A 461373-nucleotide genomic window follows, 5' to 3' on the forward strand; every position below is an offset into this window, starting at 1 on the left:
TGTTTATACGCCGTTGAAAACAAGAACACCACTTTCTGTATTTGTGGGAGCATTTCCTGGAGCAATTCCATTCATGTTGGGATGGGTGGCTGCCACTAACGAGTTTAGTATAGAGCCGGGTACGCTTTTTATGATTCAATTCTTCTGGCAGTTCCCTCACTTTTGGGCTATTGGTTGGTGGTTATTTGATGATTATAAAAAAGGAGGATTCTTTATGCTGCCAACCGGTAAGCGGGATAAAGGAACTGCAATTCAGGTAATTCTTTATACTATATGGACCATAGCTGTTTCTTTAATTCCTGTATTTGGAGTTACTGGAAGGTTATATTTAACTCCGGTCTCTGGAGCTATTATATTAGTATTAGGATTAGGAATGCTTTACTATGCGTTCAATCTTTATAAGAAAAGAGATGTTGCCTCGGCAAAGAAATTAATGTTTGCTAGTGTGTCTTACATCACACTACTGCAAATTGTATACGTTTTAGATAAATTTATAAGACAATGGATTTAACACAGGGAACCGTAGATCATAAAATAGGCAGAGCAAAGAAAATGATGCTTTGGTTTGGGATTATTAGCATGGTAATGATGTTTGCCGGGCTTACCAGTGCTTATGTAGTTAGTAAGAATAGACCAGATTGGGTTGGAGATTTTGTATTGCCTGCAAGTCTTTACTGGAGTACGTTAACTATAATGATAAGTAGTTTAACTTTTATAATGGCTAAAAAGAAGATTGGAGAAGGCAATAGAAGCGGAGGAACTATGTTCTTAACCGCAACTTTGGTGCTGGCTGTTATTTTTATAATTCTTCAATTTCAAAGTTTTTCGGAGATCATAGCTGCAGGGTATTATTTTACCGGTAGTGAAAGCACTATTACTACGTCGTTTATTTATGTAGTGGTTTTAGCTCACCTTGCGCATTTAGCGGCAGGTATCATAGTGCTTTTGGTTATAATTTATAACCATTTTAAACAACGTTACTATCCGGGGCAAATGCTTGGAATAGAGCTAGGTGCCACGTTTTGGCACTTTTTAGATATCCTTTGGGTTTACCTGTTTGTATTTTTATATTTCTTTAGATAATTAATTTGCGTATTTTTGCGCATCATTTAAAATCAATTTCTCCATATGGAAGCTACTGTTATTAGAACAGGCACCGAAGGTAAAACCTGGGGTGGTGGGAATGAGCCTTTAAAAGCCAGTTACGGTAAAATGATGATGTGGTTCTTCATCGTTTCCGATGCACTTACATTTTCTGGATTCTTAGCGGCTTACGGATTTTCCCGATTCAAATTTATCGACTCCTGGCCAATTGCGGACCAGGTATTTAATCACTTTCCATTTTTACACGGTGTAGATGCACCAATGTATTATGTGGCGTTTATGACGTTTATCCTGATATTTTCATCGGTAACGATGGTGCTAGGGGTAGATGCAGGTCATAGATTAGACAAAAGTAAAGTAACACTTTATATGTTCCTTACCATTATTGGTGGTCTTATATTTGTTGGTTCTCAAGCTTGGGAATGGGCAAATTTCATACAGGGTGAATATGGAGCAGTTACTACCAAAGGTGGGAATGTTCTACAATTTGTTAATGCGGAAGGAGAAAGAGTAGCTTTAGAAGATATCGCTGCATCTATACCATCAGAAAGAACTGCTATTGGTAGAAGTTCAGAGGTATGGTTCAATTCAAATGAAACAGTAACAGATTATTCTTTAGAACAGGTGAAAGCAGGATTTGTTGCTAATCCGGATTTATTGATTAAGACGCAGATAACTGGTGAAGATGGTCACAAGATCATATTAAACAGAGAGGAATCTTTGGCTAAATTTAATAATGAAGCTATTGGAGTTGTAGAAGGTGCAAACCTAACACACAATGAATATGGTCCGCCATTATTTGCAGACTTCTTTTTCTTTATTACAGGGTTTCACGGTTTCCACGTATTCTCTGGGGTTATTTTGAATATTATTATATTCTTTAATGTGATCTTAGGTACTTACGAGCGCAGAGGAAGTTACGAAATGGTAGAAAAAGTTGGGCTTTACTGGCACTTTGTAGATTTAGTTTGGGTATTTGTATTTACTTTCTTTTACCTAGTATAATTTAGATATTTTAGAAAATGGCACACGATACTACACATACACATCACGAATCTAATGCAAAAAGAATATGGATGGTTTTCGCTATTCTTTCTGTAGTAACTATTGTTGAAGTAATCTTAGGAATTATAAGACCAGCGTTTCTTATTGAAACTCACTTTCTAGCAATGAAATTGCTTAACTGGATCTTTATTCTTCTTACAATTTATAAAGCATATTATATTGCCTGGGCATTTATGCACTTGGAAGGCGAGTCTAAAGGTCTTAGAAGATCTGTAGTTTGGACCGCAGTATTCTTAATAAGTTATCTAATGTTTATCTTACTAACAGAAGGAGACTATATTTACGAGGTCTATAAGCATGGTTATGTTGCTTGGGACTTCTAAAAGTTAAAAACACAAGAAAAGACGATTATTTATAATCGTCTTTTTATTTTTGTACCCCCTAATAAAGGCTTTTAAATGAAGAAGTTTCTCATACTTGGTGTTTTATTCTTACTGCCTATAGTAGCTTATCTTTTCTTTGCTTCTGGCATTAATCACTTTGCGAAACTTCCTATCTTAACAGAACAGGTAGAAGACATTTCAAACCTGGAGTTTAGATCAGATTCCTTAGTTAGCTTTCAGGATAAGATTAGTGTAGTTGCCTTCTTTGGTAATGATCCTGAATCTTTAAAAGGTAATACCTTCAATCTAGACCAGAAGATACTTCAAAAATTTTACGGTTTTCAAGATTTTCAATTTGTAGTAGTTCTTCCAGAGAGTGCTAAAGGAGATGTAAACTCTTTTGTGCAAGAATTTGAAGGAATTACAAATTCACAACATTGGAAGTTTGTATATGCTCCCCCGGCTTTAGTAATGAGTGTCTTTAACAGTTTTAAGACCAATCTGCAATTAGATGAAAATCTTCAAACACCTTATGTGTTTTTAATAGATAAAGATAGAAACCTAAGAGGTAGAGATGAAGATGAGGATAGTGATCTTTTATATGGTTATGATTCTAGATCGGTTTCAGAATTAAATAACAAAATGAATGATGATGTAAAAGTTCTTTTGGCAGAATATAGATTAGCACTTAAAAAATATAAAAAACTCGAAAGTGAATAAGAAGAACTCATCTTATATAGGAATATCATTAATCATTTTGATCTTTGGAATTATCTTTATTCCAAAGATCGTTGATAGAATTGGTAGTGATGATATTGTGGAAACCGATAGGTTAAACGTAAAGCGCGCCAATGGTGATAATTCTGAAGTAGGCTATGTAGAGCAGTATGGTAAGAATAAACGTGTGCCAGACTTTCAATTCATAAATCAGGATGGAGATACTATTTCTAATGAAGACTACCTTGGAAAGGTGTATGTTGTAGAATTTTTCTTTAGTACCTGCCCGTCAATTTGTCCTATAATGAATGCTAATTTAATTAATGTTCAAAAGGAATTTAAAGGGAATGATGATTTTGGAATTGCCTCCTTTACTATCGATCCTGAGCACGATACTCCAGAGGTATTAAAAGAGTACAAAGAAGGTCACGGTATTTCTAATAAAAACTGGAATTTTTTAACTGGAGATAGAGAAAAGATCTACAAAGTTGCTAATTCTGGTTTTGGAATTTTTGCAGATAAAGATCAAACTGTTCCGGGAGGTTTTGCTCATTCAGGATTATTTGCTCTAATAGATCAGGAAGGTTTTATTAGATCTAGAAACGACCAGTATGGAAATCCTATCATCTATTACAGAGGCTCTATAGATCCTGAAAATTCTATAACTGAAGGTGAAGAAAAGGCAGAGATAGAGGAGCTAATAGCAGACATTAAAACATTATTGAAATAAAGAATGGCTTCAACTAAAATAGATAAAATTGCAGTTCCAACAATAATTACCCTTTCTATAGTGGTGCCGGTACTGGTGCTTATCTTAATTTATTTACCAGAAAGGTATAATTTTCTTGGAGTTCAAGCAGGAACTTTTCCGCTGTTCCACGCAGTTTTAAATGGTAGTACTGCATTGTTACTAATAGCTGGTTATTATTGTATGTCTATTAAAGAATACAAATGGCATCGTAATTTTATGATCACTGCTTTTGCATTGTCCAGTTTTTTTCTAATTAGTTATGTTATCTCTAAGATAAGTAATGCTCCTGTTCCTTATGGTGGAGAAGGTTTTCTTAAGTACTTGTACTTTTTTATCTTAATTACCCATATCGTACTTTCTGCTATAATTGTTCCATTAGTATTATTTACGATGTATAGAGGATTAACCGGGCAATATGATAAACATGTAAAAATAGCCAGATGGACGTTCCCAATATGGTTGTATGTGGCTGTTACTGGGGTTTTGGTCTATGTATTTATGTTTCCTTATTATTAGAATTGAGCCTAAATGCTTAATTTGAAGTTTAATTATTTTTGATAGCATATGAAATTTAAGATCATTTTTCTTTTAGTCGTTTTGTGCCTCTTCCCTATAATGGCAGATGCTCAGTGTGCTATGTGTAGAGCAGTATTAGAAAGTGAAGGATCGCAATCTACTGCGGAAGGTATTAACGATGGTATATTATACTTAATGGTCTTTCCTTATATCCTTATTGGTGGTATCGGATTCTTCATTTACCGCCTATATAAAAAGGGTAAATCAACTGAAGAATCTTAATATTCAGTTAAAATTAACATTTTCCTAACATCTAGGTTTGTAACATAACCAAATCTTAGTGGTCTTATGAATAGAGTTTTGTATACTTAAGTATTCAGAACATATTTAATATTAGGCTGTTATGATTGAAATTAAAGACTTGCACAAATCTTATAAGATGGGTTCTAATTCTCTTCATGTTTTGAAGGGAATAAACTTTAATGTAGCAGAAGGTGAGCTTGTTTCTATCATGGGTTCTTCAGGTTCAGGAAAATCTACACTACTTAATATATTAGGAATGCTGGATGAAGCAGATTCTGGCACCTATACGCTAGATGGTTTATTGATCAAAAATTTGAATGAGAAGATAGCAGCCAGATACCGCAATAAGTTCCTCGGATTTATTTTTCAATCTTTCAACCTTATAAATTACAAAAGTGCACTAGATAATGTGGCTCTTCCCTTATACTATCAAGGTGTGGGTAGAGGAGAGCGCATAGATATTGCAATGGGGTATCTGGAAAAAGTTGGTCTCGCAAAATGGTCCGGGCACTTGCCTAATGAACTTTCTGGAGGGCAAAAACAAAGAGTGGCTATAGCCAGAGCTTTAGCTTCCAATCCTAAAGTATTATTAGCCGATGAGCCTACTGGTGCATTAGATACCAAAACTTCTTATGAGGTAATGGATCTTATTCAGGGAATAAATGATGAAGGGCGAACAATACTTATAGTTACGCATGAGCATGATATTGCTCAAATGACCAAGCGAATAGTAAACCTGAAAGATGGTTTAATTATAGATGATACAAAGGTTAATCAGGTAAGAGCTTTAAGTAATGTTTGATCTTGAAAGATGGCAGGAGATCTTTGAAACGATAAGCAAAAATAAATTGCGAACGTTTCTAACCGGGCTTTCGGTAGCTTCGGGGATATTTATATTGGTGATTCTTTTAGGTATTGGTCAAGGAATGAGCAACGGGATCTCACGAGAGTTTCAGAATGATGCTACTAATATTTTATTTGTTTTTACTGGTGTTACTTCTAAAGAGTACAAGGGTCTTAACCCAGGAAGGATGATTAGAATGAAAAATGATGATTATGATTATGCGGTTAACAAATATCAGGATGAACTAGAGTATAAATCTTCCATCTATAGAATTTGGGGCGGGATTGTAAATTATAAAAAAGAAGCTGGTACTTATAGAGTAGAAGGAGTATGGCCAGATTATCAATTTCTGGAAAATGCTTCTATGGTAAGTGGAAGATTTTTGAACTATTCTGATCAGGAAGGCTATGAAAAAGTGGTAGTTGTTGGAAATAAGGTTAAAACAGATCTATTTAAAGATGGGGAAGATCCAATTGGAAAATTCATTGAGGTTTCCGGTATTAACTTTAAGGTAGTTGGAGTATATACAGATCCGGGAGGCGAAAGAGAAGAAGCTAGAGTATTTTTGCCTTTATCTACAGCCAACAGAGTTTTTGGAGGTAAGAACGAGTTAAATTTTCTCTCCTTTACGCTTAAGCCGGAAGAGAATTTTGAAGCTGCTTTAGCTTCTTCTCAAAAATTTTCAGAAGAATTAGAATCTCATTTAAAAGAAAAGCATACTGTAGCTCCAGATGATGATAGTGCAATTACCATCCAAAATTCTTTAGAGAATGCTAAAAGGTTCTATGACCTTATGGATATGATAAAATACTTCTTCTGGGGAGTAGGTATTTGTACTATTGTTGCCGGTATTGTTGGGGTAAGCAATATCATGCTTATTATTGTAAAAGAACGAACCCGAGAAATTGGGGTAAGAAAAGCATTGGGAGCAGAACCCTTGTCTATAATTGTTATGGTGCTTCATGAATCTATTTTTGTTACAACAATTGCCGGATTTACAGGTCTCATTTTTAGCTTAGGTCTTCTAGAGCTAGCCGGGCCAATGATAGAGACGCAATATATTACCAATCCATCTGTAGATTTTCAGGTGGCTATTACCACGGTATTCATTTTGATAATAGCAGGAGCCATAGCAGGATTCTTTCCGGCATGGCGTGCTGCCAAGATCAAACCTATAGTTGCCTTAAGAGACGAATAATATGTTTAGTAGAGATAACTGGAACGAAATTTTAGAAGCGCTAACAGCAAATTGGTTTAGAACCTTGCTAACAGCCTTTGGTGTGCTTTGGGGAATATTTATCCTTGTTATTCTTTTAGCGGCAGGGAAGGGGTTAGAAAATGGGGTGAAACAGGGTTTTGGTGGAATAGCTACCAATACAATGTTCATGTGGACGCAAACACCATCCAAACCGTATAAAGGTTTACCAAAGGGAAGAAATTATAATTTTAAGACAGGAGATGTGGAAGCCATATGGCAAAATTTTCCAGATCTTAGATTTGTATCACCTAGAAATCAATTAGGAGGTTTTGGAGGAAATAACAATGTTGTTAGAGGCTTAAAAACGGGGGCTTACAACGTGTATGGAGATTATCCGGAAGTTATTCAGCAAGAACCTATGGATATTACCTCAGGGCGTTTTGTAAATCAGTCAGATATTAAAGATAATAGAAAAGTAGCAGTTATAGGCGAAGGAGTTAAAAGGGAGATGTATGAAGCTAATGAGGAAGTTATAGGAAGTTATATCAAGATTCAAGGAGTGAATTTTATGGTAATTGGGACTTATAAGAAAAAAGGTAACAATAATGGAAACGCAGAAGAAGGACAAAAACAGATCTATGTTCCATTCACCGCATTTTCTCAGGCTTTTAATATGGGAGATCGAGTAGGTTGGATGGCTATAACAGCATTAGATGGAACCTCCATTACCAGTGTAAAATCTCAAATTATAGATGTAATTAAAGAAAGACATAACATTCACCCGGATGATGATAGAGCGGTGGGGAATTTTGATCTTTTTCAGGAATTCAGCAAAGTAAATGGTCTTTTTATAGCGCTAAAAGCAGTGGCGTATTTTGTAGGTATACTTGTGTTATTATCAGGAATTATTGGAATAAGCAACATAATGCTCATAGTAGTTAAAGAACGTACCAATGAAATTGGAATACGTAGAGCGTTGGGGGCAACTCCATGGGCAATTAGAGGGCAGATCTTAATGGAGTCTATATTCCTTACTATTATTTCTGGAATGGCAGGAATTGCCTTAGCTACCGGAGTAATAGCTTTGGTAAATGCACAGTTATCTGGCATGGATACTTCAGAAATGATGTTTCTAAATCCTAGTGTAGATCTAAGAGTGGTATTTACAGCGCTTACTATATTAATAATATCAGGTTTACTGGCAGGTTTAATACCTGCTCAAAATGCCATAAAGATCCATCCAGTAGATGCTTTAAGAACAGAATAAATTCAAAAACTAACCAATCAAGAAATGAAAAAGATAGTCACCATCATCATCCTATTACTTATAGCAGTCACTTTTGTGGGAGCTTTGTATTATCTGTACCAAAAGAATCAGGAAGATCCAATAGTTTATGAAACAGAGAGCCCTTCTATGCAAACAATCGTTAAGAAAACGGTTGCTACTGGAAGTATCGTTCCTAGAGAAGAGATCTTAATAAAACCGAATATTTCTGGAATTATAGATGAGATCTATATTGAAGCCGGAGATAGAATTAAATCTGGAGATCTAATTGCTAAAATTAGAGTAATCCCTAATGTCTCTTCTTTGCAATCTGCTAAGGATGCAGTTGCTACTGCCAGGATTAATGTAGATAACGAGAAGAAATCTTATGATCGTCAAAAATCTTTGTTTGATAAAGGCGTAATATCTGCCAACGATTTTGAAAGTGCAGATGTAACTTATAAAAGAGCGCAACAAAACTACAAATCTGCACAACAGAACTTTGAAATAGTTAGAACCGGTACCACCAGCGGTCTTGGAAGTGCTGCAAATACACTTATAAGATCTACCATAGACGGGATGGTGCTCGATGTTCCTGTAAAAACAGGGAACCAAGTAATTGAGAGTAATAACTTTAATGATGGTACTACTCTGGCAACCCTTGCAGATGTAAATCTTATGATCTTTGATGGGAAGGTTGATGAGAGTGAAGTAGGAAAAATAAAAGAAGATCTTCCTTTAGAAATTACCGTTGGAGCTATAGAAAATAAAACTTTTGATGCAGTACTAGATTATATTGCTCCAAAAGGAGTGAGTGAGAATGGTGCAATCCAGTTCAATATAAAAGGGACCTTAGATAAAGCAGATACAACATTTATAAGAGCTGGGCTTAGTGCAAACGCATCTATTATCTTAGATAAAGCGGTAGATGCTCTTGCAATAAAAGAAGCTTTAGTTCAATTTGATCCTAAGACACAACAGGCTTTTGTAGAGTTGGAAAAGGGGGATCAGGACTTTATTAGAAAAGATATTAAGCTGGGAGTAAGTGATGGTATTTATGTGCAGGTTCTGGAAGGTCTTACTAAAGATGATAAGATCAAGGTTTGGAATCAACTCAAACCCGCTCAAGACTTTTCTGCAAACTAGTAACTAGAATTTGTAACATCTCATAATTTTGTTAGACTTATCATTCACAATCATAACTATGAAGAAATTAAGCTTATTACTTTTTATTCTGGGTTTCGGTTTTTCGATTCAGGCACAGGAGAAAAAATGGACTTTACAGGAATGTGTTGCATACGCATTAGAAAATAATATCTCTATTAAACAATCTGCTTTAGATGTAGAAGAAGCAAAAATCAATAGAAGTGATGCTATTGGAAACTTTCTACCTTCTTTAAACGGTCAGGCAAGTTTATCTAGTAACGGAGGTTTGAGTATTAACCCAACCAATAACAGGTTTGAAAATACAAGGTTTACCTCTTTCTCTGGAGGAGCAACAGCTGCGGTTACGCTTTTTGACGGACTTAGAAATCTAAGACAATATCAGCGTTCAAAGTTAACTCAACTTTCTAATGAGTATTCGTTGGAATTAATGAAAGACAATATCGCACTTTTTGTTGCTAATGCCTATTTAGATGTATTGTTCAATAAGCAAAATCTGGAGGTGCTAAGATCACAAAATCAGGTTACTTCAGATCAATTAGACAGAACCGGACAATTGGTAGAAGCTGGATCTCTTCCAAAGGGAGATCTTATGGAGATTAAAGCTACCAATGCAGATGAGCAACAACGTATTATAGTTGCAGAAAATAATATTAGGATCTCACTTATAAGCTTAGCTCAGATTTTACTTATTAAAGATTATGAGAATTTTGATATAGCAGATGAGGGTTATGATGTTATTACAGAAGATATTCTTTCTAATTCTGCTGAAGAATTAATTGCTCAGGCTAAGAAGGAACGTTTTGAGATCAAGATCGCAGAAGAGAATAAAGCGATAGCAGTAAAAAATGTTCAAATTGCAAGAGGAGCTTACTATCCTACGCTAAATGCTTTCTACAACTACAACACCAGATATTCTGATAATGATTCTCCATTTAATAGAAACTTCACTACGCAGTTGTATCAAAATGATGGAACTTCCTATGGTTTACAATTAAGTGTTCCTATTTTTAATGGTTTTGCTACCAGAAATCAGGTTAAGAGAAGCGAAATTAATGTAAAACGTGCAGAATTTCAGTTAGATCAGGCAGAATTAGATCTAGAGGCAAATGTTTATCAGGCTTATGTAGATGCAAAAGGTGCTGCTAAGGCTCTGGAAGCTGCTAAGATAGCTTTAGAGGCTCAACAACAAGCTAACGATTATGCTACAGAAAGGTATGAAGTTGGATTAACAAATGCATTTGATTACAGTCAATCTAAATCTAGATTAGAGAATGCGCAGACACAAGTAATTAGAACTAAATACGATTATATATTTAAATTGAAAGTGATCGAGCTATACTTCGGAATTCCGGTAACCGATCTAAAATTTTAAAAACATGAAGAAAAAAACACTTCTTATCATTGGTGTAATAGCCGTTGTACTTATTGCTTTATTAATTGTTGGAAAGAAAGCAGGTTGGTTTGGTTCTAACGCTAATTTGAAAGAGGTTGAGATCACCAAGATTGAGCCTCTAAGTATTATTGAAACGGTTTCTGCTACCGGAAAGATTCAGCCGGAAGTAGAAGTTAAACTTTCTTCAGAAGTATCTGGAGAGATCATAGATCTACCAATTATGGAAGGACAGATGGTAGAAAAGGGAGATTTATTAGTTAGAATAAACCCTGACATCTATCAATCTAGTTTGCAAAGATCTCGCGCAGGATTATCCAATGTAAAAGCTGGATATGCCCAATCTGAAGCTAGTTTAAAAGAAGCTACATCTAATTTTGAAAGAAATAAGAAATTATTTGAAAAAGGGGTGATCTCTAAAGCAGAGTGGGATAAGATCGTAGCATCTTATGAAGTAGCTCAGGCTTCTAAAAATGCAGCTTACTACAGCATGCAAAGTGCTTCTGCAAGTGTTACTGAGGCTACAGATAACTTGGCAAGAACTACAATTTATGCTCCAATGCGAGGAACAATATCTAAATTAGATGTAGAACTTGGAGAAAGAGTAGTAGGTACTCAACAAATGGCAGGAACAGAGATCATGAGAGTGGCGAATCTGGCTAATATGGAGGTTGAGGTTGATGTAAATGAAAACGATATTGTTAAAGTTTCTGTAGGAGATTCTACCGTGGTAGAGGTAGATGCCTATTTAAAAAGAGAATTTAAAGGAATAGTTACTGAAATATCAAACTCTGCAATTGAAGGTTTAACAGCAGATCAGGTTACTAATTTTAAGGTTAAAGTAAGAATTTTAGAATCTTCGTATCAGGATCTTTTAGAAGGAAAATCTGAGAACTATTCTCCTTTTAGACCTGGAATGACGGCAACTGTAGATATTATTACACGAAGAAAAGATAAGGTAATAGGAATCCCTATTAGTGCAATTGTTATTAAGAGTGATACTTCTTCTAACAGAACAGTAAATAAGCCTACAGTATCTACTGATGAAAAATTTGAAACTGTCTTTGTTAAGGATGGAAATCGAGCTAAATTGCGTGTTGTAAAAACAGGCATACAGGACGATCGAAATATTGAAATTATCTCTGGTTTAAAAGACGGAGAAACTATTATTACAGGACCTTATAACACTGTTACCAAAGGTTTGGATAATGGTGATGAGGTATCAGTAGCTAACGATGCGAAACCTGCCGAATAAAAGCACAAATTTTGTCTAATATACTTTGTATTGAAACCGCATCTACCAACTGCTCTGTTGCTCTTGGAGTAAATGGAAAAGTTGTAGCTGTAAAAGAAGATTACGATCAAGGCTATTCTCATGCCGAAAGATTGCATCTCTTTATAAATGATATTTTAAAAGATAATAACCTGGAACTTTCCAATTTGGATGCAATTGCCATTAGTAAAGGTCCGGGTTCTTATACTGGATTAAGAATTGGTGTTTCTGCCGCTAAAGGACTGTGCTTTTCTTTGAACATTCCGCTTATTTCTGTACCTACCTTAACAGCTTTAGCTTACCAAGTAAATACCTTAGAAACAAAAGGAGAATTCGTAATTCCCATGTTAGATGCTCGTAGAATGGAAGTTTACACTGCCGTTTTCGACGCTTCGGGAAAACAACTGGAAGACACCTCTGCTAAGATCTTAGATGACACTTCCTATTCTGAATATTTAGAAAAAGGGAAAGTTTATTTTATTGGTAGTGGAGTAGATAAGTTCAAAGCGATCTGCCAGCATGAAAATGCACTATTTATCGATAATAAAATGCCTTCAGCAAAAGAAATGGTTGCTATAGCTTCGGCTAAAAACAAAATAAGCGACCATGAAGATGTCGCTTATTTTGAACCTTATTATCTTAAAGATTTTATGGCAGGTTAATCTTATTCAGATTTATTTTCTTTAGAATGATCAAAGAAATGAATATCTCTTTGTGGGAATGGAATTCCAATACCTGCACCTTCTAGTCTTGTTTTTGCTTCTTCTATTGTATACCAGTGGCAATTCCAGAAGTCTTCGTTATTTGCCCAAAATCTAGCAGAAAGATTTACAGCGCTATCTGCAAGCTCTGTAACTACAACTTGTGGGGCAGGATCTGTGAAGATCTCTTTTTGCTCTTGCATTAAATTCAGAAGAATATCTTTGGCCTGTTTTATATCACTATCATAAGAAATCCCAATAGTAATGGCATCTTTTCTTTTACCTTCTACAGTATAATTAATGATATTATCATTAGTTAATTGGCCGTTTGGTATAACTGCTAGTTGATTACCAAAAGTATTTAGCTTAGTGTAGAACAAAGTGGTTTCTTTAACCGTACCAGAAACTCCCTGAGCTTCTATCCAGTCTCCAATTCTAAAAGGTTTTAAAACTATTATTAGAACACCACCTGCAAAATTAGACAATGATCCCTGCAATGCCAGACCCACTGCTAATCCCGCCGCACCAACTACAGCAACTAGAGAAGTTGTCTCGATACCTAATTGAGTAACTACTACTATGAATAAAAGAATCTTTAAAGTCCAGCTCAATAAGTTTAGAACAAAATTTTCAAGATTTTGGTCGTAATCGGTCTTATTAAAGAGTTTTCTCGTATAACTTACTACTAATTTAATAACCCACCACCCAATTAACAAAATGGCTAATGCACCAATGAGTGTTGGTAAGTAATCTATAAACTTTTCAGTATAATCTTTTGCGTATGCTTCCCAGTCATTTAATTTATCCATAGTATCTTTTTTGCAAATTGAGCTTTTTTAGGAAAGAAATTAGAATTTTTGATGTTTAATTTTTGTTAAAATGTTCCAGGCATGCCTTCATAGACCTTACAGGTAGCTTGCAAGCACTATTCTCACAAACATAAAATAGATCCTCATTATATTTGTAACGATCCTTTAAGAGTGGCCTATCTGAATTGTCTTTTAATGTTCCATCAATTAAAATGTTTGCTAAATAGTGAGTGTTCAATTCTTTTAAATTGCTAAGCGCCTTTTTCCCGGTAATTACAACCTCATAAAAATTATAAGTGAGATCCATTTTTAGATCTAGCCAATTGGAATAGCCTTGGGGGTATTCTTCAAGTTGATGATTCATATTCAAAAGCATTTTTTTTGCTATGTTGAAATAGCTAGAATTATCAAAATACTTCGAAAGTTGATGTAGATTTTTTGCCATTACAGAATTAGCAGCGGGCATTACATTATCATTAAGATCTACATTTCTAGTAATAAGAGCTCTATCATCTATAGATGTAAAATAGAATACCGATCGTTCTTCAGAATAAAATTTAGCTATACAATATTCTGATAATTGAGATGCCTTGTCTAGCCATGTTTCTTCTAGAGTAACTTCATAAATATGTATAAATGCTTCTATTGTAAATGCATAATCTTCTAAGAACCCATTTATATTACTAGCCCCATCTTTATAAGAATGATAAAGGCCACCATCTTTCTTTTGTAGATTTTCAAGAATAAATGACGCATTGGTTTTAGCAATTTTAAGATGCTCTGCTATGCTGAAAGCTTTATATGCTGAGACATAACCTGAAATCATAAGAGCATTCCATGAAGTAAGTTGTTTATTATCTAATCTTGGTTTGCTTCTGAAGGTGCGCCGTTCTCTTAAGATATCGATCCAGCCCTTTTTCTTAATTTCCAGTTCTTCTAAAGTTAGATTTTGCTCTTTGCATAGCTGTTTTTTAGAAAGTGTTCTTATTGGAACATATAGATCTTTTTCCCATTTACCTGTGGGATTTATGTTGTAATACATAGAAAAGAGTTCATAATCATCTTGTAATACTTGCTTTAATTCTGTTTTGGTCCAGCTATAATAAGCGCCTTCAATCAACTTTCCTTCAGCGTTCAAACTATCGGCATCCAGAGAAGAATAAAAGCCACCTTCAGGAGAAGTAAGTTCATTTTTTATAAATCCTAAAGTTTGCAACACAACTTCTTTGTACCACTTATTTTTAGTTGCTTTATATGCCTCACTGTACAAACTTACCATTTGTGCATTATCATAAAGCATCTTTTCAAAATGAGGAATGTGCCAGCGTTCATCTACAGAATATCTGGAAAATCCTCCTTCAATATGATCGAAAATCCCTCCGTAGGATATTTTATCCAGACTTTTAAATACAAAATCTTTTAAACCTTGGTCTTCATTCTGAAAAGCATACCTCAAAAGAAATTGGAAGTTTGAAGGAATTACAAATTTTGGAACTTGGCTCATCCCACCGTCTCTATGATCGAAATTGCGTTTGAAGGTATTTAGAACAGCAGTGAAATCTTCTTTTTTTAAATTTTGTTCTTCTTGAGGTGGGGGAATAATTTGCAGTTGATGTAAGCCTTTTTCTAATTTATCTGCATATTCAAATAATTGCTTAGTCTCTTTTTTATAGAGGTCTGAGATCTGTTTGAGGACACTCATCCATTGTTCTTTTTTGAAATAGGTACCTCCCCAAACTGGTCTGCCATCTGGGAGTGCAATAATATTCATAGGCCAGCCTCCACTGCCCGTCATAAGTTGCACTGCATTCATATACGCCTGGTCTACATCAGGTCTTTCTTCTCTATCTACCTTTATACTGATGTAATTTTCGTTCATAACATCACCAACCGTTTCATCTTCAAAGCTTTCATGTTCCATTACATGGCACCAGTGGCATGCCGCATAACCAACGCTAATAATTATCAATTTTTCCTCAGACTTAGCCTTGTCTAAAATCTCATCTTTCCATGGAAACCAATTAACAGGATTGTGCGCATGCTGTAAGAGATAAGGGCTAGTTTCATTAATTAGGGAATTGGTAAATGGATGGGTAGACATAAGTTGAAGGTTTAAATAAATAAAAAACGCCCCCAATTGGGAGCGTATAAACTTTTATATATGGAACTAGCTTATCTCAAAAGAGATCTTCAGGTTAACTCTATACTCGGTGATATTTTCTCCTGAAACAGTTGCAGTCTGATCTCTTACATATACAGATTTAATGTTCTTTACTGTTTTGGAGGCATGTTTAACAGCGTTTTGAGCTGCATCTTCCCATCCTTTAGTAGAACTGGCCATTACTTCAATAACTTTGATAACTGACATGTTTTTTGGTTTAATTGGTTAATAACTATTAATTTTAATTGAAATTACAATTATTAAAACATAATTTTTACAAAGCTTTGTTAAATGAAATCTTCTTAAAGTTTTGATAACCTTGTAAATGGTTTTGTTGATTAAAAATTTAGCACATTTGCTAGTTAGAAATTGTCCTATATGGAAGACGTTTATATTGTAATGCTTGTTGGTTTGTTTGCATTAGCTATCACAGATCTTGTGGTAGGAGTGAGCAATGATGCTGTAAATTTCCTGAATTCTGCTATAGGGTCTAAAGCGGTGCCTTTAAGAACCATACTTATTGTTGCTAGTTTGGGAGTTGGAGTAGGAGCCATTTTCTCTAGCGGTTTAATGGAAGTTGCTCGTGAAGGAATTTTTGTTCCTGGTAAGTTCTATTTTGAAGAGATCATGATCATCTTCATGGCTGTGATGATAGCAGACATCCTGCTCTTAGATTTCTTTAATTCTATAGGCCTGCCAACCTCTACAACCGTCTCCATTGTTTTTGAACTGTTAGGGGCGGCTGTTTGCATTTCTTTACTTAAGATCTATCATACCACGGGAGATTATGGAACGCTTTTTAGTTATATAAATACCACTAAGGCAACAGAGATTGTTACAGGGATCTTGCTTTCTGTAGTTATAGCATTCACCGTTGGTGCTGTGGTTCAGTATTTTTCTAGAATGGTTTTTTCTTTTCAATATGAAAAGAAATTAAAATACGTAGGTGCTGTATTCGGAGGAGTTTCACTTTCTGCAATTCTTTATTTTATCTTATTAAAAGGCCTTAAAAGTATTTCAGGATTGCCAGATGGATTTTTAGATTATGTGAATGATAATACCCTTATTATCGTTGGAGCCAGTTTTGTGATCTTTACCGCCCTCTCGCAAATGGCTATAAAGCTGTTAAACATCAATATTCTTAAAGTGATTATTGTTGTGGGAACTTTTGCATTGGCACTAGCGTTTGCAGGGAATGATCTTGTAAATTTTATTGGAGTTCCTATTGCTGCATGGCAATCATTCGAAATTTGGCAGACAGCTTATCAGGCTACCGGGGTGCTACCTTCCCAATTATTAATGGATGGTTTAACCGGGGAAGTGCAAACTCCTGTATTTCTATTGGTTTTTGCGGGTCTTATAATGGTAATCACTTTATGGTTTTCTAGTAAAGCTATGAAGGTTACAGATACAGAGATCAACCTGGGAAGACAAACTGGAGGAGATGAACGTTTTGAGCCTAATATTATTTCTAGAGGTATAGTTAGATATTTCATTGGGATTAGCAATTTTGTGGAAGGCCTTATTCCTGTTACATTATCTAAAAAGATAGATGCTAAATTTCAAAAGACAGACAATCATGAACGTGCTAAACGATTGGATGCTCCATCTTTTGATCTTGTGCGAGCCTCTGTAAATTTGGTAGTAGCAAGTATTCTTATTTCTATGGCAACAAATCTAAAGCTACCACTATCCACAACTTATGTAACTTTTATGGTTGCTATGGGTACATCGCTTTCAGATAGAGCCTGGGATAGAGATAGCGCCGTTTATAGGGTTGCCGGAGTTCTTAATGTTATTGGAGGTTGGTTTGTAACCGCACTAATAGCCTTTTTTGGAGCAGCATTATTTGCGGCAATCATTTACTTTGGAGGTATTATCGCCATAGCGGGACTAATTCTTATTGCAGTGATCTTAATTGTAAGAAGCGCTATAGTTCATTCTCGTAAAATGAAAGAAGAGAAAAAGCAGAAAAGATATAATAGAAGAGATATCATCACCATAAATGAAATTACAGTAGAAACTTCAGAAAATATATCTAGCGTTATAGGAGGTATTAATAAGATGTTCACTAAAACAGTAGATAATCTAGGATATCATGATCTTGGAAAGCTTAAAAAGACAAGTAAACAAATAGATAAATTAGAATCTGATATCGATGAACTTAAAGGCAATATTTTCTACTTTATTAAATCTTTAGATGACGATTCTGTGGAAGCCAGTAAATTCTATATCCTAATTTTAGATCATTTGCAGGACATGGTGCAGTCTATTGGGTTTATAACCAGAAATAGTTATAATCATGTACATAACAATCATAAGAATCTAAAATTTAATCAAATTAGAGATCTTAAGGGTATTGATGAGAAAACACAAGGATTGTTTGATGATATCAAACTTATCTTTGATACGCACAGCTTCCATAATATTGATAAGGTGATCTCAGAAAAACAATTTTTAATGGATCATGTGTCAGATCTTATCCAAAAACAGATCAATAGAATTAGAACATCAGAAACCAGCCCAAAGAACTCTAAATTATATTTTGGCTTATTATTAGAGATCAAAGATCTGATTTCTTCTACAATGAGTCTATTAATCTTATTTCAGGAGTTTCATAAAGAAGCTAAAAGAACCTTTTAGAGATTATCCGTTAACCGCTTCTACATAGCTCACATGGCCGTGAAGCATGTCTCTCATCATTGTTTCTATTCCGCTCTTTAAAGTGGCAGTAGAAGACGGACAACCGCTGCAAGCACCCTGTAAAATAACTTTTACGGTCTTGGTCTCTGGATTGTATGAATCGAACATAATATTACCTCCATCACTAGCAACAGCAGGTTTAATATACTCATCTAGAATATCTACTACTTGTTGGGAGATCTCATCTAGATCTCTAGGTTCTACTGCTTGTACTTTGGCAGAAGGTTTATTACTTTGAGAAACATTTTCTTCGGAGGTCTCCGTTTCTAATTCCTGCTTGGTCATTACCTCATTTCCCTCTTCAATATAGATTCTGATAAACTCTCGGATCTCCATGGTGATCTCATTCCAATCTGCTACATCATATTTGTTTACAGAGATATAGTTCTCATCCATGAAGATCTCTTTAACGAATGGAAAATTGAATAATTTTCTCGCCATTGGAGCATTTTTAGTGTCGTCTATATTCTTGAATTCTATGGGAGCTATTACCAGCTTTTTATTGGCAACAAATTTCATCACAGAAGGATTTGGAGTACTTTCTGCATAAACTGTTACAGGTACTTTCTTAGAAGTAGACACCTCTTCCGTTTTTATGATCTCACTTCCGCTATTTAAATATTCTTTAAGCTGATCTGCTACTTCTTCTTGAACATCGTTCCATTCAACAATATTATATTTTTCTATTGCAATAAAGTTTTGAGTAATAAAAACCGTCTTTACAAAAGGAAGGTAAAAAAGTTGTTGTGCCAATGGAGACTTTGCAGCCTCTTCAATATTCTTAAACTCAAAACTATCGTGCCTTGTTAAGAATTGATTGGTCTCAAATTTTACGATAGCAGGATTAGTGGTGGGTTGTATATGGATGGTATATGGATTCATAGTTATTATTTTTTGCAAAATTACTAAAAGAAAGTAGGCTTAGCTACATATTCATAATTGATATTGGTGGAGACCTCTAAAATTTCCTTATATTTCTAACTTATTGGGGACCGATTAAAAGTATACATGAATTTCAAACTATTATTAAACCTTTTTAAAGGTTTGTTTCTTTGCGCGTTGTTTTTTTTTGGCGGCTGTCTTCAAACAACGGCTCAGGAAGTTATTCCAACCTATTCAGACTATCTTACAGATAACCTTTACTTGCTACATCCATCTATGGCTGGAGCTTCCAATTATAATAAAATTAGGCTTACCGCAAGACAACAGTGGTTTGACGTGGAAGATGCTCCAAGCTTACAAACCTTAAATGTGCATGGAAGAGTTTGGGATAAAATAGGGTTGGGCGTAATCGCCTTTAATGATGAAAACGGAAACTTTTCTACACGAGGATTCTATGGAACCTTTGCCTACCATTTATTAATGTCTAGAAGTGAATTCGACTTAAATCAGTTATCTTTTGGAATAAGTGGGGGGTTAATTCAGCATTCTTTAGATCAAAGTAATTTTAGGGAATTTGACCCTTTGGTAAGCGGTAACAATCAATCTGATTATTATGCCAATATGGATGTAGGGATGTCTTACTATTATCATGAATTCTACGCTCATGCTACCGTAAAGAATATATTGAATGTAAGAAGAGATCTATTCTATTCTGATGCGGTACCTAGCAATCAGCGTAAGTATCTATTTTCTGCCGGATACCTATTTACTAAGAATAATAGTGACTGGGGGTATGAGCCTTCTGTAATGCTACAATTAAGAGATGCAACTAAAGAGGCATCTGTAGATGCAAACTTTAAAGTATATAAAGAACTGGAAAATGGAAGTTTATGGGGTGGAGCTTCTTTTAGACGTAGTTTTGAAGGTGCAGAATATACGTTGGATGGTGAAAAGGTTGAGAATCAAAAATTGCAATATTTAACTCCGTTTTTAGGTTATGACTATAAGCGATTTGTATTTGCTTATACCTATAGTTACCAAATGAATTCTTTGGTACTTAGTAATTCCGGGTTTCATCAAATTACCTTGGGATATAATTTTGGAAAGAATAGGGAAAGATGGGAATGTGAATGTCCTGCTATCAATTAAAATTCTGCCTCAAATATTTGTGCATTAATATTAGACGTGTGTGCTAAATTTGCCAAAACTTCCTTATCTGAGTTGGTATATAGTAGATGATTAGGAGTTTCTATTGATAGGTTTAACAGATCGAGCTCTTTAAGTACATTTCTAGTTTGCTTTGCAACCGCTTCTCCAGAATCTATAATAGCCACTTCCTTTGGTAGAATATTTTTGAGTTGAGGTAGTAAGTAGGGGTAGTGACTACAGCCTAAAACAAGGCAGTCTATTTCTTTCTTTAGGAATGGTTGAACTAGATCTATTAAAAGGGCATTCATTTCTAAACTTTCTAGATTGCCTTCTTCAATAAGTTTTACCAATCCATGTCCAACCACTTCTGTGATCTCTATATCTTTAGAATAAAGTTCTGAAGTTTTAGCGAAAAGATCGCTAGAGAGTGTTCCTTTAGTGGCTAAAATGCCAATAGATTTTGTTTTAGATAGTAAAGCCGCAGGCTTAATAGCGGGTTCAATACCTATAAAAGGAAAGTCGTAATTTGCCCTGAGCCATTTAATAGCATTGGTGGTAGCGGTATTACAGGCAACCACAATAATTTTGCAGCCCATGTCTAAGAGTTTGTCTGTATTCTTAACACTTAAGTCTATGATCTCTTTCTTAGATTTTTCTCCATAAGGAGCATTCTTGCTATCTGCTAAATAAATAGAATTTTCCATTGGAAGTAATTGAATCACTTCTTTCCAGATGGAAGTTCCTCCAACTCCCGAATCAAAAAATCCAATAGGTTGTGAATTGCTCATTGCTGCAAAAATAAAAACTGCGCCCCAATGGAGCGCAGTTTTATAAGATTATTTAAAGAAATATTACATTCCTAATTCCTTCTTTACATCTGGCATTAAATTATAACCATCTGCCATGATTACTCCAGATCCATTTGAAGAATCTAATACGTAGTTATATCCTTTAGCTCTAGCAACTTTTTGAATAGCTACTCTAGCTTTTTCATAGATAGGCTTTAGAAGATCTACTTCTTTTTTCTGAAGATCTTGTTGAGCGTTTTGTCCGTGCTCTTGAATTCTTCTTTGTGTAGTTTGTAGTTCTTGTGCTCTTTTAGAGTTTTCTTCTTCTGTTTTTGTAGCAGCTTCAGACTCGTAACGTTTCATCGTTTTTTGAGCTTCAGTCATCATATCTCTAATCTCAGCATCATAAGTTTTTTGAAGTTTTTCAAGTTGTGCTTGAGCTTCCTTAAAAGCTGGCATAGATTCTACTAATTCTTGAGAAGCTATGTGAGAAATCTTAGTTTGAGCGTTTGTAAAAGCAGTTGCTCCAATTGTTAAAGCCAAGGCTATAAAAAATGTTCTAAATTGTTTCATTTTTGAATTATTAAGTGTTAAGGTGTTAATTTTACTCATTTTAATTATTGTTTTCTGATTTTTGTACGGCTTCTATTTTTTGCTTTCTAACGTTATCTATAGAATCTTTCTTTCTTTGTCTTTCTTCCAGAACCTTAGCTCTTCGTTCTTCAAAAGCTCTCTGCTTTTCAGATCTTATAGAATCTCTTTCTTTTTTACGCTGCTCTATATAAGCTTCTCTTTCATTTTGAGCAGATTCTGCAGCCTGTTTCTTTTCTGTGATTTCCAGATCTTCTTCAACAGTACGACCTTCTTCCTCTTCCATTTTAGCAATTTCCTTTCTAGTGCTTAATTGCTCCCTATTGGCAGATCTAGTAATAATTCTAAGTACTTGATCACTTATGTTATGCTTCTCCGCAGAAAAAACCATACCCATATTGGAGGTTCTATCAAAAATGAAATCATATTTTCTAAGCTCTCCCATTTCCTGAATAGCATTAAAAACCTGATCCTGGATTGGTTTGATCAATTGCTTTTTTTGAAGGATAAGATCTCCATTAGGTCCAAATCTTTTTTGCTGGTATTCTGCTATTTTAGATTCTTCAAAACTTATGGTTGCTTCTCTCTCTTCAATAAGTTCTTTTGTTAATAAAGGTCTTTCTTGTTCTAAAGCAATTTTCATGCCTTCAACTTTTTTAAGATCTGTATCTAACTCATTTTTCCATTGCTGAACTCTTGTTTCTAATTGCACAGAGGCTTGTTGATATTCCGGAACATTTTGTAAAATGTATTCCATATCTATATAAGCAATCCTGTTTGGCTTTTGAGCTTGCATTTGCAATCCCAATCCTAGCGCGCAAGAAATAAGAATTAGCCTAAGGTGATTCATATTAATGATGTTAGAAATAATCGTGCCAAAATATTAAAACTGTTGCCCTATAATAAAGTGAGTTTCCCATCCATGTGCAGATGTTTCTCCCGGAAGTGGATCAAATCCATATCCGAAGTCAATTCCTAATAGTCCAAATTGAGGCATGTAGATTCTTAAACCAGCTCCAGCAGATCTATTTAAGATAAATGGATTAAAATCTCTAAAGTTATCATAGTTAGCTCCTGCTTCTAGGAAGGTAAGAGCGTAGATAGATGCCATAGGTTTTAATGTTATAGGGAATCTTAACTCTAAGGAATATTTATTGTAGATAACCGCTCCATCATTATCTGTAGCAGCGCTTAAACCATTTCTATCTATTGGTACGATTTGATTATCTGGATATCCTCTTAAACCAATGGTTTCTCTCCCATCCATACTAAATGCACCAAGTCCAGATCCACCTAAGTAAAATCTTTCAAAAGGAGGAATTCCTCGATCATTATTATAGGCTCCTAAGAAACCGTATTCAGCCTTAGTTCTTAATACTAGGTTACTGTTACCACCAAAGTTGAAAAGAGTGTTGAACCATTCTGCAGAGAATTTCACTTTGTAATATTCTAGCCATTTGAATTTCTCTTGATCTATTTTAGTTTGATCTCCAACAGGTTCTTCTCCTGGTTTCAATCTTGTTCCGTCTGTTAGGATTAGATTTCCATTTTCGTCTTCTAATTGGAATTCTCTTTGATTAGCAAGGTCTGCATAATCTGTTCCGTTTATTAGTGAGTATGGAGGGGTAAGTTTTGCGGTAAAGCTAAATAATGAACCTCCGGTAGGGAAAATTGGATTAATTCTTCTGCTATCTCTGCTTAACCCAATTGTATAGGTTAAACTGTTTGAGAATCCATCTCCAAATGAGAATAGACCGGTGTTATAGTTGTTAAGGTCATAACGTTGGTAACCTACAGCTTGAGATAATGTAAAGTAATCATCTGGCCAGTTTAAACGTTTTGCAAGTCCAACATTTACACCTAAAATATCAAAACTTCTATCTCTATCTGCTTTTCTTCTTTGATAATCATAGAAGAATTGTCTTGTGTAAGAAAAGGAAGTAGACAAGCTCACTGGCTTTACACCACCTAACCATGGTTCTACGAAAGAAAGACTATAGGTCTGGTAGAAAATACTGGCCTGAGCTCTTAAAGACAAAGATTGACCATCTCCCATAGGAAGAGGCTTATAAGATTCTTTATCAAAAATTCCTGCAAGAGAAAAGTTGTTAAATGATAAACCTAAGGTACCAATAAAACCTCCTCCACCATAACCACCTTGTAGTTCAATTTGACTACCTCCGGCTTCAACCACAGAATACTCCATGTCTAAAGTACCATTATCTGGATCTACGTTCTGAAAGTTAGGATTGATAGATTCTGCGTCAAAGAAACCTAATTGTCCAAGTTCTCTTATAGTTCTAATTACGTTCTCCTGGCTATATTTCTGTCCTGGTTTTGTGTAAAGCTCTCTGTAGATTACATGATCTTTTGTATTATCGTTTCCAATAACACTAATATTATTAAAATAAGCTTCTTTCCCTTCAACTATTCTAATTTCAAAGTCTATAGTATCATTATAAACATTAGTCTCTACAGTATTGATATTGGCGAAAAGATATCCGTTATTTTTGTAAAGATTAGAAAGATCTTGTGCGTCTGGTTTAGAATCATCTGCAATTCTTTTCTTAAGCAATACTCCGTTATAAACATCTCCTTTTCTAAGACCAACTACTCTTCCAAGAAAATCATCTGTATATACCGTATTTCCTATAAAATCTATATTACCAATATAATATTTGTTTCCTTCTTCAAGGCTGATATTAAGAGCTACATTATCTGCGTCTTTTTTGATAAGGGTATCAGAAACTATTCTAGCATCTCTAAATCCATTCTCCTTATATTTATTTATTAAGCTGATCTTATCTGCTTCATAATCTGCTTCAATAAATTTAGAGCGCTTCCAAAATCTAAAGAAATTTTTCTCTTTAGTTTTTCCTAAAGCTCCTTTTAATTTTGAATCGCTAAATTTTTCATTACCAATAAATTCAATATCGGTGATCTTTACCTTTTGGCCTTTATCTATGTTAACAACCATGTTAACTTTATTTCCGCCGGTGGTATCTTTAACTTCGCTTGTGTTAATGGCAACTTTAGAGTTAAAATAACCCTCTTTTTTATACTTGTTCTCTATATAATTCTTGGTGGTAGTGGTTAGATTCTCTGTAACCTTAGTTCCGGGAGTAAGATTGCTCTCTTTTATAAGGTCTTCTTTATCAGACTTTCTTTTGATTCCTTGTACTCTTACTTCAGCAAGTTCAGGAACTTCCTGGATCTCCAGTTCCAGATCTGCCACATCTCCGTCTATGTTCGTAACATAAAAATTGATATCGCTAAATAGGCCAAGATCCCAAAGTTTCTTAAGCACTTTACTAAGTCTATCTCCGGGAATATAAAGTTCATCACCTTTCTTAAGGCCTGTGTAAGCTATAACGGTTTGCTCGTTATAAGTTACGGTACCGGTAACATTTATATTTCCTATGGTGTATTTCTTTCCGTCTGCCAGGGGTAAATCCTGGGCTTGAAATGACAGGGTAAATAAACAAAATGACAAAAGGATTAACCATTTTCTGGTCATTTCTGCACTAACTGATCTGCTCACTGGTTTTTCCAAATCTTCTTTCTCTGGTTTGATAATTATAAATGGCCTCGTATAAATTTTCTTTACGAAAATCGGGCCACAGTATATTTGTAAAATATAGTTCGGCGTAAGCTATTTGCCACAATAAAAAATTGCTTATCCGTTGCTCGCCACTAGTTCGGATAAGTAAATCTACGTCTGGTAAATTTTGGGTGTAAAGATGCTGATTTATAATTGATTCATCAATAGCATCGGGCATTAATTCATTGTTTTTTACTTTCTCGCTAATTTGTTTCACAACTTGAATTAGCTCTTCTCTAGAACCGTAACTAAGCGCTAAAGTAAGCGTCATACGCTCGTTTTCCTTAGTTTTCTCTATTACTTCGGTTAATTCTTTTTGAGCTTTTTTAGGGAGATTCCCAAGGTTACCAATAGCTTGTAGTTTAATATTATTCTTAACCAGAGTTTTGATCTCCTTCTTTAAAGAAGATACTAACAGTCTCATTAAGGTGTCTACTTCAATCTTAGGTCTATTCCAGTTTTCTGTGGAGAAAGCATAAAGTGTTAGATTCTCTACCCCAATTTCTGCACATCCTTCTACCACATCTCTTACGGCAATGGTTCCTTCTTCATGGCCAAGCGCTCTTAAAAAACCTTTTTGCTTAGCCCACCTACCATTACCATCCATGATTATGGAGATATGTTTAGGAAGGCTGTCAGGGTTTAATTTCTCTTTGAACATTATTTTCTTAATTGCAGTAACAGGGTTTTTGCCCGAACGTAAAGGTAAGGCTGATACCGGAAAAAATGTACCAGTCATTCGTGTTTTTATTCCCAAATTCTTTTGCAGGCTCTCTTCTTCCTAAAAGTTCTTGAGGATTACTTCCGTCTAAATTGTCTGTAAAGGTATATCTAGCACCCACCTCTATAGCTCCAATGATCTTTGATGTGATTGTTTGTTTATACCCAAAAATAATAGGTACAGAAAACTCCCAGTTTCCGCTAGATTCTCTTAGATTTCCTACAGTTGGTAGGCTAGTGGTTAGAATTTGATGGTTAGAATGGAAATAAGTTATTCCAGAATATAAGTATGGAGTTCCTTGTTGAACAGCATCTGTAAGGTCAAACTCCCAGAAATTGAATTCCAGACCTAAAGAAGCCTCAGCTATTTTATTGTCAAAAGTATAGCCTCTTTGTTGCCTTCTAATTTCATTAGATTTTGCATCATCTCCACTTACAAATCCATACATTATAGAGCCTCTAAAGCTATATCTTGGATGAGCATTCCATTTAGCAATACCTCCAACAACAAGGCCGCTCGGGTTAATGTAAGCAGTGCTTCCCACATCACCAATATAATTGGCGCCGCCAATAAATGGTCCTATTTCAAATCTTTGAGCGATTGCCGTGGAGCAGCAAGCAAACATAAAAACTAATACAATAAGGTGCCTCATAGAATTTCAAAAGTTTGCAAATATAACAATAATGTTTGCCCTACAATAATTTGTGTGGTTTTGTATATCTTATTAAACAATGTTTGGGGGAAATTATTGTTTAATTCCTTTTGTCTTCTCCCCATAAAAGCTTTTTTCTCAATGTTTTTAGAAAACTATCTGTATGAAGCTCTACCATGCTTATCTTAAATGGAGCTGTTTTAATGGTAATGGTTGTCTCATTGCTTAGGGTTGCAATGCGAGAATCCATAGATACAAGATAGAAATCTTCTCTTCCAGAGACCTTTAGGGTGATCTTGGTATTATCTTTAATTACAAGTGGTCTTGCATTTAAATTGTGTGGTGCAATTGGTGTAATAACCAATGCATCGGTATTGGGTACAATTACCGGGCCTCCGCAGCTTAATGAATAGCCGGTAGATCCTGTGGGTGTGGAAATAATTAAACCATCTGCCCAGTAGGAGGTTAAGTATTGGTCATTCAACCAAGTTTCTACAGTGATCATAGAAGTAGTGTTCTTTCTGCTAACCGCTATCTCATTTAGCGCAAAATCACTTTCTTCAATTTCACTGCTCTTAGGATCTGTTTCTATAGCAAGTACTGTTCTTTCTGAAATGCTGAATTTTTTTTCGAGTATGAAAGAAATCGTTTGTTCTATCTCTTCTTTCTGAATAGTAGCCAAAAATCCCAATCTTCCTGTATTAATACCTAAAATTGGAATATTTAGATCTTTTATGAAATTGATAGATTTTAGAATGGTACCGTCTCCACCTATACTAAAGAAAAGATCGTAGCTTTCATCCAATTCAGTAAAAGTGCTAAAATTGAGATACTCTTTTTGAAATGATTTATTTGCATTAATGATCTCCAAAAAGTTTTCTTCAATTACAACATTGATGTTTTGCTGCTCCAGAACGTCTAATAATTTTTCTATATAAATACCAGAGTCTTTATGGTAAAATTGACCGTAGATGCCGACTTTCATAATTAAATGTTTAAATATTTATCAAGATAGTCAGACCTGTCATCAAGATTCTTTTGAAAGCTATCTTCCTGATGTTCTGAAATAATTGAGTATCCATACCTTCTAAAAGTTTGAAGAATATCATTTAAAACAGAGGTGCTTAGCTTAATGGTTACCTGAGTGAGATCTGCAGATCTTGAAGATACAAACATACCTAAAAATGCTGCATTATGAGATTCTACAATTTGACTAATCTCACTAAAGGAAATATCTTTATTTAATTTTTCTATTACTAAAATTCCTCCTGGTTCATTTAAAAATGGAGTTTCATTAAAGAAGTTAATAATATCGCTCAGTTCCAAATAGCCAAGATATTTGTTTTCAGAATTTAGAACAGGCAGGATATTGGTTTGGTTTTGAGCAAATGTCTCTAAAGTATCTAGCCAATAATCTGTATCTCGAACAAAAAAACCTTCTAAAGAGTATTGATAATCTTTAATAGTTCTATCGGTCTCGAAACATCTAATATCATTTTCAGAAATGCTTCCCAGGTAAACGCCCTCATTTTGCACCGGCAAATGAGAGTACGTTAGTTTGTTAAATAATTTCTGTAATTCCTTAACTGAAGTGCCTAGATTTTGGATGCCTACATCGTTAATTATATGACTCTCAATACTCATAATTCCTCTTCATTTTTGTGCAAATTAATTAAAATAAAATTCAATAGGGCAGGCTCAACTTTGTATTTTTGTTAATCAAAGATAATTATAATGACTCATTTAAGCGTAAACATTAATAAAATAGCCACTTTGCGTAACGCACGTGGTGGGAACGTTCCAGATCTTTTACAATTTACTAAGGATATAGAAAAATTTGGAGCTCAAGGTATTACTGTACATCCAAGACCCGATGAAAGACATATTAGATATCAGGATTGTATAGATCTAAAGCCTATTGTTACTAAAGAATTTAATATGGAGGGGAATCCTGTTTCCTCATTTATAGATCTAGTTCTTAAAGTTAAGCCAGAGCAGGTGACACTTGTTCCGGATGCAGAAGATGCTATTACTTCTAACGCAGGTTGGGATACTTTAAAACATAAAGACTTTTTAACGGAGGTGATCTCAGAATTTAAGAGCAATGGGATAAGAACTTCCATTTTTATAGATCCAGATGTGGAGAAAATAAAAAATGCGGTGGCAACTGGCACAGACAGGGTAGAGTTATATACAGAAGCCTTTGCAGAACAATATGAAAAGGGGAATAAAGATGCGGTGAATATATATGCAGAATGTTCAAGATTGGCTACAAGTTTGGGCATGGGAGTAAATGCTGGTCATGATCTGTCTCTAAAGAACATTGAATATTTTGCGCAACAACTTCCAGATCTTTTAGAAGTCTCTATAGGGCATGCTTTAATTACAGAATCTTTATACTTCGGGTTAGAAACCACCATTCAGAAATATTTAAACCTTCTTAAACGATGATAGATTTAAAATCTACAATAATAGGTGAGGGGCAACCTCTTATCATATTGCACGGATTTTTGGGAATGAGCGATAACTGGAAAACTTTGGGGGGGAAATTTGCAGAGCAAGGATATCAGGTTCATCTTTTAGATCAAAGAAACCACGGTAGAAGTCCGCATACTGAAGAAATGAGTTATAGGGTGATGGCTCAGGATCTTAAAGAATATTGTGAAAAGAATGATCTCAAAAATATAATTCTATTGGGGCACTCTATGGGAGGGAAAGTGGCTATGAGGGCTGCTGGAGAATATCCAGTTCTTATAGAGAAACTCATAATTGTGGATATCGGACCAAAATATTATGCACCACATCATCAAGAGATTCTTGGTGGGTTGGATGCCTTAAGCAATCAAGTGCTTACCTCTAGAGGTGACGCTGAAGATTTTTTAGAAACCTATATTAAAGATAAAGGTACTAGATTGTTCTTGCTGAAAAATCTGTATTGGAAGACAAAAGAGAAGCTGGCTTTAAGAATGAACTTAGAGGTGCTCAAAGATGCTTCCGAAGAGATTGGAGAAGCTTTACCTGCAGGAATTAGGTTCAAAAAACAAACATTATTTATAAAAGGAGAGCGATCAAATTATATAACTTCTGAAGATGAGCCTCTAATATCTCTTCACTTTCCAAATAACGAAATCGTTGTAATTGCTAAGGCTGGGCACTGGGTGCACGCTGAAAACATGAAGGATTTTTATGCCAATGTAATGCGATTTTTACAGCCTTAGGGTGGATATATTATGTACGCATAATAAAAATGCCATATTTATTGCGTAATATGTATTTTATGCTAAATTTGAGGTGTACATTTTTCAAAAACGAAAACTAATCCAAATTAAATTATGAAAAAACTATTATTTCTAACGGTGTTTGTTTTGGCAACATCTGCCATCTACGCTGGAGGATATCGTGTGAGTTTGCAAGGACAGCGTGCCTTGGCAATGGGGCATACCGGTGTGGCCGTAGTTAACAGTGCAGAATTGGGCTTCTTTAATCCATCTGGTATTGTGTATCTAGAAAACAGATTAAATGTTTCTGCTGGGGTGAGTGGAGTATTCTCTAAAGTGGTATTTCAAAATGATGAATTTGGACAAACGTCAGAAACCGATAGTCCTGTTGGAACTCCTTTTTACCTTTATGCAACTTATAAAGTGAATGACTGGTTAGCAGTGGGGTTAAGTGCGTATACGCCTTACGGAAGTGCTGTAGATTGGGAACAGGATTGGGCAGGTTCACACTTAGTAAATAATATAGATTTAGCTGCTATTTATATTCAGCCTTTAGTATCTGTAAAATTATCAGAATACTTTAGCGTTGGAGGGGGACCTATTTTTGTAACTGGAAGCGTTAACTTTAATAGAAACCTGAACAGAACTGTTACAGATATTGATGGAAATAGAAGTAATGTAACTGTAGATGCTAGTGGTGTTACAAACTGGGGATGGTCTGCAAGTGCTATGTTCTCTCCAACAGAAAATTTAAGAGTAGGTTTTAACTATCGTTCTGAAATACTTTTAGAGGCAGAAGCTGGGGATGCAACATTTGAAAATGTTCCTAATTCTCCTTTAACTCCGTTCTCAGATACTAAATTTGATGCAACTTTACCTATGCCTGCAGAATTAACGGTTGGTCTATCTTATGAATTTATGGATAAGTGGTTATTTGCTTTTGATTATAATCAAACCTTATGGAGCGTTTATAACTCTTTAGATATAGACTTCGCAAATGCAACTCCAGATTCTACAAATCCTAGAAACTATAAGGATAGTTCTAACTATAGATTCGGACTTCAGTACGAAGCTACAGATTGGATTACTTTAAGAGCTGGTTACTATTTTGATGAGTCTCCTGTTCAGGAAGGATATTTTGCTCCGGAAACTCCTCGTAATGATTCAAACAACTTTACAGCAGGTCTTTCGCTTAACATAAGTGATCATTTTGCTATAGATGCAGCTTTCCTTTATTCAAGATTCAAAGAAGTTGACGCTTCTTATGATTATTACTTTGAAAATGGAGTGGCAGTACCTTTCTCTGGAACCTATAAATCTAGCGCTTTTATACCTGGATTAGGAATTACTTACAAACTATAATATTATAAACCAGTTTATAAAAATGAAAAATTATTTAAAATATTTACCGTTTCTAGCTCTTGGGGTAGTTTCATGCGAACCAGAATTAGACAATCCTATAGATGAACCTGGTTTTTACTCTAACGGAGATGCAGATTTTACAAATTATGTTGCTCTTGGTAATTCCCTTACTGCTGGATACGCAGATGGAGCACTTTATATTACGGGACAAGAAACCTCTTACCCAAACATTTTAGCGCAACAATTCTCATTGGTTCAGGAAACTTCAGAATTTAAGCAACCTCTAATGTCTGATAATCTTGGAGGATTATTGTTAGCTGGAAATCAAATTACTTCGAATAGAAGAGTTTTAGCTGTAGATGCGAATGGAAATCCTGCTCCCAGAGTTTTAGCAGGAACTTCTACTACAGATATTACTAACGTTTTGGCAGGTCCTTTTAATAATATGGGTGTGCCGGGTGCAAAAAGTTTTCATTTATTAGCTCCAGGATATGGAGATGTATCTGGAGTTGCAGTTGGAACAGCCAACCCATATTTTGTTAGATTTGCTTCAACACCAGGAACAACCGTTATTGCAGATGCAGTAGCACAAAATCCTACTTTCTTTTCATTGTTTATAGGGAATAATGATGTGTTGGCATACGCTACCTCTGGAGGAATAGGAGAAGATAGAACTGGAGATCAAAATTTTGCTGGATATGGAGCAAATGATATTACAGATCCTAGTGTATTTGGAGCGGTGTATTCTCAATTAGTTTCAGCTTTAACTGGAAATGGTGCAGATGGGGTGTTGTTGAATATTCCTGATGTAACTTCTGTTCCTTTCTTTACTACGGTTCCTAACAATGCCTTGGTATTAGATGCTGGTACAGCTGCTAGTTTAACTGGATTTTTTCAGGCTGTAACAGGAATCACTACTCAAAGCTTAATGTTAAAAGGAGTTCCTGGGCCACAAGCTCAAGCCCTAGCTGCACAATATGCAATTACATTTAATGCAGGTCCAAATAGATTTTTAATAGATGTGCCTAAATCAGATACCAATCCTTTAGGTTTCCGTCAGATGACAGATGATGAATTACTACTTCTTACTATCAATCAGGGTGCATTAGCGCAAGGTTACGGTTCTGTAGTATTATCTCCAGAGGTAATGCAAGTATTGGGAATTCTTCAAACTGGTGGTCAGCCAACTGCAGAACAAGCTCAGATGGTTATTGATGCAGTTAGCGGGATAGACGATAAAGATGCGTTAGATAGAGATGAGTTGCTTAATATTTCTACAGCTACAGCTAGTTATAATGCAACTATAAAAGGTCTTGCCGATGCTAATGGTTTAGCATATCTAGATACAAGAGCATTATTAACTAAGGTTGCTAATGGTGGCGTTACTTATGATGCTGGTATGGTTACTTCTACGTTTGCTACTGGTGGTGCTTTTTCTTTAGACGGAGTACATCCAACACCTCGTGGATACGCTCTTATTGCAAATAGAATTTTAGATGTAGTAAATGCTAAGTATGGTTCTACGGTTCCTAAAGTAAATATTGGTAACTATAATACTATAACTGTAAGTAATAACGTACAGTAAATAATACCTAGGATTTAAGGGGAAAATGTCTTAATTATAATTAAATCTTAAATTGTTAAAACGCCGGAACTTTTCCGGCGTTTTTTTTGCAATTTTGTTTCGAATCAATTCAAATAGAATTATTATGAAGTTCATTCTAAGAATATTACTTACTGCGGTGGCGGTAATTTTATTATCACAATTTTTACCTGGCGTAAGTGTAGCAGGATATGGCACTGCAATTATTGTAGCGATAGTGTTGGCGCTTTTAAATCTCATTGTAAAGCCAATCTTAGTACTCTTTACCCTGCCTGTAACTATTATAACCCTTGGGTTATTCCTACTTGTAATTAATGCAGTTATCATATTACTTGCAGATGGATTTATTACAGGCTTTGCAGTAGATGGTTTTTGGGTTGCATTAATTTTTAGCTTATTGCTTTCGCTATTTCAATCTGTACTTTATTCGTTATTAGGATCAGATTAAGCTAGCTGTAATTCAGCTATTTGAAACTTTGAGAAGAATCAAAAAATGTGTACTTTTGCACACCAATTTTTATAAAAAGTTAAGATGAATATTACCAGAGAGAATATTGATGAATTGAATGCGGTAGTTAAAGTAGAAATCGCAAAGGAAGACTATAACGAGAAAGTTGATAAGATTCTAAAAGATTACAGGAAAAATGCAAATATTCCTGGTTTTAGAAAAGGTCATGTTCCAATGGGAATGGTGAAAAAACAATATGGACAAGCCGTTCTGGTAGACGAGGTGAATAAGTTATTGCAAGATGCACTTAATAAATATTTAACCGAAGAAAAATTAGATGTTTTAGGAAATCCACTTCCAAAAGAACAGAAAAATTTTGATTGGAATAAAGATGATTATAGCTTTGAATTTGAATTAGGATTATCTCCTAAATTTGATTTAGATCTTAAGACTAAAGAGCCAATTACGCATTATAATATTGTAGCTGGGGAAGAGATGATAGACAATCAGGTAACCCAAATCCAAAAGCAATATGGAAAACTTGTTTCTAAAGAAGTTGCAGAAGAAAATGATATTCTTACCGGGACTTTTAAGAATGAAGAAGAAGGTATTGATAATGAAACTTCACTTCCATTAGAAAATTTAAAAGGAAAGAAAAACCTTAATAAATTTTTAGGAGCAAAGGTTGGAGATGTTATAAGCCTTAAAACTAAAGGTCTTTTTGAAGATGATAACCAATTGGTGGAACTACTTAAAGTAGAACACGATAAAGCTCATGATCTTGATGTTGCTGTAGAATTTACTATTAAAGAGATCAATAAGCAGGAATTAGCAGAATTGAATAAAGAATTGTTCGATAAGTTATTTGCGAACGAAGAAGTGAAATCTGTAGAAGATCTTAAAGAAAAGATCAAAGAAGATGCTGCAAAACAATTCAAGCAACAGAGCGATCAGCAATTGTTAAATGATGTTACTGAAGCATTAATTGAAAACAACAAATTTGACCTTCCAAAAGAATTCTTACAAAAATGGATTCAAACAGTTGGAGAAAAGCCACTAACTCAAGAGGAAGCGGTAGAAGAATATACCAAGAGCGAGCAAGGATTACGCTTTCAACTTATTGAAGGAAAATTAATTCAGGAGAACAAATTAGAAGTTAAATTTGAAGATCTTAAGGCCTTTACTGTAGAAAGAATTAAAGAACAAATGGCTCAGTTCGGTCAAACCGATCCTGCAGAAAAAGAATTGGATGACATTGCTGCTAGAGTTTTATCTAATCAAGATGAAGTAAAGCGTTTATCTGAGCAGATCATGAATGAAAAACTTCTTGGTTTCTACAAAGAGAATATCAAATTAAAAGAGAAAGAAGTAACTTATGAAGACTTTGTTAAAGAGATCTACAAGTAGTCTTTCTTGATATTTAATCATATCTTTAAGGCGTTAACCAATAAGGGTAACGCCTTATTTACTTAAAAAAAAGAACTTTAAAAGCTATGGATTACGGAAAAGAATTCGAGAAATATGCCATTAAGGATCGCGGTATAAATAGCAATTACTATAACCAAATAGTAAGTAGCATGATGCCGGTTGGTATGACTCCAAATATTATAGAAGAACGTCAAATGAATGCAGTAGCCATGGATGTATTTTCAAGGTTAATGATGGATAGAATTATATTTATGGGCACCGGGATCAATGACCAGGTAGCTAATATTATACAAGCTCAACTATTGTTCTTAGAGAGTACAGACGCATCCAAAGATATTCAGATTTATATTAACTCTCCGGGAGGAAGTGTATATGCAGGTTTAGGAATTTACGATACCATGCAGTTCATAAAGCCAGATGTTGCTACTATTTGTACAGGTATGGCTGCATCTATGGGAGCAGTATTATTATGTGCTGGTGCAAAAGGAAAAAGAAGTGGACTTCCACATTCTAGAGTTATGATTCATCAGCCTCTTGGTGGAGCGCAAGGACAGGCAAGTGATATTGAGATCACAGCGCGCGAGATCCTAACGCTTAAAAAAGAGTTGTATGATATCATTGCTAAGCACACTGGGCAACCTTATGAAAAGATCGCAGATGATAGTGATAGAGATTTCTGGATGAGAGCAGAAAAAGCTAAGGAGTACGGGATGATTGATGAAGTTTTAAAGAGAGAATCATAATACATATCTTAAATACCATCGCTAATAAGTTATGTAGTGATGGTATTTAAAATTTGAAAAGACAACCAATGGCGAAAGATGATTTAGAATGTTCCTTTTGTGGAAGGAAAAAACCAGAAACCAATCTATTAATTGCAGGACTGGATGCTCATATATGTGATAAATGTATAGAGCAGGCTCACGGTATTGTTATAGAAGAGTCTAAACAGGGTGAGGCTAAAGAATTGTCTGCAGATCTAATGTTAAGCAAGCCAAAAGCTATTAAAGCCTTTTTAGATGAATATATCATCGGTCAGGAAGCAACAAAGAAAGTAATGTCTGTAGCGGTTTATAATCACTACAAGCGTTTACTGCAGCCAAAGTCTGATGATGATATAGAGATCCAAAAAAGTAATATTATCATGGTAGGGGAGACCGGAACAGGAAAGACCCTTATGGCTAAGACAATTTCTAAGATGCTTAATGTTCCTTTAGCAATTGTAGATGCAACTGTACTTACAGAAGCAGGATATGTTGGGGAGGATGTAGAAGGAATTTTAACTAAGCTATTACAAGCTGCAGATTATAATTTAGAGAAAGCTCAACACGGAATTGTATTTATAGATGAGATAGATAAGATTGCGCGAAAAAGTGACAATCCTTCTATTACAAGAGATGTTTCTGGAGAAGGAGTGCAACAGGCACTTTTAAAACTTTTGGAAGGAACTACCGTTAATGTTCCACCAAAAGGAGGGCGTAAGCATCCAGATCAAAAGTTTATTGAAGTAGATACAGAAAATATCTTATTTATTGCTGGTGGTGCTTTTGATGGTATCGAAAGAAATATTAGTAAGCGTTTAAATATGCAAGCGGTAGGTTTTAGCGCGTCTAAAGGAGATGATGAGATAGAGCGTACCAACCTTTTAAAGTATATCATTCCTAAAGATCTTAAAGATTTTGGACTGATTCCTGAGATTATTGGTAGATTGCCGGCATTAACATATATGAATCCTTTAGATAAAGGAACTTTAAGAGCAATTCTTACGGAGCCTAAAAATGCTATTATCAAACAATATCAAAAGTTGTTTGAAATGGATGATATCGAGTTTGATATTACAGATGATGCCTTAGATTTTATCGTAGAGAAAGCAATAGAATATAAGTTAGGTGCTAGAGGGCTACGTTCATTATGTGAAGCTATTCTTACAGATGCTATGTTCGAACTTCCAGAAAGTGGAGAACATAAACTTAATGTTACAAAAGAGTATGCGGAGAATATGCTTAATAACTCAACCATTAATAAGTTGAAAGCAGTATCTTAAGATGTTCTTATAAAATAAAAAAAAGCCACTTTTAAAGGTGGCTTTTTTTATGGTGTGAACTTAAGTTTATTTCAGAGTGTTTAAATCTATTTTTAGATTCTCCGTTAGAAATTTTACAATCTCCTTTTCTACGATCTTTGTGTCTTTAGATTTTATCTCACTACCCACAAAATGAGTTTCCGGCGTTTTTAAAGCTACCAATTTCTTTTTAGAGCTTGGAGTAGATAATAGTTCATACATCTCCGGATAGACGCTTACTTCAACATGTTCATCTTTTTCAAAAGCATTTTTCTTATAAAATAATGTAAGTACGGGAGAATTAATTTTTTTGAAAGTTTTTGGTGTCATCGTACTTTCAACTAAAACCTGAAGATCTACCAGCGCTTTAGATGGATAAATAGTATCCCAATAATTTCTAGCAATTTCCTGTTCGTGTTCTATTTTTTTATTGGAGCCAAGAGAGATCAAATTGGCTATTTCATATCCCCAATGCGAATTTAATATAAAAGTTCCCGGCATATCATCTTCTACATTAGGCCCCATGTTTATTATGGCATAAACAGATTCTGGGTAGGTTGCAGCTAAATTCAAAGCTAAGGTTCCTCCGGTTGAGGTGCTCATAATAATTACTTTCTTTCCTATTGTTTTTCCTATTTCAAGCGCCTCTTTTGCAGACATCCAGGCATTATCTGGAGTAAAATCGTTTAAAGAATGCGGTGGTTTTAATCCATGGCCAGACCATCTTGCTAAATAGATGTTTGCATGTAAAGTATCTGCGATATTCACATTAACAGGAAAGCCATCCTGGTAGCTCCCCGCAAATCCATGGAGATACACTATACTATATTCTGATTTTTTTGGAATACTATCCTGCCAAATTATCCTAGCTTCATTATCCTCTCTAGTTTGAAACGAGGCTTCAGATGTTGCTATTTTCTCTTCTAACTCTTGTAGATTTTCGGGGTAAACAGGAGTCGTAGTGGAATATTTGGGAGTTGGTATTGTTGGTCCTGTAAAGTAAGTAATCGCTAGAATACCAATTAAAATAAGTAAGATCCAATACTGTCTATTCATATATAAAAATTCAAATTCTGATGTTTGATCTTCAGAAGTTAGCAAATTATAAAAAAAAATACCCGCTCTAAATAAATAAAGCGGGTATTGATAAAATATTTAGGGCTTATGATGATAGTCTTACATCATTCCTGGCATTCCGCCACCCATTCCGCCTGGCATACCACCACCGGCGCTATCTTCTTTTATATCTATTAAAGCACACTCTGTAGTTAAGATCATTCCAGCAACAGAAGCAGCATTTTCTAATGCAATTCTTGTTACTTTCTTAGGATCAATAATACCAGCTTTCATCATGTCTACGTAAGTATCTGTCTTAGCATCATAACCAAAGTTATCTTTTCCTTCAGAAACCTTGTTAATTACAACAGAACCTTCCCCGCCAGCATTTTCTACAATAGTTCTAAGTGGAGATTCTACAGCACGTCTAATGATCTGAATACCTGTGTTCTCGTCTGCATTTTCCGCTTTAATACTGTCTAAGGCAATTTTAGCTCTTACAAGAGCAACACCACCTCCGGCAACAATTCCTTCTTCAATAGCAGCGCGAGTTGCATTTAAAGCATCATCTACTCTGTCTTTCTTTTCTTTCATCTCCACTTCTGAAGCAGCACCTACATAAAGTACAGCAACACCACCAGAAAGTTTAGCTAAACGCTCTTGAAGTTTTTCTTTGTCGTAATCTGACGTTGTAGACTCAATTTGAGATTTAATTTGTCCAACACGTTCTTTGATCATAGCATTGTCTCCAGCACCATTTACAATTGTAGTGTTATCTTTATCTATAGCAACTTTTTCTGCAGTACCTAACATATCGATGGTTGCATTTTCTAGTGAAAATCCTCTTTCTTCAGAAATTACAGTACCACCCGTTAAGATTGCGATGTCTTCTAACATTGCTTTTCTTCTGTCTCCAAAACCTGGAGCTTTTACAGCAGCAATTTTAAGTGAACCTCTTAATTTATTCACTACTAAGGTAGCTAATGCTTCTCCATCAACATCTTCAGCAATAATCAATAATGGTTTTCCAGATTGAGCAACTGGCTCTAATACAGGAAGAAGATCTTTCATAGAAGATATTTTCTTATCATATAACAAGATATATGGATCTTCAAGATCTGAAGTCATTTTCTCACTATTGGTAACAAAATATGGAGAAAGATACCCGCGGTCAAACTGCATACCTTCCACAACATCTACATGAGTTTCTGTACCTTTCGCTTCTTCTACAGTAATTACACCATCTTTACCAACTTTTTGGAAAGCCTGTGCAATCAATTCCCCAATATGGTCATCGTTATTAGCAGAGATAGACGCTACTTGTTTTATTTTTTCAGAAGAGTTTCCAACTTCTTGAGATTGCTTAGCAAGATTCTCGGTTAAAGCTAATACAGCTTTATCGATCCCTCTTTTAAGATCCATTGGGTTTGCACCTGCAGCAACATTCTTTAAACCTTCTTTTACGATAGCTTGTGCAAGTACGGTAGCTGTAGTAGTACCATCTCCTGCAAGATCGTTGGTTTTAGAAGCAACTTCTTTTACCATTTGAGCTCCCATATTCTCTAACGGGTCCTCTAATTCTATTTCTTTAGCTACACTTACTCCATCTTTAGTAACTGTTGGAGCTCCAAAAGATTTACTAATAATTACGTTTCTTCCTTTTGGTCCTAATGTTACTTTTACTGCATCTGCTAAAGCATCTACACCACGCTTAATCCCATCACGGGCAGCTAGGTTAAATTTAATATCTTTTGCCATTTTCAATAATTTTTTGTTTTCCTGCGAAACAGGAAGCAATTAGTTAATTGTATTTTATTTGGTTTTTTTCATATCCAACTTATAACAGTGGTATGAATTTTTGTGAAGTTTACACAATTGCAAGAATATCGTCTTCTCGCATAATTAGATAATCTTTACCTTCTAGTTTTAGCTCGGTTCCAGCATATTTACCATAAAGTACTTCATCTCCAACCTTAACAGTCATTTCATGCTTTTTAGACCCTTTCCCAACAGCTACTACTTTACCTTTTTGAGGTTTTTCTTTTGCAGTTTCCGGAATGTAAATTCCTGAAGCGGTTTTGGTTTCGGCTGCAGCAGGCTCAATAAGAACTCTGTCTGAAAGCGGTTTAATGTTTAATGCCATGTGTAATTATTTTTATTTAATTAGTTTTTATCTCGTATTGCTATAACTGACTAAAATTATGCCACTACCATATTACTGACATATATAAACAAAAAATGCCAGCTTGTCATAAGCTGGCATTTTTTGTTTATAAAGCTTTTGAATGATCTACTGGTTGTCTTGCGCCTCCGTTTGTTGTTGAACAGGAGAAGCTGCAGGTGCAGTTTGGTTGGTTGCAGGAATTGCATTTTGTGCAGGTGCATTACCATCTATAATTCTAGATTCTGCAGTTCCATTACCATCTAAAATAGTAACATTAGAAAGTAAAATAAGAACCAATAATAATGTAGCTAAAGTCCATGTACTTTTATCTAAAAAGTCTGTAGTTTTCTTTACTCCTCCTAATTGCTGACCTCCGCCACCTCCAAAGGAAGATGAAAGTCCGCCACCTTTAGGATTTTGAACCATGATTACTACAACTAGTAAAAATGCTACAATAATAATCAATGCTAAAAAAATAGTGAATGTGCTCATCCTTGTCCTGTATTATTTTCTTGTAATTTCTTAATTGCCCGAATTTGGTCTGCAAAGAAACCACTTTTTTCGGGATTTTTCAAAATTAAAATTTTATAAGCCTGAATAGCCTTTTTATAATTTTTTTGTTCTAAGTAAACTCGAGCTAAAGTCTCTGTCATCAAGGCTTCAGGTGGTATGGTACGATCTAGGGCAATGTTGGTGGAAGTAGTAGATTTGTTAGGTTTTATCTTCGGACTTTTTGCAATAAAATCATCAATAAGCTCAAATTTACGGTCTCTGCTTTTAACATTTTCTTCTGATTCTCTTTCGATAGGTTTTGCTGAAGTTAAACGTAACCATTCTGAAAAGGAATGAGCTTCAGAATCATCAAAATTAAGCGGAGTTCCTAGCTCTGCAGGGGCTGCAGCTTCTTTAGGTTCTTCTATAATGTCTGTACCAACTTCTGTAGCATTAGATTCTGCTCTTTCAAAAAGAAATGGGTCCATAACCTTGTCAGACTCATCTTTCTTCATTTTAATGGCCTCATCTATGGCTATGCTTCTATGACCAAAAACTTCTTGAGGCTCAAAAACTGTGATATTGTTCAGAAAATCTTCTTGTTTCTTGATCTGCAGTGCAATTCTGTCTTGATTAAAATCTTTCGAAGTGATAAAATCAAAAAGCACGCTTCTGTCTACAGTATAGGCTGCCGTCTTTTTTAAGTTGGTATTATACGTTTCACTTTCTTTACTGTAAAGGCCCTTTAAATGAATTGCACGCGCCGCCTGAAAAAATGGGTATTTTTTTAAAATACTTTCCAGTTCAGTGGTGCTCTCGCGAGTAACAGAAGCAGAATTTTCCAGTAAATATGCAAGATCTTGTGAATTCATTACCAATTTGTTAATGAAGCATTGAATATATCCTGAGTGATTCTAGTAAAGATCTCGCTCAATGCGGTTTCTAGAACTGCTCCTTGTAATTGCGCATTAGCATCATAATCATAATAGAAAGAAAATCTTCTTTCAAAATCTTTCTCAGGGTCTATGGTATTAAAATACCTAACATTTACCGAAATTGTTAATCTGTTTTGTGCTGCAGTATTTTGTGCTGTTGCAGACATTGGAGCAATATAATAATCTATGATCTCTCCTTCATATACCAGATCCCCTCCAGAATTGGTAAGGCTCAAATTAGTCTGATTTTGAATAAGATCCTGTAATTCTAGAGTAAAAGTTCTATCTATTCCTGGTTCTACAAGATCTGCTGCGTTCTGAAAGTAATTTACCTGAAAGGTGGAAGCCCCACCTGTATCTGCTCCTGTAAAAGAGTAAATTCCGCAAGACTGAAAGCTCATCATAAAAATTATAGATAAAACCAGTATACTTAATCTTTTCATTGTAATAGAATTTTATTTAAATTTTAATGTCAAAGACTTACAAATCATATTGTTTTATCTTTCTATACAGGGTTCTTTCACTTATGCCTAATTCTTCTGCAGCATTCTTACGTTTACCGTTATGTCTTTCTAAAGATTTTTTTATTAGCTCCAATTCTTTATCCTGTAGCGAAAGGGTTTCTTCTTCTTCGATCTCTTCTGCAAAATAATATTTGTCTTCTCGTTCTCTTTCACTTTCTCGTTCTCTGGCTTGATGATCTTCTAGCTGAAGAACTTCCATTTTTTCTTCGCTAATATCTTCGGTCTCCTCTTTATCATCTTCTTCTCCGTAGATCTTTTCAATAAGTCCTTCGTGCTCTTCCTGAACTTTTTGATAGTTTCCACTTTCCATTAATTTCAAGGTTAGCTTTTTTAGATCATTAAGATCGCCTTTCATGTCAAAAAGAACCTTGTATAAGATCTCTCTTTCATTGCTGAAATCTGCATCGCTTTTTTTGTCTGAGATTACAGCAGGAAGGTTACTTCCAATATTAGGGAGATATCCTTTAAGCTTATTGCCGTTAATGCTTCTCTCTTGTTCTAAGACTGAAATTTGTTCCGCTATATTTCTTAACTGACGGATATTACCACCCCATTGATATTTCAGTAAAAGTTCTACCGCATCATCTTCCAACCTTATGGTAGGCATCTTATATTTAAGCGCAAAATCTGCAGCAAATTTTCTAAACAATAAGTGAATGTCTTCTTTCCTATCTCTAAGAGGTGGTAAGTTGATCTCTACCGTACTTAATCTATAATATAGATCTTCCCTAAATTTATTCTTTTTGATAGCTTCGAACATTTGCACGTTGGTTGCGGCAACAATTCTTACGTCTGTTTTCTGAACCTTTGATGATCCTACTTTTATGAACTCGCCATTTTCCAAAACCCGTAGTAATCTTACCTGAGTGGTTAAAGGAAGTTCTCCTACTTCATCTAAAAAAATAGTACCTCCGTCGGCAACTTCAAAATATCCATTTCTTGTTTGATTGGCTCCAGTAAAAGATCCTTTTTCGTGGCCAAATAATTCACTGTCTATAGTCCCTTCTGGAATTGCTCCGCAGTTAACAGCAATATATTTGCCATGCTTTCTATGAGATAGGGAATGGATGATCTTAGGAATACTTTCTTTTCCAACCCCACTTTCTCCGGTAACTAATACCGAAATATCTGTAGGAGCAACCTGAATTGCTTTTTCTACTGCGCGATTTAATTTGGGATCATTCCCAATAATTTCAAATCTTTGTTTTGTTGCCTGAACTGATTCCATATACAGTACTAAAGATCATTTTTTTAATTTCACTTTTAATTAAAGAGTTAAAAGTTTATTTAAATAAAATGAGTTTAAAAATTATTAATTATTTTCACTGTAACCCACTGCTTCTCCTTTTAAGGTAGCGCTGGTACAATCTTTTATTTTTACGTTTACAAGGTCTCCGATCTTATAATGGCCTTTTGGGAAAACAGCCACAATATTTTGTGGAGTTCTTCCGCTCCATTCCTGGTCAGACTTTTTAGATTCTCTTTCAATTAGCACTTCCAAGGTTTTTCCAATTTGCTCTTGAGTTCTAAGCAAACCATGTTTGCGCTGTAAAGCAACAATCTCCGCAAGTCTTCTTTTCTTGGTCTCTTCCGGTACATCATCTTCGTACTTCTTATCTGCTAAAGTTCCAGGTCTGGTGGAATAGGCATACATGTATCCAAAATGATATTTTACATGCTCCATAAGAGAAAGTGTGTCTTGGTGGTCTTCTTCGGTCTCGCCGCAAAATCCTGCAATCATATCCTGAGAGAAGCTGCAATCTGGAATTATTTTTTTGATATTATCTATCAGGTTAAAATATTCTTCTCGGGTATGTAATCTGTTCATCCTTTTCAATACGCGATCACTTCCGCTTTGTACCGGTAAATGAATATAGTTACAGATGTTATTATGAGCTGCTACTACTCGAATTACGTCCATGGTCATATCCTGCGGATTGGAAGTAGAAAATCTAATTCTCATTTTTGGCTGCGCTTCAGCAACCATTTTTAAAAGATCTGCAAAACCTGTAGCCGTGGCTTTTTGAATTTCAGAAGCATCTTTAAAATCTTTTTTAAGTCCGCCGCCATACCATAAATAACTGTCCACATTCTGTCCTAAAAGAGTGATCTCTCTAAACCCTTTTTCAGCCAGATCATTTACTTCTTCAATGATACTTTGTGGATCTCTACTGCGTTCTCTTCCTCTGGTAAAAGGAACAACACAAAAAGTGCACATATTATCGCAACCTCTGGTAATAGAAACATAAGCAGAAACACCGTTACTTTGCAATCTAACCGGAGAAATATCTCCATAAGTTTCTTCTTTAGATAGAATAACATTCACCGCATTTCTACCTTCTTCAACTTCACTTATTAGATTAGGAAGATCTTTATAAGCATCTGGGCCTACAACTAGATCTACTATCTTTTCTTCTTCTAAGAACTTACTTTTTAGACGTTCGGCCATGCAGCCAAGAACGCCCACCTTCATTTTAGGATTAATGCGTTTTACTGCATTATATTTTTCAAGACGTTTTCTTACTGTTTGTTCGGCTTTATCTCTAATTGAGCAAGTATTTACTAGAACTAGATCTGCGTCTTCAAGATTTTGAGTGGTATTAAATCCTTCTTTTTGAAGAATGGAAGCTACAATCTCACTATCGCTAAAATTCATAGCACAGCCGTAGCTTTCTATAAATAATTTGCGTTTATTTTCAGCTTTAGGTTCTAAAACAAGGGCATTTCCTTGTGATTTTTCATCTATTATCTTCTCCATAATTCCAACGGTACCTTAAAGTAGTTTAGCGTGCAAAGATAGCTTTTAGTTAAGATGTGACAAAGTGACAGATTAAAAAATATCTATCTATATTTAATGCTAAGATTATGGATTTTTGCTTAATTACTTAGCATATTTAAAATTTGCCCTACTTTTGCAACTAGAAAAAATAGATTTATGGCAAAGAATTTAGTGATTGTAGAGTCTCCAGCCAAGGCAAAAACCATTGAAAAATTTTTGGGTAAAGATTATACGGTAGCCTCCAGTTTTGGGCATATCGCAGATCTTCCTACCAAAGAATTAGGGGTGGATACCGAGGGAAATTTTACACCTAAATATATAGTATCGAAAGATAAAAAAGATGTAGTAAGCAAACTGAAGAAGTTAGCTAAAACCGCAGAGATGGTTTGGTTAGCAAGTGATGAAGACCGAGAGGGTGAGGCTATTGCCTGGCACTTGGCAGAAGAGCTACATTTAGATAAAGATAAGACTAAACGTATCGTTTTTCATGAGATCACCAAGACTGCAATTTTAAAGGCAATAGATAATCCAAGAAGTATAGATTACAATCTTGTAAATGCACAGCAGGCAAGACGTGTATTAGATAGATTAGTAGGGTATGAGCTTTCTCCAGTTCTATGGAGGAAGGTTAAAGGAGGGTTATCGGCCGGTAGAGTACAATCTGTTTCTGTAAGATTAATTGTAGAAAGAGAGCGTGAGATTCAGGATTTCACTGCGGAAGCTTCTTATAGAATAGATGCAGAATTCACAAATGAAGAAGGAAAAAGCTTTAAAGCAAAACTTCCGAAGAATTTCGATACCAAAGAAGAGGCAGAGAAATTCTTAAAAAAGAACATTAGTGCAAAATTTAAAGTTGCAGATCTTTCTACCAAACCAGCTAAGAAATCTCCAGCGCCACCATTTACAACTTCTACGTTGCAACAGGAAGCAGCAAGAAAATTATACTATTCTGTAAGTAAGACCATGACCATGGCGCAGCGTTTATATGAAGCGGGGCATATTACTTACATGAGAACAGATAGTGTAAATTTATCTGATGATGCTAGAAAAGGTGCTAAGAAAGAGATATCTAAAGCATATGGCGATAAATATTCAAAATCTCGCCAGTTTAAAGGTAAGAGTAAAGGAGCTCAAGAAGCTCACGAGGCAATAAGACCTACACATTTTGAAAATCATTCTGTAAATGCAGATAGAGATGAGCAACGTTTGTATGATCTTATCTGGAAAAGAGCCATAGCTTCTCAAATGAGTGATGCACAATTGGAACGTACCAATGTTAAGATAGAGGCAGATAAGCATGATAAAACTTTTACAGCTAATGGAGAGGTTTTGATCTTTGATGGTTTCTTAAAGGTATATCTTGAAGGAAGTGATGATGAAGATGAAGAGCAAGAAGGAATGCTGCCTGCACTTAAGGTAAATGAGCCTTTAGATAATGAATATATAACTGCAACCGAAAGATTTACGAGACCTCCATATAGATATACAGAGGCATCTTTGGTGAAGAAGTTAGAAGAATTGGGTATTGGTAGACCATCTACGTATGCACCAACTATTTCTACTATTCAAAATAGAAATTATATAGAAAAAGGTACTGTAGATGGGGTTGAGCGTAATTATGCTCAGCTTGTGCTTAAAAATGATAAGTTTTCAGAAAAAGCGCTTTCAGAAACAGTAGGAAGCGATAAAGGGAAATTAGTGCCAACCGCAGTCGGGCAAGTAGTAAATGACTTTTTAGTAATGCATTTTGCTAACATTCTGGATTATAACTTCACCGCAAAAGTGGAGCAGAGCTTTGATGATATAGCTGAAGGGAATGAAGAGTGGACTAAAATGATGAAGGATTTCTATTCAGAGTTTCATCCACAAGTTCTTGATGTTGCTAAGAATGCCGAGAGAGAAGTTGGGGAAAGGATATTGGGGGAAGATCCAGAAACCGGGAAACCTGTAAGTGTAAGGTTAGGTAAATTTGGACCGATGGTTCAGATAGGATCTGTAGAAGATGATGAAAAACCTCGTTTTGCAGGATTAAGTCCAGATCAAACTTTAGATTCTATTACCTATGAAGAGGCAATGGATCTTTTTCAGCTGCCTAAAGAAATAGGAGAGTGGGAAGGAGAAAAAGTTGAGGTAAATAACGGTAGATTTGGTCCTTATGTTCGTTACGGTAAAAAATATGTTTCTTTAGAAAAGGGAGAAGATCCGCTAAGTATAGATTTTGATAGAGCTTTAGAGCTTATAGAAGAAAAGGAAAAAGCAGATGCTCCGATATATCATTTTCAGGAGCTGCCTGTTCAAAAAGGAGTAGGGAGATTTGGACCTTATTTAAAATGGAATAGCATGTTCATTAACGTGAACAAGAAATATGATTTTGATAACCTTACAGACGGAGATATTGAAGAGCTTATTGAAGATAAGATCAGGAAAGAGAAAGAAAAGGTTCTTCATAATTGGGAAGAAGAGGGTATTAGAGTAGAAAAAGCGCGCTGGGGAAGATCTAACATTATAAAAGGAAAGACAAAAATTGAACTTCCAAAAACTGTAGATGCTACCAAATTAACTCTGGAAGAAGTAAAAGGAATTATAGAAAAGAATACTAAAAAGAAGCCTGCAAAGAAAAAAGCAGCACCTAAAAAAGCTGCTGCCAAGAAAACTACAGCTACAAAGAAAAAGACCCCTAAAAAGAAATAATTAATGGATTTTGAGTTTTTAAGTCCTGTTGATGCCTCTGTGCTCGAAGAGATTTCTAATTATAATGTGCATAGCCTTAAAGATAAAGTAAAGATCCACTCTTTAGAACATGGATTACCAGATCTTGAAGGAGTGAAAATTGCCATAGTTGGTGTAAGAGAAAACAGACTTGCAGAAGATCATGAAGATGAATACCTAAATTTTAATAAACTAAGATCTTCTTTCTATGGGCTTTTTCCTGGAAATTGGCATCTTAATATTGCAGATTTAGGCGATATTGTTAAGGGAGAATCTGTAGAAGATTCTTATTTTGCCTTACAAACTCTTGTTTTAGCCCTACTTAAAAAGAATATAATTCCATTAATTTTAGGAGGGAGTCAGGATCTAATATATGCTCAATACAGGGCTTATGATAGGTATGAGCAAATGGTGAATATTGTGAATATAGACAGCCGTTTTGATCTTGGAGATGCAGATAAACCTATAACCAACAGGTCTTATATTGGAAAGGCAGTGGTAAATGAACCATATAATCTTTTTAATTACTCCAATGTGGGCTATCAAACTTATTTTAATTCACAAGATGAGATAGAGTTGATGGAAAGATTATTTTTTGATGCTTATAGATTGGGAGAGGTTTCTAATAATTTGAAAGTTATAGAGCCTGTTATGCGAGGTGCTAATATTGTAGGATTAGATCTTGGTGCTATAAATGCAGCAGCAATAGGAGGTAATTATAGATCTCCAAACGGTTTTGATGGAAAGGAAATTTGTGCGCTAGCCCGTTATGCTGGGATAAGCGATAAAGTTTCATCTATGGGAATTTATGAATATCATTCTAATTATCCGGAAGCTGGTAATATGCTTTGTGCTCAGATCATATGGTATTTCATTGAAGGTGTGAATTATAGAACCAATGAGAACACTAAAGCTGCAAAACAGGATTTTATTAAATATTTAGTGCCAATTGAAGATGAAATTTTAGTATTTTTCAAAAGCCCTATTAGCGGACGATGGTGGATAGAAATTCCATTTGTTTCAAATTCTAATAATAAATTAAAAAGGCATACGTTATTACCTTGCAGCCAAGAAGATTATCTCGAGGCATGTAATCAGGTTATTCCTGAACGTTGGTATAAGACAAAAAGGAAAAACGAAATTTAATTATATTACCGGCATAAGCTTGATTTTAGCTATTTTTATTAAAACTATTGTTTTTTATAAATTATTTAGATAGGTTTACCGCTTAAATCAATTGTGTCATAACCCCGAGAGAATTATGAAGAAATTTATTTCGCTTGTTGCTGTTCTTGCATTACTTTCTAGCTGTAGCAGCGGTGATAGAGGCGAACTTGTAGGTGCGAAAGGAAAAAAATGGAATCCGGAGAAACCCTTTGGTATGACATTAATTCCTGGTGGAGCTTTTATTATGGGTAAATCTGATGATGATTTAGCCGATATGAAGAATGCCCCTACTAAAACAGTTACTGTTAGAACCTTTTATATGGATGAAACCGAGATCACTAACTCGGAATATCGCCAATTTACAAATTGGGTAAGAGATTCTATCGTAAGAATGAGATTAGCAATAGAAGCAGATCTAGAGGGTGCAACTCCTGGAGATGACGGTATTGGAGAATATGCATTTGTAGATGCCAATGAAGAAGATATGTCTGTATATGAAAAATACATGTATGACAATTACACTTCTTTTTCTGAAGATTATCAAGGGCGAAAACTGAATCATGATATAGATGTTATCTGGGATACTAGAGACTATCCGGATGAAGCTTATGCTAGAGTTATGGATTCTATGTACATTCCATTAGAAGAATCTTATAATGGTCAACGTACTATAGATGTTCAAAAACTTACTTTTAAGTATAGATGGATGGATATCCAAAAAGCTGCACGTTCTAAAACTCAAAAAAGAAGTGACTTTATAGTTACCGAAGAGGTAAAGATCTACCCTGATACCGCAGTATGGATAAAAGATTTTAATTACTCGTATAATGAGCCTATGCATAACGATTATTTCTGGCATACTGCTTTTGATGAGTATCCGGTAGTAGGAGTAACCTGGAAACAGGCTAAAGCTTTTACACAGTGGAGAACTCTTAATAAAAATGCTTACAGAAAGAGCAAGGGAGATCAAGATGTTCCATCATTTAGATTGCCAACAGAAGCAGAGTGGGAATATGCTGCCAGAGGTGGTTTACAATCTGCAACGTATCCTTGGGGTGGTCCTTATGCAAAAAATGACAGAGGTTGTTTTATGGCGAACTTTAAACCTTTAAGAGGAGATTACGCAGCAGATCAAGCTTTGTATACTGTAGAAGCAAAATCTTACGAGCCTAACGATTATAACTTGTATAATATGGCTGGTAATGTAGCAGAGTGGGTAAATTCTTCCTATGATCCTGCAGCTTATGAATATATGTCTTCTATGAACCCTACCGTTAACAATGAAGACGACCTTAGAAAGGTGGTTAGAGGTGGATCATGGAAAGATGTTGCTTACTTTTTACAGGTAAGTACCAGAGATTACGAATATGCAGATACAGCAAGAAGTTACATAGGTTTTAGAACTGTTCAGGATTATCTTGGTACAGATGTTACTTTAAATCAACCTGCTAAATAAGAACCCATTTTTATATAACCTATTCAATCAACTAAACAAAAACTAATCTTATTGTATTATGGCACAGTCAAAAACTAGAATGAAAATAATGAATATGGTGTATGGTCTAGGAGCCGCGGTAGTAATTATCGGAGCCCTTTTCAAAATCATGCACTGGCCTTTTGGAAATGAAATGTTAATTGTTGGTTTACTTACCGAGGCATTAGTATTTGTTGTTTCTGCATTTGAGCCGGTAGATGACGAACTTGATTGGTCTTTAGTTTACCCGGAATTAGCAGGAGCGCCAGCTTCAGCAAAAGAAAGAGCATTAGTAGCAGAAACTACAGAAACGGATGCATCTCTTTCTAAAAAATTAGACAATATGTTGAAAGAAGCAAAGATCGATGCTAACCTTATGGAAAGTCTTGGTTCTAGCATTCGTAACTTTGAAGGTGCAGCAAAAGGAATTGCACCTACAGTAGATGCTATGGCTTCTCAAAGAAAATATAGTGAAGAGCTTTCATTGGCTGCAGCACAAATGGAAACATTGAATAATCTTTATAAAGTTCAGGTAGAGAGTTCTGCTAAGCAAGCTCAAATTAATGAAGAAGTAGCAGAAAATGCTGGTAAGTTGAACCAACAAATGGGAAGTCTTGCAAATAATCTATCTTCATTAAATGGTGTTTATGGCGGTATGCTTACTGCTATGAATGGAAGACAATAGTTAATTAGTTGTGATGACGATTAAAAATATTAATAAGAAACTAAACTAATTATACATGGCGTCTGGAAAACAAACACCAAGACAGAAGATGATAAACCTAATGTACCTGGTTTTCATCGCAATGCTGGCTTTAAATATGTCTAAAGAAGTACTTACTGCTTTTGGACTAATGAATGAAAAATTAACCGAGTCTAATGCTACCACCTCTCAGCGTAATGCTGCATTTATGGCAAGCTTAGATGAAAAGGCAGGGGAGCAACCTGCAAAATATGCACCGTTAAAAGCGAAAGCTGAAAAGATAGATCAGCTATCTGCAAGCTTTAATAGTTATATCGAAAATCTAAAATCTGAACTTCTTGCTAATGTTGATGACAAGCAAGAATATGAAGAAATGGATAAATCTAATGATCTTGACGAAATGTTCTTCCAAAGTGGTAGAGTTGGTCCTAAAGGACAGGAATTCTTAGATCAGGTAAAAGCATATCGCGAAGGTGTAGTAAATGTGATTGGAGACGAAAAAGGTTTTGAATCTATTAAATCTAATATCCGAGATAAGTTTTCTACAGAAGAACAAAATGTAGATGGTGCAAAAGTTGAGTGGTTAAAATATAACTACGAAGGATTTCCTTTGGTTGCATCTATCACCAAGTTAACTCAAATACAATCAGATATTAAAACTACAGAAAGTGAAGTGCTTTCTGCAATGTTATCTGGTCAGTTAACAAGTGAAGTTTCTTTAACCAACTATGAAGCTATTGTAGTTCCTGAGAAAACAGCATTCTTCTCTGGAGAGAGCTTCAAAGGGAAAGTTGTTTTAGGGCGTGTAGATAAAACTTTAAAATTTGACAATGTAGTTGTTAATGGAAATAAAGTAAGCAGCAACGAAGCTGGGCAAGTTGTTCTTAATTTTCCTGCAGGAAATGTTGGAGAGCAGCAAATCAATGGGGAGATCCAGTTTAAAGAAGGAGACTCGGTTGTTAAAATTCCAATTAAAAGTTCATATGCTGTAATACCAAAACCTAATTCTGCCGTTATATCTGCAGATAAGATGAATGTGGTGTATCGTGGGGTTCAAAACCCAATGACTATCTCTATTCCTGGTGTTGGAAGTGTAAATGCAAATGCTCCAGGTTTAAGAGCTGCTGGAGGTGCTGGTAAATATGTTATGGATGTTACAACCGTTCAGGCACGTGAGGTAACTATTAATGTAAGCGGTAAACTTCCTGGTGGAGAAACAGTTTCAGACAGTAAGTCTTTTAGAATAAAAGATATCCCAACTCCAGTTGGTACAATTCGTGGAGAAGATGGTTCTGTGAAAATGCAAAGAAACAGTTTAGAAGCTTCTACTATTGGAGCATTACTTCCAGACTTCGATTTTGACCTTGCTTTAAGGGTTTCTGGATTTAGTTTTAAAGTTTCTGGGCAACCAACCATTCAGGTTAGAGGAAGTTCTTTAGACGCTTCTGCTAAAGCTGCATTAAGAAGAGCAGGTAGAGGAGAAACAGTGCAAATTTTTGAAATTCAAGCACAATTAGCTACAAACTCTGGATACAAGCTTAAAAAAGTATCTCCAGTATTTGTAGAGTTAACAAATTAATAAAAACAATACCATGAAGTGGAATCAATTTTTGCTAGGTACAGTTGGATTATTACTTTCTGCATCATCTTTTGGGCAATCAAATCTTTTGAATGCTACAACACCAGATGAAATAGGAAAATTATCTGCAGCCGAGCTTAAAGTAGCGAAGGAGAATAAACCATTAGATTATGGTTACGTTGATGATAGAGATGTACTATGGTCTAAAAATGTTTGGGAAATTATAGATCTTGATGAAAGAGTTAACTTTCCTTTATATTATCCAATAGACACCAATAACATCGGTGGGAATAGAAGATCACTTTATGATGTTTTAATGGGTGGTATTAAGGCTGGAAAGATCAAGAATATTTATGCAGATTCTTACTTTAATGAAAAGCGCACGCTTAATGATATTAGTGCAGCTATTTCTAAAGTAGATACTACAGATCTTGGTATAGAACAGTATAATGCCGGAGAACAAATAGAGGAACAATTTATTGATAGAAGAGATATTACTTCTGCAGATATAGCAGAGTATCATGTTCGTGGGATGTGGTATTTTGATAAGCGTCAGGCAGAGTTAAAATATAGAATCTTAGGAATTGCTCCTGTGGCTCCAGATGTTAACTTTATTGATGATGAAGAACCAGATCTAGTAGAATTGTTTTGGGTATGGTTTCCGGATGCTAGGCCATTGTTATTTGATAATGATGCCTTTAATGGAAGCAATACAGCCTCTTCCATTACCTTCGACCATCTCTTGAATGCTAGAAGATTTAATGCGGTTATTTATAAAGAAGATAACGTACAGGGAGATAGAACTGTTGATGATTATATAACAGATAATGCATTTATGCAGTTATTAGAATCTCAACGTATACAAGAGCAGATACGTAATTTTGAACAAGATATGTGGAATTATTAATAATTATTTCCATATTTAATTCCAAAAACGCTCCGATATTTCGGAGCGTTTTTTAATTTTATACCATGATAGATTATATAATTGTTGGAGCCGGTTTAAGTGGAATAGCAGTAGCAGAAGAATTGCTAAATGCAGGAAAGAAGATCAAAGTTTATGAGAATCATTCTCAAAAATCTTCTGTGGTAGCAGGGGGAATCTTTAATCCTGTTATTCTGAAAAGGTTCACACTAGCATGGAATGCCGATAGACAATTAGAAGTGGCACTTCCATTTTATAAAGAACTGGAAGAGAAGTTAAATGTCTCAATTATTAAAGAAATGCCAATCTATAGAAGATTTAACTCTGTAGAAGAGCAGAATAATTGGTTTGAGGCAACAGATAAGCCTTCATTATCAAAATTTTTAGACCCTAAGCTGGTATCTTCTATTAATTCATCTATACCTTCAGATCATTCATTCGGAAAAGTAAATCATACAGGAGTTATTAATACTGAATTGCTAATTAATCATTTCAGTAATTATATAAGATCTTTTGGAGCACTGGAATCTGAAGAGTTTGAACATGATCTTTTACATTTTAGAACGGGTGGTGTAGAATATAAAGGAATTCATGCAAAAGCTGTAATTTTTTGTGAAGGCTATGGAATGAAAGATAATCCATTTTTTAATTGCTTGCCATTGCATGGAAATAAAGGGGAATATATAATTATTAAAGCAGAAGATCTTAAAATGGAAGTTGCTGTTAAATCTTCTGTATTTATTCTTCCAATTGGAAATGATCATTATAAAGTGGGAGCAACTTATGATAACAACGATCATACTTCTGAACCTAAGGAGGCATCGAAAGAATATTTATTAAAGAAGCTAGATGCTTTTCTAAAGTGTGATTATACCATAGTAGACCAAATGGCAGGAATAAGGCCTGCAACTCCAGACAGAAAACCTATGGTAGGGAATCATCCAGACCACCCTACTATTTATTGCTGTAATGGTTTTGGAAGTAGAGGAGTTCTTATAGCGCCAACCATAGCAAAAGAGCTAGTGGGTCATTTACTAAATGATACCGATATTTCAGAAGAAGTGAATATCAGTAGATATTATAACTATTTTCCTTCATTATCTTCTTAAACAATTTTGAGGCAGTGAAATGTTTTAATTTATAATTGAGTTGCTGCGTTTGCTTAAGAATTGTCCATCTAAGATATATTTATGTAATTGCTGTTACTATAAACATAGTAGAGTTATGTATTGGTATTGTTTAAGTTGTTTCCAGCTACTTCTTTGATGCATTTTCTCAAGTGATTCTTATCTATTAAAAGGGACTTTTGATTTAAAGCGATATGAAAGTTGGTTCATTCTGAATATAACTGGATATATTTTGATAGCAGAAATTATCATTTATTTCAGTTCCTTGTAAGATTTTCATTTCCATTTTTTTAGCAATTTAAAAATAGGCATCTTTGCAAAAATATTAGAAGGATAACATGCTTAACATTCACAATTTATCGATATCATTTGGCGGGGAGTACTTGTTTGATGAAATTACTTTTAGGTTAGGAGCGGGAGACCGCGTAGGACTTATTGGTAAGAACGGAGCCGGAAAATCGACGATGCTCAAAATACTATCTGGAGAACAGGAGCCTGATACAGGTCAAATTGCTAAGGATAAAGAGCTTAAAATTGGATTTTTAAAGCAAGATATTGATTTTATTCAGGGTAGAACTGTTATTGACGAGGCGCAACAGGCCTTTGTGGAAATAAAGGTTATAGAGAAAAAGATAGCTCATATTAATGAACAGCTAGCCATCAGAACAGATTATGAAAGTGACGAGTATATGGATCTTATTCATGATCTAACTGAACTTACGCATCAATATGAGATCATAGGTGGGTATAACTATCAGGGTGATACCGAGAAAGTTTTAATGGGTCTTGGTTTTGACCGTGAAAAGTTCGACAAGCTAACAGATACCTTTTCGGGAGGATGGAGAATGAGAATTGAACTGGCAAAACTATTACTTCAAAGCAATGATATTTTGTTATTGGATGAGCCTACCAACCACCTCGATATAGAATCTATTATCTGGTTAGAACAATTCTTGAATAATTATACCGGTTGTGTGATCATTGTTTCTCACGATAAGATGTTCTTAGATAATGTTACCAATAGAACTATAGAGATATCTTTAGGGAAGATTTATGATTATAAGAAACCTTATTCTGAATACTTAGTCTTGCGCCAAGAATTAAGAGAACAACAATTAGCTTCTCAGAAAAATCAGGCAAAGCAGATAGAGCAAACAGAAAAGCTTATTGAAAAATTCCGTGCTAAGGCATCTAAAGCCTCTATGGCCCAATCTCTAATCAAAAAACTAGATAAAGTTGATAGAATAGAGGTAGATGAAGATGATAATGCAGTGATGAATTTGCGTTTTCCTATTTCTGTACAACCAGGTAAAATCGTCGTGGAGACAGAAGAAATAGGGAAGGCTTATGGGAAAGTACAGATTCTAGAAGATATAGACCTGCTTATTGAGCGCAGTAGTAAAATTGCCTTTGTTGGTCAAAACGGGCAAGGTAAAACTACATTGGCTAAGATAATAGTTGGGGAAATAGATCATACCGGGAATTTAAAACTCGGGCACAATGTACAATTGGGGTATTTTGCACAAAATCAGGCAGATGAGCTGGATGGTGAAAAAACGGTGCTAGATACTATGATTGATGCTGCCACAGAGTCTACCAGAAGTAAAGTTAGAGACATGCTTGGATCATTTCTTTTTAGAGGAGATGAAGTAAGCAAAAAAGTAAAAGTACTTTCTGGTGGAGAGCGAAATAGATTGGCGCTTTGTAAATTATTGCTTCAGCCCTTCAATGTGCTTATTATGGATGAGCCTACCAACCACTTAGATATAAAATCTAAGAACGTGCTTAAGGAAGCATTGAAAAGCTTTGAAGGGACTCTAATTATCGTTTCTCACGATAGAGATTTCTTACAGAATCTTACAAGCACTGTTTATGAATTTAAAGATAGACAGATAAAAGAATATTTAGGTGATATAGATTTTTATCTAGAGCAGCGAAATGTTGAGAATATGCGCGCTATAGAAAAGCGAGATAAGGTGGTGAAAGAAGACAACAAGAATAATGATAATAAGCAGGCTTATAATGATCAAAAGAAGTTCAAATCTCTTCAGAATAAATTAAGCAATACCGAGGCTAAGATCAACAAGTTGGAGAAGGAGCTGAAAGTTAAAGATTTGGAGATGGCAACAGATTATAATAAAGCCATTGCTAAACCTAATTTTTTAGAGAATTATAAAAAGAACAAAAAAGAATTAGAGTCATTAATGGCTTCATGGGAAAAGCTTCAGTCTGAACTTGAAACAATTTCTTAATATTTACGAGGTCGATTTTGTAGCATTTTAAAATCGACTTGTAATTAATAAAATTCTTTTCATTGTATAAAGGGTAATTAATTGTTTTAGAACAATTTGATTGCCTTTTTTTATGTCTGTTTTTTACAAGCAAATCAATTAACTTGGCTTATTTCTGTAATTTAGTAGCTTTATAAATTAAACGCTTTTTACTTTTGAGAGTCTAAAGGGTAATTAAAAGTAAAGCATGCGTAAAATTATACTATCAATTCTTGGAGTAGTACTGGTAATTGCAGCCATCTTTGTTGCAAAATCTATTATAGACAGTAATACCAAGGAAAGACCTCCTGCTAAAAAAGTAATTAAATCGGTATACGTTCAAAAAGTGGATAATGGTATGGTACCTATCGTTATTCCTGCTAATGGAACCGTTACAGCTCTACAAAAAACCAGTTTATTCTCTGAAGTAGAGGGTATATTTAGAAGCAGTTCTAAACCATTTAGACCCGGACAGGAATATAGCAAAGGTCAGGTGCTTTTAAGAATAGATGCGGTAGAATATGCAGCTAATGTTAGAGCTTCAAAAAGTGAGCTGTATAATAAAATTGCATCGGTGATGCCAGATCTAAGACTGGATTATCCAGATGATTTTAAGAAGTGGCAGACTTATTTAAATAATTTTGATGTTAATAGAAGCTTGGCTCCCTTACCAAAACCTTCATCAGATCAGGAAAATTATTTTATATCTGGTAGAGGTATAGTTTCCGGTTATTATAACATAAAGAATTTAGAAACCAGATTAAATAAGTTCACTATTGTTGCTCCTTATAACGGAGTGCTAACAGATGCAGTTGTAACAGAGGGTTCTTTGGTAAGACCGGGACAGCGATTAGGAGAATTTATAGATCCTTCTGCTTATGAGTTGGAAGTTGCAATTAGAAAATCATTTAGTGATCTTTTAAAAGTAGGAGAAGAAGTAGATTTAAAAAATTTAGAGGGAACTCAACAGTTTAAAGGGAAAGTTAGTAGAGTTAATAGTAAGATAGATGCAAATTCTCAAACGGTACAGGTCTTTATTAAGATTGAAGATGCTAAAGTTAAAGAGGGGATGTATTTAGAAGCTAGTGTAGCGGCAAGAAATGTAGAAAATGCTACATCTATTCCCAGAAATCTATTGGTCTCTCAAAACAAGGTTTATGTAGTGGAGAACAATGTGCTTCAACTTGCAGAAATCAATGTGGTTCATTTTACATCAGAGTCTGTAATTATCACGGGATTAGAAAATGGAACCGAACTTATTTCTGCTCCGGTACCTGGAGCATTCGTAGGTATGCCTGTAGAAATAAATAGTAATACCAACCTATCTAACATCAACTAGTTGTGAGAAAAATAATTAGTTATTTTATAAAATACGAGGTTGCAGTTAATATTTTGATCTTCGCTTTTGTGATCTTCGGAATAATTGGAGTTATGAACATGAAGTCTTCCTTCTTTCCATTGGTAGATTCTAAGATCATAACAATTAGTGTAGCTTATCCGGGATCTTCACCAGAAGAGATCGAAGAGGGAATTATTCTGAAGATTGAAGATAATCTTAAAGGATTGGTAGGTATAGATCGGGTAACTTCAACGGCTCGTGAGAGTGGAGGATCAATAACCGTAGAAATAGAAAAAGGTGAAAATATTGATGCTCTTCTAGCTGAAGTTAAGAATGCTGTAGATAGGGTTCCTAATTTTCCATCAGGAATGGAACCTTTGGTTGTTGCAAAACAGGAGCAAATTAGATCTACAATTAGTTTTTCGGTAAGTGGAGAAAATATTCCGCTAGCTACTTTAAAACAAATTAGCCAACAAATTGAGAACGACCTTAGAGGAATAGATGGTATTTCTCAAATTAGTATTTCCGGATTTCCTCAAGAAGAGATAGAGATAGCAGTAAGTCAAGAAGATCTTTTGGCCTATAATCTTTCATTTGAAGAAGTGGCTGCTACCGTTTCTAATGCGAACATTCTTTCTACCGGTGGTACCATTAAAACCAATGCAGAAGATTACTTAATACGTGCTAATAATAGATCTTACTATGGAGATGCTTTAAATGATCTAGTAGTAAGAGCTAGTGCCAGCGGCCAGACTGTTAGGTTAGGTGATATTGCAGAGATAAGAGATCGTTTTTCTGAGACTCCCAATGCTTCCTATTTTAATGGTAACAACTCAGTAAATATTCAAATTAGTAATACTAACAGTGAAGATCTTGTCTCTACGGCAGAGAACGTTCGTGAATACATAACAGCATTTAATGAGAAGAACACTAATGTAAGGTTGGATGTTGTGAGTGATTCTTCTATTACCTTAAATCAAAGAACCATGCTTTTGCTGGAAAATGGTTTTGTTGGTATATTATTGGTTTTATTCTTTCTCTCATTTTTCTTAAATACAAGATTGGCGTTTTGGGTGGCATTTGGTTTACCTGTAGCTTTTTTAGGGATGTTCATTTTTGCACAACAATTTGGAGTAACTATAAATGTTCTATCGCTTTTTGGGATGATTATCGTTATAGGAATTCTGGTAGATGATGGGATTGTTATTTCAGAAAATATCTATCAGCATTATGAAATGGGTAAAACTCCTATTAATGCAGCTATAGATGGTACTATGGAAGTAGTGCCACCAATTATTTCAGCAATAATAACTACGATACTAGCATTTGGTACTTTCTTATTCTTAGATAGTAGAATTGGAGAATTCTTTGGAGAAGTTTCTACAGTTGTTATTTTAACCTTAACTGTTTCTTTGGTTGAAGCTCTTATAATATTACCAGCGCATATAGCACATTCTAAAGCCTTAAAAAGGGATTCTGAAGTACTAAACGAGAAGAAAAAAGGCTTCGCTAAAATATTTGATAAGCTAAGAGGTTTTAATAGAACCGGAGATAGAATAATGTCTTATTTAAGAGATAGAATCTATAGCCCAGTGCTTAAGTTCGTACTAAGTCAGCAGATATTGAGCTTTTCCATTCTCTTGGTATTCTTTATACTTACTATAGGAGCAATTGGAGGAGGATGGATTAGAGTCACACTTTTCCCAAGTATAGCGAGTGATAGGGTTTCTATAGACCTTTTGATGGCGGAAGGTACTAATCCTGCCAAAACAGACTCTATTATTAGCATGGTAGAGGCTGCTGCATGGAGAGTGAATGAAGAATATTCTGCCAAGCAATCTGGAGATAAGCAAGTAGTAGAAAATATTATTAAGCAAGTGGGACCTGGTAATAATAAAGCCTCTTTGCAAGTAAATCTACTTCCGGGAGAAGAGAGAGATTTTGGATCTCCAGAGATAACAAATTCTATAAGAGAAGAAGTAGGACCTGTATTTGGCGTGGAAAGTCTCACCTTTGGTTCTGGAGGAAATTTTGGTGGAAGTCCGGTTTCTGTATCATTGCTGGGTAATAATATTTCAGAATTAGAAGCTGCTAAAGAAGAGCTTAAAGAAATTTTTGAGAACAACTCATTGCTTAAAGATGTTACAGACAGCGATCCAAAGGGAATTAAAGAAATAGACATTAAGTTAAAGAACAATGCCTATGCGCTAGGCTTGGATCTCAACAACGTAATGAGGCAGGTTAGAAATGCCTTTTTTGGAGCGCAAGCACAACGCTTTCAACGCGGACAGGATGAGATTAGAGTATGGGTACGCTATGATCTAGAAGCTCGATCTTCTATCACACAATTAGATGATTATAGGTTAATAACTCCGTCTGGAAATAGAGTTCCGTTTAGAGAGATCGCTACTTATGAGATCGTTAGAGGAACAGAATCTATAAGTCATTTAGAGGGGAAAAGAGAAATTCGGGTAAGCGCAGATATGGAAGATCCAAATGGATCTGCTACAGAGATTTTACAAGATATTGAGGATAATATCATGCCAGATATACTCGCACAATATCCTTCATTGTCTGTTTCTTATGAGGGACAAAATAGAGAGGCAAATAAATTAAGTGCATCTGCAAATAAAGTGTTACCAATTGTCTTATTCCTTATTTATGCCACCATCGCATTTACTTTTAGAAGTTACAGTCAGCCTTTACTTCTTATGATAATGATACCATTTAGTGTTATTGGAGTAGCGTGGGGGCATTGGATTCATGGGTTCCCAATAAACGTATTATCAGCACTGGGTATCATTGCTTTAATAGGGATCATGGTAAATGATGGATTGGTATTTATAGGAAAGTTCAATAGTTTTTTAGTGGAAGGAATGAAGTTTGAAAAGGCGCTTTATGAGGCCGGGCGCTCCAGATTTAGAGCTATATTTTTAACTTCTATCACCACCATAGCAGGATTAGCTCCTTTAATATTTGAAAAAAGTAGACAGGCCCAGTTCTTAAAACCAATGGCAATTTCTATTGCTTACGGAATTGGGATAGCAACCATCTTAACATTACTGCTTCTACCGCTATTTCTATCTATCAGTAATAATATAAAAGTGGGTAGTATTTGGTTGGCTACAGGAAAAAAAGTGAAAAATGAGGAAGTTGAAAGAGCTATTAAAGAACAAAGAGAAGAAGAAGTTCATGAGGCAAGTTAAACCTATCTTATCATTAATCTTGCTCATCTTCTGCGGAAATGTTTTTGCACAATCAACAGTGCTCACCAAGGAAGAAGCAATACAAAGAACCTTAGAAAATAATTTTGGGATTCAACGTTCTAATAATCTGGTTGAAATTGCAGATAACAATCAAGGAATTTTAAATTCTGGTTATTTGCCTAGTGTAACTGCCAATGCAGGTGCAAATTATAACAATGAAGATATTGAAGCTCAATTTCAGGAGGGAGAAGCTCGTAATTTGAATGGAGCAGAAACTAAGCGTTACAATGCCTCGCTTAACTTGAATTACACCTTGTTTGATGGCTTAGGTAGGTTCTATACCTATAAGCAGTTGAAGGAACAATATAGACTAACCAAATTAGAGGCAAGAGAGACCATAGAGAATACCATTTTGCAGCTTATGAGCGTGTATTTTGAAGTGGCAAGACTAACCGAAAATGTAGGCGTTCTCAATGAAACGTTAGAGATCTCTAAACAGCGTATTACCAGAGCCCAGTATCAATTTGATTATGGACAGACTTCTAGATTAGGAATCTTAAATGCGGAGGTAGATGTTAATAATGATAGTATTGCATTGTTAAACACAAAACAGCAACTAGAAAATACGAAACGAGATCTGCTGGTAATACTCAATGAGCCTCAAAAAGACTTAAGATCTATTGCTATAGATACCACAATCAATTTTTTATCTGAGTTAGAAATAGAGAATTTTATAAAGACCTCCAATCTTAACAATGTGAGCCTATTGCAGGCAGAAAGCAATCTCCAAATTACAGATTACGATATAAAAGTTAGTAGATCTGGATATCTTCCAAGTCTGGGGCTTACCGGTTCTTATGGTTGGAATAATAGTAATCTTCCTTCTACCTCTTTTGTGCAAACAAATACATCTAGAGGCTATTCTGCGGGCTTAAATTTAACATGGAATCTATTTGATAGTGGAAGAACTATAACGAACGTTAAGAACGCTTCAATTAGATTTGAGAATCAGCAATATCTAAAAGAACAAATTATTTTAGAGGTTAAACGAGATATAGCGAACTCATGGGGTAATTATCAAAATAAGCGATATATCTATGAAGTGCAGGAGAAGAATGTGATTACCAACGAAGACAATTTTAATAGATCTCAGGAGCAATTTAAATTAGGTCAGATCTCATCCATAGAATTTCGTCAGGCTCAAACCAATTTACTGAATGCCAGAACAAATAAGAATCTTGCAAAATACGATGCCAAACTTGCAGAATTACAGGTGTTGCAATTAACGGGGCAATTGTTAAACTTAGAGTTATAAGGTTTAAGATTTTGGACGGCTCAATTAATTTTAGGATTTATTTGTAAAAATTCTACTCGCTCTGCTGCGTTAAGATGCTTAATTTTATAGCTAATTAAGTATAAAACCTTTAATATGTTAGAACATTTTTTTCAATGCCCCTATTGCTGGGAGGATATTTCTATGTTACTGGATACCTCTGTGCCTAGACAAATTTATGTTGAAGACTGTGAGATATGTTGTAATCCTATAGAAATATCAGTCTCTTTCTCAGATAATGAACTTACTGGTTTTGAAATTAATAACCTGGAACAGTAACTAAATGTTAATGAATACACATTTATAAATCATTCTGTAATTAAATTACTATTTTTAAATTGAATTATAAATAGTATATATGATATCAAAATTTGAATTCTCAGAACAAGTAGTTGGAATTTTGGTAGATTCTGATATTGATACTAAAACTTTAGACGAGATTCATGAGGAGATCTTAAATAAACTAGATTCACATCCAACGATTAACTTATTTGTAGAAATAACCGAAGGACATTCAATTTCATTGATTAATATTTTAAAAGATCTAATATTTAAATTAGATCATGCAAAACATTTTTCTAAGATCGCAATGGTGTCTGATCTCAAAAGAATGACTAGCGCGATGATTTTTAAGGACTTAGTAATGAAGGCCGATGTGAGAGCATTTGAGAACGAAGAGAGGATGGAAGCGATGAACTGGATTTCTGAATAATTTTTTTTAAAAATGTTTGCATAAGTAGAAATGTGTTGTATATTTGCAGTCCGATAGCGTAGCAATAACGATGGAAACATCAACAACGAGATCGCAAAAATTGACATTTTGAAATTCACGATATATCGCGGGATAGAGCAGTAGGTAGCTCGTCGGGCTCATAACCCGAAGGTCACTGGTTCGAGTCCAGTTCCCGCTACTAGGAAAGACAAGGCTTCACAGAAATGTGGAGCCTTTCTTGTTTCTATTGGGTACAGAATAGGTACAGAATAATGTGATTTTAAAGACATAATTTTAATTGATGTTAAATCATTTTATTTGTCCTTAAATTTTATGAATTATTTAATTTTGCTATTAAAAAGATTCTTCTGCAGCGTTGGTATTTCTGTTATAAAACAGTTTAGTATTGACTCTTAATGCCTTTTCGCATACCTCTCAATGGTATGGAATGACTTAAATTCAAAGTTTTCGACTTTGTTATATCAATGTACCATTTTAGTTACTCCACAACTTTTGAGATAGGTCCTTTAAAAGTTTACTTAATTGTATCCTGAGCCCCAAACATTCAATCCATCTACTTAGGTAATTTTAAGTATATTTTTTAAAATTAAAATTAACTCCATTCAAAATTTCCTCTGTTACAATTGTTACTGTAGATCCCATTACATAATTCTAATTTTGTCTTGAATTTAAAAAACTAGTAGATGGAATTACTTGAGATATTTGGTTATATAAGTGCGATCATAATTGGAATATCACTTGGCTTAATAGGAGGGGGAGGATCTATTCTTGCCGTGCCAGTACTGGCATATTTATTCTCCATGGGTGAGAGGGTAGCTACGGCTTATTCATTATTTATAGTTGGAGCTAGTGCCCTAGTAGGTGGTATTCAACAACATTATAAAGGTTATGTGGACTGGAAAACTGCGATAATTTTCGGGATACCAGCTATAATCGGTGTAACTGTGGTGAGGCATTATGTAGTTCCGGCATTACCGGAAACCTTATTTTATATTCAGGACTTTGAATTTACTAGAAGGATGGCCATGTTTGGGTTATTTGCAGTGCTAATGATACCAGCTGCTTTTTCCATGTTACGTAAAAAAAGTAATGATGATCAAAACAATTCAGAGAAACAGGTTAAGTATAATTATCCGCTCATTTTGGCTGAAGGTCTTATCGTTGGTGCAATTACTGGAATGATTGGAGCGGGAGGCGGATTTCTAATCATCCCGGCGCTGGTAATTTTGGCTAATATTGAAATGAAGACTGCGGTTGGAACTTCGCTAATTATTATAGCCTTTAAATCCTTGTTAGGGTTTTTCCTTGGAGACGCACTGACTATGGAGGTTGACTGGACCTTTCTTGGAGTAATTGTAAGCCTTTCTTTTATAGGTATTTTCCTAGGATCCTACTTAAGTAATTACATCAACGGCGAACGTCTAAAAAAAGGTTTCGGTTACTTTATATTTCTTATGGCCGGATTTATTTTTTACATGGAATTTTTTGTCAAAAATCAAGAAACAATTTAAATTTTAAAGAAAATGGAAAACTTAAACAATAAAGATTTTGCACAAAAAATCAAAAAGGATGAAGATGCAATTATCCTTGATGTGCGAACTCCTGAGGAATGGAAAGAGGGTATAATACCAAATTCTTTATTGATCAATCTACTTGAACCTATCCTTTTTCAACAGGAAATTTCGAAATTAAATAAGGCTAAAAATTATTACATATACTGTCGTAGTGGGAACCGGAGCGGTCAGGCTTGCCTGTTAATGGATTCCAAAGGCTTCAATACCTATAACCTTGAAGGAGGTATTTTGCAATGGGAGGAAAAACTATTTGAACCGAGCTATTAATTTTATTCTAAAAAAATGAAAGGTAATTCAAAGGAATTTTGGGAAGAAAGATATAGTGATAATAATTACGTATATGGTGAAAATCCAAATATTTTCTTTCAAAACCAGTTAGAAAAAATATATCCTGCATCTATACTGCTTCCAGCCGAAGGTGAGGGTCGAAATGCTGTATTTGCAGCAAAAAGGGGTTGGCAGGTCACTGCGTTTGATAGCAGTAAAGCCGGAAACAACAAGGCTTTAAAGCTTGCACATAAGAATGATGTAGAAATAGATTATCAAGTTGCTACGGCAAAAGAATTTGAGAGTAACAAGAAGTTTGAAGCAATCGCACTGATTTATGCTCATTTTAATGCTGAAGAAAGGCCTGCTATTCATAAGCGCTTATTACAATTTTTAAAGCCCGGTGGAATTTTGATTTTTGAAGCTTTCTCGAAAAATCAACTGGATTATAGTTCAGGTGGGCCTAAAGATGTTAAAATGCTTTTTTCCAACGAAGAAATAAGGAGTGAATTTAAAGGACTCAATATAGAATATTTGGAAGAGCTAAAAATAGAACAGCAGGAGGGGAAATACCATCAGGGGGAAAGTAGTGTGCTGCAAATGCTGGGAAGGAAAAACTAATGCCATATGTATGAAGTAAGTAACAATTGTTACTGTAGGAATCAATAACATTGATCAATTTTACAAAAGAAAATAAGAAAATATAAAATTAATAATTATGAAAATAAAACAGTTTAAAGATGCTCCATTATCTCATTTTTCTTACGCTTTGGTAAGTAACGGAGAGATGGCACTTGTAGATCCCAGTAGGAACCCTGTTCCATATTATAAATATGCCGAAGAGGAAAATGCTAAAATAACAGCAGTTTTTGAAACTCACCCGCATGCAGATTTTGTGAGTGGTCACCTTCAAATAAGCAAGGAAACTGGTGCAACCATTTATATTAGTGAAAAAGTAGGGGTGAATTATCCGCATCAAAGTTTTGATGAAGGAGATAGTGTCAAAGTAGGAAATGTAACCATCAAACCTATATTTACCCCAGGCCATTCCCCAGATAGCTTAACTTTTCATGCTTTTGAAAATGATGAACATGTCTTATTTACCGGGGACACGTTATTTATTGGAGATGTAGGTCGTCCAGATTTAAGGGAAAATGCAGGGAATATGAAGGCTAAAAGGAAAGAGCTTGCCAAAATGATGTACAATTCTATTCAAAATAAATTTAAAGATCTTCCTAACGACGCTAAAGTTTATCCAGCCCACGGTGCAGGTTCTTTATGCGGAAAAAATATGAGTGACGCCGATAGCAGTACCCTGGGTAATGAACGTATAGGCAACTGGGCATTTAAAAATCAAACTGAAGAAGAATTTGTTTCAGAAATCTTAAAGGATCAACCATTTATCCCATCTTATTTTGGTTTTGATGTGGATTTAAACCGTGAAGGTGCAGATAATATTCAATCTGCCAAATATAGTATACCATTTAAATTAAATGTGAATAATATTGATAATGAATTGCTTATAGTAGATACAAGGGATGAGCAGCTTTTTAAAAAAGACCATCTGCCCAATAGCATTAATATCATGGCACGAGGAGAGAATGATAAATTTGAAACTTGGCTTGGGGCTATTATTGAACCAAATGAACAATTTAACTTAGTAATTGAGGGGATCGATAATATTGATGAAATTCTTGAAAGGGTCGCTAAAATTGGTTATGAAAAACAATTGAAAGGAATTTTTACCTTATCTGAAAAGATTTCCAATTCTTCAGAAGCGTTTGATTTACTAAGTTTTGATAAGAACAAAGAGAAATATACGATAATAGACATTCGAAATGCCAGTGAAGTTTTAGAGGGTAAAATCTTTGAAAATGCCCATAATATTCCACTAAATGAGTTACGAAAAAGGATAGATGAGCTTCCAAAAGATAAGCCTATGGTAGTGCACTGTGCAGGGGGTTATCGTAGTGCTGCGGGAAGTAGTATTTTAGAAAGCGAAATAGATAAAGTGCCCGTTTATGATTTAAGTGAGGATATAAAAAAGTATAAGTCCTAATGGACGTAAAACTAGGTTTAAAGGAAAACTGGAAACAGTTTTCCTTACTGGTTTTAATAAATGCTTTTGTTGGCGGAATGGTGGGGTTGGAGAGGAGTATTTTCCCCCAATATGCTAAGGAGATTTTTGGCATAGAATCCAACATTGCAATTCTTTCATTCATAACGGCCTTTGGAATTACCAAGGCAGTTACTAATTTATTGGCAGGCAGGTTTGCCAATAGGTTTGGGAGAAAAAGATTGTTGATTGTTGGATGGCTTTTCGCCATTCCCATTCCTTTTATTTTAATGAACGCGTCCAGTTGGAACTGGGTGATCTTTGCCAATGTTTTACTGGGTATTAACCAGGGTTTAACATGGAGTAGTACGGTGGTAATGAAAATTGATCTGGTAGGAGTAAAGAATCGTGGTCTGGCTATGGGTCTAAATGAATTTTCAGGTTACCTCGCAGTAGGTGTAGTGGCATTTCTGTCTGGATACATAGCTAATATCTATGGTATTACACCCTATCCTTTTTACATTGGTATTGGGATTTCTGTGGTGGGATTAATAATAAGCTATCTTTTCATAAAAGATACCCGAAGTTTTGTAACAATAGAGAAAGAAGTCAATGATACTTCTTCATTACAAAATATATTTCTGGACACTACATTTAAAAATAAAACTTTAAGTTCGGTTACCCAGGCTGGATTGGTTAATAATTTAAACGATGGGATGATATGGGGATTGTTGCCTGTTATGCTATTAAATATAAATTATGATGCTCAGGAAATTGGTATAATTGCGGCAGTTTACCCAACAGTATGGGGAATAGGTCAATTGTTCACCGGTAGAATGGCTGATATTTATTCAAAAAAGGCTTTGCTTTTTTGGGGAATGTTATTGCAGGGAATTGCTATTTTATTATTTCCCTTTTCAGATAATTTTATTTTCTTAGTTACCATTGCGTTTACATTAGGAATGGGCACAGCATTAGTTTATCCTACATTCTTATCTGTTATCGCAGCGTCAACAAATCCAGTCCAACGCGCAGAAAGTATTGGAGCCTTTAGATTTTGGCGTGATTCGGGTTATGCTATCGGTGCGATAATGTCTGGAATAATAGCAGATTCGCTTGGTGTTTCGGCTGCAATTATTATAATCGGGTTTATAACGTTGTCTTCAGCTGTAATCATTAAAATGCGAATGCCTGTTGAAAAGATTTTTGCGAAGGTCTAACCTGAAAAAATTGCTATTTTTTTATTTTAAGATACTGATGTATTTAAACTTAGATGAGCTCTTATTTGGTTTGTAACAAAGGTTACCGAGATAACACTGACTATTCAATATATTCGCATAAAATTATATAAAATGGAATGGATTTATGAACCTTGGCCTTGGTATTTCTCTGGCCCTCTCATTGCAGTAACTATGTTTGTACTGCTTTATACAGGAAAACAATTTGGAATGTCATCTAACCTGCGCACCATGTGCAGTATTGGAGGTGCTGGCAAAGCAGCTGACTTCTTCAAATTTGATTGGAAAAAAGAGCGTTGGAACCTTATGGTCGTACTAGGTGCTGTTTTGGGCGGTTTTTTTGCATCAACTTATCTGTCTAGTAACACGGTGGAAATAAATGAGCAAGTAGCCAATAAATTAAGCACTGAATATGGAATAAATAGTGCTGGGGAAGCTTATATGCCTACGGAAATATTTGCCTTAGAAAATCTTGGTAACCCATTGGTTCTTTTTGTGCTAATCGCAGGAGGTTTTATGGTGGGATTTGGTGCTCGATATGCTGGTGGTTGTACTTCAGGACATGCGATTTCTGGATTGAGCAACCTGCAACTCCCTTCACTAATTGCTGTGATAGGCTTTTTTATTGGTGGACTCATAATGATCCATTTGCTTTACCCATTAATATTTTAAATGATGAAATATATTACTTACGTCTTTATTGGTTTCTTTTTTGGAATTATCATGTACAAATCGGAAGCAGCTTCCTGGTTTAGAATTTACGAGATGTTCGAATTTGGTTCTTTTCATATGTACGGTATAATCGGTTCGGCTCTGCTAATCGGTGTTTTGGGCGTACAAATAATTAAAAGAAAAAATATAAAAGCCATGGGAGGGCAGGAAATGCAATTAAACCCGAAGGAAATGAGTATCCCGCGTTATTTGATTGGTGGTATTATCTTTGGTTTGGGATGGGCTCTTGCCGGTGCTTGTCCAGGGCCAATGTATGTACTTGCCGGTTCCGGTTACATTTCGATATTGGTGGTTATCGCTGCCGCTTTATTTGGCACTTTTGTATATGGTCTATTGAGGCATAAATTGCCGCATTAATGTGATTGTAGTGATAGTAGCCCTGTAAGTTTTCTATACTCTTATTTTTTAGACGAGTTAGCTCCTGAATGAAGTACCAGAGGTTTTGGCAAGCTAAAAAACATGCTTGATACTATGGACAGCGTTCTATCTTAAAATGGACATGTATTTTCTTTTATAGATAAAAGAAAAGGCTAAAGTTAACCAATATAAAATATTATAAATCAACCATAAGGAAATTTTCTACGTTATGCATAATTGCACCGTTTTCATTTCTAAGCTACTAAAAACTCCTGAATTGGAAAGTAAGAGTCCCAACATAGAAATAGTATAGTTGTAAATGAACTCTAATGGGGTGTTTTTGAACAAAATTTCAATTTTGTTATATATAAGAAAATTAAGGAGATTTTTATTAGTTCGTTAGACAAAACAAAACTGCCTATTAATATTTTTTGAAGGTCTGAAAAGACGTGTAACAAATGTTACGGTGAGAACTATTTTATTTCTTTAATTTTGGATTTCATGAATATAAGATCATACATATCAATATTTCTTGTTCTAATTATGGTGGGCAAGTTATTTGTCTTGGATTCAAATATCCTTGGTGAAATTGCTAGCACCTCAGAAATAAGCTATGTGAAGAAAAAGTGTGATGTTAATTCTCATAAGCAATCTGGAGACTTTCAATTTAATCAGGTTCACGAAGGAATTCAAATCACTTTTCTTTCCTTTTGTAATTCGGTTTTTCAACTTGAAAAGCCACTTGACGAAAAAAATATTATTCAATTAAGTTTCAAAAGTGACTTCTGGCATATTGTTGCCGATACAAAGGAATTTAGTTACAAATTTATTCCTCCTCCTAAATTATCTTAAGTTATTAACTAAGTTCAATTCTAAATTGAACTTTCTATTCTTTTCAAGAAAGCGGGTGTAATCTGCTTCCAATCCAAAATTAATAATTCAGTTAAAATCCCAGCGTACTGTGTTTTTTATAACATGTAACGCGCGTATGGGTTCGCTATAAATAACTTTAAGATGAATAAAAAAGCAAAAAAAAATCTCATAGAATATGGTATCACAGGAACTATCATTCTAACACTATTTTTAACCGGTTTGCATACTGAAGTTTTCGGCTTCGTACAACGAGGGATATTAAAAACAGGTTTAATGGATCCAGATGTGGAAGCCAAAGCTCCAACCACAGATAATTCTAAAAAAATTAAAGCCGACTTTAATATGAGTCTTATTAACTCTAAAGGGGAACGTGTGGAAATGGAAGAACTTCGAGGTAAAGTGATCTTCTTTAATATTTGGGCAACTTGGTGCCCTCCGTGTGTGGCAGAAATGCCTGGGATAAATAATTTGTACAATGATACAAAAGCTGAGGATGTTGCTTTTATTATGCTTTCAGTGGATAATGATTTTCAAAAAGCGATTGATTACAATAAAAGTAAAGGCTATCATTTTGAAGTGTATAAACTGGCAGGGAGTCTACCATCCATGTATGCATCACAGGCGATCCCTACCACCTATATAATAGATGCCGAAGGAAATTTGGCTTTGACTCATAAAGGCATGGGGGACTATGATAGTGAAGAATTTAAAGGGTTTTTAAATAATCTCAAATAAGTAACAGATTGTTATTTACAATTTGTTTTAAAATTTATTTAAAATCCCTTTTATGAGATCTATAAAATTTATTATCCTATTCTTTATAACTACTGTCGCTTCAATTTCAACATTTGGGCAGGTAATGGAACCACCAAACTGGGAGGTTTCAGTAGATAAAGAAAACCCCAAAATAGGGGATACGTTGGTAATTAGCTTTAAGGCTGAAATCCCTAGGGATTGGTATTTATATTCCAGTGACTTTGATCCCGATCTGGGGCCAATGCTTACAGAAATTGATTTTCAGGAAATTACAGATTATGCAATTTTAGGGGATCTAATCCCAATAGGTTCAAAAGAAAAGTATGATAATTTATGGGAGGGTGAATACACCTATTTCATAGGTACGGCTGAATTTCAACAAAGTGTTAAGCTTCTTAAAAACAACCCGGTAATTAAAGCTGTAGCTACTTATCAGATTTGTTCAGATGTAACGGGTCAATGTATTCCTTTTGAAACAGAGTTGGCATGGAATGGGAATGAAAAATTGGAAGTGGCCCAAAATGCAAAGACAGATAAAGCTGCTGGCAGTACACCAACCAAGGATTTGAAATCTTTTAAAAATAAGTTTAAAGTTGAAGAGAAGGAGGAAGGCGGAGCTTTCCTTCTAACCTTTTTTCTGCTCTCTTTTGGAGCGGGACTGGCAGCTTTGCTAACCCCTTGTGTTTTCCCCATGATTCCCATGACGGTTACTTATTTCACCAAGTCTAGTGGTACTCGTGCGAAAGGAATTAGTCATGCCCTATTATATGGCTTTTCGATTATTCTTATTTATACGCTAATAGGGACAGTTTTCTCTTTGTTTTTTGGAGCAGACTTCGCTAATTTTCTTAGTACCCATTGGCTTCCTAATCTATTCTTCTTTGCAATCTTTCTATTATTTGCATTGTCTTTTTTTGGTTTATTTGAGATTCGTTTGCCAAACTCTTTTGTAAATAAAATAGATGCTCAATCTAATAAAGGGGGTCTTTTAGGAATTTTCTTTATGGCCTTTACCTTGGTATTGGTTGGTTTTAGTTGTACCGGTCCTATTGCAGGCACAATTTTATTACAGGCTGCTAGTGGAGAAACGATTAAACCATTAGTAGGAATGTTGGGCTTCTCGCTAGCTTTTGCACTTCCCTTTACATTATTAGCCATCTTTCCGCAGTGGTTAAAATCTTTACCGAAAAGTGGAAGCTGGCTTAATACCGTTAAAGTAGTGTTAGGTTTTGTAGAACTGGCATTAGCTCTAAAATTTTTAAGTATAGTAGATCAGGTGTATCATTGGGATTTTCTAGATCGTGATATATACCTAGCACTTTGGATCGTGATTTTTTCATTTCTAGGATTTTACTTATTAGGTAAAATTCAATTTCCTCATGAAAAGAAAACAGAGAATGCTTCAGTATATAGGGTGATATCGGCCATATTAGTTTTTAGCTTTGTGGTTTATTTGATTCCCGGATTGTTTGGAGCTCCTCTAAAGCCATTAGCCGGCTATTTGCCGCCTTTGGGGAGCCAGAGTTTTAATATGCTATCATCAAATCTTGAAACGGTAGGTTTTAACCAAAATAATCTCTCAGATTGTGAGTCTCCTAAATATGGGGATTTATTAGAGCTGCCGCTTAATATCCAGGGATATTTTGATTATGACCAGGCATTGGAATGTGCCGAAAAACAAAACAAACCATTGTTTATAGACTTTACAGGACATGGGTGTGTGAATTGTAGGGAAATGGAAGCTACAGTTTGGAGTGATCCAGAAGTTTTAAAACGTCTTAAAAATGATTATGTGGTTGTAGCGCTCTATGTAGATGAAAAAACCGAATTACCAGAATCTGAATGGTATATCTCCGATTATGATGGAAAAACAAAAAAAACAATTGGGAAACAGAATTTGGATTTTATGATCCAGAAACTAAACGCCAATGCCCAGCCTTATTATACACTGGTAGATACTAAGGGCTCGTTATTAAGTACGCCAAAAGGCTATGATCTGAATATCGAAAATTTTATTGAATTCCTGGATAATGGCACGCAAGAATTTGTAGCAAGACAAGAAAAAAATAGTGTCTCTATGGAAATAGTGCAGCAAGAAAATGAATAAAAACATAGTATATTTAGTTGCCTAATAATTTAAAAATATTGGTCACGTAGAATGTTCTTAAAAAATCTATAATATGAAATTAAATATTTGTTTTATAAACGATGTGCACGGATACCTTGCTCCACATCCCGAGCTATTTTATAATGAAACCGGGGAAGTGGTGGAGAGTGCTGGTGGCTATGCACATATTGCCGGGTACATGGAGGAACTTCGTAAAGAAAATCCCAATACTCTGTTTTTTGATGGGGGAGATACCCTGCATGGCACCAAACCAGTAGTAGATTCCAGCGGTAAGGCTGTCGTACCTATTTTAAATGCTTTAAAACTGGATGCCCTTGTAGGTCATTGGGACTTTGCATATGGTCCCGATCGATTAAAAGAAATCGACAGCTTGTTGGATTTTCCAGTTTTGGGCTGTAATGTGTTTTCTGAAGATGGGTCAAACTTTTTACAACCCACTGCAATCTTTGAAAAGGCAGGACTTAAAATTGGGGTAATTGGTATGAGTGCAATGATTGTGGACAAAGTGATGCCCGAAAAAATGAGCAAAGGGCTTAAGTTCACTTCCGGACTGGATGAAATACCTAGACATATTAAAGATCTAAAAGTCAAAGGGGCAGATATGATAATCTTACTTTCCCATAATGGATTTCCTCAGGATGTTGAACTCCTGAAAAAAGTGGAAGGTATTGATATTTGCCTGAGCGCTCATACCCATAACAGAATTTATAAACCTATAGAGGTAAATGGGGCACGTATAATTCAGTGTGGTTGCCATGGTGCCTTTGTGGGCAGATTTATCCTTGAGGTGGAAGACAAAAAGATTAAGGCTTATAATTACGAACTGGTAAAAGTTGATGCTTCCTTGCCAAAAAGTACTGAAATAAATTCTATGGTTCAGGATATTTTAAAACCATATGGGGAAATGAGGACTGCTGCCATAGGTAGTACAACCGAAATTTTACATCGTTACAATACTATAAATTCAACATTAGACGAATTACTGCTTAATGCAATTGCCCACAGCACAAGTACAGATATTGCTTTTTCGAATGGATGGCGTTACGGCGCTCCAATTCCAAAAGGAAATATTACCGAAAATGACTTATATAACATTGCCCCAATGAATCCTCCCGTCTCCACTGTAGAGCTTACGGGAGCAGAGATCAAGGAGATGTTGGAGGAAAATCTGGAGCGTACCTTTTGCTGTGATCCTTTCGGCCAAATGGGCGGCTATGTAAAGCGTTGTTTTGGATTACAAGTAAATTTGCGCATTGAAAATCCTAAAGGACATCGCATACAGGAAATATACTATAAAGGGGTGCACATTGATTTTGAAAAAACCTACAAAGTAGGCTTTGTTACCACTCAGGGTGTTGCAAGTAAATATGGTAAAAACCGAAAGAACCACGATAAAAATGCTGTGGAGGCAATGAAGGACTTTTTAAAGAAATACCCAAATTTTACACCAAAGAAAATAAGAAGCTACAGGTTGGTTTAATTAGTGGGGATTGAGTGATTTATTTAACGATTTACAAATTAATAAAGTAGAGTAACTACGTTAAAATTTTAATATTATATAACTATAAAGAGGAGCAAATAGCTCCTCTTTATAGTTATTATGCTATCTCACTAAAATCTGAATATTAAGGGATTAAAGCATACCCTCTAAGCTGATAGTTTGATAAAACCGATATAGCTGAAAGCGCCAACTGAATAGATTCATTCATATCTTCCTGCGCTATGTTTCTGGCAGCTGTAGCTTGTCCACAAACAAAAATTTTCACCCCATTATCATTTAACAATTTCAATAGTTCTATGTTCGGGTTTGTCTTATTATATTTCTCTTGGTACTTTTCATTAGAAAGAACCAAATCGGTCGCTTCTCCATGGACCACTGCCACGATATCAATTTTTTCAGATAAAATTTTTCCTGATTCTAACATATTAAGGGCACGAGCAATTTTCAACAAACCTACATTTACTCCTTCTTTTTCTTTTCCATCTTTAATATCAAAAACCAATTTATAATTTAGAGTAGTGTCTGGTCGCTCCGCTGCATCTTCAAAATATTTAATTTTCCCATAACCCTCTATTTTAGAAGTTTGCCACTCTTGGGCTTGCATTTGGAAACTAAAAATGGATATTAAAACTATACTTATTATGTTTTTCATGTTTATGTATTTAAAATTAAAATTTAGTAAAAGTTAGATATTCAAGAAAGTAATTATTTATTAAGAATTACCTCTCCCATTCTTTTTGGAAAAGCCAGTTCATTTAAATCCCTAAGATGTTGTAATACAAATTCAGTAAGAATAATATCTGTTTTTTGAATATCTACACCCTTTCCAAATTCTTCATAATTATGAATTCCTCTAAGCATTCCTGTATGAGTAGCAATTTTATATCTTTTTTCAAGATCTAAATTTTCATCTTTTATTTTAATGTCAGATATTCTTTGCCCTACTGGATTATTAAAGTTTAAGTTATACTGGATGCCAGAAGATTGGATTAGCCCACCTACGGTATTCATTTTATCTGTAGGTTTAATATTAATCGCAGTTTGTTCTAGAGTTTTTCTAATTTGTTCTCCTGTAATCTCTAGGGTTACAATTTTAGCTGGATGTGGCAGTAATTTAAAAATATCTTCAGAAGTGATATCCCCTTCTAATGAAATCCCATATCCAACTCCCGGTAAAAATGCAGCTTCTACATTAAGCTCATCCATCATTAAGCTGGTTACAAATTTATCAAACGGACTTTCAGATTTATATTGTCTACCAATAATCGTGTTAGTCTTGGTGATTTTTTCTTCTAAACTAGATAAATATGGTGCTCTAAGATCTTTTACCATTTTCTGTATCTCCATATCTGGGGACATCTTATCATGCCATAAGTAATGATAATTTGAGTTAAGATTTACTATTTTTTTATCGCGAATTTGTATTTCAGTTTCTCCTAATATTGCAACATCAGAAAGTGCCTGTACAATATAAGTATTGTTTATTTTTATTGGAGGCGAAATAACATCATGGCTGTGTGCGCCTACTATAAGATCTACTCCTTCTATTTCTTCTGCGATTACCTTATCTACCGCCATTCCTTCATGGGATAATAGTACAATAATATCTGCCTTTTCCTTAAGGATAGGTAGATACTTATTAACTGCATCTACACCTATACCAAATTCCAAACCTTCAATGTTTTTAGAATTTCCAGTTAAAGGTGTATTTCTATAGCTTAAGGCAAGAATAGCAATTTTAACATCTCCCTTATTTAAAATTATGTAGGGCTCACCGAATATCGACTTCCCAGTTTCATTCACAGTAATGTTTGCTGCACGCATAGGGAAGTTAGCAAGTTGCTGCAATTCCTTAGTTCTATCAAGACCATAGTCAAAATCGTGATTTCCTAAAGCCATGAGATCATAATTCACTTCATTCATCAACTTGATCATGGCTTCTCCTTTCGTTAGATTGCCCAGTTGGTCATCACTAAAAGTATCTCCACCATCTAATAATATTACGCTGTCAACACCTTTGTTTTTTCTTACAGACTTTATAGCACTTGCCAGATATTCGAATCCACCAATTTTTGCTTTACGCTCAAACTTCATGTAATTGTCTATAGAATCTCCAGTTTGGGCTGTAGCGTTGCCTAAATTAGTTTCAAACGGCATATAAGATCCATGCATATCATTAGTATGAAGGATAGTAATGGAATGTACTTTTGGTGGGATTGGCTTATCCATTGATGCTGATTTTTTCGTTGAATTACAGCTTAAACTTAAAACTGAAGCTATCCCTAAAAATGGAATAAAGAATTTGGTATATGTCATTAAGTTAGATTTTTAAATTTTAAAATTAAGCTTCTCAGAGAAGTTTAAATGTAACATTTGTTACAGGAGATAAATATTGCACATTGTATATTGTGATTTTTATATTAGGAACATTATAATTTTTATTGTTTTGAAAAGAAGAGATTTCGTAAAAAAAACAACCTTAAGTTCTTTGGCCACTCTCATTGGTGCTGAAATCGTTTATGGATCCAATTTATTAGAAGGTTATAATCTATTAGTGCTACAAGATCCAGATCCCTTCAAAATGTTCAATAAGAACAAGGAAATGATCGTGCTTAACGATAAGCCTTGGAATATTGAAGCGCAAGCCCATTTACTGGACGATAAGATTACACCAAATTCTGCTATGTTCATTAGAAATAATGGGTTAATTCCAGAAGCAATTGATGCAAAAAAATGGACTCTTACCATTGATGGAGAATCTGTAGTACAACAAAAAACTTATACTCTAGAAGAATTAAAATCAAAATTCGAGCATCACACCTACCAATTAACATTGGAATGTGGTGGAAATGGAAGAAGCGAATTTAATCCTCCAGCAAAAGGAAACCAGTGGACAGTTGGTGCGGTGCATTGTGCTACCTGGACCGGTGTACGCTTACGTGACGTTTTAGAAGATGCAGGAATAAAAAATAATGCAGTTTATATTGGGTACCACTCAGCAGATCAACACTTAAGCGGAGATCCCAAAAAAGAACCAATTTCGAGAGGAACTCCTATGGTGAAGTCACTTCAAGACGAGACTTTATTAGCATTTAAAATGAATGGAAAGGATATTCCCTTAGCTCACGGGTATCCGTTGCGTTTAGTAGCAGGGGGTTGGCCGGCATCTGTTTCTGGGAAATGGGTAAATCGTATAAGTATTAGAAACAAAATACACGATGGCACTAAAATGATGGGGACAGCCTACCGTGTGCCATGCGAACCTGTGGCACCGGGAGAAAAGGTTAAAGATGAAGACATGTGCATTATAGAATCTATGCCTGTAAAATCATTAATAACATATCCTAAATCTGGTGCGGTTTTAAAAAATGGAACACCCTTAAAAATTAGAGGCCACGCTTGGGCAGGAGAATTAGAGGTTTCAAAAATGGAATTATCCATAGATTTTGGGGCAACCTGGAGAGAGTGCCCTATAGAGAAACCAGCAAATCGTTTAGCTTGGCAACATTTCTCAGCATCCATAGATTTCCCTAAAAAAGGCTACTATGAGGTTTGGGCAAAAGCAACCGACACTCAAGGTGTAGCCCAACCAATGTTGTTACCCGGCTGGAATCCAAAAGGTTATTTAAACAATGCCTGTCATAGAATTGCTATCAAAGTAACATAAATGACTAAAGAAGAGGAATTTAAAAAATACGCGAAGAAGGTGTATCATTTAATGATTTTAGCCTTCAGCATATTTATAATAGCAGGTGGGGCAACAATATATTATGTTAACGACCCGAATTTTTCGGCCTTTAAAAATAATACAGAAGCTTTAGTTATTACTCCAGAAGAGATAGACGAGAACCTAATAGAGAATGGAATCCATGTTCGTACAGGACTGGTTGATGGGGTAGGTTTAATGGCGGTTGTTAATAATTGTACCAATTGCCATTCCGCTAAATTAGTTACTCAAAATAAAATGAGCGCAGAGCGGTGGAATGAAACTATTAAATGGATGCAGGAAACTCAAAACCTATGGGATTTAGGCGATAACCAAGAAATAATCGTGAATTATCTTGTTACTAATTATCCAGTTACGGAAAAAGGGAGACGTGAAAATTTAACAAATATAGAATGGTATGATCTGGAGAATTAGTTTATTGTGTTGTTTGCTCGCATTTTCATCTTGTAAAGAAGAGAAAAAAAATAAAGTAGAGGTCACTAAAAATGAAGAAGTTAATCTAAATATTAGTGACAAAGATGATAGTAAAATTAACTATTTAATCGAAGTTGATGAGTTGCTGAAAATCGCTAATGAACCGAACATCAAAATTTTAGATTTTAGAAAATCTGAAATTTATGCAAATGAACATATCGAAGGTGCTATGAATATTTGGCGTACAGATATTGAAGATGCCTCCTATTCTTATAGAGGCATGATGGCTGGAAAAAAACAAATGGAGACTCTGTTTAGTAGTTTAGGAATTGATTCAAATGATATTTTAATCATTTATGACGATAATGGTTTAGTTGATTCTACAAGATTATGGTGGATATTGCAAAATTATGATTTTACAAATGTGAGATTATTACACGGAGGAATAACAGCTTGGAAAGCACAAAATGGTAATGTTTCATCAGAAATACCAGTAGTAATAAACAAGTCAGTATTTAAACTATCTAATACACCTTCGATGAAGTATTATGGCTCAAAAGAAGAAATGAAACAAGCAGTAAATAATAATACCTTAATAATAGATGCTCGAACAGACGATGAATATTCTGGAAAAAGACAAAAAGAGGGTGCGGCAAAAGGAGGGAGAATACCAAATAGTAAATCTATAGATTGGGCGAAATCTGTTAATTATAATGGTGATAAAAAAATGAAATCTACAGAAGATTTAGTTCAAATTTATAGTGAACTTGGAGCTTTAAAAAATGATAAAATTATTGCTTATTGCCATAGTGGAGTACGTTCAGCACACACAATATTTGTACTCACACAATTATTAGGTTATAAAAATGTGAAAAATTATGATGGATCTTGGACAGAATGGAGCCAGTTTGACGACTTATCATTTGACCAAGATAGTATAACAACAATAATAGAAAAATAAAATATGAATAAATATTTAGATGCATTTATTAATGCTTTTACCGGAACGGTAGATTGGACATGGCAATCTATATTATTTGAAGTACCTTGGTATACAAATTATTTTTGGGGGTTAATTGCTATTTCCCTTATTGTTTGGAGCCTGGAAATGATCTTTCCCTGGCGAAAGGAACAATCCATTTTCAGAAAGGATTTTTGGTTAGATGGCTTCTATATGTTTTTTAACTTTTTTATCTTCTCTATCGCCATAAGTGGATTTTATAAATTACTACAGCTTGGTTTTGAGGATCTAGGTATTTCAGAAAAATCATTAGCCTTGTTTGATCCTTCGGCATGGCCAATGTTATTGCAGTTATTCGTGTTTTTTATTATTCTGGATTTTGTACAATGGTTCACGCATACATTGTTACATAAATATCCATTCTTTTGGAAGTATCATAAAGTACATCACAGTGTAAAGGAAATGGGATTTGCAGCACATTTACGTTACCATTGGATGGAAAACATCTTGTATAAACCGCTTAAAACATTTGCGGTAATGATATTATTCGGATTTGAGCCAGAACAAGCATATATCGTTCATTTTATTGCTATAACTATTGGACATATCAACCACTCTAATATCAAAATAACTTGGGGGCCGCTAAAATATATTATCAATAATCCAGTAATGCATTTGTACCATCATGCATATGATTTACCAGATGGTAAATATGGAGTGAATTTTGGAATTAGTTTAAGTCTTTGGGATTATATATTTAAAACCAACTATGTTCCGGAAGATAGTGGAACCATTGAATTAGGGTTTCCGGGTGATGAAGAATTCCCTACAGATTTTATTCGTCAAAATACCTATGGGTTTAAAAAAGGGCAAGATTAATTAGGAACCTAAACCAAACACTCTTATTTTTTTCAGAATTGAAATGGATCTATACATTTTCCTAAAGTATCTAAACTTCCAATAGTTTTTAAGCTTTGTGTAGATTGCCTTTTCAATTAGGGATGGATATGGTTATATGCTCGTTGCGCGGTTAATAGATCTGTTTCGGTTGAAGAGAATATGCAGTTCTTGATCTGACCATTTGCCGTAAGACGTATGTGATTACAAATATTACAAAAAGGATTTATTTTTTTTCATCCTTATGGTGCGAAAGTGTTTTTATAGCCTTTTATTTGATAGTTTCTTGAATTATGGGAATGTCGATCAATTATTCTTTGAACATCCGTTTCTTCGAAAGTAGCATCAAAATAATTTAAAAACTCTTTACAAGAAACTAATCAAGACATATCATATTGATTGCCATCAAGAGACATTAATTCTAAAAATTGAATATGAATAGGCTGTATTTCTAAAAGTTTAATAAAATCCATAACTTCATCCTCATCAACCCCTATCATTAATGCTCATAGGTAGCGAATTTTTTGATGTATCTATTGCTGTTAGGTCTCTTTTAGCTGTTCGATAAACAAGCTTGAGATCAATGAAGTTTTAGACTTATTGATAATAGGTTGTCTGCTAAATTGCTTTTGTCCCTATATCGAGTTTTGTTGTAAAAACAAGATATAAACTAAAACGGGAAATCCGTATAGGAAATCCCGCGTTTCAAAAGTTTTATTGGACCCGAATGTAAAAAAATGTTACTTTTTATTTTCCGGCAGCAGCATTACTCAAATTTTCTAGAGCAGTAGAAATTTTATCTAAAATTTCTTTATTTCCTTCAATTACATGTCTTTCAGCAAGAAAATAAATATCATTATAGGACACTTTCACTTTTCCTTCCTCATCTTTCCAAACCAACATTTTTTGAGGAAGATCTAAGCCTATAGTTCGTTCATTCTGCATTAAAGGAGTACCAAGGTTCGGATTTCCAAAGATTATAAGTCTCGTTGGCCTCAAGTCCAATCCAACTCTCTCAGCATTAGCTTGGTGGTCTAATTCTGCTACTATTGAAAGATTAGGATTATTGACAATAGCATTTTTAAGAGTAGCATAAGAAGTTTCAAAGTCCTGATTGCTTTCCTTTGTGATAATACCCTCCATAAATTCCACATTTTGAATAGCAGATTCCATTACGGGACTTTTGGAAACATCAGAAACTAAATTTTCTAGTGCATTTGAAAGTTTATCTAAGGTTGCTACTCCATCTAAATTATGCCTCGATCTTAAATAGGACACACTATTATATAGCAAAATATCACTTTTGTTGTCAGTTCTGTAAAAAAGAACTTTCTGCGGAAGATCTAATCCTGCCAATTGATTCTCTTGCATTAAAGGAGTGCCTAAAGTTGGATTTCCAAAAAACACTATTCTAGTATAATCTAATTCCAGTCCTACAGAGTTAGCATTTTTCGAATGATCTACTTGCGCTACAATACTAATAGCATCGTTCTTTCTTAGTTTTTGAATAAACTGATTATATGCGCCTTGAATTGCAATTGCACTATTGGAATAATTGGTTCCTATTGGAAAATCTTCATTGTTTAAATTTTCTGTTGTCTTAAAATTAGTTTCTGAGATATTATCTATAGAAGAATCAATTTCATTTTGAGAGCAAGAATTTAAACCCAGTAATAAGCTGAAAAGTATAAGAGAATTTTTCATAAAAATGTGATTTACTGCAAATTAAGTCAAGAACCATAACGCTATAAATTATTTTAACTTTTTTTAACCATTATAAGTTAAGTGTTTCAAAAATAAAAAGAAGAATGGATTATATGGAATTTGTTTCCTCAATAGAATTCCATTTTACTAAGTGAGCCGAGATACAGGCTAAAGCCCGTGGTTTTAACCAAGTATTTTTTATTTATCAAGATAAAGCTCCTTAAGTTCTAACAGCCTTATTAAGTTATAATTTTTGTAGAACATATATGGGAATAAGCATTGTTCCCTTAAACATAAAAGACCACTACGAATCAAGAAATTAGACAAGAGATTTTATATTAATTAGCTGATTAACAGTGTAAATTTTCAGCATTATTTTATTAACAACATTTTTATGCTATAAATTTTCGCGTCAGGTGTCAGAAACAAATATTAAGGTAGGACTATTATAAATATTGTGTTAACTAAATTCAGTAAAAGTTTGACTGGAAATTAAATTAGGTTGGAAGCTCCAAGACCTTTTTTTATTTTTATAGATTGTTATTTTTATAGTCTAGAGATTCTTTTGAAAAATAGTTATAACCTAGTGTGAGCAATAATACAAAAACAGCTCCCGAAACACCCACAGCAATGCTTTCTAATACATCCAAGCTAAAGGAGATGCGTATAAAAATAGTAGCCAGAACGAATGCCGAGTATCTAAAAATAACATTATAAGCGGTAGAATATCTTAGTGCAATGAGTACTATTAAAATATCACAAAAAATAAGTATGGTATAAAATGATTCAAATGATTGACTATAAGTACCTGTTTTTATAAAATGAACTGTATCTGATATGCCAATAATAAAGAAACTTAACAGAAGAATTAGCGCCAATAATTTTTTTACAGCAATAAATGAAAGTTGCTCAGCCTTGTTAACGGTTATTTTTGTGTGTTTTTGGAACGAATATGTAATATTTGTAAGGGCATAAATAACTAAACCTCCTGCTCCATAGGCAAACATATGTATTACAGGTTCTGAGTTAATTGACCAGTCTGAAAGATTGTCTATGTGGCTAAATTCTTTAAATCCAGACCTTAAAAAAATTAGAGAAAGCACCTCATATTGTTTGCTGTTTGATCTGGCTACAGAACGAGGTAATGAGAATATTAAACTGAACAACTCAAATATCAACAATAATGTAAATGATATTTCAATAGCAAAAAAGGGATGAGTGAAAAAATCATTAGCAGGCAATAACCAACCGGCTTGTATACTTGCATAATAAAAAATTCCCAGAATAAAGCTTAGTACAAGAATGTTACTAACCCAGCGTTCAGCCCAGCTAGAAATCCAAACAGATTTTACCTTATCGTATAATTTTATTATTTGCTTAAGTAGTTGCCCCACAGTAGTAGTTTTGATTTCTAATATTTTTTTATTTATATTATTTCTATCTCTTTTTATCTAATGAAAGTCTTTTAAACTGGAAAACTGGAAAAAGTAAAAGACTTCTAAAATTGGAGGCAGCCAGAAGTGTTTTGTATGTCACTTTTAAGAATCGATATAATAATTACTAAACATACTTAGAATAAACTTCACCATTCTATATACTAATCTTTTTACACTGGTTTATCTGTAACATTTGTTACATGAATTAGAGATTTGAATTTTTAGATTTGTTTGTTTATCTCTAAATATTAAAAGAAATTTTGAAATAATATTTTTTTAAATGTATAATTATCAATCACTAGCTAAATATATCGTCTATATATTTAGCTCTCTTTTAGCCCTAACAATTATTATTTTCACTGGGCTTTATTTATATAATTCAGATCCATACCTATTTATTGAAAAAAAAATAAGTGCTGAAGATTGGCAGCCTAAAGATATTGAAGCAGAGCTTGATTTTGGGTTTATGGATCCTCAGGTGAAGTATGGGTATCAACTTATTTCAGAGTCTCCTAAGTACATGGGCCCTCAAGCTAAAGATCCCGCTATGCATTTTGCAGGTAATAATTTGGCGTGTATGAATTGCCATTTAAAAGCCGGAACCCAAGCAGGTTCTGCTTCTTGGGTAGGGGTAACAGAAAGATTTCCTCAATTTAGCGGTCGCTCCAATAGTAAAAGTACCATAGAGGGAAGAATTAATGGTTGTATGGAAAGGAGTATGGACGGAAAAAAGCTCCCAGTAGATTCTAAAGAAATGAATGCCATAGTAGCTTATATGGAATGGCTAGGGGAGGGGCTACCTCCAGAACGGGAAAAGGAATTTAAAGGTTATGCTACAATAAACCTTCCCGAAGTGGCGGTAGATCTTGAAAAGGGAAGCTCCTTATTTTCCAAAGAATGTGCAGTATGTCATGGAGAAAATGGGCAGGGAGTGAAATTAGCTGATTCTACTAAAGGCTATCAATACCCTCCACTTTGGGGTCAAGATAGTTATAATACTGGTGCAGGAATGCACCGTGTAATAACGTCTGCCGAATTTATTAAAAGTAATATGCCTTTTGGGGAAGCCACATGGGATAACCCGAAATTAACCGATGAAGAAGCGTATCATTTAGCAGGATATATAAACAGTTTTGATAGACCGGTAAAAAATAATACCCAAAATGATTATCCAGATATAAAATTAAAACCAATTTCAACTCCATATGGACCGTGGGCAGATAATTTTTCTGCCAACCAGCACAAGTATGGACCTTTTCCTCCTATTGTTAAGTATTATGAGGATAAATACAAAATCACTAAAAATAAATAATGAATTTTAAAAGTTTCCGCTATTTCCTTTTACTGTTCCCTTTTCTCAGTCTCGCTCAAGAATCAGAAAAACCAACTGCAAAGGGAAAATTATCCGGACAGTGGAGAACCTATTATATGAATACTTTTAATAAAGGTGATCTTAAGGACTTTACCGCATTGGCTACCGGTGGCCATATTAAATATGAACTCACACTCACAGAAAAATTAACTTTTGGAGGAGCAGTATATAATTCCAATAATTTAAATATACAAGATCTTAGGATTCCCGATAATGCAACTGGGAAATTGAGCCGGTATGAGGAAGGTTTGTTTGATCGAATTCATTTAGATAATAAATATATTTTCATTTTAGGGGAACTATATGCTAATTACAAGACTACTCAGCACGAATTTACTTTAGGAAGAATGAAAATTAAATCTCCTTTAGTAAATCCACAAGACGGTCGTATGATCCCAACCTTGGCTCAAGGTCTTTTGTATACTTACAACAGCCCTAAAAACAACAAGATACAAGCAGGGGTTTTTAATCAAATTGCGCCAAGATCCACAGGAGAGTTTTATTCTATCGGGGAGAGTATTGGCACTTATGGAGTGGGAAGGAATAACGAAGGGACGGAGAGTTTGTATGGAGGGAATACTCAATCAGATTATTTAGCTATCATCAATGCCGATTTTAATCTTACTCAAAGCACCTCTGTAGAATTCTGGAATTATTATACAGATAATGTTTCTAACACTTTATATATAAAACCTAAATATCAAGTTTCAAAAAGTTTCCATATTGAAGCGGAATGGTTGCATCAAAACAGAATTAACAATGGTGGAAATGCAATTGATTCCCTAAGTTATTTTCAGAGCAACTCTTCTGATAATTTTGGTATTAAAGCAGCCTACGATTGGAGCAACTCTTCTCTTTCATTATCATATAACCGAATCACCAAAAAAGGTCAGTTTGTTTTTCCAAGGGAATGGGGTAGGGAATTTCTTTTCAGTTTTCAAAAAAGAGAGCGAAGTGAGGGGACTGGGGATAATCACGCACTGGTACTTTACTATACTAATACATTAGCATTTGGAAAAGAAAAATTTAATTTAAAAACAATTTTTAGTGCTGGGCATCAATGGAAACCCTCAGTTTTGGATCCGATTCTTAATAAGTATGCCGTTCCAGATTACACACACATAAATCTAGATTTGTTTTTCGATATCAAAAAGTGGAAGAATTTAAAACCTGAACTTTTATTCGTAGGTAAATTTGCTAGTGGGGATTTTCCTGATAATCCTAATTTCTATTTGAATAAAACAGATTTATTTCATGTCGATTTAATTTTGAACTATAATTTTTAAAAAGGCTTAGGTCTTTAAGAAACCTAAACCTTCTGTTATCTGAAATTATTGTAAACTCTAAAAAACCTCTTTATTATTAATCACTAAGAGTTTTTTTTTGATTTTCAAATTCCTCTTTGGTTATTTCACCTTTTGCATATCTTTCTTTTAATATATTCATAGGGCTTTCACGTCTTTTTTCAACCGGCCTGTTTTTGTTTTTTCCGGTATAAAAGAATACCACTAAAGAAAGAAGGCCTAAACCTATTATCCACCACCATATCATCATCATAATTATTAGTGTTTATGATTTTCTGAATTAGATTTTTTTTCTTTCATCTTGGACATCATTTTTTCCTTCATTTCAGGATTGTTCATCATTTTTTCCATCATCTCTTCCATCATCTCTGGATTTTCTTTCATTTTTTGCATCATCTTTTCTTTCATTTCTTCTTTCATTTCTTCTTTCATGGTTTTGTCCTCGTGCATTTTGTCCATAAGCATTTTTCTGCCTTCCTGGCTTTTTAACATTTTTTCGATCATCATGGATTGCATTTTTGCTTTCATCTCTGGATCTTCCTCCATCATTTTCTGCATATGTGATTTCATCTTCTCCTTCATGTCAGAATTATTCTCCATCATCTCTTTCATTTTTCCCGATTCCATCATTTGCATATGGCTTTGCATCATTATCTTTCTTGCTTCCTCATCTTGCTGTGCTAGGTCTATAAATTCAGTTAAGTGGTTTGGATTTGAAATTATTTCCTGATATACAGCAGTACGATTGTTTTCAAGTCCCATTGTCTCTGTGGCATTAAAAGTTGATTTGCAGCTGATAACTGTACCCATTATACCAATAACCATTAGTGTTTTTAAAATTGTTTTCATCATTTCAATTATTTAGTTAAAAATTAGTTCAACGACCCTCCTCGTTTTTTTATCTATGGGAAAAGTCTTCATTTTAAATAAAATTTATTCCTGTTCTATGTGATTTTAAAGTTCCTCATCATCCCCATATCTTCGTGTTCTAAGTTATGACAGTGGTAAACGAAAAGACCTTTGAAATCTGAAAAGCGCATTATGATTTTGATTTTCATTCCCGGCATTAAAAGCACTGTATCCTGCCAGCCTTCATCAATAAAGCCATCCTTGATAGAATTCCAAACCATGACATCCATTTCGGAGGTATCATATTCCAAAATATTAAATTGTACCTGATGTATATGGATTGGATGTGGCATCTGCATCATATTCCCCATACCGCCACCTTCATTTCCTCGTCCCATCATCCCGCCGTCACCCATCATACCGCCACCGCCCATCATTTTACCTCCTTTATTGGAAAGCTGCCATATTTCGGTGGTATCTAATTTTACTGTTTCTTCTTTAGCTACTTCAGTAGGCTCCCAAGTTCTACCATTGATTGTCCATCGCATTCCTTGCATAAAAAAATTAAATTCCCTAGGGTTATTTCGGTTAACTGCGGTGGTTGGATCTAATTTATTATAAGGCACAAGGTTTTCAGGAAGTAGAAAATCATTCGACGCACTTTCGTTCATTTTAATTTTAAAAATACTGTATTCAGAACCTAAAGGCAAACGGGTATTGTTACCATTCATCATCCCTCCATTCATCATTCCGCTTTCAAATGCCAGACTTTTTAATTCAATTTCATCTCCTTGCTTTTTATTTTTTAAATCCAGCCATATGTCTATTCTTTTTGCGGGAGCCAGCATTACATAAGGCATTACTTTGGGTTGTTCCAAAATACTGCCATCAATTCCAATTACTTTAAGCGGCTCCCCATTATCCCAGGCAAGTTTATAAATTCGCGAATTCGAGCCATTAAGGAACCTAAGCCTGTAATTGCATCCTGCTTTTAGAGATAATTCTTGCTCTGGTCTACCGTTTATAAAGATTTTATCACCTAAAAACCCCATCATCCTGTCCATTCTTCCACCATCAAGATAAACCAGTTGATTATTATCATCTAAAGTGCGATCCTGAATTACCACCGGAAAATCAAATTCTCCAGTGGGGAGGTTTAAATTTCCCTCTTCCTTATCTGAAACTAGTAGCAAACCTGCAAGACCATTATAAACCTGCTCACCAGTGTTACCATGCGGATGGGGATGAAACCAATAGGTTCCGGCACGGTTCATTACTTCATATTCGTACACATAAGTTTGGCCATTAGATATAATGTCTGTTGGATGGCCGTCGTACTGCTCCGGCACATGCATTCCATGCCAATGCACAATACTTTCTTGTGGCAGTTCATTTTGAAAGCGTATTCGTATTTTTTGGCCTTTGTTCACTTTAATTATGGGACCCAGATAACTATCAGGAATTTGCTGAAGACTGCTGGAGTCTCCTAGTATCAATTCACTTTTAAAAGTCCAGCAGATTGTTTTTCTTCCTTCAAGTATAGAAATTTCCTGTTCTACCGCAGTCAGTTTAATATCCAGGTCGGGTTTAAAATCGGGATTCAGTCGTAATGGATCACTATTTTTATTTTCATTGGCACAGGACTGAAATAATGGCCAAGCGATAAGTATAGATGCGCCAGCACATCCAAGTTTTATGAAATTTCTTCTATCATGCTTTTGGATACTCATATCTTATTGTTGTTTACAATTTCATTCTCTGCTGATCAATTTCTGATAAAATTTGTTTAAGTGTTTCTGTAGTTTTTTTAGCTAATTCGCCTAATTCATTTGTATTTGACGAAGCCCAAGTAACGGTAGTGTCCTCAATAGAAACTTCAATGTTCCCCTGATCTACTTCTTTTACCGTTATGTTGCAGGGTAAAAAAACTCCGCTTTGAAGATCGGCAGTTAGTGCTTTAGCTGCGGTTCCAGAATTACATACGGATAGAATGACATGTGGTGGCATATCCTTTATATCCTTTTTTAAATATTTATCCAGAGCTAATTCCAAAAGGACATCAAAATCCCTTTTGGCCAATGCTTCTTTTATATTTTTTAGAATTTCAGAAAAAGTCTGGGAACCGTACCGCTGACTAATACAATAGGTCGTTCTACGGCTTTCAGTATAATTCTGATTACTGATTTCTTTTTTGGCTGGATTTTCTCTTTTCATTTTCTACAATTGAAAACTTAAACCTTGTCCATCACTTGTTTTAACTTATCTCCAATCTCCTTGGCGATGCTCTCTAAATCTTTATTTTTTACCGCCTGCATGGATGCCATTGGATTTACTGCGGCCACCTCTATTCTTCCATTTTCCAATTCTTGGACAATCACATTACAAGGTAACATAGTACCTATCTTATCTTCCGCTTTTAAAGCTTTGTGTGCATAGGGAGCGTTGCAGGCACCCAAAATTCGATATTTTTTAAAATCTACATCTAGTTTCTTTTTTAAGGTTGCCTTAATATCTATTTCCGTTAATACCCCAAAGCCTTCCTTTTCCAATTCATTTGTAACTTTTTTAATAACTTCTTCAAATTCTCCAGTTACCGTTTTAGCAAAATAATATTCCATAATTTTCTTTCTTTTTGATTATTACCTTTAAATATAAGGCTATTTGAATAGACATTCGGTAACCATTGTTACACAAGCTCCATGAATAATCTTTATGTAACAATAGTTACATGGAGTAGAGGTAAAATCATATATATTTGAAAACTTTTATGCTCGGAAAACAATATATAGCGATAGTTCTGGTGATGGTTTTTTCAGGAAAGCTGATCACGGTAGATTCTGATATAATAGGTTTAATACTGAAAACCGATGAGGTAGTTCTGCTTAATCCTTTCTGTGAAAAGAAAAATAATAGTTTGAATAAGACGGTCGACAATATAGAAACCTCCTCTCCAATTCAAATCTTGAAACTGGCCAGAATCTGTTCAAATAATTATCAGTATACAGAAGAAATTGAAATTCCTGAAACCCGAGACCTTGATTTTACGAAATTCGTATATATAAGGCCATTGGTTATAATTATACATCCCGGAAAATTATATCCTCCTCCAAAATATTCAGTAGTATAATACTTGATAAAAGGTTTGGAAATATTTGATTTTCCAGACAAATTTATTCACAATAACTATTGAATCTTATGAAAACAACTATTTCAGTTTCCTATAGATCGGTTCAGCTGTTCCGTATTTTATTGAGCGGTATATTTTTGGTGGCGAGTTTTAATCATATTTTAAACCTCGAAAAGACTATAAACCGAATTGACCAAGCTAGGTTTAAAGGAATTGCCTATTTTTTAGGCAATCCCGAATATTTAATAATCATCTCTGGAGTTATAATGATGATTGCAGGATTTTTGCTTTTAGTTGGTTATAAAACCAAATGGGCTGCAATGGCACTAGCGGCTGTTTTAGTTCCAATAACCTTGACCGTGCAGGTTGGACAAATACATACTTTAGGCCCTCTTTTTAAGAATATTGCAATTTTAGGGGGATTGCTATTTTTTATATTAAACGATATACAAACATTTCAAAAACAATAACTATGAAAAAGCTAATTTTAGGTTTAACTATTCTAGCACTAACATTTACCAGTTCTCTAAATGCACAAACTACTAAACAAGAACAGCATTCACATAATTATGTAGTGCTTACAAAAAAGATCCCTCAACTTCAGCCTATTATTTTAACAGCAGAGGCTCTAGCGGAAGAAGATGGAAAGAGTTTTGGCGATTTTCAAGCGATCATTTGTGGAAAAACTGTTGAAAACCTTACAGATAAAGAAATGATGAAAAGCTTTATAGAAAAAGCAGAAAAAGCCCATGTGAAAATTGTAGTATGCGGATTATCTTTAAAAAAATTCAAAGTCAATAAAGAAGATATTCCACATGAGTTAGAAGTAGTGGACAATGGCTTGTTGCATAATTTTCAACTTCAGAAAAAAGGCTATTTGAGTATTGAGCTTTAATAACAGATAACTAATTTGTAATCCCCCTGTGTATTAATAAATCAGAGGGGATTGCGAATAGTTAAAATTTTCGTACTTTAAATTTACCTAAAGTGTAAAAAAATTTCATAAATTCGCTGCTTTATCAAACAATTGCATTGAAGCTATTTAGAAATATACTGTTCTTTGCAGCAGCCTTCATTATGATAGGCCACGACATCGTGCCTCATATTGATGCTGAAGACGTTTCCACTGCTTCTGAAATAGGTTCTCAACAAATAGCTCAAGAACATCTAGAGCTTGGCCATATTTTTGAGCACTTTCAGCATTCTTTGAATGAAAGAAGCTTAAAGTATGTAACGGGCACCATTAAAAAGCTAGATGTAAAAATTAAAATTTTTCAAAACTCGCCTTTAAATGTTCACATTGACAATCAAGAAATTTGGTTCGCGAATTTTGAAAAGCAACGTTTTCGGGATTATCCTATAATTCCATATTTTTCGGCATTACCTTCCCATACCCTTCGGGGGCCACCTTCTTGTTAATTTCTGAAAGTGTTATATACACTCAAGCATTTTTGAGCTTGATGCTGCTTATATCACGATTTAGTTATGCAATATTCTTTTGTCATAGCTACCATTAATTATCTTTAGTTTAAAAACCATAGTCTTTTAAAAAACGTCTATGAAGTCAGCTCTTGGTGTTTCATATTTTCGTTTTCCATCTTAAAATTCTTCTACTATAATGTTAGATAAAATCATTCAATTTTCGATCAACAACAAACTTGTTGTCGGAATATTAACCTTGTTCCTTATAGGCTGGGGAGTTTATTCCCTAACAAAACTGCCCATAGATGCCGTACCCGATATTACGGACAATCAGGTAATGGTCATAACCGTTTCCCCTACCCTTGCAGCTCAGGAGGTAGAACAACTTGTAACATTTCCCGTTGAACAAACAATGGTAAGCATACCTGGGATAAAGGATATGCGTTCTTTTTCCCGCTTTGGGCTTTCCATTGTAACCATTGTATTTGAGGAAGATACCGACCTCTATTGGGCACGACAGCAAGTTCAAGAACGCTTGTCTTTGGCAGCTAAAAATATACCTGAGGGTGTGGGAGAGCCTGAAATGGCACCCGTAACCACTGGGCTGGGTGAAATATATCAATATGTGATTCATCCCAAAGAAGGATATGAGGACCAATACGATGCAACGGAGCTGCGCTCTATACAGGATTGGATTATCAAACGGCAGTTATTGGGAACGCCTGGTGTTGCTGAAGTCAGTGGTTTTGGAGGTTTTGTTAAGCAATATGAAATTGCGATAGACCCCGATAAACTTCAAAGTGTGAACGTTACTATCGAGGAGATTTTTACCGCCCTGGAAAAAAACAATCAAAATACTGGTGGGGCTTATATTGATAAGGGACCCAATGCCTATTTCATACGTAGTGAAGGCCTCGTGAATAATTTACAAGAGCTAGAGAAGATTGTTGTTAAAGTAAGTAATGGAACGCCAGTACTAATAAGGGATGTTGCCAAAGTACAGTTTGGTCACGGTGTACGCTACGGGGCTGCTACTCGAAATGGAGAAGGCGAAGTGGTCACGGGGATTGTAATGATGCTAAAAGGAGCAAACTCTTCCGCAGTTATTAATGCTGTAAAGGATAAAATTGAACAGATTAAGGAAACCTTGCCCGAAGGGGTGACCATTGAGCCGTACCTGGATAGGAAAAAATTGGTGGATCGTGCGATAGGAACGGTGACTACCAATCTTACGGAAGGGGCGTTGATTGTGATATTTGTACTGATTCTCTTTCTGGGAAATTTTAGGGGTGGATTGATAGTGGCTTCTGTTATACCGCTCTCAATGCTTTTTGCAATATCAATGATGAACCTCTTTGGGGTCTCGGGAAACTTGATGAGTTTGGGCGCAATAGATTTCGGTCTTATCGTAGATGGGGCGGTAATCATTGTTGAATCTGTGATGTTCGGGATTCATACCAGTAAAAAGAAGTATGCCGGAGTTGAAAAATTATCTTCTGAACAGATGGATACCGAAGTAAAACGATCTGCTGGTAAAATGATGAATTCCGCAGCATTTGGACAAATAATTATACTCATTGTGTATTTACCCATTATGGCTTTAAGCGGGGTAGCAGGAAAAATGTTCCACCCAATGGCCCAAACGGTTTCTTTCGCCATTTTGGGAGCATTGATTTTATCGCTTACGTATGTTCCGATGATGTCTGCCCTTGCTTTAGGCCGTAAGACGGAGCATAAAAGGAATTTTTCCGATAAGATGATGGATTTCTTTCAGCGTCTTTATAGACCTATTATAGAAGCCGCCCTTCATGCAAAGCTTTTGGTAATTGGATTGGCAATAGGATTATTCGTTATTACGCTGGTAGTGTTCGCCAATATGGGTGGTGAGTTTATTCCGCAGTTGGACGAAGGGGATTTCGCAGTGGAAACCCGAGTGCCCGTTGGGAGCTCTATTGACCAAATGATCGATGTTTCCCAAAAGGCCCAGACCATATTATTAAATGAATATCCAGATGAAGTAACGCAAGTAGTCAACAAGATTGGTTCAGGGGAAATACCAACAGACCCTATGCCTATTGAAGCAGGAGATATGATGGTAATCCTGAGTCCCAAAGAGGACTGGACAAGTGCAGAAGGAAGAGAAGGTTTGATAGAGAAAATGCAGGAATCCTTATCGGTTATTCCAAACGCTACTTTTAGTTTCCAGCAGCCTATACAAATGCGTTTCAATGAACTTTTGACAGGTGCAAAACAAGATGTTGTAATCAAAATTTATGGCGAGGATCTTAATATTCTTTCAGATCTAGCCAGCAATGTTGGTAGCAAAATAAAATCCGTAGAAGGTGTGGAAGATTTATATGTGGAGGAAATTACAGGTTTACCGCAGATAAATATTCAAATGGACCGTGATAAGATATCCCAGTATGGGATGAATATCGAGGATGTAAATAATGCTATCGAAACTGCGTTTGCGGGTACTTCTGCTGGACTTGTATATGAAGGAGAACGCCGTTTTGATCTAGTGGTTCGATTGGATAAGGACTACCGAACTGATATCACCGATGTACAGAATTTATATGTCAGCACTCCAGAGGGAAGGCAAATTCCGCTTAGTGAGGTAGCCAACGTTTCCTTTGAACCTGGACCTGTACAGATTCAACGTGATAATGCCAAAAGGCGTATTACCATAGGATTTAATGTGCGTGAAAGGGATGTTCAGAGCATAGTCGATGATATTAAACAGATTATGGGTGCTAATGTTGATATGCCGGCTGGCTATTATGTAACCTATGGCGGACAATTTCAGAACTTAAAAGAGGCAAATCAAAGATTGATGATCGCTTTACCAGTAGCCTTATTGCTTATTCTAATACTGCTCTATTTTGCCTTCGGTTCAATAAAACAAAGTTTGCTCATTTTTACCGCGATACCATTATCTGCCATTGGAGGTGTTTTTGCACTTCTGATACGAGACCTTCCCTTCAGTATATCGGCTGGGATTGGATTTATTGCATTATTTGGTGTGGCCGTTTTAAACGGTATCGTGCTGGTAGCTGAATTCAACAGGCTTGATAAAGAAGGCGTGACCGATATTTATGAACGTGTTCTTAAGGGTACGCGCGTGAGGTTGAGACCGGTATTGATGACCGCCACGGTAGCGGCCTTAGGTTTCTTGCCGATGGCATTGTCATCATCATCTGGTGCAGAGGTGCAGCGGCCACTGGCCACTGTGGTAATAGGTGGGCTGATTACAGCTACAGCGCTAACACTGATTGTTCTACCCGTCCTGTACATTTATTTTACGGAAGGCAAGGTCAAATTCAATTTTAGAAAAAAGAAAATAGCCACCACTTTAATTGTAATCGGTGGTATGTTTTTTCCAGCGACGCAACTTCAAGCACAGGAAACAAATCAAGCGCAGGAGCGTAAACTTACTTTAGAGCAAGCCATTGAAATTGCCCTTCAAAATAATAACCGCATTAAGATCGCGCAATATGAAATAGATGTTGAAAAAACGGGAAAATATGGCGCGATTACCATACCCCGAACAGAATTTTCCTATTCAAGAGGCGAATTTAATACACCTACGTTGAAAGACAACCTATATGGCGTTACTCAGCGAATTAATTTTCCCACGGTTTACACCAGTCAATTCAAGTTGGCGAAAGCCAGGGTCAATAGCAGTGAGCAACTCAAGATTATAGAGAAAAATGAACTGATTGCGGATGTTAAATCTGCCTATTTGAGGTATATGTTTCTAATGGAGAATGAACGTTTGTTGCAGCGTCAAGATAGTCTATACAGTAATCTTGACCGATCCAGTTCAATGCGTTATAAAACAGGAGAATCCACAAAGCTGGAAAGTGTGACCTCGGCCACACAATCGATGCAAATAAAAAATAAGCTTCAACAGAACGAAGCCGATTTGAGAATCGCCAAAAAACGCTTACAGGTAGTATTGAACACCAATGATAATATAAGTGTTACAGACACTGAACTTGTTCCTAACGAGATCGATTTGGATATTGAAAGTCAGTCGGTGGAACAAAGCCCCCCGTTCGTTTATTTAAAACAACAATTGGCCGTAAGAAAACGGGAGACCAACGTGGAGAGGAACAAAGTTTTACCCGATCTTATGTTCGGTTATAACAGTCAATCCTTTATAGGCGATCAATTTGTAAATGGCCAGGACATTCAATATGATAATGGTGATCGGTTTTCCTATTTTCAGGTAGGCATGGCTATCCCTATTTTTCCGGGAGGGCATCGTTCCAAGATAAAGGCGGCAAAAATCGAAGAGGATATCGCCCAATCCCAACTTGAGCTGAACCAAACCCAATTACAAGGAGAACTACAAAGTTTGTTACAAGAATACTATAAACTTCAAGGCACGCTCAATTACTATCAAAATGAAGCCCTGCCACAAGCAGAGCTTATTATTGACAATTCGGAAAAGAGCTTTAAAAGTGGGAACGTTTCCTATGCACAGTACTTGCAGAACCTCACTTTGGCGAATACCATCCAGACAGAATATCTAAACACCCTCTATCAATATAATCAGTCCATCATTGTAATAGAAGCCTTATTGGGCTTGTAAAAATCTTAATGATATTATATAAAATATAAAAAGATGAAAATTAAATTCAATACAAAATTCCCGTTGCTCATTTTATCAACCTTATTGATCGTAGCGTGTGGCAACAAGGATTCAGAAAAAGTGGAAACTTCCGCAGAAGCTTCTATGCCAAAAGAACAACCTGCTGCAAACGGGGCCAAACAGGTCACTTTTACAAAGGATCAATACAATCTTGCCGGAATAGAAACCGGACAGATAGAAATGAGAAATCTTAGCAATATTATTAAACTCAACGGTGTTATTGATGTGGAGCCCAAAAGTATGGCCTCTGTATCTGCACCTTTAGGAGGTTATTTAAAAACTGCCGGGAGACTGCCGGGGGAAGCGATTAAAAAAGGGCAGGTCTTGGCTACGATCGAAAATCCTGAATTTATCCAAATACAACAGGATTATTTGGAAAGTTTAAGCAGGCTACAATTTCTTGAAGAAGAATATAACCGCCAAAAACAATTGCGGGAAGAGGATATCAATTCGGCAAAAACCTTTCAACAGGTTTCCTCAGATTATAAAATAACGCAAGGTCGCGTTAAGGCATACGAACAACAGCTTGCGCTGGCGGGAATCAGTAGAAGTAATGTCCAAAATGGCAACATAACCCGAACTGCCAACCTTTATGCCCCTATTACAGGTTTTGTAAAAGCGAGCAATGTAAACATCGGTGATTATGTATCCCCACAAGATGTGCTTTTTGAAGTAGTTAATTTGGACGATATTCATCTGGCATTGAACGCCTTTGAAAAAGACCTGGGAAAAATTAAAGTAGGCCAAACCGTAAAATTCTCCCTTGCCAATGATAATAAATTCAACCGTACCGCCGAGGTTTTCTTAATAGGAAAAGCTACCGGAAGCGATCGTATCACACCAGTTTACAGCCATTTAAACAAAGAGGACAAAAAAGGATTATTACCGGGAATGTACGTGAAAGCTTGGATCGAAAGCGGTACAAATAAGCAGATGGCGATCCCTTCTGAAGCTATTGTTCAATATGAAGGGAAAGATTTTGTAATCTTTCAAACCGAAAATTCTGATAGCGGCTATACATTTAGATTGGAACAGGTTAAAAAAGGAATTGAGCAGGAAGGGTACACGGCCATAACTTTTGCTGAAAGTGCTGATGTCAACAGTTTTAAGCCTGTGACCAAAAATGCTTATTCCATCTTGTCTGCATTGAGAAATTCTGAAGAAGAAGAGTAGTCCCAATTTGAAAAATAATTTTAAGATATCAGGATAAAAATCGGCAAGGCTATATCCAAATTAATAGAACCCTTTCAAGCACTGCAAAATAAGCTGTTTGCGAAGGTATATCTCGCACAGACCATCAGCCTGTTGGGGGATGCCTTCACTTGGGTCGGTTTGGCATTATTGGCCTATCAATTTGGGGAAGGCAGGGCTGCGATAATTTTGGCCACTGCCCTCACATTGCGGGTAACCGCCTTTATCATCTTTTCACCTTTTGCAGGTGTACTAGCAGACCGGATAGATCGAAAAAAGATTCTGTACACGACCCACTTTATTAGGATGGGACTTGTCGCCTTGCTACCGTTCATTACCGCCGAATGGCAAATTTATGTCTTGGTATTCCTTATGAATGTTTTCAATGCTTTTTTTAGTCCTACTTATAGGTCTATAATTCCACAGATAGTTGACAAGAAATTATATCGGCAAGCTATTGGTCTATCGGCTGCCACGTATCAGTTATTGGGAGTTTTAGGGCCAGGATTGGCAGGTATCCTTGCAGTTTGGTTGGGTGCTCGCGAAATATTTTTGGTCGATGCGGCCACATTTATTGTCGCGGGCATTTTGCTTTTAACCCTTCCAAAAGATTTCTTGAATGTACCTAAGGAAGATATTTCGAAAAAACAACTTACAACTTGGCAAGATGTAACCAAAGGCATTCGACTTTTGTTTCAAAACAAATACATACGTTTTGCGCTTTTCATAGAACTGGTAACAGCGATGGCCGGAGCTTTTATATTGGTGAATACAATCATTCTTGTAAAAAGCGGATTGGATCTTACCGATAAGGATTATGGTTTAATTATGGCTGCCTTCGGTATTGGTGCAACAGTCGCTGCTTTCGTTTCTGGTGCTATAGATAAATCCAAATCGAGGCAGGTTTCCTTAGTATTGGGAGCATTAGTATTGGGTCTAGCAATTAGTGCCGCAAATTACCTGAATTTTTCCCTGCTCTTTGCATTTTGGATCGTTGCAGGTTTAGGGCAAAGTTTGGCGGAAATTCCTTCAGAAACCCTTATAGGAGAGAATATATCAGATAGTGAACAAGGAAAAGTATATGGCTCCCATTTTGCGTTTTCACATCTTTGGTGGGCATTCGCATATCCGATAGCCGGGTTTTTGGGAACCAATTTCCTCGAAAAGGAATTTCTCTATGGAGGAATTATCACTTTGTCGTTGTTGCTGATTGTATTTCTGTTTCTTAGACCAAAAGAAACTATTAGAAATTCAGATCAAATAAAATCGAAGGCAATTTTACATTAATATTTGCTATGAAAAATTTAGCATTAAAAATTGAGTGTTCATTATAAACAATAACATTATGGAAGATTCTAAAAATAATAAACCCGTCATTTATCAGTGTAACGGAGCAAACTGCCGAAAGAAAAAAGGAAAACGCTTAGAATACTATATAAAAAAATATAACCTAAAAGATAAAATGGAAGTTGAAAAAATGGATTGTAATGATAAATGCCAACAGGCTCCTGTGCTTCATCTTCATCCAAGTGATATATGGTTTTCGGAAAAAGATTTAGGAACAATTTTTAAAAGATATATTTTAAATAAAAAACACTAAAAATATTTTTATGAAAATAAATTAAAGAACATAGCTTAATAAATTTTAAACACTAATAACAAAAATCAATAAATCATGAAAAAAGTATTTTTTATTATAACAGTTGCATTAACCACCCTATTTGCATCTTGCAAGGAACCAAAAACGGAGGCACCTTCTCCAGATGTTTTAGAAAATGTTAACAACGAAAATAAAACAGAAAGATTAGAGAATCAGGATAGCATCCAAATGGCCCGCAAAATGAAAATGGATAGTATAGAGCAGGTTAAATCCCACGGGCACGCACATTAATAATTAAAATCCCATTGTGCCTCAAGTTGCAATGGGATTAAATCTAATTTATTATGAAAATAAAAAAGATAATATCCTTTCTGGTATTAACTGTTGTTTGCGCATTTTGCACTACCGCATTTGCGCACGGTGTCGATGAAAATACCCAAACATTTTTATTGGGAAATAATGGTGTTGCCTTCGGGCCATTTTTATACATAGGAGCTAAACATATGATTACAGGTTATGACCACCTATTATTTTTGGTAGGGGTTATATTCTTCCTTTACAAACCAAAAGAAGTTTTACTATATGTAAGCTTTTTTACCATTGGTCACAGTACCACCTTACTTTTAGGAGTTTTAGCCGATATCAACATTAATGCTTACTTAATCGATGCAATTATAGCGCTATCTATTGTCTACAAAGGATTCGATAATTTAGGCGGATTTAAGCAGTTCTTTGGTAAACAGCCCAATACAAAGGCAGCAGTTTTGATATTCGGTCTGTTTCACGGTTTTGGCCTTGCAAGTAAATTACAAGAATTCAAATTCGACCGAGAAGGCCTATTTACAAACTTAATTGGTTTCAATATAGGTGTAGAAATAGGACAATTTATTGCTTTAGCGGTAGTATTACTTCTTATCACGGTATGGAGAAGACAACCTAGTTTTATGAAATTTTCAACAATTACAAATACAGCACTTATGGCCGCTGGGTTTTTACTGCTCGGCTTTCAATTAACAGGCTACTTTACATCTTAAAAAAAATAACTATGTCAGAAATGAAGCATCCAATATTGGAAAAAAGTAAAATTATTAAAGCGACCCTAATTTCACTTCTTGTTGGTGCGCTGTTATTAGTAATAGCAGTATTACCAGCAGAATTTGGAATGGATCCTACAGGGGCTGGAGAACTGTTGGGATTTAGCAAGCTTTACGTTCCCGAAGAAGCCGAAACAAATAGTTTAGGAGTTATTGCCGCAAATCCTTCTACCCAAATAATCAAGCTAGAAAAAGCAGGTTCAGGGCCTACTGTGGAAAGACCTAAAGAGGCCGATAATCCTCCTCCAACTACTCAATTAAGTTTACAGGAAGATGAAACCAAAGTGGTTGTACCAGCAGGAAAAGGAATTGAATTTAAAATAAATATGCTTAAGCATGGAAAAATGAAATACGAGTGGACTACCACGAATGGGGAGATACTCTATTTCGATTTTCACGGGGAAGTAAAGCAAGAAAAAGAGGTAAAGGAAGTTTACTTTGAAAGTTACACCATTGCCAACTCCAATAATATGGTGGGTACTTTTTTTGCTCCTTATGAAGGAAAACATGGATGGTTTTTTAGAAATACCAGTGATGAGGATGTAGAGGTGAACTTAAGGTTAAAAGGGCAGTACGCATTATAATTTTAAGTCCTGCAAATGGAAGGTCAATTTCTAACCCCACTTGAAATAGCCTTCCATTTAGTAGGCACAAATTATGTTTATATAGATTCATAACAGATTCCTCATTGAAATTGAGATATATTATTAGTAATGATTTTATAATAATTTATCTAAATCACTATTTTCGGTTGTATTGTTTCCAAATTGAAACAAATAGGTTTTAAAGTACATAAGCATAAAGAACTTTATTTTGAATTTCAAAGCTCAATGGTTGTGGTTATTTTAGGTGGTTTGTTTTCCACTAAAGTTTTAAATTTGGTTGTAATTCCTTGTGTACTCAATTGGTAGTTCCTGAAAAATGCAATATAAATAAAGTCAGCCGTGCGACAAATATAAATACATTGAAATGGCAGTAAAAAATACACGAAAGAAACAAGCCAAACTGCTACGCAATACGCGAAAAATACATCGCATTATGGGTATTTTCCTATTCGTATTTTTTATTTTTATATCGGTATCTGGTGTATTATTGGGATGGAAGAAGCACAGCGGCGGGGTGTTGTTGCCGGCAACTACTAAGGGAACTTCTTCGAAATTGGTAGAATGGCTGCCTCTGGCAGATTTAGAGCAGAAAGCCTTTAAAGTGCTTCATGACTCTGTAGGAAAAACACTTTCCCTAGAACTGGACCGCATAGATATAAGAAAAGAAAAAGGCATTGTGAAATTCATTTTTGCAGAGCATCTCAACAGTATTCAACTGGATGGTACCACCGGAGATTTGTTGCAGATAGGAATTCGACGAGCCGACTTTGTAGAGCAGGTTCACGACGGCTCTATTCTGGACGATTATTTTAAAACGCCTAATGGAATCATAAAAGTGAGTTATACCAGCATTATGGGCGTTTCCCTTTTTCTGTTCTCAGTAACTGGTTTCTGGCTCTGGTATGGGCCAAAACGCATGAAAAACAAAGCGAGGAAATAAATTTATTGAGTTATACGTTTAGCGACTGTTTTATGCTTCCTTGAAATATTGGATTAGCGGCAACCATTCTTTCTATTGTTTGGTGAAAGATACTTTGTTTGCTCTTTGAGCGGTTTACCCTAAAACAGAACACATCAAAGTAAGATTGGATATGCCATTTATTTACTTACATGGTTCGGAATAGCCCTCAACTATGATTTCAATTGATTTCGGACTAAATTCAGGACAAGCATTTGCAGGAGTAACTGGGCCGTTGGTTGAAGTGCCTGCATTGATTTTATTGGTTCGAGTTTCATTTTGGCTACAGAAAAAAATATTATCAATAAAGAAAAAGTTCGTGAATTGATATTGATAGCTAATTTGCACAACCTGTGCATCGATAAATTTGTATATTTGTCAAACTTTATGAAAATACTTGTTTCCATATCGATGTCGTTTCTATTCTTTTTTCAAGGAATGGCTGCCAATATGGAAGTTTGTGAGCAAATTGAAGAAATTTCACATTTTATCGCGCATTATCAAGACCATAAAGAAAATGATGGACTTTCTTTTTTTGAATATTTTTATGAAGATTACATAAATGATGATGGCAAATTGGATAACCACCATCCAGATTCAGACCACGACAATGAGCCTGTGCATATAAGCCATCAATGTTGTCAACATTTTGTTTTCTTTGCCCCTTTTCAACTTGCGTTAATAAATACGCTTTCCCCCGAGGCTAAAAATCACTATAATCATTACACTTTCCAATTAAATTCCAGATATCTGGAATCTCTTTTCCAACCCCCAAGGGTTTAATGAATTACCTGCAAAGGCAGGTATCTTATAAATTATCGTGGCCCATTTTAATTGTGGTCAACTCACTACTATTTATAATTCATTAAACTCTTTCTATGATTAATAAAATCATTTCATTTTCCATCAATAATAAATTTATTATTGGGCTCTTTATAGTGGCACTTGTTGGTACAGGTATTTGGTCTATGGCCACTATAAACTTGGGTTCTGTACCCGACATAACAAACAACCAAGTACAGGTAATAACCGTGGCCCCAAACTTGGGGACGGAAGATATAGAACAATTTGTTACCTATCCCGTAGAATTGGCAATGGCAAATCTTCCTGATGTTATCGAACTGCGTTCGGTGTCTCGTTTTGGATTGTCAGTTGTTACCATTGTCTTTAAGGACGAGGCTGGCACTTATCTTCCTCGGCAATTGGTGCAAGAGAAATTAACCGAAGTTGCCGGAGAAATCCCCGAAGGCTTCGGCACGCCATTTATGGCACCAATAACTACAGGGCTTGGCGAAATCTACCAATACACCTTAAAATTAAAAGAGGGCTACGAAGATAAATACGATGCTATGGAGCTTCGTACCATACAAGATTGGATTGTAAAACGTCAAATGGCATTAGTACCCGGAGTTGTAGAGGTCAATGCTTTTGGTGGTTATGTAAAGCAGTATGAAGTTGCCATAAACCCTAATAAGCTGAAAAGTTTCGGTATTACAATGAATCAAGTCTTTGAAGCCTTGAAAGTGAACAATGCAAATACCGGTGGTGCTTACATTGAAAAAAACCACCAAGCAAATTTCATTCGTGGAGAAGGTTTGGCACGTAGCATTGAAGATTTGGAAAATACGGTTGTAACCACACAAAACGGAAGCCCTGTTTTAATCCGGGATGTCGCCGAAAAAGTAGGCTTTGGTAATCAGGTGCGTTATGGTGCGTTTACCCAAGATGGACACGAAACTGTTGGCGGACAAATTTTAATGCTGAAAGGCGAAAGCCCAGGCAACGTAGTCGAAAATGTGGAGAAGCGCATTGTAGAAATACAAAAATCCCTACCCGAAGGTGTTTACATAGATACATTTTTAAGTCGAAGTGAACTCATTGGAAGAACCACAAGCACCGTTGAAAAAAACCTTATTGAAGGTTCATTGATTGTGATTTTTGTGCTTGTCTTGCTTTTGGGAAGTTTCCGTGGTGGCTTGATTACAGCTTCTGTAATCCCTTTATCATTGCTTTTCGCATTTATATTGATGAAACAATTCGGAGTGTGGGCAAATTTAATGTCCTTGGGGGCAATCGATTTTGGAATCATCGTGGATGGCGCTGTAATTATAGTTGAAGGTATGGTATTCCACATTCATCAACGGATGAAGAAAACCACAACCGCCATTGGCCAACCTGAAATGGATGAAATAGCCTATGAATCGGCAAGCACGATGATGAATTCAGCATTTTTTGGTCAGTTAATTATCCTTATTGTATTTACACCAATTCTCTTTTTGACTGGTGTAGAAGGAAAAATGTTCCGTCCAATGGCATTTACTTTTGGATTTGCCGTTTTAGGAGCGATTATCCTTTGTCTTACTTATGTTCCAATGATTTCAGCACTATTCCTAAAACCTGCTAAAAATCAGAATAGTTGGTTTGCCAAATTTGAAAACAAGATTGATAGGTTCAGTGATAAAATAATGTCCGGTTTAAACAGAGGGTATGTACCATTGCTCAATTTTGCACTTCGCTTTCGAGCTGGTGTCGTAATTGGCGCAGTTGCTCTATTACTGATTGCAGGATTTATTTTCAGCAATATGGGTGGCGAATTCATACCTAAATTTGATGAGGGCGATATTGCGTTTCAAGCGTTAATAAAACCGGGGAGCAGTCTTACCGAGTCTATTGAGGCTTCAAAAAAACTTCAAAATTTAATCAATGAATTTCCCGAGGTAAAAACGGTAATTTCAAGGATTGGTGTGGCCGAAATACCAACAGACCCAATGCCTATGGACATTGCCGATAGTTACATTATTCTTGAAAAAGATAAGAGTAAATGGACTTCCGCAGATAGCAAAGAAGAACTCATAGAAAAAATTCAAGAAAAAATTTCAGTCGTTCCCGGCGTAAATTTCGTATTTACCCAACCTGTAGAACTTCGTTTTAATGAATTGCTTACAGGGGTTCGTGAGGACGTGGCAATTAAATTGTACGGCGAGGATTTAGAAGTGTTAGCCGACAAGGTACAGGAAATCGCAGCAGTCATCAGAACCGTTCCCGGAGCAGCTGACCTCAATGTGGAAGCTACAAGCGGTTTACCACAAATGACAGTGGTATATAACCGTGCAAAAATGGCACAATACGGTGTAACCGTTGACAAGCTGAATGATTATGTGAGTGCTTCATTTTCTGGAGAACAGGCAAGTGTGATTTTTGAAGGCGAAAAAAGGTTTGATGTGGTCATTCGTTTGGCGAAGGAATTTCGACAAGATATCAACAGTCTTAAAAATCTTTATATCGATTTACCAAACGGAGCGCAAGTGCCTTTAAAGGAGGTTGCAGATATCAGCTATAAGCCGGGACCAATGCAAATTTCAAGGGACAATACCTCTCGCCGTATTTCGGTTGGGGTCAATGTTCGTGGGCGCGATGTAAAATCGATGGTCGAGGAAATTCAGCAAAAATTGGAAACGGACGTGAAACTGCCACCAGGTTATTTTGTAACCTACGGAGGTTCGTTCGAAAACCTTCAACGTGCTTCAGACCGATTAATGATTGTAGTGCCTATTGCACTTTTCCTAATATTCATATTGCTCTATTTTGCCTTGAGTTCGTTCTCGCAGTCCTTAATGATTTATATGGCAGTGCCATTGGCGGCCATTGGCGGCGTGTTTGCACTTTGGATAAGAGGGATGCCTTTTAGTATTTCGGCGGGCGTTGGTTTTATAGTGCTCTTTGGAGTTGCCGTTTTAAACGGATTGGTACTGATAAACAAATTCAATGAACTAAAAGAAAGTGGAATGACAGACTTAAAAAAACGAATATACGAGGCAACACACGAACGCTTACGGCCAATTCTGCTTACGGCAACGGCGGCCATTATGGGCTTTATCCCAATGGCTATCTCTACCTCTGGCGGTGCAGAAGTGCAGCGTCCATTGGCAACCGTAGTTATTGGTGGGTTGATAACAGCAACATTTTTAACGCTTGTGGTCCTTCCTGTATTGTATTATTGGCTTGAATCCCGAAAAGAAAAGAAGGATAATGGTGGTGACGCAAGTTACATTAAGAAAGGCGCAACGGTTATTATTATATTATTGAGTTTGGGAGGTTTTTTAACCTCAAATTCCGCTACTGCGCAGAATAGCCAGATGGCCCAGACCATTACTTTGGATGAGGCTATTGCTATGGGCAGGGAAAACTATCCCACACTTAAGGAAGGGCAAGCGTTTATAGACAGGGAACAGGCGTTGAAGGGCACCAGCTTTGACCTGGGCAGCACTTTTTTATATGCCGGCAGGGAAGACCAAGGACTGAATCAGGGAAGACTGCGTACCTTTGGGGTACAACAGGGAAACATTGACCTGCTTTCCGGGTTTTCAAAATCCAGGTTCTATAAGGAACGCATAAAGCTGGGCGAGAAATTCTATGACCTTAGTGAGCAGCAGTTGGTACGTGATGTGATGCAGGCCTATTACCAGATCGCCTACAATAAGGCACGCCTGAAGCTCGCCGAGAGGTTGGACAGCATCTATGCCAATTTTGAAAGCGCGGCCAAATTAAGATACGATAGCGGGGAGACCGGAAAACTCGCCTACATTTCCGCCACCTCGGAGTACCAACAAATACAGGTGTTGCGGCAACAGGCCTATGACGATATCGAGATCGCCAAAAGGGCACTGAAGCAATATCTGGGGACAGACCGCCCCATCGAAACGATGGATGGGCCTTATGGAACCATAAACCTTATGCCCGTTACTGATAGTTTGGATATAGGGAACAACCCTTTGTTACAGTACGACCTGCAGAACGCAGAAGTGGGCAAGGCGAACGTGAAGGTCGAAAGATCCCAGTTCCTGCCCAAGTTCAGCCTTAGCTATGACAAGCTCAAGTACAATGATTTTACGGGGTTCAATGCATATCAGGCGGGCATCAGTATCCCCTTGTGGTTCCTTCCGCAAAAAAACAGGGTAAGGGCGGCCAAGGCAGATGCCTTAATCGCCGAAAACCAGTATTTGACACAAAAGGCGGTCACCCAAAGTCTTGTATCCCAACTGTACAAAGCACAGGACAAAACGCTGAAGACGCTGCAATACTACGAAGAAGCAGCATTGCCGCTGGCCGAGGAACAATTGACCACTGCCGAATTGGCAAACAAGGAAGGCGAGATAGACTACATTAGCTATATCACCATTCTCAACAGTGCCATCAACATCAAAATAAACCACTTGGATTTCATCAGCCAATACAATCAGCAAGCCATTGAGATACAATATCAATTGGGTAATCTATAACCTTAAAAAAAGAAAAATGAAGAATATACTATTAGTAAGTACCGTATTATTTACACTTATGTTTATGAGTTGTAATGATTCCCAAAAATCTGAACTTGGGCATAACGAAGCCGAAGGTGTATCAAAAACCAATGAAGCTGGGGAAGATGCACACGGCGAGGAAGGCCACAATGAAGGAGAAGAAGAAGGTCACAGCGAGGAAGAAGGCGTTGTGGAACTCACAAAGCAACAGGCCGAAACCATAGGTTTGGAAATGAAACCTTTGGAGGAACGTAATTTAGGGAACAACATTAAAGTAACAGGAACGCTGGAGCTTTTCCCACAGGACAAGGCGAACATAAGTCCTTTTGTTGGTGGAAATGTGAGTTCCATAAAAGTAATCCCTGGAGATAACGTAAAGAAAGGTCAGGTGTTGGCATATATAGAACACCCAGATATCATTGCAATGCAACAGGATTATCAGGAAAAAAATGACGAACTGGTCTTTTTGAAACAGGATTTTGAACGTAAGCAGACCCTTTATGATAAAGGTGTTTCTTCTGGCAAGGAATTTCAGATGGCACAGTCAAAATTTCGTTCTACAACATCCAGCGTCAATGGTTTGCGGTCCCAATTGAGACTGTTGGGCATTAACCCGGACAAAGTGGCGGAAGGCCAGATATATTCCGCTGTTCCCATTACCTCGCCTATAAGTGGGTATGTGGATGAAGTAATGATTAGCCTTGGCGATTACGTGGCACAACAATCTAAAATGTTCTCGATAAGCGACAATTCAAAAATCTATGTCAACTTCAAAGTATATGAAAAAGACATAAAGCAAATCAAGCAAGGGCAACAGATATATTTTTCCACGGCCTCTCGTCCAGATGAACTGCTTAAGGCAACCGTTCGGTCTGTAGGTAAAACTTTTGAGACAGACCCAAAAGCTCTGGAAGTTCTGGCAGATATTGAAAACAAGGATAAAAACCTATTGCCAGGTATGTACGTGGAAGGACGCATAGTGCAGGGCGAGAAAAAAGGTTTTGCCGTACCGGAAGCTGCCATTATAAAAGAAGGCGAGCAATCCTTTATTTTTATTTTGGATGAAGATGAAGAAATGGAAGCGGACAAAATAAAATTTAAAATGATACCCGTAACGGTTGGTATTACTGATTTAGGCTTTGTTGAAGTCAACCTGCCTGCCGAAGTTTCAAAGGACGCCAAAGTTGTCATAAACGGAGCGTATAACCTGTCTTCGGAAATGATCAAGGGCGAACTGGAACACGGACATTAATTCAATAACAATCAAAGATTTTGATTCCGAGTTTGTTTATCGTCTTAATTAGTTAGTTAAAAATTAGAAAATAAGCTCGGTTCAAAATCGATTAAAACATAAAAATATTTTTAAGATGAAAGAAATAAAAGCATTTGTAAAACCGAACCGAATCCAAAGAGTCATTGAAGCACTATCAGATAATGGATTTGAAAGTATGACCCTTTCACAAGCAGAAGGCACGGGCGCATTCAAGTCAAAAGGTGCAAGACCGTCACTGGATTTTCGTATTACCGATAGTCCTGTGGTTAAGCTGGAATTGGTCTGTCAAAATGAGGAAGCCCAAGCTGCTATTGAAATAATAATGGCCAATGGAAAAACCGAAGAGCCTGGAGACGGTATTATTTATCTATCTAATATTGAGGATGCCTTTCAAATAAAAACAGGCGATTCATTAAAAAGATACGACCTATAACCCCTTTTGTAGCGAATGGAAAAAATAGTAAAAAAGTTGGAAAGCAAAGGTATCCGCCCTACGGCAATGCGCCTGATGACCTATAAGCGGTTGGCGCAACTAAAAGTGGCCATTAGTCTGGGCGAGCTCGAAAAAAATTTTGAACGCTCAGAACGGAGCACGCTTTTCCGTACTATGAAAACATTTGAGGAAAAAGGAATCGTGCACCAAATTGAGGATGGTACCGGCATAATTAAATATGCCCTGTGCGAAGAAGACTGTGAATGCGAGGTCGGCAACGACCTTCATTTGCACTTTCATTGCAACAATTGTAATGAGACGGTCTGTTTAACAGAAAATAAAATCCCTCATATCAACTTGCCTGATGGTTATATTACCGAGGATATCAACTTGGTGGTAAAGGGTATCTGCGAAAGATGCAGTGGCAATTTGGATTAAACCTTTGGTTTTTAAATTCAATTATCATTTATAAATAATGAGCAATGATAACAATCTATAAAAAAGAGGCTACTGTATATATGGTAGCAGAGAAAAAGCTGGATGCCAAGGATTATGAAAACTTGATACCAGTCTTAACAGAACATATAACTGCCCATCCGGAAGTTTTCTGGTACATTGAGATGGAAAATTTTGAGGGATGGACCGCAAGTGCGTATTGGAAAGGTGTTGAGCTGAAACTTCCGAACGAGGAACGACTAAAACGGGTTGCATTAGTGGGTAACCCAAAATGGCAGGAACAGTTTACGGAAGTTTTGATACCCTTTACAAGGGCACATATTAAATTCTTCGGCCCAGATGAAAAAAAATGGGCCAAAGAATGGACAGAAAAAGAATAACATAAAAAACGGATATAATATTAATTTAAAAACAGCAACGCTATGATGGGCGATTGGTATTTAGGAGGAATACACTGGATTTGGTGGGGACTATGGATAATCCTCATCTTTTGGATATTTCTCATCCCATATCCCACCCCGGGACAAAAGCGGAAAAAAGACAGTGCAATGGAAATCCTGAGGGAACGTTGTTGCACGTGGTGAAATCGATGAAGAGGAAATTGAAAAACGCAAAAAAGTACTCGAGGCCGATAAAAAATAGGCTCGGCCAGAATGCCAGTCTATGTGAGCCAAGATGCAAGGTCACTTTATTTATATCCGTACGGGTAATGGTACGCTTGAACTCGATTTGCCAGAAGCAATATTACATATAGGAAAAAGAGAAGGCACTTTAAAATTAAAAAAGGAAAAGTAAGTGTAGGTCAACTTGATACTTGCCCTTCCATTGGAAGAAGATCAATATTAAATTTATCAGATGTTACAGATTACAGATATAAAAAGTAAAAACGTAATTACCACGATTGCCAGCGGTGAGCTCAACCAACAGGACTTTGAAAAAATACATCCGCTAATCCATAATATTCTTACAAAAAGATTAAAGGTACGATGGTATTTTGAGATGAACGATTTTCAAGGTTGGCACATAGAAGAACTATGGAAAGATTTCACTAAAGTTGTTGACCACGAAAAGGAATATGAAAAAATAGCATTGGTAGGTGAAAAAAAGTGGCAAAAGTGGGCATCAGAATTTATGAAACCGTTTTGCAATGCCGAAATTAAATATTTCGCTCCAGACCAAAAACAGGAAGCCAAAAAATGGATTGAAATTTAGTCAAAATGGAACCATCTATCGCTTTAAAATTCAAATAACAGTAATAATAATAGTAACGAAATATTATGGGGTTTTTAAAACATTTGTTAGGAGGAAAAGGCAGAGGAGGCCATCATTCAAGGAGGCATAACCGCAAACACGATTATGAAAACAGAGATGTTTATTCAGATTCACGGGTTAAGATTAGATGCCCAAAATGTGATGAGAAAAAAGAAGTAGGTGCGGCCTTTTGTCAAAAATGTGGTTCAGCATTGGGTAAGGGAAAATGTGACAATTGCGGGCAGGATATCCCTATGGATGCCAAGTTTTGCCCTAATTGTGGCATCAAGGTTTAAATAGAAGAGATTGCTGCATCTATGGGTTTATGTCAAAAGTTGATTAATAGCATTAAAAGCAAATGTAGAAGCTACTTTTTTTAAATTATACAAATAAAGAAGATATTATGAATGTTAAACATTTAATTTTAATAATCATATTGGTTAGTTATTATCAGACAAACGCCCAAAAAATTTATACAACGGAAGAAGGTCATATAATGATGATGACTTTGGTTGATGATAAACCTTTCAAAGCAGAAAGCCATAAGTTGGCCCTATATCTTGATTATGAATCCAAAGTGGTTAGCGGTGTACTAGACCTTAAGACTTTATCAACAGATATTCCTGAAATCAATTCCATTTTACAAGAACAGGAAAACCCTTTAATACTCCGGTTCACGGGCACTATTCCTTCTCAGGATTTTTTATCAAAACGCCACGACCCTATTGACTTTAATTGGCCGCTAGATATTAAATTTCAAGGAAGGACCTTTAAATCACAATTTAAAGCAACCATTACCCATATAGAACAGGGCATAAGTATGTCTTGCCTGATAAGTGCAACAGGACAGGTCTTATTGGCAGATACTGGTATGGCTTCCTTAATACAAGGTTTGGATAAGACCATACAAGTACAGTTTGCACAATTAGTATTGAAATTGGAATAACCTTTTAAAAAAATAAAAAATGGACCTTCAAACTGAACTACTGTTATTGCCAAGATTAGGGTTGGCAGTTTTATTGGGGATTTTGATTGGCATCGACAGGGAAACTGATGGCCACGACGCCGGTATCAGAACATATGCAGCTGTATGTCTGGGAGCCGCACTTTTAACAATCATCAATACGCATATTGATGTGGCAGACCAAACTCGGATTGTTGCCAATATCGTTTCCGGCATTGGTTTTCTGGGGGCCGGTATTATTTTTAAGGACAATTCAACCAACTCTATAGTGGGGTTGACCACGGCAGCTACCGTATGGGCAACTGCAGGGGTAGGTATTGCGTTGGGGTTCGGGATGTACTTACTTAGTATTACAAGCACATTACTTATAATCCTATTGCTGATCGCCCGAAAATTGCCCTATTTTAAAATAAGAAAAAATTTCAAGAATAAAACTTAAATCTATAAAACAATCTACATATAAAGCGGGTAATATATCGAATAACCTTTTAAACAATAAAAATGCTACTGAACAAACGTATTTCAATTTTCCACTTCCTCAATACCATAAAATATGATGTATTATTTTTAGGTAGCTACGCAATTCTCGTGGGTTATATGGACCAATATGGCTTTTTAGCAAAAATCTCGATTCCCATTTCGTTAACTGGGGTTTTTGGTACCGCTGTAGCATTATTATTGGGTTTTCGTACTAATCAAGCCTATGAGCGCTGGTGGGAAGCCCGTATTATATGGGGCGCCATTGTCAATGATTCCCGTACATTAATCAGGCAGACAATTTCCTTTTATGACAAGGTAGATGAGCAATATTTGCATAATGTAAAAGAAACGGTAAACCGTCAAATAATCTGGTGCTATGCCCTGGGTGAATCTTTAAGAAACCTCCCGTTTTCGCCCAATGTTGCCGGTTACATAAAATTTGAAGATATCTCTGACCAAAATGTCCCCAATGCAATTCTTTTGAAACATTCACAGGCATTGACCAATGCAAGAAGCGAAAAAACAGTGAACGAGTTTCAACAAATTCAACTAGATAGCACGATAGTAAGGCTCTGCGATTCTATGGGCAAATGCGAACGAATAAAAAACACGGTTTTCCCGAAAGCACATAGCCTATTAATCCATTTGATCATCTATGTATTCGCCACAATGTTGCCATTTGGACTGGATGATAAGAACGTGGTTGTTGAAATCGCTATTACCTTTTTTATACCGATCATTTTTGTTGCCATTGAAAAAACATCCACTTTGATGCAGGATCCTTTTGAAAACCAACCTATGGATACCCCGGTAACCGATTTGGCAACAACCATTGAAATAAATCTCAAACAAATGATTAATAGCGAAGAGGTTCCTAAAAGAGAGAAGTCGAACGAATACTATATACTCTAAAATATCAGTATAATGAAAAAACTACAGTTAAAAATCCCAGTAATCCTTCCGCAAGTTCCTAACGAAAAAGATACTTGTGTTGAACGGCTTATCAATGAACTACAGGCCAAAGAAGGTATTGAAAAAGTGCACGTTGCAGATACAATGGAAGATGCCACGCCACAGCTCTGTTTTCATTATGACCCCGATATCATTTCTATAGACCGCATTCAATCCCTCGCCGAACGGACTGGTGCCGAGATTACCAAAAAATACGGGCATTTGCTCATTGAGGTTAAAGGAATCAGACATACAAGGCAAGCACGCACCATAGAGAAAAGCCTTTTGGCAATCGATGGGGTTTTGGAGGCTTCCGTTTCGCCCTCTGGAATGGTTCGCCTTGAGTTTGATAAAAAGCAAACAAATTTTGATGAAATAAGTAAACAGATTGAAAAGGAAGGCCTTCAGGTTCTGCGGAGTTCTTCAAACGAAAATGATTACACCGAAGCATCCAGAAAAAAACAGGAGCGTTCGAATAAGGAAGAGACTAAAGAGCAAACTTCCACAGAGGGGCACGAGCATAAAGAGGGCGATACCCACGAGGAAGGAGAAGGGCACGCCCATGGTGGGATTTTTGGAAAAAACACCGAACTTATTTTCTCGATTATCTGTGGGGCACTCCTCGGGATAGGCTTTGGGTTCTCGTATGTGGATTCCATCCCTGATTGGGTTAGCCTTGTTCTGTATATTGGCGCGTACTTCTTTGGAGGATTTTTTACCACTAAGGAAGCCGTTCAGACCGTGGCAAAAGGGGGCTTTGAGATTGACTTTTTAATGTTGGTCGCGGCCATTGGTGCCGCCATTTTGGGTGAATGGGCTGAAGGTGCGCTTTTATTGTTTCTTTTTAGTTTGGGACACGCACTTGAACATTATGCAATGAACAAGGCCAGAAAATCCATTGCCGCGCTTGCAGACCTTGCACCAAAAACAGCATTGCTTAAAAAAGATGGAAAGACAGAGGAAGTCGGGATAGAAAAATTGGGCATTGGCGATATTATAGTAGTTAAGCCTAATAGTAAAATATCCGCAGATGGTGTCGTGGTAAATGGAAAAAGTAGTGTCAACCAAGCCCCAATTACAGGGGAAAGCGTGCCAGTGGATAAAGTTCCCGTAGAAGACACAAGCAAGGAATATTCTCAGGATGATGAGATTAAAGATGAAAACCGTGTTTTTGCTGGAACTATCAACGGTAATAACACGCTAGAAGTAAAAGTCATCAAGGAAGCAAAGGATTCTACCCTGTCGCGATTGGTCAAACTGGTCAACGAGGCACAAACACAAAAATCCCCGACTCAGTTGCTTACCGATAAGTTTGAAAAGTACTTTGTGCCTTCTGTACTTATTCTCGTAGGTATTTTACTTTTTGCTTTTTTGGTAATCGATGAGCCATTTAGTGCAAGCTTCTACAGGGCTATGGCAGTATTGGTTGCTGCAAGTCCTTGTGCACTGGCAATTTCCACCCCGAGCGCAGTTCTAAGTGGTGTGGCACGGGCAGCACGTGGCGGCGTGCTTATCAAAGGCGGGCGACCACTTGAGGATTTAGGGGTCATTACCGCCTTGGCTTTTGATAAAACAGGCACGCTTACAGAAGGCAAGCCCAAACTTACGGAAGTAGTACCATTGGGGGATATTGAAGAAAATGAACTGTTGAAGATAGCCGTTGCCGTTGAAAACCTGAGCGACCACCCTTTGGCCAAAGCTGTCGTAAGGGATGGGAAAGAGCGTCTGAAAGGTACTGATATTACCGATGCGTCCGATTTGGAAGCCGTTCTCGGAAAAGGTATCAAAGCTTCTTTGGGCAAGGATAAAATCTATATTGGGAACCTTGACTTGTACGATGACCTAGATGAGGCAAAACCATCCGAAGAAATATCGAATAAAGTAAAAGAACTTGAAGGTGGCGGAAATACCACGATGCTCATAAGAAGAAACAAAGAATATATCGGTATCATCGCCCTAATGGACACCCCACGGGAAGCGGCCAAGGAAACCCTTAAAAAATTAAAGGAAATCGGTATCAAGCGGATGGTAATGCTAACCGGGGACAATCAAAAGGTTGCCGATGCCGTTGCCAAAGAAATTGGATTGACCGATGCCTGGGGTAGTTTATTACCCGAAGAAAAGGTAGAGGCTATCAAAAAATTAAAAGAACAGGAATCCAAAGTCGCCATGGTAGGAGATGGAGTAAACGATGCCCCTGCAATGGCAAACAGTACTGTGGGAATCGCAATGGGCGCGGCGGGCAGTGATGTGGCGTTGGAAACTGCTGATATTGCCCTAATGGCCGATAAGCTGGAAACCCTGCCCTTTGCCATAGGTTTAAGCAGGAAGGCAAAGTCCATTATCAAGCAAAACCTTTGGGTCAGTCTCGGTATTGTTGCTTTACTTATTCCAGCCACTATTTCTGGCTTTGCCAATATTGGTATTGCAGTACTAGTTCACGAAGGTTCTACATTATTGGTGGTGGGCAATGCTTTGAGATTGTTGGCGTATAAGAAATAAAAGATGGCTTAATAAAAAAAATATTGCGAATTATCCGCCTTATCGTCGGAGCAAGTGGGAATTGGAGAACATTTGATTTTGTCTCAAAAATGAATGAAAGATAATACTGGAAAAGGATATTTATTGTCAATCTGGGTAGAAATAGTTCTACATATAATTTAAATCTATTTAATTATGAAAAATGAAAATCATGAACAACTCGTTCAAACCTTGCTAAACTGTGCTTTAGCTTGTGAAAACTGCGCTGCTCAAAGCTTAGCAGAAGGAGAAACCAGAATGATGGAAAGATGCATTCCGTTGGACATTGACTGTGCTGACATTTGTATACAAGCAGCTAGGTTGCTACAGAGAAATTCTGCGCTTGCGCATGAATATCTTTTAATCTGTGAAAAGGCTTGCAGGATGTGTGCTGAGGAATGTGCAAAACACGATCATGAGCATTGTAAGAAATGTGCTCAAGCATGTAATGAATGTGCGGAAGCATGCCATAGGCATCATGGCGATGTGCAGTTAAGCTAATGTAACGAAAAGTATGCGGTGTTTAAGGCATCGCATATTTTCCTTAATGAAAAAACAAAAAAAAATGAAGTGTTAGAAGAGAAATAGAGGGCGAACCAAATTTAAAATATAATATTAAGTCCTGTAAAAGAAATTCTAAAAACTGTTTGTCTGAAATCAAGGATTTCCTTCAGGCACAATTATTTAAACTCAATATAAATAATAGATTTTTTTTATTAAACGTTCATGGTTAAGAATGATTGTCTAAAGTAGATTTTATAATTTAAAACAAGAAAATTATGTCAGAATTCAAGGTAAAATTAGAATGGAAACTCGATTCGGAGGATTTCTCCTATAAGAATTATAACCGTACCCATCAATGGATTTTTGGAGGAGGCTCTGAAATCACTGCATCTGCAGCTCCGGAGTATTTGGGGAAAGCTGAATTTGTCAATCCTGAAGAAGCCTTCGCTGCTTCCCTTTCCAGCTGCCATTTATTGACTTTTCTAGCTATTGCCTCTTTTAAAAAGTATATTATAAAGAGTTATAAGGATGAAACCGTTGCTGTGGTTGAGAAAAATAAGGAAAGTAAACAGGCTGTGACCAGGGTGTTTTTACGACCTAAAGTAGAATTCTCCGGCGAACATATACCTGATGAAGAAGAAATGAAAAAAATGCACCATAAAGCACATGCTGAATGTTTTATCTCCAACTCTGTATTAACAGAGGTAATAGTGGAACCAGTTTTATAATTTCCTTCGGGGAGGTTTAAAGATTTAAGAAACATTAGAACACAGGCGATAAAACATAATCTACATGAAAAATATTATGGTTACCCCCTCCATTCAACAGCTATTTTAACGAGTGATCGTGCTCAAATTAAGGATATACGGGTAAGGAAACTCGCTGATGAAATTATCAAGGCGCAACGTAGGTAAATTATGGAAATGCAATGGTCGATCAACGATATCAGGGAAAATGGTACGGTCGAAACAGAAGAGGAAAAGAAACAGGCCCTTGCCTGAGTTTGAAGGCTTGCTTGAAGAAGAAACACGAAATCTGAATGAATAATTGAATCAATTAATACTAATTTCTAAGTTCGCTAGTAAACATTGGGAGGTGTCTTGTGCTTTTGTTACTAACTTTTAATGTCAAAATAATACTATATATGAAAACATCTCAATTGACTTTTTTTGCCTTGCTGCTTGCCTTAGTATTACAAGCCCAAACCGAAAAATCCGTAGAAGGAAACGTAGACAATTTACCTGTGCGGGAATACACGTTGACCTTGCGGGAAGAACAGGTCAACAAGGCCGGCAAGCCAGTTATGGGTATGACCGTAAACGGTCAGATACCCGGACCCACATTAGATTTTAATGATGGGGAATATGCCATAATTTATGTGAAGAATGAAATGAGCGTGGAGACATCCATCCATTGGCACGGCTTGTTGTTGCCCAATTTTTATGATGGGGTACCCTACCTTTCTACACCGCCCATAGAACCCGGCAAAACCTTGAAATATGAATTTGCAATAAAACAATCCGGCACCTATTGGTACCATTCCCATACCATGTTACAAGAACAAAGTGGGGTTTTTGGCCCTTTGGTCATCCAGCCCAAAGAAAAAACTTTGGAATATGATAAGGAACTGGTATTGATACTATCTGACTGGACCAATGAAAAGCCCCGGGATGTAATGCGGTTTTTAAAACGGGGCACCGAATGGTACAATATAAGAAAAGGAACCGCCACACCGCTTAACCAGGTTATTGCCAGGGGGGCGCTGGGCGCGCAATTTGAGTTTTGGAGACAACGTATGGAAAGTGCGGATATAGCAGATATTTACTATCCTGCCTTTCTCATCAACGGAGAGGAAAAAGTGGATTATCCTGAATTCAAACCCGGGGAAAAAGTCCGTCTCCGTATCATTGATGGCTCTGCCTCCACTTCGTTCTGGATGACATTTGGCGGCCCGGACCCTTTGCTTGTCTCGGCAGATGGGTTGGATGTTGTTCCCGTAAAAAAGAACAAAACATTCATTGCGGTTGCGGAAACCTACGATTTCATCGTGACCATACCGGAGAATGGCAAACTTGAATTTAAAATTATGGCCCAGGATGGCTCCGGTACCGCAACTGCTTATTTGGGTAAAGGCCCGATCATTGATGCACCGGACGTTCCCAAGCCCGATAAGATAGGAATGATGCAGCAAATGGCCAAAATGAAGATGAGAATGGGCGCACCCGGCTTAAAATTTAGGCCTAATAAGGTAGATCCTTATAAAATGGCTGAGGATTGGGGTATGCAAAAGGTCGATTATATGCAGATGGAAGGAATGAAGGAAATGGATATGGGCACAATGAATAAGGACGAGTCCAAAATGAAGGGTATGGCAATGAAAAAGGATTCAATCCAGATGGATCCTTCCAAAATAGCAAAGATGGACACCAAAAAGGATTCCGATATGAAAGAGCCTGTTCAAATGGATGATATGAATCAAATGAAAATGAACGAAAAAGACGGAATGCAGGGAATGGATATGTTTTCGCAATACAACTATGACTACCTGAAGTCGGCAGAAAAGACCAGCTATGATCCCGATGTGCCCGTAACCGAAATCCTATTGAACCTTACCGGGAATATGCAACGCTATATTTGGAGTATGAACGGTGTTCCTCTATCTGAAGCAGATAAAATAAAGATCAAGGGAGACGAGGTAACCAGGATTACCTTCAACAATTTGACTATGATGCACCACCCGATGCACCTTCACGGCCACTTTTTCAGGGTGATCAACGAGAATGGGGAATATTCCCCTCTAAAGCACACGGTCAATGTTCCTCCAATGCAACAGGTAACCATTGAATTCTATGGCAATGAATACGGCGATTGGTTTTTCCATTGCCATATCCTTTACCATTTAGTAAGTGGTATGGCACGCATTGTAAGCTATGACACCCCTAGGGATCCAAGGCTAGAAGAATATCCGGTCTCCAAGCTTCTGGATGAGACCGATCAGTATTATTCCTATGGAATGATAGATGCAGCATCACATATGACCACATTGAACCTTATTTCATCCAATATTCGTAACCAATTTAGTTTCAGGGGAGAATACGGGTGGAACAAAAATATGGAGGTAGAAGCTGCTTATGATAGATACCTTTATGATTATTTGACTGTTTTTGGCGGTATAAATGTCGAAAATGAAATGGAGGATAGCCTCGATGAGATAACAACAACGGCAATAGCAGGGGTACGATATCTTACGCCCTACTTATTTACATTGGATGTGAGGATGGATAGTAAGCTACGCCCGCAGATTAGCTTGAGCCGTGCAATCAGTATTTTTCCACGAACAATATTGTTCGGAATGTACGAGTACCAGGCAGATTTTGGGTGGGTAGATGAACTGCCTCAAGGAGATAATTTCAAAAAAGAGATTACTTGGAGCACAGGTATTGAATATTTTTTATCCAAGAATTTTTCCCTGATGGGAAGTTATGATAACCGCTTTGGTGCCGGTGGAGGACTCTCTCTAAGGTTTTGATACTGTAAAATTTCGATGACCAAAACGGAAAAAATATTATCAAATTACGGTATTCGACCTACTAAAATGCGGTCGAAGATATACAAGTTCCTAAAAAGGAAACAAAGTGCCGTGTCCTTTTCCGATTTGAAAAAGGCCTTTGTTCAAAAGAGCGATACAAATAAGACAGCAAACAGAACTACCTTTTATCGCAGCCTCAAGACTTTTGAGGATAAAGGGCTCATTCATCAGATCAACGATGGGACAGGAGTGGCAAAATTTGCGATTTCCGGAGAAAATGCCAAAGGTAATCACGGTACAGATTTACATATGCACTTTCATTGTACCGATTGTAGGAAAACAATCTGTTTACCAAATAAGATACCGGAAGAAAGCTTGCCGGACGAATATGAGGTAAACAATGTGAATTTAGTCTTAATAGGGATATGTAAAAAATGCAGGGAGAAATAACAGGTGGAGGACTAGAACTTTAAACCCTTGCGCCTAATGATTAGGTTCAGGTTTCTTGTACCTTCTCTAACTTAAACAACATTATGTAACTATGGAAAAATTTGATGTAACTATTATAGGATCTGGTCCGGGTGGGTATGTAAGTGCCATCCGTTGCGCCCAGTTAGGTTTAAAAGTGGCCATTGTTGAAAGGTATAGCACCCTGGGAGGAACCTGCTTAAATGTGGGCTGTATCCCATCAAAAGCCTGGCTGGAAGCTTCTGAACATTATTACAAACTCAAGCATCAATTTGAAAATTTTGGGATTGATGTAAAAGAAGCAAATGTCGATATTATAAAAATGAACCAAAGGGTTCAGGACGTCGTAAAGGAAATCATCAATGGCGTTGACTATCTGATGAAAAAAAACAAGGTTACCGTTTATGAAGGCCACGGCACTATCAAGGACAAAAACACGATTGAGATTAAGGGCGAAGATAAAACGGAAACCATAGAAACCGATAAAATCATTATTGCCACCGGGTCCAAACCCGCTTCATTGCCCAATATTAAAATCGACAAAAAGCGCATTATCTCTTCTACCGAAGCCCTTGCCCTACGGGAAATCCCCAAGCATTTAATGGTCGTTGGCGGTGGCGTTATCGGTGTTGAGATAGGTTCCATATTCGCCCGTTTGGGCTCAAAGGTTTCCATAGTAGAATATTTTGATAGCCTCATCGCCACTATGGATGGTGCGCTGGGACATCAATTGCACCGTTCCCTAAGAAAACAGGGAATTGATTTTTATCTACAGCATAAGGTGACGGATGCAACAGCAACGGATAACAAAGTGGAGTTGAAAGCGGAAAACCTTTCCGATAAAGAAGAAATGGGTTTAGATGGCGATTATTGCCTTATGGCCATTGGCCGAAGACCGTACACCGCAAATTTAGGACTTGAAAATATAGGAGTGGAAACCAACGAAAAGGGACAGATAACGGTGGATGAGAACCTCGAAACCAACGTCAAGGGAGTTTATGCCATAGGGGATGTAATCCGCGGGGCAATGCTTGCCCATAAAGCCAGTGAAGAAGGTGTTTTTGTAGCCGAAACGATTGTTGGCCAAAAGCCCCACATTAATTATTCGCTCATCCCAAATATCGTGTACACCCAGCCCGAGGTCGCCGGCGTAGGCTTGACGGAAGAAGAATTGAAAAAGGCCAATAGAAATATAAAAATAGGCTCTTTCCCTTATAAGGCAAACGCACGGGCAAAGATAAGTATGGATACCGATGGTTTTATAAAGGTAATCGCAGATAAGCGGACCGATGAAATATTGGGGGTGCATATGATAGGCCCACGCATTGCAGACAGTTATACCGAAGCGGTGGTAGCGATGGAATTTAGGGCATCTGCCGAAGACATTGCAAGAATGTCACACGGGCATCCCACATTTTCAGAGACCTTTAAAGAGGCGTGTCTGGCCGCTACAGATGATAGGGCATTGCATATTTAATATATACAATAACTGGCACAATAAAGAATATAAAAGATGAAGAAACTTCAGCAATTGACCAAGGAAATTAACGAATTGACATTGAGAATTGAGCAGGACTACCCTGAACTATACCAATATCTCGATGAAAATCCTATTACAATCCCTGATTGCGAAACACGGGAGCTTTCCGTCAGCTCGTTCGTGGAATATTTGGATAGCTTGAAGTCAATTTTTGAAAGATATATAGAATCACATAAATAAATAAATGAAGAACGGATGGAAGATTTTAAAATAAGGTTCAACAAGCTCTTGGTCAATAAATTTGGAAGATATCCAAACCTATTGAGACCGGAAGCAAATTTTAGGGAAGACCTGGGAGCCGATATTTTGGATATGGTGGAATTGATGCTGGAGTTTGAAAATGAGTTCAATATAACCATCTCAGATGATGAAGCCGACAAAATAACTACCCTAGGCGAAGCCGAGACATATATTAAAGATAAAATTAAAAATAGTAAATCTTAACAAAAGTGGAGCAAACTTGAATATTTCAAACACCAAGTAATCAAGCTTTAAATTAAATAATCCAGTAGCATATATAAATGAATAAGAGCACTTTTATAATAACTAAAATGGACTGTCCCTCGGAAGAGCAGATGCTCCGGATGAAGTTGGAGACTTACACCCAAGTTAAATACCTGGATTTTGATATACCCAACAGAAAGTTGGAAGTGTACCATATAGATACGATCGAAGAGATACGTTCATCAATTGCAGAATTAAAGTTCAATGAAAAACTTCAGGGAACCGAAGAAGCCGAACCTCCTGTAATGGAAGACCAATCCAAACAAAAAAAGATTCTTTGGTGGGTCTTGGGAATCAATTTTGGCTTTTTCGTTATCGAAATGACCACGGGGTGGATCTCTTCTTCTATGGGCCTTATTGCAGATTCACTGGATATGCTGGCAGATTCGATAGTATATGCGCTAAGTTTATTTGCAGTAGGTGGTGCCATTTCCAGAAAAAAGAAAGTTGCAAAGTTTAGCGGGTATTTTCAGATGGCCTTGGCAACACTGGGGTTTATGGAGGTATTGAGAAGGTTTTTCAGTGAAAGTGAAACTCCATTATTTCAATGGATGATCATTGTTTCCATTTTTGCCCTACTAGGAAATCTCATTTCACTTTGGTTGATCAACAAGGCCAAAAGTAAGGAGGCGCATATGCAGGCCAGTGCTATTTTTACTTCAAATGATATCATCGTAAACGGAGGGGTAATACTGGCCGGTGTTTTGGTCTATTTTCTGAATAGCAAATGGCCTGATTTGGTAATTGGCGGAATCGTTTTCACGTTTGTGATGCGGGGCGCCATAAGGATATTGAAACTTTCGAAATAATTAAATATGTGATACACAATATGTATAGGTAACAACAACAAGATGATTATGAATAAACGAAATGTAGCATTATTGATTTTACTGTTGTTGGTAATAGACCAGGCCATAAAGATTTATGTGAAGACCCATTTTTATTATGGCGAGGAGTACTACGTATTTGGCCTGGATTGGTTTCGCTTGCATTTTTTGGAAAATTCAGGAATGGCCTGGGGCTTTAAATTTGGGCAGGGATATCTGGCCAAATTTGTTTTAATACTATTTCGTTTCGTAGCCGTTATTTGGGGGACTTTTTACATCAAAAAGATGATACGCGAGGGATATGCAAAGGTCTTTATAGTCTGTGCAGCATTTATATACGCAGGTGCATTGGGTAATTTGATTGACGGTGCATTTTACGGACTGATTTTTGAAAAAAGTGATCCGGCATTACAGAACATTGCAGAAATATTCCCATCAGGCGGTGGTTATGCTGGATTTTTAAATGGCAATGTGGTGGATATGTGGTTCTTTCCAATTATTGATACAAGGCTTCCGGAATGGCTGCCATTATTGGGAGGCAATGAATTTACTTTTTTCGACCCTGTATTCAATACCGCAGATGTTTGGATTAGCACGGGGGTTATTTTACTCCTGATCTTTCAAAACAAACAAAGAAAAGACCAGAAAATATCGGATAAGAAAAAGTTGAAATATACTGAAGGTTACAGAACAATTATAAAAATAGATTAGTTATGAACGTCTGGCTTTGGGTAGTAGTATTGGGGTTGGCAGCTTGGGCTGCTCATTGGGGTGCGGACCAACTCCTGACGCCTTTAAAGATGCTCCGCAAACAATGGGGCCTGACGGCTTCAGCAGGAGCCGCTTTTCTTGCTATTGTAACGGCGAGCCCCGAAGTGGCCATAAACATTACCAGTGCGGCACGAGGTGTTTCGGATATTGGCCTGGGCAACCTATTGGGCTCAAATATCATTTCCATTCCGTTAATGGTTACCATAGCCTATTTCGCTTCGCGAAAGCGTTTCAAGAACAATGATGAGCATCAAAAACACCTAGATAATAAGGTACTATCCTTGAACAAACGTTCTGTTTCGGTATTATCTATCCCCTATCTGGCAATTATCGGTTTGGTGGCTATATTAACGCTTCCCAAAGCCTGGCGTGGCCTTCAGCCCATTGACGGTTGGATTATGCTCGCGGCCTATGCCGCCTTTCTGGCCCACGCCATCATAAGAGGCAGGGAAAAGGGAAAAAAAGTGGAGTGGGACAAAAAACAGATTTGGTTATCGATTGCCGGAGCTATGGCGATAGCGGTAGGAGCTTTTTTCATCGTAAAGGCCACTGAAAATATTGTTTCGGCCCTAAGCATCTCTGAAATCGTTGGCGGATTGTTCATCACGGGTATAATGACCACCGCGCCTGAAATATTCAAGACCTGGAGCGTGGTAAAGGGTGGCGAGGTAACAGCGGGCACCACCAGCGTGATTGCGGATAATGCCGTTACGATGACGGTGGCATTTTTCCCGTTGGCACTGGTAACCACCCCTATCGAGGATTTCCAGTTGTTCTGGGTCAATCTCGCATTCGTGGGCCTTATGCCACTTTTGTATTCCCTATTTATTCATCAAAGCAAAGAACTTCACGGTTTTAACAGATGGCAGATATTCGTGTTCGATGCGGCGTATATAATTTATCTATTGACGATGGTGTTTTTTGTTCTAAAACTATTTTAAAATGAAGGATGACCTGTTCAGTGATTACCAAGAAAGGCTCAATGTGCTGGATGAAAATATTAGAGCATTAGCATTAAAATATGCGACGGATTTCCATTTGAACAACAAATGCTCTAAAGACGAGGCTATTGAGCGTGGCATCGTAAAGGCAGAGATGGAAAAAAGAAATTTAAAATAATCGAATGGAAAATAAAATACATATAAAATGGCAGAATTAAAAAAATCATTAGGTACCCTTCGACTCACTTTTTATGGTGTAGGAACAATTGTGGGTGCAGGTATTTATACAGTTATAGGCGCAGCAGCTGGACAAGCGGGCACAGACCTTTGGTTGAGCTTTATTTTTGCTGCGATTGCTGCTGGTATATCGGCTATGTCCTATGCCGAATTATCTTCAACTTATCCTAATGCAGGAGCAGAATTCATATTTGTAAGAAAAGCTTTTCCAAAGGTGGATATACCCTCATTTCTCACTGGGTGGACAATTGCTTTTCATAGCTCGGCTACAATTGCAGCAGTACTATTGGCTTTTGCTGGATATTTCAATACATTTTTTAGTGTACCCTCTCTATTGATTAGTTATGGCATTTTAATATTGCTCTCATTGGTAAGTATTACGGGCATTAAAAAATCATCTACAGCAAATATTATAATGGTCAGCATTCAACTATTGGGGTTGTTGTTATTGATAGTGTTTGGACTTATGGAAACTGGTCCACCCAAGGCAGAGTTTTTTAAAGTAGAATCAATTTCCGGTACTTTGGCAGCTACGGCTACATTATTCTTTATATATACAGGATTTGAACATATGGCAGCTTTAGGTTCAGAAGTTAAAAATCCTGGGAAGACAATTCCTCGTGCTTTTTTATTGACTATGGTAATTACCACAATCATTTACTTGTTTATTGCATTTACGGTTTTAAATATCGCAGATCCTTCTGCTTTGGCAGGAGTGGATTCGCCATTATCACTTGCGGCATCTAACCTAAACAGTTGGTTGCCTATCGTCTTAGCAATTGCTGCACTTTTTGCCACAGCTAATGCTGCTTTTAGCGGTATTATTTCAATAAGCAGGTTGCTTTTTGGAATGGCAAGTGTTGGAGAGCTACCAAAGTTTATGACCAAAACAAATGCCCAAAAGGTCCCTTGGGTTACAACCCTCGTGGTTATGGCGACAGTTGCTGGGTTTTTACTCTTGGGCGATATTAAAATTGTAGCAGGTATGTCTTCCTTAGGTGCTTTGCTTGTATTTGTAGCCGTAAATATTGCACTTATTGTACTACGGTTTAAAGCACCTGAGCAAGAACGACCTTTTAAAGTCCCTGTAGCTATAGGTAGAGTACCAATATTACCCATTGTGGCGATACTTATAAGTCTTTCCTTAATAATCCAATTCAATTGGCAAGTTTACACCGCTTTCGTAGGTGCCATAATTGTGGGTATTGTACTGGATTATTTTTTGGATAAAAAATCAAAAGAAAACATAGATCCTGAAAAGGAAAAAGAATTGTTCAATCATTAAATAAAAATATATGGATTGGATGTTCGAAGATTTTAAAATAGACCTAGATTCCCTTAATCCGATGATAAGGAAAAAAGCAATTGAAATTGCTAAGCAGTTGGTTATAGAAAAAAAATACACAGATAAGAAAGCCATTGCTGAGGCTATTGTGCAAGCTGAAGAATGGTTTTACGATTTGGAAGGATAAGAATTAAAACTAAAATTATGTTACAAATATTAGAACTAACAAAGAATAATATTATGGCCACAAGGGCTGAAGGGAAACTGACCGATATGGATATCGAAAAAATCCATCCGCTTATTCACGCTATTTTGGATAGGAAAATGAAAGTACGATGGTATTTTGAGATGGAAAATTTTACGGGATGGGATTTACCTGGGCTTTGGGAGGACCTGAAAATGGATACTGCTCACGCCAATGACTATGAAAAAATAGCAATGGTAGGTGAAAAAAAATGGCAAGACTGGATTACCCAATTTATGAAACCTTTTACAAAAGCAGAAATAAAATATTTTGATTTAACCCAGCGAGATGAAGCAAAAAATTGGATTGGAAGCAATTAAAAGTTAATTATTTTCAATAATAATGATACATAAAAAGAACTTATTAATTACCATTTTAGTAGGCTTTGCGATTGGCCTATTTATTATCCAGCCTTTGGGTATCACACTATTCAAATATAACATTGAAGGAAATTTTGATATATGGTGGCAAGCACTAAAAGATACTTTTAACCAAATTATTGAGTTTGAAGATTATGAACAGATTATAATAAATATTCTATTTGGTTTTTTAGGTTCTGCTCTTACTATGATGTATTATTTGGGGTTAAAACGAAAATAGTTTTTTTGGAAATTTGATTTATGAATAAACAGGTGTTACATTTTATTAAACACATGTTAGAAACTAAGAATGAGAGCGTTCTCGCAAAAAAATCACTAAGAAAGATAAAAAGTAGACATATATTTTAAAATGCTTGATATTCATGGTTATGATTTTAAGCAAATCTTAAAGTAAATGCTTCTTATATTTGTGATTAAGGAAAAATGGCATTTGTTTACAAAAAGAAATGGGAGGAATGGGTAATTAAGGTAATTGATTTTTTTACAAATTATTAAGTAAGATGTTTCCATTTAAAGAATAAAGTATTTTTAAATTTTAACAACATTGAAGTTCTATCTGAAACCGACAACATTGCCGAGTTAATTGTTATGGTTTCTATTGAAGATAAATTTGTTGGATATGTAATCTTTGCAGATTTAGGTGTGGCTTTGTTGAACATACTTTATACCGTGAGGCTATAGAAGAGGAAGTGGTTAATATGCATTGTAAAAAACTATATTTTTATGAGTAATTACGGGAACTTCTGAGGCAGAAATTATTCAAATTGGAGATCCAAAAGACAAAATTGATTTTAGCACTGTGACATAGCAATCACTAAAAATAAAATTGATGGAGAAGGCGCACGTACATTAAAAAGTAATGAGATGACACAAAATATTGAAGATTTTCTAGAAACTAAATACATAAGGCCAACGGCCATGCGGATACTTACTTTTAAATTTCTGGATGGGCAACAAGTAGCGACCAGCCTTACAGATATTGAGCAAGCTTTTAATAGATCTGAAAGAACGACTCTTTATAGAACTCTAAAAACTTTTGAGGAACATGGAGTGGTTCATAAAATTGATGATGGATCAGGAGTTACAAAATATGCACTTTGTGAAGAAAATTGCCGGTGCGATGTAGATACAGATCTTCACCTTCATTTTCATTGTAATAATTGTGGGGAAACAGTGTGTTTGACCAATCATAAAATACCACAAATAAATTTACCAGAAGGATATTTAGCTGAGGATGTTAATTTGGTAGTAAAAGGCATTTGCGAAAAGTGTAACAGGTTTTAATGCACTACAATTGCAGTGCTATGAGCTGTATTTTTGTAAAGAATAAACTTAAACACAGCCTACATGTCAAATAAAAAGATTGTTTTAGAAGATACAACCCAAGGTTGTTGCGGATCCTGTGAATCCACTTCTGAAAAATCAAAATTCAGCATTTATCTTCCTGCCCTATTCAGCTTTCTAATGCTAACTATAGGGTTAATAATCGATAATTTTCTGAAAACCAGTTTCTTTAGAGGATGGTATAGAATTGGTTGGTATTCTTTAGCCTATCTCCCTGTAGGATACCCTGTATTGATGCTTGCGATAAAAAACATTCTTAAAGGAAGTTTTTTCACAGAATTTTTCCTAATGTCCATCGCTGCTATTGGAGCTTTTGCCATTGGAGAATATCCGGAAGGGGTTGCAGTAATGTTATTTTATGCAGTTGGCGAATTGTTTCAAGAGTCTGCGGTAAAAAGCGCAAAATCTAATATTAAAGCACTCTTAGACGTTCGGCCAGACATTGCGTCTGTATGGCGAGATGGAGCATATTTACAAGTACATCCAGAAGATGTTAAAGTAGGAGAATTAATTCAAATTAAAACAGGTGAAAGAATCCCATTGGATGGAAAATTAATATCAGGAAAAGCTGAATTGAATACCTCGGCACTTACCGGAGAAAGTAAACCTTTAATTGTTAAAAAAGGAGAAACCGTTTTAAGTGGATCTATAAATTTAAATGGAGTAATTGAAGCTGAAACCACAAAAATATTTAATGAAAGTTCTGTTGCCAGAATCATTGAGTTGGTTCAAAATGCGAGTTCCAGAAAAGCTAAAACAGAACTGTTCATTAGAAAATTTGCTAAGGTGTACACTCCTTTTGTGGTGATCTCGGCAACTTTGCTAACATTTATTCCCTATTTTATAATAGATAATTATGTTTTTTCAGAATGGCTGTATAGAGCACTTATTTTTCTTGTAATTTCTTGCCCTTGTGCCCTTGTGATCTCTGTACCCCTAGGATATTTTGGCGGATTGGGAGCAGCCTCAAAAAAAGGGATCTTATTCAAAGGAGCTTCTTACCTAGATGAAATCACTAAGATCAATACCCTGGTGATGGATAAAACTGGAACGGTTACCAAAGGGGTTTTTAAAGTACAAGAGATTGAAACAAATGGGACAGAAAAAGAAGAATTTCTGAATTATCTAGTTGCACTAGAGAAGAAATCGACACATCCTATAGCTCGAGCGATTGCGGAAGGAATTTCAGCGACCCAAAATTTTTCAACAAAAGAAATTAAGGAGATTTCCGGTATGGGATTAACGGGGGTAGTGAATAATAAAAAAGTGCTTGTAGGGAATGCTGGTTTATTAGATAAATATAAAGTGGAGTTTCCAGCTTCCATCCATTCTATCGTAGACACAGTATTATTAGTTGCAATCGATGGGTTATATGCTGGTTTTGTAACTGTTGCAGATGAATTAAAGGAAGATGCAAATAAAACTATTCTGGAATTAAAGAAATTCGGGATAAATAAGATCGTGATGCTGTCTGGGGATAAAGACACTATTACTCAGAAAGTTGCACAAGATCTTGGGATCTCTGAAGCTAAAGGTGAGTTGATGCCAGAGGACAAACTGAATGAAGTTGAAGAACTAAAAAAACAATTGGGCAGAAAAGTTGCCTTTGTAGGGGATGGAATAAACGATGCCCCGGTTTTAGCTGTGAGTGATGTTGGCATTGCTATGGGAGGCTTAGGTAGCGATGTTGCTATTGAAACGGCAGATATAGTAATACAAACTGACCAGCTTTCAAGGATATTAACAGGTATACGAATAGGGCGATCAACCAGAAATGTGGTTTGGCAGAACATAGGTCTTGCTTTTGGAGTGAAGGCCCTAGTGTTAATTTTAGGTACAGTAGGAATGGCAACTATGTGGGGAGCTGTTTTTGCTGATGTTGGGGTTGCTTTGTTGGCGATACTAAATGCTGTACGGTTGCAGAAAATGAAATGGGTATAAAAGAATATAATACGAATTTGAAATTAGATAATAATAAAAACAGAAAAATGAAAATTATTTTTAAAACTATTGTTCTACTGTTTATTGTAGGAAGTATTCAGAGCTGCTCACTTTTAGGTGCGGCAGGAATCTTAAGCCAAGGGCAACCAATAAAGAGGATTGAAGGCAAATTAGTCTCTACAACCGCAAACTCTTCTGTGAATGTTGACCATACGATTTGGGATAATTTGTTAAGGAAGTACGTTAGCAATGAAGGTCTTGTTGATTACAAAGGTTTCAAGAAAGATTTTGAGACTTTGGAAGATTATCTGAGAATTCTTGCCACACAAGAACCAAGGGACGATTGGTCTATACAGGAATTGCTTGCCTACTACATCAACTCTTATAATGCTTACACGGTAAAACTAATTGTAGAAAACTATCCCGTGAATAGCATCAAGGATATTGATGGACCCTGGACAAAACCTTACGTGCCAATTGATGGTCGGGAAATAACCTTGGCGACTATTGAGAATGGTGTGCTTCGTAAAATGAACGAGCCTCGAATCCATTTTGCTATTGCCTGCGCATCTATTTCTTGTCCACCATTATTAAACGAGGCCTACACTGCTGGTAAAATAAATGAGCAGTTAGAGCGTGTAACAAGGGATTTCATTAATAATGAAAAATTTAATGAGATTTCAGCTACCAACCCAAAAGTATCAATGATTTTCAAATGGTATGAAAAGGACTATACCGTTAATGATAAAAAAGATGTCATTGGTTTTATCAATAATTATGCAGACACGAAGATTAACGCTAATGCTACCCTGCAATATCAAAATTATAACTGGGACTTGAACGAGCAGAAATAATTTCTCTAAATCTCACAGGTTTTGAAAACTCGGTCGAATTATTAAATTGGGTAAACTTTCCCGCTAACTTAAAAGAAGATGCCCATAATGACCACGAAGCGGGAATAATTTATCTTTTATTGCGATAGCTTTCATCCCTAATTTCTGAATAATAGCCTGACAACTTATAAGATTTAGCATGCTGAGTTTGTTTAACAAAAGATAAGTTAAGGTTCAGCATATAAGGTGTTTTATGATGTTGAACTATGACCGATTTAGTTTCATCATAGTTTGTAACGGGATCATAATATTTCAATTCCAGTTTCTTTTGATTTTTGAATTTGGTGGAATTTTCCAGCAATTGTTCAAAATGAAAGTCAGTTACATTGTTTGTGGAATACAAAACTTTATTTGCATATAAACAGGTTAAAAGATTTAAAACTCCAACATCTTTTTCATTTATTACAATCTGACTGAATTGTTTTCTATTTCCCACTTTATATATTTTGGGGTCGTACATTAATAGCATCAAATCTGGAGCTAATGGATATAGAATCTGTAAACCTTTGCTTGCCATACCATTGTGTCCAAAAGGAAATTTTCGGGATTCTAAGAATTGATTGTATTTGGAAACCGGGTTGTCACTGGTTATAATTTCTTCAGTAGTTTTATTAAGAAGTAGCTTTATTTGCATATCTCTCATCATTGGCAGGCTCTTAAGTAAAATGTCCATTGTTTTTTCAATTGCATCATCGTAAGCAAAGAAATATTTGTCATATTCAAAATCTTTGAATTGAGATTCAAATTTCATTGCAGTTTTCATTGTTTTATCAATTATATCATTGAACTCATCTGCATGTGCTCGCGTGCGATAGGCTTGAAGTAAAATAAATAGCCAAATCCAATAGTAGTCATCGGAGTTATTTTTAGGTAAAGTTTTTGTTTTAACTACTTCCTTTAGAATAATAGAGGTGGTATCCTCAATGGTTCCAAACCATTTTTCTCTTTCTAAATCCTTACCATAAAAATATGATTCTTGTGCTTGGCTCGCTAAATCTGCTTGATGAATAATTTCACCGGATTTTTTTAAACATAATTTTATGTGTTTTTGATTATGCTTAATACTGAAAAATTTCAAATAAAATTTTGGAACATAATGTTGTTTCTTTTTTTCGGACATAAAAATCTTAATAGATCACCAATTTAAATATTCTTAATCTTTTCATCCTTTTTGATATGAATATTTTTCCCATTCGATTCCACTCAGCCCATTCCTCTACATTCCGCAGAAAAAGCTACATTGTGGGAAAAGAGCTTCATTACAAAAGTCTTGGGCAAAACTCCAAAGCTTCCATTTCCATTACGTTTATCCTGCCGCGAAAAAAGCAGCAACGCTTCATTCCTAATCAACACTTTTATTGTTTAGTCTGCTTTAAACAACATTTCTATCGATGGTTTTAGTTATTGTTTTTTTCAAAGATAGTATTAATAATTTCAAATATTTACCACTTTATTCATATAGTGGTAATAATTAGTTTTCAAATATTCGCCACTTTTTTGTATTTTTGGTAAAGTTTTGATATAGAGATTATGCCAAAGATTGTAGAAAATAAGCTTATAGAAGCATTTAAGGAACGTGGTTCTTTTGATAGGGACGAACTATTTCAGTTCTATCTGGACTTTGAACCAGATTTGAAGGAAAGCACCTTTAGTTGGCGAATTTATGACCTGAAGAAAAAGGACATCATCAAAACTATTGGACGTGGATTGTATGTTATATCATATAAACCCAAGTATAAGCCAGTATTGTCCGATAACGTTCTAAAAATAGTACGTAAGACCAATGAACGTTTCGAGCAAATCCATTATGCTATATGGGAAAACCAATGGCTCAATGAATTTACACAGCATCAAGTATCCAATCAAATGATTGTAGTGGAAGTGGAAAAGGAATTTACAGAATCACTTTACTATTATCTAAATGATTCCTTGAAAATGGATTTTTTCTTGAATCCAGATGAAAAGGAAATTGAGTTTTACATTTCTGAAAGTTCTGTTCCAATAGTTGTAAAACATCTTGTTACAAGAGCACCAATAAGTAAGCTGAAAGACAAAAAAAATGTAGTGCCCGTTGCAACACTTGAAAAAATAATGGTGGATTTGTTTGCGGACGAAAACCTATTTCATTTTTATCAAGGCTCTGAACTCATAAATATCTATGAAAAGATACTTGATAGGTACAGCATTAATTTTACGAAGCTCTTTAGTTATGCGAAAAGGCGTAAAAGGGAACAGGAAATCAAGCAGTTTATCAATAACCACATACCGAATATTTTAGAGAATATAATCAATGATTGAAAACAAAAGCTTCACAAAGGAATGGTTGGATATTTTCCGGTCAAAAAAAGAACATAAAGGCATTAACGTAACCATTCTAGAAAAAATGGTTCACGCATTTTCTTTATTAGAACATCTAAAGATAGAAGGGCTTGATTTTGTCTTTAAAGGCGGCACATCACTCGTGCTTTTACTTGAAGAAGGCAATCGGTTTTCAATAGATATCGATATTATTTCGAGTGTAGAGCGTGACCCATTGGAAAAAATTCTTGATGCGGTTGTTGCCAACTCACATTTTAAAAGCCACACTTTGAATAAACGTCGAAGCTACAAAGAAGGCGTTCCAAAGGCACATTATACTTTTGAATTTGATTCAGATTACAACCCGAATGTTCCAGGAACTATTCTTTTGGATGTTCTTTTTGACAGTCCACATTACCCAGAACTTATAGAATCTTCGGTTGAGATTTCGTGGCTATCGATTGCTAAACCTATAATATCAATTGCCACACCTTCGGTAAATTCCATCTGTGGCGATAAGCTTACTGCTTTTGCACCAGAAACCATCGGTATTCCTTATTATAAGGGCGACCAGTTATTTACAATGGAAATCTGTAAGCAATTGTTCGATTTAGGGAAGTTGTTTGAAAACATTACGGATATGTCTATCGTTAAAGCAAGTTTTTCCGCTTTCTCAAAAGCAGAACTATCCTATCGGAGTTCCGATAAAGATTTCAGCAAAAGAAACCTCAAAGAAACAGATGTGCTTTGGGATAGCATAAACACCTGTGCCATCATCGCAAAAAGGGAACGTAATCCAACCAAGGAAACAAAAAAGAGGTTTGAGGAATTAAACCGTGGTATACACAGCTTTGGAAGTGCTTTTCTTATGACAGGAAATTTCAGGATAGAAGAAGCCCTTGCAGCTTCGGCGAGAGTAGCTTATTTGAATGCACTTTTATTACAGCCCGAAATTACTGAAATTGAATATTATGAAGGACAGGATATATCTACACTTACTATAGAAAAAAAGGATTGGTTATTCTTGAACAAATTAAAACGACAACCAGATAAAACCATCTTTTATTATTGGTACAAGGCAGTGGAATTATTATAAGTATAAAAAAAAGGAGGCTAATCAGATCATAGTATTGTAAGCCTTCCTAAAACATACCACACCTAACTAAACAAAAAACTTAAGGAACAGGATTAATTAAGATATAATGACACCTTCAGAAAAATACGTAGCGAATTTATGTAAGAAGTCTTTTTTACCATTTTGGAGTTTTCCAAATCCGTTGGGCAAGAAAGACAAAGAGTTATGTGATGTTCTTGTTGTATGCGGTAACACAATCATTTTGATATCTGTTAAAGATATCCAAGTATCAAATCATAAAGATAAAAGTGTTCAGAATACAAGGTGGATTAAAAAGGCTGTGGACGATTCAATTCAACAGCTTTATGGAGCAGAAAGGTTTTTGAAAAATATTAAAGAAATAAAATTAAAAAACCGTATTACAAAGGTTAAGCTACCAGATAAAAAATTGCAAACCATTTATAGAATTGCAATTGCCTTTGGAAGTGATTATGATTTTCCGTTACCAATGGGAATAAATAAGAGGGGTTTTATACACGTATTTGACGAAAAGTCAACAGCAACTATTATAAGTGAACTTGATACAATAACTGATTTTACAAGATACCTGGAAGTAAAGGAAAGTTTTCTTTCTTCGAATCATATGTTACTTCCAGAAGAAACCGATTTTTTTGCCCTTTATATCCAAACAGGGCTTGAATTTGATTATCCAGTTGATGCAGTAGCTGGTTCAGGTGGACTTTGGGAAAGTTATATTAAGTCAGAAGATTATAGTGATTGGAGAAAACGTATTATACCGAGTTTTATTTGGGATTATATGATAACCCAAATACACGAATATCATATAAATAAAACAACAAATAGCCAGCAAATTCAAGATTTAGAAAATGCAATCCGAATAATAAACCAAGAGGACAGAATACACAGAACTGAACTAGGTTTAGCCCTTGATAATGCCATTAAAAAGAAATCAATTGGTAGAATGCTTCTTCCACAGCCAGGTGCTAAACATATGTATGTATTTATGCCTCTAACCCAAAAAAATTGGGAGGGAAAAGAGAAAGAGTTAGAGTTGAGATGTATTGTTGCACGATATTTAAATCCCTCCGTAGAAACAATTATTGGAATAGGTATTGGTTCAAACGGTAAAGATGAAAGTGTGTATGATATCTGCTATCACTACATTCCTGAAATCACTGATGAATTTATAAAAAATGCAAAAGAAATACAGCAGAAGCTAGGATATTTTAAAAATCCAACACAATCCCATAATTCCGAATATTCAGTTGAAAACTTTAATGGATTTGGAATTAACAATCCATAATTTCCAAATTATAAATTGATAATCTGTCGTCATAATGGTGCTTTGACTTTAACAATATTGATTGTTCAAATCAACATTCAGCCCATTCCCCTACATTCCACAGAAAAAGCTACATTTCGGGAAAAGCGCTTCATTATAAAAGTCTCGGGCAAAACTCCAAAGCTTCCGATTTGTATTCCACTTGTCCTCTTGTTCCCGAGAAAAGGCGGGAAGCGGTCAAACTCCATTCCAATCTACATGATTGAAGTCAAGTCCACTTTAGTTCCTACTTAACACGATTAATCCATTTTCAAAACCCGGTCAGCACATTGCCGCTGTATTTCGCGAAAAGCTACATTCCGGGAAAAGAGCTTCCCTACATAGGGCTGGGGCACACTTCATAGACTTAGATCTTCTTTTCATTTATTCTATTCAAATATATACAGAGGCTGCAATCCCTTTTTATTCTTTTAAAAAAAGTTATAAAAAAAGAAAAAACTTCCTTGCCAAATTAAAATTAGGCATATATATTTGTCACTATTTTTAATAAATCTAAATAAGAATAATGAAATATTTTACTTTATCAGCTTTGATGCTTCTTAGTGTATGTGCATTTTCCCAATCTACTTTACAAGGTGAAATCAAAAATGAATTGAACATACCTCTAGCTGGAGCCACAATCTATCTACAGGAATTACAAAAAGGAACTACTACAAATTTTGACGGATTATATACCTTAAAAGATATTCCTGAAGGAACTTGGACAGTAACAGTGAGAATGTTAGGGTATCAAACCAGCAAAGCAAAGATGGAATTTACCAACAATAATTTAGAAACTTATAGTACCACATTAAAGGAAGATTACGGTAATCTGGACGAGGTAGTGATTTCAGCAAGCCGAAATCCAGAATATCTTTCTGAAATTCCTGCTTCCATCACTGTTGTTAATTCTGCGAAACTTAAAGAATTCACCAAATTAACATCCAATATTAATGAAATTTTAGCGTATACAGTGCCAGGACTTGCTGTGAGCACTGGAACTTCCTCCAATTGGGGGCAAACTTTAAGAGGCCGGTCCTTACTGGTAATGGTAGATGGAATTCCTCAATCTACCCCATTACGAAATGGACTATTAGGAATTAAAAGTATAAATCCTAATGATATAAACAGGGTTGAAGTCATTAAAGGGGCAACTTCGATATTCGGAAATGGTGGTAATGGAGGCTTTATTAACTATATCACTAAGAGCCCGACTACTATTGAGAAAATAAGCGGAACGACCGAAATTTGGGGAACCTCCCAACTTTCTAATTCAGAAAATGCGCTGGGATACGGTGTTTATCAATCCTTTACTGGCCAGCTTAATAAATTTAATTATTATGTTAGTGGAAGTATAGAACAAACTGGAAATAAATATGATGCAGAAGGAGTGCCTCTTCTTCCAACGTATGGTCTTGATAATACAAATATTTATAGTACCTATGCTAAGCTTGAGTATTTGCTTTCTGAAAATCAAAAATTGACTATAAACGGAAATCTTTATAAATCGCTCCAAGACTCCCCTTTTATCCCAGTATTTGCAGAGGTTCAGGTATTTAATGAAGATGGAGACTATGCCTTGCAGCCAGGCTTCGGTATCGAAGGTTCAATTCCAGAAGAGCAACCTACAGGTTCCCAATTAATAAATGGGAGATTAAAATATAATTTGAACTCAATTTTCTCAGGGACTACCGATTTTGAAACCGACCTGTATTATTCGAAAGCCAAGAGTATTTTCTTTTATTCTGATAAATTTGAAAATGGCGGACAATCTGTTATCAATTCAGAAAAATATGGTTTAAGACCTAATTTCAATACTCGAATCAATTTATTTAATGGTACTGATATCTCATTTATATATGGTCTGGATCTATTAAGGGATAAAACTAATCAGGGTTTGATAGATGGAAGATTGTGGGTGCCAAATATTGAACTTATGAGTGTTGCACCATATTTACAGACTACTTTAAAATTGGACAAAAAGTGGGCGTTTAAAGCAGGAATACGTTATGATGATTTGAAAATGGATATTGCCAATTATAACACTCTTCCGTATTCGCCTAAGGGAGATGGTAATTTTAATCCTTCGGTTTCAGTTGAAGGAGGGGAGCTTGCATTCGATAATCTTGCATTTAATTTAGGCCTAAGATATATTGAACACGATGAATTTATTCCATATATAAGTTATTCTCAAGGATTTTCTATCGCCGATTTAGGTTCTATTTTAAGATCTGCGAGAGCTGAAAGTATAGACAATATTCAACTAGAACCAGCGGTTACCAATAATTATGAATTCGGATTTATTTCGAAATTTAATAATCTTCGTCTAGAGGCTGTGGGATACTACAGTACCTCAAATTTAGGCACCGGAGTTGTATTTAGTGATGAGGTAAATTCATTTATACCGTCAGAACAACCTCAAAAAATATTCGGTGGGGAGCTAGCAGTAGACTATGCTTTTCCAAACAATAAATTAATTTTGGGAGCTTCGTATTCTTATGTGGAAGGACTTAAAAACCCTAAAGACGATAAAAATAACTTAAGTTATGTTGGTGGCGATGTTATTTCTGCTCCCAAATTAACAGCTTATGTCACTTGGAGCCCAACTGAAAAGATAAGTACTTCCTTGAGGGTTTTAAATTTGGGAGATCGAAAAAGGTTTGATCCGTTTCAGGATGCAGAAGGTAATTTTGCTTTTAGACATACGGAGTTTCCAGTTAATGGGTATACGATAGTTAATCTATCGGCTACTTATCAGATAAAGAGCAATATTGATGTTTCCTTAGGAATAAACAACCTTTTAAACGAGTATTATTTGCCCGCAAGATCGCAGTGGGCTGCTCCATTAAGATCTTTTAGTGTAGTAGGAGAAGGAGCTAATGCCCGTCTTGGTGTAACTTATAATTTTTAAATATTGGATTGCCTTTGTTTATGAATTTCAATTCATAAACAAAGGCAATCCAACTTCACAAACAAAATTATTACTTGATGCTTTTCTCAAAAATAGTTAAGAAATTTCATCTTTATTTAGGATTGTCTTGCGGTATTTTAGCTTCCATATCTGGTCTCACCGGTTCTATGTATGTATGGCAGCCAGAGATAACAGCCGCTTTAAATCCAAATGTATTGAAGGTAGATTCTATAGAAAACATTTCGGAAGAAGCACTTCTAAAAACTTCCTTGACTCTATATGAAAATCAAAAGGATACAGTAGCTAAAATATTCCTTCCTTATCGAGAACAGCAGACTATTTCTATTGCTTATAATAATGGCCAAACTCTTTATTATCATCCAGAAAATGGAAAGGTTCTAGGCCAAAAATCAGCTTCCATATCATTTTTCGAGGATTTATTGAATATTCATCGCACCCTTGGGATTCCTAAAATTGGTAAATACATTGTAGGTGGAAGTGCGCTTTTGTTTTTCCTTTTTCTCTTAACATCTGGAATGTTTTTATGGTGGAAAAAGTACAAGTTTAATTTTAATAAAGGGATTAAGATTAAATGGAAACGAAATAGAAAAAGATTTAACTACGATGTTCATAAAACACTTGGCTTCCTCTTTTTCTTGCCTTTACTTATTATGGCCTTTTCTGGTGGGTATTTTACTTATAACACCTATTATAAAGAGGGTTTTAAGTTGGTAGATACTATTAGCGCAAACAACACACTTAAAAAAAGGATTGAAATAGGAAGTGCTTTAGATGTAAAGGACTTATTGAAGAATCCAGACAAACAATATTCACTGCGAGCAATTTATTTCCCTAAAGATCCAAATGATGCATATCAATTTAGGTACATAAAAGATCGGTTTATTGTTCCCGGTCTTAGAAAAACCAAGGAATTAAAAGTAGATCAAAATGATAAAGTTATTAATGAGACCTCCTTTGACAGCGACCCCATTAGTGAACAAATCGCAGCACAAATGTATCCGATTCATCTTGGAGAGATCGCAGGCTTGCTGGGAAGGATTTTGGTCTTTATCTCTGGATTTGTTCCTATAATTCTATTTATTACCGGTCTGAGATTTTACTACTTTAGAGCGTATAAAAAGAACAATGGCCGTTAGCCATAATATTATAGTTACGATTCTTTATATTTTGTATTTAACACCCTTAACATCCGGATTTCAATTATTTTTTTTAATCTGTTAATAACTTAATTTTCATAACCCGTTCAGCCCATTCCCCTACATTGCGCAAAACGCTCCATTCCGGGAAAAGAGCTTCCCTACCCAGGTTTTGGACACAACTTCAAAGCTTCCGATTTCCATTCCACTTGTCCGCTAATTCCCGAAAAAGTCAGAAAGCGGACAAACTCCATTCCATCTCCATCTTTGAAGTCAAGTCCGCTTTAAATCCTACTTAACAAGATTAATCCATTTTCAAAACCCGGTCAGCACATTCCCCTCATTTCGCGAAAAGCTACATTCCGGGAAAAGAGCTTCCCTACACAGGTCTTGGACACAATCCCCAATTTCTACTTTCCATTCCACTAACCCGATCCGCTATGCTGGAACGGGATGCTTCATTCCCAATCCGAAATCGTGAATAGCGTCCGCTTTATTTGAATTCCATTTAAAGATTTGGTACAGCTTCCTATGTTTTTGTACTTCACATAAACCTTTAGACCTACATCCGCACCCTCATTGTTATACCCTTTTTTTGACAGCAAAATACCAACATTTGGAAGTTGAACGGACTGCATAAACCGCTACGCTGTGCTTCTCTCTTTATAAGTCCTTATCAATTCCAAATATTTCAACTGTATCAGCAACAAAAAAAGGTAACAGCGAGGGCGCTATGGAAAGTAAATCTAAAATGAATCTTATGAAATCTTACAAAAACAGCAAAAAGAAAGCGGCACCAAAAAAAACAAAAAAGGAAAACGCTCCAGATATAATAAGTAAATCACTTCAAAAAAATATAAACGCAAACTGTCTGAATAGTTCAGATAGATTTTAATTAATCTTTAAATATTTTATTATGAGTACTTTAAAAAATCACGTACAGTTAATCGGAAATGTTGGACAAGAACCAACCATTACAAACCTTGAAAGCGGTAAGAAAGTAGCCCGTTTTTCACTCGCCACGAATGAATTTTATAAAAATGACAAAGGAGAGAAAACACAGACAACAGATTGGCACACCGTTGTAGCTTGGGGAAAGACAGCCGAAATTATCGAAAGATATGTAGGTAAGGGTAAAGAGGTAGGAGTTACAGGTAAACTTAAATCTCGTAACTATGAGGATAACGATGGTATAAAAAGATACGTTACCGAAATAGAAGCAAATGAAATCCTTTTACTTGGAAGTAAAAGCGATAGCTAATCATTAAAATTAAAGAGGGCATTTCGTCGAAAGATGCGCCCTCTTTTTATTATTAACTCCTTAACAAAAAACAAAATGAAAGCACAAGTTAACGATATAAAAGAAGGATTACAACATTTTCACGGATCGGAAACGATATTTCAAATCCCATTATTGAGAACTCGATACACCAACGGACTAAAATATTTGGCGGAAGCTGCCGAATGTTTTTGGCTTATTACAGACACTTCCGTAATTGCAAAAAGTCTAATGGATCGAAGCGAATTTATTACCATAGATTTTAAAAGATTGTCCGAGGAAAAACAAGAATTTACAGGTTACGAAGCTGAAATTATTTATACGGATGGCAACGATACTATTTTGGAAAAACACGGGTATCGAGTAACTGATTTTCCGCTCGATGAATTACGGTTATTTTTTGTAAATGATACACTGATGTTACCTAGTGAATATTAAAATTTGAAGCTATGGTATATCTAAATTTTACAGACCTGAACGAGGAAGCTCAGAACCGACTTTTGGAAAATTCAAAGAAGGACGTGGAACGAAAATTTGGCGATAGCATTCGTAAATATGTAAGGGAAAATTATACCTGTTTTGAAACGACAATAGAGGAAGAAGCATTGAGAAATCTATATTCGTATACCTTCATATTCAACGTCTAATTTTTTAAAAATAATAATAAAACACCTCTGAACTTTCGGAGGTGTTTGTCATTTAATCAAGTCGTGAAAAACAGTAATACAAGTGTAAGCATCAAATAACGCACTATGCGTATTTTGTAAAAAAAGGGAAAATTCGCTGTTACCTGATTTTTCCCTTTATTTCAGGTCGGAGGGAATGACCTGTAGATTAAAGTTAAAAACTTTTTTGATTATTCAAAATATTTTATGGCAATTAATGTAGAATTCGTATTTAAATAAAAAAATATGTATCTTTAAATAGCTGAAATTCAGCTTTTAATTTTATGTACGGTTATCCATTTTCTGACTTTCGCCGATAACCATACCCATCAAAAAAATAACATATCGGAAATTTATTTCCCTGAAATGGCAATTGGCTTTTAGCCAGATTGTACGAAATTTTTGTCCCGCTTGGCGGGACGAAAAGGAGTAGCAAGAGGGTAACACGCTACGCGATGTTAAGCACTCCTTTTCGTTTTCAAAACACTGATAATCAGTCACTTGAAAAATATATAATTTCTTGACCTTCAGCAATTTGCGACAAATGGCCTGTATGCCTTCATTTTTAGGGAAAGATTTGCGACAAATCGGCGAATTATGGACTCATTTATCGGAATTAGATTTAAAAAGGAAACAGCCAAACGTTTTCAGGAATTCTCACGTACACACTTCAAATCACACACCGAGGCAATGTCCACGATGCTCGATTTCTTCTTCTATAACGAAATCTCGCCAAAGGAAAAACTAGGTCCGACCGGAAGAACCATCGAAGCCAAATTGCTTAAAAGAATCAATGCAGTTATTGCCATAATGCGAGATGTCGAAAAGACCCAAACCAAGCCGACAGTTGCGATGATAGAATCTCTTTTTCAGACAGAAACACCAGCAAAAAAACCTTTGATTTTGGAGAAGAAATTTATCGAGGAAAAGAAGGAAGTACGCTTTCAAGAGAAGCGAAATCACAACAACGAACTTTAAATTTTTGAGCTATGTATATCACAATTACACCTCAAAAATTAGGAGGCACCTACTCACAAAGTTCAGCGGATTTTGTAGGATATCTGGAGAAAGAAAATCAAGGTTTGGAACAGGAAGAAATGGAAAACTTTTTCAATCAATATGGCGATGAGATTTCAGCAGAAGTAGTGGTAAAAGATATTGATGGAAATGGTGCCAAACTCAAAAAGACGGAACCGAAATTTTATTCGATTACTGTTAGTCCTTCAAAATATGAACTGAACAGATTACAGAACAGCAGCGAAGATCTTAAAAAGTACACGCGCGAGCTGATGAAGGATTATGTTGCTTCCTTTAACCGGGAAATTAACGGACGCCCAATTAACATCGATGATATAAAATACTATGCAAAAATTGAACATCAAAGAACCTTTAAAGGAACTGACATACAGATAAGAGAAAATCAACCCTATGCTACGAAAATACTTCAGCTCAAAACGGAGATCCGAAATGTCAAGGAAGGTAGAAAATTTGGAAATATAAAGGAGATGCAAAGTAAGCTTGCAAAACTAGAAAAAGAAGCCCCTCATCAACAAGATGGAAAACGGATCGTGCAGGGAATGCCAAAGGTTGGAAACCAGAGTCATATACATATCATCGTTAGTAGAAAGGATGCTTCAAATTCGGTGAGTCTTTCCCCAGGAAGTAAGCATAAAGCATCCGAAGTTGAAATGCATGGTAAGAATGTAAAACGTGGTTTTGACCGTGATAAATTTTTTGAGAGTGCTGAGAAAAGTTTTGATAAAACATTCGGCTACCAAAGAAATTTTGCAGAAACCTATAAGGCGAGAAAGGATTTTATTAAGAATCCCAAAGTCTATTTCGCGTCCCTGATGAAATTACCCACTAATGAAAAAGCATTAGCATTCAAATTAATGGGTAAGGCTGGCATTCCGATGATGTCAAGTATTCCAGTCACGCAAGCACAATTGGCAATGAAAATTTTTAACAGGCTACGTCGAGGTGTCGAAGTGGCTATTAAATCAAGTTCCATAGGAATTTGACGAGATAATTAACTAAAAATTAAATATTATGAAAACAAAAAATTTCATTCTCTGTATTCTTTATTATAGTTTCAAATACTATCTCCTGATTACCAATATTTCTATTTTGCTAATGATATTTCTTTTTAGCTATACCATAAATTCTGTATTAAGAGGAATGGTCTATCTAGCATGTCCACTAATGTTTTTGAATACTGTGGCATATGCATATTATTTTGATGGAAAGTTGATAGAAACAGTTCCAGAGAAATATAAGGTTCGATTCAAAACCGCAAACAAAAGTTTTCAAATTGAAAATATCAGGAGGGGTGTTTCAGTTATTGGCTCTGCTGGAAGTGGAAAGACTGAAAGTGTTGTCTATGGATTTCTGAAACACTTCCGGAAAGAAAGATTTTGCGGAATAATCCACGATTATAAAGATTTTGAACTTACTGAAATGGCGTATCCACTTTTTAAAGATGGAAACATTCCTTTTAAGGTTATTTCCTTTGATAAAATCATCCATAGGGTAAATCCTATTGCGCCAACGTATTTGGAGAACGAAGAAAGCGTAAACGAGGTTTCACGGGTATTGATTGAAAACCTTTTGGAGCAACGAGAATCTGGTACTTCAGGAACGACAAAATTTTTCAACGATGCCGCCGAGGGATTAATTGGCGGTTTAATTTGGAAACTGAAAACAACCTATCCCCAATTCTGTACGTTACCACATTTAATAGCGATCTACCAATTTCTTGATACGGACAGCCTTATACAGTTTTTGGAAACCAATACTACCTCACGAGCAATGGCAGATGCGTTTATAAGTGGGAAAGATTCTGAACGGCAGACCGCAGGTGTTAAAAGCACCTTGGCCAATGCGCTGAAGCGAATAAGTACACAGCGTATTTTTATGGCGCTGTCCGCAGACGAGGTGCCACTAGATATAAATAACCCTGAAAATCCATGCGTGATTTCAATCGTAAACAATCCAAAATTTGACACTTCTTATTCGCCTGTGATTGCAACAATCATACACACTATTACAAAGCAAATGAGTGTTCGGGATTCCAAACCATCTTTCCTACTGATGGAAGAGGCGCCCACCATTCGTTTGTTGAACATGCACCGTATTCCCGCAACATTGCGAAGTTATGACATCGCAACGATTTACGTGATGCAGGACAAGATTCAGAACGACATGATGTATGGCGACAAAGCAAGTAAAGCCATTTTAAGCAATCTTTCTTATCAGTTTTTTGGAAAGGTCAACGATCCGGACACCGCGAAATATTACGAACGATTCTTTGAGATAGTTAAAGATCCGACCAAAAGTGTAAGTCGAGGTTATAACCTAGATTTTGATACGCGCGTAACAACGGGAGAGAAGGAAGTCCCTAAAATAAGAGCTGATGTTTTCTTTCGTTTAAAGCAAGGTGAATTTATTACCTATGCGGATGGGAAGGATAAAAAAGTTCAATTTAAGTTGCAGAAGATTGAGAGAGAACTTCCACGGGGTGCAAAAGAATTTTCTAATGCAGATTTGGAAGCTAATTTTGAAAGGGTTTATGAGGAGGCTAGGTCTATATTTAAATAACGTTAAATACCTTAATTCATTGGGCTAAATCGTTAATAAGTGACAATCTTAAAATTATCTCAACCTTTTTTTGCAACTTGAATTTATACCAATATCTTTAACACTTATTTTTACCACCAAATGACAGAATTAAGCCAAAGAGAAAAGAACTATTTAATAGAAAAATTACAAAAGGGCGAGCAATTGCCCGACGACTTCAAATATAAGTTATTTCCCACTACTCAAAAGGAATACGAGCTTGTTTACGCTGGTAAAATGCGTAAAGAGGATATTCTTGCAGATGAAGATGGCGTAACGGCTGCACCCTTACAAATTGAAAGAACTTATAATGGCGACCGTGAATCTTATCCTGACGGTTGGAAAAATATGATTGTCTTTGGCGACAACCTTCAATTTCTCAAAACCATTTACAAAAATGAAGACCCACTCATAAAAGATAAGGTTAAAGGAAAGGTAAAATTAATTTACATAGACCCACCATTTGCTACTGCCTCTGATTTTAGTGGTTCTGAGGGTCAAAAGGCATATTCTGATAAAACTAAAGATGCTGAATTTGTTGAATTTTTGCGTAAAAGGCTAATAGTAGCGAGAGAAATTCTTGCAACAGATGGTAGCATTATGGTTCATCTTGACTATAAGAAAGTACATTATATCAAGGTATTAATGGATGAAGTCTTTGGAGAAAGGAATTTACGTAATGAGATAATTTGGCAACGAACAACAAATACAGGAAGTAGTAAAGCCAGAGCGAGAAAATTTAGTGCAGATACTGATACAATTCTTTATTACTCAAAATCCACAGAATTTCAATTCAATAAATTATTCCGTGAGTATTCAGAAAAATATTTAAAACGATTTAAGTATAAAGATAAAAGTGGGTATTACCGCTGGTCAGCACTTAAGACGTATTCGAAGGAAAAGTATGAATATCTCAAAAAAAAGGATATGCTTAGATGGAGCGACGGTTCTAAGTATCCAGAAATGAAACAATATTTAAAAAAGTCTAAAGGTGTTCCGATGAATAACTTATGGGCAGATATTAATCACGTAAACCCTATGGCAAAAGAAAGGGTTGGTTATCCAACTCAAAAACCTGAAAGACTCATTCAAAGGATAATTGAAGCTACAACTTTTGAGGGCGATTTGGTTTTAGATTTCTTTGCAGGAAGTGCTACTACATCCGCGGTTGCTGAAAAATTAAATCGTAAATGGATAAGTTGTGATATTGGTAAATTTAGTTTCTACACAGCTCAAAAACGGATTTTGACTTTGGAAACTACAAATTCCTTAGTTGAGGAAAATGAAAGTCATAAGGGGAAGGCTAAAGCTTTTATAACTGTAAACACAGGTTTTTATGATATCGAAAAACTCTTTTCACTACAACATAAAGAATATCAAGATTTCGTATTAAATCTTTTTGAGGTAAGCCCAAAATCTAAAAAGATAGCGGGAATCGAATTCCAAGGCGAGCGTAAGGATGGATATGACGTTTTGATTTGGAAATATTGGGAGCATAAAGATGCAGCGGTTGATGAAGATTATTTGGAAATTCTTCACAAGAATATTGGTAAAAAAATTGGCGACCGTGTTTACATTATTGCACCTGCAAATTCTGTTCAGTTCATTGATGATTATTATGAGATAGGTAATGTACGTTACTATTTTCTAAAAGTACCTTATCAAATCATACAAGAATTGCATAAGGAGAAATTCAAGAAGTTCAGGCAACCTAAAAGTTCGAGCAATGTCAATTCACTTGAAAATGCAGTTGGTTTTCATTTCATTAGACAACCAGAAGTCAGGTCTTCGTTTAATAATGGTGTCATTATAATAGAGGCTTTCAAAGCCTACTATCCTGACGAAGACACTTTAGAGGATATTCCAGGTCTGGAAGCCTTGGCGATGGTCGTTGTAGATAAAAACTACAATGGAAATGAGTTTTTAATGTCAGATGTTTTTTTTGCAGCAGATATTATTGACGAAGATGGTCAAGCTCAGGTTTCTATAGAAGGTTGTGGTTCTAAAGTAAGTGCGGTTTATATCGATATTTATGGCAATGAATTCCGTGAGGTATTTACAAATAAAAATACGAAGGGATGATTCAGGAAAAAAAGCGATACGACACAAAAGATTTAATATTAAAAGTAAATCAATTTTATAACCAAAGCGAGCTACCACTTCCTTATTGGGATAGGTTCTTGGATGCACTTTGTGGAACAAGGGAGTATCAAAAGGAAGCCATAAGAAGTTCAGTTATTTACTTGGCATCCAAAGAATATACTAATATTCAAGATTTGGTTTCTAAAAATCACTACCAAAATCCTCAATTACGAGAAAGATATCCTGAGCTTGCAGATTACCACCGTAAGATTCAACTTCCTTCAAAGTTATCTGCAACAATAGACCTTGCTACAGGGACCGGAAAAAGTTATGTGATGTACGGAATAGCGCAAATTTTATTGGGCTTAGGCTTGGTTAAAAGAGTACTCATTTTGTGCCCATCTACTACAATTGAAAAAGAACTACATAAGAAGTTTTTAGCATTGGTTTCTGACCCAATTCTAAAAGAAACAATTCCGCCATCCTCAATAATTAAAAATCCGAGTATTGTTGATGGAAGTGTTACCGTGGACGAAGGTGCAATTTGTATTGAAAATGTCCACGCTGTTTATGACAGAACAGGTTCATCAATAGAAGATAGTTTTGGTTTCAAAAGAGGTTTTGACACGGTAGTTTTGAATGATGAAACCCATCACATTTATAATAAGATTTCTGGTAATACTACGGAGGCAAGAGGGTTAAAAATTTGGAAGAAGTTTTTATTGGACGATGGTTATAATTTTAAATATATGCTTGGTTTTACAGGTACAGCATATATAGGAAATGATTATTTCAATGACGTAATCTACAGGTATTCTTTAAGAGAAGCTGTTGATGAAAAATTTGTAAAGAAAATTAATTACGTATCTGAAGATGATAGTATAAATGAAGACCAAAGATTCCAGAAAATATATCAGAACCATAGCAAAAATAAAGTCACTTACAAAAATGTAAAACCCTTAACAATTCTGGTAACAAACAATATTACCAATGCCAAAAGACTCGAAACGCGATGGGTTGAGTTTTTAATGCTGGAAGAAGGTTTGGAAGAGCAAGAAGTTCGTGACAAGCTGGTTATGACGGTAACTTCTGATAAGATGCACAAACATAATGTTATTCGTTTGGAAGAAGTGGATATGCAGGATTCAACAGTAGAATGGATTGTCTCTGTTTCAATGCTTACTGAGGGTTGGGATGTCAAAAATGTGTTTCAAATCGTCCCTATGGAAGAAAGAGCTTTCAATTCAAAATTATTGATTTCTCAGGTATTGGGTAGAGGTCTGAGAGTACCACCTGAATATATAAATAATGCAGAGGTAACTATTTTTAACCATTCTTCTTGGGGGTCAAAAATTAAAGGACTGGTAGATGAAGTACTGGAGTTAGAAATGCGATTGGAGAGCTCTAACTTAATCGATGCCGATAGGAGTAAATTTCATTTTGAACTATACAATATAGATTACGACAAAATTGAAAAAGCAGTAGAAAACAATAGTAAAGAGAAAGAGTTTAATTATAAGGGCATCATAACTTTAGAATCTTCGGTTGACCAGGTAAACCAAGAGACTACCTACACCAATCTCGCAAGCGATTATATACCTGTTGAGTACAAGATTAAAAATAGAATGACACCAATTAAGGAAATCGTCGATAAAATCTATCACGAGTTTCAGACGAGAGAATGGGAAGGTGTTACACTCAATTTGCAAGAAGGTCAATACACAAAAAACAACCTTCCACCCAAAGAAGAAATTACAAAGTTAATAAGGCGTTCAATGGATAAAGTTGGTCTCGAAGGGGATGAATTGAATGAAAAGAATAAACGGAATATTTTTTCTTCGTTCAATACGCTTCTAAGACGAAAAAACAAATCGCTCGAATTAGTCAGAATAGCGCAAAAGCCCTTTGTTATCTCAACTAAAGAAAGAATAAAGGAAACATTGTCAATAGGGAATTTACGGCATAATTCTACGGTTATGTATTCAAATAATTACAATGAAGAAGTTAAAGACACAGACGTCTTAAACTTTTTGCAGGAAGTAATTGATGATGGAACTTTTCCTCGTAATGCTACTTTGCAGGCAAATAGTTATGATTTCAAAACACCAGTAGATTTAGCATTTCTAAACGCAACACCTGAAAGAAAATTTGCTGAAAAATTGGTTAGGAATGAAAATTCCAAAGCCTTGGATGCTTGGCTAAAATCAACTAATCAAAGCTTCTATACAATTGAATACTCACTATCAAGTAAATCTGGAAATCACACAAAACAAGGTAAATTCAATCCGGATTTTTTTGTTAAAACTTCGGACGAGGAAATGGAATATATTACCGTTGTAGAAATTAAAGATGACCAAGACTATTCAGATTTAAATAGAGCAAAATTTAAATGGGCGACCATTCATTTTCAGGAATTAAACAAACAACTTGAAGAAAATAATGTGAATCAACGATATAATTTTCATTTCTTAAGTCCTGAAAATTATGATGATTTCTTTGAATATTTAAGAAATGGTAAATTGGTTCAAGGTCTATTTACGAGTAATTTAGATAAAGAATTGAGTACATAGAACTAAAAGAAGATGTCTGTTGAAAATGTAAAAAAAGCTATTGCTTTATTGGAGGCGATAAATCCAGAAAATGAGTACGCTTACGAAAAAGCGGTTTTAGCCTATTTAACAATAGGAAGGCTTCCAGTTTTACAATATGAGATTCCTGCCAAATCAGTATTTTTCAGAACACGCACCCACGAAGACAATGATTTATTTCCATTAATATCTGATATCTCAATAACACCGAATCAATTTGTCAAAGATTTTGCGAGATGTAATCGACCATTTCAGTCTAAATTCTATTGTTCAGAAAACAGACCTACTTCATTTGCCGAGTTAGTCGAGTATTGGTCTGATACAAAAGACTATGGCGACAAAGTTTATGTAACCATTGGGCGTTGGCAACTAAAAAAACCCTTAATCGGAATTATAGTAACGACACCCGACAAGGAACATAGAATTTCGGAGTTCGACAAAGAACACGGAGCAGCTATGGAAACTTTCATCGAACAAAGTGACCCAGAAATAAGAGAGGCTACAATCTTGTTTTATAGATTTCTCTTCGAGAAGTTTAGAAAATCTGCAAAAACTGACCGAAAAACATATATCATAACAACAGCATATTGCAACGTTGCTCTTGCCCTTTCCGAAGGTAAAGTAGATGGAATTTATTATCCGAGCGTACCTTTTGGCGAGCAAGGAATCAATTTTGCTATTAATTCAGATTATATTTTAGGAAATAATCTTGAACTCACACATATCCTCAGAAATGAGTTGACCGTTTCCAAAAATGAAAATGGAAAACACGGATTTACAGAAACTGGAAAAGTAGAAGCTTCAGTATTTGATATCGAAAATAATTTAATAAGCTGGTAAAAAATAATATAAAACAAATGCCAGTTAAATAATACAAGCTAAAACCAACCAAGAAATTTATGTCATTTCAAACCCCTATAACTATTTCTGATGCAATTGAAAAAATAGACTCAAATCAGTTTTTACTTCCAGCTATACAACGAGAATTCATTTGGAATCACTCTAAAATTGAATGGCTTTTCGATTCAATAATGAGGAATTATCCAATCAGCTCTTTTCTATTTTGGAAAGTGGAAGAAACCACCTCGAAAGGATATCGATTCTACAAGTTCATAAATGAGTATCGCGAACGGTATAAAACCCACAATGAGGAAATTTCAACAAATGGTATCAGTTCCTTTAATGGGGTCTTAGATGGCCAACAGAGGTTGACTTCTTTATATCTTGGGTTAAAAGGGAGTTTCGGTTACAAAGAGTACCGTAGAAAATGGGAAGATACAGAATGGAGTATTCCAACGCGCCATTTGTATTTGAACATCTCTAATGAACTTCAAGATGAGGAAGATGGCAGAATCTACGAATTTAGTTTTCTTGAAAAATCTGAAACAGAAGAATCTGAAATTTACAAAGCAAACGAACAAAAGTGGTTTAAGGTTGGCGCAATTCTAAATTATACAGAAGATGAAGTTTTTGATGAGTTTGTAGAAGAATTTGAAAGTAGCTTTTCCCGGAAAGCAATTAGACAGCTGAGGCGAACCATAATGGAAAAGCCTATAATTAATTATTTCCTTGAAAAGGACCAAAGTTTAGATAAGGCTTTAAACATTTTTATCAGGATAAATAGTGGTGGTGAACCTTTAAATTTTTCAGATTTATTAATGTCTATTGCAGTTGCAAACTGGACAAAAAAAGATGCACGTAAAGAAATTCACAAGCTTGTAGATAGCATAAGGGACAAAGGTTTTTCAATATCCAAAGACCTAATATTAAAATCCTTTCTTTATTTGTACAGTCGAGATATTAAGTTTAGGGTTACTAATTTTTCAAAAGGCAACGCGAAGGATTTTGAAACAGAATGGGAAAAAATTAGAGATTCAATCCTATCAACATTTGATTTGATAAAAACCTTCGGATTTACAGATTACACATTGACTTCCAAGAACTCTGTAATTCCAATCATTTATTATCTATATCATAAGAATATTTATAGAGATTATTCAATAAAAATCGAATTTAAAGAAGACCGAGAATCAATAAAAAAATGGCTTCACATAGTGTTGATTAAGAGGGTTTTTGGTGGAACATCAGATTCAGTTTTATCTCAAATAAGAAGGACTTTCACGAACAATGTAGTTGAAATGAAAATTAAGCCAGAGATTACCTCTTTTCCTGTCAATTCTATTTTTAATCATATAAGAAAGGATACGAGCGTTGGCGATGAATTTATAGAAGAAGTACTTTTCACACAGAAAGACAATCAGTATGCTTTTTCTATTCTCTCTCTATTATATCCGGATTTAGATTATAGAAATAATAATTTTCATAAAGACCATATCCATTCAGCATTTGAGTTTGATAATCTTGAAGCTTCCGACAAAGAAAGCTATAGGTGGCACACTTACAATTCCATCTATAACCTTCAAATGTTAGATGCTAATGAGAATATGTCCAAGAGTAATATGAATCTGTTGGATTGGGTTGAGAAAGAAACAAATGAAAATAATAGAACCCAATTTTTGAACGCTCATTTAATTCCGGATGTCGATTTGAGTTTGAATGAATATGGAAATTTCCACGAAAAAAGGAAGGCACTATTATTGTATAAAATGAAAACCTTGCTAAGCGAAAAAACTGTTAGCGTATAGTTATCTTTATTTCCAAATTGCCAATTTATTTAATTAATGACCGAAACAAACCGCATAGAATATAAAAGAGAACTGTCCGATGGGCTTGAAAAAGAGGTTATCGCATTCCTAAACTACCGTGAAGGTGGTATTATCTATATTGGTATTGATAAGGAAGGGAACACTTATGGTTTGGCAGATGCAGATGGCGACCAACTGAAGATTAAGGATAGATTAAAGAATAATATCCGTCCTTCAGCTCTTGGTTTGTTCGATATTGTGAGTGAGGAAAGGGACGGCAAGAACATTCTGAAAATCATAGTGGCCAGCGGTCCAGAAAAACCTTATCATCTTAAAAAATACGGGATGAGTGAAAGGGGTTGTTTTATTCGTTTGGGTTCAGCAGCTGAACCGATGCCGCAAAAAATGATTGACGAGCTTTTTGCTTCTCGTACCCGTAATTCTATTGGAATTATAAAAGCGCATCGCCAAGACCTAAACTTTGAACAGCTTCGCATTTATTATCAAGAAAAGCAAAAGCCACTCAATAAACAATTCAGAAAAAACTTAGAGCTTACAACCACAAACGGGGATCTAAATTATGCGGCTTATTTGTTGGCCGATGAAAATAACGTTTCTGTAAAAGTAGCTAAGTATAAAGGTGAAACGCGTGTAGATTTAATAGAAAGCAATGAATACGGTTACTGCTCGCTGATAAAGGCAACTAAAAGTGTGTTGGACAAAATAAATTTAGAAAACCGTACAATCACTCAAATCACGCCAAAAGAACGAAAAGAGCAGCGTCTTTGGAATGCTATTGCTTTAAGAGAGGCGATTATAAATGCTTTTGTTCATAATGATTTTACTCGTGAGATAGCACCAAAATTTGAGATTTTTAGGGATCGATTAGAAATTACATCTGCAGGATCTTTACCAGATGGACTAAGTAAAAGTGAGTTTTTTGAAGGCTACTCTATCCCTAGGAATAAAGAATTAATGCGCGTATATAAAGATTTGGACCTTGTGGAACAACTGGGTTCTGGGATACCTAGAATACTGGAGCATTATGATAAAGATAGCTTTCATTTTTCCGATAATTTTCTACGAATGGTGTTGCCTTCGGCAGAATCTGTTTATGCAACCGAGCAAGTACCCACCAAGTACCCCGCAAGTATCCCCCAAGTCACCCCCCAAGTACGCGAACTTTTAAATGCTTTTAATTCCGAACACAATAGAACTGAATTGCAAAATCACTTAGGGCTTACGGATAGAAAAAATTTTAGAATTAATTATTTGGTGCCGGCAATAGAAAATGATCTCGTAGAACTTACAATCCCAGATAAACCGAGGAGTAGTAAGCAGCAGTATAGACTTACCGAAAAAGGGAAAAAAGCAAGGAAAGGATGAAATTTACCGAAGGACACTTGGAAACCGTTATTGCGAGCAATTAGAACAAGAAGGCTATACCCACCAATTAGAGAGAAAATTTTAAGAAAAATCGTCGTTCTTAGAAAGGCCCTCTATCTCTTGGGCCATTATGAGTAACCTTCCATTGACCATCTTCCTGAACAAGTTTAAAAACACCAGGTTTTGGGTCGTAAGCTGTGGAATATTTTATCCATGCGACTTTGTCTTCCATAGCTTCATCAACTATTTTGAAATTGGAGTCTGAGCTTTTGTCTTGAGCAAACATTTCCTGAATACTTGAAAGGTTTGCATAGCCTTCCTCAGTGGTATGTTTTTTTAATGTTGCTTCATCACCGTGATAAAAACTTTCGGCAACAACTTTGGCGGTTTCTGTAGGGCTTAGTTTTTTATTCTGAGAACAGGAAATAAATAAAATTACTAGCGAGCATATAACTATATGTTTCATAATATTTTCAATTTGGATTATTAATATATCTATGCGATATTTTCAGTTCTATATTACGTTCGCCATTCTTTTCATTCAACTCTAAAATTGCCTTACGGTCATTAGATAATGAAAACTTGGGCAACACATACACCAATCTCACCGCTTCGTTTTCACTAATTCGGGAAGGTACATTATATCGAAACTGAGGTTCTTTATTTAGTCGTTGCAATGATTTCCTTTTCCCTTTTTGTCTTGTTTCAATCGAGAGGTTTAAGAAATTCAAATCGTAATCCAAGCTAGATTTATTCTCAATCTGAATAACGAAGTAGAGTTCCTCTTTATCAAAAACAACATTCTCAACGCTCAAAACAATTCCTTCATTTTGCTTCTTAATCCGACCAATATGCTGTTGTCTTTCAAGAAGATGAGAAGAGAATTTTTGATAATAATACGTTTTATTATCTATACTTTCTTCATAAGTTATTGCCTCAATTGAGTCGGCTACCAATGGCTTTTCATTCCCGATTCTACTTGATATGGGAATGAAATAATTGAGCTTTGAAAGCTGCTCTTTATACCTTACAATATACGAAAAAATTGAGCCATCTTTATTGATAATCAACAGATTACTTTCTTTTCCAGGCTTTGCCTGAAGTAATCCAAAATATTGTTCTTTCTCACGGTTGTACGTAAATACAAAATTCTCTGTACCAGTAATCCCTTGTCGTATAGGCTCCGGAAAAAACAGCGCCACATTTTTAGTGTCATTGGCATATATAGTGTCCAGAACTATAGATGTTTGCTCTGTAATTTGTGCCGTGCAAAGAAGAGGTGCAAAATTGCAAGTAGCTAAAAAAATTGAAGTTATTATATATCTTTTCATAAGAGTAAATTTTAAAAACACATTATGTGTTTATAGTTTTGGTTTTAGAATAAGTTTGTAATTGTTCAGAACGGTCACTTTCAGACTTCGGTTATTGCGCTTTAGAACTTTGGTAATTCCACCAACTTGAGGAACACTCGGAATATTGATATCGCCAATAATGTCATCCAATACTTCATTGGTAACTTCTGCCCGAAAGTTGTTTTCCACATAGATGCCCTCGCTACCGTCTTGCAAATCGAAGGCTTTGAGCTTCGTTGGATGATGTTTGATATTCTCGATTTCTATTAAAGCACGATTGGGTTGAAAACTGATAAATCCAAAAACAGGGGTGTTTTTTGGCATTTGCCTGTTGTTGATCATTGCAGCTTTTGAAAGTCGCATTCTCAATCGGCTATTTACTTTAACAACTTGATCGCCATCGACAACTACATAGATTGTTTCATCTGTATTTCCGATAATTGAAATGTCGTTGGGTTTGGGCGAGGCGGCAAAGAAAAGTTGATGTTCCAAACCTAATTCCTGGGTTTCAATCTTCTGTTCCCTTTTTATTTCTTCAGAATCTATTTCTTGAATTTTATTGGGAACTGTTTTTCCTGCCCCAAGATTCTGATAGGTCGATTCAGAATATTTGATTTTCCCAGCGGAATAGATGCTGTCCACGATGCGCTCTTTTTCACGTTCCGGCAAATCTGGATCATAATAACCAAGGGAATCAATCAGTTTTTCATCATAAATACTCGGTGCATTGTTCTCACGGACTTCCTTTAAATCATTGATGGCATCCAATTTAGAATCGTACTCTTTTTGGTTTTCTTCTAAATTGGGCACCAAGGTCTGCTCAAGGTTTTCATTTTCACTTTCATCATCGCCCATTACCATCAGGGAATAGGAAATCAGGAATATAAAAATTACAGCCAATACTGCTGCGAAGACAATTTTATTCTTTTCTATTTTCATTTGTTGCTGTTTATTTATTTTTCGTTTGTCAGATGTAATTCGCCAATCAATATTCCGGTTAATACCCCAAATTTTTATGGCTCATTTCATTAGAGTGATTTTTTAAATGCCGATTATCGGCTCTATTTTCATTGTTTAATTTTTTTAAGATGTTCTCGAAATAGTCTGTAATCAATAATCCGTGTGGATTGTTAGGGAAGTTTCGGTCAACCATAATTAGGCTTCCTGTGGAAACCAGTTCGTAGGTGTCTATTATAGAGCCTCTATTGATTTCGAAAATGGTTGTGGTTGTGAAACTGTATGAGCCATTACTTTCGGTTAACCTCGAATCGATACTCTGTACCTTTTGAACCAATGAATATTGCAATAGACGATTATAAACGCCATCCGCTTTCTTTTGACGGTACAGATTGTCTACCGAACTATTGCCCAACCATAGTGCCTTTTCTAAGTTGCGTTCATAATTGCTTGCATCGATATTGTAGAAATAGGTATGGAACAACTCTAAATGCGCCAAAGCTTCCACCCTGAAATTCTCCTTTTGGGTAATAAGTTTTAGCGGAATAATACTGCCATCTGTATTGATTGCAAAAGCACTGTTCAGCGCCCTTTTATTCGTGCTAAATGCCATCCATAAAGAAAATATGCTGAATAAAAAAGCAAAAATTACGACCGCTAGCACGATGAACCGGTTTAATTTTAAGATGTTGTAAATGTTGTTATAAGGTGCTTTCATTCTGATTGGAATTAGTTGGTGAATAATCTGAGCGTAAAAGACGTTGCACGTCTGTACAATTTGAATTTTAAGAAGACGATAAAACCTACTGAACCGAGTTGTACTACAGGTGCAAAAAAGCCTTGGCCAGTATCGGTTCCGAATAAGTTGGTCCAGAAATTTGTATTGATTTCTGTATAAAGAGCATTGATAAATACATTGACTAGAAAGAACGCCGGTACAAGCATATAAACCGCGGCATACAATTTAAAAAAGGTATAGGCTAAGGATCGGAATTTCTCAAATACTGCTAAGCTTATAACCAAAGGAAAAAAGGCTTGCATGATGCCCAAAAGGAAATAACGTTCAGCAAGAAAGAGGGGATAAATAAACAAGTCCAAAATCCAAAGGAATATGCTTATAATAAAAGCAAATATTTTAAAACCATAGAGAGGGGTTACCAAGGCTTCATAAAGCAATGTCATAGCATTTTTTGCAACATCTATAAGATTAACATCCTCTTCAATAGGAATATCCTGCATTTGCAAAGGCATAAGAGCAGGTGCTGTGCCGCGATATTGCCCTTCTATGGAAACTAGAATGCTATCGAAGAATCCTAAAATCTGTGTTGAAAAAATAACCAATAGTACTACCGCAAAATTTTTAGCAAGTTCTCCTGGGCTCAATCCCCAAGTATATCCGTCCTTATCTGAAATACCTTCATTATATTTTTTAAGAATATTAACCAGAAAGAATAGCACGGCAAGCGTTTTCATTCCAGCAATAGTATATTGCGAGAAGCTGCTGTCCTGTATGGTCTGGAATACCGTGTCTATATATTCCAGTCCTATCCCTAAAATAATAGTTGCGGTCATTTTCTAAAAATCAGTTTCACGGTTATTAATTTTATCCTGCATTTTTCGGAAAGAAATAATATCCTTGTATCGTTTAGTTTTGACTTTGATATTGGAAACCATTTCCTTTGATTCTAATTCCTTTTGTTTAAGGATTTCAGCACGTTCGGCATCGCTCATTTTTAGGTAATCACTGGATAATATTTCATCGATGAAGTCCATTGTTTCTATAGAATTTTCTACAATGGCAGTAAACGATTGTGAAACTCTGGTTACCTCACCGGGTTGGATATAAGGACTATCAAGAATATCCCTTAAATCGTTTTGCATCATTTGGATAAGACGTTGGTTGTTTCTTCCTATTTCGCGAACAGCATTTAATTGCCTAACCACATCGTTGACCTTTTCAATGTTTTCTTGTTGGGTTTTTAAGAACTGAACGGTCTTGATAATGTTTGCGGTTTGCTTCCCTGATTCTATCAGTTGTTTTACCAAGCTGATAAAATTGGTATTGTCATAAGTGGGCATTCCCTGGGCGGTAGCACCGCCAGGCAATAAAAGGGCAATCGAAAGGATTAGACCTAATGAGATTGTTTTGATTTTAGTCTTCATAGTATTATATTTTAGATGTGAATTTTATTATTGATTGTTCCATATTTTGGGTTCTTTTATAAATGGCCATTATGGCTTCGTTTTCCTCTCCGTCCGTCAGGTAAGCGGCATAAACTTCTTTGGGAACTTCAAGCCTAAAAATGTTGCTTTCCTTTCCAATCTTGATAAACATTTCGGTGTATTTCCTTGGACCAGAAAGATTGTTCTTGATGGATTTTAATTGGTTCAGGTCGTGACCGGAAAGGTTGAGCCGATGGGCCAATTCTGCATAGCCTTTTTCATTGTTGAGGCTGTAGATAACTTGGGTGTTTTCTAAAATACTTGCTGAAGTTGAATTGTTCGGTAGCTGATTGATAGACTGAAGAATTATGCCAATGGCACCATTTTGTTTACGAATAGCTTGATAATAGAATTCTACGCTTTCCAATACATTTTCAAACTTTAGTTGCTTGGCAAACTCATCAAAAAGGATAATTCCCTTTTCTGCGCGGTTTTTCCAAATCGTTCGTTGGATGGCTGATTTGATCAGCTTCAACATTACCGACAGAATTTCCTTATTGTCCTTCACTTCATCCAATTCAAAAACAATCAATCGTTTGTCTTCGATTTTATAGGTCTGGTCTTCGCTTACTTCGAACAGAAAACTATATAGACCATCGCCGACGTATTCTGACATTACGTGCAAGAAGTTTGTAACATTGAAGTAGTCGGGATGGATTTTAAGCGTATCCAGAAGATCATTCTGATTACTTTCTATAAAGTTATAGAAGCCTTCGAGCGAATGACTTTCTGAAGTGCTATCGTAATAATGGCGAAGGATTTTCTTGACAGAAACCGATTGTGCCTTGGTCACTTTCAAGTCTGATGCAAACAATTCAAATATGAAGACCGATAAATCTTCAAGTCGTTCTGGTGTCAGGTCATTTTGATTGCTGATATAAAATGGATTGATTCCCAAGTTTTTTCCACTTTCATAACGTAGTACGGAATATTGTTTAGGATAGAGTTTTGCGAATTTGGTATATGAACCACCTAAGTCAATTATTACCAAGCGAACGCCACTTTCGAAATATTGGCGTAGAATGTTATTGGCCAAAAAAGACTTACCCTCGCCTGTAGGTGCGAAAATGGCAAAGTTCCGTGCCTTGATACGTTTCTTTCTTTCGTCCCAGACGTCTTTTAGAACGGGGATGTTATGTTCCCTATCGTTAAAGATAATTCCGGTAGCATCCGATTTGTAATTTGTGTTGTTGATGAACAGGCAAAGCGCATGTTTTAAATCGGTTACGTACAGATCGTCATTAGAAAAATTGGGAGAAAAGCAGCAGTAACTGTTCAGTATATAATTCTTCCGCTCCTCCCCTCTCGGATAATATGGTATGATATCCAGTTCCTTGAATTCAGTCTTTATCTTTGAGGTAATTTTATCCAAGTCTTTGGCTTCCTTAGCCCAATACACAATGTTGAGATGTCCACGAATGATCCTTGCATTATCATCTGCATTTATTTGATCCAGAATGTGCTGGATCTTCCCAAGCACTACCTTGTTTTGTGAACCGAAATTGGAACTTTTGCTAAGCTCCTCTATTTTCTTATTGAGCAACTTGCGCCACTTATGTTTATCATCCAAATACAGGATCTGATTTACAATGTGGTTTTCATTAAGCGTAAGCCCTAGACCATCAATAAACCCCTGATGAAACACAAAATCGTCAGAAGTGAATTTCTCATTGGTCTTGCTACTCTGTACACTTTCGCCAAAGCACAATTCGCTATTGATAGCCAGGGCATCAAAATGGTTTTCGCCAATATTGACGCTTTTCTTATCCAGTAAAATATCGGTATCAAAGCCCACATTAAATCCATTGAAATAGGTCTCTGTGAGACCGACAATTTCTTTTTCTTTTAATGGTGTGAGAGACACTTTCCGGCTGTTATTTATAAATGAAGCAGAATCGCTTACCGAGTTGACGAAGCTTTTAATGGTGTCATCCATTTCCTGTACAATACCCTTGGAAATCTTTCGAAAGGGATTAACGTATTTTGGGTTGTTGAGTGCCTTGTTTTTTGTCAGTATAAAGAACAAATAGCAGTTGTGTTCGATATGTCCACGTCCTTTAAAATGTTTGTGTGTAGCCTTTTCGAGAAAGGTCGTATTCGGAAGCTCTTCTGAAGTATATGATTTTTTAAGATAGATATCCTGTTTATGGACTACAGTGCCAACTGGTAACGATTTCAAAGCCTGAAACCAAGCACCGTGCATATCCTCAAAATCCTTTTCCGACAGAGAATAGATTTCTGGTAAGTTAGCTTCATAGCACAAAATCACGTTGCCATTATTGGCAAAGAGGATATTTTCCTGAATATCTGCAATGGGCTGATATACCGATAAGTTAATCTTGTTCATAATAGAAGTTTGAATTTCTTTTATTACTTATAATTTTTGGGAAAGCCTTAGCCGTTTGAAAAATCTGTGGGTTGTGGGTAATTTTTGTCAATACCACATAGAGCGCAGCGTTAAAAACCAGAACACCTATTATCATCCCGAAACTGAAAGAGAAAATAATGACCAAAAGCGAAGCAAGAATGGAAACCATCATCAAAGCAAACAGGGAAATGGGCAGCCCAAAAATGACTGCTCGTTTTCTGATATTTTTATAAATCTCGAACTTTTTCATAAGTACTGTTTGTATTAAAATGCCTCTTAGAGGCTTAGACTACGATTCCTATTAGGTAGGTAAAAATGCCTACTACTGCCCCAGCGATTAAAACAAATACAAGTACCCTTGTAATTCCTTTTTTGAGGTCTGTATTTTCTCCAAAGAAGTGTCCTGCATTAAACAGGAAACCAATTAGGAAAATTACCCCTAGAATGATGGGGAAAATGGTTCGAATGGTGTTTGATACATCATTAACCGAATTCTCAATACCACCAATTTGAGCAAAAAGTGATGTTGAGAGGAAGGCCAGGAGAGTCGCTAAATAGATTGATTTTTTCATAATGTAACAGTTTAAAATTATGTCTTGTTTTCGTTATTGGAAATTTACATATATTTGATTATAAATAACTGATAATCAAGTAATTGTGAATAAAATATTATTTAGTTTCGTTTAAATTCCGTTGCTATTATTTGGTATCAAATTCTATGAATTTTTGAAAGGAGGTTGTTAATAACCCAAAAATTGAAAATGAAAAAAGTCTTCAAAAACGTCAGTTTTGTCCTTTTGCTTCTAAAAATGTGTATCATTTTTGGACAGGAAACAGTAGCTCAAAAACGAATTGTAATTGATGTTGGACATGGTGGAAAAGATTCTGGTGCAATCGGAATAAATGGGATCCAAGAAAAGGATGTAGTATTGAATATTGCTCAGGAAATTTTGAGTCTTAACGAAAAGTCAGAAACACCAATGGATATCTATTTGACTAGATATAGTGATACACTTATTTCTTTATTGGATAGGACTAAATTGGCCAAATCCTTGGATGCAGATTTGTTTATTTCGCTGCATTGCAACCATTCCGATAATCAGAATGCTAGAGGAATTGAAGTATATGTATCTAATAATGAATCACATTATTTAGATGATTCAACTTGGTTGGCTTTTCAATTGCAAGCTGCGCTTAATAAGGAATTGGGATTTGAAAGTAGGGGAGTGAAGTTTGGGAATTTTCAGGTGCTAAGGGAAACTGCTGATTTTTGTCCGTCTGTACTTTTGGAAATGGGGTTTTTGAGTAATTGGGATGAAAGTAAATATTACCAAAAGTCTAAAAATTTAGTGATTACATCAAGGGTGCTATTGGAATGTTTAATGAAAAATTTTACAAAATATGGAAACTCTAGGAATCGAGATAATTAAAGTGATAAAAGAAATAATGATCATCACTTTGAAGGCAGCACTTTTAGTGTTTAGAAATCTAAAACATTAAATCTTAATTTTTTGGCAAAGTATAGCTCGTCAAAGTACCGCTGCAGTAGAGGGTCGGTCACAACGTAATCGCTACTTTCACATATTTTTTTGAAATTTGATGGATTTTTTAGATACATCGCACAAACATCCAATTCATCCCTTGAAAATATTCTTTCATTCAATAACTCTCGATATTCTAAAAATTCCGCGAATCTTCTAGTGGGGTTATTAAATTCTAAATTTAATGTTTTCAGAAATATTTCTAAATCATCAATGCTTATTGACCAAGGATAAAGGTCTTCTGGATTCGCCTTATTCAGAAGGTAACCTAAATCGGATTGAATAGTTGCAAATCTTTCAGATGTCACTACAATACTGAATACATCATTAATGTAGGAAGTATCAAGGTCTTGTTCTAAATTGTTGCTCTTAATTGAAAGATTCGGACAATTGAAAATTAGTTGTTCCACCTGATAACATTGTTCATACCCTTTTTGAATGCAATCCTTAAAATCTGATTTTATCCTTTGAAAACCTTGGTTTGAATCCCTAAAAGGCTCCCTATTCCGGGAGGATTTACACTCGATTACAAAAGCATTTCCGTTAGCAATTATTAGCAAATCTTTTTCTTCCTTGTTTTTGTTGACATAGTAATTGCTAAATACTTTTAGGTGCTTCGATTTTTTAAAAAGCCTTTCAAATATTTCTCTGGTATGGTTTTCTAAAATTACTTTGCCTCGTCTTAAGTTTACTTGTTCCGTTTCTTTACCTGTTGCTGTGAGTGTAGTGTACAATAGATTGTATAGAGCAGTAGGCAATTGTTTTTGATAGATATTGAGATATTCGGTATCATTAATTTTTATTATTGGTTTGGAGCTTAAAGGGTTTGGTTGTGAATAGAATAAGATATCATAAACGCCATCCATTGGAAGTGAAAAAAGGTTACAAAATATATCTACATCATCTTTCTCAAACTCCTCGTAATAATCTGATTTTGTAAATAAAAGACAGCTATACGGTCTTTCATTATAATTTAAAAAATCATTCTGAATATTTTCTGGTAGATGAAAGAACTCATTTGAAAATTCTTTATTTAGTTTTGTGTCTTTAAAGGATTTTTTAGCAAATTCTTTATATTCCTTTTTTAAAAAAAAGGATTTATACTTTATTGACTTTTTGATGTAATCATCTTCAGAATATTGACAGATATCAATCAGACTTCTTAAATCAATTCCTAATCTTTCCTTTATTTTTATCTTGATACGGATGAAATAATCGAATTACTTTATTTAACTCCTGTTCCCTGTAATTCAAAACACCATTTTGAAAATAGTCCTTGAATGCCATCTCGTGAATAAAAGCCTTATGTTTTTCATCTTTGATTTCATCAAAATCTTTTGAATAAATATCTCCAAGATAAAAATCCACTATTTGTAAAAGGATGTCAGCTACCAATTGAAGATTTTTATCAACCTCTTCAGAATAAATCAAAACTTGTTCTCCATCTATTGGAGAGGATAGTCTTAACATTATCAAATAAATGGAATCCTTTAGCTTGGACTTCAGTTTTTTTGAAAAACCTAATTCACCTCTTTCTGGATTATGCCTAATAAAATCCGCAAAAAAACATACAAAGCTCTCCTTTGTGTATAGTGAAATGATATCCTGAATTTCAAGGGATTTTTTTCGTATATCTAATGTTTCCAATTTATAAGTTTTGCATTTGCAGGAAGGTCAGTTTCAAAGTTAAGTGTAGATTTTGATTGGAAGAGAATTTAAGGCTGTATAGAAATATCAATTTGATTCAATACAGGTGTATATAAATCTATGTTATTATCAGGGGAGTCAATAGTTATTATCAAGCTATATCGAGCAGCATTATTATAGCGTTCCAGTTTTTTTCTTGTTTTCCACCAACCGTTTACAGGATTGATTGCTATGACATTTCGGGTAGCAAGTTCTGCGGCACTACCTTTCCAAATATCCTTATGTATAGATCCTTTGTCTCGTATTTGAGCACCTACAATCCAAGATTCGCCAGGATAAGAACCGTTGCTATCCTCGTCCCTTGCCTCTCTGTTAACTCTTTCACGAAAGTTCTCAAAAGATTCTCCTGCACCAATCATTTTGAATCTTAAGCCGTGGGACTGATAGTAGTAGGATTGTGTATATTGTTTGTTTCCGGGATTGGGTTCAATAAAATAGCACAGCGTAATCGTAAGACTAACCTCGTTGTCAAAAAGTTCGGTTAAAACTTCTCCAGGCCAAGGTAATTCGTGCAAGTGCATATCGTTAGTCTTGACAGTACTCCCGTCAAGTCTATAAGGTGTCAAGGATTCTTGGGCAATTAGTGTCAAAGAATTATTAGCACTTCTGACTGCTTTTTGAAAATCGGGAACTCCATACCCATATATTCTTAATAACTCTTTTAGTTCTGTTTTGGGCAATTCATTAATATTGCGATTTCCCAACATTTCAGGAGTCCAGTTTGCGGAGTGAACTAAAAGCCCTTTTATAGTTTCAGGCCATAATGTGGGATATTGGGAAGTTAACAATGCAGCATATCTTGATGCCATTGCAGTTGCACCACTTGTGTCTCCAAAGCTATACAATGGGTCTGTCCTAAAGTTTTTTCCGAGTGAAAGCAGGCGTAGCGAATCAGGGTCAATAAGTCCCTTGTTATGGATGCCATAATTACCGCCTTCCATAACCAATTCAGGTTTAACTGCCCAACCATTATCCCAAGAGAGTGAAGTACTATTGCTTGGAGACATACCACCTGCATTAACTAAAGGGGTTGCGCCTCTAAATATATTTTGGTCAATTACAGTTTTTAGCGTGTAAGCACCTATCGTAAGCACATTAAATGCTTGCCCTGGGTCGTGTATTGATTCTTCAAAATTCTTATTTGGATATTCAGTAACATCATTAATTACGGTATTTCCACCGGAAACGCAGAAAGTGGATTTATCATTCGATGTACCTTCCTCGCCAAAAGCTATTTTATCTACCGCACTTGACCAAGAGGATGGCTTACCTCTATCTCGACCATCGGTTGCTGTAATGGCCATGGTAATAATTCTCCTATTTGAAGGATTCAATATAATTGCCCTCGCAACTGCTTCTTCGGTAACAGCACCGTATAATTCAGGTTGATGTGGATTATTGGGATGAATAAGTTTAACAGATTCAAGACGATGGAAAATTTCAATATTCGAAGAATCTTGAATGATATCTGTAAGGTCACCATAAAGGATTGACCCAGCCATTGGAGTACCGTGACCGTGGCTGTGCGTATCGGCTGTACCCCATTCCGATTTAATAGAATCCATATTATCTTCAGGAAGAAAATCTTCTAAAAGTGGATGCCCTCTATTAACACCAGTATCTAAAATGCATACGATTACTGAATCGTCCGTGGTTCTATTTATGGTACGGTTTTTAAGATCCTGAACCCAATCATTGGCATCTTCACTTTCAAGACCTGTGAAAAAGTCTGCCGCTTCTTTTGGCTTTCTTAACTCTGCTAGTTGATCTGAATATAGAACTGTAGTAGAAAGTGTTCTCGCTGTAGTACGCACCATACGTACAATATGTTCAGGAAACAACAATCTACGTTCAGCAACTTCCATAAGTTGATCCAAGAAGGTATTTATAATACCTTCATCCTCACGAACATCATTATGAGTATCTTCTCTTCTCAACCAAATTTCCCACCAAACCTCTTGATCTTCATCTGGAAATTCAATCTCATCCTCTTGCCAAAAACTTGCTAAAGTCGCTTGCTGTATTGTGGCAATATTATTCAGCAGTTTTGTATTTCTTGGATTACCTAATGGACTATCCTTATCAGGATTTAAATAAGCTTCAATTTTATTGAGAAATTTCGAAATTCCGTTGGTGTTTAAATAAACACAAGCTCTGTATAATTTGTGTTCTTGACCATCAATTATAACCTTTTCCAATTTTGAAGAAACGAATCTATAGTCACCACTTCTGCCATCTTCAAAACTATCAAATGCGAGTAAGCAATCCCTTTCGGAAATAAACTCCAAATAAACAAAATCATTGTCGGAATGTTGCCTAAACGACGTAACAGCCATACCCAATTGCCTCATTAGGGCATTACCATGGGAGTTTCTATTTCTATCAATGGGATTTACCCGGTCGCGACCCGTATTTGGACTTGTATATTGCTCTGTAGATACATACCCAGAAATAATTATGTGTTCTAAATTTCTTGGCATTTATCTTTTAATACGGATTTTTTTTGTTCTTAATGAATTTAAGAAGGGTGGTAGACGAAACATTTTTTGAATTATGGACAATCATTTCTTTGATAGCATCTTTACAGGCATTTGAAATATCGGCAAAACTTAAACCTACTGCCTCTTTAGCGATTTCGTTTATAGATTTACCTTTTTCAATGGAGTAGCCTTTGAGTTGTACTGCAATTAATTGCGCTATTTCTTTATCATTTGGAAGGGGATATTGTATTATATCGTCAAACCTTCTAAATAAAGCTTTATCGAGTGATTCAGGTATATTAGTAGCAGCAATTAATAAACTGTTTGACTTGTCTTTCTCAATGTTCATCAGGAAACTATTTAGAACTCTTTTTATTTCCCCAACTTCATTTCCGTAGCTTCGATTAGATCCAATAGAATCAAATTCATCGAATAGATAAACCGCTCTATGTTGATACATAGAGTCAAATATTAATTTTAGTTTCGAGATTGATTCTCCCATATATCTGGAAATTAATCCATCCAAACGAATTATAAATAGAGGAATTTCTAAATCTCCAGCAATTGCCTTGGCTGTCATTGTTTTTCCGCAACCCGGAGGCCCGACAAGCATTAACTTTCTTCTCGGCTCTAAATTGTGTTGTAAAAGTTGGTCAAATTTCTGCTGTTCTGAAAGGATTCGTTTAATTGCTTCCGAAACTTGCTCGGTCAAAACCATATCCTTGGTCTTGATATGAGGACGATATACTTCAAGTAAATCTTTTAATTCTCTTTGGGCTTCATTTATTGGAAGAATTCTTGTTTTGGTAACTGAATCTATATTTCGTTTAGACTTGATTTTTTCAATAAGTCCTTTCAGTTCTTCGGCAAGTTTGGTGTGTCCTTTTTTAGCTTCAGCAGCGGCAATCTGCATTGCGGTGGTGTAAAAACGGTTTGCGTCCTCATCACCATAGCTTTGTAATAATGCCTTTATTTTTTCTGCTGCTGCCAATTATTTTTTATCAAATGTAGTGAATTTAAAAAATTATTAGATGTGAAAATTTGTAATCCTTATAAAAGTTGGTTTCGAATTAAGCTTTGCATAATAATTACCTATTTTCTTTTATCCCCAGCCCCTTCATCAAACGCAATCAAATTAAACAATTCACGCATTCGGCTACGAACACGATTCCCATAGCGTTCCTCCAATTCTTCAGCGTTAAGATTGGTGGTAGCGTGTGTTTTTATTTTATGTTTTGTTTGAAGGTAAAGCTCATATCGTGACAGAAGCACTTCTCCCATTACATTGAGATCCTTGCCATAAAATCTTCCAGGGGGCTCTATGCCCAGATCGTCGAAACAGAAGAATTTAGTATTCCCATATTCCTCGATGGTTTTATAACCGAGGTGATTAAAGCTAAAAGTAACATTCCTGCATGGAATCATCTCGTAGGATCGTTGCATCGGTACGATATGTCGCAGTAATTTCATTAAACTGGTTTTACCACATCCCACGGGACCGGAAAGCAGTAGACCTTTTTCTGTATCAATTCCAAATTTATGACAGTTCTCCTTATCCTTAATGAAGTAGGAGCATAGCTGAAGTAAGATCGCTTTATCCTCCTTATAAATTTTAAATTTTTCCCCAAAGAGTAATTTTCCCTTAGCATTGAGGTAGATCAAAATCTTATCAAAATCGTAGAGAACGGTTTTACCATCAAACTTCCCAAGTGAATATTCCACGCCACCTTCGATAATTTTAGAGGGGTTGTCCATAGTCCTTATTTTTAGTGGTTCGCAAGTTGTCCTTGATTTGGGATGCTTGTTTTTTATTTGGTTTGTTTTCCTCGGTGAATAATTCGGTTCTATCCATCCAGTTCGTGGCCAAGGCACGCCAATCTCGAATTTCATTTCCATCGCTCGTTTGCCAATTCCGTGTTTCATAATGCTCGAAGAATTTTTTTCCTTCATCAGCATTAAAACTTCTTTCAATAAAAAAATTAATAACGGCCTGCCAGCCCTTTGGTTGTTTTATATTGTTTACTAGTTTGGTATTGTTTATAGTAGATACCAGTGCTTGTCCACTGATGGGACGGTGCGGGTCCAGAGCTTGTCCATTTATGGGATGGTGCTGGTTCACTACTGGTTCACATACGGGACGGTACTGTTCCGCAAGCTGTTCTAATATGGGATCGTAGTGTCCCGTAACCGGTTCATCACTTGTCCCAATAATGGCCATCTTGATTTTGCTGCCTTTGTATGGATTGTTTGAAGGGAAATAGGATAGATATACCCAGGAATCTAGATCGGTAATACATCTGTGGTAGGTGGATTTTGAACCTATTTTTGAGGCGATCATTAAATCCCTCCGGTTTACGTAAAACTCATCTGCAAAGCGGCTGCTGTTCCATTCCTGGAACAGCGCCATATACAGACTGATATGGGTAGGGTTAAGGCGGTCATCAAAAAAGAACTTTTCAAAAGCCGCATTTAGTAGCTTTATATAATTCATAACCATTTAATCAAATGTGTTCTGGATGCGATTTTTATTCATAAGCTTGTGGATTTCTTCAGAATCATAATAAATAATTCCACCAACCTTTGAATAGGGAAGCGTACCATTAATTCTAAGGTTTTGTAAAGTACCTGGGCTCAATTGAAGTAATTCCATAACTTCGGACGACTTCAAGTAGCGCTTTAAATTTCCAGAAGTTTGTTTGGTAAGTAGCTTTCTAATGTCTTGGAGCAGTTCAATTTTGAAATCTCGAAGATCGTCTGTGGTAATAATACTTGTTGGCATAGTAAAACGGTTTTTAAAAACCCCGCTGCAGGTTATACGTTTTAAAGCAGCGGGATTAGGTTAATTTGACTTTCGTTTTACAAATTTGTGTTAGAACAATGGAGTTCTTTCCCTATACCTATCGTAGTTACGAAAAAGTTTAACAATAATAATATTTGAAGATATATAGTTTATTTTGATAGTTTCAAAAATAAAAATAAAGCTCTTAGGAGTTATTAAGCGTAGTAAATTAGTGGAATACTTAAAAACGTAATTACGATTTCATTCGAAAACTATTTTGCATCATCACGTCTCATTTTACTTTCCAATTTCAAAATTAATCGATTTAGGTATTTTGTTCTGTCACCTTTCCTAGCTTTAATTTCAGAATAGGTCTTGTATCCTTGGTCTAATTTAGTATTGAAGAAATCCTCAAAAGATGATATAATAGTACTTATTTCTACATTCCCATGATTTAATGCTCCATCGGCGTATAAGGAATAAATAAGTTCTACCAGAGCCGTTTTAGATCCTGACCATAACAGTAATTTAGGCTGCTTTTCTGCATAAAGAACTTTATTATCGGGTTGTAATTTGTGAAGTTTATCACGGATATAATGGATGAATTTATACATAGCCTGAACCATTGCCCAAAGCATATCGTGTGAGGTGGAGAATTCAGGATATTGATAATAATTGATGGTAGGTGCAAATGGAAAATTATCGAGATTATTTCTAGTAAAGAATTGTGGATCCATATAATTATGAGATTGCTCCATATAGTTCACAAAATCTTTATTCTGAGAAAAGAACTTATTGATTTTTTTTACTTCCTTTTCCAAAAACCTGACCTTTGGGCTACTTCCTGCCTTGGGTATACTATTTTCGCAGTTCCTTACCTCGCTAAAATAAATTAAATAGCTCATGGGTAAAGATTTTATATTTCTGAAAAAGTTAATTTCAGAAGCTGAATCTTCAAAATCCTCCTTTTCTACCATATGTTGCAGTTCAGATAGGGTACTATTGCAAAGCCGGATTCCCAATTCGGCCTTTTTAAGTGATGAACTTTCCGAATTGATGATCTGGTTTACTTGATCAGTAAACATAAACATTGCTTTCTCGAACATGAGATTAGTATTTAAGGAAAATAAATAATACCGTTGTTGCGCTATTTTCAATTGGTTTGCTTAAGGGTATACATTAAAAACTATACTTCATAGGGGGAGTATTAATCTTTTCTTAACCAGTCTAAGGCTTCAAGGCTAAAGTTATCATCGGCCTGAACATAGGCTAACTTTGGAATCAATGTTGCTCCTAATTTTCTTTTTTCAAAACTAGCGCTAAGTCCTAAATCGACTTTGGTAAAGCCGAGTTCATTTGCTCTTTGGATTGTTTTATAAAGTAATTGTCGGTAAGTATTAAATTTCTCATTTTGATCATAATCCATTCCTATTAAACTTGGGATATAAGTATCACCTGAATTAGTACAAAACATGACCCCTATGGCATTGTCAGAGTTCTTAGCTTCTGCTTTTAGACTTAGGACTAAAAATTCCCATTTTGGATCTTTACCCATTTCAATAAATAACTTTTTTGGAAATTTAAAAGTGTTAATTCCTAAGTTATTATTCCAAACCTGTTCAAATAATGAATAGAAGTGATCAATTTGAGCTAGGGTAGGGTCTTCAACTATTGAGAACATAAAATAACTTTCATATGCTTTTACTTCTTTTCTAAAATGCTTTTTAGAACGTTTACTGAGAGTATTCAAATATGCATCTTCATCATTCCAATTGAGGTTAGTAAGTTCACACGCATCAGGCATATCTATGGAAATGAAACCTTGCTCGTGAAGGAAAGTGTTTAAAGTATTTGTTTTTTCAAAATCCCTTAAAATGATAAGTTTTGCTCCAACCTGAGTCTTTATCTGATCAAGTTTTTCTAGAAATAACCGTATTGATTTAATATGTAGCGGATTATTTTCATCTAGAAACAAATGAGCTCCCTCTGAAAAAACTGAGCCTGATGATAATACGACATCGGTCATATAATAGGGATTCTCTTCACGCATTTTTTCAATGATTTTTGAGGTATTTACATTAGAAAGCATGTCATTTTTTAATAGCGCACTGGTAAGAGATACTGCCAAAACCATTTTGCCTTCTTTATCCTTTATCGTAATATAATAGAAATCCCAATTATGCTCTTGTAAATTATTATTGGTGAAGACTTTCTCTATAAAATTAAGACCATCCCAATCAAATGTACCTTTTCCAGAAAAACAAGTATCCCATTCATTTTTATCCATTTGTTGAATGGTTGTAGTATATTTCATATTTAATTCAATAATTTGAGAATCTAGAGCATTATTTTTTTCAGCTTTCTGAATTCCAAATGAGTGGTATATTTTGGTTAAATCAGTGTGGGTTTCTTCCATAGCATGAGGAAAGTAATAGCTCATAGCATCTACCAATGCTTTTATATCCATCAATTCATTATGTCTGGAAATCGTTATTCTAACCCCTGTATTCTTAACCGGCACGGCCGGGAATAATCCAAGGTTTACAAAAAACCCGGCATTCATCATTTTGCTTACAAAATTATAACCTGTGGCTGGGAGTCCAGTGCCTATGTAAAATACCGGAGAATCATTTTTATGTACCAATGGCAAATCTGTTAACTCTAGTAATTGATTGAAATAATTTATTTTTAGCTCCAAATCTGATTGTAAATCATAGATCTCCGGCGATAAATGAATATCTGCGGAAGCAATTGCAGCAGCCACGGAGGCAGGTTCCAACTGGGCTGAAAATGTAAGTGGCCCTCCGAAATTTTTAATCTTTTTATGTAATTTTTCATTAGGGCAAATCAAAACGGCACCACTAGCACCGAAAGTTTTACTCAATGTTCCAAATAATAATATATTTTGTGGAAGCTCTTTTAATACAGACATCACATACCCGGAACCGTGTTTTCCTCTCCAGCTCATTCCATGGACATCATCTATGTAAAGGTGTAATTGGGGATACTTTTGGGATAACTCCATAAGGTCTTGTAAAGGGGCAAAATCACCGTACATAGAATAAACCCCATCTGCCATGTACCAAATTTTATTGACCTTATTTCTTAAGTCTTTGATATAATGTTCCAGCATTTCCATATTACTATGTCTGATCATCCTTACCGTTACACCTTTCGATTTCAAAACCTCGGTAGCACTTTGTACACTCCAGTGCACCTGGTGGTCTAAAATCACAGCATCTCCCTCCCTTACAGCAGTCGGGATAACAGCTAAATGCCCAAGAGTACTATTTTTTGTAATGAGTACGGGATGCTCGTACATTTTAAAAATTTTCTCTTCTAAAGGCGCATAAAGCGGATGTGAAATATATGTTTTAGATAAAGGAAACTGGGTTCCATATTTTTGAATAGCATTTATTGCTGCCTTTTTAAGCCTTTTATCCTGTTCAAGCCCTAAATATCCTGTGGTTCCGAAATGATATAAAGAATTACCATTAACAGTTATTCGTCGTCCATTTAATTCATCACCTTCTGCATGAAGATGGATTACTCCGGCATTGGTTGCATTAGTAATTACTTCATCAACCGTATCCAGAAAATTATTGTGTTTAACCTTAGCCATAATTTTTGATATGAAAATTCCCTTTTCAAGCTAGGATAAATATCCATTATAATTCTAACCGTTATAAAAAAAAGTCTTTTCAGAACAGTTATTCGGCTTTTCGTTCAAATGCCATTAAATCCTATGAGAATAACTTTATATGATAGCATGTAAAATCAAGAATGATGTTCTGGTAAGACGTATTGAAATTTTATTCTATATTAGTGATATCCAAATTATTACGGGATGGTTGTGGATGGTACTTATGCAAAAATGTGGATTTCCAAGGGGATCTTATACTTTGTCTATAAAGAAATTTATGAGATCAATAGGAGTATGGCCAAACAGATCGTCAGCCAACGGTTACAACTGCAAAATGAAAATTCATATCCTATATTTTGCGATCTAAGAGCGGTTACAAATGCACAAAAACAAGCCAGAGATTATTTGGCTATTGAGGGCGCCTATATGACTACAGCACTTGCACTGCTAGTGGAAGATGAGCACGCCATGGTGATCACTCAGCTATATATAAAAACAAGCAGCCCGGTTTATCCTACTCAGGTATTTACTAATAAGGAAGAAGCGCTTTCGTTCTTGCAAGACTATAAAAAAAGTAACCATTAATAAAATAATAATTATGGAAAAGGAAATTAGCCGCGAAGAGAAAATAAGATTAAATTCTTTGTATCAACAAATCATTGAAATTGCCTGTGGTAATTTTATGTTTCGTCAAGAACCCTCGGGTCGCAGAGATCCTATAGATACTATTGCAGTATTACTAAACATGATGTCCGAAGAGATTAATTATTCCTGTTTTAACGCTCAGCATTGGGAAGAACATCCAGAATTTCATTTTTCAATATTTCTAAATTCACATTATCACATAACATCATATTCTTCTGGAACCTCAAAAATTTTAAAATGGGATGATAAAAATTTAAATAGACCTGTTTCAGTAATCCTTTCAAATAATTCGTTAAAAGCGTTAAAAGAGGAACTTGGATCAAATAAAAATCAAACATATCAGCGATTAATTCCTTTAGATTTTCTAACAGAAAATAAAAGCCTATATAGGGTGCCTTGCACCATTCAGAGGATGACAGGCATTATTTCAGATTGTTCTTATATAATTACAGCTTTCCGCTTCGGACATAAAAATGAAGACGAGGAAGTGGAAGAAAATAATACCAGTGACCCTTCAAAATTAGAAAAAAAAGAAAGTGCCGCAACCAAACTGCTGCTAAAACAAGTTCGTCTCTATATTCTGCGAAATCTGCATACGGAACTGCCCTCCCTAAAGCAATTAGGACTTATTCATCGTACAAATAAAACTAAGCTTAAAGAAGAATTCAAGAAAATTTACGGCACTACGATCCCTCGGTTTCATATGGAAAAAAGACTCGAAAAAGGTGCGCTATTAATCCGAAGCACTGAATTACCGATCTCCATAATTACCCAGAAATGCGGTTTCAAGGATCACTCTCATTTTTCTAAAAATTTTCGGCGTCACTATGGTCAGACCCCTTCGCTTTACAGAATGGAAAATGCCTGGTCAATTCAATAACAGAATAGTATTACGTCTTTAGCGACCATTTTCTTTGAGGTTATTTGATGAAATTTACTATTGTAAATGATAAAGTAGCCAGAAGCTTATACTACTTTCAATTTTCAGTAATGCACTGGAATATTTACACCATAAAAGAAACGTTACAAATCTTTTTGCGCAGAAAGTAGGAGAAGCCGAAAATCCTTCAAAGAGTAGGTATATATTAAAACTTTATATTATGAAAAAGTTATTTTTAATTCCAGCAATGGCGCTTCTTGTTGTTCTAGGCATGTCCTTTACAAGTTTGGGAAGTGAAACAGAAGTTCAACTGGAAGCGGTTGCGAATGATTATGTATTGGATAATGGTAACTGGCGAGCAGTCCCGGAACAAAATTGTACGGGAGGTACACAAACTTGTCAGGTTCAATTTGGTGCAAATGGACCAATTTATGATCTATATGATGAAATGGATCAATTTACCAAGAAAAACCAAAGTGATGGAACTATAATTGTTCTTTAATAGGTTTAATTTAGAATAGCCTACTGATTAGTTTCAGTAGGCTATTTCATTATTAACCTGAATGATTTCATCATGTAATTTACTCGGGTAGCACCAGAAAGTTCTGTAAATTGTCTTTTACAATATAATTATCGATGGCATCATTGACATCTTTTAGGCTAATAAAATTTTCTATTATTCCGGGATATTCTAAAATATATTCCTCATAATCGCTTCTATCTTCCAATCGACTCTTTAAAAATTGTGGCCAAAAATTAAAGTAACCGAATGAATTTATTCGAGAACTAAATCTTATAGATGCATACTTAATATGAGATGCCAACCAATCATCATCCACACCAATTGTTTTGAGTTTTTCGATTTCCTTCATCGAATTTGCAAACATACTGCCTTCGTTTCCTAGTGTACTACTGAAGTTTATCTGGAAGGTGTATAAACTATCATTTAATTTGATCCACTGCCCGCCTGCACCGGGAGCATAACAATCTAATCGTAAAACCTTAACAAGTCTTTCATGAAAAGCATTATTAACAAGATCTAAAATAATCTGATTTTTAATTGTTGGGTCTATCTTAACCGGAAAGTATATTTCAGAAAATGATTGGTCAATACCCTTGTAGCGTAAAGTATCACTTCGTCTCTCTAGTCTTTTACTCCATTTTTTAATTTTTTCTCCTTCACGACCTCCTGAAACAGGTAAGCCTGATAAATAAGGTGCAATTTCTTCTATAAGTTCCAAGGACTGAAAATCACCTGTGACAATGAATGTATATTCATCAAAGTTTGAAAAATGTTGTTTAAAGGTATGTAACATATCTTTTTGACTCAGTTCATTTAAAATTTTTTCATCAAAGGAAGGGTGTTTTGGATTCCAGATCTTTTCGATCTTTTCTTTAAAAAAGCCAGTTCCCCCTTTTATTCGGTAAGGGCTAAAACGTTCCTTCATTGTTTTCTTCCAGTATTTAAATGCGTGAACATCATCATTAGGTGCCTTAATGTATTGAATCAAAAGATTAAAGAAATTATGTATATTCTTTCTCTCAAAATTCCCCTCAATAAGAAAATTTTCCTGATCTGTTCCAAAGTTCATCTGCATATTATGATCTCTCAGGAATTCTTCAGTTTGAAAATGAGTATGCCAATCTGTGCCAGCAATTGTGGAGTAATTGTGAGCTAATAGATTTTTATTATAAAGTTCCGAATTCCCGTTAAAACGTATGGGTTGGAAACCTAAAACTTCAATTCGATTTTTAAAACTTGGAGATTGAGGTTTTGTAGGCTTCAACACAACTTTAATATTATTTCCGAAAGTAACTGTAGTTACATTTACAGTATTCTTAACTATATTCATTTTAGGAATAATATTTTTATCTACTACGCTTTTAATCGAATAAATTTTCTTTGATGGGGAACGATATTTTGCAATGGGAGTATCATACGCCTTTGTAATAACCTTTTCAATTTTATAATCTTTCGGAATGTAGATTTTTGGTACATTAACAAAGATAAAATCAGTATTCTCCAGCAAATTTCTTCTTTCATTTGCAAACTTTTGTAATTCCGAAAGAGAGATTTTCTCGACAAGGTTTGCTAATTTTTTCCGCACACTATCAGATGGCGCTGCATTCTGATACACAAAATGATTCTCATATTCCCTTGAAAGTTCCTTGGAACTTGGTGAGGAAATTATCATTGTTGATTTTAATCTGTCTTTAGCTTCCTGCAAATCTTGCTGTGTAAAATTGGAGTGCATAATCAAATCTGCCTTGACAGCTTCAAAGATTTTATCTTCTATAGAAGCAAATTTTTGATCTAAATCAACACTCAGAAGTCCAATACTTATTTGGTTACTCGCCAATCCATTAGTAAAATATCTAGTCGAGTACCTCGAAAATGGAGGTTCGTATTGCCTTTCATATTCTGTTTTCCTTTTTGTTATGATAGATTCATATAAATTTTGAAGAATACCAAAGTAAATGTCTTTTACCGACCTAAATCTGAATTCATAATTGGTTCTTTTGGAAAAAATATCAAGTCGCCAATTAGTGTTCAAAGTATCTTTAATAGATTCGTACTGGTTTTCTCCAGTTAATTGATATTCAAACTTTTTAATAGCCTGGGATGGATTTCTAATTGTTGATGGCTTAATTAATTTGGAAAACTTGTTTTTAATGATATTTTCAAGACTGTCAAGATTAAAGGATCCTACCACTATAGCAGCTTGTAAATCTGGTCGATACCAGTCCTGATAAAAATTCTTTAAACGGTCAATATTAATATTTTTTACAGCTTCAATACTTTTATTTATGTCTTTGGAAGGAAAGGAGGTATTTCGAAGAATAATATCTCCTTCTTTATTGTATAACCAATTACTATATGCATCCGTAGGTCGTAATTCACCGAGTATGCTTCCTTGGTGCATATCAAGGCGTGATGAATCAATTAGAATACTTCCAGCCCATTGTTCCAAAACAGTTAAACCAAGTTGGAGTTTCTCCTTATTACTATTAGGAATGAACAAATAATAACTAGTGGAAAGTCTGCTGGTGTGAGCTCTGTGATCAATTCCTTGAAGACTAAGCATCGTTACCAGATCTCTATATTTCTCTACGTCCCGAACAGCCAAGTGTTCTAAAAGATGAGCGTACTCGGATTGATCTTCATCTTCATGAAATCTTCCTGCTTTAACGATCATTTTCATAATTACTTCTCCTTTTGGATCATCATTATTCTTTAGGTAATAAGTAAAACCATTATCAAGTTTACCAAATCTCACGGTACTATCTAGTGTAATAGGCCTATCTGAAAGTCTTGTCTTTGAGACTTGTCCGTAGGAAAAAAATGTACTTAAAATAAAGCTTATTGAGTAAATTAATTGTCGATTAATAACCATCATTCTGAATTAGATTTGGATTTTTGGAAATTTCTTCGCTCGGAATAGGATAAAAGCCATCGGTTATTTCCCAGGTTGGACTATTATTAAAAATAGTATCTATGTAACCATTTCTTTTTAGATCAAACCAACGATGACCCCATTCTGTAAATAATTCCTCACGGCGTTGGGTATAAATTTCTTTCAGTAATGCCTCGCCAGAAATGGTGGGATTAATTTCTGCTACTAAGGGTAAATTTGCTCGCTTACGAATCACATCAAGATCCTCGACTGCCTCCTGAGTTTTATCCATTTTTAACCTGGCCTCAGCGCGAATCAGGTATTGCTCTGCTAATCTTAAGACCATTGAATACTCCTGGATAGGAAATTGGGAACTTGCACTGATTTTATATTTATGGCTGAAATATGCATTTAAAGATGCATTATACCCAATCCATTTTTCCCGACGAAGATCATTCTCATTGAATTCTGCAACTAGAGATTCATCAAGTTTTAGCGTAGAAAAGAAAGAAAAAAATGGATCGATAACGAACATACTACCATCATTCGTATTGGAAGCAATACCACCACCTCCAATCGGTGAGATTTGCCATATGGCCTCACGACTATTAGCAAGGAAGACATCGTCAAGGTTTTCCAGAATTTCGTAGGAAGCCGTCTCCTGTATGACTTCAGTACTCAATCTTTCGGTCTCTTGCCACTCTCCCAGAAACAAATACACTCTTGCTAGAAATGCCTTGGCCACAAATTTATTCACGCTGGTCTTTTCAGAATTTCGATAAGATGTATTTAATATTTCAGATGAGAACTGGAGATCATTTTCAATTTGAGTATAAATCTCTTCTTTTTCTACCTGTGGTTTAAGTGCATTGACTCTATAATCTGTATTTAGAATGAGTGGAACTTTATCATATAGATTAACTAAGTAGAAATAGGTAAAAGCTCTTACAAATCTTGCCTCTCCTTCCAATTGTTGTTGTAACTCTACATCAATGGAAGTAGAATTTGTCAGACCCTCGATAAAAGAATTGCACAAATAAATAATGTTATAAGCACTTGACCAAAGGTCCAAGTTTCCGGGATTAGTAGGGGCAATTTCGTGATCCTGGAATTCCATCATATTGAGATTCACAGAATTGAAATACTGAACATTATCTGATGATAATCCAGCCAATACCGTGACGCTGGATCTAGAACCACTTGAGAAATCTGCCTGATATAGTTCATTATAAATGCCATTCATGGCACTGATTGCGGTTTGATCATTGCTAAAAACTTCAGTTCTCACTAATTTATCTGTAGGAGCATCTATGGATACCTGATCCTCACAGGAAAAGTTAAAGCTAAGAAGTAGTAGAATGAAAGTTTGAATAATTATCCTGTTGATTTTCATTGTTATTATTTTAAAAGTTGATTTGAGCTCCAGCGGTAACGGTTCGAAGATTGCCTATGAAATTGCCATCGTAAGAATTTTCGGGATCCATTCCACCATACGATGTTATAGTCCAAAGGTTTTGCCCATGTAAAAACATATTAAACTTCTGTATTCCTATGGTTTGAAGGAACTTTCCTGGAATATCATAGCTAACTGTTAGGGTTTTTAAGCGAACAAAAGACCCATCTTCAATAAAACGCGAACTATTAATAGCATTGGAAAATGCTAAATTTCCCTGATAAGACTGGGTTGGAGTTTGGTAGTCATCTGAAGAATAATTTGAGAGGATGTTTTGTGCTCTCCCTGCATTGTAGTAAATCAGCTTCCCATTTTGCTTTACGAATTCCCACAAAAATTGTAAAGAGAAGCCTCGATAGGAAAAATTATTGTTCAAACCTCCAAAGAATTCTCGGGTACGATCTTCTACAATGGTTCTGTCCTGAAAGTCTAGCCTGTCATCTCCATTCACATCCGTGAAGGAATAGTAGCCGGTTTCTGAATCTATTCCGGTGTAGTCATAATTCAATGAAATGTTGAGTGGTTCTCCCTCACGGTAAGTATTGGCATAGGAAGACTGCTCAATACCGGGATAACTCAGGAGTTCATTTTCAGGAAGACTTATATTGAAAGAAGTCTGCCATCTAAAGTTTTTATTGTTAAAATTGATACTATTGAACTCCAGCTCAAATCCCCTGTTTTCTACAGTAGCAGGTAAATTAGCCTGCACAGACCCGAAACCTGTAATGGCCGGAAGTGGATATCCTACTAGCTGATTTGAAGAACGGTTACGATACCAGCTTAAACCAACATTCATCCTATTTTTCCAAAAAGCAAGGTCAAGACCCACCTCCATTTTCTTATTAACCTCCCAGGAATAATCTGGGTTTGCAAGTGAGGTAGGGTATAAGCCTCCAGGACCTCTGGTTGCTTCATAGGCATCGAGGTATCCATAATCTCCTATTTGGTCATTACCCGTGCTTCCATAACTCGCTCTTAACTTACCTAAAGAGATAAAGGGAAATACGTTATTAAAGAAATCTTCCTCAGAGAAGATCCAGGCTGTTCCAATGGCACCGAAATTGGCGAACCGGTTATTGGGACCAAATCTGCTCGACCCATCCCTTCTTCCTGTTAAATTGAGATAATATTTTTTGTCCCAGTTCATCCCAATACGGGCAAATACCGCCGCATATTTATATTGGATGTTTGAGCTTTTGGCATTAAGAATATCCTGCGCAGCAGCAAGGTTGCCAATGAGTGCCTCAGAGGCATAATTGCTTCCTTGTAAACTTTGACGTGAACTGTTGTTTTCCTGAAAAGTGGCACCAAGTATGGAATTTACTTCAATTTTGCCAATATTGGTATGATAGGATAATTGTGGCTCTATGATCCAAGATTTTCTTACAGAACTTAAATGGGCAGACCTATTTACTGGATTTCCAGCTGGATTATAAGATCTTGAAGGCAATCTCCATAATTCATTGCTATCATACCGTGTGTATCCAAAACCTGATTTTATTTCGAACCCCGGTAACATCTCGTAAGAAATACTTGTACTTGTAATCAGGTTATTAGTACCGATATCATTACTATTGAAATATCCTTCTAAGGGGTTTGCAAGTCCTGCTTCTGCCCATTCAGACCAGTTTAGCGTTCCGTTGGGATTAAGTAAAGCTGGTGCATTGGGTGGAAGCAGATTTAGCCTGCTGAGTTTAAGATCTCCGGTAATCTCATTCCTATCTATACCATAATTTAAGGAAGCTGTAATTTTGAACTTCCCATCTTCAGAAAAATGATTCAGACTCATATTTCCTGTGATTTTTTGGTATTGATAATCTCCGGGATAGACAGTTCCTTGTGAAAACCATGAACCACCCAATCTGAAAGACGTTTTATCATTCCCGCCACTAAAAGTCAAATTAGCATTGGTAACTTCAGCATTTCCTCCAAATGCATATTCCTGCCAGTTTGTATATCGTTCTGGGTCCCAAAGCACAAGATCATATGCATTTCTTTGAGTAGGTTCAACACCGTCATTTTCAAAAGCGGTTTTTCTGATAGCCAGGTATTCTGCCGTTCGAAGTAGATCCAATTTTTTAGGTACTGAAGATATCCCGGTATAGGTGCGTATTTCCAGACCGGTTCCCGCCTGCGCACCGATTTTGGTAGTAATAAGAACCACTCCATTAGCTCCTCTGGAGCCGTAAATAGCCGTTGCATCTGCATCTTTTAAGACTTCAATACTTTTAATATTTGAAGGATTCAGGTTGTTTAAAGGGTCAAGCCCTGAATTGCCCAAAAGTGAGTTAGTTTCTACAGGCTCTGCGCTAATAGGCACCCCATCAATAATATATAATGGATAATTTCCTTCTGTTCTAAGACTATTAATGCCTCTGATACGAATTGTGGAAGCCGCTCCAGGGTTGGCTCCTCCTGATGTTATCTCAACACCCGCCATTCTGCCTTGGAGTGCTTGTAAAGGACTCACTACTGGCTGTAATTCTATTTCCTCAGCTGTTACTCTAGAGATATTACCTGTACTTTCCCTACGGCTGGTGTTATAATACCCAGCATTTATTTGCACCTCGCCAAGCGTGGCGATATCTTCCTCTAATTGTACATTAATTACAGCTTGGTTACTTACCTGCTCTTCGTGACTTTTGTACCCAATAAAAGAGAAAACCAATATGGCATTCTCGCTGGCAATAATACTATAATCTCCGTCTAGGTTTGTGAGCGTACCTCTTGAAGTACCTTTTAAGGTAACGGTGACGCCTGGAATTGCAATGCCGTTATGATCTATTACTTTTCCTGAGACTTCCTGTTGGAGAAGATGTGGTGACCTAAGATTTGCTGCCGTAGCAACTTGTGCTAGAAATAAAAGCATTCCAGCAATAATAATTAGCGCCACCCATTTGAGGCGCGTATACTTATTTTCCATAATATTGTAATGTGTTAAATGAAACAATTGTTTTATTTAAGCTATAGCCTTCCCTGTTCGACTCCAATCTTACTTAAGGGAAGGCTTTTTGCTTTTACCCGCTAAAACGGATCTTTCATTTTTCAATCCTCATAGATTTTTAATTTATTTAATTAGGCTAAAACAAATTTTGAATACTATTAATTACCTCCTAATATTTAACCCAAGCCATTAGTTGCCGTATTAAGACACAGACTTATCCCACCCAACTACAGTTGCAACTTTTAGGGAATGCAACAGTAACCCACGGGATTATTCGCTTTTCTTGTTCCCGCCAAACAAGCTTATTAAAATTCACTCCATACCGGAATGCCGGCCGCTTTGACCTATAATTAGGATGTAGGGGTAGTAGATTATAAAATGCGAGACTTATTTAATATGGAAGAAACAAAAGCTTTAGAATATATAAGAAGAGAAATAGCCAGAATACAAAAAAGGGCGCAAAACTCAACTTATTGAACCGCGGTACTGGTTACCTTGTACACAATAAGTGAGCTCACACCCCGGGTTGTGAGCACTTCACCTATCATCTCGTGTACTAAAAATTACCAGTTTTCGATTCGAGATTCAAAGCGAATGCTTCTAATATTTTACTTTAAGAAGTATCGCAAATATATTTAAAAAGTATCTATTTACTAAGATACAATCCAAATATAAAATAAAATATCGGTACGGCAAAGCGTACCGATATTTTATTTGTTAAATAGTTAATTGCATAGATGAAAAAGGTATTAATGGATGGAATGGATATCAAAATTGCAATAAGCTTAAATAAACTTTTGGTTGCCAGTAAAATATTTAAAAAAATTGATGATAAATTAGATCCAATTGCTACAAGCTATAATAAAATAGCTTTGGATGCAGATATTAGAAAAGCAACAGTTTCCGATACATTTAACTCAAAATCTATCCCTAGATCCACTACATTAATTTTAATCGTTGAAGCAATGGGTTATAAATTATATGATTTTGCAAAAATCTATGATTCAATTACAAATGATGAAATTCTTGAGTTCGAAAAATCAATAACTAAGCATTAAGAATATTTTAAAGTCAGAAACTAACTTCCTTAAGTTTAATATTTTTTTTAAAAACTTGCCACTATCTTTTCAATCTTTCTATAATGAAAGATTACTATATAAATCTAATTTCTCCCCTGAAATAAAACTTACTTTATTATACTATTGCTCTTGACGTCATATTCTACCTCAATGAAGAATTTATTTAAGGTGTTAAGTGCAAACCTGCTATTTGATTTTAAACGATAAGTCAAAAAAACACCTTATTAAAAATCAAATCTTATTGCTCTTGATCTGATATAAGTTTGCAATTTCGATTCTATATTCCTGATTTCTTTTGTTAATTACTATACTTATTCGTCTTTAAAATATACTTTCTAATTCTAAACGGCTCAATGATTTTTCGCATTACACAAGCTACCGTATCATAAAGCTTTTGTGAATTTAATTATTAATTGTAATATTGCAATTAAATAATTAAGAAAATGGGATTAGCCAAAACAGAAATATTTACCGACCTGCAAAATGAGATTGCCTTATTCGCTAAAGTATTTGGTCATCCAGCAAGGGTTGCTATTCTAGAACAACTCTTTAAAATAAACACTTGTTATTGTGGCGATCTGGTAAAGGAAATAGGACTTGCTCAACCCACCATTTCTCAACACTTAAAAGAATTAAGACATTTGGGATTAATTAAAGGAAATGTAGAAGGAACAAGTGTTTGCTATTGCATTAACACCGAAAATTGGACTAAAATGAAAGAAACAATGTCACAATTTCTAAATCAAGATATTTCTACAAAAGAAGAGTGCTGCTAAAATATTTTACACTAATCAATTGTATAATCGCAATAAACAAATATTCTATATGACTTCACATAGAACTCCACTATATAAAAAAATAGAAATCACTATAAATTCATTGAATGTAGAAAACATATCGGAAGAACGAAAAGAAACCTTGCAACCACTAATTCAATTTATCAGAACAAAAGTCAATAACGCTCAAGAAATTAGAATAAACTTCATTTGCACACACAATTCACGTAGAAGTCATTTCTCCCAAGTTTGGGCACAAACAATGGCTCACTATTTTGATATTAAAAATGTTTTTTGTTATTCAGGAGGAACTGAATCTACCGCTCTTTTCCCAATGGTTGCAGAAACTTTGGAAAATTCAGGCTTTGAAGTCAAAATAATTTCAGAAGGAAATAATCCTATTTACAGTATTAAATATGCTGAAAATGAACATCCTATTATTGGGTTTTCAAAAACATTGGACGATAATTTTAACCCAAAATCAAAATTCGCAGCTATTATGACTTGCTCACAAGCTGATGGAGGTTGTCCTTTTATTGCGGGGGCGGAAAAACGTATTCCAATAACTTTTGTAGACCCAAAAGCATTTGATAATACACCACAACAGAAAGAAAAATACAATGAAAGAAGTCTGCAAATTGCAACTGAATTATTTTACGTTTTCTCTCAAATCCAATCTTTAAAATGACTATAAAAAAATTAAGCTATCTGGACAAAAACCTGACTTTGTGGATATTTGTAGCAATGTCTGTTGGAGTAGGACTTGGGTATTTTATACCAACATTTCCCAATATTATAAACTCATTTAGTAGCGGAACAACAAACATCCCGATTGCAATTGGTTTGATATTAATGATGTATCCACCCTTGGCAAAAGTCAATTATTCACTTTTACCAAAAGTTTTTAGAAACACTAAAATCCTTTCTATTTCACTTATTCTCAATTGGATAATTGGACCCATTTTGATGTTTGTATTGGCAATCACTTTTTTAAGAGATTATCCGGAATATATGGTCGGACTAATTTTAATTGGTCTGGCACGCTGTATCGCAATGGTTTTGGTCTGGAACGATCTCGCAGAAGGAAGTAGTGAATATGGAGCAGGTTTAGTTGCTTTGAACAGTATTTTTCAAGTCTTTGCATATAGTTTTTATGCGTGGATTTTTATAACAGTGCTTCCTCCATATTTTGAATTTGAAGGTTCTATTGTGGGTATTTCAATTGGCACAATTGCAGAAAGTGTCGCTATTTATTTAGGCATTCCGTTTGTAATGGGAATTTTAAGCAGATTAATATTGGTAAAACTTAAAGGAGAGGATTGGTACACAAAAAAATTCATTCCGACAATTTCGCCAATAACTTTAATTGCGCTTTTATTTACGATTGTGGTAATGTTCTCGCTAAAAGGAGAATTGATTGTGGAAATACCAATGGACGTTGTGATTATTGCAGTTCCTTTGCTTATTTACTTTACGTTAATGTTTATCATTGGATTTTTCGTTACTAAAGCATCAGGAGCAGAATATGATAAAACGACAGCTGTAGCATTTACAGCAGCCGGGAATAATTTTGAATTGGCGATTGCAGTTGCCATTGCTGTTTTCGGACTGAATTCAGGGCAAGCATTTGCAGGGGTAATTGGTCCATTGGTTGAAGTTCCTGCATTGATTTTATTAGTTCGAGTTTCCTTTTGGTTGCGAAAAAAATATTACGGAAAAGCCAACTCTTAAAGCCATACACATTTGCTGTTAGAATCAAGCCTCTGCTACACCAAAAACGTAAAAGATTATCCATAAGCAGAAAAGCCTAACTTGCATTAGAAACAATTGTTTTAACCCACAAACCTTACTGTAGAGCAAAGGAATCTAATTCTTTCGGCTTTTTAAATTTAATACTTAAGTATTTGCTTAAATAAACATTTAATGATATATTTGCATATATAATATATAAATCATGAAAAAGAATCTTGAAATTCTATGTACCCGAAGTGAGGCCAATCACGAGCAAATTTTTACTTGTCAAAGTGAAATTGCCAAAAGAGAAGATGATTTTTCTTTTATGAGCAAGGTTTTGATGATTGCAGGAAATAAGGTAAGGCTTAAAATTTTGTTTTTACTTGAAATGGAAGGTGAACTATGTCCCTGTGATATTGCCGATATCTTAGAAATGAGTGTGCCGGCTATTTCTCAACACATTCGTAAAATCAAGGATGCCGGAATTATCTCTTCTCGCCGGGATGGGCAAACCCTTTATTATTCCTTGAATGATGGTGAAGAGCATATTCTCGCCGATATTTTCCGAAGTATAAAAACAAATAAAATTGCGGTTTAAACTGGATGATAATCATTCCCAAATAAAAAAATTAAAATAAGTTCAAAATAATGAAAACAATTTCAAAATCTACACAAAAGAACGAATCCAGCAAGCTTTTGGGAGCTGGGCTACTTACGGCTGCAGCCGCCTCTCTTTGTTGTATAACGCCCGTATTGGCATTAATTTCCGGGACTACCGGTCTTGCTTCCACTTTTTCTTGGATGGAACCTTTTAGGCCTTATTTAATTGGGATCACGGTTTTAGTGTTGGCTTTCGCTTGGTATCAAAAACTAAAACCAAAAACTCAAGAAGAGATAGACTGCGCTTGTGATGAAGACGAAAAACCTTCTTTTTTTAAGTCCAAAACATTCCTTGGCTTGGTGACAATATTCTCGGTATTAATGTTGGCTTTCCCGTATTATTCAAAAATCTTTTATCCGGAGAATAAAAAGGATATTGTGATTGTAAGTCAATCAGATATTCAAACTGTAAACTTTGATGTCAAGGGAATGACCTGTACGTCTTGTGAAGAACACATAAAGCATGCTGTAAATGAATTAGAAGGTATTGTACATGTAGAGGTATCCTATGAAAACGAGAAGGCAGAAGTGAAATTTGACGATACAAAAACCTCAAAGGAAGATATAGAAAAAGCAATTAATTCCACAGGCTATAAAGTTGTAAATAAATAAACACAAAAAGAATATTATGAAAAATCTATTAGTAATCGTTGTTTTAGCTTTATCATTAACCTCATTTCAGGCTAGAGCACAATGTTGTACTGCTTCAAAAAGCGACAAAACAGGAGAAATAAACAACAATCTACAAACAGCAAAAACAGTTAAGTTTAAAATTACCGGAATTACTTGTGCTGGCTGCTCAAATACAATTTACAGTGCCCTTAAAGAAGTTGATGGTGTTTTGGAACATTCAGTTGAATATCCCGGTGATATAGCCATTATCGAGTTTGATGATTCAAAAACAAATATTGAAGCCTTGAAAAAAGTAATTGAAAAGAAAGGATATAAAGTTGAATTATTAAAAGAGAACATTAAAGGAAAGGTTTAATTTTTTTAGGTTTCAATAAAATGAATTAGATAAATATGAAGAATATATTTAAAAAGAAATAAGCTATGCCAACAACTAAAGAATCCGTAACATTAAAAATTAACGGAATGACTTGTTCTGGTTGTTCATCACATATCGAAAAAGATTTGAATAAAACTACTGGCGTTTTTAATAGTTCAGTAAACCACGAAACTGGAAAAGGAGAGTTTACCATCGATACCACCAAAATGACTAAAGAAGCATTGATTAATGCCGTAAATGGGGTTGGTAGTTATTCGGTTGTTAATGGTGTTGAAAAAGAGGATTGCTGTGCTTCAGATACTATAGAAACCACGAATAAAGAAGCATCTATTACTAAAGGGAAATACAATTATGATATAATTGTTATAGGTGGTGGTTCTGCAGCATTTTCAGCAGCCATCAAGGCGGAAAGTTTAGGACTCACAACACTAATGGTAAATGGAGGTTTAGATTTTGGGGGCACTTGTGTAAATGTTGGCTGTGTACCTTCAAAAAACTTAATTAGAGCTGCCGAAACAGCATATCACGCTACACATTCCAATTTTGAAGGTATTAAGCCCCAAGGTGTTGAGATTGATTTTACACAAGTTATCAAAGACAAGAAAGCATTGGTTGCTGCTCTTCAACAACAGAAATATATGGATGTGGTCAGTGATTTTAAAAACCTGACCATGTTAAAAGGATGGGCTGAATTCGTAGATAATAAAACCATTCTTGTGGATGGAAAAGACACATACTCCGCAACTAACATTGTTATAGCTACAGGGGCAACAACAAACATCCCAAACATTGAAGGTTTGAAAGAGGTTGGTTATTTAACCAATGTTTCGCTATTCGATTTAGAAGAAAAACCTGAAAGCCTAACCATTATGGGTGCTGGTTATATCGGGCTGGAAATTGCCATGGCATACAATCGATTAGGTGTCAAGGTGCGCATCATAGAATTTACCGATAGGCCTTTAAGAAGCCAGACCAAGGACATTACAGATGTATTGGAAGTGCAAATGAAGAAGGAAGGGATCGAAATCTTGCCCAATTTCAGGGCGTTTAAATTTGAAAAACAGGGAACAGATACCATTATTCACTGTAACTGTCCCGACGGTACTACAACTCAAATCGTTGAAAAGGGACATATTGTTGTCGCTACTGGAACAAAACCTAATACGTCTAAATTAGGTCTTGAAAACATTGACATTAGCTTAAGCAAAAGTGGACATGTTATAGTTAATGAAAAAATGGAAACTAATGTTTCTAATATTTATGCAGCAGGTGATGTAGCAAATACCCCACCCTTTGTTTATACTGCAGCTAAAGAAGGGAGCACAGCAATAAACAATGCATTTTCTTTATCAAAAAATAAATTAAATTATTCTTCATTGCCTTGGGTGGTATTTACAGACCCTCAAATTGCAGGAGCAGGATTGGATGAAGTAGAAGCAGAATTAGCAGGCATTCCTTTTGAAGTATCGAAATTGGATCTAACCCATGTGCCTAGAGCATTAGCAGCACAAGATACGAGGGGTTTCATAAAATTGATTCGCAATACTGAAACCGATAAGCTGATAGGGGCCAGGGTAATCGCACCTGAAGGAGGCGAATTGATACAACAATTAAGTATGGCTATTAAATTTGGTATTACAGTAAAAGATTTGGCAGAAAGTTTTTACCCATACTTAACACTGGGCGAAGGTATAAAATTAGCAGCGATTACCTTTGGAAAAGATGTTTCTAAATTAAGCTGTTGTGCAAGTTAATATTACACTATCTTAAAATTTCTAAATTATGAAAACTATTATTTGTTCTACCTGTGGTTGTTCCCTAGTAAGATTGGGAGTAAGTAAAAATAAAGCTAGCACTACCATTTATAATGGGAATGAACTTTATTTTTGTTGTGATGGTTGTACCGATTTGTTTAAAGAAAATCCTGAAAAATATATTGAGGAAACCAAAGATTTGATAGTATGTCCAACATGTTTAGCAGAAAAACCTCGCGCCTTTGCAACAATGCAAAATATTAATGAGCAGGACATATATTTTTGTCATTGCCCACACTGCATGAATCTATATAAAAAAGACCCTGAATTTTATATTGATCGTCTAAAAGGAAACACACCTAGTCCAGGCATATTAGGCCATGATGGCTGCTGCATTGCTCCCGATTAATAAATTAACTGAAATATTATTACTTATTCACACTTGGATAAATTCCCCTTAGCAACAATTATTTTAAGAAATGAAGTTTTTAATAAGTTGTATATAAAGTGATAAAATATTGATTTACGATAAATTAAAATAGCTTAAACAATTAAATTATGAAAAAATATGATGTATTTGTAATTGGTTCCGGAATGTCTGGTATGACCGTTGCCAACAAATGTGCTTCCAAAGGCCTTAAGGTTGGGATAACAGATGAATTACCATATGGCGGCACCTGTGCTTTAAGAGGTTGCGACCCTAAAAAAATAATTATTGGCGCAACAGAGGTTCGCGATTTTGCCCAAAGGCTTAAGGGAAATGGAATAGACACTATACCCAAGGTTAATTGGGAGGATATCATGGCATTTAAACAGTCTTTTGTGGATGCCATGCCACCTAAAATAGAAAAAGGATACAAAAATAAGGATATAGACACCTATCACACTTCTGCTCAATTTTTATCGGACAATACCTTGCAGATAGGTGATGAGGTTATTGAAGCAGATAAAATTGTGATTGCTTCTGGAGCAAAACCAAGAATACTTGATTTTGAAGGTAGTGAACACGCCCTTTCGAGCACTGATTTTCTCAATCTTAAAGAACTGCCACAATCTTTGCTGTTTATAGGTGGAGGATATATTGCCTTTGAGTTTGCACATATCGCTGCCCGTGCTGGCGCCGAAGTAACCATAGTACATCGTGGTGAAAATCCTTTGGAAAACTTTGAGCAGGATATTGTAAAACATCTGGTAGAAGCAACAAAAGATTTAGGGATTCATTTAATTTTAGAAACTGAAGTCACCAGCATAGAAAAAACCGAAAAAGGTTATAATGTGAAAGGAATTAAAAATGGCAAAGAAATCACTTTCACCACAAAGACGGTTTTTAATTCTGCTGGCAGGCCACCTGCTATTTTTGACCTTGATTTGGAAAAAGCAAATATCTCATATTCAAAAAAGGGAATTGAGGTGAACATGTATTTACAAAGCACTTCCAATTCTAGCGTTTATGCAGCAGGAGATGCGGCAGATACACACGGACTTCCTTTAACACCCGTTGCGGTCTTGGAAGGACATGTTTTGGCATCCAACATTATTAAAGGAAATAAAAAAGAAGTGAGTTATCCGCCAATGCCAACAGTTGTTTTTGCTTTACCCACTATGGCTTCCGTTGGCTTAACTGAAAAGCAGGTAAAAGAGGAGGGAATAAAATATAAAGTGAACTATAAATCTGCGGAAGATTGGTTTAATGCAAAGCGATTGAACGTTCCGGAATATGCATTTAAAACTATTATTGACGAAGAGACTCAAACAATTTTGGGCGCTCATTTAATTGGACCCAATGCAGAGGAAGTCATTAATATTTTTGCGATGGCCATAAAGACTAAAATGAAATTGAATGAGATTAGAGCCATGATATTTACGTATCCAACAATGGCATCTGATATTCCTCATATGCTCTAATTAAAGTATCAATCGATCAATTACGGAAGTATAATTATTATCGGCCATTAGCAGTGTCAATTGCTGACATACGAATGATGAGTAAGTACCGGTAAAGGTTTATCCATTCTTTTACAAGTGTGAGAATTGTAAACCGGTTCTGACACCAATCAAGGGAGATCGTTGTCCTTATCGTTCTTACGGAGGAGTTACTTATCCGTCTAAAGTTGTTGCTAAAAAGCCCTTGCTAAAAGACATACACATTTGCTATTCGCGCCAGCCATGGCTACACCAAAAATTGCAAAAGAGTATGTCTTTGCCTACGCTGAAAACCAAGCTGAACGGAAAAAGCCAGTGGGTAACATTGGTTAAGCGCAAATAGTTCACAAAAGAATTAAAACTGCTTTTTTAGAGACCGAGTAAAAAACAATTAAGCCGACAAGATGCCTTCCCTAATATCACTTTTAGGGATGAACTAAATTTGTCGAACTTTCTAAACACCAAATTTTATAAATTGATATTCGATTACATACCTTGAAAAATTTCGGAATACAAAATTCTCCGAGATTGAAATTTGGTGTTGTCAAAATCAGGAAATGATATGGATCATTTTATATTGAGTAATCACAAACTGCTGACTTTAGTCAGATTTAAAAATCTATTGTAGTTTAGTTCATAGTGATTTAATTAATTTTCTTTGTTCGTAATCGCAAAGCGTTAATAATTACTGAGACCGAACTAAAACTCATTGCCAAGGCTGCAATCATTGGGGAAAGCAATAGCCCGAAAAAGGGATACAATACTCCTGCGGCTATAGGGATTCCCACCGTGTTATATATAAATGCAAAAAACAAATTCTGTTTGATGTTTCTCATTACGGCTTCACTCAGATTCCTTGCTTTAACTATACCGTGTAAATCCCCTTTGACCAAGGTTATAGCTGCACTTTCAATTGCTACGTCAGTTCCAGTTCCCATTGCTATACCTACATCGCTTTTTGCCAATGCTGGAGCATCGTTTATGCCATCACCAGCCATTGCTACCACCTTTCCTTTTTCCTGTAATTTTTTGACTTCTTCTAACTTATCTTGTGGTAGCATTCCTGCTTTGAAGTCGGCAAGAGCAAGATCACCCGCAACAGCCTGAGCGGTATCGTGGTTATCGCCCGTCATCATAATCACTGCAATACCTTTGGCTTGGAGCTCTTTGATTGCTTTGGCACTGGTCTCTTTTATCTTATCGCCGATTACTACAAAGCCTGAGACTTTGCCGTCAACGGACAAAAAGGAAACTGTTTTTCCTCGTTTTTGATAGGATTGTGCTTCGGTTTCCATTTGTGATGAAATAGTTGCATTGGCGTGCTCCATCATTTTAGCATTTCCTAAATCGAGTTTTTTACCATCAACTGTTCCTTCAACTCCTTTACCTGTGACTGCACTAAAGTTCTCAGTTTTTGAGATTTCGGTATTCTGTTCTTTTCCATATTTCAAAGTAGCTTCAGCAAGTGGATGTTCACTTGAACTATTAAGCGATGCGATAAAATGTAGTATTTCGTTTTCGCGAAAGCCATCTCCAAAAACTCCTATTTTTTCAACCGCTGGTTTCCCTTCAGTAATAGTACCTGTTTTATCCACGATAAGTGTATCTACCTTGTCCATTTTTTCAAGAGCTTCGGCATTCTTTATAAGCACCCCATTCTGAGCGCCCTTACCTACACCTACCATTATAGACATTGGCGTGGCAAGACCCAATGCACAGGGGCATGCTATAATCAAAACAGCAATAGCATTAACCAAAGCATATACATAAGCTGGTTCTGGACCCCATATTGCCCAAACGGCAAATGTAATCACGGAAATAAGAACCACAATTGGCACAAAATAACTGGAAAATGTATCTGCTAGTTTTTGAATTGGCGCACGACTGCGACTCGCATCATTAACCATTTGAATGATTTGGGAGAGTAGGGTATCTGCTCCCACTTTTTCGGCCTTCATCAAAAAAGACTGGTTACCATTTATTGTTCCACTACTAACTTTATCTCCTTCGGCCTTACTTACCGGAATCGGTTCGCCGGTAATCATCGATTCATCAATAGAAGTTTGCCCTTCTGATAAAACTCCGTCAACTGGAATTTTATCGCCTGGTTTTACCCGAAGTATATCACCAATTTCAATATCATCAATAGCAACCTCTTGTTCTTCCCCATCGATGACTTTAATGGCTTTATTTGGCGCCAGTTTCAAGAGTTCCTTTACCGCAGAATTGGTTTTACTATGTGCACGTGCTTCTAAAACCTGCCCCAACATAACTAATGTCAGAATAACCGTCGTGGCCTCATAATAAACAAAAACGGTTCCAGCATCTGTCTTAAACTGGGCTGGAAAAAAATCTGGAAAAAACATCCCAAATACGCTAAATAACCAAGCAACCCCTGTACCTATACCAATGAGCGTGAACATATTTAAATTCCACGTTATAATACTACGATACGCACGTTCAAAAAACATCCAGGTGGCATAAAATACAACCGGCAGAGATAGTGCTAATTGAATCCAATTCCAATATTCAACTTTTAAAATGGAAACTAAGGGATTGTTATTGAGCAAATCTGACATTGCAATAATCAAAATGGGCAATGTAAATCCTACGGCAATCCAGAACTTTTTAATAAGTTTTTTGTAGCTCTTCTCTTCTGCGGAAAGGTCAGGTTCCATCGGCACAAGATCCATCCCACAAATAGGACAGCTGCCTGACTGGTCTTTAACTATTTGAGGATGCATAGGACAGGTCCATTGTCCAGATGGAGTGGCTGTGAGTTTTTGCTCTTTAACCAAATCCATGCCGCATACAGGACAATCGCCCGACTTATCGTAGGTTTTGTCTCCCTCACAATGCATAGGGCAATAAAATGTACCTGTGCCTTGACCTTTTGATTTTTCCGATTTTTTTTCTGAAGTATGTTTGTGCTCGCCCGGTTTGTGGATGGAATATGTACCGCCATCATTTTTAAGGGCATCTTGAAATTTTTCAATGGGGATATGTGATTCCATTTCTATGGAGGCCTCTTCCTTTTCCAAATTGACCGATGTACTGGTTACACCTTCTACATTAGAAAGCGTTTTTTCGACGTGCGTTCGGCAACCGTCGCAGGTCATTCCGTGTATGTGATAGGTATGTTTCATTTTTTTTCTAAATTATATTAAAATTATTTTTTTTGGTTCTAAAATCGGCCTACATCTTTAATTAACATGGTATTGCCTGTAAACATTGTAATTTGCCCTTGCAACAACTACATCCATTCTTCTGTTATACTTTCTATTTTGTACAGTAAATAATCCATGAGTGGTTTTGCTTGATTTTCATCTATTACTTCAAAATAAATATCTCCCGCCGCTGAATGGAAAACCAAATCTGCGAGACCTTGTTTTTTATACCAGAGTGGCTGTATTATTGAAACAGATTGTAGTTTCCACATTTCCAGATGCTGCTGCTTTCTTCTCCACACGCCAGAATACTTTACGATAAATCCTTCAGAAATAGACAGCTTTAAAGAACGAAAAAAGAGAAATTGATACCCCGCCAAAAGAATAGTATAACCCGCTATCCCAAGAATTATCCATTCTAATCTGAGATTAAGTTCATAATATCCTATGAGTAAAGGAAGCAGCAACAAAGGAAAGAGACCACGAATAATTTTTCTAAATATCAACATCCTATTCGGAACGATTTGAGAAATTTGCTTGATTTGGGTGTTATGGATGTGGTCCTTAATCCTTGAAATAAATTTTTGTGATATACCGGGAATTGTAATTACACTTTTTTCCGAATCATCTGCACTGGTTGCTAGAAAGATTTTTAACTTATTAAGGTCAAGCCGTTGTTGAATTGGATTGCTGGAAATTTCTATTGACTGTACTCTTTTCGCTTTCAGGCTCACCTTTTTATTCTTTCGAAGTCCCATTTCCACCTGCAGCCCCAGATCTGTTTTTTTTAAATGAAGATTAAAATATTTTATAAAAGTATCAGCTACAGTAACAATCAATACCGCTAATAACATCAGTAGAATCGTCCAAGGGGTAAAGGTAAAACCGTTATTACCCACCACACTTATTTCATCTGGAAAGACTTGTCTCAAAAAAATCTGATCTTTCAGAGTGAGATAAAAAGTGAGCAATAATAGCAGTCCACGGAGGTAGTTGCTGCTTAACCCGAGTTTTAAAAGCTGGAGAACGTTTAAAGAATATTGCCAATCTGTAGTAGTTTCCACTTGTTCATCTTCAGGAATTGTTCGATCTATTTTTGTTTTGATATGGCTCATCAGAAGTTCGGAGAGTTGCTCCGCTTTTACCTTAGAAAGAGCTTTAATCTCGACCTCTTTTTCTTTACTCCCAGCAGTTTCAATCAAAATGCTATAAACACCAATTATTCGCTGAAGCAGGTTTCTCTTGAAATTAACTTGCTGTATTTTATCAAAAGGGACACTTATAGTTTCTGAGCTAAAAACCCCTTTTTGGAGTACAAATTCTTCTCTTTCCCGGTCAATGAAAAAAATAAATTTTAAATAGTAAAGGATACTATAGCATAGAGCAAGAACAAGAAAGATTGCAGCTCCAACAATAGAAATCATCATCATTTGAGCATCCAGTTCTTCCATGAAAAAGTAAACCCCCAGAAACCATAAATTTCTAACAAGATGATAAAGGCTGCTGCCAAAAACAAGTATAACCCCTGTTTTTGATTGTCGGTTCGGCTCATAAAAGTTGCTGCTAATCATGAGAAGATGTTCTTTTCGAAATTTCTTCCTTTAAGCCACTCGTAATTTTTGGAAGCAAACCAGGAATTCCGATATCGCTTCCTGAACCCCCGGCCGTAAAAACCCGTAAAGTTGAAATTCCTAAAAATTTGTCCAATATATCCCTGCCCGTAGAAACATGTTGCACTCGGTTAAAAGGTACTACTGTAGTTTTTTTGTAAATAAAGCCCCGTTTGAAGATTATATCCCTTTCCCGGATTGCATAGCCGTTTCTTTTCTGCAATTGAAAGTTACGATAGTAAGAGCCAAAGAAAATTAGCAAAAACAGGATCGCCAAAAATGCCAATAAGCCTCTATAGTTTTCCACAAGCACATATCCTGCACCAAGCCCTACCAAAAATATCAAGGCACCAGCAGTTGTGATTATATTTAGTTTAACGAGATATTTCGGATTAAGTGAAGAAAACTTCACTTCTCCATATCTGGGTAGTGAATCTATATCCAGTTGCTTATTTTCAAAAATTGCCTTACTTAAAGAATCCATTTTCCATCAAATTAAATTTTCACTTCCCCATTTTAATCTTTGTCATAACATTATTTTTATACGTCGCTTTTCATCTTTGATTATGCTTAGTGTTATTCCCTAGAATGAATGTGAACCTAGCCATTTTCTTTTAAAATTACATGTTGGTCTCACATAAGAAATTCTTTCAATCCTCTTCTTAAATTAGCTTTACAAGGGAAGAATTGTAGCTTAAATAACTAATTAAATCAAAACAACTCCCCCTTTAAAGCATTTGCTTTTTCCTGTTTAAGCTGGGATTAAATTCCAGACTTTTTCAGTCATCATCCTAAGACAGGCTTTTCCTAATAAAAATTACTTTTTAAGCAAGGATGTTAATTTCAACAAAGGTCACAATGAAATAAAGTATTTCCTCACCAGATCAGTGCATTTAAAATTAATAATTGTTAAGCAATATGGGAATATCCTCAATCAGCTTATCGACTTCTTCTGTGTTGGTCCCATCATAATACCCGCGAATCCTTTTTTGTTTGTCAATTAATATAAACGCACCACTATGAATTGCTCCGCCAGGGGCAGAAGGATCTTCTTGGGCACTTACCATATAGTGGTTTTCGGCTATAGCAAAGATTTCTTCTCTATTACCAGTAACAAAGTGCCACTGACCATTATTAATATCAAGATCTTCTGCATATGTTTTTAATACTGGTACGCTATCGTGAGATGGGTCAATACTGTGAGATAGGAAAGCTACATTTTTATTTCCCTTAAATTTCTCATATACCCGTTGCATTTGGTTTTTCATTATTGGGCAGATGGTGGGGCAGGATGTAAAGAAGAAATCTGCTACATAAATTTTATCTGTAAATGTGTTGGACGTAATTGTAAGACTATCCTGATCTATAAAGCTAAAATTGGGGATATTGTGATAAATTGTATCTTCCTCATTGTTGGCTACTTCCTTATTTCCAAGAATAGGCAAATGTCTATTTTGATCTTCACAAGACGTAAGCAAACCCATTATTATTAAAAGAATAAGTTGAAATTTCACAGTCATATTTTTATCTCCATATAAGTATTGACAATTCTATATTTGTTCTGTTTTTTGGTTCTTCTTTTCCCTGATCATAAAAGTTTTTGCATTGTGAGTTGTATTGAAATAATATATTGAAGAGTCATTATCTACTTTTCGTAGGATTATTGCCATAGATTTATCTACCTCTACTTCTGTTATAGGATCTATTGCATATCGCTCTTCTGGATTTTTTAATAACCGATCTGTGCAGCTATTACAGCAACCAAAATAGGCGTGCTTTCCTATTAAAACAAATGGAATCGCTTCTGTTCTATACGTGTTGTTTAACATACACACTTCATTATTGGGCACAATTTGATAAGCCAAGTTATTATCTGCTTGATGAATTTCAGAAGGGTTAATAAACATCATTCTGTAGGCAAAAAAAGCGGCTGCTAAAAAAATTCCAAGAAAAGAGATTAGTGCAATTATTGTATCCCTTTTGGTAATTTTATTTTTTTGAGATATCTCCTTTTTTACATTTTTATTTCTATATGCTCTTTTTTGATACACTTTATAAAGTTTTAAATTATTTAAATTGTCTGTTTGAAATTATTCTTCCAACAAGAAAAATAACAATAGGGAGAATAGTGAACTGTAATAGGGGAGTGAGTCCAACCTCGATCCAAGGAACTATTGGCATATTTTCGGCATACGTCCAATGTCCCTCAGCTATATGCCAACGTTCCAATAAAATGGTACCGGTTCCGCCCGTAATTATTACGAGAATTATCTTGCTCAATTTTAATTTTCGAATCCAAAAAATATTTTCATAAAAAAGACCAAACCCATACAACATAATCAGAGTAGTCAACATATCTGTAAAAGCCGCCATTAGGCAAATCGATATATGCTCCCAGTCGTATTGGTAACCTTTATATAATGGGCCATGCAACAATTCCCAGATAGTATTGAAAACGAGTGCAATAAGAGCAATGGAAACCACATAATAGTTATATACCCATTTATCTTTAATTTTTTTTCTAAAATACCAATACATCAAAAGAACTCCGATTATAGAAAATCCGGGTAAAATAAGGACGGCCAAATTGAATTCCTCCATATTAATGCTTCTTGTTTTTTTTCGCTAGACGATAGATTAAATATATGACCAAGGCCACTAATAGTATTCCACCTGTCCACATGGCAGCACACATCCAGCAGAAGCCATCCATTTCCATATCCATAATTTTTAATTTAAGTTACTATTCTATTTTATAGTTCCGCATCATGCCCATATCCTCGTGCTCCAAATTATGGCAGTGATAAAGGAACAAGCCCTTAAAGTCCTCAAAACGCATGATGATCTTTATTTTCATTCCGGGCATTAGCAATACCGTATCCTGCCAGCCGTCATCTATAAATCCCTCCCTTACGGAATTCCACACCTCGGGATCCATATCCGATGTATCCCTTTCCAGAATATTGAATTGAACCTGATGTATATGAATGGGATGGGGCATTTGCATCATACCGCCATTCATCATGCCGCCGTTTCCCATCATTCCTTTTCCGCCCATCATACCACCATTACCCATCATGCCACCACCACTATTTACCAACTGCCATATTTCGGTGGTATTTAATTTTACGATTTCTTCACCTGCCACCTCTGTTTCCTCCCAGGTCCTACCATTGATGGTCCATTGCATGCGTTGCATAAAAAATTTGAAGGTTCTTGGATTTTTCGCATTTATGGCTTCGGAAGGATCTATTTTATTAAAAACAATGAGTTTTTCAGGAAGTATAAAACTGTTGTTTCCCGATTCATCCAAAGAAATCGTTAATACATCATATTCACTGCCCAGCGGAAGGTTACTTCTCATTTGACCCATCATGCCCATGCTCATCATCCCTGCCGAAAAGGACAGGCTTTTCAAAGTCAGTTCGGTTCCTTTAGGTTTATCTTTTAAATCCAGCCATATATCCACACGTTCAGCCACTCCCAACATCATATAGGGCATCGATCGTGGCTTTTCCAAAAGACTGCCGTCAATCCCGATCACGGTAAGCGGTGTTCCATCAGACCAACCGAGTTTATAAAAACGTGAATTTGATGCATTAAGTAGTCTTAACCGATATATAGAACCGGATTTTAAGGATAATGTTTTATCTGGCCTTCCATTAATAAAAATTTGGTTTCCTAAAAAGCCCATCATTTTATCCATTCGCCCCCTGTTCAGATATAGGAGCTGATTATCCTCATCAAATGCCCTGTCCTGAATGACAATGGGAATATCAAATTTACCTTTGGGCAGGTTCAGTTTCTCTTCCTCATCGTCACTAACTATAAGCATTCCTGCCAGTCCATTGTAGACCTGTGGACCTGTGCGCCCGTGTGGATGTGGGTGAAACCAATACGTGCCCGCACGGTTCATAATCTCAAATTCATAAATATAGGTTTCCCCATTTTCTATAACATCTTTGGGATGGCCGTCATATTTTTCCGGTACGTGCATACCGTGCCAATGCACAATACTTTTTTCAGGCAACTGGTTTTTAAAACGGATCCTTAACTTTTGGCCTTTCTGCACACGCAGTATTGGGCCTAGATAACTACCGTCTAGGTGTTGAACCGCATTGGGGTCGCCGGTATTCAATTTGGCCTCAAACATCCAAACATTTGTGGAACTTCCTTGAAAAAAGGGTACTTGACTTTCCTTGGCGGTAAGATCAATATCCAGATCTGGTTCGAAATTAGGATCTGAACTTTCATTTTTTTTAGATGAAAGTCCTTCGCAAGCATTTAGAAAGGGCCACGAGAGGAGAACAGCGGCTCCCGTACTGCCCAATTTTATAAATTTTCTACGATCAAGCTCTTCAATATCCATATTGTTTTAATTTTTCTACTTAATATACTTATCCCATAAGCCATATTTTTCCCTAATAGTGCCTTTGGAAAAAGAAAGCAACATAATAATAAGACCACTTATACTGCTACTTACGTTGAGTGACATGTTTCCGTCATCAATAAACCAAGGCAATAAAATCAGTGCTAAGCCCAACAGCACATTCAGATAGCGGAAGGTTCTCAAGACCTCTGCCATAGCAACTACTGCCATTACCACAACCAAGGCACCACCTAAATGATTTAGGTCTGCCGCGTGGGTTTCTATTCCCACACCAAACACAGTCGGGGAAAACATCAACCATAGTCCCAGGAGTGTGGCGACGGTCAATTGCCAAGGAGCAGTCATTCCCCAAATAGAGGATTTAAATACCTTCCAGGGGCTTTCGTGGAGTTCAACAAGTCCGGGAGAACGTTCATCCATTTTTGTTGTTATTGCATCCCCTCCTTTCCAGAAGACCTTCCATAAAGAATCTCCCTTGCGTTTTCTTTGTACCATATGCTGCCACATGGCGATCACTTCATCGATCTGCAATGGAATCATGGGCAGCATTACCGCTGCGGTAAATAGGCAAAGTGCGCACCAAGCTCCCACCGTTAAGGGCTGGGATACCACTAAAAAAATACTGACAAATCCTAGTGGAATAACCAAAATACCGAAAAAAGTGACCATCCACGGCATTGTACGCCATCGAGAAGTGGCTCCCATAAAGCCCATTAAAAATTCCAAGGTGTATGCAAAAGATCCCAAAGCGGCATCCGATACCGGCCAGGAATGTGACATATCTGAATTTAGAACATTTAAAGTGCCATCACCGAAGAATGGGTCCCAGGCGTAATCCACGTAGCCTAACTGAAATGCCGCCAAATAACGGGCGGCTATCCAACCCATAAATGCAAGAACGATCATAATCCATCGTTGTGGCCAACTCGAAGGATTATAAGACCAACCTGTGGGCAAATCACCTCCCATTTTCATAAACATAATCATATTGGGCATTCCAGGGATAAGAATGGTTAGGGCGATTACCAAAGCACCAATCATGGTTCCATTATAATAGGCTATAGCCGTAGGGGCCCAAAAAATCAATGGCGCCATGCTTATCCATATTCCTACAAAACAGGCAATCCAGACGCTATAAGGTCTATTCGGTTTTAGGGAGCGCCAGCCAAAAAATATAAGTAAAAAACCACTTATGATATCGCTCCAGCGCATTGCCGCAATACGGTCTGCAAGGGAAAGCCAAACATCCCTTCCGCCACTAGGAGATACCACATTATTTCCGTAGTCAAAAGTAAGCGGAGAAAAAATCATCCATACCCCTAAAAGTATAACCACCCAATACACCCAAAGAGTCTGTTTATGGTGTGCGATCAACATCTCTTTCCGTTGCCCAGAATCCATCATCATTTCATTCCCTCCATCCATTTTCATATCAGACATTGGCCGAGTGACTCCTCGTTTTCCCATTTTCCCGTGTTTCTTTTCTGTCTTTTGGGGATTCTGATTACTTGGGTTCTGTTTTTCAGTTGCCATAATGGTTTTTTTTGGTGGGTTAATTTTATATCATTTTTCGGACTGCTTTTCTTTTAAATCGGAAGGAGGTTTAAGGTCATTTTCCTTGTACCATTTTAGAGGATCTGACTTTAAGTTATCTATTATCTTCGGAAGCGTAGTGCTCAAACGATGTTTTGGCTCCCAATCCAGCATTTTATTTGCACGCGAAATATCGAGTTCCATGTGGTCATCCGTCAAATCGACCATCCAGGGTTTGATAAAGGAATCACCAAAGAGGCCCTGAACCCATGCACCAGTTTTTGCTACGAATTTTGGAATCTTATAAGTTTTCCATTCTTTATTAAAAAGCAAACGTGCAATTTCATTCTGTAGCTCAATAAAGCTCATTGTTTCGGGTTCGCCCAGGTTAATGGTGGTCATCCCTGAGAATTCTTTCCTTTTTTCTATAGCTTTAATTAAACCTGTAATAAGATCATCAAGGTGAACATAGGGGTTTCCACGGTCAAATTTACCGGGGTAAAAATGACTGGTCAACTGGTTTTCGTATATACGCTGAATTTGGTTGGTAATAGGGATCGAATCACCCTCGTTGCTGTAAACTCCGGCTATCCTCAAATTCATGACCGAAATTTTACCTCTTTTGGAACGGAGTATTTTCTCGGTATCAACTTTAGATTGAGGGTAATCCCATTTTGGGTTCACCGGGGATTCTTCTGTAATATCTATGCCGGGTTTAGTAGAATCATACACCAGTAGGCTACTGGAAAATACAAATTGCTCAACTTCAAACCCCTGTAAAACTCTTAAGAGGCGTTCTGTGCCTTCCACCGTGATTTTTTGATAGAGTGGGCTTGGTTCACCTGAAAAATCATAATATGCAGCCAAATGCACTACGGATGCAATTCTATTTCCATAAGCGAACCGGATACGCTCAAAGGCGTTTTCCATACTTTTATCTGAAGTGATATCGATACAAACACATTCGGCCGTAATAGGAGGAAAGGGATAACCTATGTTATCTAGTCCTATAACCAAATAATTCTTTGACAATTCATTTATGAGCGTGGTTCCTATTAATCCACTGCTACCACTTACTACGATAATATCTTTTTTGGTTTTTATAGCTGGTTCTTCCATATATTTATTGTTCTATATCTTCTTTGCTTAACTTGCCCGTTCTTACTTTGTAGATTTCCAGCACTTCAGAAACATAAATAAGGCCTTCGCCTTTTTCGCCCTTCCCGCTATGTTGGTGAATTACTTGAACTATGCTTTCCACATCTTCTTTCTTACATACAATTTCCAATTTGGACATTTTACTGTGAGTCAACGGAAACCGAAGTGAAGGGGAGTCACTTTTTTTAGTATAGTTTCCGGTACCTTCCGCTTCGGAAATCGTTAAGCTCTTAAAACCTTCAGTACGTAAAGCTTGCATGACTTCGTTTGCCCTTTTTTCGCGTATAAATGCTTTAACTTCCCTCATGATTATCGTTATTTTCGTTTTTCCGTTTCATCAAAAGCATCGGTAGCAGGCAAACTAGGAATATCAATCCAAAGAATAGCCAGCTACCATAGCCCTGAATACCTAAAAATGGCCAAATAAAAGAAAGGACCAGCACCGATATGCAACCTATAATCATCCATTTCATCATTTGGTTCATTTTCATTAGTTATCGTTTTTATGCATTTCCATATTATGCCCTTTTTTTATGGATTTATCATTTTTGTTCTTGGGGGCCATCGATTTCTCGTCTTTCATCTTGTCCATCATATTCATCATCTTATCATTGTCCATCATCATCATGCACATCTTCTTGCACATCCCATCATCCTCTGAGGCTCCGTCCATCATTTCTCCCATCATCATATCCTTCATATGGCCATCCTTCATCATCATATCCCCCATCATTTTACAAGATGTCGAATCTTTTTTGGCATCCTTCATCATTCGTTGCATCATCTCCTTTTTTAATTCAGGATTCTCCATTATCGCTGTGTAGACCTGTTCTTTCTTTTGGTTGTCTTGCATCATCATCTTCATAGCTGAATCTTTCTCTTGAGCTTGAAGTCCTATTGTACCCAGCATAACTATGCCAAGTACAAACATTGTTTTAATTGCATTTTTCATGATAATTTTTTTTATATTAAATTAATAGTAGTGCCTACATAAAGAGCTTGATAAAACCTAACCAATTTTACACAGCTCTTTTGCAGGGCTTTTTTTATTTATTGTTTAAAGTTTCTTTTACAGATCCACAACCTGGCATTTTTTGACCCATATAAGGATTGCGGATCTTTTCGTTCATGCTTAACCAATTGGCACCATTACCGTCATTCGCCATTGGACAATAGTTCCAATACAGGGTGTTCTCAAGATTTTTGTCCTTGGCTTTTGCATAGAGAGCAGTGGACATTTTACTGAAATTTTTACGTTGCTCCATTAAATCGTTGGAACCAGCTATTGCATTGGCAAAAGATGCAATGTCACTATCCATTTTAGCCATTTTCTTCGCCGCTGACTGAGCAGCTTCGGAATCATCGGAAACCAAGGCATCCTTAATTTCAAGATAGGATGATATTATCATGGAAAATTCATCTTGTTGTTCTGAACTCCCCATTTCCTCATTTTCGCCCATCATTGTACCCATCGAACTATTATCCATTGTTTCATCCATCATGTGTTTATCATTTTTATTTCCCATTTGATTACAGGAAGTTGTAAAACTGAACAATCCAAATGCCACCACAGCAGCTATACTTATTTTTACTATTTTCATAATTCTTTCGTTTTTAATTATTATCTAAATTACTGTTAATTAATTAATTACATTTCTATAATTTTGGGAAATGTTTATAGAATTCGGTTTAATGGATTCCTAATATTTGATCCTATAGTCTTATATTCTGATAGACTCATTCCTGTCTCGGTTTTAAATTGTCCGCTAAGATGCCCAAGATTACTGTAGCCCAACAAATGTGATAGTTCCGTAAAATTATGTTCTTGGGAAGGAATCAACTCTTTAACTTTTTCTATTTTGAGTTTAATAAAGTATTTTTCGATTGTAATTTGTTGATTAAATGAAAACAATTTACTCAGCGTGAAATAATCTTGATTCAACCTGTCCTTGAGATAATCTGATAATTTTATGTCCCTATATTCAGGAATCAAGGGGATGAGTTCGATAAGCGCTATTTTCACGCGCTCTACCAGTTTATCCTCTGGACTTTCAATAAGGTCAAAATCATTAGTCCTTAAAACTTCAATAAGTTGTTTTTTGGTTTCTAGGACATTTTCTGTGTCGATAACGACTTTTCCCAATTCAATTTCAGTAATGCACAAGTTCTTTTTTTGAAGCGCATCCCTGATTATTTTAATACAGCTGCGACAAACCATATTTTTAATATAAAATTCTTTTTTCATCCTTGGTCGATTATGTGGTTAGATGGACTATTTATTCGAAGTTATTTCCTGCTTCACCTCTCCACAGCTTCTCATATCGGCGGCCATAAACGGATTTTGAATTTCCTGATCTGCACTTAGCCAGAAAGCACCTTTGTTATTGTTGGCCATTGGGCAAAAATCGACATAAAGTTTTTCATCTCCCGGGCCATATGCCTCAACCACTTTTATTAAGGGCTGGGACAAGTAAATAAAGTTCTCTCGTTTTCCAGCAATGGTAGAAGCCTCTTTGCAAAGCTTCGCGTGTTGCATCAAAAAGCTTTTCTTTTCTTCCCAAAATGCCTTGGCATCACCTTTAAGTACATTGCCGTCAACGTTTTGCAGTGCTTTCAACAATTCGCTGCTGTATTTGGATGTAGCTTTTTCATCGGCCTGTACCAAACCGTCTTTTAAAGAAAGGTATGCATGGATCACTGCATCCAATTGTTGTCTAAACGCTTTCGGAGTGTCTTTACGAAAATCATAAACTTTGCCTTCCAAAAATTTCTTCGTACTTACCTGACCTTGCTTGATTTGTTCATCGTCCGTTTTGGTATTGGATGCACCTCCCATATTCATACCGGGCATTCCAGGCATAGTATTGGCGCTGCCGCCTTCTGGACTCATCATTGATTTTTTGCCTTTTAATTGTGCAGCAGCATCTACCGTAAAGGTACCTTGGGTTACAATTTGCTCCCCATTCTGTAAACCTTCAAGTATTTCATATTGATCGCCACGGGATTTCCCAAGCTTTACCTTCCTGAGTTCAAAAACGGGTGCATTATCATTAGACTTTACATAAACTACAGAGCGTTCCCCGGTCCACATTACCGCGCTTTGCGGAACAACTATAGTCTCATTTCCATCATTGGTAAGTCCCTTGACCTTTCCTTGAAGAAACATCCCGGGTTTAAAGAGATCTTCGTTATTGGGCAGTACGGCACGAATTTTCACTGTTCGCGATGCCGTATTTAAAACGGGATCTATAAAGGATATCTTGGCGGTAAATTCCTTGGCGGGATAAGCATTTGTGGCAATCTGGATTTCTTGACCTTCCTGTAAACTGGAAATCTGATTTTCATAAGCGTCAAACATTGCCCACACAGAACTTAAATCTGTTATTTTATACAGAGGTTGTCCTTGTTTAATATAATCACCTTCCTGCGCCATTTTATCCGTTACTGTTCCTGATACGGTTGCATAGACCGGGAAATTTTCTTTTACTTGACCAGAAGATTCAATACTATTTATTTGTTTTTCTGAAAGTTTCCAAAGCTTTAATTTGTTTCTAACAGCCTTGTATAGACCAGGCTGTGATTCTTTTAAAGAAGCCGTGGTTAAAAGTTCTTGTTGTGCTGAAACTAATTCTGGCGAATATATTGTCGCCAAAAGTTGACCCCTATTTACCTGTTCGCCAGTAAAATTAATATAGAGTTTTTCTATCCTTCCAGCAAAGTAAGATACTTGTACTGCATTTAATTCTTCATTTTCCATTACTTTACCAGAAAGTACGAGGGTATTGTCTTCTAGGCCTGAACCACCTACCAAAGTTGTTTGAATGTTGGCCAATGCCAATGCATTTTCCGTCATTTTAAATTGGTCTGCTGTCAACCCCCCAGCACTTTGTTCCGCAGGAATTAGATCCATTCCACAAATTGGACAATCCCCAGGTTCAGGTAGCATAATTTGTGGATGCATGGAACAGGTCCACATTTGCGGTTCCCCATTTTCCGTTCCATGACCATGCTCGTCAGCTATTTCAGCCATCTCATCACTATTCATGGTTTCATTTGATGAACCTGTGCCGAATATTACATATCCCAGCACTAATCCACCAATCAATATCCCTATGTATATACCGTATTTTTTCATTTTGTTCTATATTATTAATCCTAAAAGATTAGTTATTGTTACTTAAATAATTGATAATGGCCATTTGTACATAATAATTCTTGACAGACTCAATACTACTGATCTGAAATTTTAATTGTAATTCCTGAACATCCAGCACATCATTAAAATCGATACTGCCACTTTCATAACTTTTAATCAAAATTTCCTCGGCATCATTCGCTTGTTGCAAATTATCTAATTGCGTTCTATAACTTATTCGAGAAGCCTCTCGGGTACTTATAGCTGTTACCAATATTGTTTCCAGCTTATTCCTACGATCATTCTTTTGTGCTGCAAGTTCCTGTTGTCTCAACTTATTTTGCTTTGTGATGGATTTATATCTATTGTTGAAAATGGGGATAGATATAGATACCATGGGCATCAAAATATCTTTACCATTATCATTAAAATCCATATTGGGACGTTCAGTCACCGCAATATAGTCCACTCCCAAACCAAGATCGGGCAGGGACTCTTTTTGATTAAGCAGTTCAGCCTGTTCTACAGATTGGTATAGCTCATCATATTTTAACAATTCTGGGTGGATGTTCAAAGCGTTTAATGGAACCATAGGATCTACGGAAGGAAGATCCAAAGTATCATATACAACGACTTCTATATTGTCATCCCGGTTTAAAAGTTGGTTGAAAACACTTTGTTCCGCTATAACATCCTGTTCTAACACATCCTTACGCTCCACAAGTTCGTTTTGCCGTATTTGTAGGCGTAGAACATCTACTGCGGAAGCTTTTCCAACTTCAAGGGAGGTCAGGGCGAGCTTCTCATAAGTGTCCAAAAGTGCTATGTTTTCTTCCAGTACACGTTGCCTTGCTTTGATGGAGTATAAGCGGTAATAGGATTGTGACACGGAAAGAGCCAATTTTCTTTTTGCGATGGTGATTTCTAAATATTCGGCTTCTGCCAAGGAGGTCGCGTAATTTTCACGTGCCGTAATGGTTCCAAACCAAGGAATCATCTGCTTAACAGATAATTTGGCTGTCTGAGCACCCGTTCGGGTTTCAGGCTCACTAACAAAATATCCACCACTAACCTCAGAGTTGGGCAAGGTATTAACTTCATTCACCTTTTCTTCTGCTATCTCATATCGAAGTTCAAAAGCTTGTATTTCAGGGTTATTCGATTCCGCTTCCTGAATGTACGGCTGTAATTCTTGTGCCTGTGCCTGAAGGAAAAATAACACGGTGACTATTAAAATTATATTTCTCATTTGTTTCTTCTTTTAAGTGCAAATTCTTTTTTCCAACTAAACAATACTGGTACTACAAAGAGTGTCATCAAAGCGATAAGCATTCCCCCAAAACTTGGTATAGCCATAGGTATCATAATATCACTACCGCGACCCGTGGAGGTAAGGATTGGTAACAATGCCAATATCGTGGTTGCCGTGGTCATTAAACAAGGGCGTATCCTTTTTTCCCCGGCTTCGACTATAGAATCCCTAATTTCTTCCTTGTTATCAGGTTCATTCCTGTCAAAGGTTTGCGTTAAATAAGTGGCCATAACTACCCCGTCATCTGTAGCAATACCAAACAGAGCAATAAAACCGACCCAGACTGCGACACTCAAATTGATGGGATGGATCTGGAATAGATCACGCATATTTTCTCCAAAAAAACCAAAGTTTAGGAACCAGTCCTGCCCATAAAACCAAATCATCAAAAAACCTCCGGCAAATGCAACCGCAATACCTGTAAATACCATTAAGGAGGTAGAAACAGATTTAAATTGGAAATACAGTATCAAAAAGATGATGACCAAAGCTAATGGCACTACGATGGAAAGCGTCTTTTCTGCTCGCAGCTGGTTCTCATAAGTACCTGTGAATTTATAAGTAATCCCTTTTGGCACGACCAGTTCGCCTGAATCTATTTTTCCTTGGATTACTGCCTGTGCGTTTTCTACGACATTTACCTCTGCAAAACCGTCTATTTTATCGAACAGTACATAACCAATTAAAAAGGTGTCTTCACTTTTTATGATTTGAGGTCCCTGTTCATAACGTATTTCTACCAATTCGCCCAAGGGTACAGGATTTCCTTTTTCTACAGGAACATAAATGTCCTTTATATCCTGAGGGTTCTCACGAAGTTCCCGGGGGTATCTAATACGAACACCATATCTCTCCCGTCCCTCAACGGTTTCGGTGATTTGCATACCACCAATGGCGACTTTTAGCGTTTGTTGAACGTCTGCTATGGAGATGCCGTAGCGTTCTAATCGCTCCCTTTTGATATCTATAAGAAGATAGGGTTTTCCAACGATACGATCAGCAAATACAGCTTCATCTTTTACACCATCTGCCTCTTTTATTATTTCTTCGAGTTTGAGGCCGAAAGCTTCGATTTCCCTTAGATCCTGACCTTTTACTTTAATCCCCATAGGGGCACGCATTCCTGTTTGCAACATTACCAGTCGGGTTTCTATAGGCTGCAATTTAGGTGCCGATGTGATGCCTGGTATTTTGGTAACCCTAACTATTTCATTCCATATATCATCAGGAGATTCAATCTCAGGGCGCCAGTTCCTATAATACTCGCCATCTTCGTCCATTATAAGATCATCTCGTTTGACCAAGGAAGGATCCTTGAAGTCATCCGCAGAATAATCGGATTGTTCTTTATCCAGTTCGGAATTAGGGTTCATGACCAATTTGCCGTCTTTTAAAACAAACATTCCATCATCATTGACCTTGTACCGTTGCCATTCTCTTTCATCATTCAGCATATACTCTGATTTATACTGAATAATATTTTCATACATGGAGAGTGGAGCAGAATCCAAGGCAGATTCTGTTCTACCGGCCTTACCTACTACCGTTTTGACTTCTGGAATACTAGCTACTGCCATATCCAGTTGCCTAAGTATGCGTTTGTTTTCTTCTACACCTGCATGGGGCATAGAAGTGGGCATTAGTAGAAAAGACCCCTCATTAAGGGAGGGCATAAATTCCTTACCAGTATTCTGCATTATAAGCACCCCTAAAATCACAATAACGGTAGGTACAGATAAGAACAATATTTTGTTCCGAAGTGCCCATCGTAATATTCTTGTATAATATTTTTTAAACAAAGCGAATATTCCTAATAAACCAAATGCTATAATACTTACAAAAATAAGGTTAAAGAAAACACTCCTTTCAAGCCCTAATGGTCGCCAGTATTCAGCCAATAGATAAACTATAGTAATAACTGATATAATGATATTGATTAAATTTGAACGTTTTGGAGAAATTTTCTTTTTCAATAATAAAATCCCTGTGATACCAAAAGCGATTAGTACCAAGCCTAGAACATAACCAAAAAAGAGCGCTGCAATACCAAGCGCCACTATTATAGAACTAACAGTATATCCCGCAACGCTCTTAATATTTCTTTTCTTAAAAAAGATAGCGGCGAAGGGAGGTATTAAAAAGAGGGCGACTACCAAGGATGCAGTAAGGGCCATAGTCTTGGTAAAGGCTAGTGGTCGGAACAATTTTCCTTCGGCACCAATCATAGTGAACACGGGGATAAAACTAATAATCGTCGTTAAAACTGCTGTGAGTATGGCACCTGAAACCTCTGCCGTAGCATTGTATACGATTTCATTTATAGATAATTCACCTTCGTCCTCATCCAGATGCCTGATAATGTTTTCGGAAAGTATGACGCCCACATCTACCATTGTCCCAATAGCGATTGCAATTCCCGATAAGGCTACTATATTGGCAGGGACGCCGAAAAGCTTCATCGAGATAAAGACCATTAATACAGCCACGGGCAAGAGACCAGATATAAGAATGGATGCCCGAAGATTGAAGACCATTACAATTATCACCAAGACCGTGATAAGTATCTCAAGCGTCAAGGCCTCGTTGAGTGTACCAAGAGTTTCTTGAATCAATTCTGTACGATCATAAAAAGGTACAATAGTTACTTGCGACGTTCTGCCATCGCTTAATTCTTTTGAAGGTAGTCCAGCACTTATCTCCTGTATTTTTTCTTTAACATTGTTAATAACCTCCAAGGGATTGGCTCCATACCTAGCAACTACAACTCCACCTACAACTTCTGCTCCTTCCTTATCTAATATTCCTCGACGTGTTTTAGGACCAAGGTTCACTTTTGCAATATCCTTTATACGTATAGAAGTAAAATTTTCAGACGTAACTACGGTATTCTCAATATCCTCAAGAGACCTTATATAACCCAATCCGCGAACAAGATATTCTGCCTTATTGATTTCCAAGGTTTGAGCACCAATATCCTCATTGCTTTGTCGGGTTGCTTTAACAACTTGCTGAAGGCTAATGTTATATTGTTTCATTAGTTCCGGATCCACATCTATCTGATACTCTTGAACGAACCCGCCGACGGAAGCAACTTCGGACACTCCACTAGCACCTGATAGTGCATATTTTACATAAAAATCCTGAATGCTCCTTAATTCGTTTAAATCCCATCCTCCGGTTACATTGCCATTCTGGTCCCTTCCTTCAAGTGTGTACCAAAATATCTGACCAAGGCCAGTGGCATCTGGTCCCAATGAGGGGTTTACATCGTCTGGTAATAAACCAGAGGGCAATGAGTTTAGTTTTTCGAGTATGCGACTTCGGCTCCAGTAAAATTCTATATCTTCTTCAAAAATGATATAAATAGCAGAGAAACCGAACATGGAGGAACTCCTAATTGTTTTAACACCCGGTATACCAAGCAGGGATGTAGTTAAAGGATATGTTATTTGATCTTCTATATCCTGTGGGGAACGACCGTCCCATTTTGTATAAACAATTTGTTGATTTTCACCAATATCTGGAATAGCATCAACCGCCACAGGGTCACTAGGTAAGATTCCGTTATCCCATCCAAACGGGGCAACAACTATTCCCCAGCCAACGAATAATGCAAGTAACAGTACTGCTACCAACTTATTCTCAATTAAAAATTTAATACTTTTATTTAACATATTATCGATTATTAAGCAATTACAGTAGGAGCGCTTAGAATTATAAGCACAAAAAAATTAGCCCAGAACAGAGGATTCTGTTGGGCGTACGGTATAATTACTTAAAAATCAAATTAGGAAGGTCTGGTCAAGCAAAAGAATATCCCTGACCAGGAGCGGTGGATTATAATTGGCAAAAGGAATTGTTTCTTTATCAAGATCTTCAAAAAGACCTAGATAAGAATAGGTAAACGTAGCAACAAATAGTTGTTGATCGAAAGTTAATTGTTCAAAAGATGACTTCTGTAGTTCATCCATACCTTCAACTACAATTTGATCACTACTACAGCAAGACATCTCTGAAATATCACAAACCTTAGAGAATGTATCATCCTGCAAATCATGACACCAAGATGCATTATCAAAAAAAGAAAAATCCACTAAATCATCCGCACAATAATTGCTTACCACAGTAAAAGACATTGTGGAAAAAAAGACAATTAGCGCTAGACTAAGGGATAATATTTTTTGGAAACCTTTTTTCATTATTAAATGAAAATATACATATAACTGGTGTTTAATCAAAAATTTAGACGAGCATCTTTGTTAAACCTTTCAAAAAACTTTTTCAAATTCACGAATAATATAATAAAACTATATTATATTGAAATAAATATAACGGTTGTATGAAAAAAGCAAAGGAATCTATATGGTTGATTGCAGGGTTTAGGACACCTTTCGCAAAAGTTGATAAGGAGCTTAAGGATAAAGATGCCCTTCAATTATCCATTCCCATTGTTCAAGAAATGATGAAAAGGGATGCTATTTCTCCCAATCTTTTTATATGGGGTTCGGTAGCGCCAAATCTTGGCTACAGTAACCTAGCGCGCGAGATACTTATGGATGCAGCATTGGATCAAAGTATTCCGGCTTTTACCACGATTATGGCCTGTAGTACCAGTATGATGGCAGCTATTGAAGCTGCTGGATTGATAACCGAAGAGGAGGTTGCTTTAGTGGGAGGTGTAGAAAGTATGAGTAAGGTTCAGTTAGGTCTGAACCAGAATTTTTCCGACTGGTTGCGTAGGATGTTCCAAAGCAAGACACTTGCCGATAAATTTTCAAAATTAAAAGATTTGAGTTTTGGGGAAATTAAATTGTTTATCCCAAGTGTTACCAACAGAACAACTGGTTTGAGTATGGGCGAGCATTCCGAAATTACCACAAAACGCCTTCAAATAGATAGAAGCCGACAAGACGAGATAGCCCTTAACAGCCATCAAAATTATATTAAAGGAAGAAATAATGGATTTTTTGATGATTTGATTTTACCGTTCGATGGTGATAAAGAGGATACGATTCCCAGAGAAAATACTAGTTTGGAGCAGTTATCCAAACTCAATCCTGTATTCGATAAGGAGTCGGGGAACGGTTCATTAACTGCGGGTAATTCTTCTTTATTGACCGATGGTGCTGCAGGATTATGGGTTTGCGGCTCAAAAGCAAAAGAGAAATTTCCTGACAACTCTTATGCTACTCAATTAGTAGACTGGGAAATCGCCGCCGTAAATATTGAAAAAGAAGGGCTGTTGATGGCTACTACTTTTGCTATTCCCAGATTGTTGGAAAGACATAAACTTCGATATGATGAAATTGACCTATGGGAAATACACGAAGCATTCGGAGCACAGGTGATGGCTAACATCAAATTGCTTGAAGATAAAATGCACCTTAAAAAAGTGGGGGTTTCATTTGAGTTCGGGTTATTTCCTTGGGAAAACCTTAATCCTAACGGTGGGAGTATTGCCATTGGTCACCCTTTCGGAGCAACTGGTGCAAGAATTATTAACCAGGCAATCAAGGAACTGGCACAAATGGGACCTGGTAAAAAAGCGGTAGTTAGTGTTTGTGCCGATGGTGGACTGGGAACGGTAATGCTATTGGAATCCTAAGGTATGTTTTTGAACTATTTCGGCGTATAAAGAGTAATTGAATTCTCCTTAAAATTTGTGATGTACAATTTATTATCATCGAATAAAACATCCGTAGGATAGTTGATATTGGCGGTAAGGGTTTGCTGTAATGTTCCGTCCAGGTCGTAAATTAGTACCCTACTGTTTTCTTGGTCGGTCACAGCAAAGCCATTTTTATTGAATGCTATGGCCGAAGCTACATTTAAGCCATCTGCTTTTCCGATTACGTTTAACGCTTTTCCATCAAAATCGAAGACCTGTATCCTGTTGTTGTACGCATCGGCAACATAGACTTTGTCACCCTTGATTTTCACATCTATGGGATAATAGAGTTCTCCATTGTCGTGACCTTCTTTTCCTATAAATGTAACCTGTCCTTTTATTTGAAGGATAACCCGATGATTATAAAAATCGGCAACCGCAATGGTATCGCCTTTTACGTTGAGTCCTGCAGGTGCTTCAGGTTTAGCATTAAGGGATAATGATGATTTTTTTCCGTCTTCAAAAACCCAAATGGAATCTGTTAAAAATTCTGGCACATATAACTTCCCTTTATTAAAATCGATGTTCATCGGGCGCTTGATGTCTACAATGGAATCCAGCACCTTACCGCTTCTGTCTATTTTAAGCAACCTAAATTGTTCCGGATCCGAAAACCAGAAATCGTCACCGGTTTTCACTAAGGCAAGGGGACGGGCTATTTCGGGTAGTTCTATTTTACTTTTAAAAGCCCATTCCTTAACTTCTTCATCTTCTTTTTCTTCTTTACAGCTGAAAAGCAACAAGGAGAAAACGAATACTAATAAAAATTTATTCATCGCTTTCTTTTTTTATGGTGCCTGGGGTAAAGCCTGCTTCTTTTATCTTTTCACGGACAGTGTTTTCTGAGATTTGTTTTCCCTTTGCAATTGTTAGAAGTGCAGTTCCTTCGTTAATAACTATTTCAATGCCTTCAACTCCATCTATTTCTTTAAGGTTTTTTTCTAGGCCATAAGCACAATAGGGGCAGGCCAGGCCATCTACTTCAATTGTAATTTTACCCTCTAATGGGGATTTGTCCGTTTGTGCATTTGTTGTCATAGAACCAAGTCCTATTAACAGTAATATCAATAACTTTTTCATTTTTTCTATTTTTAAAAAATTAATATTCTAGTTCCTATTCTTAAAATGTAATTTGTTTGTTGACCCCTTGGAGAAGCATCTGCCAAAGGAATTTGAATACCCGATTCAAAGAGTAATTTTCTTCCCGCTATATATTGAATGCCTGGGGACAAAAATAAATTGTTTCCAACATCATCGAATACATAATTCCCATTAAGCTCCAAAAAAACATTCAATTGGTTGGGTGGATACTTTTGTGGTAAAAGCGGGTAGCCAAAAGCGATATTGTATATCAGGTTATCTGGTAAACCATTTCCAGCAAGATTGTAGCCCACTTCTCCATAAACACCATATTTAGTGGTTACATACCCATTAACTAAGCTTAAAGTTGTCTGGTATGCGCCAGACCCCAGCGCAGGCATTTTGCTTGTATTTCCCGTAGGAAATGTTTCGGTTAATTTAATTAGACCTCTTAGAGTAGTACCTTTGCCATCTTTTTGATATAACTGGTATTTTGTAAATAATTTTAAATCTCCAAAACCAGATTGGGAATCCCCAGCGTCTGGAGAAATAGATAAATATGGCACTACCGCATCTACCTGCCATTTGCTGGTAATGTTATAGGGCACAACCAAAACCTGGGCATAAGCATTCGCATTCTCTTTGGATATAATATTGCCAAAAGTGCGCACTCCACGTCCTTGCACACCCAACATTATTGGGGTATCCGTGAAAATGGGAGGGCCTTGTGCCTTCATTTTCAAACCCAATAGCAGCATTAGGATGATTAGAAATATCTTACTCGTAATCCGCTGATAAGCCATTAATCGAGGAGAAAATTTATAACAATCATTATGAATACCAAAAAAGTTGTTGTCCATAATATCCATTTATTTTTAGTTGAATTTAGAGCACTTTTCTTACAACCACATTCACTTACATCTTTATTTTCTCCTGAACTTTTTGCTTTGGAAGTCCCATAAGTATTGTAAAATGCAAAGCCTAAGGATAGAAAGGATACTCCATATAAATATGGCCTGATGGGATGTAACCATTCAAAATTGGAGGACATGCCCGTAAAACCTGCAATGCCAATTAAAACAGCAGGGGTCCAACAACACAAAAAGGGGACTCCTGCCGTTAAAAGGCTCGTGCCCAAAAGCGCGTTTTTCTTTAGCATTCTCAAATATTAAAGAATCTCGGTTAGTTTAATTTTCCAATGTCCTGATAAATTACCATCTTCCTCATCTTGAACGATCCCTTTTAGCTTTACCGTTCCTGCCTTCAACTTTGAATTTAAATCGTCTGAAGCACCAGTAACGATACTATAGGTTTCCGTGCCGGTTTCCAGTTCATAACCACTATTTTTATTTATCAGTTTTCCCTCTATGACCACTTCCGCTTGTTTAGCGGAGAAACCATTCTTCTTTACTTCCTCTTGGATTTGTCTCAGACTTAAACTGTTATTTTTAGAAAGTTCCAGATAGGCTTTCCCATCATTAAGGCTCACCCTTACATTTTGCAGACCGTCCATTTTTTTAAGGCCACGTTCAAGGCCATACGCACAAGGCGCACAATCCATCCCAAAAACTTCCTGATCTACTTTTTGGATTTGAGCATTGGAGCTAAAAGTTCCTAATACTGCCATTATCATAATCAATACTACTTTTTTCATCTTTTTAATTATTAAAATTTATTTCTATTATAACCAGTAACTCAAATTAATCGCGACTCTGTAATTTTCCTTTACCGCACTTGGGGTCAAATCCTGTACCACCGGAAACAAAGCTCCAAAGGAAATTCCCCAAGCTCCGTACAATCCTAAAAAGGAAGGCCCCACTAGAACTTTTTTGCTTCTTGAATCGGTAAAATCCTGCTGTCCCAGATAGCGGTTGTCCCCTGGAAATTCAGCAAGGCTTTCTACAAAGACCCTCCAATCGGGTTTGGGATAATCTCCCTTAAAAATATCTGGGCGATATCCAACAACAGCACTGGCATAAGGGAGGTCACCAAGCTGCTCCTGGTCCCGTTCAAAATAATACTGATATCCACCACCCAGCCACGCATACCAGGTACGGGAGGCATAACCGGTAGATATAGCTCCGTGAATTGAATTCCCCACATTCACCTGACCCCGAACATCATCGGTAGGAGCTGATACCCCTAAAATGGCTGTAGATTCAAAGCGTTTCCCCACCCCAAAGGCATTGGAAAAAAACCGGTACCATAAAGAAGCTTCAATATCACCATTGGCTGGCATATTGCTATTTCCACGTGTTCTGGAAGGATTATCCAAACGCTCGATCATTGTAGGAGTGGTAAGGTTGATCTGCAAATCTTCGGTTATACCATAAGAAAATAGGTAACGCATCATATAAGAGGTTTCGTTCTCTGTACTTAGGCTCATCCCGGCGACATTTAAATTCACGCCACCCTTTGCAAGGGTTGGTGTCGGGACACCATACAAGGGCCCGTGGCCTTGAGCATTTATGGTTGAAATTGCAAATACATTTATAATGCTAATAAAAATAATTTTGAAAATCGGATTGGGAATAGCCATACTTTTCACGTTCTCAAAGGTTAAGCTGCCATTTTTTTACAGCTTTCTGTACACTCTCTACATTTTTCTGCACATTGCTGGCATACTTCGCTATCAAATTTTGCACATTCATCGGCACAGGCTTTACATAAATCTGCACAAATGGCGCAAACACGTTGTGAGTAATCGGACTGGCTGGCCAATAGTTGTACACAGGCAGTGCATAGTGCAATGCAATCCAGGCAAAACTGGTGGCATTCTTTCATATCGGATTCACCCAAGTGCTGATCCAGGCAAATTCTTGCCGCTGTAATACAGGCGTTGCAATCATCGATACATTTTTGTAATTCTGAACTTAATGGTTTCATAATAATATTGGTTTTAGTTAATCCCTGTCTATACGGAAACAGAGACTTAAGTTAAAAAGGCCGTATCCTATTTCTTTATGCCTGTCCTATTCCGGCTTCTATCAATTTTTCTTTGGTTATGGCCGAATCCTTACAGCAATCCAGCAATTTTCCATTTACCGCCACGGCAGGGATCTTCGTGATATTGTATTCCTTCATTTTGCTAAGACAGGATTTATCATCGCATTGTTTTACAAGGTCATAAATTTGCACTTCGCAATTCTCACAGGCCAGTTCTTTGACCATATTTACAACGGGATCACATACTGGGCAACCAGCTGTGAATATTTCTATTTGTCTTTTCATAATAATTCAGTTTAAATTTTAAATTTATTTTAATACTTCAAAAGTACTACCCAACCCCGGGTGGTCACCAAATAAAAAAAGGCCTAATTTTCATTAAGCCTATTATTCTGGAATTGATATTAAAATGTGTGGTACGTTATGAAGTTTCCGTGGTGTCGGTGTTAATTCGCTTTCTAAGAGCATCAATCTCTTTCATTTGAGAGGTTAGTGTATCGAGTTCCAAATTTGGGAACTGTTTTCGTATAAACTCAATGCGGTCTTCATTACCACAATCGCCGGGACAGGCTTCTACGGTTTCAGAGATTTTTATGGCTAGGGCCTTTCTATAAGTTTCATCCAGTAAAAGAAAATGAGCCTTATCCAATCCTTTTTGAGCTGCTTTAAATTGAAGAAGGATTTTATCGGGATCTACCTCTTCATCAAGCATTTTTATGAGTCCGCCTATTTGCCCATTTATACTTTGTAACCTTGTTTTGATGTCTCTACTTAAGTCTTTTGGTATCATCATTTATTTTTTAGAATAGCAAATGTAAAGGTCCTCCTCGGGTGGTCTCCAAAAATTTAAGTAGGTATTTGCTTAAAAATAATCATTTTTTACTTTCGGCAATTCCAAAATATATTCATTATTAATACTTTATCACCAGATTGGATTTAATAATTAAGGTTCAATCCAACCCCAAATCCCATATCGCTATCGTAATGTGTGGTGATTCCCATATTTCGCGTCGCTATATATCGTAATCCTCCCATATATTCCTTGTCCGTATTCCACATTAGATTCATACGCAACCTTGAAGTTATAGGAATGTCATTACGTTCAAATTGCAGTCTGACGTTGCCATCTGAAAATATTTCGGCTTGTGCCATTACAAGCATTGGCAAGGTATAATTGACCCCTAGACTTAATAGAGAACGTTTGTCTTTTGTGTTTTTTTGACCGAAAAGATTTTCCTCTATTTCATTATGGGCCAATTTTCTATAACGCCAATCAAAGCCAACAAATGGCATCAGCCATTGCATTTTCCCTATATATCTCCCTATATGGGTTTCTGTTTCGTATCCGTGCATATCATTATAACCTAAACGCCATTCGGTTCCTAAACTCCATCGCGTACTTTGAGCCATTAACTCGCCATCATTCCCATTGGTTGCAAAATCGTTTTCTGCCATCCAGTGAAAGGTTCTGTCATCACCCTTTAATTTCTTTAATGCCAATTCTGGATTTGGAATCAATGGATTGGGTTCCTGGTTTTCATAGCTAAAAACCCTGCCCATACCACTCATCATATGGTAAAGGATGTGGCAGTGGAAAAACCAATCGCCTTCTACATTTGCCTCAAACTCGATAACGTCGGTTTCCATAGGCATAATATCCACCACGTTTTTAAGGGGCGCGTACTCTCCTGGGCCGTTGAGCAACCTAAAGTCGTGACCATGCAAGTGCATCGGGTGGCGCATCATAGAATTGTTGTACATGGTAATCCTCACTTTTTCGCCCTTTTTTATTAGGATTTTATCGCTTTCAGAAATTACCTTGTTGTCCATGCTCCAAACGTAACGGTTCATATTTCCCGTAAGTGTAAAATGCAGTTCCTTTACAGGTGCGTCCTCGGGAAGTGTAGTAACTGTAGGTGACTTCAACATGGCGTAGTTGAGCGTGGTGATGTCTGAAAGTTCATTGCTTTTGTACATTTCCCCATCCATTCCTGCCCGTCCGGCAGGCGGGTTCATTCCCTCCATCCCATCCATTTGTTCCATATTGTGGGCTGGAAGTTTTTCGGTCTTCATTTCCATTTTCTTATTTTTTCCTTTAGCTGCTTCGCCTGTTATTTCAGGATACATCACCACATTCATATCCATTTGCTGCATACTCATTTTCATCCCCATTTGGTCCAAATCGCCATTCATTTTCATCATTCCGTTCATCATTTCCATACCTTCAAAGTATTTCAATTTTGGTAGTGGCGAAGTGAGCTGTTTAATTCCACTTCCCAAATAAATAGAGGCTGATTTTGTTCGGTCTTCAGGGGTTGCCAGAAATTCAAATGCTGTATTATCAGCAGGAATAGTGATAACGACATCATAAGTTTCAGACACTGCAATGAGCATTCTATCAACCTCCACGGGCTCCACATCATTCCCATCATTGGCAATCACGGTTATTTTTCCGCCGGCATACGTAAGCCAAAAATAGCTCGAAGCACCTCCGTTTGAAATTCGAAGCCGTACCTTATCTCCTGCTTTTAAGTCTTTCAGGGACGTATCCTCATTTTCACTTTTGCCATTGATGAAAAATTTATCATAATAAACGTCGCTCACGTCCATAGCGTTCATACGTTTCCATTCGTTGTGAAGTTTTGTTTTTAGGTGTCCCTTTTTTATGGCCTCTGCATAGCTTTGGGTCGTACCTTTTTTAATTGCAAACCAGTCGGACGCGTTGTGAAGCATTCTATGTACATTTTCTGGTTTCAAATCTGTCCATTCGCTCAAAACTATGGGAATGGTGGGCAAATCGTCAATGCCTTTTCTGAAGGTTTTGTCGTCTGGTCTTTTATTCAGAATCATAGAACCATACATTCCAATCTGTTCCTGAAGCCCAAAATGGCTGTGGTACCAATGGGTACCGTGTTGTATGATGGGGAAGGTGTATTTATGGACAGTGTGTGGTGGTATGGGCATCTGTGTGAGATACGGAACACCATCTTCCTTATTGGGCAAAAATAGGCCGTGCCAATGCAGGGAAGTTTCTTCATCCAACTCATTGTGAACATAAATTTCGGCGATGTCGCCTTCGGTAAACGTGAGTGTTGGCATAGGTATTTGCCCATTGACCGCAATGGCGCGTTTTTCCCTGCCCGTAAAATTGACAATGGTATCGCGCACATAAAGATCATAGCGCACTATATTTTGTGCTTGTAGGGAGAGAGTCCCCAGAAATAAAAGCACGAAGATTATTTTTTTCATTACGTTATCGAAAAATTATATTTTTGGATTATTTCAATTTTTATTATCAATGGTTTCCACAGTGGAGCCACAGCTTAACATTTGTGAACCGTAATACGGATTTTTAATGGTCTTGTCCTTGCTTAACCAATTGGCATCCTGCATTGGGCAGTATTGATAGTAAAGGGTTTCTTTGGAGCTGTAAAATGGTATGATTTCATGCATATTTTTTGACAGAGCCTTAAATTTTTCCCGTTGCTTACCGATGTCCTTTGTTTCCGAAATACTTTTTGCAGCATCCATTATTGACGGCATTACTTTGATCACAGCGTTTTGTTCTTCCGTTTTAAGCGATTCTATTTTCAGGGCTTTTATTGCGTTCAAGAGTTCTGCCGCCTTTGCAGTTGCTGTAGTGGCATTGCTTTTTATTAAGGCATCGTTTATTGCAAAATAATTATCGAATACTGCATCCAGTGCGTTAGGCTTCATCATTTCGGGCATCGCCATATCTGTATGGTTTTCAGAAGATGGCATATCCATTTCCATCTTGGTTTCGGGCATTTCCATACCTACCCGTCCGGCAGGCGGGTCCATTTTAGTGTGGTCCATAACCATTGCAGGTGCTTTATTCAACCTTTCATATTTGCAACATTCCGGAAGTTGTGCATAGGCATTGTCTGGAGCCAGAAATTGGTCATTGTCATAACCTGCCAGAGCAATACGTTTTAATATTTCGTCCCGATTTGTTTTTTGGGAATCGTAGGTTATTTCCGCCATTTGGGTGTCTTTGTACCAATTAACGTTAGCCGTATTTTTATTGTTTCCAGCATTTTCTATTGCAGTCTTACACATATCGCAGTTACCGAAAATCTTTACAGTTTCGGTTTGTGGATTTTTAATTTGGGCGTGGCCCGAAGTAACTGATAGCACTACCGATAGTACTATCAATATATTGAACATTGATTTCATTTTAAAAAATTTTAGATTATTGAAAAAGCTAAAGAATACAAGCAAAGTACTGTATTCAAAAAACGACAGCCTAAGTACTACTGTCAAAGAAAAGGATTAGCTTATTTCTGGCGGTTGCCAGATGGAGAGATATACTTTATTTGGAGTGTTCTGAATGTAGGTTTGGTCAACTTTCGACACATACATTAACTTAGTACTTACCTGTTCAGAATCATTGATATAGAAATGAGTACTGATCGAACTTGGAAAATGGCAATAATTGATGTTACACAATCCCACACAACCATTATCATCATTATCACAGCATGATTTCTTTTCAGAATGCGTGTCTTGGTTTGAACAAATATGTTCTTCAGTTTTAGAAGCCTTTGATAAATTTCCTAATACTAAAACTGTACTGGTGGGAAACACCAATAACAGGATAAATAAGGCAATTATGGAAGTTTTGTTTTTCATCTTATTTCTATCTCAAAGATAGTTATATTAAATCAGATGTTGTTAAATATTATTTGCAAGAAACTATCGAATACTAAACATTTCTTATGGGGTAAAATTGTAAGTGTCACAACTCGGTTTTCATCTGCTTCACACTTTAGATATGTTATTAAAATTGGTACTTTATCATTTTTTATTACTAAAACATAAAAAATACATTCTCATTCCAATTTCAGCACTAATTGGGCAAACTGCACATCGATACTCTTATCCAAACCTTGTATTAAAGAATCCAAACCCGTATTTGAAACCAAAACCTGTCCTGTTGCACTTAATAGGCAAGACATACTTAATCCTTGTTCTATATGGGTAATGGTTGCTTTAAATTGTGACTTATAGGTTTTTCCTTGATATGTGACATCTACCAACCAATTAAAATTGATAGGTTCATGCCGGTTTGATAAAAAATCCACGGATGGAATAGTACCCGTAAACCGAAGGATTAACGGATCCTTCTGCTCTTTTAGAGTCGTATTTATTTCAGGAACATTGGTTGATAAGGTTTTAAGGTCCAGAATCCCCTTTACCACTTTAGTATCATAATCAAGATATAATACCAGGTTATGGCTTTCTGCTTTGATAGATTTACTGTCAGCCAAAGTCATCATCTCAATATGGCCATCTTCAGTTTTATAAATCTTTTGGGCCGCAACCTCATAAAATGTTATTAAAAGTACTGTGAATATTAATAGTTTGGTTTTCATAATGCTTGTTGCTACTAATTGTTTTCTACCTAGTTAAGAGCTTCTACTATTTGGATTATATTGAACTATTTGGTTCCGGGAACACTTTAATATTCCTCAGTACGCCAATTTTTTTTGATTCTACTTTCGAAAAACCATTCGGCTATTAAACCCAAATAGTTTAGAAAGTTTTTGCTTTTAACGTCCTCGATAATTTGAAAACACTTCTACGAATGAACCTAAATGCTTTCAATCTTTGGTTATTGTCAACAACCCAAGTATTGTAAACACTTTCTGTGTCAATTTTATATTGATGGATTAATTAAGGAAAATTGCTCATTGTTGCTGTCATTTCGTGTTTCTTGAAGACGTATGTGTTTTGATGATTTTCCATTTGCCATCCATCTTTTTTAAGATAGAAGTTGCCACTCCTTTTTTCTTTATCGTTCTTGAATCGCCTTTCTCATCTGCTTTGAGGACGATGGTATAAATATAGATCTCGGTAGTAAATGCATAAGGTGCATCTACCTGTACATCAATTTCATAATCTGAAAATTCAAATTTTTTGAAATGTCCCAATTCCGGCCCTAAATGGTGTTCTATATAGTTTGCATAAGAACCCTCCACACCTCCTGATTCGAAGACTTGGGAATCCTCGGTAAAAAGATTGAACGTGCCTTCGGTTTTCAAATTTTGAATGGCATCCTTGTAGTTTTTCATCACAGTGATAACCGCTTCGGTATCTGTTTGTGCTTTTGTTTCCTGTGCATTGGATAAGCTGAAAGTTGCAATGAGAATTATTACGAGTGTAATTGTTTTAATTGTTTTCATAATTTTAGTTTTAAATGGTTATTTATTATCAACGTGTATTCTATTAATGTTGGCAATGCCAAAGACCAGCACCAAAAAGCTCAAGAAAATCTCCATCATTACCAATAGCTTGCCCGCAATGGATACTGGAACCATATCGCCATAACCAACGGACGAAAAAGTGATCAAGCTGAAATACGAAAAATCAAAGAATTGCAGTAAAACGGAACTACTAATTAATGTAGCGGTTTTAAAATTTTCAGAATTCAAAACATATAAAGCTTGATAATCTTCCGAAAACGAAAGGATAATTAAAAAAATTAATACACTGAATAAAGTGAGCACGTGTGTAAGCTGGTGACTTTCCCCGATTATTTTACTTAACTGTATTAAAGTGAGTCTAACGATATAAAACGTTTTAATCAAAGCCAAACAAACAATTAAAAGAGATAGAACAAGGTTATCAGAATTCGCATCAACCCATAGTGTATAACTTAAGGATAGCACAATAACTGTGCTTACAGTAAGTAATACCTTTTTAAACAGTTGTTTATAAAAACCTGTTTTTCTAGAGGTATCGTCATTGTTTTCAATAACCATTTTATCTTATTCTTTTAACTAAATATTTGAAACACTAAAGTCCCAATAATTACGGCGGCTAAAATTGCATACATAATGTAATTAAACCATTTTTTGAAGCCTCCTTGCTTCTGATCCTTTTCGATACCTGTTTTGCAACAATCTTTCATCGGATTCTTTTTTTTCTTTTTTTTAGTGCCTAAGCAAGAGAAAAGTCTTTACTAACCAAACAATGAAAAAAGTTTCCCTTTCTCTCTATTAGGACTTTAATTTGTGCCTGGCACGGGAAGGAATTAACACTAACCTTTAATATTGTTTTCCTTCCCATGATAGGGCTTTAGAACTATTCATATATTCTTATCATATTACCTCCTTCTATAAACTAATAAACCAGGATAGTTAAAAGATTTTTAAGGAAGGGTTTATCTAATTAATAGTCTTTTGAACTTTCCCACATGTAGGCATTTTGCTTCCGTAATATGGATTTTTCACTTCATTGCTTGTGCTCAACCAAGCACTTCCTTTATCATACATTGGGCAAAACTGTTCGTAAAGCGTGTTTTTTGTTCCTGTAATGGCAACCATATCTGTTATGTCCATACTTAAGATCTTAAAATGCTCACGTTGGTGGTCTATCGCACTTTTAATGATATGCTCGGCATGCTCGGTAGCATCTTCAATGATATCGGCCAGCTCTTTTTGGTTTTCTTTTGAATAGCTGCTGGCATTAAAAGCCTTTAGGGAAGCTACCAATTTGGATCCTTCTTGGGCTGCTTTTTTGGTGTCATCTGCCACCAAAGTATTCTTTAAGTTGAAATAGTCACTTAAAATCGCCTCTGCCTTTGCATCACTTTTCATATTCGCCATTTTACTATGATCCATTTTCATGTCTCCTTTCATATCTCCGTGTTCGTGATTCATCTTTTCCTGTGCATTTGCAAAAGAAACTGCCATCAATAACATTGCTGCTATACTCATTTTTAGATTTTTCATTTTCTTGTTTTTAATGTTATAAACTATTTTTCAACTGGGCCATATACGCTATAATTTCAGATTTTTCATCTTCGGAAAATTTTGCATCCGCATGAATAATTGTATAAGAGTCCAGTGGCATTTCATCATCTTCAATTTGACTGATAATTGACCTTAGCTTGCTGTTTTTTCTTCGGTCTGAATATTCATCCCATTCATTAAAATTTAACTCAGCCTTTCCTTCTTTTATATGATCTTCCAGAAACCAGGCAACCGGTTGTACTTTATTGTACCAAGGGTAAGCGGTATTGTTGCTATGACAGTCATAACAGGAGACCTGAATTTTGTTCTCTATGTTGGCTGGCACATTGTTAACAACCATAAAATCGGTGTGAGGGACAACGTTGCTTTGGTTGCGACTGGTAGGGAAAAATTGGATGGCTATAAAAGCTACCAATAGAATAAATGCTATGATTTTTGGAATCTTCATCGAAATATTCAATTAAACCTACAAGTATTCCCCTGAAGGGCGAGGAATACCTTATAGGTTATGATTAATTAATCTCTTTTTGAACTTCTCCACAATTCATCATTTTGCTTCCAAAGAACGGGTTTTTGATTTCTTCTGTACTGCTAAGCCATTGAGCCCCTTTCTTGTTATTATACATTGGGCAAAAATCCTGGTACAACTTCTTATCGGTTCCAGTAATAGCAATCATATCGATAACATCCTTGCTGAGAATATCAAAATGCTCTCGTTGATGATCCATAGGACTTTCTGAAATATGTTCGGCTTGTTCCTTTGCATCTTCAATAATATCGGTCAATTCTTTTTGCTCCTCAGAAGAATACGAAGTTTTATCAAATTTTTCAAAATCCGATATCAACAGACCCCCAGCTTTGGCAGCTTCCTCTTGATTATCTGCAACCAGGGCATTTTTAATTTTGAGGTAATTATCAATAATAGCTTCGGAAGCACTGTTGCCTGAATTGTTTGCCATTAACCTTTCTGAATCACCATTATTAGTTCCATCTTCCAGCTGCATTTCGCTTGACATTGGTATGGGAGCTTCCTCCTTATTCCCATCTTTACAGGATATTGTGGTGAGCGCTAACACAGCCATGGTTAAGATTCCCATTTTTATACTTGTCTTTTTCATTTTTGATCTATTTTAAATTGATTATTGTTTATTTTAAAAATTTTCTTTCGATTGAAAATTTGTTTCTTATTAGAGATTTTATAGGACTTTGTTCCAAATATTCTTTTATTCTGATTTCTACTTTGAAAAACCTTTCATACAGAATTTTCAAGACAGCCTTGCGCTTTTTTTGGTTTTTTTGCCCGGTGCAAAAAACATACAGTATTATAATTCCTAATTAAAATCAACCAATCCCTTTCGTTTATTATACTATTTAATTTTAAAACCTTTCGAAAACCCAAAATGTGGGTCAATGTTCCTGAAAAAATATTTAACGAAATAGGATAGTTAAAAACTTTAATCGAAATTTAGGGAGAATGGAAAAGAAATCTTTTAATAATTATGGATCATATTTATATAATTTGATATGGATAATCTCTTTATTTTATAAAGTGAATCCAAAACCGGAGATTTCACAGGGCAGAATTTCCCATATTTCAAACTTTGGGATGGGGTACTGCTGTGTTAGATCAAATTAAATACGTCTCGTGTAGTTTTTGCACATCCCGTATGAGAAAGGGCGGCGAGTAATTTTTGAAAGGGATGACATTTTCATCAAGTCCCTCAAATAAATTGATATATGTATAGAAGAAAGTAGCAACAAATGTTTGTTGCTCAAAAGTAAATTTATTGAATGATGACTTCAAATCATCATGACCATCAACCGCTATTTGCTTATCCGAACAACAGGACTTTTTAGAAAAACCCTTTTCGCAACTTTTTTTGGATTGTTGTTTTTCCATTCCGCAGGTCTGGACATTTTGCACTAAAGAAAAATCAACCAGTGCCTTTCCACAGAAGTGCATATCAACTGTGAATGACGTGGTAGTAAATAGAACTCCAAGCGCCATACAAACAGACAATACTCTATGAAAGTTGTTCTTCATAAATGTAAAATTAGGTAATATAAACTTATAAGAGTGTCTTTTAGTGAAATTTTGATCTTAAGATCAAGAATTTTAACAGTCCCATTAAATATTTTAAAGCTCTTTCATTTATAGAATGTTGAGAGTGTTTAAAGTATAGTGAAGCTCATACTATTGACCACGTAATCTGAAAGCGATGAAAGTGTAAATTAGGTTTCTTGAGTGTTAATTGAAAACTTATTGGATTAAAGGGAATCCGACACTACTTGAATAACCAAGTTCTTTTACGATTCTTCGGAAAATTTTTTTTGGTGGATTGATAATAAAACTAAAAACGTAGTTTGCTAATTTTTGTAATCTTCCGCATCTAATATTCCCATTCTAATTAAAAAATTTAGAAAGTACAGGGTATTGCGTATTTGGCAAATAAAAATGCGATTTGCACATAACCCCTAAATTTAAAAGGTCATTTCATCCTATAAATAAATATTCTTTATCAAAGGTGGTTGCGCTGGAAATGGTTTCTTGGATAAATGTTACTTTAGTAACGACTTTTCTGACTTCAACTATACAAGCCTGAGATATAGATTTTAGGTGCGAGGTAAAGTATCATTAATCTTACATGCAAAGTTTGATTTAATTCAAACTTTTTAACATCGGTAATTTCACAAAAGTCATCCCGGATTGGTTCTGAATCCAAAGCGTATATAAATCCGAATGGTGTATGATAGATTATTTCTCCCAAATTATAAGTTGTGTTACCAGAATTTATCTTACCCTTTAATTTTCGGACTTTTTTAGAAATCGTATGATACATAAATATCCTGATATTTAAAGGTAGGCCTTTAGAAAACTTGTTCAAATTCTATTTGTCAAGGCATTGTATCCATATAGGCGTACTGTATAACCGCCTCAATACCATCTGTGGTATGACGGTTGCAAGAGTTGCCTAAATAATAATGGCCTCCACCTAGTTTGCTCCGTATACGTTTGCCATATAAAGAATTTTTCTTTTCGTGAAGGTGCACCGACTTTTAAAAAATTCAGGGTTAGGATTGAATGATCCGTAAGGCAGTAGCGAGAAGACCTCAAATGTAAGTTCTCTTTATTTGTAATATATAATACAAATTCCAAATTTCTCCAAGCCTTTTTTAGTAATAATTTCAAGTACAAATAAAACTAAAAATTCACAACACTATCCAAAGCATCATCTGCATCTCTATGGACAAAATTTGCCTGATAATTCAAGGTAGTTTTTAAATCACTATGTCTATATAGTTTCTGAAGCATCAATGGATGGATTCGGTCACCAGCAATATTTCCGAAACTGTGTCGCGCGATGTGATTAGATAAATTTTTGTCAATGTTGCATTCTGTAGCGATGCACTTCAAATACTTATTAAAGAGTTTAGTAGCATTTCTTGTTTTCTTAAATATATCCTCAATATTAGATATCTCTACAGATCTAAGAAATGGAAAAACATAACCATTGTTTTCATCCTTACCTTTTTTGTATAGATTTAAGATTTTAATTGCTTTTTGAGGTATTTTTAAACTAACGGGCTTTTCATTTTTGTGCATCACATAAAGAAGTCTGTCATCTTTAAAATCTGACCATCTTAGTTGAACAGCATCGGAAATTCTAATACCTGCAAAATAAAACGCAATTAGCCACACGTTTTTGGTATGCCAAATAGAAGTATTTGGTTCTAATTTTAAGATTTCAATTTTTTCAATTTCTTTAGAAGTAAGACCAATTTTATGGCTTGAACCTATACGTATTTTTTCTTTTTCTCCACCAAAGGGATAGAACTTCGCATCAACAACCCCAGTTTTGATAGCTTTGTTAAATAAGGTACGAATGAAGATAAGTTGATTTGTAATCGTACGAGTTTTTTGTCCTAAATAAACCAGACAGAAGTCTTTGTATTTATCTAGGAAAGCTTCGTTTATATCCTGAAATTTTAGGGATTTATTCTTTTTGAATTGCTCTATGGAATCTATAAATGAATGGTTGCCTTTTCGTCCATTGCTAACTCGCTCTTTTCTGCGAAGCTTTATTTCTTGAATGCTGATTTCTTTTCCCTTGGCTATGTTAAAGTTTAAAAACTCTTGTAAGTTGTAAAGAATAGATAGTTCAGATTTTACTACAGAAAATGTGCCCCGCTCATATTTGTTTTTTATTCTATCTGTAGCGACAGCGAAGAATGATTTAGAACCTCCTGCACCTTTTAATTTTTGTTTGACTTGATTAGTTGTGAGTTCTATCTTAGAATCGAAATATATATCATTGGCCTCAGTTAACTTTTTCAACAGGAAATTGTTTAGCTTCTGGGAATAAGGATGTGTTCTTTTTACTTTTCCTGCGTTTTTATCCCAATCCTTTTCCAATACATATTGTCCGATAAATTTATAGCTAGTTTTGTAATTGTCGCTAATTCTCAAAGTGAGAGGGGCAGTGCCGTCCTTTCTTTCTTTATTTTTCCTTCGAACAATTTTTATACTAGCCATAATATTATATATAGTTGTATAAAGATAATCAAAAGAATAAAAAGGGGTACAGAATAGGTACAGAATAATTTGGTTTTAAACCATTTCTATTGAATATATAAAATATTTTAAACACTGGTAATCATTGTATTTGCTGGGTTTTGATATATTTTAATATATACTAACTTCAATCTCATAACCCGAAGGTCACTGGTTCGAGTCCAGTTCCCGCTACTAGGAAAGAAAGGCTTCACAAAAATGTGAAGCCTTTCTTGTTTCTAATTGGTACAGAATATACAGCTTTTTAAATAACTCGGTATAACAGGTATTTATCGGGTTTAACAGTTTTATATCTTGTCGTAAAAATTCACTTTCTTTCGTCGATTCCAATAAAAGAGCATTTCATTTTTTTCTTTAAGCCTTTTATACGCTAAGCTTTTTGGCTAATCTCCACATTCATTAAGTTTATTCATTATAATTTTTTTTCAGAAAAACTATATACAATAGTCCTTGTGTTACATTCGTGAATATATACGGTTTTATCTTCATTCCAATTTGGAGAATACTGATCTTTATACACTGGATTTATCAATTTAATATTGATAATTTTTTTCCATCCTTAATTAAGCCTTGATACTTTCTAAAATAAGAGGGATACCGATTTTCACTTCTCTCAAGATAGTTTTCTAATTCATAAACTTCTTTAAAAGATAAGTTGTAAATATTATAAGTTTCTCGATATCTTAAAGAGAAATATTCCTCACAAAGAATAACTCCTTCTATTCCTTTGTAATTAATTTCAATATATTCTTCAGAGTAAGAATGATTGAAATAAAAAACAATAAGCAAAATATATAATTTATTGATTATCAAAATTTCTATGGTTTTTTGATGTAGTGAAATAAGTTACTTTAATTCTAATACTATTTTCAAAAGCAACTTAGATTCATGATTTTATAAATACTTTATCTGTCAAGATATTATAAACATTTCATCTTATCTGAAATATTGGATCCAAATCTTATTATCTTTTTCCCATTAGGTTTATATTATTGATCTAAAGTTTGAGGTGTTTTAATTGAAATATGTTTTTGATCTACTTTTACAATCCATACTTATTTTCTAAAATGGGCATTATGAAGTGCCCTAGATCTTTTAGTTTTACATAGAATTTATATAATTCTGGATTTTTCATTTTTAAATAGATCTCCACTGTTTTCATGCGATTACTTTATTGCTTCCATTTCTAATAAATTGAGGTTCAATTTCTTCCAATTTTAATTAGCGTAGTAATATTGTTTCTTCAGATTAAATGCATAACTGATATTCATCATGTTTTGGCGCTTAGCCTTCCTATAACTTAGCTGTACGTAAATCACTGAATATCAATTATTAAAGAATAGCTGAGAGATGTCTAATAAAATGTTATCAAAAGATAAAATCCATTCCAATAATTCTTCTACTCTTAAAAAAACTATGAAAGGTCTTGTATATGGTGGTCCTGGGAAAATATCTTACAAAGAGGTTTTAAAACCCGAGATAAAATTACCAACAGATGCTATAGTAAAGATACTTAAGACAACTATTTGTGGAACAGATTTAGGAATTTTTACACGGCAAAACTCCAAGCGTAAAACCTGGCACCACCTTAGGGCATGAAGGTGTAGGTGTGATAGAGGAAGTAGGTGCTGGTGTGGTTAATTTCAAGAAAGGGGATAAGGTGATCATTTCATGTATCACCGCCTGTGGTACCTGTGAATATTGCAAAAAACAAATGTATGCTCATTGTAAAGACGGCGGATGGATATTGGGGAATCTAATTAATGGTACGCAAGCAGAATATGTTAGGATCCCACATGCGGATAATAGCCTTTATGAAGCCCCAAATGAGGTGGATGATGAAGCTTTGGTTATGCTTAGTGACATACTTCCTACGGGTCATGAAATAGGAGTAATAAATGGATGTGTTAAACCAGGTGATACGATCGCCATAATAGGTGCGGGTCCAATTGGAATGTCTGCTCTGCTAACAGCTCAGTTCTATTCTCCTTCCAAAATATTTATGATAGATCTGGATGAAAATCGTCTGGAATTGGCAAAAAAATGGGGAGCAACAGAAACTATTAATTCTGGTTCAGAAGATGCCATTAAAAAAATATTGACTGAAACTGTTGAGGGTGTAGATGTGGCCATAGAAGCCGTAGGTGCTCCTGCAACTTTTGATATCTGCCAGCAGATCGTTAAACCAGGAGGGCATATCGCCAACATTGGCGTACATGGAAAAAGCGTTGAGCTAAAAATTCAGGATTTATGGATTCAGAATATTACCATCACCATGGGGCTTGTAAATACAAATACAACTCCCATGCTTCTCAAAACGATCATTTCAGATAGAATCCAACCTCAGAAATTAATTACCCACCACTTTAAGCTAGAAGAAATTATGAAAGCTTATGAAGTGTTTGGTAATGCTGAATTAGAAAAAGCCTTAAAAATTATACTGATCAATTAGAAATAAGAGTATAGTAAACGCGGGTTAAAGCATTTGAAAGTTTTAAATGTCAGTCTAAAGGGAAGTTGTAACTCAAATAAAACGTATTAATGATGAGCGAAATTTTTCTGATTCCCACGATTGTAATTCATGATGAAACCTATTGAGGCAAAGCGGTACGAGTTTTTAAAAAAAAATCTAAAAATTTGTGTCTGATGGCCAATTTTATCTAATCTTATATCAGAATGGAAATAACCATAAACGTGGAACCAATATTAATCCAAAGAATAATAAAAAACTTGGATTACAACCGTATATAATACATCATTGCAGCCTTTTTGATATTGTTAATTCTGCAATGAGTCTTCAAAATATTCAAGCTGAGGTTACAACTAGCGATCTATATAAGAATCTAGTTTTTTATCAGCTCAGTTACCGGCCTTAAAATGCTGCTCGAAAAACAATTTTAAAAAACATCAAATTATGTTCACAGCACCACACATACATGCTATGGTTATTCATTTTCCCATCGCCTTATTATTAGCGGGATTTCTATTTGAATTATTAAGCCTTTTAAGCAAGAGTCATTTTGTTAAAAAAGCATCATTTTGCTTATTGCTATTAGGAGCAATTGGGGCAATTGTAGCCTATGTGAGTGGTAGTTATGCTGGAGATGGAATGACAGACGGTATTCTTCAGGAACCATTGGAAATACATGAAGAAGCAGCAACTATTACCCTTTGGTTGGCAATTATCACCGCGCTAATTAGAGCTAGTATGTATTTTTTTAATTATCAAAGAACTTGGTTGAAATGGTCAACTTTTCTTTTGTTTCTCGTGTTGGTAGCCTCTGTTGCCAGAACGGGATATCTGGGTGGCGAATTAGTATTTAAACATGGTGCAGGCATATAATTGGAACTTCCAGATTTTGGGGATCCATCAGCGGAATAAAAAAGGTCTATAATAATCGTTATCTGAAATATAATTTCAAAATAATTTTAATAATAATAATACCATGAAAAAATCAATTTTAGTATTCTTAGTAGCAGCGTTCTCTCTTACAACATTATTTCAATCTTGTAATGAGAAAATCGAAAAGAAAACGGATTCCAGCGAAATTGCGGAAGCAGAAGCAAGTTCAAACTCAACAATAGATGAAAAGAGTCAAGATCCGCAACAATTAACTATAACAAACATGCATGATGCATATAAAGGCGAAACCACAGCACATTTTAAATATGCGGCTTATAGTAAAAAGGCAGCAGAAGAAGGACATCCCGAAATAGCATTGTTATTTAAAGCAGCGTCTGGTGCAGAGCTTATTCATGCAAATAACCATAAAGTGGTTTTGCTAAGAATGGGAGAATCCATTCCTGAGATCACTCCTGAATTCTCAGTAAACACCACTGCAGAAAATCTGAAAGAAGCCATTGAAGGAGAAAGTTATGAATTCAATACCATGTATCCTAACTTTATAAAAGACGCCAATGCTGCTGGTAATTATATGGCTCAAATTAGTCTTACTTATGCCTATAAAGTGGAACAAAAACATCGTGACTTTTATATTGAAGCCTTGAAGGCTTTGGAAGCAGGAACAGATAATACCTTAGCAACAGTTTACTATTTATGTCCGACCTGTGGGAATACCTACGCAACTGTAGCACCTGCAAGGTGTGAAATTTCTATGACAGATTCTAAACTTTTTATCAAGGTTACAAGTTCATCACCCACTAGTTAACTGTATAAAATTACCTAAAAAAAACCCTTTCAGGAAACTGAGAGGATTTTTTAGTTTTGCGTTGATTCAATTTTCTTTAGTCTATGGTGAGCAGGATCTTACCAATATGCTCGCTGCTTTCCATTAGCTTATGTGCTTCTGCAGCTTTTTCTAAAGGAAACTTTTTATAAATAATAGTTTTGATCTTTTCTGAACTAAAAAGTGGCCATATATTCTTTTCCACCTCTTCGGCTATTTTGGTTTTTACTGATGCATCTTGAGGCTTAAGAAAGCTTCCTGTCATAGTAAGATTTTTACTCATTATAGTTCGTAAATTGATATTTACGTCATTACTCTTCATCCCATTAATATTTATAAGTCTCCCTTTTTTATTAAGAATATCAAGATTCTTTTGAGTGTAATCTCCTCCAACCATATCTAAGATCACATCTATCTTTTCGTCTTTTAAAACTTCTTCAAAAGCTTCTTTTTTATAGTTGATAGCTTTTCCCACATTCATATTATTTAAAAATTCGATCTTTTCGTCGCTCCCTGCAGTAGTAAAAGTTTTAGAACCCATAGCTTTTGCCATTTGCAAGCCCATAGTGCCTATTCCGCTGGTTCCTCCATGAATTAATAATTTCTCTCCTGGTTGGAGATTCCCTAACTGAAATACATTAAACCAAACCGTAAAGATAGTTTCCGGTAGTGATGCTGCATTTATAAGACTCACACCTTCTGGAATTGGAAGACAATGTGAACTTTTTACTGCAACGTATTCTGCATAACCTCCGCTAGCAATTAATGCGCAAACTTTATCACCAATTTTCTTATTATGTACATTTTCACCAATCTCCGCTATTTCTCCAGATACTTCCAACCCTGGAATTAACGCTTCCGTAACTCCTTTTCCGTAAGCTTTGGTATTCTTTCTGGTAATAACATCACTACGATTAACTCCCGCTGCCTTTACCTTTATAAGAACTTCATCTTTTTCTATACTAGGTTTAGGAGTTTCTCTTATTTGTAAAACTTCCGGACCTCCAGATTTTGTTATATGTATTGCTTTCATTGTGTTTATAATTTCATTTAGCCTTAAGAAACAAAAAAATTTATAGCTCTGTTATAAATAAAACTTAAGGTTTTTATTTAACTGATCTTATTTTTTAAATAGTTATCAAGCTTCTTATATAAAGATCTTACACGTGCTGCTTTTACTTAAATTTATAAAAAAAAAAGACAGAACCTTGGGGAGGGCTCCGTCTTAAATTTCTGATCTTCTAATAAAATAAAGTTGAGGCTATTGATTACCTTTCAGAGTTCGATCTAGATATTTAGCAGTTTTACTTTGCTTATTTTTTGCTACATTTTGAGGGATACCTTCTGCTACAATTTTCCCTCCTTCATCTCCTGCACCTGGACCAATATCTATTACCCAATCACTTCCGGCAATAATTTGCATATCGTGTTCTACAACAATTACCGTATTTCCAGAATCTACTAACCTTGCTAATTGCAATTGTAGCTTTTCAACATCTGTAGGGTGAAGTCCTGTAGTAGGCTCATCTAACACATATAGTGTGTTTGCTCTATTTACACGCTGAAGTTCTTTAGACAGTTTTATTCTCTGCGCTTCTCCACCGGAGAGTTCTGTAGCTGGTTGCCCCAATCTTAGATAGCCTAGTCCTACATCTTTTAAAACTTTAAGAGTACGATAAACTCTATCTTCATTTTCAAAGAATATTAAAGCCTCATTAACGGTCATGCTTAAAACGTCTGCAATATTCTTACCCTGATATTCTACTTCCAAAGTTTCTTCATTATATCTAGTACCATTACAAACCGGGCATGGAGCATAAACACTAGGTAGGAATAATAGTTCTACCATAACAAAACCTTCTCCATCACAATTTGGGCATCTCCCTTTTCCTACATTAAATGAAAATCTTCCAGCATTATATTTACGAGATTTCGCCAACTTTGTAGAGGCGAATAATTTTCTAACTACATCAAATAATCCTGTATAGGTTGCTAAATTAGATCGAGGAGTTCTTCCAATTGGTTTTTGATTCACCACTACCATTCTTTTAATATGCTCAGACCCTTCCGAAATTTCACCACCCAAAGTTTCGATAGTTTCGTTTTGAAGTTCATCCTCTACCTCATCTTCTATCACGGGAGATTTCCCTAAATGATTAGCGATCAATTCTACTAAAACCTGACTTACCAAACTGCTTTTTCCGGAACCAGATATTCCAGTAACGCTTGTTAAAACTCCTATTGGGAAAGAGACATTTAGATTTTCTAAATTATTTCTTGTAACTCCTTTCAGTTTTAACCATCCAGAGGGTTCTCGAGCGGTAAGTTGTTTAAATGGAAGCTCATTAAACAAATGTTCTCTGGTCTTAGATCTAGCAACTTCTTTTAATCCCTTAGGAGCGCCACTATATAATATTTCTCCACCACCTTCTCCGGCTTCTGGACCAACATCTACTATCCAATCTGCGTGGCGTATAACATCTAATTCATGTTCCACTATAAATAAAGAGTTCCCTGTGGCTTTAAGGCCATCTAATGTTTTTAATAATGCTTCGGTATCTGCGGGGTGAAGTCCGGCAGATGGTTCATCTAAAACGTATACTACTCCAAATAAATTACTGCGTACTTGAGTTGCAAGACGCAACCTTTGGTGTTCCCCAGGAGAAAGGCTAGGCGTATTACGCTCTAAAGACAAATACCCAAGTCCTAATTCTATTAATACATTTACGCGAGCAACAAGATCTTCTGCAATGCGTTGCGCTACCATTCCTTTTTCCTGATGTTTTTTAATTAATTGTATTAATGCAGGAGCAGTACCATTACTATAAGGTGTAAAGATTGAAAGTAATTTTTTTAAAGGTAGTCTTGATATATCTGCAATATCATATCCTTCAAAAGTTACAGATAGCGATTCTTTACGTAGTCGCTTACCATGGCAACTAGGACATTCACTACTAAGCATATATTTTGATACTCGCTTTTTCATTAATGCGCTTTGCGAATTTGAAAACGTATGGAGTATATGTTTTTTAGCACCAATATAGGTTCCCATATAACTTGGCTCCATCTTATTTTTTATTGCTTTCTTAACTTCTTCTTTCCCAAGATCTCTATACACAGGAACTTGTGGCTGTTCATCTGTAAATAAGATCCAGTCTCGGTCTTTTTTAGGAAGATCTTTCCAAGGCACATCTACATCGTATCCTAGCGTAACTAAAATATCTCGAAGATTTTTACCCTGCCATGCTGTTGGCCATGCATCTATAGCTCGTTCTCTTATTGTTAAGGTATCATCTGGAACCATACTGCTCTCGGTAACCTCATAAACTCTACCAAGACCATGACAAACAGGACACGCACCTTCTGGGGTATTTGTAGAAAATGAATCTGCATATAATAGTGATTGTCCCTGTGGATAATCTCCTGCCCGAGAATATAACATTCTAAGTAAATTAGATAGCGTGGTTACAGATCCTACAGAAGATCGTGTAGATCCAGAACTTCGTTGTTGCTGTAATGCTACTGCTGGAGGTAAGCCTTCAATTTGATCTACTTCTGGAATAGGCATTTGATGAAATAGTCTTCTTGCATAAGGTGAGACAGATTCAAGATATCTTCTTTGAGCTTCGGCATATAAAGTACCAAATGCTAGAGAAGATTTTCCGGAACCAGAAACTCCTGTGAAAACGACTAATGCATCTCTGGGTATATCTAAAGAAACATTTTTTAGATTATTTTGTCTAGCACCTATAATTTCAACAAATCCTTCTTTGTTCGTCTTATTGTCATGTATATAATCCATAGTAACGATTGGACAATAAATATACCAAGCCCCTTTAAATTTGAGCTATCCCATATCTTTTAGTAAAGTTTAACGAATTCTAATGTTTGGGGATGTTTTAATTTGAAGATGATTTAATAAAACCAATTTTGATCTTATAACAGCTAATTTTTGAACTATGCATTTTTAAGAAAATCTCGATTTGACCTTGATCTGGTCAAACCATTTTATGATTTTAAAACTTTTCGTACCATTAAGAGCACTTTACATTAATTAACTAATAATCTTTAATTTATGTGAAAATTTTACCAAATAGTCTTACTCTAAACACTACTTCTGATAATTTTGTAGACCTGAACGTTCTTTCTCCTTTATGAAGGCGTTCAGTGAATTACAATTCGTTAAAAACATAATTTCAGGTCTAGCGCTTTGCTAATATCTATTAATCTTAAACATATAAATATGAAAAAGTTCTTCAGAATATTTACAGTTGCTCAGGTAATTTATCAAGGCTATAGAATGTATAAGGAAAGAAAAGAGAAAAAGCAGGAGGAAAGGTATGATAGGAAACATGGCACTTTATAACTTATAAAGTTCATCTATTTTAGATAATTATTTTTGTCTATTAAATTTATTCATTCAATGCAGATATGTCATGCTTTGAGTACTTATAAACTGTTTTCAATCCCAATTAGTAGCAATATTCAATTCACATAATAATGCAGCATTCAGAGGTTATACATAATTCAACTTTAAAAAATGTTATTGACAGCATTGGGAATACACCATTAATAGAGTTGAACAGGGTTTTTGCAGCTTCTAATTTTAAGGTGTATGGAAAGATGGAAGCGGCAAATCCAAGCGGAAGTTTGAAAGATAGAACTTCTGTTAATATTTTAAAAGAGGCATTACTTTTAGGTTATATAAAGCCTGGAGATACCATAATCGAGTCTAGTTCTGGAAATATGGCTCTTGGTTTGGCACAGGCTTGCTTATATTTTAAATTGAAATTGATCGTGGTAGTAGATCCTAAAATCAATTCTCATACAAAGAAGTTACTTAATGCTTACGGAGCAAAAATAGAATATGTTACCAAACCCGATCCGGAAAAGGGATTTCTGGGAGCAAGACTACAAAGAGTTCATGAGCTTTTAGAAAATATCCCTAATAGTTTTTGGACCAATCAATATGGGAATAAGAAAAATCCAGAGGCCCATCTGGTTACTATGAAAGAGATGTTTGGAGCACTGGAAGATCCTCTAGATTATCTATTTGTGACGGTTAGTACTTGTGGAACATTAATGGGGTGTGCAGATTATATCTCACAGAACCGCCTTAAAACAAAACTTATTGCAGTAGATGCTTTAGGAAGTATTTTATTTGGTGATGAAAAATCCAACAGGCTAATTCCTGGTCATGGTTCTAGTGTAAAGTCTAATTTCTTAGATAAGAATTTTGTTCATGATGCTGTAAAAGTAAGTGATCTAGAATGTGTAAAAGGGTGTTGGTCTTTACTAAAGAACGAAGGTATTCTTGCCGGTGGTTCTACAGGTGGAGCCATCTCTGCTATAAATAAATATGCAGACTCAATTCCTAAAGGCAGTTCTTGCGGTATGATTATTTGTGATAGGGGAGAGCGATATCTAGATACAATATATAGTAGCGATTGGATCTTAGATAATTTTAATTCTAAAGATAATAACCTTTCATTTCTTAATAATGAATAGTGGTTATATAGATATAAAAAAAGAAATTTATAAAGTTGCTATCATTGGATTTGGGCCTAAAGGGCTTTATGGCTTGGAAAGATTGCTCGCAGAAATCAATGATAAGATACCTGAGCAGCGTATTGAAATTCACATCTATAATAGAACTAAGTTTTTTGGATCTGGTGATGTTTATAGGAATGATCAGCCTCAGTTTCTTTTGATGAATTATGAAGATAAGAATATTGATATCAATATCGAGAAAGCTCCAAAAATGATTGCTAATATTGAAAGTTTTAGCAGCTGGAAAGCTTCTGCAAACAGTTTTCAATTAGCTTCCAATTCCATTCCCTATTATTCCCCACGCGCTCTGGTTGGTTCTTACTTAGAGCATAGTTATCTTGAATTAACCAAAGCTTGTTCTAAAAATATCACTATCATACCACACATAGATACAATTGTAGATCTTAAAGTTGTAGGTACTAATTATGCTATTAAAACTGAAAATGAAGATTGGGGAATGGATAGATTTTCCAAAATTTTACTTACTACAGGGCATTTTTGGTTTAGACCTGCTGTTTCTAAAGCTAGTAACAGAAATCAAATAGAATTTATTTATCCGGTTACTAAGAATCTAAAAATTATAAATGCAGATACTGCTGTTTGTATAAAAGGATTTGGTTTAACATTTATAGATACCGTACTAGAACTTTCTGAGGGGAGAGGGGGTATTTTTAAAACTAAACAAAATGGAGATCTAGAATATATTCCTTCTGGGCAAGAACCATCTAAAATTGCTGTTATTACCAGAACCGGCTTGCCTATGATACCCAGAAAAGGGAACAAAGAAAATACTACGCAGCTTCGATATTTCACGCAATCTTTTATAAACAAACTATTATCTAAGCATAATATAAACTTTGAAAAAGAAGTTCTGCCGATGGTACTAAAAGATATGTATTATTCATATTACGAGCAATTGTTTGCTAGATATAATAATGAGCTGAGGTTTAATGATGATTTTAAATTAGTTGAAAAACAAGTTTTAGATTTTCATGTAAATAATGATGTACTTGCTTTTGATTGGAAAAAGATCGAGAATTGCTTTTATGATAAATCAATGCTTACTTCAGGAGATATCATAGAAAAAATTAGGCAGGATATTTTTGATGTAGAAAAGAATACGCCTATTTGTGCAGTTTATAATTGCTGGTCTAGGATCAGCCCGATGTTCAATGAGCTATATGTAGCCGGGGTATTAGCGTCATACTCAAAACATAAGTTCGATTCTTATTATTTTGGACTATTTAACAGGCTTTCTTATGGTCCTCCATTATATAATATGAAAAAGGTTTTAGCACTGGCAGAAGCTGGTATTATAAATTTTGATCATATTAAAAATTCAAAATATCATTTTGATGAGAATTTAAGCAAGCATATTTTAAAGACAGGTTCAATTTCTTCAGAATTTGATATGCTTATAAATGCTACCATCCCTAGAGGTGATTCTAAAAAAAATAGATCTCAACTTTTCACAAATTTAATTACAAGAGGGATTATAACAGAATGCATAGAAAATGAAAATGATGAAAAGTCTTCAAAGATAAAAATGAACACCTTCGGAAATCCTATAAATATCGATGGGATTACTCTTAAGGATATTACATTTTATGGAACCCCCACAGAAGGCAACACCTTTGATAATGATACATTGTCTAGAACACGAAATAATTATGCCTCCTCATGGGCGCGATCTGTAGTTCTGGATATTTTAAAAATGAAAAAAATTGAAACAATATAATGGAATATAGTAAAGGAAATATTGAAAGTGGATTAACTCCTATTACATCCCCATGGATGGATAATTTATTTAATAAAGGAGCTTTGTTAACAGATTTGCTAGAAAAGTATGGTTCACCCATTAATATTCATCAGTTGCAATCTTTTTCAACTAATATTTCAATCTTTAGAGAAGCCTTAGATAACTTAGATCTTTCCTATCAAATCTATTATGCCCGAAAGGCAAATAAATGTACGAGTCTTGTAAAACGTGCATTCCATGATAAAATTGGGGTAGATACTGCGAGCTTTAAAGAGTTACAGCAATGTATTCAGTTAGGTGGAAATTCAGAAAATGTAGTGCTGACCTCTGCTATAAAAACTTCAGACCAAATTGAGCTGGCCATAGAGCATCAGATTCCTATAATTTTAGATAATTGGGATGAAATACTGCTCACTATTAAGACTGCTCGTAAGCTAGGAAAAAAAGCGAATATTGGTTTAAGAATTAGTGGTTTTACTGTAGCCGGAGAAAAATTGTATAGCAGATTTGGATTTGATATAGATAGTATTAGAGATCTTATATTTAAAGATCTTAAGCAATTAGAAGCTGAAGATGCTTTTGATATTAATGGTTTACATTTTCACTTAGACGGTTATTCCACTTCACAAAGAGGCAAGGCTTTAAGCGATAGTTTAGAATTAGCTGAGGATCTAGCGCAGCAAGACATACATATAAAATTTATAGATATTGGTGGTGGGATCACAATGAATTATTTAAAAGATGAAGACGAGTGGAACTCTTTTCAGTATAAATTGAAAGATGCAGTTCTACAAAATAATAATACAGAAACCTTCAATAATAATGGCTTAGGTTTTGAAAATATTGATGGTGTACTAAAGGGAAAACTTAATACATATCCATTTTTTAATAAAGTAAATGGAGTAACATTTTTGGAGGAGGTGTTGCATTTTAAAAATGAAGCTAATCTTTCTAACGCTTCTAGGTTAAAATCTCAAAACATCCAATTTAGAATGGAACCGGGTAGATCTTTGCTAAATCAGGTTGGAATGACGGTAGCAAAAGTTGTGCATCGTAAAAGAGACGCTAAGGGACAGTGGTTGGTAGGTTTAGATATGAATATGAGCCAGATGATGAGTTCTAGTGCAGATTTTTTATTAGATCCCTTTGTGATCTTTAAGGAGGAGGCTTCAGGGCCAGAAGTAGATGTATTTTTTACCGGGGCTTATTGCTTGGAGCGAGATGTATTATTAAAAAGGAAAATAACATTACCCAATTTACCTGCAATAGATGATATTGTAATATTTGTTAATACTGCAGGGTATATGATGCACTTTTTTGAGACAGAAGCACATCTTTTTGATCTCTCAACCAATTTAAGCACCTCTAAGGATTCATCTTTAAACTTGGTGGATTTTGAAGAGGATGCGATGTGAAATGATTAGTTGCTCCACACTTGTAATTACTACTAAAAGCTCAAATTGAAACGTCTATGAAAAGAGGTTTGGTATGGTTTAAAAATGATCTAAGATTGCATGATAATGAATCTTTGTGCCAGGCAATTTCACAATGCGATGAGCTAGTGTTCTGTTTTTGTGTGGAGCAAGATCTATTTCAAAATTTAGATCTTGGCTTTAGAAAAGCAGATATCAATAGATTTAAATTTTTAGAACAATCTGTTTTAACGTTGAAAAAGAATTTAGAATTTCTTGGAGCACCCCTAATCATTTGTTCAGGTATTGCTGCAGAGCAAATTCCTAAAATAGTTAATGAGTATAACATCAATTTTATTTTTGGAGAGGAAGAATATGCTTCGGAAGAGTTGAAAATAGTTGTTGATGTACAAGATCAACTTCCAAAAATAGATTTTCAATTTTATTGGGGTAAAACTTTATACCATAAAGACGATATCCCTTTTGAGATAGAGAATATACCTTTAACCAGTAAAGCATATAGAATTCCAGCCTCTAAAGAAAGTACCCCTAGAGTGGTCTTTAAAACTCCAACCGCTTTAAATGCAGTTGCAAACGTAAAAAATACCAATTTCCCATCTTATAAATTATTCGGATTTTCTGAAGAGGAGTATAATAATGCTATTCCTTTTGTAGAAGGTGGAGAAGATGCAGGTTTAGAAAGGCTACATTATTATACGTTTGAATCTGAATTGTTGACAGGCTACAGGTGGACAAGAAATAGATCTGAAGGCTTAGATTATAGCTCTAAGTTTTCGCCTTATTTAGCCTTAGGATGTATATCTCCTAGAGAGATTTATTGGGTAGTTAAAAAATATGAAGAACGCATAAAGAAAAATCAAAGCACCTGGTGGTTGGTTTTTGAACTGGTATGGAGAGATTATTTTACGTTTAAAGGAATGCGATTTGGAGATAAGATCTTTAAAACGGAGGGGTTTAAAAATAAGGACGTAGCTTTTGAAAATAATGAGACCATCTTTAACAGATGGTGTGATGGAAACACAGGAATTCCTTTTATAGATGCGCATATGAGACAATTGAATAAAGTTGGATTTATGAGCAATCGTGGACGTGTAAATTGCGCAAGTTATTTAGTACACGATCTTAAAATAGATTGGACCTGGGGAGCGGCTTATTTTGAAAGTAAGCTTATAGATTATTATGTAAGTGCAAATTGGTTGAATTGGCATGTGCAGGCATATGAGATCTACTATACCAATCCTGTTAACCAATCAAATAAATACAAGGCACAGGAATTTATAAGAACCTGGATTCCGGAGTTATCAGATCTTAATAATTTACAAGTGCTAATTCCTTGGGAATATGATATTACAAATTATCCTAAACCCATTGAGCTTTACAGGAAATGGGAAAGATCTATCAACAAGATCAAAAAAGATCTGGGTTAATTTAATACGTCAATAATTCAAATTATCGAACTGCCATTAGAACACATTTCCTTAAAAGCAGGTTGTTATAATTAATGATAATTCTAATCTGCGTATATTTGCTGACTTTAAAAAAATCTGAACTTTTAGTTTTGAAAAAGCAGTTTAGCTATTAAATTTATTGTAGAATCCCTACACCATCATTATGAGAAAGCTTCTATTTTTATCTCTTCTTTTTTTAAGTAATTTGGCGATTGCACAAAATGACAATTTTCTTCCAGATCGTTCTGATGCTACCTTATGGCAAGATTTCACGTATGACATGGGGAATGTTTTTCAGGGTGCTGGTTTTGCTTTTACAAGACCTTTGCATTGGAATGGGGATGATTTTGTAAAGTTGGGAGGGGTTGCAGCTGGAACGGGGCTTATGTATATTTTTGATGACAACATTCAGCGAGAAGCTCAAAATCATAAAGATGAGGTACCAGATGTTCTTTTAGATTATGGCTGGTATGCAGGTAGTCCTCAAAATAATTACGGTTTCACAGGTGCGGTATATCTTACCGGGCTGTTTACTAGAAATGAGAAGTGGCGAAGAATGGGTGTTTTGTTAATCTCTTCTGCAACTGCCACAGGTTTTATTCAGCAAGTTTCCAAATCTGCCGTAGGTAGAGCTCGACCAAAAACAGGTTACGGTAAAAATCATTTTAAACCTTTTGGAGGCAGTGCAGACTACAGATCTTTTCCATCGGGCCATGGAGTATTAACTTTTACCAATGCTCATGTTATTGCTAAACAATTTAAAAATCCATATGTAAAAGCAGGTATCTATGCTGTAGGATTAGTTCCCGGAATTTCTAGGATCTATGCAGATGCCCACTGGGCAAGTGATGTTATTTTGAGTTGGGCTATGAGCTATTTTGTGGTTGAAGCTATAGATTTCTATTTGGATAGAAAATACAACGAAAAATTTAATGATAGCGCTAGTAGAACATCACTTACCTTAACATTTACCGGTAATGGAATTGGTGGAAGATTAAGTTTTTAAGTAAACTAAATAGGAATTGTTCTTTCTTAACTATTCATTAATTTCTAGTATAGAACCATCCCTAAGATCTAATAATTGTATAATATGCTATTTATCATTCCATTTGAAATATCTCTTCTATAGACTTTTTAAAAAGATTTGAGATCTTAAAGGCCAACGGTAAACTTGGGTCAAATTTCCCTTTTTCTATGGCATTAATGGTTTGCCTGGATACCTGCACTTTATCAGCGAGATCTGCTTGTGTAAAGTTATATTCTGCTCGAAGTATTTTTATGCAATTTTTCATTGATATCTTCTAGTTCCAAGAAAGGTTGCTACTAGGTATGTAATTCCAATAAGGATCACAAGATGAGAGATGTCTGCATCATAGTTAATGATGTTAGATTGATCTAATAAGGAATAAGCCAAACCTAAGACTACCGCCAACCCTAATGTTATTGCCATTGCTTCTAGCTGAATTTTACGCTGCAATTCATCTAAATGCTCAAAATAATTTCTGTTTACTAAGATCATTACTATTCCCAGTATTACATTTAAACCGATAGCCAAAAGTGTTAAGATAGAATTATCCTCCCATAAAAATAACGGTCCTAAACTAGCCAGTGCCATAGATGCTACCCAAGCAAAGGTCCAAATGGCCAGTTGCGGAATACCTTTTTTAGAACAGTCTCGAATTGATGTTTCTTCTTGTTTCATAATATATGTTTTGTAAAGTTTGTTTTACAAATGTAGTTGAATATTTTAAATAGACAAGTAGTTTTTACAAAAAGTAAAGTTTTATATACATTTAGAAATGATTTAATAAGCTTAAGCGGCAGTGTTTTGCTACCTATTTACTAATAGAAATAGTTTCAAAGATTTTATAAATAACATATAATTAGAATAAAATGAGATTTTTATACTTCAATTTCATTCTTGTTTATGGTACCCTTGTCTTTAATAAAATAATGTAATAATGAAAAATCTATTTAAATTAAGTCTGATCCTTTTAGTATTATCAACAACGCTAAATGGACGTAATAAAGATGACTCAGCGAGTTTGCTAAGTGAAAAGTTTTTAATTTCTTTGATAGATGGGGGTAGATTTGAAAATTAATAGAGATGCAGGTATTATCTCTTGCGTGAGAATTATAACTAGGAGAGGGGTAGTAAATCTCTACATTAAAGTTATAGATGTAAATGGAGGTTTTAAAGGATTCTAATTACTGTATGAGTGCGCGTATTTCTGTTAATAATTAGCCAATCTAATTATGCAGTTATTTTATTTCAGTTTTAAAACTGTAATTTTAAAAGCTGTTTAAAATTCAAACCCAAACCATGGAAAATTCTTTTGACGATAATATTGAAATTAAATTACCAATTAGAATAGAAGCCAAAGCTGTAGAAAAGCTTATTCAAACTAAAATGATCGGTGAAAATATCAAGTCTGAAAAAGATGGGGAGGTTACTCATTATGCAGAGGTATTAGATATTCATTTAAGTAAGAGTGAAGACCCAAATTTTGACCTGGCGTTAGATCTTAAATTAAGAACGCTTACTACATTTTTTAAAAATAAAGAATTAGATCTTAGAGTTTACTTATCTCTCGGATTTTCTGAAGAAGAGCAACAAATGTTTATTCAGGATTATAAGATTGATGGGGAAACAGACAATTGGTTAGTAGATAAATTTATTCAAACAGTTGCTAATAACGTATTGTACTCTAAAGTTAAGAGCAAAATGAATTTTAAAATTCAGCCGTTAATAGAAAAGCAACTTTTAGAGCTTAATGAAAAATTAAGAAACAAGTTAGAGGCACGAGATGGAATATATTTGTTAGGGGCACTAAGTACGTTAAGAGTTTCAAATCTTACTATGGATGAGGTACATTTTTACTTAGACATTCTTGTAAAAGGTTCTGCATTAGTGGAGATCACAAAACTAGATGCGCCTGCGTAGGAATGAGACATTAGCAAAATATTTTAGGTATAATTCAGAGTTTTAGTAGCGCCTATTTTAATAATTGAAATTAATTATAGAAACCTAAGATTTAGGATTCATGTTAATACTAAGAACCGGATAGTTAAAGGTACTTAGCAAGCTTTCCGTAATACTAGGGCTAAAAAGATTATTAATTACAGATCTTCCATGGGTTATTGTAGCAATTAGATCTGGCTTTTCCTTAGCTAGATATATTGCAATTCCACGTTTCTCATTTAAAGCATCAACAATAAAAGTTTCTACCCTATCTACAACTTTATTTTCCATAAATTTTTGAATAGATAATTCTATCTCCGGAGTTTCTTTAAAGTTATAAGGAACGTTTATATAGAGAAGTTTTACTCTAAGTTTTATAGACAGTGCAAATTTAAATAATAGGTCAAAAGTGGGTTTACTATCTTCTTGAAAATCTGAAGCAATAATAATTTCATTCAGCAATCTACAATCATTATTTTCTCTTACCGCTAATACAGGAATGCTAGAATGCTTAAGGGTATTGAAAGTGTTGGACCCAAAAATTTGTTCCATTCCCACTTCCCCGTTAGTACCCATCACAATTAGTTGATAGATATCTGCATTTATATATTTGTGCAATTCTCCAATTTCAGAATCATAAATAAGAGAGTAGCTGGCATCTATACCACTCTTGGTAATATCCATTACCATTCTATTCAATGTGTCTTTTGCAGAATTTAGTTGTGATCTTACTTCAGGGTAAAGATCTTCATTCTTTAGAGAAATTTCTTTCCATGAAATTGGAGTGGAAATAAGATGTATAAGAACGAGTTCTGCATTTAAGCGTTTTCCAATCTCAACTGCATATTTCACAGCATTCCTAGAGATATTAGAGAAATCTACAGGGATCAATATTTTTCGCATCATCTTTATTTTAAAATAAAGATACGAGGAAGAATATTCTGAAATAATGATTAAAATCATATTCCAGAATATTAGCCAATTGATTGATAATTTGTGCGTTTGCTTTAAAAAAAAATTAGAACTGAAATATAATTTACAGATCGCTTTTTTCCTGAAACAGATGTCTATCTTGTATTAATTGAGCTGTGTTTTGAGGTAATTTATCTTCCCATCCAGCTTCTCCGTTAATAATTTTATGATACACTTCGCGAGCGTCTATATCTAAAGTTTCTGGGTCATAATCTACAATATCTACCACCCTTCCGTTCTGTTTGAAATATTTATAAAGCTCCTTCATTCTAGGGTGAAGTTTTAAATTTTCACTCGTAGTGATCTCTCCTGTTTCTTTATCTTTAAGAGGATACAGGTAGATCTTCAAGCTTTTAAAGAACAATTTACCAAACGCCTCTAGAATTCCACCGCTTAACTGTCTATAGTAGCTATCATCAAAAATATCGAGAAAGGTTTTCACCCCCATGGTTAATCCCATTCGTTCTTTGGTATATTGTGCAAAGTATTCTACCACTTTATAATATTCCTGAAAATTAGAGATCATCACGGTTTGACCCAAAGAGCATAATAAAATGGCTCTATCCATAAAATCTTTTTCATCTATCTCCCCTTCAGCTCTAAGATTTGAGAGGGTAATCTCAAAAATAACGATGGTATTTTCTTCTTCCACCTTCTTTTCATTGAGAAACATCTTTAATGATTTCTCGTACATGCTCATATTCACTTTAGTCACAGGTCTAAAACTACCTCTAAGTGTAAGGATATTCTTTTTATAAAGGGCATTGGCGGGTAGAATATTGGTACCATCTGGCGCGAACATTACCGCATCTGTCATCCCATTTTTTACGAGGACTAAACTCATAAGTCTGTTGTCTACTTCTTCAAAAACAGGTCCTGTAAAATTAATAGTGTCTATTTCTATTCTGTCTTTGGAAATATGATCATAAAGATGAAGCAGTAATTCTTTTGGATTGTCATGAAAATAGTAAGCACCATAAATAAGATTGACTCCCATAGTTCCCAAGGTAATCTGTTGTAAGGCAGCATTGGTCTCGTGAAATTGTATATGGATGATTATCTCACTATATTCTTCTTTGGGTTTGGTTTGAAATCTAATTCCTAGCCAGCCATGACCTTTATATTTTTTTGCAAAATCTATGGTGGCTACGGTGTTAGCATAACTAAAAAAAAGCTTATCTGGATGCTTCTCTCTAGAAACTCGTTCTTCAATTAGCCCGGTTTCATAAGCCATCATGCTTTTAAGACGAGTTTCTGTTACATACCTACCATCTTCTTCAATACCATAAATAGCATCGCTAAAATCCTTGTCATAAGCACTCATTGTCTTTGCAATAGTGCTTGAAGCATCTCCAACTCTAAAAAAATTTCGAACAGTTTCTTGTCCAGCGCCAATTTCAGCAAAGGTTCCGTAGATATTCTCATTCATATTGATTCTCATCACTTTGTTCTGAATAGAGAGCGTTTGTTCAAATTCTTTATCTCCTTTTATACGATATGGCATAGCTATAATTCTTAGTTGGTTTAAATTTAAGAAGATAAAATTATATCAGTACCAACTTTATCATAATGATGTGTCTAAAAAATGGGCTGCTATACAATTCACTAATTTTGAAGAATCTAATTTGATGCTCGCGATCGATCGAATTAAGTTACAATGGTTAGAGGGTACAGTAATTCTTTGTGCAAATAGCTAATTTCAATTAGTTGGAAAAGAAATCTATAAAATTAAAGAGAATTTAATGGCTGAAGAATTTAGAAAGCCCACAAGAAAAGACTCGAGTTCTTAAGATTTATATATTGAGAAATATCTTAAAAAAAGATTTAAAGAAAGTTAGACTAAGGGGCTTGAAGGCTAGTAATTAAAAAGGCCATTCCTTATTGAATGGCCTTGCTAATTTAATTTTCATCTACAACTACTTTGTAAGTAGGATCTTCTAAGATATTTACATCTATAATATCATTCGCATTGCTCAGTAATCTTCTACAGTCTTTACTAAGGTGTCTTAAATGAACTTTTTTACCCACTTTTTGATAGCGTTGTGTTAATACGTTTAGCGCTTCTATAGCAGACATATCAGAAACACGACTGTCTTTAAAATCTATAATTATTACATCTGGATCATTAGCTACATCAAATTTCTCTGCAAAGTTTGTAGTAGAGGCAAAAAATAACGGTCCGTATATTTCGTAATGTTTCACACCATCTTTATCAATAAATTTTCTAGCTCTAATTCTTTTAGCACTCTCCCAGGCAAAGAACAATGCAGAAAGTATTACACCTACTAGTACAGCTAATGCCAGATTATGTAAGATTACAGTTATGGCAGCTACTATAATTACCAAAAAAATATCCTTTTTAGGAACCTTGTTAAATATCTTTAAACTTACCCATTCAAAAGTACCTATGGCAACCATGATCATTACTCCCACCAAAGCAGCCATTGGTAATTTTTCTATTACCGGTGCTCCAAATAAGATTATTACAAGTATGGTTAAGGATGCGATAATTCCAGATAAACGCGCTCTAGATCCTGCAGATAGGTTTACTAAGGTTTGAGCGATCATTGGGCAACCACCCATTCCGAAGAAAAAACCATTTAAAATGTTAGAACCTCCCTGAGCAATGCATTCTCTATTTCCATTTCCTTTAGTTTCAGTAATTTCATCAACCAGGTTTAAGGTTAATAAGCCTTCAGTTAAACCTACCGCAGCCATTATCATGGAGTACGGAGCTATCAACTTCAATGTTTCCCAGTTCAATGGAATGTTGGGAATATGAAAAGGTGGAAATCCACCACTTACAGAGGCGATATCTTTTACCGTTTTAGTATCTATTCCTAAGAAATAAACCAAAACAAACACTACTATAATAGCAACTAAAGAAGATGGAACCGCTTTGGTAATAATAGGTAATAACACTACTATAGCAATTGTTAAGCCAACCAAACCTGCCATAATGTAAAGTGCAGTTCCAGACAACCAAGTAACATCTCCATTTACAACTGTTTTAAATTGCTCTAATTGAGACATAAAAATGATTATAGCCAGTCCATTTACAAATCCGAACATTACAGGGTGCGGAACTAACCGTATAAATTTACCTAGTTTAAATATTCCTATTAATAATTGAAATACTCCAGCTAAAGCCACTGCAGCAAGTACATACTCTAGTCCGTCTGAATTCATCAAGGCGATCAATACTATAACTGTAGCACCGGCTCCACCAGAGATCATTCCTGGTCTACCTCCAAAAATGGCAGTTACTAAACCAGCTATAAAAGACGCATATAATCCCATTAATGGAGGGAAACCTGCTAGAATAGCAAACGATAAGGACTCAGGTATCATGGTCATAGCCACCGTTAAACCTGCTAAAACTTCGGTCTTATAATTTACCTTTTGAGAAAAATCAAATAAATTGATAACCTGCTTCATAAAATTCTGATTAAAATATTGGGGGTGTAGTGATAAAAGATGAGTAGTGGCAATGCCTCTACATTAAAGAAAAGTTTTCATCTCCCATTTAGGGTGGGGTAATGGGAGATGATATTAAATGCTTTGCCTGTTTCATAAGAGCGTGCAAAAATAGAATTTTTATTTTGAAACCACTAAGCAAGCGTTTAATTTGTTGATTAACATTGTAATACATTCATACATTCTTATTGCTTCTCCAAATACATGAAAATCAATTGGATCAAGTTCTGCATCTTTCAATTTGAGAAAATCAGAAAAAGTTAGGAAGCCCATACTAAATAAAATATCTTTGCAAAAATGATTTATTATGGCACATAAGGCAGGATTTGTAAATATTATTGGAAACCCTAACGTAGGAAAATCTACTTTGATGAATGCTTTTGTTGGAGAAAGACTTTCTATTATTACTTCAAAAGCGCAAACTACGCGTCACAGAATCTTAGGAATTGTGAATGGGGAGGATTTTCAAGTGATATTAAGTGATACTCCGGGTATTATTAAACCTGCGTATGATTTGCAACAATCTATGATGGATTTTGTAAAATCTGCTTTTGAAGATGCCGATGTGCTTGTTTATATGGTGGAGATTGGAGAACAAGCTCTTAAAGATGAAGCGTTTTTTAATAAGATCATCCATGCTAAAATTCCGGTGCTTTTATTATTGAATAAGATAGATGTTTCTAATCAGGAACAACTAGAATCACAAGTTCAATACTGGACAGAAAAAGTACCTAATGCAGAGATCTATCCTATTTCTGCACTTCAGGGATTCAATGTTTCAGAAGTATTTAATAGAGTAGTAGAACTTATTCCTGAATCTCCTGCATATTATCCAAAAGATACCTTAACAGACAAGCCAGAACGATTTTTTGTAAACGAGATCATTCGTGAAAAGATCTTAATGCATTATAAAAAAGAAATTCCATATTCTGTAGAAATCGACACCGAAGAATTTTTTGAAGATCCTGAGATCATCAGAATGCGAAGTATAATTATGGTAGAACGTGAGACCCAAAAAGGGATTATCATCGGTCATAAAGGAGCTGCACTAAAAAGAGTAGGGGTAGAAGCAAGAAAAGACTTGGAAAAATTCTTTGGGAAGCAAGTGCATTTAGAGCTATATGTAAAAGTTAATAAGAACTGGAGAAATGATTCTAAACAGTTAAAACGTTTCGGATATAATAAATAGACTGTAATTTCTATTTGAAAATAGATTTAAAAACCCGATAATCAGAAGATTATCGGGTTTTTTTGCTTTTAATCGTGTGTTTTAACGATTATATCTGCGTTTTATCGATTTCTCAATCATAACTAGTTTAAGATAAAATGTTAGTTATGAGCGTTTTAGCTATTATTTTTGTTTTTAGTCGATTTATAAGGGTGTTTTCCCCCTCTTCTTAATAGTTTAATTCTGATATCTTTGGGATTTCATTAACAACTATTTAATAGAACGTTAAATAATTTAACAGTTCACTTGGTGTAAAGGAAAATTAGCTAAGATATAACTTGGCTATCTCGGCTTTATTTTATCTAAAAATTTGTCCCTATTTCTCAATGGATATTAATAATAAGTTTTCTGTTGTTTTGTCTAATAAAGCAAAGAACCACTCGAAAAAGATTTCTTTTCATGAGAGGCTTTTTTCATTCTCAATACTAATATTTTAAAACTACCGAATATATAATCCAATCTTTATGAAACAAAACTACTTTTTAAAATTCATTTCTTTAATCCGCTTATGCCTCACAGGAATGGCTTCCATTGCCAAAATACTTTTGTCATCTTCAACAACAAAAGTTCTTCATGCAATTATAGAAGTAATATACAGCTATATTCAATTCGCTAAAGTAGATGGTAAAATCGATCAGGATCTATTAATTATTAAATAAATACAATCTTCTTCCAAAATAGTTTTTAATTCTACAAAACTTAATACAATCAATTAATTTATATATGAAAAGAATAATACTATTAACAGCATTCTTGCTAATGAGTTTAGCAAGTTATGCGCATGCTGTACAAACATTTTGGGAACTCCGTGATGATGGTACGATACGCTTTTGGTTAGAACATTGGCATGGAGATGTTAATGCAAATACTATGATGAGTTATTACATCGTAGTAGATCAAGGTAATGGTCAGGAAAATATAGCAGCTTCTGGATATTATAATAATACAGATTTTTCCAATCTAGACGTTCAAGGCGCTGTAAATAATAGATTTCAATGTGGAAGTGCTAATGGTTATGGCGATTGGGTATATTATGATTTTTATCCAAGTAAATGTAATGAAACCGTAACAATAAGCTTTGTAGGAGCACCACCTTCAGAAACGACTCCAGAATGTCCAGGATTATACGGTTACTCTATTACACAAACTTTTTATGATAAGTCTGCACCTATTGTAAATGCAAATGATCTTGATGTCTCTGTAAATCAGAAAAGCTGTACATATTCAGCTGGATCATTCAGTAATGTAACAATTACAGATAATTGTGATAGTGATCCAAGTGTAATTTATTCAGTCTCTGGATCTGCTATTGATCCTGCTTCATACAGTTTTCCTATTGGGAGTACAATTGTTACAGTTAAAGCAACAGATAATACAGGATATCCTAATAATTATACTACGACCCAGACTTTTAAGGTAAATGTTTCTGATTTGGAACCACCAGCTTTCAATTTATATGGCGATGGTTCTATAGATAATCCTTTTATTACTTTACAATCAGAAGTGGTTGGGAAGGTTGCTAGTGGAACCTATTATTTTAAATTCAACAATAGTACTTTTCAAGGAGTCTTAGATAATGATACTGCCGGAGGAGGATGGTTAATGATATTGAATTACGTGCATCAAGGCGGAACCAATCCAAACCTAAATGTTAGAAATTCAAACCTACCTTTATTGGGAAGTTCTACTCTTGGTGATAATGAAGCAGCTAGCTCAACTTGGGGTCACTTTGGTAATACTTTAGCAGCAGCTTTAGATTTTGAAGAGGTGCGTTTTTATGGACAAACATCTCTTACTACTAGCGGTATCGTTAATTTTACTACTAAATACTCTGCAGCAATAAATTATATTAAAACAGGAACAGGTTCATTTGCAGGTATTAATAATACCGCAAATTATACATTGCTTGGAAATCATTCTGCGACTATTCCAGCAAATGCACCCGACGTATATAGTGATCAAGGTGATTTAGCTCTCACTAATTTTCCTTTTTGGAGACAAGCTCAAGCTCATTGGGGTATTAAAGGAGATGGAATACGTTGGGAAGTTGATGGATATCCTAATAATTTTAATAATAGCACTATCCATAGAGTATGGGTAAGAGGTGATCTTTCACCAGCAGAATCAGAAGTTAAAACTGAAATCACTATTGAGTTAGATGAAAATGGAAGTACAAGTATTTCTGCATCAGATTTTAATATAACTGCTTTAGATAATTGTGGTTCGGTAACTTATAGTTTGAGCCAGACAGATTTTGATTGTTCAAATATTGGAGCTAATACCATCCAATATATAGCGACAGATGAAAAGGGTAACAATTCGAGTATAGATGTAGTTGTTAATGTAGAAGATAAAACTGCTCCAACAATTACCTGTCCTGGAAATATGGAATTAGATAATGATCCAGGTATAGATTTCGCTGTTGCAACATATAATGTGCTGGTATCAGATAATTGTGAAATTCCACAACCTGAAAAAACAGATTTTACGACTTTAGGATCGTTTGAAGGTAAATTTTATTATTTATCTAATGCTAGCTTCTTACCGGGAGATGCTTTTACTCATGCAGATCTAAATGGTGGAAATATTGTTTCTATTAATAATGCTGCTGAAAACAAGTTCCTAGACGATGCTGTAAGTATAAATAATGTATTGATTGGGCTTACAGATTTAGAGGTGGAAGGTAAGTTTGTTTGGGAAAATGGAGAAGCTCTAACCTATACAAATTGGAATCCTAACGAACCTAATAATAGTGGAAATGAAGACTACACCGAATTATATGGAGGCGGTAAGTGGAATGATATGCTTGGAACAGATATCAGACAATATATTTTAGAAGTAACCATGGCAACTCAAACTGCTGGTCTCTCAAGCGGAAGTGAATTTCCTATAGGAACTACTACCAACACATTTGAAGTAACCGATGCTTCAGGAAACAAATCTACGTGTAGTTTTGATGTTGTTGTGAAAGATGTAGAAGCACCTAAAGGTTATACGGTAAGTATAGATCAGGCTGATATAGATGACACTAACGAAACAGCGGTAAGTTTTACATTTGCAGCTGCTGAAGTTGGAACTACTTACAATTATACTTTTAGTAGTGAAAATGGAGGTACAGATGTTTCTGGCACAGGAACAATTTCAACTGCAACAGACCAGATTACTGGAATAGACCTTAGCAGATTGGAAGACGGAACTATTATGCTTTCAGTAACACTTACCGACGAAGCTGAAAATGAGGGGATTGCTGTTACAGATACTAAAGTTAAAAATACCAATGAAGCTCCGGTAGCAGTTTGTAAAGCGTTTACAGCTCAATTGGATGCTTCTGGAAAGGTAACGATTACTGCAGTAAATGTAGATGGTGGTTCTAGCGATGAGAAAGAAGGATTTACCTTATCTCTGGATAAAGACACATTTACTTGTTCAGATCTTGGGGAAAAACAAGTAGAATTAACTATCACAGATAGTGATGGAGCTAAATCTAGCTGTTTTGCTACGGTAAAAGTGGAAGATAATATAGCACCTGTGATAACTAGTATTGAAGATATCGAGGTTGATACTGATACTGCAATATGTGGTGCTGTAGTAGATTATGATATTACTGCTTTAGATAATTGCGAGATTCCTCAGCCTGTTAAGCCTAATTTCACAGCTTTAGGATCATATAACGGAAAGTTCTATTATTTATCAAATTCGATGTTCAATCCAGAAAGTGCATTCTTAGATGCAAAATCTAATGGAGGTTATGTTGTAGCAATAAATGATGCTTCTGAAAATCAATTTCTAGCTGAGGTTGTACTTGTTAATAATGTGATGATCGGGCTTACAGATAGAGAGGTTGAAGGTCAATATGTTTGGGAAAACGGGCAAGCTGTTACCTATACAAATTGGTACGCTGGCGAACCTAATAATAGTGGGAATGAAGACTACGCTGAATTGTATTTAGGAGGTAAGTGGAATGATATGCTTGCTACAAATAGCAGACAATATATTTTAGAAGTATCCATGGCAACTCAAACTGCTGGTCTTGCTTCTGGAAGTGTTTTTCCTGAAGGAACTACAACAAATACTTTTCAAGCAACAGACGCAAGTGGTAATAAAACTACTTATAGTTTTGATGTTAGAGTTACAGATAATGAGAGCCCTAAAGCTGTTTCAAAAAACATAACCGTAGAATTAGATGAAACGGGAAGTGTAACGATAGAGCCTTCACAGATTGATGATAATTCAACCGATAATTGCTCAATTTCTTCACTTAATTTTGGAGGAGATAACTCTCTTTATGCAGAAGTAAACGAAGGTCAAGATTTATTTATCACACTACCTCAAGATAAGGTGGTAACTTCAGTAGAATTTGCAAGCTATGGAACTCCTACAGGTACTGCTGGGAATTATGAAATTGGAACTTGTAATGCAACAAATTCAAAATCTATTCTAGAGGGGTATGCCTTAGGAAAAAATAGCTTTACAATTCCTGCTACCAATGCTGTATTTGGAGATCCTTGCAGCGGTACATACAAAAGGCTATATGTTATAGTTAGTTATGAAAATTTAGAAAGCACTCAAACATTTACATGTAGCGATGTTGGTGATAATACGGTGACGTTGGTTGTAACCGATGTAAATGGTAATGTTTCGATAGAAACTGCTATAGTGAAAGTTGAAGATAAAGTTGCAGCAATAGCAGTTGCAAAAGACATCACAGTTCAATTAGACGATACTGGAAATGTTGCAATTACTGCTGAAGATGTTGATAACGGATCTTCTGATGCTTGTGGAATTGCTTCAATGAGCGTTTCACCAAACAGTTTCACTTGTGCTGAGGTTGGAGAGAACTCAGTTACTTTAACTGTTATTGACAAAAACGGAAATGAATCTACCACTACTTCAACAGTAACAGTAGAAGATAAAGTTGCTGCATTAGCAATTGCAAAAGACATCACGGTTCAATTAGATGAAACAGGAAATGTTGCAATCACTGCTGCCGATGTTGATAACGGATCTTCGGATGCTTGTGGAATTGCTTCAATGAGCGTTTCGCCAAACAACTTCACTTGTGCTAATGTTGGAGAGAACACTGTTACTTTAACTGTTATCGATAATAACGGAAATGTAGCTACCACAACGTCAACAGTAACAGTAGAAGATAAAGTTGCTGCAATAGCAGTTGCGAAAGACATCACGGTTGAATTAGATGAAACTGGAAACGTTGCAATTACTGCTGCAGATGTAGAAAATGGATCTTCTGATGCTTGTGGAATTGCTTCAATGAGCGTTTCGCCAAATAGCTTCACGTGTGCTGAGGTTGGAGAAAACACTGTTACATTAACGGTGATTGATAACAACGGAAATGTAGCTACCACAACGTCAACAGTAACAGTAGAAGACAACGTTGCTGCAATAGCAGCTGCAAAAGACATCACGGTTCAATTAGATGATACTGGAAATGTTGCAATTACTTCTGCAGATGTTGATAATGGTTCTTCTGATGCTTGTGGAATTGCTTCAATGAGCGTTTCGCCAAACAGCTTCACTTGTGCTAATGTTGGAGAGAACACAGTTACTTTAACTGTTGTCGATAATAACGGAAATGTAGCTACAACCACCTCAATAGTTACCGTAGAAGATATAGTTGCTGCAGTTGCTGTTGCAAAAGATATCACTGTTCAGTTAGATGAGACTGGAAATGTTGTAATTACTGCTGCAGATGTTGATAATGGATCTTCTGATGCTTGTGGAATTGCCTCGATGAGCGTTTCACCAAATAGCTTCACATGTGCTGAGGTTGGAGAAAACACTGTCACATTAACGGTGATTGATAACAACGGAAATGAATCTTCAACTACTTCAACAGTAACAGTAGAAGATAAAGTTGCTGCAGTTGCTGTTGCAAAAAGCATTACGCTTCAATTAGATGAGACTGGAAAAGTTGCAATTACTGCAGCAGATGTTGATAATGGTTCTTCTGATGCTTGTGGAATTGCTTCAATGAGCGTTTCGCCAAATAGCTTCACGTGTGCTGAGGTTGGAGAAAACACTGTTACATTAACTGTTATCGATGTTAACGGAAATGTAGCTACAACAACGTCAACAGTAACCGTTGAAGATAAAGTTGCTGCAGTTGCTGTTGCAAAAGATATCAATGTTCAGTTAAATGAGACTGGAAAAGTTGCAATTACTGCAGCAGATGTTGATAATGGTTCTTCGGATGCTTGTGGAATTGCTTCAATGAGCGTTTCGCCAAATAGCTTCACATGTGCTGAGGTTGGAGAGAACACGGTTACTTTAACGGTTATTGACAAAAACGGAAATGTAGCTACAACTACCTCAACAGTAACCGTAGAAGATATAGTTGCTGCAGTTGCTGTTGCAAAAGATATCACTGTTCAGTTAGATGAGACTGGAAAAGTTGCAATTACTGCAGCAGATGTAGACAATGGATCTTCTGATGCATGTGGAATTGCTTCAATGAGCGTTTCGCCAAACAGCTTCACTTGTGCCGAGGTTGGAGAGAATACAGTTACTTTAACTGTTATTGACAAAAACGGAAATGAATCTACCACAACTTCAATAGTAATCGTAGAAGATAAATTTGCTGCTATTGCAGTTGCTAAAAACATCACGGTTCAATTAGACGAAACCGGAAAGGTCGCAATTACTGCAGCAGATGTAGATAACGGATCTTCTGATGCTTGTGGAATTGCTTCAATGAGCGTTTCGCCAAATAGCTTCACATGTGCTGAAGTTGGAGAGAATACAGTTACTTTAACTGTTATCGATAACAACGGAAATGTAGCTACAAGCACTTCAACACTAACAGTAGAAGATAACATCAAGCCTGTACCTTCAATATCAATATTAGAAGATATCACGGCAGAGTGTAGTGTAGAGCAAGCAGATGTTCAAGTTCCTACCGCTAAAGATAATTGCAATGGTGCAGTGAAGGTGACAAACAATGTGACTTTCCCTATCACTGCTAGCGGACTTACTACAATTACTTGGAGTTTTGAGGATGCAAGCGGAAATGTGACTACTCAAACTCAAAAAGTTACTATTAAAGATGAAACTGCTCCGGTACCGGATGCAGCTGAATTATCTGATGTAGTAGTAGAGTGTTCTATTGAGAATATAGAAGTTCCAACGGCTACTGATAATTGCAGTGGAGTTATTACTGCTGTTACAAACGATGCTTTGTCTTATTCTGATGCAGGTGAGTATATGATCTTATGGGAATTTACCGATGCAAGTGGTAATACGTCTACTCAAGAGCAGTGGATTACTGTTAAAGATGTTACTACGCCAGAAATGAATACTAAAGATATTACAGTGAGTATGTTTCAAAATGAGCCGGTAGTGATTTCTCCGGAAGATATTGATGCTGGAAGCAGTGATAATTGTAGTGAAGTTACTCTTAGTCTAGATAAAGATACTTTTAATGAGCCTGGAGAATATTTGGTTACTTTAAGCGGAACAGATGCAGCAGGAAACATTGGCAGTGCTACTGCTTTAGTAACTGTGAAGAGAGATGTGCCAGATGCTAAAGGAGAGATGCACGTAGTGCCATCTATTTTAACTGGAACTACAATGACTAAAGTGATCGCTCCGTTAAATTCTCAGATCTATAGCGTTCAGATTTTAGAAACTGAAACCAATAAATACAAAACCATCTCTGGGAACAAACAGCAAACTATGATGATAGATGTTGCTCCAATGAGAGGAACACTATTGGTTAGAATTACCGACCAGACAGGAAAAGTACATCTTAAAAAAATAATCGTATTGTAATTGAATCACTATGAACATTAAAAATATATTAGTAAGTCTAACTATTTTACTAGCTGGAATTTCAGCTGAAAGCCAAGAACTAGTGCGCCCCGTAATTACGGGGGCACCATTTCTTCAAATTGTTCCAGATGCACGTGCAGGAGGAATGGGTGAAGTTGGGGTATCTAGTTTGCCAGATGCTTTCTCACAATTCCATAATCCGGCTAAATTTCTTTTTATGGAAGAAGGAGCACAAGGAATTGGATTATCGTATATCCCAAAATTTATTGGGTATGCAGATGATATTTTCTATGCCAATGCAGGATATTTCAATAAGTTGAATGATAGATCTGCCATTAGTGCCTCCTTAACTTATTTTAGTTTTGGAAGTGTAGATATGGAAGAAGAAATGGGCGGCGAGATCATTTCTAAAGGGAGTTTTGTTCCGAACGAATTAGCCTTAGAAGGTGCTTATAGCTTAAAATTGAATGAGAAATTTGGTATGTCTGTAACTGGAAGATACATTAGATCTGATATTTCGGACAATCAGGCGAATGCAATGGTGAGTTTAAAAACCGGACAGGCAGTAAGTGTAGATGTTGCTGGTTATTATACTTCTGCTCCTTTTGATCTTCACCAAAATAGATGGACTTTAGGTTTTAACCTTAAAAATGTAGGTTCTAAATTGAAGTATTCTGACGAGACTGGATATGACTATCCGCTTCCTACTTATTTAAAAATTGGAGGTGGTTACCATGTAGCAAGTTCAAAAACAGATTACATTTCTTTCTATGCAGAAGCTATGAAGTTTCTAGTTCCTGCAACAGATGATAACCGTAATCTACCTACCGATAGTGCTATTGGAGGAATATTTAATTCTTTTACAGATGCCCAAGATGGTTTTTCTGAAGAGCTTAAAGAAGTAATACTTTCTTTAGGTGCTGAAGTGAGTTTCAATGACAATTTTTCTTTTAGAACAGGGTATGTAACTCAGAATAAGGAAAAAGGATTTAGAAATCATATCACGGTTGGAGCAGGGTTGAAGTTAAATCAGTTTATGTTCGATTTTGCTTATCAAAGTCCTATTTCAGATAATGTAGTGTTTGATAATGATAAAGTTTTAAAGCTTTCAATCAGCTTTAAATTTAATAATAGTAATAGAAAACAAGTAACGGAACCTACAGAGGTAGATGCTGCTTTGTAGAACAATTCGTTTTAATATTAAAAGAAAAAAAGATCCTATTTAAGGATCTTTTTTCTTTTTTACTGTAGTAAGATAAGTGCTTGGAGATAAATCTCTAAATCTTATAGTTCTAAAATATCTTCTGAAGTTTGCTTTCCAGACATACTTAGTAATTCTTCAACATAAGTTCTAGAATTAGAAAGTCTTGGTATTTTATGCTGCCCACCCACTTTATCATGTTTCTTTAACCAATCATAAAACAGCTTTTCTCGAGCCTGATGCACGGTTGGTAGATTAAGGGTCATGTTGTTATATCGCTTCGCCTCATAATCACTATTGATCTCTTGCAATGCTTTATCCAATTCAATTTTAAAATGCTCCATATTGTTGGGAGGTGTTTTGAATTCGATAATCCACTCATGTGCACCTTTTTCTTTTCCCTCCATAAATATTGGAGCCGCAGTATAGTCTACAATTTCGCAATTGTTCAGATTTGCTGCTTTTTTAAGTGCAATTTCTGCATTTTCAATGATTAGTTCTTCTCCAAAAGCATTAATATGATGTTTAGTTCTTCCTGAAACTTTTATTCTATACGGGCTAGTAGAAGTAAACCTAACGGTATCTCCTATCTTATAACGCCAAAGTCCTGCGTTGGTTGTAATTACAATGGCGTAGTTAACTCCTGTGCTAACTTCGCTTAGCGGAATGATCTTCTCATCTTCAGAGCCATAAGTATCCATTGGGATGAATTCATAGAAGATGCCGTAATCTAACATTAACAGCAGTTCTTTTGAGCTATTCTGATCCTGACAAGCAAAAAATCCTTCAGAGGCATTGTAGATCTCATAATATCTGAAGTTATCTCTTGGCAACAGTTTTTGATATTGCTGAGTATAAGGTTCAAAATTTACACCACCATGAAAGTAAACTTCCAGATTTGGCCAAACTTCAAATAGATTAGTGGCTTTAGTTGTTTCCAAAACATTATTCAGCAAGGCCAACATCCAAGAAGGAACACCGGCTAAACTTGAAACCTTTTCGTTGATGGTTTCATTTACAATAGCTTGCATTTTTATCTCCCAATCGTTCATTAAAGAAACTTCATTTCTGGGAGTACTGCTAAATTCTGCCCAAAAAGGCATATTATCTATCAAAATTGCAGATAGATCTCCATAAGAAGTACCATTATTTCTATAGATCTCCTTACTTCCTCCAAGTCTTAAACTTTTTCCTGTAAAGAGTTGAGACTGCGGATTATTGTTGAGATACATACATAAAAGGTCTTTTCCTGCAGCATAATGACAATCTTCTAAAGAATCGTCGCTTACAGGAATAAACTTACTTTTAGCATTGGTGGTACCACTAGACTTTGCGAACCATTTTATTGGCGAAGGCCAGAAAATGTTAGTTTCACCTTTTCGGCTTCGTTCTATATCTGCTTCGTAATCTTCGTATTTTTTAACAGGAACCCGCTCTGCAAAAGTTTTATAATTATGAATACTACTAAAATCGTAGCGTTTGCCAACTTCTGTATTCTTTGCTGTAGCTATAAGATTCCGTAAAAGTTCTGATTGAACTTCGTTAGGATATTTCATAAATAATTCCATCTGATGGATACGCTTCTTTAGAAACCAGGAAGCAATGGAATTGACTAGCGGAATTGGCATTTTTTCTTTTTATATTTATGCACTTAACAAGGTTAAGATGCGTGATTGGCTGGCTAAAATTAAACTAAACTTTGAAGCTTGCAAAAAAAATCATTTCAGTTAAAATAAAGAAAATATATGAGATATGAAGGGGTGCTGACAAAAATGAGCACCGAACTTAAAGAAACCGTTCAGTATTATTTAATATTTGAGTCAGACTTCTTGAACGTCAATCAGATACTGGATAAAAAGATCAGTATTAATTTTTTAAGATATCAATGTTTAAATTGTGGTTTGGAGAAAAAAATATTCAGACAAGGTTTTTGTTATGATTGTTTTACATCTATTCCTCAAGCGGGAGATTGGATCATGAATCCAGAATTGAGCAAAGCGCATTTAGAGGAAGAAGATAGAGACCTAGAATATGAAAAGAAAGTTCAGCTAAAGCCGCACATTGTTTACTTGGCAAATTCTAGCAATTTAAAAGTTGGAGTGACAAGGAAAACTCAAATTCCAACCAGATGGATAGATCAAGGTGCGCATGAAGCTATTGAAATTGTAGAAGTTCCAAATCGATATTTGGCAGGAATTACCGAGGTTGCTCTAAAAGGCCATGTGGCAGATAAAACAAATTGGCGTAAAATGTTAACCAATGATATTGAAGATGTAGACTTGGTTGCAGAACGTGAAAAAATAAAGCATCTTATTCCAGAAGAAGCTATAGAATATTTTATAGAAAATAATAAAGAGACTGAAATTCACTTTCCGGTACTCGAATTTCCAAAAAAAGTAAAAACGCTGAATCTTGGAAAAAATCCTTTTTATGAAGGAATTTTAAAAGGCATTAAAGGTCAATATTTACTATTTCATGATGGGACGGTTTTTAATGTTCGCGGTCATGAAGGATTTGTAGTTGATCTGAATGTGATGTAGACATTAAATGACTCATAAAAAAAAGACCGCTAACTAGTAAAGTTATCGGTCTTTTTTGAAATTAGGAAAGAAGCTGAAATATATTCAGCTTAACAAGTAAATCTAATAAGTATTATCTACTTATTAGATTGCACTGTGGTAGTGTCTTTTTTCTTCTTCGTATTAAAAATCCCTTTTAAAATATTGGTAGCAGCGTCTTTAACCTGAGTTTGCTGTTCTGTCTTCAAAGAATCTTTTTTAGTTTGTGCGGGCGTTACCTGAGTAGAATCTGCGGTAGTTGTTGGTTTATTATTCTTATTATTACCCATCAAGATATTACCTAAAGCATCCACCCCTTTTTGAGTTAATTCCTTTTTCTGCTCAGCTACAATCTTTTGAGTAAGACTGGATAGCGCTTGTTGCATATTTAAATTGATCTGCGGACTTTGAAAAGTTCCTGTTAACCCAATTGGCACCGCAACCGTCATTGTATTGAGATCTGTAGCACTAAGCTTAGATAGAGTATTTCCAATTTCGCTTCCTAACATCTTTGCTGGAACATCTAAACTAAGATTATAATTCATATTCATATCGAACCCATGACTTCCGGCAACGGTAACTTTAATTCCTTTTACATTAAAATCGAACGGAGCAACTTCAACATTACCATTGTTAAAGGTTAATTTACTTTTAAGATCATCTAAATTGATGTCTTTCAAATTGATAAATTTTAATCGCTCATCTAACTTAGAAAGGAGTGCAAAATTTTCTGGATTTACCTTAGCTGTTAAGATCTCAGATAATGCTTGTCCTGCCAACGTATTTAGCTGTGGTGTAAGATCATCATTCAAGTTCCCTTTTAAGTTTACTTTGGTTTGTAATTTTCCTTGTAAGGCTGTTGCTATAGGAGCTAAGCCTTGTAAAAGATCGAGACCTTTAAAAGATTTAGCAATATCTATTGCGTTTAGAGCAAGATCCATTGTGAACGTTGGAGTTGCATTTTTAGTAGAAACATTACCGTTTAGTGCTATAGAACCATCAAAAACATTGGTAGTCATATTCTTAATGGTTGCCGTTTCATCTTTAATAATAATGGTCCCTTTTGCATTATTCAAATTAAGATCATCATAAAGCAAAGTGGTTACGGCAAAATCTATTTCAGTATTTAAGAAAGATGGAACTTTTATAGACTCTTTTCCTGTGGCTACCGTTTTTGTTTTTACCGGTGTACCGTCTGCATTTTTAGCTTCCGAAACTTCTTTGGTTTCTGCGACCATAAAATCATTTACAGAAAATGTATTTGAGCTTAACTGAAAATTTCCTTTTAGCTGCTGATCTGTGAATAGATAACCCATAAAGTTTTGAATACTTCCGGAAGCATTGATATCGGTCTTCCCTGTGGTCATATACAATACAGGAACTTTTACATTTCCTTGATTGAAAATTAGATTGGCGCTGGAAATTTTTACTTCATTAGGGATCTCTGGAGATTTGTAGCTAAAATTCTTAATGCTAGCAATCCCTTTACTACTCACATTTTGATATTGTTCTTTTTCAATAGAGTTCATATCAAAACTAGTGCTTACATCTGCGGTTAGAATTCCGTTTAGATCTTGATCTAATTCTAATGGATAAGCTTTTTCAAGATTTGCAAGGTTAATAGTTCCTTTCATATTGAGATTCACCAGCATATTCCCTAATAGGTTTTTTACATCTCCATTGGCCGAAAATTTATCTTGATCTATTCTGAAAGTCACATTATCAAAAGTGATGTAAGTTTCTTCTGCAATTCCAGTGGTGTTTAAAATTGCAGCATCTATATTGATGTCTTGAACGCTCTTTGGAAGATCTGGATACTTAAAAGAAGCATTATTAGAGCTTATTTTAATATCTAAATGAGGAATATAGGTACTATCTACAATACCTTTGATGTCTCCGCTAACTATAAAGTCTCCACTTGTTTCTACATTTTCTATATTCTTAGCATAAACTTCAGGAATCACGGCCAAGAAATTTTTGAAAGAAGAGGAAGGTGTTTTAAAAGATAGATCTATCTCATTATTATCATCATTTACCTTTACAAAACCGTCAAAGGTTAATGGTAATTGATTTACAATCATCTGGTTTTTCAAAAATGTATATTTCATATTATCAAGATCCATTTGGATGACGGCATCTAGAGCAACTTTATTTTTATTTAAATAGTTTACACCATCAAAATCAAAAGAAACCAACGATGTTGTTTTGGTGTCTAATTCAGATTGAGCTAAAGAAAAATCACCCGTACCGCTGTGATTCAAATTTTCCATTAGCAATGCGATATTATTGCTTTCGTCTATATATTTCAGTTTAGAATTATTGATCTCGTAATGTTTAAGATCTAATTTAAAGGGAGTAGCAGAAGAAGTGTCTGCTGCAGAAGAATCTTTTACGGCAATATCGTAATTGTTGTTTCCTAAAGAGTCTACTTTAATGTTGAGGTAGGTGTTATTAAGCAATAGCTCATCAACTTTTTTAGGCTCGTCGCTTCCTTTAAAAAGTTCTTTAACAGACATTTTTAATAAGATCTCTTCGCTTACTACTAAAGTATCTCCTTTGAAAGGTGCTTTGTTAATTACAGAAACGTCTTTTAAAACCAGCGTAGCTTCAGGAAAACTTCTAAATAAAGATAAGTTGAGATCGCTAAATTCAACATCTGCATTTACATTTTTATTGATAGTAGATTTCACCAGATCTTTTAGCTGAGCTTCAAAGATAAAGGGTGCGGCTATCAACGCTACGATCAAGATAGCGAGTATAATTCCTATAATTTTAAATGCTTTCTTCATATGTTACATTTTCGAGATTCAACTCGTCGTTAGGTTTAAGATCAAATTTTTTGCGCATATAATAAACTCCTAGATATAAAAATGGAGTATCACAGGCAGCTATAAGAACTTTAAACAGAAATCCGCTAAGTAAAAGTCCTCCAAAGAGCTGCCAGTCTATTTTGTTAAAGGTACATAACAAAAATAGCACCGCAAAGGTGTCTACAAATTGTGAAAGAAATGTGGAAAAATTATTTCTGAGCCATAGGTGTTTCCCTATGGTGAGTTTTTTCCAAAAATGAAAGATTTGGATATCTATATATTGCGCCAATAAATAGGCAGCCATAGAAGCGCCAACTGCTATTGCCGTAGCGCCAAATACTCTTGAGAAAAGTGGATTGCCAATAGGAGACCAGCTTGTGGCGGGAACATAATCTGCTGCATAGATAATTAGTAACGAAAATAAGGAAGCAAAAATACCTGTGGTAACTACTTGGTTTGCTTTTCTTTTTCCGTAGATCTCACTAATTAAATCTGTAATAAGAAATGTTATTGGATAGGGTAGAATACCTACAGAGATCTCAAAGGTGTATAAGCCGAAGAAATCCCATATAAAGAACTTTTGAAATATTAGATTAGATACAACCAAAGAGGTTATAAAGAGCGCCGCAAGTATGAGGTAGATATTGTGAGCCAGGAATATCTTTTTAGGGGTATAAGAATTCAAATTATTTTTTTTAACTCTTACTAACAAAGTTAAGTCTATGTAAGATTGTTTTACTTAATTTGCTGTGAAATTAAATAATTCTCCTCTAAACATTTCATAAAATTAAGTTGATTCCTTCTAAAATATATTATTTAGCCTTGGGTAGTAACGAGGGTAATCGTCTGCAAATATTGCAATTAGCTATAGATAGTATCTATAAAGAAGTTGGTGATATTCATCAAATTGCTCGAATTTATGAGACGCCAGCTTGGGGATTCGACGGACATTCTTTTTTGAATACTTGTATAAAAATTGGTTCTAGATTTTCTCCTGATGTTGTTTTAGAAAAATTGCTGAATATTGAAACTGAATTGGGTAGAGTTAGAGGTAAGTCTAATTCTTATAGTAATAGAAATATAGATCTAGATATTATCTTAATGGAGGATGAGATGGTGGCCTCTTCAAATTTGAGCATACCTCACCCGGAAATGCAAAATCGAAAATTTGTGTTGGCGCCATTGGCAGATATTGCTAATAAGGAGATTCATCCAGTTTTAAAAAGATCTATAGCTGTGCTTTTAGCTGAAACAAATGATACTTCAGAAATTAATGTCACAGAAGATACGTTGAAGAATCCAGTCAAGAAATACAATTTTACTTCTTGTAATTATATTGCTATTGAAGGAAACATAGGAGCAGGAAAAACCAGTTTATCTACCATGATTTCTGAAGATTTTAATGCAAAGCTGATCTTGGAAAGATTTAAGGATAATCCTTTTTTGCCGAAATTTTATGAAGATCAGCATAGATATGCATTTCCATTAGAAATGTCTTTTCTAGCAGATAGATATCAGCAACTTTCAGATGATTTAGCACAATATGATCTTTTTACAGATTTTGTAGTCTCAGATTACGATGTTTTTAAATCGCTCATTTTTGCAAAGATCACTTTAGCTGAAGATGAATATGCTTTATATAATAAGCTCTTCGGAATTATGTATAAAGAATTGGTGAAGCCGGATCTTTATGTGTATCTCTATCAAAATACCGATAGGTTATTGGAAAATATCAAGAAGCGAGGTAGAGATTATGAGCAAAACATTCAGCCGGATTATTTAATGGAGATCAATCAAAGTTATCTGGCTTTTATTAAATCTCAAACTAATATAAAAGTACAGATCATAGATATTTCAGATTATGATTTTGTGAATAATAGAGCTCATTATTTAGAAATATTAGACAAAATTTCAGGTGAATTTTAATAAAACTCTTTTAGCTTTTATATAATAAACAAGGCTCACTTATTAGGTGAGCCTTGCTTATTATAATAATTAAATCTTTCAAAAGATTTGGGTATTAATAGAAGTTCTTTATGTGTTAAGCTTCAGAAACTGCAGCTTTAATTCTTTTTAATGCTTCTTCGATTTGAGATTCACTAGCAGCATAAGAAAATCTTATACAGTTTGGATTTCCAAAGGCATCACCAGTAACGGTGGCTACTAAAGCTTCCTCTAATAGGAACATTGAAAAATCTGTAGCATCTTTAATTAAATGACCTTTGATCGTTTTTCCGAAGAAATAGGAGATGTCTGGAAATACATAAAAAGCGCCTTCTGGTTCTGTAGTTTTAAATCCTTCAATCTTATCTAAAAGTGAGATAATAAGTTTTCGACGTTCTTTAAACTTATCTACCATGAATTGGATCTTACTCACTGGAGCTTCTAGCGCTGTAATTACGGCTCTTTGAGCAATACAGTTAGCGCCACTGGTAATCTGACCTTGCATTTTGTTACAAGCTCTAGCTATCCATTCCGGAGCTCCAATGTAACCAATTCTCCAACCCGTCATGGCAAATGCTTTAGAAACACCATTTACGGTAACTACGCGGTCATACATATCGTCAAACTGAGCCATAGAGGCATGCTCCCCAATAAAGTTGATATGCTCATATATTTCATCACTTACTATAATAATGTCTGGATATTTCACCAAAACATCTGCAAGTGCTCTTAATTCTTTCTCGCTATAAACCATCCCACTTGGGTTACAAGGGGAGCTGTACCAAAGCATTCTTGTCTTAGGGGTAATTGCTGCCTCTAATTGTTCTGGAGTAATTTTAAAATTACTTTCTACGCTAGTTGGAACCTCTACAGGAACTCCTTCTGCCAGTTTTACAATTTCTGCGTAGCTCACCCAATAAGGACATGGAAGTAATACTTCATCTCCAGGATTTAAAATAACCAATGCTGCATTGGCTAAAGATTGCTTAGCACCGGTAGAAACCACAATTTGAGATCTATTATAAGTAAGATTATTATCTCTCTTAAATTTTGTGATAACAGCATCTTTAAGCTCTACGTAACCATCTACAGGGGTATAAGAATTGTAATTATCATTTATAGCCTGTATCGCAGCCTCTTTAATGAAATCTGGAGTATTAAAATCTGGTTCTCCAAGGCTTAAACCTATAATATCTTTTCCTTCCTCTCTTAACTCGCGAGTCTTAGCTGCCATAGCCAAAGTTTGCGAAGTTGCTAGATTATTAATCCTGTCAGATAATTTGTGTTGCATAAATATTTATGAGTTTTATTTTAAGCAGAAATGGTTGGTTTAGCACCCATCTCTTTTAAATGTTTAAAGTGAGCTATTATTGCGCCTCTTGTAGTTTTAAATTCATTGTAAGGCAAATTACATTCTTTAGCAGTCTCCTTAACGATCTCTGCTATCTTAGTGTAATGTATGTGGCTAATGTTTGGAAAAATATGATGTTCCACCTGATGATTTAAGCCACCGGTAAACCAGTTTACAAGTCTGTTTTTAGTGGCAAAATTTACCGTTGTGAATAATTGATGTATCGCCCATGTGTTTTTCATAGATCCGGTCTCATCTGGAACAGGCATTTCAGTTTCTTTTACAACATGCGCTAATTGAAATACGATACTTAATATCAATCCGGCGGTATAGTGCATTACAAAAAATCCTATTAATATTTTCCACCAAGAGATTGAAAGTATAAGCATAGGAATAACTATCCAAATGCTTACATATATAAGTTTTGTTATTGCAATTATACTCCATTGTTTTGCAGGAGAAGGAAGTTTACCATAAGATAATTTACGCTTCAAATATCTTTTTGTCTGTTTAAAATCTGTAGTTAAAGCCCAATTGAAAGTAAGTAGCCCGTATAAGAAAACAGAATAATAATGCTGGAATTTATGAAATCTAGACCACTCTGCGTGTTTAGAAAATCTAATAATCCTTCCGGCATCAAGATCTTCATCATGTCCATGGATATTAGTGTAGGTGTGGTGCAATACGTTGTGCTGAACCTGCCAATTGTAAACATTTCCGGCAAGAATATATATAGTTCCTCCCATAAATTTATTGATCCATTTCTTAGATGAATAAGAACCGTGGTTACCATCATGCATAATGTTCATTCCAACTCCTGCCATACCCGCTCCCATAACTACGGTAAGTAATAGCATCCACCATTGTGAAATATCCAAAGTTAAAATTAAGAAATAAGGAGCCAAAAATAGGGAAAACATGACAATGGCTTTGATGTGGAGCTTCCAATTACCAGTCTTCGAAATGTCATTATCTTTAAAATAGGCATTCACACGTTTGTTTAGGGTCCGAAAAAATTTCCCCGAATCTATTCTAGAAAAGCGTACGTTATCTTTATTTTCTTGCATAATTTATTCTGATTACCCAAAGGTAAAACTTTTAAAAAGGAACCTATACATATTGGGGAAAATTAACGTGTCAAATTTGATTACTTTAGCAAAAAAAATAAGGTTTTGGAATTAATTAAAAAATACTTCCCAGATTTAACTCAAGAGCAGCAAGATCAATTTACTGCTATGCAAGAGTTATATAAAGATTGGAACTTAAAGATCAATGTGGTATCAAGAAAAGATATAGATGAGCTTTATCTACGTCATGTTTTGCACTCATTGGGAATAGCTAAGGTTCAAAGTTTTAAGCCAGATGCTAAGATATTAGATGTTGGAACCGGTGGAGGGTTTCCTGGAATTCCTTTAGCTATATTATTTCCCGAAACTCAATTTCACTTGGTAGATTCTATTGGTAAGAAGATTAAGGTGGTAGAAGAAGTTGTTGCAGGATTGGAGCTTCAGAATGTGAAATTTACTAATTCTAGAGTAGAAGATATAGACGGCCAATATGACTTTATAGTAAGTAGAGCAGTGGCAGCAATGCCAACTTTTGTGCACTGGGTAAAAGGTAAGATCGCAAAGAAGAACAACCATGAATTAAAGAATGGGATTCTTTATTTAAAAGGAGGAGACCTATCTGAAGAATTAGAACAATATACTTCAGCCAAAATTTACTCACTCCCAGATTATTTTGAAGAGGAATTCTTCGAGACAAAGAAAGTTGTTCATCTACCTATGAAATTTAAAGGTTAGGATTCTAAGAATGTCTTATAGCAAAAAGGGATGAACTATCATCCCTTTTTTTTGTATTACTAATTTATCAGTTCTTACAGGAAAAAATTTTATTCCTCACAATATTATTTTGCAATTAATAGCTCCATAAAAACTTTTGCTATCCCAATTATCTTTCAAACAATATTGTTTTAGAGGCTGTTCCAATAGCAGATCTCACTTTAACAACATAGGTAGCTTTAGGGTAATCTTTCAGAGGAACATCGATAGAGTTTTCTTCAGACATGGAAGTGAACATCATTAAACGTTGTCCAACCATATTATACAGTTCTACAGTTTCAACCATTATCTCTGAAGGATTAAGAACTCTCAACATTTTATCGTCCATAGAATAGACCACATCAATTTCAGCCAAAGCATCTAGATCTTCAGGTTTTTCTATAGGAGTTCCGTCTGTTCCACCATCTGTATCTTCATCGGTATCTCCACCATCATCTGGATCTTCCTCTTCAGGATCTATTTCTTCACCTGTATCAGGATCTGTAGGCTCCGGTTTCTGGAAGACGATGGCATATTTAGAATCATAAGTACCACCTTCTAGAGTAGCTACAAAGTGTGATGCTCGAAGATCATGATAGGTGCTATCTGCTGCATCTCTTATAAAAATTTCTACATCATTTTTGATGTTTTCTAATTCATTGATCTTAATTGTTAACTCTCCTTTTTCTTTTAATTTTACTCCTAAAGGAAGCACTTGATCTTTATTGAAATTAGGTACTCCTTGAATTACAAAAGCATTTTGGTTAATTACCCAATACATGTCTTCAGCATTATTGTCATTCAACATAGCATCATACCCTAGATCAAATCCATTGGTAGTATTCTCATCTGCTGTAACCAAAATTTGTCTGTTAAATCCTTTTGGAGATTCATACACCAATCTGATCTTAGGTCTTACGTCGGTTTGTTTTTCTTGTCCTTTGGTTTTTGGTTTCTCCTGACTTAAAAATTGAGAGTCGGATTTTGTCTCTTTAGCAAAAGCACGTTGCCCATTATTAAATAGAACGTCTCCACCGTCTACAGTGATATTTCCTGAGATCTTAGGATCTAAAACAGTGTTCACAAAGAAACCTTGAGCTACAGGAATATATTTTTGGGGGATCTTAGCATTATTACCAAAGTACACTTCACTACTTTCTCCCGTATTATTTATGCGTTCATCTGTAGCTACGGCAGGTACTCCACCAGAAAGATTATAGGTGGCATAACCTCCAATATATTCTGCAAGGTTGTGCGTTTTTCCAGCAAAATGATCCCAGAAATATAAAGCACCATTAAAGATATTTCCCGATGTGTTATTACCTCCGCTAGAGGTTTTTAAGTTGTCTTTTATAAATTGATCTGCATTTAAAGCTGATGGGTATGGATTACCAAGTAAATAATTCTGGTTTTTACCAATATTTAAAGAGATATCTCCATTATTAGGCTTTCCTTTGAATGTATAATTCTGTCTGTCTTTTATAGCAGCATTTCCAGAGGTGCCTTTCATTGTAAATCCTTCGCCGGCAAGTAAAGCTCCGTTCTTTCCAACATATTTCCATTCACTATAAATACTAGCTGTTCCTCTAAACTTATATAGCCAATATGTTGTAATGTTTACCGCTGCATCATCTGCTGCATAGGCACCATCTACAAAGGTCATTGGAATTGGTTTACTTAAATCTGTACCATTTAGCATAACGCTAGAAATAGTATATCCAGAGTTAGTACCAGCGTTCTGAAGTGATACAGGTGAACTCCAATAATTATAATTAAAACTATTGGCAGTTCCTTGTTGATCTCTTTCAATATATCCGGCACTGGTTTTCTCTAAAATACTTCCTTGAGTTTGCACAAGTTGAGATTCCCCGTTAAGATCGATTTTACCATCAAGGTCTAGATAGTGCGTAATTGTCAATCCGCTACCGCTATTTTCATTACTTCCTTCCATATTAAGACTTCCACTTTCATCCAGAAGCGCTAATAACTGAATATCATTTCCTGCTGGGTTCTTAACAGATTTACCATTAAGCTGAACTATATTCCAATTTATCTTTTCTCCATTGATCCCAATACTGTTAGGAGCATCCCAAACATCAACTAATTGAAAATCTTTTGAGATTCCATTAAAATCTATTGGCAATTTCCAAGTTGCTTTAGTAAACCAATTACTATTTTCAGAATTTAAGATATATGGTAATGGTGCAGTATTATCTTGCATAAGTTGGATATTCTTTAGAACACCATCTGCAATATTTCCATCAGCCCCGTTATTAGGAGTTTTACCAGAATCTATTGAACCTCCTCTAGCAATTAGTGGATAATAGCCTTTTAGATCATTAAAATCTGTAAGTGTAGGAGCATTTGGTAAATTAAGATCTTGATCTAAGATCTCACCATCTACTTTAGTTCCAACTTTTATTAACCTTTGATTCATGAAAAATCTAATATGTTCTATAGATAAAGGTTTTCTCCATACTCTCACTTCTTCTATGAATCCATTAAAGTGTTGTTTAGTTAGTTTTGTTTCTAAAGGAGCATGAGTAGCTCCAATTAAGAAGAGTGCGTCGAAGTTTCCTGAACCATTCGGAATATTATTTGTGTTATTCTGAACTTCAATACCGTCTACATACAAACTAATTTTTGAACTGGTATAAACGCCAGCAATATGGTACCATCTATCTGTTCTTACTACTTTAGTGCTAGAAACAGATCTGTCTCTAACTCTAAATGTAGGAGCTCCATTATTTAAAAATAGATCATAACCCTTGTTCGATTCACCATCTGTTCTTCTAGAGATTACGGTGTTCACTCCTGAAATGGCATTTGGTTTTATCCATGCTTCAATCGTGAAATCATCGGGACCCATTGCAAAATTATTACCAGCGTCTACATAATCATCTACTCCATCAAAATTTAATTTACTACATGCTTCAGGTAAAATGACATTTATGGTATCAATAATTTCAGGACAAGCTGCAATAGATGGCTTTACGATCCACGCTAATTCATAGGTTATTCCAGATTCTCCATTAAAGACTGTATTATTCTGAAGGTTATTTTCAAATGAAACATTTGTCGCTCCAGAAGGAGCTAATACTTCCCATCTTCCTTCACCTAGCGTTGGGTCTACTAGAATTGCACTGAGTGTAACTCTTGTAATTCCGCATTCTAAAGGATTAATGTCTTCCCCAGCATCAACAATAATTTCTAGGGGTTGGTCTATAACAACATTTTCAGTAAGTAAACTACAACCATTAATTGTATTAGCGGTAAAAGTGTAAACACCAGCCTTGAGGTTCTCTATTAATAATGATCCAGATTCATTTGAATTTTCAATTACAATTTCATTTCCTTCTAAATCTAATAGACTTAATACATATAGCGAAGTATCTGTAGTAATGAATCCACCAGATACCTTTATAGTAGCAGAACCATCTTGGCCACCAAAACAGGTGACATTCGTATTAGTAATTTCATCAATTTGAAGAGCAGAAGGCTCTTCGATAGCTCCGGAAATAACAGTTGTAGAACATCCGTTAGAATCTGTAACAATTACACTATAGCCATCTGGATTCGGAGCAAGTCCTGTGGCTGTTTGCGTAGTTTGATTAATAGAAGTGTCTCCGTTTTTCCATTCATAGGTAAAAGGTGCTGTTCCTGTATTCTGCTCAATATTAACAGTGGCTGAACCATCGTTAGCGCCAAAACATGTAACTGGAGTTATGCTGACTTCTGCTACCGGAGCTATATTAAAAGATATGGATACCTCATCACTACAAGTTGCATCAGTAGCATTGGATGTTAATGTAAGAATGATAGAGGATAACGTTAGGTCTTGCATACTTGGCGTATAGATTGCTTCAAGATCTGTATTACTAGAAAAGCTTCCACTTCCATTAGTAGACCAGGTTCCACCTGCATTAGAGCCAGATATAGCACCCGTTAATTGAACACCCGTTCCGTTAGAACAAACAACTTGGTCTGCTCCTGCATCAACTTTTTGAATGTTAACTTCAATTGATTTACTTTCATTATTACAACCATAAAAATCGGTAATAACTAAACTATATAGGCCATTATTGGCAGTTGTGGCATTGGGTATTACCGGATTTTCTTCAGTCGAGGTATAACCGTTTGGACCGGTCCATTTAAAAGTTATAGGATCTCTTCCGCCTTCTAAATTTGCATATAGATTGAGATTTGAATCCTCACAAATAGGATCGTAAGTTGGTGCGAAATCAAAACTTACTGAGCTAATTTCGGCAAATGAAATGTCATCAATACCAAAATCATTTCCATCTCTAACGGTATTTTCATTGATAATTCTAATTTTTACTTTAGTATTATCTCCTGAATTCCATAATTGTGGATTAAAAAATTCTACCCATTTCCCAACAGGTTGAAATGTAAGGTCACCTAAATTAGATTCTGCAACGGGTGTATTATTTCCAGGTACTAATATTTGAAGTCTTAATCTAGCGTATTTATTTGCTTCATTTCTGTATACAAGGTTTGTAGTCCATGCCCCAAAATAATAATTTTTATTTGGCAGAACATCTAAAAATCCATTAGTCTCCCAGACAGTCTGCCCTAGATTAGGATCCCCATTAATGATCATAAAATTACCATCCCCTGTAGTATGATCTCCATTATCATTAAATGCAGAATGATATGGATTTGAGCGTTTATCTACAGTGTATAGACCTTCTGGAACCAATTCGTTCCTTACTGAGGGATTATTAGTTCTATACCCGTATTGAGTTATAAAACCAGTATTACCTTGCTCAAAATCTCCATTTATAATTAAATTTCTAGAAATGTCTATAGATGCAGATCCTTCACAGCCATCTTTAGTTACACGAACAGTGTATCCCTGAGCTTTAGTCACAATAATTTCCCTTCCACCATTTATTTGCTCGCCTGAACTATTCCATTGGTAGGTATCAAAATTACCTTCCACGTAAAGTCTAATCTTATTGGGATCTTCAGGGAAAGCACAGTAATCAGCTATAATTTTTGGTTGTGGTGGTTGTCGAACTACAACTTCTATAGAAGCTCTTCCAGGGCATTCCAAATCTGGGTCTGTATATTTTACAGTATAAACCGTAGTTCCGCTAGGTGTAACGTTTGTAGGATTTTGCTCGTTAGAAGTCCAGTTTTCATCGGTACTGGATGTCCATTCTACTTCTGGAGTACTTTGTATCTCTCCAGTTATAGTAACGTCATCAATAGCCCAACTATAAGCTCTCGAATCATTTCCTTGATTTAGAAAGCGAAACCTAATTCTCACTTGATCATGTCCTATTATCTCACTAATTGGATTATTAAAACTTGCAAAAGCATTAGGACTGCCCTGGGTATTATTAAAGAAGGTATAAACATTCCACGAAGCGCCATTGTTTATGGAATAATCAATTACTGCAAAATCTCCCCAGTTCTCGCTAACGTCACGATAAAAATGTCGAAAATTAAGCGTTAAAGAGGTGTAGCCTTGTGTTGAAAATGCTGGCGTGATATAGTTAGCTTCTCTATTGTTGGAATTAGCATTCAAATTAAACTTACTGGAAACAGCAAAACTTCCATTCCCAGAATTTATAGTGCCCCCGCCTTCAGGAGGATTATAATTATTTTGTCTTGACCAAGTAGCAGATCCAGCATTATTGGGGCTCCAATTGGTGCCAGAATTAAAATCTTCAGACAATAAAGTTTCTTTGATGTCTTGAACAAGTTCTGTTGAAGAAAATAGATCGATACTTTCTCCAGGGCAAATTTCTATTCTTGAAGCACTGGCCTCCACTTGAAAAGTAGGTAATACGGTTACTGACACGCTAAATTCTTCAGGATTTGAGCATAAACTATTACTCAATTTATAGTAATAGGTAAAAACTATATTGTTCTCTGTATCATTATTTAATCTTTCTGATATTGATCCACTACCAGATGATTGGACACTTCCATTGGCACTACGCCTTTCCCACGTAAAATTAGTACCCCCCAAAGTACTTTGTGGAATATATTCGAATAAATCTCCACTACAAAGCTCAGATCCATAATCCTGATCTTGAAGCTCTGGAGTTGGTTTCACGTTTACTTTAACCGTTTGAGTATTGATGCATTCTCCCTGGGATTTTAAAGTATATACATATGTAACTTCAATACTATTAGTAGTAGTATTATTTAAAATTTCATTTGGGTTATTTTTATTTTCTTCTGTAGAGGAAGCTTCTGGATTACTAATTCCATTTACAGCGGCTCTCGTCCAGCTGTATGTTGTCCCATCTATGTTACTTTCTGGGCTATAATTAAATACAGTATTTGAGCAAATATCTGGCGGAGTTATAGAACTTGTTAGAACTGGTTTTATATTATCTACTATTACTTCTTTTATAATAAAACATCCTGATGAGGTTGTTCCTTTTATATAATATGTTCCCAATCCTACATCTGAAGGATTTTGCAATTGGGTAGTAGCTTCTGGATTTTGCCAATATGTATACGTTAATCCAGATAAGGTTGTTGTTTTAATAGAAGGATCTGTAAGGTTTACAGATTCTAAACATTCTGGAATAGTAATTTCGAAATCTGGTAGTGGATTAACAGTTACTGCAACCGTAATTGGAGTACCTGAACATCCATTTGCTTCAGGAGTTATCTTGTATTTAACTACTTGCGGTTGTGTGCCAGAATTGGTGAGAGTTTGAGCAATAGAAGTTCCACTACCTTCTACAGCGCCTGTAATTTTACTACCAACTTCTGCAAGTGTCCAACTATAAGATTGTCCGCTTCCACTTAAATTAATAGCTGTTACTCCACCAGAGCATATTGCCTGGGTGGCAGGATTGGCAGAAAGTGAGGGTGTAGGATTCACTAATACAGTGTAAGTAGCGGGGATACCCAGACAACCATTGGCAACAGGAGTTATAGTTATAGTTGCATTTCCAGCTTTTGCACTAAAACTAGGAATCTCTTTAATATTTGTTCTATTTGCCAATCCAATCGCGCTTCCTCCTGTAATATTATAGGTGGTACCCGAAACTCCAGACTGTAAGGGTATAATATCAGTAGACTTTCCATTACAATAAGTCTTATTTTCTAGCGTAGCACTAATTGCAGGTTTTGGTTTTACAGTGATTGTAAAACTTTGAGCGATTCCTTCACAATTATTTGCAGAAGGAGTAGTGGTGATAGTGGCAATTACATTTTCATTACTATCATTTGAAGCTATAAATGCTTTTATATTTCCATTTCCCACAGCTGCTAGGCCTATTGAAGTGTTATTGTTAGTCCATGAAATACTAGAATTAGAAACAGAGAATATCCTATCAGGAAATGATATTTGATTAATCTGTTCTCCAGAACAAACAACAATATCATCAGGTCTTGTCATTGTAGGAGTCGGTTTAATACTAAAAGTAAACGTTATTGGAATTCCTTTACAGCTGTTTCCAAAAGGTGTGACTGTAAATTCAACATTAATAATCTCGCTACCATTATTTTTTGCTGTAAATTCTGGTATATTTCCTGTACCACTGTTAGGTAACCCTATGTTTAAACTACTGCTATTATTAGCTTTATAAGACCAATCATATCTCTTATTGCTTAGTGTATTTCCAGTAAAATTTACACCGGGAACAGTGCTCTCATTACAAAACTCATTTCCATTAATTGAAGGAATGTCAACTGTAGGTTCTGGGATAATGATTGTTTGATTAGCAGTTGTACTATTATATGCATTATCTGTAAAAGTCCATGTAATTGTATATTCACCGAAACCTTCGTATACCAGCGGATCGGTAGTTGTACCAGTTATTTCTCCTGCACAGTTGTCTATAGTGGTAGGGAAATTTGTGATCTCCTTTCCACAACTCCAGTTCTCTATATTGGATAAAGTAGGTGTTGATGGAGCCTGCTTATCTTCAACTATAACCTTTTGAGTAACAGTTTGAGTATTATCTGAATTATCAGTCACTGTCCAGGTGATTGTAGTCTCTCCCAAAGGAAAAGTTGCTGGTGCATTATTTGTTACGCTCTTTATTCCACAGTTATCTGCAGTAGTGGGAATTCCTAAATTTAATCCTGAAGCAGTACATTTATTGTTATCTGCACTTACAGTTTTGTCGGCTGGAGCTGTAATAGTTGGGTTAATATTATCTGTTACAGTTACTAATTGAGTAGCGGTTGCAGTATTGTTGGCTGCATCTTTCACTGTCCAAGTAACTGTAGTGTTACCAATAGGGAAAGCAGATGGCGCATTATTGGTTACAGTCAAATTATCTTTAGCGGTACAATTGTCTGCTACTACTGGTGAACCTAAATTGACATTGGTGGAAGTACATGCAACATTGGTGGTTCCCGAAGCAGCTGCTGGAGCTGTTATTGTTGGATTGATATTATCTGTAACGGTTACTATTTGAGTAGCGGTTGCAATATTGTTGGCTGCATCTTTTACCGTCCAAGTAACTGTAGTGTTTCCAATAGGGAATGCAGAAGGTGCATTATTAGTTACAGTCAAATTAGCTTTAGCAGTACAATTATCTGCTATTACTGGTGAGCCTAAATTGACATTGGTGGAAGTGCACGCAACATTGGTTGTTCCCGAAGCATTTGCTGGAGCTGTAATAGTTGGGTTAATATTATCTGTAACTGTTACTATTTGAGTGGCGGTTGCAGTATTGTTGGCTGCATCTTTCACTGTCCAAGTAACTGTAGTGTTACCAATAGGGAAAGCAGAAGGTGCATTATTGGTTACAGTTAAATTGGCTTTAGCTGTACAATTGTCTGCTACTGCTGGTGAACCTAAATTGACATTGGTGGAAGTACATGCAACATTGGTGGTTCCCGAAGCAGCTGCTGGAGCCGATATGGTAGGTTTTTGACTATCTTCTATTCTTATAGTTATTGTTCTGTCATCTCCTTTGGCCGCATTACTTACAAAAAATGTAGCAGTATATGTTCCATAAGGTACATTTGAAGGAACTACTATACTTATGTTTCCTGCCCCTGATGAAAACGGATGAGATTTTGCTGAAACGTCATTAAATCCCAAATTTTTATCGTTGGTAGAAAATACTATGGAATATTTATTTGGAGAATTAGAAGTTGCGCTATATGGAAGTATTGCAGTAGTAGTTCCTTTACAAAGTGCAGATATTTCTCCAAGTGTTATGGAAGGTTTTAAAAACAAATTAAGAGCATAATTGCTTTCTAATCGCGCAGTTCTGTTTACTATATTTTCAACGACTGCTAATTCAATTTTCAAGATTCTATCTGAAAAATCTTTTTTTAAAGAATAAGATTCCAATTTATTCTGTAGTCTTTCCGAAAAACTAGTGTCGAATGTTGAATTTAGCTCTACTTTTTTAAATAAGGCAAAAGAAGCTTTGTCCCCAGTTTTGAAGCTGGAAAAAGAAGTAGTAATATTATTAGCAATTAAGTTTAAAGTAGAACCTGCAACAAATAAGATAAGAAGTAGGATTCTTACTTTTTGAGTAATTTTCTTCATTCAGAACATTTTGGGACAATGTTCAAAATTAGCATAAAATTATATAAATTAAGAACTTAGCGAATTTTAATTTGGTAAAAAACGGCGTTTATCGATGAAATACATCTTTTTAATCAACTCTCTTTAAGAAAATCTAAAAATTATTATAGAACTTTCAACCGGTAAAATTGTGATTTCAACTAAATAAGGCTCTTTTTTAATATAACTCTACATCTAATCTAGAGATGCATTTATAAAAGATCTATAATTATTTAGTGTTAAATCAGAAGTTAACTTGGAGAATATCTATTTAAGTAATAGCATTAATAAGAATTAAGATTTAAGGACTTGCTAATAGTTCATAAAAAAAGCTCGTAGAATAACTACGAGCTTTTTGATGTTGATTTATGGAGAGCCAATTATTCTCCCATAAATGGATATCTGTAATCTTTAGCAGCTACAAAAGTTTCTTTTATCAATCTAGGTGAAACCCATCTTAATAAATTCAGTTTAGAACCTGCTTTGTCATTGGTTCCACTTGCTCTTGCTCCTCCAAAAGGTTGTTGCCCAACAACGGCTCCTGTTGGTTTATCATTTATGTAGAAGTTACCTGCAGCATTTTGAAGTGCTTTAGTTGCCTGGGTAGCAGCATATCTGTCTCCAGAAAGTACAGCACCAGTAAGGGCGTAAATACTTGTTTCATCTACTAGCTTAAGTGTTTCTTCCCATTTGTTATCATCATAAACATAAATGGTTACAACGGGTCCAAAAAGTTCTGTTTCCATTGTAGTATATTTTGGATCTGTTGTTAAGATAACCGTAGGCTCTATAAAATATCCTTTAGATTTATCATAACTACCTCCCACAACAATTTCTGCATCTTTATCTTCTTTAGCCTTGTCTATGTATTTAGCCAGTTTATCAAAGGATCCTTCATGAATTACAGAAGTTATGAAGTTACTCATATCTTGAGGTGAACCCATTTTAAAAGATTTTACATCTTCAACAACGTAATCCTTAACTTCCTTCCACATACTTTTTGGAATGTAAACTCTAGAAGCCGCGCTACATTTTTGTCCTTGGAATTCAAAAGCCCCTCTAGAGATAGCGGTTGCAACCTGCTTAGCATTTGCTGTAGGGTGCGCTAAGATGAAATCCTTTCCACCGGTTTCTCCAACTATTCGAGGGTAAGTTTTATATTTATCTATATTCTGACCGATTTTAGCCCAAATACCTTTAAACACATCTGTACTTCCGGTAAAGTGTATACCAGCAAAATCTGGACTAGCTAATACCGCATCGGTGATCATTACAGGATCTCCCATTACCATATTAATTACTCCATCTGGCACTCCAGCTTCTTTAAACACTTCCATGATTACTTGTGCAGAAAATACCTGACTATCACTTGGCTTCCAAATAACAGTATTCCCCATTAAAGCAGCGCTTGCAGGAAGGTTACCGGCAATAGCAGTAAAGTTAAATGGAGTAATTGCATATACAAAGCCTTCTAAAGGTCTATATTCAATTCTGTTCCAAGCTCCAGCAGAAGATTCTGGTTGCTCTTCATAGATTTGAGACATATATTCCACATTAAATCTTAAGAAATCTATGAGTTCACATGCAGAATCTATCTCGGCTTGATAAATAGTTTTAGACTGTCCAATCATCGTGGCAGCATTTATTCTAGCTCTATACGGACCAGCAATAAGATCTGCAGCCTTTAAAAATACCGCGGCACGTTGTTCCCAATCTAGGTCTGCCCATTGCTGTCTTGCCTCTAAGGAAGTAGAAATAGCTTTCTCAATATGCTTTTTTTCAGCTAAGTGAAATGATCCTAAATCATGTTTATGGTCATGCGGTGGGCGCATTCCCATAGTGTCTCCAGTTTTAATTTCTTCGGATCCTATATAAAGTGGTACATCCATTTTGGTGTTCCACATTTCTTTATAAGTATTTAATACTTCTTCTCGTTCAGGAGTTCCAGGAGCATATGATTTGATTGGCTCATTTATAGCTGTTGGAACTTGAAAAAATCCTTTTCCCATAATTATTTATACTTTTTTTGATGTTTTCTATTTATAAGGCTAAAGGTAAAAAAATTAAGTCGTTTAACCTGAGACCTGTAAACAGACTCCTTAGGTTTAACGTATTTTTGTAATGAAGTTAAAATCTAAATTTTAGTATATCTATGTGCACCGTTACTCTTAGCCGGAATTTTTTGAAAAATAATGATTTTGTTTTAACATCTAATAGGGATGAGGCTGCAGGGAGATCTACATTTATTCCGATGAAATACACTGAAGATAATGTAACCATACTTTACCCCAAAGATGCAGAAGCAGGAGGAACTTGGATAGGGCTTAGCGATAATTGTAGAGTAATATGTTTGTTGAATGGAGAATTTAAATCACACATTAGAAAGGATAAATATAGAATTAGTAGGGGAGTGGTGGTTAAAGATTTTTTAAAGGCTAAGAATCTTGTTGAGTTGCTAAATAATTATGATCTAGAAAATATCGAACCATTCACTTTAATTGCAGGAGATTGGAATATGGATCTAAAATTTATAGAACTAGTTTGGGATGGAGAAAGAAAACATGTGAGGGAAATAAAAGAAGAACTTATAATATGGTCTTCTTCACCACTTTATTCAGAGGAGATGAAATCAGAACGGATTAGTTGGTTGAAAGACTTTAGCGTTAATAATGAAATAGATGCAAATTCATTATGGAAATTTCATCATGCGGCAGGAAATGGTGATAAGAATACTGATGTAATAATGGATAGAGGTTTTGTTAAAACCAAAAGCATAACTCAAATTATAAAGCAATCTAATGCCATAGAAATGATATATGAAGATCTAGAAATAACAAAATTGGTAAGAACAAAATTTTAATTGAGCGCAAAAGCAGCACTTAATTTGAATGATGGAATGGAAACTTTGAATTTCTTAGTAGTTGTAAAATTTACCATGTTATAATAACCACTCATAGCTCCAAAAGGAGATGTTAATAAGCAACCACTGCTATACGTATGAGATTCGCCGGGTTTTAAAACCGGTTTTTTTCCAATTACTCCTTCCCCTTGTACGATCTCTGTTTTATTTAGAGCGTCTTTGATCTTCCAAAATCTGGATGTTAATTGAACGGAATCTTTACTTTGATTCTCTATCGTAATTTGATAGCCAAACGCAAAGTGAATTTTATAATTCTTATAAAAAGTGCCTTCAAAATTAGTTTCTACGGAAATTTTTATGCCGCTAGTTACTTGTTGTATCATAATTAATAGATAGCAAAGGATGCAAAAAGAGTAATTAAGGTTGCTATAACAGCTAAAATAAGAAATATAGTGTTTATAATCAGAAATTTAACAATAGTTTTGAATCTACTCTGCTCATAAAAATTTCGCATTGCTTTATAGAGATAGAACAGAAATAGTAAGGTAGCTAAAGGTGTAAAAAAGTCTATATTAAAGATCTCTTTGAGCAAAAGGCTTAATCCTAGAAGTACAAAGAACACGCTTTGAACATGAAAGATAAACACCAGATGCTCCATATAATTAAAATTACGTCTCCAGTATAATAACCAATTGAATAATGCTACAACAGGTAAGAAGAAGAATATGATTAGAGGCATTTTTCCTAATATATAATTTAGGAAGATCTTCGGGTTCTCCGTCATAAAATTATAATCTATGGTTTTCTTATAAAGCCATTCGTTATAATTTGTTTTGTTATGATGTAAGCTATCCAGAGCTACTGTGGAAGATGTAATTTTTGTCTCTTCGTGAAATGCATTATAAAGTTCTAATCGTTTTGAAGTAGCTTCAAAGAAAGAAAGGCTATCTACTTTATTTTGTGTTATATATTTAGTCTTATAACTTTTTGTAGTAACGGTATCTCTTAAATTCTGAAGCGCAATTAAGGTATCTAAATTGACCTTTACATTGCCAGGAAGTTCATTTAGGTCTTGCTGCAGGTCCTCCAATTCTTTATCCGTAAGTTCGTTTTTTACCGTATCTGGGTCGCTTTCTGTTATTCCTTCATAATTATTTGAAAATCCGAAAATGATAAAAAATATTATTGATACACTAAGATAAAATCTAAAGGGATTTGCATATCGCATTCTCTTTCCGTTCACATAATCTTTTGTGATCTTACCGGGTCTAAATAGCAAGGTGAAAAGTGTAAGATTCACTCTGGAATCATAGGAGAAAACCCCTGCAAAATATTCGTTTACGTAGTCTTTAAATGATAATTTTTTAATGCTATTATTTTGTCCGCAATTTGCGCAGTAGTTATCGCTAATATCTAAAGGATGATTGCAATTGAGGCAGGTGGTCCCTCTGTACTTTTTAATAGTATTATTATCTTTCATAGAATGAGATACGCCGTAGATTCTTATAGTTTGCTAATTTGTGATATTTATGGAGTTTGCATTTCCAAGACCAATAATTTTGTCATACCGAGCTCCCAGATCTCTAAAGTATACCAAAACCTGATAGAAATTCTCGGTTTCATCAAAATTCCCACTTATAAAACCTTCATCTAAACTTCCGTCTTTTTGTACTAGAACATATTTGTAATTATAAAAGCCTTGTTTAAAGAGTCTGGCATTTTCATAAAGTCCTTTTTCTTTACTGTATTTCATCAATGTAGAGTTATCTACCTCAAAGTTGTTGAAAGCACCGTATATGTGAAGTTCTCCTCCGCTTAAATTTTCAAAATTCTGAAGACTGAAGTGGGTCCAGATATATTCAGCTTCGGTGTTGGAGTCTTCGCCTTGAAGTGTTCTCACTACAAACTGTCCATTGATGTCTGGATTATATGTGTAGGGCTGTGTGTCTCTAGACGAGTTGGTAAAAAGGTAATGATGATAAAGTGCATCTAGTTCTATTCTGCTAATATTTAAAGTTGGAGATCTCAAGTCTTTGCTATCAAATTGAAGATATTCGTTGCCCGCCCAAAAAGAGGTGGGACTATCATATTTATATATAAGGCTATTTCCAATGGTATATTGGGGTTTTATGTTTCTAATTGCCTGTTTTAGGTTTTGATTTTGAAGTATTAAGATATTTACGGTGCTCTCCGGATTTCTAATAAGTAGATCTTGAGAATTGATCTCAATATTTACTATTTGTTTTGTGTTGATATATTGCAAGTCTCTAGATCTTTTTATTGCGACAGCAACTTTGGATAGATTTTCATATATCATGAACTTTCTGGAAAATACAATTTCTTTGGAGCTGTTAAAGATGCTTATAATGTAGTTTCCAGATACTTTTAGTTGTTTTATGTCATTATTGGGTATGTTCAATTCGTAGTGCGTATATGGCTGTAGGGTATTGTAGGAATTGCTGTAATTAAATATTCTTACATTGTCTATGCCATCTAAATATTCAGATTTAACTAAGTTGGAAGGAGACCAATCGTAATTAAAATGCTCTATAGTATAATAGTAGTCTGCTTCGTCTCCTATAATATCATCAAATGCCAAAGATAAATTTTCACCCAGTTGAATAATTGGATTCCCACTGTAATCTGAATTACCAGTGAACTCTATACTTCTAATAAAGGCAGGGGGTGTAACCTCCAAACGCTCTTGTGAAAAAGCGCTTAAACTGAGAATTGATAATACCAGATAATAAACGTGTTTCATGTGCTTAAAATTAAATTACAAGGAATTACAAATTTTATAATCATATTCTTCCTAAGCTACTTTAACAAGAATAGAACCGAAAATTATCTGATTTGTTTGGTAGTTGTAGGGTTAAAATTAGTAAATTTGCACACTATAAAAAATAAATTTTAATATACACTCCATCCTATGTCAAAAGACATTCGAATTAAAAGAGGGCTTACTCTACGATTAAAAGGGGAGGCGGAAAAACTAGTTGTTGATGCCCCAAGGTCTAAGACCTATGCGATCAAACCTCCAGATTTTCATGCAGTAGTACCAAAAATGGTTGTTAAAGAAGGCGCTAAGATCCTTGCCGGAGACGAGCTTTTCTTTTCAAAATATACAGAAGAAATTAGATTTACTTCTCCTGTTAGTGGTACTGTGGCTGAGATAAAACGAGGTGATAAGCGTCGTATTCTTGAGATCATTATTGAGGCAGATCCTACCGACTCCTATAAAAACTTTGGTCAATTAAACGCTGCTACGGCAGATGCTGAATCTGTAAAGAACAGGATCTTAAAAAGTGGTTGTGGTGCTTTTATAAAGCAAAGACCTTATGATATTGTAGCAGACCCTAAAGATTCTCCAAAATCAATATTTGTATCTGTAGTGTCTACCGCTCCTTTGGCGGCAGATTTAGGCTTTGTTCTTAAAGATAAAGTTGCTGCTTTTCAAGAAGGAATTTATGCATTGCAAAAGTTAACTTCAGGAAAAGTACATGTATCTGTAGATGAAAGTTCTGCTTCAATTCTTAAAGGGATTAAAGGCGCAGAGATACATGTTGTAAACGGTCCGCACCCTGCAGGAAATGTTGGTGTTCAGATCCAAAAATTAGATCCTATTAATAGAGGAGAGCGTGTTTGGTGTGTTGGTGCAGAAGATGTGGCAATTATCGGAAACGTATTCTTAACTGGAGAATATCGTGCTAACAGAACTATTGCAGTTACTGGTAGTGAGGCAAAAGATAGAAAGTATTACAATACTAAAATTGGAGCCAATTCTGCTGATCTAGTAGGTGCTGTTTCAGAGAATGTTAGATTGATCTCTGGAGATGTACTTACAGGATTAAAATTATCGAGTAATCAATATATAGGTTTTTATCCTAATTCTTTAACCTTGATCCCAGAAGGGAATAGTTATAGAATCTTTGGATGGTTACCTTTTACTTATAACAATATTCATTCTAATTCAAAAACCTCTTTGTCTTGGTTAATGCCAAATAAGAAGTTTGAACCTACAACCAATTTAAATGGTGAGGAAAGAGCTTTAGTGGTAACTGGAGAAATGGAAGAAGTAATGCCTATGGATATTTATCCTATGCAACTTCTGAAAGCTTGTATGGCTGGAGATATTGAAAAAATGGAAAATCTAGGGATCTACGAGGTAGCTCCAGAAGATTTTGCATTAATAGATTATGTTAACACTTCAAAAATTGAAGCTCAGGAAATTATACGTCTTGGGTTGGATTTAATGCTTACCGAAGTAGGTTAAAAAGTTTTAAATATGGAATGGATAAGACAAAAATTAGATAAATTTAAAGAACCTTTTAATAAGGGGAATAAATTAGAGAAGTACGCTCCAGCATATAATGCTTTAGATACTTTTCTTTTTACACCAAATCATACTACCCAAAGCGGTGCGCATGTTAGAGATGCAGTAGATCTTAAGAGAACTATGATTACTGTAGTTCTTGCGTTAGTACCTGCGTTAATCTTTGGAATGTGGAATGGTGGTTACCAATATTTATCTCAAATTCAAACTGAGGTTGGTTTTTGGGAAGCTTTAGGACACGGAGCATGGAAGATCTTACCAATGATAGCAGTTTCTTACGGAGTTGGTCTTGGTTTAGAATTTGCTTTTGCTGTAATGCGTGGTCATGAAGTGAATGAAGGGTATTTGGTTACCGGACTTTTGATACCGATGATCATGCCAATAGATATTCCACTATGGATGGTAGCAATATCTGTTGTATTTGCAGTTGTTATTGGTAAAGAAGCTTTTGGAGGAACAGGAATGAATATTCTTAATCCTGCTCTAACGGCTAGGGTTTTTGCATTTTTTGCATATCCTACTTATATGTCTGGTAATACCGTTTGGGTAAGTGAAGCTTCAAATATAGATGGAGTTTCTGGAGAAACTATTCTTGGATCTTTAGCCTCTGGAAATACGGTAAATTACAGTTTCTTAGATATGTTCTCTGGAGTTATTCCTGGTTCTATATCAGAAACTTCTACCTTGTGTATCTTGGTTGGAGCTTTAATTTTAATATTAACTAAAGTTGGTAGTTGGAGAATAATAATAAGTGGATTTATGGGTGCAGCAGTAATGGCACTTATATTTAATGCTTTACCTTCTATGGGATTAGAAGGGAATGATCTAACAAATTTTCCATGGTATCAGCATCTAGTAATTGGAGGTTTAGCATTTGGTGTTGTTTTTATGGCAACAGATCCTGTATCTGCAGCTCAAACCATGAAAGGAAAGTGGATCTATGGATTCCTTATTGGATTATTTGCAGTGATGATTAGAGTTTTTAACCCTGCATATCCTGAGGGAATCATGTTAGCAATTCTTTTAATGAACGTATTTGCACCGGTTATAGATCACTATGTGATAGAATCTCATGTAAAACGCAGAAAGAAAAGATTAGCAAATACGGCAGCCTCAATTAAAACAGCAGTATAGTTATGGAAGAGAAATCGGTTAATAAAACAAATAGTAACGGGTATACCTTTATTTTCGCCATTATCATGGTGGTTGTGGTAGCCAGTGTACTAGCCTTTGCAGCAACATCTTTGCAACCTTTGCAAAATGAAAATGTTAGAAAGGAAAAGATGCAGAATATTTTAGCAACTATCGGTATTGAAACTGATAGAGACGGTGCAGAAGAATTATACAATAAGTATATTACAGAAACTATCGCGTTAAAAGAAGATGGATCTGTAGATGAAACTGCAGATGCTTTTACTGTAGATCTTGCAAAAGAACTTAAGAAGCCAGTAAATGAACAAATCTACCCGCTTTATGAAGCAAATGTAGATGGAGCTAAGTACTATATAGTTCCATTAAGAGGTAAAGGTCTTTGGGATGCTATCTGGGGATATGTGTCTTTAAAAGACGATGTAAATACTATAAAAGGAGCAGTCTTCGATCATAAAGGGGAAACTCCAGGTTTGGGTGGAGAAATTACTCAGGTTTGGTTTCAACAAAGATTTGCAGATGAAAAGATCTTTGATGGGAGTGGTAATCTTATAGGTGTTTCTGTTGTTAAAGGAAACGTTGGTCCATCTAATAAAGATGATAATAAAGTAGATGCTATTTCTGGTGCAACAATTACTGGTAACGGTATTTCTGATATGATTTCAGAAAGATTGATTCATTATCTACCTTATTTCAAAAAACAAAAGGATATTAAAGTAGCAGTACATTAATTATGGCAAAAGATATCAAATCAGCTTCAGAAGCAAAGAAAAAAGAAATGATTTTGTTCTTGTCTAATTCAGAAGAAAAAGAGCATTTCCTTTCTAAGAACAATAGAAAATTATTGAGTGATCCTTTAAACGACAATAACCCAATTACCGTTCAGGTATTAGGTATATGTTCTGCTTTAGCGATTACCGTCCAATTAGAACCTGCAATTGTTATGGCGGTTGCGGTTATGGTTGTAATTGCTTTTTCTAACGTTATTGTATCTCTTATGAGAAATCTGATCCCTAATAGGATTAGGATTATAGTTCAATTGGTTATTGTAGCCTCTTTGGTAATTTTAGTAGATCAGGTACTTAAAGCATATGCTTACGATGTAAGTAAGCAGTTATCTGTATTTGTTGGATTGATTATTACCAACTGTATCGTGATGGGTCGTTTGGAAGCTTTTGCATTAGGTAATGGTGTATACAAATCATTTCTTGATGGAATTGGAAACGGAGCCGGATATGGATTGATCTTGGTAATTGTGGCTTTCTTTAGAGAATTATTAGGTTCTGGTAAACTACTAGGGTTTGAAGTTCTAGGTCACAAAGCAGCTACAATGGCAGAATCTACCGGTTTATATGCGGTAGGGTATGAAAATAACGGTTTGATGTTATTATCTCCAATGGCTCTTATTGTAGTTGGGATAATTATATGGGTACAACGTGCTAGAAACCGTAAACTGATTGAACAACATTAATAGCGCAACAGCGAAAAAGTATTACAATGGAATATGTAAATTTATTTGTCCGAAGTATTTTTATAGAAAATATGATTTTTGCCTACTTTTTAGGGATGTGTTCCTATTTAGCAGTGTCAAAAACAGTTAAAACAGCTGTTGGTTTAGGTGCAGCGGTAGTATTCGTACTTACCATTACGGTGCCTATCAACTTTTTGTTAGATCAGTACTTATTAAGACCAGGAGCTTTGGCTTGGTTAGATCCTGAATACGCAAGTGTAGATCTTAGTTTCTTAAGTTTTATCATGTTCATTGCAGTAATAGCATCTATGGTGCAACTGGTGGAGATGATCGTAGAGAAATTTGCTCCAGCTCTTTATGGTGCATTAGGTATCTTTCTTCCTCTTATTGCAGTAAACTGTGCAATTTTAGGTGGATCTTTATTTATGCAACAAAAAGATTTTAGTGCCGTTTCTGAAGCTATCACTTATGGGTTAGGTAGTGGAGTTGGATGGTTCTTAGCAATTTTAGCTATTGCAGCAATCCGTGAAAAAATAACATATTCTAATGTGCCAGCACCATTAAAAGGATTAGGGATCACTTTTATTATCACCGGTTTAATGGCATTAGGTTTCATGAGTTTTATGGGTATTAAATTATAATCGAAAAACAAAAACAATGGCAGTTATTATAGCAAGTGTAGTTGTATTCTTAGCATTGATCTTATTGCTCGTTTCTATTCTGTTAGGAGCTAAAGCAAAACTGGTTCCTTCTGGTCCGGTTACTATAAGTGTTAATGGAGAGAAGAATTTGGAAGTTGGTTCTGGAGGAACTTTGCTTTCTACTTTAGGAGAAAATAAATTGTTCTTACCTTCAGCTTGTGGTGGTGGTGGAACATGTTTACAATGTAAATGTATCGTTCAAGATGGAGGAGGAACAATTCTTCCAACAGAAGAGCCTCATTTTACTAGAAAAGAGATCGCTAATGGATGGCGTCTTGGATGTCAGGTAAAAGTTAAGCAAGACATGAAGATCCAAATTCCTGAAGAGGTTTTTGGAATTAAGAAATGGGAAGCTACGGTGGTTAGGAATTACAACGTTGCATCTTTTATTAAAGAATTTGTAGTTCAACTTCCTGAAGATATGGATTACAAAGCTGGTGGATATATCCAAATTGAGATCCCTAAATGTGAAGTGAAATTTTCAGATATGGATATTACTGCTCACCCAGATGAGCACCCGGGAGAACCAGAGAAATTTAAAGATGAGTGGGACAAGTTTAAACTATGGCCACTTCAAATGAAGAATAATGAAACTGTAGAGCGTGCATATTCAATGGCTTCTTATCCTGCAGAAGGAAGAGAGATCATGTTGAACGTACGTGTTGCTACTCCACCTTTTGACAGAGCTAAGAACGGATGGATGGACGTTAATCCAGGTATTGCTTCTTCCTATATCTTTTCAAGAAAGAAAGGTGATAAAGTTGTGATTTCAGGACCTTACGGTGAATTCTTTATTAATGAGAGTGAATCAGAAATGCTTTATGTAGGTGGTGGAGCCGGTATGGCACCAATGAGATCTCATTTATATCACTTATTCCGTACTATTAAAACTGGAAGAAAAGTTACCTATTGGTATGGAGGTCGTTCTAAAAGAGAATTGTTCTACACAGAACACTTTAGAGCCTTAGAACGTGATTTCCCTAACTTTAAATTTTACTTAGCATTATCTGAACCTATGGAAGAAGATAATTGGAAAGTTAAGAAAAGTATAGACGATGAAGGAGATGGGTTTGTAGGTTTCATTCACCAAGTAGTAATAGATAATTACTTACAGTATCATGAAGAGCCAGAAGATATAGAATTCTATTTCTGTGGACCACCATTAATGAACAAGGCTGTTGAGAAAATGACAGATGATTTTGGTGTACCACCAGAAAATGTAAGATTTGATGATTTTGGAGGGTAATTCTCTTCCAATATATATAAAAAGCCATCCTTTTAAGGGTGGCTTTTTTTTTAAGTTGAATAATATTTTAGCATCGATTTTCTTTATTGAAATACCTTAAGTTGTATTTTTGATGTTGTTATGAAAAATGAACTCGATAAGCAGGAACTTCACAATTTAGCAATGAATATTGTAGGTGAGGATTTGGAAAAACAAGGCTTTGAATTTTTAGGTATCAAAAGTGAACTTAAATCTAATCCGCAATTTGTTGCTTTAAAGAATAAGAAGCTACATTTTGTAATAGTTAGAGCCATCACATATCCTGAAGATCCCAAGGAATATGACCATATATTTATGCAAAGTATGAAGGAGCATGCATTAAAATTTAATGCGTCAACGTTCTATGCAGGCGTTGGTTTAGCCAACTCCACGAATTACGAAAAACCTATTTCAAGAGAAGAAGATTATATAGTTAATTATGACGGGATACAAGAAATATAGAACTTGGCTAGGGCTTTTAATAGTATTCATATCATTGAATAGTTGTAATAATGCCAAGAATGGAGAACATAGCTTGGAAGGAGCAGCATTAGGAACTTCCTATCATATTAAATACTTTGGTGATCTTTCTGAAGAACAAGCAGAAAAGGGATTGGATTCTATTTTTAAAGTGATTAATAAATCTATGAGTACCTATCAATCAGACTCAGATATCTCTAAGATCAATTCTGGAGATCCAGATATAATTGTAGATGATAATTTTCAAGAAGTTTTTAATACTTCAGATAAGATATATAAGGAAAGCAATGGGTATTTTGATCCTACGGTAGGTAGTTTGGTAAATGCTTATGGATTTGGTCCAGATCATACATTAGACAGTGTCCAACAGATAGAGATAGATTCTATGTTACAATATGTAGGATTTAATAAAGTAAAACTTACCTCTCAAAATAAGATAGAAAAACAGCATCCTGAAATTTACATAGATTTTAATGCTATTGCCAAGGGGTATACTATAGATGCAATTGGACGTTATTTCACTTCTAAGAACATAAAAGATTATCTTATAGAATTAGGAGGGGAACTTGTGGCAAGTGGCTCTAATACAGTTAAGAATTCTAATTGGGTTGTGGCAATAGATGATCCTATGCAAGAGGAAGGTGTAAGAACTTTTGAAGCTACCTTAGAACTACAAAATAAGGCCATGGCAACCTCAGGAAATTATAGGAAATTTAGAAAAGACCCAAAGACTGGGCAGGTTTTTGTTCATACTATAGATCCGCTTACGGGTAGATCTGAAAAGAGCAATCTCTTAAGTGCTTCTGTTTTGGCAAAAAACTGTACGTTGGCAGATGGGTATGCTACCGCTTTTATGGCATTGGGTTTAGAAAGATCTAAGCAGATGCTTAATATGTTGGATAATATAGATGTTTATTTAATTTATACTGAAAGCGATGGAAGTATTAAGGTTTTTAAAACAACAGGATTTGATAGCGCTCTCATAAAAAATTAGGCGTACTTATTTACAGCAAACAGGTATAATTTCGCCAACAGCAATACGGTATTTGTCTACCTCTGCTGGTGTTAACTTTGAGGTATAGTCTACTTCCTTTACCTCAAAACCAACGCTTCTCAATTTAGCGAAATAATCTCTTCCATATATTCTAACGTGATCATATTGGCCAAAAATCTTGGCTCTTTCTTTAGGATCTGTAATGCTATCGTCTTGAAATGTTTCTGCTCTACTTAATTCTTGCGGAATTTGAAGTATTGCAGTACCACCGGGTTTCAAAACTCTAAATAGTTCCTCCATAGCTTTAGTGTCATTTGGAATATGTTCTAAAACATGATTGCAAAGTATAAAATCGTATTCATTATCTTTAAAAGGTAAGTTGCATATATCAGCTTTTACATCAGCTAAAGGAGAATTGAGATCTGTAGTGGTATAGTCCAGATTTTTTAACTTTCTAAATCTTTTGTAAAACGCTTGTTCTGGAGCAAAATGTAACACTTTTATCGTACTCTTGAAAAAGCTAGTTTCTTCCTTTAAATAGAGCCACAGAAGCCTATGGCGTTCTAAAGATAGCGTAGAAGGAGATAATACATTCTCTCTCTGATTTTCATATCCGTAGGGAAGAAATTTTTTAAATTCTTTTCCATCTATTGGGTCTTGATAACGATGACCCTTTAAAACGATCTCTAGAATAGGTTTGGCTAAATAACTAAGTCTTATTAGTAGAGGCCTTGGAATTGTATTAAGGGTAAATTTGAATATGCTGCGTATCATACTTCAATATCACCCCAGTTTTCTCCAGATTTTATTCTATATAATTGCATCTCAGAAACTCCAAATTGTTTCGCTAGAACTCTAATTCTAGTTTTTCTGTTAGGATCTAATAACTTTTTCTTTAAGATAACGGCTTGTGCATAAGAAAGTTTAGAGTACGATGTGATCTTTCTTAGCTTTCGCTTAACTTTAGTTTCCTTAACATTGGGATTTCCATATTGATGTTGAACCCATTCATCTTTTGTAGCCCAATCCAGATTAGAAACTTCGTTATCATGTTTTTTGTAGTTCTTATGGATTACAAATTCCTGATTCTCTTTTCTCTCTATAAACAGTTCTGCAACAATTCTGTGAAAATAATAGTTCTTCTTTTTACCATCTTTTAGATTCACAACAAAAGATAGATAACCGGCAGTTCTCCCGCCATTTAGAAGCTCTCCCTCTGGATTTTTCACAAAACTAATAACACGTCCGTAATTGGAAATTTTGTACACAAATCTATCCTGCCAGATATCTTTATGCAAGGTTTTCCATTGCTCTTGTCTGAAATTCTTAATCATAAACTTTGGACCTAAAAGGTTCTTCTTCTGCACTAACAATACCTAAAGCTTCGTAGATGTATTTAAATGTTGAAAGTAATTCTGGCTTACCATCTACAATTGCTACATCATGTTCAAAATGTGCACTAGGTTTGTTATCTGCTGTTAATATAGTCCAACCATCTTTTAGCTGGTTAATTCTTTTTGTACCCAAATTTATCATTGGCTCTATGGCAACTACCATTCCTTCTACCAACTTCTTTCCGCGGCCTCTTTGTCCATAATTAGGCATTTCTGGATCTTCGTGCATTTTTTTACCAAGACCATGCCCAACTAATTCTCTAACTACTCCGTACCCACGATCTTCACAGTATTTCTGAATAGCGTAGCCAACATCGCCAACTCTATTCCCAACCTTAAGTTCGCTTATACCAGCGTATAGAGATTCTTTGGTGACTTTTAATAAATCTTTGGTGTCTTCTGCAATTTCTCCTACAGCAAAAGTGTATGCATGATCTCCGTAATAATCATTCTTTACAGCTCCGCAGTCTATAGAAATTATATCTCCTTCTTGTAAAGGCGTGTTATTCGGAATACCGTGAACCACCTGAGCATTTGGACTCATGCACAGTGTATTAGGAAAATCATACATTCCTAAAAAACCAGGAATTGCATTTTGTTCTCTAATATACTCTTCTGCCATTTTATCAAGTTGAAGAGTGGTAACTCCAGGTTTTATTTCTGCAGCTAACATCCCTAAAGTTCTAGAAACTACTAATGCACTTTCACGCATTAATTCTATTTCTTCTCTTGATTTTATAATAATCATAATTTAGGTTTTAAAAAGTTAAGAATCCCGTTTCTGGCTTTCTTCTTTTTATTTTTAATTTTCTTGGTAGCGTAAATGTTTTCTTTTCCTAAGGTTTGATAGATCTCACCCCAACCTACTAAACCTCCAATATTTCTATCATCGATAAAAATATCTGCCTGAATTTTCCTGCTTTGAGTCTCCTCGAAAACTTCTTCAGGATAACTTTTATTTACTGCGTAAAAATGTAATCCATTTTTTTTACAGAATATTACGGCTTCATCTAGCTCTTTTCCAAATCTATACGTCCATAGAATTAATAAATGACCTTCTTCTTGAAGCTTTTTTAGAGTTTCTAAAGCAAATATAATTGGTTTGCCTATTTCAGGATATTTATTCTCTACTATAGTGCCGTCAAAATCCACGGCAATGGTTAGTCCATCTATCACAGCTCCAAAATTACTAAGAATGTTGTTACTACTAACTTATAGGTATAAAGCAAATTCTTTTCTTATTGAGCGTAAGAATCGTTATACTCTTTACCGCTAACTATTTTGGCAATATCAGCTTCAATAGATTCTTTAGGATATTCAACAAATCTATTAACTTCTTTACCGTCTTTTATAAAAATAAAAGTAGGAACTCGCTTTACATTCCACTTTTCTTCAGTTTTTCCTTCTGTTGTCTTGCTACGATCTACTCCGTAAATAGTTAGTTTAGAAAGGTCATATCCAGACTCATCTAAAATTTTGAATAATTTGGGAGTTTCTCTTTTACTATCTGGGCACCAAGTTCCCATATATGCTACGATCTCATAATCTGAAATGTTTTCTTTAATGGTTTTAAGTGCTTCTGCATTTGGAGAATAGTTGTTATAACCATTATTAAACCAAGTAGCAAAAGGTTCTTTTTGAAGATCTTCTTTAGTGAATTCTCCCAATAACATACCTTGTTGAACTACTGCAGTATTAGATGCATCTGCTGTAACTTCAGTCTGGTCATTTTGAGGTTTAGTTGTTTCATTAGTATTACCACAAGCTGTTGCAAGTGATAAGATCATAATTAGAAAGCTCATTTTCATAGAATTTAAATTAAGGATTTTTGAGTCATTAGTTCGGGTTTAGTGATCCCCATCAATTCTAAGATAGTCGGTGCTATATCTCCTAGCTTACCATCTTTAATAGATTTTATATCTTTATCTACCATTATAAAAGGTACCGGATTGGTAGTGTGCGAAGTATTTGGACTTCCATCAGGGTTAATCATAACTTCACTATTACCATGATCTGCAATTACAATAACTGTGTAATCATTTTCTATTGCTGCTTCTACAACATCTTTAGCGCATTCATCTACCACTTCACAAGCCTTTATCGCTGCTTCCATGACACCGGTGTGACCTACCATATCTGGGTTGGCAAAATTAAGACAAATAAAATCCGGATCTCCAGAATTTATTTCCGGAATGATCTTATCTCGAATTTCATAAGCGCTCATTTCGGGCTGAAGGTCGTATGTTGCTACTTTTGGAGAATTTACCATAATTCTTTTTTCCCCTTTGAAAGGTTTTTCACGACCACCATTAAAGAAAAACGTTACGTGAGGATATTTCTCTGTTTCAGCAATTCTAATTTGTGATTTTCCGGTATATTCAAGCACTTCTCCTAATGTAGTTTTTATATTGTCTTTGCTAAAAACCACATTTATATTATTGAAGGTATCATCATACTTGGTTAATGTTACAAAGTATAATGGCATTGTCTTCATCTCATATTCAGAATAATCTTCTTGAGTTAAAGCTTCTGTAAGTTGTCTTCCTCGATCTGTTCTAAAGTTAAAGAAAATTACAACCTCATCATCTTTCAAAGTCGCAACAGGATTCCCATTAGAATCTGTAAGAACTATTGGTTCGATAAACTCGTCTGTTACGTCCTTATCATAACTATTTTGAATAGCCTGTAGAGCATCTTGAGTTTTTTCTCCTTCTCCTTTTACAATAAGATCATAGGCTTTCTCAACACGTTCCCATCTATTATCTCTATCCATAGCAAAATATCTTCCTATTATAGAGGCTAGTTTGCTGTTGGTCTTATTTAGATGATCATCTAAATCTGCAATAAATCCTTTTCCAGATCTTGGGTCTACATCTCTACCATCCGTAAAAGCATGAACGTATTTTTCTTTAACTCCAAATTTCTCTGCCGCAGATAGTAATCCTTTCAAATGATTGATGTGAGAATGAACTCCTCCATCGCTCAACAATCCCATAAAGTGAATAGGTTTGTTGTTGGTTTTAGCATAATTAAAAGCTTGTTCTAGAACAGGCTCTTCTATTAAACTATTATTCTTTACAGCTAGATTTATTTTTGCTAGATCTTGATATACAATTCTACCCGCTCCTAAATTCATGTGTCCAACTTCACTATTTCCCATTTGGCCTTCAGGAAGACCTACATTCATACCGTGAGTTAATAATTCACCATTAGGATATTTTTCTAATAAAGAATTGAAGAAAGGAGTTTTTGCTTGAGCAACTGCAGATATTTTTGGGTCTTGGGTAACACCCCAGCCATCCAATATCATAAGGATTACTTTTTTGTTCATGCTAGAAATATATATAAGGGGTAAAGATAAGCACTAAATATTGGTGCTATAATCTTACTTTATTAATATTTTATTAAATTATAAATATCTGTTGTCCTAACAACAGATATAATGGTAGTTACTCCAAAATTAAAGACATATTCATCATTATTTTCTTCAGAGCAGGTATGTTAAAATTAATAATTAGCATTCATTAAATAATTCTTAAAAATTTTATTTTGCCCTCTATATAATAATACAACATATTATACGTTTTAGAAAAAGTGTTCATTATAAATTAAGACGCAAAAGGCTTATTTACAATATTGTGACGGCTAGAAATGTTAAATAAGCTATATTAATCATCAAATAAAGAATTTAAATATAATTTTTTGTAAGTTGGTATTCTCTTTGCATTTAATTAACATATAACCATAAAACCCAAATTATATGACCTACAAAATCTTGACTGTATTTGCCGCTTTAGCTACTTCTTTCGCATTTACAACCTTAGATGGCCATAATAACACAAACGTTACTATTCCTACAACAACTTTAGAAACATCTCCAACTGCAAAATCTGCTACTTTAACTTTTGATGAAAAAGTAAATGTGATGTATAATGAGTTTGTAGAAAATAACACTAGCGTCCCTAATTTGGAAAGCTTTAAATATGGAGTGATGGGATATTCTAAATTAGAAGATAAAGCATTAATAAAAAAGGAGATCTTAACTATTATAGATTTTACACTTTCCTCTACTCAAAAAAGAATGTGGGTGTTGGATATGAAAAATCATACCGTTCTTTTCAATACCCTTGTTGCTCATGGTAAGAATACAGGGGGAGAATTTGCTAGTAAATTTTCAAACAAAGTAAACTCATTACAGTCATCACTTGGGTTCTATGTAACCGGAGAGACCTATTATGGTAAAAATGGACTATCAATGTTCATAGATGGGCAGGAGGAAAAATTTAACTCTAATGCGAGAGATAGATATGTAGTTGTTCATGGAGCAGATTATGCTACTAAAGATTTTATTGATCGTGCAGGTAGATTAGGAAGAAGTTATGGTTGTCCTGCAGTTCCTGCAGCTCTTACCAAAGATATTATTGAAACCATTAAAGATAGATCTGTAATGTTTATATATTCTGCGGATAACAATTATAACAGCAATTCTGCAATGATCAAAGCTTAGTGAATGATATTCAGAGCTTTAAGTATCTTTTCATCATCATTATATATATCATGGGTAAAATGGGTTTTACCATTTTCTCTCCATGCGGTCCAATAGAAAATATAGATCTTTACGGGAGTAGTTAGTTTGATATATCTTGTCTTGCCAGAAGCTAACAATTCATCTACTTTATCTGAGTTGTATTGTTTCTGATCGCTTAATAATTCTTTAGCCAGATCTATAACTCCTTCTACTCTTACGCAGCCAGAACTGTTGGATCTAGCGTTATTACTGAATAACGATTTTGAATTGGTGTCATGTAAATAGATCAAGTGTTTGTTTGGGAAATTGATCTTTACCTGTCCTAATGGATTTGCGCTTCCGGGATCTTGTTTAAACCTATAGCTATAAACCTCCTTAGAATTCCAGTTTACATTAAGAGGGTCTAAGCGTTCGCCGCTTTGGGAAATAACATTTAAATGTTTCTTATTTATATAGTTAGGGTCTTTTCTTGCGCCTGGAATTACATCTTTAGTTTTAATGGTAGGGGGAATATACCAGGATGGATTTAAAACTATGTTTTCTATCTCATCAGAAAATACCGGGGTTGCCCTAGATGGTAGTCCAACTACAATTTTATGCTCGTCTTTAAATTTACCGTTTTTTATGAACTCTAGCTTAAAGTCTGCTACATTCACTAATATATAATCTGATCCTAGTTCTCTTGGGTACCATCTCCATCGCTCTAGATTTACTTGAAGAATATTATACCAATCTTTAGCTGATTTGTTTAAATTGTATAGCGTTGCGTTCCCTATAATTCCATCTATCATAAGCCCATGATCTTGTTGAAAAGCTTTAATAGCCCTTTCTGATGTTTTAGAATTTACGCTAGACGTGTCTGCATCTTTTAAATAGCCAAGTTGTTGTAGTCTTGCTTTTATTCTTGGCATTCTTGGATCTGAACTTTCTGGTTTTATGGTTTTTCCTATTTCAATCTTCATGATTTTTGAAGAATCCTTCTCCATTAAAATAGATTGTTCTTTAGCAGCTAAAATCAGTTCGTTGTAAATTGGATTGATAGGACCTAATTTCTTTATAGCAAAGGATAGATCATTCTTATCAATAGATTCATTTAGGAGTTTGGAGATCGAGATTTTTTTGCGAGTAAGATCCCATATTTCGTGTAGTTTCTTAGGATTGGTCTTTCCATACCAGAGCTGTTTGCCATATTTGAAGAAAGCGTCTGTTAAATAAATATCTAGAGCACTTATTTCTTCTGAAGATCTATCTTGTAAATTTTTGGTGAGATTTTCAATTTCATTTCCATGGAAATCTTGAAACAAAAAGCCTTGATATTTAGCATTTTTTAAGGTGTCTAAAAACGCATTTCTAAATTGAGTATCGCTCCATACCGGCTTATTTGCTCGAGCCTTATAAAAGGTTTTTATAGAATCTCTCTCAAATAGGCTAGTGCTATCTTTTTCTTGCAATACTCTTAAAATAGCTTCAGGTGTTCCTTCAGCTATCTCTTCTACTGGAGATTGTGGGTTGTAGCTATCGCCATTAACATTATTATTGGCCTGGTTATTACATGAAATTATAAATAATAAGAATACTATAAATACACCTTTTTTAAAAGACCTTTCAAAATTCATAATGTGATGATAGAGTAGCATAAATGTCAATTTAAGGTAGCGCTATAGTTTTTTAAACATTACTATATGTTTACAAACTTCAGGAATCTCAAATTCTTCTCCCTTTATTTGATAATCGTATTTCGCATAGAAACCTACGGCTGTTGTGCGTGCGTTAAACCATAATGTGGGTTCCTCTAAGATTGAACAGATTTTAGATTCACCAGTTTTTAGGAGCTGTGCTCCTATACCTTGTTTTTTGAATGACTCTAAAATAGCCATTCCTCTTAGTTGGTATTGATTGTGAGGAGAAAATGAGGGGTTGCTGTTTTTCATAAAACTTGCAACCCCTATTAGTTTATCTTGAAAAAACGCTCCTAAATGGAATGTATCTAAGGCTTGATCACCTTCAAAACAACATTGTATTACAGGCTTTCCGGGTCTTAGAACTTTTTGTCTTATAACAAAAGTTTCTTCGGAAGAGATTTCGTGAATCTCAACGTTTTTATTCAAAGAAATGGTCATTTTTTTAATTGACTCTAACTTCCTGGTATTCTTTATTCTTATCGAATTCTTCTTCTGCAAATGGGCAAACAGGATCTATCATCAGATCATTTTTCTTAGCATAAGAAACACTCTCTTTTACGAGTTTAGTAGCCAATCCTTCGCCTTTTCTTTGTTCTACAGTTTCAGTATGGTCTAAAGCCATTATCCCGTTATTTTGAATAGAATAGGTAAGCTGAGAGATTATACCATTATCATCTTCAATAAAAAACATTCCTTGACCGTCTGCTTCTTTATGATTGATCTTGTTACTCATAATTATTATTGCTTAAAAATTCCGTCAACAATTCCGTAGTCTACAGATTCCTGAGCATCCATCCAGTAATCTCTATTAAAATCTTTTAAAACTTTTTCAATTTTCTGACCGCAATTTTCAGAAAGAATTTGTGCGCTAATATCTCTAATTTTCAAGATCTCTGCAGCCTGAATTTCGATATTAGAAGCCTGACCTCTGGCACCTCCACTTGGTTGGTGTATCATTACTTTAGCTAAAGGTTGAATAAATCTTCTTCCTTTGGTTCCTCCAGAAAGGAGAATGGATCCCATAGAAGCAGCCAGTCCTGAACAAATTGTTGAAATAGGGCTTCTTAAAGATTTCATGGTGTCATACATTGCAAAGCCATCAGTAACGAAACCTCCCGGACTATTTATGAACAGCTGAATTTCTTCATTAGATACTGAATCAAGATATAAAAGATGGTCTATAACGTGTTTAGCCGTTTTTCCATCTACTTGTCCCCAAAGAAAAACTTTTCGTTGCTCTAAAAAATTTGCATCTATAAGGTCTTGAATTTTTCCTGGTTTATTTTTCATAAGTATGTAAAATCAAATTATTATCAATAGCTAAAATTATGACTATTTTCGCAGAAAACGGTAGGATGGAATTGGCATTTAACAAGATTTTAAAGAACCAATTAGATTTGGTGCTCCCATTAATTCAAAAACTAGGTGAATATCAGGTGGATGAAGAAATTCTACGTGCTAGATTTGAAGAAATGTTCGATCAGAATTATGAATGTTTTGGTATCTATTTAGATGAAAAGTTAGTGGGGGTGTTCGGACTTTGGTTTATGACTAGACATTATTGCGGAAAATCTTGTGAAGTAGATCATGTTTATATTAATTCTGAGTTGCAAAATACAGGTATTGGAAAAAAACTTTTCAATTTTATTTTCCATTATGCCAAAGAGCGAGGTTGTGAAACTTCAGAGTTAAACTCTTACGTTCAGAACTTTAGGTCTCATAAATTTTATATGAATCTAGATTATGTGATTAAAGGATATCATTTTTTAAAAAAGCTGTAGATTTTTTTGGAATTTTTAAAGATTTCAGATTATATTTGCAGAGTCTTGCGAAAGTAGCTCAGTTGGTAGAGCGTCAGCCTTCCAAGCTGAATGTCGCCGGTTCGAACCCGGTCTTTCGCTCAAAAGCCTTCCTGTATCAGGAAGGCTTTTTTATTACTTACTAATAAGATGTAAGATTGATAATGGAAGAGGTGAAGTCTTATACTAAATAAATGCTACAAGCTATTGGCTGACTAATTTTATAAATATCTAAAAAATAGAAAGTCCCGTTAGTGTGGTTAGCTTTTCTAATGCAGCCATCCCTAATTCAGAATTTCCTTTTTCATTTAAAATAGGGCTCCAAACAGCTACAGAATATCTTGAAGGATGTATTGCTATAATTCCGCCTCCAACACCACTTTTACCAGGTAAGCCAACTTCAAAGCTAAATTCTCCTGCTTCATCATAAAAACCACAGGTTTGCATCAAAGCGTTAATTCTTTTATTCTTCGTTTTTGATAAGATCTTTTCATCGGTATCTAATATTCTACCCTTATTTGCAAAGATCATAAAAGCTGTAGCAAGTTCTGCGCAAGACATTGCTAAGGAACATTGATGAAAATAGAAGTCTACAATGGTGTCTACATCATTTTTGATATTTCCTAGAGCTTTCATATAATTTACTAGTGCATAATTTCTGTAACCTGTAGATTTTTCTGAAGCAGCCACCGTGTAATCATAATCTATACTCTCTTTGCCAGTAATCTTTCTTACAAATTGCAAAAGATCTTCTTTTGGATTATCCAAATTAGAGATCAGAATATCTGCAATTACTAGGGCGCCAGAATTAATAAAAGGATTTCTAGGTACCCCGCTTTCGTATTCCAGTTGTGTTAAGGAGTTAAATGGATCTCCAGATGGCTCAACATCTACTCTGTCCCAAAGATCTTCTCCTAGAATATTCATGGCCATAGTTAAGGTAAATACCTTCGAAATACTCTGAATGGAGAATTTCTCGTCACTATCTCCAACACTGTAATGTTGAGAATCTGTTCCATAGAGATGCATACCAAATTTCTTGGGATCTATTTTTGCCAATTCTGGAATGTAAGAGGCTACATTTCCAAAAGCATCATAATGAGATAGATCCTCTTGAATGGTATTAAGTATTTTCTGAAAGTCCATTTAATTGATATTATTTAATGTACTGTTAGTTTCTAATTCTATAGGATTTTTTCCTGGCATAAATATTCTTGCTGTTAGGTTTCCTCGTAGCGTAATGTCATTATTATTTACTTCTAACCAGCTTCCTTCTCTTAAACCAATCACTGGCTGAGTGTTAATTTTATGGAACTCTTTGATACGCGTCTCTCTGGTCTCTCCTTTATGGGTAGAATTTGGATCTGGATCTAAATAATGTGGATTCAAATTAAAAGGTACAATACCAAGAGTTTTAAAACTTGGAGGATAGATAATAGGCATATCATTGCTGGTTTGCATAGTAAGGCCTGTAATATTTGTTCCTGCACTTGTTCCTAGATACGGAGTGCCGTTCAAGATTGCCTCTTTTAAAGTTTGCATAACCTTATTACGATAGAGCTTATCTACAAGCATAAAAGTATTACCGCCTCCGGTAAATATTGCTCGAGCATTTTTTATAGCTTCAATTGGATCTTCAAATTCGTGAATGCCTTTCACGCTAAAATGAAGTTCTTTGGTAGCTTCTTTAACTAAAGATGTATATTCATCATGCGATATACCACCAGGCCTGGCGTATGGAATAAAAAGTAATTCTTGAGCATTCTTAAATAACTTGGATAGCTCCGGTAATAGATATGCAAGATATTTCTCGCCATGTAAGGTAGAGGTACTTGCTAAAATAGCATTTCTCATATTATTTTTTTGTAAATTTAAGTATTGTGGTGGTTTAACAAAAGTTTAGGCGATGCTTATTATTTTTATTAGAAATGGATTTGTTTCTTTATTCAAATTAAATTTATGAAAAGAATAGTACTCACTGTAATGGTGATTTTTTTTGGAATTTCTGCCTTTGCACAAGTTGATGATAGAACTGAAGTTAACGGTACCATTCACGTACCTAAGCAAGATGACCCTGAAGGGGTAAGCATTTATAATGTAAGTTCTAATAAAGGAACTATTTCAGATATCAAAGGAGATTTTAAATTAGAGGTAAGCGCTAAAGATACTATTAGAGTTACCTCCGTTCAGTTTGAGGCTTTTACTGTTTTAATAGGGGAAACCGTAGTAGCATCAAAAAATTTAGATATTTATTTAAATGAAGTTATTAACGCATTACCAGAAGTAGTGGTATCTCCTTATGATCTTTCTGGAAATATAAATGTAGACGTACAAAGATTAGAATCAGTAGATTACGCCAAAGATCTAAGATCTGTTGATGTTATGAATTCTAATGCAGATGTTGCTTATAGCGCACCTCAAAATAGAGCCCCAAGAAATACAGCAATGCTCATGGGTAATACAAGATTAGTTAATGGCATTAATTTTGTTAACATTTTTAAAGAGTTATTGATCAATAACAAAGAGAAGGAAATTCGTAATCCCTACAGTACTATTCCAAATGCCGAAGTAGATAACGAGATCAGGAAACTTTATAATGATAATTTCTTCCAAGAGAATCTAGATATTCAAATGGAGAACATTAATGATTTTATATATTTTGCTGACGATAATGGCTTAAGTGAACAAATGTTGAAGAAAGGAAATGAGCTAGATCTTATAGATTTCCTTGTAGAGCAAAGTAAAAAATACAAGAAACAACAAGCCAGAAATTAAGATAATTACTGGTTTTAAGATCAGTAATATGAAATATTCTTTTTTAGCATGTATTCTATTCTTTGCAATTACCGCAACTGCACAAGAATCTATTCTTCTTAAGGGGGCTATTGAGGCTCAGGATCTGGAGGGAACTTCTATAAATATTATTAACACCAATCTAAGAACTGGTACTACGAGTTCTAGAAATGGGGATTTTGAAATTCGCGTTAGAGAAGGTGATACCTTATTATTCTCTTCAATTCTTTATGAAAACCTGAAAATGGAGATCACTTCTAAGATCTATAATAATGAGTTTTTAAGTGTTTCGCTAAAAGAAGATGTAAATGAACTAGCTACAGTAAATTTAAATAACTATCATCTTACAGGAAATCTTGCTGTAGATAGTGAAGCGATGGAAACTTATAGTTTTCCTGTATTAAGTTGGAAATTTGAAGATGTTAAGAATGCTAGATTTGATTCTGATATTAATGATACTCAATCTAAACCTACCAACATTGCATTGGGAGAGTCTACCCAAGTAGATGGTTCGATCAATATTTTTAATTTGTTGGCTGCTGCTATAGATCTTACAGGAATTGCAGGTAAGTCAGTAGAAACTGTTGCGCCAATGCCTAGAAGTAACCCGAGTGAGATGCGGAAGTTATACGGGGATGTTTTTTTTACTGAAACCCTTCAAATTGATTACGATTATATAAATGATTTTATTTTCTATGCCTATGACAATGGCCTTGGTGCTTTAGTCCAAGAGAATAAGAATGATCTGGAGTTAATAGAGTTTTTTATGCTTCAAAGTAAAAATTACCGAAAGCTTAAAGAGCAAAATTAGATAAAGATTTTTTCCATTACTCTTAACTAACTCTATGTATAAATTATTATTTCTGATCTTATCATTTTTTTTATTTATAGGTATTGGTTACGCGCAAAATGATGTTCTTTTAAAAGGTAAGATCAATAACCAGACTTTAGGTGAGATCTCTGTAAATATTATTAATATTACTCAGCAGACAGGAACAATAAATACTGAAAATGGAGGATTTGAGATCGCGGTAGCAGAGAATGATACCTTACTTTTTTCTTCTATTCCTTATAAGAGATTAGAGATAAAGATCGATAAAGAAATAATTGGTTCCGGATATCTTGAAGTTACTTTACAAGATAATGTAAATGAGCTGGATGCTGTTAATATTAATAATTATCGCCTCTCTGGAAATTTAAGTCAGGACACTAAAGATATCAAAACAATTACAGCCTTTAGTGTAGGTCTTCCAGTTTCTAAAAAACCGCCCTTAACTCAAGCCGAGAGGAGAATTTATTCAGCTACTCATTCTAGTAGTGGATTGCCTGTAGATTATTTAATTAATCTAATTTCTGGCAGATTGAAAGAGCTAAAAAAAATAAAGGAAAATCAAGATCTTTCTATTTTAGTGAATAAAACCATAGAAACTTTCCCATCAGAATTCTTTGCGGAGCATCTAAAAATTTCAGAAGATCTCATATATAGATTTATCTATTATGCTGCAGAAGAGCGGAACTTAAAATATGTTGTAGAAACCGGTAATGAACTGGATCTTATTCAGTATTTCGAAAAGATTGCTGAAGATTTTTTACAACTCCAAAAATAATTATTGCAGCTATTTTAAATTATTTACTACTATGATCTACGATAATGAAATATTGCTGGAATACTATTTGAGTTATTATAATTACGATTAAACTATTTTTGATTTAATAAGTCTAACCTTTACAGCACTTCATTATGAAATATAAAATGTTATTACTTTTCTTAATTGGTCTTTCTTCGTTTAAGGCGAATCATAAATTCTATGTAAGTGTTACAGATGTAAAGTACAATGAAAAGGAAAAGAGCCTTCAGATTATATCTCGAATTTTTGTAGATGATCTGGAAGATCTTCTTCAGAAAAGGTATGATACATCTATTTTGCTTTCTAAGAAAACAGATGACGCTAAAGTATTTGGGTATATAAAGAAATACTTAGAGCAAAAGATAGAAGTTGAAGTAGACGGGAAGAAATATAAGGTGAATTACCTTGGGAAGGAATATGATGATGATACGGCAATTGCTTATCTAGAAGTTTTAAATGTACCGGAATTTTCGAGTATCAAAATTCAAAATGCTGTTTTAGCAGATCTTTTTCCAGAACAGAAGAACCTAGTCCATGTAGCGTATAAAGGACAAATGAAGAGTATGGTTCTGGCTGATGGAAAATTGGAAGAGGTGTTAAATTTCAACGATTAAAGTGTAAAATTTTTATAATTACCTATTTTTAGCAATCTTAAAATTAATATTTAAATAATGAGAAAAATTAAATCAACCCTTTTGGTTTGTTTTTTGTTTTTGTCTGCTGGTGTATTTGCTCAGGATGAGCAGGCAACTAAGGAGGAAACAGTTCAAGCCGGACACACTAATCAAAACAAATTTAGACAACTGTATCAGGAGTTCTCAACTCCAAATCAATATCGTACAGGGGCAGGTGCTCCGGGAGAAGCCTATTATCAAAATCAGGCAGATTACAAGATGGATATTGAGTTAGATGATAAAAATCAAAAACTGTCAGGGTACGAGACAATTACATATCATAACAATTCTCCAGATGCTTTAGAGTATTTATGGGTGCAATTAGATCAAAATATTAGAACGAAAGATTCTGAGGCTAAGCTTAAGGATGGGAATGGGATTTCTCCAGTAACTCAAAGCAGTACTTTTGTAAATGATTTTATGGAAGAACCTTTTGATGGTGGATTTCATATAGAAGAAGTATCTTCTAAAGACGGGAAGTCATTGCCACATACTATCAATTTTACAATGATGAGAGTAGATCTACCACAGCCTTTAAAAGCTGGCGAGAGTTATTCTTTCAACATAAAATGGTGGTACAACATTAATAATCATGTAACAGATAGAGCTAGATCTGGATACGAGCATTTTCCTGAAGATGGGAACAATGTATATGTAATTGCTCAATTCTTCCCAAGAATGGGGGTTTATAATGATGTAGAAGGATGGCAAAATATGCAATTCTGGGGTAGTGGAGAGTTTGCTCTTCCATTTGGAAGCTATGAAGTGAATATTACGGTTCCTGCAGATCATATTTTAGATGGAACGGGAGAGCTTCAGAATAGAAAAGACGTTTATTCCAGAGAAATGATGAAACGTTATGAGCAGGCGAAAAAATCTTATGATAAGCCAGTAGTTATTGTAACTCAGGAAGAAGCAGAAGCTGCAGAAAAAGGTTTTTCAGATAAAAAGAAAACTTGGAAGTTAAAAGCTGAAATGGTTAGAGATTTTGCTTTTGCTACTTCACGTAAATTCATTGTAGATATGATGAATGTAAAAGTGATGGGTAAAGATGTAATGGCAGAATCTTTATATCCTAAAGAAGGGAATCCGCTATGGGGAGATTATTCTACGAAAGTGGTAGCTAGTACTGTGAAATCTTATTCAGATCATACTTTTCAATATCCATATAGTAAAGCGATATCTGTACATGCAAAAAACCAGGGGATGGAATATCCTATGATCTGTTGGAATTATGGTCGTCCTGAAAAGGATGGAACTTATACAGACCGAGTAAAATTTGGAATGATGAGTGTTATCATTCACGAAGTAGGGCATAACTTTTTCCCAATGATCGTGAATAGTGATGAGCGCCAATGGGGTTGGATGGATGAAGGTATAAATACCTTTATGCAGTATTTAGCAGAACAAGAATTTGCGAGAGAATATCCCCAAGCTATTAGTCCGGAAGAAGTTTATCCTTCTAGAAGAGGAATTCCTTCCAAAATAGTTCCTTATATGAAAGGAGATCAATCTTATATTGCTCCAATCATGTCTAATCCAGAGAATGTTTTTCAATTAGGTAATAACGCTTACGGTAAGCCTGCCACTGCTTTAAATATTTTAAGAGAGACCGTAATGGGTCATGATCTTTTTGATTACTCTTTTAAAACTTATGCAAATAGATGGATGTTTAAACATCCTACTCCAGAAGACTTCTTTAGAACTATGGAAGATGCATCCGGTGTGGATCTAGACTGGTTTTGGAGAGGTTGGTTCTATGGAACAGATAATGTTGATATTGGAATTAAAGAAGTTAAGAAATTTCAGATCACAGATAAAGTTACCAAAGAAGGTAAAGCCTTACTTGAGAGATATAATGTTGAAGATCCTGCAAGTATAGATGCAGTTTATGTTGTTGAAGAAGGAAGTGATGAATATAATGCAGAATCAAAAGGAAAGACTTCTTTAGAGAACGCTCCAAAATTGAATGAGTACCTAATGGATAATTTTACGCCTGAGGAAAGAGCGAAGCTCAAAAATCCTAAGTTTTTCTATCAGGTTACTTTTAACAAACCAGGAGGTTTGGTAATGCCACTTATTGTGGAGTACACCTATGCAGATGGTACTACCAATAATGTGAAATATCCTGCTCAGATCTGGAGAAAGAATGATAAAGAAGTGAGCAAGGCTATTGCATCAGATAAGGAAATCACTAAGATTACAGTAGATCCTAATTTAGAGACTGCAGATGTTAATTTAGACAATAATAGCTGGCCTCAAAATGCCAAAGAAGATAAGTTTCAGAATTTCAAGAAAGAAGCTAGCAACTAATTGAAATTTATTTCTAAAAATTAAGCCGACTTTAACGAGTCGGCTTCTTTTTTAAAATAAATTTGTCATTATCTTTGTTCTTATGATAACACTTCCATTATTTATTAGTGGTGCTGAAATTGGCTTTATAATATTTATATTAGTCATGGTATTTGGCGCCGATAAGATTCCTGAAATAGCCCGCGGATTGGGGAAAGGTATGAGAACTGTTCGAAATGCCACCAATGATATTAAGGGTGAGATTACAAAAAGTGCAGAAAAACAGGGTATAGATTCTAATATCTCGAATGATGTTAGAAATGAGATCAGTAAGGTGAAAGAAGATATTGAAGAAATTACAGGTTCTGTAAGAAGAAGATTGTAGGCGATATGCTGGAGCGTTTAAATGAATGGGACGGAAAATTGTTCGTATTCTTAAACAATTTGGGAGTTGAGCAGTATGATAATTTCTGGATCTTTGTTACCAACATTAAACACTGGATCCCGTTATATATTTTTTTCTTCGTTCTATATTTTATAACCTTTCATTGGAAAAAAGCCCTTCTTAGTTCCACGTTTCTTCTACTTACCTTTTATGTAACTTTTGTTTTTACCAATTTAATTAAGAATTATTCTTCCAGATTAAGGCCAAATAACAATCCGGATCTTTCGGATATTATTAGGATCCTTCAAACCCCAGACAACTATAGTTTTTTCTCCGGACACGCATCTGTATCTTTCGCTGTAACCACATTTTTTGTGCTTAGTTTAAAGAGTAGCTACAAGTGGATCTACCTGTTTTATTTATGGCCATTTATCTTTGTAACCAGTAGAATATATGTTGGAGTTCACTATCCTTCAGATATTATAGTGGGCACTATGATAGGAATTATATTCGGTTTCTTAGGTTTTAAGATCTTTAAAAAAATCAGCAGAAAATAAGATCATCTATTTCTTAACTCTACTTAGGCTTATTCCATCCCTAATAGGTAATAGAATAGTCTCTATTCTCTCATCATTGGCAATCATCTTATTAAACTTTAATAGGGCCTTGGTAGAAATATCATCTTCTCTTACTTTTTCTATAACCTTTCCGCTCCATAGTACATTGTCTGTAAGGATAAGCGCTCCAGGATTAACTTTATCCATTATAAGATCAAAATAAGCTGGGTAGTTAGGCTTGTCTGCATCTAAAAATATAAGATCGAACTTTTGATGGAGTTGAGGTATTATATCTAATGCGCTCCCTAGATGCTGAAAGATCTGAGATGAATATGGAGAACTATCAAAATAACGTCTTTGAAAATCTACTAGCTCCTCATTTACATCTATAGTATGTAACTCTCCTTTATCCTGAATACCTTCAGCCAGGCATAATGCAGAATATCCTGTATAAGTTCCTAATTCCAAGATATTCTGAGGACTATGTATCTTTGAGATCAAGCTAAGTAATCTTCCTTGAAAATGACCACTAAGCATTCTGGGTTGTAAGATCTTTTGATAGGTTTCTCGGGTGAGTTCAGCTAATAATTCTGGTTCTGCCTGCGTATGATCTACTGCGTATTGGTCTAATGCTTCTGGGATAAAATGCATGTATTCTGAATTTTTTGTCAAATTTAAGCATATCTAATATTCTAATAGATTTTTGAGGATACAAAAGCTTGCATTGTACTTTTTGAACCTAAAATTTAGTGGTATTTTTACGTAAAACTAGTTTCTATGAAATTTGAAAATACCAGAGAATTCGCAAGGTCCTTGGATAGTGAAGATCATTTGGCAGCGTATAAAGAAGAGTTTATATTTCCGAAGGTGAATGGAAAAGATGTAATTTACTTTACCGGGAATTCTCTTGGTTTACAGCCAAGATCTGCAAAAAAATATGTAGATGAGATCATGACAGATTGGGCTAATCTTGCTGTAGAAGGACATTTCTATTCAGATAAGCCATGGTGGGATTATCATGAACGTTTTTCTGCAAAGCTTGCAAAGGTGGTTGGAGCATTACCAGAAGAGGTAACAGTAATGAATACTCTTACTGTGAACCTGCACCTTTTAATGGTGTCATTTTACCGTCCGGATAAAAAAAGATATAAGATCATATGCGAAGAGAAAGCTTTTCCAAGCGATCAATACATGATTGCTTCTCAGGTTAAATTTCATGGTTTGAATCCTAAAGATGCTATTGTAGAAATTAAAAAGCGAGAGGGAGAACAAAATTTTAGAACAGAAGATATTCTAGATACCATCAAGGAAGTTGGAGCGGAGTGTGCTTTGGTGTTAATAGGAGGTGTTAATTACTATACAGGCCAGGTTATGGATATGGAGATGATAACCAAAGCTGGTCATGAGGTAGGTGCTAAAGTAGGTTGGGATCTTGCACATGCTGCAGGGAATATTCATTTAGATCTTCATAAATGGGATGTTGATTTTGCAGCCTGGTGTAGTTATAAATATATGAATTCTGGTCCTGGTAATGCGTCTGGATGCTTTATTAACAAGAAATATCACAATTTAAAAGATATACCAAGGTTTGAAGGCTGGTGGGGACATAACAAAGAGAGAAGATTCTTAATGGAACCAGAATTTCAGCCAGAACCCAATGCACACGCATGGCAGATAAGTAATGCCCCAATTCTTGCGTTAGCACCTTATTTAGCTTCTTTAGAAATGTTTGAGAAGGTTGGTATGGAAGCTCTAATTATAAAGCGAGATAAGATCGTAGCTTATTTGGAATTTATTCTTCACGAAATTGATAGAGAAGTAGAGGGTAATTTTGAAATTATTACACCTGCAGATCAGAAAGAAAGAGGCACGCAACTATCTGTATTTCTTCATGGGGAAGGTAAAGAGTTGTTCAATTATTTGATGGAAAATGGAGTGATAACAGATTGGAGAGAGCCAAACGTTATTCGTTTAGCTCCAGCTCCATTTTACTGTTCTTTTGAAGATATGTATGAGTTTGGACAAATCCTTAAAAAAGGAATTGAAACCACCTAATATCCTTATTTTACGCTGATGTCTGTAAAGTAAAGTTGGAAAGATCCATCTTCAGATTTATGCATTTTTGATATTTTAAGATCTTTAAAAGTTTCATAGTCTTCCCAGGTGTTAGCCATTTCTCTACCACCTCCGGCGGCTTTGTAAACCCATTCTTTTATCATAAAGTCATCGTCGTAATAAACATCATAAGTATCTCCAGGGGTATAACCACCATCTGCATTGTAGGATACTATAAGTTTATTCATCTTCTCTTTGCTTATAGGTGCAATAGCATTTTTTTCTTCTTTAAAATTAGCATCAGACCATACTAATTGATAAGGAAATAGCAACCAATACGAATCATTAACAAATTTAGAATCTAATGCTTTATCTTCTTCAGAAAGATTATTACTTCCTTTAATGTAAGTAGCGGTAGAATCATTTTCTGTCATAGCTACTTTATTCTGTTTTGGATTCCACGTCCATGCTCTAGAAGATCTTAATGAGTCTCCTACCTTAACGTTAAAAGTAAAGTTGATCTCTTCTACAGAATCAAAATTCTCAAATCCATTAGCATTAGCGATTTTTTCACTTGTCGTTAAATTGTTTTCAACTACAGAGGTTTCTTGGCTGTCTTCAGATTTTGTTTCATTCTTACAGCTCAACAATGTTGCTGTAAAAGCTAGAAGTAATAATGTTTTTTTCATAGGGTTCAATTTTTAATAAATATAACAAATCTAGAAGTTTAAATGGCATTAATGCTCATTCCACCATCTGCAATAATATTTTGACCGGTGATGTAAGAAGATTTCTCCATTGCAAGAAATGAAATGATAGACGCCATTTCTTCTGCCTCTGCAACTCTTTTTAAAGGTGTTCTTTCGATAATTGGCCTCATACGTTCTTCCTGGCCAAGCAAACCTTTGGTAAGTGAAGTTTTAGTGAACCATGGTGAAACAGCATTTACTCTTATACCCATTTCTGCCCATTCTACGGCTAAACTCCTTGTTTGCTGAAGTAATCCTGCCTTTGCCATTGCATAAGGTGTTCCTGTTCCTACATCTTGAGATCCTGCAACAGAACCTATATTTATAACGGTGGCATTCTTAGAATTTATTAGAAATGGTTGCAATAATCTACTTAGTTGAAAGGGAGCATACAAATTGATGTTTAAGACTTTTTGCACCTCCTCTTCAGAATAATCCATTGCTTTTTTTCTAATGTTTACTCCCGCATTATTCACTAATATGTCTAAAGTATTCCAGTTTTCTTCAATCCAATCCTTTAAATGCATTCTATCTTCAGCAATCGAGACATCAGATACTAAACCTGTAGCATTTAGATTTTGAGCTTTTAATTCATTTTCAAATTCTATTATGTCATCTTCATTTCTTGCGGTAAATAAAACTTTAGCACCCAAATTTAAGAATTCAAGCACGGTAGCTCTACCTATTCCTTTAGTTCCGCCAGTTATTAAAGCGGTCTTATCTGTTAAATTCCACATCTCTATAATTTTTATCTAAATTTATTATAATAAAAAAGCCCTAAGATATCTCAAAGGGCTTTTTATAATTTTATTCTGACTGTTACAGTCTTCTTCCAGTAAGTAGTTTATAAACAATTAAAATTACAGCTACTACAAGTAAGATGTGGATAATGCTTCCTAGATCTGGAAAAGCAAAAAATCCTACAAGCCATCCAATTACTAATAAAACTACGATAAGCCAAACTAAATCTCTCATATTATTGGTTTTTAATGCAACTTGCGTTGCTAATTAATGATTCTTAGTTTTTTAATAATAATAACAGCAATCTCTTTAGGATACTATTAATTACTACAGAAAACCTTGAACCTGGTTAGTTAATTTGATACGAATTTATATAATCTGTTAGCTACCCTTATACAATTTAACTAGTGTTTAACTTAAATACTAAATAAAATGACAAAATTCTTGAACTTTATTTATTCTTATGCTTTGTGAATCAGTACATTAGTATATTGTTCAATAAAACTTGTTGATTTGAATTTGAAGAAAGAATGTGCTTATATTTATTTTTTAATTGATTTAACTTCCTGTTCCGGACGAGCATAATTAAATCGGTCTATAAGTTTAGGTTTGGAATATGCATCTAATCCAGTAATGGCAATGCTATTAGCTTTTTCCAGATCTAACCAACCGTCTTCTAGAATTATATTCTCCTTTAAATAAAGATGTTCTATACTACCCAAAACAAGGATGGTGTCATTTTCCTTAATAAGATATTCATTTAAATACCTGCAGCCCAATTGTATAATTGAATTCTGAACAAACGGTGCTTCAAAACCATCTCGATACTCTTGCTTTAAGTTTGATTTATCAAATTCAGAGATAGTATCATCATATTTGGCTGCGGTGTGATGAGCTTGTTTAATAAAATCTTCTGAAATACTATTAATTGAAAAAATGCCGGTATCTTTTATATTGGTATAGGTATTTCTGGAAACCGTAGTTGGTCTAAATAAAATCGAAAGAATGGGAGGGTTGCTCCCAATGTGACTAACCGAGTTAAACACAGCTACATTTTCTATTCCTGCTACAGATTTTGTAGCTATAAGATTTGCAGATTTGTATCCTGTACAGCTATTAATAAGGTTTCCTCTAAACAACTTATCCAGCTTTATTAATTCTTGCTGATTGTAATATGTCATAATTAAAAAAAGGTCAGTATAAAACTGACCTATTATTTAGATTTATAGAACTGAAATTATAAATATTGATATTATAATATAGCTATTCAGCTTTTACATTTTTTTTCTCATCTTCATATCTAGGATAATCAGTGTATCCTTTCTCCCCTGGAGTATAGAAGGTATCTTCATCCCATTCTGCCATAGGTGCATTATTTGCAAATCTAGCTGGAAGATCTGGATTAGAAATAAATAGTTTTCCAAATGCAACCATATCTGCTTTTCCTTCTTCAATGAACTTATTACCTTTTTCTTGAGTAAATCCAGCATTGATCATTAAGTTACCCTTGTAAATAGGTCTATAATGCTCTGCAATATTAGATTCTAAATAATCTATATCAGAAACATCTGTAAATGGTTCTGAAAGGTGTAGATAAGAAAGATCATAAGCATTTAACTTTTTTATAATATAGTCAAAAGTAGGAATCGTCTCTTCTGTAGCTGTAATTCCAAAAACATCGTTAAGAGATGGATTTAATCGTACACCAATTCTGTTCTCCTGCCAAACTTCTATACAAGCATCTATGATCTCAAAAAAGAATCTAGCTCTATTTTGAATGCTTCCTCCGTAATCATCATCTCTTAAATTTGCCTTTTTATTGAAGAACTGATGAATAAGATATCCGTTAGAAGAATGTATTTCAATACCATCAAATCCCGCATCTTTCGCGTTTTGTGCTGCTCTCTTAAATTCTTGTACCGTTTCTTTGATTTCTGCAAGGCTCATAGCTTGTGGCTCTACAGTATCTTCAAAACCATCTTGAGTGTACGATTGTGCATTTGGATTTACAGCACTTGGTGCTAATGGTTTCTCTCCTTTGTGAAATTTTGGATGAGACATTCTTCCGCAGTGCCATAATTGTATAAATATCTTACCGTCTTCTTCGTGAACAGCAGAGGTTACCTTCTTCCATCCTTCAATTTGTGCATCCGTATGAATTCCGGGAGTGTTGATATAACCTACAGCACGTTCAGAAATTTGTGAACCTTCTGTTATTATTAAGCCAGCACCACTTCTTTGGCGGTAATATTTAGCGTGTAAGCTAGTTGGTGCTTTTTCTTTATTATCTGCTCTATTTCTGGTCATTGGAGCCATCACTACTCTGTTTTTTAAAGTAAGATCGCCTAATTGATATGATTGCAATAGGGGTTGGTCCTCTGTCATTTCTGTATTTTTTTTAATTGTTAATAAAGTTACATTGTGATATGGCCAACGTTTGTTAAACAAATGGTAAATGAGCTTTATTTTAACTTAATTTAAGAATCTTCAAAATAGATTCCTTGTAATTGCAGCTTTTCTATAATTTATTAATGCCTCGGTAGACATCTAAATACAAATGGTATTCTACATATTCCCGGGAATTCTGTATGTTTGTTAACAAAATATACCAATCAAGTCCAACTTAGAATTTTGGATATTGTTGAAATAAAGTAAAAAATTACAGCGCTATAATCTAAATGAACGGAATGCAGACAAAAAAAAATATTGCGATCATAGGATCTGGATTGGTAGGATCACTTCTTGCAATCTATTTAAAAAAGCGGGGGCATGATGTTACTGTTTTTGACAGAAGACGTGATGTGCGCACTGTAGAATTTTCTGGTAGATCCATAAATTTAGCAATGTCTAATAGAGGCTGGGAAGCTTTACGCAAGGTTGGTGTAGAAGATGAAATTAGAGAAATTGCTTTACCATTAGACAAACGTGCTATGCACGTAAATGAAAAGCCGCTATACTTCCAGAAATATGGAAAAGAAGGAGAGGCTATCTATTCTATTTCTCGCGGAATTCTAAATAGAAAAATGATAGATCTTGCTGAAAATGCAGGTGTTGTTTTCAAGTTTGAAGAGAAAGTTTGGGATATAGACCTTGGAGAAGCTAAAATTTTTACTGGTGAAAGTGAAAGAAGCGAATGGAAATCTTACAAATATGATCTAGTTTTTGGGGCAGATGGCGCTTTTTCTCGAGTAAGACATAAAATGCAGAGACAGAGTAGGTTTAACTACTCTCAACATTTTATAGATGTAGGTTATAAAGAATTAACCATTCCTGCTAATGCAGACGGGAGTCATAAATTAGATAATGCTTCTTTTCATATATGGCCACGTGGAGAATTTATGCTCATTGCTATGCCTAATTTAGATGGAAGTTTTACCTGTACTCTTTTCATGCCGTTTGAGGGAGAGGTATCTTTTGAAACTATAGGGACCGAGGCGGCTGCAGAATCTTTCTTTAGTGAATACTTTCCAGATATAAAGGATGATATTTCCAATTTAACTAACGATTTTTTTAAGAATCCTACTAGTGCTATGGTTACAATGAAATGCTTTCCATGGACCTATCAAAATACAGTAGCTTTAGTAGGAGACTCTGCACATGCTATAGTTCCATTTTATGGGCAAGGAATGAACGCTGGTTTCGAAGATATCTCTGTGCTAGATTCACTTATTGAAAAATATGGAGATGATTGGGAGCGTATATTTAAAGAATATCAAAATAGTAGAAAACCTAACGCAGATGCAATTGCAGAACTTAGTTATAGAAATTTGGTAGAAATGAGCAGTAAAACTGCTAATCCTAAATTTTTACTTCAGAAAAAAATTGAAAAAAAATTCTCAGAGAAGCACCCAGATAAATGGTTGCCTTTGTATTCCAGAGTTACATTTTCAGACAGGCCTTATGCAGAAGCGCTTGCTATAGGGGATGAACAAAGAACTATCATGGAAAAGATTATGAAAATTGACGATATTGAAGAGATTTGGGATGGTGAAGAAGTAGAAAATAAAATACTTAAAGCGCTTAATAAAAGCGAATTGAGTTTTAAATAGATTTAATTTAGAGGAATAAAAAAAGGAGATCTTGTATAGATCTCCTTTTTTGTTCTTTAATGCTAGTGATTTCCTTTTTTTAATAATTCAGGAAATTTCTTTTGGAATCTATTTATTCTTGGGATAGAAACATTTTGAATGTATGGATTTTCCGGGTGTAGTTTTTCATAGTTCTGGTGGTAGTCCTCGGCTTTCCAGAATTTTAAAAATGGAAGTACTTCAGCAGCAATAGGTTTATCGTAGTTTTTACCTACTTCCTCTTTTACCTTTTCAATAATCTGTTTTTGCTGCGGGTTCTGATAAAATATTATGGATCTGTAATGCACTCCATTATCTGGTCCTTGTCCATTTACTTGAATGGGATCTTGTGAACCAAAATAAACATTTACCAAGGTTTCATAATCTACTTTATTTGGATCATAGATCACTTCCACAGTTTCAGCATGTTTGCCACTATTCTCATAAGTAGGATTTTGCATTTCTCCTCCTGCATATCCAGATACAGCTTCCTGCACACCTTCTACACTTTCATATACTGCTTCCACACACCAAAAGCAACCACTAGCAAAGTATGCATGAGCCATTCCGTCCTTATTTGGTACTTCTATAGGTTCTGCAGTAGTTAAAGCTTCTGATGTGCTTGATCGATTCTGAGTATTTCCATTGCCGCAAGAAAAGAACAATGCAGTAAGTGAAATTAATAAGGGTAATTTCATAGTTATTTAATTTTGTATTTTCCTTCTAATGTTTTTTTGCCATAAATGGCGTAATCTTTAGCTAGGTCTCCATTTATTTTAAAATTTAACCAATCTAGCTCAAATGTATTGCCATCAATATTTGTTATATTAGCTATAGGTGAATCTGTATCGAAATCGTTCCATGGAATTTCTTTTCCCTGCTTGTTTCTATCAGATACATCTATAAAATATACGTCTGTACTTCCACTTTGGTTTTGAACAAATTTTACATTGATATACATTTCATTCTGAACTAAACAGAAAGTAGATATGTCTGAGTAATTTATACTAATGCAGTAGCAATTGCAATTACTATCTGTTTCTTCCCCAACCTTAATATAATTTCCTAGAGGAAAAGATTCCTTTAATTTTTCCGATGCTTCATTTATCTCAGAGTTGGTAGTAGAGTTACTTAAATTTAAAGAATCTTTAGATTGTCTATTTCTTTCAGATTTACCAGAAATAGAATATGAGGTATTAGAATTTGCAGAACTGTCGTATTCCTGATCAGATTGATCATTCTTACAGCCTAATAGCGTTAATAATAAGATTGCAGTACCCAATAGGTTCTTCATATAAATATGGTTCAGAATTTTAAATAAAGTTAGAGCTTAAAAAGTTTAAAAATGTAAAATACATGTTAATCCAATAAATCCGAAAAAAAGAGACCTATAAAAAGCTACTAACTTTTTATAGGTCTCTTAAAATAATTTTTGAGAAGTATTAGAACTTAGTAAAAAATGCTTCCATTTTTTCTTGCTCTTCTTTCGCTAGATCTTCATCTACCAAAATTCTACCACTGTGCTCATCTGTAATAATTTTTCTTCTTCCAGCAATCTCTACAATAACTTGTGGTGGGATAGTAAAGTAAGATCCTCCAGAAGCTCCACGTTCTACAGCAACAACAGCTAAACCATTTTTAACATTGGTTCTAATTCTCTTGTAAGCGCTTATTAGTCTCTCTTCAATTTGCTCTTGAAAATCGTTAGATTTTTTAACAAGCATTTCTTCTTCTTTTTGAGTCTCCGCAAGAATAGCATCCAATTCTCCCTTTTTGTGGGTTAAATGCTTATCTCTATCCGTCAAACGTTCTTTTGTTTGAGTGATCACTTCTTTTTTCTGCTCAATTTGAGCTCTATATTCTTTGATATGCTTTTCTGCAAGTTCGATCTCCAATTCCTGGAACTCAACCTCTTTGCTTAATGCATTAAATTCACGATTGTTACGAACATTCTTTTGTTGCTCGCTGTATTTCTTTATTGCAGTCTTAGATTCTTCAATAAGGCTTTTCTTAGTCTTAATGTCATTATCTATAACCTCTAAATCAGAATCCAGTTTTTGAATACGTGTGTTTAATCCGGCTACTTCATCTTCTAAATCTTCTACCTCCAATGGAAGTTCACCTCGCACATTTCTAATTTCATCGATTCTAGAATCAATTAGTTGAAGATCGTACAACGCTCTTAACTTCTCTTCTACAGTAACATCGGTTTTTTTTGCCATAGTTAATAATACTTGATAGGATTGGTTTTTGTATTCGCTAAAATAAGTGCAAAATTACTAATTTTTTTACTAAGATACGAATGTAAAAGATTTTTTGTGTACTGCTCACTTTCGTAGTGTCCAATATCTGCTAGAACCAGTGATTCCTCGGCTCTGTAGAAATCGTGATATTTAAGATCTGCAGTTACAAAGAAGTCTGCGCCAGCACGTTTTGCATTCTCTATTGCAAAACTTCCACTGCCTCCTAAAACAGCAACTTTAAATACTGGTTTTTCGAGAAGGTTAGAATGTCTTATACATGCCGTTCCAAAGACATTTTTTAAATGTTCCAAAAATTCTATTTCCGTTTTGCTTTTTTCAAATTCCCCGATCATACCCATACCCATATTTTGATGTGCATTATCTAGAGTTACAACCTCATAAGCAACTTCCTCATAAGGATGATTTTTAAATAAGCTTTTTAAGATCTTACCTTCTAAATGTGCAGGAAATGTGATGCCTATTTGTGTTTCTTCTTCAATATGTAATTTTCCACGTTCTCCAATTACTGGAGAAGCATTAGAATTTGGTTTAAAACTTCCTTTGCCTTCAATATTAAAGCTGCATTCATCATAATTCCCAATGGAGCCTGCGCCAGCCTTAAATAATTCTTCCCTAAGTTCTTCTGCTTTCTTTGAAGGAATATAAGTAGTGAGCTTTTTGATGCTATTCTTCTTTGGGATTAAGATCTTGGTATTTATCAATCCTATTTGGTCACACATCATTTTATTAACTCCTAAATGATGATTGTCCAAAGCGGTATGTATGGCATAAATGGCAATATCATTTTTTATAGCTTTAATTACAGTTCGTTCCACATAATTAGAGCCGTTCAGCTTTTTTAAGCCAGAAAAGATAATTGGATGAAAGCTCACTATTAAATTACAATCCTTCTCGATAGCTTCATCTACAGTTTCCTCTAAAGTGTCTAGGGTGATAAGAATGCCTGAAACCTTTGTTTTTGTATCACCAACTAATAAGCCAACATTGTCAAAATCTTCTGCGGTTGCAATGGGAGCAAATTCTTCTAAATGTTCAATAACTTCTGCAATAATCATGTGCTATAATTTTAAATCAAATATAAATATTATACTTTCGTCTCAATGAGTATCCTTAGAAAATTACTTTTCCCCTTCGCTATACTTTACGGAATCATCATTCGCGTAAGAAACTATTTATATGATGAAGATGTGCTTAAATCTAGCTCATATACCATCCCTGTGATCTGCGTTGGAAACTTAAGTGTGGGAGGTACTGGTAAATCTCCAATGATAGAGTATCTACTTAATTTATTAGTTCCACACTCTAAAGTAGCTACTTTAAGCAGAGGTTATGGCAGAACAACCAAAGGTTTTATTTTGTTGAACGGATTGGAAAATGCTAGTGAAGTAGGGGATGAGCCTCTTCAGTTTAAGACCAAATTTAAAGATGTGCTTATTGCTGTAGATGAAAATAGACAACACGGAATACAAGTTTTAAAGGATGAAAATAATGCTGAGGTGATACTTCTAGATGATGCATTTCAACATAGAAAAGTGAAAGCAGGATTGAACATTGTTCTCACAAAATTTGACAGTTTGTATATAGATGATCTTATGTTGCCGGCCGGAGATCTTAGAGAGCCTATTGCTGGTGTTGAAAGAGCGCAGATTATTGTAGTTACTAAATGTCCAAAACTGCTCAGCGAGCAGGATGCGAAAAAGATCTGTGAGAAACTAAAACTGAAAAATTATCAGAAGTTGTTTTTTAGCTACATAGACTATAGCCAAATGGTAATTAGTTCTAGTGGTTCCAAATCTATAACATCTTTTGAGGGAACTAAAATAACGCTGGTTACAGGAATTGCAAATCCAAAATCTTTACTTCATTATTTAGATGAAATAGATATTAAATACGATCATTTAAATTATCCCGATCATCATAATTTTAGCAAGGCCGAATTAGAGCAGATCGCTCAGGCTGCAATTATAATAACTACTGAAAAAGATTATATGAGGCTGAAGGATAAGATAGTGCATCCAGACCTCTATTATTTACCCATAAAAATGAAATTCATTTCAAACACATCAGAATTCGACGGAATGGTAAGGAAGTTTATAAAATAAAAAAAGGGATGCACGATGCATCCCTTTTTATTTTTGGCTAATTCAAACTATATAATATGCTTTCGGTATATAATTTTGATAGCTCATTGTTTTCAAACAGCGTGCCAAAACTAAACTTGAACGTTGCTACTTGATAAATGATAATTTATTTTACTGAAGAACTCTTCTGTTTTATAAGGTTTAGGGATGATATCTGTAAAGCCATTTAAATAAAATTCGTCTAGATTTTCATCTAGAGTTACAGCTGTTAGCGCAACTATTGGAATTTGAGTATCAAACTTTCTAATTTCAATGGTAGCTTCAATCCCACTAATTCCAGGCATATGAATGTCCATTAGTATTAGATCGAACGGATTGCTCTTCACTTTATCTATGGCAATTGTCCCATTATCAGCAACATCACAAATAACTTTATGTTTTTCTAATATCTTTCTGGTGATCATTTGGTTGATCTTATTATCTTCTACAATTAAGATCCTCTTATTATGCATAATATCATTAGAAAGCGGAACAGAAAATTGTGCGCCAGACTGTGGAAGGTTATCTGTAGCGAAAGGAGATTCAAATGCTTCAAATTTTAGATCAAAAGTAAATGAAGATCCTTTACCAAGTTCACTTCTTAAATGAACATCACTGTTCATTAAATTCAATAAATTCTTCACAATAGAAAGACCAAGTCCAGTACCACCAAACTTACGGTTGATCTGCGTAGATCCTTGTGTAAAATTATCGAATATGCTGCTTTGTTTCTCTTTTGAGATCCCTTCTCCATTATCTTCAATTTCAAAATGAAGATAGGCAAATTGATCTTGCTGTTTGGTCTTATTAACCCGAATCCAAATATCTCCGTTTTCTGTAAATTTAATGGAGTTACCAATTAGGTTAATCAAGATCTGAGAGATCTTCAGCGGATCACCTTTTAATTTCTTAGGTATTTCCTTATCAAATTCTAAGTGAAATTTAGTGTTCTTATTATCGGCAGAATTTTTTAATGCAATTAATACATCAGAAATTCTTTTTTCTAAATTAAATGATGTTTCTAAAACCTCAACTTTCTTAGCTTCAAGTTTGTTAAGATCTAATATATTATTAATTAGAGATAAAAGATACTCACCGGAAAATTTAAGTGAATTTAAGTGCTCTTTTTGATTTTCAGTTGGACTTTCTTCTAACAATAAATGTGTTAAACCTGTTACCGCATATAGCGGTGTTCTTAGTTCATGGGTAATTGTTGATAAGAATTGTGCTTTTGCCAGAGAAGCTTTTTCGGCATTCTCTTTTGCAATAGTAAGCTCGTCGTTCTTTTTCTGAAGAAGATCATTGGCTCTTGCACGCAAGTTATTATTCTTATATAAAGAAAGAGTTAGTAGGGATAATATGGTGATTAAGGCAACACTTAAAATAGTGGTTAGCTTATTCACTTTTAAAGAGCGTTCTTGTTCAGCATTTTTGAAAGTGAGGTCTGTTACATTAGCTTTCATGGCATCTACACCATATTTGGTGTTTGCATCTTGAGCTAATGCCTCTTTGTTCAAATTAAAAATAGAATCTCTTGCCTCATTACTTTGTTTCAAATAAACGAGTGAGGCTTTATAGTTACCTCTTTCTTCATTTATCTGACTTAAAATATGATTACTGCTCATAATCATGCTTCCAAAACCAAACTTTTTACCTAATTCAAAAGATTTCTCAGCTTCAGCCTGAGCAAGATCATATTTCTTCTGCGTTGTATAGATCCTACTTTGAAAATAGTGAAGTCTGGCAACCTCATATTTATTATTAGAATCTCTTAAGTACTCTTCTGCTTCTTTTAATTCTTCTAAAGCCTCTTGTAACGATGCAGAATTAGAGTTTTCTCTTAGTTTTACAATTCCCCTATTGAGCTTAACTAAGCTAAGGCTTTCGTTATCCTCGGTTTGCTTGTAGTACCGCTCTGCCAAATTTAGATATTTGTACGCCTGAGCTGCGTCATTTTGTAAACTTAAGATCTTGGAATACGTTATGTAACTATATGCTAAGCCGCTTTTATCATCTATATCTCTTTGAATGGCAATGGCTCTTAAGATTTCTGTGCTCGCACGTTTAAGATCGTGACGTATATAGAAAAGTTCTGATAGGATACTGCTCGAGAGAGCAATGTATTTTTGATTGTTGACTTCTTTAGATAATGCCAGTGCAGAATTTAGTTCTGTTAAAGCTTTTTCAAAATCTAGAACATTCACAGAAATCTCGGCATCTGTAAGTAGATTTCGAATCTTTAAATTAACCTCGGAGGTGTCAATTTTACGTTCTTGCTGAAAAGCAACGATATCAGAAAAGTAAAAAAGACACAAAAGGGCAAAAAGTAAGTTCTTCATTGGGGAAATTACCGTTTCATAAGCGTTAAATATAGTTATTCTTTTGAAACGAATGAAATTAAATCAATCAACCTGCTGGAATATCCTATTTCATTATCATACCAACCAATAAGCTTTATAAGATCGCCTCCAATTACAGAAGTCATTTGTGAGTCGAAAATGCAAGAATGAGGATCTCCATTAATGTCTATAGAAACCAGCGGTTCTTCTGTGTAACTAAGGTAATTTTTAAGATATGTGTTCGATGCTTCCTTAAATACTTTGTTTACTTCCTCTATAGATGTAGCTTTATTAACATTTAAAGTCATGTCTGTAAGAGATCCGTTAGGAACAGGCACTCGAATTCCGCATCCACCAATAACATCTTTTAGCTCTGGAAAGATCTTGGTTAGAGCTTTTGCGGCTCCAGTAGTGGTGGGAACAATAGATTGAGTTGCTGCACGAGCTCTTCTTAGATCTTTATGAGGCCTATCATGCAAGGTTTGATCTGATGTATAAGAATGTATAGTAGAAATGTAGGCATGTTTTACTCCAAAATTCTTGTTGATCACATCCAGCATTGGTGCTGCATTATTTGTTGTGCAAGAAGCATTTGAAATAATATTTTCAGATCCATCTAAAATTGCTTCATTTACTCCAAGAACTACCATTTTAATAGTGTCATCTTCAGGCGGTACAGATAAAATTACCTTTTTAACCCCTGTCTGTAAGTGAGATTCTAGATCCTTACGCTTCTTAAATTTACCGGTAGCTTCTACGATGTAATCAACATTATATTCAGGCCAGTTAATATCTTTAGGATGTTCAGCATTTAGAACAGGGATTCTCTTTCCGTTTATCAAAATATTAGAATCCTCTGCAGTTACCTCTTCATTCAGTTTGCCATGAATACTGTCGTATTTTAATAGATGTGCGAGGGTTTTAGCATCCGCAAGATCATTAATAGCTACAACTTCTATTTCTGTATTTTGAATTAATAGCCTGAAAAGATTTCTTCCAATTCTACCAAACCCATTAATTCCAATCTTTAATTTATCTGACATTGAAAATCCTAAAAAGGAATTAAGTTAAATGCTTTTGAGCTTTGTAAGAAGATCTTACCAAGGCTCCGCTTTCTACGTGTCTAAATCCTAATTCAAGGCCTATTGTCTCGTATTTCTTAAATTGATCTGGAGTAATAAATTGCTTTACAGGTAAGTGCTTTTTACTTGGTTGTAAATATTGTCCTATAGTTACAATATCAAGATTTACAGCTCTAAGATCTTTTAAAGTTTGAATAACTTCATCTTCTTGTTCTCCAAGTCCCAGCATAATACCAGATTTAGTTCTGGCAATTCCTTGGTCTTTAAGGTATCTAAGAACTTCTAAGCTGCGCTCATATTTTGCTTGAATTCTAACTTCTCTGGTAAGCCTTTTTACAGTTTCCATATTATGAGAAACTACTTCAGGTCTTACCTCAATAATTCTATCTATGTTGCGCTCATTTCCTTGAAAATCTGGAATCAATGTTTCCAGCGTAGTTTCAGGATTCATTCTTCTAATAGCCTTTACGGTTTCTGCCCATAGAATAGATCCCATATCTTTAAGATCATCTCTATCTACACTTGTTATAACCGCATGCTTAATCTGCATTAGCTTAATAGATCTAGCAACCTTTTCCGGTTCATCCCAATCTACCGTATCTGGTCTCCCTGTTTTTACACCGCAGAAACCGCAAGATCTGGTACATGTATTACCTAAGATCATGAAAGTTGCTGTTCCTTCACTCCAGCATTCTCCCATATTTGGGCAACTACCAGAGGTGCAAATGGTGTGAAGATCATATTTATCTACTAAACCTCTAAGTTCTGTATATTTCTTTCCGGTTGGAAGTTTTACACGTAACCATTTAGGTTTTGGAGTTCGAGTTTGTGGAGCTATAGTATCTGTTGTCATATCAAAATTCTATGCGGTAAAGATACAATAATATGATGAATTGTATAGGGGTAGTAAAGCAGAGTTTAAGCTGATGTTTAGCTTTTTCGAGCTTCGATAATTTGAGCTAAAAGTTTCTTAGCTCTAAGGAGTTTTACCTTAACATTGTTCATAGGCTCTTTAAGGTAAGTGGCAATTTCTTTATAAGATTTCTCTTGAAAATATCTAAGATTTATTACCTCTTGATAATGCGGTTTCAGTTGCTTAATGTCGCTTAAAAGCTGTGCAAGATGTTGCTCATTAATTAAAATATCTTCAATGCTTGGAGTCTCATCTGGTATTCTATTTACATTTTCTGATGGCTCATCTGCCGTATTAGCTCTTATGGAAGATTTACTTTTTCTTAAAAGATCTATGTGAATGTTCTTGGAAATAGTAATAAGCCAGGTTTTAAAGCTGTATTTTTCATCAAAAGTCTCTAATTTATCAAAGGCCTTGGAAAAAGTTTGAATTGTAATTTCTTCAGCATCATATTCATTGCGCACTCTTTTCATTTGAAAAGCGTATACTTCCATCCAATATGAATCAAGCAAAAATTTAAAAGCCTGCTGCTGCCCTTCTTTTGCCTGTTTAATATGCTTTAGAAGCGTTGCAGTATTTATTTCCAATTAGTTGGTTTTGAAAAAAGATTAAGACTAAAGATACCAAATTGTATACAGATAAGAAAAATCTCCAAAATTGGAGTAAGCCATACAAGATCTAACTCATCTAATTTCTTTGCAGATTTCCATATAACTACAAATTGCAAAATCAGTCTTATAACTAATATTCCAAGAACTAACTGCCAGTGAATAAGAAAGCTCAGCAAAAATATAGCTAAGATCCAAAAGGCAAATTGAGAAAAATAAAATAAGCCTAGTAAAGCTTTATGCTTTTTCTTGTAATATTTGGCAGTGGAGATATGTCTGCGTTTTTGTGTGATCCATGATTTATAACTAGTCTTTGGGCAGCTACGGGTAATAGCATCTTTGTCTAAGCAAATGCTGGTGTTCTCTTTGGTTGCCGCCTGATTTACAAAAAGATCGTCATCTCCAGATTTTAAATGGAGGTGGGTGGCATAGCCATTCTGATTGTAGAATTCTGAAGAGGTGTAGGCTAAATTTCTGCCAACCCCCATATAGGGTATACCCCAATTTGCATAAGAGAAATATTGAACAGCAGTGAGTAGCGTTTCAAACCGAATCATTTTATTGAGAAAAGAAGACTTGTTTTTAAAATAACCTCCATAACCAAGGATGATTGATTTTTCTTGTGCAAAACCTGAAGCCATCTTTTGAATCCAGAATTTACTTTCTGGAGCGCAATCTGCATCTGTAAATAAAAGATATGGATTGCTTGCTTTTTTAATTCCTAGAGTGAGTGCATATTTCTTCTTTCCCCAAAAAGCCTCGTTATTCTCAACGTTTACCAATTTAACTCTTGGGTCATATAGAAAGCTCTCCATAACTTCTAGAGTTTCATCAAAAGAAGCATCATTAATAAGAACAACTTCAAAATTAGAATAATTCTGATCTAGGATGCTTGGGATAAATTGCTTTAGATTTTCTGCTTCATTTTTTGCGCAGATAATTACCGAGATTGGTAGATCTGAATTGTTAGTGACGGTATTTGGGATTGAGGTAAAATTTAAATAGCCAATATAATATGCAATATTAACTATAGCAAAAACTATAAATAGGGAGAATAAAAATGTTATCATGTATATTAATTGCTCTTAGTAGTGTCTGAGCAATCTTTCATTTCTTCTGGAGATTTACCGCAAAAACTACAAGATTCTCCTTCAGTATTTAAGAACGGACTTTGACTAGCGCAGGTTCCGGCGAATTTACCGTCTTTTTTTGCCCAAATTTTTATAGCAATTCCGGCGAAAGCTAAACCTAATAATACGATTGTAATAAGTAGTAATTCCATAACCTTTTTTCTTAGTGCAAAAGTAATAATAAAAACCCTGCTTGGAAAATGTAGTCGCTAATTAATATAACCTTTACAATATTTAACTAAACTTTAATTTAATAATATGCAACATATCAGCAAACGGTGCTAAATTGCGTCAAATAATTAACATAAAAACCAAATTATGAAATTAAGAAAATTAACGATAGTTGCTGTATTATCAGCGCTTGCTTTTACATCTTGTGATGATAATAAAAAGAAAGAGCAAGAAGAAAAAGACAAAATGGAAATGCAGGAAATGGAGGCTGAAAGAGAAGCTGAAATGAAAGCAAATGAAGACCGTATGCAAATGGAGTCTAATAGTATAGCTTCTAAAGCTATGGCTACTGCGGAACTAAGTACTTTAGTTAGCGCATTACAGGCTGCTGAATTGGCACAAATGATGAAAGAAGAAGAAGGACCTTTTACAGTATTTGCACCAACAGATGATGCTTTTGCAAAAGTGCCTAAAGCTACTTTGGACGAATTGATGATGCCAGAGAATAAAGAAAAATTACAAACTGTGCTTAAATATCACGTAGTTCAGGATAGTATTACTTCTGATATGTTAGCAAAGTGGATATCAGAAAATGACGGTTCTTATGCTATGAAAACTGTAGACGGAGCAGATCTTACCGCTATGATGGACGGTGATAAAATTGTTCTTAAAGATGGTAATGGTAAAACTTCTACCGTAGTTAAGGCAGATATTCAAGCTTCTAATGGAGTTGTTCACGAAATTGATGCTGTTGTAATGAAGAAGTCATAATTGACTACAACATACATACAATGAAATTAAAAATCCCGCTAAAAGCGGGATTTTTTTATGCTTTAAAATGTATTTAAAAAACGTTTACTTCTGCTTCTAACTTGATATTAAATAGGTCATAAACTTTTTCTTGCACTTTTGCAGCAAGAGACCAAATTTCAGATCCAGTAGCGTTTCCATAATTCACTAAAACCAAAGCCTGGTTTATGTGTATTCCGGCGTCACCTTCTCTAAATCCTTTAAGACCGGCAGTGTCTATTAGCCAGCCGGCAGGAATCTTTACTTCATTATCTGATATTTGATAAGAAGGCATTTTTGGAAATTTCAGCTTAAGAGTATCGAATTCTTGGGCGCTTATAACTGGATTTTTGAAGAAACTACCGCTATTTCCTAAAATCTTAGGGTCTGGAAGTTTCTCCTGTCTAATCTTAATTACAGCTTTTGAGACGTCTTGAATTGTAGGATTGTCAATACCCATTTCCTCCAAAGCAGTATCAATGGCCCCGTAATTAGTTTGTATTAAATGATCTTTCTTTTTTAATTTAAAGGTCACGCTAGTAATCACATATTTACCCTTAACATCATTCTTAAATATTGAGTTTCTGTAACCAAAGCCACATTCTTCCAAACTGAATTTTCGTTCTTCTAAGGTCTGTATATTTAAAGCGGTACAAGTATAAAAAGTATCTTTTAACTCCACTCCGTAAGCTCCAATGTTTTGAATTGGAGCAGTACCAATATTTCCGGGTATAAGAGAAAGATTTTCGAGTCCGCCCCAATTATTTTCTATGGTATGAAGTACAAACTGATGCCAGTTTTCACCTGCCTCTGCTCTAATAAGAACGTATTCTTCAGTCTCTCTTGTAATTTCTGTTCCTTTTAGGTCTAAATGAACCACGGTGGCATCTATATCTTTTGTAAGCAACATATTGCTACCACCACCCAAAATAAATAATTGATCTGAATAGGTTTGTTTTAAAACCGTCTTTAGATCATCTATGGACGTAACAGAAATAAACTTTCTAGCCTTTACGTCTATTCCGAAGGTATTATAAGCTTTTAAAGAAAAATTCTCAAACACTTTCATTCAACTATTTGTTGTATTCTTTTAATGCAGCTCTAAGAATTTCTATGGCTCTTTCTAAATTCTCTTTTTTAAGGACGTAAGCAATTCTTACCTGATTTAATCCTGTGTTTGGAGTAGAGTAAAAACCTGCAGCCGGGGCAACCATAATGGTTTCATTATCTAATTGAAAATCTTCTAGCAACCATCTTGCAAAGTCGTCTGCACTTTCTACCGGCAATTCGGCGATACAATAAAATGCACCTTTAGGTTCTGCAACCTTAACACCCTCTATAGAATTTAAACCCTTAATAAGAATGTTTCTTCTATTGGTATATTCTTTTATTACTTCATCAAAATAACTTTGTGGAGTATCTAAAGCAGCTTCACTAGCAATCTGTTCAAATGTTGGAGGACTCAATCTAGCCTGGGCAAACTTCATAGCAGTTTGTATAACCTCTTTGTTCTTCGATACAAGACATCCAATTCTAGCGCCACACATACTGTATCGCTTAGATACAGAATCTATCATAATAGCATGGTTTTTTAATTCTGGAAGGCTCATTATAGAGAAATGTTCAGCACCATCGTAGGTGAATTCTCTATAAACTTCATCAGAAACTAAGAAAATATCATGCTTTAATGCAACATCTGCTAGTTGCTTTATCTCTTCCTGAGTATATAAATAACCGGTAGGATTTCCAGGATTACAAATTAATATTGCCTTGGTTTTAGGAGTTATTAATTTTTCAAATTCTGAAATTGGAGGAAGTGCAAAATTGTTTTCTATTTTAGATTCTACAGGAACGATGGTAACGCCTGAAGCTGTAGCAAATCCGTTGTAATTAGCGTAGAATGGTTCGGGTATGATAATTTCATCCCCCGTATCTGCAATACTACCCATAGCGAACATCAAAGCTTCTGAACCTCCGGTAGATATGATAATATCATCGCCATCTACGGCAATATTTTTGCCGGTATAATATTTTGCAAGCTTATCTCTATATTCTGCAAAACCTGCAGAATGACTGTAAGATAATACTTCAATATTATGGTTTCTAACAGCATCTAAAGCCACCTGTGGGGTTTTAATATCTGGCTGTCCTATGTTTAACTGGTATATCTTTTTACCTTTTTTGGTTGCGGCTTCTGCATAAGGTACTAATTTTCTTATTGGGGATTCTGGCATAGAATGACCCTTATCTGAAATTTTAGGCATAGAATATTATTTTTTCTATGCAAAAGTGCAAAATTTAATGCAGATTCTATTCCTTATAAATCTCAATTATTCTCAATTATTTTGTAATTTGAAATAAAAATTGAAAAAAGCAATAGGTCTTTTGATGATTTTTTTAATGCTTCACCATATTGCTAGTTCTCAAGGAAATTTTAGAATTGAAGATGATAAATCTAAATTTGAGTTGCCTTTTCAGCTAGTTAGTGATCTGGTTATAATCCCTTTAGAGTTAAATGGAGTAAAACTATCTTTTTTGCTCGATACCGGTGTAGATTCTACTATTTTATTCAGCTTAGATAAAGAAGATTCTATAGATGTAAAAGATGCGAGTATTATTTATTTACGAGGCATAGGGGAGGAAGAGCCAATTAGAGCGCTAAAATCTACAGGGAATAGCATTAAGATTGGAAATTCTTTTTCCAACGACCTTTCCATTTATATCTCTTTTGATAATAGCATGAATCTCTCCAGCAGATTGGGAATACCTGTAAATGGCATTATTGGTAACGATTTTTTTAAAGATTTTGTTCTAGATTTTAATTATTTAAAAAAGAAGTTGATTGTCTATAATAAAGATCGCTACAGTTCTAAAAAATGCAATCGATGTGAGGTATTGCCTCTAACATTTTCTAATAATAAACCATACATAGAGGCGATATCTAAAATAAACGGAAAGGAGCTTACACTGAACTTTTTAATAGATAGCGGTTCTGGAGATGCTATTTGGGTATTTGAAGAAGAATCTGCAGGAGTAAGTTTGCCGGAAGTCCATTTTGATGACTTTTTAGGTTATGGTATGAGTGGTAGTGTTTACGGAGCTAGGAGCAGGGTTGAAAGTATAAAACTTGGAAAGTTTGTACTAAATGATGTTACCGCCAGTTTTCCAGATAAAACTTATATAGATGGGCTTAAGACTTACGATACTAAGAACGGAAGTATTGGAGCTAAAATTTTAAGAAGGTTCCAGGTGATCTTTGATTATTCCAGAAAAAGTGTAAGCTTAAGACCAAATAGGCTTTATTTAGAGCCTTTTGAATACGACATGAGTGGTATTGTAATAGCGCATGATGGACAAATGATCGTGAAGGAGCTAGATCACAGCAGTACCAATGGAATTAATAATTTGAATACTACAGAAGGTGCTGGTAGTGTTATTTATGAAAGCACTACTTCTGTGAAATTTAAATTACAACCTTTGTATAAGATTGTGGAAGTGCGTCCAGAATCCCCAGCAGAAAAGGTAGGTTTACAGAAAGGTGATATTCTATTAGAAATAAATAATAAGCCTGCTTATAGATTCTCCCTTTCTGGGTTACAAAAGATTTTAAGTTCAAAAGATGGAAAAAGGATAAAGTTAAAAATTGAAAGAGGTCTAGATAAGACTACGATAGATTTTAGATTGAAAAAGATACTGTAAAAAAAAACTCCCTAAAAGGGAGTTGTAATTGAGTCTAATTGATAGGTTCCATAACCCGTCCTTTAATTTTTATTGCTTTTGGAGATTCATCTGCGTTAGAATAGATAGTGATGGTTCTTCTAATAGGTCCTACGATATCTGTGTCATACTTTACTTTTATCTCTCCGCTTTTTCCCGGAGCAACAGCAGACTTTGTCCATGTAGGTACTGTGCATCCACAGCTAGAATACACATTTTCTATATTTAAAGGGGAATCCCCAATATTCTTAAAAGTGAATATTTGAGTTCCATCGCTTCCTTTCTGTATATCGCCGTAATCTATAACTTCCGCTTTAAATTCAAACTTTGCAGCGTTCTGTGCTGTAATGGTTCCAAGACCAGCCAGCATAAATATTATTATTGAAATGTAGGTTTTCATAATTATCAGATTTTGTTTAGTAAAGGTAAAGGGTTTAGGTCTAACTCAAAAATATATAAGCAAAACTACTTCTTTTATAATCCTCAACTTATAAGTACTTTTGCTCATATTTTCAAAAATTAGACCAAAGATGGCAATATCTCAGAAATACGATGCAAAGCAGGTTGAAGACAAATGGTATAAATACTGGATGGATAATGGGTATTTTCATTCTGAAGTAGATGAAAGAACACCATATACCATTGTAATTCCACCACCAAATGTTACGGGAGTATTGCACATGGGCCATATGTTAAATAATACGTTGCAAGATGTTCTAATTAGAAGAGCCAGACTTAAAGGTTTCAATGCTTGTTGGGTACCAGGAACAGACCATGCTTCTATAGCTACAGAAGCAAAGGTGGTTGCTAAATTAAAATCTGAGGGAATAGACAAGAATGATCTTAATAGAGAAGAGTTCTTAACGCATGCTTGGGATTGGACGCATAAGCATGGAGGTATTATTTTAGAACAGCTAAAGAAATTAGGAGCTTCTTGTGATTGGGAGCGTACTAAATTTACTATGGATGAGAATATGTCTGCCTCTGTAATAAAAGTCTTTGTAGATCTTTATGAAAAGGGTATGATCTATAGAGGGTATCGTATGGTTAACTGGGATCCAGAAGCTAAAACTACCCTTTCTGATGAAGAGGTGATCTATCAGGAAAAACAAGGAAATTTATATTATCTGCAATATAGGGTAGAAGGTAGCGATGAACTAGTTACTATAGCTACCACAAGACCAGAAACTATTTTAGGTGATTCTGCTATTTGTATCAATCCTAATGATGAGCGTTTTGCACATCTAAGAGGGAAGAAAGCTATCGTGCCATTGGTAAATAGAATAATTCCTATTATTGAAGATGAATATGTAGATATAGAGTTTGGAACTGGTTGCTTAAAGGTTACTCCGGCACACGATATGAATGATAAGGTGTTGGGAGAAAAACATAATCTTGAGGTGATAGATATCCTAAATGATGATGCTACTCTAAATTCCAACGCTATGCATTATCAAGGTATGGATAGGTTTGATGCTAGAAAAGCTATTGTAATAGAATTAGAAAACTTAGGTGTTTTGGTGAAGACCGAAACTCATATTAATAAAGTGGGTACCAGTGAAAGAACTGGTGCGGTTATAGAACCAAAATTAAGTGATCAATGGTTCTTAAAGATGAAAGACTTAGCACAACCTGCATTAGATGCAGTGCTGGAAAAAGAAGTGAATCTTGTGCCGGAGAAGTTTATAAATACTTATAGACATTGGATGGAGAATGTGCGAGATTGGAATATCTCTCGTCAATTATGGTGGGGACAGCAAATTCCTGCATTTTTCTATGGAGATGGAAAAGAAGATTTTGTAGTTGCAGAAACTATACAAGGCGCTTTAGAAAAAGCTATAGAGAAAACTGGAAATTCTGAATTGAAGATCTCAGATCTTAAGCAGGACGAGGATGCTTTAGATACTTGGTTTTCTTCATGGTTATGGCCAATGAGCGTTTTTAACGGTATACTAGAGCCAGATAATAAAGAGATCAATTACTATTATCCAACCAACGATCTTGTTACTGCACCAGAAATCTTATTTTTCTGGGTGGCAAGAATGATCATTGCCGGTTATGAGTATAGAGGGGAGAAACCTTTTACGAATGTGTATCTAACCGGTATTGTAAGAGATAAGCAAAGGCGTAAGATGTCTAAATCTCTAGGAAACTCACCAGATCCACTAGATCTAATTGGGCAATATGGTGCAGATGGTGTAAGAGTTGGGATGTTATTAAGTTCTCCTGCTGGAAATGACCTTATGTTCGATGAGGATCTATGTAAGCAGGGAAGTGGGTTTGTAAATAAAATATGGAACTCTTATAAATTAATCAATAGTTGGGAAATAGATGCTGAGAAAGAGCAAAATGAAGCTTCTAAAGTAGCTGTAAGCTGGTATAGATCTAAGTTTGCAAAAGTACTTTCAGAAATTGAAGATCATTATTCTAAATATAGAATTAGTGATGCTCTTATGGCTACCTATAAGTTAATCTGGGATGATTACTGTTCTTGGTTACTAGAAATGGTGAAGCCAACATTTGGGGAAGCTATAGACAAGAAAACTTATGATGAGGTTATTACTATTTTAGAAGATAATTTAAAAGTTCTTCATCCTTTTGTTCCCTTTATTTCTGAAGAGATCTGGCAGCATCTAAATAATAGAAGCAAAGAAGAAGCTTTAATAATATCTAAGTGGCCAGAAGCTGCAGAAGTTGATCAGAATATCATAAATGAATTTGCTGTTGCTTCAGAAGTTATAGCCGGAATCAGAAATATTAGGAAAGATAAGAATATCTCTTTCAAAGATCAAATAGCTTTAGATATACTAAACAACGAAAATAGTTCAGATACATTCAATGCAGTAATTCAGAAAATGGGAAATGTTTCTACACTAAAGTATGTGGAGAAGCAAGTGGAAGGTACCTTATCATTTAGAGTAAGATCTAATGAATATTTTATTCCAATAGAAGGTGCTATAGATGTTAATGCAGAAATTAAAAAACTAGAGGAAGAGCTTAAGTATACTCAAGGCTTCTTAAAATCTGTAGAAAAGAAGCTCTCTAATGAACGTTTTGTAAGTAATGCGCCAGATAGTGTGGTAGCGGTAGAAAAAGCCAAGCAAGCAGATGCTCAGGCAAAAATAGAGACTATTAAAGCAAGTCTTCGGGCATTAAAATAATCTTTGAAAGTAACATATCGATTTAAAAATATATAGGGGAAGTTAAACTTCCCCTATATATTTTTCTACCATTTCTATATATTTTGCCTTTGCTTCAGTATCTGAAAGATCTTCCACTTGTAACATGGCATTTGCCTTAAAACCGCTCCGGATGTCTTCATCTTCTCTTGGAACATAGAAACCATCTTTTTGGGTGGCTCTTTTATAATATGCATAAAAATGCAACATAATATCTGGTGGCAATTTAAGCGTAGTGTTACAGGCAATTTCGTAAGCCTTCAGGAATCTTTTATCTAAAATGTCAGACATTATATTGTATTAAATTGAGGCAATAATAGATACTCCTCCTTTAACTTTATCGTTAAGTTTTACATCTATTTTGGTGTTCAAAGGTAAGAACACATCTACACGAGATCCAAACTTAATAAAACCACTATCACTTCCTTGTACAACTTCTTCTCCTTCTTGAGCATAGTTTACAATTCTCTTAGCCATAGCTCCCGCAATTTGTCTGTAAAGAACTTCTCCAAATACTGGATTCTCTACAACTACAGTAGTTCTTTCATTCTCTTCGCTAGATTTTGGATGCCAAGCTACCAAGAATTTCCCGGGATGATATTTGCTAAATTTTACAGTTCCTCCCACTGGGTGTCTGGTAACGTGAACATTTAACGGAGACATGAATATAGAAACCTGTAAACGTTTATCTTTAAAGTATTCTTTTTCAAACACTTCTTCTATAACTACTACTTTTCCATCTACTGGAGACACAACATTTGCGTTATCTAAAATAGTTGGGCGAGCAGGATTTCTAAAAAATTGTATCACTAATAAGAATAATAGTATACTCACAGCGAGTATAGCGAACTTTATCCAATAAGTGTTTATGGAAAGGTATGACACCACATTAACCGCAATAAATAAAATTGCAGCAATCGTCATTATTTTAAATCCTTCTTTATGAAACATGATTAATTATTAATAAATAAGCATACACAAAAGGGCTAGAGAAAATTATGCTATCCAGTCTATCAAATAAACCACCATGACCGGGCATTAACTTACCGCTATCTTTTACTCCTGCTTGTCTTTTAAACTTAGATTGGATTAGATCTCCTAAGGTTCCAAAAATACTCAATATAATGGCTAATCCCAACCAGAATTGAAAATTGAGGTAATGTGTAAAGTAAAAAATACAATATCCACCCACAGCACTAAACACCATTCCGCCTATAAAACCTTCTACAGTTTTGTTGGGTGAAATTCTTTCATACAGTTTATTTTTTCCAAAATTTTTCCCTGTAATATAGGCAAAGGTATCGTTTGTCCATATAAGTACAAATACTCCAACAATAATCTGTGGATTAAAAATTCCTGTATACGTAGGGATAAGGGTTAAAAATATGATGGAAGAAGATAGGTAGAATATTAAAATGATATATTTCTTCTTTTCAAAAACAGGAATTGTCCTTATAAAAAGAAGATCTTTAATGAGGAAAAGATTTACGAATATTGTGATGCAAAGCAAGAGCAGAGTCGCGTTTGCATTAAACTTCAAATAGCTAAAAAGATAGAATATCAATGCGTGAATTGCATAGATGGCATAACTTTTAAGGTGTAATAATTTTTCAAGTTCTAAAAGACATACAAAGCCCAGAACGAAGAATAGAGAAATAAAGACAAGCTCTGAAGAGAGTATGGAAACTACCAACATGGATATGTACAACAACCCAGATACAGTGCGAATAATAGATTCCTTCATAAATTACAGGTCTTCCCTAAGCAGCAAATATAGGTTTTTTGTGCTACTTCCATAGCTCATAAAATCTTCTTCTGTTTGAGTTTCAAAACTTTTTATAGTAGTGATGTTGGTAGGAATACGTTCTTTATTGTTGAACTTGATCCCTCTTAGACCTTCTCCGATAGTGTCAACTAGCTGACTTGTAGAGGCTAAGATGATAAAATTTGATGGAAGATCATTAAGTTTAGCTTCTTTTATCTGATTAGAAGAAATAAGAATTGATCCATCATTAGCAATAAGATATTCACAAGTAGACAGAAAAAAAGAAGAATTTCCTGATCTATTGAATTCAAGATTGAATTGATCGAACTTATTAATTAAGTTTTCGTCAAAACAGCAAGATTCTTGTTCATACCAATCGTTCTCCAATAATATATTATCAAATGCCTGCAACACTTCTTCATCATTCTCGCAATACAAGAATTTTCCACCGTTATTTTTAAAGTTGAGCATAAATCGCTCATCGGTTGGTAGCTTAACATCAGGCATATATTTCCCACGATCAGCATTCTCTGGAATGTCCTGACCTTTGTCTGATTTAGATTTAGGATTTAGAAATTTTCTAAATAGACTCATATTGAGTTTTAGGGATTATTTATGGCACGTTAACCAAAGGTAAAAAATCTTAATTTAACGTTACATCAAATTAAGACTTTTTACTTTATATAATAAAATTAATTATTGATAGAAGAATCTGTTGGTATTTCTGATTCTTCTGAAGGGAATGTTTCGTCCGTAGCTTTCTTAGCAATCAATGGAACTTCTTCCTTTTCAGGGAAAGGTCTATTTCCGAAAATCTTTTGTAGATCATCTTTAAAGATCACTTCTTTCTCTAATAAAATATCTGCTAATTGAGATAGCTTATCTTTATTGGTTTCCAAAAGGTCTATAGCTCTTTGGTATTGTGTTTCAATTAGATTTGAAACTTCCTGGTCTATAAGCTCAGCAGTTTTTTCACTGTAAGGTTTGCTGAAGTTATATTCGTTTTGTCCACTGGAATCATAAAAAGTTAGGTTTCCTATCTTATCATTCAACCCATAGATAGTTACCATAGCACGAGCTTGTTTTGTTACTTTCTCAAGATCGCTTAATGCACCGGTAGAAATACGATTAAAAATAACTTTTTCTGCAGCTCTACCTCCTAATGCAGCACACATTTCATCTAACATCTGTTCTGGATGAACAATTAGTCTTTCTTCTGGTAAATACCATGCCGCTCCAAGAGATTGACCTCTAGGTACTATAGTTACTTTTACTAATGGAGCTGCGTGTTCTAGCATCCAACTTGCAGTAGCATGTCCAGCTTCGTGATAAGCAATTGCTTTTTTCTCATCTGGAGTAATGATCTTATTTTTCTTCTCAAGACCACCAACTATTCTATCTACAGCATCTAGGAAATCTTGTTTCCCTACAGCTTTATTACCTTTTCTCGCAGCAATAAGTGCAGCTTCATTACAAACATTTGCAATATCTGCTCCAGAAAATCCAGGAGTTTGTTTAGCAAGGAAATCGATATCTAGCTCGTCTGCCACTTTTTTAATTGGACGAAGATGAACTTCAAAGATCTCTTTACGCTCTCTAACATCTGGAAGATCTACGTAAATCTGACGGTCAAAACGTCCGGCACGCATTAATGCTTTATCTAAAACATCGGCACGGTTCGTAGCAGCAATTACTATAACATTAGTATTGGTTCCAAAACCATCCATTTCTGTCAACAGCTGGTTTAGTGTATTTTCTCGCTCATCATTAGATCCAGACATATTGCTTTTTCCACGAGCTCTACCTATTGCATCTATTTCATCTATAAAAATAATAGATGGCGATTTGTCTTTAGCTTGCTTGAATAGATCACGTACTCTAGAAGCACCAACCCCAACAAACATCTCGACGAAATCTGAACCTGATAGAGAGAAAAACGGAACTTTCGCTTCTCCTGCAACTGCTTTTGCTAATAAGGTCTTACCCGTTCCCGGAGGACCTACTAATAAGGCTCCTTTTGGAATTTTACCTCCCAAAGCAGTGTATTTTTCTGGAGTTTTTAGAAAATCTACAATTTCCTGTATCTCCTCTTTTGCACCTTCTAATCCAGCAACATCTTTAAAAGATGTCTTTACATCGGTATTTTGATCAAATAATTTGGCTTTAGATTTTCCAATATTGAAGATCTGTCCGCCAGGACCTCCACCTCCACCAGAACTCATCTTTTTCATGATGAATATCCAGATACCAATTATTAAAATAAAAGGTAATAAGGTTATTAATATATCTCCCCAAACATTGGTTTGAGTATTATAAGTAACAATGGTATCTAAATTATATTCACTCTTTAAACCTTGAATCTTATTTTCGAAATTTTGAAGATCTCCAAATTCAAAACTATAGGCTGGAGTTTCACCAGTTTCAAAAAGCTCATTTTCTGTAGCTTTTTTATGAACATCTTTATTTTGAGCCTCTTTAGTTAAATAAACATTAGCTTGATTTCTGTTTACTATTACTACTTTCTTAACATCACCATCTTTCAAGAAAGTTTCAAACTCTGCAGGATTTGTCTTTGATGGTTCAGAGAATCCTCCTCCTCCAAAATAGTTAAGACCTATAAAGATTATAATGATAGCTGCATAAATCCAATAAGCACTAAATTTAGGCTTCTTAGGTTCTGCTTTACTTGGTTGCTTCTTCGCCATTCTTACTTAATTAATTTTTAATAATTTGTTTGAATTGAGGTTACCTTAGCATCACCCCATAGACTTTCAATGTCATAGTATTCTCTTATGTGTTTTTGGAAAACATGTACCACAACATTAACATAGTCCATCAAAACCCATTCTGCATTATCACTTCCTTCAATATGCCATGGTTTGTCTTGTAGCGCCTTACTAACGGTTTTCTGTACGGAGTTTACTATGGCGTTTACCTGTGTATTGGAAGTACCATTACAGATAATAAAATAGTCACAAACTGTATTTTCAATTTCTCTTAAATCTAGAATATCAATGTTATTTCCTTTAACCTCTTCAATTCCTTTTAATATTTGAGCGATAAGTTGATCGTTGTTCGTTTCTTTATTTGCCATTAAATTTATTTCTTTACGCAAAGTTATTACTTTTTAGTCTTTTTAAGGGACTGTTAACAGAACATTTAACTCCTAAATCTAGTCCACTTACGTATATGCGTATTATCAAAGTTAGTGCCACCCAATCTACCAATTCTTTAGCAAGGGAATGGTATCAATCTAATAAAAATGAAGAAGCAGTTTGTATCACAGCTTTTGAACAGTCTGCGGGTAGGGGCCAACGTGGTGCCGGATGGGTTTCTAATGCGGGTGAGAATCTTACTTTTAGCGTAATATTTCCTAATCCTCCAATAGATGTTGCAGCGCAGTTTGCACTAAGTGCCGCAGTTGGTTTAGCGCTTCTAGACGCCTTAAAGAAGTTGAATATTTTTTCACTTAAATTAAAATGGCCCAACGACATATTGGCAGGCAATTATAAGATTGGCGGTATTCTTATAGAAAACATCTTAGTAAATGGCAGCATTGGAGCATCTATAATAGGAATTGGACTTAATGTGAATCAAACTTTTTTTCAGGATCTTCCACAAGCGTCCTCCTTAAAATTAATAGCTGGGAATGATTTTCCAACCGATGAAGTTCTTAAATATATCTTGGTAGAATTGGAACAAATGCTAGAAGATCTTAAATCTCAATCTCATATAGAAATCTTGAGAAAATATGAAGGAGAGTTGTTCAGAAAAGATAAGGTGTCCACTTTTCTATTGCCTTCTGGAGATTATTTAACGGGAATAATTTTGGGTATAACCTCCACCGGACTATTAAAAGTTAAAGTGGAGGATGAAGTAGTTCAAACCTTTGAGCTGAAACAACTCAAATTGCTATATTAAAGCTTGCTAATATTTTCTGATAGCACGTTAATGAATTTTGTTAGTGGCCCTTTAACCATCATTGCCATCATTGCATTGAATTTGCCATTGAATTGAAGTTGAACATTACTTCCATCTGCAGCTGGTTCTATATTTGCCTCCAAGGTAAAATCAAATTTATCTGAAGTAGAACCAAGCACTACCAATTCTGGCTCTTTAGTTTCTTTTATCTTTAGAGCAATGTCTGGCATTCCTTTTAAAGAAAATAGAAAAGTATCTGAAGATTTTACTTCAAACTTCTGCATATTTTCTGGCATTATTTGCTCATAATTTTCAACATTACTCAAAAAGTCAAACATTTCTTGCTGACTTTTTCTAGTACTTACTTTTGGGCTTTCTAAATTCATTTTATGGTTTCCAGTTGCCAGGATCTTGACGCCAAGTCTTTAAAGTTTCGGCTTCCGTAGCGTTAATATAATTTGTTTTTAATGCGGTATCAATCAAATAATCATAACTGCTTAGAGAATAAAATTCTATATTTTCTCTTTTGAAGTTTTCTTCAGCAATAGCAAATCCATACGTAAAAATAGAGAGCATTCCTTTAATGGTAACTTTTGCTTCTTTAAGTGCCTTAACAGCATTCAAGCTGCTGTTTCCGGTACTTACCAGATCTTCTATTACAACTACCGTTTGGCCACTTTCTAACTGACCTTCAATCTGATTTTTTCTGCCATGACCTTTTGCTTCTGGCCTAACATATACAAAAGGAAGATTCATGATCTCTGCCACCAACATTCCAATTCCAATAGCACCGGTTGCTACACCAGCAATAACATCGGGTTTGCCATATAACTCTTCAATCTGTCTGGCAAAATTTTCTCTAATGTAATTTCTGATGGGAGGGTAGGAGAGCACAATTCTATTATCACAATAGATTGGAGACTTCCAACCACTAGCCCAAGTAAAAGGTTGTTGTGGTTCTAATTTAATTGCTTTAATTTGCAAAAGCAATTCGGCAGTTTTAATTGCTGTTTCTTTATTTAAAATCATACTGCAAATGTATAAAGTTTTTGTAAATGATATTCCAATAATTCTATCTACTAAAAAGGATATTGGTGAAAATTATTCTTCTTTTCCCATTAAAACGGTGAAATTGAAATCTATAATTGAGAAAATTAGTGATGGCGAACTGTTGTATGTAAATCTCTATCACGACAACGAAGAAAAACTTCTGAAACATCTTCTTAAAAAATTACCGGTAGTTACTGCTGCGGGTGGAATGGTGTTTAATGATAATAAGGAAATTCTCTTTATTTACAGAAACAAGCGTTGGGATCTTCCTAAGGGAAAAACTGAAAAGAATGAAACTTTAGAAGAGTCTGCTATTCGAGAAGTAATGGAAGAAACCGGTGTTCAAGATCTAGAGATTACCAGATTTTTGCGTAAAACCTATCACATTTTTAAACGTAAAGAAAAATATAAGCTAAAAGTTACCCACTGGTACGAAATGCATTCATCTTTTAAAGGAGAGCTAATTCCAGAAAATGAAGAAGGTATTAAGAAAGTGAAATGGAAGAACTTTGCAAAATCTCAAAAAGCACTCACTAAATCTTACGCTAATATTAAGTTGTTGTTTCCTAAAGAATATTTAACGACCCACCCTAAAGACAGGGTAGCTTAAATGTGAAGATTCATAATTACTAGATTTTTTATGCAACCAGTCTAATTGCATCATACTGTCTTGGGCAAATTCCTTGTCGGATTTTTGCTTTTGAATAAATTCTTCTTTTAGGCTTGGATTGCTTTCTAATAGGTCTTTGGCGATATCTTCAAATACATACGGCGAAAATCCTTCTTTCTGCTGAAGGATACTATCAAAGAAATTCCAATTGAAGAAAGAATCTACTGTAGTTGGTTCTAATGTTTCTATTAAATACCTCACTGCAGGTTGAAAAGTGCTGATGTAAATATCACCCTTTCTAAATCTTACGCTATCTGTTACGCTAGAGACTGTTGTGTTGGAATGGGGGTAATGCCCTTCATAAGCATTGCTATAGGTTTTATAATCTTCTATTCTATATTTTTCAACGTAAATGGTAGTGTCTTTAGGCAATTTCAGTATTTCTACATTGTTGCTCTTTAATATATCAATAACATTCCACCAACCTTGGGGTATTACATATGCTCTGGGGATCTCTATCTTTTCTGTAGCTACATAATTGTTATAGTAATCTATTTCTTTTGTAAATGGTTTCTTTCTATCGTACTGCAATCTCTTTCCATTAGTTACTTCACTTTCGATAGTATTTCCTTCATAACCTTTAAACTGTAGTTTAGAAATCTTGGTACTATCAACTTTAAAATTTGTGGGATACCATCTTTCTGTAAGATATTTTCTATCAGCTTTATCTCTAAGATCTTTAATTTGAGCTCGGTCTCTTTCTGCGATGTCTATAATAGATTGAAGTGCTCTATAAGTTCCTGTAACCCTTTTTTTATAAGGTTTAAGCATATGCGTTTCGATCATAAGACCTAAAGTATTCCATAACGTAGCGTAACCTGTAGAATATCTTGGACTGTCCATAAATTGTGTAAATCCTTTTTCTGGCACTTCATTATAAACATTTACATACGGTGTAATATCCCAGTCATGTTCCCATAAAGATGCTTCTAATGATGGCATCATACTCTCATGTAAATAGGCTCCTAATTCTCCGCCTAATTTATCATGTTGTGTAAATAAATGAGTTAGGGTGTATTGATAGTCTGCACCATTACTTACGTGAGTATCTACAAAAATATCAGGATTTATTGCGTGGAATATCTCTGCAAAGCTTCTGGTGTTCTTTGTATCAGATTTGATGAAATCTCTATTAAGGTCGAAATTACGAGCATTTCCTCTAAAACCATAAGATAAAGGTCCGTTTTGATTGGTTCTGCTTGTAGTATTTCTATTTAATGCACCTCCAATATTATACACAGGAATGGTGGCGAGTACTGTATTTTTAGGAACCTGAATAGAGTCTTGAGCAAGATCTCTAAATAACATCATTGTGGCATCTATACCATCACTTTCCCCTGGGTGAATACCATTGTTTATAAGTATGATTGTATTATTAGCTCTTAAATTGTCGATATCAAAATCTTCAGATGGGCTAAATAATACCAATCTTAAAGGTTCTCCGCTATCTGTAGTTCCATATTCTTTTACTTGAATAGAAGGGTAAGCTTCTTGTAACTGATCATAAAAGGCAATAACCTCTGAGTAAGTAGCAGTTTCTGTGCCTTTAGATTTTTCAAATCTGGTTTCTAGATCGTATTCTTTTACCAATTTATATTTTGATAAGTCACAAGATGCCAAGCAAAAAATTGCAATTAGTGCTATAAGTGTATTTCTCATAAAAGACATGCCAATTAAGGGTGTAAACTTACTCAAAACTGATAAGGTCGCCAAAACAAATAAAATTCAAAATTTTGGTTAGCAAATAGTTAAAGTAAACCCAATCTAATATTAATATTTTCAGTAGCCTTTCTTAACGATTATATTTATCAAAAAATTTAATTTCTATGAGAAAGATCATATTAAGCAGTCTTCTTGTTGCATCTGTATTTCAGATGAATGCACAGGTGAAAGAGCTATCTGAAGACAGAAAAGCAGCATTGGGAAAGCAGCCTGGAGATAAGGTAATTACACAAATTGGGACGTTAGAGTTGCCAGCTCCATATGCATCTAAATCTGTAGCCAAGGTAAGTAAGCTTGTAAATTGGCCAGAAGGTACTACCCCAAAAGCGCCTGAAGGTTTTAAAGTAGAGCGATTTGCAGATGGATTTAAAAGTCCTAGGTGGACCTATGTAGCTCCAAATAATGATATTTTCGTGGTAGAGAGCGATACTAAGAATAGCGCAAATAGAATAACTATCCTAAGAGATAAAGATCAAGATGGGGTTCCAGATACGCGTGGCATTTTTATGGAAGATCTTAATTCTCCATTTGGAATGTTAGTGATAGATAATTATTTTTATGTGGCTAATACAGACGGACTTTATAGATATCCGTATAATGAAGGGGATACCAAGATCACCAAAAAAGGAGAAAAGTTAGTGGGATTGCCGGCTGGAGGTTATAATAATCATTGGACTCGAAATATTATTACTAAAAAAGATAAATCTAAAATTTATATATCTGTAGGTTCTGCCAGTAATGCAGGAGAGTATGGAATGGATAAAGAGGTGCGTAGAGCTAATATTTTAGAGGTGAATTTAGATGGCTCTGGTGAGAAAATATATGCTAGTGGAATAAGAAATCCGGTTGGAATGGATTGGAATCCCATTACCGGAGAACTGTGGACAGCTGTAAATGAAAGAGATAAACTAGGAAATAATCTGGTTCCAGACTACGTAACCAGTGTAAAAGAAGGCGGATGGTATGGATGGCCTTATTCCTATTTTGGCTCTATAAAAGATCCAAGGTGGGAAGATGATCCGCATACAGATCTTGTAAATGCCGCTATAATTCCAGATGTACCCGTTGGGCCTCATACTGCATCTTTAGGATTCACTTTTTATAATGGTAAACAATTTCCTGAAAAATATATAAACGGAGCTTTTGTAGGGCAACATGGGTCTTGGAATAGACAACCTTTTTCTGGATATAAAGTGGTTTTCATTCCTTTCGAAAATGGTAAACCTGGACAACCAGAAGATTTCCTTACCGGTTTCATTGCAGATGATGCTAATGAAGAAGTTTATGGTAGACCTGTAGGAGTAACTACGCTGCCAGATGGGTCACTTTTAGTAAATGATGACGACTCTGGAATTGTTTGGAGAGTATCTGTACAAAATTAGAAATTTGAAGAAACATCTTATTCTATTCGTATTTTTGCTGTTTAGTATAGCTATTCAAGCTCAAAAAATAGAATTCAAAATTTTAGATAATAATACGTCTAAGCCTATTAAGAACGCTACAGTTTTTAATAGGCTTGATTCTTTAATTGCAAATACGAATGCCAATGGTATCTTTTTTATTGAAGAGGAAGCGTTACCATTATTAGTAACCATTAACGCTCTAAATTATAATGATCTTCAAACAAAATTGTCGAAAGATGATAAAAGTAATATTCTCTATTTAAGTTCAGCAGCCGAAATGCTAGTGGAAGTATTGGTGCGCAGCTCATTAATTGAGACTAAGACCTTAAACTTTCCAGGTGCAGTAGATGTGATTTCTTCTAAAGATCTAGAAAGAGTAGATGCCTCAAATCTCGTTCAAATTTTCAATACGATTCCTGGAGTATATGCCAATCAAGGTGCTTTGAATACCAACAAATTAAACATTCGTGGTATTGGAAGCAGATCACAGTATAGTACTAATAGAATTCAGGCTTATTTTGAGGGGATTCCACTTACTACGGGAGAGGGAGAGCTCACTTTAGATGATTTTGATGCAGAGACCATTTCAAGTATCGAAATTATAAAAGGTCCGGCCTCAAGTTTATATGGAGCAGGCTTGGGAGGTGCAATCAATCTGTATGGTAAAAGTATTGGTGAGGAGTATTCGAACCTCAAGGTAGAGAGTCTTTTTGGTAGTTATAACTTAAATAAGAACACTATATCTGCGGGAATAGGGTCTAAAAGGTCATCAATATTTGTAAATTTTAGCGATCTAAGGTCTGATGGATACCGAGATAATGGAAAATATAGGAGGAGCTCCGGATTTTTAAATTACGGATTGAAGATTACCGAAAATGACCATCTGAATATTCTTGCAAATTTCACACAACTAAAAGCATTTATTCCAAGTTCTATAAATTATTCAGATTATCTTAACAACCCAACTTCTGCTGCCTTTACATGGAAAGCCTCACAGGGTTACGAATCATACGATCGAGGGATGTTTGGAGTGTCTTACGAACATTCATTTTCTCAAAATCTAAAGAATACTTCTAGTGTTTTTGTAAATTTTAGAGACGCCTATGAACCTCGTCCTTTTGATATTTTAGAGGAAAATAGAATTGCTACCGGATTCAGGACCAAGTTTAACTTTGAGTCTGAAATCTTTAAACTTCCATCTGAACTTAGCTTTGGAATTGCTTATTATAAAGAATGGTATGAGATCTCTAATTATCAGAATTTATATAGAGATTTTGAAAATTTGGGTAGCATTCAGGGTGTGGTTATTAATAAGAATGATCAGGATAGGCAATACGCCAATTTTTTTGCTCAGCTTAATTTAGAGCTTTCTGATAGATGGAACTTAGAATCTGGTTTTAATTTAAATACTACTAATTATAAACTTACAGATCTTTTCGAGGGAGACACTGTAGACCAAACAGGAGATTATAGTTTTAAAACAATTTTTTCTCCCAGAGTGGCAGTTCTATTTGAATTGAACAGCAATAAGAATCTTTATGCTTCTATTAGTCATGGATTTTCTAACCCAACTGTGGCTGAAACCTTGACGCCAGATGGCGCTATAAACACAGATCTTCAACCAGAAACCGGTGTAAATTATGAGATTGGTTTTAAAGGGAATTGGCTGAAGAACAGGTTGTATACGCAAATAAGTTTTTACTCCATACAAGTGGAAGATCTACTGGTGGCAGAGCGCGTAGCAGAAGATAGATATGTTGGTGCAAATGTTGGAAAAACAGATCATAACGGAATTGAATTTCAAGCGAATTATAGAATAGATCTTAAAAGGGATATTACTGTAAATCCATATCTAAATGGTAGTTTAAATTTTTTCAGATTTGATAAGTTTATTGATTCTGATATAGAGTATTCAGGAAATAGATTGCCTGGAGTTCCAAAAAGCACCGTTAATCTTGGGGTAGATCTACTTTATAAGAAAAGCTTAAGTATTCATGCAAATTATTTAGCGGTAGGAGAAATTCCCCTGAATGATGCTAATTCTGATTACTCAGACAATTATCAACTTCTAAATTTTAAAGCGAGCTATAATTTTATGATTGCTAATAATTGGAATATTTCTTTTAATGCAGGGGTCAATAATATCTTAGATGAGAAATATGCTTCCAGCATATTACCGAATGCAGTAGGTTTTGGAGGACAAGCTCCAAGATCTTACTATCCGGGTAATCCGAGAAATTATTTTGGTGGATTAGGTTTTAAATATCAGTTTTAGAAAGAAATTCAGTGTTTTTTAATTTTCTATTCAACGGCTTCGGGAACCATAAAAGAATAATCCCCTCCATTCTTTCTGATGTCTCTCACTACGCTGGAGGATATAAATCCTTTTCCAGATGAGGAGATCAGAAAGAGGGTTTCAATACCAGACATTTTAAAATTTGCCTGGCCTATAGTTTTTTCAAATTCCATGTCTACTGTATTTCTAAGTCCTCTTAAAATAAAAGCAGCATTTTCAGCTTTACAAAAGTCTACAGTAAGCCCTTTGTACGTTTTTACTTTTATTTTAGGTTCATTCTTATAAGTGTTTTCTAAGAATTTAACTCGGTCTTCTAAAGAGAACATATATTTTTTATCGGCATTTACACCAATAGCAAGAATAATCTCATCAAAAAGCGGCAAGGCTCTATCTATAATATCTGTATGTCCTAAAGTAACAGGATCAAAAGATCCAGGAAAGACCGCTTTTTTCATCGCTTAAGATTTATTATTTCTTATTTTAACTGACACATCAAAAAATGAAGTGCACCCGAGTTTACTCAAATATAATGAAATTAAGATTTTAGTGCCGTTTCTATAGCGCTTCCAAAAAGCTCTTTTAAACTAATACCCGCTTTTTCTGCTTGTTGAGGTAAAATACTGGCTTCACTTAATCCCGGCGTAGTATTCATTTCAATAAAATGAGGTTCATTGTTATGAAAAATAAATTCTGATCTCGTAAAACCTTTCATTTTTAATTTTCGGTAAATATGCTTAGCGAGCTCTTGTACTTTTTCTGTCTGCTCGTCTGATATTCTTGCAGGTGTAATTTCTTCAGATTTCCCCAAATATTTAGCTTCATAATCAAAGAACTCGTTTTCTGAGACGATCTCCGTAACCGGTAATGCCAAGATCTCACCTTTGTATGTAATTACTCCAACAGAAACTTCTGTACCATCTAGAAAAGATTCTATAATGATCTCATCATCTTCTTTGAAAGCAGTTTGAATAGCCTGCTCTATTTCATTTTCATGTTTTACCTTTGTAATCCCAAAACTGCTTCCAGCTTTATTAGCTTTTACAAAACAAGGTAGCCCTACTGCCTCAATGATCTCGTTTGTATCAACATCATCACCTTTATTCAGAAAATAATTGGCAGCAGTATCTATTCCGTAGGGTTTAATAACGCTAATAAGGTCTCTTTTATTAAAAGTAAGAGCAGCCTGATAGAAATCACAAGAAGTTTGTGGAATTCCTACAAGTTCTAAATAGGCCTGTAGCAATCCATTTTCACCCGGAGTTCCATGAATTGTGTTAAAAACGCAATCAAAAGCAATGGTAGTATCATTAATTTTTACAGTAAAGTCGCTGCGGTTTATGGGGTAAGGAGTATCGTTATCTGCAATTACAAACCATTCATTTTGCATGATATGAACGCGATAAGGTTCATATAAATTACGATCCAGATTTTTGTAAACTACATTTCCACTGTTAATAGAAATACGATATTCACTCGAAAACCCGCCCATAGCGATGGCAACTTTTTTCTTCATATTAAATAATACTGCTTGATTTACGTTTACAAAAATATGACTATTCCAGAGTGCTACCAAAACCGTGGCGTTTTTATATCTTTGCGTATTATTAAGAATCTATGGGCCTATTTAAATTTATCTTCAGCAAGACCTTTGTAATTCAATTGGTGCTTGCCGTAATAGTACTTGTGGTACTAGCTTTTCTAACTATGAAATGGTTAGACCTATCTACAAATCAAGATCAGCGAATCGAGGTTCCGGATCTTGCAAAGTTATCTTTGGATAAGGTAGAAACTAAATTAGAAGAATTAGATCTTCGTTATGAGATCTTAGATTCTGCTAACTTTAACCCAGATTATCCTAGGTACTCTGTAATAGACCAAGTGCCCCTTGCAGGAAAGTTTGTAAAGGAAAATAGAAAGATCTATATAAATTTGAATCCTTCGGGGTATAGAAAAATTGAGGTGCCAGATCTTATTAGAAGAACCAGACGCCAAGCAGAACCTACTTTAAGATCTTTAGGTTTTACCATAGGAGATGTAACATATAAGCCAGACATCGCTAAAGATGCTGTTCTAGAATTAAGACATAAGGGAGCATTGCTAAAACCAGGTACAGAATTAATGAAAACTTCTGTAATAGATCTGGTTCTTGGAGATGGCTCTGGATATTATTCAGGTTCTACTGATGAAGATGATACTTTAAACGTGGAAGAACCTGCAACACAAATAGATGAAAATGACGAATTCTAATACAGATCCAGAATTAGAAACTCAGGACGATGATCTTTACGAACATCATAAATTTACTGCAGACAAGGGGCAACAACCTTTACGCGTAGATAAATATTTGATGAATTACATCGAGAATGCTACCAGAAATAAAATTCAGAAGGCGGCGAAAGATGGAAATATCTATGTGAACAGCGTAGTAGTAAAATCAAATTACAAAGTAAAACCGGGAGATGTAGTGCAGGTAATGTTCGAGCATCCTCCATATGAATTTTTACTTACTCCAGAAGATATTCCTCTAAACATAGTTTACGAAGATGATTCTTTAATGGTGATTAATAAACCAGCAGGAATGGTGGTGCATCCAGGTCACGGAAATTATAGTGGCACCCTTATTAATGCCTTGATTTTTCATATAGATAATCTGCCTAATAACAGTAGCGAAAGACCTGGTTTGGTGCACAGAATAGATAAAGATACCAGCGGACTTTTGGTTATTGCTAAAACAGAAACAGCGATGACGCATCTTGCCAAGCAGTTCTTTAAGAAAACGAGTTCTAGAGAATACGTGGCATTGGTATGGGGTAATATCGAGGAAGAAGAAGGAGTTATAGAAGGAAATATTGGAAGGCATCCAAAGAATAGATTACAAAACACAGTTTATATAGGAGACCAGGAAAACGAAGGAAAACCTGCAGTTACTCACTTTAAAGTGTTGGAACGTTTTGGTTACGTAACCTTGGTTTCTTGTAAGTTAGAAACCGGTAGGACTCACCAGATAAGAGTGCACATGAAATTTATTGGGCACACCTTATTTAATGATGAGCGCTATGGGGGCGAGAGAATTCTGAAGGGTACTACCTTTACAAAATATAAACAGTTTGTAGATAATTGTTTCAAGATCTTACCTCGCCAGGCACTACATGCAAAAACTTTGGGCTTTGTTCATCCTGTTACACAAGAATGGATGAGTTTTGATTCTGAAATACCAGAAGATATGACAAAGTGCATAGAGAAATGGCGTAATTATTCTAAGAATCAGAAAGATTTTATAGACGAGGAGTAGGGCGTGCCCCCAATAAAAATTGGGGTCGGGTTTTCGGCAGTCGCTTCCCGATATAAGATCGGTAGAGCTCCAACAAAGCCTCAATCCCTCACGCAAATAACTTTCATCAATAGCCGTATTGAAAATGAATAAATTTCAGGCTTGAAAACTTACTATTACAATGCTATTTTTGTGCAACGCATATTAATAGCATTTTTTTTATTTAAAAGCATTCTATGAAAATTGTACTATCACCCGCTAAAAGTCTAGATTTTGAAAGTAAACTCCCAACTACAAGAGGAACGCAACCTCAGTTTTTGGATACCACTATTAAGATTAATAAAAAGCTATCTCGCCAAACCAAAAATGAGTTGATGGACTTGATGAGCATCAGTGAGAAACTGGCAGATCTAAATTATGGCAGATATAAAGATTTTCAAGAAGATCATACCAAAGAAAATTCCCGCCCCGCAATGTATGCTTTTGATGGTGATGTGTATTCAGGTTTAGATGCATATACCATCCCATCAGAGAAGTTAGATGCATTACAAAATAAATTAAGAATTCTTTCTGGGCTATATGGTATCTTAAGACCGCTAGATCTTATGCAACCTTATAGACTGGAGATGGGAACTTCTATTGGAATAGAAAGAAATGATACTCTTTATGAAGTATGGCAGACTAAAATTACAGATAGTTTAAATAAGGAGATGGAGGAGAATGAGCTTTTTATAAATCTTGCTAGTAATGAATATTTTAAAGCGGTAGCTGCTAAAAAATTAAAGGCAGAAGTTATTACGCCTGTTTTTAAAGATCTTAAGAATGGAAAGTTGAAGATCATTAGTTTTTTTGCAAAGAAAGCAAGAGGAGCTATGGTTAGATATATTATAGATAAAGATGTAGAAACCATAGAGCAGCTAAAATCTTTTGATTATGAAGGGTATAGATATAGCGAGAATGAATCTCCAAATGATAAAGAGTTAGTCTTTACTAGATAAGATAATTTTAATTTTAGATTTTAAAACCACCATTTTGGTGGTTTTTTTATTTTAACAATTTAATAGGTGTAAAGCCCTATAAATATTATTGTATCAGCTATTATTTTAATAACTTTCAAAATCTTATTTTTTTAACATAAATAGTCATCTTATAATGAAAATAAAAAAGGTTTTAGTAGCGAATAGAGGAGAAATTGCCATCAGAATATTTAGGGCTTGTACAGAAATTGGTCTTAAAACTGTTGGTGTTTATACCTTTGAAGACAGATATTCTCTCCATCGCTATAAAGCAGATGAATCTTACCAGATTGGTGAAGACAACGATCCGCTTAAACCTTATTTAAATATAAAGGCAATTGTTCAAATTGCTAAAAAGAATGGTGTAGATGCCATTCATCCCGGATACGGTTTTTTATCAGAAAATGCTGAATTCGCTCAAGCCTGTGAAGATAACGACATCATTTTTATCGGACCAAAAGTTTCAGTTTTAAAATCTTTAGGAGATAAAGTAAAAGCCAAAGAGGTGGCGGTTGCCAATAATGTTCCAATTATAGAAAGCAATAAAGAAGAGCTTAATAATATTGAAACCGCGGTAATAGAAGCCAAAAGAATTGGATATCCTGTAATGCTAAAAGCTGCTTCCGGAGGTGGAGGTAGAGGAATGCGTGTTATTAGAGATGAAGAGCAATTAAGATCTGCTTTTCCAGAATCTAAAAGAGAAGCTGGAAATGCCTTTGGAGATGATACCGTATTTATTGAGAAATTTGTTGAAAATCCAAAGCATATAGAAATTCAAATTGTTGCAGATAATCATGGTAACATGGTGCACCTATTTGAGCGGGATTGTTCGGTGCAACGCAGGTATCAAAAAGTAATAGAATTTGCTCCTTCTTTAGGCTTAGATCAGGATACTAAAGAGAAGTTATATGATTATGCATTAAAAATATGCGGCGCAGTAAACTATAATAATATAGGAACTGTGGAATTTTTAGTGGAAGATGGACAGATCTTCTTTATCGAGGTAAATCCAAGAATTCAAGTAGAGCATACCGTTACAGAGATCATTACCAATATTGATCTTGTAAAAACTCAAGTATTCATTGCGGGAGGATATAAATTAAGCGATGAACAAATAAAAATTGGAAATCAGGATAGCGTAAAAATCAATGGATATGCGCTTCAATGTAGAATAACCACAGAAGATCCAAGCAACGATTTTAAACCAGATTATGGTACCATAACCACGTATAGAAGTGCCTCCGGATTCGGAATTAGATTAGATGCGGGTAGTGTTTATCAAGGGGTTACTATTTCTCCATTTTTCGATTCTATGCTAGTAAAAGTTTCAGCTAGTAGTAGAACTTTAGACGGTGCTTGCAGAAAAATGAGACGAGCGCTGGCAGAATTTAGAGTGCGAGGGGTAATGACCAATATGGCTTTTCTAGACAATATTCTAGCACATCCAACTTTTCGAGAAGGGAAGGTTACCGTTAATTTTATAAAAGACAATCCGGAGCTTTTCAAAATAAAAGAAACTAGGAATAGAGCTACTAAACTAGTGAACTTCTTAGGCGATATCACTGTAAATGGAAATCCGGATGTAAAGGTAGTAGATCACAATAAAAAGTTCTTAATTCCGAAAGTTCCAAAGTTCGATGAATATGGAGCATATCCAAAAGGAACAAAAGATCTTCTTACAGAATATGGTCCTGAAAAATTCTCACGTTGGTTAAGGCATCAAAATGAAGTGAAATTCACAGACACTACCATGAGAGATGCGCATCAAAGTTTATTGGCAACCAGAATGCGAACTCATGATATGATGAAGGTTGCAGAAGGTTTCGCAAAAAATCATTCCAACATTTTTAGTATGGAAGTTTGGGGCGGTGCTACATTTGACGTTTGCTTAAGATTTTTAAAAGAAAATCCTTGGGAGCGATTAAGAATGCTTCGAGAAGCAATGCCAAATGTATTGTTGCAAATGTTGTTAAGAGGTTCTAATGGTGTTGGTTATACCGCTTATCCAGATAATTTAATTGAAAGATTTGTTACCGAATCTTGGGAAAATGGCGTAGATGTTTTTAGAATTTTCGATTCTTTGAACTGGATGAAATCTATAGAACCATGCATTAAATATGTAAGAGAAACTACAGGAGGATTAGCAGAGGCTTCTATATGTTATACAGGAGACATTTTAGATATTAGTAATACTAAATATACTTTAGAGTATTATGTGTCTTTAGCAAAACAAATGGAAGATGCCGGTGCTCATATTCTTGGAATTAAAGATATGGCTGGTATTTTAAAACCTTATGCAGCAGAAGAATTGATCTACGCGTTAAAATCAAGGATCAATATACCTATACACCTTCACACACACGATACTTCATCCATTCAGGCGGCAACATATCTAAAAGCTATAGAAGCGGGCGTAGATGTAGTAGATGTTGCTTTAGGTGGACTTTCCGGCTTAACATCGCAGCCAAATTTCAACTCTATAGTAGAAATGATGAAATTCCAGAGTCGCGCTGCAGATTTTGATATGGACAAACTAAACGAATATTCTCATTATTGGGAAGCTACCAGAAGTTATTATTATCCTTTTGAAAGCGGACTTAAAGCTGGATCTGCCGATGTTTATAAAAATGAAATTCCCGGCGGACAGTATTCTAATTTGAAACCACAGGCTGAATCTTTAGGACTTTCAGATAGATTCTATGAGATCACCCAAATGTATTCTAAGGTGAATGATCTTTTTGGCGATATTATTAAAGTTACACCAAGCTCAAAAGTGGTTGGAGATATGGCGCAATATCTTGTGAGTAATAATCTTACTATTGAAGATGTATTGGAAAGAGGTGAAAATATTTCTTTTCCACAATCTGTGAAGAGTTTCTTTAAAGGAGATCTTGGGCAACCTGTAGGTGGTTTTCCGGAGAAGATTCAGAAGATCGTTCTAAAAGATGAAAAACCATATACAGAACGACCAAATGCGCATATGGAACCTATAAATTTCGAAGAAGAATTTAAAGAATTCGAAAATACTTTTGGTGAGGGAATGGGTAGAAAACTAGATATTACAGATTTCCTTTCTTATAAATTATATCCAAAGGTATATACAGATGCTTATAATCATCACAAAGAATACGGAAATGTGCTTAGCATTCCAACTAAAAATTTCTTCTATGGGTTAGAGCCTGGTGAGGAGATCATCGTAGAAATGGATAAAGGAAAAACCTTATTGATTCAGTTATTATCTGCTGGAGAAGCTAATAGCGATGGTATGGTAGATGTTTTCTTCAAGGTAAACGGACAAACAAGAGCTGTTCAAGTTCAGGATAAATCTATTAAAGTAGAAAAGGTTGTTCATCAAAAAATAGATAAGAATAACGAAAAGGAAATAGGTGCCCCATTACAGGGATCACTTTCTACAATTTTGGTAAAACCTGGTCAGAAGGTTAAAAAGAACGAGCCTTTATTTATTATTGAAGCTATGAAAATGGAAACTACTATTACTGCTCATTCAGAAGGAGAAGTGAGTCATGTAGTGCTAAAAGAAGGATTAATGGTATTCTCGGATGATCTGGTAGTGGTTATGAAATAAACTTTAGTGAGTAGAATTGAAGATATGAAGAAGGAGGAAATGTTTCATCATCAACATCCTTACGGAAAATTTATTCCGAAGGGAGCCAAAAAATTAATAGTTGGAACCTTACCACCACCAAGATTCACAACTGGAGAACTTAAAGAAGGAGATGTAGATTTTTGCTATGGCAGCAGAGATGGTCTCCTTTGGCCAATTCTGAATAAATTATTCGATCTTGATCTTAAATTTGAAAATACTGCTGAAGCTGTTTTGCAAAGAAAAGAATTCTTGAATAGAGAAAAGATTGGTATATGCGATGTTGTAGAAAGTAGTAGGAGAGATAAAATAGACGCATCAGATCTCGGAATGCAATATCCGGAACTTAGAGATATGATAAGTATTTTAAGAGAAAATAAAAATGTTGAAACCCTCTTATTTACAGGAGGAAATAGCAAGAACGGACCCGAATATTTCTTTAGAAGACATTTAAAAGATAGTTACCCAGATATTAAGTTAAAATTCATTTCTAAAGAAGTACCGAGAATTCATCAATTCTTGCTGGATGGAAGATTGATAAATACAGTTTCTTTAACCGCTCCTTCAGGTTCTGCAAATAGAGCAGTTGGCGGAATGGATCTTTATAAAAAGATGAAAAAGCAAAACCCTGAATTCAATACTATTGATTTCAGGGTTTTACAATATAAAGGGTACTTTTAATAGAAAAGAACTTTAAAACTATTGAAGTTCTCTTTTATCCTGATCTGCAAGCGTAGTAGGTTTTACTTTAAATTTTTTTCTTTTTGGTCTCAATTTTCCGTGAGTTCCAAGTGCAATTTTTCCACGTTTCGTTTTCTTATCGCCTCTACCCATTATTATTTTTTATTTTGTTGTTCTTTGATGGTTTTATCATCAATATCAACTTTATTTGTTTCGATATTTCTATTTCCGGTTAGATTCGTAGGATTTTTTTGTTCCTCTTTTCTTTCAAATTTCTTTTCCATAACTAGTTGAGTTTATTATTCTTTATAAAGTTAAGAGTAATGTCTCTTAATTTCTATTAAAGCGGTGTTACAATTAGGTTAAAGGTCTTATTGAAGAAACAAAATCAGAAATATGCTCTGTACCATTCTTATCGAAATGTTTTATAAAGGCGCTTCCAATAATTGCACCTTTCGCAAATTTTGTAGCTTGAGAAAAGGTTTCATGATCGCTAATTCCAAATCCAACTATTTGTGGATTCTCTAAATTCATTTTTGAAATTCTTTCGAAATATTTGGTGGTTTCTTCACCAAATCCTTTGCTAGAACCGGTAACGCTCGCGCTACTTACCATATAAATAAAGCCGTTAGAAACAGAATCTATAAATCTAATTCGCTCTTCTGAAGTTTGAGGAGTGATCAGGAAGATATTAATAAGTCCGTATTTTTCAAAAATAGCTTTGTATTTTTCTGAATACACATCTACCGGAAGGTCTGGAATGATCAAACCATCAACCCCCACTTCTTTACACTTTTTGCAGAATTCTTCAATCCCGTACTGTAAGATCGGATTGAAATATCCCATGATGATCAATGGAATTTCAACAGAACTTCTAATGTTTTTTATCTGACTGAAAAGTTTTTGAGTGGTCATTCCATTCTTTAAAGCTTTAGTGGAGCTTTCTTGAATGGTGGGCCCATCAGCTAAAGGATCACTAAAAGGAAGTCCGATCTCTATAAAATCTACTCCGCTTTTCTCCAGATCTTGAATGATCTGAACAGAATCTTCTAATTCTGGGTAACCTGCACTAAAATATATAGATAGAAGTTTTTTATCTTCTTTTAATTTTTGATTAATTCGATTCATGTGGTTTGTTTAAATTCTTTAAATATTGAAGTTTAAGGAGTGCTTTCTATAAATTGAAATAATCTATATAAGTACTAAGATCTTTATCTCCTCTACCCGAAAGATTCACTACAACAATATCATCTTCTTTAAATTTTCGAGTTTCAAAGATCGCTAAAGCGTGTGATGTTTCTATAGCCGGAATAATTCCTTCTAACTTAGCAAGTTCAATTCCTGCTTTCATTGCATCATCATCGGTAATAGAAATAAATTCACCTCTTCCTGTTCTGAACAAATTAGCATGCATAGGGCCAACTCCTGGATAATCTAAGCCAGCTGAAATTGAATATGGCTCTGTGATCTGTCCATCATCGGTTTGCATCAACAAAGTTTTACTTCCATGAATAATACCTTCTTTTCCCAAAGCTGAGGTTGCAGCACTTTCTCCTGTGTAAATTCCTTTTCCTGCTGCTTCTACGGCGATAATTCCAACCTCCGGATTGTCTAAATAATGAAAATAGATCCCTGCGGCATTACTTCCACCACCAACACACGCCACTACATAATCTGGAGCTTCTCTATCTTCTTTTTCTTTTAGCTGAACTTTAATTTCTTCCGAGATCACGCTCTGAAACCGTGCAACCATATCCGGATAAGGATGAGGTCCCACTACAGAACCAATAATATAATGCGTGTCTACCGGATTATTAATCCAATCTCGTATCGCTTCATTGGTAGCATCTTTCAGTGTTTTACTTCCAGATTTTGCAGGAATTACTGTAGCGCCTAGCATCTTCATTCTGGCAACATTAGGAGCTTGGCGAGCAATATCTACTTCTCCCATATACACAATACATTCAATTCCCATCAACGCACAAACCGTAGCAGTTGCTACACCATGCTGACCAGCGCCTGTTTCTGCAATAATTCTATTTTTTCCCAATCTCTTTGCCATTAAGATCTGGCCAATGGTATTATTAACCTTGTGCGCTCCGGTATGACAAAGATCTTCACGTTTTAGATAGATCTTTGTCTTGTATTTTTTACTCAATCTCTCTGCGAAATAGAGTGGAGTAGGACGACCCACATAATCTTTCAGCAAAGCTTTGAATTCTTTCTGAAAAGATTCTTCTTTCATGATCTCTAAATATCTAGATCTAAGTTCTTCCACGTTTGGATACAGCATTTCCGGGATGTATGCACCACCAAAATCACCGTAATATCCTTTTTCATTAGCTTGATATGTCATTTTTCTTGATCTTTTTCTTTTTGAACTTTTATTTTATTTGCTGAAGCTGTTTTTGAAATTCAAATACCTGTTCAGCATTTTTATTTCCAGGTGAATTTTCAAATTTGCTATTCACATCTACTGCGTATAACAATTCTGATTTATTCTCCTTCTGAAAATAAGTATGTAATGATCGTATTTCTTCAATCTCTTCCAACCCAATTCCGCCGCTTAAGAAAAATGGCGTTTGAGAAGGATATTCTTTCAGTACATTCCAATTGAAAACCATTCCGTTGCCACCTTTGTTCTTTCCTTTGGTATCAAATAAAAAGAAATCTACAATGCCTTCATAAGATGCTAATTCTTCAAAATTGAAGCTTTCTTTTATGGAAAACACCTTTATTATTTCTATTTCATTATTCAATGCCGACTTTAATTCTTTACAAAATACTGAAGATTCTTCTCCGTGTAATTGAATCGCTTTTAGTTTATAATCGTGAGCTTTTTTAAGAATGAAATCTAATGTTGCATTTACAAAAACGCCTGTTCTTTTAATTTCTGAAGCAATATCCGGAATATCATTTTCTACAAATCTTGGTGATTTTTCATAAAATATCAAACCCATATAATCGGGTTTCAAATTTGAAACGTCAAGAATATTCTCAGTTTCCCGCATTCCGCATACCTTGAGTTTCATCTTATTGATTTAAAGTATTGATAAAACTTGTTGCGGCTTCGCCTGGATCGTTTGTTTTCATAAAATTCTCGCCTATTAGAAAACCTTGATATCCATAATTTTTTAGATCTTGAATAGCTTCTACAGAACTAATTCCGCTTTCCGAAACCTTTACAAAATCTGATGGAATTTTTTCTGACAGACTTTTGCTGATATCGGTGCTTACCTCAAAAGTTTTAAGGTTTCTATTATTCACACCCAACATATCTAAGCTCGGCATGATAGATTTCTCTAACTCTTCTAAATTATGAACTTCTAACAATACGTCCAATTCTAAACTCTTGGCCAATTCTGAAAGGTTTTTGATCTCCTCGCGAGATAATATGGCAGCGATTAACAAAATTACATCGGCACCATGAGCTTTTGCTTCTAAGATCTGATATTCATCTATGATAAACTCTTTTCTTAAAAGAGGCATTTTAACCGATGCTCTAGCTAAAATAAGATCGTCTAAAGAGCCTCCAAAATATTTTGAATCGGTTAAAACAGACATTCCGCAAACTCCTGCATTTTCATAGCCTCTTGCAACATCCTGCACATTCAGATCTTGATTGATGACAGATTTTGAAGGGGATCTTCTTTTATGCTCTGCAATAATCCCAGATTTGCTGTTCTTTAAAGCGGTTGCAAGAGAATTGGTATTTCTATTGAATAGCGGATACTTTGTAAGTTGACTGGAAGTGATAAGTTGCTTTTTTAAAGCTACTTCTTGTCTTTTATCTGCTATGATTTTATCTAAAATATTCATGATGCAATTTTAATTAAAACTTAGAATGTTCACTTAAAGCTTGAAGTTTTTTGAGTGCTTCTAATCCTTTTCCGTTTAATAAAGATTCTTTTGCCAGCTCAAATCCTTCTCTTGGAGATAGATCTTTAGATGTTGCAATGGCCATTCCTGCATTAGCACAAACCACATTATTTTGAGCTTCTGTCCCTTTACCTTTCAAAATATTGGTAAATATAATTGCTGAACTTTCTATAGAGCCACCACCGGCAATTTCATTTGCTTTTAATTGAGAAACCCCAAAATCTGATGCTTCTAACATTCTTTCTGAATTATTGGAAATTACTTTAGTAGCTCCTGTAAGCGAGATCTCGTCATATCCATCTAAAGAGTGTAGAATAGTAAAATTCTTATCGGTGTTCTGATATAGGTACCCGTACATTCTTGCTAATTCTAAATTGAAAACTCCCACCAATTGATTCTTCGGAAATGCAGGATTTACCATAGGGCCTAGCATATTAAAGAATGTTTTTACGGCTAATGATTTTCTGATTGGCGCAACATTTTTCATTGCCGGGTGAAATAAAGGAGCGTGTAAAACACAAATTCCGGCTTCTGCAATACACTTTTCTAAGAATTCTGAGTTGCTGCTAAATTTAATGCCTAAATATTCCATGACGTTAGAACTTCCGCTTACAGAAGAAACTCCGTAATTACCGTGTTTTGCAACATTCACTCCGGCACCAGCGGTTATAAAGGATGAAAGCGTAGAAATATTAAATGAATCTTTTCCATCGCCCCCGGTTCCGCAAAGGTCTATTGGGTTATATGCTTTAAGATCTACCGAAAGGCAAAGATCTAAAAGCGCATCTCTAAAGCCTTCCAGTTCTTCTATGGTAATACTGCGCATCATATACACCGTTAAAAAAGCAGCGATCTGACTTTCGTTGTATTCTCCATTCGAGATGTTCACCAAAGCTTTTCTGGCTTCTTCTTTAGAAATGGTTTCGTGATTTATAAGTCTGTTTAAAAGTTCTTTCATGATATTTTATATTATAGACCCCTCAACTCCGCTCGGGGTGGCATCTTAAATTGGTACGTTATGCTAAATTTGTTTCACCAACTCTTGATATGCTAACTATTAACCCAATTCTTGATCATCTTTTTTCCATCTGGCGTTAAAACCGATTCTGGATGAAATTGTACTCCTTTTACATCAAAATCTCTGTGACGTAAAGACATTACTTGTCCGTTCTCATCATACGAAGTTGCAATTAAACAATCTGGCAGGTTAGGAGCCACCACCCAAGAATGATATCTCCCTACTAAAAACTCTTTATCTAAACCGGCAAACAAGATCTCATCATCTACACAAGTTTTGATCTTTGTGGCAATACCGTGATAAACAGCATCTAAATTGATTAAACTACCACCAAATACCTCACCAATTGCTTGTTGCCCAAGGCAAACGCCCAAAATACTTTTGGTAGGTGCATATTTTTCTACAATAGCTTTTAGCAAACCGGCTTCATCTGGAATTCCGGGACCTGGAGAAAGTAAGATCTTATCATAATCTTCAGCATCTTCCAAGCTTAATTCGTTATTTCGAAGCACGGTTACTTCGCAGTCTAATTCTTCCAGATAATGCACCAAATTGTACACAAAAGAATCATAATTATCTATGACCAATATTTTTTTCATTTCTTTCTTTTTGCGTTAGGGATTGAGGTTTTGCGGAGCTCTACCGGTGTTAACCGGGAAGCGACTACCGAAAGCCCGACCCAAAGGGGAACGCCCTAATTATATTTCTTCTGCTAATTCTAAGGCTTTAGACAATGCGCCTAATTTGTTATACACTTCTTGCAATTCATTTTCTTCTTTAGATTCTGACACGATTCCTGCGCCAGCCTGATAATGAAGTTGATGATTTTTACTCACGAAGGATCTGATGATTATGGCATGGTTGAAATCTCCATTGAAATCCATAAACCCAATGGCACCACCGTAGGCACTTCTATTTACATTTTCATATTTTTCTATAAGCGTCATGGCGCTGTGTTTTGGAGCACCACTCAAAGTTCCTGCAGGAAAGGTGTCTGCAACCAACTGCATGGTTGCGGTATCTTTATTTTTAACACCTGTAACTTTGCTTACCAAATGAATAACGTGCGAAAAGAATTGAACTTCTCTATATTTTTCCACTTTTACGCCACTGCTATGGCGACTAAGATCGTTTCTGGCAAGATCTACCAACATTACATGCTCTGCATTCTCTTTTTCATCTGCGGCCAACTCTTTAGCTAAAATGGCATCTTGCTCATCATTTCCGGTTCTTTTAAAGGTTCCTGCAATTGGATGAATTTCTGCCTGACCATTATTTACCACTAATTGCGCTTCTGGAGAACTTCCGAAGATCTTGAAATTACCATAGTCAAAATAAAACAAGTAAGGAGAAGGATTTACATTTCTAAGCGCACGATATACATTGAATTCATCGCCTTTAAATTTTTGAGAAAATCTTCTGGAAAGCACTAATTGGAATACATCTCCACGCTGACAATGCTTTTTACCCAGTTTTACATTCTCGATAAACTCATCATCGGTAAGATTGGAAGTTGGCTCTTCTTGTCGGGTGAAATTATAGGTTGCAAAATTCTTTACTTTAAGCAGTTGCTCGATTTCTTCTAAATTGCTTTCAGTATCATAATTATGATCGAAAATGTAAGCCTCGTTCTTAAAGTGATTGATGGCAATGATGTTCTGATAAACCGCGTAATAAATATCAGGTATCTCTAAATTCCTTTTTTTCTTGCTGATTTTGACATCTTCAAAATATTGAACTCCGTCATAAGCGATGTATCCAAAAAGTCCATTATTTATAAATTTGAAATCTGATCTTTCAGCCTTAAAATTTTGAGAGAACGCTTGAATTACTTCCGGAATATTTGTGTTGGATTCTATATTTTCCGAAGTAGTGCTGCCATCAGGAAAGGTTCTAAAAATAGTATTATTTTCTACTTTTATGGATGCAATTGGGTTACAGCAGATATAGGAAAAGCTATTATCGTTAGCGTGATAATCGCTACTTTCCAGTAAGAGACTATTAGGATATTTATCTCGAATCTTTAAATAGATGCTTACTGGCGTAATGGTATCTGCAAGTAACTTTTTATAGGTAGTATTTAATTGAAACATATTTTTTGAAAATTAGGAATAAAAAAAAGGCTTGTCGTGAGACAAGCCTTTTTGTATATAATATTATACTATAGGAGTGTTAGTTCACGACGTTTTGACGTAAATTATTCCACCACCAAGTATGTACAGTTAAATTTTTCATTTCGCCAAATATAAGTATGATATTTTTAATGACAAAGAATTTTAAGTTTTTGATTTAAAGAAATTAAAAACCGACTAAAGTACAGTAGACGGTTTTCATTTTTATTCTCTTGAAACTTAGAATTTAAGATCTACATCAAGATCAAAATTATCATAGATGGTTTTATCTCCTAAATTATCAAAGAAACTTCCAGAACCATAACGTACATCATATTTAGATCTATCTATAGATAGGGTAGTAGATGCAGCATCTTCAGAATATTTAAGATCGAAAGTTATTGGGTGTGTTTCGTTTTTGATGGTAAGATTACCAACAACTCCATACATTCCATTTCCTTTTGAAGCAACGCTAGTAAAAACTAATTTAGAAGTTGGGTATTTTTCAATTCCGAAAAAATCTTCAGATTTTAAATGCCCTTCTAATTTTTGTTTGCTTTCTCCTTCAAGGTCGGTATTTTTTAGGGAGGTCATATCGATAGTGAATTCACCACCCACAAGTTTTCCATCTTCAACCATAAGATGTCCCTCTTTAAATTGAAGAGTTCCGCTATGCTCACCAGTAACTTTCTTTCCTGTCCAAACTACAGTACTAGATTTTACATCGATTTGTTTTTTAATGCTGGTAAAAGCAACGGTACTTAATACGATTACTGAAGCTAAAGCTCCTTTTAATAAATTCTTTTTCATAACAATTTTTATATTTTTGGTTTATACAGTAGTAAATAAATCTTCCTTACTTTTTCTAACTTTTGCCGCAAATTGAGTTTGATCTTCAGCACTTCTAAATCCTACGGTAGCAATAGTAGCCGCAGTTAGATTTTTTTCTTTTAGACCTAAGATCTCATCAAATTCTGAAGCATCAAATCCTTCCATAGGACACACGTCTATTTTAAAATTTGCAGCTGCAGAGAGCAGGTTACCTAAAGCTATATAAGATTGTTTAGCAGCCCATTGAGATTGTTCTTCAGAACTAAGTTGCAATATGGTATTTTTGATCATGTCTTTAAACCCACTAAGGTCTTCTACATTGATATTTCTGGTATCAGCAATATTCTTCATATAGGCATCAACATAGTTTTCATCTACGCTTGTCATATTAGCAAAAACCAATACATGTGAAGCATCTGTTAATTGTGATTGATTCCAAGCTGATGCTTTTAATTTTTCCTGAACTTCAGGATTGTCTACCACGATAACCTCGTAAGGTTGTAGTCCGTATGATGAAGCTGAAAGCTGAATGGCTTCTAGAAGAAAGTCTAATTCTTCTTGAGATATTCTTTTATTCGCATCAAACTGTTTTGTGGCATAACGCCAGTTTAAATTTTCAATATAATTTTTCATAGCAATTTTTTTATTTTCTTAATTTTTCAAGCAATATTGTAAGAGTTTCAATTTCTGAAGCGCTTAGATTGTCCGTAGAAGTTTCCTCAGATATTACAACTACAGGATCAATTTCGGCCAATAATGCTAAGCCTCTATCTGTAATTGTGATTTCTACCTTTCTTCTGTTCTTTTTACACGTAATCCTTTCTACCAACCCTTTTGTAATTAATTTATCTACTAATCGGGTAGTATTACTCATTTTACTTACCATCTTATTCTGAATAGTACTCAAGTTTGCAGGTTTGCCCTTTTGTCCGCGTAGAATTCTCAGAACATTGAACTGAGGAATACTCAATCCAAATGGTTTTAAGGTCTCCGCAACTTCTTCATTAAGTTGATTGGCTGTCATCAATAAACTTAGAATCACTCTGCGAGCCGCAGGAGAATTTTTTAGCGTATTGATATCTTCTTGTTTCATAATTGTTTGTACAACATTTGTATGTACAAATATATATTTAAATATGAGTTAAAAGCTAAAAGCTTTGTTAAATTTTGAGAGCAAGCCTTTGGAAAGTAGTTAAGTATACCAATTGCCAAGAGAACTGAGAGAAATTCAGCAATTTTTAAAAGTTCTTAATGGTAGCTTAAGATCTTTATTTTAATGCTAAAATCTTATATTTACTTTAAATTAGAACAATTAACAAAATAAAATATAGATGAAGAATTTAACTCAAGATCAATGGAAAGAGGCATTGGATAGTGATCAAAATGCTCAAATATTAGATGTTAGAACAGAGGAAGAATTTATTGAAGGTTACATTCCTAATGCGAAGAATATTGATATTTATAAGGGTCAGGAATTTTTAGATGATATTAATAAATTAGATAAGTCTAAGAACTATTATGTGTATTGCAGATCTGGAGCGAGAAGTGCTCAGGCATGTGCTCTTATGAATGAGAATGGAATAGAAAATGCTTACAATCTGATGGGTGGAATTACCGATTGGGAAGGCGATATTAAGAAATAATTTATTTATGCCCTCTACTCTTGTTGAAAATTCTAAAGATTAGAGGGCTTTTTTATGCGAGAAATCTAGGGGATACTTCATTTTGATATAATTTTTTTAAGTTTAGATCGTTATTTGATAATAAATAAGAGGTAAATAATGACAGAAATAATATATTTACCCCTTTCATTTTAATAGAAACAACCCCATTTATGAATAAAAAAATACTTAGCCTATTTATAGGTTTAATGGCCCTAACCGTTTCAACCTCACAAGCTCAAGAGTTTAAGTTAGGATTAAAAGGAGGTATAAATAGATCCTTTGGTGGTGAAATTGATGCAAATGATTCTAATAATCCGGGCAGATATACAGATGAAACGTTTACCCCAGATGGCAAGATCGGGTTTCATGTGGGAGGATGGGCGCAAGTTAATTTCGGGAAATTTTTTGTAAGACCAGAATTGGTTTATTCTGAAGTGAAATCTGAATATGTATTTCCCGGAAGCACTTCTCTTTATGAAGTTACAGAATTTAGTGTTCCTTTACTAGTTGGTTATAATGTTTGGGGGCCTTTAGATATTTATGCGGGCCCGGCATATAAGAATATTATAGATGCTACGATGGAAAAGTTAGAACCTGTTAATGATCCACCTCAAGTGGTTGTACAAAATACTCCCTTTACTGCTCAGGTAGGTGCTAAAGTAGAATTTGGAAGTTTTGGTTTAGATGTACGATATGAAAAATCTTTATCTAGTGCAGATATTCAAGGTGTAGATTTTTTGAATGATGGAGTTATTGGAGGTATAAATAGAGCAGATATTACAGATGGAAGGTATGATCAATTAATTGTGAGTTTGACCTTTAAGTTATTTGATACAGCCAATAAAAATAAGCGAAGAAGAAGAGGTGGAAGTTGTTACTTCTAGATTTCTTAAATGTATTGTATAAAAAAAAGGATCATTAAATTAATGGTCCTTTTTTTTGTGCAATAAGTTCAAATTATTTTGAACTATTTTTGATATTTTTCTGAAGTTATCTCGGCTATTTTTACAATAACCGCCATTGCCTTTTGCATGCTTTCTACAGGAACATATTCAAATCTACCATGAAAATTATGTCCACCAGCAAAAATATTTGGACAAGGTAAACCCATAAAACTTAATTGAGAACCATCTGTTCCACCTCGTATAGGTTTAATAAGCGGTGCTATGTCTAAAGCTTTCATTGCTTCTTCTGCAATATCTACTATATGCATTACAGGTTGAATTTTCTCACTCATGTTGAAATATTGATCCTTAATTTCAACTTTAATGATCTCATCTTCATGTTGAATATTGATCTCTTCTACAAGATCCTGTATCATTTCTTTTCTAGCCTCGAAGTGGGCTTTGTCATGATCTCTAATGATATATTTTAATTTGGTTTCTTCCACATCTCCTTTAATATCGGTAAGGTGAAAAAATCCTTGTCTATCCTCAGTATGCTCAGGTGTTTCTAGTCTTGGTAAAGAGTTGATGAAATCTTGAGCTATATACATGCTATTGATCATCTTATCTTTTGCATAACCAGGATGAACTATTTTACCTTTTATAGTAACTACCGCTCCGGCAGCATTAAAATTCTCATATTCTAATTCGCCAATCTGACTGCCATCCATGGTATATGCCCATTCAGCTCCAAATTTTTCAACATCAAATTTATGAGCACCTCTACCTATTTCTTCATCTGGCGTAAAACCAATTCGTATTTTACCATGTGGGATCTGCGGATTATTTACCAAATATTCCATTGCTGAAACTATCTCGGTTATTCCAGCTTTATCATCGGCTCCTAACAATGTTGTACCATCTGTGGTGATTATCGTCTGCCCTTTATATTGTAAAAGATCTTCAAAATAATCTGGAGAAAGTATGATGTCTAGCTCCTTATTTAAAACAATGTCTTTCCCCTCATAATCTTCTATGATCTGAGGTTTTACATTGGTACCGGTAAAATCTGGTGACGTATCAAAATGTGAAATAAAACCAATAACCGGAACTTCAAAATTTACATTAGAAGGTAAGGTTGCCATGATATATGCATGTTCATCTATTTCCACATCCTGTAAACCTATTAGCTTTAATTCTTCTACTAGCTTATTTGCAAGGTCCCATTGTTTTTTTGTGCTTGGAGTACTATCACTTTCGTGATCACTTTGAGTATCTACAGTAACGTAGCTAACAAATCTGTCTATTATTTTATTTTTAGAAATCATTGTTTCTGTAAGTTTTTTTATTTATTTGAAATTGTATTTTGAATTAAACACTTCATACCACAAAAGTCATTTCAAAAATAACAACTTAAAAAGAGATTCTAGGTAAGGAGCGTTTATTTTTTAAAGCTGAGTCCAAATTATCTAGCATCAAGCTTTAAGAATAATAGTGTAGCGCCTAATAAAAATTTAATAGCTATTAAACTATTACATCAGAATGATAAGTGTTTTTCAAATTAATCTATTTTTGCACAAACCTATCTGTTATGTATAAGTCGGTTATAAGACCTTTGCTTTTTCAATTTGATCCTGAAAAGGTTCACTATTTTACTTTTGATGCACTAAGAATTCTAGCCAAGATCCCGGGAATATCTTCTTTCCTGAAAAATAAATTTCAGCGAGAGGATAAAAGATTAGAGCGAGAAGTCTTCGGTATAAAATTTAAAAATCCGGTTGGACTCGCTGCAGGTTTTGATAAAGATGCCAAATTATATAAAGAATTGGATTCTCTAGGATTTGGATTTATTGAAATAGGAACTGTTACTCCAAAAGCTCAATCTGGAAATGAGAAAACAAGATTGTTTAGATTGAAGGAAGACAATGCCATTATAAATAGGATGGGTTTTAATAATGAAGGTGTAAAAGCTGCAGTTTCCAGATTAAGAAAGAATAAAGATGTACTTATTGGTGGAAATATAGGCAAGAATAAAATTACTCCAAATGAAGATGCTGTAAATGATTATGTGATATGTTTTGATGCGTTATTTGATCATGTAGATTATTTTGTTGTAAATGTAAGTTCCCCAAATACTCCAAATTTACGAGCGCTTCAGGATAAAGAGCCATTAAAAAAGCTATTGAATACACTTCAGATAAAGAATAAGAGTCGGGAAAATTCTAAACCTATACTTTTAAAGATAGCTCCAGATCTTACAGAAGAGCAGCTTTTAGATATCATTGAAATTGTAAACGAAACAGGGATTGCTGGAGTAATAGCTACTAATACTACCATATCTCGAGAAGGTCTTACTTCTGAAAATAAGAAAGAGATGGGTGGAATGAGTGGGAAACCTTTAAAAAATAGGTCTACCGAAGTGATTAGATTTTTGTCTCAAAATAGCAATCAATCCTTTCCGATAATTGGGGTGGGAGGAATACATTCTGCTAAAGATGCTGTAGAAAAAATAGAAGCAGGTGCTTCTTTAGTACAGCTTTATACAGGATTTATTTACGAAGGCCCGGCGCTTATAAAAAGTATTAACGAGGCTATTTTAGCTAAAGGTCTATAAAATCTATATAATTTTGCTTTTACAGATCATACCTTTTTTAACTGCATCTATCTTGCTCACTCTTTCTCCGGGACCAGATATAATTTATGTATTGGTACAGAGCATGACTAATGGTAAAAAAGCGGGTATTATGACAGCTTTAGGTTTAGTATCTGGTATTTTGATACATACCAGCTTAGTTGCTTTTGGAGTTTCTGCGATTATAAAAGAATCTGAAACTCTTTTTTGGATCATCAAAATATTTGGAGCCGGTTATTTATTCTATCTAGCCTATAAAGTTTACGGCAGTGACGGAGGTATTAAAATAGAGTCTTCAAAAAAGTTACCAACTAGGAAAATTGCTTTGCTAAAACAAGGTTTTATAATGAATGTTTTAAATCCGAAAGTAACTATTTTCTTTCTTGCATTCTTTCCGGGGTTTCTGTGGGATACGGAGGGAAATACTGTTCTTCAATTCTATATTCTAGGCTTTTTATTTATGATTCAAGCAATGATCATCTTTGGGTTAATAGCATTGATATCGGGGAAGATCTCAAAATATCTTTTACAGCATCCTAGATCTGGAGTAATTTTAAAATGGATACAAGTTGTTGTTTTTATAGCAATTGGTGTCTTGATTTTAATATAAAACAGTTTGAATCTACGTATAGTGAGTATCTAATTCTATAGTTGAATTCAGATATCTTCATTTTTCCTATCCTATTTTTATATAATACCTAAAATACTATCTTTGAAGTATGGATAAAATAAAACTTATAGAATGTCCGCGAGATGCCATGCAAGGCATTAAATCATTCATTCCAACAAAGACTAAGATTCAATATATTCAGGCATTGTTAAGATGTGGATTTGATACCTTAGATTTTGGAAGTTTTGTTTCTCCTAAAGCAATTCCGCAAATGGTAGACACTGCTGAGGTTCTTGCAGGTTTAGATCTTTCTAAGACCCAAAGTAAACTTCTTGCAATTATAGCAAATACACGAGGTGCAGTGGATGCAGCATCTCATAAAGAAATAAAATATTTGGGCTATCCTTTCTCCATTTCAGAGAATTTCCAAATGCGGAACACCCATAAAACTATAGCAGAATCTGTAGAAACTCTAAAGGAAATTTTAGATATCGCTCATAAAAATGATAAAGAGGTAGTAGCTTATCTCTCTATGGGATTTGGTAATCCATATGGCGATCCTTGGAATGTGGAGATCGTTGCAGAGTGGACGGAAAAAATGGCGGCTATGGGTGTGAGTATTCTTTCGCTCTCAGATACTGTAGGTACCAGCACTCCAGATATCATCTCGTATCTATTTTCTAACCTCATTCCTGCATACCCAAACATAGAATTTGGTGCTCACTTACATACCACACCAACTACATGGCATGAGAAAATAGATGCAGCTTATATGGCAGGATGCCATAGATTTGATGGAGCTATCCAAGGCTTTGGAGGTTGCCCTATGGCTAAAGATGATCTTACAGGAAATATGCCTACAGAGAAAATGCTCTCTTACTTTAATGCTAAAAAGGCCGACTCTAACGTGAGAATGGGAAGTTTTGAGTCTGCTTATAATGAAGCTACCAAGATTTTTACGGTGCATCATTAATATTCTCTATTTACTACTTATCTCAAATAGATTTATATTATTTAAATTAAGTCTAAATAATATTTGCAGAATAGAAATTCGAGCTTATCTTTGCGGCTGAAAATCAATTTTATTTTTAATCAGTCTTAATAAGCTTTCATGAAAAAATTCGCCCTAATAGCATTTGCAGCAGGTTTAACATTAAGCTCGTGCAGTTCAGATGATGATGTAGCTGTAACTACAGAGAACCCAATAATTATTCCACAGAATTATACCTTTGAAAGAGGTACTTCTTCAACCGTAAATTATGAAGGACAAACAACCAGACTAGAGATGTCTGCAGAGTTGTTAGCATCCTTCAATGATTTTGATAATGCTTCTGAGCAGACATTAGCTAATATGTTTTCCAATGAAAATGCTCCTTTTTCTTCTGCGGCGTTAAATGCTTCTTCAAAAAGCATCAAATCTAAAGTAGCGGCATCAACTTTATATTTTTCTGCAAATACTGTAGAGAGCGCTATGATCAAAAATGATTTTGATGGGTTTATTCAAGAGCAAATGAACGTTGTAAAGAGTAATAAAGATCAATTAGCAGAACCGGGAAAAGCCGGTCAGGTAGCATCCGGGTCTAAGGAGCGTTATGTAAATGGGAAAGGTCTTGAATTAAATCAGGCTTTTGCAAAAAGTTTAATTGGAGGTTTAGTTCTAGATCAGATACTTAATAATTACTTATCTACAGGTGTTTTAGATGAGGGAGATAACAGGATGAATAATAAGGCAGAAATTGTAGAAGAGGGAACCAATTATACCACTATGGAGCATAAATGGGATGAAGCTTATGGGTATCTATATGGAAATCCATCCATACCAAGTTCAGATCCAAATTCAGTTTTGAATGAAAGTGATGATCATTTGTTATTCAATTATTTGGGAGAAGTTGATGGCGATGAAGATTTTTCAGGTTTAGCTAGCAGTACGTTTGAAGCTTTCAAAAAAGGGAGAGCTGCAATTGTTGCTGAAGATTATGCGCAGAGAGATCTTCAGGCAGAGATTATTAAAGAGAATCTGTCTAAAGTTATAGCGGTTAGAGCAGTTCATTATTTACAAGGTGGTAAAAATGATCTAGCGGAGCAAAACTATGGTTCTGCATTTCATGCCCTTTCTGAAGGATACGGATTTATCTACAGCTTAAGATTTACGAATAATCCTGTTACCAACATGCCATATATCACAAAGGCTCAAGTAGATTCTTATAAGGAGCAATTATTGGCTGGAAATGGATTTTGGGATGTAAATGCAGCTACGTTAGATACCATATCAGAAGAAATAGCTTCAGCATTTGGATTTAGTGTAATGGAAGCCGCTGAATAATAACAATTCTCTGGCACGAAAGTTTTAAGGTTCCAGAACTAAAATTTATATAATAATGAAAATTTCAAGACTATTATTTTTAAGCTTATTCATATTTGCAGCTTGTTCTACAGATGATAATGAAGCTAACGAAGAAACAGGAGGTGAATCTAATTCTTTTGATCGCAAAGCAATGTTAGCAAATTGGGCAGATAATATTATTATTCCTGCATTTGATAATTTTGAAAATTCTACACAAGACCTTCAAGATAAAACAGCCAATTTCACCAGCAATCCTTCAGAAGATAATCTAATAGAATTAAGAGCTTCTTTTGAAAAGGCTTATATAGATTTTCAAACTGTTTCTATGTTTGAAATAGGAAAGGCTGAAGAATTAAATTATAGAAACTTCTTAAATACCTACCCTACAGATGTTATTTCTATTGAACCTAAAATTACAGGAGGAACTTACAATTTGGCACTACCAAGTGCTTACAAAGAACAAGGTTTTCCTGCGCTAGACTATTTATTGAACGGTGTTGCAGAGAACGATGCAGCAATTGTTGAGGTTTATGCTAAGGATGAATATAAAAACTACCTTTCTGATGTTTCAAAAAGAATTAATGATCTTACAAAAGAAGTAAACTCTTCTTGGCAGCGTACATATAGAGACAATTTTGTGAACAATACAAGCTCTTCTAGTACAGGTTCTGTAGATAAATTTACCAATGATTATGTGCTGTATTTTGAAAAATTCTTAAGATCTGGTAAGATCGGTTTTCCGGCAGGAGTTTTTACCGGAGAACCTTCTCCTAAAAATGTGGAAGCTTTATATTCTGAAGATCTTTCAAGAAAATTATATATACAATCTTTAAAAAGTGTTCAGGACTTCTTTAACGGTAAATCTTTTAATGGTGTACAAACAGGGGTTAGTTATAAGCAATATCTAGATTATTTAGATTCTATGAAAGGTGGTGAGCAGTTAAGTGGTTTAATTAATAACCAGTTTGATGAGATCTTAGATCATGCTACAGATCTAGATGCAAACTTAAAAGTGCAAGTTCAAACTGATAATACTGTAATGCTACAAGCATTTGATGAGTTGCAAAAAGAGATCATCTTACTTAAGGTTGATATGATGCAGGCACTTTCAATTAGTGTAGATTATGTAGATTCTGATGGGGATTAGCCTAAATTTTTAAATGAAACATCAAATAAACAGATATTTGCATTCTTATACGGAAGCTGCTCCTTTGGCAGTCTTCCGTTTATTGTTTGGTTTAATGATGTTATTTAGTATTATTAGATTCTGGCTTAACGGTTGGATAGAAAAACTTTATATAGATCCTAAATTCTTTTTCTCTTACTATGGATTTGAATGGGTGAAGCCTCTGGGTAATTTTACATATTTAATTTTTATAGTTTGTGGAATTTCTGCATTATTCGTGAGCCTTGGCTATAAATATAAGATAGCTATCATCAGCTTCTTTTTGAGTTTTACTTATATCGAGTTGATGGATAAGACAACTTATTTAAATCATTATTACTTTATAAGTATTCTTAGTTTTTTAATGATATTTCTTCCTGCCAATGCTTATTATTCTATAGATGCATGGAGAGATTCTAAGAAAGCTTTTCAGAAAATACCTTCATGGAGCATAGACGCTATTAAGCTTCTTCTTGCTATCGTTTATTTTTACGCAGGTCTGGCCAAATTAAATTCAGATTGGTTGCTTAGAGCCATGCCATTAAAAATATGGCTGCCGTCAAAATACGATCTTCCCTTTTTAGGAGATCTTATGCAGCAGGAATGGGTTCATTACGCATTTAGTTGGAGCGGTATGGTATACGATCTTAGCATACCCTTTCTTTTACTTTATAGAAGAACAAGATTTGCTGCATTCCTAATGGTGATTATATTTCATGTTTTAACAAGAGTGTTATTTCCTATTGGGATGTTTCCTTATATAATGATTGTTAGTGCTCTTATCTTTTTTGATGCTGAAGTTCACCATAAAATTCTCTCTAAGATCTCTTCCATATTTAGGCTCGATTTGCTGAAATTTGATAATGGACGTAATCTTATCTTTTCACCTATAAAGAGAAAGGTTTCTCTCTTTATATTAACATTTTTTTTTACAGTGCAACTTCTACTTCCATGGAGATATTTATTATATCCGGGAGAATTATTTTGGACTGAAGAAGGATATAGGTTTTCTTGGAGAGTAATGCTCATGGAAAAAGCGGGTTATACTCAATTTAAGATCGTAGATGCGGAAAGTGGAAGAAGATTCTATGTAGATAATTCAGATTTTTTAACGCCTTTCCAAGAAAAGCAAATGTCCTTTCAGCCAGATTTTATTTTACAATATGCTCACTTTCTAGCAGAGCATTTTAGAAAAGATGGTCACAAGAACATAGAAATTTATGTAGAAAATTATGTAGCGCTTAATGGCAGAAAAAGCGCTCCCTATATAGATCCAAAAGTAAATCTGCTCAATTTCAATGATTCACTTAAACATAAATCTTTTTTATTACCATTTCAAGATGAAATTAAAGGTCTTTAGTATATTTTTTCTCATATCAATGTATGTTCAAGCGCAATATTCTATTAGCGGTAAAATAACATCTGCAACAACAGGAGTGCCTGTATCTAATGCAGAGATTTGGAATAAAGCTACCGGTACAATGGTCGCAGCAAATGAAAATGGTGAGTTTGTTATGAATGGTTTAAAAGAAGGTGAATATCTTTTTGCTGTTTTTAGCTATGATTATGAGATTCAAGAAAAGCAACTTACTATCAATTCTAACACCCGTATAGATTTTCAACTAAACCCCTTGGCCGAAAGTCTTAGTGAAGTTGTTCTTACCAATAGAAGAGAGCAGATCTTTGCTTTAAGAAAACTTAGAAAGGTAGAGGGAACAGCCATTTATGCTGGTAAAAAGAGTGAAGTGGTATTGCTAGATAAGGTTACAGGAAATCTTGCAGCTAATAATGCGCGACAGATCTATAGCCAGGTGGTAGGACTCAATATTTATGATAATGGAGATGCAGGACTGCAGCTTAATATTGGTGGGAGAGGACTGGATCCCAATAGAACACAAAATTTTAATACTAGGCAGAATGGATATGATATTTCTGCTGACGTTCTAGGGTATCCGGAAAGTTATTACACTCCACCACCAGAAGCTTTAAAAGAGATACAAGTAGTTAGAGGTGCTGCATCTTTACAATATGGAACTCAATTTGGAGGTTTAATCAATTTTAAATTCAAAGAACCAGTAGCAGATAAAAAAATAGAGCTTATTTCCAGACAATCTTTGGGATCCTATAATATGTTCACGAGCTTTAATAGTCTAAGTGGTACCGTAGGGAACTTTAGTTATTACACGTATTATAATTATAAAGAGGGAAATGGATTTAGGCAGAATTCTGGATATGAATCTCACAATGCCTTTGCACATTTAGGATGGAAGTTTAATCACAAAACAAATATAAGTTTTGAATATACCTATTTAGATTATTTGGCACAACAACCAGGTGGGCTTACCGATACTCAGTTTTACCAAAATCCTGATTTTAGCAATCGAGAACGTAATTGGTTTGATGTGAATTGGAATCTTTTTGCATTAAAACTAGAGCATAAGCTATCCAACAATACAGATATTAGCTTAAATGTATTTGGACTTGATGCTAGTAGAAAAGCAGTTGGATTTAGAGAAAATAGAGTTTCTCAGGCAGATGATCCTTTAGCTCCCAGAGAGTTGCTAATAGATAATTTTTCTAATTGGGGTGCAGAAGCAAGAATATTAACTAGATATGATCTTTTTGGAGAGCAATCTGTATTATTATTGGGTAGTAAATACTACAATGCAAATAACGATCAACGTCAGGGGCCTGGAAGCGCATCTGCTACGGCAGATTTTAATTTTGCTTCAGATCAATTTCCTAACTACACAAGGCAGTCTGAGTTTCAATTTCCTAATAATAACCTTGCATTCTTTGGAGAGAACATTTTTAATATTACTAATAATTTTTCAATCACTCCGGGATTTAGATATGAGTATATTAAGACAGAAGCAGAAGGCGAATATATATTCATTTTGCAGGATCTGGCAGAGAATGTTTTAGTGAATGAAACGATTCCAGATAATAGAAAATTTGATAGAAGCTTTTTATTACTGGGAGTTGGGAGTAGTTATAACTTGAACCCTACCAATGAACTTTATGCCAATTTTTCTCAAAACTATAGATCTGTAACCTTTAATGATATTAGAGTTATAAATCCTGTTTTTCAGGTAGATCCAAATATTAATGATGAAGAAGGATTTACATCAGATCTTGGAATTCGAGGAAGATTTAAAGATGTACTATCTTACGATTTGAGCGTTTTTGCGTTGAAATATAATGATCGAATTGGTGAAGTATTAAAACCTGAAGTTAGAGAGAATGCCCAGGGTGTTATAAGTGAGACAGGTAGAATTGTTAGATTCAGAGGAAATATTGGTGATGCTTTTATCTATGGATTGGAAACTTTTGCAGAATGGAATCTTAGAAATACTTTCTTCAAAGCAAAAAAAGATCATATACTTAGCACTTTTTTAAACGTTGCCTTTACACAATCTGAATATACCAATTCTGAAGAAGTGAACGTTAAAGGCAATGAAGTAGAATTTATTCCAAAGGTAAATTTAAAGACAGGATTGAATTTTGGTTACAAAAACTTTTTAGCAGGATTACAGTACACGTATCTATCAGAACAATATACAGATGCTTCAAATGCACCGCAAGATATTAATGATAATCAGCGTGGAATTGAAGGGAAAATCCCCGCATATGGTATTATGGATCTTTCTGCATCCTATGCATTAGGAAGATTTAGATTAGAAGCAGGCGTAAATAACCTGTTAGATAATTCCTATTTTACAAGAAGAGCTACCGGCTATCCCGGTCCTGGAATTTTACCAGCCCAACCAATTACATGGTACACATCATTACAATTCAAATTATAATAGAATATAAAGTGTTTAATGCCTAAATTTTAATTCTGGGTATAATCTTAGATATCAACATTGAAAAGATTATTCCCAGTTTTTAATCGTATATTTGCACGCAATTAAATCTTTAATTGCTATGACTGCACACGAATCCAAAATTGTTGGGGAAGGACTTACTTACGATGACGTACTTTTAGTTCCTGCTTTTTCTGAAGTTCTACCCAGAGAAGTAAACATCCAAACAAAATTCACTAAGAATATCACTATCAATGTTCCGATAGTATCTGCCGCTATGGATACTGTTACAGAAAGTAAAATGGCAATCGCCATAGCGCGTGAAGGAGGAATAGGAGTTTTGCACAAAAATATGACTATTGAAGCGCAAGCTTTAAAAGTTAGAAAAGTAAAACGTGCAGAGAGTGGAATGATCATAGATCCGGTTACACTACCAATAACTGCAAAGGTGTTAGATGCTAAAAGTAACATGAAGGAGCACAGTATTGGAGGAATTCCTATTATTGATGATCAAGGAAAACTTTTGGGTATAGTTACAAATAGAGATCTTAGATTTGAAAAGAATGATAGTAGACCTATTTCTGAAGTTATGACTTCAGAAAATCTGGTAACTGTTTCTGAAGGAACTTCATTAGATGAAGCTGAGGTTATCTTACAGCAGAATAAAATAGAAAAATTACCCGTAGTAAATTCTGAAGATAAATTAGTAGGACTAATAACTTTTAGAGATATCACTAAGCTCACTCAGAAGCCAAATGCTAATAAAGATAGCTATGGTAGGTTGAGAGTGGCGGCAGCAATTGGCGTAACAGCAGATTCTCTAGAGCGAGCAACTGCTTTGGTTAATGCAGGAGTAGATGCTATAATTATAGATACAGCTCATGGTCATACCAAAGGAGTTGTGAGTATTTTAAAAGATGTGAAAAATAAATTTCCAGATCTTGAAGTGGTTGTAGGTAATATTGCAACTGCAGAGGCGGCTAAATACTTGGCAGAAGCCGGTGCAGATGCTGTTAAAGTAGGAATTGGACCTGGTTCTATCTGTACAACAAGAGTTGTTGCCGGAGTTGGATTTCCTCAATTCTCTGCAGTGCTAGAAGTAGCGGCAGCTCTAAAAGGAACTGGTGTTCCTGTTATAGCCGATGGAGGAATTAGGTATACCGGAGATATTCCAAAGGCTATTGCCGCAGGAGCAGATTGCGTAATGCTAGGTTCTTTACTTGCAGGAACCAAAGAATCTCCGGGAGAAACGATCATCTACGAGGGTAGAAAATTTAAGTCATATAGAGGAATGGGGTCTGTAGAAGCTATGAAGCAAGGTTCTAAAGACAGGTACTTTCAAGATGTAGAAGATGATATTAAGAAATTAGTACCGGAAGGTATTGTAGGTAGAGTTCCTTATAAAGGTGAGTTGGAAGAAAGTATTCATCAATTTGTTGGAGGTTTAAGAGCTGGAATGGGGTATTGTGGAGCAAAAGATATAGAGACACTCAAGGAGAATGGTAGGTTTGTGAAAATAACATCTTCCGGTATTCATGAAAGTCATCCTCATGATGTAACTATTACCAATGAATCTCCTAATTATAGTAGATAAGTAGTTTTATAAAATAGAAAAGCCGGTTTAGATAATTCTAGACCGGCTTTTCTATATAAACGTATTGATATTTTATTCTGTTGCTTTTATTGTGATACCCAATTTGCTCAATACTGCATCTGTAATGTCGAATCTTGGATCTGCATAAGCAAGTCCATTCGTACTTGCATTTAGAATTTGAGTATATTTTTGAGCCTCAATGACTTGTTTCATAGCAGCATCTATTTTAGCATAGAGAGGCTGAGTAAGTTCATTCTTTTTCATTTGCAGCATCATCGAAGCTTTTTGCTTAAAAGTTTTCAGGTCATTTTCTACAGTAATAATCTCCTGTTGCTTTGTCTTTAATTGTTCTTCAGAAAAAGATTCATTTTTAGCTTTGTATTCTGAGATAAGAGAATCATACTTTTTTACGCTTTCTTCCATTTGAGATTGCAGATTTGCGCTATAGGTTTGTAAACCTTGTTCTACAGAAGCCATTTCTGGCATATTCCCTAGAATATAATCTGCATCTATAGTTCCTACTTTAGTCTGAGCTTGAGAAAAAAGAACGGTTGTGAAAACCGCAATGCTTAAGATAAAATTTTTCATGTTTATTTGATTTTCAGCAAATATAATAGAGCTAACCAATTATTAATCAAATTTTCAATCAAAAATTATTCTTCATACCATGTTGCACGATGAGGTTTTAAGATCTCTCTAAATTTTTGCATCTGGGATTCGGGTACTACCCAATAAGCGGCATTATGCATTTCACTGTATTTATCTATTCCCGTAATTTGCCATTCTTCTAATTTTTCTGCAGCTATATAATCTTTTAAATGGATCTCATGATGATTGGCTGTTTGCAATGACTGGGGACCTCTAAAATCCCATATAAGTTTAACTCTTTTTTCCATATTTAATTTTCTACACTTTTACCTTCTTCTGCAAAAGTCTTAAAATCTTTCATAAATTGATAGGATTGTTTCTTAAACATTCCGGGCATGAGTTTTCCAATAACGTTCATAAAACCGGAGAATTCAAATTGATTATCAGAAATCCAACGGGTGGAGTTTTCAGATTCTTCTTTAAAATAATTCTTCTGAGTGTTAAAAACTCCTTTAGATTTATAAGTGGTATGTAGTTCATAAGGAAGATTATTCTTTTCTATACACTCTATCATTTCAATTTCTCTGTTACTAATTCTAAATTTTAATTTAGCACGGGCACCTTCTTCACCCGGAGAACCGCTAATGTGATTGTAGCTTATAAAACCTTTTTGCCAAAATTTAAAATTTTCTGGTTTTTCCATCTTACTAATTACCTCTTCTCGTGGAAGATCAATAATTATTTCTTCTGAATATTTCATAATGGTTCCATATTTGTTCTTCTTCCAAGGTAAAACAGAAATTTTAATTTTTTATATAATTTGTAGTATTTAGAATCGTTAATGGTTTGTGTTGTAAAAGCTTTCAGATTTCATATTTTTGCGGAGAAATTTAGTTGCCTTTATATTTTTAAGGTAATAAAACAACATTCCAATAAATTTATAAGCTTGATAGGTAAGAAAATTTTTAAGATCTCTTTGATCTCCTCTTTATTGATCACGGTAACTAGTTGTAACTATTTTAGTAGTGAAGTAGAAAAAGAACCTATTGCTAGAGTAAATCAAAGTTATTTGTATAAGGAAGATATTATTCCATTAATTGGAGAAAATGTTTCTCCAGAAGATAGTACCCTTATAGTTTCGAATTTCATAACACGATGGGCTACACAGCAATTGCTCATAGATAGGGCTATGTATAATTTAAGTAGTGAGCAACAAAAGGAATTTGATGAGTTGGTTAAGAATTATAAGAATGAATTATATACCAAAGCCTATGCAGATGCTTTAGTAGATAAGAGGCTAGATACTACCCTGCAAGATCTTCAGGTAGTAGACTACTATAAAAGTCATTTAGAGAATTTTAGACTTAATGAAGATCTGGTTAAGCTAAGATTTATCAATTTGAATAAGAACAGTTTGGATTTTTCTGATGTTAAGAAAAATTTTATCAGATTTAATGAGAAAGACAGAGCGAATTTAGATAAGATCGCATTGCAGTTTAAGGCATATTCATTTAATGATTCTGTATGGGTAAGTTCTAAATCTGTATTTGATAAAATAGGTCCTCTAAACGATGCAAATAAAGCGCAATTACTAAAAAAATCTAATTTTCTTGAACTCGAAGATTCATTAGAGGTATATTTGGTGTATGTTAACGATGTTTTGTTAAGAAATGAGCAAGCACCCATAGAGTACGCAAGGTCTACCATAAAACAGATCATTTTAAACAGGCGTAAAGCCGATTTGGTTAAAGAATTAGAAAAAGACATAACAAAAGATGCAATTGAAAACAAACAATTTGAAATTTATAATTAACGGTATTGCAGGTGTATGCCTGCTATTTGGAGCTACTCAAGATATAATGGCTCAGGAAGTAGTAGTTACAGATAGTACTGCTATTCAACCTAAAGTAGAGGTAAAGAAAGCTCAGGCTCCTGCCGGAGAATTTCAGAAATATAAAGTAGATGGTATTGCTGCCGTAGTGGGAGAATATGTTGTTCTAGACAGCGATGTAGATATGATGCTTAAAGATCTAAAAAGTCAAGGTGTATCTACAGCAGATGTTACAGACTGCCAATTAATTGGAAGTCTTCTTGAAAATAAACTTTATGCACATCATGCCGTTCAGGATAGTATCATTATTGCAGATTCTGAGATAAGCAGTTATGTAGATCAGCAAATCAATCAATTGGTTGGGCAAACAGGATCTATGGAGAAAGTTTTAAAATTTTATAAAAGAGATTCTGAAGCAGATTTTAGAAAAGAACTTTTTGAGATCAATAAGCAAAGAGAGTTATCTAACCGTATGCAAAAGAATATTATAGATGATGTGGAAATTACTCCAGAAGAAGTAAGAAGTTATTTCGAAAAAATAGATGTTGAAGAAAGGCCAATTTTTGGTGACGAAGTAGAGATCTCTCAGATCATTATTAAACCAGAGATTCCTCAGTCTGAAAAGCAAAAGGTTATTGATAGGTTAGCTCAATTTAGAGAAGACGTTCTAGATAACGATGCAAGTTTTGCCACAAAAGCAGTATTATACTCACAGGATCCAGGTTCTAGTAGAGATGGTGGTAGAATGGTAATTTCCAGAAAAGATCCTTTAGACAAAGATTTTAAGGACACTGCTTTTAGTTTACAAGAGGGTGAAGTTAGTGAACCTTTTGAATCTGCTTTTGGATACCATATTATTAAAGTTGATAAGGTCTTAGGTCAAAATTTGGAGATAAGACATATTTTATTAATTCCAGATGTAACCAATGCTACTGTAGAAGCTGCTAAATCTGAAATTGACAGTATTAGAACTCAGATAAAAGATGGTAATCTTAAATTTGCTGTAGCGGCTAAGAGATTTTCAGATGAAGAAGAAACTGCTGCTAATAATGGTAAATTAATCAATCCTACAAGTGGAGATACAAGATTTGAGCAAACAAAAATAGATCCTGAAATTTATGATCAGGTTGTAAATCTTCAGGAAGGCGATGTTTCTTTGGTACTTACAGATCAGGATAGAACAGGAAGAGTATTTTATAAACTTATTACTGTAGATAAAAGATATAAAGAGCACAAAGCAGAATTTGCTAAAGATTATTTAAAGATTAAAGAACTAGCCTTAAGAGATAAGCGAATTGATGTTATTGAAGAATGGCAGAAAGAGAAAATTGCAGATACTTATGTAAAGATCAACGGGAAATATAGATCTTGTGATTACGCTAGTGATTGGTTGAAAAAATAAATCAATACTATGTCTAACGTTGCTGCTGCAGAATCTTTAGTAAAGAAACACCAACAATTAAAGCAAGAGATTGCAAGAGTTATTGTAGGGCAGGAGCAGGTTATAGAACAAATATTACTTTCCATTTATGCGGGCGGGCATGCGCTTTTAATAGGGGTGCCCGGCCTTGCAAAAACCCTTATGGTAAATACCATTTCTCAGGCTTTAGGGTTAGAATTTAAAAGAATTCAATTTACTCCAGATCTTATGCCTAGTGATATTTTAGGATCTGAGATACTTGATGAGAATAGACATTTTAAATTCGTTAAAGGTCCTGTATTTTCAAATATTGTACTTGCAGATGAGATTAACAGAACTCCCCCAAAAACACAGGCAGCAATGTTGGAAGCAATGCAAGAACGAAGCGTTACCGTTAGCGGACAAAATTACGGTTTAGATCTACCTTATTTTGTGCTTGCCACACAAAACCCAATAGAGCAGGAGGGAACCTATCCCTTACCAGAGGCACAACTAGATCGATTTATGTTTGCTGTACATTTAGATTACCCAAGTTTTGAGGAAGAAGTGGCGGTAGTTAAGAGTACGACGAATAATGAAAAAATTAAAGTTTCAGCATTATTTAATGCAAAAGAAATTATTGAGATTCAGCAATTAGTTAGAATGGTTCCTGTTCCAGACAATGTAATAGAATATGCAGTAAGGTTAGTTGGAAAGACAAGACCACAAGGAGATTCTGCTCCCACCATAATAAAGAATTATGTAGATTGGGGAGCAGGCCCAAGAGCTTCACAAAATTTAATACTAGCAGCTAAGGCACATGCATTGGTAAATTCAAAGTTCTCTCCAGATATAGAAGATGTACAAGCCGTTGCTGTGGGCATATTAAGGCATAGAATAATTAAGAATTACAAAGCAGAGGCAGAAGGATTATCAGAAGCATTTATTATTAAAGAGCTATTTTGATCTTTTTCCATTAAGAGAGCTTTCAGCCTCGTTTTCTTCGAATTTCTAATCGATACTATACAGAATTAATTTAGAGATACCTCTAATAGAATTTATTGAATTCGTAAATTTATATTATAAAAATACGTTTTCATCAAAATTTATAAGTCCATTCTGTCATAAAATGAATAATCTATACTTATTTACGAAGATTGATTGTGATTTTTAAAATCGTAGTAAAATTCGTAATTTCGCAAGACTTTTTAGAACATAAAAACACTCACAGATATGGCATACGATATTGACATGATCAAAAAGGTGTACAGCCAAATGGCAGACCGTGTAAATAAAGCACGTGAAGTTGTTGGAAAGCCTTTAACACTTTCAGAAAAAATACTTTATTCTCATTTATGGGACGGAGAAGCTAATACTGCTTACCAAAGAGGTAAGGATTATGTAGATTTTGCTCCAGATAGAATTGCTTGTCAGGATGCAACAGCACAAATGGCATTATTGCAATTCATGCAAGCTGGAAAAGATAATGTTGCAGTACCAACTACGGTTCACTGTGATCATTTAATTCAAGCTAAAATGGGTGCTGCTATAGATTTAAAAGCGGCAAATACAAGTAGTCATGAAGTATTTGAATTTCTAGAATCTGTATCTAACAAATACGGTATCGGATTTTGGAAACCGGGAGCAGGGATCATTCATCAAGTGGTATTAGAAAACTATGCATTTCCTGGTGGAATGATGATTGGAACAGATTCTCATACTGTTAATGCCGGTGGTCTAGGAATGGTAGCTATTGGAGTTGGTGGAGCAGATGCTGTAGATGTTATGGCAGGAATGGCTTGGGAATTAAAATTCCCTAAATTAATTGGAGTTAAGTTAACTGGAAAACTTTCTGGATGGACCGCTCCTAAAGATGTGATTTTAAAAGTTGCTGGTATCCTTACTGTAAAAGGTGGAACTGGAGCAATTATAGAATATTTTGGAGAAGGTGCTACTTCTATGTCTTGTACTGGTAAAGGTACAATTTGTAATATGGGTGCAGAAGTTGGTGCTACCACTTCTACTTTTGGATATGACGATTCTATGGAGCGTTATCTAAGAGCTACCAATAGAGCAGATGTTGCAGATGCTGCAAATGGAGTTAGAGAGCATTTAACCGGTGATGATGAGGTATATGCTAATCCAGAACAGTATTTTGATGAAGTTATAGAGATCAATTTATCTGAATTAAGACCTCATTTAAATGGACCTTTTACTCCAGATTTAGCGACTCCTATTTCTGAAATGGGTAAAAAAGCTAAAGAAAATGACTGGCCAATTAAAGTAGATTGGGGACTAATAGGTTCTTGTACCAACTCTTCTTATGAAGATTTAACAAGAGCAGCCTCTATCGCAAAGCAAGCAGTAGATAAGAAAGTTAAAGCAAAATCTGATTTTGGTATTAACCCAGGTTCAGAAACTATTCGCTTTACAGCAGAGAGAGATGGTTTGTTGCAGATATTTGAAGATCTAGATGCAACAATCTTTACGAACGCATGTGGTCCTTGTATTGGGCAATGGGATCGTTCAGACAGAAAAGGAGATGAAAAGAATACAATCGTTCACTCATTTAACCGTAACTTTTCTAAAAGAGCAGATGGTAATCCAAATACACACGCTTTTGTAGGTTCTCCAGAAATGGTGGCTGCAATAGCAATTTCGGGTAGATTAGATTTTGATCCTACCAGAGATACTTTAATGAATGAAGATGGGGTTGAAGTAATGTTGGACGAACCAACAGGAATTGAGCTTCCTCCAAAAGGATTTGATGTTAAAGATCCAGGATATGTAGCTCCCTCTCCAGATGGAAGTGAGATTGAAGTTAAAGTTGCTAAAGACAGCGAGCGTTTACAATTATTGGAACCGTTTAAACCTTGGGATGGTAAGAATCTTACGGGTGCAAAACTTTTAATAAAAGCATTTGGTAAATGTACTACAGATCATATTTCTATGGCGGGACCTTGGTTGCGTTATAGAGGGCATTTAGATAACATTTCTAACAATATGCTTATTGGTGCCATTAATGCTTTTAACAAGAAAACCAACTTTGTTAAAAGCCAGATCACCGGAGAATATGATGGTGTACCAGCGGTAGCTAGAGCATATAAAGCAGCAGGAATTCCTTCTGTAGTAGTTGGAGATCATAATTATGGGGAAGGTTCTTCTAGAGAGCATGCAGCTATGGAGCCAAGACATCTTGGAGTTAAAGTTGTTTTAGTAAAATCTTTTGCTCGTATTCATGAAACAAACCTTAAGAAACAAGGGATGTTAGGAATCACATTCCAGAATGAAGAAGATTACGATCTTTTCCAGGAAGATGATACGATCAACTTTATAGATCTTGAAAATTTTGCACCAGATACACCACTTACGATAGAATTGGTACATGCAGATGGAAGTAAAGACACTTTTAAAGCTAATCATACTTATAACCAACCTCAGATAGAATGGTATAAGCATGGTTCTGCATTAAATCTTATAAAACTCGAGAACGCTAAATAATCTCATTTTGTAGATTAACTTATATAGCCCGATCACATTGTAAATTCAATGTAGATCGGGCTTTTTGCATGAGCAGCATTTGTAAAAATAAATAACCCTGAAGATTTTCTTCAGGGTTATTTTAACCTATCTACCATTCCCTACAAAGGTAGACACGTTAGTTTTTTGATATAGTTTATATTCTATTCCAAATTATACAGTCTAATACAGTATGTGAATAGAAAGATGGCATTTAAATTATATAGATATTCTTAAAAAATTGATTTTAAGTATATTATTTTAAAATTAATGCTAAAATGATAAGAGTATTGCCATTATTACTAATTAATATTAACACAAATACTTTTATTTTTAAGTGCTCTGCTTCCTTTTATAGATATTTTAAATTAAACTTTTCTACCGCTGTTAAGATTATACTGTATTTTCGTCTAAAATTAAAACGATAATTAAATGAAGATTTTCAAGAATCAATGGTCTAATATTATAATGGTCATCATTATCTTAGCCATGATTATTCCTGGTACAAGAAAGCCTATTGCTGTCTTTGTAAATAAGCTGATCTCTTTTAGTCCCTCTGTAACTTCAGAAGAAGAAAGACCTAAAATAGCATCGTACAATTGGGTTTTAGAAAAGAATAATAAAGATCGTGTAGAATTTTCAGATCATAAGGGTAGAGTAGTGCTTGTAAATTTCTGGGCTACCTGGTGTCCCCCATGTATTGCAGAAATGCCTAGTTTTCAGAAATTATATGAAGATTATAGTGATAGGGTTGATTTTTTCTTTGTTTCAAATGAAGATCATCAAACGGTTCGCAATTTCATGAATAGAAAGAATTTTACATTACCGGCTTATCGCCCCAAAAGCGAACTTCCAGAACCGTTAAATAGTAATACCTTACCAACTACTTACTTAATAGACAAGCAGGGAAATATTGTTATAGAAAAGGTTGGTTCTGCAGCTTGGGATAGTGAAAAAACAAGAAAAACCTTAGATGAACTTTTAGCTAAATAGCGTTTATATTCCTTTTCTAAAAAAGGACTTTATAAATTCCACATCAAATAGGGAGAACATAATTTTGAGATCTTCTGATAGTGATGTTTCCTCATCTAAATATTTTAAAATATTTTTAGTTGAGTTTTTACTGTAAAATTTACTGAAGATCTCTTCGCCCATTTCATTGTTTCTAGTAAGAACATCAAGAAAAATTGCATCATACCATCTAAATCTAGAATTCAGCAGTTCATAAGATGGTTCTTTTCCAGCTTTGATATTCTCAAGGATCTTAGCTGTTTTCTTTTCTGTATGTTTAAAAGAATAACCCGTAGACCCCTTAACCCAGGATCCTGCTGTTCCTATTTTAGTAATGGATGGAGTGTTATCTTTATGGAAGGGAAAATCTGTCATAGGTATAACACCTATTTCAGTCTCTGAAATATGAAATTGATCTACCCCGAGATATTCCTTAATATAACTCATCAGCATTTCATCATAAACGCTTTCTTCGGTAAGATATGGGGTAAAAAAGGTGAATTCTATTAAGGCTTTAGTTCTTGAAAGGGGTAGCATATAAGTGAAGCTGGTACTATTATTATGCTTCAACCTATAATCCATCATAGTGAATTGATCCGGATCAAAAATATTGCTATCTGTTTCAATTATCCATCCTTTAAAATGCTGATAGAGTAAGGAGGATTTTTTATCTTTTAGGTAGCTAGGATTTATTCTACTATCAAAAAAATGAGTTGCTTGATACTGTTTAGCTCCATGAGCGATCATTGTAGTTTCATCTATTTCAGAAATACTATCCTTAATAAAATGAAAATTATTTAAACTTTGAAGCCTATCTTTTGCTAAGGAGTAAAAATCCTCAGAGCGAATCATTTTGTATTTATAGGGTTCAAGCTGAAATTTTAAATATTTCGATGAAGTTAGAAATCTTCCGCTTTCCCAGGATTTATAAATTATAGACTCCCAATTACCTTTTCCTTTTTCCCAAAAGCACCAAGTTTTATCGTTTTCGGTTTTATCTGAAGGATCTATTATTGCAAATTGCTTATTATTAAAATAAGGGTCTTCTGCAAATCTCAGTGCCAGTTGTAGGCCAGCTAAGCCACCGCCAATAATTATATAGTCGAAGCTATCTGGCATTGAGTTATAAGATATAAGAAATTAGAATTATTTTCTGAAGTATTTGAATGGCACCCATAACATCCCAAAACACTCTCCATGATCTTTACCTAAATGTTTATGGTGCATTTTATGAGCTCTTCGTACCCCTTTAGCATATTTGTTATTGGCATTTCTAAAGATCTTAAACCTTTGGTGGATAAAGATATCATGAACTGTGAAATAGGCGATTCCGTATGCTAATATTCCTAATCCTATAGGTAAGCCAATCCATAGATCGTTATATCTCGATAATAAAAAGAAGGTGATACTTACAAACGCGTAAAAAACAAAAAATAGATCGTTGCGTTCCCACCAGCTACTATGGTCTTTTCTATGATGATCTGCATGAAGTTTCCATAGAAAGCCGTGCATAATGTATTTATGAGTAAACCATGCCATGCCCTCCATAATTAAGAAGGTTCCTAAAAAAACAACTAACCAGAGTAAAATGTTCATTACAATAAATTTAATCGGTATGAAATATATGATTTTGCCAGTAGACCGGCTTTTTGATAATTTGGAACGCTAATTCTTCTGTTTTTAATTTCTAAAGAAGGTACGTTCTTTAATTTATGGAGCAATTTTCTGTAATATATATATGCTGTATAAACGCCAAATTTAGCTTCTACTGGTAATTTAGCAATACCATGCAATCCTTTTTTGAAATCAGCTTCAATCTCATCAATTATTCGTTGCTTACTTTCTTCATCTAGCGCTTCTAAATTGGTATCTGGAAAATAACTTCTACTAAGGTCTTCAAAATCTGCTTTTAGATCTCTAAGGAAATTCACCTTTTGAAATGCAGACCCTAAGCTCATTGCAGATTCTCTTAATTCATCATACTTGATCTGATCTCCACCTACAAAAACTTTTAAGCACATAAGACCAACTACATCTGCACTTCCATAAATGTATTCTTTATATTCAGCTTGAGTTAGATAATCAGATTTATGAAGATCTAGTCTCATGCTCTTTAAAAAGGCTTTATAAAGGGATGGATCAATCTCATATTTATGTACAGTTTCCTGAAAAGAATTAAGGATAGGATTCAGACTAATTTTTTGATCTATAGCTTTGTAAAGATCTGCGGTAAAATCATCAAGTAAATTTTCTTTATTGTAGTCGTGAAAAGAATCTACAATTTCATCTGCCAATCTAACAAAACCATAAATATTATAAATGTCCTGCCTTATGGATGGAGCTAGCATTTTTGTAGCTAGAGAAAATGATGTACTATAAGCGTTAGTAACTTCTTTGCTGCAGCTTCTAGAAACCTTGTCGTAAATGGATTTCATCTTAGTTGTCTTTTTGAATGAGTCCGGAAACAAGTTTTCCAGAAATTAAGGATGGAGGCACACCTGGACCAGGTACGGTAAGCTGTCCGGTAAAATACAAACCTTCTACTTTACTACTTTTTAATTTAGGCCTAAGAAAAGCGGTTTGTAATAGTGTATTTGCCATACCATATGCATTGCCTTTATAGCTGTTGTAATCTTTAATAAAATCCTTCACGCAAAAAGACTCCTTAAAAATAACGTTATTTTTTACAGATTGATGAGTTAATTCCTCAAATCTGTTCATGATCTTTTCAAAATAAATTGATCTTAATTCTTCTGTATCCTCCAAACCTGGAGCAATAGGCACTAGAAAGAATCCGTTTTCACAATTTTCTGGTGCGGTACTCGCGTCTGTGAGAGAGGTGAAATTAGCGTAAAACAGAGGATTTTCAGGCCATTTTGGTTTATCGTAAATATCCTTTGCGTGCGCATCAAAATCTACATCAAAGAATAAGTTATGATGATTTACGTTTTTCAATTTCTTATCAAATCCTACATAGAAGAGAAGTGAAGATGGAGCAAAGGTCTTCTTATCCCAATAACTTTCAGAATATTGTCTGTTTTTCGCATCCAGTAAAGTTTCGCTATGATGATAATCTGCACCGGTCACTACTAAGCTGGTTGGAATAATTTCTCCATTCACAAGAATAGAAGTTATTTTTTTATCTGTTGTATTAATCTTATCTATACTACAATTTGTGTTTATTTTCACTCCCAGACTTAGCGCTAAAGCTTCCATAGCTTTAATTACCATGAACATTCCACCTTTTGGATGCCAAGTACCAAGTCCAAAATCTGCATAGTTCATAAAACTATAAAAAGAAGGAGTATCGCTGGGTTTTGCGCCTAAGAAAAGCACAGGGAATTCTAAAATTTGAATAAGTTTTTTATTTTTAAATTCTTTGCGAACATCTTTTGAGATGGTGCTAAAAAATTGTCCGACCCTTTTAATGGTCTCGGGAGTAACTAATTCTAATGGTGATACACCCGGTCTATATACAAGATCTTTAATAGCTATCTCATAATTGTTCTGAGCATTGGAAATAAACTTTTGTAACTTTTTTGAACTTCCTTTTTCCTCCGCTTCAAAGGCAGCGTAGATCTTCTCTAAAGTATCTTCAATTTGAATGCTTTTATCATTTCCGAAGAAAACGGTATAAGCCGGATTCAATTTATCTAAATGATAGTAATCTGAAGGTTTTTTATTGAAGTCTTTGAAAAACTGCTCAAATACATCTGGCATCCAATACCAAGAAGGTCCCATATCAAAGGTAAATCCGTCTTTTTTAAATTGTCTTGCTCTTCCTCCAATACTATCATTTTTTTCGTAAATAGTAACATCATATCCATCGCGTGCTAAGTAACATGCAGCAGATAAAGATGCAAACCCAGATCCAATAACGCTTACTTTGTTCTTCATCATTAATCTAATTGATTTGCAAATTCTGTAATAGACTTATATATTCTGATATTTTCCGGATAATTGTTAGGATCTAAATTCTGTATTTTTGCTCCAAATAAGCTAATGTCTAAGGTTTTTTCTGTGCATAGTTCTCTTTGAAATTCTTCCAAGAAACTATCCATTTCCAGCGGTGCGATTGTAAGATAACTCATAAACTTTAAATCTTTATGAATTTCCAGTAAGTACTTCATATCTTTTAAAGGCATACTAGGGCCAAGGTAGATAGTTCTTTTTCCATGAAAATTCAATTCAAAATTTAGGTAGAGGATACCAAGATCATGAATTTCATTTTCTGGTAAGAAGAGCACATATAGATCATCCTCATTTTCATTGGTGGCATCTCCATACTTAGAAATGTTTAAATATAATTTCTGCTTAATTAAATTAACAAGAAAATGTTCATGAACGGGATTTATAGTATCTGTTTGCCATAATAGACCTATTTCATCTAAAAGAGGAATAAAGATCTCCAAAAAGATCTCTCTAAATTCCTTCTTCTCAATAAGCATATTATAGGTTTTATTAAACAACACCTCATCAAAATTGATCATAGCTATTTTAAACGAATTAATTGCTCGATTCTTAACACTCGCGCTAGCCGCTACATTTTTAACCATTGTAGAGATCTCAACATCGGTAAGTTTCGCTATTCTAGATATCTTATAGCCATGTTCATTTAAGAAAGTTACATTGAGTATCTTCTGTAAATTTTCTAGATCGTAGGTTCTTATGTTAGTATCTGTGCGCTCTGGTGATAAGATATTGTAGCGTTTTTCCCAGATTCGGATAGTGTGCGCTTTTATTCCACTTAAATGCTCTAGATCTTTTATGCTGAAATTCTGTTTAACGTTTTCCATAGGTGTTAATAGATAAACAAATCTAAACAAATTTGTAGTTTCACTTTTATATCAAAATGTTAAATGTTTAATCTTGTAGATATAATGTTAAACAAAATTGATGTAGGGAATACTTCTTCTAAATACCTATATACGGAATTACTTAATTCTGGGTTTGCATTTTTAAGCTGAATTTACGGAAGTAGTAAACGCTAGTTCGCTTCGTAGAGTTATAAATAATATGGTAAAGGAGATAGCTGTGTGATTTTGATCCTATCAAGACTTTTAAAAAGGATAGTATTAAATGTTAATAGAAAATATAGAGATACTTTGTGAAGTTTATAGCATTCGAAGTGCAATAGATCTAATAGTTGAACATGTTAAAAATACAGTATTACTAATACGATAAAGTAAAAGCGAAAGAAAAATATGAAATAAATGTGGAGTGAAGTTTATTTGTACCCGGAGCGGGACTTGAACCCGCACGCCCTAATGAACACATGGCCCTCAACCATGCCTGTCTACCAATTCCAGCACCCGGGCAAATGCGCTATTAGAAAAAGATTTCCTAAAGGGCAATTTAATTTCAAAATAAATACTTTAAAAGTTCTTAAAGTATGGAACTTAAAAATAGTGATCTGGCTGGGGCTCGAACCCAGGACCCTCTCCTTAAAAGGGAGATGCTCTACCAACTGAGCTACCAAATCTAAAATGTTAATGAGCGTTGAGGATAACCTCTAATTCTTAGTGATCTGGCTGGGGCTCGAACCCAGGACCCTCTCCTTAAAAGGGAGATGCTCTACCAACTGAGCTACCAAATCTTGCTTCACATTATTTTGCGATTGCGGGTGCAAATATACTATGATTTATTTATTTTTCAAGAGGAAATTGATATAAATTTGCAAATGTTTTTAAAAAAATTCTAAACACCTCAAAATCAGTATGAAAATTTTTCTCTCAGGTTACATGGGATCGGGTAAATCTCTAATTGCAGACTATATTTCTCAAAAAATGAGATTACCACTTGTAGATCTGGATGATCAAATAACGTTAATAGAAGAACTAACAGTTTCTGAGATCTTTGCTACCAAAGGGGAGCTATATTTTCGAAAATTAGAAACTAAGGTGCTGGAAGATGTTTTAGAAGAACCTATAGATATGATAGTTGCACTAGGAGGAGGAACTCCTTGTTATGGTATAAATATGGATCTCATTAAAAGCCATACTGAAGCTAATCTTGTTTATCTTAAAGCATCTGTAGACTTTTTAATTAATAGGTTATTTCAGGAAAAGGAAACTAGACCAGTTATTAGTCATTTAGCAACTAAGGATCTTCTCGAAGATTTTATACGAAAACATCTCTTTGAACGCAGCTATTATTACAACCAAGCAGATATTGTGGTAAATGTGGAAAATAGAAAAGCAGATGAAATTGGATATGAAATTATTCAGAAGTTAAAGTAGCTCCACCTTGTCTTTGCCTTTGGAGAAATGTACCTGTACAGTCTCATTCATAGAAGTTGATAAAGAAATTCCTTTAAAATCTGCTTTCACAGGAAATTTTTTGTGACTTCTATCTACAAGCACTACGGTTTTAAACTGTTTTAAGGGAACTTCCAAAAAGTGTTTAACACCGTAGATCAAGGTAGCTCCAGAGTTTAGAACATCATCTATCAATACCACAGATTTATCTTTGTAAGAAGATGGAGGGAGGGAGGTTTCTATGGCATTTAAAGGATTTTTCTTGTCTATTCTAACCTCACATAACTCTATCGTAATATCTGAGATTTCTTCTAGCACCGTCTTTAAGCGTTGTGTAAACTGATATCCGCTCTTAGATATTCCTGCCAATATTAAATGAGATTCATCTACATTACTTTCATAGATCTGATAGGCAATGCGCTTTATCTTATGCTTTATTTGTTCGTTGTTCAAAATGATGGTAGATGCCGGCATATGGTTAATTTTTTATGAATATAAAGAACAATTCTTTTCCTTTTCTCGGAGCTATAGAATTATAGCTAGAGGCTAAGATCTTAATTTTAAAGAACGGACTAAAATAAGTTAAATATTCTAGTTTACTACCTCCAAAAGGAGGACCTTCCTTTTCAAATTCTGTGTCAAATAAAAGCCCACACAATTTTCCTTGTGGCTCTAATAACTCAGCCATTTTAATTGCATAATCTCCTCTCCTATTAGGTGGTAGCGCGCAGAAGAAAGTTTGTTCGAGTATTAGGTCAAAATTGTTCTGAAGCTCAAAAAAATCACCTTGAATAAGATGTGACTTTGGGAATGTTGGATTTCGTTGAAGCAAATTGTGCAAAGGTTCTAAAGCTAGATCTATTACATAGACATTCTTAAAACCTTGAAGATGTAAATATTCTGCTTCATAAGAATTGCCACCACCAGGAATAAGGATCTTTAAATTCTTATTTTCTAGTTGATCTATGTATGCTTTTAGAGGTGGAGAAACTTTTCCTAGATCCCAGCCTGTAGTATTACTTTGATATCTAGAACTCCAATATTCTTTGTCTAATCTCATTCTTTCGCTTCTTTGGTTTCTTCATCTGGATCTTCAAACCAATCATCTATATCTCTACGATCTTTTTTGGTAGGTCTTCCGGTTCCTCTTTTTCTATAATAGTCTTTAGAATACTTCAAAAGCTCTAATTTTTCGAATTCTTCTTTAGGAGTAATATCATTAACATAAAGATTTGCAATCTTAGCTCCAACTCTACTGGTGGGAATGTCTAATACTTCTATTTGATAATCGATCTGATTTTTTCTAACCTGAATCTTATCTGTAGGATATACCTCTCTAGAAGCTTTTACATTATCTCCTAAGATCTTTACTTTCCCTTGTCTGCAAGCTTGGGTGGCAAGACTTCTTGTTTTGAAATACCGCACACACCATAAATATTTATCAACTCTCATATTTGGTTCTTAAAACTGTGTAAATCTTAAGCAAAAATACAAGATTATTGTATCTTGCCGCCTTAAATTGAGCTAATGATGAAATTGAACAAATTGTTTTTTATTACCGTGCTAGCTAGCACAATGTTTATAAGTTGCAACAAAGATGATGATGAAACCTCCATTACACCCCCAAGAGATCGTGGAGAACAAGCTATTGAAGATGATGAAGCGCTAGTTTCTTATTTAAAGACACATTTCTATAATTATGAAGAATTTGAGTCTCCTGCAGCAGACTTTGATTATACAGTTCGATTTGATACAATTGCTGGATCTAATGCTGAAAAGATCTCCATTTTTGAATCTGATCTTTTATCTACCAAAACTATTACCAGAGATGAAGTAGATTACAATCTATATGTTTTGAAGGTGAGAGAAGGGGAAGGGATGCAACCTAAATTTGCAGATTCTACGTTTGTTACTTACTCCGGGAAACTTTTAACAGGAACTACATTTGATAATACGCTTACTCCTGTTTGGTTTGACCTTACACAATTAATAGATGGTTTTACTCAGGGTATTGTTGAATTTAAATCTGCTTCAGGATACGAGGTAAAAGAAGATAATTCTGTAGTATTTAATAATGATTATGGAATAGGTTCTATTTTCTTACCTTCTGGATTAGGATATTTTGCTTCAACTCAACCTCTAATTCCTTCCTATAGTCCAATAATATTTAATGTGAACCTCTTTATCGCTAATGAGGCAGATCATGATAATGATGGAATTCCAAGTTATATGGAAGATCTAAATGGAGATGAGATTATCACTAATGATGATACCGATGAGGATGGTGCGCCAAATTACGCAGATACAGATGATGATGGTGATGGAACTCCAACAAAAGAAGAAATAACATTCAATATAGATGGTTCTATAATCTTTACAGATAAGAATAGCGATGGGATCCCAGATTATCTAGATCCTGAAACGTATTTCTAGAAAATTAAATATACTAGTAATTAGTAAAAAAAAATCCGCAACCTTGGTTGCGGATTTTTTTGTTATTAAAATATAGCCTTAATTAAAAGTATAGGTTAGGCCGAAGATCCATTGTGACGGTCTGGAGTCAATTTTAAAGTTCCTGTCTGCAGCCATATTACCAAAAGCATTGTTCTCATTAAATGCCCCTTCATAGCGTACATCAAAGCCTAATCTTCCAAGATCTAATCCGGCACCCAATTGATATCCTAAAGTAATTTCATTATCAACGTCTGAAATTTCGAAATCTGAGTTCTCAAGATCATTATTCAATACATATTGAAAAGAAGGTCCTGCTTTAATATTTATTGGTCCGAAAACGTTCAAGCCTAAAAGTATAGGTGCATCTATTTTATTCATTCTATAATCGAATGTTTTATATTCTGTCTTTAAAGAAGTGTATACTAATTCCGGTTGAAGAAATATTCCAAGAAATTCAAACTTTGCAAAAGCACCTAAATGATATCCTGTGCTTTCTTTTCCGTTTTCTACGGTAGAAACATCTCCTGCAACTTGAGAAAAGTTTTCGTAATCTCCGGTAGCACCATAATTTAGACCACCTTTAATTCCATAAGAAGTTTGAGCCATTGCCACTCCTCCGAAAGTAAGGCATGCTAATAAAAATAATTTTTTCATAAGTTTTGATTTAAGATGAGATGGGTATAACGCAGTAAATGTGCCAATTATTTTCACACAAGATTGAAAAACCCTTCAAACGTTGACGTTGAAGGGTTTAAAATAATATATAAAGAAGAATATTACTTTCTTTTGATCACTTTTTGAGTAGCTTTTACGATTGCTTCAGCATTTAATCCATATTTCTCCATTAATTGCTCCGGAGTTCCACTCTCACCAAAAGTATCCATGGTAGCTACATATTCTTGAGGTGTAGGTGCATTTAAAGATAATGTACGAGCTACGCTTTCTCCAAGACCACCTAGTATATTGTGTTCTTCGGCAGTTACTACGCATCTGGTTTTCTTAGCAGATTTTATAATGGCTTCTTCATCCAAAGGTTTAATAGTGTGAATATTTATTACCTCTGCACTAATTCCTTTAGCTTCCAATTCTTGCGCTGCTTCTAAAGCTTCCCACACCAGGTGACCTGTAGCTATTATAGTAACATCTGTTCCTTCGGTAAGTTGTACCGCTTTTCCTATTTCAAAGTTTTGATCTTCTGGAGTAAAATTGGCAACTTTTGGTCTTCCAAATCTTAAATATACCGGGCCATCCAATTCAGCAATAGCCATAGTAGCTGCTTTAGTCTGATTGTAGTCACACGTATTTATAACGGTCATTCCAGGTAACATCTTCATTAATCCTAGATCTTCTAATATCTGGTGAGTTGCTCCATCTTCACCTAAAGTTAGGCCAGCATGAGATGCACAAATTTTTACGTTTTTACCGGAGTAAGCAACACTTTGGCGAATTTGGTCATAAACTCTACCGGTAGAAAAGTTAGCAAAGGTTCCCGTAAATGGTATTTTACCACCAATGGTCATTCCTGCAGCCATTCCTATCATATTAGCTTCTGCAATTCCAACTTGGAAAAATCTTTCAGGATTTTCTGCTTTAAATTCGTCCATCTTTAAAGAGCCGGTAAGATCGGCACAAAGAGCAACTACATTTTCATTAGTTCTTCCTAATTCAGCCAAACCTGCTCCAAAACCTGAACGTGTATCTTTATTTCCTGTATTTGTATATTTTTTCATTCTAATGTCTTTTTCTGAGATTCAAGATCTTATCAATAGCTATTAATGATAAGTATTGAAGTCTATTAATAATCTCCTAAGGTTTCAGGGTTTTGAGATAATGCTTCTGCAAGTTGCTCATCATTTGGAGCAACACCATGCCATTTATGAGTATGCATCATAAAATCTACACCGTTACCCATAATAGTATGTAACAAGATACAAACAGGCTTTCCATTTCCCGTTAGTTCTTTTGCTTTCTTTAAACCTTCATTGATCTTTGTTATATCATTTCCTTCTTTCACCTCTAGAACTTCCCATCCAAAAGCTTCAAACTTAGCTTTGATGTTCCCCATTGGTAGTACCTGATCTGTTGCTCCATCTATTTGCTGGCCGTTAACATCTATGGTAGATATAATATTATCTATCTTGTTTCCGGCAGCATACATAATTGCTTCCCAATTCTGACCTTCTTGCAATTCACCATCACCATGAAGTGTGTAAATTAAGTGATCATCATTATTCAATTTTTTAGTTTCTGCAGCTCCAAGTGCTACACTCATTCCTTGGCCAAGAGATCCAGAGGCAATTCTAATACCTGGAAGCCCTTCATGTGTAGTTGGGTGTCCTTGTAAGCGAGAGTTAATAAGTCTAAAAGTATTTAATTCTTCTACAGGAAAAAATCCACTTCTAGCCAGCACGCTGTAAAACACTGGAGAAATATGACCGTTAGATAAAAAGAAAAGGTCTTCTCCAATTCCATCCATCTTAAAATCTGTGCTATAATCCATCACTTCTTGATAAAGAGCTGTAAAGAATTCTGCGCAGCCTAAAGATCCTCCCGGATGCCCAGAATTTACTTTGTGTACCTGTCTTACAATGTCTCTTCTAACCTGAGAAACAAAATCTTCTAATTGTTGTGTGTTCGGCATTGTTGTGTTGTTATTTTTAAGTGTTGCAAAAATATGTTTTTAAATAGGAAGCTCAAAGTTAGAAATTAGCAGTTATCAACGATTTGAAGTATTTAACTAACATTTTTTAAATTCTACGTTCTGTGATATGTAGATTAGTTAAGTATCTTTGCAGCTACTTAAATGAAACTATGAATTTTGAACTTTTAACTACCGATGTAGGTAGCAAAGCAAGAGCAGGAAAGATCACAACAGATCATGGAGTTATAGAAACTCCTATTTTTATGCCAGTGGGAACCGTTGGTACAGTAAAAGGAGTGCATCAAAGAGAATTAAAAGAAGAAATAAACCCTGATATAATCTTAGGAAATACCTATCATTTATATCTAAGGCCACAGGTTGAGATCTTAAAGAAAGCCGGTGGCTTGCATAAATTCATGAATTGGGATAGAAATATTCTTACCGATAGTGGTGGGTTTCAGGTTTATTCTCTTTCAGACAGAAGAAAGATCAAAGAAGAAGGCGTTAAGTTTAAATCTCATATAGATGGATCTTATCACACCTTTACTCCAGAGAATGTTATGGAGATCCAAAGAGCAATTGGAGCAGATATAATTATGGCTTTTGATGAGTGTACACCGTATCCTTGCGATTATAGATATGCCAAAAGATCTATGCATATGACGCATAGATGGTTAGATAGATGTATAAGTCATCTGGAAAAAACACCTTACTTATACGATTATTCTCAGGCCTTTTTTCCTATAGTTCAGGGAAGTACTTACAAAGATCTCAGAAAGCAATCTGCAGAATATATTGCATCTGTAGGGGCAGAAGGAAATGCAATTGGAGGATTGTCTGTAGGAGAGCCAGCAGAAGAAATGTATGCAATGACAGAAGTTGTTACAGAAATCCTTCCTGAAGATAAGCCTCGTTATTTAATGGGTGTTGGAACCCCAATAAACATATTGGAGAATATTGCTCTTGGAATTGATATGTTTGATTGTGTAATGCCTACCAGAAATGCTAGAAACGGAATGCTATTCACAGCCCATGGTACCATCAATATTAAGAATAAGAAATGGGAAGATGACTTTTCTGCGATAGATGATATGAATATTACTTGGGTAGATACCGAATATACTAAAGCTTATTTAAGACACTTATTTAGTGTAAATGAATTATTAGGCAAGCAAATTGCTACCATTCATAATCTAGGGTTCTACCTTTGGTTGACACGTGAGGCAAGAAAGCATATCTTAGCTGGTGATTTTACAACCTGGAAGAACATGATGGTAAAGCAAATGGATAAGCGCTTATAATTTGAAAATACTAGACTGGTACATATTAAAACGTTATCTAGGTACTTTTACCATGATGCTATTAATGTTCATTCCTATTGGAATTACCATTAATCTTGCAGAAAAAATAGATAAGATCTTAGAGAATGAAGTTCCCTTTATAGAGGTGGCTGCTTATTATTTAGATTTTACTGTTTATTTCGCAAACCTTTTATTTCCACTATTTCTATTTTTATCTGTAATTTGGTTTACTTCAAAATTAGCTAATAACACAGAGATCATTGCTTTCTTAAGTAGTGGAGTGTCTTATTGGAGATTTTTGAGACCTTATTTAATAGGAGCTTCCATTGTATGTGCAGGTGCACTTGTTTTAAGTATGTATTTGGCTCCTCAAGCTAGTAAGGGTTTTAACGAGTTTAAATATCAGTATTTGAAAAAAGGAGCTGAAGTGCAGGAAACCAATGATGTGTATAGGCAGATTAATGATTCTGAATATATTTATGCCAGTAACTTCCAGCCTAAAACTTATACTGCACGTAATTTCACCCTAGAGCATTTTGAAGGCAATAAGCTAAAATTTAAATTAAGTGCTTCTAAATTAGTCTTCAATACCGTAGACAGTACTTATACTCTTACAAATTTAGATAAGCGAATAATTGGTGAAAGAGAAGATGTTATTATTCATGAAAGAGTTTTGGATACGGTATTGCCCTTTGAGTTCGACCAGCTTACTCCTGTGAAATATATTGCTGAAACACTTACATATAACGAGCTGAATGATTTTATAGATCAAGAAAAGCGTCGTGGTTCAGCAAATATGAATAGATATTTAGTGGTAGCCTATAAAAGATGGAGCTTACCGGTATCTGCTTTTATATTAACGATCATTGCTGTAGCAGTATCGTCTGTAAAGAGAAGAGGAGGAATGGGGGTAAATTTGGCCTTAGGGATCACTCTTGCTTTTATATTTATATTTTTTGATAAGGTTTTTGGAACTATTGCAGAACAATCTACATTCTCGCCTTTAATAGGTGTTTGGTTTCCAAATTTCACATTTGGAATTCTAGCTATTTACTTGCTCTTTAATGCTAAACGATAAACTTAAAAGCTACCTCTTTTTTCACGTTATCGTGTTAATTTGGGGTTTTACTGCAGTTTTAGGCGCTTTAATATCCCTAGATGCTATTCCTCTGGTTTGGTATAGAATGTTATCTGCATGTGGCTTTATACTAATCTGGATATTATGGAAGCGCAAAAGTCTTAAACTTCCTCCTAAGAAATTAAGACTTCTAATTATTGCGGGATTAGTAATAGCTCTTCATTGGTTAACATTTTTTGGTGCTATTAAGGAAGCCAATGTTTCAATAACTTTAGCACTACTATCTACTGGTGCGTTCTTTACTTCTATCTTAGAACCAATATTCTATAAAAGAAAATTTGTTTGGTATGAGGTGTTCTTTGGATTGATAGTTATGCTTGGGCTGTATATAATATTTAATGTAGAAACCGAGCATTATTTAGGAATTGTCCTCGCCTTAATTTCTGCATTTCTATCGGCAGTTTTTACGCTTATGAACGGAAAGCTTGTAAAACATGCGGCTCCTTCGGTTATTTCATTCTATGAGTTGCTTACGGGAGCTGTAGCTATTTCAATATACCTAATCATTAAAACGTGGATTACTGGTGGTGAAAGTGGTTTCAATTCAGAATTCTTCAATCTTCAATCTTCAGATTGGCTCTATTTATTCATCCTGTCCTCAATTTGTACAGCGTTTGCCTTTATATCTGCTGTGGCTGTAATGAAACATCTTAGTCCATATACCGTAATGCTAACTACAAATTTAGAACCTGTCTATGGCATCATTTTAGCATTTCTAATATTCGGAAATAAGGAGCAAATGCATCCACAATTCTACTACGGCACCCTAATAATCCTTTCTACCGTAGTACTTAACGGATATCTTAAAACAAAAAGAAAAATTAATAAGCCTTCTTAGGAATTCTTCCTTTCAAAGTTTGTTATATTTGTAGGCTAATTAAAAACACCATAACTTCATATGGAATATTTGGATTTTGAATTACCCATTAAAGAGTTAGAAGAACAATACAAGAAAGCTTGTAACATAGGTTCAGAAAGCAATGTAGATGTAACAGCTACTTGTAAACAGATAGAGAAGAAATTGGTAGCTACCAAAAAAGAGATCTATAAGAATCTTACAGCATGGCAACGTGTACAACTTTCAAGACACCCTAACAGACCTTATACTTTAGATTATATTAAAGCTATTTGTGGAGATACCTTTTTGGAGCTTCATGGAGATCGTACTGTAAAAGATGATAAAGCCATGATTGGTGGTCTTGGAAAGATTGGAGATCAAAGTTTTATGTTGGTAGGTCAACAAAAAGGTTTTAACACCAAGACAAGACAATATAGAAATTTTGGAATGGCGAATCCGGAAGGATATCGCAAAGCGCTAAGGTTGATGAAATCTGCAGAGAAATTTGGAGTTCCTGTAGTGACATTCGTGGATACTCCTGGAGCATTTCCTGGTTTAGAAGCAGAAGAACGCGGACAAGGTGAGGCTATTGCTAGAAATATTTTAGAAATGACTCGCTTAAAAGTGCCAATCATTGTTGTTATTATTGGTGAAGGTGCTAGTGGTGGAGCTTTAGGGATTGGAGTAGGAGATAAGGTAATGATGCTAGAGAATACATGGTACTCTGTAATATCTCCAGAATCATGTTCTTCTATCTTATGGAGAAGCTGGGAATACAAGGAAATTGCGGCAGATGCTTTAAAACTAACCGCTACAGATATGAAAAAACAAAAGTTGATTGATGAGATCATAAAAGAACCTCTTGGCGGTGCACATAGCAATCGTGAAGAAACTTTTGAAACGGTTAAAACTTCAATTTTATCTGCTTACGATGAGTTCAAAAACTTATCATCAGCAGAATTGGTAAATAAGCGTATGGATAAATACTCAAATATGGGAGTGTTTAAAGATTAACATACCTAGTATAAAGACGTTAAGAAAATATCCGGAGTTTTACTTCGGATTTTTTTGGCCTTATTAACAAAAAACATAAGTTATTAACAGGTAAATTGTTCATTACCGGTTAATTAACTTACGAGGTAATCGTTAAGATTGCTTTAACATTTTTTTACATTCGTACTATGGAAAAAGCCACCGCCCCAAAAAATATAAAATATAACTCTGGAAATGTTATTAATTTAGAACGCGGGAAAATACCGCCGCAAGCTGTTGATTTAGAGGAAGTTGTACTAGGTGCAATGATGATCGATAAAAAAGGTGTCGATGAAATTATCGATATCTTACACTCAGATGTGTTCTATAAAACTGCCCATAAGCATATCTATGATGCTATCTATAAGCTATTTGAAAATACAGAGGCAATAGACTTATTAACAGTATCCAATCAATTAAGAAAAGAAGGTCTGTTAGAAAAGGTGGGTGGAGAATATTATCTTATTCAACTTACTCAAAAAGTAGCGTCTTCAGCCCATATAGAATTTCATGCTCGTATCATTCTTCAGAAATATATTCAAAGAAGTCTAATTAAGATCTCTAGTGAAATAATTGAAGAATCTTATGATGAAGCTACAGATGTATTTGATCTTTTAGATTCAGCAGAAACAAAACTTTATGAAGTTACGCAGGGGAATATAAAGCGTTCTACAGAAACAGCTCATAGCTTGGTTATTCAGGCTAAGAACAGAATTCAGGAGATCTCTAACAAGGAAGGATTAAGTGGAGTTCCTTCTGGCTTTGATAAATTAGATAAATTAACTTCCGGATGGCAACCTAGTGATTTAGTAATTATTGCAGCTCGTCCTGGTATGGGTAAAACAGCACTTACTCTCTCTATGGCGAGAAATATGGCTGTTGGTCATAACATACCTGTGGCATTTTTCTCTTTGGAGATGTCTGCCGTACAGCTTATAACCCGTCTTATTTCATCAGAAACAGGATTATCTTCTGAAAAATTAAGAACAGGAAACCTCGAAACTCATGAATGGGAACAATTGAATGTGAAGGTTAAAGATCTTGAAAAAGCTCCATTATTTATAGATGATACTCCATCCTTATCAATTTTTGACCTTAGAGCTAAAGCAAGGCGACTTTCCTCACAGTTTGGGATTAAAATGGTAGTTGTAGATTACCTCCAATTAATGACGGCGGGAAGTGCGAGCAAAGGAGGAAATCGTGAACAGGAAATATCTACTATTTCTCGTAACTTGAAGGCACTAGCAAAAGAATTAAGTATACCGGTGATAGCACTTTCACAGCTATCCCGTGCTGTAGAAACTAGAGGTGGAAGCAAAAGACCATTATTAAGTGATTTGAGGGAATCCGGTGCAATTGAGCAGGATGCAGATATTGTATCATTTATTTATAGGCCAGAATATTATAAAATAGATGAGTGGGATGATGAAGAGCGCTCTCCTACTGCAGGGCAGGGAGAATTCATTGTCGCTAAACACCGTAATGGTGGTTTAGAAAACATTCGTTTGAAATTTGTTGGACATTTAGGTAAATTCGATAACTTAGATGACTTTGACTCTCCTTTTGAATTTCATTCTAAAATGAACGACGGTGAAGGGGAAGATGCATTTAGAACTCCCGGTTTACCAAGTCCAAGTGCAGATGAAGCTTTTGGAAGCTCAATGAATAATGATTTTAATGATGACGATAGCGACGTACCTTTTTAATTATACAAAAAATCTGAATAAAATATTTGAAGAAATTAATTCTAGCGTTGAATCTTCAGAGATAAATAAATTTAAAAAGAGCATTAGAACCTTGGTTTTGATGCTCTTTTTATTTGTTATAAGCCTACCTGTCCATAGCTCATCTTTGTTAATCCCTATGGATGCAGATAGCCAAACCAATCACCTCAAAGCTTATGGAATTACATATTTTGCTCTTCAAAATAGGCTAAGAGTGCAATGGCTCCTAAATTACAAAGGAGGCTCTTTTCTAATCTCAGATACAGAAGAATTACAGAAGGAATGTAAAATTAGAGGCGTCTCCTATGAAGAATTAAGCGATGCAAAAACTATTGCCTTATTGGAAGAGATATCAAGTCCTTCCAAAAATATGGAGGCTGTAATTCTAGAGAAAGCACCTAAAATTGCCGTATATGCACCCTCAGGAAATAAACCATGGGATGATGCTGTAACTATGGTCTTGTCTTATGCAGAAATTCCATATGAAACTATTTATGATGAGGAGGTGTTAAGTGATGTTTTGCTTTTATATGATTGGTTGCATTTGCATCATGAAGATTTTACAGGTCAATATGGAAAATTTTATCGAAATTATAGAACTACACCCTGGTATATAAAAGAGAAAAAAGAGGCCGAAGCTTTAGCTTTAAATTTAGGATATAAAAAGGTTTCTCAGGAAAAACTGGCAGTAGCTTTAAAAATTAGAAATTATGTTGTAGGTGGTGGTTTTATGTTTGCAATGTGTAGTGCTACAGATAGTTTTGACATTTCCTTAGCAGCAGAAGGCTTAGATATAGTAGAGCCAATGTTTGATGGGGATGCTAGCGATGCAGGGTATCAATCTAAGATAGATTTTAATGCAACCTTTGCGTTTACAAATTTTCTTTTAGAGAGAGATCCTATGAAGTACGAGTTCTCATCTATAGATATGACGGAGAAGAGATCAGTATCTGTAGAAACAGATTATTTTACATTGATGGATTTTTCTGCTAAATGGGATCCCATTCCAGCCATGTTGAATCAAAATCATACGGCACTGGTTAAAGGTTTTATGGGACAGACCACAGCCTTTGATCCTGAATTTTTAAAATCTAAGATTTTAGTATTAGGAGAAAATAAAATAAATGGAGAGGCAAGGTATATTCATGGAATCAAAGGAAAAGGATTTTTTACTTTTTATGGGGGTCATGATCCGGAAGATTTTCAGCATAGGGTAGGAGATCCTAAAACAGAATTATCACTGCATCCTAACTCACCGGGTTATAGGTTAATTCTAAACAATATTCTCTTTCCAGCAGCTAAGAAGAAAAAAATCAAGACTTAGATTCTTGAAAATAAAAAAAAGTCTCACTAATTAAAGTGAGACTTTTTTAATAAGAACGTTAATCTGTATATAATTTATTTTACTTTGTCTACTAAAGCTTTAAACGCTTCTGGCTGATTCATAGCTAAATCTGCAAGAACTTTTCTGTTCAAACCGATACTGTTAGCTTTCATTCCACCCATAAATTGAGAATAAGACATTCCATGTAATCTGGCTGCAGCGTTAATACGCATAATCCATAATGAACGGAAATTTCTCTTCTTAACCTTACGGTCTCTGTAAGCATAAAGCATTGCTTTATCAACCGCGTTTTTAGCTACAGTCCAAACGTTTTTACGACGTCCAAAGTAACCTTTTGCTTGCTTTAAAACCTTTTTTCTTCTGGCTCTTTTAGCAACTGAATTTACTGATCTTGGCATATTTTAAATTGTTTTTGTAGTAGGCGGTTTTTCAACACTTCTAAAAGATGTATTTAAATTCTCTTAGCCTATCTCCAGGGTTTTTAAATTGATTAAACCATCAAGTGGTTCAACTTATTTTAATCTAAGTTGAAGTTTGATATTACTTTTATCTGCATCATGTACTAATGTACTATGAGTTAAAGCTAATTTACGTTTTTTAGACTTCTTTGTTAAGATGTGACTTTTAAACGCGTGCTTTCTTTTTATTTTACCAGTACCGGTAAGCTTAAAACGCTTTTTGGCACTAGATTTAGTCTTCATTTTAGGCATGCTCTTATAATTTTATAATTAACGTTCTTATTTTCTTATTTAGATTTCTTAGGAGAAAGAAACATAGTCATACGTTTTCCTTCCAATTTAGGCATCTGTTCTACCTTCCCTAATTCTTCAAGATCTTGTGCCAATCTTAATAACAAAATTTGTCCTTGATCTTTAAATACAATAGAACGTCCTTTAAAGAATACAAATGCCTTTAACTTGGCACCATCCTTTAAGAATTTCTCTGCATTTTTTTTCTTGAACTCGTAATCATGATCATCTGTTTGAGGTCCAAAACGAATCTCTTTAACAACCACCTTACTGGCTTTTGCTTTTAAAACTTTCTCTCTTTTCTTCTGCTCATATAGAAATTTCTTGTAGTCCATTACTTTGGCTACAGGCGGTTTGGCATTAGGAGAAATTTCTACTAAATCCAAACCTTGCTCTTCAGAAATCTCTAAAGCTTTTCTAATAGGATAAACGCCCATTTCAACGTTTTCACCCACAAGACGAACTTCATCTGAGCGAATTTTACCGTTAATACGGTGCTGGTCTTCTTTAATTTCTCTAAGCGGTCGCTTCGATCTTTTTCTACGTATTGCTATGGCTATATAATTTTAATTAAACTTTAAACGTTTTTAGCGTTTTCTTTATTTCGTTGTTTACTAATTCTGCGAAGTCTTCTATAGACATTGTTCCAATGTCACCTTCTCCGTGTTTACGTACAGAAACCGTACCATCCTTCTCTTCCTGCTCCCCAACAATTAACATATAAGGGATCTTACTCATCTCGGCATCACGAATCTTCTTACCAATGGTGTCATTTCTATGATTAGCCAAGGCGCGAATTTCGTCATTTTCTAACAAACTTAAAACTTTTTGTGAGTATTTTTCATATTTCTCACTGAGAGAGAGAATAATAGCTTGTTCTGGCATTAACCATAGAGGAAAATTTCCTCCTGCATTTTCAAGCAATACAGCAATGAAGCGCTCCATGCTGCCAAAAGGGGCACGGTGAATCATTACAGGTCTGTGAGTTTCATTGTCACTCCCTTTATAAGTAAGATCGAATCTTTCAGGTAAATTGTAGTCTACTTGAATGGTTCCTAACTGCCAACTTCTTCCTAAAGCATCTTTAACCATGAAATCTAACTTCGGACCATAAAAAGCAGCTTCCCCTTTTTCAATGACATAGTTCAAACCTTTTTCTTTTGCTGCTGAAATTATGGCAGATTCTGCCTTTTCCCAAACATCATCACTACCAATATATTTCTCCTTATTGTCAGGGTCTCTTAAAGATACCTGAGCTGTAAAATCTTTAAAGCCTAAAGAATCGAATACATATAAAGTAAGATCTATCACTTTTTTAAATTCAGAATCTAGCTGATCTGGAGTACAGAAAATATGAGCATCATCTTGAGTAAAGCCACGAACTCTTGTTAATCCATGTAGTTCTCCACTTTGTTCATATCTATAGACCGTACCAAATTCTGCAAATCTCTTCGGAAGATCTCTATAACTCCACGGTGAAGAATTATATATTTCACAATGGTGTGGGCAGTTCATAGGTTTCAATAAAAATTCTTCCCCCTCGTTTGGAGTGTGAATTGGCTGAAAGCTATCTGCTCCATATTTAGCATAATGTCCGGAAGTAACATAAAGTTCTTTTTGTCCAATATGCGGAGTTACTACCATTTCATAACCGGCGGTCTTCTGCGCTTTCTTTAAAAAGTTTTCTAAACGCTCTCTAAGTGCAGCTCCTTTAGGTAACCATAATGGTAAACCTTGTCCTACCTTTTGTGAAAAAGTAAAAAGTTCTAATTCCTTTCCTAATTTTCTATGATCTCTTTTCTTAGCCTCTTCAAGTAATTCAAGGTATTCCTTTAGATCTTTCTGTTTAGGGAAAGAGGTTCCGTAAACCCTAGTAAGTTGTGGCTTGTTTTCATCCCCTCTCCAGTAAGCGCCGGCAACACTCATTAATTTTACTGCTTTAATTATTCCTGTATTTGGAATATGGCCACCTCTACATAAATCTGTAAAGGTATCATGGTCACAAAAAGTAATAGTTCCATCTTCCAGGTTTTCTATTAATTCTACCTTAAAAGGATTCTCCTGATCTTTATAATAAGACAAAGCTTCTTCTTTAGAAACAGAGCGCATTGAGAAATCATGTTTTCCTCTTGCAATTTCCAACATCTTATCCTCGATCTTTTTAAAGTCGTTCTCAGATATCTTTTGCTCACCAAAATCTACATCATAATAAAATCCATTTTCAATAGCTGGTCCTATAGTAAGCTTAGATCCAGGGTATAGAGCTTCAATAGCTTGAGCCATTACATGAGAGGTAGAATGCCAAAAAGCTTTTTTACCTTCCTTGTCATTCCATGTGTATAAAGTAAGGCTTCCGTCGCTAGTAAGTGGAGTAGTAGTTTCAATCACGGTATCATCGTATTTGGCAGAAATTACATTTCTCGCAAATCCTTCACTTATACTTCTGGCAACGTCCATAGGAGTAGCGCCACTTTCAAATTCTTTAATAGTGCCATCCGGCAAGCTTATCTTTATCATTTCCTCTAATATTATATAGCAAAGATAATAGGATAAATGCGGTTGCACAATATACCTATGTATATATTCCTTTTTTCTTGGGTGTTGCCGGTGGAAAGACACAGGCCGGGCTATTCGCTCTATCTTTTGGTTTCTCTTATCTTATTTTTTAAGCAAGAATGCAGTGAATAGTCATAGAGTATATGGTAATTACACGACAGGGATCCAAAAGGATGTCACTGCTATCCCTAACACAAATTGTAATATCTTTTTTAGTGTATGTATAATAAGGTAACTGGTATGCTATTAAAAGTGTTCCTTTTGAAAAAAAATATAAATTCTAATCTTTAAAGAATCAATAGTTTATAAACTATTTTTGTTTTGGATTGGACAAAACTGGATAAATAACTTGCAGGTTTATTTATCCTAACTATATTTGCACCCGCTTAGGAGGAAACGAGAGGCGAAAGTTCTTTAAAATATTTTGTAATTGATTTGTTTGATTGTAAAAAAAGATTGTATTTTTATAACCCATTTTTTATTATTGGCTTTTAAAAAAAACATTCGAAATATTTTTCAAATAAGTTTGCTGGTTAGAGAAAAAGAGTTGTACATTTGCATCCGCTTTGAGAATGACATGAAGGTGTTGTTTGAGGAGTAAGAAAGTTCTTTACTAGTGTGGGTTGCGGCGGTTTTTACTTCTTACTAAGGGGTCAAAAAAAACTTCAAAAAACTTTAAAATAAAGTTTGGAAGTTAAAGAAAAAGCGTTGTATATTTGCAGCCGCTTACACAGCGGATACGATCACTACAAAATACTGAATTGAAATCCCGGGATAGGGTAGTAAAAAAAAGAAGGTTCAACTCCTTTAATTTCACAATGAGCTCTTCGTTAAGAGGAGATCAACTAAGTTCATTGATATATTGAATTGACAGCGCGTTTCAAATGTTGTTCGCAAGAATGGCAGAAGAAACCAAAAGAATACGAATCAAGACTAGAATAGAATTTTGAGCTGTTATTATCTTTTCGGAGATAGTAATAGAAGAAGACCTTGTAATTGTTATATTATTTAAAGATTAACGATGAAGAGTTTGATCCTGGCTCAGGATGAACGCTAGCGGCAGGCTTAACACATGCAAGTCGAGGGGTAACGGGGTGCTTGCACCGCCGACGACCGGCGCACGGGTGCGTAACGCGTATACAACCTACCTTATAGAGGGGAATAGCCCAGAGAAATTTGGATTAATGCCCCATAGTATTATCGATTAGCATTAATTGATGATTAAACATTTATGGCTATAAGATGGGTATGCGTTCTATTAGCTAGATGGTAAGGTAACGGCTTACCATGGCTACGATAGATAGGGGTCCTGAGAGGGAGATCCCCCACACTGGTACTGAGACACGGACCAGACTCCTACGGGAGGCAGCAGTGAGGAATATTGGACAATGGGCGAGAGCCTGATCCAGCCATGCCGCGTGCAGGAAGACGGCCCTATGGGTTGTAAACTGCTTTTATACAGGAAGAAACACTCCCTTGCGAGGGAGCTTGACGGTACTGTACGAATAAGGATCGGCTAACTCCGTGCCAGCAGCCGCGGTAATACGGAGGATCCAAGCGTTATCCGGAATCATTGGGTTTAAAGGGTCCGTAGGCGGGACAATCAGTCAGCGGTGAAAGTCTGTGGCTCAACCATAGAATTGCCATTGATACTGTTGTTCTTGAATACTTATGAAGTGGTTGGAATATGTAGTGTAGCGGTGAAATGCATAGATATTACATAGAACACCGATTGCGAAGGCAGATCACTAATAATTTATTGACGCTGATGGACGAAAGCGTGGGTAGCGAACAGGATTAGATACCCTGGTAGTCCACGCCGTAAACGATGGTTACTAGCTGTTCGGTCGCAAGACTGAGTGGCTAAGCGAAAGTGATAAGTAACCCACCTGGGGAGTACGTTCGCAAGAATGAAACTCAAAGGAATTGACGGGGGCCCGCACAAGCGGTGGAGCATGTGGTTTAATTCGATGATACGCGAGGAACCTTACCAGGGCTTAAATGTAGATTGACAGGGGTGGAAACACCTTTTCCTTCGGGCAATTTACAAGGTGCTGCATGGTTGTCGTCAGCTCGTGCCGTGAGGTGTCAGGTTAAGTCCTATAACGAGCGCAACCCCTGTTGTTAGTTGCCAGCGAGTCAAGTCGGGAACTCTAACAAGACTGCCAGTGCAAACTGTGAGGAAGGTGGGGATGACGTCAAATCATCACGGCCCTTACGTCCTGGGCCACACACGTGCTACAATGGTAGGGACAGAGAGCAGCCACTGCGCAAGCAGGAGCGAATCTATAAACCCTATCTCAGTTCGGATCGGAGTCTGCAACTCGACTCCGTGAAGCTGGAATCGCTAGTAATCGCATATCAGCCATGATGCGGTGAATACGTTCCCGGGCCTTGTACACACCGCCCGTCAAGCCATGGAAGCTGGAAGCACCTGAAGTCCGTCACCGTAAGGAGCGGCCTAGGGTGAAGCTGGTAACTGGGGCTAAGTCGTAACAAGGTAGCCGTACCGGAAGGTGCGGCTGGAACACCTCCTTTCTAGAGTATTGCTTATTAAAGAGCAATCGCAGTTACAAAGCAGATCTCTTAAGATTTTGTTTTTGTCTTGATTCCTGTCAATTTAATTATTAAAGAATAAAGGGAGACCTTGAGAAATGTCTCTTAAATTAGACAGTCTCATAGCTCAGCTGGTTAGAGCGCTACACTGATAATGTAGAGGTCGGCAGTTCGAGTCTGCCTGAGACTACTTTTTATAGCGAGAGTTGTAAAAGATGTTCATTAAAATTATAGGAAATTTTAGAAGTTGAGAATTCTAATCATTTTAATTCTGAATTCATAGTTCTGAATTTCGAAAATGGGGGATTAGCTCAGCTGGCTAGAGCGCCTGCCTTGCACGCAGGAGGTCATCGGTTCGACTCCGATATTCTCCACTATTCCTAGATCTTTTGGGTATAGGTAATTCAAACAACCAGGATACATTAGTATACTTCGTTTGGTTACCATCGAAAAGGGGTCGTTATAAGGGAAAAACGTTCATTGACATATTGGGAAATAAAGAATACGAGAAACATTAGGTGCTTACAATTACATTGTAAGTGCAAAAGAATAAATAATAATCGTTGTTATTAGAACTGCTGCACGGCGTTTTAATAATAACAGAGCAAATTAGGTAAAAGCACATAAGCTAAATAAGGGCGTATGGGGAATGCCTAGGCTCTCAGAGGCGATGAAGGACGTGATAAGCTGCGAAAAGCTGCGGGGATTGGCACACACAAATTGATCCGCAGATATCCGAATGGGGCAACCCAGTACATTGAAGATGTATTATCCGCAAGGAGGCGAACCCGGGGAACTGAAACATCTAAGTACCCGGAGGAGAAGAAAACAATAGTGATTGCGCAAGTAGCGGCGAGCGAACGCGCATTAGCCCAAACCAATGAGTTTACGGACTTATTGGGGTTGTAGGACCACGATATTTGATGCGTAATGAATTAGAACACTTTGGAAAGAGTGACCATAGAGGGTGATAGTCCCGTATAGGTAAAGAGCGTTATTGATAGTGGTATCCTGAGTAGTGCGGGGCACGAGAAACCCTGTATGAATTTGGCGGGACCATCCGCTAAGGCTAAATACTCCTGAGAGACCGATAGTGAACCAGTACCGTGAGGGAAAGGTGAAAAGAACCGTGAATAACGGAGTGAAATAGATCCTGAAACCATACGCTTACAAGCGGTCGGAGCCTTTAGGGGTGACGGCGTGCCTTTTGCATAATGAGCCTACGAGTTACCGTTGCCAGCAAGGTTAAGCCTTTAAGAGGTGGAGCCGTAGCGAAAGCGAGTCTTAATAGGGCGCTGTAGTTGGTAGTGGTAGACGCGAAACCGTGTGATCTACCCTTGGGCAGGTTGAAGCTGTGGTAACACATAGTGGAGGACCGAACCCGTTGACGTTGAAAAGTCTTGGGATGACCTGAGGGTAGGGGTGAAAGGCCAATCAAACTCGGAAATAGCTCGTACTCCCCGAAATGCATTTAGGTGCAGCGATAATTTAGTTTTATAGAGGTAGAGCTACTGATTGGATGCGGGGGCTTCACCGCCTACCAATTCCTGACAAACTCCGAATGCTATAAAATGATTTTTATCAGTGAGGGCATGGGTGCTAAGGTCCATGTCCGAGAGGGAAAGAACCCAGACCATCAGCTAAGGTCCCCAAATGTATATTAAGTTGAAAAAACGCGGTTGAACTGCCCAGACAGCTAGGATGTTGGCTTGGAAGCAGCCATTCATTTAAAGAGTGCGTAACAGCTCACTAGTCGAGCGGTTCGGCATGGATAATAATCGGGCATAAATATACTACCGAAGCTATGGATTTACAGATTACTGTAAGTGGTAGGGGAGCATTCTAATAGGGTTGAAGGTGTACTGCGAGGTATGCTGGACTAATTAGAAAAGAAAATGTAGGCATAAGTAACGATAATGCGGGCGAGAAACCCGCACACCGAAAGACTAAGGTTTCCTCAGCTATGCTAATCAGCTGAGGGTTAGTCGGGACCTAACGCGACCCCGAATGGGTTAGTGGATGGACAACAGATTAATATTTCTGTACCTGCCCCACGTTAAACGTGACGGAGGCGAAAAGTTAGTGCGTACTGACGGAATAGTACGTTGAAGCCAGTGGTAACACGGCGATAGTACACAAAAGCTTCGGCCGGCGTGATAATCTAGCAAATCGACTTCCAAGAAAAGCAAGTGGTGGCAGCCCGTACCGTAAACCGACACAGGTAGTTGGGATGAGAATTCTAAGGTGCTCGAGAGATTCATGGTTAAGGAACTAGGCAAAATCGACCCGTAACTTCGGGAGAAGGGTCGCCCATCTTCGGATGGGCCGCAGTGAAGAGGTCCAGGCGACTGTTTATCAAAAACACAGGGCTCTGCTAAATCGAAAGATGACGTATAGGGCCTGACACCTGCCCGGTGCTGGAAGGTTAAGAGGAGATGTTAGCTTCGGCGACGCATTGAATTGAAGCCCCAGTAAACGGCGGCCGTAACTATAACGGTCCTAAGGTAGCGAAATTCCTTGTCGGGTAAGTTCCGACCTGCACGAATGGTGCAACGATCTGGACACTGTCTCAACCATGAGCTCGGTGAAATTGTAGTATCGGTGAAGATGCCGATTACCCGCTGTGGGACGAAAAGACCCCGTGCACCTTTACTATAGCTTAGTATTGACTTTGGACAAGTGATGTGTAGGATAGGTGGGAGACGTTGAAGCTGCATCGCTAGGTGTGGTGGAGTCATTGTTGAAATACCACCCTTTACTTGTTTGAAGCCTAACTTCCAATGGAAGGACAATGCTTGGTGGGTAGTTTGACTGGGGTGGTCGCCTCCAAAAGAGTAACGGAGGCTTCTAAAGGTTCCCTCAGCACGCTTGGTAACCGTGCGTAGAGTGCAATGGCATAAGGGAGCTTGACTGAGAGACATACAGGTCGATCAGGTACGAAAGTAGAGCATAGTGATCCGGTGGTTCCGCATGGAAGGGCCATCGCTCAAAGGATAAAAGGTACGCCGGGGATAACAGGCTGATCTCCCCCAAGAGCTCACATCGACGGGGGGGTTTGGCACCTCGATGTCGGCTCGTCACATCCTGGGGCTGGAGAAGGTCCCAAGGGTTGGGCTGTTCGCCCATTAAAGTGGCACGCGAGCTGGGTTCAGAACGTCGTGAGACAGTTCGGTCTCTATCTACAGTGGGCGTTAGAAATTTGAGTGGATCTGACTCTAGTACGAGAGGACCGAGTTGGACGAACCTCTGGTGCACCAGTTGTCACGCCAGTGGCATTGCTGGGTAGCTACGTTCGGAAGGGATAAGCGCTGAAAGCATATAAGCGCGAAACCCACCACAAGATGAGATTTCTTTAAAGGACCGTGGGAGACTACCACGTTGATAGGCCATAGGTGTAAAGGCAGTAATGTCATAGCCGAGTGGTACTAATAATCCGTAAAGCTTAGTGCAGTTCCCATCCTAGTAATAGGATGGGAGCGAAAAACCTATCTAATTGCATTGTTATTTATCTAATTTTCTTCTATTGTTTATTTCCTATATATGTTATGTTATTAGAAGTTAGTTATACACTTTGGAGTGTATCACTGCTTAAAGATTTAAGGTGGCTATTGCATCGGGGCTCACCTCTTCCCATTCCGAACAGAGAAGTTAAGCCCGTTAGCGCAGATGGTACTGCTGTATTGTGGGAGAGTATGTCGTCGCCTTGTTTTTGAAAACCCCTTCATCACCAGATGAAGGGGTTTTTTTATACCCTATACTCAAATAGGAAAAATAGGAACAACCCAGCGTTAAACATCATAAAACCCCTTCCGGATAACGATATCCCGGAAAGGGTGTTGTTGTTTTATATACCCAATTCGCAACACTTCAGTTCCTATATAAAATACACAACCCCATCTGGAGATTACCTCCAGATGGGGTGGTGTGTTTTTATATTAGAATTTGATGCTGACTCTGCCAGGGATTGTAGCAAGCTACCACGTAGCGCGAAAAGCCCGGCGATAAACCATCCGGTTTAGCGGGACGCACTAATCGAATAGAGATACTACTATTATATTGCTAAAGTATTATGTTCTCTAACGTGCTATATATAACTTGAGGAGTAGATTTTACTGAGTGTTATAAAGTATAGATCTAAAAAAAGCAGCCCTAAGGCTGCTTCAAAATATATATTAAGATAATTGCTATTTATTTAAAATACTTCGGGAAATTACGATCTTCTGAATTTCTGAGGTTCCTTCATAGATCTGCGTAATTTTAGCATCACGCATTAAACGTTCTACATGATATTCTTTTACATATCCGTTCCCACCATGCACTTGAACAGCTTCTACAGAAACATCCATAGCAACTTGAGATGCATATAGTTTAGCAATGGCTCCTGAAAGGTCATAATCACCACCATTATCTTTATCACAAGCTGCTTTCATCACCAAATGTCTTGCAGCTTCTATAGAAACGTGCATATCTGCTAATTTAAACGCTATAGCCTGGTGATTGCAAATCTCAGTACCAAATGCTTTTCTAACCTTTGAGTATTCTAAAGCCAATTCATAAGCTCCAGCAGCAATTCCTAATGCTTGCGCTGCAATACCTATTCTTCCACCCGCTAGAGTTTTCATCGCAAATTTAAACCCAAATCCATCTTCTCCTATTCTATTTTCTTTTGGAACTTTAACATCGTTAAAAATAAGGGAATGTGTATCACTACCTCTAATTCCTAATTTTTGTTCTTTGGGTCCTATCTCAAATCCTTCCCAGGTTTTTTCTACTATAAAGGCATTGATACCTTTGTGCTTTTTCTCCTTGTCTGTTTGTGCTATAACTAAATAAAAGTCTGCAGAACTACCGTTAGTAATCCAGTTTTTAGTTCCGTTTAAAACGTAGTGATCTCCTTTGTCTATTGCTGTAGTTCTTTGAGAAGTTGCATCACTTCCTGCTTCCGGTTCAGATAAACAAAAAGCTCCTATAGATTCTCCAGTAGTAAGTTTAGTAAGATATTTCTTTTTTTGCTCTTCAGATCCAAAAGTATCCAGTCCCCAACATACTAAAGAGTTATTTACAGACATTACTACAGATGCAGATGCATCTATTTTAGAAATTTCCTCCATTGCAAGAACGTAAGATACAGTGTCCATTCCACCACCGCCATATTCTGGAGATGCCATCATTCCAAGAAATCCTAATTCTCCCATTTTTTTGATCTGAGAGGATGGGAATTCCTGTTTTTCATCACGCTCAATCACCCCTGGTAACAGTTCAGATTTTGCAAAATCTCTTGCTGCATCCCGAATCATTATATGCTCTTCTGTAAGTTTAAAATCCATATGGTCAATTTATTTTAAAAATTCAATTTTTTGTCAGCAAAGATAAGATTTTGACCCCTATTATTCAATAAAGAATAATTATTTTTACGAATATGAAAAAAAATAGGTTTAAAGTTTTGGGGGTAATGTCTGGAACATCTCTAGATGGAATCGACATTGCTCTTGTTACATTTACTAGGTCTAAATCTTGGAGTTTCTCCATAGAAAATGCTACCACTTATTCGTACTCTGCTATATGGAAGACTAGACTGTCAAATGCAATTCATTTTAATGACGAACAATTAGCTGTTTTAAATAATGATTATACTGCTTATTTAGCTGCACAAATAAATAAATTCAAAGAAGAGAATGGTGTCAACAACTTAGATGCTGTATGTATTCACGGGCATACTATTAAGCATGAACCTGAAAATAATTATACGCTCCAAATTGGCAATCTTCCTGAATTGACAACTTTAATAAAAGAGAATGTGGTTTGTGATTTTAGGGTAGGTGATGTTGCATTGGGAGGTCAAGGTGCACCCTTAGTTCCAATTGGAGATGATCTGTTGTTTCATGAATATAACTATTGCTTAAACTTGGGTGGGTTCGCAAATATTTCTACAGAGAATATCACTAGAATTGCCTACGACATTTGCCCTGTGAACACCGTTTTAAATTTTTATGCTGAAAAGTTAGGTTATGATTATGATGATGAAGGAAAGATTGCTAGAGCTGGCCAATTGAATATAGAACTTTTAGAAGAACTTCAAAATTTAGATTTCTATAAAAAAAATCCACCTAAATCTTTAGGAATAGAATGGGTGAATGAAAATGTTTTTCCTATTCTTCAGAAGTATGAAGAGAATATTCCTTCTATTTTATGCACGTTTACACACCATGTTGCGCTTCAGATTACAAAAAATCTCGATAATTTAACATCATCTAAAGTACTGATTACTGGAGGAGGAAGTTTTAATACTTTTTTGATAGAATTAATTCAGAAGCGAACCAAGACTAAGATTGAAATTCCTTCAGCAACTATTATCAACTATAAAGAAGCTCTAATTTTTGGGTTCTTAGGAGTGTTAAAATTACTTGGTGAAAATAATGTGTTAAGTTCTGTTACCGGAGCCGCTCATGACCACTCTTCTGGCGTGATATTTGAACTTTAAATTTTTAGAAAATCCAACTTAACCGCATATTTGTTTTTTATATTTGCGATCAAACTGAATTATATATGAAAGAATTACTTAAGATATACGAAGATAAAGCTCCTGAAATAGTATTTAACTGGAAAGACCGTGAAACTGAGGCTGAAGGCTGGACAGTGATCAACTCTTTAAGAGGTGGTGCTGCAGGTGGAGGAACCAGAATGAGACAAGGTCTTGATATGAATGAAGTGCTTTCTTTGGCAAAAACCATGGAAGTGAAATTTACCGTTTCCGGGCCTGCTATTGGTGGAGCAAAATCAGGAATTAATTTTGATCCAAATGATCCTCGTAAAAAAGGAGTTTTAGAACGTTGGTATAAAGCTGTTTCTCCTTTATTGAAAAGTTACTATGGAACCGGTGGAGATCTTAACGTAGATGAAATACATGAAGTAATTCCAATTACCGAGGATTGTGGTGTATGGCATCCTCAAGAAGGTGTTTTTAACGGACATTTTCAACCATCAGAAGCAGATAAGATCAATAGAATTGGTCAATTACGTCACGGGGTAATTAAAGTATTAGAAAATGAAGATTTTTCTCCAGATGTGAGTAGGAAATATACTGTAGCAGATATGATCACCGGTTATGGAGTTGCAGAGGCTGTTCATCATTATTACGATATTTATGGTGGAGATCTTAAAGGAAAGAAAGCAATTGTTCAAGGTTTTGGAAATGTAGGTTCTGCAGCAGCTTATTATCTTTCTCAAATTGGAGTGAAGGTTATTGGAATTATTGACCGTGTAGGAGGTTTAATAAATGAAGAAGGTTTCACTTTTGAAGAAATGAAAGCACTTTTCTTGAATAAAGATGGAAATACGTTAAAGCACGATAATCTAATTCCGTTTGAAGAGATCAATGAGAAGATATGGAATTTGAATGCTGATATTTTTGCACCGTGTGCAGCTTCTAGATTAGTTACTCAAAACCAAATTGATAATCTTATTAAAGGTGGGTTAGAAGTAATTTCTAGTGGTGCTAATGTTCCTTTTGCAGATAAAGAGATCTTCTTTGGATCTATTATGGAGCATACCGACGAGAAAGTAAGTGTAATTCCAGATTTTATTGCAAACTGTGGTATGGCTAGAGTTTTTGCCTATTTTATGGAAGGAAGAGTGCAGATGACAGATGAGTCTATATTTAATGATACTTCTGCAACTATTAGAAATGCAATTCAGAATACGTATAACTCAGATAATTCAAAAACAAATATTAGTAGAACCGCTTTTGAAATTGCGTTAAAGCAATTGGTTTAATGATATCTTTACAATTAAAATACTAATCTCACGTTACATTAAAAAACCTATACTTATTTATGATGTACTTTTTCCAAGAAGGTGACCTGGCACAAGCTGCCCAAGATGTGGAACCGGTTGTAGAAGAAAAAACCCTGTCGTTATTTGATCTAATGCTAAGTGGTGGCGTGGGAGGCCAGATAATTATCGGGATACTTTTTATCCTTTTATTTGCCGCCGTTTATATCTATTTTGAAAGGTTGTTTGCTATAAAAGCAGCTACCGAAGTTGATAAGAATTTTATGCTTCAAATTAAAGATAGTGTACTTAACGGTAATATAGAATCTGCAAAAATAAGATGCGCGCAAACCAATACTCCGGTAGCAAGATTAACTGAAAAAGGAATTTCTAGAATTGGAAGTCCGTTAGAAGATATCAATACTGCTATTGAGAATGCAGGTAGGTTAGAGGTTTATAAATTAGAAAAGAATGTAAGTATTTTGGCAACCATTGCCGGTGCAGCACCAATGATTGGATTCTTAGGAACTGTAATAGGAATGGTGTTAGCTTTTCATACCCTAGCTACAAGCAGTGGACAGGCGGAGATGGGATTATTAGCAGAAGGTATATATACTGCAATGACCACTACAGTTGCTGGTTTAATTGTGGGTATTATTGCATATATAGGTTATAATCACTTAGTGGTAAAAACAGATAAAGTGGTTCATCAAATGGAGGCAACAGCTGTAGATTTTCTTGATCTATTAAATGAACCAGCTTAATTATGAATTTAAGAAGTAGAAATAAAGTAAGCGCAGATTTTAGCATGAGCTCAATGACAGATATTGTATTCTTGTTATTGATATTTTTCATGCTAACCTCTCCGGCAATTACTCCAGAAGCTTTAGATCTAATTTTGCCTAAAGCTAAAGGAAAGACCACAAATACTTCCAGTTTATCTGTAAGTATTACAAAAGATCTACAAGTATATATTGATAATGACAGGGTAAGTCAAAGTGCGCTGGAAAGCACTTTGATATCTAAACTTACAGGAGTAGAAGATCCAACTATTATCTTAAGAGCAGAAGAAGGTGTGCCAATTGAAAAAGCAGTAAATGTGATGGATATTGCTAACAGAAATAGATATAAGATCGTATTAGCTGTGAAGCCAGAAAGTGAGAAAAATTAGAAGCAAAATAGAACTATAAGTAAATATGCTTAAAACTAAACACGAAAAGAAATCTCTTACCATCACGGTAGTATTACACGTGTTGCTTCTATTGATATTAATTTTCTTCGGATTAACGTTTTTAGATCCTCCCCCAGAAAATGGGATTGCTATTAATTTTGGAACTTCTGATGTTGGCTCTGGAGAAAAACAGCCTACAGAAGCTATTAAATCTGCTCCAAAGCAAGCTTCACAACCTGTTGTTTCACAACCAAAGCCTGTGGTAGAGGAAGTTGTAACTCAGGAAAATGTAGAGGCACCTGTTATTGAAAAGAAGGTAGAAAAAAAACCTGTAGTTAAACAAAAACCAATAGTTCCCCCTAAAAAAGTAGAGCCTGCAAAAAAACCAGATCCAACGCCAGATAAATCTACTACAGATGCTATGAGTAGCATTTTAAATGGACCTAGAAGTGATGGTACAGCCTCTGGAGGCGAAGGAAACGATAATGTTGCAGGAGACAAAGGAAGTAGAGATGGTGATCCAAATGCCAGTTCTTATTATGGTAATGGAAAAGGACTTGATGGTGATGGCAATTACAAATTAGGAGGTCGTAGAGCGCTTAATAAGGAGAGATTCGTGCAAGATTGTAATGAGTCTGGAATTGTTGTGGTTCAAATTGAGGTTAATCAGAACGGTCAGGTTACAAAAGCCATCCCCGGTGTTAAAGGTACTACCAATAACGCAACCTGTTTAACAGACCCTGCAAGAAGAGCAGCAATGGCTACTAAGTTTAATAGTGACGCTAAAGCACCTTCAAAGCAAGTTGGTGTAATTATCTATAACTTCAAATTATCTGAATAAGTGCTTAACTATTCTCAAACTGTTGATTGGATGTTTCAGCAGTTGCCTATGTTTCAAAGAGTAGGCACTACCGCATTCAAAAAAGATCTCACCAATATAATTTTGCTTTCTGAGCATTTAAAAAACCCTGAAAGACAGTTTAAATCTATTCACGTTGGTGGTACTAACGGAAAGGGATCTACCAGTCATATGCTGGCTTCTATCTTTCAAGAGGCGGGTTATAAGGTTGGTTTATATACTTCTCCTCATTTAAAAGATTACAGAGAGCGCATAAAGATTAACGGAAAGGAAATACCGGAAGAGAAGGTGGTTCACTTCATTTCTGAGAATATGGAATTTCTTGAGAAGAATCAGCTTTCATTTTTTGAAATGAGTGTGGGAATGGCCTTCAATTATTTCGCTGAAGAGAAAGTAGATATCGCTATAATAGAAGTTGGATTAGGAGGAAGGTTAGATTCTACGAATATTATTACTCCAGAACTTTCTGTGATCACCAATATTGGTTTAGATCATACCGCAATGTTAGGGGAAACTTTAGAAGTAATTGCAGGAGAAAAAGCAGGAATTATTAAGAAAAACATTCCCATAGTAATTGGCGAAAATCAACCGGAGACAAAACCAGTGTTTCAACAAAAAGCAGCTAACTTAAATGCGAAAATTATTTTTGCTGAAGATGAGTTGCAAACAGATCTTACTTCAGATCTAAAGGGTTCTTATCAACAACATAATATTCAAACTGTAGTTACAGCACTAGGAATACTTAATAGTACTGGTTGGAAAATAAGTTACAAAGATGTAGAAAACGGACTTTTAAATGTAATTGTAAATACGGGTTTGCGTGGAAGGTGGGATGTCCTTCAGGATTCTCCAAAGGTTATTTGCGATACCGCTCATAACGCTGAAGGATTAACTTATGTGATGAAGCAGTTAGAACTAGAGCCCTATAAGAAACTACATATAGTGTTAGGGGTGGTTAATGATAAAGATCTAAGCAAAGTGCTACCGTTATTTCCAAAGAAAGCTATCTATTACTTTTGTAGACCTAATATACCAAGAGGTTTGGATGCGCATTTATTACAGAAAAGTGCCAATGTATGTGAGTTAACAGGACAAGTCTATTCTTCTGTAAATGTAGCTTATGCTACTGCACTAGAAAGCGCCGATGCATCTGACGTTATTTTTGTTGGTGGTAGTACATTTGTAGTCGCAGAGGTACTCTAAACATAGTTTTTAGAGTCTATTTTCTGCATTTTAATCAGATAGAATAATATTTTAACGTTTTACTCGGGCGACATTTCTCTAAGGATAATCACTATAGCTTCTTATAAATATTTGATATTAAGCGTCTTGTGTAAGGCTAGGTTAAGACGGTGATAGAGCATAAAAGTTGACTTGAAAAAAATATATTGTTTTTTTAATTTATTGTTTGCGAAATAGAAAATCTGGACTATATTTGCATCCGCAATCACGCGAAAGCGGGCAATTAGCTCAGTTGGTTCAGAGCACCTCGTTTACACCGAGGGGGTCGGGGGTTCGAATCCCTCATTGCCCACACAAAAGGAGCGCAAATTTTAGTAGTGCTTTGGTTAAAATTTACTGTTATACCTTTGCTTAAAAGCATCGGGCAATTAGCTCAGTTGGTTCAGAGCACCTCGTTTACACCGAGGGGGTCGGGGGTTCGAATCCCTCATTGCCCACGAAAAAAGGCTTCCATTATATGGGAGCCTTTTTTTATTGCTAATTTTTATTGAAGTTTAAGATTTGTGATTAATTTGTAATTTTTGTCATAGCTGTACATATCAGTATTAATAGGTTTAATTTTAAAAACTCTTTTAAAAAAATGGCCTCTAGAATTAGAAGCCAATTATAAACCCTATCCATAATTTAACTCTTGGCCTTAAGTAGGTCCAGTACTCTTTCCAATGCCATTCCTCTAGATCCTTTTATAAGTATGTGCGTGTCTTTAAATTCTTCTTTTTTTATAGTATCAGCTAGCTCTTCAAAATCTTTAAACTTATAAAGATTGGTTGCTTTGTTATTCGTATTGAAGAAGTGCTTTCCTACTAAGAAATTTCTATTGAAGTTCAATTTTTTTAAAAGCTCAATAATTTGTTCATGCTCTAATTTTGAACTATCTCCAAGCTCAAACATATCTCCTAAAATAACCATCTTATTAGCTGTAGGTAAATTTTTGAAACTCTCTACTGCGGCAGTCATACTTGTAGGATTCGCATTGTAAGCATCCATAATTACCGTGCAATCCTTAAGGTTTACAATCTGCGATCTGTTATTTTCTGATTTATATTCTGCAATTGCTTTTTTTATGCTCTCTACAGGGACTTTGAAGTATTTTCCAATAGTTACTGCTGCAGCTATATTTATAGAGTTATAAGATCCGGTAAGGCTAGATATGTAGGATTGATTGTCTGCTTTAATTGCAGCTACCTTATTGTTCTCTACATAATCAATTTGTACGTTGGAATTAGAATTTTTTCCAAAAGTGTAGTGATTCGTGTCTAAGGTTTGATTTAATTGGTTAGGGTCGTCTAAATTCAGAAATAACAGTTTATTATTAGCTCTTAGAAATTCATATAATTCACTTTTAGCTTTTATTACACCTTCTAAGCTTCCAAAACCTTCTAAATGTGCTTTTCCAAAATTAGTTATATAACCATAATCTGGTTCTGCAATTTTGCAAAGACTTGCAATCTCCTTGGCATGATTAGCGCCCATTTCTACAATACCAAACTCTGTAGTGCTTTTCATTGAAAGCAAGGTTAGTGGCACGCCAATATGGTTATTTAGATTCCCTTGAGTTGCTACGGTTTCAAATTTACGCTTTAGTACTGCGTTTATTAGTTCTTTACTCGTGGTCTTTCCATTGCTTCCGGTAATTGCTAGAATTGGAATTTTGAGATAATTTCTATGATAGTTAGCCAGTTGTTGTAATGTTGTGAGAACATCATTTACAACAATGAGTTGTTCATTATCGCTTGAGGTTTCCAATTCGTCTATAACAGCATAGGAAGCTCCTTTTCTAATGGCATCTCTAGCAAATTTGTTACCATTAAAGTTATCTCCTTTTAGCGCTAAGAAAAGTTGATCTTTCTTCACATTCCTAGTATCCGTAGTTATTCCGCTGCTTTCAAGAAAAATTTGGTGTAATTGAGCTATTTTCATCTATAAATTTAAAAAGAAAAACGGTTTAAAAAGATTCATTTTTGTCAATTTAAAATCTTCTATTAGATTCTTAAATTAGAATCTATACTAGATCAATTATAACAAATTTGAAAACTTTTTAAACCGTCTTTATAAAGAGGTTATAAGAATTTAATTTCTTGCTGTTTTGTTTTTATTTTGTGATTTAGATCCAACTCTAGACATTGCATTGCGAAAACCTATAAAGTCTGTTGCCATATCTTGTGGGAAATATCTTCTTTGCGCCGGGTCTAACCAGTATGCTCTATCTCTCCAAGATCCACCTTTGTAAACTCTAACTTCATTACTTACTAAAGTAGTTCTTTCAGAGTCGTCATACTTAGGTTTTACATTTCCTAAACTATCTGAAGAGGTTGCAAAATTAGGAGAGTTATACATTCTCTTAGATGGGCTTGAAATTTCGTTAAAAGGCTCATAGTATCTAGATGAGCTCTTATCTCCATCTCTATAGTCTCTGTTATCGCTTTCAGAAAAATTGGTTCTTAAATAAGTGTCCATTTCTGTAATAGGCTCTTGAGCAATTTCTCCTGGTAACCCTCTCGCTACGATCTTCCCGTTGCTTAAAGTGTCAAATTGAACTCCGTCTGGAGCTACTATTTTTACCGAACCGTCCTCATTAATTGAATTCTTAGTATAGACGTTTCCTCTATAATAGTTAAAATCGTTAAATTCATCATCTACAATAGGTCTGTATACATCTGCTACCCATTCTGCAACGTTTCCTGCCATATCATACAAACCGTAATCATTAGGTTCATAAGATTTAACTTCCGCAGTAATATCTGCGCCATCATCGCTCCATCCTGCAATTCCACCATAATCTCCGCTTCCTTGTTTAAAGTTGGCTAGTTGATCTCCTTGGCTTTGAGCTTCTCCAGAACGTGTGTATTGTCCGTCCCATGGATATTTCTTTCTTCCGCGGTAAGCGTTGTAATTTCTAATTCCAACCATTCCAAGAGCAGCGTATTCCCATTCAGCTTCAGTAGGAAGTCTGTACTCTGGTAATAACACTCCATCTTTACGTTGTACATAGATATTTTTCGCTCCGCTTCCAGGTTCTCCATCTACGCCGGTTTCAGCTGCAGTTCCTAATTTATCAGCATTTTTACCACCACGAGTAACTTCATCATTACCACCGTAAACTTTGCTAGGTGCATTCAAATAAGTTTCTGTATCAAAAGTAGAACCAGCGCTAATGTCTGTAAATCTGGCTCCTTCTTTACTGAAACCTTCTTTCTCTAACATTAATTCATTCACACGGTTTGTTCTCCACTTGCTAAATTCTACAGCTTGTATCCAGTTTACGCCAACCACGGGATAGTTACCATAAGCAGGGTGGCGAAGGTAGTTATTCACCATAGTTTCGTTAAAACCAAGGCGGTTTCTCCAAACTAAAGTATCTGGTACAGCACCTGTGTAAATATTTCTATAATTGGCCTCTTCTGGTGGGAATACATTTTTCAACCAGTCTAGATACTCCATATACATCATATTGGTAACTTCTGTCTCATCCATATAGAAAGACTGAATATGCTGTTGAGTTGGCGTATTATTCCAATCGTGCATTGGGTCATCTTGAACTTTACCCATAGTAAAGGTTCCTCCTTCTACAAAAATAAGACCCGGACCAGCTTCCTGCTCCTTATAGTCTGTCTTATATTGAAAACCACCGTCTTTAGAATTGATATCCCAGCCGGTTGCTCTCGAGTTATTTTTGTAATCTTTGGAATTGTTACAACTGAATAAGCTAGCGCCTAACGCGATAGCAAATAGTGTTTTAAAGGCAACATTAGTCCTCATATTTTTGTTCTCTTTATGTAGTAATTTAGGCTTTGCAATATAGTAATTAACGCGAAAATTACAAGATTATTTTAATAGATTCAAAATACCCTAATCTCCTAGTATTCTTGTTGGTGTGCATTTTGAAATTTGCTGTAAATATTGAACTTTGATCTTAATATATGTTATATTTCCGAATAATTTTAAGTATTATTGAATATATTACATTTTGTAAAAGCAATATATGTACCACATATTAGTTATAAATGAACATATAATATTGAAATGAAACTGAGTAAACTTCAACAATAAAGACAAAAGGGAGTTAGCTTAACAAGAATAAAAATATATATTTGTTAAACATTTATTGAAGTGATGAGAAAAATTACGATTCTATTTCTTGGTGTTGCCTTTTTATCTACTATGCAAGGTTATTCTCAAGATGAAAGAGATAGGGTAATTACAACTGCAGTTCCCTTTTTACTAATTGCTGCAGATGCTAGGGCCGCCGGTATGGGAGATCAGGGGGTTGCCACTTCTGCAGATGCCTTTTCGCAACAATGGAATCCGGCAAAATATGCATTCTCAGAATCACAACAAGGAGTAGGTGTGTCTTATACTCCGTACCTAAGCAATATTGTAAATGATATATTTCTAGGGAATCTTACTTATTTCAATAAGTTAGATGATAGAAGTGCTGTAGCCGCAAGTTTAAGATATTTTAGTTTAGGATCTATTGAGGCACAAGGAGGTTTTGATGAATCTCCATTAGTTTTAAGTCCTAACGAAATGACTTTAGATCTATCTTACTCTTTAAAATTAAATGAAAATTTCTCTATGGCAGTAGCGGGTAGATATTTAAGGTCTGATCTTAAACTTTCTGTAAATACGGAAGATGCCACTGCAGCTTCAAGTTTTGGAGTGGACGTAGCAGCATTCTATCAAAGCGAACCTATAGTGCTATCAAATTTTGATGGTAGAATTAGAGCAGGAGCTAATCTTTCCAACATAGGTCCGAAGATAAAGTATGATGAAGTAGGGCAGGAAAATTTTATTCCTACCAATTTAAAAGTTGGGGGAGGTTTTGATTTTATTTTTGATGCAGACAATAGGCTAGGAACTTATGTTGAGTTTAATAAGTTGTTGGTACCTACTCCAAAAGATTTTAATAATGACGGAAAGATAGATAGTTTTGATGAAGAAGAATACAATAATATTGGAGCCATAGAAGGTATATTCAAATCTTTTGGGGACGCTCCAGATGGTTTTTCTGAAGAATTGAGAGAAGTAACCTGGGCATTTGGGGGTGAGTATGTTTACAGAGATGCATTTTCACTGAGATCTGGATATTTTAATGAAAGCGATACTAAAGGTTCTAGAAAATTTGTAGCTATAGGAGCCGGTTTTAAATACGCTCCAGTAATTATAGATGTTTCCTATCTATTCTCCACTTCCAAAGTGGTGAGCCCATTAGAAGGTACTTTGAGATTTGGCCTCACGTTTAATTTTGGGGAGGCTTACACAAATAACTAGATTATATTATACTTTTTGATCTTAAATAGTTTTAAAAAAAAATGGCTGCAGTTATGCGGCCTTTAAAATTTTATTATAAAATGAAATCTATTTCAATTACCTCAAATTTGGAGGTTTATGACTCTTTTGAAGAGTTGCCATCAGATATTCAAGCGCTAATGCACAGTGCATTTGAAGTTAGGGATAATGCATACGCTCCATACTCTAAATTTAAAGTTGGAGCTGCCATACTTTTAGATAATGAAGAGGTGGTAGTAGGTTCTAACCAGGAGAATGCATCATATCCATCTGGACTTTGCGCAGAGAGAACTGCTATTTATTATGCAGGAGCTAAATATCCGCAAGCAAAGATTTTAAAAATGGCGCTTTCTGCTAAGTCTATGAATCATAGAGTTGTAAGTCCTATTGCGCCTTGTGGAGCATGCAGGCAGGCTATTGCAGAATATGAAGTGAAACAGGATGCTCCTATAGAGATCTATTTTATGGGCGAATCTGGGAAAGTGGTAAAAGCACATTCATTAAAGGAGCTTTTACCCTTATTATTTGATAATGCATATCTATAACGATTTCGTTATTTTTTAATATTAAAACTGTTTTCAATTCTTATTGAAAATAGTATTTTTGTTATCCGCTAGGCAAAAACCACTGTCCGGCCTTAAATTAATTTGTAGATGAAGAAAATTACCAAAGCCACCTATTTGAAGTGGTACGAGGATATGCTATTCTGGCGTAAGTTTGAAGATAAACTGGCACAAGTTTATATTCAGCAAAAAGTGAGAGGTTTCCTGCATTTATATAATGGTCAAGAGGCAATCCTTGCTGGATCTTTACATGCAATGGATCTTACAAAAGATAAAATGATTACTGCTTATAGAAATCACGTTCAGCCTATTGGTATGGGTGTAGATCCTAAAAGAGTAATGGCAGAACTTTATGGAAAGAAGACCGGTACTTCTCAAGGTTTGGGAGGTTCTATGCATATATTTTCTAAAGAGCACCGTTTTTATGGAGGTCACGGAATTGTTGGTGGTCAGATTCCATTAGGGGCGGGTCTAGCATTTGCAGATAAATATTTTAAAAGAGATGCTGTAACGTTAACTTTTATGGGAGATGGCGCTATGCGTCAAGGTTCTCTTCATGAAACCCTAACGATGGCTGTAAACTGGAATTTACCAGTAGTTTTCTGTGTAGAGAATAATGGATATGCAATGGGAACATCTGTAGCCAGAACTTCTAAAAGTACAGATATCTGGAAAATGGGATTAGCGTATGATATGCCATGTGGACCTGTAGATGCTATGAATCCTATTAAAGTTGCAGAAGCTATGTCTGAAGCTATCGATAGAGCTCGTTCTGGTAACGGACCAACGTTTCTGGAATTAAAAACTTATAGGTATAGAGGTCACTCAATGAGTGATGCTCAAAAATATAGAACTAAAGACGAAGTTGCAGAATATCAAAAGATAGATCCAATTACTCAGGTTTTGGATATTATTAAAGATAAAAAGTATGCTACCGAAAAAGAGATTAAAGCTATAGATAAGCGCGTTAAGGATTTAGTTACTGAATGTGAACAATTTGCTGAAGAATCTGATTATCCAGATAAGAGCTTAATGTACGATGCTGTTTATGAGCAAAAAGATTATCCATTCCTATCAAATAAAGTAGAGTAGATTATGGCTGAAGTAATAAATATGCCACGTTTGAGCGACACCATGGAAGAAGGTGTTGTTGCAAAATGGCTAAAAAAAGAAGGTGAAAAGGTTGAAGAAGGCGATATACTTGCTGAAATTGAAACCGATAAAGCTACTATGGAATTTGAATCCTTTTATGAAGGGACATTATTGCATATTGGAATTGCTGAAGGGGAAACGGCACCTGTAGATACTTTACTGGCTATTATTGGTGAAGAGGGTGAAGATATTTCAGAGCTTTTAAAAGGTGGTTCAGATTCTTCTAAAGAATCTAAAGATTCCTCAAAAGAAAAAGAAGTTAAGAAAGAAGATTCTTCAGAAAAAGAAACTAAAGAATCTGAAGAGACTAAAGAAGAGGAGTCTTCTGAAGACAATTCTAATGAAGGAGAATTGCCAGAGGGTGTGGAGATTATTACCATGCCAAGGTTGAGTGATACCATGGAAGAAGGGACTGTTGCTCAATGGTTGAAAAAAGAAGGAGATAAAGTTGAAGAAGGAGATATACTTGCTGAAATAGAAACCGATAAGGCTACTATGGAATTTGAATCTTTCTATGAAGGAACTTTATTAAAAATAGGAATTGCTGAAGGCGAAACAGCTAAGGTAGATAGCTTGCTGGCAATTATAGGACCTAAAGGAACTGATGTTTCTGGAATTGGTTCTGGTAAAACTGCCGCTCCAAAGAAAAAGTCATCTTCTTCAGATAGTGATTCTAAAGAAGAACAAACAGAAGAAACGTCTTCAAATGAAGATAGTTCATCTAAAACGCATTCAGACGGGAAGAGAATATTTGTTTCTCCTCTTGCCAAGAAAATGGCAGAAGATAAAGGAATTGACCTTTCTGCGGTTGAAGGTAGTGGTGAAAATGGGCGTATTGTAAAGAAAGATATAGAATCTTTTAAAGCATCAGATAAGCCAGATGCAAAAGCAAAAGATTCTGCTAGCCCTGCTTCAGAAGAAAGTAAAGGCGGAGCTCGCCCTTACGTTCCGGCAGGAGAAGAAAGTTTTGAAGAGGTTAAAAACTCTCAAATGCGCAAGACCATAGCTAAACGTTTAGGAGAATCTAAATTTACAGCTCCACATTACTATCTAACTATAGAGGTGAATATGGAAGTGGCAATGGCATCAAGAAAACAAATTAATGAGCTTCCAGATGTGAAGGTTTCATTTAATGATATGGTGATCAAAGCTTCTGCAATGGCACTTAGAAAACATCCTAGAGTTAATTCTCAATGGACGGGAGATTCTACTAAGATTGCAAGTCATATCCACATGGGTGTTGCTGTAGCAGTAGAAGATGGTCTTGTTGTTCCGGTTATTAAATTTGCAGACCAAATGTCTATGACGCAAATTGGTGGTAACGTAAAAGAACTAGCAGGTAAAGCTCGAAATAAAAAATTACAACCTTCAGAAATGGAAGGAAGTACTTTTACAGTTTCAAATCTTGGGATGTTTGGTATTACAGAATTTACAAGTATCATAAATCAGCCTAATTCAGCGATTCTATCTGTTGGAGCAATTGTAGAAAAACCAGTTGTTAAGGATGGTCAGATCGTTGTTGGAAACACAATGAAGGTTACCTTAGCGTGTGATCATAGAACCGTAGATGGTGCAACAGGCGCTGCTTTCTTACAAACATTGAAAAGCTATTTAGAAAATCCTGTTACAATGTTGGCATAGATCAACAAATAATGTAATATAATAAATCAAAATCCCGCGTAATAGCGGGATTTTTTTATCTTTAGATATATGAGAAAATTTGATATCAATTATTGCTTGTTGTTTTTATTTTTGGGCTTTGCCTCTTGTAATACAACCCAGAAATCATCAGAAACTATTAAAACAGAACAAACAGTAGTTTCGGCTACGGCCAATTACCAAGTTTCCGCAGTCGCTTTGAAAGAAAAGCTTAGCGTTTTAGCTGCAGATTCTTTAATGGGTAGAGCTACAGGAAGTAAAGGTGAAGGCATAGCTGCAGATTATATAGAAGCAAATTTCAGAAAAAATAATATCCAACCATATTTTGAAACGTATAGAGACCCTTTCGAGGTGGATAGTCTTACGGGATATAATATTGTAGGGGTAATTGAAGGTAGTGATCCTGTTCTTAAAGATCAGTATGTTGTTTTAGGGGCTCATTATGATCACATAGGTATGGGGAAAAAAGCGGGTAATGATTCTATTGCAAATGGAGCAAATGATGACGCTTCCGGGACAGTAGCAGTTATGGAAATTGCAGAGCAATTATCTAAAAACGGGAGTAATAAGAGAAGTGTGATCTTCGCGCTTTTCTCTGGGGAGGAGTTGGGACTAAAAGGGTCTAAGCACTTAGCCTCACGATTAAGAAAAGATGGTTTGGATGTTTATGTAATGTTCAATTTTGAAATGATAGGCGTTCCAATGAAGGATAAGAGCTACCAAGCTTATCTTACCGGATTTGAACGTTCTAACCTCGCAGAAAAATTCAATGAATATTCCAATGAAGAAGTTTTAGGATTCTTGCCGCAAGCAAAGAATTATAATCTCTTTATGAGAAGCGATAACTATTCATTTTTTACTGAATTTAATATACCTGCTCAGGCCTTGAGTACTTTTGATTTTACTAATTATGATTACTACCATCATGTTTTAGATGAAGCCTCACAAATGGATTATGATCATATGGCTAGCTTTATTGAATCTGTACTTCCCGGGATAAAGCACATGTTGAACTCTTCAGAAAAAGAAATAAAATTAAATTAAGGATGAAGCATATAGTTATTACTGGAACTAGTAGAGGAATTGGTCTAGAAATGGTGAAATCATTTTCTAAACTTGGGCATAAAGTGTTAGCAATTTCTAGAAATGATGAGCCTGTAAAATCTTTAGATCTTAAGAATGTAGAAACTTTAGCTTTTGATATCACTTCAGAAAAAGACCTTGATACGCTTGCTGAGTATTTGTCTAGGAACTGGCAGAAGGTAGATGTGCTAATTAATAATGCAGGAGCTATTTTAAATAAGCCTTTTAAAGATTCTTCGTTAAGTGAATTTAAAAAAGTATATGATATCAATGTATTTGGAGTTGTTGGAGTAACACAGAAGGTGATTCCTTTTATGGATAAAGATTCCCATGTAGTTAGTATTAGCAGTATGGGAGGAGTTCAAGGAAGTGTGAAATTTCCTGGTCTCTCTGCTTATAGTTCTAGCAAAGGTGCGGTAATTACATTAACAGAATTATTAGCAGAAGAATATAAAGAAAATGGACCTAGCTTTAATGTGTTAGCATTGGGGGCTGTACAAACAGAGATGTTAGAAGAAGCTTTTCCTGGATATATGGCGCCACTGTCTGCTGCAGAAATGTCTGAGTATATTGTAGATTTCAGTTTAAAGGGTCATAAATATTACAATGGTAAAATGTTACAGGTGTCTAATAGTACCCCGTAAGTAGAAGGAGTATGTCAGATATTTTACAGAAATACCTCCCAAGTCATTCCGTGACTCCAATATTCAAATTGATAGAGGAGAATAGGGTTCATTTAAAAATTGTAAATGAGCGAGTGACAAGGCATGGGGATTATAGGAGAATGGCAGATGGTACGCATCAAATAACAGTGAATGCTAATCTAAATAAATATAGATTTCTAATTACATTGGTCCATGAGATTGCTCATTTGGTCGCCTTTGAACACTTCGGTCGTCGAATAAAACCTCATGGACAGGAATGGAAGCTTACCTTTAAAAACTTAATGTTGCCATTTATAAGAACAGAAATATTTCCTAAAGATCTGTTGCCGTTAATAGCAAATCATTTTAAGAATCCTAAGGCGAGTAGTGACACAGATGCAAGACTTTCTGTAGCTCTAAAGAATTTTGATTCTGAGAACGATAAAAACTATATTTTTGAGATCCCTCAGGGAGGTATTTTTAGAATATATAATGGTAAAGTCTTTAAGCGAGGTTCTAAACTAAGAAAGAGATATGAGTGTCTGGAAGTGGCAACGGGTAAAGTATATCTATTTCAACCCAATGCAGAGGTAGAACTTGTTGCGGGTTAATTAAAAAAATCTAAGTATGACTACTATTTACAATCAGAATTATTACGCAGTGATTATGGCAGGTGGAGTTGGGTCTCGTTTCTGGCCTGTAAGCACTTCAAAATTTCCAAAACAGTTTCATGATATGTTGGGAGTGGGAAACAGTTTACTCCAGAAAACATTTAATAGACTCGCTAAGATCGTTCCTTACGAGAATATTCTAATTCTAACTAATGATGAGTATGTAGATCTTGTAATTGAGCAATTGCCAGAAATAGATAAAGATAAGATCATTGCAGAGCCTGCTATGAGAAATACCGCACCCTGTATTTTGTTAGCAGCAATGAAGATCAAAAAAATGAATTCTAATGGAGTTATGCTTGTAGCACCATCAGACCACTGGATAAAAGAAGAAGAGAAGTTTGAGAGTGATATCTGTAAAGCTTTTAAAGCAGCATCAGAACAGGATATTCTTATCACATTAGGTATCAAGCCAACTGGACCTAATACTGGATTTGGATATATTAAGTATGAAACTTCGGAAGGACAGGGTTTAAATAAAGTTGAAAAATTTACTGAAAAACCATCCTTAAGAAACGCAAAGAAGTTTTTGGAAGAAGGTAACTACGCATGGAATGCTGGGATATTTGTTTGGAAAGCCTCATATATTGTAGATTCGTTTAAAGAGCATTGTTCTGAAATGTTTCAGCTATTTGATAAAGGTTCAGAAATATTAAATACATCTAAAGAGCTAGAATTTATTGAAGAAGCTTATCCGGAAGCGCAAAACATTTCTATAGATTATGCTATTCTAGAAAAATCTGATCAGGTTTATGTAATTCCTGCAAATTTTGATTGGAATGATCTTGGAACCTGGGGAGCTTTATATACAGAACTTGCGAAAGATGATCATAACAACGCGATTGTAGGGGCACAGTTAATACCTTTAGAAGCAAAAGACAATATGATCTACACTCATAAACAAAAAGTGGTTGTGGTAGATGGTTTGGAAGATTATATTATTGTAGACGAAGAAAATGTTTTAGTGATCGTTCCAAAAGAAAAGGAGCAGGAAATAAAAGAAATTAGAGCAAATGTTATTCAAAAATTTGGAGATAACTTCGGATAAGAATGGAAAATAAGGAAAATATAGGAAGTAACCCTCCGGTAGAAAATATAGACAAAACAGATTTTTCTCAGGCAGGAGGGATCTGGAAAGGAATAAAAGATTTTATTTCTGAACTTCTTGATATTAGAGATGATACTGATAGGGAATCTACTGTAGAAGCCATTAAGAAAGATATATCTTTTAAGGGGCATAATGCATGGATTCTTATATTTTCAATTTTTGTAGCCTCTATTGGACTAAATGTAAGTAGTACAGCTGTTGTTATAGGGGCGATGCTTATTTCTCCCTTAATGGGTCCTATAGTGGGTATAGGTCTTTCTGTAGCTATTAATGATGTAGATACCTTACGCAAATCTTTTATTAACTTGGGTGTGATGGTAGGGCTAAGTGTTCTAACTGCTTACACCTATTTTCTCATATCGCCTGTTAAGGAGGAAACACCAGAACTAATTGCCAGAACCTACCCTACCATCTTAGATGTACTTGTAGCTATTTTTGGTGGACTTGCTCTTATTGTTGCCAAGACTAAACGAGGAACTATTGCCAGTGTTATTTTTGGAGTTGCTATTGCTACCGCGTTAATGCCTCCTTTATGTACTGTTGGTTATGGATTGGCTATAGGGAAATGGTCTTATGCAGGCGGTGCGCTCTATTTATTTTCTATAAATGCCGTTTTTATAGCATTATCAACTTTTGTGGTATCTAAACTTTTAGGATTTCCATTAGTGAGATATGCTAATAGTAAGCGAAGAAAGCGAATTGCTCAATTGGCCTCTATAATTGCTATTATTGTAATGATCCCAAGTGTTATTTTATTTGTGAATTTACTAAATAAGCAGGTGTATGAGAGTAAAGCTAGAGAGTTTCTAAGTGAAGTGGTGCGCTATAGTGGAGCAGAATCTGTAAAATCCAATCAGGATTATGCAAAGAAAAGGCTTGAGGTTTATTTAATTGGAGTGCCGGTGCCAGAACCTACTTTAGCTTCCTGGAGAGAACAGTTAGCGGAGAACGAAGTTCTTAAAGATTCAAAATTGATAGTTCACCAAGGGGTTTCTACTAGTGGTGATATGGCTTCTATCTCGAGTCAGGTTAAAAGTGGTATTTTGGAAGATCTTTATGTGAAGAATCAGGAAGTATTAGAAAATAAGGATGCTAAGATACAGCTGCTGGAAAATGAACTCATGAAATATAAATCTAGCGGATTTTCATTCAAAGATATAAGTGAGGAGATAAAAGTTAATTACAACAAGGTGGAAAGTCTAAGCTATGCAAATACGATCTCTACAAATTTTTCAAAAATAGATACCATTCCAACATTTAATGTGAGCTGGAAGAAGAATACCTCTAAATCTGAACAAAGAACAGAATTGGTTAAAATTCAGAAGTGGCTAGGCTTAAGATTAAAGTTGGATACTGTTTTGGTGAGAACTTATAATTAAAGAAATCTTTTAATGTCCCTGTAATTGGGCATCTCTTACTTTCTTAAATAGATTAGAAGAATACACAAAATCTGTTACGGTTTCATCTTCGGTCTTAAAGATCTGAGATTTATCTCCTTTCCATGCTAAAACTCCATCTTTTAGAAATGCGATATTCTCTCCAATTTCCAGAACAGAGTTCATATCGTGAGTAATGATCACTGTAGTGATGTCATACTCCTTGGTTAGATCATGAATAAGATTATCTATAACAGTGGCCGTTTTCGGATCTAACCCCGAGTTTGGTTCATCACAAAACAAATATTTAGGTTTGTTAACAATAGCTCTAGCTATAGAAACCCTTTTTTGCATTCCACCACTAATTTCTGAAGGGAGTTTGTTTTCTGAACCTTCTAGGTTTACTCTTTTTAAAACTTCAGCTACACGATCTTTCAAATCTCTTTTGCGAGATTTCGTAAACATTCTTAAAGGAAACATCACATTCTCCTCTACGGTCATAGAATCGAAAAGTGCGCCGCCTTGAAAAACCATCCCTATCTCTTTACGTAATTCTCTTTTCTCCTCATCACTAAAATTAGAGTAAGGTTTTCCGTCATATTCTATGGTTCCTTCATCAGGAATAAAAAGTCCGAGCATAGATTTAAGTAAAACACTCTTTCCTGATCCTGATTGGCCGATAATAAGGTTCGTCTTTCCGGTCTCGAAAACAAAATCAATACCTTTTAGGATCTTTTCACCATCAAAACCTTTATGTAGATTCTTTACTTCTATCATTAGCTAAGTAATAATTGAGTTACTATGTAATTGGTAATAATTAAAACCACACTTGTCCATACAAAAGAGGTGGTACTTGCTTTTCCAACCTCTAAAGAGCCACCTTTCATATAGTATCCATGATAAGCTGGTATGGTGGCTAAGATCATCGCAAATAAGAATGTCTTAATAAAAGCATATACCAAGTGGAAACTTATAAAGCTATCCTGTAATCCTGTTATAAAAGTATCTGCGCCTACAAATCCTCCAAGAACTGCTGCTGCAAAAGCTCCCATAATTCCTAAGAACATCGCAATTGCTATTACAAATGGGTATGTAGCCATGGCAATGATCTTTGGAAATATCAAGTAATTTAGGGAGTTTATTCCCATAACCTCTAACGCATCTATTTGCTCTGTTACTCGCATAGATCCAATACTAGAGGTAATAAAAGATCCAACTTTTCCTGCCATAATTATGGAAATAAAGGTTGGAGCAAATTCTAATATGATAGATTGACGTGCAGCAAAAGCAATTAGTGTCTTTGGAATAAGCGGATTGTTTAAGTTTAAGGCGGTTTGTATGGCCACAACTCCTCCAATAAAAAAGGAAATAAAAGCAACTATCCCAAGGGAGCCTATTATTAATTCATCAATTTCTTTGAAGATCAATTCTTTAAGTACAGAGCGTTTGGTCATTCGTCCAAACACGCCTTTAATCATTATAAAGTATTCACCAATGGAATGAAGGTAGCTCATTAAGCAATTTTTGTAAAGCTAAAATACTATTTTTTATCAGGAAACTATTTAACTAAGAATTAATCTTTAAGCGGATAGACTTTCTTAATTTTGGATCTTATAATAATTTCACAATTCAAGATGAAAAGACTTATTTTTTGCTTATTTATTGCAATTCAATCCTTATCAGGAACGGCACAAACTCCCAACCAGCATCCTCTTAATCCAGATAAACCAAAGTTGGTTGTTGGAGTAGTGGTAGATCAAATGAGGTATGATTATCTTACAAGGTTCTGGGATAAATTTGGTGAAGATGGCTTTAAAAGATTAATTAGGGAAGGTTATAATTTTAAGAATAATAATTTTAACTATGTTCCCACCTATACTGCTCCCGGACATACATCAATATATACTGGAACAACTCCAGAAAATCATGGTATAATTAGTAATGGGTGGTATGATAAATATGAAAAATCAGAGGTTTATTGTACAGAAGATGCTAGTGTTAATTCAATAGGGACTCAGTCTACGGCAGGTAAAATGTCTCCTCATAGAATGAATGCTACTACCGTTGCAGATGAAAATAGACTGTTTACACAGCTTAAAGGTAAAACTATTGGTATCTCTTTAAAAGATAGAGGAGCTATACTTCCAGCTGGGCATACTGCAAATGCTGCATATTGGTTTAATGGTAGAACAGAAGGTAAGTTCATTTCTAGTTCTTACTATATGGAAGAGCTTCCGGAGTGGGTGACAAAATTTAATTCTTCAAACAAAGTCAGATCTTATCTAAAGGAATGGAATACGATTAAAGATATTACTACTTATACAGAAAGTGGAAGTGATAAAAATACTTTTGAAGGTGGATTTGTTGGGCAAGAAACTGCCACTTTTCCTTATGATCTTAAGAAGTTAAGTTCAAAAAACGGGGATCTAGATATTTTGAAATCTACTCCTTACGGTAATTCTATCCTTGCAGATTTTGCAATTGCTACTTTGGAAGAGGAAGATCTTGGTGAAGATGAGTTTACAGATTTTTTTACAATTAGTTTTTCTAGCACAGATTATATAGGTCATAATTTTGGAGTAGATTCTAAGGAGGTGGAAGATGCCTATATTAGACTAGATGTAGACCTTTCAAGAATACTTAGATCTTTAGATGAAAAAGTAGGAGAAGGAAATTATACACTTTTTTTAACGGCAGATCATGGCGGTGGAGATGTACCATCTTATCTACAATCTGTTAGGGTGCCGGGAGGATATTTTGATGAGCTGGTTTTTGAAAATGATTTAAAAGAGTTTTTAAAAGTTAATTATAAGAACGAAAAGCTTATTGAAAGTGTTTCTAATTATCAGGTATTCTTCAATTATCAAGAAGTTTTAGATGCAGATATTTCTTTTGCTGATTTGGAGCAAGTTATTGCTCGTTATGCAATAAACTACAAACAGGTGAATAGAGTTTTTACTAGAACAAACTTAGAAGGAGCAAATTTTATGTCTGGATTAGCGGGTTTGGTTCAAAAAGGATTTAATCAGAAAAGAAGTGGAGATGTTGTTTTGGTTTTAGACCCAGCAACTATTACCTATTCTGTAACCGGTTCTACCCATGGTAGCGGTTATTCTTATGATACGCATGCGCCGCTTATCTTTTTTGGTAAAGGAATTCCGCATGGCAGCACAACAAAACCAAATGAAATTGTAGATATAGCTCCAACAATATCAACTTTATTAGGTATTCCAATGCCTAATTCTACTACAGGAAAACCACTCTATGAAATGTTAGACGCTTCAAAGAACTAAAATAATTTTTCGCTCATTTTTTTCCAGCGCAAATTTCTAATAAAGCGGCCTTCTTCTTCAGAAACAAGAAAGGGCTGCTTTTCTTTTTTAGCTTTATAATATCCGGCTATGTAATCTAAAAGGAGTGATGGTCTTTTCTTTAAAAGCGCCAATTTAGTGGATGCTATAATAGTTATAGGCAGTCCATAGCGTAATCTATAAAATGCTTTGCCTTGCTTATATTTTGAAGTTGAGGTATAAGTAGTTCCTGTTGGTTTTAGATGCTTGACAAGTAAAGAAGTGTCTGTTTTAATTTTCCAGCCGTGATATTGCGCTAATAGCTCATCTACCGTGTCCCATCCCATTGCGACTTTTAGTTTGCCAATTTCTTTGAAACACTCTTTTCTATAAGCTTTTATAGCACCACGAATGTGATCTTTTCCCGTCAGATTTTCTACTACCCACTCATCCTTACTTAAAATACTACAAAAACCTCCTGCCATACCAATTTCAGGATCGGATTGAAAATGGGAGACAATGGTTTCAATATAATTTAGAGGGAAAATAAGGTCTGCATCAAACTTGCAAATGATATTGTAGTCTTCATCAAGAGTTTCTAGGCCAGAGTTAAAAGCTTTTATAACCTTACTTCCGGGGGCGTGTTCTCCTTCTTTTAAAGTTGTTATAAAGGAAATATTATCATATTGGTCTTCAAATTCTTTAAGAATGTTCTCTGTATCATCTGTAGATCTATCATTTACAACTACAATTTTATGCGCTTTTAAGGTTTGATCAACTAAAGATTGAAGTGTTTTACTAAGAAATTGCGCTTCGTTATAAGCAGGTATTACAATATATACTTTCAATGAAATCAGTTGAGGATTACTAAAGAACTAATACGAAGATATAGAAAATCAGAATAGAAAATTAAGCATATTGAACTGTAGAGATATGTCTTTCTATCTTCTTTCTGCAAAGACAGCGTAATATCTGGGAGTAACTTTTCTAAGTAATGGTCTAACACCAATTTTACCCACCGGATTAGTCCACTTTAAAGTTTTTTTAATTTCCCATCCAGCCTTTTCTAGTAACCAGTTAAACTGCCAATCTTCAAATTCATGAAAATGTCTGTCTCTAAGATCATTCTTATTTTGATAGGCATCTGCAAACCATAATTTAAGTGGTACAGTAGCAATTAATTTTGTAGCCTGAATATCTCTCAATACGTTAAATGGGGCAACTAGATGTTCAAATATTTCGAAGGCGGTTACAGCATCATACTCACTAGATTTTACAGCATCTGTAACAAGGTCTAGATCTTCTCCATTGGTATTTTCAACTTGATAATTATGATCTTTCATGATCTTGGAAAATGGATTTTCCACTCCAAGATCTAAGATTTTTGCAGGAGGTGAAACCACATCTTCTAAGAACTCTATAGTTTTTTTGAAACGTTTATTCGGAAAAGTATTTTCGTACATTTTAATATTGGTAAACTACCGCATTGATATTCATTCCTGCTCCAACACTTGCAAGAATAATCACATCATCTTTATGAAGTTCCTGATCTTTTATTTTTCCTTTAACTACTAAATCTAAAAGAGTTGGTACAGTAGCAACACTGCTATTTCCAAGCTCGTGAATACTCATAGGCATCACGTTTTCAGGAACCGGTAATTTGTGAAGTTTGTAGAATCTTTTTATGATAGCGTCATCCATTTTTTCATTGGCCTGATGAATAAAGATCTTCTTTACATCTTCAATAGTTTTTCCGCTCTTATCTAAGCAAGATTTCATTGCTTTTGGAACTTCCGTTAAGGCAAATTCGTAGATCTTTCTACCATTCATTTTAATATATCTGGTATTCTCATCGGCGGCCTCATTGTTAGATTTACCAAAGAAAATATGATGAGCTTCCTGATATGCAAAAGTGGCTGTTTCATGAGCTAAAAGGCCACCTTCTTTATCATTGGTAAGTTCAAATATTGCAGCACCGGCTCCATCCGAAAATATCATCGAGTCTCTATCAAATTTATCTACTACACGAGACAAAGCCTCTGCGCCAATAACTAAACATTTTTGAGCCATTCCAGCTTTCATAAAAGCTTGGGCTTGTATAATAGACTCAATCCAGCCTGGACATCCAAAGAGCACGTCGTAGCCAACACACTTTGGATTCTTAATCTTTAGGTTATGTTTTACTCTTGTAGCGATGCTAGGTACGGTATCACTTTGTGTGCTACCAAATTTTACATCTCCGTAGTTATGAGCAACAATAATATAATCTAACGTCTCTGCATCTATCCCAGAATCTTCAATAGCCCTTTGTGCAGCTACAGTAGCCATATCAGATGTGCTAAGCTCATCTTCTAGATACCTTCTTTCTTCTATTCCTGTAATGGCTTTAAATTTTGCAATGGTAACATCGTTATCATGAGGAAACTCAGAACCATCAATATTCAGAAATTCATGATTTAAAAAGTCTGAATTCTTTCTTTTCAAGTTTGGAATAAAACTTCCTATTCCAGTCATTTTTATGCTCATCTTCAGCTTGAAGTTTGGGATTGATTAACTAAATTAATAAATACAATCTTAGTATTGAATGTGAAAATTCAATATTTCTACGGATTTATTAATTTGATATTTTAAGTGGATTAAAATATTGATTTGATATTTAAAACATATAAAAATTGAGAATAACAAAAGGCGCAATTCACGCCTTTTGTTATTTCAAAGAAGCTATGCTTCCATGTATTCTTCTATTGGGTCACAAGTACAGATCAAATTTCTATCCCCGTAAGCGTCATCTACTCTTCTAACGGTTGGCCAAAATTTATTGTCTGCAACATATTCTAATGGAAATGCAGCTTGCTCTCTTGTGTATGGGAATTCCCATGTGTCTGAGGTAAGCATTGCCATAGTATGTGGTGCATTCTTAAGTATATTATTTTCATCTTCTGTACTAGAATCACTAATTTCTTTTCTAATAGAGATCAAGGCATCACAAAATCTGTCTAACTCCGCTTTACTTTCACTTTCTGTAGGCTCGATCATAAGTGTACCTGCTACAGGGAAAGAAACAGTAGGGGCATGGAAGCCATAATCCATCAATCTTTTTGCAATATCTACCACCTCAATTCCATTAGTTTTAAAAGGTCTGCAATCTATTATCATTTCATGTGCAGCTCTTCCTCTTTCTCCGGAATATAAGGTTTGATAATGTTCTTTAAGTCTGAATTTTATATAGTTAGCATTTAGAATTGCATATTCTGTAGATTGTTGTAGTCCTTTGCTTCCTAACATAGTAATATATCCATAAGATATTAAACATACCAAAGAAGAACCCCAAGGGGCAGAAGATATAGCAGTTATAGCTTGTTCTCCACCGGTTTTTATTACCGGGTTTCCTGGTAAGAACGGAAGCAATTGTTTTGCAACACAAATTGGTCCAACTCCAGGTCCACCTCCTCCGTGAGGAATTGCAAAAGTTTTATGTAGATTTAAGTGACATACATCTGCTCCAATATTCCCAGGATTAGTTAATCCAACCTGAGCATTCATATTGGCACCGTCCATATATACCTGTCCACCATTATCATGAATAAGTTTAGTGATCTCCTTAATAGAAGATTCAAAAACCCCATGAGTAGAAGGATAAGTTACCATTAAAGCGGCAAGATTATCTTTATGTTTGAGTGTTTTTTCTCTAAGATCGTCTAAATCTATATTTCCTTCTTTAGTAGCTTTAGTAACCACAACCTTCATTCCTGCCATAACCGCAGAAGCTGGGTTCGTTCCATGAGCAGAAGATGGAATAAGACATATGTTTCTATGAGAATCTCCTCTAGATTCGTGATAAGCTCTAATCACCATTAAACCTGCATATTCACCTTGAGCTCCAGAGTTTGGTTGAAGTGATGTGCCTGCAAAACCGGTAATTTCTGTAAGTTGATCTTCAAGGCGTTTTAATACTATTTGATAACCTTCAGCTTGCTCTACAGGAACAAATGGGTGAATATTACCCCACTTTGGATTGCTCAATGGGAGCATTTCTGAAGCTGCATTCAGTTTCATTGTACAAGATCCAAGAGCTATCATAGAGTGGTTCAATGAAAGATCCTTGCGTTCTAACTTTTTGATATAACGCATCAATTCTGTTTCTGAATGATAAGAATTGAAAACTTCATTTGTTAGAAAATCTGTTTTTCTTGAAAGATCTGTAGTAATTGTGGTATCGCATCTCAATTCTGAAATTACGCTAACTTCTTTTTTCGATACTTCAGCGAAAATTGAAATTATAGCATTAAGATCTGCTACAGTGGTAGTTTCGTTTAAAGCAATAACCACGGTCTCAGCATCCGGATAATAGAAATTAATCTCTTTAGAATCTGCTAATTGCTGAATTTTGGCAGCATCAGCTTTAATGCTAATAGTGTCAAAATAGGTTTTGTTAAGTTGTTGGTATCCTAAGCTTTCTAATTGATGAGATAGAGTTACAGCAGAATTATGTACGGTATTAGCTATGTATTCCAATCCTTTAGGACCATGATAAACAGCATACATTCCTGCCATTACAGCAAGTAATACCTGAGCTGTACATATATTTGATGTTGCTTTATCTCTTTTTATATGTTGCTCCCTAGTTTGAAGTGCCATACGTAATGCACGGTTACCATTGGTGTCTTTAGTAACGCCAATAATTCTTCCTGGGATGCTTCTTTTATATTCTTCTCTAGTTGCGAAATATGCAGCGTGTGGTCCTCCATATCCTAATGGAATTCCAAAGCGTTGTGTGGTTCCAACTACAACATCTACACCTAATTCTCCGGGAGCTTGCAGTTTTACTAAACTCAAAATATCTGCAGCAACTACAGTCTTAATCTGAGCTTTCTTACAATTAGCTACAAATTCTCCATAGTTAAAAACTTCTCCAGATTTTCCTGGATATTGTAGCATAGCTCCAAAGTATTCTTCAGAAAAATCAAATGTTGTGTGATCTCCAATTACTAATTCTATGCCTAATGGTGTTGCTCTGGTTTGAAGTAGAGATATGGTTTGTGGTAATACTTCTTCTGATATAAAGTATTTAACAACTTCATTCTTCTTTTGGTCTTTCTCTCTAATAGCAAAAAGAAGCGCCATTGCCTCTGCGGCTGAAGTAGATTCATCTAATAAAGATGCATTTGCTAATTCCATTCCCGTAAGATCACTTACCATGGTCTGGAAATTTAAAAGCGCCTCAAGTCTACCCTGAGCGATCTCTGCCTGATAAGGAGTATAGGCAGTATACCATCCCGGATTTTCAAGTATATTGCGCTGTATTACTGCAGGCAAAATAGCTTGATGATAACCCAGACCAATATAAGTTTTAAAAACCTTGTTCTTGGCTGCAAGTTTCCCAATGTGTTCTGCGAACTCATTTTCACTTAAAGCTGATGGTAGGTTTAGAGGAGATTTTAATCTAATCTCGTCTGGGATAGTCTCGTAAATTAACTGGTCTAATGAATCAACACCAACCGTAGCTAGCATCTCTTGTATATCACTTTCTTTAGGGCCAATATGTCTTAGAGCAAATGAATCTGTTCTCATTAAAATAAAGTTGTGTTTCAAGCGGCAAAATTACATATTTTAAACGTAAATTTTTACAATTTAAGACCTTAGACATGTTAAGATTTTTCAGGAACTTGTTTTCTTTTAAAAAGTTGATATGAATGTATTAAAAAATATATTCAATTTTTATATTAATAGCAGTATTCATGTAGCTTTAGCTGTAGTTTCATTAACGGCTATTAGCACGTTGCAATTTAATGTTGAATGTGATTTTACGCTATTAAGTTTTATTTTTCTAGCAACTATCACTGGATACAATTTTGTGAAATATGCGGGGATAGCAAAACTCCATCATTTAAGCCTAGCTAAAAATCTGCGACTCATTCAGATATTTTCTTTACTTGCCTTTATAGGACTAGTCTTTCTTGTTTTTCAATTAAATATTACAGCGCTAATAGTTTCTGCAATTTTAGGGATATTCACAATTCTTTACGCATTACCGGTATTTGGAAACCAGACTAATTTGAGAGGAGTGTCTGGAATTAAGATCTTTATTATTGCAATGGTTTGGTCTGGAGTAACAGTTTTGCTCCCGGTATTGAACAACTATAGTATTTACAATGTGGATGTAATCCTGGGGTTCATACAAAGATTTTTTTTTGTGATTGTAATTACCTTGCCCTTTGAAATTAGAGATCTTAAGTTTGATATGGCAAGATTAGGTACTATCCCTCAAATTTATGGAATTAGAAAAACAAGAATTATAGGTTTTCTAATGCTGGGCATTTTTATTTTGTTAGAATTCCTTAAAGTTGATACTAACATTGGTAATGTAATAGGTGTGATTTTAGTTGCTGTGATGTGTAGCTATTGTTTATCAAGATCAACCATAACCCAGTCTAAATATTTCTCTTCATTTTGGGTTGAAGGCATTCCTATAATATGGCTGTTTATACTTTTAGCTCTATGTGAGATCAATTAGAGATCTCTTTATCGATCTTTTCTTGCCACTGCTTTTTCTGCTCTTCTGTACAGGTCTTAAGCTCAGATTTTTCAATTAGCTCTGTAAGCTTATGGTTTTTGGTGGTGTATTTTTTACAAGGCCCGCAAATCGCAATATGTATTCTGATCTTTAGTTTTTCAAAAAAAGTTGCTTCATCGTATTGAGCCTTGTCACAACAATTAGTTGCTTCGGTACAGTTCACAAATAATGATCTTCTTTTACTCATATTAAAACCAGTTTTTTTCTAAGCACTCGGAAAGGGTTACTCGAGCTCGGTGAATTATCACCCACAAATTAGACGGAGTGATATCAAATTCATTACAAATGGTGTCTGTATCAAAACCATCTATAGTTTTCATCTTAAATATCTTAGCTTGCTTTTCTGTTAAGTTATCCATACAACTTAATATGGCCAGGCCAAGTTCTTCATTTTCCATAACATCTTCAGCAGTCTTGTCAAACCTATCTGGAGCTTGTTCTTCCAGCCAGTCTCCATCATTTCCATCTTCAGAATAGTTGATCTTAACTTCAGCCTTTCCTTTTTTGGAATTTATTCTTCTATAATGGTCTATGATCTTTCTTTTTAAAATTGAGATGAGCCAAGTGCGCTCTGTAGCCTCTCCTTTAAAATTTTTCATAGACTTCAGTCCGGCTAAAAATGTCTCAGAAATAAGGTCGTTAGCAACCTCTCTATCATTTACCCTTACTATAGTGTAATTGAAGAGATAATCTGAATACTTATCTACCCATTTAGTAGCGTCTATTTTATTTGTTGACATAAGCTATTGGTATGCATTCAAAAATAGGGAAAAGTATGTATGAAACCTTAAATGTGAGGGATAGATTTAAGATTTCATACATGCCTTAAATTTATTCTTTTAAAAGTCCAGCTCTTTTTAGAAGTGCATCTGGTCTTGGTTCTTTCCCTCTAAAACGTTTATAAAGCGTCATTGGATGCTCTGTACCTCCCTTAGAGAGTATATTTTCTTTAAATTTTAAAGCAATCTCTTTGCTAAAAATACCTTCACTCTCAAAATATTCAAAAGTATCTGCATCCAAGACCTCAGCCCATTTATAAGAATAATACCCGGCAGAATATCCGCCCTGAAAGATGTGAGAAAATGCGGTACTCATACAATTCTCTTTTACTTCCGGATACAGTTTCGTGTCTTCAAAAGCTTTTTCTTCATGAACTTTTACATTAGAAACATTAGTTGGGTCTATACTATGCCAGCTCATATCTAATTTTCCGAAACTTATTTGGCGTATGGTAGCCATTCCTTCGTGAAAGTTTGCTGCTTTTTTGATCTTTTCTATTAATTCTAGCGGAATGATCTCTCCTGTTTTATAATGCTTTGCAAACAATTCTAAGGCTTCTTTTTGATAACACCAGTTTTCTAAAACCTGACTAGGTAGTTCTACAAAATCCCAAAACACACTAGTTCCGGAAAGGCTTGGGTATGTAGTATTTGCTAACATGCCATGTAATGCATGTCCAAATTCATGAAATAACGTAGTTACCTCGTTAAATGTTAAGAGTGAAGGAGTAGATTTTGAAGGTTTTGTAAAATTGCAAACTATGGATATGTGAGGTCTGTTGTTTACGCCGTCTTTAATTTTTTGAGAACGATAAACCGTCATCCATGCCCCATCACGCTTCCCTGGTCTAGGGTGAAAGTCTGCGTAAAAAAGGGCTATATTTTTTCCTGCAGTATCTGTAACGTTGTAGGTTTTAACATCTTCATGATATTTATCTACATTTTGAATTTCTTCAAAATTAAGATCGTAAAGTTTATTTGCAACCTGAAAAACTCCAGAGATCACATTTTCCAGCTGAAAATAAGGTTTTAGTTTTTCATCATCCAGATCAAACTTCTTTTGCTTCAGCTTTTCTCCATAATAAGCAGCATCCCATTTTTCCAACGTAGAAATACCATCAAGTTCTTTTGCATATGTAGCTAACTCTTCATATTCGGCTATAGCTGCAGGTTTAGATTTGGCTAAAAGTTCTTCTAGAAAATCTTTAACTTTTTCAGGAGTTTCTGCCATTCTTTCTTCAAGAACAAAATCTGCATGCGTTTTATACCCTAGAAGATTGGCTCTCTCAAATCTATAATTTGCAATGTCCAGCACATTTTGTTGATTATCCAGATCATCATTATGGAAACCTTTAGCGCCAAAAGCCAAGGCCATCTTTTTTCTAAGTATTCTGTTGGCAGAATATTTCATAAAGGGAATGTAGCTTGGATATTCCATGGTAAAAATCCATCCCTCTTTTTGTTTGGCTTCAGCGGTTTCTTTAGCTTCTTCCTTAACAGCATTTGGCAGTCCTTCCAGATCTTTTTCATCTGTAATTAATAACTCAAATCTATTGGTTTCTGCTAGCACGTTTTCTCCAAATTTTAAGCTCAATGAAGAAAGCTGTTTGTCAATTTCTCGCAATCTTTTCTTTTTATCTTCAGATAGATTTGCGCCGTTTCTTGTAAATGCTTTATATTTTTGATCTAACAGCATTTCCTGCTCCGTAGAAAGTTCTAGCTCCTCCTTTTTATCATAAACAGCTTTTACACGCTTAAAAAGCTCCTTATTTAGAATAATGTCATTTTTAAAATCAGATAATAGAGGAGAGACCTCTTGTGCTATTTTCTGAATCTCATCATTGGTTTCTGCTGAATTTAGATTGAAGAATATGCTGGTAACAAGATCTAAATGCTCTCCAGAAAATTCTAATGCTTCTATAGTATTTGTAAAATTTGGATGGTCTTTTTGAGAAGTGATGGCCTCAATTTCTGACTTTGCCTCTTCTATACCTTGTAAAATTGCAGGTTTAAAATGCTCGTTCTTAATCTGTGAAAAAGGAGCTTTATCGAATTTATGTAAGAGTGGATTTTCTGTATTCATATGCTATATTGATTAATGGGATAGGATTTTGAGCCTATTCGTTGATTATTTAGATATAATTAACGATACTTTTCAATTAAATCCCTTAAATTTCAGTTTGAAAAAATAAAACACTTTATTTGCTAAGATTTTGGTAGTCGCTATATAGTTTAGATTAATATATTTAGAATGGTTAATAAATGATATTTTTGAGCGAAAAGTACTACTGTAAAGGCCACGTTCTGCGTGGCTTTTTTTAGTTGTTTATATTCTTAGCTCCATCAAGAACCTTCTGTTTTAATCCTTCTTTATAAAAAATAATTTTATCCTGAACACATTTGTCTGAAGCACCAATAATCTGTGCTGCTAGAATCCCTGCATTTTTTGCGCCATTTAAAGCTACTGTTGCTACAGGAACTCCACCGGGCATCTGCAAAATAGATAAAATAGAATCCCATCCATCTATAGAGTTGCTAGATTTTACAGGTACTCCAATAACGGGAAGAGGAGACATAGATGCAACCATTCCAGGTAAGTGTGCCGCGCCACCAGCTCCGGCAATTATTACTTTTATGCCACGAGTGTGTGCATTCTTACTAAAATCAAAAAGTTTTTCGGGTGTTCTATGAGCAGAAACAATATCTACTTCTACTTCCAGATCAAATCCTTTTAAAATATCTATAGCTTCCTGCATTACCGGCATATCGCTGGTACTACCCATAATAACTGCAACTTTACTCATATTCTATATTTAATAGTTCTACAACTGTTATGAACTAATTTAAATTATTCTGAAATTACTCTAATGGTAATTTTAACTTCTTCGGCAATCTTTCTTGCTTCTACTAGATCTTGGTTCACAATTGTAACATGTCCCATTTTTCTAAAAGGCCTAGTTATTTTTTTACCATAAATATGAGGCGTAACACCTGGAAGTTTCATAATATTTCCAATGTTCTCGTACACCACATTTCCTTCAAAACCTTCTTCTCCAGAAAGATTTACCATGATCCCTCCAACTTTACTAGAGGTATCTCCCAATGGAAGGTCTAAGATAGCACGTAAATGTTGTTCAAATTGATTGGTGTAACTAGCCTCTATACTATAATGCCCGCTATTATGGGGTCTAGGTGCTACTTCGTTAACTATGATTTCATCATCCTCCGTCTGAAACATTTCAACAGCAAGTAAGCCTACATGTTGAAAAGCCTCAGAAACTTTTTCAGCTAATTTTCTGGCCTTATCGGCGACAGTCTTATCAATTCTGGCAGGACAAATAACATATTCTACCTGATTGGCAGTTGGATGAAATTCCATCTCTACTACGGGGAAAGTTTTCATTTCTCCGGAAGGATTTCTAGCTACAATTACCGCTAGCTCATTTTTAAAGGGTATAAGCTCTTCTACTATGCATTCGCCTTCAGAAATATTGCTAAGTTTATCTTCAGAATTAATAACCATCACACCTTTGCCATCATATCCTCCTGTAGCACTTTTCCATACAAATGGAAGATTAAGGCTCTTTTTTTCTACAGCGTTTATCAATTCAGCTTTATTTTTAAACACTGAAAAGTTTGCTGTTGGTATATGGTTGGATCTATAGAATTTTTTCTGAATTGCCTTATTTTGAATTTTTTCTAAGGTGCCAGAACTGGGATAAACTAAAATACCTTCTTTTTCTAATTGCTTTAGAGCTTCAAGATTTACCGATTCTATTTCAAAAGTTAGCAGATCCACCTTTCTTCCAAATTCCAATACCGTATCATAATCCATAAGATCACCTTGCACAAAATGATTAGCAGAAATCTTACATGGCGCTTCTAGGCTTGGGTCTAGAACATTGGTATGAATATCATATTTTCGGGTCTCATAAAGCAACATTTTACCAAGTTGCCCTCCACCCAAAATTCCTAATTTATAATCTGAAGAAAAGTAGTTGATCATAACTTTTGAAGAGTTTAGGCAAAATTAAATTTTTAGGATGGATTGACCGAAGTATTCTGTATTAAATCCGTAAGATACATTCATATAGTAATAGTTTAGAATCCTTATCTTTGCTCCTTTAAAAAACTAAGCATTGATTCAATTACACGACCTTAAGTTTGAGCCATTTATTTCTGAAGAGAGAATAATTAAGGCCATAGAGCAGATCAGCAATAAAATTAATACCGAGTATAATGGTAAAAACCCTGTTTTTCTTGGGGTTTTGAATGGTGCTTTTTTAGTGGCATCAGAAATTATAAAACGTTTTGAAGGAGATTGTGAAGTTTCTTTTGTGAAATTAGGTTCTTATCTAGGAACTGAAACCTCTGGAAATGTTCAAACGCTTTTAGGATTAACACAGTCTTTAAAAGATAGACATGTAATTGTAATAGAAGATATTGTAGATACAGGGAATACCTTAGAAGCTTTAAATACTATTTTAGTAGAGAAAGAGGTTAAGGATTTTAAAATTGCCAGTCTTTTTTTTAAGCCTGAAGCGTATAAAAAGAAGCATCCTGTAGATTATATAGGAATGGAAATTCCGAACGATTTTATTGTAGGATTTGGATTGGATTATGACGGCCTGGGGAGAAACTTGACTCAGGTTTATAAACTTAAAAAACAAAAAATGACAAATTTAGTATTGTTTGGGCCTCCGGGAGCCGGAAAAGGAACTCAGGCAAACGTTTTGAAAGATAAATACAAGCTTATACATATCTCTACTGGTGATGTTTTTAGGTATAACATTAAAAATGAAACGGAATTAGGAGTTCACGCAAAATCTTTTATGGATCAGGGAAAACTTGTTCCAGATGATGTAACTATAGCAATGTTAGCTGCCGAGGTTGACAAGAATGCTGGAGTAAACGGTTTTATCTTTGATGGATTTCCAAGAACCGCTGCTCAGGCAGAAGCACTTTCTATTTTATTGAAAGATAAGGGGACAGATGTATCTGCAATGATAGCTTTAGAAGTAGATGATGAAATTTTAGTGCAGAGATTGTTAGAACGTGGAAAAACCTCAGGAAGACCAGATGATGCAGATGAATCTATTATTAGAAATAGAATTAAGGTTTATTACGAAGAAACTGCAATTTTAAAGCAATTCTATCTTAAAGAAGATAAGTATTTTGGAGTTGATGGTGTGGGTACCATAGAAGAAATCACCCATAGAATAAGTAGTGTTATAGATTCTCTATAATATTTTTGAATTAAGAGACCAAGTAGGTTAAAATAGATTGATATGACAGAGGGGAATTTTGTAGATTATGTAAAAGTTCATGTATCATCCGGAAAGGGTGGGCAGGGTTCTGCGCATTTACGTAGAGAAAAATATATTGCCAAAGGTGGACCTGATGGAGGTGATGGTGGCCGTGGAGGGCATATTATCATTAAGGGAAATAAGAATTTATGGACCTTGTATCATCTAAAATTCAAAAGACATCTTAGAGCAGAACATGGGGAGCATGGTTCTAAACAAAGAAGTACCGGTGCAGATGGAGCAGATCAATATATTGAAGTTCCTTTGGGTACTGTAATTCGAGATACCGAAACTCAAAAGATCCTTTATGAAGTAACCGATGATGAACAAGAGATCATTGTAGCTGAAGGTGGAAAAGGAGGTCAAGGTAACTGGCATTTTAAAAGTTCTACAAATCAAACACCTCGATATGCACAGCCTGGTATAGATGGGCAAGAGGTGGACGTTACTTTAGAATTAAAAATTCTTGCAGATGTTGGTTTAGTTGGTTTTCCAAATGCAGGAAAATCTACGTTGTTATCGGTAATTACAGCCGCTAAACCTAAGATCGCAGATTATGAATTTACAACGCTAAAGCCTAATTTAGGAATAGTAGAGTATCGAGAATTTAAAACATTTGTTGTTGCAGATATTCCCGGTATTATTGAGGGTGCTGCGGAAGGAAAGGGTATTGGTCATAGATTCTTAAGACATATAGAACGTAACTCTACGTTATTATTCTTAGTTCCTGCAGATGCTCCGGATATTCCTAAGCAATATGAGATCTTATTAGATGAATTAAGAAGGTACAATCCGGAAATGCTGGATAAAGATAGGTTGGTAGCTATTTCTAAAAGTGATATGCTAGATGCAGAGTTAAAAGCAGAAATGAAAGTAGTATTAGATAAAGATTTAAATGCTCCATATATGTTTATTTCATCTGTAGCCCAGCAAGGATTGGTGGAATTAAAAGATAAATTATGGGAAATGCTAAATAAGCAGGTAGATTAAATTCTAATTCCTTTATAAAATTCATGGGATGATTTTTGCTAATTTTAGTAAAAATCATCCCATGAAACATTTAAAATACCTTCTATTATTATTGGTTGTAACATCTTGTAATGCACTTAGAGCAAGTTTTGATTATGATCCACAGGTTTCTTTTTCTCAATTTCAAACGTATAAGATCTATCCAGATCTGGTTTCAAAAATGAGTCAGCTAGATGAGCAGCGGGTACTCTCAATTTTAGATTCTGAACTAAATAGCAAAGGTTTTACCACTTCTGAGAATCCTGATGTATACATTAATTTTTATAGCTCCGAGTACCAATCTGATAGTAGGAATACTTTAGGAATTGGAGTAGGAGGTGGTGGAGGGAATATGGGAGTGGGAGTTTCTGGAGGAATTCCAATTGGTGGTCCACAAACTAATATGAGGTTAACTATAGATTTTATTACAGTAGAGAATGATGCTTTAATCTGGCAAGCTGTAATAGATAGTCAGTTTAACTTTAATGCTTCTCCTGAAGTTAGGGAGGCTAAGTTGAGAAAAATGATTCAGGAAGCTTTAAAGGGCTATCCACCTAAGAAAAATTAAAACTCTTTTCGGTCTCATATTTAAAACTACTATTTTACTTATAGGTTAATAAATAAAAAAAGCCCCGTTAATACGGGGCTTTTTGTTGGTTAGTTAGTTGTATTTATTAATTCATTATAGTAAACTCACTACGTCTGTTCTTAGCATATTGTGCATTGGTACATCCGGTTGGTTTAGTACAATCGTTTAATGGCATACTTTCACCATATCCTTTAGAAGTAAGTCTAGACTTATCAATTCCTTTGCTTACTAAGTAATCCAGGGTTGAAGCAGCACGTCTTTCAGATAATGACATATTGTATTTATCAGAACCTCTTGCATCTGCATGAGATCCAACTTCAATCTCTAAAGAAGGGTATTTATTCATGATAGCAACTACTTTATCTAAAGTAACTTCAGACTCTTTCTTGATAGTAGCTTTGTCAAAATCGAAATAGATATTGCCTACATCTTTTAATTGTTGTCTACCAGTTTCAGAGTTAGTTTCTCTATCATTCATTTCAACAACAGGAGGTGTATAGTCTTCTCTTGTGAAATTGTAAAGGTTATCCGTTCCTCGTCTATTAGATGCAAACCATCCTATGTTTTGATCTTCTTTAATAATGAAAGCGAAATCATCAAAAGAGCTGTTTGCAGATTCACCTAAGTTCTTAGCTTCAGAAAAATCACCCTCAGATTGATAGATGTCAAGGTTACCAAAACCTTCATGTCCATCAGAAGCGAAATAAAGAACGCCTTCTTCACTAATAAATGGAAACTGTTCTCTGTGAGCAGTGTTAATTCCTGTTCCTAAGTTTTGAGGTGTTCCATAAGTTCCATCTTCATTTACATCAACTACATAAATGTCAAAAGAACCATTACTTCCTGGCATATCACTAGCAAAATATAATTTGCTACCATCTGCGTTAAGGCTTGGGTGCTCTACAGAATAATCTTCACTAGAAAAAGGAAGTTTTTCAATGTTAGACCATTTGCCATCTACCATCTTAGCGCTATAAATGCTAATGTTAGCTACTTTCTCGTCATTTTCATTCTTAACTCTCTTATCATTGGTACGATCAAAATACATGGTCATTCCATCTTTGCTAAAAGTTGCAGAACTTTCATGAGCATCTGTATTGATATCTCCAGGGAAAAGTACAAGTTCGCTTAAAGCTCCCTCATCATCAACACTAGCCGTATAAAGGTCTAAAGTTGGTCTCTTATCCCATGGATAAATTGGACGCTCTTGATTTCTAGTAGAAGCAAAAGTTACTTTATCTCCATAATAAGAAATTCCAAAATCTGCAGAAGCTGCATTGTTCATTACCTGTTTGGAGGTGTAAACATGAGTTACCGTTGTATCAAGATTTTTTCTAAACTTTTCAAAGTCATATTCTTTTCCATAAAATTCAGAAAAGTATTTATCTGCTTCTTTAAAGTTATTCGTTGCCATGGCTGCATGAGCATATCTAAATTTATAATCTGCAGCAACCTCTGGTCCGAATTTCAAGAATAAATTCTTGTATACCTCAGACGCATTTTGCATCTGATTTGTAAAGAAATAAGCATCTCCTAAATTTTGAAGAACTTCTTGATCTTTATTATTTACCTTTTCATAGGCATCGGCAGCATCGATATACGCTCTTTGAGCAAAAAATCGATCTCCTTTTTTGATATCCGAGCCTTGGGCAAAGCTTGAAAAACCTATTAGGATTATTAAAATTGAACTATATAATTTTTTCATGTGTTTCTGGTTTTTAGAAGAATCTTGGTGATTTATCATATCCTTTAGATAATCCGAATAGATCAAAGTCAAATAATAACATGATCTCGTGACTTCCATCGTTGTAATCTCCAAGGTTAGAAGTTGTACGGTCATAAGCGTAACCCACCTTAATTTGTGGAGTTACTGCAAAATTGATCAATCCTGTTACAGAGTCATCAATTCTATAACCAACACCAGCTTCTAGTCTATTAAACATAAGAACATTGGCAGTGATATCTACAGAAAGTGGAGAACCTTGTACTCCTCTAGCCATAAATGCAGGTTTCAATTTAAAGTTTTCGTTAAGATCAAATACATATCCACCAGTAAGGTAGTAGTGTACATTCTCTTCACCATACTTTACTAAACCTTGTCTGTTCTCTAAGTGTTTAGAAGTAAACAAGTTTGGAGCAGAAGCACCTAAATAATAGTTATCGCCAAACCAGTATGCACCAACTCCAAATACTGGAAACACTTCATTTATATTTTGAAATGCAGGGTCATTTTGCTGATTAGTTTCTAATCCAGTTAGATTAGAGTCAAAGGTGGTTAATCCACCTTTAACTCCAAAAGATAACTTGTTAGACTCGTTCATAGGAATTACATATGCGAAATCTGCAGTGATGTTATTTTCTTTCTGAACTCCTCCAATCTCGTCATGGATAACAGATAAGCCAACTTCAATACGTTCGCTTACCGGAGTATGAGCAAAGAAACTAAAGGTTTCTGGTGCACCATCTATTCCTACCCATTGTGATCTATAAATACCACCCAAATTAAGCATGCCAGGATTATCTGTAGCATAGGCTGGGTTAATTACACTCATGTTATACATATATTGAGTGAAGAGCGGATCTTGCTGAGCTATACCTTTAAGTG

Annotated in this window: 419 protein-coding genes, 9 tRNA genes, 3 rRNA genes and 3 pseudogenes (2 of these 434 running past the window's edge); 234 read left to right on the forward strand and 200 right to left on the reverse strand. The window is 35.3% G+C overall.

All coding sequences use genetic code 11. From position 1 onward, the window contains the following. The 15 genes from cyoE to tsaB all read left to right on the forward strand — a co-directional run. Nucleotides 1–511, forward strand: the 3' portion of a protein-coding gene (cyoE, locus tag P163_RS05540) for a heme o synthase (protein ID WP_034888530.1). It extends 392 nt beyond the left edge of the window; 511 of the gene's 903 nt are visible here — the last part of the coding sequence; the start codon falls outside the window, past its left edge; its stop codon occupies nt 509–511. Next, nucleotides 502–1083 (forward strand): heme-copper oxidase subunit III, encoded by a 582-nt coding sequence (locus P163_RS05545; protein ID WP_034888532.1) that lies wholly within the window; start codon nt 502–504, stop codon nt 1081–1083. The genes cyoE and P163_RS05545 overlap by 10 nt, the downstream gene beginning before the upstream one ends. 45 nt (nt 1084–1128) lie before the next feature. Continuing rightward, on the forward strand, nt 1129–2109 hold the full coding sequence (locus P163_RS05550; protein ID WP_034888534.1) for a cytochrome c oxidase subunit 3: 981 nt from the start codon (nt 1129–1131) through the stop codon (nt 2107–2109). 17 nt (nt 2110–2126) lie between these two features. Next, a complete protein-coding gene (locus tag P163_RS05555) occupies nt 2127–2492 on the forward strand; it encodes a cytochrome C oxidase subunit IV family protein (RefSeq protein ID WP_034888536.1) in 366 nt (121 codons plus the stop codon). 75 nt (nt 2493–2567) lie between these two features. Continuing rightward, nucleotides 2568–3212, forward strand: a complete 645-nt coding sequence (locus tag P163_RS05560; RefSeq protein WP_034888538.1) for a hypothetical protein — start codon at nt 2568–2570, stop codon at nt 3210–3212. Continuing rightward, a complete protein-coding gene (locus P163_RS05565; RefSeq protein ID WP_034888540.1) occupies nt 3205–3939 on the forward strand; it encodes an SCO family protein in 735 nt (244 codons plus the stop codon). Before P163_RS05560 ends, P163_RS05565 begins: the two co-directional genes overlap by 8 nt. A 3-nt stretch (nt 3940–3942) precedes the next feature. Continuing rightward, complete coding sequence (locus P163_RS05570) at nt 3943–4476, forward strand: DUF420 domain-containing protein (protein WP_034888542.1); 534 nt, start codon at nt 3943–3945, stop codon at nt 4474–4476. 99 nt (nt 4477–4575) lie between these two features. Next, nucleotides 4576–4758, forward strand: coding sequence for a hypothetical protein (locus P163_RS05575; protein WP_316930064.1), 183 nt, complete (start codon nt 4576–4578; stop codon nt 4756–4758). Between the two features lie 121 nt (nt 4759–4879). Beyond that, complete coding sequence (locus P163_RS05580) at nt 4880–5581, forward strand: ABC transporter ATP-binding protein (protein WP_034888546.1); 702 nt, start codon at nt 4880–4882, stop codon at nt 5579–5581. Beyond that, a complete protein-coding gene (locus tag P163_RS05585) occupies nt 5574–6821 on the forward strand; it encodes an ABC transporter permease (protein WP_034888549.1) in 1248 nt (415 codons plus the stop codon). The genes P163_RS05580 and P163_RS05585 overlap by 8 nt, the downstream gene beginning before the upstream one ends. Before the next feature lies 1 nt (nt 6822). Beyond that, nucleotides 6823–8088 (forward strand): ABC transporter permease, encoded by a 1266-nt coding sequence (locus P163_RS05590; protein WP_034888551.1) that lies wholly within the window; start codon nt 6823–6825, stop codon nt 8086–8088. 24 nt (nt 8089–8112) lie between these two features. Beyond that, nucleotides 8113–9231: an efflux RND transporter periplasmic adaptor subunit gene (locus P163_RS05595; RefSeq protein WP_034888553.1), complete on the forward strand. Its 1119-nt coding sequence runs from the start codon at nt 8113–8115 to the stop codon at nt 9229–9231. Nucleotides 9232–9289: 58 nt separating this feature from the next. Then, nucleotides 9290–10624 (forward strand): TolC family protein, encoded by a 1335-nt coding sequence (locus tag P163_RS05600; RefSeq protein WP_034888554.1) that lies wholly within the window; start codon nt 9290–9292, stop codon nt 10622–10624. A 4-nt stretch (nt 10625–10628) separates the two neighbouring features. Next, entirely contained in the window at nt 10629–11897 is a 1269-nt protein-coding gene (locus P163_RS05605) for an efflux RND transporter periplasmic adaptor subunit (RefSeq protein ID WP_034888555.1), read from the forward strand. Between the two features lie 11 nt (nt 11898–11908). Then, on the forward strand, nt 11909–12577 hold the full coding sequence (gene tsaB, locus P163_RS05610) for a tRNA (adenosine(37)-N6)-threonylcarbamoyltransferase complex dimerization subunit type 1 TsaB (RefSeq protein ID WP_034888557.1): 669 nt from the start codon (nt 11909–11911) through the stop codon (nt 12575–12577). Nucleotides 12578–12579: 2 nt separating this feature from the next. Here tsaB and P163_RS05615 read toward each other — a convergent pair whose 3' ends face one another. The 3 genes from P163_RS05615 to P163_RS05625 form a co-directional block, all read right to left on the reverse strand. Beyond that, on the reverse strand, nt 12580–13425 hold the full coding sequence (locus tag P163_RS05615) for a mechanosensitive ion channel family protein (protein WP_034888559.1): 846 nt from the start codon (nt 13423–13425) through the stop codon (nt 12580–12582). 55 nt (nt 13426–13480) lie between these two features. Next, nucleotides 13481–15526, reverse strand: a complete 2046-nt coding sequence (locus tag P163_RS05620; protein ID WP_034888560.1) for a thioredoxin domain-containing protein — start codon at nt 15524–15526, stop codon at nt 13481–13483. A 66-nt stretch (nt 15527–15592) separates the two neighbouring features. Then, nucleotides 15593–15793, reverse strand: coding sequence for a dodecin family protein (locus tag P163_RS05625; protein WP_034888562.1), 201 nt, complete (start codon nt 15791–15793; stop codon nt 15593–15595). Nucleotides 15794–15964: 171 nt separating this feature from the next. On the opposite strand from P163_RS05625, the gene P163_RS05630 reads away from it, so the two are divergent. Continuing rightward, the gene (locus P163_RS05630; protein WP_034888564.1) at nt 15965–18229 is read left to right on the forward strand and encodes an inorganic phosphate transporter; all 2265 of its coding nucleotides are present in this window, start codon (nt 15965–15967) and stop codon (nt 18227–18229) included. A 3-nt stretch (nt 18230–18232) separates the two neighbouring features. Here the strand turns inward: P163_RS05630 and P163_RS05635 are convergent, their stop codons facing one another. Then, nucleotides 18233–19171 (reverse strand): NifU family protein, encoded by a 939-nt coding sequence (locus P163_RS05635; protein ID WP_034888566.1) that lies wholly within the window; start codon nt 19169–19171, stop codon nt 18233–18235. Between the two features lie 126 nt (nt 19172–19297). On the opposite strand from P163_RS05635, the gene P163_RS05640 reads away from it, so the two are divergent. Beyond that, complete coding sequence (locus tag P163_RS05640) at nt 19298–20320, forward strand: type IX secretion system membrane protein PorP/SprF (protein WP_081891298.1); 1023 nt, start codon at nt 19298–19300, stop codon at nt 20318–20320. On the opposite strand, the gene murI is transcribed toward P163_RS05640, so the two are convergent. The 8 genes from murI to P163_RS05680 form a co-directional block, all read right to left on the reverse strand. Beyond that, the gene (murI, locus tag P163_RS05645) at nt 20317–21108 is read right to left on the reverse strand and encodes a glutamate racemase (RefSeq protein ID WP_034888567.1); all 792 of its coding nucleotides are present in this window, start codon (nt 21106–21108) and stop codon (nt 20317–20319) included. The two genes, P163_RS05640 and murI, sit on opposite strands and share 4 nt — an antisense overlap. 63 nt (nt 21109–21171) lie before the next feature. Next, a complete protein-coding gene (locus P163_RS05650; protein WP_034893953.1) occupies nt 21172–21681 on the reverse strand; it encodes an OmpH family outer membrane protein in 510 nt (169 codons plus the stop codon). A gap of 40 nt (nt 21682–21721) precedes the next feature. Continuing rightward, nucleotides 21722–22549 (reverse strand): OmpH family outer membrane protein, encoded by an 828-nt coding sequence (locus P163_RS05655; protein ID WP_034888569.1) that lies wholly within the window; start codon nt 22547–22549, stop codon nt 21722–21724. A 33-nt stretch (nt 22550–22582) separates the two neighbouring features. Next, a complete protein-coding gene (gene bamA / locus P163_RS05660) occupies nt 22583–25216 on the reverse strand; it encodes an outer membrane protein assembly factor BamA (protein ID WP_081891299.1) in 2634 nt (877 codons plus the stop codon). A gap of 7 nt (nt 25217–25223) precedes the next feature. Further along, nucleotides 25224–25961 carry an isoprenyl transferase gene (locus P163_RS05665; RefSeq protein ID WP_034888574.1) on the reverse strand — a complete coding sequence of 246 codons (738 nt, stop codon included), beginning with the start codon at nt 25959–25961 and terminating at the stop codon, nt 25224–25226. A 7-nt stretch (nt 25962–25968) separates the two neighbouring features. Continuing rightward, complete coding sequence (locus P163_RS05670) at nt 25969–26673, reverse strand: DUF6089 family protein (protein WP_034888575.1); 705 nt, start codon at nt 26671–26673, stop codon at nt 25969–25971. A 100-nt stretch (nt 26674–26773) separates the two neighbouring features. Next, complete coding sequence (locus tag P163_RS05675) at nt 26774–27658, reverse strand: NAD kinase (protein ID WP_034888578.1); 885 nt, start codon at nt 27656–27658, stop codon at nt 26774–26776. A 2-nt stretch (nt 27659–27660) separates the two neighbouring features. Beyond that, nucleotides 27661–28317, reverse strand: coding sequence for a CBS domain-containing protein (locus P163_RS05680; protein ID WP_034888580.1), 657 nt, complete (start codon nt 28315–28317; stop codon nt 27661–27663). A 90-nt stretch (nt 28318–28407) separates the two neighbouring features. Here P163_RS05680 and P163_RS05685 point away from each other — a divergent pair, with 90 nt between their 5' ends. The 8 genes from P163_RS05685 (at nt 28408) to clpX (ending at nt 36776) form a co-directional block, all read left to right on the forward strand. Beyond that, nucleotides 28408–29124 (forward strand): pyridoxine 5'-phosphate synthase, encoded by a 717-nt coding sequence (locus tag P163_RS05685; RefSeq protein ID WP_034888582.1) that lies wholly within the window; start codon nt 28408–28410, stop codon nt 29122–29124. Continuing rightward, a complete protein-coding gene (locus P163_RS05690) occupies nt 29121–29891 on the forward strand; it encodes an alpha/beta fold hydrolase (protein WP_081891300.1) in 771 nt (256 codons plus the stop codon). The genes P163_RS05685 and P163_RS05690 overlap by 4 nt, the downstream gene beginning before the upstream one ends. 114 nt (nt 29892–30005) lie before the next feature. Continuing rightward, on the forward strand, nt 30006–31253 hold the full coding sequence (locus P163_RS05695) for an OmpP1/FadL family transporter (protein ID WP_034888584.1): 1248 nt from the start codon (nt 30006–30008) through the stop codon (nt 31251–31253). A 22-nt stretch (nt 31254–31275) separates the two neighbouring features. Beyond that, nucleotides 31276–32838, forward strand: coding sequence for a lipase (locus tag P163_RS05700; RefSeq protein ID WP_034888586.1), 1563 nt, complete (start codon nt 31276–31278; stop codon nt 32836–32838). A 124-nt stretch (nt 32839–32962) separates the two neighbouring features. After that, nucleotides 32963–33304, forward strand: a complete 342-nt coding sequence (locus P163_RS05705; protein ID WP_034888588.1) for a phage holin family protein — start codon at nt 32963–32965, stop codon at nt 33302–33304. A gap of 84 nt (nt 33305–33388) precedes the next feature. Continuing rightward, a complete protein-coding gene (gene tig / locus P163_RS05710) occupies nt 33389–34711 on the forward strand; it encodes a trigger factor (RefSeq protein ID WP_034888592.1) in 1323 nt (440 codons plus the stop codon). 86 nt (nt 34712–34797) lie between these two features. Further along, entirely contained in the window at nt 34798–35475 is a 678-nt protein-coding gene (gene clpP, locus P163_RS05715) for an ATP-dependent Clp endopeptidase proteolytic subunit ClpP (protein ID WP_034888594.1), read from the forward strand. Between the two features lie 68 nt (nt 35476–35543). Next, nucleotides 35544–36776, forward strand: a complete 1233-nt coding sequence (clpX, locus tag P163_RS05720; RefSeq protein ID WP_034888596.1) for an ATP-dependent Clp protease ATP-binding subunit ClpX — start codon at nt 35544–35546, stop codon at nt 36774–36776. A gap of 66 nt (nt 36777–36842) precedes the next feature. Here clpX and P163_RS05725 read toward each other — a convergent pair whose 3' ends face one another. The 8 genes from P163_RS05725 to miaB form a co-directional block, all read right to left on the reverse strand. Further along, nucleotides 36843–37850: an alpha/beta hydrolase gene (locus P163_RS05725; protein ID WP_034893959.1), complete on the reverse strand. Its 1008-nt coding sequence runs from the start codon at nt 37848–37850 to the stop codon at nt 36843–36845. 120 nt (nt 37851–37970) lie between these two features. Then, entirely contained in the window at nt 37971–39608 is a 1638-nt protein-coding gene (groL, locus tag P163_RS05730) for a chaperonin GroEL (RefSeq protein ID WP_034888597.1), read from the reverse strand. 109 nt (nt 39609–39717) lie between these two features. Continuing rightward, entirely contained in the window at nt 39718–39993 is a 276-nt protein-coding gene (gene groES / locus P163_RS05735) for a co-chaperone GroES (protein ID WP_034888598.1), read from the reverse strand. A 147-nt stretch (nt 39994–40140) separates the two neighbouring features. After that, nucleotides 40141–40506 (reverse strand): preprotein translocase subunit SecG, encoded by a 366-nt coding sequence (gene secG, locus P163_RS05740; protein ID WP_034888600.1) that lies wholly within the window; start codon nt 40504–40506, stop codon nt 40141–40143. After that, entirely contained in the window at nt 40503–41378 is an 876-nt protein-coding gene (locus P163_RS05745) for a hypothetical protein (RefSeq protein WP_034888602.1), read from the reverse strand. The genes secG and P163_RS05745 overlap by 4 nt, the downstream gene beginning before the upstream one ends. After that, complete coding sequence (locus P163_RS05750; RefSeq protein ID WP_034888604.1) at nt 41378–41884, reverse strand: LptE family protein; 507 nt, start codon at nt 41882–41884, stop codon at nt 41378–41380. The genes P163_RS05745 and P163_RS05750 overlap by 1 nt, the downstream gene beginning before the upstream one ends. Nucleotides 41885–41921: 37 nt before the next feature. Then, complete coding sequence (locus tag P163_RS05755; RefSeq protein WP_034888605.1) at nt 41922–43193, reverse strand: sigma 54-interacting transcriptional regulator; 1272 nt, start codon at nt 43191–43193, stop codon at nt 41922–41924. Nucleotides 43194–43277: 84 nt separating this feature from the next. Beyond that, nucleotides 43278–44723 (reverse strand): tRNA (N6-isopentenyl adenosine(37)-C2)-methylthiotransferase MiaB, encoded by a 1446-nt coding sequence (gene miaB / locus P163_RS05760; RefSeq protein WP_034888607.1) that lies wholly within the window; start codon nt 44721–44723, stop codon nt 43278–43280. 177 nt (nt 44724–44900) lie between these two features. Here miaB and topA point away from each other — a divergent pair, with 177 nt between their 5' ends. The 25 genes from topA (at nt 44901) to P163_RS05880 (ending at nt 74770) form a co-directional block, all read left to right on the forward strand. After that, complete coding sequence (gene topA, locus P163_RS05765) at nt 44901–47435, forward strand: type I DNA topoisomerase (RefSeq protein WP_034888609.1); 2535 nt, start codon at nt 44901–44903, stop codon at nt 47433–47435. Between the two features lie 3 nt (nt 47436–47438). Next, nucleotides 47439–48599, forward strand: coding sequence for a formimidoylglutamase (locus tag P163_RS05770; RefSeq protein ID WP_034888611.1), 1161 nt, complete (start codon nt 47439–47441; stop codon nt 48597–48599). 115 nt (nt 48600–48714) lie between these two features. After that, complete coding sequence (gldK, locus tag P163_RS05775) at nt 48715–50076, forward strand: gliding motility lipoprotein GldK (protein WP_034888613.1); 1362 nt, start codon at nt 48715–48717, stop codon at nt 50074–50076. A gap of 58 nt (nt 50077–50134) precedes the next feature. Next, nucleotides 50135–50779 (forward strand): gliding motility protein GldL, encoded by a 645-nt coding sequence (gene gldL / locus P163_RS05780; protein ID WP_034888616.1) that lies wholly within the window; start codon nt 50135–50137, stop codon nt 50777–50779. Nucleotides 50780–50834: 55 nt separating this feature from the next. Continuing rightward, nucleotides 50835–52376 carry a gliding motility protein GldM gene (gldM, locus tag P163_RS05785; protein ID WP_034888618.1) on the forward strand — a complete coding sequence of 514 codons (1542 nt, stop codon included), beginning with the start codon at nt 50835–50837 and terminating at the stop codon, nt 52374–52376. Nucleotides 52377–52389: 13 nt separating this feature from the next. Continuing rightward, the gene (gene gldN, locus P163_RS05790) at nt 52390–53283 is read left to right on the forward strand and encodes a gliding motility protein GldN (protein WP_034888620.1); all 894 of its coding nucleotides are present in this window, start codon (nt 52390–52392) and stop codon (nt 53281–53283) included. A 65-nt stretch (nt 53284–53348) separates the two neighbouring features. Further along, nucleotides 53349–54410 (forward strand): NAD(P)/FAD-dependent oxidoreductase, encoded by a 1062-nt coding sequence (locus tag P163_RS05795; RefSeq protein ID WP_034888622.1) that lies wholly within the window; start codon nt 53349–53351, stop codon nt 54408–54410. A 356-nt stretch (nt 54411–54766) separates the two neighbouring features. Beyond that, nucleotides 54767–56680: an ABC-F family ATP-binding cassette domain-containing protein gene (locus P163_RS05800; protein WP_034888624.1), complete on the forward strand. Its 1914-nt coding sequence runs from the start codon at nt 54767–54769 to the stop codon at nt 56678–56680. A gap of 226 nt (nt 56681–56906) precedes the next feature. Beyond that, nucleotides 56907–58037, forward strand: a complete 1131-nt coding sequence (locus P163_RS05805; RefSeq protein ID WP_034888626.1) for an efflux RND transporter periplasmic adaptor subunit — start codon at nt 56907–56909, stop codon at nt 58035–58037. 2 nt (nt 58038–58039) lie between these two features. Then, on the forward strand, nt 58040–61243 hold the full coding sequence (locus P163_RS05810; protein WP_034888628.1) for an efflux RND transporter permease subunit: 3204 nt from the start codon (nt 58040–58042) through the stop codon (nt 61241–61243). Then, nucleotides 61230–62558, forward strand: coding sequence for a TolC family protein (locus P163_RS05815; protein WP_034893962.1), 1329 nt, complete (start codon nt 61230–61232; stop codon nt 62556–62558). Before P163_RS05810 ends, P163_RS05815 begins: the two co-directional genes overlap by 14 nt. Before the next feature lie 114 nt (nt 62559–62672). After that, nucleotides 62673–62855, forward strand: coding sequence for a CPXCG motif-containing cysteine-rich protein (locus P163_RS18075; RefSeq protein WP_081891301.1), 183 nt, complete (start codon nt 62673–62675; stop codon nt 62853–62855). 79 nt (nt 62856–62934) lie between these two features. Further along, nucleotides 62935–63288 (forward strand): STAS/SEC14 domain-containing protein, encoded by a 354-nt coding sequence (locus P163_RS05820; protein ID WP_034888630.1) that lies wholly within the window; start codon nt 62935–62937, stop codon nt 63286–63288. 126 nt (nt 63289–63414) lie between these two features. Continuing rightward, nucleotides 63415–63487: transfer RNA gene (locus P163_RS05825), tRNA-Met, on the forward strand. Between the two features lie 505 nt (nt 63488–63992). Further along, a complete protein-coding gene (locus P163_RS05830; protein ID WP_034888631.1) occupies nt 63993–64820 on the forward strand; it encodes a sulfite exporter TauE/SafE family protein in 828 nt (275 codons plus the stop codon). A 12-nt stretch (nt 64821–64832) separates the two neighbouring features. Then, nucleotides 64833–65150: a rhodanese-like domain-containing protein gene (locus P163_RS05835; protein WP_034888632.1), complete on the forward strand. Its 318-nt coding sequence runs from the start codon at nt 64833–64835 to the stop codon at nt 65148–65150. Between the two features lie 15 nt (nt 65151–65165). Then, nucleotides 65166–65771 (forward strand): class I SAM-dependent methyltransferase, encoded by a 606-nt coding sequence (locus tag P163_RS05840; RefSeq protein ID WP_034888633.1) that lies wholly within the window; start codon nt 65166–65168, stop codon nt 65769–65771. A 97-nt stretch (nt 65772–65868) separates the two neighbouring features. Beyond that, entirely contained in the window at nt 65869–67209 is a 1341-nt protein-coding gene (locus P163_RS05845) for an MBL fold metallo-hydrolase (protein ID WP_034888634.1), read from the forward strand. After that, the gene (locus P163_RS05850) at nt 67209–68426 is read left to right on the forward strand and encodes an MFS transporter (RefSeq protein WP_034888635.1); all 1218 of its coding nucleotides are present in this window, start codon (nt 67209–67211) and stop codon (nt 68424–68426) included. Before P163_RS05845 ends, P163_RS05850 begins: the two co-directional genes overlap by 1 nt. 132 nt (nt 68427–68558) lie before the next feature. After that, nucleotides 68559–69116, forward strand: coding sequence for a YeeE/YedE family protein (locus P163_RS05855; RefSeq protein WP_034888636.1), 558 nt, complete (start codon nt 68559–68561; stop codon nt 69114–69116). A gap of 3 nt (nt 69117–69119) precedes the next feature. Next, entirely contained in the window at nt 69120–69533 is a 414-nt protein-coding gene (locus P163_RS05860) for a DUF6691 family protein (RefSeq protein WP_034893965.1), read from the forward strand. A 501-nt stretch (nt 69534–70034) separates the two neighbouring features. After that, nucleotides 70035–70385 carry a hypothetical protein gene (locus P163_RS05865; protein WP_197055426.1) on the forward strand — a complete coding sequence of 117 codons (351 nt, stop codon included), beginning with the start codon at nt 70035–70037 and terminating at the stop codon, nt 70383–70385. 162 nt (nt 70386–70547) lie between these two features. After that, on the forward strand, nt 70548–71141 hold the full coding sequence (locus tag P163_RS05870; RefSeq protein ID WP_034888638.1) for a TlpA family protein disulfide reductase: 594 nt from the start codon (nt 70548–70550) through the stop codon (nt 71139–71141). A gap of 52 nt (nt 71142–71193) precedes the next feature. Then, complete coding sequence (locus P163_RS05875) at nt 71194–73269, forward strand: protein-disulfide reductase DsbD family protein (RefSeq protein ID WP_034888639.1); 2076 nt, start codon at nt 71194–71196, stop codon at nt 73267–73269. 73 nt (nt 73270–73342) lie between these two features. Beyond that, nucleotides 73343–74770, forward strand: coding sequence for a 5'-nucleotidase C-terminal domain-containing protein (locus P163_RS05880; RefSeq protein WP_034888641.1), 1428 nt, complete (start codon nt 73343–73345; stop codon nt 74768–74770). 145 nt (nt 74771–74915) lie between these two features. Here P163_RS05880 and P163_RS05885 read toward each other — a convergent pair whose 3' ends face one another. Both P163_RS05885 and P163_RS05890 read right to left on the reverse strand, forming a co-directional pair. After that, nucleotides 74916–75443, reverse strand: coding sequence for a DsrE family protein (locus P163_RS05885; RefSeq protein WP_034888643.1), 528 nt, complete (start codon nt 75441–75443; stop codon nt 74916–74918). Between the two features lie 53 nt (nt 75444–75496). Continuing rightward, the gene (locus P163_RS05890) at nt 75497–77107 is read right to left on the reverse strand and encodes a bifunctional metallophosphatase/5'-nucleotidase (protein WP_051931159.1); all 1611 of its coding nucleotides are present in this window, start codon (nt 77105–77107) and stop codon (nt 75497–75499) included. Nucleotides 77108–77237: 130 nt separating this feature from the next. Between P163_RS05890 and P163_RS05895 the strand changes: the two genes are divergently transcribed. The 4 genes from P163_RS05895 to P163_RS05910 are packed head-to-tail and all read left to right on the forward strand — an operon-like array spanning nt 77238 to nt 80772. After that, nucleotides 77238–78458, forward strand: coding sequence for a sulfite oxidase (locus P163_RS05895; protein WP_034888645.1), 1221 nt, complete (start codon nt 77238–77240; stop codon nt 78456–78458). After that, nucleotides 78459–78932, forward strand: coding sequence for a hypothetical protein (locus P163_RS05900; protein ID WP_034888647.1), 474 nt, complete (start codon nt 78459–78461; stop codon nt 78930–78932). Continuing rightward, nucleotides 78916–79893 carry a sulfurtransferase gene (locus tag P163_RS05905; RefSeq protein ID WP_051931160.1) on the forward strand — a complete coding sequence of 326 codons (978 nt, stop codon included), beginning with the start codon at nt 78916–78918 and terminating at the stop codon, nt 79891–79893. The genes P163_RS05900 and P163_RS05905 overlap by 17 nt, the downstream gene beginning before the upstream one ends. A 3-nt stretch (nt 79894–79896) precedes the next feature. Continuing rightward, nucleotides 79897–80772: a sterol desaturase family protein gene (locus P163_RS05910; RefSeq protein ID WP_034888649.1), complete on the forward strand. Its 876-nt coding sequence runs from the start codon at nt 79897–79899 to the stop codon at nt 80770–80772. Between the two features lie 116 nt (nt 80773–80888). On the opposite strand, the gene P163_RS18800 is transcribed toward P163_RS05910, so the two are convergent. The 3 genes from P163_RS18800 to P163_RS05925 form a co-directional block, all read right to left on the reverse strand. Next, a complete protein-coding gene (locus P163_RS18800) occupies nt 80889–81020 on the reverse strand; it encodes a hypothetical protein (RefSeq protein WP_081891355.1) in 132 nt (43 codons plus the stop codon). 517 nt (nt 81021–81537) lie between these two features. After that, the gene (locus P163_RS17795) at nt 81538–82494 is read right to left on the reverse strand and encodes a DUF302 domain-containing protein (RefSeq protein ID WP_051931161.1); all 957 of its coding nucleotides are present in this window, start codon (nt 82492–82494) and stop codon (nt 81538–81540) included. A 530-nt stretch (nt 82495–83024) separates the two neighbouring features. Beyond that, entirely contained in the window at nt 83025–83888 is an 864-nt protein-coding gene (locus P163_RS05925; protein ID WP_034888651.1) for a hypothetical protein, read from the reverse strand. Between the two features lie 322 nt (nt 83889–84210). Here P163_RS05925 and P163_RS05930 point away from each other — a divergent pair, with 322 nt between their 5' ends. Next, on the forward strand, nt 84211–85242 hold the full coding sequence (locus tag P163_RS05930) for a c-type cytochrome (RefSeq protein WP_034888653.1): 1032 nt from the start codon (nt 84211–84213) through the stop codon (nt 85240–85242). Next, nucleotides 85242–86588 carry an OprD family outer membrane porin gene (locus P163_RS05935; RefSeq protein WP_034888655.1) on the forward strand — a complete coding sequence of 449 codons (1347 nt, stop codon included), beginning with the start codon at nt 85242–85244 and terminating at the stop codon, nt 86586–86588. The genes P163_RS05930 and P163_RS05935 overlap by 1 nt, the downstream gene beginning before the upstream one ends. Before the next feature lie 76 nt (nt 86589–86664). Here the strand turns inward: P163_RS05935 and P163_RS05940 are convergent, their stop codons facing one another. The 5 genes from P163_RS05940 to P163_RS05960 form a co-directional block, all read right to left on the reverse strand. Beyond that, nucleotides 86665–86859, reverse strand: coding sequence for an SHOCT domain-containing protein (locus P163_RS05940; protein WP_231556164.1), 195 nt, complete (start codon nt 86857–86859; stop codon nt 86665–86667). Between the two features lie 5 nt (nt 86860–86864). Beyond that, the gene (locus P163_RS05945) at nt 86865–87458 is read right to left on the reverse strand and encodes a DUF4175 domain-containing protein (RefSeq protein ID WP_231556165.1); all 594 of its coding nucleotides are present in this window, start codon (nt 87456–87458) and stop codon (nt 86865–86867) included. A gap of 92 nt (nt 87459–87550) precedes the next feature. Continuing rightward, complete coding sequence (locus tag P163_RS05950; protein ID WP_034888659.1) at nt 87551–89185, reverse strand: multicopper oxidase family protein; 1635 nt, start codon at nt 89183–89185, stop codon at nt 87551–87553. Between the two features lie 13 nt (nt 89186–89198). After that, nucleotides 89199–89669, reverse strand: a complete 471-nt coding sequence (locus P163_RS17800; protein WP_051931162.1) for a DUF302 domain-containing protein — start codon at nt 89667–89669, stop codon at nt 89199–89201. Between the two features lie 17 nt (nt 89670–89686). Then, a complete protein-coding gene (locus P163_RS05960; RefSeq protein WP_034888661.1) occupies nt 89687–90073 on the reverse strand; it encodes a DUF302 domain-containing protein in 387 nt (128 codons plus the stop codon). A 137-nt stretch (nt 90074–90210) separates the two neighbouring features. Here P163_RS05960 and P163_RS05965 point away from each other — a divergent pair, with 137 nt between their 5' ends. The 12 genes from P163_RS05965 (at nt 90211) to P163_RS06020 (ending at nt 102091) form a co-directional block, all read left to right on the forward strand. Continuing rightward, on the forward strand, nt 90211–90582 hold the full coding sequence (locus P163_RS05965; protein WP_156100664.1) for a hypothetical protein: 372 nt from the start codon (nt 90211–90213) through the stop codon (nt 90580–90582). Nucleotides 90583–90650: 68 nt separating this feature from the next. Further along, on the forward strand, nt 90651–91052 hold the full coding sequence (locus tag P163_RS05970) for a DoxX family protein (RefSeq protein WP_034888666.1): 402 nt from the start codon (nt 90651–90653) through the stop codon (nt 91050–91052). Nucleotides 91053–91054: 2 nt separating this feature from the next. Beyond that, nucleotides 91055–91477, forward strand: a complete 423-nt coding sequence (locus P163_RS05975; protein ID WP_034888668.1) for a DsrE family protein — start codon at nt 91055–91057, stop codon at nt 91475–91477. A gap of 137 nt (nt 91478–91614) precedes the next feature. Beyond that, entirely contained in the window at nt 91615–92001 is a 387-nt protein-coding gene (locus tag P163_RS05980) for a hypothetical protein (protein WP_231556166.1), read from the forward strand. 199 nt (nt 92002–92200) lie between these two features. After that, entirely contained in the window at nt 92201–96601 is a 4401-nt protein-coding gene (locus tag P163_RS05985) for a CusA/CzcA family heavy metal efflux RND transporter (protein WP_034888671.1), read from the forward strand. Nucleotides 96602–96634: 33 nt separating this feature from the next. Beyond that, nucleotides 96635–97834 (forward strand): efflux RND transporter periplasmic adaptor subunit, encoded by a 1200-nt coding sequence (locus tag P163_RS05990; protein WP_034888672.1) that lies wholly within the window; start codon nt 96635–96637, stop codon nt 97832–97834. 81 nt (nt 97835–97915) lie between these two features. Continuing rightward, complete coding sequence (locus P163_RS05995; protein ID WP_262489663.1) at nt 97916–99139, forward strand: MFS transporter; 1224 nt, start codon at nt 97916–97918, stop codon at nt 99137–99139. A gap of 58 nt (nt 99140–99197) precedes the next feature. Beyond that, nucleotides 99198–99452, forward strand: coding sequence for a (2Fe-2S) ferredoxin domain-containing protein (locus P163_RS06000; protein WP_034888675.1), 255 nt, complete (start codon nt 99198–99200; stop codon nt 99450–99452). Nucleotides 99453–99527: 75 nt separating this feature from the next. Then, nucleotides 99528–99743: a hypothetical protein gene (locus P163_RS06005; RefSeq protein WP_034888677.1), complete on the forward strand. Its 216-nt coding sequence runs from the start codon at nt 99528–99530 to the stop codon at nt 99741–99743. Nucleotides 99744–99796: 53 nt separating this feature from the next. Further along, a complete protein-coding gene (locus tag P163_RS06010) occupies nt 99797–100486 on the forward strand; it encodes a HupE/UreJ family protein (protein ID WP_034888679.1) in 690 nt (229 codons plus the stop codon). Nucleotides 100487–100497: 11 nt separating this feature from the next. Next, complete coding sequence (locus P163_RS06015) at nt 100498–101130, forward strand: hypothetical protein (protein WP_034888681.1); 633 nt, start codon at nt 100498–100500, stop codon at nt 101128–101130. Nucleotides 101131–101515: 385 nt separating this feature from the next. Next, the gene (locus P163_RS06020; RefSeq protein ID WP_034888683.1) at nt 101516–102091 is read left to right on the forward strand and encodes a PepSY domain-containing protein; all 576 of its coding nucleotides are present in this window, start codon (nt 101516–101518) and stop codon (nt 102089–102091) included. Nucleotides 102092–102101: 10 nt separating this feature from the next. Here P163_RS06020 and P163_RS18535 read toward each other — a convergent pair. Then, nucleotides 102102–102257: pseudogene (locus tag P163_RS18535) on the reverse strand (IS1595 family transposase); the annotation flags it as partial. A gap of 42 nt (nt 102258–102299) precedes the next feature. Here P163_RS18535 and P163_RS18805 point away from each other — a divergent pair. From P163_RS18805 to P163_RS06160, 31 genes and pseudogenes are all read left to right on the forward strand, one after another. Then, nucleotides 102300–102437, forward strand: a pseudogene (locus P163_RS18805) (arsenical-resistance protein); the annotation flags it as partial. 59 nt (nt 102438–102496) lie between these two features. Then, nucleotides 102497–102892, forward strand: coding sequence for a hypothetical protein (locus P163_RS06025; protein ID WP_231556167.1), 396 nt, complete (start codon nt 102497–102499; stop codon nt 102890–102892). Nucleotides 102893–102987: 95 nt separating this feature from the next. Continuing rightward, nucleotides 102988–107388: a CusA/CzcA family heavy metal efflux RND transporter gene (locus P163_RS06030; protein ID WP_034888685.1), complete on the forward strand. Its 4401-nt coding sequence runs from the start codon at nt 102988–102990 to the stop codon at nt 107386–107388. 16 nt (nt 107389–107404) lie between these two features. Further along, entirely contained in the window at nt 107405–108661 is a 1257-nt protein-coding gene (locus P163_RS06035) for an efflux RND transporter periplasmic adaptor subunit (RefSeq protein ID WP_034893986.1), read from the forward strand. A 115-nt stretch (nt 108662–108776) separates the two neighbouring features. Continuing rightward, nucleotides 108777–109115 carry a P-II family nitrogen regulator gene (locus tag P163_RS06040; protein WP_034888687.1) on the forward strand — a complete coding sequence of 113 codons (339 nt, stop codon included), beginning with the start codon at nt 108777–108779 and terminating at the stop codon, nt 109113–109115. A 15-nt stretch (nt 109116–109130) separates the two neighbouring features. Further along, on the forward strand, nt 109131–109553 hold the full coding sequence (locus P163_RS06045; RefSeq protein ID WP_034888688.1) for a Fur family transcriptional regulator: 423 nt from the start codon (nt 109131–109133) through the stop codon (nt 109551–109553). 44 nt (nt 109554–109597) lie between these two features. After that, a complete protein-coding gene (locus P163_RS06050; RefSeq protein ID WP_034888690.1) occupies nt 109598–109951 on the forward strand; it encodes an STAS/SEC14 domain-containing protein in 354 nt (117 codons plus the stop codon). 475 nt (nt 109952–110426) lie between these two features. Then, on the forward strand, nt 110427–110783 hold the full coding sequence (locus tag P163_RS06060; RefSeq protein WP_034888692.1) for an STAS/SEC14 domain-containing protein: 357 nt from the start codon (nt 110427–110429) through the stop codon (nt 110781–110783). 65 nt (nt 110784–110848) lie between these two features. Beyond that, nucleotides 110849–111118 (forward strand): zinc ribbon domain-containing protein, encoded by a 270-nt coding sequence (locus P163_RS18810; RefSeq protein ID WP_081891302.1) that lies wholly within the window; start codon nt 110849–110851, stop codon nt 111116–111118. Nucleotides 111119–111225: 107 nt separating this feature from the next. After that, the gene (locus P163_RS06070; protein ID WP_034888697.1) at nt 111226–111768 is read left to right on the forward strand and encodes a hypothetical protein; all 543 of its coding nucleotides are present in this window, start codon (nt 111226–111228) and stop codon (nt 111766–111768) included. 19 nt (nt 111769–111787) lie between these two features. Then, nucleotides 111788–112225 carry an MgtC/SapB family protein gene (locus P163_RS06075; protein WP_034888699.1) on the forward strand — a complete coding sequence of 146 codons (438 nt, stop codon included), beginning with the start codon at nt 111788–111790 and terminating at the stop codon, nt 112223–112225. Nucleotides 112226–112287: 62 nt separating this feature from the next. Continuing rightward, nucleotides 112288–113178 carry a bestrophin family protein gene (locus P163_RS06080; protein ID WP_034888702.1) on the forward strand — a complete coding sequence of 297 codons (891 nt, stop codon included), beginning with the start codon at nt 112288–112290 and terminating at the stop codon, nt 113176–113178. 12 nt (nt 113179–113190) lie between these two features. Then, nucleotides 113191–115719, forward strand: coding sequence for a heavy metal translocating P-type ATPase (locus P163_RS06085; protein WP_034888704.1), 2529 nt, complete (start codon nt 113191–113193; stop codon nt 115717–115719). Between the two features lie 174 nt (nt 115720–115893). Further along, complete coding sequence (locus tag P163_RS06090; RefSeq protein ID WP_034888707.1) at nt 115894–116238, forward strand: four-helix bundle copper-binding protein; 345 nt, start codon at nt 115894–115896, stop codon at nt 116236–116238. 278 nt (nt 116239–116516) lie between these two features. Then, nucleotides 116517–116969, forward strand: a complete 453-nt coding sequence (locus tag P163_RS06095; protein ID WP_034888709.1) for an OsmC family protein — start codon at nt 116517–116519, stop codon at nt 116967–116969. Between the two features lie 84 nt (nt 116970–117053). Next, nucleotides 117054–117288: pseudogene (locus tag P163_RS18540) on the forward strand (DUF305 domain-containing protein); the annotation flags it as partial. A gap of 97 nt (nt 117289–117385) precedes the next feature. Further along, nucleotides 117386–119770, forward strand: a complete 2385-nt coding sequence (locus P163_RS06100) for a multicopper oxidase domain-containing protein (RefSeq protein WP_034888711.1) — start codon at nt 117386–117388, stop codon at nt 119768–119770. A 15-nt stretch (nt 119771–119785) separates the two neighbouring features. Beyond that, nucleotides 119786–120220, forward strand: coding sequence for a Fur family transcriptional regulator (locus tag P163_RS06105; protein ID WP_034888713.1), 435 nt, complete (start codon nt 119786–119788; stop codon nt 120218–120220). Nucleotides 120221–120311: 91 nt separating this feature from the next. Further along, a complete protein-coding gene (lpdA, locus tag P163_RS06110; RefSeq protein WP_034888715.1) occupies nt 120312–121715 on the forward strand; it encodes a dihydrolipoyl dehydrogenase in 1404 nt (467 codons plus the stop codon). Nucleotides 121716–121973: 258 nt separating this feature from the next. Continuing rightward, nucleotides 121974–122222, forward strand: a complete 249-nt coding sequence (gene acpP / locus P163_RS06115; RefSeq protein WP_034888717.1) for an acyl carrier protein — start codon at nt 121974–121976, stop codon at nt 122220–122222. A 77-nt stretch (nt 122223–122299) separates the two neighbouring features. Beyond that, the gene (locus P163_RS06120; RefSeq protein ID WP_034888719.1) at nt 122300–123091 is read left to right on the forward strand and encodes a cation transporter; all 792 of its coding nucleotides are present in this window, start codon (nt 122300–122302) and stop codon (nt 123089–123091) included. Nucleotides 123092–123139: 48 nt separating this feature from the next. Next, nucleotides 123140–123820, forward strand: a complete 681-nt coding sequence (locus P163_RS06125; RefSeq protein ID WP_034893989.1) for a lipoprotein signal peptidase — start codon at nt 123140–123142, stop codon at nt 123818–123820. 2 nt (nt 123821–123822) lie between these two features. Then, nucleotides 123823–124821, forward strand: a complete 999-nt coding sequence (locus P163_RS06130) for a sodium:calcium antiporter (RefSeq protein WP_034888721.1) — start codon at nt 123823–123825, stop codon at nt 124819–124821. 1 nt (nt 124822) lies between these two features. Continuing rightward, nucleotides 124823–124999, forward strand: coding sequence for a hypothetical protein (locus P163_RS18445; protein WP_197055427.1), 177 nt, complete (start codon nt 124823–124825; stop codon nt 124997–124999). A 27-nt stretch (nt 125000–125026) separates the two neighbouring features. After that, complete coding sequence (locus P163_RS06135) at nt 125027–126343, forward strand: APC family permease (protein ID WP_034888723.1); 1317 nt, start codon at nt 125027–125029, stop codon at nt 126341–126343. A 10-nt stretch (nt 126344–126353) separates the two neighbouring features. Next, entirely contained in the window at nt 126354–126530 is a 177-nt protein-coding gene (locus tag P163_RS18450; RefSeq protein WP_172822431.1) for a hypothetical protein, read from the forward strand. 17 nt (nt 126531–126547) lie between these two features. Next, the gene (locus P163_RS06140) at nt 126548–126907 is read left to right on the forward strand and encodes an STAS/SEC14 domain-containing protein (protein WP_034888724.1); all 360 of its coding nucleotides are present in this window, start codon (nt 126548–126550) and stop codon (nt 126905–126907) included. Nucleotides 126908–126929: 22 nt separating this feature from the next. Next, a complete protein-coding gene (locus P163_RS06145) occupies nt 126930–127187 on the forward strand; it encodes a hypothetical protein (RefSeq protein WP_034888726.1) in 258 nt (85 codons plus the stop codon). Between the two features lie 644 nt (nt 127188–127831). Continuing rightward, entirely contained in the window at nt 127832–128251 is a 420-nt protein-coding gene (locus tag P163_RS06150) for a Fur family transcriptional regulator (protein WP_034888728.1), read from the forward strand. A 63-nt stretch (nt 128252–128314) separates the two neighbouring features. Further along, a complete protein-coding gene (locus P163_RS06155) occupies nt 128315–130252 on the forward strand; it encodes a heavy metal translocating P-type ATPase (RefSeq protein ID WP_034888730.1) in 1938 nt (645 codons plus the stop codon). Between the two features lie 47 nt (nt 130253–130299). Then, entirely contained in the window at nt 130300–131106 is an 807-nt protein-coding gene (locus tag P163_RS06160; RefSeq protein ID WP_034893991.1) for a DUF547 domain-containing protein, read from the forward strand. 109 nt (nt 131107–131215) lie between these two features. Here the strand turns inward: P163_RS06160 and P163_RS06165 are convergent, their stop codons facing one another. After that, entirely contained in the window at nt 131216–132265 is a 1050-nt protein-coding gene (locus tag P163_RS06165) for a DUF4238 domain-containing protein (protein WP_034888731.1), read from the reverse strand. Between the two features lie 410 nt (nt 132266–132675). Here P163_RS06165 and P163_RS06170 point away from each other — a divergent pair, with 410 nt between their 5' ends. From P163_RS06170 to P163_RS06250, 17 genes are all read left to right on the forward strand, one after another. Beyond that, nucleotides 132676–133443, forward strand: coding sequence for a DUF6577 family protein (locus P163_RS06170; protein ID WP_034888732.1), 768 nt, complete (start codon nt 132676–132678; stop codon nt 133441–133443). Then, entirely contained in the window at nt 133436–134539 is a 1104-nt protein-coding gene (locus P163_RS06175; protein ID WP_034888734.1) for a nucleotidyl transferase AbiEii/AbiGii toxin family protein, read from the forward strand. Before P163_RS06170 ends, P163_RS06175 begins: the two co-directional genes overlap by 8 nt. Nucleotides 134540–134645: 106 nt before the next feature. Beyond that, nucleotides 134646–135842 carry a hypothetical protein gene (locus tag P163_RS18455; RefSeq protein ID WP_197055428.1) on the forward strand — a complete coding sequence of 399 codons (1197 nt, stop codon included), beginning with the start codon at nt 134646–134648 and terminating at the stop codon, nt 135840–135842. 544 nt (nt 135843–136386) lie between these two features. Continuing rightward, nucleotides 136387–138771, forward strand: coding sequence for a TonB-dependent receptor (locus tag P163_RS06190; protein WP_034888736.1), 2385 nt, complete (start codon nt 136387–136389; stop codon nt 138769–138771). A gap of 77 nt (nt 138772–138848) precedes the next feature. After that, nucleotides 138849–139928: a PepSY-associated TM helix domain-containing protein gene (locus P163_RS06195; protein WP_034888738.1), complete on the forward strand. Its 1080-nt coding sequence runs from the start codon at nt 138849–138851 to the stop codon at nt 139926–139928. A gap of 760 nt (nt 139929–140688) precedes the next feature. Then, nucleotides 140689–140823, forward strand: a complete 135-nt coding sequence (locus P163_RS18710) for a hypothetical protein (protein ID WP_262489652.1) — start codon at nt 140689–140691, stop codon at nt 140821–140823. Nucleotides 140824–140844: 21 nt separating this feature from the next. Beyond that, a complete protein-coding gene (locus tag P163_RS06205) occupies nt 140845–141189 on the forward strand; it encodes a single-stranded DNA-binding protein (protein ID WP_034888742.1) in 345 nt (114 codons plus the stop codon). Nucleotides 141190–141264: 75 nt separating this feature from the next. Beyond that, nucleotides 141265–141645, forward strand: coding sequence for a DUF6876 family protein (locus P163_RS06210; protein ID WP_034888744.1), 381 nt, complete (start codon nt 141265–141267; stop codon nt 141643–141645). An 11-nt stretch (nt 141646–141656) separates the two neighbouring features. After that, entirely contained in the window at nt 141657–141854 is a 198-nt protein-coding gene (locus P163_RS18095; RefSeq protein ID WP_081891304.1) for a hypothetical protein, read from the forward strand. A gap of 615 nt (nt 141855–142469) precedes the next feature. Next, nucleotides 142470–142850 (forward strand): BfmA/BtgA family mobilization protein, encoded by a 381-nt coding sequence (locus tag P163_RS06215; RefSeq protein WP_034888746.1) that lies wholly within the window; start codon nt 142470–142472, stop codon nt 142848–142850. Between the two features lie 11 nt (nt 142851–142861). Continuing rightward, on the forward strand, nt 142862–143893 hold the full coding sequence (mobB, locus tag P163_RS06220; RefSeq protein ID WP_034888748.1) for a MobB family relaxase: 1032 nt from the start codon (nt 142862–142864) through the stop codon (nt 143891–143893). A 112-nt stretch (nt 143894–144005) separates the two neighbouring features. After that, the gene (locus P163_RS06225; protein WP_231556222.1) at nt 144006–145469 is read left to right on the forward strand and encodes a type IV secretory system conjugative DNA transfer family protein; all 1464 of its coding nucleotides are present in this window, start codon (nt 144006–144008) and stop codon (nt 145467–145469) included. Between the two features lie 120 nt (nt 145470–145589). After that, nucleotides 145590–147569 (forward strand): site-specific DNA-methyltransferase, encoded by a 1980-nt coding sequence (locus P163_RS06230; protein ID WP_034888752.1) that lies wholly within the window; start codon nt 145590–145592, stop codon nt 147567–147569. After that, nucleotides 147566–150139, forward strand: coding sequence for a DEAD/DEAH box helicase (locus P163_RS06235; protein ID WP_081891305.1), 2574 nt, complete (start codon nt 147566–147568; stop codon nt 150137–150139). The genes P163_RS06230 and P163_RS06235 overlap by 4 nt, the downstream gene beginning before the upstream one ends. Before the next feature lie 12 nt (nt 150140–150151). After that, complete coding sequence (locus P163_RS06240; protein WP_034888754.1) at nt 150152–150997, forward strand: RES domain-containing protein; 846 nt, start codon at nt 150152–150154, stop codon at nt 150995–150997. Between the two features lie 59 nt (nt 150998–151056). Then, a complete protein-coding gene (locus tag P163_RS06245; RefSeq protein WP_034888757.1) occupies nt 151057–152802 on the forward strand; it encodes a DUF262 domain-containing protein in 1746 nt (581 codons plus the stop codon). A 36-nt stretch (nt 152803–152838) separates the two neighbouring features. Continuing rightward, complete coding sequence (locus P163_RS06250; RefSeq protein ID WP_034888759.1) at nt 152839–154188, forward strand: Fic family protein; 1350 nt, start codon at nt 152839–152841, stop codon at nt 154186–154188. A gap of 100 nt (nt 154189–154288) precedes the next feature. Here P163_RS06250 and P163_RS06255 read toward each other — a convergent pair whose 3' ends face one another. Genes P163_RS06255 through P163_RS06295 form a run of 9 tightly spaced genes read right to left on the reverse strand, consistent with a single transcriptional unit; the run spans nt 154289 to nt 161660 of the window. Further along, the gene (locus P163_RS06255) at nt 154289–154654 is read right to left on the reverse strand and encodes a hypothetical protein (RefSeq protein ID WP_034888761.1); all 366 of its coding nucleotides are present in this window, start codon (nt 154652–154654) and stop codon (nt 154289–154291) included. Nucleotides 154655–154661: 7 nt separating this feature from the next. Continuing rightward, a complete protein-coding gene (locus P163_RS06260) occupies nt 154662–155519 on the reverse strand; it encodes a DUF4138 domain-containing protein (protein WP_034888763.1) in 858 nt (285 codons plus the stop codon). A gap of 30 nt (nt 155520–155549) precedes the next feature. After that, entirely contained in the window at nt 155550–156479 is a 930-nt protein-coding gene (gene traM / locus P163_RS06265; protein ID WP_034888765.1) for a conjugative transposon protein TraM, read from the reverse strand. A gap of 58 nt (nt 156480–156537) precedes the next feature. After that, a complete protein-coding gene (locus tag P163_RS06270; protein ID WP_231556168.1) occupies nt 156538–157215 on the reverse strand; it encodes a conjugal transfer protein TraK in 678 nt (225 codons plus the stop codon). Between the two features lie 11 nt (nt 157216–157226). Next, nucleotides 157227–158069 (reverse strand): hypothetical protein, encoded by an 843-nt coding sequence (locus P163_RS06275; protein ID WP_034888767.1) that lies wholly within the window; start codon nt 158067–158069, stop codon nt 157227–157229. A 3-nt stretch (nt 158070–158072) separates the two neighbouring features. Further along, complete coding sequence (locus tag P163_RS18545) at nt 158073–158660, reverse strand: conjugal transfer protein (RefSeq protein ID WP_034888769.1); 588 nt, start codon at nt 158658–158660, stop codon at nt 158073–158075. Nucleotides 158661–158664: 4 nt separating this feature from the next. Further along, nucleotides 158665–161067: a TraG family conjugative transposon ATPase gene (locus tag P163_RS06285; protein WP_034888771.1), complete on the reverse strand. Its 2403-nt coding sequence runs from the start codon at nt 161065–161067 to the stop codon at nt 158665–158667. Next, complete coding sequence (locus tag P163_RS06290; protein WP_034888773.1) at nt 161054–161338, reverse strand: VirB3 family type IV secretion system protein; 285 nt, start codon at nt 161336–161338, stop codon at nt 161054–161056. The genes P163_RS06285 and P163_RS06290 overlap by 14 nt, the downstream gene beginning before the upstream one ends. Before the next feature lie 34 nt (nt 161339–161372). Further along, nucleotides 161373–161660: a hypothetical protein gene (locus tag P163_RS06295; protein ID WP_034888775.1), complete on the reverse strand. Its 288-nt coding sequence runs from the start codon at nt 161658–161660 to the stop codon at nt 161373–161375. Between the two features lie 189 nt (nt 161661–161849). Between P163_RS06295 and P163_RS06300 the strand changes: the two genes are divergently transcribed. Further along, nucleotides 161850–162518, forward strand: a complete 669-nt coding sequence (locus P163_RS06300) for an N-acetylmuramoyl-L-alanine amidase (protein ID WP_034888777.1) — start codon at nt 161850–161852, stop codon at nt 162516–162518. Nucleotides 162519–162568: 50 nt separating this feature from the next. Here the strand turns inward: P163_RS06300 and P163_RS06305 are convergent, their stop codons facing one another. The 9 genes from P163_RS06305 to P163_RS06345 all read right to left on the reverse strand — a co-directional run bounded on the left by P163_RS06305 (nt 162569) and on the right by P163_RS06345 (nt 173217). Then, a complete protein-coding gene (locus P163_RS06305) occupies nt 162569–163495 on the reverse strand; it encodes a nuclease-related domain-containing protein (protein ID WP_034888779.1) in 927 nt (308 codons plus the stop codon). 301 nt (nt 163496–163796) lie between these two features. After that, the gene (locus P163_RS06310; RefSeq protein WP_034888781.1) at nt 163797–164276 is read right to left on the reverse strand and encodes a hypothetical protein; all 480 of its coding nucleotides are present in this window, start codon (nt 164274–164276) and stop codon (nt 163797–163799) included. Between the two features lie 68 nt (nt 164277–164344). Beyond that, a complete protein-coding gene (locus tag P163_RS06315; RefSeq protein WP_034888783.1) occupies nt 164345–166816 on the reverse strand; it encodes a S8 family peptidase in 2472 nt (823 codons plus the stop codon). 7 nt (nt 166817–166823) lie between these two features. Next, entirely contained in the window at nt 166824–167807 is a 984-nt protein-coding gene (locus P163_RS06320) for an AAA family ATPase (protein ID WP_034888785.1), read from the reverse strand. A 101-nt stretch (nt 167808–167908) separates the two neighbouring features. Continuing rightward, a complete protein-coding gene (locus P163_RS06325; protein ID WP_034888787.1) occupies nt 167909–168571 on the reverse strand; it encodes an ATPase in 663 nt (220 codons plus the stop codon). Continuing rightward, the gene (locus tag P163_RS06330; RefSeq protein ID WP_034894007.1) at nt 168555–169307 is read right to left on the reverse strand and encodes a hypothetical protein; all 753 of its coding nucleotides are present in this window, start codon (nt 169305–169307) and stop codon (nt 168555–168557) included. Before P163_RS06330 ends, P163_RS06325 begins: the two co-directional genes overlap by 17 nt. 6 nt (nt 169308–169313) lie before the next feature. Beyond that, nucleotides 169314–169595 carry a helix-turn-helix domain-containing protein gene (locus P163_RS06335; RefSeq protein WP_034888789.1) on the reverse strand — a complete coding sequence of 94 codons (282 nt, stop codon included), beginning with the start codon at nt 169593–169595 and terminating at the stop codon, nt 169314–169316. Nucleotides 169596–169867: 272 nt separating this feature from the next. Further along, nucleotides 169868–170680, reverse strand: a complete 813-nt coding sequence (locus tag P163_RS06340; RefSeq protein WP_316930065.1) for an RteC domain-containing protein — start codon at nt 170678–170680, stop codon at nt 169868–169870. A gap of 122 nt (nt 170681–170802) precedes the next feature. Then, the gene (locus P163_RS06345; protein ID WP_034888793.1) at nt 170803–173217 is read right to left on the reverse strand and encodes a bifunctional aminotransferase class I/II-fold pyridoxal phosphate-dependent enzyme/GNAT family N-acetyltransferase; all 2415 of its coding nucleotides are present in this window, start codon (nt 173215–173217) and stop codon (nt 170803–170805) included. Nucleotides 173218–173442: 225 nt separating this feature from the next. Between P163_RS06345 and P163_RS06350 the strand changes: the two genes are divergently transcribed. The 3 genes from P163_RS06350 (at nt 173443) to P163_RS06360 (ending at nt 175265) form a co-directional block, all read left to right on the forward strand. Further along, entirely contained in the window at nt 173443–173823 is a 381-nt protein-coding gene (locus P163_RS06350; protein ID WP_034888795.1) for a hypothetical protein, read from the forward strand. Between the two features lie 13 nt (nt 173824–173836). After that, nucleotides 173837–174763 (forward strand): helix-turn-helix transcriptional regulator, encoded by a 927-nt coding sequence (locus P163_RS06355; RefSeq protein ID WP_034888797.1) that lies wholly within the window; start codon nt 173837–173839, stop codon nt 174761–174763. Nucleotides 174764–174983: 220 nt separating this feature from the next. Continuing rightward, a complete protein-coding gene (locus tag P163_RS06360; protein ID WP_034887653.1) occupies nt 174984–175265 on the forward strand; it encodes a DUF6520 family protein in 282 nt (93 codons plus the stop codon). 79 nt (nt 175266–175344) lie between these two features. Here the strand turns inward: P163_RS06360 and P163_RS06365 are convergent, their stop codons facing one another. From P163_RS06365 to P163_RS06375, 3 genes are read right to left on the reverse strand one after another with little or no spacing between them, the layout of a single operon-like run. Beyond that, nucleotides 175345–178161, reverse strand: a complete 2817-nt coding sequence (locus P163_RS06365; RefSeq protein WP_034888799.1) for a M16 family metallopeptidase — start codon at nt 178159–178161, stop codon at nt 175345–175347. Further along, the gene (locus tag P163_RS06370) at nt 178148–179551 is read right to left on the reverse strand and encodes a RagB/SusD family nutrient uptake outer membrane protein (protein WP_034888801.1); all 1404 of its coding nucleotides are present in this window, start codon (nt 179549–179551) and stop codon (nt 178148–178150) included. The genes P163_RS06365 and P163_RS06370 overlap by 14 nt, the downstream gene beginning before the upstream one ends. Before the next feature lie 10 nt (nt 179552–179561). Then, complete coding sequence (locus tag P163_RS06375) at nt 179562–182534, reverse strand: SusC/RagA family TonB-linked outer membrane protein (protein WP_034888803.1); 2973 nt, start codon at nt 182532–182534, stop codon at nt 179562–179564. A 758-nt stretch (nt 182535–183292) separates the two neighbouring features. Here P163_RS06375 and P163_RS06380 point away from each other — a divergent pair. The 10 genes from P163_RS06380 (at nt 183293) to P163_RS06425 (ending at nt 191472) form a co-directional block, all read left to right on the forward strand. Beyond that, nucleotides 183293–183613, forward strand: coding sequence for a hypothetical protein (locus P163_RS06380; protein WP_034888805.1), 321 nt, complete (start codon nt 183293–183295; stop codon nt 183611–183613). A gap of 464 nt (nt 183614–184077) precedes the next feature. Further along, nucleotides 184078–184410 carry an ArsR/SmtB family transcription factor gene (locus tag P163_RS06385; RefSeq protein WP_034888807.1) on the forward strand — a complete coding sequence of 111 codons (333 nt, stop codon included), beginning with the start codon at nt 184078–184080 and terminating at the stop codon, nt 184408–184410. Nucleotides 184411–184459: 49 nt separating this feature from the next. Further along, on the forward strand, nt 184460–185098 hold the full coding sequence (locus P163_RS06390; RefSeq protein WP_034888808.1) for a low molecular weight phosphatase family protein: 639 nt from the start codon (nt 184460–184462) through the stop codon (nt 185096–185098). Next, nucleotides 185095–186141 (forward strand): ACR3 family arsenite efflux transporter, encoded by a 1047-nt coding sequence (arsB, locus tag P163_RS06395; protein ID WP_034888810.1) that lies wholly within the window; start codon nt 185095–185097, stop codon nt 186139–186141. The genes P163_RS06390 and arsB overlap by 4 nt, the downstream gene beginning before the upstream one ends. A gap of 223 nt (nt 186142–186364) precedes the next feature. Then, nucleotides 186365–186742, forward strand: a complete 378-nt coding sequence (locus P163_RS06400; protein ID WP_034888812.1) for an ArsR/SmtB family transcription factor — start codon at nt 186365–186367, stop codon at nt 186740–186742. Nucleotides 186743–186792: 50 nt separating this feature from the next. Continuing rightward, complete coding sequence (gene merTP, locus P163_RS06405; RefSeq protein WP_034888814.1) at nt 186793–187416, forward strand: mercuric transport protein MerTP; 624 nt, start codon at nt 186793–186795, stop codon at nt 187414–187416. A gap of 16 nt (nt 187417–187432) precedes the next feature. Then, nucleotides 187433–187792 carry a heavy-metal-associated domain-containing protein gene (locus P163_RS06410; RefSeq protein WP_091262249.1) on the forward strand — a complete coding sequence of 120 codons (360 nt, stop codon included), beginning with the start codon at nt 187433–187435 and terminating at the stop codon, nt 187790–187792. A gap of 65 nt (nt 187793–187857) precedes the next feature. Beyond that, nucleotides 187858–189567, forward strand: a complete 1710-nt coding sequence (merA, locus tag P163_RS06415) for a mercury(II) reductase (RefSeq protein ID WP_034888818.1) — start codon at nt 187858–187860, stop codon at nt 189565–189567. A 28-nt stretch (nt 189568–189595) separates the two neighbouring features. Beyond that, nucleotides 189596–189976, forward strand: a complete 381-nt coding sequence (locus P163_RS06420; protein ID WP_034888820.1) for a YHS domain-containing protein — start codon at nt 189596–189598, stop codon at nt 189974–189976. A gap of 149 nt (nt 189977–190125) precedes the next feature. Further along, nucleotides 190126–191472, forward strand: a complete 1347-nt coding sequence (locus P163_RS06425) for a dihydrolipoyl dehydrogenase family protein (protein ID WP_034888822.1) — start codon at nt 190126–190128, stop codon at nt 191470–191472. A 662-nt stretch (nt 191473–192134) separates the two neighbouring features. On the opposite strand, the gene P163_RS06430 is transcribed toward P163_RS06425, so the two are convergent. The 18 genes from P163_RS06430 to P163_RS06510 all read right to left on the reverse strand — a co-directional run bounded on the left by P163_RS06430 (nt 192135) and on the right by P163_RS06510 (nt 212994). Further along, nucleotides 192135–194636 (reverse strand): heavy metal translocating P-type ATPase, encoded by a 2502-nt coding sequence (locus tag P163_RS06430; RefSeq protein ID WP_034888824.1) that lies wholly within the window; start codon nt 194634–194636, stop codon nt 192135–192137. Nucleotides 194637–194743: 107 nt separating this feature from the next. Continuing rightward, nucleotides 194744–196228, reverse strand: a complete 1485-nt coding sequence (locus P163_RS06435; RefSeq protein WP_034888826.1) for a PH domain-containing protein — start codon at nt 196226–196228, stop codon at nt 194744–194746. Continuing rightward, nucleotides 196221–196751, reverse strand: coding sequence for a PH domain-containing protein (locus P163_RS06440; RefSeq protein ID WP_034888828.1), 531 nt, complete (start codon nt 196749–196751; stop codon nt 196221–196223). Before P163_RS06440 ends, P163_RS06435 begins: the two co-directional genes overlap by 8 nt. Before the next feature lie 415 nt (nt 196752–197166). Then, entirely contained in the window at nt 197167–197787 is a 621-nt protein-coding gene (locus P163_RS06445; protein ID WP_034888830.1) for an SCO family protein, read from the reverse strand. A 30-nt stretch (nt 197788–197817) separates the two neighbouring features. Further along, nucleotides 197818–198318, reverse strand: a complete 501-nt coding sequence (locus P163_RS17805) for a hypothetical protein (protein WP_051931163.1) — start codon at nt 198316–198318, stop codon at nt 197818–197820. A 16-nt stretch (nt 198319–198334) separates the two neighbouring features. After that, nucleotides 198335–198868, reverse strand: a complete 534-nt coding sequence (locus P163_RS06455) for a hypothetical protein (protein ID WP_034888832.1) — start codon at nt 198866–198868, stop codon at nt 198335–198337. A gap of 142 nt (nt 198869–199010) precedes the next feature. Continuing rightward, nucleotides 199011–200636 carry a multicopper oxidase family protein gene (locus P163_RS06460; RefSeq protein ID WP_034888834.1) on the reverse strand — a complete coding sequence of 542 codons (1626 nt, stop codon included), beginning with the start codon at nt 200634–200636 and terminating at the stop codon, nt 199011–199013. A gap of 15 nt (nt 200637–200651) precedes the next feature. Continuing rightward, nucleotides 200652–202190 carry a vitamin K epoxide reductase family protein gene (locus P163_RS06465; protein WP_051931164.1) on the reverse strand — a complete coding sequence of 513 codons (1539 nt, stop codon included), beginning with the start codon at nt 202188–202190 and terminating at the stop codon, nt 200652–200654. A gap of 30 nt (nt 202191–202220) precedes the next feature. Beyond that, a complete protein-coding gene (locus tag P163_RS06470) occupies nt 202221–203309 on the reverse strand; it encodes an NAD-dependent epimerase/dehydratase family protein (RefSeq protein WP_034888836.1) in 1089 nt (362 codons plus the stop codon). A gap of 4 nt (nt 203310–203313) precedes the next feature. Continuing rightward, the gene (locus P163_RS06475; RefSeq protein WP_034888838.1) at nt 203314–203655 is read right to left on the reverse strand and encodes a P-II family nitrogen regulator; all 342 of its coding nucleotides are present in this window, start codon (nt 203653–203655) and stop codon (nt 203314–203316) included. Next, nucleotides 203642–203839, reverse strand: a complete 198-nt coding sequence (locus tag P163_RS18100; RefSeq protein WP_231556169.1) for a hypothetical protein — start codon at nt 203837–203839, stop codon at nt 203642–203644. Before P163_RS18100 ends, P163_RS06475 begins: the two co-directional genes overlap by 14 nt. Further along, nucleotides 203839–204279 carry a hypothetical protein gene (locus P163_RS17810; protein ID WP_156100665.1) on the reverse strand — a complete coding sequence of 147 codons (441 nt, stop codon included), beginning with the start codon at nt 204277–204279 and terminating at the stop codon, nt 203839–203841. Before P163_RS17810 ends, P163_RS18100 begins: the two co-directional genes overlap by 1 nt. 115 nt (nt 204280–204394) lie before the next feature. Continuing rightward, on the reverse strand, nt 204395–204949 hold the full coding sequence (locus tag P163_RS17815; protein WP_051931166.1) for a DUF3347 domain-containing protein: 555 nt from the start codon (nt 204947–204949) through the stop codon (nt 204395–204397). Nucleotides 204950–205023: 74 nt separating this feature from the next. Further along, on the reverse strand, nt 205024–205593 hold the full coding sequence (locus tag P163_RS06490; protein WP_034888840.1) for a helix-turn-helix domain-containing protein: 570 nt from the start codon (nt 205591–205593) through the stop codon (nt 205024–205026). A gap of 27 nt (nt 205594–205620) precedes the next feature. Next, nucleotides 205621–207483, reverse strand: coding sequence for an efflux RND transporter periplasmic adaptor subunit (locus P163_RS06495; protein ID WP_034888842.1), 1863 nt, complete (start codon nt 207481–207483; stop codon nt 205621–205623). A 28-nt stretch (nt 207484–207511) separates the two neighbouring features. Further along, complete coding sequence (locus P163_RS06500) at nt 207512–208732, reverse strand: TolC family protein (protein ID WP_034888844.1); 1221 nt, start codon at nt 208730–208732, stop codon at nt 207512–207514. Then, nucleotides 208729–212469, reverse strand: coding sequence for an efflux RND transporter permease subunit (locus tag P163_RS06505; protein WP_034888846.1), 3741 nt, complete (start codon nt 212467–212469; stop codon nt 208729–208731). Before P163_RS06505 ends, P163_RS06500 begins: the two co-directional genes overlap by 4 nt. Nucleotides 212470–212577: 108 nt before the next feature. Then, nucleotides 212578–212994, reverse strand: coding sequence for an HYC_CC_PP family protein (locus tag P163_RS06510; RefSeq protein ID WP_034888849.1), 417 nt, complete (start codon nt 212992–212994; stop codon nt 212578–212580). Between the two features lie 140 nt (nt 212995–213134). Here P163_RS06510 and P163_RS06515 point away from each other — a divergent pair, with 140 nt between their 5' ends. After that, a complete protein-coding gene (locus P163_RS06515; RefSeq protein ID WP_034888851.1) occupies nt 213135–214400 on the forward strand; it encodes a thiolase family protein in 1266 nt (421 codons plus the stop codon). A 14-nt stretch (nt 214401–214414) separates the two neighbouring features. Here the strand turns inward: P163_RS06515 and P163_RS06520 are convergent, their stop codons facing one another. The 20 genes from P163_RS06520 to P163_RS06615 form a co-directional block, all read right to left on the reverse strand. Beyond that, a complete protein-coding gene (locus P163_RS06520) occupies nt 214415–215239 on the reverse strand; it encodes an NHL repeat-containing protein (RefSeq protein ID WP_034888853.1) in 825 nt (274 codons plus the stop codon). Continuing rightward, nucleotides 215232–215543, reverse strand: a complete 312-nt coding sequence (locus P163_RS06525; RefSeq protein ID WP_051931167.1) for a heavy-metal-associated domain-containing protein — start codon at nt 215541–215543, stop codon at nt 215232–215234. The genes P163_RS06520 and P163_RS06525 overlap by 8 nt, the downstream gene beginning before the upstream one ends. 11 nt (nt 215544–215554) lie before the next feature. Continuing rightward, entirely contained in the window at nt 215555–216403 is an 849-nt protein-coding gene (locus tag P163_RS06530; protein ID WP_197055429.1) for a transporter, read from the reverse strand. Further along, nucleotides 216346–216702: a hypothetical protein gene (locus P163_RS17820; RefSeq protein WP_051931168.1), complete on the reverse strand. Its 357-nt coding sequence runs from the start codon at nt 216700–216702 to the stop codon at nt 216346–216348. Before P163_RS17820 ends, P163_RS06530 begins: the two co-directional genes overlap by 58 nt. Before the next feature lie 9 nt (nt 216703–216711). Then, complete coding sequence (locus P163_RS06540) at nt 216712–217197, reverse strand: heavy-metal-associated domain-containing protein (protein WP_034888857.1); 486 nt, start codon at nt 217195–217197, stop codon at nt 216712–216714. Between the two features lie 27 nt (nt 217198–217224). Next, a complete protein-coding gene (locus tag P163_RS06545; RefSeq protein ID WP_231556170.1) occupies nt 217225–217929 on the reverse strand; it encodes a hypothetical protein in 705 nt (234 codons plus the stop codon). Nucleotides 217930–218102: 173 nt separating this feature from the next. After that, nucleotides 218103–218429: a four-helix bundle copper-binding protein gene (locus P163_RS18105; RefSeq protein ID WP_081891306.1), complete on the reverse strand. Its 327-nt coding sequence runs from the start codon at nt 218427–218429 to the stop codon at nt 218103–218105. 75 nt (nt 218430–218504) lie between these two features. After that, on the reverse strand, nt 218505–218774 hold the full coding sequence (locus P163_RS06550) for a thioredoxin family protein (protein WP_034888861.1): 270 nt from the start codon (nt 218772–218774) through the stop codon (nt 218505–218507). Between the two features lie 136 nt (nt 218775–218910). After that, nucleotides 218911–219279 carry a metal-sensitive transcriptional regulator gene (locus P163_RS06555; protein WP_034894027.1) on the reverse strand — a complete coding sequence of 123 codons (369 nt, stop codon included), beginning with the start codon at nt 219277–219279 and terminating at the stop codon, nt 218911–218913. A gap of 146 nt (nt 219280–219425) precedes the next feature. Further along, nucleotides 219426–221738, reverse strand: coding sequence for a multicopper oxidase domain-containing protein (locus P163_RS06560; protein WP_034888863.1), 2313 nt, complete (start codon nt 221736–221738; stop codon nt 219426–219428). A gap of 33 nt (nt 221739–221771) precedes the next feature. Continuing rightward, complete coding sequence (locus P163_RS06565; RefSeq protein ID WP_034888865.1) at nt 221772–222686, reverse strand: DUF3347 domain-containing protein; 915 nt, start codon at nt 222684–222686, stop codon at nt 221772–221774. A gap of 96 nt (nt 222687–222782) precedes the next feature. Then, nucleotides 222783–223142, reverse strand: coding sequence for a hypothetical protein (locus tag P163_RS06570; protein WP_034888867.1), 360 nt, complete (start codon nt 223140–223142; stop codon nt 222783–222785). A gap of 200 nt (nt 223143–223342) precedes the next feature. Next, entirely contained in the window at nt 223343–223885 is a 543-nt protein-coding gene (locus tag P163_RS06575) for a hypothetical protein (RefSeq protein WP_034888869.1), read from the reverse strand. 327 nt (nt 223886–224212) lie between these two features. Continuing rightward, nucleotides 224213–224695, reverse strand: a complete 483-nt coding sequence (locus P163_RS06580; protein ID WP_034888871.1) for a YybH family protein — start codon at nt 224693–224695, stop codon at nt 224213–224215. An 18-nt stretch (nt 224696–224713) separates the two neighbouring features. After that, nucleotides 224714–225274 carry a potassium channel family protein gene (locus tag P163_RS06585; protein ID WP_034888874.1) on the reverse strand — a complete coding sequence of 187 codons (561 nt, stop codon included), beginning with the start codon at nt 225272–225274 and terminating at the stop codon, nt 224714–224716. 405 nt (nt 225275–225679) lie between these two features. Next, nucleotides 225680–226246 carry a DUF3347 domain-containing protein gene (locus P163_RS06590; protein ID WP_034888876.1) on the reverse strand — a complete coding sequence of 189 codons (567 nt, stop codon included), beginning with the start codon at nt 226244–226246 and terminating at the stop codon, nt 225680–225682. A 16-nt stretch (nt 226247–226262) separates the two neighbouring features. Next, nucleotides 226263–226715, reverse strand: a complete 453-nt coding sequence (locus P163_RS06595; RefSeq protein ID WP_034888878.1) for a heme-binding domain-containing protein — start codon at nt 226713–226715, stop codon at nt 226263–226265. Nucleotides 226716–226779: 64 nt separating this feature from the next. Beyond that, nucleotides 226780–227385: a DUF3347 domain-containing protein gene (locus tag P163_RS06600; protein WP_034888880.1), complete on the reverse strand. Its 606-nt coding sequence runs from the start codon at nt 227383–227385 to the stop codon at nt 226780–226782. 509 nt (nt 227386–227894) lie between these two features. Next, nucleotides 227895–228311 (reverse strand): HYC_CC_PP family protein, encoded by a 417-nt coding sequence (locus P163_RS06605; RefSeq protein WP_034888882.1) that lies wholly within the window; start codon nt 228309–228311, stop codon nt 227895–227897. Nucleotides 228312–229469: 1158 nt separating this feature from the next. Continuing rightward, nucleotides 229470–230801: a site-specific integrase gene (locus P163_RS06615; RefSeq protein ID WP_051931170.1), complete on the reverse strand. Its 1332-nt coding sequence runs from the start codon at nt 230799–230801 to the stop codon at nt 229470–229472. Between the two features lie 1455 nt (nt 230802–232256). Here P163_RS06615 and P163_RS18550 point away from each other — a divergent pair. The 4 genes from P163_RS18550 (at nt 232257) to P163_RS06640 (ending at nt 235009) form a co-directional block, all read left to right on the forward strand. Continuing rightward, entirely contained in the window at nt 232257–232439 is a 183-nt protein-coding gene (locus P163_RS18550; RefSeq protein WP_231556171.1) for an alanine acetyltransferase, read from the forward strand. 10 nt (nt 232440–232449) lie between these two features. Beyond that, nucleotides 232450–233292, forward strand: a complete 843-nt coding sequence (locus P163_RS06625) for a zinc-binding dehydrogenase (RefSeq protein WP_231556172.1) — start codon at nt 232450–232452, stop codon at nt 233290–233292. A gap of 462 nt (nt 233293–233754) precedes the next feature. Then, complete coding sequence (locus tag P163_RS06635; RefSeq protein ID WP_034888890.1) at nt 233755–234183, forward strand: DUF2231 domain-containing protein; 429 nt, start codon at nt 233755–233757, stop codon at nt 234181–234183. 103 nt (nt 234184–234286) lie between these two features. Next, entirely contained in the window at nt 234287–235009 is a 723-nt protein-coding gene (locus P163_RS06640; RefSeq protein ID WP_051931171.1) for a rubrerythrin family protein, read from the forward strand. Between the two features lie 76 nt (nt 235010–235085). Here P163_RS06640 and P163_RS06645 read toward each other — a convergent pair whose 3' ends face one another. Together P163_RS06645 and uvrA are read right to left on the reverse strand one after the other, a co-directional pair. Beyond that, nucleotides 235086–236060, reverse strand: a complete 975-nt coding sequence (locus P163_RS06645; protein ID WP_034888893.1) for an NAD(P)H-quinone oxidoreductase — start codon at nt 236058–236060, stop codon at nt 235086–235088. 228 nt (nt 236061–236288) lie between these two features. Then, a complete protein-coding gene (gene uvrA / locus P163_RS06650; RefSeq protein ID WP_034888895.1) occupies nt 236289–238829 on the reverse strand; it encodes an excinuclease ABC subunit UvrA in 2541 nt (846 codons plus the stop codon). A 441-nt stretch (nt 238830–239270) separates the two neighbouring features. On the opposite strand from uvrA, the gene P163_RS18715 reads away from it, so the two are divergent. The 6 genes from P163_RS18715 to P163_RS06675 all read left to right on the forward strand — a co-directional run bounded on the left by P163_RS18715 (nt 239271) and on the right by P163_RS06675 (nt 246223). Then, nucleotides 239271–239393 carry a hypothetical protein gene (locus P163_RS18715; protein ID WP_262489654.1) on the forward strand — a complete coding sequence of 41 codons (123 nt, stop codon included), beginning with the start codon at nt 239271–239273 and terminating at the stop codon, nt 239391–239393. Between the two features lie 134 nt (nt 239394–239527). Next, on the forward strand, nt 239528–240535 hold the full coding sequence (gene sbnA / locus P163_RS06655) for a 2,3-diaminopropionate biosynthesis protein SbnA (RefSeq protein WP_051931172.1): 1008 nt from the start codon (nt 239528–239530) through the stop codon (nt 240533–240535). Beyond that, complete coding sequence (locus P163_RS06660; protein ID WP_034888897.1) at nt 240528–242315, forward strand: FAD/NAD(P)-binding protein; 1788 nt, start codon at nt 240528–240530, stop codon at nt 242313–242315. Before sbnA ends, P163_RS06660 begins: the two co-directional genes overlap by 8 nt. Further along, nucleotides 242315–243751 carry a diaminopimelate decarboxylase gene (locus P163_RS06665; protein ID WP_034888899.1) on the forward strand — a complete coding sequence of 479 codons (1437 nt, stop codon included), beginning with the start codon at nt 242315–242317 and terminating at the stop codon, nt 243749–243751. Before P163_RS06660 ends, P163_RS06665 begins: the two co-directional genes overlap by 1 nt. Nucleotides 243752–243807: 56 nt before the next feature. Beyond that, nucleotides 243808–245196, forward strand: coding sequence for a DASH family cryptochrome (locus P163_RS06670; protein ID WP_034888901.1), 1389 nt, complete (start codon nt 243808–243810; stop codon nt 245194–245196). Nucleotides 245197–245380: 184 nt separating this feature from the next. Further along, nucleotides 245381–246223 (forward strand): phosphatase PAP2 family protein, encoded by an 843-nt coding sequence (locus P163_RS06675; protein ID WP_034888903.1) that lies wholly within the window; start codon nt 245381–245383, stop codon nt 246221–246223. A gap of 94 nt (nt 246224–246317) precedes the next feature. Here P163_RS06675 and P163_RS06680 read toward each other — a convergent pair whose 3' ends face one another. Further along, nucleotides 246318–246509, reverse strand: coding sequence for a helix-turn-helix transcriptional regulator (locus P163_RS06680; protein WP_034888905.1), 192 nt, complete (start codon nt 246507–246509; stop codon nt 246318–246320). Continuing rightward, complete coding sequence (locus P163_RS06685) at nt 246506–246919, reverse strand: hypothetical protein (protein ID WP_051931174.1); 414 nt, start codon at nt 246917–246919, stop codon at nt 246506–246508. Before P163_RS06685 ends, P163_RS06680 begins: the two co-directional genes overlap by 4 nt. A 259-nt stretch (nt 246920–247178) precedes the next feature. On the opposite strand from P163_RS06685, the gene P163_RS18280 reads away from it, so the two are divergent. After that, a complete protein-coding gene (locus tag P163_RS18280; protein ID WP_156100667.1) occupies nt 247179–247319 on the forward strand; it encodes a hypothetical protein in 141 nt (46 codons plus the stop codon). A 221-nt stretch (nt 247320–247540) separates the two neighbouring features. Next, complete coding sequence (locus P163_RS06690; RefSeq protein WP_034888907.1) at nt 247541–248161, forward strand: DUF4403 family protein; 621 nt, start codon at nt 247541–247543, stop codon at nt 248159–248161. An 84-nt stretch (nt 248162–248245) separates the two neighbouring features. On the opposite strand, the gene P163_RS06695 is transcribed toward P163_RS06690, so the two are convergent. From P163_RS06695 to P163_RS06705, 3 genes are all read right to left on the reverse strand, one after another. Beyond that, nucleotides 248246–249142, reverse strand: coding sequence for a universal stress protein (locus P163_RS06695; protein ID WP_081891307.1), 897 nt, complete (start codon nt 249140–249142; stop codon nt 248246–248248). A gap of 73 nt (nt 249143–249215) precedes the next feature. Then, entirely contained in the window at nt 249216–250655 is a 1440-nt protein-coding gene (locus P163_RS06700) for a hypothetical protein (protein ID WP_034888911.1), read from the reverse strand. A gap of 395 nt (nt 250656–251050) precedes the next feature. Beyond that, nucleotides 251051–252589: a SulP family inorganic anion transporter gene (locus tag P163_RS06705; RefSeq protein WP_034888913.1), complete on the reverse strand. Its 1539-nt coding sequence runs from the start codon at nt 252587–252589 to the stop codon at nt 251051–251053. A 346-nt stretch (nt 252590–252935) separates the two neighbouring features. Here P163_RS06705 and era point away from each other — a divergent pair, with 346 nt between their 5' ends. The 4 genes from era (at nt 252936) to porV (P163_RS06725) (ending at nt 262827) form a co-directional block, all read left to right on the forward strand. After that, complete coding sequence (gene era / locus P163_RS06710) at nt 252936–253817, forward strand: GTPase Era (protein ID WP_034888915.1); 882 nt, start codon at nt 252936–252938, stop codon at nt 253815–253817. 503 nt (nt 253818–254320) lie between these two features. Beyond that, the gene (locus tag P163_RS06715; RefSeq protein ID WP_034888917.1) at nt 254321–254515 is read left to right on the forward strand and encodes a hypothetical protein; all 195 of its coding nucleotides are present in this window, start codon (nt 254321–254323) and stop codon (nt 254513–254515) included. A gap of 64 nt (nt 254516–254579) precedes the next feature. Next, nucleotides 254580–261644 carry an HYR domain-containing protein gene (locus P163_RS06720; protein WP_034888919.1) on the forward strand — a complete coding sequence of 2355 codons (7065 nt, stop codon included), beginning with the start codon at nt 254580–254582 and terminating at the stop codon, nt 261642–261644. A 10-nt stretch (nt 261645–261654) separates the two neighbouring features. Beyond that, complete coding sequence (gene porV, locus P163_RS06725; protein WP_051931175.1) at nt 261655–262827, forward strand: type IX secretion system outer membrane channel protein PorV; 1173 nt, start codon at nt 261655–261657, stop codon at nt 262825–262827. Nucleotides 262828–262928: 101 nt separating this feature from the next. On the opposite strand, the gene P163_RS06730 is transcribed toward porV (P163_RS06725), so the two are convergent. After that, on the reverse strand, nt 262929–264473 hold the full coding sequence (locus P163_RS06730; protein ID WP_034888921.1) for a GH3 auxin-responsive promoter family protein: 1545 nt from the start codon (nt 264471–264473) through the stop codon (nt 262929–262931). 117 nt (nt 264474–264590) lie between these two features. Between P163_RS06730 and P163_RS06735 the strand changes: the two genes are divergently transcribed. Next, nucleotides 264591–265385: a DUF2797 domain-containing protein gene (locus P163_RS06735; RefSeq protein ID WP_034888923.1), complete on the forward strand. Its 795-nt coding sequence runs from the start codon at nt 264591–264593 to the stop codon at nt 265383–265385. A 116-nt stretch (nt 265386–265501) separates the two neighbouring features. Here the strand turns inward: P163_RS06735 and P163_RS06740 are convergent, their stop codons facing one another. Together P163_RS06740 and P163_RS06745 are read right to left on the reverse strand one after the other, a co-directional pair. Further along, nucleotides 265502–268192, reverse strand: coding sequence for an AsmA-like C-terminal region-containing protein (locus P163_RS06740; RefSeq protein WP_034888925.1), 2691 nt, complete (start codon nt 268190–268192; stop codon nt 265502–265504). Next, nucleotides 268176–268898: a queuosine precursor transporter gene (locus tag P163_RS06745; protein WP_051931286.1), complete on the reverse strand. Its 723-nt coding sequence runs from the start codon at nt 268896–268898 to the stop codon at nt 268176–268178. The genes P163_RS06740 and P163_RS06745 overlap by 17 nt, the downstream gene beginning before the upstream one ends. A 137-nt stretch (nt 268899–269035) precedes the next feature. On the opposite strand from P163_RS06745, the gene folK reads away from it, so the two are divergent. Next, a complete protein-coding gene (folK, locus tag P163_RS06750; RefSeq protein ID WP_410503395.1) occupies nt 269036–270139 on the forward strand; it encodes a 2-amino-4-hydroxy-6-hydroxymethyldihydropteridine diphosphokinase in 1104 nt (367 codons plus the stop codon). A 115-nt stretch (nt 270140–270254) separates the two neighbouring features. Here the strand turns inward: folK and P163_RS06755 are convergent, their stop codons facing one another. Beyond that, complete coding sequence (locus tag P163_RS06755) at nt 270255–271448, reverse strand: pyridoxal phosphate-dependent aminotransferase (protein WP_034888939.1); 1194 nt, start codon at nt 271446–271448, stop codon at nt 270255–270257. Between the two features lie 20 nt (nt 271449–271468). After that, nucleotides 271469–272575 carry a fatty acid desaturase family protein gene (locus P163_RS06760; protein ID WP_034888941.1) on the reverse strand — a complete coding sequence of 369 codons (1107 nt, stop codon included), beginning with the start codon at nt 272573–272575 and terminating at the stop codon, nt 271469–271471. Nucleotides 272576–272680: 105 nt separating this feature from the next. Between P163_RS06760 and rsmG the strand changes: the two genes are divergently transcribed. Beyond that, nucleotides 272681–273310: a 16S rRNA (guanine(527)-N(7))-methyltransferase RsmG gene (gene rsmG, locus P163_RS06765; protein ID WP_034888943.1), complete on the forward strand. Its 630-nt coding sequence runs from the start codon at nt 272681–272683 to the stop codon at nt 273308–273310. 148 nt (nt 273311–273458) lie between these two features. On the opposite strand, the gene P163_RS06770 is transcribed toward rsmG, so the two are convergent. Both P163_RS06770 and pruA read right to left on the reverse strand, forming a co-directional pair. Then, on the reverse strand, nt 273459–282833 hold the full coding sequence (locus P163_RS06770; RefSeq protein WP_034888945.1) for a LamG-like jellyroll fold domain-containing protein: 9375 nt from the start codon (nt 282831–282833) through the stop codon (nt 273459–273461). Nucleotides 282834–283231: 398 nt separating this feature from the next. Continuing rightward, nucleotides 283232–284860, reverse strand: a complete 1629-nt coding sequence (gene pruA / locus P163_RS06775) for an L-glutamate gamma-semialdehyde dehydrogenase (protein WP_034888947.1) — start codon at nt 284858–284860, stop codon at nt 283232–283234. Nucleotides 284861–285003: 143 nt separating this feature from the next. Here pruA and P163_RS06780 point away from each other — a divergent pair, with 143 nt between their 5' ends. Then, the gene (locus tag P163_RS06780) at nt 285004–285711 is read left to right on the forward strand and encodes an NRDE family protein (protein WP_034888950.1); all 708 of its coding nucleotides are present in this window, start codon (nt 285004–285006) and stop codon (nt 285709–285711) included. On the opposite strand, the gene apaG is transcribed toward P163_RS06780, so the two are convergent. The 3 genes from apaG to P163_RS06795 are packed head-to-tail and all read right to left on the reverse strand — an operon-like array spanning nt 285708 to nt 288472. Further along, entirely contained in the window at nt 285708–286094 is a 387-nt protein-coding gene (gene apaG / locus P163_RS06785) for a Co2+/Mg2+ efflux protein ApaG (protein WP_034888952.1), read from the reverse strand. The two genes, P163_RS06780 and apaG, sit on opposite strands and share 4 nt — an antisense overlap. Before the next feature lie 2 nt (nt 286095–286096). After that, on the reverse strand, nt 286097–287191 hold the full coding sequence (locus P163_RS06790; RefSeq protein ID WP_034888954.1) for a DUF3667 domain-containing protein: 1095 nt from the start codon (nt 287189–287191) through the stop codon (nt 286097–286099). A 33-nt stretch (nt 287192–287224) separates the two neighbouring features. Then, nucleotides 287225–288472, reverse strand: a complete 1248-nt coding sequence (locus tag P163_RS06795) for a DUF5103 domain-containing protein (protein WP_034888956.1) — start codon at nt 288470–288472, stop codon at nt 287225–287227. Nucleotides 288473–288640: 168 nt separating this feature from the next. Here P163_RS06795 and P163_RS06800 point away from each other — a divergent pair, with 168 nt between their 5' ends. The 8 genes from P163_RS06800 to P163_RS06835 all read left to right on the forward strand — a co-directional run bounded on the left by P163_RS06800 (nt 288641) and on the right by P163_RS06835 (nt 296103). Further along, on the forward strand, nt 288641–289984 hold the full coding sequence (locus P163_RS06800; RefSeq protein WP_034888959.1) for a Na(+)-translocating NADH-quinone reductase subunit A: 1344 nt from the start codon (nt 288641–288643) through the stop codon (nt 289982–289984). Nucleotides 289985–289996: 12 nt separating this feature from the next. Next, nucleotides 289997–291178 (forward strand): NADH:ubiquinone reductase (Na(+)-transporting) subunit B, encoded by a 1182-nt coding sequence (locus P163_RS06805; protein WP_034888961.1) that lies wholly within the window; start codon nt 289997–289999, stop codon nt 291176–291178. 2 nt (nt 291179–291180) lie between these two features. After that, the gene (locus P163_RS06810; protein WP_034888963.1) at nt 291181–291924 is read left to right on the forward strand and encodes a Na(+)-translocating NADH-quinone reductase subunit C; all 744 of its coding nucleotides are present in this window, start codon (nt 291181–291183) and stop codon (nt 291922–291924) included. 2 nt (nt 291925–291926) lie between these two features. Beyond that, nucleotides 291927–292664, forward strand: coding sequence for an NADH:ubiquinone reductase (Na(+)-transporting) subunit D (locus P163_RS06815; RefSeq protein WP_034888965.1), 738 nt, complete (start codon nt 291927–291929; stop codon nt 292662–292664). Between the two features lie 26 nt (nt 292665–292690). Beyond that, a complete protein-coding gene (gene nqrE / locus P163_RS06820) occupies nt 292691–293305 on the forward strand; it encodes an NADH:ubiquinone reductase (Na(+)-transporting) subunit E (RefSeq protein WP_034888967.1) in 615 nt (204 codons plus the stop codon). 16 nt (nt 293306–293321) lie between these two features. Continuing rightward, on the forward strand, nt 293322–294611 hold the full coding sequence (gene nqrF, locus P163_RS06825; RefSeq protein WP_034888970.1) for an NADH:ubiquinone reductase (Na(+)-transporting) subunit F: 1290 nt from the start codon (nt 293322–293324) through the stop codon (nt 294609–294611). A 120-nt stretch (nt 294612–294731) separates the two neighbouring features. Next, a complete protein-coding gene (locus tag P163_RS06830) occupies nt 294732–295091 on the forward strand; it encodes a hypothetical protein (protein ID WP_034888971.1) in 360 nt (119 codons plus the stop codon). Further along, nucleotides 295069–296103: an FAD:protein FMN transferase gene (locus P163_RS06835; RefSeq protein WP_034888972.1), complete on the forward strand. Its 1035-nt coding sequence runs from the start codon at nt 295069–295071 to the stop codon at nt 296101–296103. The genes P163_RS06830 and P163_RS06835 overlap by 23 nt, the downstream gene beginning before the upstream one ends. A gap of 6 nt (nt 296104–296109) precedes the next feature. On the opposite strand, the gene P163_RS06840 is transcribed toward P163_RS06835, so the two are convergent. The 6 genes from P163_RS06840 to gpmI form a co-directional block, all read right to left on the reverse strand. After that, nucleotides 296110–296877: a class I SAM-dependent methyltransferase gene (locus P163_RS06840; RefSeq protein ID WP_410503396.1), complete on the reverse strand. Its 768-nt coding sequence runs from the start codon at nt 296875–296877 to the stop codon at nt 296110–296112. Further along, nucleotides 296874–297437: an HNH endonuclease gene (locus P163_RS06845; protein ID WP_034888973.1), complete on the reverse strand. Its 564-nt coding sequence runs from the start codon at nt 297435–297437 to the stop codon at nt 296874–296876. Before P163_RS06845 ends, P163_RS06840 begins: the two co-directional genes overlap by 4 nt. Further along, nucleotides 297430–298245 carry a type I methionyl aminopeptidase gene (gene map, locus P163_RS06850; protein ID WP_034888974.1) on the reverse strand — a complete coding sequence of 272 codons (816 nt, stop codon included), beginning with the start codon at nt 298243–298245 and terminating at the stop codon, nt 297430–297432. The genes P163_RS06845 and map overlap by 8 nt, the downstream gene beginning before the upstream one ends. Then, nucleotides 298242–298673 carry a BT0820 family HAD-type phosphatase gene (locus P163_RS06855; RefSeq protein ID WP_034888975.1) on the reverse strand — a complete coding sequence of 144 codons (432 nt, stop codon included), beginning with the start codon at nt 298671–298673 and terminating at the stop codon, nt 298242–298244. Before P163_RS06855 ends, map begins: the two co-directional genes overlap by 4 nt. Nucleotides 298674–298735: 62 nt before the next feature. Continuing rightward, nucleotides 298736–299299: a thioredoxin family protein gene (locus tag P163_RS06860; RefSeq protein ID WP_051931287.1), complete on the reverse strand. Its 564-nt coding sequence runs from the start codon at nt 299297–299299 to the stop codon at nt 298736–298738. 11 nt (nt 299300–299310) lie between these two features. After that, nucleotides 299311–300828, reverse strand: coding sequence for a 2,3-bisphosphoglycerate-independent phosphoglycerate mutase (gpmI, locus tag P163_RS06865; protein WP_034888977.1), 1518 nt, complete (start codon nt 300826–300828; stop codon nt 299311–299313). A 429-nt stretch (nt 300829–301257) separates the two neighbouring features. On the opposite strand from gpmI, the gene P163_RS06870 reads away from it, so the two are divergent. Continuing rightward, a complete protein-coding gene (locus P163_RS06870; protein WP_034888978.1) occupies nt 301258–302004 on the forward strand; it encodes a murein L,D-transpeptidase catalytic domain family protein in 747 nt (248 codons plus the stop codon). On the opposite strand, the gene P163_RS06875 is transcribed toward P163_RS06870, so the two are convergent. The 4 genes from P163_RS06875 to P163_RS06890 are packed head-to-tail and all read right to left on the reverse strand — an operon-like array spanning nt 302001 to nt 304997. After that, nucleotides 302001–303662, reverse strand: coding sequence for a murein L,D-transpeptidase (locus P163_RS06875; protein ID WP_034888979.1), 1662 nt, complete (start codon nt 303660–303662; stop codon nt 302001–302003). The genes P163_RS06870 and P163_RS06875 overlap by 4 nt on opposite strands. Before the next feature lie 21 nt (nt 303663–303683). Then, nucleotides 303684–304145 carry a GNAT family N-acetyltransferase gene (locus tag P163_RS06880; RefSeq protein WP_051931177.1) on the reverse strand — a complete coding sequence of 154 codons (462 nt, stop codon included), beginning with the start codon at nt 304143–304145 and terminating at the stop codon, nt 303684–303686. A gap of 4 nt (nt 304146–304149) precedes the next feature. Beyond that, nucleotides 304150–304440 carry a GNAT family N-acetyltransferase gene (locus P163_RS06885; RefSeq protein ID WP_034888980.1) on the reverse strand — a complete coding sequence of 97 codons (291 nt, stop codon included), beginning with the start codon at nt 304438–304440 and terminating at the stop codon, nt 304150–304152. 5 nt (nt 304441–304445) lie between these two features. Next, nucleotides 304446–304997 (reverse strand): ClpP family protease, encoded by a 552-nt coding sequence (locus P163_RS06890; RefSeq protein WP_034888982.1) that lies wholly within the window; start codon nt 304995–304997, stop codon nt 304446–304448. Between the two features lie 38 nt (nt 304998–305035). Here P163_RS06890 and P163_RS06895 point away from each other — a divergent pair, with 38 nt between their 5' ends. Beyond that, complete coding sequence (locus P163_RS06895; protein ID WP_081891308.1) at nt 305036–305488, forward strand: GNAT family N-acetyltransferase; 453 nt, start codon at nt 305036–305038, stop codon at nt 305486–305488. A 47-nt stretch (nt 305489–305535) separates the two neighbouring features. Beyond that, a tRNA-Gly gene (locus P163_RS06900) sits at nt 305536–305608 on the forward strand. A 129-nt stretch (nt 305609–305737) separates the two neighbouring features. Here P163_RS06900 and P163_RS06905 read toward each other — a convergent pair. Both P163_RS06905 and pepE read right to left on the reverse strand, forming a co-directional pair. After that, nucleotides 305738–306652, reverse strand: coding sequence for a glutaminase (locus tag P163_RS06905; RefSeq protein WP_034888987.1), 915 nt, complete (start codon nt 306650–306652; stop codon nt 305738–305740). Beyond that, nucleotides 306653–307360, reverse strand: coding sequence for a dipeptidase PepE (gene pepE, locus P163_RS06910; protein ID WP_034888989.1), 708 nt, complete (start codon nt 307358–307360; stop codon nt 306653–306655). A gap of 105 nt (nt 307361–307465) precedes the next feature. Here pepE and P163_RS06915 point away from each other — a divergent pair, with 105 nt between their 5' ends. The 7 genes from P163_RS06915 to P163_RS06945 all read left to right on the forward strand — a co-directional run bounded on the left by P163_RS06915 (nt 307466) and on the right by P163_RS06945 (nt 313835). Next, nucleotides 307466–308281 carry a hypothetical protein gene (locus P163_RS06915; protein WP_034888991.1) on the forward strand — a complete coding sequence of 272 codons (816 nt, stop codon included), beginning with the start codon at nt 307466–307468 and terminating at the stop codon, nt 308279–308281. 28 nt (nt 308282–308309) lie between these two features. Then, the gene (locus P163_RS06920; RefSeq protein ID WP_034888994.1) at nt 308310–309110 is read left to right on the forward strand and encodes a hypothetical protein; all 801 of its coding nucleotides are present in this window, start codon (nt 308310–308312) and stop codon (nt 309108–309110) included. A gap of 34 nt (nt 309111–309144) precedes the next feature. After that, nucleotides 309145–309906, forward strand: coding sequence for a hypothetical protein (locus P163_RS06925; protein ID WP_034888995.1), 762 nt, complete (start codon nt 309145–309147; stop codon nt 309904–309906). Nucleotides 309907–310040: 134 nt separating this feature from the next. Next, nucleotides 310041–310541 carry a DUF6702 family protein gene (locus P163_RS06930; RefSeq protein WP_034888997.1) on the forward strand — a complete coding sequence of 167 codons (501 nt, stop codon included), beginning with the start codon at nt 310041–310043 and terminating at the stop codon, nt 310539–310541. A gap of 57 nt (nt 310542–310598) precedes the next feature. Then, the gene (locus P163_RS06935; RefSeq protein ID WP_034889000.1) at nt 310599–312914 is read left to right on the forward strand and encodes a M1 family metallopeptidase; all 2316 of its coding nucleotides are present in this window, start codon (nt 310599–310601) and stop codon (nt 312912–312914) included. Between the two features lie 82 nt (nt 312915–312996). Beyond that, nucleotides 312997–313278 carry a twin-arginine translocase TatA/TatE family subunit gene (locus P163_RS06940; RefSeq protein WP_034889002.1) on the forward strand — a complete coding sequence of 94 codons (282 nt, stop codon included), beginning with the start codon at nt 312997–312999 and terminating at the stop codon, nt 313276–313278. 5 nt (nt 313279–313283) lie between these two features. Then, entirely contained in the window at nt 313284–313835 is a 552-nt protein-coding gene (locus tag P163_RS06945) for a phosphatase PAP2 family protein (protein WP_034889004.1), read from the forward strand. A 6-nt stretch (nt 313836–313841) separates the two neighbouring features. On the opposite strand, the gene P163_RS06950 is transcribed toward P163_RS06945, so the two are convergent. Continuing rightward, nucleotides 313842–314486, reverse strand: coding sequence for an O-methyltransferase (locus P163_RS06950; protein WP_034889006.1), 645 nt, complete (start codon nt 314484–314486; stop codon nt 313842–313844). A 126-nt stretch (nt 314487–314612) separates the two neighbouring features. Between P163_RS06950 and kynU the strand changes: the two genes are divergently transcribed. Continuing rightward, entirely contained in the window at nt 314613–315890 is a 1278-nt protein-coding gene (gene kynU / locus P163_RS06955) for a kynureninase (RefSeq protein ID WP_034889010.1), read from the forward strand. Nucleotides 315891–315895: 5 nt separating this feature from the next. On the opposite strand, the gene P163_RS06960 is transcribed toward kynU, so the two are convergent. The 5 genes from P163_RS06960 to P163_RS06980 form a co-directional block, all read right to left on the reverse strand. After that, nucleotides 315896–316579 (reverse strand): hypothetical protein, encoded by a 684-nt coding sequence (locus tag P163_RS06960; protein ID WP_034889012.1) that lies wholly within the window; start codon nt 316577–316579, stop codon nt 315896–315898. A 38-nt stretch (nt 316580–316617) separates the two neighbouring features. After that, the gene (locus P163_RS06965; RefSeq protein WP_034889014.1) at nt 316618–317376 is read right to left on the reverse strand and encodes an SDR family oxidoreductase; all 759 of its coding nucleotides are present in this window, start codon (nt 317374–317376) and stop codon (nt 316618–316620) included. 82 nt (nt 317377–317458) lie between these two features. Further along, the gene (locus P163_RS18285) at nt 317459–317614 is read right to left on the reverse strand and encodes a lmo0937 family membrane protein (RefSeq protein ID WP_034889016.1); all 156 of its coding nucleotides are present in this window, start codon (nt 317612–317614) and stop codon (nt 317459–317461) included. 308 nt (nt 317615–317922) lie between these two features. Further along, complete coding sequence (locus P163_RS06975; RefSeq protein ID WP_034889018.1) at nt 317923–318561, reverse strand: flavin reductase family protein; 639 nt, start codon at nt 318559–318561, stop codon at nt 317923–317925. 82 nt (nt 318562–318643) lie between these two features. Further along, nucleotides 318644–319765: an alkene reductase gene (locus P163_RS06980; protein ID WP_034889020.1), complete on the reverse strand. Its 1122-nt coding sequence runs from the start codon at nt 319763–319765 to the stop codon at nt 318644–318646. Between the two features lie 302 nt (nt 319766–320067). Between P163_RS06980 and P163_RS06985 the strand changes: the two genes are divergently transcribed. Continuing rightward, the gene (locus P163_RS06985; protein WP_034894051.1) at nt 320068–321429 is read left to right on the forward strand and encodes an FAD-dependent oxidoreductase; all 1362 of its coding nucleotides are present in this window, start codon (nt 320068–320070) and stop codon (nt 321427–321429) included. Nucleotides 321430–321491: 62 nt separating this feature from the next. On the opposite strand, the gene msrA is transcribed toward P163_RS06985, so the two are convergent. From msrA to P163_RS07005, 4 genes are all read right to left on the reverse strand, one after another. Continuing rightward, the gene (msrA, locus tag P163_RS06990; protein ID WP_034889022.1) at nt 321492–322145 is read right to left on the reverse strand and encodes a peptide-methionine (S)-S-oxide reductase MsrA; all 654 of its coding nucleotides are present in this window, start codon (nt 322143–322145) and stop codon (nt 321492–321494) included. A gap of 2 nt (nt 322146–322147) precedes the next feature. Then, nucleotides 322148–322741, reverse strand: coding sequence for a hypothetical protein (locus tag P163_RS06995; protein WP_034889024.1), 594 nt, complete (start codon nt 322739–322741; stop codon nt 322148–322150). Nucleotides 322742–322889: 148 nt separating this feature from the next. Continuing rightward, nucleotides 322890–323669, reverse strand: a complete 780-nt coding sequence (locus tag P163_RS07000; RefSeq protein ID WP_034889026.1) for a zinc ribbon domain-containing protein — start codon at nt 323667–323669, stop codon at nt 322890–322892. 2 nt (nt 323670–323671) lie between these two features. Beyond that, complete coding sequence (locus P163_RS07005) at nt 323672–324766, reverse strand: Nif3-like dinuclear metal center hexameric protein (protein ID WP_034889029.1); 1095 nt, start codon at nt 324764–324766, stop codon at nt 323672–323674. Nucleotides 324767–324811: 45 nt separating this feature from the next. On the opposite strand from P163_RS07005, the gene lpxK reads away from it, so the two are divergent. Further along, complete coding sequence (gene lpxK, locus P163_RS07010; RefSeq protein WP_034889031.1) at nt 324812–325813, forward strand: tetraacyldisaccharide 4'-kinase; 1002 nt, start codon at nt 324812–324814, stop codon at nt 325811–325813. 110 nt (nt 325814–325923) lie between these two features. Here lpxK and P163_RS07015 read toward each other — a convergent pair whose 3' ends face one another. The 6 genes from P163_RS07015 to P163_RS07040 all read right to left on the reverse strand — a co-directional run bounded on the left by P163_RS07015 (nt 325924) and on the right by P163_RS07040 (nt 332055). Continuing rightward, a complete protein-coding gene (locus P163_RS07015; RefSeq protein ID WP_034889033.1) occupies nt 325924–328170 on the reverse strand; it encodes an ATP-binding protein in 2247 nt (748 codons plus the stop codon). A gap of 35 nt (nt 328171–328205) precedes the next feature. Next, a complete protein-coding gene (gap, locus tag P163_RS07020) occupies nt 328206–329213 on the reverse strand; it encodes a type I glyceraldehyde-3-phosphate dehydrogenase (RefSeq protein WP_034889035.1) in 1008 nt (335 codons plus the stop codon). Between the two features lie 19 nt (nt 329214–329232). Continuing rightward, nucleotides 329233–330105, reverse strand: coding sequence for a lipoyl synthase (gene lipA / locus P163_RS07025; protein ID WP_034889037.1), 873 nt, complete (start codon nt 330103–330105; stop codon nt 329233–329235). Between the two features lie 77 nt (nt 330106–330182). Continuing rightward, nucleotides 330183–330752: an RNA polymerase sigma factor gene (locus P163_RS07030; protein WP_034889039.1), complete on the reverse strand. Its 570-nt coding sequence runs from the start codon at nt 330750–330752 to the stop codon at nt 330183–330185. Then, complete coding sequence (locus tag P163_RS07035) at nt 330743–331843, reverse strand: glycosyltransferase (protein ID WP_034889041.1); 1101 nt, start codon at nt 331841–331843, stop codon at nt 330743–330745. The genes P163_RS07030 and P163_RS07035 overlap by 10 nt, the downstream gene beginning before the upstream one ends. A gap of 5 nt (nt 331844–331848) precedes the next feature. Then, nucleotides 331849–332055: a hypothetical protein gene (locus P163_RS07040; protein WP_034889044.1), complete on the reverse strand. Its 207-nt coding sequence runs from the start codon at nt 332053–332055 to the stop codon at nt 331849–331851. A gap of 166 nt (nt 332056–332221) precedes the next feature. Between P163_RS07040 and P163_RS07045 the strand changes: the two genes are divergently transcribed. After that, nucleotides 332222–332845 (forward strand): fasciclin domain-containing protein, encoded by a 624-nt coding sequence (locus P163_RS07045; protein ID WP_034889046.1) that lies wholly within the window; start codon nt 332222–332224, stop codon nt 332843–332845. Nucleotides 332846–332918: 73 nt separating this feature from the next. Here P163_RS07045 and murB read toward each other — a convergent pair whose 3' ends face one another. Further along, nucleotides 332919–333932, reverse strand: a complete 1014-nt coding sequence (gene murB, locus P163_RS07050) for a UDP-N-acetylmuramate dehydrogenase (RefSeq protein WP_034889049.1) — start codon at nt 333930–333932, stop codon at nt 332919–332921. Between the two features lie 4 nt (nt 333933–333936). Further along, the gene (locus P163_RS07055) at nt 333937–335127 is read right to left on the reverse strand and encodes a pyridoxal phosphate-dependent aminotransferase (protein WP_034889051.1); all 1191 of its coding nucleotides are present in this window, start codon (nt 335125–335127) and stop codon (nt 333937–333939) included. 100 nt (nt 335128–335227) lie between these two features. Between P163_RS07055 and P163_RS07060 the strand changes: the two genes are divergently transcribed. Further along, on the forward strand, nt 335228–336562 hold the full coding sequence (locus P163_RS07060; RefSeq protein ID WP_156100668.1) for an aspartyl protease family protein: 1335 nt from the start codon (nt 335228–335230) through the stop codon (nt 336560–336562). A 34-nt stretch (nt 336563–336596) separates the two neighbouring features. On the opposite strand, the gene P163_RS07065 is transcribed toward P163_RS07060, so the two are convergent. Further along, nucleotides 336597–336980, reverse strand: coding sequence for a DUF1573 domain-containing protein (locus P163_RS07065; protein ID WP_034889055.1), 384 nt, complete (start codon nt 336978–336980; stop codon nt 336597–336599). Nucleotides 336981–337110: 130 nt separating this feature from the next. On the opposite strand from P163_RS07065, the gene P163_RS07070 reads away from it, so the two are divergent. Beyond that, the gene (locus P163_RS07070; RefSeq protein ID WP_034889057.1) at nt 337111–339741 is read left to right on the forward strand and encodes a valine--tRNA ligase; all 2631 of its coding nucleotides are present in this window, start codon (nt 337111–337113) and stop codon (nt 339739–339741) included. Between the two features lie 42 nt (nt 339742–339783). Here P163_RS07070 and P163_RS07075 read toward each other — a convergent pair whose 3' ends face one another. The 6 genes from P163_RS07075 to rsfS form a co-directional block, all read right to left on the reverse strand. Beyond that, nucleotides 339784–340050 carry an acyl-CoA-binding protein gene (locus tag P163_RS07075; protein ID WP_034889059.1) on the reverse strand — a complete coding sequence of 89 codons (267 nt, stop codon included), beginning with the start codon at nt 340048–340050 and terminating at the stop codon, nt 339784–339786. A 9-nt stretch (nt 340051–340059) separates the two neighbouring features. Then, the gene (locus P163_RS07080; protein WP_034889061.1) at nt 340060–340710 is read right to left on the reverse strand and encodes a phosphatidylserine decarboxylase family protein; all 651 of its coding nucleotides are present in this window, start codon (nt 340708–340710) and stop codon (nt 340060–340062) included. Then, a complete protein-coding gene (locus P163_RS07085; protein WP_034889064.1) occupies nt 340700–341503 on the reverse strand; it encodes a phosphatidate cytidylyltransferase in 804 nt (267 codons plus the stop codon). The genes P163_RS07080 and P163_RS07085 overlap by 11 nt, the downstream gene beginning before the upstream one ends. Nucleotides 341504–341506: 3 nt before the next feature. Then, nucleotides 341507–342118: an LUD domain-containing protein gene (locus P163_RS07090; protein WP_034889066.1), complete on the reverse strand. Its 612-nt coding sequence runs from the start codon at nt 342116–342118 to the stop codon at nt 341507–341509. Nucleotides 342119–342216: 98 nt separating this feature from the next. Beyond that, nucleotides 342217–344229, reverse strand: coding sequence for an ATP-dependent zinc metalloprotease FtsH (ftsH, locus tag P163_RS07095; protein WP_034889069.1), 2013 nt, complete (start codon nt 344227–344229; stop codon nt 342217–342219). 17 nt (nt 344230–344246) lie between these two features. Then, nucleotides 344247–344618 (reverse strand): ribosome silencing factor, encoded by a 372-nt coding sequence (gene rsfS / locus P163_RS07100; protein ID WP_034889071.1) that lies wholly within the window; start codon nt 344616–344618, stop codon nt 344247–344249. A gap of 95 nt (nt 344619–344713) precedes the next feature. Here rsfS and P163_RS07105 point away from each other — a divergent pair, with 95 nt between their 5' ends. Continuing rightward, nucleotides 344714–345445 (forward strand): biotin--[acetyl-CoA-carboxylase] ligase, encoded by a 732-nt coding sequence (locus tag P163_RS07105; RefSeq protein ID WP_034894054.1) that lies wholly within the window; start codon nt 344714–344716, stop codon nt 345443–345445. Here P163_RS07105 and P163_RS07110 read toward each other — a convergent pair. Then, complete coding sequence (locus P163_RS07110; protein WP_034889073.1) at nt 345442–345831, reverse strand: orotate phosphoribosyltransferase; 390 nt, start codon at nt 345829–345831, stop codon at nt 345442–345444. The genes P163_RS07105 and P163_RS07110 overlap by 4 nt on opposite strands. Before the next feature lies 1 nt (nt 345832). Next, nucleotides 345833–346474 (reverse strand): orotate phosphoribosyltransferase, encoded by a 642-nt coding sequence (gene pyrE, locus P163_RS07115; RefSeq protein WP_034889075.1) that lies wholly within the window; start codon nt 346472–346474, stop codon nt 345833–345835. A 7-nt stretch (nt 346475–346481) separates the two neighbouring features. Between pyrE and P163_RS07120 the strand changes: the two genes are divergently transcribed. Beyond that, nucleotides 346482–347105, forward strand: coding sequence for an NUDIX hydrolase (locus P163_RS07120; protein WP_034889077.1), 624 nt, complete (start codon nt 346482–346484; stop codon nt 347103–347105). Here P163_RS07120 and P163_RS07125 read toward each other — a convergent pair. After that, a complete protein-coding gene (locus P163_RS07125; RefSeq protein ID WP_034894057.1) occupies nt 347073–348824 on the reverse strand; it encodes a M14 family metallopeptidase in 1752 nt (583 codons plus the stop codon). The two genes, P163_RS07120 and P163_RS07125, sit on opposite strands and share 33 nt — an antisense overlap. 167 nt (nt 348825–348991) lie before the next feature. Between P163_RS07125 and P163_RS07130 the strand changes: the two genes are divergently transcribed. Next, the gene (locus tag P163_RS07130; protein WP_034889079.1) at nt 348992–350269 is read left to right on the forward strand and encodes a PQQ-dependent sugar dehydrogenase; all 1278 of its coding nucleotides are present in this window, start codon (nt 348992–348994) and stop codon (nt 350267–350269) included. Nucleotides 350270–350273: 4 nt separating this feature from the next. Continuing rightward, a complete protein-coding gene (locus P163_RS07135; protein ID WP_034894060.1) occupies nt 350274–352565 on the forward strand; it encodes a TonB-dependent receptor family protein in 2292 nt (763 codons plus the stop codon). A 26-nt stretch (nt 352566–352591) separates the two neighbouring features. Here P163_RS07135 and coaD read toward each other — a convergent pair whose 3' ends face one another. Both coaD and P163_RS07145 read right to left on the reverse strand, forming a co-directional pair. Next, the gene (gene coaD / locus P163_RS07140) at nt 352592–353041 is read right to left on the reverse strand and encodes a pantetheine-phosphate adenylyltransferase (RefSeq protein ID WP_034889081.1); all 450 of its coding nucleotides are present in this window, start codon (nt 353039–353041) and stop codon (nt 352592–352594) included. 80 nt (nt 353042–353121) lie between these two features. Beyond that, a complete protein-coding gene (locus tag P163_RS07145; RefSeq protein ID WP_034889083.1) occupies nt 353122–354099 on the reverse strand; it encodes a D-alanine--D-alanine ligase in 978 nt (325 codons plus the stop codon). 101 nt (nt 354100–354200) lie between these two features. Here P163_RS07145 and P163_RS07150 point away from each other — a divergent pair, with 101 nt between their 5' ends. From P163_RS07150 to P163_RS07170, 5 genes are all read left to right on the forward strand, one after another. Then, a complete protein-coding gene (locus P163_RS07150; protein WP_034889085.1) occupies nt 354201–354833 on the forward strand; it encodes a PASTA domain-containing protein in 633 nt (210 codons plus the stop codon). Continuing rightward, the gene (locus P163_RS07155; protein ID WP_034894063.1) at nt 354820–355878 is read left to right on the forward strand and encodes an RluA family pseudouridine synthase; all 1059 of its coding nucleotides are present in this window, start codon (nt 354820–354822) and stop codon (nt 355876–355878) included. The genes P163_RS07150 and P163_RS07155 overlap by 14 nt, the downstream gene beginning before the upstream one ends. A 215-nt stretch (nt 355879–356093) precedes the next feature. Beyond that, a complete protein-coding gene (gene yaaA / locus P163_RS07160; protein WP_034889087.1) occupies nt 356094–356855 on the forward strand; it encodes a peroxide stress protein YaaA in 762 nt (253 codons plus the stop codon). Nucleotides 356856–357009: 154 nt separating this feature from the next. Next, a complete protein-coding gene (locus P163_RS07165; RefSeq protein ID WP_034889088.1) occupies nt 357010–360459 on the forward strand; it encodes a pyruvate carboxylase in 3450 nt (1149 codons plus the stop codon). A gap of 39 nt (nt 360460–360498) precedes the next feature. Next, nucleotides 360499–361158, forward strand: a complete 660-nt coding sequence (locus tag P163_RS07170; RefSeq protein ID WP_034894066.1) for a uracil-DNA glycosylase family protein — start codon at nt 360499–360501, stop codon at nt 361156–361158. Between the two features lie 18 nt (nt 361159–361176). Here P163_RS07170 and P163_RS18115 read toward each other — a convergent pair whose 3' ends face one another. The 12 genes from P163_RS18115 to P163_RS07220 form a co-directional block, all read right to left on the reverse strand. Then, nucleotides 361177–361311 carry a 30S ribosomal protein THX gene (locus P163_RS18115; protein WP_081891310.1) on the reverse strand — a complete coding sequence of 45 codons (135 nt, stop codon included), beginning with the start codon at nt 361309–361311 and terminating at the stop codon, nt 361177–361179. A 2-nt stretch (nt 361312–361313) separates the two neighbouring features. Further along, nucleotides 361314–361442, reverse strand: a complete 129-nt coding sequence (locus tag P163_RS18720; protein WP_262489655.1) for a hypothetical protein — start codon at nt 361440–361442, stop codon at nt 361314–361316. Nucleotides 361443–361515: 73 nt separating this feature from the next. Next, on the reverse strand, nt 361516–362286 hold the full coding sequence (gene trpA / locus P163_RS07175) for a tryptophan synthase subunit alpha (protein ID WP_034889090.1): 771 nt from the start codon (nt 362284–362286) through the stop codon (nt 361516–361518). A 46-nt stretch (nt 362287–362332) separates the two neighbouring features. Further along, nucleotides 362333–363514, reverse strand: a complete 1182-nt coding sequence (gene trpB, locus P163_RS07180; protein WP_034889092.1) for a tryptophan synthase subunit beta — start codon at nt 363512–363514, stop codon at nt 362333–362335. 28 nt (nt 363515–363542) lie between these two features. Next, nucleotides 363543–364190, reverse strand: a complete 648-nt coding sequence (locus tag P163_RS07185) for a phosphoribosylanthranilate isomerase (RefSeq protein WP_034889094.1) — start codon at nt 364188–364190, stop codon at nt 363543–363545. 1 nt (nt 364191) lies between these two features. Beyond that, nucleotides 364192–364977, reverse strand: coding sequence for an indole-3-glycerol phosphate synthase TrpC (gene trpC / locus P163_RS07190; RefSeq protein WP_034889096.1), 786 nt, complete (start codon nt 364975–364977; stop codon nt 364192–364194). 13 nt (nt 364978–364990) lie between these two features. Then, on the reverse strand, nt 364991–365995 hold the full coding sequence (gene trpD, locus P163_RS07195; RefSeq protein ID WP_034889098.1) for an anthranilate phosphoribosyltransferase: 1005 nt from the start codon (nt 365993–365995) through the stop codon (nt 364991–364993). Between the two features lie 92 nt (nt 365996–366087). Then, on the reverse strand, nt 366088–366654 hold the full coding sequence (locus P163_RS07200; protein ID WP_034889100.1) for an anthranilate synthase component II: 567 nt from the start codon (nt 366652–366654) through the stop codon (nt 366088–366090). 99 nt (nt 366655–366753) lie between these two features. Further along, nucleotides 366754–368148 carry an anthranilate synthase component I family protein gene (locus tag P163_RS07205; RefSeq protein WP_034889102.1) on the reverse strand — a complete coding sequence of 465 codons (1395 nt, stop codon included), beginning with the start codon at nt 368146–368148 and terminating at the stop codon, nt 366754–366756. 258 nt (nt 368149–368406) lie between these two features. Then, on the reverse strand, nt 368407–368976 hold the full coding sequence (locus P163_RS07210; RefSeq protein ID WP_034889104.1) for a YceI family protein: 570 nt from the start codon (nt 368974–368976) through the stop codon (nt 368407–368409). A gap of 21 nt (nt 368977–368997) precedes the next feature. Then, nucleotides 368998–369630: an NAD(P)H-dependent oxidoreductase gene (locus P163_RS07215; RefSeq protein WP_034889106.1), complete on the reverse strand. Its 633-nt coding sequence runs from the start codon at nt 369628–369630 to the stop codon at nt 368998–369000. A gap of 10 nt (nt 369631–369640) precedes the next feature. Then, nucleotides 369641–370090, reverse strand: a complete 450-nt coding sequence (locus P163_RS07220) for a MarR family winged helix-turn-helix transcriptional regulator (protein WP_034889108.1) — start codon at nt 370088–370090, stop codon at nt 369641–369643. A gap of 238 nt (nt 370091–370328) precedes the next feature. Between P163_RS07220 and P163_RS07225 the strand changes: the two genes are divergently transcribed. Continuing rightward, complete coding sequence (locus P163_RS07225) at nt 370329–370640, forward strand: rhodanese-like domain-containing protein (protein ID WP_034889110.1); 312 nt, start codon at nt 370329–370331, stop codon at nt 370638–370640. Nucleotides 370641–370831: 191 nt separating this feature from the next. Further along, nucleotides 370832–371545: an outer membrane beta-barrel protein gene (locus P163_RS07230; protein ID WP_034889112.1), complete on the forward strand. Its 714-nt coding sequence runs from the start codon at nt 370832–370834 to the stop codon at nt 371543–371545. A gap of 83 nt (nt 371546–371628) precedes the next feature. Here P163_RS07230 and pepT read toward each other — a convergent pair whose 3' ends face one another. Next, nucleotides 371629–372873 carry a peptidase T gene (gene pepT, locus P163_RS07235; protein WP_034889114.1) on the reverse strand — a complete coding sequence of 415 codons (1245 nt, stop codon included), beginning with the start codon at nt 372871–372873 and terminating at the stop codon, nt 371629–371631. 263 nt (nt 372874–373136) lie between these two features. Here pepT and P163_RS07240 point away from each other — a divergent pair, with 263 nt between their 5' ends. The 8 genes from P163_RS07240 to guaB all read left to right on the forward strand — a co-directional run bounded on the left by P163_RS07240 (nt 373137) and on the right by guaB (nt 383696). Next, nucleotides 373137–374159 (forward strand): quinone-dependent dihydroorotate dehydrogenase, encoded by a 1023-nt coding sequence (locus P163_RS07240; RefSeq protein ID WP_034889116.1) that lies wholly within the window; start codon nt 373137–373139, stop codon nt 374157–374159. 13 nt (nt 374160–374172) lie between these two features. After that, nucleotides 374173–374787, forward strand: a complete 615-nt coding sequence (locus P163_RS07245) for a LysE family translocator (RefSeq protein WP_034889118.1) — start codon at nt 374173–374175, stop codon at nt 374785–374787. Between the two features lie 109 nt (nt 374788–374896). Next, a complete protein-coding gene (locus tag P163_RS07250) occupies nt 374897–375760 on the forward strand; it encodes a hydroxymethylglutaryl-CoA lyase (protein WP_034889121.1) in 864 nt (287 codons plus the stop codon). A gap of 138 nt (nt 375761–375898) precedes the next feature. Beyond that, entirely contained in the window at nt 375899–377110 is a 1212-nt protein-coding gene (locus P163_RS07255; protein WP_034889123.1) for a DUF4856 domain-containing protein, read from the forward strand. Nucleotides 377111–377165: 55 nt separating this feature from the next. Next, nucleotides 377166–378278, forward strand: coding sequence for an imelysin family protein (locus P163_RS07260; protein WP_034889125.1), 1113 nt, complete (start codon nt 377166–377168; stop codon nt 378276–378278). 13 nt (nt 378279–378291) lie between these two features. Next, the gene (locus P163_RS07265; RefSeq protein WP_051931178.1) at nt 378292–379656 is read left to right on the forward strand and encodes an HTTM domain-containing protein; all 1365 of its coding nucleotides are present in this window, start codon (nt 378292–378294) and stop codon (nt 379654–379656) included. After that, complete coding sequence (locus tag P163_RS07270; protein WP_034889127.1) at nt 379637–382102, forward strand: TonB-dependent receptor; 2466 nt, start codon at nt 379637–379639, stop codon at nt 382100–382102. Before P163_RS07265 ends, P163_RS07270 begins: the two co-directional genes overlap by 20 nt. A gap of 121 nt (nt 382103–382223) precedes the next feature. After that, nucleotides 382224–383696, forward strand: coding sequence for an IMP dehydrogenase (guaB, locus tag P163_RS07275; RefSeq protein WP_034889129.1), 1473 nt, complete (start codon nt 382224–382226; stop codon nt 383694–383696). Between the two features lie 72 nt (nt 383697–383768). Here guaB and P163_RS07280 read toward each other — a convergent pair whose 3' ends face one another. From P163_RS07280 to P163_RS07290, 3 genes are all read right to left on the reverse strand, one after another. After that, a complete protein-coding gene (locus P163_RS07280; protein WP_034889132.1) occupies nt 383769–384284 on the reverse strand; it encodes an OmpH family outer membrane protein in 516 nt (171 codons plus the stop codon). Nucleotides 384285–384349: 65 nt separating this feature from the next. Then, nucleotides 384350–384592 (reverse strand): hypothetical protein, encoded by a 243-nt coding sequence (locus tag P163_RS07285; RefSeq protein ID WP_034889134.1) that lies wholly within the window; start codon nt 384590–384592, stop codon nt 384350–384352. A gap of 2 nt (nt 384593–384594) precedes the next feature. Beyond that, a complete protein-coding gene (locus P163_RS07290; RefSeq protein WP_034889136.1) occupies nt 384595–385044 on the reverse strand; it encodes an SRPBCC family protein in 450 nt (149 codons plus the stop codon). A gap of 186 nt (nt 385045–385230) precedes the next feature. On the opposite strand from P163_RS07290, the gene P163_RS07295 reads away from it, so the two are divergent. The 5 genes from P163_RS07295 (at nt 385231) to P163_RS07315 (ending at nt 392026) form a co-directional block, all read left to right on the forward strand. Next, on the forward strand, nt 385231–386097 hold the full coding sequence (locus tag P163_RS07295; protein WP_231556174.1) for a peptidyl-prolyl cis-trans isomerase: 867 nt from the start codon (nt 385231–385233) through the stop codon (nt 386095–386097). Further along, nucleotides 386060–387517, forward strand: a complete 1458-nt coding sequence (locus tag P163_RS07300; protein WP_034889138.1) for a peptidylprolyl isomerase — start codon at nt 386060–386062, stop codon at nt 387515–387517. Before P163_RS07295 ends, P163_RS07300 begins: the two co-directional genes overlap by 38 nt. 9 nt (nt 387518–387526) lie before the next feature. Continuing rightward, nucleotides 387527–388480: an AAA family ATPase gene (locus P163_RS07305; RefSeq protein WP_034889140.1), complete on the forward strand. Its 954-nt coding sequence runs from the start codon at nt 387527–387529 to the stop codon at nt 388478–388480. A gap of 267 nt (nt 388481–388747) precedes the next feature. Then, nucleotides 388748–391015 (forward strand): aconitate hydratase, encoded by a 2268-nt coding sequence (locus tag P163_RS07310; RefSeq protein ID WP_034889142.1) that lies wholly within the window; start codon nt 388748–388750, stop codon nt 391013–391015. 450 nt (nt 391016–391465) lie between these two features. After that, the gene (locus P163_RS07315; RefSeq protein ID WP_034889144.1) at nt 391466–392026 is read left to right on the forward strand and encodes a TlpA family protein disulfide reductase; all 561 of its coding nucleotides are present in this window, start codon (nt 391466–391468) and stop codon (nt 392024–392026) included. Between the two features lie 3 nt (nt 392027–392029). On the opposite strand, the gene P163_RS07320 is transcribed toward P163_RS07315, so the two are convergent. The 8 genes from P163_RS07320 to P163_RS07355 all read right to left on the reverse strand — a co-directional run bounded on the left by P163_RS07320 (nt 392030) and on the right by P163_RS07355 (nt 397640). After that, nucleotides 392030–393163 (reverse strand): lycopene cyclase family protein, encoded by a 1134-nt coding sequence (locus tag P163_RS07320; RefSeq protein ID WP_034889146.1) that lies wholly within the window; start codon nt 393161–393163, stop codon nt 392030–392032. A gap of 27 nt (nt 393164–393190) precedes the next feature. Next, nucleotides 393191–393640 (reverse strand): sterol desaturase family protein, encoded by a 450-nt coding sequence (locus P163_RS07325; protein WP_034889149.1) that lies wholly within the window; start codon nt 393638–393640, stop codon nt 393191–393193. Further along, nucleotides 393640–394479: a phytoene/squalene synthase family protein gene (locus P163_RS07330; RefSeq protein WP_034889151.1), complete on the reverse strand. Its 840-nt coding sequence runs from the start codon at nt 394477–394479 to the stop codon at nt 393640–393642. The genes P163_RS07325 and P163_RS07330 overlap by 1 nt, the downstream gene beginning before the upstream one ends. Before the next feature lies 1 nt (nt 394480). Continuing rightward, entirely contained in the window at nt 394481–395941 is a 1461-nt protein-coding gene (locus P163_RS07335; RefSeq protein WP_034894075.1) for a phytoene desaturase family protein, read from the reverse strand. 2 nt (nt 395942–395943) lie between these two features. Continuing rightward, on the reverse strand, nt 395944–396840 hold the full coding sequence (locus P163_RS07340; protein ID WP_034889153.1) for a MerR family transcriptional regulator: 897 nt from the start codon (nt 396838–396840) through the stop codon (nt 395944–395946). Between the two features lie 438 nt (nt 396841–397278). Then, nucleotides 397279–397362: transfer RNA gene (locus P163_RS07345), tRNA-Leu, on the reverse strand. Nucleotides 397363–397453: 91 nt separating this feature from the next. Continuing rightward, a tRNA-Lys gene (locus tag P163_RS07350) sits at nt 397454–397526 on the reverse strand. Between the two features lie 41 nt (nt 397527–397567). Next, nucleotides 397568–397640, reverse strand: a tRNA-Lys gene (locus P163_RS07355). A gap of 121 nt (nt 397641–397761) precedes the next feature. Between P163_RS07355 and P163_RS07360 the strand changes: the two genes are divergently transcribed. Continuing rightward, nucleotides 397762–398283, forward strand: coding sequence for a shikimate kinase (locus P163_RS07360; protein WP_034889155.1), 522 nt, complete (start codon nt 397762–397764; stop codon nt 398281–398283). Here P163_RS07360 and P163_RS07365 read toward each other — a convergent pair. The 3 genes from P163_RS07365 to P163_RS07375 are packed head-to-tail and all read right to left on the reverse strand — an operon-like array spanning nt 398275 to nt 399753. Further along, nucleotides 398275–398775 (reverse strand): phosphoribosyltransferase family protein, encoded by a 501-nt coding sequence (locus tag P163_RS07365; RefSeq protein ID WP_034889157.1) that lies wholly within the window; start codon nt 398773–398775, stop codon nt 398275–398277. The two genes, P163_RS07360 and P163_RS07365, sit on opposite strands and share 9 nt — an antisense overlap. 4 nt (nt 398776–398779) lie before the next feature. Next, a complete protein-coding gene (locus P163_RS07370; protein WP_034889159.1) occupies nt 398780–399361 on the reverse strand; it encodes a methyltransferase domain-containing protein in 582 nt (193 codons plus the stop codon). Next, nucleotides 399358–399753 carry an RNA-binding S4 domain-containing protein gene (locus P163_RS07375; RefSeq protein WP_034889161.1) on the reverse strand — a complete coding sequence of 132 codons (396 nt, stop codon included), beginning with the start codon at nt 399751–399753 and terminating at the stop codon, nt 399358–399360. Before P163_RS07375 ends, P163_RS07370 begins: the two co-directional genes overlap by 4 nt. 75 nt (nt 399754–399828) lie before the next feature. Between P163_RS07375 and P163_RS07380 the strand changes: the two genes are divergently transcribed. Next, nucleotides 399829–400734 carry an FKBP-type peptidyl-prolyl cis-trans isomerase gene (locus P163_RS07380; protein WP_231556175.1) on the forward strand — a complete coding sequence of 302 codons (906 nt, stop codon included), beginning with the start codon at nt 399829–399831 and terminating at the stop codon, nt 400732–400734. A gap of 78 nt (nt 400735–400812) precedes the next feature. Here the strand turns inward: P163_RS07380 and P163_RS07385 are convergent, their stop codons facing one another. The 3 genes from P163_RS07385 to P163_RS07395 form a co-directional block, all read right to left on the reverse strand. Beyond that, nucleotides 400813–401409 carry a PorT family protein gene (locus tag P163_RS07385; protein ID WP_034889165.1) on the reverse strand — a complete coding sequence of 199 codons (597 nt, stop codon included), beginning with the start codon at nt 401407–401409 and terminating at the stop codon, nt 400813–400815. Nucleotides 401410–401531: 122 nt separating this feature from the next. Beyond that, nucleotides 401532–402485: a transketolase family protein gene (locus P163_RS07390; protein WP_034889167.1), complete on the reverse strand. Its 954-nt coding sequence runs from the start codon at nt 402483–402485 to the stop codon at nt 401532–401534. A gap of 65 nt (nt 402486–402550) precedes the next feature. After that, on the reverse strand, nt 402551–403396 hold the full coding sequence (locus tag P163_RS07395) for a transketolase (RefSeq protein ID WP_034889169.1): 846 nt from the start codon (nt 403394–403396) through the stop codon (nt 402551–402553). A gap of 170 nt (nt 403397–403566) precedes the next feature. On the opposite strand from P163_RS07395, the gene tgt reads away from it, so the two are divergent. The 6 genes from tgt to P163_RS07425 all read left to right on the forward strand — a co-directional run bounded on the left by tgt (nt 403567) and on the right by P163_RS07425 (nt 410753). Continuing rightward, nucleotides 403567–404697, forward strand: coding sequence for a tRNA guanosine(34) transglycosylase Tgt (gene tgt / locus P163_RS07400; RefSeq protein WP_034889171.1), 1131 nt, complete (start codon nt 403567–403569; stop codon nt 404695–404697). 1 nt (nt 404698) lies between these two features. Next, nucleotides 404699–405775 carry an LptF/LptG family permease gene (locus P163_RS07405; protein ID WP_034889173.1) on the forward strand — a complete coding sequence of 359 codons (1077 nt, stop codon included), beginning with the start codon at nt 404699–404701 and terminating at the stop codon, nt 405773–405775. Continuing rightward, nucleotides 405762–406673, forward strand: a complete 912-nt coding sequence (locus P163_RS07410) for a DMT family transporter (RefSeq protein WP_034889175.1) — start codon at nt 405762–405764, stop codon at nt 406671–406673. Before P163_RS07405 ends, P163_RS07410 begins: the two co-directional genes overlap by 14 nt. Before the next feature lie 60 nt (nt 406674–406733). Beyond that, nucleotides 406734–407687, forward strand: coding sequence for an acetyl-CoA carboxylase carboxyltransferase subunit alpha (locus P163_RS07415; protein ID WP_034889177.1), 954 nt, complete (start codon nt 406734–406736; stop codon nt 407685–407687). A 167-nt stretch (nt 407688–407854) separates the two neighbouring features. Beyond that, nucleotides 407855–409411, forward strand: a complete 1557-nt coding sequence (dnaB, locus tag P163_RS07420; RefSeq protein ID WP_034889179.1) for a replicative DNA helicase — start codon at nt 407855–407857, stop codon at nt 409409–409411. Between the two features lie 157 nt (nt 409412–409568). Beyond that, nucleotides 409569–410753 carry a hypothetical protein gene (locus tag P163_RS07425; RefSeq protein ID WP_034894077.1) on the forward strand — a complete coding sequence of 395 codons (1185 nt, stop codon included), beginning with the start codon at nt 409569–409571 and terminating at the stop codon, nt 410751–410753. 74 nt (nt 410754–410827) lie between these two features. Here P163_RS07425 and rplT read toward each other — a convergent pair whose 3' ends face one another. From rplT to thrS, 4 genes are all read right to left on the reverse strand, one after another. Further along, nucleotides 410828–411172: a 50S ribosomal protein L20 gene (gene rplT, locus P163_RS07430; RefSeq protein ID WP_034889181.1), complete on the reverse strand. Its 345-nt coding sequence runs from the start codon at nt 411170–411172 to the stop codon at nt 410828–410830. A 114-nt stretch (nt 411173–411286) separates the two neighbouring features. Beyond that, complete coding sequence (gene rpmI / locus P163_RS07435; RefSeq protein ID WP_034889182.1) at nt 411287–411484, reverse strand: 50S ribosomal protein L35; 198 nt, start codon at nt 411482–411484, stop codon at nt 411287–411289. 35 nt (nt 411485–411519) lie between these two features. After that, entirely contained in the window at nt 411520–412035 is a 516-nt protein-coding gene (gene infC, locus P163_RS07440) for a translation initiation factor IF-3 (RefSeq protein WP_262489664.1), read from the reverse strand. Between the two features lie 58 nt (nt 412036–412093). Further along, complete coding sequence (gene thrS, locus P163_RS07445; protein ID WP_034889186.1) at nt 412094–414040, reverse strand: threonine--tRNA ligase; 1947 nt, start codon at nt 414038–414040, stop codon at nt 412094–412096. A gap of 1057 nt (nt 414041–415097) precedes the next feature. On the opposite strand from thrS, the gene P163_RS07450 reads away from it, so the two are divergent. The 5 genes from P163_RS07450 (at nt 415098) to rrf (ending at nt 420342) form a co-directional block, all read left to right on the forward strand. Beyond that, nucleotides 415098–416617 (forward strand): 16S ribosomal RNA (locus P163_RS07450). 134 nt (nt 416618–416751) lie between these two features. Beyond that, a tRNA-Ile gene (locus P163_RS07455) sits at nt 416752–416825 on the forward strand. 110 nt (nt 416826–416935) lie between these two features. Further along, nucleotides 416936–417009: transfer RNA gene (locus P163_RS07460), tRNA-Ala, on the forward strand. A 246-nt stretch (nt 417010–417255) separates the two neighbouring features. Beyond that, nucleotides 417256–420085, forward strand: a 23S ribosomal RNA gene (locus P163_RS07465). 147 nt (nt 420086–420232) lie between these two features. Then, nucleotides 420233–420342, forward strand: a 5S ribosomal RNA gene (rrf, locus tag P163_RS07470). Together the 16S, 23S and 5S rRNA genes with 2 tRNA genes alongside form the textbook arrangement of a ribosomal RNA operon. A 477-nt stretch (nt 420343–420819) precedes the next feature. Here rrf and P163_RS07475 read toward each other — a convergent pair. Beyond that, on the reverse strand, nt 420820–421962 hold the full coding sequence (locus P163_RS07475; protein WP_034889188.1) for an acyl-CoA dehydrogenase: 1143 nt from the start codon (nt 421960–421962) through the stop codon (nt 420820–420822). A 92-nt stretch (nt 421963–422054) separates the two neighbouring features. Here P163_RS07475 and P163_RS07480 point away from each other — a divergent pair, with 92 nt between their 5' ends. The 8 genes from P163_RS07480 to P163_RS07515 all read left to right on the forward strand — a co-directional run bounded on the left by P163_RS07480 (nt 422055) and on the right by P163_RS07515 (nt 428114). Continuing rightward, nucleotides 422055–423116 (forward strand): anhydro-N-acetylmuramic acid kinase, encoded by a 1062-nt coding sequence (locus tag P163_RS07480; RefSeq protein WP_034889190.1) that lies wholly within the window; start codon nt 422055–422057, stop codon nt 423114–423116. A gap of 65 nt (nt 423117–423181) precedes the next feature. Next, nucleotides 423182–424408, forward strand: a complete 1227-nt coding sequence (locus tag P163_RS07485) for a Glu/Leu/Phe/Val dehydrogenase dimerization domain-containing protein (RefSeq protein WP_034889192.1) — start codon at nt 423182–423184, stop codon at nt 424406–424408. 59 nt (nt 424409–424467) lie between these two features. After that, nucleotides 424468–425169, forward strand: a complete 702-nt coding sequence (locus P163_RS07490; protein WP_034889194.1) for a MotA/TolQ/ExbB proton channel family protein — start codon at nt 424468–424470, stop codon at nt 425167–425169. A 2-nt stretch (nt 425170–425171) separates the two neighbouring features. After that, entirely contained in the window at nt 425172–425576 is a 405-nt protein-coding gene (locus tag P163_RS07495; protein WP_034889196.1) for an ExbD/TolR family protein, read from the forward strand. Between the two features lie 25 nt (nt 425577–425601). Continuing rightward, nucleotides 425602–426417, forward strand: coding sequence for a hypothetical protein (locus tag P163_RS07500; RefSeq protein ID WP_034889198.1), 816 nt, complete (start codon nt 425602–425604; stop codon nt 426415–426417). After that, nucleotides 426418–427638, forward strand: a complete 1221-nt coding sequence (locus P163_RS07505; protein ID WP_231556176.1) for a bifunctional folylpolyglutamate synthase/dihydrofolate synthase — start codon at nt 426418–426420, stop codon at nt 427636–427638. A gap of 256 nt (nt 427639–427894) precedes the next feature. Then, a tRNA-Val gene (locus tag P163_RS07510) sits at nt 427895–427969 on the forward strand. 70 nt (nt 427970–428039) lie between these two features. Beyond that, nucleotides 428040–428114: transfer RNA gene (locus P163_RS07515), tRNA-Val, on the forward strand. A gap of 187 nt (nt 428115–428301) precedes the next feature. Here P163_RS07515 and P163_RS07520 read toward each other — a convergent pair. Continuing rightward, entirely contained in the window at nt 428302–429597 is a 1296-nt protein-coding gene (locus P163_RS07520) for a UDP-N-acetylmuramoyl-tripeptide--D-alanyl-D-alanine ligase (RefSeq protein WP_034889202.1), read from the reverse strand. A gap of 150 nt (nt 429598–429747) precedes the next feature. Then, a complete protein-coding gene (gene gldJ / locus P163_RS07525) occupies nt 429748–431436 on the reverse strand; it encodes a gliding motility lipoprotein GldJ (protein WP_034889204.1) in 1689 nt (562 codons plus the stop codon). A 354-nt stretch (nt 431437–431790) separates the two neighbouring features. Between gldJ and porV (P163_RS07530) the strand changes: the two genes are divergently transcribed. The 9 genes from porV (P163_RS07530) to P163_RS07570 all read left to right on the forward strand — a co-directional run bounded on the left by porV (P163_RS07530) (nt 431791) and on the right by P163_RS07570 (nt 441225). Then, nucleotides 431791–432948: a type IX secretion system outer membrane channel protein PorV gene (gene porV, locus P163_RS07530; RefSeq protein WP_034889206.1), complete on the forward strand. Its 1158-nt coding sequence runs from the start codon at nt 431791–431793 to the stop codon at nt 432946–432948. Nucleotides 432949–433028: 80 nt separating this feature from the next. Further along, nucleotides 433029–433511 carry a cytidine deaminase gene (cdd, locus tag P163_RS07535; RefSeq protein WP_034894080.1) on the forward strand — a complete coding sequence of 161 codons (483 nt, stop codon included), beginning with the start codon at nt 433029–433031 and terminating at the stop codon, nt 433509–433511. Nucleotides 433512–433619: 108 nt separating this feature from the next. Next, entirely contained in the window at nt 433620–434621 is a 1002-nt protein-coding gene (gene pdhA, locus P163_RS07540) for a pyruvate dehydrogenase (acetyl-transferring) E1 component subunit alpha (RefSeq protein ID WP_034889208.1), read from the forward strand. A 3-nt stretch (nt 434622–434624) separates the two neighbouring features. Beyond that, nucleotides 434625–436322: a pyruvate dehydrogenase complex dihydrolipoamide acetyltransferase gene (locus P163_RS07545; protein ID WP_034889210.1), complete on the forward strand. Its 1698-nt coding sequence runs from the start codon at nt 434625–434627 to the stop codon at nt 436320–436322. A 69-nt stretch (nt 436323–436391) separates the two neighbouring features. Continuing rightward, nucleotides 436392–437384 carry a M28 family metallopeptidase gene (locus P163_RS07550; RefSeq protein ID WP_034889212.1) on the forward strand — a complete coding sequence of 331 codons (993 nt, stop codon included), beginning with the start codon at nt 436392–436394 and terminating at the stop codon, nt 437382–437384. A 2-nt stretch (nt 437385–437386) separates the two neighbouring features. Further along, on the forward strand, nt 437387–438067 hold the full coding sequence (locus P163_RS07555; RefSeq protein ID WP_034889214.1) for an SDR family NAD(P)-dependent oxidoreductase: 681 nt from the start codon (nt 437387–437389) through the stop codon (nt 438065–438067). 11 nt (nt 438068–438078) lie between these two features. Then, on the forward strand, nt 438079–438678 hold the full coding sequence (locus P163_RS07560; RefSeq protein ID WP_034889216.1) for a SprT-like domain-containing protein: 600 nt from the start codon (nt 438079–438081) through the stop codon (nt 438676–438678). Nucleotides 438679–438694: 16 nt separating this feature from the next. Beyond that, the gene (locus tag P163_RS07565) at nt 438695–439786 is read left to right on the forward strand and encodes a mannose-1-phosphate guanylyltransferase (RefSeq protein WP_034889218.1); all 1092 of its coding nucleotides are present in this window, start codon (nt 438695–438697) and stop codon (nt 439784–439786) included. Nucleotides 439787–439788: 2 nt separating this feature from the next. Further along, complete coding sequence (locus P163_RS07570) at nt 439789–441225, forward strand: DUF389 domain-containing protein (protein WP_034889220.1); 1437 nt, start codon at nt 439789–439791, stop codon at nt 441223–441225. A gap of 9 nt (nt 441226–441234) precedes the next feature. Here the strand turns inward: P163_RS07570 and P163_RS07575 are convergent, their stop codons facing one another. Continuing rightward, nucleotides 441235–441999, reverse strand: coding sequence for an ABC transporter ATP-binding protein (locus P163_RS07575; RefSeq protein WP_034889222.1), 765 nt, complete (start codon nt 441997–441999; stop codon nt 441235–441237). Beyond that, a complete protein-coding gene (locus P163_RS07580; RefSeq protein ID WP_034889224.1) occupies nt 441999–442736 on the reverse strand; it encodes an MlaE family ABC transporter permease in 738 nt (245 codons plus the stop codon). Before P163_RS07580 ends, P163_RS07575 begins: the two co-directional genes overlap by 1 nt. 120 nt (nt 442737–442856) lie before the next feature. Here P163_RS07580 and pafA point away from each other — a divergent pair, with 120 nt between their 5' ends. Continuing rightward, complete coding sequence (gene pafA, locus P163_RS07585) at nt 442857–444515, forward strand: alkaline phosphatase PafA (protein WP_034889227.1); 1659 nt, start codon at nt 442857–442859, stop codon at nt 444513–444515. On the opposite strand, the gene P163_RS07590 is transcribed toward pafA, so the two are convergent. The 4 genes from P163_RS07590 to gcvP all read right to left on the reverse strand — a co-directional run bounded on the left by P163_RS07590 (nt 444512) and on the right by gcvP (nt 450083). Continuing rightward, nucleotides 444512–445360 (reverse strand): glycosyltransferase family 2 protein, encoded by an 849-nt coding sequence (locus tag P163_RS07590; RefSeq protein WP_034889229.1) that lies wholly within the window; start codon nt 445358–445360, stop codon nt 444512–444514. The two genes, pafA and P163_RS07590, sit on opposite strands and share 4 nt — an antisense overlap. A 93-nt stretch (nt 445361–445453) precedes the next feature. Further along, complete coding sequence (locus P163_RS07595) at nt 445454–445975, reverse strand: methyltransferase (RefSeq protein ID WP_034889231.1); 522 nt, start codon at nt 445973–445975, stop codon at nt 445454–445456. A 1-nt stretch (nt 445976) separates the two neighbouring features. Further along, nucleotides 445977–447038 carry a 3-oxoacyl-ACP synthase III family protein gene (locus tag P163_RS07600; protein WP_034889233.1) on the reverse strand — a complete coding sequence of 354 codons (1062 nt, stop codon included), beginning with the start codon at nt 447036–447038 and terminating at the stop codon, nt 445977–445979. 195 nt (nt 447039–447233) lie between these two features. Further along, nucleotides 447234–450083, reverse strand: coding sequence for an aminomethyl-transferring glycine dehydrogenase (gene gcvP, locus P163_RS07605; protein WP_034889235.1), 2850 nt, complete (start codon nt 450081–450083; stop codon nt 447234–447236). A gap of 118 nt (nt 450084–450201) precedes the next feature. Here gcvP and P163_RS07610 point away from each other — a divergent pair, with 118 nt between their 5' ends. Continuing rightward, nucleotides 450202–451026: a membrane protein gene (locus P163_RS07610; protein WP_034889237.1), complete on the forward strand. Its 825-nt coding sequence runs from the start codon at nt 450202–450204 to the stop codon at nt 451024–451026. On the opposite strand, the gene P163_RS07615 is transcribed toward P163_RS07610, so the two are convergent. The 5 genes from P163_RS07615 to P163_RS07635 all read right to left on the reverse strand — a co-directional run bounded on the left by P163_RS07615 (nt 451019) and on the right by P163_RS07635 (nt 455871). Then, nucleotides 451019–451273: a hypothetical protein gene (locus P163_RS07615; protein ID WP_034889239.1), complete on the reverse strand. Its 255-nt coding sequence runs from the start codon at nt 451271–451273 to the stop codon at nt 451019–451021. The genes P163_RS07610 and P163_RS07615 overlap by 8 nt on opposite strands. Nucleotide 451274: 1 nt before the next feature. Then, entirely contained in the window at nt 451275–451826 is a 552-nt protein-coding gene (locus P163_RS07620; RefSeq protein WP_034889241.1) for a sigma-70 family RNA polymerase sigma factor, read from the reverse strand. 91 nt (nt 451827–451917) lie between these two features. Beyond that, the gene (locus P163_RS07625; RefSeq protein WP_034889243.1) at nt 451918–453948 is read right to left on the reverse strand and encodes a M3 family metallopeptidase; all 2031 of its coding nucleotides are present in this window, start codon (nt 453946–453948) and stop codon (nt 451918–451920) included. Nucleotides 453949–454183: 235 nt separating this feature from the next. Further along, nucleotides 454184–454669: a 5-(carboxyamino)imidazole ribonucleotide mutase gene (gene purE / locus P163_RS07630; RefSeq protein ID WP_034889245.1), complete on the reverse strand. Its 486-nt coding sequence runs from the start codon at nt 454667–454669 to the stop codon at nt 454184–454186. A 44-nt stretch (nt 454670–454713) separates the two neighbouring features. Then, nucleotides 454714–455871, reverse strand: coding sequence for a 5-(carboxyamino)imidazole ribonucleotide synthase (locus tag P163_RS07635; RefSeq protein ID WP_034889247.1), 1158 nt, complete (start codon nt 455869–455871; stop codon nt 454714–454716). A gap of 133 nt (nt 455872–456004) precedes the next feature. Here P163_RS07635 and P163_RS18120 point away from each other — a divergent pair, with 133 nt between their 5' ends. From P163_RS18120 to P163_RS07650, 3 genes are all read left to right on the forward strand, one after another. Beyond that, nucleotides 456005–457111: an adenylate kinase gene (locus P163_RS18120; RefSeq protein ID WP_081891312.1), complete on the forward strand. Its 1107-nt coding sequence runs from the start codon at nt 456005–456007 to the stop codon at nt 457109–457111. 42 nt (nt 457112–457153) lie between these two features. Continuing rightward, the gene (gene obgE, locus P163_RS07645) at nt 457154–458161 is read left to right on the forward strand and encodes a GTPase ObgE (protein WP_034889249.1); all 1008 of its coding nucleotides are present in this window, start codon (nt 457154–457156) and stop codon (nt 458159–458161) included. A gap of 61 nt (nt 458162–458222) precedes the next feature. After that, nucleotides 458223–458747 carry a DUF4136 domain-containing protein gene (locus tag P163_RS07650; RefSeq protein ID WP_034894087.1) on the forward strand — a complete coding sequence of 175 codons (525 nt, stop codon included), beginning with the start codon at nt 458223–458225 and terminating at the stop codon, nt 458745–458747. A gap of 106 nt (nt 458748–458853) precedes the next feature. Here the strand turns inward: P163_RS07650 and P163_RS07655 are convergent, their stop codons facing one another. Next, nucleotides 458854–460473, reverse strand: coding sequence for an OmpA family protein (locus P163_RS07655; RefSeq protein ID WP_034894091.1), 1620 nt, complete (start codon nt 460471–460473; stop codon nt 458854–458856). A gap of 13 nt (nt 460474–460486) precedes the next feature. Continuing rightward, a protein-coding gene (locus P163_RS07660) for a type IX secretion system membrane protein PorP/SprF (protein ID WP_034889251.1) crosses the window boundary here: on the reverse strand, nt 460487–461373 show its 3' portion. 52 nt of this gene lie beyond the right edge of the window; the window shows 887 of its 939 coding nt (coding positions 53–939); its start codon lies off the right edge, out of view; the stop codon is at nt 460487–460489.

Origin of the sequence: Gillisia sp. Hel_I_29 (assembly GCF_000744275.1) — a bacterium.
Taxonomy (GTDB): domain Bacteria; phylum Bacteroidota; class Bacteroidia; order Flavobacteriales; family Flavobacteriaceae; genus Gillisia.

Coding starts and splice junctions, on each gene's coding strand:
- P163_RS05545 (WP_034888532.1), top strand. CDS start 502: ATGGATTTAACACAGGGAACCGTAGATCATAAAATAGGCAGAGCAAAG.
- P163_RS05550 (WP_034888534.1), top strand. CDS start 1,129: ATGGAAGCTACTGTTATTAGAACAGGCACCGAAGGTAAAACCTGGGGT.
- P163_RS05555 (WP_034888536.1), top strand. CDS start 2,127: ATGGCACACGATACTACACATACACATCACGAATCTAATGCAAAAAGA.
- P163_RS05560 (WP_034888538.1), top strand. CDS start 2,568: ATGAAGAAGTTTCTCATACTTGGTGTTTTATTCTTACTGCCTATAGTA.
- P163_RS05570 (WP_034888542.1), top strand. CDS start 3,943: ATGGCTTCAACTAAAATAGATAAAATTGCAGTTCCAACAATAATTACC.
- P163_RS05575 (WP_316930064.1), top strand. CDS start 4,576: ATGGCAGATGCTCAGTGTGCTATGTGTAGAGCAGTATTAGAAAGTGAA.
- P163_RS05580 (WP_034888546.1), top strand. CDS start 4,880: ATGATTGAAATTAAAGACTTGCACAAATCTTATAAGATGGGTTCTAAT.
- P163_RS05585 (WP_034888549.1), top strand. CDS start 5,574: ATGTTTGATCTTGAAAGATGGCAGGAGATCTTTGAAACGATAAGCAAA.
- P163_RS05590 (WP_034888551.1), top strand. CDS start 6,823: ATGTTTAGTAGAGATAACTGGAACGAAATTTTAGAAGCGCTAACAGCA.
- P163_RS05595 (WP_034888553.1), top strand. CDS start 8,113: ATGAAAAAGATAGTCACCATCATCATCCTATTACTTATAGCAGTCACT.
- P163_RS05600 (WP_034888554.1), top strand. CDS start 9,290: ATGAAGAAATTAAGCTTATTACTTTTTATTCTGGGTTTCGGTTTTTCG.
- P163_RS05605 (WP_034888555.1), top strand. CDS start 10,629: ATGAAGAAAAAAACACTTCTTATCATTGGTGTAATAGCCGTTGTACTT.
- P163_RS05615 (WP_034888559.1), bottom strand. CDS start 13,425: ATGGATAAATTAAATGACTGGGAAGCATACGCAAAAGATTATACTGAA.
- P163_RS05620 (WP_034888560.1), bottom strand. CDS start 15,526: ATGTCTACCCATCCATTTACCAATTCCCTAATTAATGAAACTAGCCCT.
- P163_RS05625 (WP_034888562.1), bottom strand. CDS start 15,793: ATGTCAGTTATCAAAGTTATTGAAGTAATGGCCAGTTCTACTAAAGGA.
- P163_RS05630 (WP_034888564.1), top strand. CDS start 15,965: ATGGAAGACGTTTATATTGTAATGCTTGTTGGTTTGTTTGCATTAGCT.
- P163_RS05635 (WP_034888566.1), bottom strand. CDS start 19,171: ATGAATCCATATACCATCCATATACAACCCACCACTAATCCTGCTATC.
- P163_RS05640 (WP_081891298.1), top strand. CDS start 19,298: ATGAATTTCAAACTATTATTAAACCTTTTTAAAGGTTTGTTTCTTTGC.
- murI (WP_034888567.1), bottom strand. CDS start 21,108: ATGAGCAATTCACAACCTATTGGATTTTTTGATTCGGGAGTTGGAGGA.
- P163_RS05650 (WP_034893953.1), bottom strand. CDS start 21,681: ATGAAACAATTTAGAACATTTTTTATAGCCTTGGCTTTAACAATTGGA.
- P163_RS05655 (WP_034888569.1), bottom strand. CDS start 22,549: ATGAATCACCTTAGGCTAATTCTTATTTCTTGCGCGCTAGGATTGGGA.
- bamA (WP_081891299.1), bottom strand. CDS start 25,216: ATGACCAGAAAATGGTTAATCCTTTTGTCATTTTGTTTATTTACCCTG.
- P163_RS05665 (WP_034888574.1), bottom strand. CDS start 25,961: ATGTTCAAAGAGAAATTAAACCCTGACAGCCTTCCTAAACATATCTCC.
- P163_RS05670 (WP_034888575.1), bottom strand. CDS start 26,673: ATGAGGCACCTTATTGTATTAGTTTTTATGTTTGCTTGCTGCTCCACG.
- P163_RS05675 (WP_034888578.1), bottom strand. CDS start 27,658: ATGAAAGTCGGCATCTACGGTCAATTTTACCATAAAGACTCTGGTATT.
- P163_RS05680 (WP_034888580.1), bottom strand. CDS start 28,317: ATGAGTATTGAGAGTCATATAATTAACGATGTAGGCATCCAAAATCTA.
- P163_RS05685 (WP_034888582.1), top strand. CDS start 28,408: ATGACTCATTTAAGCGTAAACATTAATAAAATAGCCACTTTGCGTAAC.
- P163_RS05690 (WP_081891300.1), top strand. CDS start 29,121: ATGATAGATTTAAAATCTACAATAATAGGTGAGGGGCAACCTCTTATC.
- P163_RS05695 (WP_034888584.1), top strand. CDS start 30,006: ATGAAAAAACTATTATTTCTAACGGTGTTTGTTTTGGCAACATCTGCC.
- P163_RS05700 (WP_034888586.1), top strand. CDS start 31,276: ATGAAAAATTATTTAAAATATTTACCGTTTCTAGCTCTTGGGGTAGTT.
- P163_RS05705 (WP_034888588.1), top strand. CDS start 32,963: ATGAAGTTCATTCTAAGAATATTACTTACTGCGGTGGCGGTAATTTTA.
- tig (WP_034888592.1), top strand. CDS start 33,389: ATGAATATTACCAGAGAGAATATTGATGAATTGAATGCGGTAGTTAAA.
- clpP (WP_034888594.1), top strand. CDS start 34,798: ATGGATTACGGAAAAGAATTCGAGAAATATGCCATTAAGGATCGCGGT.
- clpX (WP_034888596.1), top strand. CDS start 35,544: ATGGCGAAAGATGATTTAGAATGTTCCTTTTGTGGAAGGAAAAAACCA.
- P163_RS05725 (WP_034893959.1), bottom strand. CDS start 37,850: ATGAATAGACAGTATTGGATCTTACTTATTTTAATTGGTATTCTAGCG.
- groL (WP_034888597.1), bottom strand. CDS start 39,608: ATGGCAAAAGATATTAAATTTAACCTAGCTGCCCGTGATGGGATTAAG.
- groES (WP_034888598.1), bottom strand. CDS start 39,993: ATGGCATTAAACATTAAACCGCTTTCAGACAGAGTTCTTATTGAGCCT.
- secG (WP_034888600.1), bottom strand. CDS start 40,506: ATGAGCACATTCACTATTTTTTTAGCATTGATTATTATTGTAGCATTT.
- P163_RS05745 (WP_034888602.1), bottom strand. CDS start 41,378: ATGAATTCACAAGATCTTGCATATTTACTGGAAAATTCTGCTTCTGTT.
- P163_RS05750 (WP_034888604.1), bottom strand. CDS start 41,884: ATGAAAAGATTAAGTATACTGGTTTTATCTATAATTTTTATGATGAGC.
- P163_RS05755 (WP_034888605.1), bottom strand. CDS start 43,193: ATGGAATCAGTTCAGGCAACAAAACAAAGATTTGAAATTATTGGGAAT.
- miaB (WP_034888607.1), bottom strand. CDS start 44,723: ATGGAGAAGATAATAGATGAAAAATCACAAGGAAATGCCCTTGTTTTA.
- topA (WP_034888609.1), top strand. CDS start 44,901: ATGGCAAAGAATTTAGTGATTGTAGAGTCTCCAGCCAAGGCAAAAACC.
- P163_RS05770 (WP_034888611.1), top strand. CDS start 47,439: ATGGATTTTGAGTTTTTAAGTCCTGTTGATGCCTCTGTGCTCGAAGAG.
- gldK (WP_034888613.1), top strand. CDS start 48,715: ATGAAGAAATTTATTTCGCTTGTTGCTGTTCTTGCATTACTTTCTAGC.
- gldL (WP_034888616.1), top strand. CDS start 50,135: ATGGCACAGTCAAAAACTAGAATGAAAATAATGAATATGGTGTATGGT.
- gldM (WP_034888618.1), top strand. CDS start 50,835: ATGGCGTCTGGAAAACAAACACCAAGACAGAAGATGATAAACCTAATG.
- gldN (WP_034888620.1), top strand. CDS start 52,390: ATGAAGTGGAATCAATTTTTGCTAGGTACAGTTGGATTATTACTTTCT.
- P163_RS05795 (WP_034888622.1), top strand. CDS start 53,349: ATGATAGATTATATAATTGTTGGAGCCGGTTTAAGTGGAATAGCAGTA.
- P163_RS05800 (WP_034888624.1), top strand. CDS start 54,767: ATGCTTAACATTCACAATTTATCGATATCATTTGGCGGGGAGTACTTG.
- P163_RS05805 (WP_034888626.1), top strand. CDS start 56,907: ATGCGTAAAATTATACTATCAATTCTTGGAGTAGTACTGGTAATTGCA.
- P163_RS05815 (WP_034893962.1), top strand. CDS start 61,230: ATGAGGCAAGTTAAACCTATCTTATCATTAATCTTGCTCATCTTCTGC.
- P163_RS18075 (WP_081891301.1), top strand. CDS start 62,673: ATGTTAGAACATTTTTTTCAATGCCCCTATTGCTGGGAGGATATTTCT.
- P163_RS05820 (WP_034888630.1), top strand. CDS start 62,935: ATGATATCAAAATTTGAATTCTCAGAACAAGTAGTTGGAATTTTGGTA.
- P163_RS05830 (WP_034888631.1), top strand. CDS start 63,993: ATGGAATTACTTGAGATATTTGGTTATATAAGTGCGATCATAATTGGA.
- P163_RS05835 (WP_034888632.1), top strand. CDS start 64,833: ATGGAAAACTTAAACAATAAAGATTTTGCACAAAAAATCAAAAAGGAT.
- P163_RS05840 (WP_034888633.1), top strand. CDS start 65,166: ATGAAAGGTAATTCAAAGGAATTTTGGGAAGAAAGATATAGTGATAAT.
- P163_RS05845 (WP_034888634.1), top strand. CDS start 65,869: ATGAAAATAAAACAGTTTAAAGATGCTCCATTATCTCATTTTTCTTAC.
- P163_RS05850 (WP_034888635.1), top strand. CDS start 67,209: ATGGACGTAAAACTAGGTTTAAAGGAAAACTGGAAACAGTTTTCCTTA.
- P163_RS05855 (WP_034888636.1), top strand. CDS start 68,559: ATGGAATGGATTTATGAACCTTGGCCTTGGTATTTCTCTGGCCCTCTC.
- P163_RS05860 (WP_034893965.1), top strand. CDS start 69,120: ATGAAATATATTACTTACGTCTTTATTGGTTTCTTTTTTGGAATTATC.
- P163_RS05865 (WP_197055426.1), top strand. CDS start 70,035: ATGAATATAAGATCATACATATCAATATTTCTTGTTCTAATTATGGTG.
- P163_RS05870 (WP_034888638.1), top strand. CDS start 70,548: ATGAATAAAAAAGCAAAAAAAAATCTCATAGAATATGGTATCACAGGA.
- P163_RS05875 (WP_034888639.1), top strand. CDS start 71,194: ATGAGATCTATAAAATTTATTATCCTATTCTTTATAACTACTGTCGCT.
- P163_RS05880 (WP_034888641.1), top strand. CDS start 73,343: ATGAAATTAAATATTTGTTTTATAAACGATGTGCACGGATACCTTGCT.
- P163_RS05885 (WP_034888643.1), bottom strand. CDS start 75,443: ATGAAAAACATAATAAGTATAGTTTTAATATCCATTTTTAGTTTCCAA.
- P163_RS05890 (WP_051931159.1), bottom strand. CDS start 77,107: ATGACATATACCAAATTCTTTATTCCATTTTTAGGGATAGCTTCAGTT.
- P163_RS05900 (WP_034888647.1), top strand. CDS start 78,459: ATGACTAAAGAAGAGGAATTTAAAAAATACGCGAAGAAGGTGTATCAT.
- P163_RS05905 (WP_051931160.1), top strand. CDS start 78,916: ATGATCTGGAGAATTAGTTTATTGTGTTGTTTGCTCGCATTTTCATCT.
- P163_RS05910 (WP_034888649.1), top strand. CDS start 79,897: ATGAATAAATATTTAGATGCATTTATTAATGCTTTTACCGGAACGGTA.
- P163_RS17795 (WP_051931161.1), bottom strand. CDS start 82,494: ATGAAAAATTCTCTTATACTTTTCAGCTTATTACTGGGTTTAAATTCT.
- P163_RS05930 (WP_034888653.1), top strand. CDS start 84,211: ATGTATAATTATCAATCACTAGCTAAATATATCGTCTATATATTTAGC.
- P163_RS05935 (WP_034888655.1), top strand. CDS start 85,242: ATGAATTTTAAAAGTTTCCGCTATTTCCTTTTACTGTTCCCTTTTCTC.
- P163_RS05940 (WP_231556164.1), bottom strand. CDS start 86,859: ATGATGATGATATGGTGGTGGATAATAGGTTTAGGCCTTCTTTCTTTA.
- P163_RS05945 (WP_231556165.1), bottom strand. CDS start 87,458: ATGATGAAAACAATTTTAAAAACACTAATGGTTATTGGTATAATGGGT.
- P163_RS05950 (WP_034888659.1), bottom strand. CDS start 89,185: ATGAGTATCCAAAAGCATGATAGAAGAAATTTCATAAAACTTGGATGT.
- P163_RS17800 (WP_051931162.1), bottom strand. CDS start 89,669: ATGAAAAGAGAAAATCCAGCCAAAAAAGAAATCAGTAATCAGAATTAT.
- P163_RS05960 (WP_034888661.1), bottom strand. CDS start 90,073: ATGGAATATTATTTTGCTAAAACGGTAACTGGAGAATTTGAAGAAGTT.
- P163_RS05970 (WP_034888666.1), top strand. CDS start 90,651: ATGAAAACAACTATTTCAGTTTCCTATAGATCGGTTCAGCTGTTCCGT.
- P163_RS05975 (WP_034888668.1), top strand. CDS start 91,055: ATGAAAAAGCTAATTTTAGGTTTAACTATTCTAGCACTAACATTTACC.
- P163_RS05985 (WP_034888671.1), top strand. CDS start 92,201: ATGTTAGATAAAATCATTCAATTTTCGATCAACAACAAACTTGTTGTC.
- P163_RS05990 (WP_034888672.1), top strand. CDS start 96,635: ATGAAAATTAAATTCAATACAAAATTCCCGTTGCTCATTTTATCAACC.
- P163_RS06000 (WP_034888675.1), top strand. CDS start 99,198: ATGGAAGATTCTAAAAATAATAAACCCGTCATTTATCAGTGTAACGGA.
- P163_RS06005 (WP_034888677.1), top strand. CDS start 99,528: ATGAAAAAAGTATTTTTTATTATAACAGTTGCATTAACCACCCTATTT.
- P163_RS06010 (WP_034888679.1), top strand. CDS start 99,797: ATGAAAATAAAAAAGATAATATCCTTTCTGGTATTAACTGTTGTTTGC.
- P163_RS06015 (WP_034888681.1), top strand. CDS start 100,498: ATGTCAGAAATGAAGCATCCAATATTGGAAAAAAGTAAAATTATTAAA.
- P163_RS06020 (WP_034888683.1), top strand. CDS start 101,516: ATGGCAGTAAAAAATACACGAAAGAAACAAGCCAAACTGCTACGCAAT.
- P163_RS06025 (WP_231556167.1), top strand. CDS start 102,497: ATGAAAATACTTGTTTCCATATCGATGTCGTTTCTATTCTTTTTTCAA.
- P163_RS06030 (WP_034888685.1), top strand. CDS start 102,988: ATGATTAATAAAATCATTTCATTTTCCATCAATAATAAATTTATTATT.
- P163_RS06035 (WP_034893986.1), top strand. CDS start 107,405: ATGAAGAATATACTATTAGTAAGTACCGTATTATTTACACTTATGTTT.
- P163_RS06040 (WP_034888687.1), top strand. CDS start 108,777: ATGAAAGAAATAAAAGCATTTGTAAAACCGAACCGAATCCAAAGAGTC.
- P163_RS06045 (WP_034888688.1), top strand. CDS start 109,131: ATGGAAAAAATAGTAAAAAAGTTGGAAAGCAAAGGTATCCGCCCTACG.
- P163_RS06050 (WP_034888690.1), top strand. CDS start 109,598: ATGATAACAATCTATAAAAAAGAGGCTACTGTATATATGGTAGCAGAG.
- P163_RS06060 (WP_034888692.1), top strand. CDS start 110,427: ATGTTACAGATTACAGATATAAAAAGTAAAAACGTAATTACCACGATT.
- P163_RS18810 (WP_081891302.1), top strand. CDS start 110,849: ATGGGGTTTTTAAAACATTTGTTAGGAGGAAAAGGCAGAGGAGGCCAT.
- P163_RS06070 (WP_034888697.1), top strand. CDS start 111,226: ATGAATGTTAAACATTTAATTTTAATAATCATATTGGTTAGTTATTAT.
- P163_RS06075 (WP_034888699.1), top strand. CDS start 111,788: ATGGACCTTCAAACTGAACTACTGTTATTGCCAAGATTAGGGTTGGCA.
- P163_RS06080 (WP_034888702.1), top strand. CDS start 112,288: ATGCTACTGAACAAACGTATTTCAATTTTCCACTTCCTCAATACCATA.
- P163_RS06085 (WP_034888704.1), top strand. CDS start 113,191: ATGAAAAAACTACAGTTAAAAATCCCAGTAATCCTTCCGCAAGTTCCT.
- P163_RS06090 (WP_034888707.1), top strand. CDS start 115,894: ATGAAAAATGAAAATCATGAACAACTCGTTCAAACCTTGCTAAACTGT.
- P163_RS06095 (WP_034888709.1), top strand. CDS start 116,517: ATGTCAGAATTCAAGGTAAAATTAGAATGGAAACTCGATTCGGAGGAT.
- P163_RS06100 (WP_034888711.1), top strand. CDS start 117,386: ATGAAAACATCTCAATTGACTTTTTTTGCCTTGCTGCTTGCCTTAGTA.
- P163_RS06105 (WP_034888713.1), top strand. CDS start 119,786: ATGACCAAAACGGAAAAAATATTATCAAATTACGGTATTCGACCTACT.
- lpdA (WP_034888715.1), top strand. CDS start 120,312: ATGGAAAAATTTGATGTAACTATTATAGGATCTGGTCCGGGTGGGTAT.
- acpP (WP_034888717.1), top strand. CDS start 121,974: ATGGAAGATTTTAAAATAAGGTTCAACAAGCTCTTGGTCAATAAATTT.
- P163_RS06120 (WP_034888719.1), top strand. CDS start 122,300: ATGAATAAGAGCACTTTTATAATAACTAAAATGGACTGTCCCTCGGAA.
- P163_RS06125 (WP_034893989.1), top strand. CDS start 123,140: ATGAATAAACGAAATGTAGCATTATTGATTTTACTGTTGTTGGTAATA.
- P163_RS06130 (WP_034888721.1), top strand. CDS start 123,823: ATGAACGTCTGGCTTTGGGTAGTAGTATTGGGGTTGGCAGCTTGGGCT.
- P163_RS18445 (WP_197055427.1), top strand. CDS start 124,823: ATGAAGGATGACCTGTTCAGTGATTACCAAGAAAGGCTCAATGTGCTG.
- P163_RS06135 (WP_034888723.1), top strand. CDS start 125,027: ATGGCAGAATTAAAAAAATCATTAGGTACCCTTCGACTCACTTTTTAT.
- P163_RS18450 (WP_172822431.1), top strand. CDS start 126,354: ATGGATTGGATGTTCGAAGATTTTAAAATAGACCTAGATTCCCTTAAT.
- P163_RS06140 (WP_034888724.1), top strand. CDS start 126,548: ATGTTACAAATATTAGAACTAACAAAGAATAATATTATGGCCACAAGG.
- P163_RS06145 (WP_034888726.1), top strand. CDS start 126,930: ATGATACATAAAAAGAACTTATTAATTACCATTTTAGTAGGCTTTGCG.
- P163_RS06150 (WP_034888728.1), top strand. CDS start 127,832: ATGACACAAAATATTGAAGATTTTCTAGAAACTAAATACATAAGGCCA.
- P163_RS06155 (WP_034888730.1), top strand. CDS start 128,315: ATGTCAAATAAAAAGATTGTTTTAGAAGATACAACCCAAGGTTGTTGC.
- P163_RS06160 (WP_034893991.1), top strand. CDS start 130,300: ATGAAAATTATTTTTAAAACTATTGTTCTACTGTTTATTGTAGGAAGT.
- P163_RS06165 (WP_034888731.1), bottom strand. CDS start 132,265: ATGTCCGAAAAAAAGAAACAACATTATGTTCCAAAATTTTATTTGAAA.
- P163_RS06170 (WP_034888732.1), top strand. CDS start 132,676: ATGCCAAAGATTGTAGAAAATAAGCTTATAGAAGCATTTAAGGAACGT.
- P163_RS06175 (WP_034888734.1), top strand. CDS start 133,436: ATGATTGAAAACAAAAGCTTCACAAAGGAATGGTTGGATATTTTCCGG.
- P163_RS18455 (WP_197055428.1), top strand. CDS start 134,646: ATGACACCTTCAGAAAAATACGTAGCGAATTTATGTAAGAAGTCTTTT.
- P163_RS06190 (WP_034888736.1), top strand. CDS start 136,387: ATGAAATATTTTACTTTATCAGCTTTGATGCTTCTTAGTGTATGTGCA.
- P163_RS06195 (WP_034888738.1), top strand. CDS start 138,849: ATGCTTTTCTCAAAAATAGTTAAGAAATTTCATCTTTATTTAGGATTG.
- P163_RS18710 (WP_262489652.1), top strand. CDS start 140,689: ATGAAATCTTACAAAAACAGCAAAAAGAAAGCGGCACCAAAAAAAACA.
- P163_RS06205 (WP_034888742.1), top strand. CDS start 140,845: ATGAGTACTTTAAAAAATCACGTACAGTTAATCGGAAATGTTGGACAA.
- P163_RS06210 (WP_034888744.1), top strand. CDS start 141,265: ATGAAAGCACAAGTTAACGATATAAAAGAAGGATTACAACATTTTCAC.
- P163_RS18095 (WP_081891304.1), top strand. CDS start 141,657: ATGGTATATCTAAATTTTACAGACCTGAACGAGGAAGCTCAGAACCGA.
- P163_RS06215 (WP_034888746.1), top strand. CDS start 142,470: ATGGACTCATTTATCGGAATTAGATTTAAAAAGGAAACAGCCAAACGT.
- mobB (WP_034888748.1), top strand. CDS start 142,862: ATGTATATCACAATTACACCTCAAAAATTAGGAGGCACCTACTCACAA.
- P163_RS06225 (WP_231556222.1), top strand. CDS start 144,006: ATGATATTTCTTTTTAGCTATACCATAAATTCTGTATTAAGAGGAATG.
- P163_RS06230 (WP_034888752.1), top strand. CDS start 145,590: ATGACAGAATTAAGCCAAAGAGAAAAGAACTATTTAATAGAAAAATTA.
- P163_RS06235 (WP_081891305.1), top strand. CDS start 147,566: ATGATTCAGGAAAAAAAGCGATACGACACAAAAGATTTAATATTAAAA.
- P163_RS06240 (WP_034888754.1), top strand. CDS start 150,152: ATGTCTGTTGAAAATGTAAAAAAAGCTATTGCTTTATTGGAGGCGATA.
- P163_RS06245 (WP_034888757.1), top strand. CDS start 151,057: ATGTCATTTCAAACCCCTATAACTATTTCTGATGCAATTGAAAAAATA.
- P163_RS06250 (WP_034888759.1), top strand. CDS start 152,839: ATGACCGAAACAAACCGCATAGAATATAAAAGAGAACTGTCCGATGGG.
- P163_RS06255 (WP_034888761.1), bottom strand. CDS start 154,654: ATGAAACATATAGTTATATGCTCGCTAGTAATTTTATTTATTTCCTGT.
- P163_RS06260 (WP_034888763.1), bottom strand. CDS start 155,519: ATGAAAAGATATATAATAACTTCAATTTTTTTAGCTACTTGCAATTTT.
- traM (WP_034888765.1), bottom strand. CDS start 156,479: ATGAAAATAGAAAAGAATAAAATTGTCTTCGCAGCAGTATTGGCTGTA.
- P163_RS06270 (WP_231556168.1), bottom strand. CDS start 157,215: ATGAAAGCACCTTATAACAACATTTACAACATCTTAAAATTAAACCGG.
- P163_RS06275 (WP_034888767.1), bottom strand. CDS start 158,069: ATGACCGCAACTATTATTTTAGGGATAGGACTGGAATATATAGACACG.
- P163_RS18545 (WP_034888769.1), bottom strand. CDS start 158,660: ATGAAGACTAAAATCAAAACAATCTCATTAGGTCTAATCCTTTCGATT.
- P163_RS06285 (WP_034888771.1), bottom strand. CDS start 161,067: ATGAACAAGATTAACTTATCGGTATATCAGCCCATTGCAGATATTCAG.
- P163_RS06290 (WP_034888773.1), bottom strand. CDS start 161,338: ATGAAAAAGTTCGAGATTTATAAAAATATCAGAAAACGAGCAGTCATT.
- P163_RS06295 (WP_034888775.1), bottom strand. CDS start 161,660: ATGAAAAAATCAATCTATTTAGCGACTCTCCTGGCCTTCCTCTCAACA.
- P163_RS06300 (WP_034888777.1), top strand. CDS start 161,850: ATGAAAAAAGTCTTCAAAAACGTCAGTTTTGTCCTTTTGCTTCTAAAA.
- P163_RS06305 (WP_034888779.1), bottom strand. CDS start 163,495: ATGGATGGCGTTTATGATATCTTATTCTATTCACAACCAAACCCTTTA.
- P163_RS06315 (WP_034888783.1), bottom strand. CDS start 166,816: ATGCCAAGAAATTTAGAACACATAATTATTTCTGGGTATGTATCTACA.
- P163_RS06325 (WP_034888787.1), bottom strand. CDS start 168,571: ATGGACAACCCCTCTAAAATTATCGAAGGTGGCGTGGAATATTCACTT.
- P163_RS06330 (WP_034894007.1), bottom strand. CDS start 169,307: ATGAATTATATAAAGCTACTAAATGCGGCTTTTGAAAAGTTCTTTTTT.
- P163_RS06335 (WP_034888789.1), bottom strand. CDS start 169,595: ATGCCAACAAGTATTATTACCACAGACGATCTTCGAGATTTCAAAATT.
- P163_RS06340 (WP_316930065.1), bottom strand. CDS start 170,680: ATGTTTACTGATCAAGTAAACCAGATCATCAATTCGGAAAGTTCATCA.
- P163_RS06345 (WP_034888793.1), bottom strand. CDS start 173,217: ATGGCTAAGGTTAAACACAATAATTTTCTGGATACGGTTGATGAAGTA.
- P163_RS06350 (WP_034888795.1), top strand. CDS start 173,443: ATGGTTGTGGATGGTACTTATGCAAAAATGTGGATTTCCAAGGGGATC.
- P163_RS06355 (WP_034888797.1), top strand. CDS start 173,837: ATGGAAAAGGAAATTAGCCGCGAAGAGAAAATAAGATTAAATTCTTTG.
- P163_RS06360 (WP_034887653.1), top strand. CDS start 174,984: ATGAAAAAGTTATTTTTAATTCCAGCAATGGCGCTTCTTGTTGTTCTA.
- P163_RS06365 (WP_034888799.1), bottom strand. CDS start 178,161: ATGATGGTTATTAATCGACAATTAATTTACTCAATAAGCTTTATTTTA.
- P163_RS06370 (WP_034888801.1), bottom strand. CDS start 179,551: ATGAAAATCAACAGGATAATTATTCAAACTTTCATTCTACTACTTCTT.
- P163_RS06375 (WP_034888803.1), bottom strand. CDS start 182,534: ATGGAAAATAAGTATACGCGCCTCAAATGGGTGGCGCTAATTATTATT.
- P163_RS06380 (WP_034888805.1), top strand. CDS start 183,293: ATGAAAAAGGTATTAATGGATGGAATGGATATCAAAATTGCAATAAGC.
- P163_RS06385 (WP_034888807.1), top strand. CDS start 184,078: ATGGGATTAGCCAAAACAGAAATATTTACCGACCTGCAAAATGAGATT.
- P163_RS06390 (WP_034888808.1), top strand. CDS start 184,460: ATGACTTCACATAGAACTCCACTATATAAAAAAATAGAAATCACTATA.
- arsB (WP_034888810.1), top strand. CDS start 185,095: ATGACTATAAAAAAATTAAGCTATCTGGACAAAAACCTGACTTTGTGG.
- P163_RS06400 (WP_034888812.1), top strand. CDS start 186,365: ATGAAAAAGAATCTTGAAATTCTATGTACCCGAAGTGAGGCCAATCAC.
- merTP (WP_034888814.1), top strand. CDS start 186,793: ATGAAAACAATTTCAAAATCTACACAAAAGAACGAATCCAGCAAGCTT.
- P163_RS06410 (WP_091262249.1), top strand. CDS start 187,433: ATGAAAAATCTATTAGTAATCGTTGTTTTAGCTTTATCATTAACCTCA.
- merA (WP_034888818.1), top strand. CDS start 187,858: ATGCCAACAACTAAAGAATCCGTAACATTAAAAATTAACGGAATGACT.
- P163_RS06420 (WP_034888820.1), top strand. CDS start 189,596: ATGAAAACTATTATTTGTTCTACCTGTGGTTGTTCCCTAGTAAGATTG.
- P163_RS06425 (WP_034888822.1), top strand. CDS start 190,126: ATGAAAAAATATGATGTATTTGTAATTGGTTCCGGAATGTCTGGTATG.
- P163_RS06430 (WP_034888824.1), bottom strand. CDS start 194,636: ATGAAACATACCTATCACATACACGGAATGACCTGCGACGGTTGCCGA.
- P163_RS06435 (WP_034888826.1), bottom strand. CDS start 196,228: ATGATTAGCAGCAACTTTTATGAGCCGAACCGACAATCAAAAACAGGG.
- P163_RS06440 (WP_034888828.1), bottom strand. CDS start 196,751: ATGGATTCTTTAAGTAAGGCAATTTTTGAAAATAAGCAACTGGATATA.
- P163_RS06445 (WP_034888830.1), bottom strand. CDS start 197,787: ATGACTGTGAAATTTCAACTTATTCTTTTAATAATAATGGGTTTGCTT.
- P163_RS06455 (WP_034888832.1), bottom strand. CDS start 198,868: ATGGAGGAATTCAATTTGGCCGTCCTTATTTTACCCGGATTTTCTATA.
- P163_RS06460 (WP_034888834.1), bottom strand. CDS start 200,636: ATGGATATTGAAGAGCTTGATCGTAGAAAATTTATAAAATTGGGCAGT.
- P163_RS06465 (WP_051931164.1), bottom strand. CDS start 202,190: ATGGCAACTGAAAAACAGAACCCAAGTAATCAGAATCCCCAAAAGACA.
- P163_RS06470 (WP_034888836.1), bottom strand. CDS start 203,309: ATGGAAGAACCAGCTATAAAAACCAAAAAAGATATTATCGTAGTAAGT.
- P163_RS06475 (WP_034888838.1), bottom strand. CDS start 203,655: ATGAGGGAAGTTAAAGCATTTATACGCGAAAAAAGGGCAAACGAAGTC.
- P163_RS18100 (WP_231556169.1), bottom strand. CDS start 203,839: ATGAAAATGAACCAAATGATGAAATGGATGATTATAGGTTGCATATCG.
- P163_RS17810 (WP_156100665.1), bottom strand. CDS start 204,279: ATGTTTGTACTTGGCATAGTTATGCTGGGTACAATAGGACTTCAAGCT.
- P163_RS17815 (WP_051931166.1), bottom strand. CDS start 204,949: ATGAAAATAGTAAAAATAAGTATAGCTGCTGTGGTGGCATTTGGATTG.
- P163_RS06490 (WP_034888840.1), bottom strand. CDS start 205,593: ATGAAAAAAGAATTTTATATTAAAAATATGGTTTGTCGCAGCTGTATT.
- P163_RS06495 (WP_034888842.1), bottom strand. CDS start 207,483: ATGAAAAAATACGGTATATACATAGGGATATTGATTGGTGGATTAGTG.
- P163_RS06500 (WP_034888844.1), bottom strand. CDS start 208,732: ATGAGAAATATAATTTTAATAGTCACCGTGTTATTTTTCCTTCAGGCA.
- P163_RS06505 (WP_034888846.1), bottom strand. CDS start 212,469: ATGTTAAATAAAAGTATTAAATTTTTAATTGAGAATAAGTTGGTAGCA.
- P163_RS06510 (WP_034888849.1), bottom strand. CDS start 212,994: ATGAAAAAAGGTTTCCAAAAAATATTATCCCTTAGTCTAGCGCTAATT.
- P163_RS06515 (WP_034888851.1), top strand. CDS start 213,135: ATGAAAAAAGCAAAGGAATCTATATGGTTGATTGCAGGGTTTAGGACA.
- P163_RS06520 (WP_034888853.1), bottom strand. CDS start 215,239: ATGAATAAATTTTTATTAGTATTCGTTTTCTCCTTGTTGCTTTTCAGC.
- P163_RS06525 (WP_051931167.1), bottom strand. CDS start 215,543: ATGAAAAAGTTATTGATATTACTGTTAATAGGACTTGGTTCTATGACA.
- P163_RS06530 (WP_197055429.1), bottom strand. CDS start 216,403: ATGGACAACAACTTTTTTGGTATTCATAATGATTGTTATAAATTTTCT.
- P163_RS17820 (WP_051931168.1), bottom strand. CDS start 216,702: ATGCTAAAGAAAAACGCGCTTTTGGGCACGAGCCTTTTAACGGCAGGA.
- P163_RS06540 (WP_034888857.1), bottom strand. CDS start 217,197: ATGAAAAAAGTAGTATTGATTATGATAATGGCAGTATTAGGAACTTTT.
- P163_RS06545 (WP_231556170.1), bottom strand. CDS start 217,929: ATGAGCCTAAGTACAGAGAACGAAACCTCTTATATGATGCGTTACCTA.
- P163_RS18105 (WP_081891306.1), bottom strand. CDS start 218,429: ATGAAACCATTAAGTTCAGAATTACAAAAATGTATCGATGATTGCAAC.
- P163_RS06550 (WP_034888861.1), bottom strand. CDS start 218,774: ATGAAAAGACAAATAGAAATATTCACAGCTGGTTGCCCAGTATGTGAT.
- P163_RS06555 (WP_034894027.1), bottom strand. CDS start 219,279: ATGATACCAAAAGACTTAAGTAGAGACATCAAAACAAGGTTACAAAGT.
- P163_RS06560 (WP_034888863.1), bottom strand. CDS start 221,738: ATGAAAAAAATAATCTTCGTGCTTTTATTTCTGGGGACTCTCTCCCTA.
- P163_RS06565 (WP_034888865.1), bottom strand. CDS start 222,686: ATGAAATCAATGTTCAATATATTGATAGTACTATCGGTAGTGCTATCA.
- P163_RS06570 (WP_034888867.1), bottom strand. CDS start 223,142: ATGAAAAACAAAACTTCCATAATTGCCTTATTTATCCTGTTATTGGTG.
- P163_RS06575 (WP_034888869.1), bottom strand. CDS start 223,885: ATGAAAACCAAACTATTAATATTCACAGTACTTTTAATAACATTTTAT.
- P163_RS06580 (WP_034888871.1), bottom strand. CDS start 224,695: ATGAAAACAATTAAAACAATTACACTCGTAATAATTCTCATTGCAACT.
- P163_RS06585 (WP_034888874.1), bottom strand. CDS start 225,274: ATGGTTATTGAAAACAATGACGATACCTCTAGAAAAACAGGTTTTTAT.
- P163_RS06590 (WP_034888876.1), bottom strand. CDS start 226,246: ATGAAAAATCTAAAAATGAGTATAGCAGCAATGTTATTGATGGCAGTT.
- P163_RS06595 (WP_034888878.1), bottom strand. CDS start 226,715: ATGAAGATTCCAAAAATCATAGCATTTATTCTATTGGTAGCTTTTATA.
- P163_RS06600 (WP_034888880.1), bottom strand. CDS start 227,385: ATGAAAAAGACAAGTATAAAAATGGGAATCTTAACCATGGCTGTGTTA.
- P163_RS06605 (WP_034888882.1), bottom strand. CDS start 228,311: ATGAAGAACAACTTTCATAGAGTATTGTCTGTTTGTATGGCGCTTGGA.
- P163_RS06615 (WP_051931170.1), bottom strand. CDS start 230,801: ATGGCTAGTATAAAAATTGTTCGAAGGAAAAATAAAGAAAGAAAGGAC.
- P163_RS18550 (WP_231556171.1), top strand. CDS start 232,257: ATGAAAGGTCTTGTATATGGTGGTCCTGGGAAAATATCTTACAAAGAG.
- P163_RS06635 (WP_034888890.1), top strand. CDS start 233,755: ATGTTCACAGCACCACACATACATGCTATGGTTATTCATTTTCCCATC.
- P163_RS06640 (WP_051931171.1), top strand. CDS start 234,287: ATGAAAAAATCAATTTTAGTATTCTTAGTAGCAGCGTTCTCTCTTACA.
- P163_RS06645 (WP_034888893.1), bottom strand. CDS start 236,060: ATGAAAGCAATACATATAACAAAATCTGGAGGTCCGGAAGTTTTACAA.
- uvrA (WP_034888895.1), bottom strand. CDS start 238,829: ATGGATTATATACATGACAATAAGACGAACAAAGAAGGATTTGTTGAA.
- P163_RS18715 (WP_262489654.1), top strand. CDS start 239,271: ATGAAAAAGTTCTTCAGAATATTTACAGTTGCTCAGGTAATTTATCAA.
- sbnA (WP_051931172.1), top strand. CDS start 239,528: ATGCAGCATTCAGAGGTTATACATAATTCAACTTTAAAAAATGTTATT.
- P163_RS06660 (WP_034888897.1), top strand. CDS start 240,528: ATGAATAGTGGTTATATAGATATAAAAAAAGAAATTTATAAAGTTGCT.
- P163_RS06665 (WP_034888899.1), top strand. CDS start 242,315: ATGGAATATAGTAAAGGAAATATTGAAAGTGGATTAACTCCTATTACA.
- P163_RS06670 (WP_034888901.1), top strand. CDS start 243,808: ATGAAAAGAGGTTTGGTATGGTTTAAAAATGATCTAAGATTGCATGAT.
- P163_RS06675 (WP_034888903.1), top strand. CDS start 245,381: ATGAGAAAGCTTCTATTTTTATCTCTTCTTTTTTTAAGTAATTTGGCG.
- P163_RS06680 (WP_034888905.1), bottom strand. CDS start 246,509: ATGAAAAATTGCATAAAAATACTTCGAGCAGAATATAACTTTACACAA.
- P163_RS06685 (WP_051931174.1), bottom strand. CDS start 246,919: ATGAAACAAGAAGAAACATCAATTCGAGACTGTTCTAAAAAAGGTATT.
- P163_RS18280 (WP_156100667.1), top strand. CDS start 247,179: ATGAAAAATCTATTTAAATTAAGTCTGATCCTTTTAGTATTATCAACA.
- P163_RS06690 (WP_034888907.1), top strand. CDS start 247,541: ATGGAAAATTCTTTTGACGATAATATTGAAATTAAATTACCAATTAGA.
- P163_RS06695 (WP_081891307.1), bottom strand. CDS start 249,142: ATGATTTTAATCATTATTTCAGAATATTCTTCCTCGTATCTTTATTTT.
- P163_RS06700 (WP_034888911.1), bottom strand. CDS start 250,655: ATGCCATATCGTATAAAAGGAGATAAAGAATTTGAACAAACGCTCTCT.
- P163_RS06705 (WP_034888913.1), bottom strand. CDS start 252,589: ATGAAGCAGGTTATCAATTTATTTGATTTTTCTCAAAAGGTAAATTAT.
- era (WP_034888915.1), top strand. CDS start 252,936: ATGGCACATAAGGCAGGATTTGTAAATATTATTGGAAACCCTAACGTA.
- P163_RS06715 (WP_034888917.1), top strand. CDS start 254,321: ATGAAACAAAACTACTTTTTAAAATTCATTTCTTTAATCCGCTTATGC.
- P163_RS06720 (WP_034888919.1), top strand. CDS start 254,580: ATGAAAAGAATAATACTATTAACAGCATTCTTGCTAATGAGTTTAGCA.
- porV (WP_051931175.1), top strand. CDS start 261,655: ATGAACATTAAAAATATATTAGTAAGTCTAACTATTTTACTAGCTGGA.
- P163_RS06730 (WP_034888921.1), bottom strand. CDS start 264,473: ATGCCAATTCCGCTAGTCAATTCCATTGCTTCCTGGTTTCTAAAGAAG.
- P163_RS06735 (WP_034888923.1), top strand. CDS start 264,591: ATGAGATATGAAGGGGTGCTGACAAAAATGAGCACCGAACTTAAAGAA.
- P163_RS06740 (WP_034888925.1), bottom strand. CDS start 268,192: ATGAAGAAAGCATTTAAAATTATAGGAATTATACTCGCTATCTTGATC.
- P163_RS06755 (WP_034888939.1), bottom strand. CDS start 271,448: ATGCAACACAAATTATCTGACAGGATTAATAATCTAGCAACTTCGCAA.
- P163_RS06760 (WP_034888941.1), bottom strand. CDS start 272,575: ATGCAAGAAAATAAAGATAACGTACGCTTTTCTAGAATAGATTCGGGG.
- P163_RS06770 (WP_034888945.1), bottom strand. CDS start 282,833: ATGAAGAAAATTACTCAAAAAGTAAGAATCCTACTTCTTATCTTATTT.
- pruA (WP_034888947.1), bottom strand. CDS start 284,860: ATGGGAAAAGGATTTTTTCAAGTTCCAACAGCTATAAATGAGCCAATC.
- P163_RS06780 (WP_034888950.1), top strand. CDS start 285,004: ATGTGCACCGTTACTCTTAGCCGGAATTTTTTGAAAAATAATGATTTT.
- apaG (WP_034888952.1), bottom strand. CDS start 286,094: ATGATACAACAAGTAACTAGCGGCATAAAAATTTCCGTAGAAACTAAT.
- P163_RS06790 (WP_034888954.1), bottom strand. CDS start 287,191: ATGAAAGATAATAATACTATTAAAAAGTACAGAGGGACCACCTGCCTC.
- P163_RS06795 (WP_034888956.1), bottom strand. CDS start 288,472: ATGAAACACGTTTATTATCTGGTATTATCAATTCTCAGTTTAAGCGCT.
- P163_RS06800 (WP_034888959.1), top strand. CDS start 288,641: ATGTCAAAAGACATTCGAATTAAAAGAGGGCTTACTCTACGATTAAAA.
- P163_RS06805 (WP_034888961.1), top strand. CDS start 289,997: ATGGAATGGATAAGACAAAAATTAGATAAATTTAAAGAACCTTTTAAT.
- P163_RS06810 (WP_034888963.1), top strand. CDS start 291,181: ATGGAAGAGAAATCGGTTAATAAAACAAATAGTAACGGGTATACCTTT.
- P163_RS06815 (WP_034888965.1), top strand. CDS start 291,927: ATGGCAAAAGATATCAAATCAGCTTCAGAAGCAAAGAAAAAAGAAATG.
- nqrE (WP_034888967.1), top strand. CDS start 292,691: ATGGAATATGTAAATTTATTTGTCCGAAGTATTTTTATAGAAAATATG.
- nqrF (WP_034888970.1), top strand. CDS start 293,322: ATGGCAGTTATTATAGCAAGTGTAGTTGTATTCTTAGCATTGATCTTA.
- P163_RS06830 (WP_034888971.1), top strand. CDS start 294,732: ATGAAAAATGAACTCGATAAGCAGGAACTTCACAATTTAGCAATGAAT.
- P163_RS06835 (WP_034888972.1), top strand. CDS start 295,069: ATGACGGGATACAAGAAATATAGAACTTGGCTAGGGCTTTTAATAGTA.
- P163_RS06840 (WP_410503396.1), bottom strand. CDS start 296,877: ATGATACGCAGCATATTCAAATTTACCCTTAATACAATTCCAAGGCCT.
- P163_RS06845 (WP_034888973.1), bottom strand. CDS start 297,437: ATGATTAAGAATTTCAGACAAGAGCAATGGAAAACCTTGCATAAAGAT.
- map (WP_034888974.1), bottom strand. CDS start 298,245: ATGATTATTATAAAATCAAGAGAAGAAATAGAATTAATGCGTGAAAGT.
- P163_RS06860 (WP_051931287.1), bottom strand. CDS start 299,299: ATGAGCTTTCTAATTATGATCTTATCACTTGCAACAGCTTGTGGTAAT.
- gpmI (WP_034888977.1), bottom strand. CDS start 300,828: ATGAACAAAAAAGTAATCCTTATGATATTGGATGGCTGGGGTGTTACC.
- P163_RS06870 (WP_034888978.1), top strand. CDS start 301,258: ATGACCTACAAAATCTTGACTGTATTTGCCGCTTTAGCTACTTCTTTC.
- P163_RS06875 (WP_034888979.1), bottom strand. CDS start 303,662: ATGCTACTCTATCATCACATTATGAATTTTGAAAGGTCTTTTAAAAAA.
- P163_RS06880 (WP_051931177.1), bottom strand. CDS start 304,145: ATGACCATTTCTTTGAATAAAAACGTTGAGATTCACGAAATCTCTTCC.
- P163_RS06885 (WP_034888980.1), bottom strand. CDS start 304,440: ATGAGTAACAAGATCAATCATAAAGAAGCAGACGGTCAAGGAATGTTT.
- P163_RS06890 (WP_034888982.1), bottom strand. CDS start 304,997: ATGAAAAATAAACCAGGAAAAATTCAAGACCTTATAGATGCAAATTTT.
- P163_RS06895 (WP_081891308.1), top strand. CDS start 305,036: ATGACTATTTTCGCAGAAAACGGTAGGATGGAATTGGCATTTAACAAG.
- P163_RS06905 (WP_034888987.1), bottom strand. CDS start 306,652: ATGGACTTTCAGAAAATACTTAATACCATTCAAGAGGATCTATCTCAT.
- pepE (WP_034888989.1), bottom strand. CDS start 307,360: ATGAGAAATGCTATTTTAGCAAGTACCTCTACCTTACATGGCGAGAAA.
- P163_RS06915 (WP_034888991.1), top strand. CDS start 307,466: ATGAAAAGAATAGTACTCACTGTAATGGTGATTTTTTTTGGAATTTCT.
- P163_RS06920 (WP_034888994.1), top strand. CDS start 308,310: ATGAAATATTCTTTTTTAGCATGTATTCTATTCTTTGCAATTACCGCA.
- P163_RS06925 (WP_034888995.1), top strand. CDS start 309,145: ATGTATAAATTATTATTTCTGATCTTATCATTTTTTTTATTTATAGGT.
- P163_RS06930 (WP_034888997.1), top strand. CDS start 310,041: ATGAAATATAAAATGTTATTACTTTTCTTAATTGGTCTTTCTTCGTTT.
- P163_RS06935 (WP_034889000.1), top strand. CDS start 310,599: ATGAGAAAAATTAAATCAACCCTTTTGGTTTGTTTTTTGTTTTTGTCT.
- P163_RS06940 (WP_034889002.1), top strand. CDS start 312,997: ATGATAACACTTCCATTATTTATTAGTGGTGCTGAAATTGGCTTTATA.
- P163_RS06945 (WP_034889004.1), top strand. CDS start 313,284: ATGCTGGAGCGTTTAAATGAATGGGACGGAAAATTGTTCGTATTCTTA.
- P163_RS06950 (WP_034889006.1), bottom strand. CDS start 314,486: ATGCATTTTATCCCAGAAGCATTAGACCAATACGCAGTAGATCATACG.
- kynU (WP_034889010.1), top strand. CDS start 314,613: ATGAAATTTGAAAATACCAGAGAATTCGCAAGGTCCTTGGATAGTGAA.
- P163_RS06960 (WP_034889012.1), bottom strand. CDS start 316,579: ATGAAAAAAACATTATTACTTCTAGCTTTTACAGCAACATTGTTGAGC.
- P163_RS06965 (WP_034889014.1), bottom strand. CDS start 317,376: ATGTGGAATTTAACAGATAAGACCGCTTTAATAACTGGCGGAACTAAA.
- P163_RS18285 (WP_034889016.1), bottom strand. CDS start 317,614: ATGAGAGATTTAGTTTGGCTTATCGTAGTTTTATTAGTAATTGGATGG.
- P163_RS06975 (WP_034889018.1), bottom strand. CDS start 318,561: ATGACATATTACAATCAGCAAGAATTAATAAAGCTGGATAAGTTGTTT.
- P163_RS06980 (WP_034889020.1), bottom strand. CDS start 319,765: ATGACAGAGGACCAACCCCTATTGCAATCATATCAATTAGGCGATCTT.
- P163_RS06985 (WP_034894051.1), top strand. CDS start 320,068: ATGCAGACAAAAAAAAATATTGCGATCATAGGATCTGGATTGGTAGGA.
- msrA (WP_034889022.1), bottom strand. CDS start 322,145: ATGAAATTACCCTTATTAATTTCACTTACTGCATTGTTCTTTTCTTGC.
- P163_RS06995 (WP_034889024.1), bottom strand. CDS start 322,741: ATGAAGAACCTATTGGGTACTGCAATCTTATTATTAACGCTATTAGGC.
- P163_RS07000 (WP_034889026.1), bottom strand. CDS start 323,669: ATGGCAAAAAAAACCGATGTTACTGTAGAAGAGAAGTTAAGAGCGTTG.
- P163_RS07005 (WP_034889029.1), bottom strand. CDS start 324,766: ATGATTATTGCAGAAGTTATTGAACATTTAGAAGAATTTGCTCCCATT.
- lpxK (WP_034889031.1), top strand. CDS start 324,812: ATGAGTATCCTTAGAAAATTACTTTTCCCCTTCGCTATACTTTACGGA.
- P163_RS07015 (WP_034889033.1), bottom strand. CDS start 328,170: ATGAAGAACTTACTTTTTGCCCTTTTGTGTCTTTTTTACTTTTCTGAT.
- gap (WP_034889035.1), bottom strand. CDS start 329,213: ATGTCAGATAAATTAAAGATTGGAATTAATGGGTTTGGTAGAATTGGA.
- lipA (WP_034889037.1), bottom strand. CDS start 330,105: ATGACAACAGATACTATAGCTCCACAAACTCGAACTCCAAAACCTAAA.
- P163_RS07035 (WP_034889041.1), bottom strand. CDS start 331,843: ATGATAACATTTTTATTCTCCCTATTTATAGTTTTTGCTATAGTTAAT.
- P163_RS07040 (WP_034889044.1), bottom strand. CDS start 332,055: ATGGAATTACTACTTATTACAATCGTATTATTAGGTTTAGCTTTCGCC.
- P163_RS07045 (WP_034889046.1), top strand. CDS start 332,222: ATGAAATTAAGAAAATTAACGATAGTTGCTGTATTATCAGCGCTTGCT.
- murB (WP_034889049.1), bottom strand. CDS start 333,932: ATGAAAGTGTTTGAGAATTTTTCTTTAAAAGCTTATAATACCTTCGGA.
- P163_RS07055 (WP_034889051.1), bottom strand. CDS start 335,127: ATGCCTAAAATTTCAGATAAGGGTCATTCTATGCCAGAATCCCCAATA.
- P163_RS07065 (WP_034889055.1), bottom strand. CDS start 336,980: ATGAAAACCTACATTTCAATAATAATATTTATGCTGGCTGGTCTTGGA.
- P163_RS07070 (WP_034889057.1), top strand. CDS start 337,111: ATGGCAATATCTCAGAAATACGATGCAAAGCAGGTTGAAGACAAATGG.
- P163_RS07075 (WP_034889059.1), bottom strand. CDS start 340,050: ATGTCTGACATTTTAGATAAAAGATTCCTGAAGGCTTACGAAATTGCC.
- P163_RS07080 (WP_034889061.1), bottom strand. CDS start 340,710: ATGTTTCATAAAGAAGGATTTAAAATAATGACGATTGCTGCAATTTTA.
- P163_RS07085 (WP_034889064.1), bottom strand. CDS start 341,503: ATGAAGGAATCTATTATTCGCACTGTATCTGGGTTGTTGTACATATCC.
- P163_RS07090 (WP_034889066.1), bottom strand. CDS start 342,118: ATGAGTCTATTTAGAAAATTTCTAAATCCTAAATCTAAATCAGACAAA.
- ftsH (WP_034889069.1), bottom strand. CDS start 344,229: ATGGCGAAGAAGCAACCAAGTAAAGCAGAACCTAAGAAGCCTAAATTT.
- rsfS (WP_034889071.1), bottom strand. CDS start 344,618: ATGGCAAATAAAGAAACGAACAACGATCAACTTATCGCTCAAATATTA.
- P163_RS07105 (WP_034894054.1), top strand. CDS start 344,714: ATGCGTATTATCAAAGTTAGTGCCACCCAATCTACCAATTCTTTAGCA.
- P163_RS07110 (WP_034889073.1), bottom strand. CDS start 345,831: ATGAATTTAGAAAGCCCAAAAGTAAGTACTAGAAAAAGTCAGCAAGAA.
- pyrE (WP_034889075.1), bottom strand. CDS start 346,474: ATGATTTTAAATAAAGAAACAGCAATTAAAACTGCCGAATTGCTTTTG.
- P163_RS07120 (WP_034889077.1), top strand. CDS start 346,482: ATGTATAAAGTTTTTGTAAATGATATTCCAATAATTCTATCTACTAAA.
- P163_RS07125 (WP_034894057.1), bottom strand. CDS start 348,824: ATGAGAAATACACTTATAGCACTAATTGCAATTTTTTGCTTGGCATCT.
- P163_RS07130 (WP_034889079.1), top strand. CDS start 348,992: ATGAGAAAGATCATATTAAGCAGTCTTCTTGTTGCATCTGTATTTCAG.
- coaD (WP_034889081.1), bottom strand. CDS start 353,041: ATGAAAAAAGCGGTCTTTCCTGGATCTTTTGATCCTGTTACTTTAGGA.
- P163_RS07145 (WP_034889083.1), bottom strand. CDS start 354,099: ATGAAGAAAAAAGTTGCCATCGCTATGGGCGGGTTTTCGAGTGAATAT.
- P163_RS07150 (WP_034889085.1), top strand. CDS start 354,201: ATGGGCCTATTTAAATTTATCTTCAGCAAGACCTTTGTAATTCAATTG.
- P163_RS07155 (WP_034894063.1), top strand. CDS start 354,820: ATGACGAATTCTAATACAGATCCAGAATTAGAAACTCAGGACGATGAT.
- yaaA (WP_034889087.1), top strand. CDS start 356,094: ATGAAAATTGTACTATCACCCGCTAAAAGTCTAGATTTTGAAAGTAAA.
- P163_RS07165 (WP_034889088.1), top strand. CDS start 357,010: ATGAAAATAAAAAAGGTTTTAGTAGCGAATAGAGGAGAAATTGCCATC.
- P163_RS07170 (WP_034894066.1), top strand. CDS start 360,499: ATGTTTCATCATCAACATCCTTACGGAAAATTTATTCCGAAGGGAGCC.
- P163_RS18115 (WP_081891310.1), bottom strand. CDS start 361,311: ATGGGTAGAGGCGATAAGAAAACGAAACGTGGAAAAATTGCACTTGGA.
- P163_RS18720 (WP_262489655.1), bottom strand. CDS start 361,442: ATGGAAAAGAAATTTGAAAGAAAAGAGGAACAAAAAAATCCTACGAAT.
- trpA (WP_034889090.1), bottom strand. CDS start 362,286: ATGAATCGAATTAATCAAAAATTAAAAGAAGATAAAAAACTTCTATCT.
- trpB (WP_034889092.1), bottom strand. CDS start 363,514: ATGACATATCAAGCTAATGAAAAAGGATATTACGGTGATTTTGGTGGT.
- P163_RS07185 (WP_034889094.1), bottom strand. CDS start 364,190: ATGAAACTCAAGGTATGCGGAATGCGGGAAACTGAGAATATTCTTGAC.
- trpC (WP_034889096.1), bottom strand. CDS start 364,977: ATGAATATTTTAGATAAAATCATAGCAGATAAAAGACAAGAAGTAGCT.
- trpD (WP_034889098.1), bottom strand. CDS start 365,995: ATGAAAGAACTTTTAAACAGACTTATAAATCACGAAACCATTTCTAAA.
- P163_RS07200 (WP_034889100.1), bottom strand. CDS start 366,654: ATGAAAAAAATATTGGTCATAGATAATTATGATTCTTTTGTGTACAAT.
- P163_RS07205 (WP_034889102.1), bottom strand. CDS start 368,148: ATGTTTCAATTAAATACTACCTATAAAAAGTTACTTGCAGATACCATT.
- P163_RS07210 (WP_034889104.1), bottom strand. CDS start 368,976: ATGAAAAAGAATTTATTAAAAGGAGCTTTAGCTTCAGTAATCGTATTA.
- P163_RS07215 (WP_034889106.1), bottom strand. CDS start 369,630: ATGAAAAATTATATTGAAAATTTAAACTGGCGTTATGCCACAAAACAG.
- P163_RS07220 (WP_034889108.1), bottom strand. CDS start 370,090: ATGAAACAAGAAGATATCAATACGCTAAAAAATTCTCCTGCGGCTCGC.
- P163_RS07225 (WP_034889110.1), top strand. CDS start 370,329: ATGAAGAATTTAACTCAAGATCAATGGAAAGAGGCATTGGATAGTGAT.
- P163_RS07230 (WP_034889112.1), top strand. CDS start 370,832: ATGAATAAAAAAATACTTAGCCTATTTATAGGTTTAATGGCCCTAACC.
- pepT (WP_034889114.1), bottom strand. CDS start 372,873: ATGATTTCTAAAAATAAAATAATAGACAGATTTGTTAGCTACGTTACT.
- P163_RS07240 (WP_034889116.1), top strand. CDS start 373,137: ATGTATAAGTCGGTTATAAGACCTTTGCTTTTTCAATTTGATCCTGAA.
- P163_RS07250 (WP_034889121.1), top strand. CDS start 374,897: ATGGATAAAATAAAACTTATAGAATGTCCGCGAGATGCCATGCAAGGC.
- P163_RS07255 (WP_034889123.1), top strand. CDS start 375,899: ATGAAAAAATTCGCCCTAATAGCATTTGCAGCAGGTTTAACATTAAGC.
- P163_RS07260 (WP_034889125.1), top strand. CDS start 377,166: ATGAAAATTTCAAGACTATTATTTTTAAGCTTATTCATATTTGCAGCT.
- P163_RS07265 (WP_051931178.1), top strand. CDS start 378,292: ATGAAACATCAAATAAACAGATATTTGCATTCTTATACGGAAGCTGCT.
- P163_RS07270 (WP_034889127.1), top strand. CDS start 379,637: ATGAAATTAAAGGTCTTTAGTATATTTTTTCTCATATCAATGTATGTT.
- guaB (WP_034889129.1), top strand. CDS start 382,224: ATGACTGCACACGAATCCAAAATTGTTGGGGAAGGACTTACTTACGAT.
- P163_RS07280 (WP_034889132.1), bottom strand. CDS start 384,284: ATGAAAAATTTTATCTTAAGCATTGCGGTTTTCACAACCGTTCTTTTT.
- P163_RS07285 (WP_034889134.1), bottom strand. CDS start 384,592: ATGGAAAAAAGAGTTAAACTTATATGGGATTTTAGAGGTCCCCAGTCA.
- P163_RS07290 (WP_034889136.1), bottom strand. CDS start 385,044: ATGAAATATTCAGAAGAAATAATTATTGATCTTCCACGAGAAGAGGTA.
- P163_RS07300 (WP_034889138.1), top strand. CDS start 386,060: ATGCAATTGAAAACAAACAATTTGAAATTTATAATTAACGGTATTGCA.
- P163_RS07305 (WP_034889140.1), top strand. CDS start 387,527: ATGTCTAACGTTGCTGCTGCAGAATCTTTAGTAAAGAAACACCAACAA.
- P163_RS07310 (WP_034889142.1), top strand. CDS start 388,748: ATGGCATACGATATTGACATGATCAAAAAGGTGTACAGCCAAATGGCA.
- P163_RS07315 (WP_034889144.1), top strand. CDS start 391,466: ATGAAGATTTTCAAGAATCAATGGTCTAATATTATAATGGTCATCATT.
- P163_RS07320 (WP_034889146.1), bottom strand. CDS start 393,163: ATGCCAGATAGCTTCGACTATATAATTATTGGCGGTGGCTTAGCTGGC.
- P163_RS07325 (WP_034889149.1), bottom strand. CDS start 393,640: ATGAACATTTTACTCTGGTTAGTTGTTTTTTTAGGAACCTTCTTAATT.
- P163_RS07330 (WP_034889151.1), bottom strand. CDS start 394,479: ATGAAATCCATTTACGACAAGGTTTCTAGAAGCTGCAGCAAAGAAGTT.
- P163_RS07335 (WP_034894075.1), bottom strand. CDS start 395,941: ATGAAGAACAAAGTAAGCGTTATTGGATCTGGGTTTGCATCTTTATCT.
- P163_RS07340 (WP_034889153.1), bottom strand. CDS start 396,840: ATGGAAAACGTTAAACAGAATTTCAGCATAAAAGATCTAGAGCATTTA.
- P163_RS07360 (WP_034889155.1), top strand. CDS start 397,762: ATGAAAATTTTTCTCTCAGGTTACATGGGATCGGGTAAATCTCTAATT.
- P163_RS07365 (WP_034889157.1), bottom strand. CDS start 398,775: ATGCCGGCATCTACCATCATTTTGAACAACGAACAAATAAAGCATAAG.
- P163_RS07370 (WP_034889159.1), bottom strand. CDS start 399,361: ATGAGATTAGACAAAGAATATTGGAGTTCTAGATATCAAAGTAATACT.
- P163_RS07375 (WP_034889161.1), bottom strand. CDS start 399,753: ATGAGAGTTGATAAATATTTATGGTGTGTGCGGTATTTCAAAACAAGA.
- P163_RS07380 (WP_231556175.1), top strand. CDS start 399,829: ATGATGAAATTGAACAAATTGTTTTTTATTACCGTGCTAGCTAGCACA.
- P163_RS07385 (WP_034889165.1), bottom strand. CDS start 401,409: ATGAAAAAATTATTTTTATTAGCATGCCTTACTTTCGGAGGAGTGGCA.
- P163_RS07390 (WP_034889167.1), bottom strand. CDS start 402,485: ATGAAAAAATATACAAATACAGGAAATAAAGATACACGTTCAGGTTTT.
- P163_RS07395 (WP_034889169.1), bottom strand. CDS start 403,396: ATGCCGAACACACAACAATTAGAAGATTTTGTTTCTCAGGTTAGAAGA.
- tgt (WP_034889171.1), top strand. CDS start 403,567: ATGAATTTTGAACTTTTAACTACCGATGTAGGTAGCAAAGCAAGAGCA.
- P163_RS07410 (WP_034889175.1), top strand. CDS start 405,762: ATGCTAAACGATAAACTTAAAAGCTACCTCTTTTTTCACGTTATCGTG.
- P163_RS07415 (WP_034889177.1), top strand. CDS start 406,734: ATGGAATATTTGGATTTTGAATTACCCATTAAAGAGTTAGAAGAACAA.
- dnaB (WP_034889179.1), top strand. CDS start 407,855: ATGGAAAAAGCCACCGCCCCAAAAAATATAAAATATAACTCTGGAAAT.
- P163_RS07425 (WP_034894077.1), top strand. CDS start 409,569: ATGGATGCAGATAGCCAAACCAATCACCTCAAAGCTTATGGAATTACA.
- rplT (WP_034889181.1), bottom strand. CDS start 411,172: ATGCCAAGATCAGTAAATTCAGTTGCTAAAAGAGCCAGAAGAAAAAAG.
- rpmI (WP_034889182.1), bottom strand. CDS start 411,484: ATGCCTAAAATGAAGACTAAATCTAGTGCCAAAAAGCGTTTTAAGCTT.
- thrS (WP_034889186.1), bottom strand. CDS start 414,040: ATGATAAAGATAAGCTTGCCGGATGGCACTATTAAAGAATTTGAAAGT.
- P163_RS07475 (WP_034889188.1), bottom strand. CDS start 421,962: ATGGATTTTAAACTTACAGAAGAGCATATAATGATTCGGGATGCAGCA.
- P163_RS07480 (WP_034889190.1), top strand. CDS start 422,055: ATGAAAAAAAATAGGTTTAAAGTTTTGGGGGTAATGTCTGGAACATCT.
- P163_RS07485 (WP_034889192.1), top strand. CDS start 423,182: ATGAAAGAATTACTTAAGATATACGAAGATAAAGCTCCTGAAATAGTA.
- P163_RS07490 (WP_034889194.1), top strand. CDS start 424,468: ATGATGTACTTTTTCCAAGAAGGTGACCTGGCACAAGCTGCCCAAGAT.
- P163_RS07495 (WP_034889196.1), top strand. CDS start 425,172: ATGAATTTAAGAAGTAGAAATAAAGTAAGCGCAGATTTTAGCATGAGC.
- P163_RS07500 (WP_034889198.1), top strand. CDS start 425,602: ATGCTTAAAACTAAACACGAAAAGAAATCTCTTACCATCACGGTAGTA.
- P163_RS07520 (WP_034889202.1), bottom strand. CDS start 429,597: ATGAAAATAGCTCAATTACACCAAATTTTTCTTGAAAGCAGCGGAATA.
- gldJ (WP_034889204.1), bottom strand. CDS start 431,436: ATGAGGACTAATGTTGCCTTTAAAACACTATTTGCTATCGCGTTAGGC.
- porV (WP_034889206.1), top strand. CDS start 431,791: ATGAGAAAAATTACGATTCTATTTCTTGGTGTTGCCTTTTTATCTACT.
- cdd (WP_034894080.1), top strand. CDS start 433,029: ATGAAATCTATTTCAATTACCTCAAATTTGGAGGTTTATGACTCTTTT.
- pdhA (WP_034889208.1), top strand. CDS start 433,620: ATGAAGAAAATTACCAAAGCCACCTATTTGAAGTGGTACGAGGATATG.
- P163_RS07545 (WP_034889210.1), top strand. CDS start 434,625: ATGGCTGAAGTAATAAATATGCCACGTTTGAGCGACACCATGGAAGAA.
- P163_RS07550 (WP_034889212.1), top strand. CDS start 436,392: ATGAGAAAATTTGATATCAATTATTGCTTGTTGTTTTTATTTTTGGGC.
- P163_RS07555 (WP_034889214.1), top strand. CDS start 437,387: ATGAAGCATATAGTTATTACTGGAACTAGTAGAGGAATTGGTCTAGAA.
- P163_RS07560 (WP_034889216.1), top strand. CDS start 438,079: ATGTCAGATATTTTACAGAAATACCTCCCAAGTCATTCCGTGACTCCA.
- P163_RS07565 (WP_034889218.1), top strand. CDS start 438,695: ATGACTACTATTTACAATCAGAATTATTACGCAGTGATTATGGCAGGT.
- P163_RS07570 (WP_034889220.1), top strand. CDS start 439,789: ATGGAAAATAAGGAAAATATAGGAAGTAACCCTCCGGTAGAAAATATA.
- P163_RS07575 (WP_034889222.1), bottom strand. CDS start 441,999: ATGATAGAAGTAAAGAATCTACATAAAGGTTTTGATGGTGAAAAGATC.
- P163_RS07580 (WP_034889224.1), bottom strand. CDS start 442,736: ATGAGCTACCTTCATTCCATTGGTGAATACTTTATAATGATTAAAGGC.
- pafA (WP_034889227.1), top strand. CDS start 442,857: ATGAAAAGACTTATTTTTTGCTTATTTATTGCAATTCAATCCTTATCA.
- P163_RS07595 (WP_034889231.1), bottom strand. CDS start 445,975: ATGTACGAAAATACTTTTCCGAATAAACGTTTCAAAAAAACTATAGAG.
- P163_RS07600 (WP_034889233.1), bottom strand. CDS start 447,038: ATGAGCATAAAAATGACTGGAATAGGAAGTTTTATTCCAAACTTGAAA.
- gcvP (WP_034889235.1), bottom strand. CDS start 450,083: ATGAGAACAGATTCATTTGCTCTAAGACATATTGGCCCTAAAGAAAGT.
- P163_RS07610 (WP_034889237.1), top strand. CDS start 450,202: ATGAATGTATTAAAAAATATATTCAATTTTTATATTAATAGCAGTATT.
- P163_RS07615 (WP_034889239.1), bottom strand. CDS start 451,273: ATGAGTAAAAGAAGATCATTATTTGTGAACTGTACCGAAGCAACTAAT.
- P163_RS07620 (WP_034889241.1), bottom strand. CDS start 451,826: ATGTCAACAAATAAAATAGACGCTACTAAATGGGTAGATAAGTATTCA.
- P163_RS07625 (WP_034889243.1), bottom strand. CDS start 453,948: ATGAATACAGAAAATCCACTCTTACATAAATTCGATAAAGCTCCTTTT.
- purE (WP_034889245.1), bottom strand. CDS start 454,669: ATGAGTAAAGTTGCAGTTATTATGGGTAGTACCAGCGATATGCCGGTA.
- P163_RS07635 (WP_034889247.1), bottom strand. CDS start 455,871: ATGATCAACTACTTTTCTTCAGATTATAAATTAGGAATTTTGGGTGGA.
- obgE (WP_034889249.1), top strand. CDS start 457,154: ATGACAGAGGGGAATTTTGTAGATTATGTAAAAGTTCATGTATCATCC.
- P163_RS07650 (WP_034894087.1), top strand. CDS start 458,223: ATGAAACATTTAAAATACCTTCTATTATTATTGGTTGTAACATCTTGT.
- P163_RS07655 (WP_034894091.1), bottom strand. CDS start 460,473: ATGAAAAAATTATATAGTTCAATTTTAATAATCCTAATAGGTTTTTCA.